350 protein-coding genes, 1 tRNA gene, 1 rRNA gene, 14 pseudogenes and 3 riboswitches are annotated in these 406,863 nt (G+C 50.8%); of the genes and pseudogenes, 239 read left to right on the top strand and 127 right to left on the bottom strand.

The genetic code is table 11. The annotated features are described in order from the left end of the window. The 9 genes from AC3G2T_RS08575 to dnaA all read right to left on the bottom strand — a co-directional run. Window positions 1-129 (bottom strand): 16S ribosomal RNA (locus tag AC3G2T_RS08575); the annotation flags it as partial. A gap of 349 nt (window positions 130-478) precedes the next feature. Beyond that, window positions 479-1,546, bottom strand: coding sequence for an HD-GYP domain-containing protein (locus AC3G2T_RS08570; RefSeq protein WP_474682280.1), 1,068 nt, complete (start codon window positions 1,544-1,546; stop codon window positions 479-481). Between the two features lie 84 nt (window positions 1,547-1,630). Next, entirely contained in the window at window positions 1,631-4,111 is a 2,481-nt protein-coding gene (gyrA, locus tag AC3G2T_RS08565; protein ID WP_488435157.1) for a DNA gyrase subunit A, read from the bottom strand. A 51-nt stretch (window positions 4,112-4,162) separates the two neighbouring features. Next, complete coding sequence (gene gyrB / locus AC3G2T_RS08560) at window positions 4,163-6,079, bottom strand: DNA topoisomerase (ATP-hydrolyzing) subunit B (protein WP_488435156.1); 1,917 nt, start codon at window positions 6,077-6,079, stop codon at window positions 4,163-4,165. 36 nt (window positions 6,080-6,115) lie between these two features. Continuing rightward, entirely contained in the window at window positions 6,116-6,364 is a 249-nt protein-coding gene (remB, locus tag AC3G2T_RS08555; protein ID WP_474682283.1) for an extracellular matrix regulator RemB, read from the bottom strand. 5 nt (window positions 6,365-6,369) lie between these two features. Next, a complete protein-coding gene (recF, locus tag AC3G2T_RS08550; RefSeq protein ID WP_488435155.1) occupies window positions 6,370-7,488 on the bottom strand; it encodes a DNA replication/repair protein RecF in 1,119 nt (372 codons plus the stop codon). A 28-nt stretch (window positions 7,489-7,516) separates the two neighbouring features. Continuing rightward, on the bottom strand, window positions 7,517-7,732 hold the full coding sequence (yaaA, locus tag AC3G2T_RS08545) for a S4 domain-containing protein YaaA (protein ID WP_488435154.1): 216 nt from the start codon (window positions 7,730-7,732) through the stop codon (window positions 7,517-7,519). A gap of 12 nt (window positions 7,733-7,744) precedes the next feature. Then, window positions 7,745-8,887 (bottom strand): DNA polymerase III subunit beta, encoded by a 1,143-nt coding sequence (dnaN, locus tag AC3G2T_RS08540; protein WP_488435153.1) that lies wholly within the window; start codon window positions 8,885-8,887, stop codon window positions 7,745-7,747. A 197-nt stretch (window positions 8,888-9,084) separates the two neighbouring features. After that, window positions 9,085-10,452, bottom strand: coding sequence for a chromosomal replication initiator protein DnaA (gene dnaA / locus AC3G2T_RS08535; protein WP_474682287.1), 1,368 nt, complete (start codon window positions 10,450-10,452; stop codon window positions 9,085-9,087). A 507-nt stretch (window positions 10,453-10,959) separates the two neighbouring features. On the opposite strand from dnaA, the gene rpmH reads away from it, so the two are divergent. The 12 genes from rpmH to AC3G2T_RS08475 all read left to right on the top strand — a co-directional run bounded on the left by rpmH (window position 10,960) and on the right by AC3G2T_RS08475 (window position 21,759). Then, a complete protein-coding gene (rpmH, locus tag AC3G2T_RS08530) occupies window positions 10,960-11,094 on the top strand; it encodes a 50S ribosomal protein L34 (protein WP_163947939.1) in 135 nt (44 codons plus the stop codon). Window positions 11,095-11,233: 139 nt separating this feature from the next. Then, a complete protein-coding gene (gene rnpA, locus AC3G2T_RS08525) occupies window positions 11,234-11,593 on the top strand; it encodes a ribonuclease P protein component (RefSeq protein WP_474682288.1) in 360 nt (119 codons plus the stop codon). A 71-nt stretch (window positions 11,594-11,664) separates the two neighbouring features. Then, window positions 11,665-12,420 carry a membrane protein insertase YidC gene (yidC, locus tag AC3G2T_RS08520; RefSeq protein ID WP_474682289.1) on the top strand — a complete coding sequence of 252 codons (756 nt, stop codon included), beginning with the start codon at window positions 11,665-11,667 and terminating at the stop codon, window positions 12,418-12,420. After that, window positions 12,417-13,034 carry an RNA-binding cell elongation regulator Jag/EloR gene (gene jag, locus AC3G2T_RS08515; protein ID WP_474682290.1) on the top strand — a complete coding sequence of 206 codons (618 nt, stop codon included), beginning with the start codon at window positions 12,417-12,419 and terminating at the stop codon, window positions 13,032-13,034. The genes yidC and jag overlap by 4 nt, the downstream gene beginning before the upstream one ends. A 74-nt stretch (window positions 13,035-13,108) precedes the next feature. Next, a complete protein-coding gene (gene mnmE, locus AC3G2T_RS08510) occupies window positions 13,109-14,485 on the top strand; it encodes a tRNA uridine-5-carboxymethylaminomethyl(34) synthesis GTPase MnmE (RefSeq protein ID WP_488435165.1) in 1,377 nt (458 codons plus the stop codon). A 56-nt stretch (window positions 14,486-14,541) separates the two neighbouring features. Continuing rightward, on the top strand, window positions 14,542-16,431 hold the full coding sequence (gene mnmG, locus AC3G2T_RS08505) for a tRNA uridine-5-carboxymethylaminomethyl(34) synthesis enzyme MnmG (RefSeq protein WP_488435152.1): 1,890 nt from the start codon (window positions 14,542-14,544) through the stop codon (window positions 16,429-16,431). A gap of 3 nt (window positions 16,432-16,434) precedes the next feature. Continuing rightward, window positions 16,435-17,163, top strand: coding sequence for a 16S rRNA (guanine(527)-N(7))-methyltransferase RsmG (rsmG, locus tag AC3G2T_RS08500; RefSeq protein ID WP_488435151.1), 729 nt, complete (start codon window positions 16,435-16,437; stop codon window positions 17,161-17,163). A gap of 170 nt (window positions 17,164-17,333) precedes the next feature. After that, on the top strand, window positions 17,334-18,149 hold the full coding sequence (noc, locus tag AC3G2T_RS08495) for a nucleoid occlusion protein (protein ID WP_474682293.1): 816 nt from the start codon (window positions 17,334-17,336) through the stop codon (window positions 18,147-18,149). 230 nt (window positions 18,150-18,379) lie between these two features. Then, entirely contained in the window at window positions 18,380-19,138 is a 759-nt protein-coding gene (locus AC3G2T_RS08490) for a ParA family protein (protein ID WP_474682294.1), read from the top strand. Further along, window positions 19,135-20,007, top strand: coding sequence for a ParB/RepB/Spo0J family partition protein (locus AC3G2T_RS08485; protein WP_474682295.1), 873 nt, complete (start codon window positions 19,135-19,137; stop codon window positions 20,005-20,007). Before AC3G2T_RS08490 ends, AC3G2T_RS08485 begins: the two co-directional genes overlap by 4 nt. An 82-nt stretch (window positions 20,008-20,089) precedes the next feature. Further along, window positions 20,090-21,247, top strand: a complete 1,158-nt coding sequence (locus AC3G2T_RS08480) for an aminotransferase class V-fold PLP-dependent enzyme (protein WP_488435150.1) — start codon at window positions 20,090-20,092, stop codon at window positions 21,245-21,247. 20 nt (window positions 21,248-21,267) lie between these two features. Beyond that, complete coding sequence (locus AC3G2T_RS08475; RefSeq protein WP_474682297.1) at window positions 21,268-21,759, top strand: DUF4446 family protein; 492 nt, start codon at window positions 21,268-21,270, stop codon at window positions 21,757-21,759. Here AC3G2T_RS08475 and yyaC read toward each other — a convergent pair. After that, window positions 21,734-22,354, bottom strand: a complete 621-nt coding sequence (gene yyaC, locus AC3G2T_RS08470) for a spore protease YyaC (RefSeq protein WP_474682298.1) — start codon at window positions 22,352-22,354, stop codon at window positions 21,734-21,736. The two genes, AC3G2T_RS08475 and yyaC, sit on opposite strands and share 26 nt — an antisense overlap. A gap of 98 nt (window positions 22,355-22,452) precedes the next feature. On the opposite strand from yyaC, the gene AC3G2T_RS08465 reads away from it, so the two are divergent. From AC3G2T_RS08465 to AC3G2T_RS08450, 4 genes are all read left to right on the top strand, one after another. Beyond that, entirely contained in the window at window positions 22,453-22,689 is a 237-nt protein-coding gene (locus AC3G2T_RS08465) for a putative Se/S carrier protein (RefSeq protein ID WP_474682548.1), read from the top strand. A gap of 18 nt (window positions 22,690-22,707) precedes the next feature. Beyond that, window positions 22,708-23,580, top strand: coding sequence for a mechanosensitive ion channel family protein (locus AC3G2T_RS08460; RefSeq protein ID WP_474682299.1), 873 nt, complete (start codon window positions 22,708-22,710; stop codon window positions 23,578-23,580). A 2-nt stretch (window positions 23,581-23,582) separates the two neighbouring features. Continuing rightward, complete coding sequence (locus tag AC3G2T_RS08455) at window positions 23,583-23,807, top strand: DUF951 domain-containing protein (RefSeq protein WP_474682300.1); 225 nt, start codon at window positions 23,583-23,585, stop codon at window positions 23,805-23,807. An 82-nt stretch (window positions 23,808-23,889) separates the two neighbouring features. Further along, window positions 23,890-23,977, top strand: a tRNA-Ser gene (locus AC3G2T_RS08450). A 378-nt stretch (window positions 23,978-24,355) separates the two neighbouring features. On the opposite strand, the gene AC3G2T_RS08445 is transcribed toward AC3G2T_RS08450, so the two are convergent. Beyond that, entirely contained in the window at window positions 24,356-26,071 is a 1,716-nt protein-coding gene (locus AC3G2T_RS08445; protein WP_488435149.1) for a methyl-accepting chemotaxis protein, read from the bottom strand. A 353-nt stretch (window positions 26,072-26,424) separates the two neighbouring features. Here AC3G2T_RS08445 and AC3G2T_RS08440 point away from each other — a divergent pair, with 353 nt between their 5' ends. Then, window positions 26,425-26,844, top strand: a complete 420-nt coding sequence (locus AC3G2T_RS08440; protein WP_488435148.1) for a hypothetical protein — start codon at window positions 26,425-26,427, stop codon at window positions 26,842-26,844. A gap of 48 nt (window positions 26,845-26,892) precedes the next feature. Here AC3G2T_RS08440 and AC3G2T_RS08435 read toward each other — a convergent pair whose 3' ends face one another. Both AC3G2T_RS08435 and AC3G2T_RS08430 read right to left on the bottom strand, forming a co-directional pair. After that, on the bottom strand, window positions 26,893-27,156 hold the full coding sequence (locus AC3G2T_RS08435; RefSeq protein WP_474682303.1) for a hypothetical protein: 264 nt from the start codon (window positions 27,154-27,156) through the stop codon (window positions 26,893-26,895). Between the two features lie 28 nt (window positions 27,157-27,184). Beyond that, a complete protein-coding gene (locus tag AC3G2T_RS08430; protein WP_474682304.1) occupies window positions 27,185-27,373 on the bottom strand; it encodes a YjzC family protein in 189 nt (62 codons plus the stop codon). 228 nt (window positions 27,374-27,601) lie between these two features. On the opposite strand from AC3G2T_RS08430, the gene rpsF reads away from it, so the two are divergent. The 3 genes from rpsF to rpsR are packed head-to-tail and all read left to right on the top strand — an operon-like array spanning window position 27,602 to window position 28,719. After that, window positions 27,602-27,889, top strand: a complete 288-nt coding sequence (gene rpsF, locus AC3G2T_RS08425) for a 30S ribosomal protein S6 (RefSeq protein ID WP_474682305.1) — start codon at window positions 27,602-27,604, stop codon at window positions 27,887-27,889. 35 nt (window positions 27,890-27,924) lie between these two features. Next, the gene (ssb, locus tag AC3G2T_RS08420; RefSeq protein WP_474682306.1) at window positions 27,925-28,413 is read left to right on the top strand and encodes a single-stranded DNA-binding protein; all 489 of its coding nucleotides are present in this window, start codon (window positions 27,925-27,927) and stop codon (window positions 28,411-28,413) included. Between the two features lie 21 nt (window positions 28,414-28,434). After that, on the top strand, window positions 28,435-28,719 hold the full coding sequence (gene rpsR, locus AC3G2T_RS08415) for a 30S ribosomal protein S18 (protein WP_188176009.1): 285 nt from the start codon (window positions 28,435-28,437) through the stop codon (window positions 28,717-28,719). 117 nt (window positions 28,720-28,836) lie between these two features. Here the strand turns inward: rpsR and AC3G2T_RS08410 are convergent, their stop codons facing one another. Both AC3G2T_RS08410 and AC3G2T_RS08405 read right to left on the bottom strand, forming a co-directional pair. Next, window positions 28,837-29,679, bottom strand: a complete 843-nt coding sequence (locus tag AC3G2T_RS08410; RefSeq protein WP_488435147.1) for an aldo/keto reductase — start codon at window positions 29,677-29,679, stop codon at window positions 28,837-28,839. Window positions 29,680-29,699: 20 nt separating this feature from the next. Next, window positions 29,700-30,929, bottom strand: coding sequence for an MFS transporter (locus AC3G2T_RS08405; RefSeq protein WP_488435146.1), 1,230 nt, complete (start codon window positions 30,927-30,929; stop codon window positions 29,700-29,702). Between the two features lie 138 nt (window positions 30,930-31,067). Here AC3G2T_RS08405 and AC3G2T_RS08400 point away from each other — a divergent pair, with 138 nt between their 5' ends. Next, window positions 31,068-31,430, top strand: coding sequence for a winged helix-turn-helix transcriptional regulator (locus AC3G2T_RS08400; protein ID WP_474682309.1), 363 nt, complete (start codon window positions 31,068-31,070; stop codon window positions 31,428-31,430). Here the strand turns inward: AC3G2T_RS08400 and AC3G2T_RS08395 are convergent. Then, entirely contained in the window at window positions 31,427-31,555 is a 129-nt protein-coding gene (locus tag AC3G2T_RS08395) for a hypothetical protein (RefSeq protein WP_488435145.1), read from the bottom strand. The genes AC3G2T_RS08400 and AC3G2T_RS08395 overlap by 4 nt on opposite strands. 116 nt (window positions 31,556-31,671) lie before the next feature. Here AC3G2T_RS08395 and AC3G2T_RS08390 point away from each other — a divergent pair, with 116 nt between their 5' ends. Together AC3G2T_RS08390 and AC3G2T_RS08385 are read left to right on the top strand one after the other, a co-directional pair. Then, entirely contained in the window at window positions 31,672-32,010 is a 339-nt protein-coding gene (locus AC3G2T_RS08390) for a cupin domain-containing protein (protein ID WP_488435144.1), read from the top strand. A gap of 283 nt (window positions 32,011-32,293) precedes the next feature. Then, on the top strand, window positions 32,294-33,166 hold the full coding sequence (locus AC3G2T_RS08385; RefSeq protein ID WP_488435143.1) for a TIGR02452 family protein: 873 nt from the start codon (window positions 32,294-32,296) through the stop codon (window positions 33,164-33,166). A 792-nt stretch (window positions 33,167-33,958) separates the two neighbouring features. Here AC3G2T_RS08385 and AC3G2T_RS08380 read toward each other — a convergent pair. Together AC3G2T_RS08380 and AC3G2T_RS08375 are read right to left on the bottom strand one after the other, a co-directional pair. Further along, window positions 33,959-34,941: pseudogene (locus AC3G2T_RS08380) on the bottom strand (FecCD family ABC transporter permease). A 141-nt stretch (window positions 34,942-35,082) separates the two neighbouring features. Further along, window positions 35,083-35,517 carry a MarR family winged helix-turn-helix transcriptional regulator gene (locus tag AC3G2T_RS08375; protein ID WP_474682318.1) on the bottom strand — a complete coding sequence of 145 codons (435 nt, stop codon included), beginning with the start codon at window positions 35,515-35,517 and terminating at the stop codon, window positions 35,083-35,085. A 121-nt stretch (window positions 35,518-35,638) separates the two neighbouring features. Between AC3G2T_RS08375 and AC3G2T_RS08370 the strand changes: the two genes are divergently transcribed. From AC3G2T_RS08370 to AC3G2T_RS08335, 8 genes and pseudogenes are all read left to right on the top strand, one after another. Further along, the gene (locus AC3G2T_RS08370) at window positions 35,639-36,226 is read left to right on the top strand and encodes an NAD(P)H-dependent oxidoreductase (RefSeq protein WP_488435142.1); all 588 of its coding nucleotides are present in this window, start codon (window positions 35,639-35,641) and stop codon (window positions 36,224-36,226) included. Between the two features lie 278 nt (window positions 36,227-36,504). Beyond that, window positions 36,505-36,585, top strand: a pseudogene (locus tag AC3G2T_RS08365) (MazG-like family protein); the annotation flags it as partial. 6 nt (window positions 36,586-36,591) lie between these two features. After that, window positions 36,592-37,506, top strand: coding sequence for a DUF2232 domain-containing protein (locus AC3G2T_RS08360; protein ID WP_474682320.1), 915 nt, complete (start codon window positions 36,592-36,594; stop codon window positions 37,504-37,506). 18 nt (window positions 37,507-37,524) lie between these two features. Continuing rightward, window positions 37,525-39,486 (top strand): DHH family phosphoesterase, encoded by a 1,962-nt coding sequence (locus tag AC3G2T_RS08355; RefSeq protein WP_474682321.1) that lies wholly within the window; start codon window positions 37,525-37,527, stop codon window positions 39,484-39,486. Further along, on the top strand, window positions 39,483-39,929 hold the full coding sequence (rplI, locus tag AC3G2T_RS08350) for a 50S ribosomal protein L9 (protein WP_474682322.1): 447 nt from the start codon (window positions 39,483-39,485) through the stop codon (window positions 39,927-39,929). The genes AC3G2T_RS08355 and rplI overlap by 4 nt, the downstream gene beginning before the upstream one ends. Window positions 39,930-39,979: 50 nt before the next feature. Beyond that, window positions 39,980-41,347 carry a replicative DNA helicase gene (gene dnaB, locus AC3G2T_RS08345; protein ID WP_474682323.1) on the top strand — a complete coding sequence of 456 codons (1,368 nt, stop codon included), beginning with the start codon at window positions 39,980-39,982 and terminating at the stop codon, window positions 41,345-41,347. A 469-nt stretch (window positions 41,348-41,816) separates the two neighbouring features. Then, window positions 41,817-43,103, top strand: a complete 1,287-nt coding sequence (locus tag AC3G2T_RS08340) for an adenylosuccinate synthase (protein WP_474682324.1) — start codon at window positions 41,817-41,819, stop codon at window positions 43,101-43,103. A gap of 131 nt (window positions 43,104-43,234) precedes the next feature. Then, a complete protein-coding gene (locus tag AC3G2T_RS08335; protein WP_488435141.1) occupies window positions 43,235-43,864 on the top strand; it encodes a hypothetical protein in 630 nt (209 codons plus the stop codon). Here AC3G2T_RS08335 and AC3G2T_RS08330 read toward each other — a convergent pair. Then, window positions 43,851-44,129, bottom strand: coding sequence for a hypothetical protein (locus tag AC3G2T_RS08330; protein ID WP_474682326.1), 279 nt, complete (start codon window positions 44,127-44,129; stop codon window positions 43,851-43,853). The two genes, AC3G2T_RS08335 and AC3G2T_RS08330, sit on opposite strands and share 14 nt — an antisense overlap. Before the next feature lie 247 nt (window positions 44,130-44,376). Then, window positions 44,377-44,655 carry a hypothetical protein gene (locus tag AC3G2T_RS08325; RefSeq protein ID WP_488435140.1) on the bottom strand — a complete coding sequence of 93 codons (279 nt, stop codon included), beginning with the start codon at window positions 44,653-44,655 and terminating at the stop codon, window positions 44,377-44,379. 853 nt (window positions 44,656-45,508) lie between these two features. Between AC3G2T_RS08325 and AC3G2T_RS08320 the strand changes: the two genes are divergently transcribed. From AC3G2T_RS08320 to AC3G2T_RS08295, 6 genes are all read left to right on the top strand, one after another. Next, window positions 45,509-47,050 carry a peptidoglycan DD-metalloendopeptidase family protein gene (locus AC3G2T_RS08320; RefSeq protein WP_474682328.1) on the top strand — a complete coding sequence of 514 codons (1,542 nt, stop codon included), beginning with the start codon at window positions 45,509-45,511 and terminating at the stop codon, window positions 47,048-47,050. Window positions 47,051-47,181: 131 nt separating this feature from the next. Beyond that, window positions 47,182-47,901, top strand: a complete 720-nt coding sequence (gene yycF, locus AC3G2T_RS08315; RefSeq protein WP_474682329.1) for a response regulator YycF — start codon at window positions 47,182-47,184, stop codon at window positions 47,899-47,901. Between the two features lie 2 nt (window positions 47,902-47,903). Further along, window positions 47,904-49,733: a cell wall metabolism sensor histidine kinase WalK gene (gene walK / locus AC3G2T_RS08310; RefSeq protein WP_488435139.1), complete on the top strand. Its 1,830-nt coding sequence runs from the start codon at window positions 47,904-47,906 to the stop codon at window positions 49,731-49,733. Continuing rightward, window positions 49,730-51,016 (top strand): YycH family regulatory protein, encoded by a 1,287-nt coding sequence (locus AC3G2T_RS08305; RefSeq protein ID WP_488435138.1) that lies wholly within the window; start codon window positions 49,730-49,732, stop codon window positions 51,014-51,016. Before walK ends, AC3G2T_RS08305 begins: the two co-directional genes overlap by 4 nt. 36 nt (window positions 51,017-51,052) lie before the next feature. Next, window positions 51,053-51,868 (top strand): two-component system regulatory protein YycI, encoded by an 816-nt coding sequence (gene yycI, locus AC3G2T_RS08300; RefSeq protein WP_474682331.1) that lies wholly within the window; start codon window positions 51,053-51,055, stop codon window positions 51,866-51,868. 34 nt (window positions 51,869-51,902) lie between these two features. Next, a complete protein-coding gene (locus tag AC3G2T_RS08295) occupies window positions 51,903-52,700 on the top strand; it encodes an MBL fold metallo-hydrolase (protein WP_474682332.1) in 798 nt (265 codons plus the stop codon). Here AC3G2T_RS08295 and AC3G2T_RS08290 read toward each other — a convergent pair. Then, on the bottom strand, window positions 52,669-52,884 hold the full coding sequence (locus tag AC3G2T_RS08290; protein ID WP_488435137.1) for a hypothetical protein: 216 nt from the start codon (window positions 52,882-52,884) through the stop codon (window positions 52,669-52,671). The two genes, AC3G2T_RS08295 and AC3G2T_RS08290, sit on opposite strands and share 32 nt — an antisense overlap. A gap of 143 nt (window positions 52,885-53,027) precedes the next feature. Between AC3G2T_RS08290 and AC3G2T_RS08285 the strand changes: the two genes are divergently transcribed. From AC3G2T_RS08285 to AC3G2T_RS08250, 8 genes are all read left to right on the top strand, one after another. Continuing rightward, window positions 53,028-54,242, top strand: coding sequence for a S1C family serine protease (locus AC3G2T_RS08285; protein ID WP_488435136.1), 1,215 nt, complete (start codon window positions 53,028-53,030; stop codon window positions 54,240-54,242). 303 nt (window positions 54,243-54,545) lie between these two features. Next, window positions 54,546-54,713: a CxxH/CxxC protein gene (locus tag AC3G2T_RS08280; protein WP_488435135.1), complete on the top strand. Its 168-nt coding sequence runs from the start codon at window positions 54,546-54,548 to the stop codon at window positions 54,711-54,713. Window positions 54,714-54,833: 120 nt separating this feature from the next. Continuing rightward, window positions 54,834-55,313 (top strand): 23S rRNA (pseudouridine(1915)-N(3))-methyltransferase RlmH, encoded by a 480-nt coding sequence (rlmH, locus tag AC3G2T_RS08275; RefSeq protein WP_488435134.1) that lies wholly within the window; start codon window positions 54,834-54,836, stop codon window positions 55,311-55,313. Window positions 55,314-55,788: 475 nt separating this feature from the next. Then, window positions 55,789-56,175, top strand: a complete 387-nt coding sequence (locus AC3G2T_RS08270) for a hypothetical protein (protein WP_488435133.1) — start codon at window positions 55,789-55,791, stop codon at window positions 56,173-56,175. A gap of 15 nt (window positions 56,176-56,190) precedes the next feature. Further along, complete coding sequence (locus AC3G2T_RS08265; protein ID WP_474682338.1) at window positions 56,191-57,372, top strand: DUF6575 domain-containing protein; 1,182 nt, start codon at window positions 56,191-56,193, stop codon at window positions 57,370-57,372. A 128-nt stretch (window positions 57,373-57,500) separates the two neighbouring features. Continuing rightward, window positions 57,501-58,328 carry a hypothetical protein gene (locus AC3G2T_RS08260; protein ID WP_474682339.1) on the top strand — a complete coding sequence of 276 codons (828 nt, stop codon included), beginning with the start codon at window positions 57,501-57,503 and terminating at the stop codon, window positions 58,326-58,328. 263 nt (window positions 58,329-58,591) lie between these two features. Next, window positions 58,592-58,810: a hypothetical protein gene (locus tag AC3G2T_RS08255; RefSeq protein ID WP_474682340.1), complete on the top strand. Its 219-nt coding sequence runs from the start codon at window positions 58,592-58,594 to the stop codon at window positions 58,808-58,810. Window positions 58,811-58,974: 164 nt separating this feature from the next. Next, the gene (locus AC3G2T_RS08250; RefSeq protein WP_474682341.1) at window positions 58,975-59,205 is read left to right on the top strand and encodes a hypothetical protein; all 231 of its coding nucleotides are present in this window, start codon (window positions 58,975-58,977) and stop codon (window positions 59,203-59,205) included. 104 nt (window positions 59,206-59,309) lie between these two features. Here AC3G2T_RS08250 and AC3G2T_RS08245 read toward each other — a convergent pair whose 3' ends face one another. From AC3G2T_RS08245 to AC3G2T_RS08235, 3 genes are all read right to left on the bottom strand, one after another. Beyond that, a complete protein-coding gene (locus tag AC3G2T_RS08245; protein WP_474682342.1) occupies window positions 59,310-59,954 on the bottom strand; it encodes a hypothetical protein in 645 nt (214 codons plus the stop codon). A gap of 576 nt (window positions 59,955-60,530) precedes the next feature. After that, window positions 60,531-61,247: a hypothetical protein gene (locus AC3G2T_RS08240; RefSeq protein ID WP_474682343.1), complete on the bottom strand. Its 717-nt coding sequence runs from the start codon at window positions 61,245-61,247 to the stop codon at window positions 60,531-60,533. A 17-nt stretch (window positions 61,248-61,264) separates the two neighbouring features. Continuing rightward, window positions 61,265-61,849 (bottom strand): SH3 domain-containing protein, encoded by a 585-nt coding sequence (locus AC3G2T_RS08235; protein WP_474682344.1) that lies wholly within the window; start codon window positions 61,847-61,849, stop codon window positions 61,265-61,267. Window positions 61,850-62,528: 679 nt separating this feature from the next. Here AC3G2T_RS08235 and AC3G2T_RS08230 point away from each other — a divergent pair. From AC3G2T_RS08230 to AC3G2T_RS08215, 4 genes are all read left to right on the top strand, one after another. Next, complete coding sequence (locus AC3G2T_RS08230; RefSeq protein WP_474682345.1) at window positions 62,529-63,128, top strand: matrixin family metalloprotease; 600 nt, start codon at window positions 62,529-62,531, stop codon at window positions 63,126-63,128. Between the two features lie 24 nt (window positions 63,129-63,152). Beyond that, window positions 63,153-63,761 carry a hypothetical protein gene (locus AC3G2T_RS08225; protein WP_474682346.1) on the top strand — a complete coding sequence of 203 codons (609 nt, stop codon included), beginning with the start codon at window positions 63,153-63,155 and terminating at the stop codon, window positions 63,759-63,761. 653 nt (window positions 63,762-64,414) lie between these two features. Continuing rightward, on the top strand, window positions 64,415-65,017 hold the full coding sequence (locus AC3G2T_RS08220; protein ID WP_474682347.1) for a class I SAM-dependent methyltransferase: 603 nt from the start codon (window positions 64,415-64,417) through the stop codon (window positions 65,015-65,017). A 327-nt stretch (window positions 65,018-65,344) separates the two neighbouring features. Continuing rightward, window positions 65,345-65,938 (top strand): hypothetical protein, encoded by a 594-nt coding sequence (locus AC3G2T_RS08215; RefSeq protein WP_488435132.1) that lies wholly within the window; start codon window positions 65,345-65,347, stop codon window positions 65,936-65,938. 189 nt (window positions 65,939-66,127) lie between these two features. On the opposite strand, the gene AC3G2T_RS08210 is transcribed toward AC3G2T_RS08215, so the two are convergent. Then, on the bottom strand, window positions 66,128-66,301 hold the full coding sequence (locus tag AC3G2T_RS08210; RefSeq protein WP_474682349.1) for an Arc family DNA-binding protein: 174 nt from the start codon (window positions 66,299-66,301) through the stop codon (window positions 66,128-66,130). Between the two features lie 149 nt (window positions 66,302-66,450). Here AC3G2T_RS08210 and AC3G2T_RS08205 point away from each other — a divergent pair, with 149 nt between their 5' ends. From AC3G2T_RS08205 to AC3G2T_RS08195, 3 genes and pseudogenes are all read left to right on the top strand, one after another. After that, window positions 66,451-66,708: a hypothetical protein gene (locus AC3G2T_RS08205; protein WP_474682350.1), complete on the top strand. Its 258-nt coding sequence runs from the start codon at window positions 66,451-66,453 to the stop codon at window positions 66,706-66,708. A 469-nt stretch (window positions 66,709-67,177) separates the two neighbouring features. Next, window positions 67,178-67,480 (top strand): hypothetical protein, encoded by a 303-nt coding sequence (locus AC3G2T_RS08200; protein ID WP_474682351.1) that lies wholly within the window; start codon window positions 67,178-67,180, stop codon window positions 67,478-67,480. Window positions 67,481-67,531: 51 nt separating this feature from the next. Continuing rightward, a pseudogene (locus AC3G2T_RS08195) lies at window positions 67,532-67,687 on the top strand (IS66 family transposase); the annotation flags it as partial. 331 nt (window positions 67,688-68,018) lie between these two features. Here AC3G2T_RS08195 and AC3G2T_RS08190 read toward each other — a convergent pair. After that, window positions 68,019-68,351 carry a winged helix-turn-helix transcriptional regulator gene (locus AC3G2T_RS08190; protein ID WP_488435131.1) on the bottom strand — a complete coding sequence of 111 codons (333 nt, stop codon included), beginning with the start codon at window positions 68,349-68,351 and terminating at the stop codon, window positions 68,019-68,021. A gap of 148 nt (window positions 68,352-68,499) precedes the next feature. Between AC3G2T_RS08190 and AC3G2T_RS08185 the strand changes: the two are divergent. From AC3G2T_RS08185 to AC3G2T_RS08170, 4 genes and pseudogenes are all read left to right on the top strand, one after another. Beyond that, window positions 68,500-68,912 (top strand): annotated as a pseudogene (locus AC3G2T_RS08185) (NADPH-dependent FMN reductase). Window positions 68,913-69,005: 93 nt separating this feature from the next. Next, window positions 69,006-69,965 carry a DsbA family oxidoreductase gene (locus AC3G2T_RS08180; protein WP_488435130.1) on the top strand — a complete coding sequence of 320 codons (960 nt, stop codon included), beginning with the start codon at window positions 69,006-69,008 and terminating at the stop codon, window positions 69,963-69,965. A gap of 168 nt (window positions 69,966-70,133) precedes the next feature. Next, window positions 70,134-70,559 carry a MarR family winged helix-turn-helix transcriptional regulator gene (locus AC3G2T_RS08175; protein WP_488435129.1) on the top strand — a complete coding sequence of 142 codons (426 nt, stop codon included), beginning with the start codon at window positions 70,134-70,136 and terminating at the stop codon, window positions 70,557-70,559. 47 nt (window positions 70,560-70,606) lie between these two features. Further along, complete coding sequence (locus AC3G2T_RS08170) at window positions 70,607-70,945, top strand: DoxX family protein (protein WP_474682355.1); 339 nt, start codon at window positions 70,607-70,609, stop codon at window positions 70,943-70,945. A 577-nt stretch (window positions 70,946-71,522) separates the two neighbouring features. On the opposite strand, the gene AC3G2T_RS08165 is transcribed toward AC3G2T_RS08170, so the two are convergent. Beyond that, complete coding sequence (locus tag AC3G2T_RS08165) at window positions 71,523-71,765, bottom strand: hypothetical protein (protein WP_474682356.1); 243 nt, start codon at window positions 71,763-71,765, stop codon at window positions 71,523-71,525. A gap of 276 nt (window positions 71,766-72,041) precedes the next feature. Here AC3G2T_RS08165 and AC3G2T_RS08160 point away from each other — a divergent pair, with 276 nt between their 5' ends. The 6 genes and pseudogenes from AC3G2T_RS08160 to AC3G2T_RS08135 form a co-directional block, all read left to right on the top strand. Then, window positions 72,042-75,038 carry a sulfotransferase gene (locus AC3G2T_RS08160; protein WP_488435128.1) on the top strand — a complete coding sequence of 999 codons (2,997 nt, stop codon included), beginning with the start codon at window positions 72,042-72,044 and terminating at the stop codon, window positions 75,036-75,038. After that, entirely contained in the window at window positions 75,035-76,105 is a 1,071-nt protein-coding gene (locus AC3G2T_RS08155; protein WP_474682358.1) for a glycosyltransferase, read from the top strand. Before AC3G2T_RS08160 ends, AC3G2T_RS08155 begins: the two co-directional genes overlap by 4 nt. A 42-nt stretch (window positions 76,106-76,147) precedes the next feature. Next, window positions 76,148-77,989, top strand: a complete 1,842-nt coding sequence (locus AC3G2T_RS08150; protein WP_488435127.1) for an acyltransferase family protein — start codon at window positions 76,148-76,150, stop codon at window positions 77,987-77,989. A gap of 25 nt (window positions 77,990-78,014) precedes the next feature. Further along, window positions 78,015-79,808 carry an ATP-binding cassette domain-containing protein gene (locus AC3G2T_RS08145; RefSeq protein WP_488435126.1) on the top strand — a complete coding sequence of 598 codons (1,794 nt, stop codon included), beginning with the start codon at window positions 78,015-78,017 and terminating at the stop codon, window positions 79,806-79,808. 77 nt (window positions 79,809-79,885) lie between these two features. After that, window positions 79,886-80,989, top strand: coding sequence for a hypothetical protein (locus AC3G2T_RS08140; RefSeq protein WP_488435125.1), 1,104 nt, complete (start codon window positions 79,886-79,888; stop codon window positions 80,987-80,989). A 12-nt stretch (window positions 80,990-81,001) separates the two neighbouring features. Further along, a pseudogene (locus AC3G2T_RS08135) lies at window positions 81,002-81,161 on the top strand (hypothetical protein); the annotation flags it as partial. Here the strand turns inward: AC3G2T_RS08135 and AC3G2T_RS08130 are convergent. Further along, window positions 81,132-81,698 carry a DUF4062 domain-containing protein gene (locus tag AC3G2T_RS08130; protein WP_488435124.1) on the bottom strand — a complete coding sequence of 189 codons (567 nt, stop codon included), beginning with the start codon at window positions 81,696-81,698 and terminating at the stop codon, window positions 81,132-81,134. The pseudogene AC3G2T_RS08135 and the gene AC3G2T_RS08130 overlap by 30 nt on opposite strands. Before the next feature lie 487 nt (window positions 81,699-82,185). On the opposite strand from AC3G2T_RS08130, the pseudogene AC3G2T_RS08125 reads away from it, so the two are divergent. Continuing rightward, a pseudogene (locus AC3G2T_RS08125) lies at window positions 82,186-82,365 on the top strand (DNA-3-methyladenine glycosylase); the annotation flags it as partial. A gap of 406 nt (window positions 82,366-82,771) precedes the next feature. Here the strand turns inward: AC3G2T_RS08125 and AC3G2T_RS08120 are convergent. Then, window positions 82,772-83,377, bottom strand: coding sequence for a TetR/AcrR family transcriptional regulator (locus AC3G2T_RS08120; RefSeq protein ID WP_488435123.1), 606 nt, complete (start codon window positions 83,375-83,377; stop codon window positions 82,772-82,774). Window positions 83,378-83,572: 195 nt separating this feature from the next. On the opposite strand from AC3G2T_RS08120, the gene AC3G2T_RS08115 reads away from it, so the two are divergent. From AC3G2T_RS08115 to AC3G2T_RS08080, 8 genes and pseudogenes are all read left to right on the top strand, one after another. Next, the gene (locus AC3G2T_RS08115) at window positions 83,573-84,352 is read left to right on the top strand and encodes a nuclear transport factor 2 family protein (protein WP_488435122.1); all 780 of its coding nucleotides are present in this window, start codon (window positions 83,573-83,575) and stop codon (window positions 84,350-84,352) included. Between the two features lie 408 nt (window positions 84,353-84,760). Beyond that, the gene (locus AC3G2T_RS08110) at window positions 84,761-85,090 is read left to right on the top strand and encodes an ArsR/SmtB family transcription factor (RefSeq protein WP_488435121.1); all 330 of its coding nucleotides are present in this window, start codon (window positions 84,761-84,763) and stop codon (window positions 85,088-85,090) included. After that, window positions 85,087-85,509 (top strand): SRPBCC family protein, encoded by a 423-nt coding sequence (locus AC3G2T_RS08105; protein WP_474682366.1) that lies wholly within the window; start codon window positions 85,087-85,089, stop codon window positions 85,507-85,509. Before AC3G2T_RS08110 ends, AC3G2T_RS08105 begins: the two co-directional genes overlap by 4 nt. Window positions 85,510-85,566: 57 nt before the next feature. Beyond that, window positions 85,567-86,031: a phage tail protein gene (locus AC3G2T_RS08100; protein WP_474682367.1), complete on the top strand. Its 465-nt coding sequence runs from the start codon at window positions 85,567-85,569 to the stop codon at window positions 86,029-86,031. Window positions 86,032-86,306: 275 nt separating this feature from the next. After that, complete coding sequence (locus AC3G2T_RS08095; protein WP_488435120.1) at window positions 86,307-87,242, top strand: LytTR family transcriptional regulator DNA-binding domain-containing protein; 936 nt, start codon at window positions 86,307-86,309, stop codon at window positions 87,240-87,242. A gap of 138 nt (window positions 87,243-87,380) precedes the next feature. Further along, the gene (locus tag AC3G2T_RS08090; protein WP_488435119.1) at window positions 87,381-88,226 is read left to right on the top strand and encodes an ABC transporter ATP-binding protein; all 846 of its coding nucleotides are present in this window, start codon (window positions 87,381-87,383) and stop codon (window positions 88,224-88,226) included. Next, window positions 88,223-88,939, top strand: coding sequence for an ABC transporter permease (locus AC3G2T_RS08085; RefSeq protein ID WP_488435118.1), 717 nt, complete (start codon window positions 88,223-88,225; stop codon window positions 88,937-88,939). The genes AC3G2T_RS08090 and AC3G2T_RS08085 overlap by 4 nt, the downstream gene beginning before the upstream one ends. Window positions 88,940-89,017: 78 nt before the next feature. Beyond that, window positions 89,018-90,374, top strand: a pseudogene (locus tag AC3G2T_RS08080) (preprotein translocase subunit SecA). Between the two features lie 172 nt (window positions 90,375-90,546). Here the strand turns inward: AC3G2T_RS08080 and AC3G2T_RS08075 are convergent. Further along, window positions 90,547-91,743 carry an MFS transporter gene (locus AC3G2T_RS08075; RefSeq protein WP_488435117.1) on the bottom strand — a complete coding sequence of 399 codons (1,197 nt, stop codon included), beginning with the start codon at window positions 91,741-91,743 and terminating at the stop codon, window positions 90,547-90,549. A 158-nt stretch (window positions 91,744-91,901) separates the two neighbouring features. Here AC3G2T_RS08075 and AC3G2T_RS08070 point away from each other — a divergent pair, with 158 nt between their 5' ends. The 12 genes and pseudogenes from AC3G2T_RS08070 to AC3G2T_RS08015 all read left to right on the top strand — a co-directional run bounded on the left by AC3G2T_RS08070 (window position 91,902) and on the right by AC3G2T_RS08015 (window position 110,112). Then, window positions 91,902-92,249 (top strand): winged helix-turn-helix transcriptional regulator, encoded by a 348-nt coding sequence (locus AC3G2T_RS08070; RefSeq protein ID WP_474682372.1) that lies wholly within the window; start codon window positions 91,902-91,904, stop codon window positions 92,247-92,249. A gap of 33 nt (window positions 92,250-92,282) precedes the next feature. Next, window positions 92,283-92,391: pseudogene (locus tag AC3G2T_RS08065) on the top strand (TetR/AcrR family transcriptional regulator); the annotation flags it as partial. A gap of 469 nt (window positions 92,392-92,860) precedes the next feature. Continuing rightward, window positions 92,861-95,377 carry a winged helix-turn-helix domain-containing protein gene (locus tag AC3G2T_RS08060; protein WP_488435116.1) on the top strand — a complete coding sequence of 839 codons (2,517 nt, stop codon included), beginning with the start codon at window positions 92,861-92,863 and terminating at the stop codon, window positions 95,375-95,377. A 422-nt stretch (window positions 95,378-95,799) separates the two neighbouring features. Further along, window positions 95,800-100,332 (top strand): S-layer homology domain-containing protein, encoded by a 4,533-nt coding sequence (locus tag AC3G2T_RS08055; protein ID WP_488435115.1) that lies wholly within the window; start codon window positions 95,800-95,802, stop codon window positions 100,330-100,332. Between the two features lie 494 nt (window positions 100,333-100,826). Further along, a complete protein-coding gene (locus AC3G2T_RS08050; protein ID WP_488435114.1) occupies window positions 100,827-101,255 on the top strand; it encodes a VOC family protein in 429 nt (142 codons plus the stop codon). A 12-nt stretch (window positions 101,256-101,267) separates the two neighbouring features. Beyond that, window positions 101,268-102,047, top strand: coding sequence for a DNA alkylation repair protein (locus tag AC3G2T_RS08045; RefSeq protein ID WP_488435113.1), 780 nt, complete (start codon window positions 101,268-101,270; stop codon window positions 102,045-102,047). A 43-nt stretch (window positions 102,048-102,090) separates the two neighbouring features. Continuing rightward, window positions 102,091-102,675: a TetR/AcrR family transcriptional regulator gene (locus AC3G2T_RS08040; RefSeq protein ID WP_474682377.1), complete on the top strand. Its 585-nt coding sequence runs from the start codon at window positions 102,091-102,093 to the stop codon at window positions 102,673-102,675. 350 nt (window positions 102,676-103,025) lie between these two features. Further along, a complete protein-coding gene (locus AC3G2T_RS08035) occupies window positions 103,026-104,252 on the top strand; it encodes a sensor histidine kinase (protein WP_488435112.1) in 1,227 nt (408 codons plus the stop codon). Between the two features lie 5 nt (window positions 104,253-104,257). Next, window positions 104,258-107,293: a winged helix-turn-helix domain-containing protein gene (locus AC3G2T_RS08030; RefSeq protein ID WP_488435111.1), complete on the top strand. Its 3,036-nt coding sequence runs from the start codon at window positions 104,258-104,260 to the stop codon at window positions 107,291-107,293. 236 nt (window positions 107,294-107,529) lie between these two features. Then, complete coding sequence (locus AC3G2T_RS08025; RefSeq protein WP_488435110.1) at window positions 107,530-108,549, top strand: DJ-1/PfpI family protein; 1,020 nt, start codon at window positions 107,530-107,532, stop codon at window positions 108,547-108,549. A 112-nt stretch (window positions 108,550-108,661) separates the two neighbouring features. Next, the gene (locus AC3G2T_RS08020; RefSeq protein WP_488435109.1) at window positions 108,662-109,306 is read left to right on the top strand and encodes an NAD(P)-dependent oxidoreductase; all 645 of its coding nucleotides are present in this window, start codon (window positions 108,662-108,664) and stop codon (window positions 109,304-109,306) included. Further along, window positions 109,303-110,112, top strand: coding sequence for an SDR family NAD(P)-dependent oxidoreductase (locus AC3G2T_RS08015; protein ID WP_488435108.1), 810 nt, complete (start codon window positions 109,303-109,305; stop codon window positions 110,110-110,112). The genes AC3G2T_RS08020 and AC3G2T_RS08015 overlap by 4 nt, the downstream gene beginning before the upstream one ends. A 22-nt stretch (window positions 110,113-110,134) precedes the next feature. Here the strand turns inward: AC3G2T_RS08015 and AC3G2T_RS08010 are convergent, their stop codons facing one another. Both AC3G2T_RS08010 and AC3G2T_RS08005 read right to left on the bottom strand, forming a co-directional pair. Continuing rightward, a complete protein-coding gene (locus tag AC3G2T_RS08010) occupies window positions 110,135-110,251 on the bottom strand; it encodes an NAD(P)H-binding protein (RefSeq protein ID WP_488435107.1) in 117 nt (38 codons plus the stop codon). Between the two features lie 212 nt (window positions 110,252-110,463). After that, entirely contained in the window at window positions 110,464-110,913 is a 450-nt protein-coding gene (locus tag AC3G2T_RS08005; RefSeq protein WP_488435106.1) for a DUF2306 domain-containing protein, read from the bottom strand. Window positions 110,914-110,991: 78 nt separating this feature from the next. Between AC3G2T_RS08005 and AC3G2T_RS08000 the strand changes: the two genes are divergently transcribed. Both AC3G2T_RS08000 and AC3G2T_RS07995 read left to right on the top strand, forming a co-directional pair. After that, the gene (locus AC3G2T_RS08000; RefSeq protein ID WP_474682385.1) at window positions 110,992-111,585 is read left to right on the top strand and encodes a TetR/AcrR family transcriptional regulator; all 594 of its coding nucleotides are present in this window, start codon (window positions 110,992-110,994) and stop codon (window positions 111,583-111,585) included. A gap of 191 nt (window positions 111,586-111,776) precedes the next feature. Then, window positions 111,777-112,418: a DJ-1/PfpI family protein gene (locus tag AC3G2T_RS07995; RefSeq protein WP_488435105.1), complete on the top strand. Its 642-nt coding sequence runs from the start codon at window positions 111,777-111,779 to the stop codon at window positions 112,416-112,418. Between the two features lie 391 nt (window positions 112,419-112,809). Here the strand turns inward: AC3G2T_RS07995 and AC3G2T_RS07990 are convergent, their stop codons facing one another. Next, on the bottom strand, window positions 112,810-114,162 hold the full coding sequence (locus AC3G2T_RS07990) for an MATE family efflux transporter (RefSeq protein WP_488435164.1): 1,353 nt from the start codon (window positions 114,160-114,162) through the stop codon (window positions 112,810-112,812). Between the two features lie 140 nt (window positions 114,163-114,302). On the opposite strand from AC3G2T_RS07990, the gene AC3G2T_RS07985 reads away from it, so the two are divergent. The 3 genes from AC3G2T_RS07985 (at window position 114,303) to AC3G2T_RS07975 (ending at window position 117,911) form a co-directional block, all read left to right on the top strand. Continuing rightward, window positions 114,303-114,983 carry a TetR/AcrR family transcriptional regulator gene (locus tag AC3G2T_RS07985; protein ID WP_474682387.1) on the top strand — a complete coding sequence of 227 codons (681 nt, stop codon included), beginning with the start codon at window positions 114,303-114,305 and terminating at the stop codon, window positions 114,981-114,983. 325 nt (window positions 114,984-115,308) lie between these two features. Then, window positions 115,309-115,767 (top strand): MarR family winged helix-turn-helix transcriptional regulator, encoded by a 459-nt coding sequence (locus AC3G2T_RS07980; protein ID WP_474682388.1) that lies wholly within the window; start codon window positions 115,309-115,311, stop codon window positions 115,765-115,767. A gap of 311 nt (window positions 115,768-116,078) precedes the next feature. Further along, window positions 116,079-117,911, top strand: coding sequence for a stalk domain-containing protein (locus tag AC3G2T_RS07975; RefSeq protein WP_488435104.1), 1,833 nt, complete (start codon window positions 116,079-116,081; stop codon window positions 117,909-117,911). A gap of 235 nt (window positions 117,912-118,146) precedes the next feature. Here AC3G2T_RS07975 and AC3G2T_RS07970 read toward each other — a convergent pair. After that, window positions 118,147-118,362, bottom strand: a pseudogene (locus AC3G2T_RS07970) (zinc-binding alcohol dehydrogenase family protein); the annotation flags it as partial. A 70-nt stretch (window positions 118,363-118,432) separates the two neighbouring features. After that, on the bottom strand, window positions 118,433-118,822 hold the full coding sequence (locus tag AC3G2T_RS07965) for a hypothetical protein (RefSeq protein WP_474682390.1): 390 nt from the start codon (window positions 118,820-118,822) through the stop codon (window positions 118,433-118,435). 237 nt (window positions 118,823-119,059) lie between these two features. Between AC3G2T_RS07965 and AC3G2T_RS07960 the strand changes: the two genes are divergently transcribed. Next, window positions 119,060-121,603, top strand: coding sequence for a winged helix-turn-helix domain-containing protein (locus AC3G2T_RS07960; protein ID WP_488435103.1), 2,544 nt, complete (start codon window positions 119,060-119,062; stop codon window positions 121,601-121,603). 113 nt (window positions 121,604-121,716) lie between these two features. Here AC3G2T_RS07960 and AC3G2T_RS07955 read toward each other — a convergent pair whose 3' ends face one another. Both AC3G2T_RS07955 and AC3G2T_RS07950 read right to left on the bottom strand, forming a co-directional pair. Further along, the gene (locus tag AC3G2T_RS07955) at window positions 121,717-123,141 is read right to left on the bottom strand and encodes an MDR family MFS transporter (RefSeq protein WP_474682392.1); all 1,425 of its coding nucleotides are present in this window, start codon (window positions 123,139-123,141) and stop codon (window positions 121,717-121,719) included. A 75-nt stretch (window positions 123,142-123,216) separates the two neighbouring features. Further along, window positions 123,217-123,456, bottom strand: coding sequence for a hypothetical protein (locus AC3G2T_RS07950; RefSeq protein WP_474682393.1), 240 nt, complete (start codon window positions 123,454-123,456; stop codon window positions 123,217-123,219). A gap of 422 nt (window positions 123,457-123,878) precedes the next feature. Here AC3G2T_RS07950 and AC3G2T_RS07945 point away from each other — a divergent pair. Further along, a pseudogene (locus tag AC3G2T_RS07945) lies at window positions 123,879-124,049 on the top strand (YciI family protein); the annotation flags it as partial. Between the two features lie 418 nt (window positions 124,050-124,467). Here AC3G2T_RS07945 and nrdD (AC3G2T_RS07940) read toward each other — a convergent pair. The 3 genes from nrdD (AC3G2T_RS07940) to AC3G2T_RS07930 are packed head-to-tail and all read right to left on the bottom strand — an operon-like array spanning window position 124,468 to window position 127,077. After that, window positions 124,468-126,117: an anaerobic ribonucleoside-triphosphate reductase gene (gene nrdD, locus AC3G2T_RS07940; RefSeq protein ID WP_488435102.1), complete on the bottom strand. Its 1,650-nt coding sequence runs from the start codon at window positions 126,115-126,117 to the stop codon at window positions 124,468-124,470. Then, window positions 126,053-126,385, bottom strand: coding sequence for an anaerobic ribonucleoside-triphosphate reductase (gene nrdD, locus AC3G2T_RS07935; RefSeq protein ID WP_488435101.1), 333 nt, complete (start codon window positions 126,383-126,385; stop codon window positions 126,053-126,055). The genes nrdD (AC3G2T_RS07940) and nrdD (AC3G2T_RS07935) overlap by 65 nt, the downstream gene beginning before the upstream one ends. Before the next feature lie 14 nt (window positions 126,386-126,399). Next, a complete protein-coding gene (locus AC3G2T_RS07930) occupies window positions 126,400-127,077 on the bottom strand; it encodes a 4Fe-4S cluster-binding domain-containing protein (RefSeq protein ID WP_488435100.1) in 678 nt (225 codons plus the stop codon). A 288-nt stretch (window positions 127,078-127,365) separates the two neighbouring features. Between AC3G2T_RS07930 and AC3G2T_RS07925 the strand changes: the two genes are divergently transcribed. Then, window positions 127,366-128,052: an ArsR/SmtB family transcription factor gene (locus AC3G2T_RS07925; protein WP_474682396.1), complete on the top strand. Its 687-nt coding sequence runs from the start codon at window positions 127,366-127,368 to the stop codon at window positions 128,050-128,052. Continuing rightward, complete coding sequence (locus tag AC3G2T_RS07920; RefSeq protein WP_488435099.1) at window positions 128,033-129,331, top strand: MFS transporter; 1,299 nt, start codon at window positions 128,033-128,035, stop codon at window positions 129,329-129,331. The genes AC3G2T_RS07925 and AC3G2T_RS07920 overlap by 20 nt, the downstream gene beginning before the upstream one ends. Before the next feature lie 126 nt (window positions 129,332-129,457). On the opposite strand, the gene AC3G2T_RS07915 is transcribed toward AC3G2T_RS07920, so the two are convergent. Beyond that, window positions 129,458-130,021, bottom strand: coding sequence for a hypothetical protein (locus AC3G2T_RS07915; protein WP_488435098.1), 564 nt, complete (start codon window positions 130,019-130,021; stop codon window positions 129,458-129,460). 224 nt (window positions 130,022-130,245) lie between these two features. Between AC3G2T_RS07915 and AC3G2T_RS07910 the strand changes: the two genes are divergently transcribed. Beyond that, window positions 130,246-132,417 carry a GAF domain-containing sensor histidine kinase gene (locus AC3G2T_RS07910; RefSeq protein WP_488435097.1) on the top strand — a complete coding sequence of 724 codons (2,172 nt, stop codon included), beginning with the start codon at window positions 130,246-130,248 and terminating at the stop codon, window positions 132,415-132,417. Window positions 132,418-132,430: 13 nt separating this feature from the next. Beyond that, entirely contained in the window at window positions 132,431-133,075 is a 645-nt protein-coding gene (locus AC3G2T_RS07905) for a response regulator transcription factor (protein ID WP_488435096.1), read from the top strand. Window positions 133,076-133,121: 46 nt separating this feature from the next. Here AC3G2T_RS07905 and AC3G2T_RS07900 read toward each other — a convergent pair whose 3' ends face one another. Further along, complete coding sequence (locus AC3G2T_RS07900) at window positions 133,122-133,988, bottom strand: SDR family NAD(P)-dependent oxidoreductase (RefSeq protein ID WP_488435095.1); 867 nt, start codon at window positions 133,986-133,988, stop codon at window positions 133,122-133,124. Between the two features lie 177 nt (window positions 133,989-134,165). Here AC3G2T_RS07900 and AC3G2T_RS07895 point away from each other — a divergent pair, with 177 nt between their 5' ends. The 3 genes from AC3G2T_RS07895 (at window position 134,166) to AC3G2T_RS07885 (ending at window position 136,704) form a co-directional block, all read left to right on the top strand. Next, window positions 134,166-134,681 (top strand): MerR family transcriptional regulator, encoded by a 516-nt coding sequence (locus AC3G2T_RS07895; RefSeq protein ID WP_488435094.1) that lies wholly within the window; start codon window positions 134,166-134,168, stop codon window positions 134,679-134,681. A 205-nt stretch (window positions 134,682-134,886) separates the two neighbouring features. After that, on the top strand, window positions 134,887-135,219 hold the full coding sequence (locus AC3G2T_RS07890; protein WP_474682552.1) for a BlaI/MecI/CopY family transcriptional regulator: 333 nt from the start codon (window positions 134,887-134,889) through the stop codon (window positions 135,217-135,219). A 72-nt stretch (window positions 135,220-135,291) separates the two neighbouring features. Beyond that, window positions 135,292-136,704, top strand: a complete 1,413-nt coding sequence (locus AC3G2T_RS07885; RefSeq protein ID WP_488435093.1) for a M56 family metallopeptidase — start codon at window positions 135,292-135,294, stop codon at window positions 136,702-136,704. A gap of 82 nt (window positions 136,705-136,786) precedes the next feature. Here the strand turns inward: AC3G2T_RS07885 and AC3G2T_RS07880 are convergent, their stop codons facing one another. Beyond that, window positions 136,787-137,668: an SDR family oxidoreductase gene (locus AC3G2T_RS07880; protein ID WP_488435092.1), complete on the bottom strand. Its 882-nt coding sequence runs from the start codon at window positions 137,666-137,668 to the stop codon at window positions 136,787-136,789. A gap of 102 nt (window positions 137,669-137,770) precedes the next feature. On the opposite strand from AC3G2T_RS07880, the gene AC3G2T_RS07875 reads away from it, so the two are divergent. Further along, window positions 137,771-138,145, top strand: coding sequence for a MerR family transcriptional regulator (locus AC3G2T_RS07875; RefSeq protein WP_474682405.1), 375 nt, complete (start codon window positions 137,771-137,773; stop codon window positions 138,143-138,145). 2 nt (window positions 138,146-138,147) lie between these two features. Beyond that, the gene (locus AC3G2T_RS07870) at window positions 138,148-138,570 is read left to right on the top strand and encodes a VOC family protein (RefSeq protein WP_474682406.1); all 423 of its coding nucleotides are present in this window, start codon (window positions 138,148-138,150) and stop codon (window positions 138,568-138,570) included. 104 nt (window positions 138,571-138,674) lie between these two features. On the opposite strand, the gene AC3G2T_RS07865 is transcribed toward AC3G2T_RS07870, so the two are convergent. Next, on the bottom strand, window positions 138,675-139,409 hold the full coding sequence (locus AC3G2T_RS07865) for a TetR/AcrR family transcriptional regulator (RefSeq protein ID WP_474682407.1): 735 nt from the start codon (window positions 139,407-139,409) through the stop codon (window positions 138,675-138,677). 127 nt (window positions 139,410-139,536) lie between these two features. Between AC3G2T_RS07865 and AC3G2T_RS07860 the strand changes: the two genes are divergently transcribed. After that, window positions 139,537-140,988: a serine hydrolase domain-containing protein gene (locus tag AC3G2T_RS07860; protein WP_474682408.1), complete on the top strand. Its 1,452-nt coding sequence runs from the start codon at window positions 139,537-139,539 to the stop codon at window positions 140,986-140,988. Between the two features lie 80 nt (window positions 140,989-141,068). Here AC3G2T_RS07860 and AC3G2T_RS07855 read toward each other — a convergent pair whose 3' ends face one another. Further along, on the bottom strand, window positions 141,069-141,464 hold the full coding sequence (locus tag AC3G2T_RS07855; protein ID WP_474682409.1) for a hypothetical protein: 396 nt from the start codon (window positions 141,462-141,464) through the stop codon (window positions 141,069-141,071). Between the two features lie 50 nt (window positions 141,465-141,514). Here AC3G2T_RS07855 and AC3G2T_RS07850 point away from each other — a divergent pair, with 50 nt between their 5' ends. The 3 genes from AC3G2T_RS07850 to AC3G2T_RS07840 are packed head-to-tail and all read left to right on the top strand — an operon-like array spanning window position 141,515 to window position 142,399. Beyond that, window positions 141,515-141,706: a hypothetical protein gene (locus AC3G2T_RS07850; RefSeq protein WP_474682410.1), complete on the top strand. Its 192-nt coding sequence runs from the start codon at window positions 141,515-141,517 to the stop codon at window positions 141,704-141,706. A 46-nt stretch (window positions 141,707-141,752) separates the two neighbouring features. Then, complete coding sequence (locus tag AC3G2T_RS07845; protein WP_474682411.1) at window positions 141,753-142,001, top strand: hypothetical protein; 249 nt, start codon at window positions 141,753-141,755, stop codon at window positions 141,999-142,001. Continuing rightward, window positions 141,998-142,399, top strand: a complete 402-nt coding sequence (locus AC3G2T_RS07840; protein WP_474682412.1) for an aspartyl protease family protein — start codon at window positions 141,998-142,000, stop codon at window positions 142,397-142,399. The genes AC3G2T_RS07845 and AC3G2T_RS07840 overlap by 4 nt, the downstream gene beginning before the upstream one ends. Window positions 142,400-142,538: 139 nt before the next feature. On the opposite strand, the gene AC3G2T_RS07835 is transcribed toward AC3G2T_RS07840, so the two are convergent. After that, on the bottom strand, window positions 142,539-143,366 hold the full coding sequence (locus AC3G2T_RS07835; RefSeq protein ID WP_474682413.1) for a peptidoglycan-binding domain-containing protein: 828 nt from the start codon (window positions 143,364-143,366) through the stop codon (window positions 142,539-142,541). 333 nt (window positions 143,367-143,699) lie between these two features. Here AC3G2T_RS07835 and AC3G2T_RS07830 point away from each other — a divergent pair, with 333 nt between their 5' ends. The 5 genes from AC3G2T_RS07830 to AC3G2T_RS07810 all read left to right on the top strand — a co-directional run bounded on the left by AC3G2T_RS07830 (window position 143,700) and on the right by AC3G2T_RS07810 (window position 148,533). Then, window positions 143,700-144,269 carry a cysteine hydrolase family protein gene (locus tag AC3G2T_RS07830; protein ID WP_474682414.1) on the top strand — a complete coding sequence of 190 codons (570 nt, stop codon included), beginning with the start codon at window positions 143,700-143,702 and terminating at the stop codon, window positions 144,267-144,269. 223 nt (window positions 144,270-144,492) lie between these two features. Continuing rightward, the gene (locus AC3G2T_RS07825) at window positions 144,493-146,052 is read left to right on the top strand and encodes a malate:quinone oxidoreductase (RefSeq protein ID WP_488435091.1); all 1,560 of its coding nucleotides are present in this window, start codon (window positions 144,493-144,495) and stop codon (window positions 146,050-146,052) included. Between the two features lie 151 nt (window positions 146,053-146,203). Then, window positions 146,204-146,677 (top strand): MarR family transcriptional regulator, encoded by a 474-nt coding sequence (locus AC3G2T_RS07820; protein WP_474682416.1) that lies wholly within the window; start codon window positions 146,204-146,206, stop codon window positions 146,675-146,677. Window positions 146,678-146,833: 156 nt separating this feature from the next. Further along, entirely contained in the window at window positions 146,834-148,075 is a 1,242-nt protein-coding gene (locus tag AC3G2T_RS07815) for an MFS transporter (protein ID WP_488435090.1), read from the top strand. 116 nt (window positions 148,076-148,191) lie between these two features. Further along, the gene (locus tag AC3G2T_RS07810) at window positions 148,192-148,533 is read left to right on the top strand and encodes a zinc ribbon domain-containing protein YjdM (RefSeq protein ID WP_474682553.1); all 342 of its coding nucleotides are present in this window, start codon (window positions 148,192-148,194) and stop codon (window positions 148,531-148,533) included. Between the two features lie 138 nt (window positions 148,534-148,671). Here AC3G2T_RS07810 and AC3G2T_RS07805 read toward each other — a convergent pair whose 3' ends face one another. The 6 genes and pseudogenes from AC3G2T_RS07805 to AC3G2T_RS07780 form a co-directional block, all read right to left on the bottom strand. After that, window positions 148,672-149,874 carry an MFS transporter gene (locus AC3G2T_RS07805; protein WP_488435089.1) on the bottom strand — a complete coding sequence of 401 codons (1,203 nt, stop codon included), beginning with the start codon at window positions 149,872-149,874 and terminating at the stop codon, window positions 148,672-148,674. A 189-nt stretch (window positions 149,875-150,063) separates the two neighbouring features. Then, on the bottom strand, window positions 150,064-152,001 hold the full coding sequence (locus AC3G2T_RS07800; protein ID WP_488435088.1) for an FtsX-like permease family protein: 1,938 nt from the start codon (window positions 151,999-152,001) through the stop codon (window positions 150,064-150,066). Continuing rightward, window positions 151,955-152,753: pseudogene (locus AC3G2T_RS07795) on the bottom strand (ABC transporter ATP-binding protein). The gene AC3G2T_RS07800 and the pseudogene AC3G2T_RS07795 overlap by 47 nt, the downstream one beginning before the upstream one ends. A gap of 99 nt (window positions 152,754-152,852) precedes the next feature. Beyond that, a complete protein-coding gene (locus tag AC3G2T_RS07790; protein WP_488435087.1) occupies window positions 152,853-153,857 on the bottom strand; it encodes a sensor histidine kinase in 1,005 nt (334 codons plus the stop codon). Continuing rightward, window positions 153,854-154,546, bottom strand: coding sequence for a response regulator (locus AC3G2T_RS07785; protein ID WP_488435086.1), 693 nt, complete (start codon window positions 154,544-154,546; stop codon window positions 153,854-153,856). Before AC3G2T_RS07785 ends, AC3G2T_RS07790 begins: the two co-directional genes overlap by 4 nt. A gap of 85 nt (window positions 154,547-154,631) precedes the next feature. Continuing rightward, entirely contained in the window at window positions 154,632-155,381 is a 750-nt protein-coding gene (locus tag AC3G2T_RS07780; protein ID WP_488435085.1) for an SDR family oxidoreductase, read from the bottom strand. A gap of 182 nt (window positions 155,382-155,563) precedes the next feature. Between AC3G2T_RS07780 and AC3G2T_RS07775 the strand changes: the two genes are divergently transcribed. Then, window positions 155,564-156,388: a helix-turn-helix transcriptional regulator gene (locus tag AC3G2T_RS07775; RefSeq protein WP_488435084.1), complete on the top strand. Its 825-nt coding sequence runs from the start codon at window positions 155,564-155,566 to the stop codon at window positions 156,386-156,388. 687 nt (window positions 156,389-157,075) lie between these two features. Here AC3G2T_RS07775 and AC3G2T_RS07770 read toward each other — a convergent pair. Continuing rightward, complete coding sequence (locus tag AC3G2T_RS07770; protein WP_474682424.1) at window positions 157,076-157,813, bottom strand: NADPH-dependent oxidoreductase; 738 nt, start codon at window positions 157,811-157,813, stop codon at window positions 157,076-157,078. Window positions 157,814-157,913: 100 nt separating this feature from the next. Continuing rightward, window positions 157,914-158,372 (bottom strand): MarR family winged helix-turn-helix transcriptional regulator, encoded by a 459-nt coding sequence (locus AC3G2T_RS07765; protein ID WP_474682425.1) that lies wholly within the window; start codon window positions 158,370-158,372, stop codon window positions 157,914-157,916. A gap of 426 nt (window positions 158,373-158,798) precedes the next feature. Here AC3G2T_RS07765 and AC3G2T_RS07760 point away from each other — a divergent pair, with 426 nt between their 5' ends. Genes AC3G2T_RS07760 through AC3G2T_RS07745 form a run of 4 tightly spaced genes read left to right on the top strand, consistent with a single transcriptional unit; the run spans window position 158,799 to window position 162,540 of the window. Beyond that, window positions 158,799-159,956 (top strand): SPFH domain-containing protein, encoded by a 1,158-nt coding sequence (locus AC3G2T_RS07760; RefSeq protein ID WP_488435083.1) that lies wholly within the window; start codon window positions 158,799-158,801, stop codon window positions 159,954-159,956. A gap of 7 nt (window positions 159,957-159,963) precedes the next feature. Then, entirely contained in the window at window positions 159,964-160,737 is a 774-nt protein-coding gene (locus AC3G2T_RS07755) for a hypothetical protein (RefSeq protein WP_488435082.1), read from the top strand. A gap of 9 nt (window positions 160,738-160,746) precedes the next feature. Then, window positions 160,747-161,373: a hypothetical protein gene (locus tag AC3G2T_RS07750; protein ID WP_488435081.1), complete on the top strand. Its 627-nt coding sequence runs from the start codon at window positions 160,747-160,749 to the stop codon at window positions 161,371-161,373. Between the two features lie 15 nt (window positions 161,374-161,388). Further along, a complete protein-coding gene (locus AC3G2T_RS07745; protein ID WP_488435080.1) occupies window positions 161,389-162,540 on the top strand; it encodes a hypothetical protein in 1,152 nt (383 codons plus the stop codon). 100 nt (window positions 162,541-162,640) lie between these two features. Here the strand turns inward: AC3G2T_RS07745 and AC3G2T_RS07740 are convergent, their stop codons facing one another. Continuing rightward, complete coding sequence (locus tag AC3G2T_RS07740) at window positions 162,641-163,690, bottom strand: LLM class flavin-dependent oxidoreductase (protein WP_488435163.1); 1,050 nt, start codon at window positions 163,688-163,690, stop codon at window positions 162,641-162,643. 176 nt (window positions 163,691-163,866) lie between these two features. Between AC3G2T_RS07740 and AC3G2T_RS07735 the strand changes: the two genes are divergently transcribed. The 10 genes from AC3G2T_RS07735 to AC3G2T_RS07690 all read left to right on the top strand — a co-directional run bounded on the left by AC3G2T_RS07735 (window position 163,867) and on the right by AC3G2T_RS07690 (window position 180,444). Continuing rightward, window positions 163,867-164,136 (top strand): hypothetical protein, encoded by a 270-nt coding sequence (locus tag AC3G2T_RS07735; protein WP_488435079.1) that lies wholly within the window; start codon window positions 163,867-163,869, stop codon window positions 164,134-164,136. A 561-nt stretch (window positions 164,137-164,697) separates the two neighbouring features. Then, entirely contained in the window at window positions 164,698-167,487 is a 2,790-nt protein-coding gene (locus AC3G2T_RS07730) for an endo-beta-N-acetylglucosaminidase (protein WP_474682431.1), read from the top strand. 134 nt (window positions 167,488-167,621) lie between these two features. Beyond that, the gene (locus AC3G2T_RS07725; RefSeq protein WP_474682432.1) at window positions 167,622-169,406 is read left to right on the top strand and encodes a sensor histidine kinase; all 1,785 of its coding nucleotides are present in this window, start codon (window positions 167,622-167,624) and stop codon (window positions 169,404-169,406) included. Continuing rightward, on the top strand, window positions 169,399-170,919 hold the full coding sequence (locus AC3G2T_RS07720; RefSeq protein WP_474682433.1) for a response regulator: 1,521 nt from the start codon (window positions 169,399-169,401) through the stop codon (window positions 170,917-170,919). Before AC3G2T_RS07725 ends, AC3G2T_RS07720 begins: the two co-directional genes overlap by 8 nt. A 121-nt stretch (window positions 170,920-171,040) precedes the next feature. Further along, window positions 171,041-172,561: an ABC transporter substrate-binding protein gene (locus AC3G2T_RS07715; protein ID WP_488435078.1), complete on the top strand. Its 1,521-nt coding sequence runs from the start codon at window positions 171,041-171,043 to the stop codon at window positions 172,559-172,561. A 112-nt stretch (window positions 172,562-172,673) separates the two neighbouring features. Beyond that, complete coding sequence (locus tag AC3G2T_RS07710) at window positions 172,674-173,606, top strand: ABC transporter permease (RefSeq protein ID WP_488435162.1); 933 nt, start codon at window positions 172,674-172,676, stop codon at window positions 173,604-173,606. Window positions 173,607-173,635: 29 nt separating this feature from the next. Then, on the top strand, window positions 173,636-174,553 hold the full coding sequence (locus tag AC3G2T_RS07705) for a carbohydrate ABC transporter permease (protein WP_488435077.1): 918 nt from the start codon (window positions 173,636-173,638) through the stop codon (window positions 174,551-174,553). A 34-nt stretch (window positions 174,554-174,587) separates the two neighbouring features. Next, complete coding sequence (locus tag AC3G2T_RS07700) at window positions 174,588-177,758, top strand: alpha-mannosidase (RefSeq protein ID WP_474682436.1); 3,171 nt, start codon at window positions 174,588-174,590, stop codon at window positions 177,756-177,758. Between the two features lie 25 nt (window positions 177,759-177,783). Next, the gene (locus AC3G2T_RS07695) at window positions 177,784-179,103 is read left to right on the top strand and encodes a glycoside hydrolase family 125 protein (protein ID WP_474682437.1); all 1,320 of its coding nucleotides are present in this window, start codon (window positions 177,784-177,786) and stop codon (window positions 179,101-179,103) included. Window positions 179,104-179,685: 582 nt separating this feature from the next. After that, window positions 179,686-180,444 (top strand): cyclase family protein, encoded by a 759-nt coding sequence (locus AC3G2T_RS07690; RefSeq protein ID WP_474682556.1) that lies wholly within the window; start codon window positions 179,686-179,688, stop codon window positions 180,442-180,444. Window positions 180,445-180,614: 170 nt separating this feature from the next. On the opposite strand, the gene AC3G2T_RS07685 is transcribed toward AC3G2T_RS07690, so the two are convergent. The 3 genes from AC3G2T_RS07685 to AC3G2T_RS07675 form a co-directional block, all read right to left on the bottom strand. Beyond that, window positions 180,615-181,325, bottom strand: a complete 711-nt coding sequence (locus AC3G2T_RS07685; RefSeq protein WP_488435076.1) for a gamma-glutamyl-gamma-aminobutyrate hydrolase family protein — start codon at window positions 181,323-181,325, stop codon at window positions 180,615-180,617. 185 nt (window positions 181,326-181,510) lie between these two features. Then, window positions 181,511-181,915 (bottom strand): hypothetical protein, encoded by a 405-nt coding sequence (locus AC3G2T_RS07680; protein ID WP_474682439.1) that lies wholly within the window; start codon window positions 181,913-181,915, stop codon window positions 181,511-181,513. Window positions 181,916-181,937: 22 nt separating this feature from the next. Continuing rightward, complete coding sequence (locus tag AC3G2T_RS07675) at window positions 181,938-182,477, bottom strand: NAD(P)H-dependent oxidoreductase (RefSeq protein ID WP_474682440.1); 540 nt, start codon at window positions 182,475-182,477, stop codon at window positions 181,938-181,940. Between the two features lie 988 nt (window positions 182,478-183,465). Here AC3G2T_RS07675 and AC3G2T_RS07670 point away from each other — a divergent pair. The 10 genes from AC3G2T_RS07670 (at window position 183,466) to AC3G2T_RS07625 (ending at window position 191,711) form a co-directional block, all read left to right on the top strand. After that, complete coding sequence (locus AC3G2T_RS07670; RefSeq protein ID WP_488435075.1) at window positions 183,466-184,506, top strand: HD-GYP domain-containing protein; 1,041 nt, start codon at window positions 183,466-183,468, stop codon at window positions 184,504-184,506. Between the two features lie 20 nt (window positions 184,507-184,526). Beyond that, window positions 184,527-185,852 (top strand): ATP-binding response regulator, encoded by a 1,326-nt coding sequence (locus tag AC3G2T_RS07665; protein WP_488435074.1) that lies wholly within the window; start codon window positions 184,527-184,529, stop codon window positions 185,850-185,852. Between the two features lie 23 nt (window positions 185,853-185,875). Further along, window positions 185,876-186,262 (top strand): response regulator, encoded by a 387-nt coding sequence (locus AC3G2T_RS07660; RefSeq protein WP_488435073.1) that lies wholly within the window; start codon window positions 185,876-185,878, stop codon window positions 186,260-186,262. A 107-nt stretch (window positions 186,263-186,369) separates the two neighbouring features. Further along, complete coding sequence (locus AC3G2T_RS07655; protein ID WP_488435072.1) at window positions 186,370-187,002, top strand: hypothetical protein; 633 nt, start codon at window positions 186,370-186,372, stop codon at window positions 187,000-187,002. Between the two features lie 124 nt (window positions 187,003-187,126). After that, on the top strand, window positions 187,127-187,570 hold the full coding sequence (locus tag AC3G2T_RS07650) for a MarR family winged helix-turn-helix transcriptional regulator (protein ID WP_474682445.1): 444 nt from the start codon (window positions 187,127-187,129) through the stop codon (window positions 187,568-187,570). A gap of 89 nt (window positions 187,571-187,659) precedes the next feature. Then, window positions 187,660-188,616 carry a ring-cleaving dioxygenase gene (locus tag AC3G2T_RS07645; protein WP_488435071.1) on the top strand — a complete coding sequence of 319 codons (957 nt, stop codon included), beginning with the start codon at window positions 187,660-187,662 and terminating at the stop codon, window positions 188,614-188,616. Further along, window positions 188,613-189,224, top strand: coding sequence for an alpha/beta hydrolase (locus tag AC3G2T_RS07640; RefSeq protein ID WP_474682447.1), 612 nt, complete (start codon window positions 188,613-188,615; stop codon window positions 189,222-189,224). The genes AC3G2T_RS07645 and AC3G2T_RS07640 overlap by 4 nt, the downstream gene beginning before the upstream one ends. Window positions 189,225-189,344: 120 nt before the next feature. Beyond that, on the top strand, window positions 189,345-191,111 hold the full coding sequence (locus AC3G2T_RS07635; RefSeq protein WP_488435070.1) for a methyl-accepting chemotaxis protein: 1,767 nt from the start codon (window positions 189,345-189,347) through the stop codon (window positions 191,109-191,111). Window positions 191,112-191,227: 116 nt separating this feature from the next. Beyond that, window positions 191,228-191,374 carry a hypothetical protein gene (locus tag AC3G2T_RS07630; RefSeq protein ID WP_488435069.1) on the top strand — a complete coding sequence of 49 codons (147 nt, stop codon included), beginning with the start codon at window positions 191,228-191,230 and terminating at the stop codon, window positions 191,372-191,374. 7 nt (window positions 191,375-191,381) lie between these two features. Beyond that, on the top strand, window positions 191,382-191,711 hold the full coding sequence (locus AC3G2T_RS07625; RefSeq protein ID WP_474682450.1) for a DUF6385 domain-containing protein: 330 nt from the start codon (window positions 191,382-191,384) through the stop codon (window positions 191,709-191,711). 46 nt (window positions 191,712-191,757) lie between these two features. Here AC3G2T_RS07625 and AC3G2T_RS07620 read toward each other — a convergent pair whose 3' ends face one another. From AC3G2T_RS07620 to AC3G2T_RS07605, 4 genes are all read right to left on the bottom strand, one after another. Continuing rightward, window positions 191,758-193,623, bottom strand: a complete 1,866-nt coding sequence (locus tag AC3G2T_RS07620; protein WP_488435068.1) for a tetratricopeptide repeat-containing glycosyltransferase family 2 protein — start codon at window positions 193,621-193,623, stop codon at window positions 191,758-191,760. Between the two features lie 2 nt (window positions 193,624-193,625). Continuing rightward, window positions 193,626-195,494, bottom strand: coding sequence for a tetratricopeptide repeat-containing glycosyltransferase family 2 protein (locus tag AC3G2T_RS07615; protein ID WP_488435067.1), 1,869 nt, complete (start codon window positions 195,492-195,494; stop codon window positions 193,626-193,628). Further along, on the bottom strand, window positions 195,487-197,025 hold the full coding sequence (locus AC3G2T_RS07610) for a tetratricopeptide repeat protein (RefSeq protein ID WP_488435066.1): 1,539 nt from the start codon (window positions 197,023-197,025) through the stop codon (window positions 195,487-195,489). Before AC3G2T_RS07610 ends, AC3G2T_RS07615 begins: the two co-directional genes overlap by 8 nt. Window positions 197,026-197,106: 81 nt before the next feature. Beyond that, complete coding sequence (locus tag AC3G2T_RS07605; RefSeq protein ID WP_488435065.1) at window positions 197,107-198,330, bottom strand: DUF6385 domain-containing protein; 1,224 nt, start codon at window positions 198,328-198,330, stop codon at window positions 197,107-197,109. A gap of 256 nt (window positions 198,331-198,586) precedes the next feature. Between AC3G2T_RS07605 and AC3G2T_RS07600 the strand changes: the two genes are divergently transcribed. The 5 genes from AC3G2T_RS07600 to AC3G2T_RS07580 all read left to right on the top strand — a co-directional run bounded on the left by AC3G2T_RS07600 (window position 198,587) and on the right by AC3G2T_RS07580 (window position 206,225). Then, a complete protein-coding gene (locus tag AC3G2T_RS07600; RefSeq protein WP_488435064.1) occupies window positions 198,587-200,839 on the top strand; it encodes a helix-turn-helix domain-containing protein in 2,253 nt (750 codons plus the stop codon). A gap of 257 nt (window positions 200,840-201,096) precedes the next feature. Then, window positions 201,097-202,677 (top strand): glycoside hydrolase family 43 protein, encoded by a 1,581-nt coding sequence (locus AC3G2T_RS07595; protein ID WP_488435063.1) that lies wholly within the window; start codon window positions 201,097-201,099, stop codon window positions 202,675-202,677. A gap of 213 nt (window positions 202,678-202,890) precedes the next feature. Continuing rightward, complete coding sequence (locus tag AC3G2T_RS07590; RefSeq protein ID WP_488435161.1) at window positions 202,891-203,793, top strand: ABC transporter permease; 903 nt, start codon at window positions 202,891-202,893, stop codon at window positions 203,791-203,793. 19 nt (window positions 203,794-203,812) lie between these two features. Continuing rightward, a complete protein-coding gene (locus AC3G2T_RS07585; protein ID WP_488435062.1) occupies window positions 203,813-204,691 on the top strand; it encodes a carbohydrate ABC transporter permease in 879 nt (292 codons plus the stop codon). Window positions 204,692-204,722: 31 nt separating this feature from the next. Beyond that, window positions 204,723-206,225, top strand: a complete 1,503-nt coding sequence (locus AC3G2T_RS07580) for an extracellular solute-binding protein (RefSeq protein ID WP_488435061.1) — start codon at window positions 204,723-204,725, stop codon at window positions 206,223-206,225. A gap of 1,156 nt (window positions 206,226-207,381) precedes the next feature. Here AC3G2T_RS07580 and AC3G2T_RS07575 read toward each other — a convergent pair. After that, window positions 207,382-210,591 (bottom strand): alpha-mannosidase, encoded by a 3,210-nt coding sequence (locus tag AC3G2T_RS07575; RefSeq protein ID WP_488435060.1) that lies wholly within the window; start codon window positions 210,589-210,591, stop codon window positions 207,382-207,384. 588 nt (window positions 210,592-211,179) lie between these two features. Here AC3G2T_RS07575 and AC3G2T_RS07570 point away from each other — a divergent pair. The 5 genes and pseudogenes from AC3G2T_RS07570 to AC3G2T_RS07550 all read left to right on the top strand — a co-directional run. Then, window positions 211,180-211,275 (top strand): annotated as a pseudogene (locus AC3G2T_RS07570) (FAD-binding protein); the annotation flags it as partial. Window positions 211,276-211,493: 218 nt separating this feature from the next. Continuing rightward, window positions 211,494-212,504, top strand: coding sequence for a Delta(5) desaturase DesA (desA, locus tag AC3G2T_RS07565; RefSeq protein WP_474682460.1), 1,011 nt, complete (start codon window positions 211,494-211,496; stop codon window positions 212,502-212,504). A 229-nt stretch (window positions 212,505-212,733) separates the two neighbouring features. Then, window positions 212,734-215,790 carry an ATP-binding protein gene (locus AC3G2T_RS07560; protein ID WP_488435059.1) on the top strand — a complete coding sequence of 1,019 codons (3,057 nt, stop codon included), beginning with the start codon at window positions 212,734-212,736 and terminating at the stop codon, window positions 215,788-215,790. After that, a complete protein-coding gene (locus tag AC3G2T_RS07555; RefSeq protein WP_488435058.1) occupies window positions 215,765-216,847 on the top strand; it encodes a response regulator in 1,083 nt (360 codons plus the stop codon). Before AC3G2T_RS07560 ends, AC3G2T_RS07555 begins: the two co-directional genes overlap by 26 nt. Before the next feature lie 164 nt (window positions 216,848-217,011). Next, window positions 217,012-221,343, top strand: a complete 4,332-nt coding sequence (locus tag AC3G2T_RS07550) for an S-layer homology domain-containing protein (RefSeq protein ID WP_488435057.1) — start codon at window positions 217,012-217,014, stop codon at window positions 221,341-221,343. A gap of 20 nt (window positions 221,344-221,363) precedes the next feature. On the opposite strand, the gene AC3G2T_RS07545 is transcribed toward AC3G2T_RS07550, so the two are convergent. Beyond that, on the bottom strand, window positions 221,364-223,151 hold the full coding sequence (locus tag AC3G2T_RS07545; RefSeq protein ID WP_488435056.1) for a glycosyltransferase 87 family protein: 1,788 nt from the start codon (window positions 223,149-223,151) through the stop codon (window positions 221,364-221,366). 189 nt (window positions 223,152-223,340) lie between these two features. After that, window positions 223,341-223,721 carry a DoxX family protein gene (locus AC3G2T_RS07540; protein ID WP_474682465.1) on the bottom strand — a complete coding sequence of 127 codons (381 nt, stop codon included), beginning with the start codon at window positions 223,719-223,721 and terminating at the stop codon, window positions 223,341-223,343. A 175-nt stretch (window positions 223,722-223,896) separates the two neighbouring features. Here AC3G2T_RS07540 and catR point away from each other — a divergent pair, with 175 nt between their 5' ends. Further along, window positions 223,897-224,211: a catDE operon transcriptional regulator CatR gene (catR, locus tag AC3G2T_RS07535; RefSeq protein WP_474682466.1), complete on the top strand. Its 315-nt coding sequence runs from the start codon at window positions 223,897-223,899 to the stop codon at window positions 224,209-224,211. 372 nt (window positions 224,212-224,583) lie between these two features. Here catR and AC3G2T_RS07530 read toward each other — a convergent pair whose 3' ends face one another. Further along, the gene (locus AC3G2T_RS07530; RefSeq protein ID WP_488435055.1) at window positions 224,584-224,877 is read right to left on the bottom strand and encodes a hypothetical protein; all 294 of its coding nucleotides are present in this window, start codon (window positions 224,875-224,877) and stop codon (window positions 224,584-224,586) included. Window positions 224,878-225,055: 178 nt separating this feature from the next. After that, window positions 225,056-225,331 (bottom strand): annotated as a pseudogene (locus tag AC3G2T_RS07525) (LysR family transcriptional regulator); the annotation flags it as partial. Between the two features lie 214 nt (window positions 225,332-225,545). On the opposite strand from AC3G2T_RS07525, the gene AC3G2T_RS07520 reads away from it, so the two are divergent. After that, window positions 225,546-226,538: an amidohydrolase family protein gene (locus AC3G2T_RS07520; RefSeq protein WP_488435054.1), complete on the top strand. Its 993-nt coding sequence runs from the start codon at window positions 225,546-225,548 to the stop codon at window positions 226,536-226,538. A 372-nt stretch (window positions 226,539-226,910) separates the two neighbouring features. Here AC3G2T_RS07520 and AC3G2T_RS07515 read toward each other — a convergent pair whose 3' ends face one another. The 5 genes from AC3G2T_RS07515 to AC3G2T_RS07495 form a co-directional block, all read right to left on the bottom strand. Further along, window positions 226,911-227,822 carry an N-acetylmuramoyl-L-alanine amidase family protein gene (locus AC3G2T_RS07515; protein ID WP_474682468.1) on the bottom strand — a complete coding sequence of 304 codons (912 nt, stop codon included), beginning with the start codon at window positions 227,820-227,822 and terminating at the stop codon, window positions 226,911-226,913. Between the two features lie 773 nt (window positions 227,823-228,595). Next, window positions 228,596-229,486: a class I SAM-dependent methyltransferase gene (locus AC3G2T_RS07510; RefSeq protein ID WP_488435160.1), complete on the bottom strand. Its 891-nt coding sequence runs from the start codon at window positions 229,484-229,486 to the stop codon at window positions 228,596-228,598. A gap of 57 nt (window positions 229,487-229,543) precedes the next feature. Further along, complete coding sequence (locus tag AC3G2T_RS07505) at window positions 229,544-230,977, bottom strand: MDR family MFS transporter (RefSeq protein WP_474682469.1); 1,434 nt, start codon at window positions 230,975-230,977, stop codon at window positions 229,544-229,546. Beyond that, complete coding sequence (locus AC3G2T_RS07500) at window positions 230,974-231,891, bottom strand: NAD(P)/FAD-dependent oxidoreductase (protein WP_488435053.1); 918 nt, start codon at window positions 231,889-231,891, stop codon at window positions 230,974-230,976. Before AC3G2T_RS07500 ends, AC3G2T_RS07505 begins: the two co-directional genes overlap by 4 nt. A gap of 57 nt (window positions 231,892-231,948) precedes the next feature. Beyond that, window positions 231,949-232,434: an RrF2 family transcriptional regulator gene (locus AC3G2T_RS07495; RefSeq protein WP_488435052.1), complete on the bottom strand. Its 486-nt coding sequence runs from the start codon at window positions 232,432-232,434 to the stop codon at window positions 231,949-231,951. Between the two features lie 278 nt (window positions 232,435-232,712). On the opposite strand from AC3G2T_RS07495, the pseudogene AC3G2T_RS07490 reads away from it, so the two are divergent. The 9 genes and pseudogenes from AC3G2T_RS07490 (at window position 232,713) to AC3G2T_RS07450 (ending at window position 241,042) form a co-directional block, all read left to right on the top strand. Further along, a pseudogene (locus tag AC3G2T_RS07490) lies at window positions 232,713-233,475 on the top strand (ABC transporter substrate-binding protein). A gap of 325 nt (window positions 233,476-233,800) precedes the next feature. Beyond that, window positions 233,801-234,493, top strand: coding sequence for a YceI family protein (locus tag AC3G2T_RS07485; protein WP_474682472.1), 693 nt, complete (start codon window positions 233,801-233,803; stop codon window positions 234,491-234,493). 189 nt (window positions 234,494-234,682) lie between these two features. Continuing rightward, window positions 234,683-235,174, top strand: coding sequence for a hypothetical protein (locus AC3G2T_RS07480; RefSeq protein WP_488435051.1), 492 nt, complete (start codon window positions 234,683-234,685; stop codon window positions 235,172-235,174). Between the two features lie 205 nt (window positions 235,175-235,379). Continuing rightward, window positions 235,380-236,045 carry a Crp/Fnr family transcriptional regulator gene (locus AC3G2T_RS07475; protein ID WP_488435050.1) on the top strand — a complete coding sequence of 222 codons (666 nt, stop codon included), beginning with the start codon at window positions 235,380-235,382 and terminating at the stop codon, window positions 236,043-236,045. A 26-nt stretch (window positions 236,046-236,071) separates the two neighbouring features. After that, complete coding sequence (locus tag AC3G2T_RS07470) at window positions 236,072-236,911, top strand: ABC transporter ATP-binding protein (RefSeq protein ID WP_474682475.1); 840 nt, start codon at window positions 236,072-236,074, stop codon at window positions 236,909-236,911. Window position 236,912: 1 nt separating this feature from the next. After that, window positions 236,913-237,599 carry an ABC transporter permease gene (locus AC3G2T_RS07465; RefSeq protein WP_488435049.1) on the top strand — a complete coding sequence of 229 codons (687 nt, stop codon included), beginning with the start codon at window positions 236,913-236,915 and terminating at the stop codon, window positions 237,597-237,599. 22 nt (window positions 237,600-237,621) lie between these two features. Further along, the gene (locus AC3G2T_RS07460; RefSeq protein ID WP_488435048.1) at window positions 237,622-238,662 is read left to right on the top strand and encodes an ABC transporter substrate-binding protein; all 1,041 of its coding nucleotides are present in this window, start codon (window positions 237,622-237,624) and stop codon (window positions 238,660-238,662) included. A gap of 35 nt (window positions 238,663-238,697) precedes the next feature. Continuing rightward, on the top strand, window positions 238,698-239,618 hold the full coding sequence (locus AC3G2T_RS07455) for an MBL fold metallo-hydrolase (RefSeq protein ID WP_488435047.1): 921 nt from the start codon (window positions 238,698-238,700) through the stop codon (window positions 239,616-239,618). Window positions 239,619-240,313: 695 nt separating this feature from the next. Next, window positions 240,314-241,042, top strand: coding sequence for a hypothetical protein (locus AC3G2T_RS07450; RefSeq protein WP_488435046.1), 729 nt, complete (start codon window positions 240,314-240,316; stop codon window positions 241,040-241,042). 153 nt (window positions 241,043-241,195) lie between these two features. Here the strand turns inward: AC3G2T_RS07450 and AC3G2T_RS07445 are convergent, their stop codons facing one another. The 3 genes from AC3G2T_RS07445 to AC3G2T_RS07435 form a co-directional block, all read right to left on the bottom strand. Continuing rightward, a complete protein-coding gene (locus AC3G2T_RS07445; protein ID WP_488435045.1) occupies window positions 241,196-242,401 on the bottom strand; it encodes an MFS transporter in 1,206 nt (401 codons plus the stop codon). A gap of 86 nt (window positions 242,402-242,487) precedes the next feature. After that, window positions 242,488-243,087 (bottom strand): TetR/AcrR family transcriptional regulator, encoded by a 600-nt coding sequence (locus AC3G2T_RS07440; protein WP_474682483.1) that lies wholly within the window; start codon window positions 243,085-243,087, stop codon window positions 242,488-242,490. Window positions 243,088-243,278: 191 nt separating this feature from the next. Next, entirely contained in the window at window positions 243,279-243,800 is a 522-nt protein-coding gene (locus AC3G2T_RS07435; RefSeq protein WP_474682484.1) for a C40 family peptidase, read from the bottom strand. A 337-nt stretch (window positions 243,801-244,137) separates the two neighbouring features. On the opposite strand from AC3G2T_RS07435, the gene AC3G2T_RS07430 reads away from it, so the two are divergent. Further along, window positions 244,138-246,312 carry an ABC transporter transmembrane domain-containing protein gene (locus AC3G2T_RS07430; protein WP_488435044.1) on the top strand — a complete coding sequence of 725 codons (2,175 nt, stop codon included), beginning with the start codon at window positions 244,138-244,140 and terminating at the stop codon, window positions 246,310-246,312. 15 nt (window positions 246,313-246,327) lie between these two features. Here AC3G2T_RS07430 and AC3G2T_RS07425 read toward each other — a convergent pair whose 3' ends face one another. The 5 genes from AC3G2T_RS07425 to AC3G2T_RS07405 form a co-directional block, all read right to left on the bottom strand. Next, window positions 246,328-247,896: a tetratricopeptide repeat protein gene (locus AC3G2T_RS07425; protein WP_488435043.1), complete on the bottom strand. Its 1,569-nt coding sequence runs from the start codon at window positions 247,894-247,896 to the stop codon at window positions 246,328-246,330. Further along, a complete protein-coding gene (locus tag AC3G2T_RS07420; protein ID WP_488435042.1) occupies window positions 247,896-248,828 on the bottom strand; it encodes a hypothetical protein in 933 nt (310 codons plus the stop codon). Before AC3G2T_RS07420 ends, AC3G2T_RS07425 begins: the two co-directional genes overlap by 1 nt. A 118-nt stretch (window positions 248,829-248,946) precedes the next feature. Beyond that, on the bottom strand, window positions 248,947-249,906 hold the full coding sequence (locus AC3G2T_RS07415) for an SDR family NAD(P)-dependent oxidoreductase (protein WP_474682488.1): 960 nt from the start codon (window positions 249,904-249,906) through the stop codon (window positions 248,947-248,949). 62 nt (window positions 249,907-249,968) lie between these two features. After that, on the bottom strand, window positions 249,969-250,487 hold the full coding sequence (locus AC3G2T_RS07410; protein WP_488435041.1) for a TetR/AcrR family transcriptional regulator: 519 nt from the start codon (window positions 250,485-250,487) through the stop codon (window positions 249,969-249,971). A gap of 184 nt (window positions 250,488-250,671) precedes the next feature. Further along, window positions 250,672-252,000, bottom strand: a complete 1,329-nt coding sequence (locus tag AC3G2T_RS07405) for an aminotransferase-like domain-containing protein (protein WP_474682490.1) — start codon at window positions 251,998-252,000, stop codon at window positions 250,672-250,674. A gap of 148 nt (window positions 252,001-252,148) precedes the next feature. Here AC3G2T_RS07405 and AC3G2T_RS07400 point away from each other — a divergent pair, with 148 nt between their 5' ends. The 6 genes from AC3G2T_RS07400 (at window position 252,149) to AC3G2T_RS07375 (ending at window position 257,171) form a co-directional block, all read left to right on the top strand. Further along, window positions 252,149-253,102: a DMT family transporter gene (locus AC3G2T_RS07400; protein ID WP_474682491.1), complete on the top strand. Its 954-nt coding sequence runs from the start codon at window positions 252,149-252,151 to the stop codon at window positions 253,100-253,102. A 931-nt stretch (window positions 253,103-254,033) separates the two neighbouring features. Beyond that, a complete protein-coding gene (locus tag AC3G2T_RS07395; RefSeq protein ID WP_054817005.1) occupies window positions 254,034-254,234 on the top strand; it encodes a cold-shock protein in 201 nt (66 codons plus the stop codon). A 64-nt stretch (window positions 254,235-254,298) separates the two neighbouring features. Then, on the top strand, window positions 254,299-254,532 hold the full coding sequence (locus AC3G2T_RS07390; protein WP_474682492.1) for a cold-shock protein: 234 nt from the start codon (window positions 254,299-254,301) through the stop codon (window positions 254,530-254,532). Window positions 254,533-254,640: 108 nt separating this feature from the next. Next, window positions 254,641-256,101 (top strand): M23 family metallopeptidase, encoded by a 1,461-nt coding sequence (locus AC3G2T_RS07385; protein WP_488435040.1) that lies wholly within the window; start codon window positions 254,641-254,643, stop codon window positions 256,099-256,101. Window positions 256,102-256,328: 227 nt separating this feature from the next. Further along, window positions 256,329-256,826 carry a hypothetical protein gene (locus tag AC3G2T_RS07380; protein ID WP_474682494.1) on the top strand — a complete coding sequence of 166 codons (498 nt, stop codon included), beginning with the start codon at window positions 256,329-256,331 and terminating at the stop codon, window positions 256,824-256,826. 132 nt (window positions 256,827-256,958) lie between these two features. Continuing rightward, window positions 256,959-257,171 carry a hypothetical protein gene (locus tag AC3G2T_RS07375; RefSeq protein ID WP_474682495.1) on the top strand — a complete coding sequence of 71 codons (213 nt, stop codon included), beginning with the start codon at window positions 256,959-256,961 and terminating at the stop codon, window positions 257,169-257,171. Here the strand turns inward: AC3G2T_RS07375 and AC3G2T_RS07370 are convergent. From AC3G2T_RS07370 to AC3G2T_RS07360, 3 genes are read right to left on the bottom strand one after another with little or no spacing between them, the layout of a single operon-like run. Beyond that, on the bottom strand, window positions 257,132-258,937 hold the full coding sequence (locus AC3G2T_RS07370; RefSeq protein ID WP_474682496.1) for an ABC transporter ATP-binding protein: 1,806 nt from the start codon (window positions 258,935-258,937) through the stop codon (window positions 257,132-257,134). The two genes, AC3G2T_RS07375 and AC3G2T_RS07370, sit on opposite strands and share 40 nt — an antisense overlap. Next, entirely contained in the window at window positions 258,930-260,699 is a 1,770-nt protein-coding gene (locus AC3G2T_RS07365; protein WP_488435039.1) for an ABC transporter ATP-binding protein, read from the bottom strand. Before AC3G2T_RS07365 ends, AC3G2T_RS07370 begins: the two co-directional genes overlap by 8 nt. 38 nt (window positions 260,700-260,737) lie before the next feature. Then, window positions 260,738-261,166, bottom strand: a complete 429-nt coding sequence (locus tag AC3G2T_RS07360; protein ID WP_474682498.1) for a MarR family winged helix-turn-helix transcriptional regulator — start codon at window positions 261,164-261,166, stop codon at window positions 260,738-260,740. Window positions 261,167-261,342: 176 nt separating this feature from the next. On the opposite strand from AC3G2T_RS07360, the gene AC3G2T_RS07355 reads away from it, so the two are divergent. After that, window positions 261,343-263,655: a helicase C-terminal domain-containing protein gene (locus tag AC3G2T_RS07355; RefSeq protein WP_488435038.1), complete on the top strand. Its 2,313-nt coding sequence runs from the start codon at window positions 261,343-261,345 to the stop codon at window positions 263,653-263,655. Between the two features lie 7 nt (window positions 263,656-263,662). On the opposite strand, the gene AC3G2T_RS07350 is transcribed toward AC3G2T_RS07355, so the two are convergent. The 7 genes from AC3G2T_RS07350 to AC3G2T_RS07320 all read right to left on the bottom strand — a co-directional run bounded on the left by AC3G2T_RS07350 (window position 263,663) and on the right by AC3G2T_RS07320 (window position 273,753). Then, window positions 263,663-264,034 (bottom strand): VOC family protein, encoded by a 372-nt coding sequence (locus AC3G2T_RS07350; RefSeq protein WP_474682500.1) that lies wholly within the window; start codon window positions 264,032-264,034, stop codon window positions 263,663-263,665. A 690-nt stretch (window positions 264,035-264,724) separates the two neighbouring features. Further along, the gene (locus AC3G2T_RS07345; protein ID WP_474682501.1) at window positions 264,725-265,618 is read right to left on the bottom strand and encodes a carbohydrate ABC transporter permease; all 894 of its coding nucleotides are present in this window, start codon (window positions 265,616-265,618) and stop codon (window positions 264,725-264,727) included. Between the two features lie 25 nt (window positions 265,619-265,643). Continuing rightward, complete coding sequence (locus AC3G2T_RS07340) at window positions 265,644-266,501, bottom strand: ABC transporter permease (protein ID WP_474682559.1); 858 nt, start codon at window positions 266,499-266,501, stop codon at window positions 265,644-265,646. A 136-nt stretch (window positions 266,502-266,637) separates the two neighbouring features. Continuing rightward, window positions 266,638-268,281: an ABC transporter substrate-binding protein gene (locus AC3G2T_RS07335; protein WP_488435037.1), complete on the bottom strand. Its 1,644-nt coding sequence runs from the start codon at window positions 268,279-268,281 to the stop codon at window positions 266,638-266,640. Window positions 268,282-269,010: 729 nt separating this feature from the next. Continuing rightward, a complete protein-coding gene (locus AC3G2T_RS07330) occupies window positions 269,011-271,305 on the bottom strand; it encodes a helix-turn-helix domain-containing protein (protein WP_488435036.1) in 2,295 nt (764 codons plus the stop codon). Between the two features lie 296 nt (window positions 271,306-271,601). Next, window positions 271,602-272,765: an iron-containing alcohol dehydrogenase gene (locus AC3G2T_RS07325; RefSeq protein ID WP_488435035.1), complete on the bottom strand. Its 1,164-nt coding sequence runs from the start codon at window positions 272,763-272,765 to the stop codon at window positions 271,602-271,604. A 193-nt stretch (window positions 272,766-272,958) separates the two neighbouring features. Continuing rightward, the gene (locus tag AC3G2T_RS07320) at window positions 272,959-273,753 is read right to left on the bottom strand and encodes a PaaX family transcriptional regulator C-terminal domain-containing protein (protein ID WP_488435034.1); all 795 of its coding nucleotides are present in this window, start codon (window positions 273,751-273,753) and stop codon (window positions 272,959-272,961) included. Between the two features lie 169 nt (window positions 273,754-273,922). On the opposite strand from AC3G2T_RS07320, the gene AC3G2T_RS07315 reads away from it, so the two are divergent. Together AC3G2T_RS07315 and AC3G2T_RS07310 are read left to right on the top strand one after the other, a co-directional pair. Continuing rightward, the gene (locus AC3G2T_RS07315; protein WP_488435033.1) at window positions 273,923-274,870 is read left to right on the top strand and encodes a YbhB/YbcL family Raf kinase inhibitor-like protein; all 948 of its coding nucleotides are present in this window, start codon (window positions 273,923-273,925) and stop codon (window positions 274,868-274,870) included. 190 nt (window positions 274,871-275,060) lie between these two features. Further along, a riboswitch (FMN riboswitch) is annotated at window positions 275,061-275,215 on the top strand. A 184-nt stretch (window positions 275,216-275,399) separates the two neighbouring features. Next, window positions 275,400-276,344, top strand: a complete 945-nt coding sequence (locus tag AC3G2T_RS07310; protein ID WP_474682506.1) for a DMT family transporter — start codon at window positions 275,400-275,402, stop codon at window positions 276,342-276,344. Window positions 276,345-276,441: 97 nt separating this feature from the next. Here the strand turns inward: AC3G2T_RS07310 and AC3G2T_RS07305 are convergent, their stop codons facing one another. Both AC3G2T_RS07305 and AC3G2T_RS07300 read right to left on the bottom strand, forming a co-directional pair. After that, complete coding sequence (locus AC3G2T_RS07305; protein WP_488435032.1) at window positions 276,442-276,978, bottom strand: MOSC domain-containing protein; 537 nt, start codon at window positions 276,976-276,978, stop codon at window positions 276,442-276,444. 1 nt (window position 276,979) lies between these two features. Then, on the bottom strand, window positions 276,980-277,447 hold the full coding sequence (locus AC3G2T_RS07300; RefSeq protein WP_488435031.1) for a MarR family winged helix-turn-helix transcriptional regulator: 468 nt from the start codon (window positions 277,445-277,447) through the stop codon (window positions 276,980-276,982). Window positions 277,448-277,836: 389 nt separating this feature from the next. Between AC3G2T_RS07300 and AC3G2T_RS07295 the strand changes: the two genes are divergently transcribed. Further along, window positions 277,837-279,057, top strand: a complete 1,221-nt coding sequence (locus AC3G2T_RS07295; protein WP_488435159.1) for a hypothetical protein — start codon at window positions 277,837-277,839, stop codon at window positions 279,055-279,057. Window positions 279,058-279,086: 29 nt separating this feature from the next. Here the strand turns inward: AC3G2T_RS07295 and AC3G2T_RS07290 are convergent, their stop codons facing one another. Next, window positions 279,087-279,596 (bottom strand): dihydrofolate reductase family protein, encoded by a 510-nt coding sequence (locus AC3G2T_RS07290; RefSeq protein WP_474682509.1) that lies wholly within the window; start codon window positions 279,594-279,596, stop codon window positions 279,087-279,089. A gap of 17 nt (window positions 279,597-279,613) precedes the next feature. Continuing rightward, entirely contained in the window at window positions 279,614-280,486 is an 873-nt protein-coding gene (locus tag AC3G2T_RS07285) for an alpha/beta fold hydrolase (protein WP_488435030.1), read from the bottom strand. Window positions 280,487-280,624: 138 nt separating this feature from the next. On the opposite strand from AC3G2T_RS07285, the gene AC3G2T_RS07280 reads away from it, so the two are divergent. Then, window positions 280,625-280,987, top strand: a complete 363-nt coding sequence (locus AC3G2T_RS07280) for a winged helix-turn-helix transcriptional regulator (protein ID WP_488435029.1) — start codon at window positions 280,625-280,627, stop codon at window positions 280,985-280,987. A 255-nt stretch (window positions 280,988-281,242) separates the two neighbouring features. Here AC3G2T_RS07280 and AC3G2T_RS07275 read toward each other — a convergent pair whose 3' ends face one another. Genes AC3G2T_RS07275 through AC3G2T_RS07260 form a run of 4 tightly spaced genes read right to left on the bottom strand, consistent with a single transcriptional unit; the run spans window position 281,243 to window position 285,207 of the window. Further along, window positions 281,243-282,055 carry an ABC transporter ATP-binding protein gene (locus tag AC3G2T_RS07275; RefSeq protein WP_488435028.1) on the bottom strand — a complete coding sequence of 271 codons (813 nt, stop codon included), beginning with the start codon at window positions 282,053-282,055 and terminating at the stop codon, window positions 281,243-281,245. Then, on the bottom strand, window positions 282,055-283,086 hold the full coding sequence (locus AC3G2T_RS07270; RefSeq protein WP_488435027.1) for a FecCD family ABC transporter permease: 1,032 nt from the start codon (window positions 283,084-283,086) through the stop codon (window positions 282,055-282,057). Before AC3G2T_RS07270 ends, AC3G2T_RS07275 begins: the two co-directional genes overlap by 1 nt. Continuing rightward, window positions 283,083-284,123: a FecCD family ABC transporter permease gene (locus AC3G2T_RS07265; protein ID WP_488435026.1), complete on the bottom strand. Its 1,041-nt coding sequence runs from the start codon at window positions 284,121-284,123 to the stop codon at window positions 283,083-283,085. The genes AC3G2T_RS07270 and AC3G2T_RS07265 overlap by 4 nt, the downstream gene beginning before the upstream one ends. Beyond that, entirely contained in the window at window positions 284,116-285,207 is a 1,092-nt protein-coding gene (locus AC3G2T_RS07260; protein WP_488435025.1) for an iron-siderophore ABC transporter substrate-binding protein, read from the bottom strand. Before AC3G2T_RS07260 ends, AC3G2T_RS07265 begins: the two co-directional genes overlap by 8 nt. Before the next feature lie 437 nt (window positions 285,208-285,644). On the opposite strand from AC3G2T_RS07260, the gene AC3G2T_RS07255 reads away from it, so the two are divergent. Both AC3G2T_RS07255 and AC3G2T_RS07250 read left to right on the top strand, forming a co-directional pair. After that, the gene (locus AC3G2T_RS07255; RefSeq protein WP_488435024.1) at window positions 285,645-285,959 is read left to right on the top strand and encodes a hypothetical protein; all 315 of its coding nucleotides are present in this window, start codon (window positions 285,645-285,647) and stop codon (window positions 285,957-285,959) included. Window positions 285,960-285,981: 22 nt separating this feature from the next. Further along, window positions 285,982-286,260: a PH domain-containing protein gene (locus AC3G2T_RS07250; RefSeq protein WP_488435023.1), complete on the top strand. Its 279-nt coding sequence runs from the start codon at window positions 285,982-285,984 to the stop codon at window positions 286,258-286,260. A 73-nt stretch (window positions 286,261-286,333) separates the two neighbouring features. On the opposite strand, the gene AC3G2T_RS07245 is transcribed toward AC3G2T_RS07250, so the two are convergent. Beyond that, window positions 286,334-286,690 (bottom strand): CopG family antitoxin, encoded by a 357-nt coding sequence (locus AC3G2T_RS07245; protein ID WP_474682518.1) that lies wholly within the window; start codon window positions 286,688-286,690, stop codon window positions 286,334-286,336. Between the two features lie 2 nt (window positions 286,691-286,692). Further along, window positions 286,693-286,959 carry a BrnT family toxin gene (locus AC3G2T_RS07240; protein WP_488435022.1) on the bottom strand — a complete coding sequence of 89 codons (267 nt, stop codon included), beginning with the start codon at window positions 286,957-286,959 and terminating at the stop codon, window positions 286,693-286,695. A gap of 448 nt (window positions 286,960-287,407) precedes the next feature. Between AC3G2T_RS07240 and AC3G2T_RS07235 the strand changes: the two genes are divergently transcribed. Further along, on the top strand, window positions 287,408-288,883 hold the full coding sequence (locus AC3G2T_RS07235) for a protein adenylyltransferase SelO (RefSeq protein WP_488435021.1): 1,476 nt from the start codon (window positions 287,408-287,410) through the stop codon (window positions 288,881-288,883). Between the two features lie 73 nt (window positions 288,884-288,956). Here the strand turns inward: AC3G2T_RS07235 and AC3G2T_RS07230 are convergent, their stop codons facing one another. Further along, window positions 288,957-289,514 carry a PadR family transcriptional regulator gene (locus AC3G2T_RS07230; RefSeq protein ID WP_474682521.1) on the bottom strand — a complete coding sequence of 186 codons (558 nt, stop codon included), beginning with the start codon at window positions 289,512-289,514 and terminating at the stop codon, window positions 288,957-288,959. Window positions 289,515-289,832: 318 nt separating this feature from the next. Between AC3G2T_RS07230 and AC3G2T_RS07225 the strand changes: the two genes are divergently transcribed. Beyond that, on the top strand, window positions 289,833-291,290 hold the full coding sequence (locus AC3G2T_RS07225; RefSeq protein ID WP_488435020.1) for a SulP family inorganic anion transporter: 1,458 nt from the start codon (window positions 289,833-289,835) through the stop codon (window positions 291,288-291,290). 58 nt (window positions 291,291-291,348) lie between these two features. On the opposite strand, the gene AC3G2T_RS07220 is transcribed toward AC3G2T_RS07225, so the two are convergent. After that, window positions 291,349-293,052: a hypothetical protein gene (locus AC3G2T_RS07220; RefSeq protein ID WP_488435019.1), complete on the bottom strand. Its 1,704-nt coding sequence runs from the start codon at window positions 293,050-293,052 to the stop codon at window positions 291,349-291,351. A 251-nt stretch (window positions 293,053-293,303) separates the two neighbouring features. Between AC3G2T_RS07220 and AC3G2T_RS07215 the strand changes: the two genes are divergently transcribed. The 4 genes from AC3G2T_RS07215 (at window position 293,304) to AC3G2T_RS07200 (ending at window position 301,961) form a co-directional block, all read left to right on the top strand. Beyond that, entirely contained in the window at window positions 293,304-293,837 is a 534-nt protein-coding gene (locus AC3G2T_RS07215) for a GbsR/MarR family transcriptional regulator (protein WP_474682524.1), read from the top strand. A gap of 155 nt (window positions 293,838-293,992) precedes the next feature. After that, window positions 293,993-295,780 carry an ABC transporter ATP-binding protein gene (locus AC3G2T_RS07210; RefSeq protein WP_488435018.1) on the top strand — a complete coding sequence of 596 codons (1,788 nt, stop codon included), beginning with the start codon at window positions 293,993-293,995 and terminating at the stop codon, window positions 295,778-295,780. Between the two features lie 126 nt (window positions 295,781-295,906). Further along, a complete protein-coding gene (locus AC3G2T_RS07205) occupies window positions 295,907-297,517 on the top strand; it encodes an ATP-binding protein (RefSeq protein WP_488435017.1) in 1,611 nt (536 codons plus the stop codon). Window positions 297,518-297,770: 253 nt separating this feature from the next. Beyond that, window positions 297,771-301,961, top strand: a complete 4,191-nt coding sequence (locus AC3G2T_RS07200; RefSeq protein WP_488435016.1) for a LamG-like jellyroll fold domain-containing protein — start codon at window positions 297,771-297,773, stop codon at window positions 301,959-301,961. Between the two features lie 981 nt (window positions 301,962-302,942). Here AC3G2T_RS07200 and AC3G2T_RS07195 read toward each other — a convergent pair. Next, window positions 302,943-303,428: a hypothetical protein gene (locus AC3G2T_RS07195; protein ID WP_474682528.1), complete on the bottom strand. Its 486-nt coding sequence runs from the start codon at window positions 303,426-303,428 to the stop codon at window positions 302,943-302,945. Window positions 303,429-303,696: 268 nt separating this feature from the next. Here AC3G2T_RS07195 and AC3G2T_RS07190 point away from each other — a divergent pair, with 268 nt between their 5' ends. Beyond that, entirely contained in the window at window positions 303,697-304,374 is a 678-nt protein-coding gene (locus tag AC3G2T_RS07190) for a response regulator transcription factor (RefSeq protein ID WP_474682529.1), read from the top strand. 23 nt (window positions 304,375-304,397) lie between these two features. Beyond that, complete coding sequence (locus AC3G2T_RS07185) at window positions 304,398-305,444, top strand: sensor histidine kinase (RefSeq protein ID WP_474682562.1); 1,047 nt, start codon at window positions 304,398-304,400, stop codon at window positions 305,442-305,444. Window positions 305,445-305,864: 420 nt separating this feature from the next. Here AC3G2T_RS07185 and AC3G2T_RS07180 read toward each other — a convergent pair whose 3' ends face one another. After that, complete coding sequence (locus AC3G2T_RS07180; protein ID WP_474682530.1) at window positions 305,865-306,764, bottom strand: helix-turn-helix domain-containing protein; 900 nt, start codon at window positions 306,762-306,764, stop codon at window positions 305,865-305,867. 305 nt (window positions 306,765-307,069) lie between these two features. Here AC3G2T_RS07180 and AC3G2T_RS07175 point away from each other — a divergent pair, with 305 nt between their 5' ends. The 3 genes from AC3G2T_RS07175 to AC3G2T_RS07165 are packed head-to-tail and all read left to right on the top strand — an operon-like array spanning window position 307,070 to window position 310,057. After that, the gene (locus AC3G2T_RS07175; RefSeq protein ID WP_474682531.1) at window positions 307,070-308,101 is read left to right on the top strand and encodes a FecCD family ABC transporter permease; all 1,032 of its coding nucleotides are present in this window, start codon (window positions 307,070-307,072) and stop codon (window positions 308,099-308,101) included. Window positions 308,102-308,105: 4 nt separating this feature from the next. After that, window positions 308,106-309,137 (top strand): FecCD family ABC transporter permease, encoded by a 1,032-nt coding sequence (locus AC3G2T_RS07170; RefSeq protein WP_474682532.1) that lies wholly within the window; start codon window positions 308,106-308,108, stop codon window positions 309,135-309,137. A gap of 26 nt (window positions 309,138-309,163) precedes the next feature. Next, entirely contained in the window at window positions 309,164-310,057 is an 894-nt protein-coding gene (locus AC3G2T_RS07165) for an ABC transporter ATP-binding protein (RefSeq protein ID WP_474682533.1), read from the top strand. Window positions 310,058-310,234: 177 nt separating this feature from the next. Here the strand turns inward: AC3G2T_RS07165 and AC3G2T_RS07160 are convergent, their stop codons facing one another. The 3 genes from AC3G2T_RS07160 to AC3G2T_RS07150 all read right to left on the bottom strand — a co-directional run bounded on the left by AC3G2T_RS07160 (window position 310,235) and on the right by AC3G2T_RS07150 (window position 313,234). After that, window positions 310,235-310,585 (bottom strand): DUF2500 domain-containing protein, encoded by a 351-nt coding sequence (locus AC3G2T_RS07160; RefSeq protein WP_488435015.1) that lies wholly within the window; start codon window positions 310,583-310,585, stop codon window positions 310,235-310,237. Between the two features lie 35 nt (window positions 310,586-310,620). After that, a complete protein-coding gene (locus AC3G2T_RS07155; RefSeq protein ID WP_474682535.1) occupies window positions 310,621-311,058 on the bottom strand; it encodes a GNAT family N-acetyltransferase in 438 nt (145 codons plus the stop codon). A 1,096-nt stretch (window positions 311,059-312,154) separates the two neighbouring features. Then, entirely contained in the window at window positions 312,155-313,234 is a 1,080-nt protein-coding gene (locus AC3G2T_RS07150) for a M42 family metallopeptidase (RefSeq protein ID WP_488435014.1), read from the bottom strand. A 263-nt stretch (window positions 313,235-313,497) separates the two neighbouring features. On the opposite strand from AC3G2T_RS07150, the gene AC3G2T_RS07145 reads away from it, so the two are divergent. Further along, on the top strand, window positions 313,498-314,208 hold the full coding sequence (locus AC3G2T_RS07145; RefSeq protein WP_474682537.1) for an MBL fold metallo-hydrolase: 711 nt from the start codon (window positions 313,498-313,500) through the stop codon (window positions 314,206-314,208). 30 nt (window positions 314,209-314,238) lie between these two features. Then, the gene (locus AC3G2T_RS07140; RefSeq protein ID WP_474682538.1) at window positions 314,239-314,805 is read left to right on the top strand and encodes a TetR/AcrR family transcriptional regulator; all 567 of its coding nucleotides are present in this window, start codon (window positions 314,239-314,241) and stop codon (window positions 314,803-314,805) included. Window positions 314,806-314,956: 151 nt separating this feature from the next. Here the strand turns inward: AC3G2T_RS07140 and AC3G2T_RS07135 are convergent, their stop codons facing one another. Further along, complete coding sequence (locus AC3G2T_RS07135) at window positions 314,957-315,943, bottom strand: cation diffusion facilitator family transporter (RefSeq protein WP_474682539.1); 987 nt, start codon at window positions 315,941-315,943, stop codon at window positions 314,957-314,959. Window positions 315,944-316,339: 396 nt separating this feature from the next. Between AC3G2T_RS07135 and AC3G2T_RS07130 the strand changes: the two genes are divergently transcribed. The 4 genes from AC3G2T_RS07130 to AC3G2T_RS07115 all read left to right on the top strand — a co-directional run bounded on the left by AC3G2T_RS07130 (window position 316,340) and on the right by AC3G2T_RS07115 (window position 320,858). After that, on the top strand, window positions 316,340-316,906 hold the full coding sequence (locus tag AC3G2T_RS07130) for a glycerol-3-phosphate responsive antiterminator (protein ID WP_474682540.1): 567 nt from the start codon (window positions 316,340-316,342) through the stop codon (window positions 316,904-316,906). Window positions 316,907-316,971: 65 nt separating this feature from the next. After that, on the top strand, window positions 316,972-318,465 hold the full coding sequence (gene glpK / locus AC3G2T_RS07125) for a glycerol kinase GlpK (RefSeq protein ID WP_474682541.1): 1,494 nt from the start codon (window positions 316,972-316,974) through the stop codon (window positions 318,463-318,465). A 133-nt stretch (window positions 318,466-318,598) separates the two neighbouring features. After that, window positions 318,599-320,305, top strand: a complete 1,707-nt coding sequence (locus tag AC3G2T_RS07120) for a glycerol-3-phosphate dehydrogenase/oxidase (protein ID WP_474682542.1) — start codon at window positions 318,599-318,601, stop codon at window positions 320,303-320,305. A 232-nt stretch (window positions 320,306-320,537) separates the two neighbouring features. Further along, window positions 320,538-320,858, top strand: a complete 321-nt coding sequence (locus tag AC3G2T_RS07115; protein WP_474682543.1) for a hypothetical protein — start codon at window positions 320,538-320,540, stop codon at window positions 320,856-320,858. A gap of 349 nt (window positions 320,859-321,207) precedes the next feature. Here the strand turns inward: AC3G2T_RS07115 and AC3G2T_RS07110 are convergent, their stop codons facing one another. Continuing rightward, on the bottom strand, window positions 321,208-324,618 hold the full coding sequence (locus AC3G2T_RS07110; protein ID WP_474682544.1) for an S-layer homology domain-containing protein: 3,411 nt from the start codon (window positions 324,616-324,618) through the stop codon (window positions 321,208-321,210). 254 nt (window positions 324,619-324,872) lie between these two features. On the opposite strand from AC3G2T_RS07110, the gene AC3G2T_RS07105 reads away from it, so the two are divergent. The 6 genes from AC3G2T_RS07105 to AC3G2T_RS07080 all read left to right on the top strand — a co-directional run bounded on the left by AC3G2T_RS07105 (window position 324,873) and on the right by AC3G2T_RS07080 (window position 331,591). Beyond that, complete coding sequence (locus tag AC3G2T_RS07105) at window positions 324,873-325,907, top strand: agmatine deiminase family protein (RefSeq protein WP_474682545.1); 1,035 nt, start codon at window positions 324,873-324,875, stop codon at window positions 325,905-325,907. Window positions 325,908-325,934: 27 nt separating this feature from the next. Continuing rightward, complete coding sequence (gene aguB / locus AC3G2T_RS07100; RefSeq protein ID WP_474682546.1) at window positions 325,935-326,810, top strand: N-carbamoylputrescine amidase; 876 nt, start codon at window positions 325,935-325,937, stop codon at window positions 326,808-326,810. A gap of 169 nt (window positions 326,811-326,979) precedes the next feature. Continuing rightward, window positions 326,980-327,303 (top strand): hypothetical protein, encoded by a 324-nt coding sequence (locus AC3G2T_RS07095; protein WP_488435013.1) that lies wholly within the window; start codon window positions 326,980-326,982, stop codon window positions 327,301-327,303. Window positions 327,304-327,724: 421 nt separating this feature from the next. Continuing rightward, window positions 327,725-329,275 (top strand): spore germination protein, encoded by a 1,551-nt coding sequence (locus AC3G2T_RS07090; RefSeq protein ID WP_474684985.1) that lies wholly within the window; start codon window positions 327,725-327,727, stop codon window positions 329,273-329,275. After that, window positions 329,259-330,356 (top strand): GerAB/ArcD/ProY family transporter, encoded by a 1,098-nt coding sequence (locus AC3G2T_RS07085; RefSeq protein WP_474684986.1) that lies wholly within the window; start codon window positions 329,259-329,261, stop codon window positions 330,354-330,356. Before AC3G2T_RS07090 ends, AC3G2T_RS07085 begins: the two co-directional genes overlap by 17 nt. A 38-nt stretch (window positions 330,357-330,394) precedes the next feature. Then, window positions 330,395-331,591, top strand: coding sequence for a Ger(x)C family spore germination protein (locus tag AC3G2T_RS07080; RefSeq protein ID WP_488435012.1), 1,197 nt, complete (start codon window positions 330,395-330,397; stop codon window positions 331,589-331,591). A 278-nt stretch (window positions 331,592-331,869) separates the two neighbouring features. On the opposite strand, the gene AC3G2T_RS07075 is transcribed toward AC3G2T_RS07080, so the two are convergent. The 3 genes from AC3G2T_RS07075 to AC3G2T_RS07065 all read right to left on the bottom strand — a co-directional run bounded on the left by AC3G2T_RS07075 (window position 331,870) and on the right by AC3G2T_RS07065 (window position 336,305). After that, on the bottom strand, window positions 331,870-333,687 hold the full coding sequence (locus AC3G2T_RS07075; protein ID WP_474684988.1) for an APC family permease: 1,818 nt from the start codon (window positions 333,685-333,687) through the stop codon (window positions 331,870-331,872). A gap of 142 nt (window positions 333,688-333,829) precedes the next feature. Next, window positions 333,830-333,987, bottom strand: a riboswitch (cyclic di-AMP (ydaO/yuaA leader). 805 nt (window positions 333,988-334,792) lie between these two features. Next, window positions 334,793-335,293 (bottom strand): DinB family protein, encoded by a 501-nt coding sequence (locus tag AC3G2T_RS07070; RefSeq protein WP_474684989.1) that lies wholly within the window; start codon window positions 335,291-335,293, stop codon window positions 334,793-334,795. Between the two features lie 76 nt (window positions 335,294-335,369). Continuing rightward, a complete protein-coding gene (locus AC3G2T_RS07065) occupies window positions 335,370-336,305 on the bottom strand; it encodes a helix-turn-helix transcriptional regulator (RefSeq protein WP_474684990.1) in 936 nt (311 codons plus the stop codon). A 168-nt stretch (window positions 336,306-336,473) separates the two neighbouring features. Between AC3G2T_RS07065 and AC3G2T_RS07060 the strand changes: the two genes are divergently transcribed. Then, on the top strand, window positions 336,474-337,292 hold the full coding sequence (locus AC3G2T_RS07060; RefSeq protein ID WP_474684991.1) for a hypothetical protein: 819 nt from the start codon (window positions 336,474-336,476) through the stop codon (window positions 337,290-337,292). 3 nt (window positions 337,293-337,295) lie between these two features. Here the strand turns inward: AC3G2T_RS07060 and AC3G2T_RS07055 are convergent, their stop codons facing one another. After that, the gene (locus AC3G2T_RS07055; RefSeq protein WP_474684992.1) at window positions 337,296-338,525 is read right to left on the bottom strand and encodes an aminopeptidase; all 1,230 of its coding nucleotides are present in this window, start codon (window positions 338,523-338,525) and stop codon (window positions 337,296-337,298) included. Window positions 338,526-338,610: 85 nt separating this feature from the next. Between AC3G2T_RS07055 and AC3G2T_RS07050 the strand changes: the two genes are divergently transcribed. The 22 genes from AC3G2T_RS07050 (at window position 338,611) to AC3G2T_RS06945 (ending at window position 367,655) form a co-directional block, all read left to right on the top strand. Continuing rightward, the gene (locus tag AC3G2T_RS07050) at window positions 338,611-340,263 is read left to right on the top strand and encodes a glutamine--tRNA ligase/YqeY domain fusion protein (protein ID WP_474684993.1); all 1,653 of its coding nucleotides are present in this window, start codon (window positions 338,611-338,613) and stop codon (window positions 340,261-340,263) included. A 245-nt stretch (window positions 340,264-340,508) separates the two neighbouring features. After that, a complete protein-coding gene (locus AC3G2T_RS07045) occupies window positions 340,509-341,216 on the top strand; it encodes a response regulator transcription factor (protein ID WP_474684994.1) in 708 nt (235 codons plus the stop codon). Continuing rightward, the gene (locus AC3G2T_RS07040; protein ID WP_474684995.1) at window positions 341,210-342,616 is read left to right on the top strand and encodes a sensor histidine kinase; all 1,407 of its coding nucleotides are present in this window, start codon (window positions 341,210-341,212) and stop codon (window positions 342,614-342,616) included. Before AC3G2T_RS07045 ends, AC3G2T_RS07040 begins: the two co-directional genes overlap by 7 nt. Before the next feature lie 64 nt (window positions 342,617-342,680). Further along, window positions 342,681-343,181 (top strand): hypothetical protein, encoded by a 501-nt coding sequence (locus tag AC3G2T_RS07035; RefSeq protein ID WP_474684996.1) that lies wholly within the window; start codon window positions 342,681-342,683, stop codon window positions 343,179-343,181. 130 nt (window positions 343,182-343,311) lie between these two features. After that, entirely contained in the window at window positions 343,312-343,896 is a 585-nt protein-coding gene (locus tag AC3G2T_RS07030) for a hypothetical protein (RefSeq protein WP_474684997.1), read from the top strand. Between the two features lie 587 nt (window positions 343,897-344,483). Beyond that, window positions 344,484-345,317 (top strand): DUF72 domain-containing protein, encoded by an 834-nt coding sequence (locus AC3G2T_RS07025; RefSeq protein WP_474684999.1) that lies wholly within the window; start codon window positions 344,484-344,486, stop codon window positions 345,315-345,317. A 234-nt stretch (window positions 345,318-345,551) separates the two neighbouring features. Further along, window positions 345,552-346,355 (top strand): putative protein N(5)-glutamine methyltransferase, encoded by an 804-nt coding sequence (locus tag AC3G2T_RS07020; RefSeq protein ID WP_488435011.1) that lies wholly within the window; start codon window positions 345,552-345,554, stop codon window positions 346,353-346,355. A gap of 126 nt (window positions 346,356-346,481) precedes the next feature. After that, window positions 346,482-347,054, top strand: coding sequence for an NADPH-dependent FMN reductase (locus tag AC3G2T_RS07015; RefSeq protein ID WP_488435010.1), 573 nt, complete (start codon window positions 346,482-346,484; stop codon window positions 347,052-347,054). An 820-nt stretch (window positions 347,055-347,874) separates the two neighbouring features. Continuing rightward, the gene (locus AC3G2T_RS07010; protein WP_488435009.1) at window positions 347,875-349,614 is read left to right on the top strand and encodes a sensor histidine kinase; all 1,740 of its coding nucleotides are present in this window, start codon (window positions 347,875-347,877) and stop codon (window positions 349,612-349,614) included. 21 nt (window positions 349,615-349,635) lie between these two features. After that, window positions 349,636-351,222 (top strand): response regulator transcription factor, encoded by a 1,587-nt coding sequence (locus AC3G2T_RS07005; RefSeq protein ID WP_488435008.1) that lies wholly within the window; start codon window positions 349,636-349,638, stop codon window positions 351,220-351,222. A 109-nt stretch (window positions 351,223-351,331) separates the two neighbouring features. Further along, on the top strand, window positions 351,332-352,849 hold the full coding sequence (locus tag AC3G2T_RS07000; RefSeq protein WP_488435007.1) for an ABC transporter substrate-binding protein: 1,518 nt from the start codon (window positions 351,332-351,334) through the stop codon (window positions 352,847-352,849). A 308-nt stretch (window positions 352,850-353,157) separates the two neighbouring features. Then, a complete protein-coding gene (locus tag AC3G2T_RS06995; protein WP_474685077.1) occupies window positions 353,158-354,027 on the top strand; it encodes an ABC transporter permease in 870 nt (289 codons plus the stop codon). A 12-nt stretch (window positions 354,028-354,039) separates the two neighbouring features. Continuing rightward, window positions 354,040-354,933 carry a carbohydrate ABC transporter permease gene (locus tag AC3G2T_RS06990; RefSeq protein WP_488435006.1) on the top strand — a complete coding sequence of 298 codons (894 nt, stop codon included), beginning with the start codon at window positions 354,040-354,042 and terminating at the stop codon, window positions 354,931-354,933. A 42-nt stretch (window positions 354,934-354,975) separates the two neighbouring features. Next, complete coding sequence (locus AC3G2T_RS06985; RefSeq protein ID WP_488435005.1) at window positions 354,976-357,612, top strand: glycosylhydrolase-like jelly roll fold domain-containing protein; 2,637 nt, start codon at window positions 354,976-354,978, stop codon at window positions 357,610-357,612. A 32-nt stretch (window positions 357,613-357,644) separates the two neighbouring features. After that, a complete protein-coding gene (locus tag AC3G2T_RS06980; protein ID WP_488435004.1) occupies window positions 357,645-359,342 on the top strand; it encodes a glycoside hydrolase family 3 protein in 1,698 nt (565 codons plus the stop codon). 24 nt (window positions 359,343-359,366) lie between these two features. Continuing rightward, window positions 359,367-360,014, top strand: a complete 648-nt coding sequence (gene pgmB, locus AC3G2T_RS06975) for a beta-phosphoglucomutase (RefSeq protein ID WP_488435003.1) — start codon at window positions 359,367-359,369, stop codon at window positions 360,012-360,014. A gap of 102 nt (window positions 360,015-360,116) precedes the next feature. After that, window positions 360,117-360,476 carry a Na-translocating system protein MpsC family protein gene (locus tag AC3G2T_RS06970; RefSeq protein WP_474685009.1) on the top strand — a complete coding sequence of 120 codons (360 nt, stop codon included), beginning with the start codon at window positions 360,117-360,119 and terminating at the stop codon, window positions 360,474-360,476. 203 nt (window positions 360,477-360,679) lie between these two features. After that, window positions 360,680-363,034: an FdhF/YdeP family oxidoreductase gene (locus tag AC3G2T_RS06965; protein WP_488435002.1), complete on the top strand. Its 2,355-nt coding sequence runs from the start codon at window positions 360,680-360,682 to the stop codon at window positions 363,032-363,034. An 83-nt stretch (window positions 363,035-363,117) separates the two neighbouring features. Next, the gene (gene fdhD / locus AC3G2T_RS06960; protein WP_474685078.1) at window positions 363,118-363,891 is read left to right on the top strand and encodes a formate dehydrogenase accessory sulfurtransferase FdhD; all 774 of its coding nucleotides are present in this window, start codon (window positions 363,118-363,120) and stop codon (window positions 363,889-363,891) included. A 211-nt stretch (window positions 363,892-364,102) separates the two neighbouring features. Further along, window positions 364,103-364,495 (top strand): hypothetical protein, encoded by a 393-nt coding sequence (locus AC3G2T_RS06955; RefSeq protein ID WP_488435001.1) that lies wholly within the window; start codon window positions 364,103-364,105, stop codon window positions 364,493-364,495. 337 nt (window positions 364,496-364,832) lie between these two features. After that, window positions 364,833-367,328, top strand: a complete 2,496-nt coding sequence (locus tag AC3G2T_RS06950; RefSeq protein WP_488435000.1) for a trypsin-like peptidase domain-containing protein — start codon at window positions 364,833-364,835, stop codon at window positions 367,326-367,328. 72 nt (window positions 367,329-367,400) lie between these two features. After that, window positions 367,401-367,655: a hypothetical protein gene (locus AC3G2T_RS06945; protein ID WP_474685013.1), complete on the top strand. Its 255-nt coding sequence runs from the start codon at window positions 367,401-367,403 to the stop codon at window positions 367,653-367,655. Between the two features lie 68 nt (window positions 367,656-367,723). Here AC3G2T_RS06945 and AC3G2T_RS06940 read toward each other — a convergent pair whose 3' ends face one another. Continuing rightward, the gene (locus tag AC3G2T_RS06940) at window positions 367,724-368,491 is read right to left on the bottom strand and encodes a pirin family protein (RefSeq protein WP_488434999.1); all 768 of its coding nucleotides are present in this window, start codon (window positions 368,489-368,491) and stop codon (window positions 367,724-367,726) included. A 169-nt stretch (window positions 368,492-368,660) separates the two neighbouring features. Here AC3G2T_RS06940 and AC3G2T_RS06935 point away from each other — a divergent pair, with 169 nt between their 5' ends. The 4 genes from AC3G2T_RS06935 to AC3G2T_RS06920 all read left to right on the top strand — a co-directional run bounded on the left by AC3G2T_RS06935 (window position 368,661) and on the right by AC3G2T_RS06920 (window position 371,864). Continuing rightward, complete coding sequence (locus AC3G2T_RS06935) at window positions 368,661-369,080, top strand: BlaI/MecI/CopY family transcriptional regulator (RefSeq protein WP_474685015.1); 420 nt, start codon at window positions 368,661-368,663, stop codon at window positions 369,078-369,080. A gap of 3 nt (window positions 369,081-369,083) precedes the next feature. Next, window positions 369,084-369,923, top strand: a complete 840-nt coding sequence (locus tag AC3G2T_RS06930; RefSeq protein ID WP_488434998.1) for a M56 family metallopeptidase — start codon at window positions 369,084-369,086, stop codon at window positions 369,921-369,923. Window positions 369,924-370,231: 308 nt separating this feature from the next. Next, window positions 370,232-370,573, top strand: a complete 342-nt coding sequence (locus tag AC3G2T_RS06925; RefSeq protein WP_488434997.1) for a hypothetical protein — start codon at window positions 370,232-370,234, stop codon at window positions 370,571-370,573. A 109-nt stretch (window positions 370,574-370,682) separates the two neighbouring features. Beyond that, window positions 370,683-371,864: a macrolide family glycosyltransferase gene (locus AC3G2T_RS06920; RefSeq protein ID WP_488434996.1), complete on the top strand. Its 1,182-nt coding sequence runs from the start codon at window positions 370,683-370,685 to the stop codon at window positions 371,862-371,864. Window positions 371,865-371,938: 74 nt separating this feature from the next. On the opposite strand, the gene AC3G2T_RS06915 is transcribed toward AC3G2T_RS06920, so the two are convergent. Beyond that, entirely contained in the window at window positions 371,939-372,115 is a 177-nt protein-coding gene (locus tag AC3G2T_RS06915; protein ID WP_474685018.1) for a hypothetical protein, read from the bottom strand. A 475-nt stretch (window positions 372,116-372,590) separates the two neighbouring features. Here AC3G2T_RS06915 and AC3G2T_RS06910 point away from each other — a divergent pair, with 475 nt between their 5' ends. From AC3G2T_RS06910 to AC3G2T_RS06900, 3 genes are all read left to right on the top strand, one after another. Beyond that, window positions 372,591-374,333 carry an ABC transporter ATP-binding protein gene (locus AC3G2T_RS06910; RefSeq protein ID WP_488434995.1) on the top strand — a complete coding sequence of 581 codons (1,743 nt, stop codon included), beginning with the start codon at window positions 372,591-372,593 and terminating at the stop codon, window positions 374,331-374,333. A 52-nt stretch (window positions 374,334-374,385) separates the two neighbouring features. Next, window positions 374,386-376,434, top strand: coding sequence for an ABC transporter ATP-binding protein (locus AC3G2T_RS06905; protein WP_488434994.1), 2,049 nt, complete (start codon window positions 374,386-374,388; stop codon window positions 376,432-376,434). Window positions 376,435-376,509: 75 nt separating this feature from the next. Next, window positions 376,510-376,866 (top strand): hypothetical protein, encoded by a 357-nt coding sequence (locus AC3G2T_RS06900; RefSeq protein WP_488434993.1) that lies wholly within the window; start codon window positions 376,510-376,512, stop codon window positions 376,864-376,866. 672 nt (window positions 376,867-377,538) lie between these two features. On the opposite strand, the gene AC3G2T_RS06895 is transcribed toward AC3G2T_RS06900, so the two are convergent. Then, window positions 377,539-378,159, bottom strand: coding sequence for an NAD(P)-dependent oxidoreductase (locus tag AC3G2T_RS06895; protein WP_488435158.1), 621 nt, complete (start codon window positions 378,157-378,159; stop codon window positions 377,539-377,541). A gap of 162 nt (window positions 378,160-378,321) precedes the next feature. Here AC3G2T_RS06895 and rluF point away from each other — a divergent pair, with 162 nt between their 5' ends. Further along, window positions 378,322-379,029 (top strand): 23S rRNA pseudouridine(2604) synthase RluF, encoded by a 708-nt coding sequence (gene rluF, locus AC3G2T_RS06890; protein ID WP_488434992.1) that lies wholly within the window; start codon window positions 378,322-378,324, stop codon window positions 379,027-379,029. Window positions 379,030-379,128: 99 nt separating this feature from the next. Here rluF and AC3G2T_RS06885 read toward each other — a convergent pair whose 3' ends face one another. Continuing rightward, window positions 379,129-379,761, bottom strand: a complete 633-nt coding sequence (locus tag AC3G2T_RS06885; RefSeq protein ID WP_474685023.1) for an FMN-dependent NADH-azoreductase — start codon at window positions 379,759-379,761, stop codon at window positions 379,129-379,131. A gap of 358 nt (window positions 379,762-380,119) precedes the next feature. Here AC3G2T_RS06885 and AC3G2T_RS06880 point away from each other — a divergent pair, with 358 nt between their 5' ends. Beyond that, window positions 380,120-380,374: a transposase gene (locus AC3G2T_RS06880; protein WP_474685080.1), complete on the top strand. Its 255-nt coding sequence runs from the start codon at window positions 380,120-380,122 to the stop codon at window positions 380,372-380,374. Between the two features lie 187 nt (window positions 380,375-380,561). Beyond that, window positions 380,562-381,002 (top strand): hypothetical protein, encoded by a 441-nt coding sequence (locus AC3G2T_RS06875; RefSeq protein ID WP_474685024.1) that lies wholly within the window; start codon window positions 380,562-380,564, stop codon window positions 381,000-381,002. A gap of 44 nt (window positions 381,003-381,046) precedes the next feature. Here the strand turns inward: AC3G2T_RS06875 and AC3G2T_RS06870 are convergent, their stop codons facing one another. Beyond that, complete coding sequence (locus tag AC3G2T_RS06870; RefSeq protein ID WP_474685025.1) at window positions 381,047-381,655, bottom strand: DUF3238 domain-containing protein; 609 nt, start codon at window positions 381,653-381,655, stop codon at window positions 381,047-381,049. Window positions 381,656-382,111: 456 nt separating this feature from the next. Here AC3G2T_RS06870 and AC3G2T_RS06865 point away from each other — a divergent pair, with 456 nt between their 5' ends. Then, a complete protein-coding gene (locus AC3G2T_RS06865) occupies window positions 382,112-382,261 on the top strand; it encodes a hypothetical protein (RefSeq protein WP_474685026.1) in 150 nt (49 codons plus the stop codon). An 84-nt stretch (window positions 382,262-382,345) separates the two neighbouring features. On the opposite strand, the gene AC3G2T_RS06860 is transcribed toward AC3G2T_RS06865, so the two are convergent. Genes AC3G2T_RS06860 through AC3G2T_RS06850 form a run of 3 tightly spaced genes read right to left on the bottom strand, consistent with a single transcriptional unit; the run spans window position 382,346 to window position 383,098 of the window. Beyond that, window positions 382,346-382,513, bottom strand: a complete 168-nt coding sequence (locus AC3G2T_RS06860) for a YvrJ family protein (RefSeq protein ID WP_474685027.1) — start codon at window positions 382,511-382,513, stop codon at window positions 382,346-382,348. 11 nt (window positions 382,514-382,524) lie between these two features. Further along, window positions 382,525-382,725: a helix-turn-helix domain-containing protein gene (locus AC3G2T_RS06855; protein WP_474685028.1), complete on the bottom strand. Its 201-nt coding sequence runs from the start codon at window positions 382,723-382,725 to the stop codon at window positions 382,525-382,527. Between the two features lie 31 nt (window positions 382,726-382,756). Then, entirely contained in the window at window positions 382,757-383,098 is a 342-nt protein-coding gene (locus AC3G2T_RS06850; RefSeq protein WP_474685029.1) for a sigma factor-like helix-turn-helix DNA-binding protein, read from the bottom strand. A 733-nt stretch (window positions 383,099-383,831) separates the two neighbouring features. Between AC3G2T_RS06850 and AC3G2T_RS06845 the strand changes: the two genes are divergently transcribed. The 7 genes from AC3G2T_RS06845 to AC3G2T_RS06815 all read left to right on the top strand — a co-directional run bounded on the left by AC3G2T_RS06845 (window position 383,832) and on the right by AC3G2T_RS06815 (window position 394,714). Then, window positions 383,832-386,204 carry an S-layer homology domain-containing protein gene (locus AC3G2T_RS06845; protein WP_488434991.1) on the top strand — a complete coding sequence of 791 codons (2,373 nt, stop codon included), beginning with the start codon at window positions 383,832-383,834 and terminating at the stop codon, window positions 386,202-386,204. Window positions 386,205-386,386: 182 nt separating this feature from the next. Next, a complete protein-coding gene (gene ilvA / locus AC3G2T_RS06840; protein WP_474685031.1) occupies window positions 386,387-387,643 on the top strand; it encodes a threonine ammonia-lyase IlvA in 1,257 nt (418 codons plus the stop codon). A 93-nt stretch (window positions 387,644-387,736) separates the two neighbouring features. Continuing rightward, window positions 387,737-387,823: riboswitch (cyclic di-GMP riboswitch) on the top strand. A 98-nt stretch (window positions 387,824-387,921) separates the two neighbouring features. Continuing rightward, the gene (locus AC3G2T_RS06835) at window positions 387,922-389,586 is read left to right on the top strand and encodes a putative bifunctional diguanylate cyclase/phosphodiesterase (protein ID WP_488434990.1); all 1,665 of its coding nucleotides are present in this window, start codon (window positions 387,922-387,924) and stop codon (window positions 389,584-389,586) included. 278 nt (window positions 389,587-389,864) lie between these two features. Continuing rightward, the gene (locus AC3G2T_RS06830; protein WP_474685033.1) at window positions 389,865-390,932 is read left to right on the top strand and encodes a BMP family lipoprotein; all 1,068 of its coding nucleotides are present in this window, start codon (window positions 389,865-389,867) and stop codon (window positions 390,930-390,932) included. Between the two features lie 183 nt (window positions 390,933-391,115). After that, window positions 391,116-392,657 (top strand): ABC transporter ATP-binding protein, encoded by a 1,542-nt coding sequence (locus AC3G2T_RS06825; protein WP_488434989.1) that lies wholly within the window; start codon window positions 391,116-391,118, stop codon window positions 392,655-392,657. Next, complete coding sequence (locus AC3G2T_RS06820; protein ID WP_474685035.1) at window positions 392,650-393,729, top strand: ABC transporter permease; 1,080 nt, start codon at window positions 392,650-392,652, stop codon at window positions 393,727-393,729. Before AC3G2T_RS06825 ends, AC3G2T_RS06820 begins: the two co-directional genes overlap by 8 nt. A 1-nt stretch (window position 393,730) precedes the next feature. Further along, on the top strand, window positions 393,731-394,714 hold the full coding sequence (locus AC3G2T_RS06815; protein ID WP_488434988.1) for an ABC transporter permease: 984 nt from the start codon (window positions 393,731-393,733) through the stop codon (window positions 394,712-394,714). A 76-nt stretch (window positions 394,715-394,790) separates the two neighbouring features. Here AC3G2T_RS06815 and AC3G2T_RS06810 read toward each other — a convergent pair whose 3' ends face one another. From AC3G2T_RS06810 to AC3G2T_RS06800, 3 genes are all read right to left on the bottom strand, one after another. Then, window positions 394,791-395,471, bottom strand: a complete 681-nt coding sequence (locus AC3G2T_RS06810; RefSeq protein ID WP_474685037.1) for an RloB family protein — start codon at window positions 395,469-395,471, stop codon at window positions 394,791-394,793. A 1-nt stretch (window position 395,472) separates the two neighbouring features. Beyond that, on the bottom strand, window positions 395,473-396,732 hold the full coding sequence (locus tag AC3G2T_RS06805; RefSeq protein WP_488434987.1) for an AAA family ATPase: 1,260 nt from the start codon (window positions 396,730-396,732) through the stop codon (window positions 395,473-395,475). A 141-nt stretch (window positions 396,733-396,873) separates the two neighbouring features. Next, window positions 396,874-397,737 carry an AraC family transcriptional regulator gene (locus AC3G2T_RS06800; protein WP_488434986.1) on the bottom strand — a complete coding sequence of 288 codons (864 nt, stop codon included), beginning with the start codon at window positions 397,735-397,737 and terminating at the stop codon, window positions 396,874-396,876. 209 nt (window positions 397,738-397,946) lie between these two features. Between AC3G2T_RS06800 and AC3G2T_RS06795 the strand changes: the two genes are divergently transcribed. From AC3G2T_RS06795 to AC3G2T_RS06785, 3 genes are read left to right on the top strand one after another with little or no spacing between them, the layout of a single operon-like run. Next, complete coding sequence (locus tag AC3G2T_RS06795; protein ID WP_488434985.1) at window positions 397,947-399,128, top strand: galactokinase; 1,182 nt, start codon at window positions 397,947-397,949, stop codon at window positions 399,126-399,128. A gap of 1 nt (window position 399,129) precedes the next feature. Then, a complete protein-coding gene (gene galE / locus AC3G2T_RS06790; protein WP_488434984.1) occupies window positions 399,130-400,119 on the top strand; it encodes a UDP-glucose 4-epimerase GalE in 990 nt (329 codons plus the stop codon). A 56-nt stretch (window positions 400,120-400,175) separates the two neighbouring features. After that, window positions 400,176-401,753: a UDP-glucose--hexose-1-phosphate uridylyltransferase gene (locus AC3G2T_RS06785; RefSeq protein WP_488434983.1), complete on the top strand. Its 1,578-nt coding sequence runs from the start codon at window positions 400,176-400,178 to the stop codon at window positions 401,751-401,753. Between the two features lie 120 nt (window positions 401,754-401,873). Here AC3G2T_RS06785 and AC3G2T_RS06780 read toward each other — a convergent pair whose 3' ends face one another. Beyond that, window positions 401,874-402,035, bottom strand: a complete 162-nt coding sequence (locus AC3G2T_RS06780) for a hypothetical protein (protein ID WP_488434982.1) — start codon at window positions 402,033-402,035, stop codon at window positions 401,874-401,876. A gap of 24 nt (window positions 402,036-402,059) precedes the next feature. Continuing rightward, window positions 402,060-402,473 (bottom strand): hypothetical protein, encoded by a 414-nt coding sequence (locus AC3G2T_RS06775; RefSeq protein WP_488434981.1) that lies wholly within the window; start codon window positions 402,471-402,473, stop codon window positions 402,060-402,062. Window positions 402,474-403,006: 533 nt separating this feature from the next. Between AC3G2T_RS06775 and AC3G2T_RS06770 the strand changes: the two genes are divergently transcribed. The 4 genes from AC3G2T_RS06770 to AC3G2T_RS06755 are packed head-to-tail and all read left to right on the top strand — an operon-like array spanning window position 403,007 to window position 406,333. After that, a complete protein-coding gene (locus AC3G2T_RS06770; RefSeq protein WP_488434980.1) occupies window positions 403,007-404,005 on the top strand; it encodes an acrylyl-CoA reductase family protein in 999 nt (332 codons plus the stop codon). Window positions 404,006-404,039: 34 nt separating this feature from the next. Next, complete coding sequence (locus AC3G2T_RS06765) at window positions 404,040-404,897, top strand: carbon-nitrogen hydrolase family protein (protein ID WP_488434979.1); 858 nt, start codon at window positions 404,040-404,042, stop codon at window positions 404,895-404,897. Window positions 404,898-404,931: 34 nt separating this feature from the next. Further along, window positions 404,932-405,639, top strand: a complete 708-nt coding sequence (locus tag AC3G2T_RS06760; protein ID WP_488434978.1) for a GNAT family N-acetyltransferase — start codon at window positions 404,932-404,934, stop codon at window positions 405,637-405,639. A 22-nt stretch (window positions 405,640-405,661) separates the two neighbouring features. Then, the gene (locus AC3G2T_RS06755) at window positions 405,662-406,333 is read left to right on the top strand and encodes a GNAT family N-acetyltransferase (RefSeq protein ID WP_488434977.1); all 672 of its coding nucleotides are present in this window, start codon (window positions 405,662-405,664) and stop codon (window positions 406,331-406,333) included. A gap of 295 nt (window positions 406,334-406,628) precedes the next feature. On the opposite strand, the gene AC3G2T_RS06750 is transcribed toward AC3G2T_RS06755, so the two are convergent. Further along, window positions 406,629-406,863: hypothetical protein (locus tag AC3G2T_RS06750; RefSeq protein WP_488434976.1), on the bottom strand; the 235-nt coding region annotated here is incomplete at its 5' end.

Genomic DNA, 406,863 nt, shown 5'->3' with positions numbered 1-406,863 from the left:
CGATCTTGCAGGCAGGTTGCCTACGTGTTACTCACCCGTCCGCCGCTATCCCCGAAGGGACCGCTCGACTTGCATGTATTAGGCACGCCGCCAGCGTTCGTCCTGAGCCAGGATCAAACTCTCCAAAAAGGTGTTACCTTTATTGAAAGCTGAATAGCTCAATTTCAAAGCTGACGAGATTTTGCAATCTCTTGTTTTGGTTGATTGCTCAACCTTGCTTCTTCACTCGTTGTTCAGTTTTCAAAGAGCAATTTCTTTCGTTCGCATCGCCGTCTTTCGAAGGCGACCTAATCAATATATCACATTCGCCTACTCGATTGCAAGTATTTTTTTTAAATTCTTTTTTTGCAATCTCGCTGTCTCAAAAGCGACAAGGAGTAATATATCAAAGATAGATTGCGAATGCAAGCTTTTTTTGAAAAATTGCTTTCCAATTGAAAAAAGCCCTATCAGCGATAAGGCTCTCACATCTATTATTTTATATTGCACCGAGTACGTCCTGAATAAACAGACTTCTTTCCGTAGCCAGGTTGACGATGGTGCCATTGATGTTCACCCATGGCCGGGTCGGATGGGCACGATCGGAAAACACGATTTCGCCCACACGATTGTCACTGAGCTTTACAAGCGTTCCGTTGCTAATTTGAGTGGACTTATTGATAAACACTTGAACAAGCGTCGGATCTACTTTGCCGAACGATTCAGTAAAAAGCTGCTCCAAAACCAAATAGGGAGACAAGGCGATTTTGTAGAAGCGATCGTTTGTCATAGCGTGAAAAATGTCTGCGATAGCGACTATTTTGGCATAGATGTGAATTTTGTCGCCTTTGACGCCTAAGGGGTAGCCTGACCCGTCTTCACGTTCGTGGTGCTGAAGTGCGCTAAGCTTTACGCCCTCGTTGATGGCCGTCATATTTTTGAGCACATTATAGCCGATCAGCGTATGCTGCTTGATTTCGTCCATTTCGGAACGGCTCAAGGCTTGTCTTTTTTCTAAAATGGAATAATCGATTTTCGCGTTGCCGATATCGTGCAAAAGTCCGGCAAGGGCGACTTGCATCAATTCTTTTTGAGGTAAGCCGTGCCATTTGGCTAATGAGTACGAGGTTAAGCTGACCATAATGCTTTTATGGTACAAGTAGTCCTGAAGGTTGGGGGTTTTGGGCGCAAAAGTCAGCACCTTATAGGCATCGATATGTTGAATCAGAGCTTCCAGCCTTGTGCGGATATCAAGAATGGGAATCGTCTGCCCCCCGCTGACAAGATGAAATACGCGCCGCAGCAAAGCTAACATATTTCGATATTCGATAAAAAAAGGATGGGCGGTTGAACTTTCAACCGGTTTACCCTCTTCCGCAACCGGCTCTGGCTCGGCGCCCGCCTGAGGCTCGATCCACACCGATTGGATAAGGAACGCTTTTAAAATCTCTATGTCTTTCTCCGTAAGCACCTTACCTTTGTAAAAAAGGGTGTTGCCCAGCTTCGTTACAACGTTATCGCCAAGTTTTTCTCCATCTTTTAATTGAGTAACGGCTACTGTCGGCACAATATTCACTCACCTTACTAAAGTTGATCTACTTGATATTGTAAAGTAAAAGGGATGGGTTTGTAAGCCCCCATCCCAATAAAATTATTGTTGAGTTTCCGACGAATCGTTGTTATCCTCTTCGTCTTCATCGTTTTGTTCCTCATTTTTTTGAACGCGGGCAAGCGTTCCGACCTCATCGTCCTCGCGAATGTTGATCAAACGGACGCCCTGCGTGTAGCGGCCCATGATTGAAATGCCGGACATACTTGTCCGGATTACGGTGCCGGACGCGGTAATGATCATGAGGTCTTCATCGTCCTGAACGACTTTGAGCCCAACCACAGGGCCGTTTTTCTCCGTTACGTTCAAGGTTTTGATTCCTTTTCCGCCGCGTGTCTGAATTCGGTATTCGGCAACAGGCGTTCGCTTGCCGAACCCTTTGGAAGTTACGATTAAGACGCTGTTATTCTCATGGACGACGTCCATATCAATAACGGCATCGTCTTCATCCAAGTGAATGCCTTTCACGCCCGTAGCGGATCTGCCCATCGAACGAACGTCCTGCTCAGGGAAGTGAATGGACATGCCGAGTTTGGTGCCCATTATGATGCCCTGATTACCGTCAGTCAATTTCACGCCAATCAAATCGTCGTCTTCGCGCAGGTTGATGGCGATTAGGCCGCCTTTGCGAATATTGGAGTAATCGTTTATCGGCGTTTTCTTCACAATACCTTGCTTGGTTGCAAAGAAGATGTATTGATCCGTCTCAAAGCCTTCAACCGGGATTACGGCGTTGATCGTTTCGCCTTGCTCGATTTGAATCAAGTTGATGATCGGCGTTCCCCGCGCAGTTCTGCTGAGATCCGGGATCTCGTATGCTTTTAAACGATACACTTTGCCTTTGTCCGTGAAGAACATGAGGTAATGGTGTGTATTTGTCGCGAACAAATGTTCGACAAAATCATCGTCTTTGGTATCCATGCCGACGACTCCGCGGCCCCCGCGCTTCTGGCTGCGGTAGGTAGATACAGGCAGACGCTTGATGTAGCCGGTATGCGTAATCGTAATGACGACATCTTCGCGAGGGATGAGGTCTTCATCTTCGATGCTTTCCTCGCCGATTGTAATTTCGGAACGACGATCGTCCGCATATTTATCTTTGATTTCATTCAATTCTTCGCTAATGATTGCAAGAATAAGCTGCTCATCTGCAAGAATAGCTTTGTATTCGGCAATCTTCTGCATGAGCTCCGCGTACTCCGCTTCGATCTTATCGCGTTCCAAGCCGGTTAAGCGCTGCAAGCGCATATCAAGAATGGCTTGAGCCTGCTCGTAGCTCAGATTGAATGTGTTGATCAAGCCCTCTCTTGCTTCATCCGGCGTCTGCGACGAGCGAATCAATGCGATAACCTGATCCAGATGGTCAAGCGCAATCCGCAAACCTTCGAGAATGTGAGCACGCGCTTCCGCTTTTCGTAAATCATACTCGGTTCTGCGGCGAATCACTTCCTGCTGATGCTTGAGGTAGTAGTGAAGCATTTCGCGCAAATTCAGAACGCGAGGCTGACCGTCCACCAGCGCCAGCATAATGATGCCGAAGTTGGACTGCAGCGCCGTCTGCTTAAACAAATTGTTAAGCACGACGTTCGGATTTACATCGCGCCGGAGCTCGATGACGATCCGCATCCCGTTGCGGTCGGATTCGTCGCGCAGGTCGGTAATGCCGTCGATTTTTTTCTCACGGACGAGCTCGGCGATTTTTTCAATCAACCTGGCTTTGTTCACCTGATACGGCAGTTCGTTCACGATAATTCTGGCTTTGTTGTTGTTCTCCTCGATCAGCGTTTTGGCGCGCATAGTCACAGAGCCGCGGCCTGTGGAGTACGCCTGTCTGATGCCTTCGCGGCCAAGAATATATCCGCCCGTAGGGAAGTCCGGCCCCTTGATAACCGACATCAGCTCAAGCGGGCTGGCGCTTGGATTGTCGATCAGCATCTGAATGCCTTCGATGACTTCGCCCAAATTGTGCGGAGGAATGTTCGTAGCCATACCGACGGCGATACCCGAGCTTCCGTTGACGAGCAAATTCGGAAAGCGGGCAGGCAGAACCGCAGGCTCGCTCTCCTCGCCGTCATAGTTAGGCACAAAGTCGATCGTCTCTTTGTTGATGTCGCGGAGCAGTTCCATCGCGATTTTGGATAGACGCGCCTCCGTATAACGCATCGCTGCGGCAAAGTCTCCGTCAATGGAACCGAAGTTGCCATGGCCGTCTACCAGCATGTAGCGAAGGGAGAAGTCCTGGGCCATCCGCACCATCGTCTCGTACACGGCCGAATCCCCGTGAGGATGATATTTACCGATGACTTCGCCGACGATTCTGGCCGATTTTTTATAAGGCTTGTCGGGGGACATCCCCAGCTCGGACATTGCAAACAGGATACGGCGATGAACCGGCTTCAAACCGTCCCTGACGTCCGGCAGCGCGCGGCTGACAATAATGCTCATCGCATAATCCAGGAAAGATGTGCGCATTTCCGTACCGATATCGATTTCTTTGACTTGCGAATGTAATTCTTCGCTCATGAATGTTCCTCCTGAAAGCTTACATCATATGCAACGCCTAAGACGTCGAAATTAGAAATCCAAGTTTTTCACGTATTTCGCATGCTCTTCGATAAAATCTCTTCGAGGTTCTACATTGTCACCCATCAGCGCATCGAAAATCGCATCCGCCTCAATCGCGTCGTCGATCGTCACCTGCAACAGCGTACGGATTTCCGGGTCCATAGTCGTTTCCCACAGCTGCTCCGGATTCATTTCGCCCAAACCTTTGTAACGCTGTACGTTCACTTTTGCGCCTTCGCCAAATTCCTGCATAATGATTTCACGCTGCTTGTCGTTGTAGGCATACCGCACCGTCTTATTGCGTTCCAGCTTGTAAAGCGGCGGTTGGGCAATGTAAACATAACCGTATTCGATCAGTTTTTTCATGTATCTGTAGAAGAAGGTAAGGAGCAGTGTCCGAATGTGAGCGCCGTCGACATCGGCATCGGTCATAATAATGATTTTGTGGTAACGGGCTTTCGTAATTTCAAAATCTTCGCTGATGCCCGTTCCGAAGGCCGTAATCATCGCGCGAATTTCCGTATTGGACAAAATGCGGTCCAACCGCGCTTTTTCCACGTTCAAAATTTTACCGCGCAGCGGAAGAATAGCCTGGAAGTGGCGGTCCCGCCCTTGCTTAGCCGAACCTCCCGCGGAGTCACCTTCTACGATGTAAATTTCACTGATGGAAGCATCCTTGGATGAGCAGTCGGCGAGTTTACCCGGGAGCGAACTGACTTCCAGGGCGCTTTTACGGCGTGTAAGCTCTCTGGCTTTACGCGCGGCTTCCCGGGCTCTGGCCGCCTGGATGCCTTTTTCCACAATTTTTTTGGCGACGGCAGGGTTCTCATCCATAAATTCCTGCAATTTCTCGGCAAACAAAGACTCGACAATACCGCGAACCTCGCTGTTTCCGAGCTTGGTCTTCGTCTGTCCTTCGAATTGCGGCTCCGGAATTTTCACGGAGATGATCGCTGCCAAACCTTCGCGCACATCGTCGCCGGAAAGATTGGAATCGCTCTCTTTGATGGAGTTGCTCTTGCGCGCATACTCATTCAAAATCCGCGTTAACGCGCTTTTAAAGCCGGACTCGTGCGTTCCGCCTTCGTGCGTGTTGATATTATTCGCAAACGAGTAGATATTCTCCGTATAGCTGTCGTTATACTGCAGCGCGATCTCGATCGAAATATTATCCTTCGCACCTTCGACATAGATCGGCGTCTGGTTAACGGCCTCGCGGTTGCGGTTCAAATACTCGACAAAGGAGATGATGCCGCCCTCGTACATGAAAGTGTTGGATGTGTCCGTGCGCTCATCCAGAAGGTTGATTTCGATCCCTTTGTTCAAAAACGCAAGCTCGCGAATTCTCGATTGGAGAATGTCGTAATCGTATTCGGTCGTTTCCTTGAAAATCTCCGGGTCCGGCTGAAACGTAACCGTAGTTCCGGTTTCTTCCGTTTCGCCGACGATTTTAACATCGTATTGCGGCGTGCCGCGGCGGTACTCCTGTTGATGAATTTTACCTTTAAGCTTAACCTGGACGATCAGTGATTCGGACAGCGCATTGACGACAGAGATACCTACTCCGTGCAGACCGCCTGACACTTTATATCCCGAATCCTCCCCGCCGAATTTACCGCCTGCGTGAAGAACGGTGAGAACAACTTCAAGAGTCGGTCTCTTCAATTTCGCATTTTCGCCGACCGGAATTCCCCGCCCGTTATCGATAACGGTGATGCTGTTGTTTTTGTGAACGATGACGTCGATCTTCGTACAAAATCCGGCCAAAGCCTCGTCGATACTGTTATCGACAACCTCCCACACGAGATGATGAAGACCGCGGGAGCTGGTTGACCCGATATACATACCAGGCCGTTTGCGAACCGCCTCTAAGCCTTCCAGTACCTGAATCTGATTTTCATCATACGTATTTTGATTCACAGACATGTTATGCTTCACCTGCTTTTTTATAGTCAAAACCGGTTAGTTCGTTAACAACTGATGAGCTCGTTTCTTAAGAGTGGTGGATGAAATGGGAGAATAATAAACTTTGTTCTTCGTAACGACGAGCGATTTGCATTCTTCCTCGCCGATGTGCTCTATGTGTTTATTTTTGCTCGCCTGCTGAATAAACTGCTTCGATATTTTGGAAGACTTCTCGATTGAGATGTCAAAAATAGCTATCAGTTCGGAAGCTCTAATAATCTTCTCGCCACCCAGATGAATAAACAAACTTATCAGCTCCTGCCGCTTACATTTCCTTTCAAAACATGGAACACGGAAGCATGGTCCAGCTTATCCATATGAACGCTATCCAGACCTGTCGTCGTAATAAAGGTTTGCACTTTTTGTTGAAACGTCCGGATCAATTGGGTTTGCCTGTATTCATCCAGCTCGGAGAGCACATCGTCGAGCAGCAGCAGCGGATATTCGCCTACTTCCTCGTGAATGAGCTCAATCTCAGCCAGTTTAAGCGATAGCGCCGTCGTCCGCTGCTGCCCCTGGGAACCGTATGTCTGCGCTTCTTTGCCGTTGATGAAGAAAAGAAGATCGTCGCGATGAGGACCGACAAGGGTTACGCCTCTGCGGAATTCCTGTTCTTTGACCTGTGTTAACTTTATCATAAATTGTTCTAATAAAACAGTTTCATCTTCAAACTCGTGCATTTCGAACGATGGGGAATAGCGAATTCGCAGCTCCTCATTGTTGTTGGTAATTCCCCTGTGAATCGTTTCCGCCCATTGCTGCAGCTTCTTAATAAAGTTTTGACGCTTTTTCATAATTTTAACACCATACTGCGCTAATTGTTCGTTCCAGACGTCCAGCATGGCATCGGGGGCGCCTTTGGAAGGGCCTGTTTGCTTTAAATAATTGTTGCGCTGCAGCAGTATTTTTTGATATTGCGACAAATCGTACAAATAGGAGGGCTGAACCTGGCCGATCTCCATATCCAAAAAGCGCCTTCTGACGCCGGGCGTCCCCTTGACGATTTCCAGATCTTCCGGGGCGAACATGACGACATTCAGGGCTCCGATAAAATTGCTCAACTTTTTTTGTTCGAGCCCGTTGATCCTCGCTTTTTTACCTTTGCCCGAAATCGCGAGATCCAACGTGCAATTCCCGTAGCGCTTGGTGATCTCGGCGTGCAGATGGGTATGATCCTGATTCCAGCCGATCAGTTCTTTGTCCTGATGGGTGCGGTGCGATTTGGTCATCGCAAGGACATAGATCGATTCAAGCAGATTCGTTTTACCCTGTGCGTTGGGGCCGACAAAAATATTGACGTTGCTGTCGGTCGTCAGTTCGACCTGTTCGTAATTCCGGTAGTGACTCACATGCAGCTTGGTTAAAAACATGGCACATCCTCCTGGGTGCTCGGCGCTGTCAGGAGCTTACCACTTCAAATTGTCCGAAGCCCTCTACAAACACCATATCATGCGGTACCAGCTTGCGTCCTCTGCGGTTTTCAGCCTGCCCGTTCACTTCGATTTTCGTCTCCTGCACAAAAAATTTGGCTTGTCCACCTGTGGATATGCAGTCGGCCAGCTTTAAAAATTGCCCGAGCGTGATGTACTCGGTGCGAATCCCGATTTGTTTCATCCTGCATCTCCTTTAGTTGGTAGTACGGTAAGGCAGAATCAGTTGAAGAATATTCGATCCGTCTTCCGGCTTGATGATAATTGGCTGCATAGCGCCGGTAAATCCGATGTGGATAAACTCCGAGTCGAGCACTTTCAGCGCGTCCAGCATGTATTTGGAGTTAAACGAGATGCGCAGCAGTTCTCCGGTAATCCGCTGCAAATTAATTTGCTCGGTAACTTTGCCCAGCTCGGAGGAAGTCGATGAAATTTCGATCGTTTCGTCCTCGCGCATGATCATTTTCACAATATTCGATTTGTCTTCTCTGGAAAGCAGGTAGGCGCGATCGATCGCTTCCGCAAGCCCTTTGGTCGGAACGACCATTTCCGTTTGAAAAGACTGGGGAATGAGCTTGGAAGTATCAGGATAAGTACCGTCCAAAATACGGGAATAAAAAAGAATCGAATGAATTTTGAATAAAACCTGATTGTCCGAAATAACAATATCGATAAGAGAGTTTTGATCAGGCAAAATTTTGCTTAATTCAACCAACGTTCTTCCGGAAATAACAATATTTTGAAGGTTTTGCGCCGTTTCATTGTCGATCGTTACTTCTCTGCTGGCCAATCGATGGCGGTCGCAGGCAATAAACTTCAGCTTGTCGCCGGTAATGCTCCACAATACGCCTGTAAGAATCGGCGTCGACTCGTTGGTGGATACGGCAAAAGAAGTTTGCTTGATCATCGTTTTCAACAGATCGCTTGGCAGGCGGATCATTTTGTTTTCTTCGATTTGCGGCAGCAGCGGATACTCTTCAGGATCCAGTCCCATTATCTGAATTTCGGAAGAGCCGGAGCGGATTGTCGTTTGGAAATGGTGGCCGACTTCGATTTCTATAATTTGCGAAGGCAGCTTGCGAATAATTTCCACGAAAAATTTGGCCGGCAGCACAACGCTCCCCGATCGGAAAAGCTCGATAATTTTCATCGTGCCGTTTTCGGTAGGGGTAAAGCTTTGGATCGAAATGTCGGTATCGCTTGCGGTTAAGGTGACTCCGCTTGCATTGGCATCTATTTTGATTCCCGTAAGGATCGGAATGGTCGTTCTGCTTGAAATCGCCTTGGAAACGTGACCAATGGATTCGATCAATTGATCTTTGAGTATCGTTAATTTCATAAGTTCACTCCTGCGGTTCTTTTTTTCGATGCGAAGCATATTTATACATAATAACATTTTTTAAATATTTTTAGTAATAGCAGTAGGGCGCCTGAGTATGTGGATATGTGGATCAATCGTTCAAAAATCAAGCCTATCCACATGTGAATAGATTGTGCATAGGCTTAAGGCTATTGTTTATGATTTCGGAAAACTTGTTAGGAAGACGGATTTTTAATCTTCTCGGTCAAATTGTGAATGATTTTATATAATTCCTGATCGGCTTTCAGCGATTCGGTTATTTTCTCGTGCGCGTGGATGACTGTCGTATGGTCGCGGCCGCCGAAATTTTCGCCGATTTTCGGCAAAGAGAAGTCCGTCAGCTCCCTGGCCAAGTACATGGCGACCTGCCGCGGGAAGGCAACGGCCTTGGTCCGCTTCCGCGCTTTGAAATCCTCCAGCTTTAATCCGTAAAATTCGCCGACCCGCTGCTGAATGTCCTGAATCGTGATGACCTTAGGCCGGCTGGACGGAATAATATCCTTCAACGCTTCGGCCGCCAAATGAACGCTGATATCCTGATTGATCAAAGACGAATAGGCAACTACCCGAATCAATGCGCCTTCAAGCTCGCGAATGTTCGTATCGATCTGGTTGGCTATGTAATTCATGGCCTCGTTGGGAATTTCGAGATTTTCGGCTTTCGCTTTTTTGCGCAAAATAGCGATCCGCGTCTCCAGATCCGGCGGCTGAATGTCGGTGATCAGCCCCCATTCGAAGCGCGAGCGCAGCCGGTCCTCCAGCGTAGGAATTTCCTTGGGCGGACGGTCGCTGGAAATAATAATTTGTTTGCCTTCTTCGTGAAGGGCGTTGAATGTATGGAAAAATTCCTCCTGCGTTCCTTCTTTGCCGGCGAGGAATTGAATATCGTCAATGAGCAGCACGTCGATAGATCTGTATTTATTGCGGAAATCTTCCCCGCGGTTGTGAAGAATGACCGTATTGATGAATTCGTTCGTGAACTTCTCTGATGAAATATAAAGCACGCGCGCCTTCGGATTGTGCTCCAATACATAGTGGCCGATCGCATGCATCAAATGCGTCTTGCCAAGTCCGACTCCCCCGTATAAAAAGAGGGGATTGTAAGCTTTGGCCGGCGCTTCGGCTACGGCGAGCGACGCCGCATGGGCGAAACGGTTCCCGGATCCGATGACGAACGTATCGAACGTATATCTGGCGTTCATCATATTCGTAAAAGTTTCTTCCTGCGAAGTGATCGCCGGGCCCTTGGGAGGTATGACAGTGGCGGCCGCTGCGGGCTGCGCTTTTTGCTCGTCGGTTTCGATGACGAACTTGACTTCAACGCGTTTGCCGGTGAAATCGTAGATGGTCCCCTCAATCAGCTTGGTGTAGCGGCTTTCCAGCCACTCTCTGGCAAAATTGTTGGGCGCGCAAACAACAACCGAAGCGTCATTGAACACGGTTGCTTTGGTTGATTTCAGCCAAGTGTCGAAACTTGGTTTACTCAGTTTTGTTTGTATAATAGACAAAACTTGCTGCCATAAATCGTTAGTATGGCCTTCCACAGTAATTCACTCCTTCTAAATTCAAACGTGGCATAAGGCCAGCAAGAGGAAATGGTGTCAGAAAAGGATAGGATTTGTCGTTTTATCCACAGTATTAAGAATCGGTTAAAATGACTTATTCTTTAAGAGGGAAAATTGTTCACAATTTTATCCACAGGTTGTTGATAAATCGGAGGGTAACTGGAGTATATCCACAACAGAAACATAACTATCTTATCAAAAGATGACCTGTTAATCAACGGATTGTTTGATATTATCCACAATTTCAAGAAGTTGTGCATAGCTTTTGTTCACAACACAAGATATTGTTGATACCTTGTTAATTTTCGACAAGCTTTGCTTTTTCCGCCCGGCAAATTATGCACAGGTTGTACTTTGGCGAAAAATTTTCGGAAACGGGAAGTCCTGCGGGAGCCCGCTGTGCCAGTTGACTTTTCCCGCTGAAAATGGTTTAATGGTTAGAGAAATTTTGTAGGATGGGATATCCTCATCAAGGAGGTGCTATAGATGGGTCCAACGTTTAACCCTAATACGAGAAAGCGCAAGAAAAACCATGGCTTCCGTAAAAGAATGAGCACGAAGAACGGCCGTAAAGTGCTGAGCGCTCGTCGTCTAAAAGGAAGAAAAGTTCTTAGCGCGTAAAGAGAGGCTCCGAAAGGGGCTTTTTTTTATGCTTGCAAAAAACGAACTGTTTTAATTTGCTTTTTTTCGTTAAGGCTATATGAATAGTGATTTGCAGATGCATAAACTTGGATGCTACCTGTCTGGAGTGTACTTATTTGTGGAAAAAAAATATAGATTGGCCAAAAGAGAAGACTTCGGCAAAGTGTACCGCTACGGGAAGTCGATGGCTAACCATCAGTTTGTTCTATATTATTTGGCGCAGCCGAAGCTGGAGGAGTTTCGCCTTGGCGTATCGGTCAGCAAAAAAGTGGGCAATGCGGTCGTCCGCAACCGTTTGCGCAGAATGATCAAGGAAATCGTAAGATTGAGAAAAGAGAGCATGGTGCCTCATTACGACTATGTTTTGATTGCCCGGAAGCCTGCGGCGGAGATGGATTATCACGAGATGGAGAAGAGTATCGCGCACGTAATCCGCAAAGCTTTTTCCAATAAAAGAAATGAGCCTGTAAAAAAGTAGTGTTTTATTTCCTTGCGGATGAAAGTTGTGGTATAGTTTAACTTGGAAAAGATATATAGGAGGATCTCATTTTGACTCGTCGAATCTATTTGCTTGCCGCAATGGCAGCTATGCTCGTTTTGCTTGCCGGTTGCGCGCCACATACTGCTGCTACAGCACCGATCGATCCTGCTACAGCCGGATTCTTTACCAAGTATTTCGTATATCCTTTATCTGAAACGCTTGACTGGTTCGCCGATCATTTATGGGGTCAATACGGTCTGTCCATCCTGGTTGTAACGATTATTATCCGACTTATTATTTTGCCGTTGACGCTTAAGCAATATAAAAGCTCCAAGCGGATGCAAGATTTGCAGCCTGAGATGAAAAAGCTGAAGGAAAAGTACAAGGACGACGCGAAAAAGCAGCAGGAAGAAACCATGAAGCTGTTCCAGCAAAATGGCGTGAATCCTTTGGCCGGATGCTTCCCGATCATTGTGCAAATGCCGATTCTGATAGCGCTGTATCAAGCGATTATGAGAAATGACCATATCCGTGAACATACCTTTTTATGGCTGAATTTGGGTTCGCCGGATCATCTGTATATACTTCCGTTAATTGCCGCGGCAACTACGTTCGTGCAGCAAAAATTTATGTCCTCGCAAATGAACCAGCAGATGAAAAGCTTGCTGTTTATTTTCCCGGTCATGATTTTCGTCATGTCGATGAACTTTGCGGCTGCGCTGCCGCTTTACTGGATATACGGCAACATCTTCACGATTGTTCAGTCTTACTTTATTTACGGTTCTCCTGGATCTCAAAAAAATAAGGGTGGCCTGTCCAAATGAAAAAAATCGTGGTGACTGGAAAAACCATCGAAGATGCGGTGAAAGCCGGACTCCGACAATGGAATGTATCTGAAGATCGTGTGAATATTCATGTTTTGGAGCAGCCCTCAAAAGGGCTGTTCGGTTTCATTGGTTCGAAAGAAGGTAAAGTCGAGCTGGAATTGATCCCGGATGCGCTTGAAGAAGCGACCCTTTTTTTACAGGATATTTTCAAGACGATGCAAATTTCCATCACCATAGATCAGCAAAAAGATCGAGAAGGCACCATCTTGAATATGAGCGGACCTGAATTAGGTATATTGATCGGTAAAAGAGGGCAAACTTTGGACGCGCTGCAATATTTGATTAATATTGTGGCGAATCGCTATTCGACTTCGCACATTCGGATTGTTCTGGATGCGGAAAATTTCCGCGAGAGACGGAAGAAGACGCTGGAAGATCTGGCGGTCAGACTGGCTGGCCGCGTGTTGAAATCGAAGAAAGAAGTCATACTGGAGCCGATGAATGCGCAGGAACGCAAAATTATTCATTCCGAACTTCAAGATCATCCGTCCGTGAAAACTTACAGTAAAGGCGAAGAACCGAACCGAAGAGTGGTTATCGCCCTAAAATAACGATCATTGCAATGACTTGGTTCATGTCATTGCTTTTTCTTTAATTAAGAGGAATTCTTCCGAGGTGTATGATGATGTTGAAAGATACGATTGCCGCTATTTCTACTCCGCTTGGGGAAGGCGGTATTTCGGTGATTCGCGTAAGCGGCGAAGATGCTGTCCCGTTCGTGGAAAAGATCTTTCGTTCGAAGACGAAATTGTCGGAAGCGCAAACCCATACGGTTCATTACGGTCATATCGTAGAGCCGGGCACAGCGGAGAAATTGGAGGAAGTTCTCGTTACGCTTATGAGAGCTCCCAGGTCGTTTACGATGGAAGATGTGGTCGAGGTTAACTGTCATGGCGGAATTGTCGCCGTGAAAAAAGTGCTCGACTTGCTGCTGCAGCAAGGAATACGGCTTGCCGAGCCGGGAGAGTTCACGAAGCGCGCTTTTCTGAACGGTCGTATAGATTTAACGCAGGCGGAAGCAGTGATCGATTTGATTCGCGCCAAGTCGGACCGGGCGTTCAAAGTTGCTTTGAAGCAAGTGGAAGGCAATTTGTCCAAGCAAATTAAGCTCTTGCGGCACCAGCTTGTTGAACTGATGGCGCATGTAGAAGTAAACATCGACTATCCGGAGCATGACGTCGAGGAAATGACGAATGCTTTTATCAAAACTAAATGTACGCTGGTCATGAGCGAGATTGAGAAGCTGCTTCATACCGCACAGCAGGGCAAAATTCTGCGTGAGGGTATTGAAACAGCTATTGTCGGTAGGCCGAATGTTGGAAAATCGTCGCTGCTTAACGAGCTGGCTCAGGAGAACCGGGCGATCGTTACGGACATTCCGGGTACGACGAGAGATGTGATCGAGGAATTTGTGAATGTGGGCGGTATTCCGCTGAAGCTTCTGGATACGGCGGGGATCCGCGAAACTACCGATATTGTGGAGCAAATCGGGGTGGAGCGTTCCAAGACCGCGCTCGCAGAGGCGGATCTTATTTTGCTGGTGCTGAACAGCAGCGAAGATTTGCAGTTGGATGAGCTGGCGCTTATGAAACAACTGGCGGAAAAACAGACGATTGTCATTTTGAATAAAATCGATCTGCCGAGAAAGATTGACTTGGATCAGGTTTATGCCTATTTCCCGGCAGAACGAGTGGTGGAGCTTTCGCTGCTCGAGAACCGGGGAATCGAAGACTTGGAAAAAGCGATTGCCGCCATTTTCTTTGAAGGGAAGCTGGAAGCAGGCGATTTGACATATGTCAGCAACGTTCGGCATATTGCGCTGTTGAAACAGGCGAAAAGTTCCTTGCAGGATGCGCTTGACGCTAACGAGCAGTACGTGCCGATCGATATGATTCAAATCGATATTCGCGCGTCTTGGGAACAGTTAGGCGAAATTATCGGCGATTCGGTCGGGGAATCTTTGATCGATCAGATTTTTACGCAGTTTTGTTTGGGAAAATAATAAAATCAGGCTATTTTCATAATTCGTTTTCACAAAAGAGGGAGGGACATAACCCCATGGGATATCATGCTGGTGATTATGAAGTTATTGTGATCGGAGCCGGACACGCCGGATGCGAAGCCGCGCTTGCTTCCGCTCGAATGGGCTGCAATACGCTGCTGCTTACGATTAATTTGGATATGGTTGCTTTTATGCCCTGCAACCCATCCATTGGTGGTCCTGCAAAGGGCCACGTTGTTCGGGAGATTGATGCGCTCGGCGGAGAAATGGGCAGAAACATCGATAAAACCTACATTCAAATGAGAATGTTGAATACGGGCAAAGGGCCGGCTGTTCATGCGCTCCGTGCTCAAGCCGATAAGTTTTTGTACCAGCATAAGATGAAAGAAACGATCGAGGCGACGGACAACTTGACGCTGCGTCAAGGTATGGCCGAAGAACTTATCGTTGAAGACGGCGTGTGCAAAGGGGTTATTACAAAAACCGGCGCGGAATATTACGCCAAGGCGGTAGTTCTTACAACCGGAACTTATCTGCGGGGGAAAGTGATCATCGGGGAATTGATGTATGAGAGCGGCCCTAACAACCAGCAGCCTTCTGTAAAACTGTCCGAGTCGCTGCGCAAGCTAGGCTTTGACTTGGTGCGCTTCAAAACGGGAACTCCGCCGCGCGTTCATAAAGATTCCATCGATTTTGATAAAACCGAAATTCAGCCGGGCGACGCGGAACCGAAATTTTTCTCCTATGAAACGAAGGAGGGTGCAGGCGAGCAGATTCCTTGCTGGTTGACGTACACTTCAGAAGACACACATAAGATCATTAATGATAACCTTCACCGCGCGCCAATGTTCTCCGGTGCAATCGAAGGAACCGGCCCGCGCTATTGCCCTTCGATTGAGGATAAAATAGTTCGCTTTAGCGATAAGCCGAAGCATCAAATTTTCTTGGAGCCGGAAGGCAGAAATACATCTGAGTATTATGTGCAAGGCCTTTCTACCAGCATGCCGGAGGATGTTCAGCTTGGCATTCTGCGTTCGATCCCCGGGCTTGAGAAAGTCGAAATGATGAGAACGGGCTACGCGATCGAGTATGATGCGGTAGTTCCTACACAACTGAAGCCGTCTTTGGAAACGAAGCTTGTGAGCGGTTTGTTTACGGCAGGTCAAATTAACGGGACTTCCGGATATGAAGAGGCGGCGGGCCAGGGAATCATGGCTGGCATTAACGCAGCGCGTAAAGTGCAGGAGAAGGATGCCGTTATTCTCGACCGTTCGGAAGGTTACATCGGCGTATTGATCGATGATTTGGTGACGAAAGGAACAAGCGAGCCTTACCGTCTGCTGACTTCCCGGGCCGAATACCGTCTGCTGCTTCGCCATGACAATGCTGACTTGCGTCTGACTCCAATCGGCCATGAGATCGGGCTGATCTCGGACGAACGCTACACAGCCTTTTTGCATAAAAAAGACTTGGTGGAGCAAGAAATCGGGCGTTTGAAAACGTCGAAGGTAAGGCCTGAACCGCATGTTCAAGCGATTTTGGAAAGCCTGAACAGCGTAGTTTTGAACAATGCGGTTGATGTGCTTTCATTGCTTCGCCGGCCGGAAGTGGAGTATCGTCACATTGAGCAGATGTCGCCGTCGCCGCTGGAGCTATCGGATGAAATGAAGGAGCAAGTGGAAATCCAGGTGAAATACGCAGGCTACATCGAGAAGCAGTTGGCCCAAGTAGATCGTCTGCGCAAAATGGAGAAGAAGAAAATCCCGGACGACATCGAATACAGTGAAATTCATGGCATCGCTACGGAAGCGAAGCAAAAGCTGGCGAAAATCCGCCCGGTATCGATTGGTCAGGCATCGCGTATTTCCGGAGTTACACCTGCGGATATTTCCATTCTGCTTGTTTATTTGGAACACTATAACAAAGTCGTTGCTGCAAGAGGATAATCGATGGACGCTATTCAACAAAACTTTATTCGATTTTTAGAAGAACATAACGTTGCTTTGACTTCCGCGCAGTTGGATCAGTTTGAGCTGTACTACAAAACGCTTGTCGAGTGGAATGAAAAGATGAACTTAACTGCAATTACGGAGAGAGAACAAGTATATATGAAACATTTTTATGATTCTCTCTCTCTTTCTTTTTATTTTCCTGTTGGACAAGTTTCCACGATTGCCGATATTGGCTCGGGGGCCGGGTTTCCGAGTATTCCTTTGAAAATAGCTTTTCCGCATCTGCAAGTTACTATCGTAGACTCACTGAATAAGCGGATTACTTTTTTACGGGAACTCGTTACGCTATTAGGACTTGAGCATGCGGAGTGCGTTCACGGCAGGGCGGAGGATGTTGCCAGACTTGCTCCTTATCGCGATCATTTTGATCTTGTGACGGCTCGTGCGGTTGCCAGATTGAGCGTACTGAATGAGTTTTGTCTTCCTTTTGTGAAAAAAGGCGGATCTTTTATAGCAATGAAAGGTTCCGATGTGGAAGAGGAATTTTCCGAAGCGAAATATAGTTTGTCAGAGTTAAAAGGCAAGCTAATCAAGGTTGATCGAATGGAGCTTCCGATAGAGCAATCTGTCCGCCATTTCGTGCAAATCGAGAAAATAGGCGCAACGCCAGCCAAATATCCCCGAAAAGCGGGAGTACCTTTGAAAAGTCCGCTCGTTAAGGGTTAGTATGATGTTCCACGTGAAACATTATTGAAACGTTCATAATTTGATTGGCAGGAACTTCATCATTTGTGGAGAATTAGTAAGTACATGAGATTTCTCGTCAACCTACGTCAGTTTAGCACTACTGCTGCTGGCAGTCATATTACGGGGAAGAGTTGGTGGTAAGTTTTCCTATGAAAGAACAAATATCAAAACTATTTGGCCTTGCGGATCGAACGAATACAGATGAGGTAAAGAATATACCTGTCAATAACATCACGCCTAGCCCGTACCAGCCGAGGACGGTTTTTGATGATGATCGTATAGACGAACTATGTCAAACAATCCGCACGCACGGTGTGATTCAGCCTATTGTTGTCAGGGTAAAAAATAATACGTTCGAACTGATCGCCGGTGAACGGCGCCTCCGTGCTGTGAAAAAGCTGGGTATGGATACAATCCCGGCAATCGTTCGGGATTTCAATGATTCCCAGGCAGCTTCAATTGCTTTAATTGAAAACCTTCAAAGGGAAGGTCTTACCGCCATTGAGGAAGCTGCTGCTTACCAGCAATTAATAGAAATGCATGACTTGACACAAGAGAGTCTCGCACAGCGTCTTGGTAAAAGCCAGTCCACGATTGCAAACAAAATTCGGCTGCTCCATTTAAGCGAACCTGTAAAAGCAGCTTTAATGGAACGGAAAATATCCGAACGTCATGCACGCGCTCTGCTGTCTCTTGATCAGGAAGAAATGCAGGTCAAAGTTCTTGAGGAAATTATTGCTAAAGAGCTGAATGTAAAGCAGACTGAAGCAAAAATTAACTTTCTGAAAGAAGCTGCGAAACTGAAGAAGTCTCGGCGGGTATCTTTTACGAAAGATGTACGGCTGGCCTTAAATACAATTCGTCAATCCGTAGAAATGGTAACGAGTTCCGGCCTCAACATTAATACTTCTGAAAAAGATCATGAAGACCATTACGAAATTATAATTAAAATTCCTAAACGATAACGGGAAATTGTGGTGCTTAACTAAACGGCGCAAGCCGTTTTTTTGTTTCTTTTAAAAGATTTTGCCCTATGACTGCGCAGAGTTGGCGTTGCTTTTGCCGAATCTGTTATAATTAATTTTACCCGTTAAATTTTGCTTCATATTGATAAGGTATAAGTTCGGAAGATATGGTAAGATAGAAGTATTCTGTATTTGGCATCTGGAACATAAGCGATAGAGGTGAACAGGTTTTGTCTAAAATAATTGCAATAACGAACCAGAAGGGCGGGGTCGGCAAGACTACGACTTCCGTGAACCTGGGAGCCTCTCTGGCCTCATTGGGCAAGAGAGTGCTGTTGGTTGATATTGATCCGCAGGGAAATACAACAAGTGGAATTGGCATCAATAAAGCGGATGTCGTTAATTGTATATACGATGTGCTTATCAATGATGTTCATCCCAAAGACGCGACGGCTGATACGAATATTGAAAATCTCAAAATCATTCCGGCAACGATTCAGCTTGCGGGTGCGGAAATTGAGCTTGTTCCTACGATCTCCAGAGAAGTAAGGCTTAAGAAGTCTCTCCAACTTGTTAAGCATATGTATGACTACATTCTTATTGATTGTCCTCCTTCGCTAGGTTTGTTAACGATCAATTCTTTAACAGCCGCGGATTCAGTCATTATCCCAATTCAATGTGAATATTATGCGCTTGAGGGTCTTAGCCAGCTTTTGAATACGGTTCGTTTGGTCCAAAAGCATCTGAATACCGGTTTGCAAATAGAAGGCGTTCTATTAACTATGTTTGACGCAAGAACGAATCTTGGCATTCAAGTTATTGAGGAAGTAAAGAAGTATTTTCAGCAAAAAGTGTACCAAACTATTATTCCAAGAAATGTTCGCTTAAGTGAGGCGCCGAGTCACGGGCAATCGATTATCACTTATGATCCTCGTTCCAAAGGAGCGGAAGTATATTTGGAGCTAGCGAAGGAAGTGATCTCTGTATGAGCAAAGGCTTAGGTAAGGGATTAGGTAAAGGTTTGGATGCATTGCTGCCATCATTGCATATCGATGACAACGATAAGGTCATTCAAATTCCTCTCTCCCAACTTCGAGCGAATCCATATCAACCCAGAAAAAATTTCAATGAAGATGGCATAAAGGAATTAGCGGACTCTATTAAAGAACACGGTGTTATCCAACCGATTATCGTTCGTAAGGTTTTAAAAGGTTTTGAGATTATAGCTGGTGAGAGGCGCTATAGAGCTTCACAGATGTGCGGGCTTCCGACCATCCCGGCGGTAGAACGAACTTTTTCCGACCAGCAGGTCATGGAAATTGCGTTGATTGAAAATGTCCAGCGTGAGGATTTGAACGCTTTGGAGATCGCCACTGCGTATCAAGGCATCATTGATCAATTCAATCTTACTCAAGAAGAGCTCTCTGCTAAGGTAGGCAAAAGCCGGTCTCATATTGCAAACTTTTTGCGGCTGCTTCAACTGCCGGAATCAGTCAAACAATATGTTTCACGTGGAACATTATCGATGGGGCATGCAAGAGCGATTGTAGGCGTCAAAGATGATAAGGTAAAAAAAGAACTGGCGGAAACGACAATCAACAAACAGTGGAGCGTTCGTGATTTAGAAGAAGCAATCAAAATGCTCGAAGAACAAGCAGGTCAAGAAAAAGAAAAGAACAAGCAGAAGGTCAAACAAAGAGACCCATACATTCATCAGGCGGAAGATCAGCTTCGCGATTTGTATCGGACAACGGTGAAAATCAAGCATCAACAAGACAAAGGAAAAATCGAGCTTCTGTATTATTCGAAAGATGATCTGAATCGTCTTTTGGAACTGCTTCAAGGCAAAATCTCTTAAAATTAGATAGCATGCCGATGGTTTTCTTTCAAGCAGAAAGAACAAACTAAAGGTATGCTATTATTTGTGAGGTGATTGAAAGATGAAGGAAGTCATCTATTTTGATCAAGCAGCTTCTTCGTGGCCCAAGCCGCCGGCCGTATTAGAAGCGATGACGACATGTATGCACGAGTTCGCGGCAAATCCCGGAAGAGGCAGTCATCGAATGGCTGTGCAGGCAAGCAGGGTTTTGTTTGAAACACGGAGAAATTTGGCGAGGTTGTTCGGCATCAAAAATCCGAATGATATTTCATTTGCCTTGAATACGACTCATTCATTGAATCAGGCGATTAATGGTTTTGTACGCGCAGGGGATCATGTAATCTGCACCAGCATCGAACATAATTCCGTTAGAAGACCGCTTGAACATTTGAAGGAAAAGCTCGGAATTGAACTTACATATTTAAAAAACGATGAAGCAGGGGATTTGCGGCTGGAGCATTTGGAGAATGCGTTTCAATCGAACACTTCACTTGTAGTCGTCAATCATAGCTCAAATCTGCTCGGCTCGATTATGCCTGTTGCAGAGATCGGAGAGATGTGCCGGAAGAGAGGAGTCAGGACGCTCGTAGACGCCGCTCAGAGCGCCGGAGTGCTCCCTATTCATGTGGAGAATATGGGAATCGACATGTTGGCTTTTCCGGGCCATAAAGGGCTTCTGGGGCCCCAGGGAACAGGGGGGTTATACATCCATCCCGAATTGGATATTGAGCCTCTCATGTATGGGGGGACAGGCAGTCAATCGGAATCCATCTCCCAGCCAACGGTTAGACCCGACCGCTATGAAGCAGGTACGCAAAATACGGTCGGAATTGCGGGGCTGAATGAAGGCGTCAAATTTGTACTCTCGGAAACGGTAGAAAAGATACACGAAAAAGAGTGGCGGCAGACTCAGAAATTGATGGAGGGGCTGATGGGAATTAAAGGAGTAACGATTCTGGGACCTGCAATGGGGCAAAATAAAACAGGAATCGTATCCTTTAATGTTCAAGGGGCGGACTCCTCCGAAGTTGCTTTTATACTGGATCAATCATTTCAAATTGCGGTTCGGGCAGGTTATCATTGTTCGCCGTTAGCGCATGAAGCAGCAGGAACATTAGCAACAGGAGCAGTACGGGCGAGTATCGGGTATTTTACAAAGGACGAGGAAGTGGAAGCACTTATCGACGCTGTAAAAGAGATCGGCTCGCAGTACGCATAAGCAGAAAGAGGGATATTTTCGTGGGAGATTTGTTTGGAATTCAAGGTGGACTGTTTTTTGTCATTATCGCCGCATTGCTCATTATTTTATTCGTACTCTTGATCGTATTATGGACGAAATTGTCCGCGCTTAGAAAACAATATCTGCTCATGATGAACGGTTCGAAGGCGGAAAATATGGAAGACCTGCTGGTCGAGCTGCAACATAAATTGAACGATCAAAAGGCCGAATCGACAACGACTTCAGCCAAAGTTGAAGCTATTCTGGAAACATTGAAAACCATGAAATCGAAAGTAGGCATTCATCGGTACAACGCTTTTGCGGAAGGCGGAAGCGATATGAGCTTTACGATCGCCATTTTGAACGAATATCAGGACGGCGTCATCATCACAGGTATTCATAGCCGGGAGCAAACTTATTTGTATGCCAAACCGCTGCAGAGAGGGCAATCCGCCTATACGTTAAGCCCTGAGGAAAAAGAGGCCATTAGTCAAACTTTAAAACAGCAGTAGGAGAAGGCGTGTAAGGCTGAACGCGGCGCAGAGCGGCAGAAAGAGCATCGCCAATGACATTTGCCATATTCATGACCAGGCTAAGGCGTGTGTTCTGCAGCACGAAATATTCCATAAAGCCGCCGACATTAACGATACCGGTAACATGAATATCGCCGACCGGAGGCAGGTCCTTGTTGACTCCTGCGCCCGGTTTAAGCGGTCCGTCAGCAACCTGAATGCATCCGACGCTGGATACTTGCCCGAGGCATGCATCGACTGCTACGATGAAAGGGTTCTGAAACTGTTTGTGAATCCGCTCGACGGTTTCGGACAAATTCATTGCATGCACAGGTTCGTCAATAGTGCCAAATAGATGGAGAGGACGGAGCCCTCTTTTGCTCAGATGGGAACCGACGAGCGGCCCCAAGCAGTCGCCGGTGGAACGGTCCGTTCCGACACAAATAATAACGATAGGCTGATAGGCCGGCAAACCGCTGAAAATCGTTTGAAAATGTTTGGAAAGAAGGGCAGGGGTATCGGCGTCGGTATGCTGGATTTTTATAGGTTCTAGCGCTTTATCTTTTGAACCTTCAAAGCCAAATTGAAACTTCATAGGATCCCTCCAAGTCTTGGACTTATTTTTACTAGTATATGGAGAGATAGTCTAATTTATACGTAGGTAAAGGGGGAATATCCTTGGATGCATCGGTTATGCTGCTTGCCTTTGATTCTACGCAGCAAGCGCTCAGGGCGGAGATGCTGCTAGAGTATGCCGAGATAGAGATAGATATACGGCCGACGCCGAAGGAGGTAACGGCAGGTTGTGCGTTATCTATTGAATTTCCGGGCGAATCTTTGCCGCGAGTCAAAGAAATCATAGTTTCGGAAAAGGTAGAAATACGGGGGATTTATTTTAAAAAGAACGATAAATATGTTACCATGGAATGAAGCTGGGAGGGGCAATAAATGACCTTAACGTCAGGATTCATTCAATGGTTGAGGGATATGGTCAGCAAACCCGAATGGATCGAGAATGCATTTTGGATCGTTGTCAAAATTGTGCTGATCTACATCGCAGCGAGAATCGTCGTCAAAATCGCGGATAAAGCGATCTCGCATATGATGAAGGCGCGGGAGAAATCTCCGCTGAAATTTGACCTCAGAAGGACGACCACAATCGGCAAGCTCATACACAATTTAATTTCCTATACGATTAATTTCATAGCTTTGCTCTTGATACTAGGGCAAGTAGGAGTGAATTTGGGGCCTTTGCTGGCCGGGGCCGGCGTCCTGGGTCTTGCTATCGGGTTCGGCGCGCAAAGTTTGGTGAAGGATGTTATAACGGGATTTTTTATTATTTTTGAAGATCAATTCGGGGTGGGGGATGTTATCCAGATCGACCAGTTCAAAGGGACTGTAGAGGAGATCGGCATCAGAGTCACCCGGCTCAAAAGCTGGACCGGCGAGGTTCATATCATTCCGAACGGGAATATTAAGCAAGTCACGAACTTTTCCATGTACAATTCGTTAGCTGTCGTCGATGTGGCCATTTCCTATGAATCAGATATCGACAGGGCAGTTGAGATTTTGAAAGAAACGGTCCAAAAGATCCATCAACAATCGGAAGATATTGTGAAAGAACCGGAAGTGCTGGGCGTACAAATGATCGCTAATACGGAATTGAAATTGCGTATCATTGCCGAATGCAGGCCGAATACGCATCCGGTAGTAGCCCGATTGATGAATGCGGAAATCAAAAAGCAGCTGGATGCCAATGGAATCGAGATCCCGTATCCGAAGATGGTTACGTATTTAAGATCGGAGAAGGCGGCGGAATAACTATGGAAAAAAAGCAATATCAGCTCGGAGACATCGTGCAGATGAAAAAGCCGCATCCGTGCGGCACGAATGAGATGGAGATTATCCGCATGGGGATGGATATCCGCATTAAATGCGTAGGCTGCAAGCACAGCGTCCTGGTGCCAAGAACGAAGTTCGAAAGCAAGCTGAAAAAGGTGCTGCGATCTGCGGCGGAAGGCGAGACGAAGGACGATTCAAGCAGTTGATAAATTTGTGAAATTTGATTTGAAAAAAGTACTTGCGAGAGCGTGATTTTTTTGTTACAATAAATCCTGTTCTCGCTTTTGTGGAAAGGTACCCAAGAGGCCCAAGGGGGCTGACTCGAAATCAGCTAGGCGTCGCGAGGCGTGCGTGGGTTCGAATCCCACTCTTTCCGTACTGTAAAAAGCTAGGTGTATGAAAGTTTACACCTTCGTTAAACCTTCTACGCAAATCATGCGTAGAAGGTTTTTTTGTTGACGGAGGAGGGAGGGGGATTTTAGGAAGCAATGAACGGCTCTAGCCCGGGAATTAGGCCGTTTTAGAGCTTGATCGACATAACTAGCCATCAACGATCATAAGGCGCTAATTTCGGGCCTTATGTCCATACAATTGCCCTTGGTGTCAGGGACGCTGATATAAGGAAACAGGCTGTCGAGAATTTCTCGACAGCCTGAGATTATTACGTCAATCTATTCCTTTTCAGCACCTTGAGTGCGACCCCTTGACGTTGGAATAATTCGAGCGACTTCCAAATCATGGGGTCAACTAATCGTTAAGCCGTTTTCAGCTTGAATTTACCAATGAGCGTATGTAATTCTTCCGACATTTGAGAGAGCGAGGATGCAGATGCGCTGATTTCTTCCACGGAAGCTAATTGTTCTTGCATAACTGCGGATATGTTTTGCATTTCGGATGACGAAGTTTTCGTTATGCCTGATATGAAGTCTATAGAATGCACCATTTGTTCCGTACTGGCGGACATTTGCTGAGAAGCCGCCGAAACCTCCTGAATCTGTATGGAAACTTCGCCCGTGGAGCTTTGAATTTGCTCAAATGATTTTCCAGCCTCGTTTACTACGTTAATTCCAGTCGCCACTTCTTGCGTACTTACTTCCATGGACTCAGTTGTTTGAATGATTTCTTCTTGGATGGCGGCCACTAACTGAACGATATGCTCCGTAGAATGAGAGGATTGCTCAGCCAGTTTACGCACTTCACTTGCGACAACAGCAAATCCACGTCCATGCTCTCCGGCTCTTGCGGCCTCAATCGCAGCGTTCAAAGCGAGCAAATTGATTTGTGTCGCGATGCCTTTGATTACTCCAACGATTTGTTCAATCTCTTGCGAACGTGTCCCTAGCCCCTTCACGACATTTGAAAGTCCATTGACTGTACGGTTAATCAAGCCCATCTGATGGACGGCTGTTTGGATTGCCTGATCGCCTTCTACTGTCAGTTGAAAAGCTCGAGTTGTAACAGTTGTTACATTTTCTGAGTTAATTGCAATTTGCTGCGCCCCGATAGACATCTGTTTAACTGATATGGCGCTTTCATCCACACTCCGCGCCTGTTTTTCGGAACCGGCAGCCACTTCTTTTACCGAGAAAGCAACCTGCTCGAAAGCTTTGCCGATTTGTTCGGAGTTGGCGGACAATTCCTCGGCGGCAGCGGACACCTCTTCCGCTTTAAAGCTGACTTGGTGAATCAAGGTACGCAGATTTCCTACCATCTGATTAAAAGCGGCAGCCAAATCGCCAATTTCGTCCCGATTTTTCACTCGAATCTCGTCTGTAGTCAAATCGCCTTCCGCTATGCGTTTGGCATCCCTCACAATCGCCAGTATAGGTCTGGAAATCATTCTGCCAAAAACATATGCGATAGTCATTCCCAAAATGATCGCGATTATGCTTACAATCAGGATGGTCTGTTTTCCTGTTGTATAAGCTTGTACAGTTTCGTTCATCGATTTGTCTGACCCGTTCGCATTAAAGTCGATATCTTGTTTTAAAGCATTCAGCATTTGTTGATAGCTGTCAGCCATCTTTAGAGCAAGAGCGCTTGCTTTTTCGTTATCGTTAGCTCTTCCGAGTTTCCAGAGTTCAGGGAGATCGGCAAAGTACATATTTTTATTTTTTAGGTAGCTGTCATAGAAGGCTTGTTCTTCCGGCCCTGATATCATACCACCCGAGGTATAACTTTCTTCGTCTTTCTTTAAGTTATTCATTGACTGGTTGATTTGCTCTTGAATTTGATCCATTTTCTTACCGTCTGTTTCCACTACCAGCCGCACTGACAGACGATCAATATTTATCAAATTAGCTTGCATGTCGGCAATGGTCTTAACTGATGGCATCCAGCCTGTTTGAACGTATTTCGCTTTGTTTCCCATAGTTGTCATATTGACAATACTTATGGTACCAATAATACACATCAGGATAAGAACCAGTAAAAACCCGCTAAACATTTTTTTACCGATTGTAAATTTCATTAATTATCTTCCTCTCCGAGTTTTTATTCGCCAAATAAATTCGATAAAAAATATGTACACTCCTACAAAATTCGACAAATAATAATTGGGTATAATTTCCGATTTGATAGATATGACGGTACCTGGCGATAATCCCAATATTTCCGCGGTGCAATCCGCAGCCCGATAAGGTCGTAAGAAAGACATACATAGGTTCCACGTGAAACAGAGCAGAAAATGTGACCCGAAATCTGATAGGCGACTCTATAAGGCGTGGGGTGGTTTCGGCAGGCTTCTGTTATTATCCACTTGGAATAAAATGGGCCGCAGATAAGCAAAATAGGGGCATGATCGGTTTAAGGAGGATTGGGAATATGAGGATAGTACTATTCGTCACATTAGCGGTGCTGCTTGCGGCATCAGGATGTTCGAAAAAGGGAGGGGGAGGCACGCCCAGCCCAGGCGTTACGCCGACCGGCCAGCCTTCCGCGAGCGCTCCCGCTGCCACAGGCGGCACAGCGACAGCAACTCCAAGCGCCGGCGGGGGCACGGCTGCCGGTGGCCAGAACGAGGCGCCGCCACCGGGCATTACGAGAAAACAGTTTGACGCTATCAGCTTAACCAGCATCTATGATGATTTGGCTAAAACGGCGGGCTCCGGCGGCAAACTTGTCAAAGAGGAGAACGGCAAGAAAACGTATGAGTTCGCCATAACGGACGAGCCAGGTCATTACGCTCAGGTCATTTACGGCAGCGACGGCAAAATATCCGAGAAAAAAGTATATAAGAAGTAAAATGAAACGCCACCATCCTGCTGTCGCTGCAAGGTAGTGGCGTTTTCGTTAATATTTGCTTTTACGGCGGTAGCCGGTGGCAAGGCGGTCGATGACGTAGCCTATAACTCCCCATGAGACGATCGTAAGCGCGTAGATCAAGAGCATTCCGGCCACGGATATGTCATAAATATTCGAAACGACAGGGGCGAACCACGCCGGTATGCTCAAGGCATAAAAAATCATGTAGACGCTATCGTAGTCATGGAACAAATAATGAACCAGACATAAGGCGGCACCGATGAAAGTAAAAAGCCAGGTATAGAATCTCATGGCGCTATTCTCCTTGCTTATCGCGAGTTTATTGCTTCATATCTTTGCGTTTCCATTTTCGGTTGTGATTGCTTGTCTCGGGAAAAGGATCGCCTTTTTTTAAGGTAACGATTTTCGGATTATTCACGCCCATGTGAAAAGCATTTTCGCCAATTTCGATGTATTGCCCGTCGTTTGGCGCATGGTCTCCCGGGTTGTAATGTGTCCATTCACCCATTGTGCTCACCTCTCTTTTCATATGTCACTCGCACTTAGATTACCCTTGGGAGGTAAAATCATGTGCATTCTGAACTGCCAGCTTCATCCTGAATGAAAAGCTTGTAATAAGTTGGCGAATTTGCTATAGTATTTAGGTGCGAGTTTTGAATAAGAATTCTCGCTCCTTGCTCCAATGAGCTTTTACAGCCGGATTTGGAGCCGCTTAGTCCAAAAGGAGGTGACATACATGCGCAAATATGAAGTGATGTACATCATTCGTACAGACATTGAACAAGAACAAGTTCAAGCTACTGTAGAGAAGTTCCAAGGCATCATCACCAACGGTGGTGGCGAAATTACCAAGCATGACCTGATGGGTAAACGCCGTCTTGCGTATGAGATCAACAAGTTCCGTGACGGGCACTACGTGCTTGTACATTTCAACGCAGAACCTGCAGTTGTAGCGGAACTCGATCGCGTATTTAAGATTACGGACGAAATTATTCGTCACTTAATCGTTAACGACGTAGCCTAAGTTTATGCCAGTATTTTCGTCAGGGGGGATTGACCATGTTGAATCGTGTCATTCTAATCGGCAGGTTGACCAGAGATCCGGAGCTTCGCTATACTCCAGCCGGAGTAGCCGTTACCCAATTTACACTGGCTGTAGACCGCCCTTTCACGAATTCGCAGACGAGAGAGCGGGAAGCCGACTTTATCAATATCGTGACGTGGAGGCAGTTGGCCGAGACGTGCGCGAATTATTTGCGTAAAGGACGCCTTGCAGCAGTGGAGGGCCGTATTCAGATTCGCAACTACGACAACAACGAGGGCAAGAAAGTGTACGTAACCGAGGTTGTTGCCGATAACGTGCGGTTTCTGGAATCCAGCAACGCTGGCGGCGGCAATCGTGAAGAGGGTGCAGCAGGTCCGAATGCAGGCTTTAGTGGCGGCGGCGGTGGTGGCAGCAACCGGTACGGTGGGTCGCGCGAACAGCAGGATCCTTTTATCGATGACGGAAAGCCGATCGACATTTCCGATGATGATTTGCCATTCTAAAGTAGAAAGGACTGAAGACGAATGAGTTTCAAAAGAAACGATGGCGGTGAAGACCGCGGCGATCGCAAATTTGCTCCTCGCGGCAAAGGCGGTAAAGGCAAACGCCGTAAAGTTTGTTACTTCACAGTTAACAAAATCAAGCACATTGACTATAAAGATATCGAGACTCTCAAAAAGTTCATCTCCGAGCGTGGAAAAATTCTTCCTCGCCGTGTAACCGGTACTTCCGCGAAGTATCAACGCGCTTTGACGATCGCGATCAAACGTGCTCGTACAATCGCTTTGCTTCCTTACACAACGGAATAAGCTTACGACAAAAACAGCCGGGAAACCGGCTGTTTTTTGGTACAATGAGGCAGGCTGTGGAGAACGTTCTCCGCAGCTTGTTTTTTGTTCAAGGAATAGCGCCTTTTGGTCGGTTGACTAAAAATCAAAGTTGTCCGGGTCCGGACCCACCCGTGCATTTTGATTCAATCCATCGATGCGGTCCATATCTGCCTGGGCTAACTCGAAATCGAAAACAGCGGAATTTTCGATAATACGATGCTCTTTTGTAGATTTCGGTATGGTTATAACACCATGCTGCAAGTCCCAACGCAAAATGATTTGAGCAACCGATTTTTCATACTTTGCGGCGATCTTCATTAGCACCGGATTGTTTAACAGCCCGCCTTGCATCAGTGGAGACCAAGCCTCCAACTGAATACCTTGCTCCTTGCTGTAGCGGAGCAGCTCCTTTTGAGTCAAAAGAGGGTGATACTCAACCTGGTTCACCGCCGGTTTAATTTCGGCGCCGCTCATCAGGTCTTCAAGGTGATGGATTTGAAAGTTGCTTACACCTATGGCTCTGACGCGTCCTTTCCGATACAGCTCCTCCAAAGCTCTCCATGCTTCTTTATATTTGCCTTTTACAGGCCAATGAATAAGGAATAGGTCGAGATAAGCCAAACCAAGCTTCTCCAAACTTGCTTCATAAGCTGCCAAGGTCGATTCGTACCCCAAATCGGCGTTCCATACTTTTGAAGTTACGAAGAGGCTATCTCTGGGGATATTTGTCTCTTGTAAGGCTGCGCGGATTCCTTCCCCGACGCTTCTTTCATTCTCGTAAATGGCGGCGGTATCGATACTGCGATAACCATGCTTGACGGCGGAAGTTACGGCTTGTACCAGTGCGGGCCCTTCGTCGACTTTAAACACGCCAAGGCCGAGCCAGGGCATTTTTACACCGTTGTATAACGTTACTGTATCCTCTAAATGTTTCGCCATAATAAGGAAGCCTCCTGTTCTTAACATGATTTCATTGAGCCGCTTTCGATTGATTGTCCGGGTGTTTCGCTCATGCTTTTCTTTTCCAAAACTCTGGCCCAGCCTGTCAGGAATACGGCTCCCAAAACCATCAATGCTCCTACCCACGTTGTGTGAATCAGTCCCATCGTATCCGTAACTTCACCGCCCAAGAAGGCCCCGATTGCAATACCCGCGTTGAAAGCGGCAATATTGACGGCAGAGGCCACATCTTTCGCCTTCGGCGCAAACCGTTCCGCCAGCAATACCACGTATATTTGCAGACCGGGTACATTCATAAATGCGAACATGCCCATCAGGAAAATGGTGATTAAACCGGCAATTTTGAACGGCGCAGTAAACGCCAACAGGAAAAGCACAACGGACTGTATAACAAACATATAAAACAAAGCAGTTACAGGCTTGCTGTTGGCAGCCTTGCCTCCGATTACATTGCCGATGGCAATGGCTATTCCGTACAGAAAAAGGATGATGGCCGCCGTTTTTTCGCTAAAACCGGATACGTCGTGAAGTAGAGGGGATAAATAAGTAAAGACGACAAACGTACCGCCATAACCGAAAGCAGTAATGGAGAAAGCGAGCAGCAATCGTCCGTTAGTGACAAGTTTGAGCTGGTCGCGAAGCGGCGTTTGCGTGCCTTTGCGCAAATTGGCAGAAATAAGAACCATGTTGGCTATGAAAGCCAGGATGCCGACTGCAGCAATGGCGATAAAAGCAGCCCGCCAACCCATTTGTTGGCCGATCAAGGTCCCCAAAGGCACTCCGGTAACCGTCGCAACTGTAAGACCGGAGAACATAGTAGATATAGCGCTGGCTCTGCGGTCTTCCGGCACGAGATCGGCCGCGATGGTGGAACCAATCGACATGAATACACCGTGCGCCAACGCCGAGATAACGCGCGCAGCCAGCAGTACAACGATTCCATTCGCAGCCGCGGCAAGGGCATTGCCGGCAATGAAAACAACCATAATCCACAACAGCAATGATTTGCGCGGGACGCCGGCGGTCAAAGACGTTAAAACGGGTGCCCCAAAAGTTACTCCCAAAGCATATAAAGTAACGGTTAACCCACTTGTTGTAATAGATATGTTCAGGTCCTCAGCAATAAGAGGCAGCAGCCCTACACTGATAAACTCGGTTGTACCAATCGCAAAAGCGCTAACGGCTAACGCCAACAGTGCCAAGGTGCTTCGATTTTTCTCTAGTACCATTCCTTCCACTCCTACTGGTATTGTAAAATCCGGCCGGTAAATGTTATTATCAATGATTAGGATGAAAATGAATAGTACGTACTTTAAAGTAATATAGGTACCTACAAGTACCTGTAGAACAATTGGAGGCAAAAATCAGTGACAAATAAAAAATTCAACATATCAGTAGAAGCAACGCTGGAAGTGATTGGTGGAAAATGGAAATGCGTTATTCTTTGCCATTTAACTCATGGAAAAAAAAGGACGAGCGACTTGAAACGACTTATGCCCGCGATCACTCAAAAAATGCTGACACAGCAATTGAGAGAACTGGAGGAGGACGGTATCGTGAATCGAATTAGCTACAATCAGGTCCCTCCAAAAGTGGAATATGAGCTCAGCGAATACGGGTGGGGCTTGAAACCGATATTGGATTCTTTATGCGCTTGGGGAGAACAGCATATTATTAAAGAGTACGGAGATAAGTTTACTGTCTTGGAAGATAACGTGTTAAACCACTAGCCAGCGGACATAGCTGCAAAGATAAAGGCATTATGATTTAAGGCGATTTCATCAAGAAAATCGATTGCCATGCCAAATTCTTCTCTCTGGCATCGCCAAATCTCTTTATAGAGATATACTTCCAATAGATTCACATCCTCTATCTGCTTATCCCCGTATGATCAATTTACGACCTTTTTTCTATCAATTAGAGACGTTTTTCTTGATCGGGATTTGGATTTCATAAAAGGGAGCGATTGGAATGAAAGTAAACAAAGCCAATGCGGACCACTACATCTGGGGAGAAGCTTGCGATGGATGGTTCCTGGAGCAGGATGCGGAACGCACTATTATTCAGGAGCGGATGCCGGCAGGAACAAGCGAAAAGAAGCATGTGCATCACAAGGCTAAACAATTCTTTTTCATGCTCAGTGGCGAAGCGGTGATGTGGATAGATGGGCAGGAGATAAAGCTGCAGAAGCATGACGGCTGCACGATAAACCTCGGTACGCCGCATCAAATCCGAAATGATTCACATGTGGATAACGAATTTATTGTGATATCCACACCTTCAACCAAAGGTGATCGTACGGAGCTGTAGAGGTTTCTGGTTTCATCTCCAGAAGTTCCTATAAGGGTTGACCAAACCGAGCGTGGAATGCTGCAAGATAAATACCTCTCTTAAAAAGCTCGAGAAATCGGGCTTTTCCGTTTCCACGTATTGACAGGGAAATTGAATGATATATAATAACAATTAGATATTAACAAGATGATAATAACAAATTAAATATAACAGATGGTAAGGATGCCGGGCATCGCTCCCAGAACTTTATCGCTTTAACCCTAGTTGGGAGAACAATTAACTAAGTGAGGGCAGATTGAATATGGAAAAGTTATACCGGACAGATAATAATAGAGAAATTAGATCGCAAATCGCCAAATCAACGTTAGACATATTAGATAAAGGCTTCTATCTTGACGCAGATGGGAACGAAATCTCGATCAAACATGAAGTAGAGGCAGCCATTCGAAACTCGAAGCTATATACGCCTCACGGATTGCAGGAAATTAGGCAAGGGGCGGCATCAAGAATAGAACATGAACGGAGAGCACTTCCAAAGATCGAAGTGACGGATGAATCCACTTTAGCCGCCGCGAAGAGACTCGTGCAGATGGAAGGAATGCAAAACACGTTGTGTCTTAATTTTGCTTCCGCGAAGAACCCTGGCGGGGGGTTCCTCGGAGGTAGTCAAGCTCAGGAAGAAAGTCTGGCGCGATCCTCCGCATTGTACCCCTGCATCTCACAAATGGATGAGATGTACAGCTATAACCGGAATCTGAAAACGTGTCTCTATTCGGATTATATGGTTTATTCCCCTAACGTTCCCGTGTTCCGAGACGACGATGGAAAACTGCTGAATAGCCCATATCTTGTTTCTATGATTGCAGCACCGGCAGTTAATGCTGGAGTTGTACGGGAGCGGGAACCGCAGCAAGTGAAGATGATCGGACCCATCATGCTCGAGAGAATACGGTATATCCTTTCTGTGGCGGCCAACCATAGAGCGAAAGCACTAATCCTAGGAGCTTTTGGATGCGGCGTTTTTAAAAATAACCCTAGCGATGTTGCCGGAATGTTTAAGCATGTACTGGTCGATGAAGGTTATGGGACATTATTTGATCATATTGTTTTTGCGGTTTTGGATAAGTCCAATGAAAAGAGAACCTTTAACCTATTCAAGAGAGAGATTTTATGAATTTGATTCGTAATAATTTGATTCTTGGAACAATCGGGGGTTGTTCCAGAACCTGATGATGTAGTGGATTTCATTCAAGGTGTTTGTCGCGTTATCGCATTGTTAGGTCACGTACTTCAGCTTGCTCCTACAGCTGAACAATTGCGCGATAAATCCTGGTATGCTGCATAAAATCCAGACGTTGGCAAAGGGCGACGGAGACTCGATTACGTACATTGTAGAAGCGCATTTCTATTAATCGCAGAATCAGATTGTTGATAGAGCAACGGGTAGAGGAACTGGAGGGGGCGAAGCCCTAACCCTAACCCTAACCCTAACCCTAACCCTAACCCTAACCATATTCGCTCCTGCACGGGGTGTGAAGCTGAAGTGGGGGCGCTAGGCAGACTAAGAGGGGAAAACCTGCGAAAGTGCAGGTTTTTTCCCTGGAAATGGTTCATTTTGATGAAAAGCCTGCGAAAGTGCAGGAATTTTTGATGATAGTGAACCTAAGCTCATGTTCGCGGCGAAAAGCCTGTACAATTGCAGGAATTTTTCGTTGCTAGCACATTAACGAGCAAAAAGATGTATTTTTGCAGGTTTTTTCGAGCAACCAGGCAGATTGTGCGACTAAGTCTGGTGCGTGGGTTTCTGGGCAGGCTGCGGAGAACGTTCTGCAGCCTGCTTTTGCAAAGAATAGCGCGTTTTTTTGGTCGCGATTGACTGCAAATCAAAGTGTCGGGCCCGGATGCCGCCCGTGTCCATATCGCTAAGCCGCATCGTGCACTGATATCCCAGAGCGCGGTGCGGCTTTTATGCCGTGCGCCGCTTGCGTTCCCTGCGCAGCAGGTAGATGAAGTAAGGGGCGCCGATGATCGCGGTCATGATGCCTACGGGAACTTCCTGCGGGATGATGATTATCCGGCCGAGACAATCGCCCAGCAGCATGAGATCCGCCCCGATCGCCGCGGCGAGCGGAAGGAGCCATGATTGCGGCTTCCGACGAGGCTCCGTGCCATATGCGGAGCGAGGAGGCCGACGAACCCGATGGCTCCGACCGCCGACACGGAGACGCCGGCCAGCGTCACCGCGAGCAAGAACAGCCCAAAGCGCTCGCGCACTATTCGCAAGCCGAGAGAGGCGCCGATCTCGTCGCCGAGTTGGAACACGTTCAGCTTGGCGAAGTTTCCCCAAGCAAGAGCAAGCAGTACCGCCGCAGCCGGCAGAAGGTACTGCACCTGACCCCACCCGCGGCTCCACAAGCTGCCCGACAGCCACAGCAGCGCCATGTTGACGTTGGTCGGATTCGTCACGATCAAATATTGCGTGCCCGCCTGAAACAGAGCGCCGATGGCAACGCCGGTCAGGGCAAGGGCGGACGCCGACAGCGACAGCCTGCGGCTCAAAGCCAGCAGCGCGAAGAAGGTGGCGACAGCCCCGGCAAACGCGGCAAGCGGAAGCACGTACACGGGCGACTTCGGGAACAGGAAGATGACGGCCGCCGCAGCGAATCCGGCTCCCTTCGTAATGCCGATAACATCGGGGCTGGCCAGCGGATTGCGGATCAGGCTTTGCAGGATGGCCCCGGCCACGGCGAGTCCGAATCCTGCCAAAATGCCGACGATCACCCTGGGCAGTCGAATCTCGTGAACGATGAAATAGGACGGGCTGGAGCTGTCCAGCAGGCCGCTTCCCACATCGCGCAATGGTACGGGGACAGCTCCGACGCTGATGGAGATCAGGACCAGACCGAGCATCGCCAGGCAAGCCAGGAGGAGGATGACAGCTTTTTTCACTTCCTGGCACCTCCTTGCCGGCGGGACAAATAAATAAAGAACGGCGCGCCAATCGCCGATGTCACAATGCCTACGGGCGATCATGGCGGTTGCAGTCCTTTCTTCAGCCGTAAAGCCCGGTCTCTTCATGCGGCGCAGTGATTACTTGCTATGAAACACTTTGGCATGCAGCACATCCAGAGCACGCTCGATTTCGTTCAGCTCTTCTTCGGAATAATCCTTGATCCGCTGCCAAAAACGGGCTTCTATCCGTTGAAAAGCTTGGCCCATCAGGGCCTCGCCTTCTTCGGAAAGGCGGATATATTGCTTGCGCCGGTCTTCGGCATCGGCAAATTTTTCGCACAGATGCTTTTCGCTCAATTTTTTCAGCTCGCGGCTCGTATTCGGCATGGACATTTGCATGCAATCGCTGATTTGACTGAGCGTAACGGGCTGGCTGACCGCAATATATTCGAGAATACTATACTGAACGGGGGTAATGGCGTCGGATTTAACATCTTTTGTCATCTCATATGTCACTTGATGAACGGCTGTCGTAAAAGCTACAAATTTATGAAAAAAAGCTTTTTGGTCCACAGGGATCACCTCTTACTTGACACGATAACAAAATAATTATCAAAAAACAATTATCATTTGACAACTAAAAAACAAGTGTGCTACGATTTACTTATCAAATGATAACTAAAGAGGTGGTTCGATGAAAACGCTCGTTATTTATACGCATCCTAATCATCAAAGCCTGAACTATGCATTTTTGCAAAAAGTCATTCAGGGGAGCAGCGAGAATCCTAATATAGAACAAGTAAAAGTGCTGGATTTATATGAGGAGGGATTTAACCCGGTGCTTGTTTTCAACGAGCACAAACGCAGAAGGGATATGCACGCCGACCCCAATCTGGCCAAGTACCGGGAACAAATCATTTGGGCCGACAAAATTGTATTTGTGTATCCGATCTGGTGGGGGCGGCCTCCCGCGATGCTGCTCGGGTACATCGATCAAATGTTCGCTTCGGGCTTCGCCTACAAAGAGAAGGGCGGGCTTTTGCCGGAGGGGCTTTTGAAAGGGAAGTCGGTCGTTTGCATTTCCACGATGCAAGGGCCCGCCCATTATCCGTTGTTCTGGTTAAATAACGCTCACAAAGTATTAATGAAGAGGGCTCTGTTTCAATACGTGGGTATGAAGAACGTGAAGTTTTTCGAGTTTGGAAGTATGGAAAGTCCGAAAGGAAAGCATGCTGAGAAATTAAATAAAATTTATCGCTATTTCAAGACGGTAGCCAGATAAAAGAAGCCTGCGAATGTTTTCCCCACGGTTTTGACAAAACCGCCATTGACGCGAATCGTTTGCCCGGTCATCGACCGGGCTTTTCCGTCGTTGACTGCGGCTCATAGTCCGCTTTTTAGTTAGAAATTCATCAGCCGGGGGCGAATGTGGTAGGATATGAAGGAGAAGAATATTCCGAGGGGAGAGAGCTCCGACCCGCTGTGACCGGATGGTCCGGGGGATTTTCTGTACTTGCCGCAATTTGTGATATAATGGAGTACATCATAGAAAAAATGTAAAAGCATCGGCAAGAGGGTCACCAGCTTGAAGATTGGTATGGGGACATCTCATCCTTGGAAGAACATTTACGTAAGAGGTGATCCCGGTTGGGAAAGCGAAGTTGGCAGGGTCTGCTATGGAGTGCGGTAACAGTCCTGTTCCTGTTGTCATTAATGACTCCTTTTATTATTTTTACGATTAGTTTTCTTATGATTCCCGTCGTGATGCTGTACGTGAAATTAAGCACCAGGCAGTTCGTTCTCGCGTATGCGGCAAGTTTGCTCGTCGTGTATTTGCTATCCGGCTGGCATGGGCTGTTTCTCATATCGGTATCCCTGTTCTTCCTGCCGCCGGTCCTGGTTATGGGCAGCTTGTACAAGCGCAAAGCGGCGGCGCGAACGGTGCTGACGGCGGGGACGGTCACGCTGCTGGCCGAAGGGCTTTTGAGCCTGGTCATCACTTACGCCTTCGGGATGAATCCCATTGCCAAGTTCAAGCAAATGATGGCCGAATATGTGACTACCATGCCGCCGGCTTTCCGGGGAATGCTCCCCAAAGACCAGGATTGGTACGTCAATCTGATGGTTCAGGTGATCCCGCTTGATTTGATTTTGTTTGCTTTGTTTTATGCATTTTTGACGCACGGTTTGAGCCGGCTGCTGCTGAACAAAACAGGAGAGGCGATTCCGGGGCTGCGCCCGCTGCGGGAGAGAATGCTGCCGAGATCGTTCGTATGGATCTACCTGCTTGCTTTTGTGATGGATTTGTTCGTGAGTCCGACTTCGAACTCGCTTATCGCCACGTTGCTGATGAATTTGCTGCCGCTTCTCGTGCTGGCGTTCGCCCTGCAGGCGCTGGGTTTTTTATTTTTCATCGCGCACGTAAAAAAATGGAGGTTTTTCACGCCGATCGCGGTCATTGTGCTGGTTTGTTTCATGTCTCCGCTTTTATTTGTATATAGCTTATTAGGGGTATTTGATGTTGCGTTTCCAATCCGAGAACAGTTTAAGAAAAATTTATAGGATTAGGAGATAGGACGAATGCCGAAATTCCTTTTAAAGCGGTGGCATGGTCTTCACATCGTATGGATTTTCGTTCTGCTGCTGGTGCTGACTACGATCGTATTTGCGTATCAGTGGATGCTGGGTGTCGTTTCGTTCATCGTCTGCGGCGTGCTGGCTTACTTTACGCTGCAAGCGGAAACGGCGTTTCGCAGAGACTTGAACGCTTATGTAGGAACGATTACGTACCGGGTGAAGAAAGCCGGCAACGAAGTCATGGGCGGCCTTCCGATAGGCGTCATTTTATATAATGAAGACAAGCGCATCGAATGGCACAATTCTTTTGTGGCGAAAATGCTGGACCAGGAATCCGTTATCGGAGAGTCGATATTCGAGCTGTTCCCGGATTTGAAGAACAGGAAGGACAAAAGCGACAGGATCGAACTGACGGTAGGGAAGAACGTTTATCAAGTGCTGATTCGTCCGGAGGAGCGGCTGCTCTTTTGGCGCGAAATTACCGAACATGCCAACCTTGTCAAAAAATACGAGGACGAGAAAATCGCCATCGGGATCGTCATGCTGGACAATCTGGATGAAGCGACGCAAGGCATGGACGACCAGACGCGAAGCATCATGCTTGCCAAGGTCACCGGCGAAATTACGGAATGGGCGCAAAAAAGCAGCCTGTATCTGCGTCGTACCGCCTCCGACCGTTTTCTGATTCTTATGGATCAAAGAGGGCTGCGTAATCTGGAGCAGACGCGTTTTGAGATTTTGGACGATGTTCGGGATTTGACTATCGAGAACAAGCTGCCGCTTACGTTGAGCATGGGGATTGCCTCCGGCGCGGAGCACTTGATCGAGCTCGGCCAAATGGCACAGATGAGCCTGGACATGTCGCTCGGCCGCGGCGGAGATCAGGTTACGGTCAAAATGGGACAGCGCCTGTCCTTCTACGGTGGCCGGACGAACGCCGTCGAGAAGCGGACCCGCGTGCGGGCCAGGGTCATTTCCCATGCGCTTCGCGATTTGATGAAAGAAAGCGATAAAGTGATTATTATGGGGCACCGCTTTCCCGACATGGATTCGATCGGCGCGGCCGTAGGGGTGCTCAAGGCGGTTCAGGTTATCGGCAAGGAAGGCTATATCGTGCTGGAAGGCAACAATCCGTCAATCCAACGGCTGATGGAAACGATCTCCGCGGACGAGCGTCTGAACCGCTGGTTCATTACGCCGGAGCAGGCGATGCAGATCACGACGCATCGCACGCTGGCCGTAGTGGTGGACACGCACAAGGCATCGATGGTTGCCGAGCCGAAGCTGCTGCAGCTGACCCACAGGGTCGTGGTCGTCGATCACCACCGCCGCAGCGAGGAGTTCATTCAAGATGCGACGCTCGTGTATATGGAGCCGTACGCTTCCTCCACCTGTGAGCTGGTGACGGAGCTGCTGCAATACATTCATGACAAACTGACGATGGAAGTGCTTGAGGCTACCGTACTGCTGGCGGGGATCGTCGTCGATACGAAAAGCTTCAGCCTGCGCACCGGGGCGAGAACGTTCGAGGCGGCTTCGTATTTGCGCCGGAATGGAGCCGATTCCGGCCTGATTCAACAGCTGCTCAAGGAAGACCTCGATTCGTACATCGATAAAGCGGAGATCATCAAGCATACGGAAATCATTTACGAGCATATCGCTTTGGCGATCGCCGAGCCCAAACGTAAATATTCTCAGTTGATGATTGCGCAGGTTGCTGATACATTGTTGAATATGACGAATATTATGGCTTCCTTCGTTATCAGCGAGCGGCCGGACGGTCTCATCGGCATCAGCGCGCGGTCGCTGGGCCAGATGAACGTCCAGGTCGTGATGGAGCGGCTCGGCGGCGGCGGGCATTTGACGAATGCCGCGACCCAGATCGAGTGCACCTTGGAGGAAGCGACGAAACGGCTCAAGCAAGTACTTCATGATATGGAAGAAGAGGAGGGACTTTTCGAATGAAGGTCGTATTGTTGAAAGACGTGAAAGGTCAAGGAAAAAAAGGTGAGATCAAGGAAGTTTCGGAAGGATACGCAAATAACTTCTTGATCGCCCAAGGATTGGCGGCGCCGGCTACGCAAGGCGCGGTCAAGCAGCTGGACAATCAGAAAAAAGCGGAGCAGCGCCGCAAGGATCAGGAAAAAGCGGACGCGCAGGAGCTTGGCGCGAAGCTGGACGAAATGACAGTGCAAATCAAGGCGAAAGCCGGCGAGGGCGGACGCCTGTTCGGCGCGATTACAAGCAAGCAAATCGCAGAGGCGCTCGAAAAGCATAAAATCGCCATCGACAAGCGCAAAATCGTGCTTGACGATCCGATTCGGACACTGGGCGTTACGAAAGTTCCCGTAAAGCTGCACAGCGAAGTAACCGCTACGCTGAGCGTACAGGTAACGGAAGAGCAGTAAGCGGTCAAGCAGCACCTGAGAGCGTTTAACCATAAGGAGATGTGAGTGCCATGAGCATGGGCGGGGAAAATATGTTTATGGATCGTGTGCCTCCACAAAATATAGAAGCCGAGCAGGCCGTGCTCGGCGCTATTTTGCTTAACGGCGATGCGCTGATTACCGCCATGGAGCGGGTAACGAGCGACGATTTCTACCGCGGCGCGCATCAGCGGATTTTTGAGGCGATCGTCGAGATCGCCGAGGATCAGGAGCCCGTCGACCTGATCACGCTGACTGCGCGGCTGCAGGACAAGCAGCAGCTCGAAGAAGTCGGCGGCGTGACGTACCTCTCCGAGCTCGCGAATGCGGTGCCGACGGCGGCGAACGTCGACTACTACGCGGCCATCGTCGAGGAGAAGTCGATGCTTCGCCGCCTCATCCGCGCGGCCACCCAGATCGTCTCGAACGGCTACGCCAATTCGGAGGACGTGGGGGCCCTGCTCAGCGAGGCGGAGGCGCGCATCCTCGAGATCTCGCAGCGCCGCACTTCCAGCGGCTTCGTCTCGATTCGCGACGTGCTCATGGAAGTGTTCGAGCGAGTCGAGCATCTCTACTCGAACAAGGGCGGATCCACGGGAATCCCTTCGGGCTTCGTGGATCTGGACAAAATGACGTCCGGCTTCCAGCGCTCGGACCTCATTATCCTGGCCGCCCGGCCTTCGGTCGGTAAAACCGCGTTCGCGCTGAACGTCGCGCAGAACGTCGGCGTCCGGGCGAAGGAAACCGTCGCCATCTTCTCGCTGGAGATGGGCGCGGCCCAGCTCGTGCAGCGGATGATCTGCGCGGAGGCCAACGTCGACGCGAACCGCATGCGCACGGGCTTTCTCGAGGGCGACGACTGGGAGAAGCTGACGATGGCGATCGGTTCGCTGTCGGAAGCGAACATTTTCATCGACGATACGCCGTCGATCACCGTCGCCGATATCCGCGCGAAGTGCCGCCGCCTGCAGCAGGAGAAGGGGCTCGGGATGATCCTGATCGACTACCTGCAGCTCATTGCCGGCCGCGGCAAGGGCGACAACCGTCAGCAGGAAGTTTCCGAGATCTCCCGTACGCTGAAGCAGATCGCGCGTGAGCTGAACGTGCCGGTCATCGCGCTCTCGCAGCTCAGCCGGGGCGTCGAGCAGCGGCAGGACAAGCGCCCGATGATGTCCGACCTTCGGGAATCGGGCTCCATCGAGCAGGACGCCGATATCGTAGCGTTCCTGTACCGGGACGATTACTATGACAAGGAATCCGAGAAGAAAAACATCATCGAAATCATCATCGCCAAGCAGCGTAACGGTCCTGTCGGAACGGTGGAGCTGGCGTTTCTCAAGCAATTTAATAAATTCGTAAATATGGATCGGACTCATCAAGAGGTGGCGGCCGGACATTAATTATTTTTGCCGCAGCATAGAGGTTAACTTCATAGATTTTGCAAATATCCGAACAATTATACAGGGCCCTGTGTAATTGTTCGTTTTTCATTGACTTTGCTTAGGGGGACTGCTACACTTAAGACGTTGAAAAAACCTTTATCGTCAATCTGCGGAAATCGGGCAGGCATTGGCTGGAGGTCTTTTCCGACTTTTCGGGGTTCCCCCCATACACATCAGGAATGTTCAAGGTCCCACTTCGTTGTGTGGGGTTATTGACATGCCGGGAGACAGGTTCCTCGAAGAGGCAGCCCGCGTTGTCTGCGCGGATCGGACGAAGTCGCGGTCTTGCGTGGGAGAATGCTGCATCGCCAGGCGGAAAGTTGCAATGGCGCTTTAGCGCTTTAATGAAGTCCAACTTTCCTGCGGGGCACAAAAAGCCTTAGCGGCTCATTATGGGTGACTTGTCACCGTACGGAGGTAAGTGCATATGTCAACGGTTGTTGTTGTCGGTACACAATGGGGAGATGAAGGTAAAGGGAAGATCACGGATTTTTTGGCGGAGTCGGCAGAGGTTGTTGCCCGTTATCAAGGCGGTAACAACGCAGGCCATACGATCCTGATCGGCGGCAAGAAGTATAAGCTGACCATGATTCCTTCCGGTATTTTTTACCAAAATAAAGCTTGTGTGATCGGCAACGGAATGGTTATTAATCCCGCCGCGCTTATTGAAGAAATCAATTATATTCACGATAACGGCTTTACTACGACAAATCTCAAAATCAGTGACCGCGCGCATGTCATTATGCCGTATCATATTGTTCTGGACGGTTTGGAAGAAGACCGCAAAGGCGACAGTAAAATCGGAACGACCCGCAAAGGGATCGGTCCTTGCTATATGGATAAAGCAGCCCGCAACGGCATCCGCATCGCCGACCTGATGGACGCGGAGGAGTTCGAGACGAAGCTTCGCCGCATTGTGGCCGAGAAGAACGTGCTCATCGAGCAGGTGTACGGCTCCAAAGGTCTGGATGTGGAACCGATTCTTAAAGAATACTTGGAATACGCCGAATTTATTCGCAAATATGTGACGGATACTTCGGTCGTATTGAACGAATATATCGATCAAGGCCGCCGAGTGCTGTTCGAAGGCGCGCAAGGCGTTATGCTGGATATCGACCAGGGCACTTACCCGTACGTGACTTCGTCCAATCCGACGGCAGGCGGCGTCTGCATCGGCTCGGGCGTAGGCCCGACGAAGATTCACAACATTATCGGCGTTGCCAAAGCGTACACGACCCGTGTCGGCGACGGTCCGTTCCCGACGGAGTTGAACAACGAGATCGGGGACTGGATTCGCGAAAAAGGCTTTGAGTACGGAACGGTCACAGGCCGTCCGCGCCGCGTCGGCTGGTTCGACAGCGTCGTCGTGCGCCACGCAAGACGCGTGAGCGGCATCACAGGCTTGTCCTTGAACTCGATCGACGTGCTGACAGGGCTGGAAACGGTCAAAATTTGCACAGGCTACATGTACCGCGGCCAGTTGATCGAGCATTATCCGTCGAGCCTCAAGGCGATTTCGGAGTGCGAGGCTGTGTACGAGGAGCTTCCGGGCTGGACGGAAGATGTTTCGAATGCCCGTTCGCTAAGCGACCTGCCTGAAAATGCGAGACATTACGTAGAGCGCGTGTCCCAACTGACCGGCATTCCGATCGCGATTTTCTCGGTTGGCCGCAACCGTGAGCAAACGAATCTGGTTCGCCCGATTTACTCCTAAAATCGCAAGCAAAATCCTCCCGGCCGTTTTTTTCGGCTTGGAGGATTTCTTTTTTGAATGGGATTTAATGGAACGGAAACCGTCAATACTGAAAGGAGGTAATGAAAACGCGGCAGAGGTGAAGCAAGGGCATGAAAATGTTGAAATGGCTTAGCAAACTGATGATCGGCACGGTGCTGATTTCATCGATATCGATTTTTACGACGTGGTATATAGTGAACTTGTATGTAGAGGAAGTATTCCGGCAGTTGCAAATCCCCGCTTTGGGCAAAAAGATGTCGCTATCGGACTTCGCCTCCAAACTGGCGGGAGACCTGAATTTGGGGAAGCCGAAGGACGGGGGGAGCGTCTCCGTTCCGCAGCCTGGCCCGAGCCCGTCCGCCGGCGGTGCTGCAACGCCTGGAACCGGTCAGCCGGATGCGGCTGCAAGCGGGAAGGGCGCACAGGGCGGCGCGAGCGCCAAGGACGACTCCGTAGCGGTCATGGGCCGTGGGCAAAGCGAGTCGGACTCGCTTAAAAAGGACCTCGTCCTGTCCACGGAAGAGTTCGCCAAGAAAAAGGAACAGATGTCCGGCGAAGACAAAATGAAGCTGTTCTCCCTCGTCATCGCCAAGCTCCCGCAGCCCGAGGTTCAGCGATTGTCCGGCATGCTTGAGGAAGGCATCACGGCTGAGGAGATGAAGGAGATCGACCGGATGCTCAAAACTTATTTGAACGACGACGAGTACAAGCAGCTTATGGCGATTATCAATAAGTACTAGGGGCTCCGTACAGCATGCCGCCGTGCTTGACGATGGTGTCTTCGGCTTGGCGGTAGCGGGATTTTTCGACGCTCACTTCCAGGGTATAAACGTGCGGGGACGGGTAAGCTTCCAGGCTCTGCACCAAAGAGTTCGCCTGATACTCGACCTTGAGCGCGTGGCCATGGTCGAAATTCAGATGCAGCACATCCTGGCGTCTGAGTTCGTCAACCGCATGTTCGAGGCTTTCCACGCTGTGAAATGTAGCGGTTAAATTTTTTTCCATAATGGACCCTCCTGAGCGCTTTCCGTGTGGAAAGCTTTTTTTGTCTAGCAACTGCCAAAGCGTAGCTTCTTGTTCGTCGATACGCCGGGAGCGGAACATTCCCTGCAAAAACTTCACTACGCCGAGGACGTCACTCCATAGAATGAAAATAATTAAGGTCTGCTGAGTTCTCGAATTCATCGGCTCAGACTCATGTTCATCAAAAGTTCCTTCACAATCGCAGACCTTTCGCCAAAACCAACTAGATTCATGAAAAAGCCTGCACTTTCCAGGCTGCCAGAAACCCACAATGCCAGAGTGGGCCATACAATCTGTCTGATTGCGTGAAGAAAACCTGCAAAAGTACAGTTTTTGCTCGGTCGATACGCTGGAGATGCAAAATTCCTGCAAAAGTGCAGGCTTTTCGCCGCGAACATGGATTCAGGTTTAATTTCACCGAAAATTCCTGTACAATCGCAGGCTTTTCGCCGAAATGAACCACTTTTGCGAAAAAAGCCTGCACTTTTGCAGGTTTTCTCCCTGCCAAGCTACCTCGTGCCCCCACCTCAGCTCCGCAACCCGTGCAGGAGAGGGAGAGACGTAGGGTGGAGAAGAGCGGCCGTGCTCGTCGTCATGCAGCGCAACACCCTGCGCTGGGAGCTGCGTGCGGTGCGGCTTGCCAAGGCCGCTTCGTGAAAGGTTGCGTGCCCAAGTTAGCCCCTCTCCGGCCGCACGAACAAAGTGTCTTGACTTTCTCAGTAGCCTGACGTATGGTTTTCGATGAAAAAGGCACGTTTCAGGTAAAAGCCTGCGATACTGCGATAATACAGGAGTTATTGGTCATGGTGGGTTAGAACCCGAATTCCAGTTGTAAATTCGTATATTTGCAGGAGTAATCGGAAGCAAGCCCATTGCTTTCGATTATCCAATTGGAAACATTACCCAACGACAACAAAATTTTTTGCCCTTTGCAGTGCGCTAACACCATTCTGATCAGTGAATACACCTGCCTCCGAACGCAGTCGTTCATCATTGAACGACTATGATCAAGGTTTATTTCATTTTCCGGGAAATAATGTTCGCCGCAAGCGGCTCAAACTTGCAACCGCAATGCGCCAAAGCGCAGCTTGGAGCACGCTCTGAGTGAAGTTTTTGCGGTATGGTCACACGGCTAACCAGGCCCCCGAACAGCGCATAAAACGAGCCTTTGCGGCATGATTTCCCGGCCGTTTGCACGTCTCGACACGCATCTACGGGACGGATGTCGAGGTACGTGTTGAAATAGGCGGATAAAGTGTGGTAAATTTAACAAAAGGAAAGCACATCTTCATTGGATATTATGTCTAATCAAAGTTAATTTATGTATCTGCGGATGCAAAACCGTCTAAAGGGAGAAGATCATGACAGGTTTCAGGGGTATGCGCTTTGTCAAGGATCTCATCGAGAGATTCAAGGCTAAGCGAGAGAGCTTGACCGGAAATGAATCAGACAGACAGCAGGAAGACACGACGACGACAACTACGACGCTGGCGGTAATGAAGCGGCATAAATGGCCTTTTGTTCTTGGAGCGGGCACCATTGCTTTGGCAGGGGCAATCACAATTGTGGGACATCAATACGTACAGGCGGGCATGGTCGAGGTTTACCATGTTAAGCTGGACGGCGAAGAAATAGGAGTAGTAAGCAACAGCAAGCTTATTGATGATTATAAGAAGAACAGACCTGAGGAAGTACAGCAAAATTTTCCGAACGTACACGTTGTGTTAGATACGAGTGGGATCGTCCCGGAGCCTGAAAGTGCTTTCAGGGAAAAAACGGATGATGCCGGCGTTATCGCCAAATTGAACGAGCTTTTGATCCCGCAGCCGACGGGCGTCGAGCTGAAGGTGGATGACAAGACGGTCGCGATTGTGAAGGACCAGCAGACGGCCGATCAAATTTTGGAGCGGGTAAAAGCGCCTTTTGCCCCGAAAGCCAAAGATTCCGCGAAAGTGGCCGTGTTGTCCGCCAGTGCGGGCGAGGATATCACAACGGCGCCTTCGGAGCTTGAGAAGGTTGAATTTATTCAAAATGTCCAGCTCGCGGAAATTTCGATCGATCCGAAAGACCTGGCGAACCCGGACGATGTCGTCAAAAAACTGCAAACGGGCGATATGCAGCCTACGCAGTACACGGTCGTCGAAGGCGATTGCGTCGGGTGCATCGCCAAAAAATTCGGCATTACGAAGCAATTCATTTATGAGAAGAATCCATGGATTCACGACGATAAAATCAAGATCGGCGACAAGCTGGATCTGACGGTGCTGCAGCCTACGCTGTCGGTAAAAACGACGGAGAAAATCGTGCAGAACCAGGAAATTCAATACGATACGGAATACGTCAAGGACGATTCGATGCGCGCCGAAGTGACGGTGCCGATCTCGCCCGGCAAAAACGGGCTGAAGAAAGTGACGATTCAGGTCACGAAGGTGGACGGCAAGCTGCGGGAAGAGAAGCTGGTTGACGAAGAAATCATCGACAAGCCTGTGACGGCCAAAGTGCGCAAGGGGACGAAAGTTATTCAAGGCGAAGGGTCCGGCAAGTTCGCGTGGCCTGTCTTGTCGCCAAGCATCTCAAGCACGTTCGGCATGCGCTGGGGCAAATTACATAAAGGAATCGACATTACCGGCAACAAGAGCATTATGGCTGCGGATAACGGAAAGGTCGTTGAAACCGGCTATAAATCGGATTACGGCAATTATGTCATCATTAATCATTTGAATGGCTACGAGACGTTATACGGGCACATGAGCAAGGTTACCACCACGGAAGGAACGATTGTGGAGAAGGGCGACAAGATTGGCATCATGGGCAGCACAGGCGATTCTACAGGCGTGCATTTGCATTTCGAAATTCACAAAAGCGGCGAGCTGCAAAATCCATTGAAATATTTGAATCGCTAATAGATCAAGAGACGAGGTCAAACCGATTGAAACGGAGGCCTTGTCTCTTTTTGCATGAAGATATGGTAAAATGAATGAAAGCAGGCAAGACATGGGCTTGGGCTGATTTTCAAGAGTAGGCGGTGGTACGTTTGTTTGGCAAAATTCTCGTTGTAGATGACGAACAACCGATTGCAGATATTTTAAAATTCAATTTGGAAAAAGAGGGCTATCAGGTCATCTGCGCCTATGATGGCGGGAGCGCCGTGGAGCTGGCATTTTCGGAAAAGCCCGATCTTATTTTGCTCGATCTGATGCTGCCGGTGAAAGACGGCATGGATGTATGCCGGGAGGTCCGCACAAGGCTGAATACGCCTATCATTATGCTGACGGCCAAGGATACCGAGCTCGATAAAGTGCTTGGCCTGGAGATGGGGGCGGACGATTATGTGACGAAGCCTTTCGGCACGCGCGAGCTGCTGGCCCGGGTGAAGGCGCATCTGCGGCGGCAGACGAAAGCGCAAGCGGCTCCTCCGGAACTGGATACGCAGCGCAACGGGATGAAGATTCACGGGCTTTTTATCGACAACGACATGTATATGGTCTATAAGGATGGGGCTCCCCTGGATTTGACGCACCGGGAGTTTGAGCTTATTCAATATTTGGCGAAAAATTCGGGCAAAGTGATGACGCGCGAGCATTTGCTGCAGGCGGTCTGGGGCTTTGAATATTTCGGCGATGTGCGGACCGTCGATGTGACGATCAGACGTTTGCGCGAGAAGCTGGAGACGGACCCAAGCAGGCCGGAGTACATTATGACCCGCAGAGGGCTTGGATATATGATGCGGAGCCCGAAAGCCGGTGGCTTCTGAGCATGAAAGGCATCCGCTTCTTTCAATCGATTCAAATGAAGCTGATTATTATTTACGTCCTGCTGATTCTTATTGCGATGCAGCTGATCGGGGTTTATTTTTACAAGACGGTGGAGACGTATTTCAAAAATGATTTTCTGGCCTCCCGCAATAGTCAGGTCACTCTGTTGTCCGGCTTTGTGGGGCCTTATTTGTCAGGGGATCAGGAAAGCAAGGATGCGGAAGGCAAAAAAACGTACACGGATTTGAACGAATTCGTAAGCAATCTGTTCACGATCAGCAATGCGGAGATTCAAATTATTGACGCCAACGGTCAAGTCGTCGGTACGACGGTGCCGAGCCATTTGAAGCAAAAGAACACGCAGCCTGAGGTGATAAGGGCGCTTCAAGGGATCAAGGACAACCAGCGGATTTTTACCGATGAGGACGGCGTCCGCAAGGTCGTCATTGCCAAGCCCGTGGGCAGCGGGGTGCGGGTTCTGGGCGCGGTGTATATTATCGCTTCGATGGAAGAGGTATACAAGACGATCAGCTCGATCAACCGCATCCTCATTTCGGGAACTTTCATCGCGCTGGGCTTAACGGCTTTTCTCGGGGTTATACTGTCTAGTACGATCACGAATCCGATCAAGGAGATTACGAGGCAGGCTACGGCTGTCGCGGAAGGCAATTTCGATCAGCAGGTTCTCGTGCATGGCCATGATGAAATCGGCCAACTGGGGCATACGTTCAATTTCATGATGGACCGGCTCAAGGAAGCGCTATCCCTCAATGAAGAGGAGAAGGAGAAGCTGGCGTCCATTTTGACCAATATGAATGACGGCGTCATCGCGACGGACGATCTGGGCCGGATCATCGTTCTGAACCGCAGGGCGAAGCAGATTTTGCAGGTAGAGGAAGAAGCGACTCTCGGCAAGGAGATTTCCGATATTTTACGCATCCCGATGGATACGATCAATGCATTTATCCGGGGCGAAGTGAATACGACGCTGCTCAATATCGAGCTTCCGGACGATGAGGAGCAGTTGTCTGTACGGATTACGTTTACTCCGATTCACCGCAGGGGCGAGAAGCTGAACGGAATCATCGCCGTGCTGCAGGATGTCACCGACCAGGAAAAGCTGGAGCAGGCCAGACGAGAGTTCGTCGCGAACGTCTCGCACGAGCTGCGCACGCCGCTGACGACGATCAAGAGCTACCTGGAAGCGCTGGATGACGGAGCGATCGAAGAGCCTCAGCTGGCTTCGCGTTTTATTAGCGTAACCCGCAGCGAAACGGAGCGGATGATCCGGCTGGTGACGGATTTGCTGCATTTATCCAGGCTAGATTCCAAGCAATCGATGATGAGCAAAGAGCCGACGATGGTGTCGGAGATGCTGGACGAGGTCGCCGACCGGTTCTCCTTTCAACTGCGCCAGCGCAAAATCCGCATCGCTATTCAGGTGGAGCCGGATGTTACCGGCCTGCTGCTGGACCGCGACAAGATTGACCAGGTGCTCGACAATCTGATGTCGAACGCGATCAAATATACGGGAGATGAAGGCGCGATTCGCTTAAGCGCAAGGCGGGCGAGTAAAGACGTGCTGGAAATTACGATTCAGGATACCGGGATCGGCATTCCGAAAAAGGATCTGGCCCGCATTTTCGAGCGGTTTTACCGCGTGGATAAAGCGAGGTCGCGCAATATGGGCGGCACCGGATTAGGGCTGTCGATTGCCCGGGAAATAATCAAAGCGCACGGTGGAACGATCAATCTCGAATCGGAGCTTGGACAAGGAACCAAAGTTGTGTTCACATTGCCGATTCAGCCGGAGGAGGGTGAATCGGTATGATGGAAAGCGCAAAGTCGATCGTGCTCGTCGTGCTGATCGGGCTTAGCTTGTATCAAAGCTTTCTGCTTGCCTCTTACAATCCGCCGAAGATCGAGCCGATTCAGCAGAGCGATTACGTGCAAACGGAGACGCTCGGCAAGCAGGCGGAGCTTCAGGATATGCTGTTTCCGGACCAAATTATCGTTCACATGGGCAATCAGCAGCATTCGGTGCTGTTTCCGAACAGCTATTACTATACGAAGCTGCTGGACAATATCAAGCAGCGGAGATTCAACGGATTCCGCAAAACAACGATGTACTTGGCGAACATCAACTGGGAGGACGTGCGTTCCAAGCAGCAGGGCGTCGAGATCCGTTTTAGAGACGGCATGCCCTTCAGTGTGCTGCAAACGATGCTTCGCATAGAGGGCGAAGTACCCGCCGAGAATGATTTGATCACGAAGATTTGGATTTTTTCCAAAGGCGCTAACGAGGAAGTGCGGGCTTTTTTCTTCACCGATTCCCCGAGTGTGGGATACGAGGTGGTCAGTGCCGATTTTACGAGCAAGGATATCGAAAATTTCACGGCTTACGGCGATCAGACGAACTTGTACAAAACGACCAACGGCGATTATTATCTCCCGGTCAAATCTTTGCGGGTGCCGAGCTACACGATGAATTACAGCCTGCTGACCGCGGAACAGCTGAAGCAAAGCTTCTTCGTCGACCCGGGCATTTCGCGGAACCTCAAGGAGCGGGACGGCTCGGAGATTTACACGGACAGCAAGCGGGGCTTCCAAATCAACCGCGATAAGCGCTGGATTACGTATTCGGACCCGATAGCTCCGGTGGAAAGCAAAAGCACGGTGCGCGAAGAGTTGCTCTCCGGCATCAAATTCGTCAACCAGCATATCGGCTGGGACGGCAAATATGTCGTGGCCCGCACGCCGCAGCTGCAGCCTTTTGACAACCAGACGTTTCTGTTTCGAGAGTATTACGAGGCTTTTCCCATCATTACAAGCAAGCAGGAAGGCTTCGGCCTGATGAAACTTCAGGTGCAAAAAGGGGTCGTATCCGGCTTCGAACGATCGATGATTGTGCCCGATCTGAAAACGGCTCAGCGCCGGGATGCGGAGCTGATCGCGGGAGACGCTTTGGAGGCCAAGCTTCAGTATTATCAACGCCGGACGAGCATCGTCTCTATTTTCCCGGCCTATCGGCCGACGGTTTTGGAAAAGACGCTTACGATTTCGCCGGTTTGGGTGCTTGAGCTGCGTGACGGGACGTACGATTTTATCGAATAGAAAGAACGGCGACGACAAGGGAAGGCAGGTGGAGCCATGGAATGGAGCCGGGCCAAAACCATATTGATACTCACTTTTTTGACGCTGAATATGATTCTCGGCTTCCAGCTGTGGGCAACCAATATTTACAAGCAGATTGAGACGGCCTCCGACGCCTCGGGAACGGTGGAAGAGCTGAATCGGGTGCTGCGCAGCAAAAATATTCGCCTGACGGAAAATCTTCCGACAGACGTTCCGCAGATCAGGGTCATCACGGTGAAATTCGATGAGAATATGAAGCCGAACGAGAAAAAGCCGGTCAAAACGCCTTTGACCAGAGCCAACATCCTCGGCAAGGGAATCACCAAGGAAGTTCAAGCGAGCTTAGGGATTCCGCATTTTGAGATGTACCAGCTCGATTCGGTCACGAGCAAGAACGGCGTGTACAGCTTCAATCAGACCTACGGGCAGCTGCCGATGTTCGACGTGAATGTGAAGCTGAACGAAGAAAATGGAGAAATTACCAGTTACCAACAAGCGTACGTTGAAGTAGAATCAGGGGTAGAACAAAAAGAGCAGAAGCTGATCTCGGCGCTGCAGGCCGTGCGCAGCCTGGTCGAGAACTATTTGAGCGAAGGCTCGATCATCACGGAAGTCCGGCTCGGCTACCACAGCCAGCCCTACAATTCGCAGACTCAGCCGATGTTCCCGCATTGGCGGGTGACGATCGATAATGGCGATATTTATTACTTGCAGGCGTTTAACGGCGCCGTAGAGCCTCCGCAAAAAGGCGCGGAAACGATGCCGTTCGGCCCGCAGGACGCGTCCGGCGGCAAGGATAGCAAGCAAGCCGGGGATAAGTCCGGGGAATAATTTTAACAAAGAGGTAATATAGAGGAGCAGAATCATGGGAGTAAGGTTTACGGTGCTGTCGAGCGGTTCGACGGGCAATGCGACGGTGGTGGATAACGGGGAAACCAAGCTGCTGATCGACGTAGGGTTCAGCGCCAAGAAGATGGAGCAGCTGATGAAAGAACGCGATTTGGCCGCGGGCGCAATCGATGCGATTCTCGTGACCCACGAGCATTCGGATCATATCAAAGGCTTGGGCGCGCTGGCCCGCAAATACGACCTGCCTATCTATGCCAACGAGAAGACTTGGGAAGAGCTGGACCGCCAAATCGGCGAAATCGCGGAAAACAACAAGCGGGTTATGGAGACGGGCGCCATGCTGGACTTTGGGACGCTGAAAGTGGAATCGTTCGGTATTTCCCACGATGCGGCCGAGCCGGTGGGCTACTGCTTCCATGAGGGCGAGCAGAAGCTGAGCGTGGTCACGGATCTGGGCTACATGAGCTCCAAGGTGAAGGAAAAGATTACGGACTCGGACGCGATGGTGCTGGAAACGAATCATGACGTGGAAATGCTGCGCATGGGCCACTATCCATGGAGCATCAAGCGGCGGATTCTTGGCGACAAAGGACATTTATCCAACGAAGCCGCAGGGGAAGCGCTCTGTGACGTCATGTCGGGCAAAACCAAATCCGTATACATGGCGCATCTCAGCCGCGATCATAACTTAATGGATTTGGCCAGGCTGACGGTGAATAACATATTACAAGAGCGGGCTCCGGAGTCGCAGCTGCGGCTGATGGATACATATTTTGACCGGCCTACGAAATGGGAGTCCCTGGATTCGGAGTAGGTGCGAGCGCGGCGTCGAGCTCTATGGATTTTTGCTGCAGTTCCTGCGCGGTAATGATGCCTTTGTCGATCAACACCTGAATAAGGGAGGAGAGCACGAGCGATTGGTGGTAATGGCTTTCCTTGAGATCAGCCAGCTTGCCGATCCAATTGATTTCATCTAAATGGGAATGAATTCGGTTCATGGGGCATTCTCCTTTTTCAGCTACTTTTTTCCCTAGCATTTGATTGAAAGATTTGATTTACTAATATTGTAGGCAGCATTTGATCGAAACATTCCTGTTTTTTGTAAAAAAGAGCATCGCCGTCAGCGGGGAGGGATCCGGTAATGAGTTTGTTTGATGATGATTTTTTTTCGACCAAAACCAAAAGGGAGCGCATCTCAAGGCCCAGGGGGTCGAATGTTTTTGCCGGGTTGACGGATCGAAAGCTGAATATCGTTCTCTTGGCCGGGCTGGGCGGTGCGCTGTTGATGCTTGTGGTGCTGTGGCTTGGAGGCTTTACCAAAGGCGAACAGGCGAGTCCGGCTGTGGCCGTCCCTGCGGCTGCGCAGGTAGAAACTCAACCTCAGGCGGTTAAGACCGAACCGGCGGTTGCGGCGATGGAAAAGGTGAAACCGGCTGTCGTCAGCGTAATCAGCATGAAGAAGGAAGACAAGGGTAGTACGGAAAGCGGTGTAGGGATCGGCTCGGGGGTTATTTTTGGACGGAACGGCGACAAGGTTCGCATTGTAACGAATCATCACGTCGTAGATAACGGCACGCAGTTCGAAATCGTCAACTCTCAGGGAGAGCACCGTAAAGCGACGCTGGTCGGCAAAGATCGAATCACCGATTTGGCTGTTCTGGAAGCGGATGGAAAGGATATCAAAGTCATTGCCGAATTCGGTGACTCTGATAAACTGCAGGCGGGAGAAACGGCGATTGCCGTCGGCAATCCGTTAGGGCTCGGTTTCTCGCCGACGGTGACGCAGGGCATTATTTCTTCCCCCAAACGGACGATTCCGGTATCGCTTTCGCGTGAAGGCGATTACGATTGGGAGATGGATGTCATCCAGACGGATGCGGCGATCAACCAGGGGAACAGCGGCGGCCCGCTCGTGAATATGGAAGGCAAAGTGATCGGCATCAACAGCATGAAGATCGCGGATATGGGTGTGGAAGGACTCGGCTTCGCGATTCCGATCAACGCGGCGAAGCCGGTGCTGGACAGCTTGATTACCGAGCATAAGGTGAAGCGTCCGCTGCTGGGGGTTTCCACACAGGAGCTGCAGTCTTTTAGCGGAACGGATGTATTAAAGCTGCCGGCAGAGGTGAAAACTGGAGTTATCGTCTTCGAAGTGTCCGGACCTGCGAAGGATGCCGGGCTCAAAGCGCAGGATGTCATTGTGCAGCTGGACGACCGCAAAATTGACAGCACGATCACACTGCGCAAATATTTATATGGCGAGAAACACATTGGCGATAAAATCAACGTCACCTTTTACCGCGGCGGCAAGAAGCAGAACGTGACCCTCACGCTGGCTGAAGCGGGCGACAAATAGCAGGGTACGGGCGCTGTCCGGCGACGGGCGAAAGCAGTCGAAATTTCTGCGCGGTTGATGCAGGCTCATGTGGGGGCGACCGACCGCCGTCATGCAGCGCAATACCGATCGCCGGGAACTGTGGGCGGTTTCCTTGCGGGCTGGTTCGACAGCAACTGCACGAAATAAGAAATTTGTCCGATAAAGAGAGTGGAACACTATAACAATCAGAATGACGGAGTCACACGCAGAAGCCATCGTCGGCAGAAATGCGACGAAGGGCAGCTCCGCCCGACAGATTTCGAGGATGAAAGAGGTACTTGCATGTATGTAGTTTGTAAAGATCATTTGGAAATCGCGATCGATCAATTCGTGGATGAGTATGAAGAAGCGCCGGACATCGTCGACCTGCTGAAAACGCAATTCGCCCAGTGGGAGGCCCCGGAGCATTGTGAGCATTGCAAGGAAAAAGCGCGGTTTCTGGTTGTATGAGGAGGGCGAAAGCCCTCCTTTTTTCCATGTGAGGCGCGGGAAGTCGGCCCCAGTTCCTGAGGGGACTAGAAATTCATTCAAAACCCCGATTGTGAAGTACTATACGAGGGAGGAACGGGCATGCATATACAAGTACTTGCCGTAGGGAAGTTGAAAGAACGCTATCTCACGGACGGGATCGCGGAATACGTGAAGCGCCTTGGCCCCTATGCCAAGGTGCAGCTGGTGGAGGTGCCTGACGAGAAGGCACCGGAGAACATGAGCCCTGCTGAGGAACAGCAGGTGCGTGCGAAAGAGGGCGAGCGGCTGCTGGCCAAGCTCGGCCCGGATGTGTACGTCGTGGCGCTGGCCATCGACGGCGAGATGTGGACGAGCGAGCAGCTGGCAAGCTCGCTCGACAAGCTGGCCACCTACGGGCGCAGCCAGGTGGCCTTCGTCATCGGCGGCTCCCTCGGCCTCTCGGACGAGGTGATCCGCCGGGCGGACATGCGGCTGTCCTTCGGCCGCATGACGCTCCCCCACCAGCTGATGCGGCTGGTGCTGGTGGAGCAGATTTATCGCGCCATGCGGATAAATCGGGGGGAGCCGTATCATAAATGACGGCGAAAAATGTTGTTTTTAATCAGCGTGATGAATGTCACCACAAGTCGGTGACCATTAACACCTCCCGGCGAAGGTCATAGGCGTCCTGCCGTGTGTTGATGGTTCGCATCTGTGTTCCTCCTAAACGAATTTGTTACTCCTTGATGTGAGCTAGATTTCAAAAGCCAGCTTACTTTGACTTCTTGGGAAGGTATTGCGGCATAACCCAAACGTTTGTACTTTCGAAGCTGTTAATGCCGTTTCTGTCGAAGGTTTTTTTGGAGTTTTGAAGAATTAGCTGATCTGCTGTTAGTTTATTACGGCTATTCGTTTATACGTCACTATGTCTACTTGGTAGTTTGATTTTAGAATTAGTTACAAAATACTGACATATTATAAAATAGTACCAATATACTATATTTATAATGTTTCCCATGGTAAAATATTGAAATGTTTCATGTTTAATATTTTACCCATCTGGAGGATACTGTTAATGTGGCCGGAACATTTCCCTGAAGGCTGTCCAATTAATGCTGAAGAGAAGTCAGCAGAAGTTTTTCGTTTGGTTGACAATAATCCCCCTTTGGAAAGCGATTTTATCTCCTTATCTCAGCAAGGACGTAAAATAAGGGGCGACTTATGCCAGGCATGCGGGTTATCTATCTTTGAATTATATGACGATGCTGTCCAACAGAATGAAGTGCTGGCGGGTTCTATCTACTTTCAACGCAATAACCTTCCAAAGAAAAGAATAGCCGTCGGAAAAACTAATCCAGAGTATGGAAGGGTTAGAAATACACCAGTAGAGGAAAGAACATCGCACTTAACATATTGGATTTTTAAAGATAAAGACGTTACAAACCATTTTAGCGTAATCTAACAAGGGGGGAGCCATATGGAATCCTTCATTACACCTATTGGAGTTATGAATGTTATTGAATATTTTTTGTTTTATGATAGACCGTACATTTTTTTATGTGCTGATAAGACGAACTTGAAATATGTTGTTCACCTTGTGGATGATGATGAATTCAGTGAAAAATGGTTTCTTATACCCTCAACTGATTTACGAGTTGAGTTTGTACGAACTGGAAAAATTTCATTGAGAGATTCTTTATTATTAGCAGAGCAGGGGTGGATTTGGGAGATTACAACCCCGTTTGATGAATCAAAAGGTACAGCAGTAATACGTTATTGTCATGAGTTGGGTGAGAATGATTTACCAGCAAAGGACGTTGTATTGAGTCTTCCAGAAAGGCGTTTACCTGTCCTAGAGTTGGATGCAGCCAGAGATGCCGAACAAACCTTCAGGGATGTCTTTTTACTTTACTTAAATGATGGCCATCACTCTCAAACGCTTCCGGCGAATGACCTAGGTCTGATATTACTCCGCTCTCAAGGAGTATTAGAGACATTGGCTCATAAGGATGCTGCAACAAGAGGAAGAATCCCAGCATCTACAAAAGAAGAAGTTACCATGTACTATGCCGGTAATTTTGCAGCTTCTGTAGGGATAAGGTTGGAGGCAAAGCATAGTGGTTTAATTCCTACCTCAGTACATGATGCATTGAATATATTAATGGACTTAATAGAAGCGGGTGCTAAGAAAGAAGACCTGCTGGCTATACTAAAGAAGCTGCAAAGTAGAGCTATTGCAAGGTATCGTTTTTTTCTACAGGCGCTTGAGCAAGCGAATATTTCGTTCAAAGCAGAGTGGGGATCACCATTCAGAGAGAAAAGGATAGCAAGTTTGTCAGTTCAAGATATTCGTTCTGCTATATGCATTATGAATTTAGAGGGGGAGGATGCTGTTCAAAAATTGGAGTTGATGGGGGAGCTTCGCTTAATAGGTGTCAGTAAGAAGCGTTCCAGTTTTGAATTTGTATCAATTGAAGGGGAGACTTACAAAGGCACTTTATCTGATGATCTGTTAGATCATGTGGCCAGAGGCGTTTTCTTTAAAGTTCCCGCATATAATGTTCTTGCTGAGATTGAGGAAACCATTGAAATAAACCCAGCAACGAGTGAAGAAAAGATATTCTATTCGCTTTTAAATATAAAAGAAATAAAAAACTAGATTCTTTAAATGATGATCTAGTTTTTTTGGTTGTAGCTCTAAATCATGCCGTTACAGACAGCACGGATAACCGTACCATAAGTGACGGCGAAAAATTTGAGTGAGTATGAACCTAAGGGGTGTTGAAAATGCTTATAGTAAATAAGGGTACTAGTATTGGTTGGAGTGCAGAAGATCTAGAAGCTGATGATAGTGTGCTGGGGTTGTTTCTTGTAAGTGTCTTGGATTGTATACTTAGCCCTCTACAAGGGGATGTATACAGGTTACGTCCAAATTATCAAGGCCTGGTAAAAGAGGCAAGAACAGCAATGGTACACGATATTCATGGATTAGCAATTCTTAATGATATGATTCAGTTCACCTTTGAAAACCTTGGGGAATTACCTCATAAAGATTTCTTGTACGTTATGGAACTGATAGAAAAATACTTCACAAATCTCCGCTCTATATATGACTTCATGTCCAAGGTATTGAGGCTTGCAGTTGAAGAAGGACGGATAGGACAAATCCCCTTTGATTCGCTTAATGATTTAATAACGTACGCTGAAACGAATCCAAGGGCAGAAAGCTACTTCCCCGAAGATTTAATCAGTCTACTGAAGAACATTAAATCGGAGTTTCATTTAGTGAGAGAGATTCGAGACTTTATAATCCATAATGGAAAACAAATTTCATTGCTTTCTGATGACAGGGGATACAAACTAGGGCCATTTGATAGCAATGGTACTCTTGCCGATTATACCTCAGGAGGAGAAAGAAACCATGAAGAGCTCATGCCATATCTTGCCGAACGGACGAATCGTATGATTGAATTTGGCGAAATAGTTGGTATAATTATAAACCGCGAGTTTAGAAGGTTGCATGGTGATTTTCCATTATTCCTTTGTGCACTGGAAGGGGTTTGTATACCTTCTTTTGTAAAGTTTCTAGGTTTAAATAAGTCAAACAAAGATTGAGTATCACTCAAAAAATAAGCGTAATTTTTTGACTTAATAGAGGGCTTTTCCGGACAAAGGAAAAGCCCTTTTGTCATATGTCGATGGAAGCGACTCCGGCTAATGACCTATCCGCACCAACCAATGCTTGTGCTCTGCTGAAGCAGGTGATCGGGCGATTAGGTTGATTGGGGGAATAATGCCAGAAGTGACGGCGAAATTTTCATATCTACCACCCAAATTGTGGTAACATTACCGTATACATATTGAAAGGGGAAGATTAAATGTCTATCGCTTCACAGATTGTTGATGATATTCGCGACCATGTGCGGAATTATGAAATAAACAGAAGCCAAGCAGAAGATAAAGAAAACCTTGTGAACGGCTTTAGGAACGCACCACAAACAAAATCAGTTAAATACCAGCTACGGGATGCGCAAGAATACCTGACCATATACGAAACAAATGCGGCGAATAGTAGACAGGAAGCAATGAAATTATAGGAAATATAAAGAGCACTTTGATAGTGACGAACTAAGGGAAGCAGAAGAATTGATTGAAAAATTATAATCGTAGGCGTCGGGCTAACCCCCCGGCGCTTTTTTGCGTCACAAAATGAATTAGCCCCGCGACATAAGGCGTATCATATCGAAGGGGTTGACCCATATTGAATACGCATAAAGAAAACCTCAAATCGGTACTTGAACAGGGAGCTTTTGACTTTGGACGGGAAACCGATCTTGACGGCATCGGCTGCACGGTTCTGTATAAGGCGAAATTCGGCTTCCACGAAGAGATGTATTTTTGCAATTACAACGACGTTGATATGAAACTGAATTCGAACGTATGTTTGTTAATAGTTTACCAAGCGTGTGTTCGTATTTCAAGGATGGCCTGAGCTAACTTGAGAGCCATATAAATAAATTCGAGGAAGCATGCCCTCATACACGCTCCAGCAAGCCAAATCAAGGGAGGACGTCTATCACAGGCGTTCTCCTTTCATCATGCATGATCTTCCAGTGCCTCCTTCGCTTCCATCTGCGCATATGCCTCACCCAAGCCAATCGACTCATAATAAGCTCGTGTCACATCGTCCATAAGCCTCACAGCTGCCTCGCGCTGTTCCTCCGGGATAAACTCCAATAAGCATGCGATGATAGCTTTCTCTCTTGCTGCCTCATGTACCTTGATCTCCTCTAGGCCGTAGAGCGTGTGACCACCTGTACCGCCATTGAAAAGCTTGTGCTTCATCTCGATAGCTCTGATGGCTGTGACTGGACTGATCACTTCCATCATGTTCAGTGTCTTGAAGCCTTTTTGAATCACTTCGTCCAACAGCTCCAGGTCGTGCTTGATCTGCTTTGTGCTGACCTGCTCCATAGCTTCCATCATGATCTGCTTGGCCTTCGCCCGATCTTCAGCACGGTTGTCCTTGGTCTGCTCGCCGCCCTTCCGGGATGCATCCTCCAGAGCCTTTCTCAATGAATCCGCATCGTTCTTCGGGTTCAGCAGCTCCATCGTGAGGTCATTGACCACCGCTTCTCTACGCTGCTTCATATAAGTGTACATGGTGGGTAGGCTGATTGAGAAACCATTCTTGCTACACCACTCCACCAATTCCTTTGCAGGTGTACCGTCATCAATCATCTTGTCCAGAAGTGGTTATTCCATTTCGCCAGTGCCGCTACCTTGCTGGGCGTGAATTTACTCGTTCCGTCTTTGAGTCGTTCTTGTTTTCTTCTCATCATGTTCACCCCGTATCGTTAAGCTGTATAAACGTAATATTACGATACTAATACAGATTAGAGGTGTCTGAACTTTAACAGCCATTGCTTCATACGGGGAGTGTGAATGATGAGTTGCTTTCTATGTGCTTGTTCCCATAAAAAGAAAGCTCACCCTATTGGTTAAGGTGAGCATTACCTTTATCCATACTGAGCAGACGGACCAACTCTTAACGTACGATTTTTTCCGTTTCGCGAGGTGACCCCTGAACGTCAAGCAACTGTACCACAGATTCATCAACCCTCAAAATGCTATCCATGAAGATATCCAGCTTGCCTGACTTTATGGCACCGCCGCGATCCACGCAAGTGAAAGTATAGTTATTATTGTTTTAATGATAATTAGGAAGGTATAACGAAAAAATATAAGCCCGAATGATCCTTAACGAAGGAAAAACCGGGCTTTATATGTGAAAAATGTTTTAATGTTGGATAAAGTTTAATTACCCTTTTTAGTTGTTTCAGGTGCAACTGGTGCTGGAATTACTTTCGGTGAGATTTTTGATGTGTCAAAAACCTCGTCATTGTCACTCTCAATACTATATTCTTCTGTACTAACCAATTTCTCACTTCCATCAACTACTTGATATGATTCTTTCTTTTTTGGGAATGAATTTTTAGAATCTGTATAGACTTTCACTATATTAGTTTCATTCGTGTCCTTATTTACTTGCTTTTTAACAATTGCCTGTTCTTTAGTTTTTACACTTTCATCAAAAGTCCATGATTGTTGATCGAGTTCTTTTTTTATTTCATCCAACAAAGAGGCCTTTAATAATTCCTTATTTTCTTCAGCAATATCCTTTGGTAATGTCCAAGTATATGCTTCCTGTTTTCCATCAATCTTAGGGCCAACAACTGTTACCCTTTCCCCAGCCTTGTCCACAATGGTTTTCTTTATTAAAGAACCATCAGCCCCATATTCGATCGAAACTTCTCTCAATCCTTTAACATCTCTGTAATGATCCGTTTTACTAGATTTTGAAGTTGTTTTAATGTGTTCAACACCGCTTACCTTTAATGTATCAAGTGCTTTAGAAGCAATCTCATTAGCACTTGCTTCAACTTGTGTATTTCCACCAAAAAATCCGATATAAATTGCGCCTAATACGCAAACCGAAGCTATACTTGAAACAATTATATATTTTTTGTTCAATTTAGTGTCCTCCTTTATTAATAAGCATATGCATTCAAATGCCAACCATTCATGTGTACTTGAGGAAGACCATAATAACCCCAACCACGCACTACCCATGCATTAGGATTAGTATCTTCTGCAAATATCACATCCTGGTTTATCGAATAGACATCAGATCCATTTGGGACTATTGTTGAAGAAGGATCAACAAGGCTAGGGTTATAACCACCATAATCGCTTGGTGTTCCACCAGTTTTGCTTACTTTAGCAACATTGATTACTCTTAAGTACTCAACACTACCTTCTTTTCTAACTATCCAACCAGTCACAAGACTAGAATATGACCCTACACTTGAATCTGGATAATACACTTTTTCCATTCTAAATGAAACACCATTATAAGTAGTATCTACTTTACAACTACCATTGGAACTGTACTGGCAAGTCTCGACTACATCTGCCCCCTTATAAATGGATGCTATTTTGGTATAGTATGGACTAGGGCCAGTACGTACACTCAAACTATCTGCAGTTACGTCATAGACGTATATTTTAGCAAAGGCACTTGATACTGGTAGAGCAAGCAATAAAACAAATAAACAAATAAGAATCTTTTTCATACAAACCCTCCCAAAATTCACTAATTATCATTAGATATTTAATGTTATAGGTGAGACTAGAAAATGAAAGTCTTATCTATATTTAATTCTCCAGTCACAGGTAGAGAATATGTGGCTGGTTACTCTGGTCTTAATGTATTTAATTACTCAATTTACCACAACCCATCCTTATAATAAAATACTTAACAAGTACATTGAACCATAGTAGGATAAAAATGTAAATAATTTTTTTCCAAAAATTCACAACATAATTTGACACGATTTCATTAACTCTAGATTACACACCATTAGTGTGGTGAAAATCGGCTGTTTTTATATCCATTTTCCCTTAACGTTGTAAATCCGCGTAACAAATACAGGCCCTCATCTTAATAAAAAGGTGAGGGCTGTTTGAAATTAGCAGATCAATTCAATATACTGCCATTAAAATATCCAACATTAAGTTTTACTGAAGAATATTTCGCAAAATTACCATCACTAGTGTGTCCCCCTTGAAAATTTACCACTGAATACCACAAGCCCCAATACTACTCCATTGTCTTCTAAAAACGATACATTTGCACCAACTTCGGTATCTCTTGGAACTTGAAAAGCCCTACCTAATTTTGTATGTACATAGACTTTATGGCATGGTAGAATAATCCATGTGTTGAAAAAATTATATATGGAGGAGTATATTATGAAAGTAAAAAAAGGGAAGTATATTGCTACTATTACGACTTTATTAGGATTAACCCTGGCCTTTACACTTCCGGCAACAGCATTCGGGAAGTCTTATACAGGTGGTAGGTCCAGCGGAACTTTTAATGTTTACTATGATTCATCAGTATCTTCGTATGGCTACCAGACACATTTAGATTCTGGAAAGAATCAATGGAGTTCAACAAGTTCGAAAGTGAAAATAACTTATGTAAATAATACTTCTGGAAATCCAGATAAGGCCTACGTTGGACAATACCCGGCCGACCCAAACGTCGGTGGTTATGCACGACATTACAAAAGCATTTGGGCCGGTATTGCATTAGCAACTGAGAATGAAAGCTGGATTTATTCAACAGTCACCCTTGCTCAAGATAACATTACTAGCCATAATTTAACGTATAATGAGGTAGTTGCCGTAGCTTGCCACGAATTTGGTCATGCACTTGCACAGGGTCATTCCGATAGTGACACAACTAACTCTGTTATGAGTAGCACTTTAGAGATAGGTAGTGGCAGCAACATTTATAGCCCAACTTCATATGATGTGTCTAGTATCCGAGCAAAGTGGGGAAATTAAATAATTTAAGGAGAGATGAGACTTATGAAAATAAATTTTTTCAATAAAAAAAGCCTTGTTCTTACAAGTTGCCTTGCAGTTATTGTGGCAGTTTCCGCCACATGGTATGTAAAATATAATTCAGTAATCGGAACTGTTTCAATGGATGCTAGCTATATTAAAGAATACAATACTTCTCAGGAACTCCAAAAAGATTCAGATGCTGTGGTAATAGCTAAGGCGATCGTAAAAGGAACACCTGATAGGAATGTCGTGAAAAAATTCTCCGATGGTGAATTGGAGTATACTTACACAATAACAGATTTTAATATTGAAAAAGTTTTATCAGGATCACTCACAACTGGTTCTACAATCTCAGTTCTCGAGCCGTATGGTTACTACCAAACCGCTCTTGGAAAACAAAAGGTTACACTAGATGGATATCAAGAAGTGAAAGATGGTTCAAAGTATTTGTTATTCTTGAAAAAAAATAGCCAAGGACAATACACAATTTTAAACAATAACTTAGGAAAGCATAACATTGATAATACGGACAAAAATGATGATATTACTGATGCTAAAGATACTAAAAGAAATCAAGCAAAGAATAATATTAAGAAGCAAGTTCTAGATGAAGTAAAGAATTTAAAATAACCACTTTGTACCCTTAATTGGGCCCCGCCAACATTCGTTAATTATCTAAACTTGTATTTAGAAACCTCTTGATTGACAAGGGGTTGTACAGCGAAGACATGTAAACAACGTATTCGACTTGACAATGAGCCTCGCGGTATCGGATTCTAAACACGAGCGCCGATGCCCTTGGTGCACGGTTTACCTAGGGTGAAGCTAATAAAAAATAGCCAATCAAATCCGTTCTACAAGAGGGTGGATTTGATTGGCTATTTAAATGTAATGATACAATTGGGGGAAGCTGCCTTGAAAGACTCTGTTAGGCACCTTAGAAACAGTCTCGTATCGAGCTTGTACCTTGACCCGAAGTTCTTGGGGAATAATTGCTTTATGCTACCCATCTGCAATGATCGGAGCGGGATTTGTACCCTTACGTTTTTTTTGTAGACCAGTCTTGTTGCTTGTTAAAGCGTATCGGGCTATGGTGTTGCAAATGATAAATAACGTATTCGATATGGAAAAAGTTTAGCCCTTGGATAGGGTATTAAAAGGTTGGCAATTATGCGCCGCGGCGGATTTGTCGCCGATAGACACGTTAAACTGAACCGTATCATAAGTAACGGCAAGTCTTATTGTGCTCAACCTTTTTATTAAGACAGATTGGAGAGGTGAACATGGGAAATACGGATAAGTTTGAAATGATCGCTAATATTTACGACACTCCTGAAAGAATCCAAATCGCCAAGGTATCATCAGATGCCATTCGTGAATATTTAGTTGACGCTAAAAGTAAGAATGCTATCGATTTTGGGTGCGGAACCGGTCTTGTCGGCATGAACTTGTTAAACGACTTTCATTCCATGCTTTTTCTGGATACATCACCAAACATGATTAATCAAATCAAGCAAAAAATTTCGGATTTCAATATTCGGAATGCAAATACATTATGCTTTGATTTTGAAAAGGAAGGCTTATCGGATTTACGTGTCAACTATATTTTTATGGCTCAGGTTCTACTTCATATTGATGATTATGAATTCGTTTTATCAAGATTATTTGATGTTCTCAATGAAGGAGGACATTTGCTCATCGTAGATTTTAATAAAAATGAAAATATCGTGTCAGATATCGTTCATAACGGATTTCATCAAGATGAGCTATCCGACATGATGACGAAAATTGGGTATAAGAATATTCAATCCAAAACTTTTTATTACGGAAGTAAAATATTCATGGGACAAGACGCATCGATGTTTATTCTTGATGCTCAAAAGTAACTTGCCGTTACAGACAGCGCGGTGAAACGTATCATAAGTGACGGCAACGGTTTTAGAGAGAGTGCTCGATGTCAGGTACGTCGATCTCATTTCAGATTGGAGTCGATAAGCCTAAAATGGACATATGGACTTATTGCTACCTATTCAATTTAACTTAATAATCTATTAAGGAATAATTTGAATTTCTTTTTCTAATTCTAAACTTTTTAAAAGGAGGACGCCTAGTGCTAAACAAGAAGTTAGTTGTCTCGATCACAGGATTGTCTTGTCTTTACTTGTCGGAAGCGGGACCGGAGTTTATGCCGGTACAGAGGGGAGATCAAAGTGATGAAATATCTTCTGCTTCGCCATGAATATCCAGACAGCGGCTATGTCGATGGCGACGTGGTATTTACTCCTTCGATGGAGACTTACTACCAAGTAGGAACACCTTTCAATGTGGAAGGCCGAGTCGTTTCGGTGACGATGGATAAAGCAGTTCGGAAGTTGGAGGCGGACTTCTTCTTAACGACCTCTGGAGCCTTTTTTGCATCGGAAGAATTGGCAACATTGCTGAAGCTTTATCAGAGTGATTTGCAGACGATTCCGGCAGATACACGCTACTTTAGCGGCAGAAATACTGAGAAAACGTACTGTCTCGTGCATGCGGAACGACGCCTGCTCTGCTTTGACTATCAGCTTTCGGAATACGCCGGCAAGGCATTGGTTCTGCAGCGGCTAGATCGAGGTGTGAGCCCCGACAGCTTTATGGTCAAAGGAGTTCAATCCGTAGTCATTGATGAGAGGTGCGCTGCGGAAGCCAATTTCTTCTTTCTTAAGAACGTTGTTCTGATTGACCCGGTAGTGTCGGAGACGCTTGCAAATGCTATGTGGGGTCACAACTTGAACGTAAGGCTGGATGCTCTCGTCGTATCGGCTTGAATATCGGTCTTTTATGTCCAGAAGGTAAGAAAATACTATTGCTCGAAGGCACCCATAAGAAAACAGGGTGTCCTTTTTTATATTGGGGGTTATAATCTAGCTGTTCTAGCGTGGAGCTTGGGTGCAAGTGTTTCCGAAGTTCGTCGAACCGATGTAAAAACTATAGTTTAGGATTCAATGAGGTTGATATTACTTTTCAATTTGAATAATCCCATTCTCACGTTCAAATTCATCGATGTGTTGCTCGATGAGATATTCAATTTGCATGGCAATGGAACGTTTGTTTTTATCCGCAATAATTTTGATTTTCTCAAAATTTTCTTCTTCTAATCGCAAGGTAAAGACCCGTTTATTTGTGGCCATAGAAACCAATACCCCTTCAAAGTGATGTCAATATTATACCAATATGAATGGGATGGATATACGCTCACATTGACATCTGAGTGACGTCACCTTACAATGATTAATATCAAGCATTCACTTTGATGTCACTTTTGAAGGGAAGTGTTGAGTTGATAAAGAGTCTTAGAACTTATTTGCGTGATTTTATTGCTATGAGAACAGAAGAAATTGGGAATAACGTTCTGAAGCAAGATGAGGGATATCAAGAATTATCTAAAGAACTTCAATCCTTATTGAAAGAGATTTTTAAGTATGTTCCAATAGACCAACACCCAATACTATTTTCTTATGAAGAGAAAGAACAAGCTCAATTGGCACTAGTCATTGAAATTATGTACAGGCAAGGATTGATAGATGGAGTAGCTTAAATCGAAGACTGTCAGTAGTGATGGAAAATGAGGATAAATTCTAAACACACATAAGAAGATTCTTGAAGGTTATTCGAAGAGGATATCGGTATCATATAAAAACCAAGCCGCGGCGGATTTTTCGCCGATAGACCCGTTGAGCTGACCCTTTTTTGATCAGTTCTGCTTGCGCTCCCAGCGAAAAACTTGTGGTAGGACCGTCTTTTACTCTCCGCAACATTTAACAAAGAAATTAAGTTCTGCAGTACCTGCACAGTTCCAATAAAGTCGTCATCTTTGTGGGTCAATTTTCAGCTTTGGCATAGACTTAGTCCAGAAATGACAGCTGAATCCGCCGATGGCTTGCTTCATCTCACGGGAAGAGAAGATTAACAAAAAATACCCCTTTGTAGGTATAGAAACAAGTGGACAATGGATTTATGATGATGCATGAATCTTAAATGTGACTTAGAGAGGGTGCGTTATAGGTATGATGATTAATTTACGCAATCAGGACGGTAATGTGAAAGAATGTAAAGTCGGATTTTCATGGACTACATTCTTTTTTTCGTTTTTTCCGGCAATTTTTAGAGGTGACTGGAAATGGGCGATTATTCAATTCATTGTAGCATGTTGCACTTTTGGTGTTTCCAGTTTGGTCTTTTGCTTTATTTATAACAAACTGTATATCACTGACTTATTGAAAAAAGGGTATAAGCCTTCTGATGAGAATTCAGGGAAGGTACTTGAAGCGAAGGGGATCATTGAAAATTACCGTACTTTAACAACATAACTTCAAGGTTTCAGACGTTAACCAGCCGGTGCTGGACGCTTACTATGCAAGGATACGCTGAACTCGTTCCTGAAGGACGGGCGGCTAGAGATCGATAACAATCGTAGTGAACAGTCGATCAGGCTATTTGCAATCGGGCGCAAAAATTGGTGGTTTGCGAGTCCCCCACGGGGAGCAGCGGCAAGCGCGACTATTTACAGCGTAATCAGCTTGCAGATCTGAAGGTGACGCAAGCATTGGAGCCTAATAGGCCGTTGTCATCGTCACTACCAGACTCTTGCCATCTCACGTAACCTCCATCCATCATACACTCGCTCCCATCTGACTGCTAGGTGGGGGCTATTTTTTCAAGCACGGATACAACGTTAGCAAGGGACCCTTTTTTGATCAGTTCTGCTTGCGCTCCCAGCGAAAAACTTGTGGTAGGACCGTCTGAAGAAAAACGGTTTGTCTTCGATATTGGGAACATATGTGATGAATAGCTGTTCCCACGCGCAATACAAATTGCGGCCAGCTATTCGTAAACAAAATCGGCATCCTACTCCGTAACTTTAATATTCTTCTGTCCCCAGGCAACAACAGATTCAATTAAAGGTACTAGCTCTTTCCCAGAAGTAGTGAGTGAGTATTCGACACGGGGAGGAACCTCGTTGTATTGTTCCCTATGAATGATCCCGTAATCGCAGAGATCTTTTAGACAGTTGGTTAACGTCGTTCCTGTGATACCATGAAGACGTCTTTTTAATTCGTTGTATCTGATGCAGTCATTTTCGCTCAAAATCGCCAATATCGGTAAATTCCATTTTCCTCCGATCACCGAAAAGGCGAAGGTAGCTGGGCACAGCTGATCAAGTTTAAAATCGTATTTCATGATGATTCTCCTAATAGTATTTTTTTGATACTTAGTAAGAAAAATGATCGTACTTGTTCAAATTTATCTAAGTATTATAATAATACCATGTACAGGACATTAACAAATGTCTCTTATAAAAAATAATTTTTTAGGGGAGTTATTGGACGTGACAAAAATTGGAATTATTACAGGAAGTACAAGGCAAGGTAGAGTAAGTTTGCAAGTTGCTGAGTGGGTCAAGACAATTGCTGATCAAAGATCTTCGTTACTCCAGAATACAATCGTGGCATCACTTCTGCCTTGAAGAATGCAATCGATTATCTGAGTCAGGAGTTTCGCAATAAAGCTGCCGGTATTGTCAGCTACGGTTCAGCTGGAGGAACCACCGCAGCTCAGCAGCTTCGCCTGATCTTGTCTATACCACAAGTCGCAACAGTAGCTACGCAACCTGCTCTTAACCTATTCACTGATTTTGAAGAAATGAGAACCTTTAAACCTGGCCCACATCACAAGGGCACAATTGAAACCATGTTGGATCAAGTTGTTTCCTGGTCCAGTGCGCTTAAAACATTGCGATAACATGTAGTCTGTCTTGAGTCCGGTGGATCAAACCGTTAAGCAAGTTTGAAACTATCCATCGGTAAAAATAAACTTCAGAAAGTGATGCAAATTATGAACAATCAAAATATGATGTGTGATCTTGAAACGGGTGTCTGTGGTGTTGTCGATGAAGATCCAATCCAAAAATTCGATCTGGATCAGCAAATTAAAAAAATAACGTTGTATTACGTAACAGATCCGATCTGTTCTCATTGTTGGGCGCTCGAACCCGTATTAAATCGATTCACTCAGCAGTATGGCCAGTATTTCAATGTAAGTATTATTATGGGGGGATTATTGGCTAGCTGGCATGGGTTCGGGGATTCTTCAAACGGGATTCAAAAACCTTCTGATGTTGAACACCATTGGAAGGAAGTGGGTCAACACTCACGTATGCCAATCGACGGAACATTGTGGCGTACGAATCCAATAAGCTCTTCTTATCCGCCATCTAGAGTATATAAAGTCATTCAGAACAAGCATAAAGGGAAAGAGAATGAATTTTTGCGGAAAGCAAGAGAGGCTGTTTTTGCTTTTAATCAGAATATTGCTGAAGAGCAGGTACTCATTGAAATCGTCAACCAAATTGGGCTAGATGGAAAACAGGTTTTTGTAGAATCGGAACTCGAAGAGGCACAAGATTTGCTAGAACAAGACTTTGATTTAGTAGCTAGACTCGGTGTAAGAGGATTCCCAACCATCATAATGGTCGATGAAGAAGGTAAAGGGATCAAGATTGTCGGAGCGCGGACATTGGATACCTACGTGGACGCGCTTGAACAAATCATAGATCATCGAGTTAAACCTAAAAAGGTACGACCTCTCACGAAATTGATGGAGGAAAGCCATCTTTTGTTTTCTAAGGAAATTGAAGTGATGTACGGAGTCGAGTCCAGTGAGGTTGAAAAATTTATCGCTTCAGAACTTCGTGAAGATTCATATCATATCAAGCACATTTTAGGCGAATTGTACGTTGTAGCTCAAAAGAATAGGGATGTACATGGCCTACTCGCAAACGGCTCTCAAGTTTAAATGCTTTGTAAGGCATCAGATAAAGTGCTTTTGTAAGTTAGGAGCGAATGCCGCGGCAGTTGCTCCTTTCTAAAATTTAGGAATGGTCAAATGGACCAACTTGACTTATTGAGTAATATCAGATAATTTATATGCTATGGCATATACTTTTATAAATTGGTGAAAATTATGGAATTGTACAATATAACGGGGTTTTTGATTCATCGTACGGATGTTAAAATGACCAATTACTTTACAAAGCAATTAAAGCCCTACGAGATGACGCCAGAGCAATGGGGTATTATCAGTGTTCTAGATGGAGATAGACCAACAACTCAAAAAGAGCTTGCAGAAGCAATCGACCGAGATCAGAGCACGGTTGTTCGAATGATCCACTCGCTCGAGAAGAAGGGGATCGTCAAACGGATTGTAAATGATACAGATAAACGATCTCATAACTTATACCTGAGCAGTAAAGGAATAACACTTAAATCAGAACTCCTGCCGATTGTCATCGAAGCACACAAGCACGTGACAAGGTACTTAAGTGACGATGAAATTCAGGAATTGAAAACTATACTTGAAAAACTGTATGCGAGTGTTAAGGAATTGTGAGATGTATGCTATAGCATGTAAAATACTACGAGAAATGAGGAATTTTCTTGGTTATTATCATTTTGCAAGTTATTGTCGGCTTATTTTTTATGTTTACTGGGAGTAAAATTATTTCCGGTAAAATGGCAGATGAGTTCAACCGTTTCGGCATGCCTCCCATCTTTAATTTTTTAACAGGGTTTATTGAGATCACGTCCGCAATCGGTTTATTTGTAGGCATTTGGTTTCCAATAGCGGCTGTTATTGCAGGATTTTTACTAGCGGCTACAATGTTTGTCGCAACCTTTATTCTTCTCGTTATTGCTAAGGATCCTTTTCCAAAGGCAATACCGGCTATCGTACTTTGCCTGTTGTCTGTGGTCGTCAGTATGAATCATTTGATTTAGTCTGCAAGCTAGTGATGATAAAAATATTTCTAGCCGTACGTACATCAAATATCAGATGAAGGAGCTTCATCATGGGCCAAATATTTCACTATCTTCATGTTTTAAGTGCTGTACTCATGGGTTTCTAACTCGTGCTATCGTTTTTAGTGTTCAAGATCTCAGCTCAACCAGATGTGCAGGGTCAGAAAAAGCTCTTGCTGCTCAACCTTATTCCTAACCCGAAGTGAGCTGTTACGACAGCTCACTTTTGCATTTTTCGCCGATAGACCCGTTAAGCTGAGCCGTATCATAAATAGGGCGAATTTTTACGGTGACTAGAAAGTTGCCGGTTTAGAGCTCTATGAATAGCAGCTGCTACTCAAAAATTAGGAACTGGTCATTGGTGTGGCCGAAGAGAGCCGTTGCGAGTTCACTTAACTAGCCAAGCGTGATTCTGCAAATATGAAACAATGCGAATACGCCTATGAATTGATACGTCTTACACCAAGAAGAGAGTATCCCCAAAGTCATCAAAGATGACCGAGGGATACCTCTTTTTGCATTTACACAGTCCATGAACGATTGTTTAAGGGTTTGTTTAATCTAGCAGTGATATTGTGAAATGGCGAAGCAGAGCTTCTCCAGCTTTGATCTTGTTGGTTGCGTAAGCACCATTCAGATCACTGAAATTGCATTTCGTTATGTCTTTCGCCTCGCCGTTAAGGTTCACGATACGGGACAACATGATAGCCATTTCTTCACGTGTGGCGGGAATCATTATCGGTAAAGGGGATGGGAATTTGATCCCAATGGTAAATGCAACACGTGCAGCTTTACCCATGAACCATTCCTCAAGCCAATCAAGGTTACAATTGGTCTCCATTTCTTACGACAAAAGTCGCGTAATTATCCTATTTTTCGACATGAATAAGTCACGGGTTAGAGGAGATTAAGGAATAATGTCGAAACAAGATATTAATAATTGTAAGCAATTTGGCTAATTCTTGATTATAATTGAACATTGGTTTTCGATACATTCACGTGGTATGGTTGCGGTTTGGGTGCGTATCGCCATGCATGGTTCATAATCAGGTATACATCTAGAAGAGGTGCAGCAATGTCAGCTAGACCAGTGGCAGTAATCGTCATAGGAATGCATCGAAGCGGAACATCGTTGTTGGCTCACACTATCAGATCACTGGGCGTTTATTTGGGAGATGAACATCAGATGGTTTCTCCCAGGGAGGACAATCCCGAAGGCTTCTGGGAACACGCCGAGATCGTAGCTGTTCATGATGAGCTGCTGAACCATTTCTCTTCATCATGGGACACCACGAGGCCGTTGCCTGAAAATTGGTGGTTGACTGAAGCGGGGAGGGCAAGTCGGGAGAGATTGATTCATATTGTCTCCAGAGACTTCACTCATTCTCCGTTGTGGGGATTCAAGGACCCTCGAACGTCCTTGCTGCTCCCATTGTGGCAATCCGTGTTCGAAGAACTGAATATAGACACTCGCTATATTCTTAGCCTGCGCAACCCGTTGAACGTAGCCGCTTCTCTGTATAAGAGAGATCAATTCCTTCATGACAAGTCTTTCGCAATATGGAATGTGTACGTCCTCTCCTGCCTCTATTACACGAGCCATGAGCGGCGAGTCGTAATTGACTACGACAAATTGATCGAACAGCCTGTCGAGACCTGCCGGAGAATCAGCGATTTTCTAAACGTTCCCTACACCGCTATGGACCAAGCGAGAGTCAGCGGGTTGTCGAAGCCAGCCTTGCGTCATAGCAGCTATTCCATACAGGATGTATGGGAGGATCGATCCATCCCAGTTATGGTACGACAAACGTATCAAACGGGATTGATCGTCGAGAGAGATCCTCATGAGCTGCATAAAGATGAACTGCGCGAAAGTGTACGAAATGCTTACGACCAGCTGGTACAAACCGGTCGGCTCTTGAGCCACGAAAAATCCTATCGAGTCCGGATCTATTGGGCTGGTGCCGACGGGCAGTTCAAGGAAGATAAATCGACCTACATTTCGGTTAACGCGACAGGGCGGAAAAGTTTTCATACTGTCGAGTTTCGTGAATCGCTGGGGTCGGTATTGCGGATCGACTTTTTTGCAGAGCCTGCATATGTCAAGTTATTCGAGATTTCCCTTATCCACGAAGGACAAGAGGCTGATCTTCTTCGCAATCATGCCAAAGAGTACGTACACTTTCTTGCCTTCACACGGGCCAATGAAGGAGAGAATTGCGTCTCCGGTATCGTTACGGGCAACAATCCGCAGCTGCTGATTCGGGATTTGCCTCCATATGGCGGGACAATATCCTTGCGCCTGGAGCTAAGCTGTTCGTTCGGAATAGAAGCTGAGGTCGTTCAGGAGCTCCAGCTTCAGCAACCTGCGGAAGTTGCGCTGTCCGCCGCGCTTCGTGATGCCAGCCTTCGAATTGAACGGCTGCTGACCGCGAATGCCGAGAAGGAGAAAACGCTCGAATTGGCCGCAGCGCAGATCGAGCAGCAGATTGATACGCTGGAGCTTCTATGCGAGGAAAGCAGGAGGCGCGAGGAGAAGCTCGCCGCTCTAAGCCGGGAGTTGCAAGAGGAGCGAGCCGAAGCGATCCGTCTAAACGCCGAGATCGAGAGAAGAGATCAGCAGGCGAAGAACGATCAAGCCTTATTCATTCGGCAGAAGAATTTGGAGATTGATAAATACCGGAGGGAAGTGGCCTTATATTCGGGATCGTTGTCCTGGAAGGTAACTTTGCCGCTCCGAATTGCGAGAGAGATTGAGCGCAGAGCCAAAAAGCTGCTTAAAGGATGGGCCAAGGGTTTGCTGAAGGGATATACGATTCGAAAGAACCGATATTCTCGTCGCACCGGCTTGGCCGGTAGGCTCCCTTATAAGCAATATGCGCTGATCTTCTCCCACACGAACTATTTGGAATCTATGGGCGGTACCGAGAAATATATTAATGAGCAAGCCTCATACCTGGCTCAAAATAACGTAGGAATCATTCAGATCTATCCAGGTCAAAGCTATTCCTTGTTGAATACAAAGGAAGATACATACTATGGAGTGATCGTGAGCGATCAATTCAGAGGTTTCTATTCGGTTAAAGAGATTGCGGAGTGGCTCTCCCGTATTCATAAGCGTCTTAGCGAAATTTATACCCATCATCTGTTGAACTGGCAGATCCGTGATTATACGACGCTGCTGAGGAACGTAGAAGAGACGGGACTTCTTCCCCATACGTTTTTCATGCATGATTTCTTCGCGGTCTGTTCCAGCTATCACATGATCTACCAGCCCAGGATTAGCCAGAGCATCAAGGAAGTGAAAGGAAAACATTCCTGCATTGCCGATGTCGTGGCCGCCTCGGGGGCAGACGCTGCCATCTGTCAGAGCTGTACGCACGGCATAATGCTTGAAGAGTGGCGTAAAGCCCTTCGGCCCGTGCTTCTTCAAGTCGATCGAATTGTAGTTCCTTCCAATTTTACCAAGGAGGCAGCGACTGCCGTCTATCCGGATTTTGCAGATAAAATGCTGGTCAGGGGACATCTGATCTTCGACAAGCAAATGATCGTCTACAAGGCGAAGCCTGAACATCGGAGAATCAGACTCGCTTACCTAGGGTATAAAATGGACAATAAAGGATGGCAGATATGGGAGCGCCTGTATAAAGATGAAGCACTCGGCCGCCTTTATGAATTTCATCATATAGGCTCTCAAGAGAGGTATGCGGATCAAGTGGCGGCACATCGCTATTCTTTCCTTCGAGAAGGGAGAATGGGAGCATCCAATCTGCTGATTGCGCAGGACATCGACCTCGTACTGCTATGGTCGATTGTTCCTGAGAGTTACTCCTACACGCTCCAAGAGTCAATTGCGGCAGGCGTTCCTGTCCTTACCTCGCCTCTGAGCGGCAATATCGCTGCGACTATTGATGCACATCCGGAGCTCGGCAAGGTGTTGAGCGGCGAGCATGAGCTTAAAGCATTTTTGTTCGATTCCGAGCACGTAAGAGCCTATGTGTCTGGGGATCGAGCGCGTTACATGTTGGAATGCAACCATCTGCCTGCTGGTGAAAGAGAGGCTCGTCCATGATCGTTACTACATCCATTTGCGCCAATTACTTGCCGAAAGCGATGGTGCTGGCGAAGTCACTGAAGGAAACCAATCCGAATGCGCAATTCATCGTATGCTTGCTGGAACGGGATATCCATCCTGCAGCGCGAAGCTGTGAGCATTTCGATGATGTTGTTCTTGCGAAGGACCTCGGTTTCGAGCAATTCGACAAGTTTATCTTTAAGCATTCAATCGTTGAAGCCTCAACGGCGGTCAAGGGACAGCTCTTCCGATATCTGTTCCGGGACTATGCTGCAGAAGACCACTTCGTCTATCTGGATCCGGATATTAAGGTCTATGGTGAACTGACAGAGTTGGTGGAGGCAATGAACCACCATCCGATCGTACTGACGCCGCATCTTTGCCATCCTGAGGACATCATGGATGCGGTGATGGACAATGAATTAAGCGCTCTGCAGCATGGCGTATTCAATCTTGGCTTCCTTGCGCTCTCCAGATCCGAAGAGGCTATGCGCTTCGCCGATTGGTGGGCAAGCCGGCTGGCGATGTTCTGTTATGACGATATCCCGAGAGGCATCTTCACCGATCAGAAGTGGATCGATCTGGCGCCCTGCTACTTCGATGTCCATATTCTGAAGCACCCTGGTTACAACGTCGCCCCGTGGAATCTATCCAAACGCAAGCTAACAGCGGACGATGGCCCTTGGGTAAACGGCCAGCCTTTGCGTTTTTTCCACTATTCCGGTTTCGATTCAGGCGCAAACGAAGGGATGATTAACAAGTATGTACCCGATCGCAGCAATGTGGTATACGCGTTGCGCGACGAGTACGTTCGGGAGCTGGAGCAGGCCGATCAGGCACATCTGGGCCGCGCCAAGTGGTCGTACGATTATTATACAAGCGACGAGCGGATCGAACGCGATGCCCGCTTCATCTATCGGGATACGCCGGAAATCCCCTACCGGGTGGACAACCCCTTTGCGCTCAGCAATGAATACTTCAAAAGATACATCAGCGTGGAGCAGATTGCCGGCAACGTGATCAGGCAAGGGAAGAAGCTGTTGAAACGTCTAATGAACCGTTAACTCGCAAGCGAAGCGGATATTTTATATTAGGGGAAAAATGATATGACAAGAGCAAGATGGATCTATGCGGACGTTCTTGGGGCCGCGGCGATGATCGGCGTGGTGCTCATCCACTTAACCGCTTCAGTCATCGACATTAGGAGCGAGGTTGGCGACATTCGCTTCTGGTGGATGGCCCATGTCATAAACGCCGCCTTCCGATGGAGCGTCCCCGTATTCATCATGATCAATGGGATGCTTCTGCTTACTCCGGGTCGAAGTGAATCGGCGTTGACATTCTATTTAAAAGGGTTCAGGAGCATTGCGCCACTTTTCGTCCTATGGAGCATGATTTATTATGTGTGGGATATTCGCAAGGAGCCGGATTCATTCGATTGGGGACGATTTGCCGAAGGGTTCATGAAAGGAACGCTTCATTACCATCTCGGGTACGTTTATATAATTGGTATTCTGTATTTGATTGCGCCCCTTCTTCGGGTGCTGGTGAGACGCGCCTCCTTGAGTGCTGTATTCTGCATCGGGGCGGCGGGGCTGGTCTTCTCCAATTTATTTCCGCTGGCACACTGGAATTGGAATAGCTGGGGCTTCGTCATTGATTTACCTAACTTGCCAGGCTATATCGGGTATTTCCTGATCGGTTACGTATTGTCGACGGCAGCGTTGAATAAGGGAGTCAGCTGGCTTCTATACGGGGCAGGGATCCTATCGTATATAGCGATCGTGGTTGGAACGAATTGGCTATTGACTGCACATCCTTCAGTGAAAATGTACTTTTATGAGGATACTTCAATTCCCGTCCTATTTACCGCTGCGGCGGTCTTCGTTGTTGTGCTTCGCACAACAGCTGCCGATGCGAGAAGCCCGCGGCTTCTATCCGTGTTAGGCTCCTCCGTGTTCCATGTTTATTTGAGCCATGTGTTCATTATGGAGTGGCTTTACGAGCGTCGTCCGTGGGACATTATCCATAGCAGCCCTTTGGAGTATATGCCAATTGTCGTCGTCCTCATCGTGCTTGCGTCTCTCCTTATCGACCGCGTTTGGCGCGGGGGTCTGTTTGCGTTGAAGGCAAGCTTTAAGCTGGCCGTACGGTTTCGCAACGAGTGGGATTCGATTCATCCGCTGAAGGAGATCTACCAATATCGGGAGATGCTCCGAAATATGGTTTTGAAGGATTTACGGACGCGCTACAAGGGCTCGGCGCTCGGGTTTCTGTGGACGTTTATGAACCCGCTTCTTATGCTCGGCATATACACGGCAGTGTTCTCGTTCATCATGAAGGCGGACATTCCGCATTTTCCATTGTTCATCCTTGTGGCGCTGCTGCCCTGGAATTTTTTCTCCCAGTCGATTACTGGCGGTGCCAGAAGCATGATCAATCATGCGGAGTTGATGAAGAAGGTTTATTTCCCGCGAGAGGTTATTCCGCTGTCGGTCATTGGAAGCAATCTGATCAACTACTTGCTTACGTTAGTCATTTTAATTCCGGCGCTCTGGCTTAGCGGGATTCCGCTTACGGTGACCTTGTCGGGTTTCCCGATCGTATTGCTCGCGCAGACGCTGCTTATATTGCCCACCGTGATGCTTGCTGCCCTGGCTACGGTTTATCTTCGGGACCTGGAGCATATCCTGAATGTCCTGATGATGGTTGGCTTCTATTTGACACCGGTATTATTCCCTATATCGCTTATCCCGAGTTCATATAGATGGCTGTTCGAATATAACCCGATGACAACGATTATCGAGGCTTATCGGGAGATCTTTTTGTACGGCCAATGGCCGGACTTTGGCGCTATCCTTCCTATGCTGCTCGTTCTCGTCATCATCAACGCGGCGGCGCTTGCTGTATTTGCGCTATTGCAGAAGCATGTGGTCGAGGAAGTATGAATGGTTTAAAGACAGGAGTGGGCGCATGAATAACGCAATCGAGCTGCATCAGGTGTCTAAAAAATTCAACAAGAAAGGCGGACAGCGAAATACGATTAAGGACCTCATGATGGCACCCACGCCTGCGGAATCGATGGATAAATGGGTGTTGCGTGATATTGAGTTGGAGCTCCCGAAGGGGGCGAGCCTGGCGCTGATCGGCAAGAACGGTTCCGGCAAGAGCACGCTGCTGAAGCTGATCAGCCGGATCTTGCATCCTACCTCCGGTACCGTTAAAGTCGACGGTAAAGTAGCGACGCTGTTGGAACTCGGAGCGGGGTTTCATGCCGACTTTACCGGAAGAGAAAATATATATTTTAACGGTTCCGTTCTTGGGTTTACGCGCAAGGAGATTCAGGAGAAGATGGACAGCATCATCGCGTTCTCCGAGCTTGGAGAAGACATTGACCAGTTGGTGCGGAGCTACTCGACTGGCATGTATATGAGACTGGGTTTCTCCGTAGCCATCCATATGACACCTGACATTTTGCTGATCGACGAGGTGCTGGCGGTCGGCGACCATGAATTTCGGAAGAAATGCATCAACGCCATCCTGCGGTTGAAGAGCGCGGGCACCACGATTCTATTTGTCAGTCATGCGGGAGAACAGACGAAAATCATTTGTGATCAGGCGATCTGGCTTGAGGAAGGCCGTATCAAGCTCAGCGGACCGACACGTGACGTGCTTATGGCCTATGAGCAGAGCGAGGCCGCCCATGATTATCTGGCGGAGTATTACTACCGTATGGGCTGCAGGAGCCAGCAACAGCAGGATTTCGAGCAGGCCTTGAAGTTTTTCGATCAATCGCTCGACAAGGGCTACAATGAGTTTTCTGTTAAAATCCTGCGCTCATCCGTGTATCTGGAATTAGGTATGCAAGAAGAGGCAAGCGAGGATGCCGTTCGGTGTTTGGAGATTGCGCCGCCAGGTACGGATATGGAGAGCGTTGTCCAGCACGTTCACTTCGTCAACAAACGCAAAGTGGAATGGGTACGATCTGCCCGAACCAAGCTCTATAACAACACTACGACGGAGCCTGCTTTTCTGATTATCGGGACGCAAAAAGGAGGTACTACCTCCCTGTACCATGACCTTGTGCAGCACCCTAGCATTCAATCGGCTGCCGTGAAGGAAGTTCATTTCTTCGATGAGCAATATCAACTCGGATTCGACTGGTACAAGAAGAACTTCCCGCCTGATCTGCCTGAAGGCCATATCACAGGGGAGGCGAGTCCCTATTATCTATTCCATCCCCAGACACCCGGCCGGGTGCGCGAGTGGCTCCCTAAGGTTAAGCTGATCGCCGTCCTGCGCAATCCCGTCCATCGAGCCTATTCCCATTATCAAATGATGGTGAGACGAGGCCTGGAGCCGATGTCGTTCCCGGAGGCGCTGCAGGCTGAGCGTTCAAGAGTAGAAGAGGAGTATAGTCGAATGGATAGGGACCCTCGCTTCTTAAGCCAGAATTGTTCGATTTATTCTTATTTGAAGCGGGGGTTATACGCGGAGCAGTTGGAGAGATGGTACCGGTATTTCCCCAAGGACCAGATTCTTGTGATGAGCAGCGAGGCATGGTTCCAGAACCCGGCTGCGAGCTATCGGAACGTGCTGGATTTTCTTGATATGCCGTTGTGGGAACCGGGCGAGTATGTGCTGCTAAATGAAGGCGAATACGACCAGCCTATTCCGCAAGATACGATGGAATGGCTGCGAAATTACTATGCGGAACCGAACCGGCGATTGTTTGAATTGATCGGAGAAACGTACGACTGGGACTGATAAGTGTTCAAGAGGGGAATAAAACAAAGTTTGGGACGAGCGGAGGGCATTATGATAGGCAAGAGGGGGAAACAGTATTGTTTTTCAGAAGCAACAAGCGAAAGAGCAACATTCGTGAGATTATTATACACGCGGGAATGCATAAAACCGGTACGACAAGCATCCAAGAAACCTTATTTGCAAACGCGGAACGTTTAAAAAAACGGGGGTTTCTTTATCCGACATGCTGGCCTTCGAATCATTCCATACCGATTTTCGGCGCTTTTACAAGCAATCAGGCATACTTCGAGAATATTGTCGAGGGACGCAGCAAAAGTGAAATTAGAAAAACAAATAAGCATTTTTTGAAACTATTTGAAAAAGAAGCGGCTGAATCCGAGCAAGGCAAAATCATCATATCCGGCGAAAACATTTCCCTGCTTTCACGTAGCGAGTTAACGAACGTTCGAACGTTTCTGAAAAAAGCGATCGGCTATAAGGCTTCGATAAAGGTGTTGATTTCCGTAAGACATCCGGTGCCTTGGCTGGTGAGCGCTACGCAGCAAAGGCTAAAAGCAGGGCAAAAGCTTCAGCAGATTCTGGATGAAAAGATGAATGCAATCATACAAAATTTGTTCCAAGTGCGTATAGGAAATTTGGTTCAGGTTTTCGGCAGAGACGCTGTAGAGGTGTATCGGTTCGAGGATTCAGTAAAGCATGAATGCGGGCCAGTCGGATACTTTTTGGAGAAATTGGGTTATGAAAAAGAGGAAATAAAAACGTTTAATATGGTGAAGGCCAATGAAAGCATTTCGTTAATCGCGGCGGAATTATTGGCCTTTATTAATGAAAGATGCCCGATTATTCTCAATAATCGACGAAACGAGCAAAGAACCAGAGAAGATATAAATCCGCTTCTGGTCATACGCGGTCCGAAATTCGATATTTCGCATGTCTATAAAAAAGGTTTTTTGGCACTGGCGCAGGAAGACCTAAAATGGCTTAGGGAAAACTTCGGGATAGACTTCTCATACCAATTGCCACCACAGCTCAGTGATCCACAGCTTGATTTCAGCCCGGAAACCGTTGCGGATATTAATCATGCATACGATAACCTATCTGCTCCGCTACAGGAGTTGGTGACAGAGTATTTGCGGGTAAAGATAAAGGATTCAACAAATCTGTTCAATTTCGCTCTATAGATGGTACGCTGAGCCGTTGGGTTTAAGCTTTCTGAGGGGATGGAGGTCTGCGGAGTTAGGGAAGTTTAAGTTTGCCAGGCAGAAGTCTAAGCTGGCGGGGACTATTCGGGGAAGAAAGGGGCTGGTTGTGCCAGCCCCTCTTTCATTTCTTTTTCTCCAACTCCGCCTTTAATCTTGCATTCTCTTCCAACAGCTTTTGAACGTCCGGGACATCCTTGCCGGAAACCCAGCCATACAAATCGTCTCTTGCTGCATACTCCGGCAATTGATCACGAAGTACCATTGTAATGTGCCGTACATCTTCAACATAATAGGTAGGGACTTGTTCCATGACCGATTGCTTAAACTCTTGAAACTTCTGATAGTATTCAATTGCTGCGAAGTCGTATGGCTTTTGTCTTAATGCTTCATCTGTGACAACAAAAGCAAATCTAGGTTTGCCCGCTTCTCCGGCATACTCATATTCCCAATGCGTATAGCTCTTGGATTCATCAGGAAGCGTTAAACCATAGAATCCTCCGAGAATCAGGATATATATATCGGACTCGTCGATCCATCTCTTCCTAATTTTCATTGGACTTTCCTTAAAATATTGCTCGATTCCAGCAGGGATATGACCGGCTTGAAGTACGGCTTCAACAGCGGTATGTCTTTCCTCAATAAGATCGTAGAAAGTAGACGATATGTAAATTTGCAATTTTTTTCTCATAGGCCCACCCAAATTAAAGAATTAGTATAAAAAGAATTTACCACTCTCTCACTTTATTTGTCAAAATTGACTGGAGTTTTCATGCGGCAAGCTTGCACCAGACGGCAAATAGGAGGTTTAGTTCGTGCAAAAGGAATGGAAAAGAAAGGTTTGAGGGCAATTTCATAGCTCGCTTGGATTCTGACGCTGGCTTCCCAGGCTTCTTTGCTGTTCGTGCGGTCTCGAAACGCTTTCTCGTTCTCCCTCTGTCATCTGGCGTATCCAGTGGTGCAAAGCTTGCTCTGTCATAGGCGGCCGGCCTCCTAATCTTTATTTCACTTTATATTGGTCCTGTGCCCGGAAAAAGTTCATTTCTCGATCGCTTACTAATCCTGATTCCTGCTCTGCATTCTCATGTAAGCTTTTCATTAATTCATTTAAAAAGGAGTGAAACTTAATGAAAAATGAAAGTATATTAACCGAGGACTAAACAGGTAATTAACGAGCTTACACTCATTTGATACATACCCACTGTCTCTTGAACGTGGTGAGTGGGGGGATAGGTGATCCGGAAAGTGTTCTGATTCGGGCACTTGAACCTTGTGAAGGAATAGAATGGATGTACAGGCGCCGCGAAAGTGTAAAGAAGGAGCAGGAGCTGACGAACGGACCGGGTAAGTTGACGAAAGTGTGCGATACTCCCAGCGAGGCGGCATATTGCGGCACGAACGGTACAATGAGTCCATATACGGGCATATCGACGGAAATAGCGATGGTGACGACGGCAAGCGCAGCAATTCGTGAGGCGCTCAACTTTTTGATTCAATCGCGTCGTCCCCCTTCTGCTGTTCCAGCAGTTGCTTCAATTGCGAGAGAAATTGCAACAGCAATTCAACCTGATCGTACATGTTCCTGAAGATAAGCTTGACATATTCCGGTAGATCTATTTCGCTTGTTCCCCGCTTTTCAACTGGGCAAGCAAACTGCGTAGGGATTCCTGCTGTTCATTCAGTGCATGATAGATGCCGGAAACACACCTGCCCACAGGTCGGTTTGCGTTTTTTGCAGCGTAAGTTGAATTTCATAACCATACATTATTCCTCGACGGTGATGCCGGCAGCTTTCAAATGCCCGTAGGCAACGATTCTACTAAACTGAGATGAAACTTCATCTGCAGGAAGGGGGTTATCGTTTTTAATCCACCAGAGTACAATCCCCATGAAAGACGATATGAGGTATTCGAGCAGCAATTCCTTGGATATCGCTAAAGGGGAATTTCCCTGAGCAGGATTCCACCCCTCATTTAATTTATCTTTAATGATATTCTCCATTTTCGCTCGAAACTGATAGATTCTATTCTCTTCAATTAACATGGCATAGTAAAAGGTGGTGTTGCGCGAAATATGTTCCAGTACAGTTTGCATGACTGTCTCGAGTATAGAAATACTGAAAGGATTCATGCTGATGGGACAAAGAACGACTGTATCCTTTAATTCGCTCAACAATTCATTCATACATGTATCCAATAAATCAGGTTTATTTTGGTAGTGAAGATAAAAAGTGTTTCGATTGATCATAGCCTGATCGGCAATATCCTGGATCGTTATCGCTTCATATCCTTTTTCCTGAACAAGCTCATAAAACGCCTTTCGAATCGATTGTTTCGTGCGCAGTATTCTAAGGTCCGTTTTCTTGTTCACTGTTTTCTTTCTCTCCTACATGAAATTTTAACCGTTAAGCGACAAAAGTTGTATGAGCTGTCTGTTATCCTTCAAAACGAAAAATATTGAATATTGAGCGTTATATTAACCTCCATTATAATGAGCGATAGATAAATAAACAACGCCATGTTCATTATTTATCTAATGCCCATAAACTTAAAGGAGGATAGTCGAATGACGGTAAACAATGAAAATGAGCTTGTCCGTAAGGCAATCGCCGTGTTGGAAAGTTTAGAGAGCGGCAACCCCGAAGCGATTATGGCTTATGTGAATCCAGATCAATATATTCAGCACAACCAGGCCTTACCCGATGGTCGTGAAGCCATGCTTGGTGCACTTGATCATTTAAAGGAAATGGGTACAAAGGTAAGCATTAAGCGTACTATAGCCGACGGAGATTATGTGGCACTTCATTCCGTATATGATTTTTTTGGCCCCAAAATCGGCATTGATATATTCCGTTTTGAGAATGGGCTGATCGTCGAACATTGGGATAATCTGCAAGAGATGACGGAAAAGACGACAAGCAATCATACGATGATTGACGGACCGGTCACCATTAGGGACATCAACAAGACGGATGCGAACAAAGTATTGGTCAATAGCTATGTTGAGAACATCTTGCTTGGGAAGAACCCGGACCTGCTTGCCTCTTACTTTGATGGCGATCACTACATTCAGCATAGTCCACATATTGCCGACGGTCTTTCCGGTCTTCATGCTGCTTTGCAGGCGCTGAAGGAGAAAAATATTGAATTTCAATATACTCATGTCCATCAGGTAATCGGACAAGGCGATTTTGTGCTTACGGTGAGTGAAGGTTTCTTTGACGGTCAGCCTACCGCTTTCTACGATTTGTTCCGCGTGGAGAATGGAAAGATCGCCGAGCATTGGGACGTCATCGAGGCCGTACTGCCGGCAGAAAAACGAAAGAATTTGAACAGTAGATTTTGAGGTGGGTGCAGCGCAATTGTAGAAAAGACAGGGGAAAGCATATATCATGGTTGTCGCTTTAAACATTCACGTAACCAGAAACAGAAGAAAGAGGTTGAAATTGCACGTAACCCCTAATAAAATCATCTCTTTAGGCACCCTAACGGGTGCCTTTACATATTTCATGTGGAATTTAAAAATGTTGTTGACACGACACTAATTGGTGTCCTATAATCAAAGCGTCACCAAATGGTGTCCAATTACGGGTTTCATCTTATCCTTCCGCTTTCTTATGCTGCATTAAATATCGCCTCGTGGGCGCTTCGTCCGAAGAGCCGCAAACTGTAGAGGGAGGTGATGAAATTATCGGCTATTCCTTCGTACAACCGATAGATACTACTATAAAAATAATAATTGGGAGAGGGTGTTATGGACGAGAACAACCGGTTGCGGGATATATTTGACGCGATTTCAGATCCAACTAGACGCCGACTGATTCGTCTGTTAGCAGAGGCGGACGAGATACCGCTTCATGAATTAACGCCACAGTTTCAAATGGGCCGAACAGCGGTATCCAAGCATTTGACCATCCTTAAAGAGGCCGGATTGGTGCTTGACCGAAAAGTCGGCAGAGAAACGCTATTGAGGCTAAACGCCTCTCCGCTCAGAGAAATTCAAGATTGGGTGGCTTACTACAGCAAGTTCTGGAGTACGAATATGTTGCGCTTGAACCAACTATTGGAGGAGGAAGAAGAATGAGTTTAACATTATCCTTGGATTATCAGTACGCGACATCGATCGAGAAGCTTTGGTCCGCCTTAACCGATTCAAGCAAGCTTGCCAAGTGGGTTGCCAACATTCACACCGGTCAGCCGATGGAGAACGATTTTCAACCTGTCGTCGGATACCGTTTTCAGTTCCGCACCCAGCCAAACGAATATTGGGATGGAATTATTGAAGGCGAAGTGCTGATCGTGGATGCACCCAACCGGGTATCCTATACTTGGGTCAGTGGAGGGGAGAAGCATACGGTCACCTGGACGTTGCAGGACTTAGGGAACGGGAAGGTTAACCTTCATCTCGAACAAACCGGAATCTCGAATGAACCAGCACTGGGTGGGGCGAAGTATGGCTGGGGTAAATGGTGCAGCGAGCTTGAAAAGGTGTTGGAACAATAATCACATTCGATTACCTTCTTGTTGTTAGGAAACAAAGAGATAAGAGGAGAGATGGAAATGTCCTATATCGTTGATTTCAAAAATGTATCTACGGTTGGTTTAGAGTCTTCACCTGTAGCAGAAGCGCTTGCTGGTTTGCGTGCTAATGAAGCCCGTTATTTTATGAATAAATACAAGCATGAATTTATGGTTGTACCCGCTAGCGAAAGTCAGGAGAGCCTTGATTATGTGAACCGAATTTTGAAAGAAGAACGCAATATTGAGTTTGCGGCCAAACCTTTAGAAACGTCGCGTTTTCAAGTGGAAAATATCCAATTTACCTACGTCTTTTATGAGGATGGTCTTGGGCTCAATGTCATGTATACGGTTGATGACCCTAAGAAGCGGGCCGTTGGTTTTAAGCTTTCGGAGGGGATGGAGGTACCAAAGGAGTTAGAAGGGAAGTTTAAGTTTGCTAGGCAGAAGTCTAAACTAGCGGGAACGATTCGGGGCTCGTTTTTTGTAATTAAAGGACAATATTAAAGTAAGACCCGTTACGCTGAACCATACCATAAGTAATGGCGAAATTTTTCGTGGGGGAAGGGCGTAGAGGCGCTTAAAGAAGCTGGAGCGGGTAGGGTGGGAAATGGAAACGTCAAAACTAAACTTACGGAAACACAAAGAAAACAGAGGCGGAGCGTCCCGCCTCTGTTTTCTTACGTATGAATATCTGTGATTTGAAGCGTTACTGACAAAAAAGTACCCCAACATTATAATTGTTTTATATATCCTACAGTGGCACTGACTAGGAGGACGGCATGCAATTTCAACCAATGTATGATAATGGGGAATTATTTCTACCGAAGATCGAATTAAATATGACAACGAACCAATCGATTGGCATTATAACGGACTTGAAGCGAAAGCAGCTTTTAATGAATCAATTAGTGAATCGTTCCCAATATTATTTATTTCGAGCTGGGCAAAGCGAGTATATGCGTTTAACGGTGGAAGAGCTAATCACTTTTCTAATCAAAGTAACGGAGAGGAATGAGCGTGTCGCTTTGTTAATGGATTATTTTGCTTTAAAGGAAGAACGGAAGGTAAGAATTAAGGATCTAAGCTCATCGAAAAGGATGTATGTGACATTGCTGCGTGTCTTTTTTGCGCATCAGCCTACACTTGTACTGGAGGAACCCTATTTTTACTTGGAAGAACAAGATCGTCGTCATTTTAAACGGATTTTAGATGACCTTGCGAAAGAAAAGCAGATTTTAATTTTAACTTCGAATTTAGAGGATGCCCTTATTTCCTGTGATGCCATTTATCGATTGAACGAATCCGGATTTCATCCATTGGATATTCGGGACTCAGAAGAGGATAAGCAGGAAGTGCAGGAACAAGATCGGGCCAATATAACCGTGCAGAAGATTTATACGAAAAGAAATGACAAAGTGATTTTGTTTAATCCGCCTGAAATCGATTTTATTGAAAGTATAGATGGTTCGATCCTTGTTCATGTGGGTGGAGAAAATTATGACTGTGCTTTGACGCTAACCGAGCTCGAGCGGAGATTGTTAAACTTCGGTTTTTTTAGGTGTCATCGATCCTACATCGTTAATCTGCAAAAAGTAAGAGAGATTATTACATGGACGAAGAATAGCTACAGCTTGCGATTACATACAGGTAAAGATGCCGTGGTTCCGTTATCTCGTTCAAAATTGCATGAATTAAAAGCACTTCTTAACATTTAATTTCCGGGGTAATGTCGAACCAATCAAGCATTGGGTGGTACCATTGAGGCGATAATAGCTACATTTCGGCGGGTTTTGATGGCTGGAAGCATGCATTCTTTATATATTTAAGCCATCAACTCTAAGGAAGTGGTGTTAATGGATGTTATCCAAGTAGAACATATTCGAAAGAGATTTGGAAATAAGGATGCGTTATCAGACGTGTCCTTTTCCATTCCGAAAGGAGAAATTTTTGGTTTCCTGGGTCCGAGTGGTTCAGGAAAAACGACATTAATTAAGATTTTAACGGGGCAGTTAAATCCGACAAGCGGACAGGCAAATGTATTTAACCAGCCAGCGGAGATGATGCATCAGTCTACACAGAAGATGCGCTTTGGAATTTTGACGGATAACAGTGGTCTATATGAGAGATTAACTATTGAGGAAAATCTAGAGTTGTATCGCCAATTATATGATCTTCCTAAATCTTCGATCGATAAGGTACTGCAGTTTGTTAACTTAAACGGAGAGCGCAAAAAGAAAGTCAATCGCTTATCGAAAGGGATGCGTCAGCGAGTTATGTTGGCATGCGCGATTATCCATGAGCCGGAATTATTATTTTTAGATGAACCTACTTCGGCTTTAGATCCTGTAAACTCAGCACATATTTATAAAGGCTTACGCTACTTAAATGAGAAAGGGACAACGATTTTTTTAACTACGCATGATATGGCTGAGGCGGAATTGATGTGTAACCGTGTAGCGATTTTGTACCAAGGACAAATCCAAACCATCGGCTCACCCAAGGAACTTAAAAGACAGCATCGAGAAAACGTGGTTTGTGTTGACTTAATCAATGGGGAAACCTACGAGCTCCCGATTGATGAGAGGACAGCCGATCAAATAGCTGATTGGATGAAACGAGGGTTCATTGATCGATTAGAAACGAAAGAGCCAAGTCTAGGTGATATCTTTATTAAAATGACAGGAAGTGAGTTACTATGAGTATCTCATTAAAACGTGCTCGAGCGATATTTGTGAAGGATTACAAAGAGTTTTCACGCAATTATGCGCTCTCTATTATGTTGATTTTCCCAATTATCCTTGCACTTCTTCTTCGAGCTGCCGGCTCCGGCTCGTCTTTGCCTGGATCTTTCGCTACAGTTCTTAATCTTTCGTTTGTGTTCCTAACATGTTTCGCACAAGCATGCTTGATTGCGGAAGAAAAGGAGCGTAACACTTTACGATCATTAATGATGACTCCGGCCACGACCATGGATGTTTTAATCGGTAAAAGCACTTTAGTCTTTGTAATGTCTGCTGTTGTTCTGGCTATTGCTACGTATCTATTTGGCTATGAGCCAGCTAGTATATGGGCGTTTGTGGCAGCAATCATTCTTTCGATTATTCTATACATAGCAGTCGGCACGATATGCGGTTTATTCTCCAAGACGTTGCTTGATGCGTCATTATCTATAATTCCTGTGTCGATCGTATTCTCTGGGGCACCATGGGGAGCGTTTCTTGTGGATGATTATCCAATCTTCAAAGTGCTGGATTACGTACCAAGCAGTCAGCTTGTGCATTTGCTAGCTCCACGTAATATAGGCTTTACGTTGGGAGACTTATTAAAACCCCTCCTCATTACTTTGGCATGGACGGTTGTATTAACGATTGTGTCTGTTGTTTTATATCAACGACGGTTAAAGGATGAGTAGGAAAAAAATCAGCCGCTATGGAATCGCGTATTTCTACCGAGGAGGGTTCAAATGCCGATGAATTTAGCCGTTAAGTTGATGCAAAAATTCAAAGACCGCGATACCCGGAATAAGCTGAAAGTCTATCAAGACAAAGCGGATCTCATCAGGAAACGGAATTTGGAAGTATGGGAGGATGGGCAGCTTCAAGCGGAATCCCTCCGGCTGCAAAAAGAAGCAAAATCGGGTACGCCTTTGGATGAGCTGCTTGTCGATGCTTATGCGTTAGTCTGCGAGGCAGCGAAGAGAAAGCTTGGATTACAGCCTTACGATGTCCAGATCATGGCTGCCGTCGCTCTGCACGAGAGATTTGTGATCGAGCAGCATACCGGTGAAGGAAAAACGCTCTCTGCTGTTATGCCTGCTTATCTAAATGCGCTTACCGGCAAAGGCGTTCATGTGCTGACTTTTAACGATTATTTGGCAAATCGAGATGCGGAGTGGATGGGCCCGATCTATCGTTTCCTAGGGTTAACGGTAGACTCGGTTCAAGCGGGTATGAGCCTGTTTGAGAAACAGGAAGCTTACGCCAAGGATATAACCTATGTTACGGCTAAAGAGGCGGGATTCGATTATTTGCGCGACACGATCGCACTAAACGAAGCCGATACCGTGCATCGTCCCCTCGCAAGCAGAAGTTGTTGCCATGCTGGGAGGATTGTACGTGATTGGTACGCATGTGAATGAAAGCGTGCGGATCGACGACCAACTGCGCGGGCGTTCTGGCCGCCAAGGAGACCCTGGAGCTTCCGTATTTTTCATAAGCTTGGAGGACGAGTTGTTGCTTCGGTTCGGCATCAATAAAGCGATTCGCGCTCCCAGGCAGGATGAGGCTCTCGAAGAGCCGATGCTTCGCAGCAAAATCGCGCATATTCAGCGTGTTATTATGGGCCAAAACTTCCACATATGCCAAGAATTGAACTGTTATTCGGATATGGTGGAGGATCAGAGGCGAATTCTATACGAGGAACGGCTCGGAATTTTGAAAGGCGAGAAGCCGATGAGCCCTTCGGAGCAGCGGGTGCGGCTTTATTATATCGACGAGTTCTGGGCTGACCATCTTGCATACGTTTCTTACATTCGCGAAGGCATCCACTTGGAGAGCCTTGCCAGCGGCAATCCGATCGACGAATTTCATGCGCAAATCACCCAAGCCTACGAGCAAATTCCGGCTAAAATAAATAGCGAGTCGGCGAATATGCTTGTAAGGCTCGGAGGTTCGAATGATCCGTCGAAGTGGGAAGAGTTCGGTCTGAAGAGCCCTACCTCCACTCGGACTTATATAATAAACGATCAATACATCCAGAATAAGCGCAGCTCATGGACCGCAATGACTGTATTTGCTTTTTGGATTCGCAATATTTTGAGGCCGATATTCGGGTGGCAAAAATTTTGATTGGGACGAATTGCAGAACTTGTGGACTGGAAAACACAAGTTGCTTTTGAGGCCAGCAATGCCGCCGCGCTTCACACCTAGGCGGATTTTTCGCCGATAGACCCGTTGAGCTGAACCGTACCACAAATGACGGCGAAAAAACTGGGATGTAGGAAGATGGCCGACAATAATGTCATTTGTCCCTATAAAACCGATAGCTGATAAAAGTAAGAATCGATGCAGCTAATGCCAGCACGCCCCCCATCCACCCGGTATGGAGCAGCCCGATATTGGTGGCAACCAGTCCTCCAATTGCAGATCCTGCAGCAATGCCTAAATTAACAGATACAGGAAACAAAGAAGCGGCGAACACCTTGGCTGAAGGAGAGTATTCCCCGGCCAAATCTATCAAGTACAGTTGAAATGTTACGTTAAATAAGTAAACGACAAGACCAATAATTAAGATATTTATCAATCCGAGAACGGCAAAATGTAATGTGAAATAAAGAGAGGCAAGAATAATGGCTTGAATGATAAAAACAAATCTTAATTTACTCAATCCGTTGCGAATAGCAATTTTGCCAGCTAGCAATGTGCTGATTATAGAAGCGACCCCGTATATCAGCAAAATAAGGCTTGTATATCTGGCGGGGATAAGCAACACATTTTCCAATATAGGCGTGATATAAGTATACACGACATAAGTGGCGGCAATGGTTAGTGTTGGGACGAGAAAAGCCAATACTATTCGGGGATGTGTCAATAAATCGAATTGGCTTTTTAATGAGTTTTGGGCACCCTTCAGGTTTCTCGGAAGTGTAATCGAGAGCATCGCCAAGGCAACCACACCTAAAAAAGCTGTGAACCAGAAAGCCATGTTCCAGCCGCCTGCTTGCCCGATCCAGGTACCCAGCGGAACACCCAGCACACTTGCAATAGTAAATCCGGCAAATATGAGCGAAACGACCGTGCTTCTTTTCTCGGCAGGCAATGTCTCGCTGGCAACCGTCGTAGCTATCGTCTGCATCAGTCCGCATACAACGGCGGTAACCACCCTTGCCCCCATAAGCAAAGGATAAACCGAGGAAAGCGCACTGGTTACATTGCCCGCAATAAAAATTAACATGCATGTCAGCATTAGCGAATAAGCAGGATATCGGCTGACAAGAACAGTTACGATAGGCGTGCCGACGGCAACCGCAAAGGCAAACCCGGATACAAGCGCCCCAGCTGCAGAGATTGTTATTTCCAAATCGGATGCAACGTTGGACAGCAATCCGACAATAACAAATTCGCTTGTACCCGTGACGAATGTCAGTAAAACTAAAGAAAAAACCAGAAACTTCTGCTGTATGCTCAAAGGTACCCCGGTTGATTTTGCCATCTCCATAACTTACTCCCCCTGATTGAGATTCATGTCCTAACTTTGCCGCTTTCATTGGCTTGTGGTTGCTATTATGAATTAAAAATGTCAATAATAGAAGTACAGACTTTTTAGTGATATAGTTACCAAAAAGAAATAATTGTGCAAACAAAGGGGGGTGAGGAATGAGAACGTACTACTGTACTCTTGAAGTCGCGATGAGTATCATTGGCGGGAAATGGAAACCACTCATTGTTTATCATTTAACAAAGGAATCCAGAAGAACAAGCGAGCTAAAGCGGATGATTCAGGGGATAACACAGAAAATGCTGATCCAGCAATTAAGAGAACTTGAAGAAGACGGAATCATTATCCGAAAAATATACAATCAAGTCCCGCCAAAAGTGGAGTATTCGGTTACAGAATTTGGAATGTCAATGGCACCGATCTTGCTTGCACTGTGCGAATGGGGAGAAAATTATTTAGAGGAAACCTTCGACAAAGGCGAATACCAAATTTTGAATAAATATTAATTGAACCAGTAAGATGGACATAGCTCCGCATGTACGAACGGGCTGTTCGAGCTGATGGGGACCGATGTGGCGTTTGAATTCGGCTTGGAAGCTGATTCTGCTGGGGATTGAACAGGTGATAAAGGAGCAGATCGGGCATTGAAAGGTTGGCAATTATGCGCCGCGGCAGCTCCTTTTGCATTTTTAGCCGATAGACTCGTTAAGCTGAACCATACCATAAGCTGTTTGACGGGGGCCGAGGGCAGTTGGGCGCCGACGCGTAATTGAAGAGCCAGTAACTTCCGGCGATGGATGCAATCCGTCGCCGGTTTCCTGTTGCTGCGAGTTTTTAACAGCCGGTCACTCGGGTGGAGAAGGGGATGCGGGAGAAATGTTGAACCACTACAATTGGACAAGTTGGCTCATGCTAAGGACTTAAAAATTACCACATGCAGCAAAAATAAAAAAGCCTGGGAAATAAATTGTCGTTAACAGTTTATCTCCCAGGCTTTTATCCCTTCGTGACACAACCTACTCAAATCATACACAGCTCTCTTTATTTAGCCACCCTTGATCAGAAATCATATATAATAAAGAATAGAGTTTAACAGCCAAATTCGAGGTGCCGATCCATGATTCTGAGTACCAAACTTCATATCCCGCAAACGCGGCGCGATGACCTTGTTGAGCGAGCGGCGATCACCGAGCTATTAAATAAAGGATTAATGAGCAAACTTACATCCGTAACGGCTCCCGGGGGGTACGGCAAAACAACAGCTTTGAGCCAGTGGCTGCAGCAGTCCGCCATACCTGCCGTATGGATTTCCTTGGGCCCTCAAGATAATGATCTGATTGAGTTTTGGAACTATACGATCGCTGCCGTCAATAGTAAGCACCCTCAATTTGCGGAAGCGGTCACCCCGTATTTGCCATCCTTAAAATCGGGAGCGTTTGAACCCTTCATCTCAGCCGTGATTCGCGAGCTCGACGGCTGCTCGGATGAATTGGTCATCGTTTGGGACGATTATCACGTGATTGATCTTGCCGCCATTCACGCGTCGGTAGCGTATTTTCTAGCCTATTTGCCCGCTCACATCCACCTCTATGTAACAAGCCGGGCTGAAATGCCTTTTCCTTCGGCAAGGCTGCAAATAACAGGCCAAATGGTGAAAATCACGATTCAGGAGCTGCGCTTTCAACTTGCAGAGGGAATTCGTTACTTTCAGGATTGCATGGGATTGCCGCTGCCGGGGGAAAAGATAGCTCTGTTGGTCGACCGCACGGAGGGATGGATTAGCGGACTGTATCTGGCGGCCATTTCGCTGCAAAGAAGCGGCAATTATTCAGATTTTATCCGTGCCTTTAGCGGGGAGCACCGCAGCATATCCGATTATCTGTTTCAGGAGGTTTTTAGTCTCCAGCCGAGCGAGATTCAGTCCTTTCTATTGGAAACATCGATTGTAGACAGGATCAACGGCTCGTTGTGCGAAGCGGTTACCGGACAAGCGAATTGTCAGGAGCTGCTGGAAATGCTGGAACAGCGCAATTTGTTCATTGTTTCATTGGACGATCAGCGGGAATGGTATCGCTATCATCATTTGTTTTCCGAGTTTTTGCGGAGGCTTTTCCGGCAGAGATATGCGGGACAGTCGAAGGCGTTGCATGTCAAGGCAGCCCATTGGCTGGAGGCGCACGGATTTCTGGAAGAAGCGGTAGAGCAACTGTTTGTGGACGGGCATTACCACGAAGCAAGTGCCCTGATCGAAAAGCATTTGCAAAGTCTTCATGCGAAGAGAGGGGTGCTGTATCGATGGTTGCGTGCTCTGCCGGAAGCCTGTTTTACGGGAAAGCCGCGCATACAGTTTCTGTATGTCAAAGTGATGGTGGAGACCAATGAACTGGAGCCGGCACAAGCGAGACTTCGCCTGATGGAGGACAAGCTGTCAGACCCGGAATGGAAACCTTACGCAGGAAACGTTCATTTTTTGTCCGCGGCTGTTTCGTTTTACCGAAGAGACTTTCGACGAGCGAATGAATATTTTGAGATATTTGATCGGCATACGCCGGGGGGCAGCTACATTCAGATGATTGAAGCGAACTCCTATTCGATGTATTTCGACACATTATTGAGCTTCTTCGATGATTTGCATGATGCGGAAAGATTCTTTTATAAATGGATCAAAGTATGGGAAGATCGAGACAATTACCCCTACGTTGGCTTTTTCTACAATACGTACAGTTTGCTGTTATATGAATGGAACCGCTTGGAAGAGGCTGAAGTTTATGCGGAGAGGGTACTGAAGTCAACGTGCATGCAGCCCTATGCCCTTATTCTGTTAAGCGCTACTATCAATGCTGCGCGGATCTGTCAGGCCAAAGGAGATTCGGCCAAAGCGTTTGAATGGCTGGAGGGGGTTAAACCTAAGATCGATTCCGTGGATAAAAGAATGTTTATGAGGAGAATAGAAGCGGAGAAGGCAAATTTATCACTTGCGAACGGTGCTTTCGATGAGGGTTGGCTGCAAACATGCGGCATCAAGCATACCGATACGATCCCGCCCGGTCCAATCAAAGAATATCTGTATTTGGCAAGTGCGCTTATGGAACAGGGGGAAATTGATGAAGCTTTGCAACTGCTGGAACAATTGTACCGGCTTGCCGATCAGGCTGATCGGACCTGGGATAAGGTTAAGGTGGCTATACTGCAAAGCATGGCTTTTTATCGAAAAGATGATATGACGAACGCTGTCATGAAGCTGGAGGCGGCACTCCAATTGGCGGAACCGGGGAAATACATCCGCAGTTTCGTGGATGAAGGGGCCAAGATGGCGGAGCTGTTGCGTGAATATATCGGGCAAAGGCAGATCAACGCTAACCGCAAGTCTACGAGCCTGCGCTACGCCAGGGAATTGCTTCTGCTGATGTCCGATTCTGGGCATGAGACTGGAAGCTCGGGAGCCCTGCTCACGAAACAGGAATTAAAAATACTTCGGATGATTGACATGGGGCTATCCAATAAACAGATCGCCGAGCAGCTTGAAATCACAGCCGAAACGGTCAAGAGCCATCTGAAAAGTATGTTTAGAAAACTTCATGTGAACAGCAGAGAACAGGCACTGAAGCAAGGAAAAGAATTCCAATGGCTGTAGCGAGCCAGTTATCGCAATTCAAGAAAAGCATGATTATACAATACATATTGGCACCGTGTATATCCCCCAATATTTTAACGTCTCTCCCCCATCAATGGGGGATTTTTTTGTTGGGACGAAAGTCATAGAATTGGGGAGAAAGTGGCATTAATCGACAAGCGGGGCCAGGAAAATATCGGTATTTGTCGGCCCAAGTAATCTTGTATCGCTACATCGTCGGTTGCAATCATAATGACAAATGAAGAGGTGTATACGAATTTATGAAGCTATCTACATCAGGACTCAAGATGTGGTTTTCCCGACCTGGGAGGATCGTTCTGGCATGTCTGCTCGCCTTCATGCTCATTCCATTCATGGGGGGAGGCAAGGCTGCCCATGCGAATTCGCCAACGTCGTCGACTTGGCCAGTGGTGGGACAATCTGTGCAACCGTCCAACGTGCAAACTTTGTTCAAAGTGGGCGGCACGTTGTATGCAGGGACGGGGAACTTCAACAATGACGTATGGCAGAACACGAATGGCACTTGGACGCAGATGGAAGGCTCACCGGCAGGTGTGCGAACCTTTCTTGTTGATGCGGACGGCACGTTGTATGCGGGTTCTTGGGGTGACGGCGTGTCGACGTACACGGCCAGTGACGGTTGGAAACAGATGAGCGGCTCGCCGGGCAATGTGTATTCCTTAATCGATGTAAACGGCACGCTATATGCGGGGGCTTCTAGTGGCATTAACAACAGTAAAGATGTATGGACTTACGACACTACTGCGACTACGCCTGCATGGACACAGATGACGACCAGCAATACGCCGACTGACGTACAAGCCTTAATTCATGTAAATGGCACACTATATGCAGGGACGTTAAGCAATGGCATTTGGGCGTACAGTAACGGGGCATGGACGCCGATGAGCAGCACGCCAAGTGGGCCTAACACGTTAACAAATGTAGTTTCTTTAGTTGATGTCAACGGCACACTGTACGCGGCGACTTTCGGCGGAACCCACACTGTCTGGACGTACAGTGGCAGTACATGGACGCCTATTTCCAATTCGCCGCGTTATGCGCGAACCTTGCTCAATGTGGGCGGCACGTTGTATGTAGGGACTGGTTCCACCTCCGATGATATGTGGACATGTACGAGCACTTCATGTACGCAAATGTTCGGATCTCCGGGCAACATATATGCTATGCTTGATGACAACGGGACGTTGTATGCAGGGACGAAAAACGGAAACAAAGACGTGTGGACGTACAGGAATGGCGCGTGGACACAAATGGGTGTTTTGCCAGGCAATACGAACACTTTGCTGAATGTCAATGGCACGCTGTATGCAGGGACAAATGATGATACTAAAGCCGTGTGGGCGTACACGGCCAGTGGTGGATGGACACGGATGAGCGGCTCGCCGGGCTATGTGTATGCCTTGATCGATGTCAATGGTAAGCTATATGCAGGGACTTCTAATGATGACACTGACCATGACGTATGGATTTATGACACGACCGTGAATACGCCCGTATGGACGCAGATGACGAGCAGTCTTGCGCCGAGCAATGTGTATGCCTTGCTCAATGTGGGCGGTACGCTGTATGCGGGGACGAATAACGGCAGCAATGACATATGGACGTATGATACTGCCGCGACTTCGCCCGAATGGACGCAGATGACGGCAGGCAGTGTACCAATGTTTGTAAATGCCTTGGTCAATGTGAATGGTACGTTGTATGCGGGAACAGGGGGCAGTGGGAACGACGTTTGGACGTATGACTTGAACGCGGCTACGCCCGAATGGACCCGTATGACGATCAGCCATACGCCAAAAAATGTGCATACTTTGCTTAATATGAACAGTAAGCTATATGCGGGAACTGCTAACGGTGAAGGCGATGACGTATGGATCTACGATACGACCTCGGCTACACCCGAATGGACCAGGGTGGCGGGCAGTAATAATGCGCCGAGTACTGTGAATGCCCTACTCGAGGTGAACGGTACGCTGTATGCCGGGACGGATAACGGCAATAACGACGTATGGTCGTACAGCAACGGCGAATGGGAACAGGTAAGTGGTTCGCCGAGTCAACTGAATTCTCTCCTGGAGGCAAACGGCAAGCTATATGCAGCGGGACTGTACGGTGTATATCAACTGACCTCTCCCGGAGCACCTGTGAATTTGCAATCCAGCAGCACGACGGCTACATCGACTACGCTATCCTGGGATGCCGTATCAGGAGCGACAGGCTATTACCTCTACAAGGATGGAGGCAATACGGCGATTGCCACTGTGACTGGCGCCACTTATACGGTGAGCGGGCTGGCACCGAACAGTTCCTATACGTTTGCGGTGAGCGCATTCAATGCGGCCGGTGAATCGGCGAAGAGCGATGCGGTTCCTGTTCAGACATTGAGCACAGCGAGCACAGCCGCAACACTGACCTCGACGATAGGCACGGTAAGCACAGGCGGAACCGCAAATGAAAGTATCACGAACATTCCATACGGCACAACGTTCGCTGATTTCAAGGCAGCAATTACACCGGCAGCGAATGCAACGTTTGAAGTATATGATGCAGATGGAACAACTGTAGCGACTACTTTGGCAACGGGCAAGAAGGTCATTGTTACCGCACAGGACGGGACCACGAAGGTAACTTATACGGTAACAGTGAACGTAAGCACAGCCTCAACGCTGACCTCGACGATAGGCACGGTAAGCACAGGCGGAACCGCGAATGAAAGCATCACGAACATTCCATACGGTACAACGTTAGCTACGCTCAAGGCAGCGATCATCCCGGCAGCGAATGCAACGTTTGAAGTATATGATGCAGATGGAACAACTGTAGCGACTACTTTGGCAACGGGTAAGAAGGTCATTGTTACTGCACAGGATGGAACAACGAAGGTAACGTATACGGTAACGGTGGGCTTAAGCACAGCCTCAACGCTGACCTCGACGATAGGCACGGTAAGCACAGGCGGAACCGCGAATGAAAGCATCACGAACATTCCATACGGTACAACGTTAGCTACGCTCAAGGCAGCGATCACCCCGGCAGCGAATGCAACGTTTGAAGTATATGATGCAGATGGGACAACTGTAGCGACTACTTTGGCAACGGGTAAGAAGGTCATTGTTACCGCACAGGACGGGACCACGAAGGTAACGTATACGGTAACGGTGGGCTTAAGCACAGCCGCAACGCTGACCTCGACGATAGGCACGGTAAGCACAGGCGGAACCGCGAATGAAAACATCACGAACATTCCATACGGCACAACGTTAGCTACGCTTAAGGCAGCGATCATACCGGCAGCGAATGCAACGTTTGAAGTATATGATGCAGATGGAACAACTGTAGCGACTACTTTGGCAACGGGTAAGAAGGTCATTGTTACTGCACAGGATGGAACAACGAAGGTAACGTATACGGTAACGGTGAGGACCGTAACGGAGATTCCTGCGTATACGGTGACGTATAACGGCAACGACGCTATATCTGGCAACGCGCCAACTGATAGTGGCTCATATGCGCAAGGAGTTACCGTTTCGGTTTATGGGAACACCGGAAATTTGGTGAAGACGGGCTATACGTTCGCAGGCTGGAATACGGAAGCGGATGGACGCGGAACGAGCTATACCGAAGGGTCGTTTTTCATCATGGGCACGTCCAACGTGACACTATACACAACGTGGACGATCAACACGTATACTGTCAGCTTCAAAAGTAACGGCGGTTCAGCGGTGGGCAGCCAGCCAGCGAACTATAACAGTAAGGCGACAAAACCAACAGATCCTACGAGAAGCGGGTACACGTTCGGCGGGTGGTACAGCGACAGCGGGTTGACGGCACTGTTCAATTTCACCATTCCGATCACGGCAGATACGACCCTGTATGCAAAGTGGACGGCCAACAACACGGGCGGCTCTTCTAGCAATGGCGGCACTCCATCATTAACGTCCTCAAACAATACAGTGATCTCGACAGACGGTACGCTAACGCTTCCCATCGGTAAATCTGGTGAGGTTAGTCTGGGCGATGATGTCAAAATTATAATTCCTGCCGGTACGTCTGGAAAAGAATTGAAAATAACGATAGAAAAAGTGGCAGACACACAAAAGCTGCTTACAAGCAAGGATGCTCTGGTCAGCCCGGTATTCGAAATTCTAAAAAACTTTCCGGAAAACTTCAATCAGGAAATCACAATGACTTTTACCTTCGATCCGAAAAGGTTAAAGGGCAATCAAAAACCTTCTGTATTTTTCTACGACGAAATAAAGAAGATATGGGTGGAAGTCGGCGGCGAGGTAAAAGGAAATACTATCACCATAAAAGTTAACCACTTTACGAAATATGCGGTATTCGCTGAAGATAAAGTTCCAACAGTGCCAACACCAGGAACGCAACCAACAATTAGCTTTAGCGACATCGCTGGACACTGGGCTGAGGCGAGCATCAAGAAAGCGATCAGCATGGGCATCGTTGGCGGCTACCCAGACGGTACGTTCAAGCCTGACAAAACCGTAACGCGCGCGGAATTTGCGGTGATGCTGATGAATGCACTCAAACCGCAAGGAGAGGGAGCGGCGCTGGTGTTCACGGATAAGGCGAAGATTGGCGCGTGGGCGCAGAAAGCTGTCACGCAAGCGGTACAAGCGGGCATCATTACAGGCTATGAAGACAGCACTTTCCGACCGGACGCCGAAATTTCACGTTCGGAGATGGCAGTGATGATCGCAAAAGCGCTGGGACAGTCCGTTGAAGCTGCAACGGCAACAGGCTTTGCGGATGACAGAGACATTCCGGACTGGGCGAAAGGTGCAGTTGGGGCCATGAAAAAGCTGAGTATGATCGAAGGTAAAGGCGCGAATGCATTTGCTCCGGGCGATAAAACGACAAGAGCAGAGTCAGTAACGGTGCTGCTGAAAATGTTGGCGCAAAAGGGCAAGTAAAGGAAAATCAAACAAGGCTGCTTTGAAGTCAATTTCAAAGCAGCCTTGTTTTTGTGTAAAAGGGAAAAATATTGAGCGCCGCGGTGCAGAAAATCATAAAGCTGCTGTGAAGTTTGACCCGCCAGCAGATTTTACGCGTCCCGTGTGGGGTGCCGGCAGCTTCCGGTCCGAATTGGCTAAGCTGGAACAGCATTATTCCGTATTTTTGTTGGAGGAGGCTTGGGAATCCTATCAGGCGGCGGCTGAAAAAGTCTGCTCACAACTCGGGAATTACGCCCACTATGCTTCTAATCGATTAATTTTCCACACAAGAAGTTCATCGAATAATCCCTTCTCGGCATCCCGCTGTAATCGTTGCAGGGCTACCAAAGGTTCAGTTTGCATACAGAGAGTGAAACAGACGGGGCTAGCAAAGCAGTTAGACCGAGGCCACTTTACATACATACAGTATGTATGTTAAATTGGGTACTATCATAACCGAGAGGGGTATTATTATGAAAGTATCCAGTTGTTATCCCGTCATTTTAACAGATCAAGTTATTCCCACGGCAGCATTTTACAAGGATCACTTTGGATTCAATAAGATGTTTGAGGCGGACTGGTATATCAGCTTGAAAATGCCCGGCAATGACATACCGCACGAATTGGCTATTCTTGACGCCTCCCATCCGACCATTCCCGACGCATACCGGACAAAAGTAAGAGGGCTGATTCTTAACTTCGAAGTGGACGATGTTGATGCTGAATACGAACGTCTCATTAGGGGAGCCAAGCTACCACTGGAGCTCGATATCCGGAGCGAGGATTTTGGACAGCGGCATTTCATTACCTCCGATCCCAACGGGGTATTGATCGATATCATTACTGTCATCCCACCTTCAAACGATTTTAGTACCCAATATTCCGAAGAGATATGGAAATAAGGGAATACTTGCATGGGAGCACATGTACCTTTGAAGAACTATTTTGGAGGGGAGCTGGCTGTACGGCTAGCCAGTCTAATCAAGCCCTACTACTCGGGTTTCCCGGTCGACAGTTTTGTAAATGCAGTAGCGGAACAGACAGAACCACTTGAGTTGAAAGCAAGGGTCCGGTTGATCGCCGGGGAGCTGCATAGCGCATTACCGCTGGATTATCCTGATCAATTGGATATCTTATTAAAAATCCTTGGCCCGGAGAATGAAAGTGAGAAGGGGATGTTCACCGAGGGTTACTTCCTGATGCCGATCGCCTATTTCGTGGAACAATATGGTCTTAATCATTTCCGGATTTCTATGGACGCGTTGTACGAGATTACAAAACGCCATACCTCGGAATATGCCATCCGCCCATATCTCCTCCGCTATTCGGAGGAATGTCTTGAAACATTATCCACTTGGGCTTTCGATCCTAATTTTCATGTGCGTCGTTTAGTCAGTGAAGGGCCTCGTCCTCGTCTTCCATGGGCAAAGCGAATGGAAGTGTTGAATGGTGATCCCGTGCGAAATCTTTCTTTACTTGAGCCATTGCTGGATGACGGTTCGGACTATGTCAGAAGGTCAGTAGCGAATCATTTGAATGATCTGACAAAGGATTACAAGCAGATCACAATAAATTGGATGGCTAACAAGCTGAGTGCCGGGTGGAAGCATGGCCAGAGCATGGTTGGCCACGCTTTAAGATCGTCAGCGAAGTCCGGAGATCCAGATGCGTTGGCTATGTTAGATGAGCTATAGGAAATTGGGATGCAAAGTAATGCGAATGGAGAACTAGTCGATTATGAAAAGAAATAAAGCAGCGACTGCGGAAACGATTCATAAGCTGCTCGATGTCGCCAGAACCCATTTTACCGAATACGGTTATGCGGATGCGGCACTGGAATCGATCGTTCATGAGGCGAATCTGACACGGGGAGCGGTCTATCATCATTTTCGCAGCAAGAAGGAATTGTTTCGAATCGTACTTGAAGATGTCCAGCGAGAGGTTGCCGAAAGGGTGGAGCAAGAGGCATCGGCAAGTGAAGATGTATGGCAGCAGCTCTACTTAGGTTGCCGCGCATTCATTATGGCTGCTGTTGAAGAGCGAAATAGGCGTATTATGCTAATCGACGGCCCTGCAATTCTTGGCTGGGAAGTATGGAGGGAGATGGATAAAAACCATTCCATGCGTTTATTGAGGGAGCAGCTTGGAATCATGCACGACCATGGATACTTTCGGATGGTTCCCCTTGATGCAATGACCCATTTTATTTCGGGTGGTTTGAATGAGACGGCGCTTTGGATTGCCAACGAGTCCTTGCAGCCTAATGCTCTGGATGAGACTATGAAGGTACTTGGCGTATTCTTGGAAGTACTAAAACAATGACGATTCACTCATCTGAAGCGATGAAGTTAGGGGGCGGTCATATTAATCGGGTTAGGAGCTTGTCGCGCCGCGGCAGCTCCTTTCGCATTTTTCGCCGATAGACCCGTTAGGCTGAACCGTATATGTTCATCCTCCTAGAGACGGGTTCTAGGGGGACTTTTGTGTGACAAAATACGACAATGTTTTCCATAATCGTGGTATGATTGTGGTAAGTGTTTCGCTGGAGGCAGGGCCGCATCGTGAGGGTGGGGCTGTAAGCACGAAGAAGTCGCAGGCGCAGATACTGTCCAGCAGCCCGTGGCTTGTTCGGAATGGCTTACATTAATTTGGACGAAGGTGATACAGTCATTATGAATTTGGAGATCATGAAGGATTTCTTGCTGCAGCTTGCGCTGATAACAACGTTAATATTCACCTTCGAAGTATTTTTGGCGGAAAAATCCAAATTACATCATTACGCAGCGATCATTCAGACGGTGTTGTGGGGATTGTCGATCCTATTGTGCATGTCCTTCCCTACCTATATACCCTCCGGTATTCGCATGGATATACGAATCGTTCCCTTGCTGCTTGGGACCTTGTATGGCGGCTGGAGAACGGGTGTCAGTTTATCCGCGCTAGTCATCCTGTACCGGATTTATATTGGAGTTGATTCCGGCGTTTATTCGACCATCCTGACTTTGCTCATTAGCATGACGGCAATCCTATACGCCCAACCCTTTTTTGCCGCGGCGGGGAAAAACAAAAGACTGCTCCTGGCGCTGATCCTGTCTTTTTGCTATTGCCTGGTCGGTGGCGTAACAAGGGTCTGGATGAACGGATTTTCGCTCCATTTTTTTCAGGCCCAGGTTATATATACGATCGTTTCCGTCGCATCTGTGCTGTTTTTCGTATATATCAAAGAAATGATAAAAGAAGTAACGGAAAAAAACCGGCAATTGCAGGCCGAGGCGAGAGATGCGGAAATCGCCTTTCTGCGTTCCCAGATTAAACCTCATTTCCTCTACAATACGCTGAATTCCATTGCTGTATTGTGTATCAAGGAACCTCGTAAGGCTGAGGAATTAACGCTTGAGTTTTCGCAATATTTGCGGAAAAGCTTCGACTTCAAACAACTGGATTCCCTGACCACGATAGAAAATGAACTGGAGCTCGTCAAAGCGTATCTCAATATCGAAAAGGTGCGTTTTGGCGCCAGATTGTTTGTCGAGTACGATGTAACCGCCAATCCGGATACTCGGATTCCCCCGTTGATCTTGCAGCCGCTGGTGGAAAATGCCGTAAGGCATGGTCTGATGTCCAATCTGCGCGGGGGAACTGTTAAAATAGCGATGAAGACTGAAGCGGACGGCGCAGTCAGCTTTGTGATTGAGGACAATGGCTGCGGCATGAGTGAAAGACAGGTGGATGATATACTGTGCTCGAACGCGGGTAAGAAAGGCGTCGGGTTATGGAATATAAGTCAACGGCTCAAACTACTATATGGACAAAACATTCGAATTGAAAGTGCGGTAGGAACAGGCACAAAGGTGATTTTCGATATTCCTGCATACACGGCCAAGCAGAATGGAGGATGAAGCGGATGCTGCGAGCGATGATCGTGGATGATGAAGAATTAGCGGTGGAACGTCTGGAAATGGTATTATCCGAAATCGGCGGGATTGAAATTTGCCATACTTCGCTGAACCCATGGGAAGCTTATGAATATGCGAAGGCCAATCCGCTGGATATCGCATTTCTGGATATTTCCATGCCGGAAATTAACGGGATGAGGTTATCCAGCCTTCTGTTTGAGCTTGACGCTTCCATAGATGTGGTCTTTGTAACCGGATATGACCATTATGCGGTTCAAGCTTTTGATATGAACGCATTGGACTACCTGATGAAACCCGTAACCGTCAAGCGAATGACACAAACGCTTGCCAAGGTCCGCAAAAAACAGCATATCGCCGTACATGTACCTCCCTTGAGAAAGCCGGGAAATGCTGCTTCGCGGGAAGAAGGTCATCTCCCTCGAATGATACCAGCGAAGCAGGAACGGAGTTCTGCAGAAGGAGTCCAGGCGATTCCAAGCACGAAGCTTCACGTCCCTCATGTGCGTAAAGCGCTGGTATCCCGGCCGCAGCTCATACGGAAGCTGAATGAAGGGATGGAGAGCAAGCTAACGCTGCTTTCCGCGCAGGCCGGTTACGGGAAAACGACAGCGTTAAGCGAATGGGTCAGACAAAGCGGGGCACTTACGGCCTGGCTCTCGCTGGATAAGAGTGATAATGATTATATTCAGTTTTGGAGCTGCATCACCGCTTCCATTCAGGAGAGGGTTCCGGGTTTTGGCCAAACGGTGATCCATGCTCTTGAGAAAGAATCTTCCGTGTATTTGGAGCATACAATCCCTGCATTGCTGAATGAGCTTCATCGCTTACCCAGCGAATTGGCTATTGTTATCGACGATTATCATTTCATTGAACTTCCTGAAATTCACCGTTCCTTATACGATCTGCTTGAACGCTTGCCGTCCCATATTCATCTTTATATCGCAAGCCGTACCGAATTGGCCATACCTACGTCCAGTCTTTTGGCAAAAGGCGAATGCAACCAGATTCTCGTGCACGATCTGCGGTTTCAATTGGATGAGGGGATTGTCTTTTTTCGCGATACGGCCGACTTATTGCTGACCAAAGAGCAGGTGACAGAGCTTTTCGATCAAACCGAAGGTTGGGTCAGCGGCTTGCAGCTAGCGGCAATCTCGCTAAAGCAGAGCGAGAACATAGCCGAGACGATTCATCGGTTTGGCGGCCAGCAGCGTCATATATCCGATTATTTGCTCGGAGAAGTGCTTCGTTATCAATCGGAGCCTGATCTTGCTTTTTTATTGCAAACGTCCGTCCTGAACCGTATGAACGACTCCTTATGTCAGGCTGTAACAGGTCAATCGAACAGCCAAGAGCAATTGGAACGATTAGAGAAGCTGAATTTGTTTATTATTCCGCTGGATGAGCATAGAAACTGGTATCGGTATCACCATTTGCTTGCCGACTTTTTGCAGCAGTTATTGTTCAAGAAAGACAGGCGAGAGTGGATGCAGGCGCATCATCGGGCGGCCGTATGGCTGGAGGACTACGGATTTGACGTAGAGGCGGTAGAGCATTATATAGAAGGAGAACAGTTTCCATATGCCGTGCGGATCATTGAGAAAAATCTTCATACGTTAGTGCAATCAAAAAGCGTCGCACTCCATAGATGGGTCTCGAAGCTGCCGGAGAATGCCTTTGCGGACAAGCCGATGATTGAAATGTTCTATATATCGGTATTGCTGGGCGTTGGAGAATGGGAAGCCGCTTTCCGAAGAGTGGGTCAAGCGACAGTGCGTTTTCAAGGGATGCGGGATCAATGGGGCGACGCCGAATGGAACAAGGCGCTAGGAAATATTTACTTTTTCTGTTCGATTATCTCCTATCTTCAGAAGGACCTGGCGCGTACATCTGAATATTTCGAGCTGGCGGAACGCCATATGCCGGAAGGCAGCTTCTTTCAAACAATGGGGCGCAACAGGTATCAGGGATATGATTCGTTTGACGATCATTTGGCGTTTATCAACGATCTGCATGCGGGTTATGCCTTCCTGTCCAAATGGATTGCCGTATGGGAAAACAAAGAAAACTATCCTTTTGTCGGTCTTTTGTATGCTTCTTACAGCAAGCTGCTGTATGAGTGGAACCGGCTGGAAGAAGCAGATCGGTACGCGAGTCGGGCGATAGCGCGTCAGGATATTAAGCCCTTTGCGCGGATTATGATTCATAACGTGATCAGCGCTTCGCGGATTCAGCAGGCTCTGGGCAACCCGGGCCGGGCTTCGGAGCTGCTTGAGCAGTTGAAGGCGCAGATCGATTCTCCCGACTATGAATTATTTATGCGAAATATCGAAGCGGAACAAGCGTGTCTGTCTCTGCGCCAAGGATCTCATTCCTATGCGCTTGAGTGGCTGCAAAGATGCGGTTTGTCGCATACGGATGAAGTTTCGCTCTATCGGGTGCAAGAGCATCTCGTTGTGGCGAGAGTGCTTGCAGCGTGCGGGAGGCTGGAAGACGCGCTGTATTTACTGGAACGGTTGAATCAATTGTTAAGCAAGGAGGAGCGTCTCCGGGATCGCATCAAGGGGCTTATCCTGCAAAGCGTCATACTTCGGCGGTTAGACCGAATAGAGGCGGCGTTCGCTCAATTGGAGATGGCTTTGCAGCTCTCGGAACCGGAAGGGTACATCCGCAGCTTCATGGATGAAGGGACCGGCATGGAGGAGCTGCTGGCAGGCTACCTCAAGCTGCGGCAAGGAAGCGGGCTTAAACATCCCCGCCCGGTTTCTGCGGCTTATGTCAAGCAGCTTCTTCAAGCTCTGCGTGCCGTCCCTGATGCGGAACAACAACCGCACAACCTGACCTTGCAGGAAATAAGGATTATGCAGTTGATCAGCCAAGGCTTGTCGAACAAGGAAATTGCCCGTCGTCTTCACATTACAGGTGAAACCGTAAAGTCCCATATCAAAAATGTGTATAAAAAGATGGAGGTGGGCAACCGGGTGCAGGCGCTGCAGCGCGCTGCGGAATGGATGATACTCGGTTGATCTCCCTTTTTTTTCAGCTATTTCCCCCATTCGGGGGATTTTTTTATCCAGATATTGTTGTACACCGAAGAGAAGAGAACAAAAAGGCTGTTATTATCGTACTCCGTGTAGATGTTGAAAAGCAGTCATATTTTTAAAGGAAATTTGATGATTAGCATGTTATAATTAAAACGAACCGGACGGTCCGGTCCGAGTGATTCGGTTTGATTAAAAAAATTATTAAGAGAGGTGTACAAATGAACATTCAAGTCGTTTTATTTGATGGGTTTGATTTATTAGATGTCATTGCCCCCTATGAAGTATTTGTTACAGCGAGCCAATTAACTAAAGAGGAAATTAACGTTCGGTTTGTAAGTGTCGATGGCCACAATTTAATTCGAAGTGGCGTTAATAATTACCCTATGGAAGTTGAAGGAAAGTTAGATCTTTCAAAGAAGGGAATTATTTTATTGCCAGGTGCGGCAGGGTCGTTAATAGAGGGAGATCCCGATTCCATTCCAATGAAATTGAAAAATGCTTCTGAAACAGAGTTGGGAGAACTTATAAAAAAAGCCATAAACGACCCGGAAATTTTAGTGACATCGGTATGTGGCGGTTCTATGCTGATGGCAATGACAGGTGTACTAGAAGGCAGGAACGTTGTTACACATCATATGGGAATGGATTTACTATCCGCAAGTGGCGCAAATGCTGTCCATGCTAGAGTTGTGGACGATGGAGATTTAATTACTGGCGCAGGAGTAACATCTGGCTTAGATCTTGCAATTTATGTTGTTGAAAGAGAGTTTGGTCCAAGGATCGCTCATGAAGTGGAAAAATTATTCCAGTATGAGAAACGAGGAACTGTTTGGAAGAATTCGGGCGCCTTACCTGTTGATTATCATTCGAATGCAGGCGAGGATGAGGTGGAATCCAACCATCAGATGGGTGAGAGCAACAAGCATCAATCAGAAATTGATGGCATTTGGAAAGTTGAAATCTCGACTGCGATTGGTAAAATTCATGTGACCTATGATTTAAAGGTGAGAGACAATAAACTTCATGGCACGGCTACTGCAGACGATGATGAAACAGATGTTTCTATCTTAGAAGATACAGAGATTATCGGAAACAGATTGAAGTGGAAGCAACAAGTGAAGAAACCCATGAAATTAAACCTTAATTTTGATGTGACAATTAACGGTAATACCCTAGAAGGTAAAGCAAAGACAGGTATGATTTCTTCGAAATTGTCGGGTAAGCGAGTATCTCCATAAACAAGTATTCTTAGGTGGATGGGGCTTAGATTGTAAGCCTCTTCTAATCTAATGCGGTAGCAAAAGCAAATAAAAGCTACGATAACTTTTAAATAAGAAGGAGAAGATTCAAGTGAAACTATTAGTGGTAGGTGCAAACGGAGGCATAGGTAGGCTTATTGTTAACCAAGCCCTATCTGATAAACATGAAGTGACTGCTTTTGTACGAAGAACGAATGGGCTTGAACTAAGTCACTCCAATTTAAAGGTTGTAATCGGCAATATATTGGAAGAGCAACATAAATTACAGGATGCTATGAGGGGACATGATGCGGTTATTTCTGCGTTAGGAAACGGATTGGTTGTAAAGGGTAATGGAGGAAAGATTTTAAATCGTGCAATGAGTTCGGTCGTGCAAGCTATGAACGTTAATAATGTAAAACGATTATCGCTGTTGATGAGCTATGGCGCAGGTGAATCATTAAGCTATGCAAACATTTTCATTAAATTTCTAGGATATACCTTTTTCCGTAAAGATTTTGCAGATTTGAGCGCAGCAGAAAAAGTTGTGGTCGAAAGTAATCTCGAGTGGACTATTGCATATTTTGGATCTTTAACTGATGAAACCGATAAAAATAAATATGTCGCTTCGTCTTCTCTAAAGACGCCTTCCAAATTGACGATCTCTCGTTCATGTGTTGCAGATTTTGTCCTCACCTCAGTTACTGATCGAAAGTTTATTAAGCAGCGTGCTGTCCTATGTGGGAGGAACGGATGACCTTATTAAAAGGAAAAATTATTGTTGTGACTGGTGCAAGTTCAGGCGTTGGTGCTGCTGCGGCTAGAAAATTATTTGAATGCGGAGCTCACGTTATACCGGTGGGGAGATCAATCCAACGAACGGAGAAGATAGCCAAGGAGTTAGGGGTCAAGCCATACACTGCTGACTTTACTGATCTAAACAGTGTAAGGAGTCTAGCCAATCAACTTCTAAATGGTTTTTCAAGAATTGATGTATTGGCGAATAATGCTGGAGGAATTCCTACAGAGAGTGGATTAACCGTGGATGGCAATGAACCTATTTTTCAAGTGAATACATTGTCTCCATTTCTACTTACTCTGATGTTAACCCCACTTTTGAAAAAAAATGGACGGATCGTGAATACCTCCTCTCGTTCTCATAAAGGAGCGTCCATAAACAAGAGAGATTGGCAAAGGACGAATGGGTTGCGGTCTCATGCGATTTATGCTCGAAGCAAACTTATTACTGGGATGTTGTTCAGGGAGTACCACAGACGATATTCAATTGAGTTTGCGGACTTTCACCCTGGACTCATCAGCTCTGATTTTGGTCGATATATGGGTTTTTACGCGAATATTTTAAAGATAGTCTTTTCGCCATTGCTTGCAACACCAGAAAAGGGAGCAGAAACATTAGTTTATTTGGCAGAAACGAGTACGAAACTTAATGGCGATTATTATGTACGGAAACAAAAAGCACAAGGGAACAGAATGCTTGACGATCCTACTTTATCAGCGTGGTTATGGGACGAGTGCAAGCAAAGAATAGGAAAACTTTTATGAATTACATGACTTATGCAGTTGACTAGTAGAAAGCTCCTTGCTTGCGAACGAACGCCGTCACCTGGTGGCCGTTCGCAAGCGCTTGCTGGACCATCTGTCTGCCGACCCCTCCGTTTGCGCCCACGATAAAGAGCCTCATAAGCGTTTAACCTCCTCTGTACGTTGCACATAGCGTTGTTTCGTCACCGGGACCGTCCGATCCGAAGGTCGGTCAAGTCAGCCACTTCTTGCGAAGCGCGATTTCGGCCAGCACTAAATTGAGCGACAAGCTGCCCCATACGGCGAGCGCATACGAAGCTTCGTGCGACAGATGGAGGCCGTGTTCGCCAAGCATCAGCAGAAGATGAATGATCAGATTCGCATAGGTGAGGAAAAGCTGCGTGTGATCCAGCGCGTATGCTGCGCGACATTCTTTCGGCGAATATGGATGTAGCCGAGCCAGGTCGTTACCAGCCAGAGGCCGCTCAGCACGAGGAAACCTACCACCGTCAGACTTCCCGGGACAAACCAGGCCATGTACAACCCCGGAATCACATTAAGCAGAATCGAAAGGACATAAATACGTCCATTCCATCTGTGCCAGGCGATCGCTTTTTGCCTGATGGCACGAATGGCGCCGACCGGCCCCGTAATCAGCGCGATGATAGCCAGAACGATGTGCGCCCGGAGCATGAATGTCCAGAGCGGACGATCGGCCGTAAAAGCACCTCTGGCGGCGAGCAATTGGTTGAAACCCGGATCCGATACGAAATTTTTGGTCACCGTATGAGCGACCCACATGAACGAAACGACAGCGAACACAATGGACAACTTTGGGCGATTTGTGACAATATATAAGGAACCCCCCGCCGCCGATCGCATGATGAAGGAGGAAGAAGCATGAGGAAACCAGACGAAATACGGGAAAAGATCATAGACCATGCCTTGCATTTGTTTAATACACGAGGCATCGCTCAAACATCGATTCAGGAAATTATGCAGGCAACCAGCTTGCCTAAAGGGGCGATTTATCGACGGTTTGAAACCAAGGAATCGATTGTACTGGCTGCCTTCGAGAGGGCCGGGCAGATTTTGCAGGAGTTCTTCGTGCAAGCGGAACGCGAGGGGAGGACGACCTTCGACAAACTCCTGAAAATCTCGGCGATTTATCAGGATGCCGTAGACAACCCTCCGATTCCTGGCGGTTGTCCGTTGCTGAATACGGCAGTGGAGAGCGACGGAACATTTCCCGAGCTTCAACAGAAGGTGGCTGTTGCCTACGGCGGCATGGTCCGGTTCGTGCAGTCCATCATCGAGCAGGGCATTCGAAATGGGGAGTTTCGTTCGGGCACGGATGCCGCCGACTTGGCTTCCTTCCTGATCGATTCGATGGAAGGAGCCATCATGGCGAGCCGGCTGACGGGCAGCAACGAACCCATTCAACGAAATATGAAATACATGGAGAGATTGTTGAGAAGCTATATGATTCAGTAAATGGATTTGAAGCGGGAGTTCTTATCAAAGCGATAAGCGGCATCCATAAAGGATGTTGCTTTTCCATTTTTATCGGTTCACAAAACATACACAAAAAGTGTATGGCGAAGGGAAAAAATCTAGGGTACAATTGGTTATGGGTACGGACCGGACGGTCCGGTCCTAACATTCACAGTAAGGAGATGGAGACCTTGAAAATCCAAGTGGTATTGTTTGAAGGTTTCGATATGTTGGATGTGATCGCACCGTTTGAAGTGCTGGGAGGTGCTTCACTGCTGGCCACAGGAGAAGCTCCCGTCCAATTCGTATCGGCAGAAGGCAAAAGAAAAGTAAAAAGCGGGTTGTATGGGATGGAGCTTGAAGCTACGGCGCAACTGGATCCGAATGAAGCGGGCATTATCGTGGTACCGGGAGGCGCGGGAGATATGCAAGGGGACGGGCCCGGCTCTATCTTCGCGTGGCTGAAGCAAGCTTCCGAATCCGCACTTAAACCCTTGATGCAGCAAGCGATGGCCAACCCCGCCATGTTCGTGGCGACGGTATGCGGCGGTTCGACGCTCCTTGGCATGATGGGTCTTCTGCAGGGCAGACACGCAGTCACGCACCATCTCGGAATGGATGCACTACCATCTTTGGGGGCCATCCCTGTTCGCGCTCGCGTCGTAGATGACGGAAATTTGGTGTCCAGCGGCGGAGTGACCTCGGGTATCGATCTTGCGATGTACTTGGCGGAACGGAATTGGGGTTCCCGAATCTCCACCGAATTGGAGAGCATTTTTGAGCACGAACGTCGAGGCACCGTTTGGAAGAAGGAGCAGTCAATAGCTGGTTAAGGGGTTAATATACACTGCATAAGCTCAAAACAGAGGTATGACTTCGAAGCTGAGATGGTTTGATTTGCGTTCTATCCATGTGTTGCGTCCCGGCTCCGTGCGGATTTGAGCACTTTTTCCACTGTGTCGAGAAGTAACCTATCTGCTCCGCTACAGGAGTTGGTGACAGAGTATTTGCGGGTAAAGATAAAGGATTCAACAAATCTGTTCAATTTCGCTCTATAGATGGTACTCCTTGAGGCGTGTACCTGCGGCGAGCCTGAATTCACTGTTTGGCCTGTTACTGAGAACTGTATCGCAAGTGCGGGTGAGTTCTATTCCCCGTCCATGTACCTAAAAAAGGCAGGATGGGGAGTACCCTTATCCTGCTTCTTGCATGTTATATATTTTCTTATTGTACTAAATGATCTAATTCCGGCTGCAATTTGTTCCGCAGAATATACAGCATGATGGCTCCAACAAGGAACGCGACAGCATCCGCAATGACGAGCGACCAGACCACCCCGTAGAAGCCGTTCATTCGATTGGCGATATATAACACAGGAATCAGAGTAATTCCTTGAATAATAGACATAACAAACGCGGCGGTTCCTTGCGCTGTTGCTTGGAAAATCCCCGTAAACAACGTGGTCATTCCTGTAATGAACAAGGATAAGAACGTCACATGCAGAATGTAGCTGCCCATTTCAATTAATTGCGGGTCATTCGTAAATAAACCAATCAAGTGGTCGGAAATCAGATAGACGATGACGCCGAACACGACGGCTAACGCCACAATCACTTTGATCGTGAATCCAATGGAAATCTTCATGCGCAATTTATTCGCTGTAAAAGAGAAGGCAATGAGCGGCACGACTCCCTCGCATAAGCCCATCAGAATAAATTCAGGAAATTGCAATAAGCGCGATGATATTCCGTAAGCCGCTATGGCCTGATCCCCATATTCGACCAGAAAACGGTTAAAGATGAGCGACATTGCACCCAAGAAGATACTCATAATAAAGACGGGAACTCCGATTTTGAATACATTGCTCAGAATGTCCTTGGTAGCCTTGAACCATTTTATGGAGACGGTTAAGAATTGGCTCTTATATCTCATATGGAAGGCGTAGAATATGCTCGCAACCAAGTTAGAAAGGACCGCAGCAGACGCAACCCCGATCACACCCCAATGGAAGACGAAGATAACTAGCGCATCGAGAATAATATTTACGACAACACTGAGAATCATACCGATCATCGACGTGATTGCTGCTCCCTCCGAGCGTACGATAATCTCCAGCGTGAAGAATAATACGACGAATGGTGAACCCATAAGCATAATCGTGACATAGTCCTTCGTAAATCCGAAGGAGTCAGGCGTTGCCCCCAGGCCATGGAGGACTGGATCGATCAACGGGAGGCCGACGGCCATCACGATAAGACCGAGAACTAAACTGCTGTAAAAAGCGAATGAAGACACATGCTTTACATCATCATATTTTTTCTCTCCCAGCAAACGGGAGATGAATGCACCGCTACCGATGCCAATCAAGTTGCCTAGCGCCATAATGACCGAAAATAACGGCATGGTGAGTGCGAGTGCGGTTAAGACGGCAGTATTGCCCAGTGTACCAAGGAAATAGGCATTCAAGATGGAATAGATGACACCCATTGACGAGCCTAGCATCATCGGTACAGCGAAGTGAGCTACGGCTTTTGCGACCGGTGCTTTTTCAAAGTAATGGAGGTTTTCTGCATCCATGCGGGTCACTACTTTCTTCATTTATTTTTTGGCCTTCTGTCTAACGGTGTTAGATTGAACCTTACAGTGTAAGATGATATCATGAACTTATGAACCTGTAAAGCATAAACTTACACTGTTAGATAAAAGGGTGGATACCGATGAAAAAGCAGCAGCCTCAGATATCGGAGGATAAGATTCTTGAAGCCTCGTGGGAGCTTCTGGGGGAGGAGGGCATCGAGAAATTCAGCCTGAGACGATTGGCCGACCGGCTTGGGATTCAGGCTCCCTCTCTGTACTGGTACTTCAAGAGCAAGCAGAATCTCTACCAGCGTCTGGCCAACCAGGTATCGAAAATCATTCTGGAGGAGTTCCAATCCGAGGGGGACTGGAAGGAGCAATTGACGGGGCTTGCGGTAACGGTAAGGAGTGTGCTCAGCCGGTATCCCTGCTCCACGCAGCTCATGATGATGACGCTGCCCCACGAGCCGGATATCATCCGGTTCACCAATCGTATGCTGCTCTGTGTGGAATCGACGCCGCTCGAGCAAGAGCAGAAAATGCAAGTGGTTACTACGCTTGTGAACTATGTCTTCTACTTCGTTCTAGACGATTATCAGCATGAGCGTAATGTCTCCGCTATCCTTAAGGACCAGGAAGCGCATCCGGGTGAGGAGATGATTCGCCTTCTGGATTCCATGAGCGAGACGGAAGCGGGACTGTTCCGGAGGATGTTCACGAACGGGCTGTTCGAGCTGATGGGGACCGACAGGGCGTTTGAGTTCGGCTTGAAGCTGATTCTGTTGGGGATTGAGCAGGTGATAAAGGAGCAGGAGAAGTAGAATGTAAAAAACCGCTCATCCGGTTATTGGATGGGCGGCTTCGATGGGGCATGCTATGCAGGCTTGATCATAGCCCCCGGATCGGGCATTGAAAGGTTGGCAATTATGCACCGCGGCAGCTCCTCTTGCATTTTTCGCAGGAAGAGCATGGCGGCATATGTGCTTTAGCTAAACGGCTGCCAGTTAAATGGAGAACGCAGCCCATAGCGAATGGGGGGGCGCTCTTCATTTTTTTATGGAATGATCATGACGGGAAAGCTTGCGTTGACAAAATTAAAAACCGAAAATATAATGTAGACATCTACATGAATCCGAGGAGAAACCTATGCAAAGTATTTTCGACATGTACCCCTATAGTTTATACATTAAGCTTATCGCACAAAAGGTTCGGGAAATCATCGACCAACTTCTGGCGGATCATGGTTTGAATGCCTCGCAGGCGATTCTTTTGAGTCACATTCATCAATCCTTAGAAGAGCATATGGAGATCAACCGGAAGTATCTTGAAAAAACAATGGCTTTAAGCGGTCCGTCTGTGACAAACTTATTGAACGGTCTGGAGAAGGCCGGATTTATCACACGCAATAGCAACCCTGTCGACGGACGTAACCTCCGTATCGATGTAACGGCCAAAGCCAAACAATTTCTGAATGAGCGGAGTGATGCCTTCTCGAAATCTGAAGAACTGATCACTCAAGGGATGTCAGATGCCGAAAAAGCCATGTTTGTCTCTCTGCTGACCCGTGCTTTTGAAAACGTCGAACAGCACCTGTCAAAGCGATGAATTTGCTATGATTCGCTTATTTTTTTAAATAAATGAGTAGATGGCTACATGTAACGTGAAATACAATTTGCCGTGAATATTCCTAGTGCATTCCCGGCGCCATCCTAAAATAATCCCGCGCATTTCCTAATCATGACTCATGAACCCGGAGTACTGCCGCGATAAAATGAATGAGTAAGTAAATTGATGACACGGAGGTTATTGGAATAAGCAAAGTCCGCAATAAAAGCACAACTGGCGGTTGGCCCAAAACCGGAGGCGAAGCCGAAGGGATAATCTGTGCGAAGCATTTTTGAAAAAGGAGATATAAAATGATGAGATTCGGTAAAGGAAAACAAATTACGGGAATATCACTTCTTCTGGCAGGCTGTCTCGCGTTCACTGGGATTGCGGGCGCCTTCGGAGAAACGCCGCCTGAAGGCGTAAAGATTAAGGAATTCAGTCTGCTGGATACGGCTTCTGACGTAGTCGGTCCCGCGGATTTCACGCCGGAGGGAAAAAAGGATGGCCATTTCAGGCTGTTGCTTAGCCTCAATAAGAAAACAACGATTAATGCCGTGGTACTGCGTTCCACCGATGACTATGGCAAGGATAATTATCAGGGTGTATGGAGAACAAATCGTGTGACCACCGGCTGGCTGCTGGGCATCGTACAGGAAAAGACGGTAACAACGGGAAGCGGCACCACCCATGAAAGCATGGTTGTGAATCCAGGCTTCCGGAAGGATGTAAAAGAACCTGTCGGGGAGTTTGAGGGCGACCTCACTTTCGACCTGTACGCGAGCGACAACGGTACGATCAAGGAAACGCAATCCTACGTGTTAGAAATCGAAACACCGCAAGGTACGGTTGCTTCCAAGCCAATCAAATATAAGAAACCGACGACGTCGGAAGGGACGCCAGCTCCTCTACCAAGTCCAACATCGTCACCCGCGCCTAACCCAACGCCGACGCCAGTGCCTGGTCCTGTTCAGACGCCGGTCCCTGCACCTTCGGATGGATCAAAAGATATTGCGATCCATGTATTCTTCAAAGGGAACGAACTCCATTTTGACGAGGCGCAGCCGACTGTGATAGACGGTCGAACGCTTGTCCCGTTCCGTCAGTTGTTTGAAACCTTAGGCTTTTCGGTAAAATGGGTGGAAGAAGGAACTATCCGCAAAGCGATCGGAACAAAGAATGGGCATTCCATTGAATTGACGATCGATAGTACAAATGCAATTGTAAATGGAAAAGGGGTTACTCTAGACGTACCCGCACAGATCATTGGCGGTCGCACAATGGTACCTTTACGCTTCGTATCGGAGAGCAGCGGATATCACGTGGCCTTCTCCAGCAGCGGCAGTGTGTGGACCATTCAGATCGAGGACGCCGCCCCAGGCACAACCGATCCGCAATCGGGGGAACCGTCCCCGGCTCCAACACCGACTCCGATACCGGAACCTGAACCGACCCCCGTACCATCCGCAGGGGAAGCTGAGCCTTATGTGGTTAAAGGCTTTTTACGTAACGCGCAAGGCAATCCAATACCTGGGGTTACAATTAATGCAGATAACCAATTGTTTTCTGATAGCAACTTACAAGCTGTGACTGATGGGAATGGGTTTTATCGGATCGAATTGGCGCAGCTCCCTACGACTTGGATGATGTCTACATCTTTCTCGCGCGAATATAACGGCAAGGAACAAAGATTTTATTTAAGATCGGACGTCGACCAGCCATTTGCCGGAAGTTCAGGGGCTATTCGCAATTTTACCTTGAAAGACGTCGTAGGGCACATTGAAATCAATCCCGATTTTTGGTCGTTTGACGACAATTTGCCACAATTCAAAATGGAAGACTTGGAAGTTACGCTTACGCCTGTTGGACCATTATTTGACGGAAGTGTCGGCAAAATGATAACGACACGTGCAGACGCACTCCCAACAGGTGGTCACGGTGTGGATAAAATACCGCTCGGCCGATACAAAATATCTGCTATCTGGAAGCCGGATGGCCATGTTCCAATGCCTATGTTGTTACGGATTACAGGTAAAGGCAATTTTGTTCAGTCCCTTGAATTCGATTTTCATAATCCGCTTGGTGCGCCATCCATATTTCTAAACCAATTTGATGCCAAACTCGACAATCAAACGGGGAAATAGTCGCAGAATATGCGACGCAATCTATCTCAAAATAGAGAGCGTTTTGCGAAACAAGCTAGCGAACTAGATATCGGAGAACGTTAACTGAATAAAGGGTTTAAGCTTGAATCATTGAAAATATTGTGTATTGAAATTTCTTAAAAAGTTTGGGGAGATTTCGTCTCGCCCGCACTATACAGTTGCATAACAAAAAGGCCCCGTATTGGCAAGGGGCCTTATTCTTGTCTATACACACAGTACTGATGACAGTCAAACCTGCAAATTTGGCAAGTTGAATGGCAATCGATCTTACTCCTCCAGCTGCACCGATAATAAGTATGCCTTTTGTTTTCATTTGCGTTAGGCTAATTCTTAAACGATCAAATAGGCCCTCCCATACAGTTATTGAAGTGAGCTGTAATGCGGCGGCGAATTCCAAACTTCTTGGCATGTTTGCTACAATTCGTTCATCAAACCAACGTATTGGGCCACACTTACGAAACACAAAGAAAACAGAGGCGGAACGTCCCGCCTCTGTTTACTTACTTATGAATATCTGTGATTTGAAGCGTTCCGTCGTTCATTATATAGATCGCCTTCTTGGAACCGGAGTTCGTAGCGTCACCTGGAATGACTGGAGCTGTGTCAAAGACTCCGTCTGTGGAGTAATTGAACTCATTCGTATCATCGTTATGCCAAAAAGTAATATATGAATTATCGTCTCGCTTGAATGTCATGTGGTGGTCATCGTAATAACCTGAACTGCTGCATTCCGGAATGTCGCATCCTTCGTTGTGCTGTCCGTGCGTAAAATTAACGCTAGGCAGGATAGTTGATCCATAGGCTTGGATTACTTGGGCATCGGCTTCACATTCAGTGTTACTGAAATTGAATCGATACTTGGTCTGGTTGATAACAATAAACAGTTTCATAAATTCCCTCCAATAATTTAATCTTGCAAATATTAACGAAAAATCCAAGAGGTGGATCCTGCTGACTTGCTCTTTATTTTAAAGCAATGTGGAATCGAATTGAACTACCCGCCAGGGTGGATCGAAGCTAAAAATCGGGTAGGTATCCTTTGACCCGCATGGAGGAAAAATGTCCCAACAAATCGAAATATTAACGAATATAGTATTTGTTTAATTCAGCTTGCGGAGGCCTTAAACATGATTAAAAGTACAAACCTGCTTATTCCCCCTGCGCGAAAATCATTGGTGTCCCGACCACGACTGATGCGCAAGCTGGAGGAAGGAATGGAGGCCAAGCTGACTTTGCTATCCGCCCAAGCTGGCTACGGCAAAACGACAGCGTTAAGCGAATGGGCGAGGCAATGCCGCTCTCCGGTTGCCTGGATCTCGCTAGATAAGTACGATAACGATTGGAGCACGTTCTGGAGCTGTGTTTTGGCATCCATACGAGAAAGGCTGCCGCGGTTCGGGGAAGCGATTGAATTTTTACTCGAGCAAGAGTCGGCGGGTTCCATTGATTCAGCCATTTCGGCGTTCTTGAATGAGCTAAGCTCGATTAGCGGCGATTTCGTTCTTATTCTGGACGACTACCATGTCATTGAGAATGCGCCTGTAAACGAATCGATACGATATATGCTTGATCATCTACCTCCGCATGTCCATCTCTATATAGCAAGTCGTACCGAATTACCCTTTCCTACGGCCAGACTGCTTGCCAAAGGGGAGATCAATGTCATTCGAATCGAAGATATGCGATTCGAACTGGAAGAGGGGTTTGTTTTCTTCCGAGAGACGACAGACTTATCGTTAACGGAGAAGCAAATAGTCGCGTTGTTCGAACAGACGGAAGGCTGGGTGAGCGGACTGCAGCTTGCGGCCATCTCACTGAAACGAAGCGGCAATATTGCCGATACGATTCGCCAGTTCAACGGCCGCCAGCGTCAAATCTCCGATTTTTTGTTGGAAGAGGTTTTTGCGCATTTATCGGACTCCTTGCGGGAATTCCTGCTGGCAACCTCCATTCTGAGCAGCCTGAACAGGGAGCTGTGCGCAGCGGTAACGGGACAAGCCGACAGCCAGGGCCAACTGGAACGGTTGGAGCAGCTGAATTTGTTCATTATTCCGCTGGACGATCAGCGCGATTGGTTCCGGTATCACCATCTGCTGTCCGAGTTCTTGCAGCAACTGAGCGCTAGAGAACATCCGGAGCTGTGGAGACGCTCCCATCATCGGGCCGCGGCTTGGCATGAGAATGAGGGGCTCTATGAAGAGGCGGTGGAGCATTATATCAAAGCGCAGCAGGCAGAGGATGCCGTCCGGCTCATCGACCGCATCATGCCGGATCTCATGCAATTGAAGGGCAATGTGCTCTTGAGATGGATTACTTCCCTGCCGGAGAGCAGCTACGAGCACAAGCCGACGTTCGAATTGTACTATATCTCCAAATTACTGATGGATGGAGAATGGGATCGAGGGTTGCGCAGGGCCGAGCAAGCGGAGAAGCGATTCGAAGCCATGAGGGCGTTCATCCCTGAGCCTGAATGGAATCAATTAATGGGCAATCTCTATTACTTATGCGGGATCTTCTCCTATTTGCAGCAGAACTTGTCGCTGACTTCGAAATATTTCGAGATGTTGGATCAATATTTGCCGGAAGGCAGCGGCTTCCAGAAGTCTTCAAGCAGACGGTATCAAGGGCACGAAGGATTTATGGATCTTCTCTCGTTAAACAACAACCTTCATGAGGTGGAACAATTTCTGCTGAAGTGGGTGAAGACGTGGGAGAAGAAAAAAAACTATCCATTCGTCGGATACCTTTATTTGTCTTATTGCTTACTTCTGTATGAGTGGAATCGGTTGGAAGAGGCGGAGTTGTATCTCGGACAAGCGATGAGTCGAGAGGACCTGCGGACCAACGTATGGATTTGGATTCATCTTGGTCTTGCTTCATCCTGGCTGCAAAATGCTCTGGGGAGAGAAAGTCATGCGATCGAATGGCTTAGCCAGCTCGGCTCAAACGTCGATTCGCCCGATTGGCAAGTCGTTCAGAAGAGGGTCAAGGCGGAGCAAGCTCAACTGTTCCTGAGTCAAGAGCAGCGTCAGAAGGCATACGATTGGTTGGAGCAAAGCGGGATGTCACATTTAGGTGAGGTTCCGCCCCGCCATTTCGAAGAGTACCTGGTTCTGGTAAGAGTTCTCGCGGCGAACAGCAGAATTGAGGACGCACTGCAATTGCTCGAGCAGTTGGAACGTTTGGCTTACAAGGAAAATCGTCTGCGAAGCCGGATTAAGCTGAAGATCGTGCAGAGTATGGTGCTTCGGCAATCCGATCATCCCCAAGAGGCATTTGCTCCCTTGAAGAACGCCTTAAGGCTCTCGGAACCGGTGGGCTATATTCGCAGCTTCCTGGATGAAGGTCCGTTGATGGTCGAGATGCTGGCCGAGCTTCTGAACGAACAGCAAGAAGCTGCGATGCCATTGGTGCCCTTGAAATATATCCATCTGCTTCTTGAAGCTGCAGGCAGCGGTCAGTCTAATAAGTCTTTGTCGGATGAGGCTTTGACCGGGAAGGAAGAGAAGGTGCTTGTCTTGCTCGCAGAGGGATTGATTTATAAGGAGATAGCCGCTCAAATGAATGTAACGCTGGACACGGTAAAGTTCCATATGAAGAACGTTTATCGCAAGTTAGGGGTACATAATCGAGCGCAAGCGATTCAACGAGTCAAGCAGCATCGGCATTAGGATTGAGACAGCGGTTCTAAGGTACAACGAAATAAAAGGCCGACCCTTATGAGACAGCCCCTTGCTTCTTGCACAGTTGTAAACTTATGATTCAATCTATGCCTCGTAATGAATCAATCATGATCAGGTGACTTTTTTATAAACCAACCCAGCACCAAAATAAGTATTGCAAGAATAAATTCAATCCAAAAAACCGTTTGTAGACCGGTAACCATGCTTTGCGTCTTCTCATGCATCGTAGTGGGATCGAGCGAATGGTGAAGATAACGATTGGCTCCGGACGACATGATGCCGACGAATAATGCGATGCCAATTCCCCCTGCAACCTGTTGGAGCGCATTGTATATGGCTGTGCCATGGGGGACCAGGTGACGCGGAAGTTGATTCAATCCTGTCGTCTGAGCCGGCATGACGACGAACGACATGCCTAAGAATAAAAGGACATGATTGAACAGAACGGAGCCTTGTGTCGTATCACTGTCGATGCCGGCAAACAGCCACAATGATATGGCGATCAGGAATAATCCGGGCACAATTACGAATTTCGGCCCGAATTTATCTAATAATTTCCCCGACACCGGCATCATCATCCCGTTCAAAATGCAACCTGGCATCAGAAGTAAACCTGTCGCGAATGCTGTCAACTGCATCACATCCTGCATATAGATCGGTAGCAATATCGTTGTGGCGAATAGGACCATCATCAGGATTACAACCAATACCGCAACAAGAGAATACGTGGGATGCCGCCGGAATACGGAAAGATCGATCAACGGCTCTTTGATCGTGAGCTGCCGCCATACAAGCAAGATCAAGAAGAGGCTGCCTATGGCAATTGACCCGTAACCCTCAGGCTGGGCCCAGACATTTGTTTGGCTGAAGCCGTAGGTTACGCAGCCGAAACCGATGGTTGACATCACAATGGATAAAAGATCGACCCTTGGTTTGGTCAGTTCAGTCACATTCTTCAAGTATATGAATGCATAAATAATCGAAAACAGTGCGACAGGAATCACCATGTAGAACAACCATCGCCAGTGAAAGGTATCGATAATCAAACCAGACAAAGCCGGCCCGATGACGGGGGCGACCATGATGACCAGCCCCATAAGACCCATGGCGGCACCCCGGCGTTCCGGAGGATAGAGGGCGAGAATCGTATTCATCATCAACGGGATCAATAATCCTGTCCCGCAAGCCTGAACAACCCTGCCCATCAGCAAAATTCCGAATCCCGGGGATACTGCACACAAGCAGGTACCGGCCAAAAATAGCGCCATCGCAGACATAAACATCTGGCGAGTCGTGAACCATTGCTGCAGTAATGCGGTCACCGGCACCAGTACGCCGATCACGAGCATATAACCCGTCGATAACCATTGTATGGTCGAAGCAGCAACGTTAAAATCCCTCATCAATCCAGGAAACGCATTGGTAAGTAAATTTTCGTTAAGAAACGCGACAAATGTACCGATGAGTAGAGCGGTTAACATCGCCCCTGTTTTTATTGCTCTTACCTTTTGAACTCCTTTGTCCATCTGTTACCTCCCGATTGTTCACTAAGCCGAGTTTTCGTAGTGCCTTGATATCGAATTGCCAGCCTGTCGTGCAGATTATCCTACACCATCACTTTCTAACAAGGAATAAAAATGATCGCGGTCTTCGTCATCGAATTTGCCAAGCGTCCGTATCCTGACAAATTCATGTCCGCCATTCATGTCTATTTCCTCACCATACCTATTGTAGAGCGCGATCATATTGCCATCTTGACTCAACTCCATGTACCCGTAACATTGTGCTTCAGGCACTTCGTCGTAAAGGAGCATAAATCTGATTTTGTCCACTCTGTGCATACAGCTTCTCCTTCTGTCTTTAGTAATGACCTTGAATTCATTGCGCTCTGTCCTTTGTGTGCATATCCCTTATCTCCCCTTCGGCCTGAGGAAAATTTTACATGAAACCGGATGAATTGGAAAAAGCGATATCGTTCTTCATACTCGGAAATTCATTCCTATTTCGAAAGCATAAGGGGGGATCCCCCGCTATGTCGCTCATTCGCACATTTTCTCTTGACGAGATGGGATTTGGGGATTATGATAACGTGCCGGTCAACTCTACAAGGTAAATCAATCCGAAAAGAAATAATCTAATATAAATAAATTCCGTTAGATGTGTCGAATTGTCTCGCATTCATTCGTTGTTTAAATACGGGTCTGCCAAAGCGGTTTGAATCGAACGAAAAATAGGGCCACTAAAAATTTGGAGGAGATTAAACATGAGGTTTATGATGATCGTGAAAGCGACAACGGATTCGGAAGCGGGCGTAATGCCCAGACAGGAACTGCTTGATGCCATGCTGAGGTATAACGAGGAATTGGCAAAGGCTGGGGTGCTACTTGCCGCAGATGGGCTGCAGCCAAGCTCCAGTGGCATTCGGATAGGGTTTATGGCTCTATGAAAGTGGCTGATTTTAACCAAGGCACCGTTTTTGAAATTGTTCCATAATTCAAGGAGAACTGGCACGAGTTTCAGCGTGATGGTCAGTAGAACAGGCAAAAAGTTGGCGGTTAAACGCCGCGGCGATTAAAGGGCAGGATAATTCAATAACAATATCAAATTGAAGACCTTGTGAAAAGATTGTCGTGCAGGAAGGAGCAATCAAAAATGGTTATTCAGTCTACTATACTGGATCTCCGAAAAACTCGGATATATTATTTTGACAGGCATTTTAGATCCGAATCGTGCCCTTTGCATTAAACGCATTACCATTAAAATCAAAGGGCAAGGATACGGAAAAGAAGCAATGAGGCTTATCATAAAATGGGTTTTTGAGAACACAGCCGCCGAGTATTTTGACGGCCTATTTAGATCGAAATGTCATTTTCTTTGGCAAGTCGTTTTCGAGTGTTCCAATCAAATCGGCGCGCATTACTCCAAAAGTTGTGCTCCCCATTGTAATAACCATTTTTATCAACTTGTAATTTTTTACGGGCGATCATTTTAACGTAACCGATAACCCGGCTAAAAGTGGCGATATCGTCGCTACAGCATACGGGGCATTCAACGATGTTCTTACCGTCTTCTGCAACAATTTGTTGACCGCAGCTAAGACAACTTGTCAATGTCGGAGTTAAGGTAATGTATTGGATCGGTTTGTCGAATATTTTTTTGATATATGCAGCCAAACGTTTGGGCTCGAGTTTGCTTTCAAGGAAGTGGTGCAAAATACTCCCTGAGGTAGCGTAACTCTGGAATTCAGCGCTATTTTCAACTTGTCGGAGAAAATCATCTTCACTGAAAGGGAGCATACAACCAGATGTAAGATAGATGTCTTCTCCAACACCTTGTACAAAAATATCACGATGATTTTCTTTAGCCCACTTCATATCTTGTCTGGCAAGATTAATAGCTGCATTTTCCCCGGGAGCGTATTCGATTCCGCAGGCGACTCGATCTCTAACGATAAAGCTATTGATTTTATCCGTCATAAATTGCATAATTCGATGCGCCAGATCTTTTCCGCTTTCGTTGTTCATTCCACCGGCATATCCAATGTTAATCAATCCTTCGTGCATGCCTGCAACGCCAAATACGTTAAAGTAATTCGCCAAATCCCTGTTCAGCGCAAAAAAAGTAGGATATAGCTCTTTGTTTTGCTCGATCCAACTCCGTTTTGCCATATGGCCTTCTTGCATAATGTTCAAAAGTTCTTCTATACGGGCAAACATAAGATTTTCATCGTGACCGAATTCCAGCAATACTCGGTTCATGTTCAAATTTAATACCTGCACGGCCCCCGTTGAGCCGGTTGAACTTCCAAAGATACCGCTGCCTACCTTAGATAGAACGGTCAAATCGATTTGCAGCCGGTAACATAAGCTGCGACTAGCCTCCGGATCACGCGGTTTCAGGTAGGGATTAAGCAGACGGTAATGCTTATCCATAAATGGGGTAGTTCGGAAATTCTCGAAATATACGCCGCCCCATTGATACATGCTATCCAGCATCGTAAGAAACAGTGGATTATCGTAATTGAAATAATCGTCAATCGGTACTGTGATCAATGGAAACGTAAAGGGCAGACCGGTTCCGGTTCCTTGTTTCATAACTTCAATAATTGCTCTATTGATTCGGTCAAAATACTCCGACGGAATGTCCCGATAACGAATGTCGAATGCTGTTCCGCCGATCACGACGAAATCTTCTTTAATTTCTTCCGACGGCTTTCCAAATTCAAGCGTAATGTTCGTAAAGGCTGATTGGGAACCGCCTCGCAGGGGCATATTCAATTCCCAGATAAGGCTTTGGAACAACTGTTTGAGATCGTCATCTGTGAAGCGCCGCCCATGATACAATTCCTCAACATACAAATAAGACGCAGAAATAGTGGTCATTTGTGACAGCATAACGGCACCGGATACTTGTTGGGACATAAGTACGATGATATTGCTAAAATGGCGAAGCAATGTTTCCAGCTTGCGGGTCGGTTTCGAGGCCATCATATTTTTGGCCAACGTTGGAATCCTTGCAAGATACGCTCAAACAATAGGGACTTAGCTGTTTGTCATGTATGTAAATAACACCTTCTTCATACAATTTAGTTAGCTTGGCCGGCAAAATGCGCTGCAAAAGATATTCTTCTTCTGCAAAGTTAGTCAGGTTGTGTCTTAGTAAGGGGAGCGAGTAAACAAAATTGCTATTTTCTCGTTTTAAATAATCCGATTGCTTAGATTCTGAGTTCGATGTAAACGTATTGATAATGTCTTCTGTGTGACGGAACATGGGAGCGCCTCCATTTAATTTGTTTGTATGGTCTGATAAGGGGAAAGGTATGGATTAAGAAAATAAGGAACGTTACTGTTATATTTCGTTTTCAACTTATCAACATAAATTCGGATTTGATCAAAATACTCTTCACTTAACAAGGGATATTGTACAGTTCTAATCTGGCTTACTTTGCTGTTGTGACAAATAACGGTTTCTACTGATTCCAACATATTATCGCAAAATTGCTTCGACGGAATGACGCCTAGAACGGCTTCGTAGACCTCGCGATCGGCCACCGGATCCATACAATGATAAGGTAGTTTCATGTCGACATGTGCGCCATCGATGAGTTTTCTAGCAAACAACTGTTGTAACTTGTGGGGGTAGGTTCCATTTGTAAATATCACCACCTTTCCATTGAAGTTCGAGCGCACCCGTTCAAGGAAATCGGCTATTTCGTCGAGTTCGTTGATTAAAAACTCGCCCCCGCTAAACAATAATGCATCGAACATCGTATGACTTTTTCGGATCCGGTCAATGACTTGATCACTGCTTAAATGCCCTATCGGTTTCTTTGCAATCAATTCATCAAAATTGTGACACCCATAACAGCGCATGTTGCAACCGTTCCAGGCATGAACCAGTAACGCAAGATGTCCGGGCAAGTCGTCGAAGGTGCGAATGAACTTGGGGTAGAAGACCAGCATAGCTAACTCCTTTCGAAAAATATACGATGAAATACTATATATACTGATATATTTTAATCGTACCACAATATATAGTATTAAAATGTGATGAAGGTCACTTGTAAGAGGGTAAACAGAATTGCTTCAAAGCATCTTCAAAGGGGAGAGAAGTTGTTAAACGAAGTTAGGTCCTGACGGAATTTGTAAGGAACCAGATGGTGTTTAATGATATACCTTGACACTGCAAAGGCATTACTTTATTATGATAACAGTTCAATAAAACAATTGAATTGTTGAGGTGTTTTGATTGTGAACTTAGAACGAAAATGGAAAGATCAACTATATCAGGAATTTGCTCGTATTGGTAAATGCCTATCCAGTCCAAAACGGTTGGAGCTGATTGACTTACTTGCCCAAGGTCCTAAATCTGTGGATCAACTCGCAAAGATTACCGGAATGAGTGTTGCAAATGTATCGCAGCACCTGCAAACGCTGCATGAATCAAGGTTGGTTCGGTTCAACAAAAAAGGCAATTTTGTAATTTATGAAATCGCGGGGCTATCTGTCGCCGACTTCATGGTGTCTTTGCACCGACTTAGCGAAAAGCAATTAATAGAAATACAACGGCTAAAAACTGAAATTTTGCAACATCATGCAAGCATGGAACCAATTGTTCTTGAAGAGCTTATGGAACGGATGGAAAAAGGGGAAGTTTTGTTATTAGATGTGCGGCCAGAGGATGAATATGCTATGGGCCATATTCCAGGTGCTATATCTATGCCTATCGATGAACTAGAGAACCATCTGGCGTCTTTACCTATCGATAAAGAAATTGTAGCGTATTGCCGTGGCCCTTATTGTCTAATGTCTTTACAAGCAGTTGAAATTTTGAAAAGCAAAGGCATACAAGCCTCCCATTTAGAAGAAGGGGTGCACGAATGGAAGCGTTATGTAGAGAGAAAGGTGGTTCTAGGCGATGAAGCATGGACCCCATAATATTCGAGATTACGTCGATTCTCCGGGTATGCAGCAACAATTATTTAAGCGCTCTTTACTGATAGTAGTCATATCGCAAATATTTGGCGGTGCAGGCCTTGCTGCCGGGGTAACCGTGGGCGCGCTTCTTGCCCAGGACATGTTGGGAGCGGAAAGTTTTGCAGGTGTACCTGCCGCCTTGTTCACTCTTGGCTCGGCTCTGGCAGCCTTTCTTGTGGGTCGTTTTTCACAACTTCACGGGCGCCGGTGGGGGCTTGCCGCCGGATTTTTGGCAGGTGGTATTGGGGCAATAGGGGTAATCTTTGCCGCAGTAAATAACAGTGTTATTCTTCTGTTCGCTTCTCTATTTATATACGGTGCAGGGACTGCAACAAACTTGCAGGCACGATATGCCGGTACAGACTTGGCTAAGCCTAACCAACGAGCAAAAGCAATTAGCACAGCAATGGTTTCGACTACGTTTGGTGCGGTTGCAGGTCCAAACATGGTTGATGTAACGGGCCATTTTGCAACGTCAATCGGTGTCCCGGCCCTTGCAGGTCCATTTATTTTGGCTGCCGGAGCATACATTCTAGCAGGAGCAGTATTTATTATTTTCCTCCGTCCGGACCCTTTCGTTGTAGCGCAGGCTATATTTAGAGCACAATCGGAATTGAGTCAGTCAACAGCAGCACAAACGAATACACATAAAAAAAACAACAGAAGCTTAATTGTCGGGGCAACAGTAATGATCTTAACTCAAATCGTTATGATCGCAATTATGACAATGACGCCTATACACATGAAGCACCACGGACATAGTTTAGGGGATGTAGGATTAGTAATAGGCATCCATATTGGCGCAATGTATTTCCCTTCTCTCATTACAGGCATTCTTGTCGATAAGATCGGTCGCGCAGCGATGTCAATAGCTTCGGGTGGGGTTCTGCTAGCTGCCGGCATTGTTGCAGCTCTAGCGCCTGTTGATTCTATGTTGGTACTTATTATTGCTCTTGGTTTGTTAGGGCTCGGCTGGAACTTGGGCTTGATCAGTGGAACTGCACTTATAGTAGATGCAACCGATCCGGCAACTCGTGCAAAAACTCAAGGAACAATTGATGTGTTAATAGCGCTAGCAGGGGCAGCGGGGGGAGCATTATCCGGTATGGTTGCAGCACATTCCAGTTTCGCAACGCTTTCGTTTTCTGGCGGTGGACTCGCACTTTTACTAATTCCAGTAGTGATATGGTCCCGAAAAAAACAAAAGTTAGCTGCGTCAGACAAAATCTCCATGAACTAACGGAGAAAGTTACTAAACTTAACGTATACGAGAGTTCAACTAAAAAAGGGGCAGTTTGCCGCGGCAGGCTGCTCCTTTTTTTGATTGAACATTCCTGTTAGGGCTAAGAACATGTTACCCTTCCGGTCAACTAGCCGCGTACCCCTTCGACGTATTCAATCTGCCCGTCCAAATGACGTAACCCATCCCAACATACGTTAGCCCCCAGAAGAAAGCAAAATATTTGTTGTCTTCGACAGGCAGTATCATCGAGACCAGCATGAGTACTAGCAGTACCGCGATCCAGCGGGGAAATACATTCGCCCTGTACGTTAAAAACGTAAACACCAGCGTGCCTCCTGTAAAACCGAAAAGAGCAAACGAACGGGAAACGGCGAAAATGATTCCGTCATGATTCATTTCCGGCTTGACGGACTCCATGGAAGACCAGACCAGGCAGGATGTCACGATATTGCCGATAATGATGGAAAGTATGGTAATAAATCCAATGACACCGGTTTCTCTCGATTGTACCATGTACGTGGCTATCGTGCCGACGGACATCAAAATACATGCGACGAATCCGCAGATCAGTTCCGGCGCGCTATCCGTCCCCCAGATCAGAGAGCTTGGCGTCATCCCCATACGTACGATTCCCGCCAGTAAACAAATCATGCCCAACCATCGAATCACTTGTTTTTCACTCATCATCCATACAGCCTCCTGTTTCATTGATCAAAACGTCGATGCGCTTAATTATAAGCTGCGGAACAGCACGGGAAACAGAGAGAGCCGTCACAATGTTCAGGGAAACCGGAACGGGACATTTTCGGGAAATCCGGGAAGTTGGCCGGGAAATTGCGCATTTCGCATATTCAAGCCGCAGGAGGATCGTTATAATAGAGGTAGATTTTAGTTAAAAGCGGAGGGGACTTATGCCGCAAACACCGGCACGGATCGCCGATCCGATGGATGAACCGGCAAGCCGGCTGCCAACAAAATGGACCCTGCTTTGTTTGCAGCTTCTGGTGGCCGTATTTTGCCTGATAACTGTCGTGCTGTATATGACGGGAATACCAAAATATTACCAATGGCTTGTTTCGACATGTATGATGAACGGCTGCGGCACTTGGGTTCCGGCCATGCCCCTCGGGAGCGAAGGAACCACTCACATTAGCCTGGAGACGTACGCCGTCATCTTCGTATGCATTGACGTTATTTTTACTCTTGTTTATTACGGCGCGGCGCTGCTCATTTATTGGAAAGGTTTTCGCGAGCCGATGGCGGTTCTGGCCGCTTGGGCCATGGTCTCGTTCGGTACCTCGTTCCCTTCGCTTACCTCGGTCGCTTTTCAGGGCATCGTCCTGCAGGAGTGGTGGTTTACACTTGTGGCCACTTTCGGTTGGATCGGGTTATCGCTGCTATTCCTGCTCTTTCCGAACGGTTCGTTCGTGCCCAGATGGACCGTAGCGGTTTTTATCATCATAACGGTTGTTGGTGTAGGCAGCTTTATTAACCACGGAAGCATTTGGAGAGAATTCAACATTTCCGCTTACCTTGAGCTTTTGTGGTACACTTCCTCAACGCTGATTTTGATCTATTCGCAAATATACCGGTTTCGCAAAGTATCCTCGCCGGCGCAGCGCCAGCAAACCAAATGGGTCGTGTATGGACTCGCTATCGGCATGATCGGATTTGTCGGGATGAGCATTTTGTTTAATCCGCGCCTGAATGATGGAAGCGCCTTAACCTACGTGTATCTTAACGCGTTTCTTAATCTAAGCTTGCTAGCGATCCCGTTTACGCTGACTTTGGCTGTGCTCAGGCATCGGCTGTGGGACATCGACCCGCTGGTTAACCGCACGCTGGTATATGGGGCATTATCCCTTTGTGTCGCCGCGATCTATATTTTCTCTGTCTTTTATTTAAGCCAGTTATTCGAGACCAGGGATAACTTGTTCGTCTCCTTGGCGGCTACGGCGGTGGTGGCGGTCGCCTTCGCGCCGCTGAAGGAAAAACTGCAAAGGCTCGTTAACCTGATGATGAAAGGACGGCACGACGACCCTTATGCCGTTTTGCTGGAACTGGGAAGCCAACTGGTCAGACCGCTTGCGCCGGAAGCGATGCTGGAGGCTCTCGCTGCTACCGTAAAGGAGTCGCTGCGCTTGCCGTATGCGGGTATTACGATCGGAGTGGGAGGACAGGATACGCTCGTCGCCGCGGTCGGGGAGCCGACCCACGAAGTGCTGCCTTTTCCTATCATTCACCGCGGGAAGCAGTTGGGTACGTTCATTTTGTCCAGGCGTTCTCCGGGCGAAGCTTTTTCATCGGAAGATAACAAGTTTCTGGATGTGCTGGTGCATCAGGCAGGGCCAATCGTCGAAATTGTGAATATGACGCTGGGGATGAAGCTTTTGGCTGAGGATTTGCAGGAATCCAGGGGAACACTGGTGCTGGCGCGGGAGGAGGAGCGTCGGCAAATCCGCAAAAATTTGCACGACGATCTCGCTCCCCGGCTTGCGGCGCTGGCGTTAAATGTTGCTACGGCGGAGAAATATGTCGTCAAGCAGCCTGAGATTGCGATCGAGATGCTGGCCGATCTCCGGAAGGTTATCCGCGCGACGGTGGAAGAAATTCGAACGCTCGTGCATGACTTGCGCCCGCCTTCCCTGGACGAGCTCGGTTTGATCACCGCGATTCAAGAGAGGATCAGCGAGTTGAATAAGCCGGTAAAGCTGCTCGCCGACGAACAGGGTACCGTGCCGATCCATATCCGCCTGATCGAGCCGCCGCCGCTGCCGGAATTGCCGGCAGCGGTGGAGGTTGCCGCCTACCGCATTGTCACGGAGTCTTTGGTCAATGTGCTCAAGCATAGTCAGGCGACCCTTTGCACTGTCAAACTGCATGTGTCGGCAGCGCAGCAATTGGTGGTGGAGGTGACGGATAACGGCAAGGGTCTGCCGCCGTCTCACGCGCAGCGGCTTTCCGGCAAGGGAGGCATCGGGCTCGTTTCCATGAGGGAGCGGGCCGCGGAGCTCGGCGGAAATTGCTTGATAGAACGGATAGAGAGCGGCGGTACACGCGTGCTGGCCGTGCTGCCGATTTGATACGAGGAGGGGAATGAAACTGAGAATTATCATTGCAGAAGACCATCCGTTATTTCGCAGCGGAGTACGGAATTTGCTGCGCACCACGGACGATCTGGAAATCGTCGGGGAAGCGGCATCCGGTGAAGAGGCACTCGAACTTGCAGCGCAGTTGCAGCCCGACCTTGTGCTTATGGATATTCGCATGCCCGGCATAAACGGTATCGAGGCGACGCGTCTGATCAAGGAAAGGCATCCGGCAATCGAGGTTTTGATTTTGACGATGTTTAGAGATGATCAATCGGTATTTACCGCAATGCGGTACGGAGCCAAAGGCTACATGCTGAAAGACGCCGATGAGGATGAGCTGCTGCAATCCATACGGATGGTAGGCAGCGGCGGAGCTGTGTTCAGCTCGGATATCGCCGGTCGGATGATGCGCTACTTCTCTCAGGCCCAAACCGTACCTGCGGATGATCCAACCTTTGCGGAGCTCACTAAACGTGAGATTGAAATTTTGGAGCGGGTCGCGGAAGGCGACACCAATGCCCAGATCGCAGCCCGGCTGCACATTAGCAATAAAACGGTGGCCAACTATGTGTCGAACATTTTAAATAAGCTTCAGGTCACGGACCGCAATGCTGCGAAACGTTTGGTTCAGAAGTCCCGAGAGGATTAAACTGAATTCGACCTTGCGGCCCAACTTCGTACACCTCTTCATTCGTTTAAGACGGATGGGAGGTGTCACCAAGAAATTCGTGTTTGTAAATCGCATGAATCCTCTCCAAAACGTTCCGCGCTTGATCTTTAAATTTTAAATCTGCAACCTGACCTTTCAGCAAAAAAACGCCGGTCTCATCACGGTGTTCCCCGAGAGCACCCTCATACAGCTGGTTGGCGCCATGGGTAGGCGGAGGAAAAAACAGCTTCATAAGCGGTTTAACCAAAATTGGCAGCCCGGATTTTTTCCCTTTTCTTAGCGTATTGTTGCCGCCGGGGTCAACGCTGCGGATCTTGATGCCGTCCTTGGCGAGCTGCGGCGCGATGGCCTGGGTCCACAACGAAAGCGCCAGCTTTGAGGTGGCGTAAGGACCAATCAACTTGCGGAAGGTTTTGGGTCGCTCCAGGATTTCAAGGTTAAACTCTTTCGTAAATTTAAGCGCTGAAGATGAGGTATTGATCACCGTTTTTAAGCGGCCGTTTGTTAGGAGTTCCTTCAATTCCATCAGAATGATATACGGAACGACCGTCATTAGCTCATAATGGCTCTCGCGCCCTTGCTTCGAATAGCTCAGCTCGTGAAAGCTCCCACCGGCGTTGTTGAACAAAATATCGATCCGCTGTTCTTTACCTTTGATCTCTTCCAAAGTCCGTCTCAAGCCGGAATAATCGGCGAGATCCGCTATTTTATACATACGAACCCATCCGCTCTTGACGGCTTTTTGGATTTTCATATCGTCCGCCGGAAAGTCTGAACGGTTCAAAGCGACCACCTGCCAGTCCTCCGACAGTAATTTCCGGGTTAATTCCAACCCGATCCCGGCGCTTGCACCCGTAATCAGTGCGATATTTTCGCGTTGGTTCGCGGTCATTGTACGTCTCCTCCTGAAGGTGGGATATTTTCCCTAATAGCGAACATTGTAGAACTTGGAGTCGGCTCCAAGTCAAGGCGCGAAACAAAGTTTTTGTCCAAAGGATAAGAGACTTGACTTGAAGCCAGCTCCAAGATGTATAATGCACAAAAAAAGCAATTTCCGGGAGGGAGCAGGGTGAAGGCAGAGCAAACCTTTACGATAAAGCAAACCGCCGAGCAAACCGGTATTTCCGAGGATACGATCCGTTATTACGAAAAGATCTCGCTTCTCCCCCGGGCGGACCGGAAGGACAACGGGCACCGCGTCTACCGGCAGGTGGACATCAATACGATCCGGTTGATATCCTGCTTGAAAAAAACGGGATTGCCCCTGGAGGAAATGCGGCCGTTTTTGGCGGTTTCCGCCGACACCGATCCCGCGGATTATCCCGATTTGGTGGAGCGCTTAAGGAGCCACCGGGAAAATATCGTCAGTCAAATCGCCTCGCTGCAGCAGGTCGTCGATTTTATCGACATGAAGCTGGAGGAGGGGAGATACCGCCGGGACTGGTCGGATGAAAGCCAGAACGGCATGTCAAAGAAAACGATGGGAGAACCGAAATCAAGGCCCGTCTCTCCCGTTGAGATGAGTTATTTTTCCGTATCGGTCAAAGCGGACAAATCACCGGCTAGGAATATGTTCAGGACTTAAGAAGGAGCTGCCGCGGCAGCTCCTGTTGCTTTTTCACAAATTCAGGTACATATGTCGTTGCGGAACGCATGAGTGAGCACCCTAGCTTGACAAATGTGGATTACACATGTAATATCATGTTTGTATTACGGTTGTAATCCAAAGCGGGACAGGAGGTGAGCATGTGAAAACCGTACCCCACATAACCGATGCAGAATGGGAAGTCATGAAGATACTATGGATCAAGTCGCCCCGCACGGCTAATGATGTGATTGAGGCGCTGCAGGATCGGACGGAGTGGAAGCCCAAAACGATTCGAACCTTGTTGAACCGATTAACCCAGAAGCAAGCGATATCGTTTTCGCAAGAAAACAGAGTCTATGCTTATTTCCCATTAGTTTCTGAGGGTGAATGTGTGAAATCCGAAACACAATCCTTTCTAAAAAGGGTTTATGGCGGTGCTTTGAAGCCGATGCTTGTTCATTATTTGAAGGAAGAGCAGCTATCGGCGGAAGACATTAAAGAACTGAAAAGCATCCTTGAAGATAAAACGAAATGATAAATATGCCGAGTCGGGTAGTTTACGTTTACTGGAGTACTCCATTTTGATTCATGAAAGGAAAGGGTGAAAGTGAACCGGATAGACGAACTCCTCGTGCATCTTTTTAATTGGATTTTGTCGGTATCTGCCATGGGTGCCGTCACGGTCGTGCTGATCCTGCTGACACAGCTTATCCTGAATAAACGAATAAAGCCCAGATGGCATTACTTGATGTGGCTGTTATTGGTTGTACGACTGCTTCTGCCTTGGGGCATTGAGAGCGAGTTAAGCATTTATAATTGGATATCCTACCCTCATACCATTCACGATAATCCAACGGCTCAGATAGTCACACACGGGGAAGCTGTAGTTGGGGAATCAGCAACTGCAAACATTTTTTATCGCTACGCTTTGTATATATGGCTTCTTGGGACCGGCATATTCGGGGCATATACGTTTGTGATCAACCGGAAATTTGCCTTAAAAATAACGAAAGAGACGACACCGTTAACTGATATCGGGGTCCTGCAGTTGTTCTCTCACTGCCAAACGCTAATGTCGGTTCGTAAACCTGTCACTCTAGTTGTATCGAACAAACTGACCTCGCCAACGTTGTTTGGATTTTGGAACACCCGATTGGTTATGCCGCAAGCCGTCCTGGACAGCTTACAGCAGGAGCAACTCCGGCACATCTTCCTGCATGAATTAGCACACTGTAAGCGCAATGATATCGGAATGAATTGGCTGATGCAGATCCTGTTGATTATTCATTGGTTTAACCCGATTCTTTGGTACGCTTATCATCGTATGCGCGAAGACCAGGAGATCGCAAGCGATGCTCTGGCTCTTACTTATCTCGAACCGGAAAAACGCTCCGATTACGGTTATACGCTCATTCAGTTGTTAGAAAAACATGCGCTTCCTGTAAGGGTGCCGGGCAATGTCAATGTATCAGGGGGCAAATCACAGCTGAAAAGGAGAATTATCATGATCAAATATTTTCAAAGTCATTCATATCGCTGGTCGTTCGTTGGTTTTGCTGCCATTCTACTCATAAGCGGATGTTCTTTGACGAATGCAAAAATAGATCAGTCCCCGGCGCAAATGTCGAATGCGTCGGCATCCGATCAAAAGACTGTGGCAACTTCCGACCCAAGTTCGCCTAAACCGGATAAAAATTCGGCACTTGATGCAGCGGTTGGAACGAAGTCCAGCGCTTCCAGCGAACCTGCGAGTTCAAAGTCGGAGTCCATAAACGCAGAAACAACACCGGCAGCAACTGCGGCTCCTGCACAAATGCCTAAACCACAAGAAACTATAGTTCCTGTATCAGAGCCTGCACCGGGAAACACTGCGGTTCAAGAACCAAAGCCTGTACCGCAAGAAGCTGTAGTTCCTGTATCAGAGCCTAGACCGCAAAACACTGCGGTTCAAGAACCAAAACCTGTACCGCAAGAAAGCGCGGTTACTGCACCTAAGCCTGTACCACAAGCTGCTCCATAAGCCACTGCAAATCCGCGAGCAAAGGAAAAGACGATCCCCCGGCAAGTACCGGAAAATCGCCCTGTATCACATTTTTGGTGGTTTAACTCTTGAAGTAGTGACCTTCTTCAAGGTCCGGAATCAGTGCGAGGTGCACCGGCTTCCAGCCCAGGAGTTGCTGTGTCTTTGCACTCGACGCAGGGTTGTCGGCCGACGCGAAGGCTCCGAGCCAGCCGAAGTGGGCTTCTGCCTCTTCGCGGGAAATGCTGGCGACCGGCAGGTTCAGGTGGCGGCCGATGACGCCGGCGATGTCGCGGAATGGCACACCCTCATCGCCGACACCGTGCAGCCGTGAGCCCGACGGGGCGGCTTCCAACGCCAGCCGGAACAGGCGCGCCGCATCGAGGCGATGCACAGCCGGCCAGCGGTTGGACCCGTCGCCGATGTAGGCGGAGACGCCCTTCTCGCGAGCAATGCCGATCAGCGCCGGGACAAAGCCATGATCGCCAAGACCGTGCACGGACGGTGCGAGACGGACGACCGAAGATCGCACCCCGCGCTCAACCAGCGCGATCGCGGCCTTCTCGGAGTGCCGCGGTGTATGGATCGGCGTGTCTTCTTCCGTCCCGAGACGTCCCGGCGAGAGCATGAGCGTCCCCGAGGTGACGACGAATGGTTTGTCGGAGCCCTCAAGCGCTGCTCCGATGGCTTCGATCGCCTGCCTATCGGTCTCGGCGGCGGCCGCATAGTTCGAGAAGTCGTGAATGAAGGCAAGATGGATGACACCGTCCGCAGCGGCAGCGCCATTTTGCAGGCTGTCGAGGTCATCTAGGGCACCGCGATGCACCTCCGCTCCGGCGGCTTTCAATGCTGAGGCCGCCTTGTCGGAGCGGGCAAGCCCGATGACCTGATGCCCTGCAGCGAGGAGCTCGTCAACAACAGCAGATCCGATGAATCCGGTGGCTCCGGTGACAAAAACACGCATAATGAATACCTCCTAATATGAAATCATTACTTTCAAGTGAAATGGTAAAGTATAGAGTGCACTCTATAGCAATACAGTTTGAATCAATGTTATAATAAAAATATGAAAAATAAATTTTCGAGCAAACAAGTTTCTGAAGAGACCGGATTAAGCATCCACACATTGCGATACTATGAGCAAATCGGTTTAATTAACGGTGTCGAACGGGACGAAAAAGGATATCGTCAGTATTCGGAGTCCGATATCGCATGGTTTCAAGTTATCAAATACTTTCGGGCAATGGGGATGCCCATTCGGGAGATGCAGCAGTTTGCCGCTTTGAACAATAGTGAAGTCTCCACCATAACAGCACGACGGGAATTCATGGAGACCTATCGCAGCAATGTTATAGATCAAATGAAGGAACTTGAAAACACGCTGGAGAAAATCGATCATAAAATCATTTTTTTCAAAAATCTAGAGAACTCAGAGGGTTAAAAATGATTCAATCCATTGTTCATATCGCTCTAGTTGTAAAAGATTATGATGAGGCAATTGAGTTTTACACAAAAAAGCTGAATTTTACATTAGTTGAAGATACATATCAGCCCGAGCAAGATAAACGATGGGTAGTAGTTTCACCCCCCGGTTCGGTTGGGACTACAATATTATTGGCAAAAGCATCGAAATCTGAACAGGAACCATTCATCGGGAATCAAACGGGTGGTAGAGTGTTCCTCTTTTTAAACACCGATGACTTTTGGAGAGATTATAATGAGATGGTTTCGAGGGGAATAGAATTTGTTAGAGAACCTAAAGAACAACCATATGGAATGGTTGCCGTATTTAAGGATTTATACGGGAATTTATGGGATTTGCTGGAGTTAAATGAAGATCATCCGATTTCTAAACGAATGAAGTAACGAAAAAAGGAGCAGTTTGCCGCGGCGGCAGGCTGCTCCTTTTTTTTGATGAATCGGGCAGGGCAGCGGGACTGGTCAAGAGCGGATAAGCCTGTTCAACGCAGCTACTCCCGTACTTTTGAAGAGGGATTTTTTGCTTGTTTGGACGCCGCCATTGCCTCCACTCCTGCCAACAGGAGATCTGTACCGAACTTGAAGTGACGATCCGTATCGACGCAAGCCGCAATATCAGGGGCAACTTCAACGAGCCAAGGATATTGTTGTTGCGGAAGGCCTCCATAGAACTCCAGCAATTTAGCCCCCCATACCCGGCGCTCTTCTTCCGAGCCTTGTACGAAACCATCTCCCGTTACAACCAGAGACACCACTTGATTTAGCAAATGTTCAAAAATCAAGAATGCTTCTTGGGGCTCGAAGCCGGCGCTGCGGAGGATGCCAATCGAAGTATCGAAAATCTTGAGCCTGTTCGTAGAAGGCAGGGATCGCCTGGACAGCAAGCTTCTGCCCGATGGGTGCACGAGCAGCACCCGGCGCAGAGCGTAAAGCAACCCCCTCACCTGTTCCCGCCAATCCGCCTCATTTACTGCCGAGGTATCGAAAGAAGCCAGCATATGTTCGGTCATAGCGTCTAAAAGGTCATCCTTATTGCGCACATGCCGATAGATTGCCATGGGTGTTACGCCGAAATCGTGGGCTAACCGCCGAAAACTGACCGCTTCGATTCCTTCCGTATCCGCAATATTCAATGCCAGCCCCACGATAGCCTCTCGACTAAGGCGGACAGGGCCTTTCCGATTATGGGTACCTTCAGGTTTTTGATCATTGTTATTGTGGACCACAGTTCGACGCCCCCGAAAGAAAAAGTGTAACAATATTATAACACAGGAAAGTTGACAGGTATACGCCGTATACTTATAATACCATGTATACAGTGTATACATTGGAGTATGAGGAGTTGATCGCGAAATGAAATTCCGCAAAATTAGCCCACTGGCGATACTTTTTAGAAGTAAAAGAAAACGCAGATTTACTTTGCTGGCAATCGCGGCCGTTTTAACGCTGATCGTTAGCTCAGGGTTTGTGCTTTATCAGCCGTTGATGGTTGCTTCGGGTTATACCAGCAAAGAAGTTTGTTCCGGAACCTTTGTTTCGGGCATGGATTCCAACCAGGTTTACGCGGACATGGTCAAGCCTGAAGGGGCCATCAGTCTCATCAGCAGTTTGATTCACATCAACGTTGACCATGAAAAGCTGGATGTAACAACGACAATCGCAGGACTTTATAAAACACAGGCGGTGTACGGCGATGGGATGGGATGCATGTTGGTGCATACACCCGAGGACGTTACTCTGGCTGCAACTGCTGATTCTAGTTCCACAGCCGGCCCATCGGATTCGCTAGCTCCTGAAATAGCGGGACCCGCCGTGGTTGTGCCTAGGAACGAACAACTTGCCGCCGCGCTCGACCGAGCTTTTGCAGAGCGTGAGCAACCGCCTTATATTCGTACCCAAGCGATCGTTGTGGTCAAAGACGGAAAAATCGTGGCCGAGCGTTATGCTCCCGGCATAGACGTGGACACGCAATTATTGGGATTCTCGGCGACAAAATCCGTCACCAACGCGCTGATCGGCATTCTGGTCCGGCAGGGAAAACTGAATGTCGACCAACCCGCACCTATTGCAGCATGGCAAAATGACAACGATCCGCGTCACATGATCACAACAGATGAATTGTTGCGGCAAACAAGCGGACTCGCTCTTAAACAAACCAGTACAGGATTCGATCCTGCGTCCAGAATGGTATTTCTCGAGCGAGACATGGCGGGCTTCGCCGAGAAGGCCAAACTAGCTGCTGCGCCCGGAACCGAATGGGCTTATACCGACGGCAACTTTATACTTCTCTCGCGCATTATCCGCGACGCCGTCGGTGGCCAGGCCTCAAGTGTCAGACAGTTTGCACAGCGTGAGCTTTTCGGGCCGACCGGCATGAAACACGTGACGCTGGAGTTTGATGCGACTGGCACGCCGAACGGTGCTATGTCTATGTTAGCATCTGCGCGTGATTGGGCTCGTTTTGGGCTCTTGTATCTGAACGACGGCGTGGTAGGTACCGACCGCATCCTGCCGAAAGGGTGGGTTAAATACTCGTCCTCGCAGACGCTTGACACCGGCTATGGAGCTGGCTTTTGGATTAACCTTGCTGCGAGTGGCAAAGCGCCGTATGGTCTTCCATGGGGGATGCCCCATGTGCCCGATGATGCATTTTTCGCCATGGGCAATATGGGGCAGCATGTTGTAATCGTACCGTCCCAGCATCTGGTCGTGGTACGATTGGGCATGTCATCTCATCCGGATGGTCTTATCGCTGGAGCCGACCGGCTAGTTGCCGATGTGATCGCGGCGCTTCAACAACAATAAATATGATTTAACATACGAAAAAAAGCCAGGTCATCTAGCAGTCCACGGCCATGACCCAGCTTTTTTACCTCATAAGAATGTTAGCGAAAGGGCGATCCGATTCGTACTAAATTTTGTTGTAAGACATTATTGCCTGTCTGCAGTTTTACCCCGGTTTTGGATGATCTGCCCAATCCGAAACAATTAGTCACCAAATCAGTAGTTGTAGGCACAGTTATTCTAACTTCATATTGGGTTATCGAAGGTTTAATAGCCACAAGAACATTAACGGTTGTGTTTGGTGGAATTGTACGCCTTCTTTTTACAATAATAATTGGTTTGCCGCTAGTCCAGTCGATAACTTGTACAATTACAGTCCTGGTTCTTAATTTGTTTAAATTAGCTATAATTGTCGCAGCAGTGTCAGTGCCGCCATTTCTAAACAGAACCCCTGTCGATAAAACAGGATCTTTTTTGGGTTTCACATTATTTGACAATATAATCCCTCCTCCCTGTTATATGTTATGGGATGAGGACATTAAGCGTTATGGATATACAAACAGAAAAAAGCGGAACTTGTAAAATCGCCCTGGAAGATGGGTCGTTGCTGCAAAATCAAGCTCGTTACGGAGGCAAAAACTTGCTGTTGCAGACAGAACGTCGAACCGCAGGGGGGCTGGGAGAAAGAATAGTATTACGTTTGAGACAATCCGGCTTGAGCTTAAATATGGTAAAATGAAATCAACCATTGTTCGTCTGATGCAATGAATGAAGGAGGGGTTGCGATGCAATGGCAGGAAGTAAGAGAACTGTTTCCGAATCAATTTGTTTTGCTGTCCATTCTTGACTACCGAGAAGAAGACGGGAAGAAAATCGTAACGGAAATGGCTCCTGTTCGGGTCATACCAGAAAAGAATGCTAACAGGGAATTCTTTAATGTGAAGCCGCGACAGCTTGTTTATCATACTTCTAACGAGGAGTGCATCATCTATCTACGCAACGACCCGCTTGTGAGGATGAGGCGTAATATATGAAGATTCATTATGATGGAAATCTTCTAACGATTACGCTTTCTGTAACTTATCGTGGGAAAACGATGCAAATCGCAGATGTTATCGTGGATACGGGCTCATCCCACACTATATTCAGCCCCGATGTGCTGGAGCAGATCGGAGTCACCTACGAAAATGGAGACCCCGTTTACGAGGCTTACGGGATTGGCGGAACCGTACCGTTTTATACTAAAATCATGGACGAAATTATCATTGATACCCTGAAAATCAAGCAGATTGAAGTCGATGTAGGGATGCTGCCTAAATCTCATAAGGGTTTGCTTGGCTTGGATATTTTGAGGGTAAACGGTTTTGTGGTGGATATGGACAAGCTGGAACTGAGGTTACCTGAATCAGCGGAACAAGTTCAATCCTCATGACCCTTTATGCAACCCCCATTTTGCCGAGGCGGTGAGCTCTCTGAAACCGGAGCTTTTGAGCCTCCTAAGAATCGAATCAGCGGCAGTCATGGACGCGAAAATGAGGTCCTAGACTGCCGCTGTTTTATTGAACTGATGATTAGTTAACTGTGGATAGGTGGAAATGGTCGGCATGGTCGGCACGAACTTCAATTTTCGTGCTGGTCAAGCCATGGTTTTTATAGAAAAGCACCTTGGAAACGCTCGAGTTGGCAACAGCAATTTCGAGGAATTTCTTCTCTTCGGCAGCCGACATTCCCGAATTGCGTATGTCAACCGACTTTCCGTCCTGATGGCTGCTGTGCTCCGGTGTGTCTGCGCCGTCAATTAAGCTCGCGTCGTTAATTTCCAGCTTCTTGCTGTATACGTTGTAGAAGCTTAGTGCAACTTGATCGAGCGTCGTTTTCGCCGAACTCGTCACGTAGCTATGATCAAGCTTGTAGGTGCTGTCTCCGGAAAGACCGCTGGCGGTATCATTATAGTTAATATAGTAGGATGTATTGCCCACGCGTACATATCCTTTCGGCGAGGAGCCTATTGCGGCATGCATGGCATTTCGGCTTCCCGCGCCGTAGATGCCGTCGGCGCTCAAGCCTTTCACTCGCTGGAACACCATCAGGTTGTCCTTTGTGGTTTGGTCAAAGTAATTATCCGTGCTTGTAATTTTAGCAACGCCTGTGAAATGGCTTTCATTGCTGCCGAAGGCTCTCCATGCTTTCAGGTTGTTCTTCAATACACCGATTTGCGCGTGTGTTTGTCCGAACGAATAAGAGGACTGGTAGCTAACGCCATAGAAACTGTTGGAACTGGCTGTACCTACGGCTGCGACGTTCGAATGACCCGCTAACGCGAAGGCACTGGAAGCGAACGCTACAGCAGTCGTGCACGAAACCGCAAACGCTACGAATAATTTACTCTTCAATTTCATCAATATCACCCTCCCAAATTGTTGTGGCATTTCTCCGAATATACGGAAGTAGATTGGAAATCTTTCAATCTACTTCCATTATCATACTATAGAATGGTAATTTTTGTAGAAAAATAGATTCAATAATATGTAAATTTATTTTGAAGCACATTTTCAAGACATTCCGCCAATCCGGTATTATGAGGGCCAGAAAAGTCGCTTTTTTTGTTTGTTGACTATTTAGATAATTGGTACAATAGTGTTATAAAGCTATGACTGCGATGAATCCGGCAAGACATGATTTATTGAACCGGCAGCCGGACTTTAATCGTTATGAAAAGGAGTATACACACTATGCAAAATCCGCAGAGCAAAAGCGCGCTGTTGGTCATGGATATGCAAAACAGCGTCGTATCGCGTTTCGTAGAAAACGAGAACGCACTGCTTCCGTTCCAAAAGGCCATTGAAGCCGCACGCAGGCACGCCATCCCGGTTATTTACGTACGGGTCGCATTTCGCGCAGGTTATCCCGAGATTAGTCCTAGAAACAAAATGTTCGCGGGTATTTCCAAGCGGGCCGGAACAGCGGCCACGGAGACGCCGATACAAATTCACGAATCCGTGCAGCCCCGGCCGGACGAGCCGATTGTGACAAAGTTTCGAGTTAGCGCGTTCACCGGGAGTGACCTTGAGGTCATCCTTCGGTCCAGCCAAATCGACACGCTCATTCTCAGCGGTATCGCCACAAGCGGAGTCGTTCTATCGACTTTACGGGAAGCGGCGGATAAAGACTTTACCCTTACGGTGCTTTCCGACGCATGTATCGATGCCGACCCCGAGGTTCATCGCGTTCTAATCGAGAAGGTGTTCCCCCTTCAGGCCGATGTATTCACTGTCGACGCGTGGGTGGACTCTTTAAATTAGGGCAATTCCTAGTTTAGGGATTGTGACTTTTTTCACGATCCGGGCAGGGGTAAGGCCTTCAGCAACCTTCTTTTTGTCAATCGCTGAAATTTACCTGCTTTTAAATAGCATATAAGTATCATATAATAGTAGATATCTTAATCAATAATTAATAGTGTTACACTATAATCAGGTTATAATTAATGCAGAAAGGGTGCGTGACTAGGTCGCACCCTGCCTTGCTGTGGAGCCTAAGCAAGAACGCCTTCATCTTTTCTTCAAATATCAGCGTGTAAGGACGGTAAACATGAGCAACAGACAAACCAAAACAGACGTTATCTTAATTGGTGCCGGAATCATGAGTGCGACTTTAGGGTCACTGCTGAAAGAATTAGTGCCGGACTGGAAAATTACAGTGTTTGAGAGGCGCGCAACCGCAGGAGAGGAAAGCTCTAACGAATGGAATAATGCGGGAACGGGGCATTCTTCACTGTGCGAGCTCAACTACACCGTCGAAAAAACAGACGGATCCGTAGATATTAGCAAAGCTATAAAAGTGAATGAAGAGTATCAGGTTTCAAAGCAGTTTTGGTCTTATCTTGTAAACAGCAAGCTGATACGTAATCCGCGGGACTTTATCGCGCCGGTGCCTCATATGAGTTTTGTACAAGGCGAAAATGATGTAACATTTTTGAAAAAACGGTTTGAAGCACTGTCTAACAATCCCCTGTTTCAAGGAATGGAATTTTCCGATGACCCGGAAAAACTGATGGAATGGATCCCGCTTATGATGAAAGACCGGACATTGAATTCACCTATAGCGGCAACAAGAATCGAGTCCGGGACGGATGTCAACTTTGGCGCTTTAACGCGCTTATTGTTTGATCACTTAAAGAGTAAAAGCGTCGATATAAAATTCAAACACAATGTCGATGATATTAAACGTACTAGCGACGGCTTGTGGGATTTGAAAATACGGAATGTCGATACCGGCACCGTCGAACGCCATACTGCAAAATTCGTCTTTATCGGCGGCGGGGGCGGAAGCCTCCATTTGCTGCAAAAATCCGATATTCCTGAAGGAAAGGGTATTGGAGGATTTCCGGTAAGCGGAGTATTTATGGTGTGTCAGAAACCGGATATTGTAGCGCGGCATCATGCCAAAGTATACGGCAAAGCTCCGGTCGGCGCTCCTCCAATGTCTGTTCCGCATCTTGACACAAGATTTATCGATAACAAAGAATCGTTGTTATTTGGGCCGTTTGCCGGCTTTTCGCCAAAGTTTTTGAAATTCGGTTCGATGTTCGATTTGATAACTTCCGTAAAACCGCATAATCTCGTAACAATGATGGCGGCAGGCGTAAAAAACATGTCATTAACAACATACCTGATCAAAGAAGTTATGTTATCGAAAGAAAAGCGGATGGAAGCTTTACGGGAATTCGTCCCGAACGCCAAAAGCGAGGATTGGGATTTGCTGGTAGCGGGCCAGCGTGTGCAAATTATCAAAGATACTGCTGACGGCAAAGGAACGCTTCAATTCGGTACGGAAGTGATTAGTGCCGCTGATGGCTCGATAGCCGCATTGCTCGGCGCTTCTCCGGGGGCTTCAACCGCCGTTTCCGTCATGCTTGAGGTCATAAATAAATGCTTCCCGCAGCATATAAAAGCGTGGGAACCGAAAATAAAAGAAATGATTCCTTCTTATGGCTTGTCATTGTTGAAAAACCCGGAGCTTATCAACGAAATTCATACTTCAACAGCGCGGAATCTCGGTCTAGTCAATGAACTGCAACCTGTCTAGTAAACAGTATAAAATATAACTTAGAAGCGTCCGGAAATCCGGGCGCTTTTATACCATACGTGGATGTGCACCCCTTTTCAGGCTTCCCGCCTAATATACCGAGGAACAAGGTCAATTCCATTTTAAAAACCAACGGTTGGGAGGACAGGCCGTGAACAAAGAAGAGCAGGTCATAATGGGTTTCAGGGACTTATTAAACAAGATGGTTTACCTTAATAAGTTTAAGATGGAAGACAGTCTTAAGGGCTATAAGCCTTCTGAAGTACATTGTATCGAATACATTGGAAGAAATGCAGATTCCAACGTGACAAAACTTGCGGAGGCCTTTTATATGACTCGCGGTGCCATAAGTAAAATAACTAAGAAGCTCATAAAAAAAGGCCTTATCGAAAGCTACCAGAAGCCGGATAACAAGAAAGAAATCTATTTTAGGATTACTGAGCAAGGGGAAGTGATTTATAAAATCCATGAGGAACTGCACAAAGAGTTTCAAGAGCGGGATAAAGCTGTATTTGAGCAGATAACCGAGGAACAATTTGATAGTATGCTTAGCTTCATGGAAAAGTATAGCAGGCATTTGGATGCAGAAATAAAGAAACAGGGTATAGATATTAAGTCGGAATAAATTTGAATAATGAAAATGAAACCACAAGCAGCCGGGCTCTATTGAGAACAGGCTGCATTTTTATTGTTATTATTTTGTTGACAAGGAAACAAAATAGCAATACAATAAATTTGTTTCCAAGGAATCAAAATCATAACTTTTGAGGGGAGAATTTAAATGTCCATATCTAGATCACACAATGAACAGAACACAGAACAAACCGTAGATAAACACGCTTTAATCTTCGGTCTTATCTCTGTGTTTCTTTGCGGAATAGGCTTCAGTATCATAACACCTGTCGTCCCATTCTTAGTGCAGCCTTACACAAGCAATCCGGGAGAACAAGCTATAGTTGTTACGCTGCTGACCTCTGTTTATGCAGTCTGCGTGTTTTTTGCGGCTCCTGTACTTGGAGCTTTGAGCGACAAATATGGCCGTCGTCCATTGCTCTTAGTATGCCTTTTGGGTTCTGCAATCGGGTACTTCGTTTTTGGCATAGGAGGAGCGCTATGGGTACTATTTGCCGGGCGCATAATAGAAGGTATAACAGGCGGGAGCATAAGCACTATCTTCGCATATTTTGCAGACATCATCCCTCCGGAACAGAGAACCAAATACTTTGGATGGGTGAGTGCGGTTGTAGGTGTAGGCACCGTCATTGGCCCAACTCTAGGCGGATTACTTGCCAAGTTTGGTTATTCTGCGCCCATGTATTTCGGAGCAATCATAACTTTATTGAACGTTGTTTATGGAATCTTATATATGCCTGAGAGCCTTGACAAGAACAATAGACTGAAAGAGATTGCCTTTGTAAGACTGAATCCATTTACACAGCTTGCAAACGTACTTTCCGTGAAAAACTTAAAAAGGCTGCTTGTCTCAGCGTTCTTACTTTGGATACCTAACGGATCTTTACAGGCGGTTTTTTCACAATTTACAATGGATACTTTCAGTTGGAAGCCTGCACTAATCGGACTTATGTTTTCAATTATGGGCTTCCAAGACATCATTTCACAAGGTTTCATAATGCCAAAGCTTTTGATAAAACTTAGTGATAAACAGATAGCAATTCTTGGAATGGTTTCGGAGATTATAGGCTACAGTCTTATTGCAGCATCGGCTTTGTTCTCATTCTATCCTCTTTTTATCGCTGGAATGTTTATATTTGGTTTTGGCGATTCGATCTTTGGGCCTTCATTCAATGGGATGCTCTCCAGGTCTGTCGGTTCTAGTGAACAAGGAAGGATTCAAGGAGGCAGCCAATCTATTCAGGCTTTAGCAAGAATGATTGGGCCTATCATTGGAGGTCAAATCTATGTATCACTTGGTCATGCCGCACCCGCTTTTATGGGGATGATCCTTATAGCAGCAGCAATACTGGTTTTGTATAAGGGTACGCAGGCATATGAGGATGGTTAGCAGTAGAGTGCAATAATAGTCAGCCGCCTTTTCAGTTACAAGCGGCGGCTTGACCGACTAAGGCGGACTGTGGCAGTATGTATAGAGATAAAACAACGAATGGAGAAGTCAATACGATGTCAAACTTGCCCAATTGCCCGAAATGCAATTCAGAATACACATACGAGGACGGAAGCTTGCTGGTATGCCCGGAGTGTGCCCATGAGTGGACCTTAGAATCCGGTTCCGAAAATAGCGAAGACGAAAAAATCGTTAAAGATGCCAATGGCAATGTTTTGCACGATGGCGATTCGGTTACCGTCATTAAAGACCTGAAAGTAAAAGGAACGTCGTTGGTCGTCAAAATAGGCACCAAAGTAAAAAATATTCGTTTGATTGACGGCGACCATGATATTGACTGCAAAATTGACGGGTTCGGGGCAATGAAATTAAAATCGGAGTTTGTAAAAAAGATATAGCTTCGGCTTCTCGTTGAAGGGACTTCCTTAGGTTGCAGAACCTGGGAAAGTCCCTGCCCTCCACTTCAAAAACATGCTAGTCACAAAAAGCCCCTGCTTCTAAAAGCGAAGCCGGGGCTCTTTCATATAAAAAATCAATTACGCGCCAACAGCAGGCTTACGTTCTGAGATATAGCAGGCAATTCCTAAAATCAGCGCAAGTCCTACAAGCACGGCACCGACCCAAGGGAGGGAAGCGATGGACAGTTGGGTTATAACCGATCCTCCGATGAAAGCGCCTGTTGCATTTCCAAGGTTGCCGGCTGAATGACTGGCGGTAGAGGCTAATGCCGGCGCGGACTGGGCTAAGCTCATAATACGCACCTGCATCCCCGGGAATACGGCGAAGGAAGCGGCTCCCCAAAGGAAGATGGTCAATACCGCGGCAGCGGGGCTGTGAACGGTAAAAGTAAACATAGTAAGGAGGACGCATGTTATGAAGTAAATTCCAAGTATGGAAGGCATCAGTTTCCAGTCCGCCAGCTTGCCGCCGATCATGTTACCGGCGGTCACTCCGCAGCCGAACAGAACCAGGATCCAGGTGACGTTATGTTCGGTAAAACCGGTAATTTGCACAAGCAGCGGGGTAATGTAAGTAAATACGGCAAATAGGCCGGCATTGCCTAACGCAGTGATCAGCAGGAATACAAGAAGCTTGGGATTCGCAAGGGCGGAAATCTGCTGAACAATACCGGCGGACTTGTCTTGCCGGATTTGCGGTATGAAGATTAGTATGCCGACCAATGTCACGGCACCCATAACGCCAATCGTCCCGAACGAGGCGCGCCATCCCAAATGCTGGCCGATAAATGTCCCCAACGGGACACCGATAATATTTGCAATGGTGAGACCGGCCATCATGATAGATACGGCTCCGGCCCTTTTGTCCGGGGCGACAAGGCCGGAGGCAATAACGGCCCCGACTCCGAAGAAAGTCCCGTGAGTCAATGCCGTGATCACACGAGCCCCCATCAGAACGGCGTAGTTCGGGGCGAGCACGGAGAGTACATTTCCGAGGATAAATAAAACCATCAATAGACATAATAGTTTCTTTTGCGGAATTTTGTGGGTAAGCACCGTCAGAATTGGGGCTCCTACGGCTACTCCAAGCGCATACATCGTAATGAGCTGTCCTGCGGCCGAGATGCTGACATTCAAATCTTCGGCCACATTAGGCAAAAGACCCATGATGACAAATTCAGTCATTCCAATCGCAAAAGCTCCCATAGTTAAAGAGAGTAACGAGATGGGGAACGATTTTTTAGCAGTTTGTTTCATGATATTGCTTTGGGATAATTCCATGATGTTATTTTCACCTTTCCGCTTTGTTGGCTGAAGCTTTAAACAGCCCGTACCATATTATTTAACTTTCACAGCGAGTAATCAAGGTATTTTGTCGAAAGTTCCAAAAATCTTAACATGAACCGCGCATCCGTCTGCATAAAATGGAAAAAAGAAAAGACCCTCCTTTATATTAGGAAGGCCTTCAATTTATAACGATTCTTTAATGACGCGTTTGTAGAACAGCACCGACAAAAGCCCGAAGATGGAGTATAACGCCGTATACAGCAGCATGACGATCACCATCGGCGTCCATAGCTCGGTACCGAAGAAGAACCAGCCGGATTTGACGGCAAAATAGCTGTGGAGCAGTCCGACGATTAACGGTATGCCGAAGTTAAAGAGCTGCTTGATCTGAATGCCCCGGAGCAGATTTCCTTGGGTGAAACCGAGCTTCCGCAAGATGGTGTAGCTCGGTTTCTCTTCTTCTCCTTCGTCCATTTGTTTGAAGTACAGAATACAGCCCGAGGTAATCAGGAAGGTCAGCCCCAGGAATCCGACGATGAACATGATCAGCCCCATGGTGCCCTTCTGACTTGCAACGATTTCCGGCTGGGAGTAATAGCCCTGTTTGTCGCCGAAACCCAGTTCGTTAAAGATTTTGCTTGCTTTGTCAAGCAACGACGGATCGGCAATGTCGATACCGAAATAGACGGAGCTTTTCTTTTGAATATCCGGCTTCAAATCCCCGGCTAACCGCTCATAGACCGTACGATCCACAATCGCTGCCGGCACGCCGCCCGAAAAATACAAAGATACGACGGCGTCTTTTTTTACACCGATTAGTTTCTGCGCAATGGTTTGCGACTTCCCTTTAAGTTCAACCTGCCCTGTTGTCTTGATCGCCATAAATTGCATCAATGCGTCACTGGAACCGGTAAACAGCGTCTCTTCAGGAGTAACATCCGCGCCCGGAACCGTATCCTCGCTGACGACAGGGATGATCATCCTATCTCTGTCGGCTTCGGTCAGCTTCGATTCGGTGATCTGGGACATATCGGCATTCACCTGAATAACGTCCCGCCGGGTTGTCTTATACTCGATGAGCTCCTTGTCGAGCGCTTGGGTGAATTTCGCGGCATCATCAGCGGATAGGATGGAAAAATGGTTGGGCACGCTTTGCCGGGACAGCTTTTCCGCCGAATAGTAAGAAATAAAGCTAAGGGACAGCAATCCGATTGCAAGCGCCGAGACGGTTGTTATAATCGTCAGCAGCAGGGCGTTTGATTTCATTCGGAACATGATGGACGAAAGGGACAGCACATCGTTGAGCGATAAATAACCGCCTTTGCTTTTGCGGATCGCATTGAATATAAAGCTGACGGAACCCTTATAAAACAAATACGTTCCGATGATGACGGATCCCAGAATCAAGATCATGGCAAGGAACAACTGGTTCATATTTACGAAATCGCCGCGGAATAATCTGGTGGATACATAATACCCCAGCAAAACAAAGCCAATCCCGAGCAGTCCGATGAGCATTTCGAACAGGGACATTTGCTTGATTTTGTTCTCGGTGGTGGATACGGCGCGGAACAGCGACAAAATGCTCTGGTTCCTAATGAACATAAAATTCATCATCATAATAAGCAAATAGATGGCCGCAAATACGATGAGAGTCTGAATCATGGCGGCGGATGAAAAGTTTAGGGCTGCTCTGGCGTCCACGCCTATCACCTTGAATAAAATCATCAGGATGAGCCGCGAGGAGGAGAACCCGACGAAGATGCCGATCAGCATGGAACCAAAATACAGGATCAGGTTCTCGCTGCTCAGGATCCGGAATATTTTTCCCTTGGTCAATCCGATCAATTGAAACAGCCCGATCTCCTTGCTGCGCCGCTTGATGAAGATTTTGTTGGCATACAGCAGGAAAATGGCCACGATGGCAACAAGCAGCACCGACGCCGCGCCGAGAGCGGCAGCGCCTTTTATAGATCCCTTGTACTCGTCCATAGCCGGATCGTACTGCAGGGTGACAAAGGCGAAATAGAGCGCGACGCTAAAGATGAGCGCGAATACGTACAAATAATAATTTTTAAGATTCTTCTTCAAATTGCGGTAAATCAGGTCGGTAATGCTCATGCCTGGACACCGCCCAGTACGCCTTGCGTCTTGATAATGTCATTGAAGAAGGCTTGCCTGGATTCCTCGCCCTTGATCAGCTGCGTGTAAATCTGCCCGTCTTTGATAAAAACGACTCTGCTGCAATAGCTGGCCGCTACGGGATCATGCGTAACCATGACGATCGTTGCCGTTATCTTCCGATTGAGTTCGCTTAGCTTGTGCAGCAGATCGGAAGCGGATTTCGAGTCCAGCGCACCTGTCGGTTCATCTGCAAAAATGATGCCGGGCTCATGAATAAAAGCGCGGGCGGCCGATGTCCGTTGCTTCTGCCCGCCGGATATTTCATTCGGGTATTTGTCCTTGAGTTCATAGATACCGAGCTCTGTCGCTACGATTTGAAATTTCTGATCGGCTTCTTTCCTGGATACGTTCCTGATCGACAATGGCAGCAGCACGTTTTCTTTCACCGTCAGCGTATCCAGAAGATTATACTCCTGAAAAATAAAGCCGAGATGCCGCTTTCGGAATTCGGCAAGCTCCTTTTCTTTCATTCCCGTGAATTCCTTGCCTTCGATTTTGATGCTCCCGCGGCTGATATGATCAATCGAAGAGAGCACGTTCAGGAGAGTCGTTTTCCCTGAGCCGGATGCGCCCATAATGCTGACGAACTCGCCTTTTTCCACGCTAATGTCGATGCCTTTCAGCACTTCCTGTTTATTGAACTTGTTGCCGTAGCTTTTATAAATTTTATTTGCTTCCAAAATAGCCACTTCGATCACTCCTTCAGCTCATGCTCTCATCATACTCGAACAGGCCCGCCCTTTTCCTTCGATTCGCCGAACAAAGCGCAAAAGCATGTGACAATTTTGTCACATGCTTCTTACGTCTATAAAATCATTTTTTTTCGGAAAAGTTAGCGTGAAGGCGGTGCCTGTTTGAGGCTTGGAGTCCACATCGATGCGGATTAACAGGGAGTCGGCAGCTTTGCGTGTCAAATAGAGTCCCATTCCGGTTGCCGCGCTGTCCGTATGCACAGCCGTCGACGTAAATCCTTTGTCAAAAAGCCGCGGCAGGTCCTTCGGGTCGATACCGCGCCCGAAATCCTGAATGCGAAGCCTGACTTGCCCGTCCTTCAGCTCGCTTTCAATGATAATGTCGGAAGCGTCGCTGTATTTCACAGCATTCGTCAGCAGCTGTCTGACGATAAACCCCAGCCATTTCGCATCCGTGAGCACCTCCGGGATTTGCAGCGAGACGTCGAAGCCGATGCCTTTTTGCATACACCAGGATTGCAGCGCTTTGATCTCCTTGTAAATGATCGGTTCCAGCGCAGCCGTCTCGATGAATACATCATTTTTGATGAAAGGGATGCGTCTCTGATGCAGCTGCCGGTCAAGAAGAAGGTGAATGCGAAGCCATTCGTACATCAGCTGCGGCTTGAGCGTCTCGTCGTCCAGGCGCTCGATCATTAATTGCATCGTTGTGAGTGGCGTTTTCACTTCATGAATCCAGGACAGGAGCTCGTCCTTCTCTTGTTCAAGTTCGATCAGATGCAATGAGGATTCTTGCTTATACCGCTCGGTTTGCCGGGCGAGCATGTCCAGCGCCATATTTTCAAACGGACTTTCCGGATCGGCTATGGCGGCTAAATCGCAAGTTTCATCCCAAGATTCCAGGCTTTTATAAAACTTCGTTTCCTTATGGTACCTCACGAACAGAAACACCGTAAAAATAAGCGCCGAAAGGAAGACGATATAAAGGATCGGCAGGAACGGGAGGGACGTATCTACGGCGGCAATAAATAGAACGAGCAGTTGAAGAAACAGGAAGAGGACAATCCAGCTTAGCCGTTCCCTGACGTATTTTCCGATCATAAAAAAGCAGCCTCTTCCGCAGCCATATAGCCTTGTCCCACCTTCGTTTCGATAAAAGCGCCCAATCCGATGTTATCCAGCTTTTTGCGCAGACGGTTGACGTTCACGGTCAACGTATTGTCGCTGACAAAGTGCTCGTTGTCCCACAGGCTCTTAATGAGCTCTTCCCGGCTCACGATGCGATTTTTTTGTTCGATGAGTATTTTTAAAATGAGCATTTCATTCTTCGTCAATTCGAGCGAGCCGTTCTCATTGGCAATGGTGTTCTTGACATATTCAACGGCAGCCCCGCGCCAGGTTCTAAGCTCAATCCGTTCAGTGTTGTAATTGTATACACGGCGGAGGGTAGCCTGGATTTTGGCGATCAGCACCTCAAAGTGAAACGGCTTCTGAATAAAATCGTCTGCACCGAGCTGCATGGACATCACCATATCGGTCGGATGATCGCGCGAGGATAGAAAGATGATCGGCACATTGGAATGGGAGCGGATCATTCTGCACCAATGGAAGCCGTCAAACTTGGGCAGCTGAATATCAATAATGACGAGATCGGGCTTAATTTCAGTAAACTCATGGATCACTTTGCTGAAATCCCGGACTCCATGTACGTCATAGGTCCACTTCAGGAGCCGTTCCTTAACTTCATGAAACAAGGTTATATCGTCTTCAATCAGCATAATTTTGAACACTGGGAGTCACCACACTTTTTGTAATCGGCAGTTTATTCCCAGTGTATAGCAAAACTCAGGCAAGCGCTATCTTAGACCACAAATGTTACACCAGCGTCGAACCGCCGTCTACGACTACGATCTGTCCGGTGGAATATTTTTCGCGCATTAAGTACAGATACGCCTCGGCTGCGTCTTCCGGTTCTCCCACCCGGCCAACAGGGAGGGTTTTTCCGACGTTCTCATACATCGCGTTCCGGTCTTGTTCGGGAATGCCGTCCCACAGTTCCGTACGCATGAGCCCGAGACAAACGGCGTTGACGCGCAGCGGGCCGAGCTCGACGGCCAGCGCCCTGGTCAGTGCCTCAATAGCGCCGCATATGCTGGCCGCGACCGTCAAGCCTTTTTGCGGCCTGGCTCCGGCGGCGCCGGAAGTCAAAGTGATGGAGCCGCCCTGTCTCATGTTCTTACTGCCGTACTTAGCGGCCATGAATGCCCCCCAGTACCGCAGGTTGAAACACCGGCGCGCCGCGTCCACATCCATTGCGCTGAGGCTTTCGACTTGCAAGGATTCGCCGGCCGTGAAAACCAAGTGGTCGAATTCGCCGATTTGGTCGAATAATACGCGAATCTGATCCTCATTCGTGAGATCGGCCGCATGTCCTTCCGCGCCGTGGGGAAGACGCGAGATGGCCGCGTCAACTCTTTCTTTTCGGCTGGATACTACGACTACGGACGCCCCTTCCCGCGCTGCGGCTTCGGCTGTCGCGAATCCGACTCCTGACGTTCCTCCAAGGAGGATAACACGCTTGCCTTTCAATGTGCTGCTGCGTTCGTTCCGGTCTGGTTTTATCATACAATCTCCCTCGTTATTCGTTATGTTTTTCAGCTTTAGGCTTCGGCTCCGTTCCTCCTTCACTACGGGCGACAAGTCGATTATAATTTGAGTTGTAACTGACAAACAGGTCTGCATTTATAGTATTATTCGGGATACTGCTATAAATTCTATTACGATGGGAGAGGTGAGGTGGCATCGTTATGAATAATGAAAGAAGACGAAAAGAACTGGCCGATTTCCTCCGAACCCGCCGCGAACGTTTATCTCCGCATGAGGCGGGACTGCAGGCTGGAGCCTCGCGCCGCCGTACGCCTGGCTTAAGGCGGGAGGAAGTGGCAAGCTTATCGGGCATTTCCTTGCCCTGGTACACCGCACTGGAGCAGGGGCGGGATATTCAAGTGTCGGAGCAAGTGCTGGAGAGTCTGGTCCGGGCACTTCGGCTCAGCAACGACGAACGCAACCATCTTTTCGTTCTGGCGAACCCTTCTCTGCTTCCGAATGCAGCGGCTGACGAATCCGTTCCTCCGGCTCTGCAGCAGATTCTCGACAGGTTGGGAACCTACCCGGCCTATGTCATCGACAAACGCTGGAACGTTTCCGCATGGAACCAAATGGCAAGCACTTTATGCGGGGACTTTCAACAACTAGAAGAAATCGAGAAAAATATGCTTTGGCGCGTCTTCGTGCTGGAGAAAAATAAAGCTCGCATCGCCAACTGGGATAATGTCGCAACCCTGCTGCTGGCCCATTTCAGAAGCCGGTATGCCTTGCACATGAACGATCTGTGGTATCAGGAATTGGTTAGCAAGCTGTGCGAGAGCAGCGAGGAATTCAGGGAGTGGTGGGGACGGCATGACGTTTCCGGGAATTCGGAAGGAGAACAAGTGGTGCTTCATCCCGAAGCAGGCCGGCTGACATTTCGCTACAATACTTTTGCCGTCTCTGAAAGTGGCGACTTCGTGATGAGGGTATACACGCCAATCGAAAACACCGGAACTAACGAACAATTAGAAGGTTTATTGTAAAAATGAGGGCTTTCCCGCCAAAAGGGAAAGCCCCTTTCGCATAGGTTCTCGGCGGAAGGGGCGATACTCGGTTAGGGCTATGGGAAACAGCGAGCCCCTAACTTGAGGGACAGCCGCTTTTTCTGGGCGCGCACCTATCCTTGTGAGGTCGCGGAACTGAACAAAATGAGCAGGAGACATCGCGGTAGGAAAAAAGCCTGCAAAAGTGCAGGGATTTTCTCTGGAATTGGCTTATTTTGGCGAAAAGCCTGCAAAAGTGCAGGGATTTTCGCTGAAAGTAAACCTGAACCCATGTTCCCGCTGAAAAGCCCGCACAATTGCAGGAATTGTTCGTAGCCAGCGACCAAGGACGCAAATTCATGTATTTTTGCAGGTTTTCTTCGTTGCAGCCAGGCAGTTTGTGGTTATCGCCTTTGATGCGGGGGTTTTTGGGCAGCCTGATTTTTGCAGGCTTTTCGCCAAAATGAACCCTGCTAACGGAAAAAAACCTGCCCTTTATACGAAAATAGACTCAGTAGACCTGAATTATTTTCATTCCGTGGGGTGACGTCCACGGCGTCATGGGGGGCGCAGGTTTTCCCCATGCGCGTAGCTCCCAGTGCACGCTGTATGACCGCGGTCAGTCGACCGACCACACGCGGCCAAGTAAATGTGTCCGCTCAAGCGGCCGAGTTTTGCTTCCAAACTTTATTTGAAATCGTACCCTTGCTGCTCCAGCATCCGTTTCACATCCGGATAATAAATCCGGTTATAGATGGAGGATACGGTTTGGCTCCAGTTTCTGGTTTCTTTTCCATTCGTGCGCTTCTCCATGTAAGCGGAAATCGTCTGATCATATTCATGAATCAGATCCTTCAAGTTCGTGTCGTACCGCTCTTTATGCCAGACTGCCGCTTGCGGCAGACGCGGTTTTTTGGCGGAATGATCGGCAGGGTGTCCGACGACAAGCCCGCTTACGGGGAAAACGTACTCGGGAAGCCCCAGCAGCTCGATCAGCTCCAGCGGCTGCCTTCTCACGCCTCCGATCGGCACAATGCCAAGGCCTAGCGATTCGGCGACGGCAATCGCATTGCCCATTGCCAGACCGACATCCGTCGCTCCTACTAAAATGGATTCCACGCCTTCGGTAATAGCCAGTTGTTCGCCGTTCAATTCCGCCGCGATCTTGGCCCTGTAATAATCCGTGCAAAACACCAGGAACACAGGCGCTTGCGCGATCCAGGCTTGATTGCCGGCCAATTCGGCGATTTTTTCTTTTGTAGCCCGATCCTGGATGCTGATGACAGACACCTGCTGTCCGTTGATGGAGGACGGGGCTGCCTGCACGGAGTCTATAATGAGTTTTAAATCCTGCTCGCTGACCGGTTGATCGGTGTAACTGCGAATGGAGCGGTGATTCGTTAAGGTTTCGTATACGTTGTTCATTGGGTTATCTTCCTTTCAATTCAGTATTATCGATCATCAATAAATGACCAGATTTAATAGTTGATTTTTGCAAATATTTGTTCGAGAGAACCTCTCCCAATCAGGAAGGAGGCTCCTTTAAGCTTTGGCCGCTGCGAATCGCATCGCTGAGCAGTTTCATCGTTTCGAAGGTCTGCTCATGTTTTTTTGCCGGTATGTGCTTGAAAAGATTTTGCAGACACGCTTCCACCGCCGCGGCGATTTGCTGCTGCTCCTGCTCGCCCTTAGGTGTCAAGGACAATACCACGTACCGCCGATCGTTCGAATCGGGTATCCGTGCGACCAGTTCCAGTTCCACTAGCTGCTGCACTTGTCTGCTGAGCGAACTGGTGTCCGTCGCAAGCAATTGGGCGAGATCGTTGAGCGAAATGTTGGGCCGTTTGCTTAACTCATACAAAATATGGCTATGAGCGACCGAAATGCCGCAGCCTTGCGCGCCGTCTTTTTGCAGGGACCCGAATGTGCGAACCAACTGCTGCAAAGTTTCTCTGACTTGGACATATGGAGAGCCAGCGTTCATCGTTATCACCCAAACGCATGATATCATACAATAGTTGATATTTGCAATTAATTAAATTCAGCCAGTTCATACCAAATGGCCGTTCGCATTGCTCAAATCGCTTCGCATCATTGGTTGACTTGCGAGTACCCGCTTTGACAAAATCGGACTCGGGGTCCTCGATATTATATCCATAAATTTCGTCCCGGTATGCAAAGACGGCGTCCAAATCGTTCGAACCTTTTGCAGAACGGCCGATTTTGCCGTCCGGTCAACTAAGGATCGCGGGGTGTCGGCCGAATAAAGCCGGGGGATTACAAATTCTTTGTAATTTCGAGCTATTTCAACCCGGGATTCTATTTCCGCAATATGGTACTTTAGTAGTTATTATGATAGTATGAAATTGTTGCAATTTGTTAAATTTTGCTGATAATTGGAGTGATTAGCGTGGCGTTAATCGATAGAGTCAAGTACGACGGAGCGGCGGACGGAAACTGGTTGGCATACAAATATCCCAGTGAAGATTTGTCTCTTGGCGCACAGCTTGTTGTCGGCGAGGGACAGCTTGCCATTTTCGTCAAAGAGGGCAAAGCTTTGGACGTATTCGGGCCCGGTACCCATACCTTGTCAACGGGAAATATCCCTTTGCTGGACAAGTTGATTAACTTGCCGTTCGGCAGCGAAACTCCTTTTACGGCCGAAGTTTATTATATTAATACAACATTGAATATGAACCTGAAGTGGGGAACCGAGTCGCCGATTCAGATCGTGGATCCGGTGTATCGAGTCAGGATTAATACAAGGGCGAACGGGCAGTACACGATAAGAGTGGATGACTACAGCATTCTGCTGACCCAGCTCATAGGGACGCAAAGAGGCGGAACGACAATAACCGTCCAACATGTACTTTCTAGCTTCAAAGGCATCATCCTGAATAGCGTCGACACGATTCTGGCCCAATACATCATCGAGAAACAAGTATCCGTCCTGGATATCCGCACCAAACAAAGGGAAATCGCGCAGCTTTGCATGGAAGATATGAAAGAGGGATTTTCCACATTCGGCATAGAGTTGGTTAACTTTTTCGTCAACTCTATTAATTTTCCGGACGAAGACATGGAGGTTATCAACGGAATTCTCCAGCGCAAAGCGGAATTCGACATTCTTGGAGATGCCAGATATGCAACGGAAAAACAATTCGAGATCATGAACAATTTTGCCCAAAATGAAGGCACTTCGGCAATGGCTAATGCCGGTCTCGGATTAGGCCTGGGGCTTGGCATGATGGGGCAAGTCGGAAACGTGATGTCGGGTAAATCGAACAACACACTTCGACAGCCGGTGCCGGCGCCTGCGCCTGCGGGACGCGTTCCGTGCAAGCATTGCAGCGCCGTTAACGCGGCGGATGCCAAATTTTGCGCGGAATGCGGCCAAAAAACGCAATCGGCCAAGCAATGTCCGCAATGCAGCGCGGAGAACAAGGAGAACGCCAAATTTTGTTCGGAATGCGGTACAGCCATCGGCACCATTTCCTGCCCGCAGTGCAATCAGGAACTGAAGGCCGGGGCAAAATTTTGCCATGAATGCGGCACATCTCTAGGATAGGGAGTGGATGGACTTGAGTAAGGACCGGTATTTTAAAATACTTGCGAGCGCCGTTGCCGCCTGTGTGCTGCTTCTCATGTTGTTCCTTATTTTTGTCGCAGGGCTGGCGCTCCATTCATTTGCCTCTTTTTGCGTACTGCTCGTTGTCATGTTGATAGGGGCCGCCGAAGTCGTCAGCATCTATCATGTTTTTATGTCGAAAAGATCCTCCTCCGTATTACTTCCCCATAAACTGGCGTTATTTACGGCAACCCAATTGTTTGCTGTCGTTGAGCTCGTCCTGATTGGAATATATATGAGATCCGCTCCGGCAGCGGGCCAAGCGGAGATAGGCGCCAGCTATATTTTGCAGACGTTGCTAGGGGTCGTCTTGTATATTGTGGTGTATGCATCGATCCTGTTTTGGGGCAATCTCGGCAAAAAAGATGCGGATAGCCAAGCGGAACAGAAGGCCGGCACCCGGAATGTCGCGGCAGCTTTGTCCGATATTATTGTTTCGTATAACCAACTGGCCGGGCAGTATCAAAGTCTCGATTTCAGCAAAACCAAACTATTGTTCGATAAGCTGGCTGTCAAATCAAGGGCGTTCGGCGTTTTGGGGCGAGGCGGCCAGGCTGACGCAGAGTGGGACCTGGTTTATTCATGCGAGGAATTGAAGGGGCAGCTTGACCAATATCGGAATCAGGAAAACATTCAACAGGAACATGTAAATGAAATACATCGGAAGACTTCTCAAATCTTGCAAGCGATCCAGGCGCTGGACAGAGCCGGAATTCAGTAGGAGGCAGCTATGGCGAAAATTTTAGTGAATACGTGTCCCAACTGCGGGGCGAACCTGCCGGCGGATTTGAACCAGGTATGCGAATTTTGCGGTACCGCGTATATTCCCAAAACGCTTGCATCCTTGGCGAGGATGGACAGCCAGACCAAACACAAGTACATTACCTCTTACAAGCAAATTCTCGAGGATAACAAGGGGAATATCCCCGTCGCCGTTTCCCTGGCTATGTGCCATATCGATGCGCAAAATTACGAGTTTTCATTTGACATTTTGAAAAAACTGGCCGAGAACGACTGTACGGACCCCAATGTGTTCTATTATATGGCGCTCGCCATGCTTGAGGGGAAAAAACCGCGTGTACTCCGCATGGACCAAGTCCGCAAGGTGGAGTCGTATTTAAACAGCGCCCAAGTGCTGTCCAGCGGCAACGGCTTGTACTACATTTTGCAGGCGGTCATCAAGAGAGATTATTACGAGTATTACTTGTTCAACATGCATCAAGGGGATAGCAGCAAGCTGCTGCTTGAGAAAGCGAACAATTTCAAGCTGGATGCGGAAGAGGTACACCAGATTTTGAAAATCGTCAAGCTGGACGAAAGCGATAGAAATTACTTTGATTCCGTGTTGGCACTTTAGACGAAAGGTGATTCTATGAGCACATTGAAAAATTTGTCGGAGGTTTCTTTCGACGAGCTCCCTTTGACCGAAAAGCTGGCGTATTTGAAGCATGGTTTGACGACAGATGTCCCTGCATTTCATCAAACGGAGCCCGTTTTGAAGAAAAACCGGCTTTTTGATAGTTTGGCCAACAGACCGGTTAGATGCTGGATACTGACAGCTTTGATCTTAAGCGTATTGATTTGGGCGCTCAAGTTGGTTAACAGCATTTCCGATATAGTCGCCATTCTTCTATGGGGCGTCGTGTTTCTGCTGCTGGTCGTCTATTTTATTTGCAAGAAAAAAGTCGACGGTTTGTTTATTCGCTGGAATGACAAGATTATGAAGAAATTCAATCTGGAGTATGAAAGTAAGCTTGAAGCCTACCAAGCCGATCTTGCCAAGCATCAAGAAGAATTGGGCGAGTACAACGCCAGGGAGCTTACGTATGAGCAAGCTGCACGCACTGTAGAGCAGGCGATACATGCCCACGGCGTGAGATTTTGCCGGACGCTGCTGGGGGTCGACGAGACCGAACTAATCGCTCTTCATTACATCAAATCACCGAATCTTAAGAAAGCCTCGAGAAAATACGGCGATCATGAGGTGTATGCATCTTTTCAGGTACAGTACATTTGCATGACGGACACCGAGCTTTACGAGATGAATGGGGAAATCGAATTGTTTAGCGAAGAATTTACCGATTACAGCACATCGAGAATCCTGTATTCGAAAATCAAAAACTCGGATGAAAGACATAACAACTACAATTGTCTGAACTTTTTTGCCGTTACAACCAGCAATAACGATGGCAGCGAAAGTGACGTGATGTACATTCCTTCAGGCAACCTCAGACCCCAGGTTAACTACTATATTCAATCGGTCACTTGGGCTGCATTGAGCAAAGCCGCCCCGGGGTATAACCAAATTCAAACTGCACGAAGCACTGCTAGCCGTTATACCAAAACTCCGCTATCTTACGATCAGTTTGAAGAAGCGGTGAAAAATATGAAAAATCTCAAGTGCATCAACTACGAATCCAAAAAGGAAATGACGGAAACCGAGACCGACGTGGAAAATTTCAAAACCGTCAAACTGGTCGTAGAACGAGCCATCAACCGTAAAATGCGCGAGAGCACGATGTGATGAAAGTTAACAAAAGCGCCCTTTCTAAACCAGGAAGGGCGCTTTGTTTGTATGACTGACACCGCGTCCATGATGGAGGCGGGGCAGGCTGTTTCCGCGGTTATTCCTTTGCCTCGATGCGCGCAAGCTCCTTGTGAACGATGGGCGCGACCCGGGTGCCGAGCAGTTCGATGGCGCGCAAAACTTCGCGGTGCGGCATCGTGCCGACGTTCACATGCAGGAAGAAGCGCGTGACGCCCAAGTTTTTGCGCAGCAGAACGATCTTTTCCGCGACGAATTCGGGATCGCCGACATAGAGGGCGCCCTGAAGGCTGCGAGCGGCGTCAAAAGCGGCGCGGGTATAAGGCGGCCAGCCCCGCTCGCGGCCGATGACGTTCATTTGGGCCTGCGTCGACGGGAAAAATATATCGGCGGCTTGCTCGGTTGTTTCGCCGACAAACCCGTGCGAGTGCGTCGCAATCGCCAGCGTGTCGGGATTGTGCCCGGCCCGCGCAGCCGCTTCCTTGTAGAGAGCGACTAGCGGAGCGAATCTCTCGGGCAATCCGCCGATGATGGCGAATGCGATCGGAAGCCCCAGCATGCCTGCCCGGATCGCCGACTGCGGGTTCCCGCCGCTTGCAATCCATACCGGCAGCGGATTTTGAACGGAGCGCGGATAGACGCCGAGGTTATTGATGGCGGGACGATGCCCTCCGTGCCATGTGACCTTTTCCGAGGCTCTGATCGCCAGCAGCAGCTCCAGATTTTCTTCGAACAATTCATCGTAATCTTCCAGGCTGTATCCGAAAAGCGGAAAAGATTCAATGAATGACCCCCGGCCCGCCATAACTTCGGCCCGGCCATTCGAGATGCCGTCAAGGGTGGAAAAAGCTTGATAAACGCGAACCGGGTCGTCTGAGGACAACACGGTAACGGCGCTTGTGAGCCTGATCCGCTTGGTCATGGAAGCCGCTGCCGCCAATACGACAGCGGGCGAAGTGCCGGCGTAATCGGCTCGATGATGCTCCCCGATTCCATATACATCCAGGCCGACCTGATCGGCCAGGACGATTTCCTCAACCGCGTTGCGGAGCCGCTCGGCATGGCTGATCACTTTCCCAGTCACCGGGTCCGGCGTTGCCTCCAAAAATGTGCTGATCCCTATTTCCATATTCGTTGTCTGAACTGTCATTTCATTCTCCTCCTTCATTATTTCCAGTTTACTTATTTTTTTATCGTTTCTCAAGTTTAGTAAGCAAATATTGCTTCGATATTTTTCGACAACTTATTTTTACTGGTGGGATCCGTCTACATTCGCTCCGGGTTCATACGGCGCAAAATTAGCGGTTGAAGCAACGAAAAGAGCGTACTTTCTACAAATGTAGAACGTACGCTCTTTTTTCGATTTATATGTTTTTGGGTTTAGGGGAAGCGAAGCTTACCCTCTTATTTACTTTGGCGGCAGCCGATCATGAAGCGGCCTGGCAGCGCGAAAAACCTGCGAAAGCTGCAGGCTGTCCGGAAGTCCACACGCCAGAACCGGCCGCACAATCTGCCTGGCTATGGTGGCGCGAAAAAACCTGCAAAAGTACAGTTTTTGCTCGGTTGATGCGCTGACTTCGGCATATTCCTGCAAATGTGCAGGCTTATTGCCGAGAACATAGGATCTGGTTCATTTTCATCGAAAATTCCTGCACAATCGCAGGCTTTTCGTCAAAATGAACCATGTTTACGAAGAAAACCTGCACAATCGCAGGTTTTTTCCATGCCAAGCCGCCTTGCCCCCACTTCAGCTCCGCAACCCGTGCAGGAGAGGCGTGGGTCGGGGAAGAGTGGCTGTGCTCGCCGTGGCATCCGACTTCACCTGCTCGTTGACCGCACCGTAAGGCGCAGCGAAAAAGGGAAGGGGACTGCCTAGTGGCCGCCATCAGGCTGAACCCGGCGATATCTTCTTTATTTTGGACATTGAATATTTAATTTCTACCGTTTTTGAAAAGGCTTACATCAATTATGGTTATTACAATCGCCAGATGATTGGCGGATGGCAGAGGCTTTTCAGACGTGCAGGAGGGGAGTGAAAATTATGAATGATGCCGTGAGGCTCTAACGCGGTCCGGGCGGTTGGAACAATCAGAACAGTCGAAACAGTCCTGATTCTCAAAAATGGGGAGTGAGAACATGAACAAGCGAACCGGGAAAAATGTTTTTGCAAAAATGGCCGCTGCGTTGGCCGCATGTATGCTGGTTGCAGCGGGCCTGCCATTAACCGCACATGCCGGAGATACGTGGCCTTTTACGGGAGAAAGCGCCCAAGGTGCGAACCAGCCGAGCGTGCATGGCTATACCGGCAGTCACATTGCGAACTGGAGTCCGATAACCGATCCGGGGGCGCAAATGCTGCGGTCCCGCGTGCCCTTGCAGCCCCGCAACGCACCGTTTGCGGCAACACAAGCCAATCCGGGGTTGAACCCGGATGCAAAGCTGATCACCGTAGCGGGCGATTACGGAAATGCATTTATCGAGAACGCGGCGTATACGAATAAATTTGCGCAGTACCATTTTAACTTCTGGCAATATGTCGATTATTATTCTTACTGGCACGGCACCGCCACCGCTTATACGCCTCCCGCCTACTACGACGACTTGGCCCAGTCGGATTGGCAGCAAAAATGGTTCGAGTTCGGCATCCTGAATATCCCGAATCCGACCTACACCGATGCGGCGCACAAGAACGGCGTGCTGTCTCTGGCCTGTATTTTCTTTTCGAATAATGACCGCGGCCAACAAACGTATAAACAAATGCTCGTCAAAGATGCAAGCGGCAAATTCCCGGTGGCGGAAAAGCTGATTGAGATGGCCCGGTATTTCGGGTACGACGGCTATTTTTTCAACCAGGAAGAGCAAGGTCCTAACGTCGCAGCCGCGGATATTCCGGACTATATCGCTTTCAAGAAAGTGCTGCAAAAAAGCGGGCTGTATGTGCAGTGGTACGATTCCTTGAGTACCAGCGACGGCGCCAATACGTTTGCCAGAACGTTCAACGATAACAATATTTCATTTTTATACGATAAAGCTAAAAAAGAGCGGGTTGCAAATTCGTTTTTCTTCGATTATGGCGTGGGCAGCACCCAGATTAATAGCGCTACAAGCTATTTGAACGCTTTGAACGGCGCTTACGGGACAAATTATACGATTTACGACACGGGCTTTGCCGGTATAGAGGCTGGGGGGAACAGGTGGAGCGCTGCGAACGGCGCGCAATTGAGCAGCAAGCTGAGCAACGGGGTGCCGCGTTTGAGCATCGCGACATTGGGGGCGGATTTTGTGCATGCCGGCCTTGACGAAGACATGGGCCTTGCATGGCCGAGCAGACACAGAGCGGAAAACGACTACCAGTGGATGACGACGGTGCGCGAACAGCTTTGGTGGTCCGGCCCTAACCTGAACCCCAAAAATACAACGAAACCTTCGGCGAATACAGTGAGCGACGTCTATGCCGACAACAGAAACTGGCCGGGGATCGCGTCGGTTATGGCCGAACGGTCCGTCATCGGCGGCACGAATTTTTACACGGATTTCAATACGGGTCACGGGCTGTCCTATTATGTAAACGGGGCGGTCTCCAGTGACAGCGAATGGTCGAACATGGGCCTGCAGGACATTCCGATTACATGGCAATGGTGGCAGGACACGGCGGGCGGCAGGCTTACCGTCGATTACGACTACGGTCCAAAATACAAGTTTGCCGGCGCCAACAATCGCTTCAAATATGGGCAAATCGGCGGGTTCAGGGGCGGCAGCTCGCTCGTAGTCAACGGCAGCCTGAACGCCGAAAATTTCCTGCGCTTGTACAAGACGAATTTGAACGTCAACGCAAATTCCAAACTGTCCGTCACGTATAGCAAACCGTCAGCCGACGATTCATCGGCCATGAAGGTCGGTTTGATTATGGCGGACAATCCGAACACTGTCGTCAAGATCGCTGTTCCGGATACGGGCAAGCATACGAACGGCTGGGTCACGAAGGAATTGGATCTGAGCCCGTATGCCGGCAAATCCATCGCCGCGTTCGGTCTGGTTTTCGATCCGGGGGCGGGAACGGTTGCGAACTATCAGATGAATATCGGGCACATCGGAATTTCCGACGGTTCCGCAGCGAAGCCGGCGGCGCCGACAGGCCTGGCGATCACCGGGCTGTTCGCGGACACGGGTGAAATGTATGTGAAATGGAACCTGGATACCGATTATGCCAAAGTCAAGCAGTACAATGTCTATGTAAACGACGTTTATGTCGGCGGGAAATACGACGAAGGTTTTTATATCAAAAAACTGCCCGCCAAGTCGGGAACGGTCAAGGTCGTCCCGGTCGGCGCAGACGGCAAGGAAGGCGCTGCCGCTACGGCAGCTTACGATCTGAACGCCGCTGTCTCCGGCATTCATGCGGACTCCAAGGCAAATGGCGAATTTGCCGTGTCCTGGACCAATCCCGCGGGGGCCGCCGGGGATATCCGGGTAAGCGTCAAATCGTTGAACTGGATTACGACTCCCGCGCCTGTGGCCAAACAAACGGTAGTCCCCGTAGGTTCGACTTCGGCGGTATTTGCCAATATGCCCGTGAACGGCGACGATTACGTGGTCACGATCACGGCGGGGAGCACCAATCCGATATCGCTCAGCGGCCGTTTTATCGATGTCATTGCCGAACCGTACGCCGAGGCCTGGTCGTGGAGCGGGAATACGCTCAAGCTGCCGATGCCTAACACGAGAGATTGGCGGTATTTGTACGTCTATGAGAACGGTATTGCAAAATCTTTTGCCACGACGTACAGCTCGGGCAGCAAGCCGATGATCGTCCGGGGCCGCTCGACCAAAGCAAGCCTGAGCTTTACTTCGACAGCCTCAAACGTCTACGTCGTATTGGAGGACTATGCCGGGAACAAATCGGCGCGGGTATATCTTAGGCAGTAGCTTGACCGGTTTAAAATAGCTGCAAAAGCATGCTCACCGTACTCAGGCGTCTGATCTTTGCTAATTTGGCGAAGCGCAGACGCCTGCTCTAACTTTCATGATATACTCATATCAGCAATAGGGGGCGATTGACGATGAAATGGACCCTTTACCATAGATATTTAAAAAACAACGCGTTTACGAAATTCATCCTTTTGTTCTCCGTCATCGCTATTGCAACGATCATTATGTGCTCTTATCTCGTATTTAAGCTCATTTCGCAATCGGCCGTCGAGCGGCAGCTGGAAGTGCAGAAACGGGCCGTTGAAAGCGTAAACAATTATATGGAGCAAAAGTACGAGTCCGTACAGGCGATCGTGCGAAATATATACAGAGATGACGGGCTGGCGGCAAACACCGCGTATTTGTTGGAGCATCCTTATCAGGACTATATCGGATACAGAATGGACCGGTTTTTCAACGAAAGCAAATCGGCCTCCGAGGCGGTCAAATATTTTCGAAATCAGATGGAAGACGACCCCGATATTATGAGCCTTGTGCTGTACAGCGCCAACGAGCAGGTCATGTACGTTTATCACAAGAACGGGCAATTCCGGATTATACCTGCAAGCGCGGCCCATTCGTATGTGCCCGACGCCATGTATTTGGGAGAAGGCGGTCAAGTATCGCTCCCTAACATCTGGGTGCGCAAAAGCATCGGCTTGCCCCAAAGTCCCATGTTCACCGTACGCACGCCGATCAACAACAAGTTCTCGCTGCGGAATGCCGGCCAACTGCTCGTTTTTTACGATTCCGGCGCAGTTTGGAACAGCATTGCTAATTACAAAGACGACTACAAGGGCGCCATCATGGTGCTTTCGGCGAACAGCGACGTCATGTTCGACACTTCCGGCGAGCGGTACGGACAAACGTATGCCCCAAGCGAGCGGGACGGCATGATGATTACCCCGCGGACCCACAGCCAGGGCGGCTTCACCGTCGTCAGTATCGTGCCCGGCACGGAACTGGCTGCGACATATCGGGGGGCGCGCAACGCGATTATCATGATCGGCTTGGCATGCATCTTGTTTGCAGTGCTGTTTCCATCCCTGTTTTTAAGCAGCTTTGCCAAACGGACGCATAACATTATTCGCTTTACAAGAAAGGTGAAGAACGGAGATTTTACAGCCAGAATCGCGGTTTCGAAGGAAGACGAGCTCGGACAAATTTCCCGGAGCTTCAACGATATGCTTGAGGAGTTGAATTCATACATCGATCGGGTGTACAAGGCTGAAATCAAGCAAAAACATACGGAAATTGCCGCGCTGGAAGCCAGAGTCAATCCTCATTTTCTTTACAACACACTGGAGGTCATCCGCATGCGGGCCATCTCCCAGGGAGCCGCGGATGTAGGCGAGATGATCTACAGCCTGTCCGCCCTGTTCAAAAGCTACGCCCGGCCCAAGCCCGTGTATACGTTAAAGGACGAACTGGAGGCATGCCGTCTGTACCTGGAGTTGTTTCGAATCCGCTACAGGGACAAATTTTCGTATAAGCTGCATTGCGGCAAGGAGCTGGAGAAGCGCAAGATGCTCAAGATGTCGCTGCAGCCGATTGTGGAGAACTACATTTTGCATGGCATGAACCCGGAGCGGACCGACAACCGCATTCAGATTTCGGTGACGAAGGAAGAGGGCCATATTCGCATCCTGATTGAAGACAACGGGCGGGGAATTTCGCCGGAGCGGATGGAGAGACTGGCGCAGGAGCTGGAAAATCCCGAAGGGATGACATCGTTCGGGCTGCGCAGCATTCACGAGCGGCTGAGGCTGCTGTACGGCAGCCCGCACGGCATTGAAGTACATAGCGAGTTGGGGGAAGGAACTGTCGTAACCGTATTGTTCCCGGATCCGGGTGAGGAGGCGCCAGACTATGTATAACGTATTTATTGTGGACGACGAGCCTTTCATTATTGAGGGGTTGTACGATATCATCGATTGGGACGAGGTTGGGCTGGCCATTGTCGGACAGGCGCAGAACGGACAAGAAGCGCTCAAGAAGCTGGAGAGCGTGCCCGTCGATCTTTTGATAACGGATATCTCGATGCCGATCATGAACGGTTTGGATCTGATCCGGTCCGCGCGCGGGCTGCTGCCTGAGCTTAAGGCGGTTGTTTTGAGCGGGTATGACGAATTTGCTTATGTGAAAGAAGGGCTGTCTCTCGGGATTGAGAACTATTTGCTGAAGCCGATTAATTTGCAGGAATTCCGGGATACGCTCGGTGCGGTCGTGGAAAAGCTGAATATTTCGCGGACGGAACATAAGCCGAGCCCGTACAGCGAGGAGATCATGAGGGACCATGTCGTACACCGCTGGCTAGGCAATCAGATCGGCCCGGAGGAGCTGGCTGAACGCGCAGAGCTGCTGAATCTGCCCATCGGCAAGGCGTTCGTGCAGGCGGCGGTTTTACGCCCGGAGCAGCCCGGCGGCGCTTGCCCGGAAACCGTCCGGGGATGGATGCGGGACCGCCATCGGCCGGTCATCTTTCAGGATTTGGACGGCGATATCGTGCTGCTGCAGGGTGGAGACAATGCCTCGGAATTAGCTGCCGCGACGGAAGAAACGCTGGGCCTGCTGATGCAGGCGCTGCCCCCGGCAAGCGGGCTGCGTCTGTCGGCAGGCAGCGTGGAGGAGGGCGCAGCCGGGGCATCGCACAGCTACAGGCAAGCGAAGCGGACGCAGGAATATTTCATGATGCACCCGGAACGCAGCATGCTTCGTTTCGCGGAACTGAAGCTCTATCAGAGCGATATGGAGTCTGATCTTTCTTTTGACTGGAACGAATTCGCCAAGCTTGTTATGACCAAAGACAAGGAAGGAATGCTGGCGGGCATCGAAGCGTTCGTGCGGAGGATGGGAGCGCGGCCCGGAATATCCCCCGACTCGCTGCGGGATGCGGCGGTGGAATGGATGATTTTGCTGAACTTGCAGGTGAAGGAAATCCGCCATACGGCCGAGCCGGAATTTTACAGGAAGTGCGCTGCGAAAATAAGAAAATCGGGATCGATCGGAGAACTGGCCGAAGCGATGAAAGAAGCGGCGGCAGCGGCAATTGACCTGCTGGAGCGCGACATCAAAAGCCCGGTAGTTCAGCAGGTGATGAATGTTGTTCATAAATCGTACAGCGAGGGCTTGTCGCTCAAAAAACTGGGAGCGTTGTACAACATACACCCGGTATATCTCGGCCGGTTATTCAACAAGGAGGTCAACGAGTCCTTCACGGAATACTTGAACCGCTACCGGATTGAGAAAGCGAAGGAGCAGCTGCGTTCGACGCATCTGAAAGTCCATGAGATCGCCCGGAATGCCGGGTATTGGGAGATCGGATATTTTTATAAACAATTCAAAAAATACGTAGGCGTATCCCCTACGGAATATAAGGAGCTCCTTTAGCGTCTTCCGCTGGGGCTTTTTTGTTTATTTTATACAACGACTTATTTAGTTTGACTTCTATTTGAAAAGGTTTTCATTTATTACAGTGGTAGTAGGCAATCAAAAGGGAGGGTACACAAATATGGCACAAAGAAGAAAACGCTTGTCGCTGCTGCTGACATCGCTGTTAACGCTTTCATTCACGCTTAGCGCTTGCAGTGGAAGTACTGGCGGCAGCGCAGCGAACAGTTCACCCGCGGGAAGCGCTTCGGCAGGCAAAAGCACGGCGGCGGCCGGCTCCGGCAAGCCGGTCAAGTTGATCTGGTACACCATCGGCGCGCCGCAGAAAGACCTGGATAAAGTGCTCGTGGAAGTCAACAAGTATACGCAGGAGAAAATAAATGCCACGATCGAGATGAAGATGATCGACTTCGGCGACTACTCGCAAAAAATGCAGGTGATGGTCGCCTCGGGTACGCCGATGGACATTTTGTTCACCTGCTCCTGGGCGTTCGATTACGTGCAAAATGCCCGCAAAGGAGCATTCATGAAGCTGGATGACCTTCTTGAGAAATACGGCCAGGGCATCAAGAAAGCGATTGACCCGGCCTTCCTTGAAGGCTCCAAGGTCGACGGGCACAACTACGCCGTACCGGCGAACAAGGAGCTTCCGGCACAGGAAGTGTGGCGGTTCAACAAGCAGCTGTTAGACAAGTACAGCCTCGACATTTCCAAGGTCGATTCGATGGCCAGTCTGGAGCCGCTGCTGAAAACGATCAAAGAGAAGGAGCCGAATATTACGCCTTACGCCATGGTCAAAGATTTTATGCCGCTTATGCCTTTCGATTACGTGATCGAAAAGATGCCGATGGCGGTCTATATGGATACCAAAGACTATAAAGTCGTTAACATTTTGGAAACGCCGGAGCTGAAATCGGCGCTGCAAACCGTGCGCAAGTTTTACCAGGCGGGCTATATGTCCCCGGAAGTCGCTACCGTCACCTCGGTAGACGATCTGTACAAATCCGGCAAATGGTTCACGGACCGCGCCGCTACGCAGCCGATGGCCGACAACCTGTGGTCGGCGAGCTACGGCTATCCGGTCGTGTCGACGCCGGCGGGCAAGCCTTACATTTTCAACTGGTCGGTTATGGGCTCCATGCAGGCGATCTCCGCCAATTCGGAGCATCCGGAGAAGGCGATGGAATTTCTCAACCTGCTCAACACGGACCCGGTGCTGCGCAATATGATCGACTCGGGCATCGAAGGCGTGCACTATGCCAAAATCGGCGACAATCAGATCAAAAACTTGCCGGATGCCAAAAACTACGATATGCCGACTTTTTCGCTGGGCAACGTCATGATTACTTATCTGAATGAAGGCGACCCCAAGAACAAATGGGATGAATTCAAAAAGTTCAACGCCTCCGGAGTCAACGCTCCGCTGCTCGGCTTCAACTTCGACGCCTCCAAGGTGACGAATGAAATCGCCGCCGTGCAGAACGTCAAAGAGGAATTCTGGTCCTCGCTGATGACCGGGTCCGTCGATCCGGATGAATATTTGCCGAAGGCGAACAAGAAGTTCAAGGATGCGGGACTCGATAAAATTATGGCGGAAGCGCAGTCGCAGGTTGACGCGTGGAGAGCGGCAAACAAGAAATAACGCGGTATAGCGGGCAATGAACCGTGCGGGCGAAGCGAGTGAAAAGCCTCCTGCCCGGTTCTTTTTCATAGAAGAGCGGAATTCCGCTCCCCAGGAGGGACAAAGTGTGGGAATGCTCGGCCTTTTTATCAGAAATGTGTACAAAAATAAAGTGTTGCTGCTCATGGTTTTGCCCGGCGCGCTGTGGTTCCTTATTTTTTCCTACCTGCCGATGGTCGGTACGGTTATCGCTTTCAAGGAATACCGGTTCAGCAGGGACGGCTTCTGGGCCAGCATCGTCAACAGCAAATGGGTCGGTTTGGACAATTTCAAGTTTCTGTTTAGCACAAACGATTCTTATGTCATTACCCGCAACACGCTGCTTTACAACCTGGCGTTCATTGCGGCCGGCCTGCTATTGTCGGTGCTGATGGCGGTCGTGCTCTCCGAGATTGTCAACAAGCGACTCGCCAAGTTGTATCAGACGGGGATGTTTCTTCCTTATTTTTTGTCCTGGGTGGTCGTCGGCTATTTTGCATTCAGCTTTCTCAGCTCGGATCGGGGGCTGCTGAACCAGATTTTTAAGTTCTTCGGCATGGCGCCGGTCACTTGGTATTCGGAATCCGGCTATTGGCCGCTCATCCTGATTCTGGTTTATTTGTGGAAAGCCGTAGGCTACAACAGCGTCGTGTATTTGGCGGCCATCATGGGGATCGACAAATCGCTTTACGAAGCAGCGATGATCGACGGAGCGGGCAAATTTCAGCAAATCCGCAGCATTACCCTGCCGCTGCTCGGTCCGATTATGACCATTATGACGCTGCTGGCGATCGGCAAAATTTTTTATGCGGACTTCGGGCTGTTCTACCAGGTGCCCAGAAACTCGGGGACGCTCTACAGTGTTACGAACGTTATCGATACGTATGTCTACCGCGGTCTGAAATCGACGGGCGAAATCGGCATGAGCACGGCGGCGGGGCTGTATCAGTCGGCAGTCGGCTTCGTGCTGGTCATAACGTCCAACTATATCGTGCGCAAATTTAACAAAGACAGCGCCTTGTTCTGATCCGGCCGCAACCGAAGGGAGTGAACGGGATGACCCCTGCTATGCTCAAAAAGCGCAATTTTCACCAGTTGTCTGCGCCCTGGAATTTCGTCTTTAACCTGATTGCTGTCTTGTTCGCAGTTCTTTGCGTGTTTCCGTTTGTGTTTGTCGTGCTGCTTTCATTTACGGACGAAGGCGCGCTGGCACGCGACGGTTACAAGCCGTTTCCGGCCAAGTGGAGTCTCGCGGCGTACAAATATGTGTTCCAATCGGGCGACATGCTGCTGCGGTCGTACGGAGTCACCATTTTCATCACGATTGTGGGCACCGTCGTCAGCCTGCTGCTGATTTCGCTATACGCTTACGCGATTTCGCGCAAAAGTTTCAGATACCGCCGGTTCTTTTCGTTTTTCGCTTTTTTTACGATGCTTTTTAACGGGGGGCTTGTCCCGACGTATATTGTGGTCACGCAGTTTCTTGGACTCAAGGACAACGTGTGGTCCCTGATCCTGCCGCTGGCCGTGAACGCTTTTTACATTATGATTTTGCGGACTTTTTATATGACCAGCGTTCCAGACGCCATTATCGAATCCGGCAAAATCGACGGGGCGGGGGAGTTCCGCATTTTTCTCGGGCTGGTGCTGCCGCTGTCCGTTCCGGGTTTGGCGACAATCGCTTTGTTCAGCACGCTCGGTTATTGGAACGATTGGTTCAATGCGCTGCTTTATATCGATAACCCGAACCTGGTGCCGCTGCAATCGATGCTGATGCGGATCGAGACGAGCATGCAGTTCATTTTGCAAAATTCGCAGAACAGCTCGCTCAGCCTGGAGGCGCTGCGGTCCATGCCGCAGGACACTTCGCGGATGGCGATGGTCGTTCTGGCGACCGGACCGATCATTTTTGCCTATCCGTTCTTCCAGCGCTATTTTATTCAGGGTCTGACGGTAGGCGCCGTTAAAGAATAAGATTTTATTCACCGATGGGTACGGGGGGAAGAGCATGGAACGAATGAACCGGTTTATACGCGAGCTGTCCGAGTGTCAATGGAAAGACAGCCGCGAGCTGAACGAATGGAAAGTTACGGCTGCGGAATACCAATTGCCGGGACAATACAGCGGCATGCGGGAATTCGCGGGGAGCGAAAAGTTCGGATCGTTCCCGAGCGTACAGGGTACAACGTATTTTTTTCGCGCCGTGGCGGCGATTCCGGCCGAATGGCCGAACGGCGGAATCGGGCTCATTTTCGAGTCTGGCGGGGAGGGGCTGCTGCGCGTAGGCGGGGAATCGTGGCAGGGACTGGACCGCAACCACACGTTCGCAGCGCTTGATCCGGAGCGTACCGGGCGCAATCCCGAGCTCGAAATCGAGCTGTACGATCCGATTCCGGAGCCGGTTGATCCTTTGAATCGGCAGGCGGTTATCCAACCGCCGATCCGGTCGATCGTCAGCCGGCTTGTGCTCGCGAATCGGCCGGTGCAAAGCCTGATGTACACGGCGACGGTCATTCGCGATTCCGCCGCTCTGCTGCCGGCGCAGGATTTACGGCGCGTTTGGCTGATTGAAGCGCTGTATCGCGCGATGGACGGGTTCGTCGGGCTTGCAGCGGAAGAGATCAGACAAGGGGACGCGGTGTCCCGGCTTGAAGACCGTCTGAGAGAAAGCGCGGCGTCCGTCGGCGGCAATACCGAAGGATTTATCCATATGATCGGCCAATCCCACATCGACATCGCCTGGTTGTGGCCCGCGCGGGAGACAGTCCGCAAAACAAGCCGGACATTCGCCACAGTAAACGCTCTGATGCACGAATATCCGCAGTACCGCTACGCGCAAAGCCAGCCGCAGCTGTTTGCCTATTTGAAGGAAAACGATCCGGCTCTCTACGGGAAAGTGAAGGAGCGGATCAGGGAGGGGCGCTGGGAGCTGGTCGGCGGCATGTGGGTCGAGCCGGACTTGAACATCCCGAGCGGGGAGTCGCTGATGCGGCAAATGCTGTACGGCCAAAGCTTTTACCGGGAGGAGTTCGGCACCGTCTCCCGGATTGAATGGCTGCCGGATACTTTCGGCTATTGCGCTTCCCTGCCGCAAATTTTGAAGCACGGCGGCATTCGCTATTTCATGACGACCAAGCTGGGCTGGAATGACACGAATGCGTTCCCTTACGACCTGTTCCACTGGGTAGGCATCGACGGAACCCCGATCTTGTCCTATTTAAATCATGGCGTCAACGAAAATACGCTGCCCAAAGATGTGGACGACCATTGGCGGTCGTACCGTCAGAAAGCGAGCCATAATGAGCAGATGCTGCTGTACGGCCACGGTGATGGCGGCGGCGGGGTCACCCGCGAGATGCTGGAGTATATCGACCGGTCCCATCTGATGGTGGGACAGCCGTCTGCGGCTTACAGCACCGCGGCAGCTTTCTTCGCCGGGATTGAGCATTCGCGGCCGCAGCTTCCGCAGTGGCGGGGAGATCTTTATCTGGAGCTTCACCGCGGAACTTACACGACGCATGGGCGCAACAAGCTGAACAACCGCAAAGCTGAAATCCTGTACCGCGAAGCCGAGCTGTGGCAGGCGCTTTCAGCGCTGCTGGTAAGCCCGGAACAGCTGCAGGACAGCCGGCGCAAGCTGAGGGAAGGCTGGAAGCTGATTTTGCTGAACCAGTTCCACGATATTATTCCCGGCTCGGCGATTACGGAGGCTTATGCGACGTCGCAGAAGGAATACGACGAAATATTCCGGCTTGGAACGGAGGTTTTGGACCAGAGCCTGCAAGCACTGGCCGTCGAGGCGGCGGCGGAAGCGGAGGGCGGGGGCGCTGAGGCTGTCATCGTCTTCAACAGCTTGGGCTGGGCCCGGGATGCCATTGTCGAAGTCGCGGAAGAGCACTGGCCCCGGCGAGGAACCGGGGCCGACGCGGCTCCGGCTCCGGGGCCGGGGGCGTTCGACGAGCGGGGGCGCCCGCTTGACGCGGACATCGTACCGGCGGAGCACGGGCAGGGCTGCACAGTCCGGGTGATGGTGCCGCAGGTGCCGGCCTTCGGTTACAAAACCTTTTGGCTCGGCGGCAAGGACCCCGCTCCGGCGGCGGCGAACAGCCCGTGCCGCAAGGGCGGAACGGCGGATGAAGGCTGGGAGACGGAGTACTATCGAATCCGCTTTAATGCGCGGGGCGAAATCGTCAGCCTGTATGACAAGGAGGCGGGACGCGAAATCGTCAAGCCCGGCCACAGCGCCAACCGGTTTTATTTTTACCACGACCGTCCGACCTTGTGGGATGCCTGGGACATCGACAGCCGGTATGAAGAACAGCCTGCCGGGGAGGCGGAGCTGCTTGGAAAAGAATTGCTTGTTGCAGGCTCTGTCATGGATGTGCTGCGCTTTCGCTGGCGAATCGGACAATCGGAAATTACGCAGGAGCTGAGGCTGTACCGCCACGACCGGCGGATCGATTTTCAGACGCACGTCGTTTGGAACGAGGCCCATAAGCTGCTGAAGGTCGGCTTTCCGGTCGACGTCGTTGCGGAGAAGGCGACCTACGAAATCCCGTTCGGCGCGCTGGAGAGGACGACCCATCGCAATACGAGCTGGGATCGGGCGCAGTATGAGGTGTGCGGCCACCGCTTCGCGGACGTATCGGAGCGGGGGTATGGCGTCAGCCTGCTGAATGACAGCAAATACGGCTATGACATTCGGGACGGCGTCATCCGCCTGTCGCTGCTGCGCGCGCCGAAATGGCCGGATATGACGGCCGATCTCGGAGAGCACCGCTTCACCTATTCACTCTATCCGCACCAGGGCGACTGGCGCGAAGCGCTGACGCTGCGCAAGGCGGCGGAATTGAACCACGCGCCTGCCGCCATACCGTGCCTCCTGCCGAAGGCGGGAAGCCTGCCTTCGGCAGGGTCGCTCATCTCGTTTAACGGCACTCATGTCGTGCTGGATACGGTGAAACCGGCGGAAGACGGACAAGGGACGGTTCTTCGTCTGTACGAATCTTCAGGGGGCCGGGAGACGGTGGAGCTGGGATGGAAGCCCGGCTGGTCCGAAGCGTATTTGTCGAATGCGCTGGAGGAAGATTTGGAGCCGCTGCAGCCGCTGTCCGGCGCGGGTGGACGGGTAAAGCTTTCTTTTGCCCCTTTTGAGATCAAAACCGTCAAATTCAAATAACAAAAACAAGAAAGGCGTGATTGAATTGGAGCGTTTCAGACTTCCCCGCATCCTGCTGCCGAAGCTGCCGCTGCCGCAGTCCATTGTGGAGGCAATGGCCGAGGTGGAGGAAAAGCTGGCCCACCGGCCGAAGCTGGCGGAGCTGTTCAGAAATTGTTTTCCAAATACGCTGGAAACGGCAACGAAACTGATGGATGACGGCACGACCTTCGTCATTACCGGCGACATTCCGGCCTGCTGGCTGCGCGATTCCGTCGAGCAGGTCATTCACTATGTTCCCTACGCGAAGGAGGACCCCGATCTCCAGCGTATTATCGGCGGGTTGATCAAGCGCCACGTCAAGTACATCGGGATCGATCCGTATGCCAACGCTTTTAATGAGTCAGCTAACGACTGGCACTGGGATGCGAGCGATCGTCCCGAAATGTCGCCCTGGGTGTGGGAGCGGAAGTTTGAGATCGATTCATTGTGCTTCGTCGTCCGTCTGGCGTACGCTTACTGGAAGGAGACGGGCTTGACCGATATTTTCGACGCCGGTTTCAAAACCGCGCTGCGAACGATCGTCGATCTGTTCAAGCGGGAACAGCGGCACGCCGAGTTGTCTCCGTACCGCTTCACGCGGGGCGACGGCATTTTGGAGTCTTCGCTTCAAAATGGCGGCCTCGGCATGCCGGTCAACTACACCGGCATGATCTGGTCCGGCTTCCGTCCCAGCGACGACGCCTGCGATTTCCACTACAACATTCCGGGGAACATGTTTGCTGTCGTAGCCTTGCGCCACATGCAGGAGTTTGCCGAATGGATATTCCGCGATGCGGATTTTCTGGCCGAACTGCGGGAGCTTGAGCGCGTTGTCGACCGCGGCATCAAGTTGTACGGCATTTACCGCCATCCCGCATTCGGTCCAATCTACGCCTATGAGACGGACGGTTTCGGCAATTACTGCCTGATGGACGATGCGGGCACACCGGGGCTGCTCTCCATCCCGTATCTGGGCTATGTCTCCGCGGATGACCCCGTGTACCGGAATACAAGGAGGTTCGCGCTGAGCAAGGAAAATCCGTATTACTTCGAAGGCAAGGCGGCAAAGGGCATCGGCAGTCCGCACACGCCGCAAAACTACATTTGGCATATGGCGTTGTCCATGCAGGGCATAACGGCCGAGACGAAGGAAGAAAAGCTGGAAGCGATCGCCATGCTGGAAGCTACCGACGGAGGAACCGGATTCATGCACGAAGGTTTCCATGCCGATGATCCGAACGTGTTCACCCGCAGCTGGTTCGCCTGGTCCAACAGCTTGTTCGCCCAACTGATCTGCCGCTCGCTGCAAGAGGGCATCCTGTGAGTATTGATGGTATTACCGAATCATGCTAATTTAAGTGTGTGAGAGGTGATCAATCATGAAAAAACACAATTGTCCTTCTTGTAATACCTACAGTAGAGAATGTATACTCGTCATCCGGAATGCGCTGAACCCTTCGGAAGAGATTCTAAAATGCAGTATCTGTTCCTGGAGCGGAAAGTGGTCGGACATGAAAGTGCGGGAGATCCCGGACGGCGAACCGATCCCGGGCGTCGAACCGGTTACTGACTATGGTGTGCTTCATTCAGATACAGCTAGAATTACATATACGGGAGGTTGTTGCCCTCATTGTGGGGGAAGCGATCCTTTATGCTGGTGCATGACGATCGATTTTCCATGAGCCGCATGCCCGATTCCGTGGTTCCCTCCGGTCGTGCAAGCGGGCGCCTATTCACCGGACGATGACAATGGGAATGGAAGTGAATGCGGGTTGCGGAATCGAGCGATTGTAACTCCTGAAACATTGGGTTAAGCATGACGAAACCCATAACAAATACCACTGGTACAACATGGTATAATGGGCATGAATCGCAACACTTTAAACAAGAAACGAGGGTTAACGTGATGAAGTTCATCGATTTGAGCGTGCCGATAAGTCCCCGCATCCGCGAGCCGATAGCGGCGAAGATCGAGTATTCGAGCCATAGTGACGGCGCGCTGCAAGCGGCAGCGGTGCTCGGCCTAAGGCCGGACGATTTTCCGGAAAGCAAGGCTTGGGCGACGGAAACTGTGACGCTAAACACGCATTCCGGCACGCATATCGACGCACCTTGGCACTACTGGCCGACTTCGGAAGGCAAACCGGCCAAAACGATTGACGAGCTGCCGCTAGAGTGGTTTTATTCCGACGGCGTGCTGCTCGATTTCAGCTCAAAGCCGCCCGGCTATGAGATAACGTCGGACGATCTCGCCGCGGAGTTGAACCGCATCGGCTACAAACTGAAGCCGTTTGATATCGTGCTCATCCGAAGCGATGCGGATAAGCGGCTGTATCACGAACATTATGCGTTTCTTCACGCCGGCGTATCGGCCGAAGCCACGTTATGGCTGCTGGACCAAGGCATCAAGGTAGTCGGCACCGACGGCTGGGGCTGGGATATCCCGCTCAACCTTCAGGCGGAATCATATAAACAGAAGCCGAGGGACGGCGTTCTTTGGGCAGCGCACTATATCGGCAAGGATAGGGAGTATTGCCAAATTGAGAAGTTGGCCAATTTGGAGCTCATTCCGAAGCCGTTCGGCTTCAAGGTCTGCTGCTTTCCGGTCAAAGTAGAAAAAGCGAGCGCCGGCTGGGTTCGTCCCGTGGCAATCGTAGAGGAATAAGACAAAATATACGCTAAGACACATTTTGGAAATCAAAAGCTAGTATTTCCCATTAAGGGGAAAACTGGCTTTTTTCGTCCATTTGATTTTAGGGCTGACATCCAAGGCCGCTCCGTCCTTTTTGGACGAAAACCCTGGATGTCAGCCCTGCTTTAGGCTCACTGGTTATCTCACTGGCAGTGTTTTACGAACTCCTGAAAAATACTCAATGAAGCGGCATCCCGCTCATAAAGAAATTCCGGGTGCCATTGTACGCCAAACACAAACTTTTTGCCGGGCATAACGACCGATTCCACAAGGCCATCCTCGGATACCGTGCACGTTCTTAATTGGGGGGATACGTCTTTGATAGCCTGATGGTGCAGGCTGTTCACTTCCTGCGATTTTCTCTTCACAATGGTAAACAATGGCGTGTCCTCGATGATTTCGACCGAATGACAGGGCTCATTATAGGGGTGCCCTTGCTTATGTGTTGTTTGCTTCGATGACGGATGCTGCGTTTGAATGTCCTGATACAGCGTCCCTCCCAGCGATACGTTCATGAACTGCAAGCCTCTGCAAATTCCGAGAACCGGTTTATCCAGCTTCAACACTTCATGAAACAAGGCGGTTTCGAGCGCATCCCTTGCTGCCTGCGTTTCTCCGCAGTACGTTTGGACTTCTTCGCCATAAAGGCTGGGGTGAACGTCCTGTCCGCCGGTGAAAAGAAAGCCGTCGAATTTCGCAGCCAGGGAGACGATTTCATCCTGCTGAATATGTAAAGGCAGCATGACCGGAATGCCGCCGGCGCGCACGATGCCATCCAAATACCCAGGAAGCATCCAGAGGCTGTCCTTTTGGTTATCGAACAACGGGGTCACTGCAATGAAAGGCTTGCTCATTCTCGCCACCTCAATCCTCAATATGAACTGTCGCCAACGCAACATAGTTATTTCTAATATTAAAACATCCGCGGATGGAAATTCAATCGCCGGCGGCGGGATGGAACGACAAATAACCTCTGACCGGGCAGAGGGTATTTGGGCTATAGTGCCTTTATAACGGGCTGTGCTTGCGGTCAAGGCCGCTAGTCCTTCTCTTCTTGTCGCTGCGAAAAAGAGCGCAAGCCTTCGCGGTAGGCTTCGTCGGTATTTGGCGCCGCGGATTCTGCCGCGGCCGCTTGATCGGCAAGTTCGCCGGGTGTATCGTCAGGCGGCGCGTGCCCGGATAGCTTGAGCAAGGCTTGCCGGTAATCGCTGTCCGAGTGCTCGCCTGCGGATGCGGCTAGCGGCTTCGCAGGGGGGATTTTTTCATGCGGCGGCTCTATCCGTTCCTGTTTTTCAGCCGGGATATACTTTTCAGCGGTTTCCCGGGCTTTTGGAACGTCAGGTTGAACGTCAGGCTTGTTTTTCGCGCTTTTCGTTGCATTCATATTTAAGATGATCAACACAATCAAGGCGGCGATCATGAGGATGAAAAAAACAATGTACATCGCTGTCCCCCCTGTCGTTCGATCATTGTGTGAATTTTCGGGCGATCGTCGCTACGCGGTTGCCGAGCGCTCTTCCCAGGGCCAAATCATTGTCAGAAGGCAAATTGGGCGGGTCTGCAAGGGACGTTTCCACCGGGCATGTGACTCCCACGCCATAATAAGAGCCGTACAGCGCGTTTTCTTTTATATTTCCAGGCAAGCCCACGATGATCATTCCTTGATGCAGCATGGTCGTAATCAAATTAATCATCGTAGATTCGATCCCCCCGTGCACGGTGGCTGTAGTGCAGAAGACCGCTCCGATTTTGCCGATTAATTTGCCCTGCGCCCACAAATAACCCAGCTTGTCGATCCACGTTTTCAATCCTGCGCTGATCGTTCCGAAATGGCCCGGGCATCCCCAAATAATGGCATCCATATGCTCCAAATCCTCAACGTTCGCGTCATTCACATGATAGATGAACACTTCGGCAGCTTCCACCTGGCGGGCTCCTTCGGAAATGGAGCGGGCCAAAGCTTCGGTATGGCCGTTTTCGCTGTCGTAGACAATATATATTTTCATCCGCGGATCTCCTTTAAAGTTCTTTGTTTTATTTGTTCCCAAATGGAGGAGAAATAACACGCTTCGGGCCAACCGAGCTTCGGCTGAACCTGTCGGAAAACCCGCCCGCGTCCGACGGAGCCGGGCATTAGTGGCAGCGCGCAGAAACCTGCGAAAGTTCCCGAAAGTGCTTGGAAGTGCCCGAAAGTGCAGGGTTTTTCCGTGAAAATGGCTCGTTTGGCGAAAAGCCTGCGACTGTGCATAAACGGGCCGAAGCGCGAATGTGAGCGGAAAAACCCCCGCGTCGCGAGGCGATAACAACCGCAATCGCCGCCCGGCTGCACGAAAAAAACCTGCAAAAATACATGAATTTGCGCCCGTAATCGCTGGCCGCGAACAATTCCTGCAAAAGTGCAGGCTTTTCACCGAACACATGGGCTCAGAGTCACTTTCAGCAAAAATTCCTGCACTTTTGCAGGTTTTTCGCAAAAACAAGCCTATTCCATAGGAAAAACCTGCACTTTCGCAGGTTTTCTCCCAGCCAAGCTGCCTTCTGCCCAATTGCACGGGGTTCCACGACCGACACCGGGAGAGTGTCCCAATTCTCGGCCCTACTGGTCCCCCTATCTCTAACAAAAGTGTCGCGACTTTCTCGTACGATTTGACATTGGCAGGAATATTTCGCCGTCGGCGTACCAACGAGCAAAGAGCTGCATTTTCGCTCACTTTATACGAAAATAGACGCAGTCATTCTATGGGGTGACGTCCGCGGCGTCATGGGGGTTTTCGCAGGTTTTGCGAGCTGCCAAGCCGCAGTAACAAACGGCACCGCCGGCTTTGGCGGCAAGCGTTCGCCGGTTTTTAACAGGATTCGCCACGATTCGATTTTTTCATAGTTTCTTTGTCATATACGTATGTTAAAAACCCTACTTATCACCTATAATCAGTGTGTGAGAGTATGAATTCCAATTATCAGTCAACTGCGCACGAATGGGGACGGAGTACATATATGGACGAAATATGGATGAAAAGCGCCAATTTTCTGATTATCGACGATCAGGAGTTTAATATCAGTCTCTTGGAGCGGATACTGGGCCGTGCAGGCTTCACCAATTTGCACTGTACGACAGATCCCAAGCAAATGGAGATTTTATATAACAATATCAAACCGGATATTATTTTATTGGATTTGCATATGCCGGAAATGGACGGGTTCGAGGTGCTCAGGCGTCTAAAGGAAATCACCCATGAGGTCAACTATTTGCCCAAAGTGGTGCTTACCGCCGATGTGACCCAGGAGGCCCGGCAGGAAGCGCTGCATCTGGGTGCGAACGATTTTCTTACGAAGCCGCTCGACAAGGCGGAAGTCGTTCTACGCATTAACAATTTGCTGAAAACGCGGTACTACCACTTGCAAATGCATGCCCAGAACCAACTGCTCGAGCAGCGGGTTCAGGAGCGGACCCTGGAGCTGGACCAAGCAAAGGTGGAAATCCTCCAACTTCTGGGACGAACTTCCGAGTTTCGCGACGATCAGACCGGACAGCACACGCAGCGAGTCGGCAAAATGGCCAAGGACATTGCCGCGGTTCTCGGTTTGCCCGAATACGAGGTCTGGCTCATTGAGCGGGCTACTCCTCTGCACGATTTGGGGAAAATCGGGATTCCCGATGAAGTATTGTTGAAGCCGGGCAAATTCACTCCCGAAGAGTTCGAACAGATGAAAACCCATACGACGATCGGAGCGAGCATTCTCGAAGGAAGCCAATTTCCCGTCCTGCAGCTGGCCCGGACGATCGCCTTGTCGCATCATGAAAAGTGGGACGGCACAGGGTATCCGTACGGGCTGAGCGGAGAAGATATTCCGCTGGCCGGACGCATTGTGGCGATTGCCGATTTTTACGATGCGCTCACCCATGAACGCCCTTATAAGCGGGCCTGGACGGAGGAGGAAGCTTTGGCGGAGATTCGGAAACAGCGGGGGTTTCATTTTGACCCGCAAGTCGTGGACGCATTTTTGAGCGTTATCAGTAGATCCGGTTTATCTTGACGAAAGCGGAAGTGAAATAGATGGAGGAAATTGAAGTTCTTCGCAGGCAGTTGGAGCGGGAAAAGACGGCGCGCCAAGAAGCGGAACGGATTGCCGAGCAAAAAACGCGCGAAATCTACAAAGTGAACCAGGAACTGCGGTCATTGAACGACCAGTTGGAGGAATTGGTCAAAGAGCGGACGGCGGAACTGTCCAAAGCCCGCGATGAAGCGATTGAGGCGAACTTGATCAAAAGCCAGTTTCTGGCCAATATGAGCCACGAGCTGCGCACACCGCTCAATGCCATCATCGGGTACAGCGAAATGCTGAAAGAAGACGCCGAAGATTTGGGCGAGCAGGCTTTCGCGGATGATTTGAACAAAATCCATCAATCCGGCAAGCATCTGTTGGCGCTTATTAACGATATTTTGGATCTTTCCAAGATTGAAGCGGGCAAAACGGATCTCTATGTGGAGGTATGCGACATTCCGACGCTGATCCGCGAAGTGGTGACTACGATCAATCCACTGGTGGAGGCTAGGGGCAACCGGCTGGAAGTCGATTTTCCCCAGGGAGAGATGAGGACTGACGTTACGAAACTGAGGCAGATTTTGTTTAATCTGCTGAGCAACGCCGCCAAATTCACGAAAAATGGCACAATCCGGCTGGCTGTCCGCCATGAAATCGGGAACGGCCGTCCGGGATATGCGTTCAGCATCGAGGATACGGGGATCGGCATGACTCCGGAACAGATGAAAGGCTTGTTCCAAGCCTTTAAGCAGGCCGATTCGTCGACGACCCGGAAATACGGAGGCACCGGGCTGGGGCTGGCGATCAGCCAGAAGCTGAGCCAAATGATGGGCGGCCGCATTGCCGTCGAAAGCGAGTTCGGCCAAGGCACCGCCTTCACCGCCTGGCTGCCCGCATTGGAGAGGCAAGAGGACGGCATGGGCGAGCCGTTGTCCGACTTGAGCCCTCAGCCGCGGGAAGGCGGCAAAACCGTATTGGTCATTGATGACGACCCGGCTATGCTCCAACTGATGGGGCGCGTGCTCGGCAAAGAGGGCTACAGGGCGGCGCTCGCCCATAACGGGCGGGAAGGATTGCGCCTGGCCAAGGAGCTGCGTCCTGCGCTCATCTCTCTGGATGTGGTGATGCCGGGAATGGATGGCTGGTCCGTATTGACCATGCTCAAAAACGATCCCGAATTGTCCGGCATCCCTGTCATCGTGATGTCCATGACCGATGACAAGAATCTCGGCTACGCGCTAGGCGCATCGGAATTTTTGATTAAGCCGGTCAATAGGGACAAGTTCATTTCCGTACTGGACAAGCATATCCCGGAGCGCCGGGCGGCAAGCGGCTAAACCAAGCGAAAAGGAAGCGGACGATGCATAAAATTTTGTTAGTCGAAGATAATGAGTTGAACCGGGATATGCTATCCCGCCGGTTATCGCGCAAAGGCTATGACGTTGTTATAGCGGTGGACGGGCAGCAGGGCATTGACGCGGCGAGGACGGAGTCTCCGGATCTTATTCTTATGGATTTGAGCCTGCCCGTAGTGGACGGCTGGAATGCGATCCGGCTGTTGAAGGAGTCCCCGGAAACGAAAGGCATCCCGATCATTGCGCTAACCGCTCATGCGATGGCCAGCGATCGGGAACGGGCTTTCGAGGCGGGCTGCGACGACTTCGATACGAAGCCCGTGGAATGGAGCCGGTTGCTGGAGAAAATGCAGGTGTTTTTAAAGAACGATGGCCAGGGTGGGGGTCAGTAGGCGGGTTGTCCGGGTTCTCTCAGTGAACTTTCAGTTTGCACTCATAAAATACTCAGGCAGCGATGATAGTATAGGAAAAAAGCAAATTGAAGAGAGAGGGAACCCAAATGACACGCAGCAAAACTGCAGCTATTCCGGCTGTTATTGTGATCATTGCAAGCTTGATTTTGATCGCCTATTCGTTTTACGCCATGTCCCACAGTTCTCACCCGGCCCCGCCTGACGGAGGAGGAGGAGGAATGCCACCGAGAGGCGGACGGAAAGAAGAGCTGGAACCTTTTAAACTGATGGGTACTATCGCGGTTATTTGCGGGGCTGTCAGTTTTTCGTGGCTGCGTTTTAAAAAGAAGCTGACTTCTTCCTCTATTCCTGTCAAAAAGCTGGGGAAACTTCTGTACAACGTACATAAGTTTGTGGGATGGACCGCCCTGGTGCTTGTCGTCGTGCATGGTGTCTATTATTTAATTACCAAGCTGCAGGATGACAAAATTTATACCGGCCTGGCTTCGTTCCTCATACTTCTGGCGCTGGCAGGGTACGGATGGATGATCAAAAAAGCCCGCAACCCGCTGATGCGCAAGGTGCATTTGCTCCTGAGCATCGTCTGGATTCCGGCACTGCTCCTGCATGCAGGAGGCACGATGATAACGACGGTTGCTGTCACGATCGCCGCGTGGATTTTGGTCTGGCTGCTGGAGAGGTTTACCCGAGCCGGAGCGGCAAATCCGAAGGGAATATAAGCGAAAACCCCGGCTGCTTGCAAAAGCAGCTTTTTGGGTGTTGACAATTAGCTGAAAATAAAGTATCTTAAATTTAAGATATTTTATATGAAGATAAATGAATGGCAAGGAAGTGACGATCCGAATGCTGAATGCGAAAGAGGATTCGCTAAATCTCTATATTGCGCTCGCCAGAGCGAGCCAATGGGTCAACGCGCACGCGGACCGGGATATTCGGAAGAACGGCCTCACCCGCACCGAATTCGGGGTGCTTGAGATGCTGTACCACAAGGGGGCGCAGCCTCTGCAGCAAATCGGGAGCAAAGTGCTCATGAGCAGCGGCAACATTACTTATGTCGTCGATAAGCTCGAGAAGAAGCAGTTCGTGAAACGCAAGGCTTCGACCGATGACCGGCGGCTGATTTATGCCGAAATTACCGATGAAGGCTGCGCTTTTATCGAAGAAGTATTTCCGAAGCATGCCGATGTCATTGACAAGGCTGTTGACGGACTTACTCAGGAAGAGAAGAAGGTCGCCGGACAACTGCTCAAGAAGCTGGGGAAGTACGCGGAGACAACGTATAAGTAGCTGGTTTTCATCTTTTGAATGCGGCTGCTTCCTTTTTCACCCCCATATCTTAATATTAAGATTCTTAAACATTTAGGAGGATATTTCAAATGAACTCAATTCAGCAAACTACAGGTATCCATCACATTACCGCTTTTGTCAAAGACGCGCAGGGAACCGTCGATTTTTATTCCGGGGTGTTGGGACTCCGGCTGGTCAAAAAAACGATCAACTTCGATGCGCCGGAAGTTTATCATCTGTATTTCGGCAACGAGTCCGGCAGTCCGGGCACGGCGATTACGTTTTTCCCGTGGGCGACGTCCCGCAAGGGGCGCATCGGAGCCGGCCAGGTCGGGATCACCTCGTACGCGGTGCCGGCAGGTTCGCTCGCTTTTTGGGAGGAGCGCCTGGCGAAATTCAACATCAGCGTTGACAAAACGGTGAGATTCGGCGAGACTTCCCTGCAGTTCAGCGACAGCGAGGGCTTGCAGCTTGAAATTGTTGAGCGCGAGGAAGGGCCGCAGAGTGGGTGGGCGTTCGGAGGCATCCCCGTGGACAAAGCGATCAAAGGTTTCGGAGGAGCAGTCCTTTACAGTACGGAACCGGAAAAAACGGCGAATCTGCTCGTCCATGTTATGGGTCTTGTAAAAGTGGGGCAAGAAGGCGCCTACGCCCGTTTTAAAGCCGCCGGGGATTTGGGCAACGTCATCGACGTGAACGTCACCGCAATGGCGCTTGGCGCGGGCGGGTCCGGCACGGTCCATCACATCGCATGGCGGGCGAAAGACGATGCGGATCAACTGCTGTGGAGAAGCCATGTGGAACAAAGCGGATTTCATCCGACACCGGTCATCGACCGGCAGTATTTCAACGCGATCTATTTCCGCGAGGAAGGCGGGGTGCTTTTCGAAATCGCCACTGACCCGCCGGGATTCGCGCGCGACGAGCAGCCTGAGGCGCTGGGCGAAAAGCTGATGCTGCCCGAATGGTTCGAAGCGAACCGCGCTCAAATCGAGAAAAACTTGCCGCCCATTCAGGTGCGGGTGCTGAAGGAGGACCAATCATGAGGCATATTTTTCAAAAAGGGGCGGATCCGGCCGCCCCGGTGCTAGTGCTGCTGCATGGAACCGGGGGCACGGAGCGCGATTTGCTGCCGCTTGCCGCACAGATTGCGCCGGCTTCTCCGGTGCTGAGTGTTCGGGGCAATGTTCTGGAAAATGGCATGCCGCGTTTCTTTAAGCGGCTTGCCGAGGGGGTTTTTGACGAGGAGGATCTGCTGCTCCGGACGAAGGAACTGCACGATTTTCTCGACCAGGCTGCCGAGGAGTACGGGTTTTCCCGCGACAACCTCGTAGCGGTCGGTTATTCCAACGGCGCGAATATTGCCGGGAGCCTTTTGTTCCACTGCGAGCGTTCGTTCAGGGGCGCGATATTGCATCATCCGATGGTGCCGCGGCGCGGCGTCCGGCTGCCGGATTTGACGGGAATCCCCTGCTTCATCGGAGCGGGGCTGAACGACCCGATCTGCTCCCCTCAGGAAACCGAGGAGCTGAAAAACATATTGGAGAAAGCCGGAGCAGCCGTAGACGTGAAGTGGGAGCAGCAGGGGCACCGGCTGACACATGCCGAGGTCGAAGCGGCGGCAGCCTGGTACCGGCTTCATTTCGCCGGATGAATAGTATTGCAAGACCGGATGGGCCTGGAGCCCGTCCGGTTTTTTTGGCTTGAATAACGCAGGGAAAGCGCGGTGAAATGTCGAAATACATCGAAAATTAAAAAAGGATGAGGTCGGGTTATGTTTCGCTCTGTGAGATGGATTCGGGAACGATTGATTTGGCGCATTGTTTTGGCGGTGATAACCGTCATCTGTGCAGTTTCGGCCGGTTACATGATTATGGAGGTAAGCAATGCGGAAAAAGCCGCGACGGAAGCTATCTCCAGCTACGGGATACGGATGTCGGACAGCTACGCCCGGCAGATCGATACGGACAGGCTTGGACAATTTTTGAAGAACCCGCAGGAAAACGAGCTGTATTGGTCGATCCGTCAGGAATTAGACCGGTACCGCACGCAAATCGGAGCGTTGTATGTATATTTGGCGCGTATCGACGAAAAGGGTCAGCCGCTGATCCTGATCGACGGCCAACCGAAGGATTCCGACAGCGCTTCACCGATCAATGAGGTGACGGATATACCGGAGAATGCGGTGAAAGCGCTGCAGCAAGGGGCAACCGCCAGCTCGCCGCTGATCGATAACCCGAAATACGGCAAATACATTTCGACCTATGCGCCGGTCAAACGCGCCGACGGAACTGTCATTGCGGTGCTGGGCATCGATACGGATGCGAAAGTCACGGAAAGCATCGCCGGCAGCGTTATCAAAAGCAATCTGTTTCTCTATGCGCTTATGCTAATGTTGACTCTGCTTGGACTTGGCTGGATCGTTTTTTTCGTATCGCGCGCATTGCGCCCCTTGCGCCAAATCGTTGCGGGGGCGGAGCGCATGGCCGTAGGTGAGCTGGCCGAAGCAAACAGGTTGCTGTCGGAGCATTCCGTCCGGTCTGTCGATGAGATTGGAGCCGTGTATCAGGCTGTTTTCAAAATGTCGAACAATATGAATGAAATACTGGGCGGTATTGTTGCCAAAGTTGCGCATACCTCTGACCGGTTCGCGGAGTCGACCGAGCGGTTTGCCCGGGAAGCCCGCCATATGCTTGATTTGAACACCCATGTCAATGAGCTGGTGCAGGCCGTTGCGGAAGGCGCCGGCGCGCAGCAAGCAAGCACGGATGAACAAGCGCGATCCATGGAAGAAATGACGGCCGCTATTCAGCGAATATCGGAGGCGTCGCTCACGGCATCCGATGCTTCGGCACAGGCTTTGCAGGACGCGGAAGCCGGCAAGTCGATCGTTCAAGGCATCCATCGGCAAATGCGAACCATCGCTTCCGCAACGGAAGAAGCGATCGACCGTGTGTCCGTATTGAAAGGGCATTCCCAGGAAATCGGCATCGCACTTTCGTCCATCGCGGACATCGCGGAGCAGACTAAGCTGCTGGCGCTGAACGCCTCGATTGAAGCGGCCAGAGCGGGAGAGCACGGGGCCGGGTTCGCGGTCGTCGCCGGCGAAGTGCGCAAGCTGGCGGATAACGCCGCCGGATCGGCTCAAGCAATCGGCAGCTTGCTGCAAAACATATATCTGGAATCGCAGCGGATTGGGATATCGATGGATCAGGGGATGAAAGAAATCCAGTCAGGGACGGCACAGTCCGGCGAAGCCGATGCTTTTTTTGCCGGCATTCTGGAAGGATTCCGCCATATCGCCGGGCAAATCTACGATATCTCGGCATCGACAGAGCAAATATCGGCAGGAGGCGAGGAAGTGACGGCCGGCATGACAGGCATCGCGGATATTGCAAGGTCTTCCTCGGACCGTTCGGAGCAAATCAGCGAATTTGCGAACGAGCAGTTGAAGACGGCGCGGGACATTGCCGATTTTGCCGCCGAGCTAAGCGGGTTGACGCGCGAAATGCGGGAGTCGATTCGGCAAATCAAAGTGTAGCCTATTCTTTGGCCCGCCCCGGTTAAAAGCCGTTGCGGCATATGCCCGCCCCGAATATGTTGGGAATTATCCGGTAAGAACGGAGGGCCCGGGATGTCTGTGCCAAACAAGTCCGCTTGCTGCAAAAAGCCACCCTGCTGCTGCCGATGCAAAATAAAAACGGCAAAACGCCGTCACTGCTGCAAGAAACGGATTCCTTGCTGTTCCAAATGCGGCAAACTGAAGCTGTCCGGGCGCAAACGATGCTGTACCCGGAACGTTAAGATTCAAGTGCAGTCGAAGAAGTTTATCGATCAGAAACGTCTTCATGTCAAGACGGGGAATGAGTGGAAGCCCTCGCTATCGGTCAATTCTTCCCTGCTGGGCATTTATTCGTACGCGGTTGTGAACCGCGGGCATCATCCGAGCGAAGTAAAGGTCGAGATCAGTCCGAACGGATCGGACTTTATGCTGGATTCGCAGATGACCGTTGCGCCCGGCTCCACGCTGGCCGTCGTGCCGATCCGGTATCTGAAATATACGCGCTTCAGCGTCAAATCGAAGGAACCGGACCAGCCGACGACGCTGGATATATATTTTCAGGCGCAGACGGCCGGTTAGTTAACCGGTCCTCTGGCGCCGGGCTGTCCTGCCGCAGATGCTGGAATCACAGGTCGGCCCCAAAAAGGAATGGTGCCCATTCGTCCGAGCCGGCGTACAAGCCGTATAAGCCGATGCGGGGTTCGAGGCGCTGCGGCAGGTCCCGCTTCAACTGTTCGAAGAGACGTTTGCATGCTTCCTTGTTGCCGAGCGAATAGGCCAACTGAGCGGCAAACAAGCGCTGGCCGTGCCGGTCTTCGCCGATGCGGGAGGCCCATTTGTGCCAGACGGCGGCGCGCACCGGCGCCGGGGAGCGGTACACGGCCGGACGCCAGGCCCGTGGAACGTCGTCGGCCCGGGCATGCTGCCAGACGAGCAGAAAGCCGGACCAGGCCCCCATCGTCAGCATCGCATAGGCGGCCTGCTCCGCCAGCGGTTCGAGGGCCTCCGGCACAGGCTCCCCGCGAAGCAGCAGATCGGCGAACGCGGCAAGCCCGGGCTCGGTGTCGGGGAAGCCGTACAGCAGGTTCAGCTGAACCTGCGATTCCGCTCCGATATTGTGCAGCGCCCATAAATAGAGAATGACATGCCTTTCCGGCTTGTCGCGGATAAGCTGCTGGAGGATGCCGTCCGCGGCCTCCGTCTCGCCCGTCTGTGCCATCATGACGGCACGAAGAAACGAGAGCTCCCTGGAGCCGGCGGCTTCCTCCGCCCGCTCCGCCGATTCAAGCAAGGGCAGCAGATCGCCCCCAAGCCCCCACTTCACCGCATAGCGCCCCAGAGCGGCAAGGACGTCGGCAGTCTTGACGCCGTGCAGCGCCGCTTCAAGTTTGGACAACACCTCCGCGATCGGGTGGACGAGCAGGGCAAGATCCAGCCACCGGGGCAGCGCCTGCTCCCGGTACAAGCCGCTGTGCAGGCAGCGCTCCAAGCAGGCTGCCGCTTCCCGCCAATTGCCCAGTTGGGCGTGAACGAGCCCCTGCCAGTAATGCAGCCGGCCGCGCTGCCGGTCATCGGAAAAGGAAGCCGCTGCGGCGAAACGGGCCAAGCGGTGGCGGGCCTCTTCGGGGCGTCCGCTTTCCAGCAGCAGGACGCCGTGCAGCTCCTGCAGATCCGCCTGCAGCGGATCGCGGACGATTCCCATCTCCGCTGCCCGGAGCGCCGCTTCAGTCTGGCCCGACCGCCAATACGCGTAGGCCAGCTTATATGCAAGGTCCGCGGCGTATCCGGCGGACGGGGGAACGAGCGGCAGAAGCGGGGCCAGCTCGCTGGCCGCTTCGGGGTACTGCTCTTGCAAGAACGATTCCACACCGGTCGCATACCGGTAGTAATAAGGATCGCTCTCTTCGCGAACGGCCCGCTCCAGCAGCTTGCGGTTGCGGGCGGCTTTGTCTTTGGCTTGCGCTACCCGGCGCAAGTAGCCGTAGTGCGAGACGACCAGCTCCGAGCGGACGATGGCCAGCTCCGGATAGCGGGAGGACAGCGCCATGCCGATATCCTCATGCACGCGGCCCCTGTAGGCGAGGCCGGGAAGGTTGCGGAACAGCCGGCATACGGAGTCCGTCTCGTAATCGTCAGGGAGGTCGGAACGGTGATGCCGTATCGTCACCAGATAGCCGCCGACGGCTTCATCGGCGATGCAGCGCCTGAACAGTTCGGGATCGGCGGGATGCAGGCGCTCATCGGCATCGAGCACCAGAATCCAGCTGCCGGATGCCCGCTTCATCGCATAGTTGCGCGCTTCGGCGAAGTGGTCGTTCCACTTCATCCGGTACAGCTTGGCGCCGTGCTGCTCCGCGATGGCAGCGGTCCGGTCCTGCGACCCGGTATCGACGACGATCATTTCGTCGGCATACGGTTGGGCCGCAGCCAGACACGCTCCGATGTGCTCCTCTTCGTTGCGGACAATCATGCACAATGACACGGTTGGCATCGTCAATTCACCTCCTCCATGAGCAAATCGTCAATCAGCGTCAGCAGCCGGGGCCTGACATCGTTCCAAAGGGCGGCATAGGGATGGCCGGCGTTGTCATTTTGAATAATATGGTAAATTCTTACATGCACCGTTTTGACCAGCTCGTAACGGCCTTTTAAACGCTGGACAGGGTCCGGCAGAACGGCCAGCAGCCGCCGCCAGTAGGCCTGAACGCGCTGCTGCAGGGCAAATAGATGCTCTTTGGCCGCCAGCATATACAGAAAATACAACTCGCTCCATAAAACACTGTATGCGGCCGCTTCCAAATGCAGCGGAATGTCGGTCTGCCCCTGCTCGTGCAGCAGATAGGCGTGGAGGTTCAGCATAAGCTCTCGCGTCTGATTGGGCGAGGAGTCCGTCTGGGCCGAACTTCGCTCCGGCCCCGCCTTCATACGATCCAGCCAATTCGCGGCGGATTGGTCGTCGTTGCGGGCAAGCGCCGTATAGAATGATTTTCGGGCCGCAAGCTTGCGGTGGACGGCCGCTTCGGCTTCTTTTTGCCCGCGATTGCGGTCGGCGACGAGCAGCTGGCAGCGCAGCAGCAGCAGTTGGCGCTCCTCCTTTTTGTCCAGAGGCAGCGTCTTGCCCTTCAAAATGCGCGCCGCCTGCGCGTACAAGCCAAGCTGGTAATAGGCCAGCGCGATGCTCCACCATGTTTTCGGCGTGGCCATTCGAAACAGCCGATCCATTTTGTCCGTGAGGCCGTCCGCATCGTGCAGTCGGGCCAGCAGGCTGATCAGCCGCAAAAATGGCGAAATCAGGCCGGAGTTCAGCCTTAACGCATTCGCGTACCACTCTATGGCGCCGTCGTAGTCTTCCAACTGTTCCAAAGTTTTGCCCAGATGGAAACTGGCATTGTACGTTCCTGCGCCGTTGGCGGACGTATAGTTCGGCGGAGCCTCGCCGATGTCGATCGCTTTACGGAAAGTTTCCGCCGCAGATTCCCACTGGCGCTGCTGATAGTGAATTCTGCCGAGCGTCAGGAACAAATCGGGAAAATCGCGCAAAACGTCCCCCGCTTTGCTCAGCAATGCAACCGCCTCTTCCCAGCGGCCTAGAGCTTGCAGACAGTTCGCCTCGCGAAGCACGACGACATGCCCGAAGCTGGAGATGCGCCAGTCCACGACCGTTCGGGACAAGATGAATTGCTCCAAAGCCCGCGCATAGTCGCCTGCCCGCATGTACTCCACACCGAGATTGTAGCGGTGAAAGCTTTCGTTGTCGGTGCCCTCCAATTCCTGCAGCAGCAGATCCATATTGCGTTGAACTTTGTTTTTCTTTTGCACCACCTCGGGCAGGTAGCCGCCGTGATTCACCTGAATATCGGAGTAGATGAGCTGTGCCGCCGGATTCGCGTTCAGAATCGGCTGCACGATCTGCTCGTGTATGCGCCCCTCGTAACGGTAGCCGGGCTTATTGCGAAACAAACGGAGCGAAGCGGATACTGAAGATCCCGCGTGTTTGGCCTCCGTACCGATAAAATTGACGATCCGCACAAAAAATCCGTCCGCATGAGGCGAATTCGCGACCATGTGGCGCAGCAGCTTCCCGTGCTGCTCTTCCAGCACTTCATCGGCGTCAAGCATCAAAATCCATTCCCCGGCGGCAAGTTCGATCGATTCGTTGCGGGCATAGGCAAAATCCCGCCGCCACTCGCGAATATGGACGGCAGCCCCGCTGTTTCGTGCAATTTCCACCGTACGGTCCGTTGACCCGGTATCGATGACGATCATTTCGTCCGCCGCATCCCGGGCGCTCTCCAGGCAGCGGGCGATGACATCCTCCTCGTTTTTGACGATCATGCAGAGGGAAATCAGCGGCTTATTCATGGAAATTCGCCCTTTCCGCCCATCTCCAACGGGTGATGGCTGCGCTTTGCTCCATTTTTCGTATGCCTGCCGCAACTTTATCCGCTTCCTCCCGCAAAAAGACGGAAGACGGAAAAATCGACATCGATTCGCTCAGCAGCGCCTCGCTTTGCCGCAAGCAGGCCAGAGCCAAAGCCGTTCGCAGCGATGCGTCATCGGGCTTTTGGGCGAGCAAATACTCGAACATCCCCGACGCCTGCTCATAGGCCCCCCGGTAATACAAAATTTCCGCCAAACAACGGTATCCCGTCGGGTCAAGGGCATTGTCTTTCAAAGCTTGCAGAAAATAAGCGGCGGCCCGCATGACGTAGCCGTAGTCGAACAGGGCGAAGGCGAGCGATAGCGGGTTCGCGAGAAAGGGCCGCAGCTGCTCGGCGCGCTCGAACAGGCGCAGCTCGACCGTGCGCTCCAGCAGCGTTTGGAGCTCATGTGGCGCGTGGGCATCGGCGAGCATGGTCATGGCGGCTTTGTCATCGGCGAGCAGCAGCTTGCACATCAGGTCGTCCTGCGGGAACGCCTTGCGGTAGCCGTCATCCATGCCGCGGATTAGCAGGACGGCTTCGGACAATCGCCCGGCCCGGATCAAGCACGCAAAGCGGATATGGATAAGCGGAGGGGCCGTGTTTTCCGCGGATTCGAGCATTTTCAAAGCTTTTTCATACCTGCCGATCTTATGCAAAAGAAAAATGAGCCGCTCCTTTTTATCCGGATCATGCTCCAGCCACTGTTCGATGGGGGCGGTCGCTTCATCGCCGGTCCAACCTTGCCGCATGCGCTCATCGGCCCAGCCATACAGCGGCTCCATGCTGCGCCGTTCGGCATCGGACATGCGGAAGGCGGCGGCAGCTTCTTCGTGGAGGCCGCATTGCGCTGTATGCAGGCCGTGCGCCAGCCACAGCCTTGCGGTATCGTAGCCCTGTTCCGCCGGGGCGGGGCCTGCGGCATTCAGGGACAAAGCCTTCCGGCTAGTCGCATAGGCTTCTTCGATGCGGTTTGTTTTGTCGTACAAGCAGGAGAGGGCAAACAGACGGCCTGCGTCTTCGTCGTCTTTTTCTAGTTTATTTTCCAGTTTGATCCAATTATCGGTATCAAAATAATAGAGCAGCCGGGCATCCGCCCATCCATGCTCGCCGTCGCGGATTTCCCGTGTCTCGATATGAAGATCGGGCAGGGCAAGGAGCGGGGAAAGCGGGATGCAGGCCAGCGGGGAGGCCGATGCGATAAGATCACCGGCGTCGTATAACCGGCGGTATTGGCGGGAGGGCCATTCGATATATGTCCAGCCGTGCTGCGGAATGGCAATGGTTTCATTGGAAAATTGGACGAAAATTTTTGCCGCGCCCGATCGGGCGATTTGCTCTTTTACCTTTTGCCATGTATGGCCATGATCCGGATCAAAAGCAATTACCGGCGGCCGCCCGTCCGGGTCCGGGGTAGCAGCCGGCTTTTCGCTGTCAACGTGCAGCAGCACAATGGCAAGTTCGGTCACCATGCAACAACTCCATTTTCAACTTTTTCGCGTACAAAAAAAGAAGAGGATAACAGTCGTCATCCTCCATTTTATGAATTCGATTTATACTTGTGCATCGAGATAAACGTCTACAGTAGCGGAACCGACTGCCTCTGTTGCCAGAGATATCCGGGTATATTTAGCAAATCGAATTGGCGTCAGAATGCCTCCTGTCAACAAGCCGGTAATAGTTGAGTCGACAAGCCAACGCGATCCGTCAGAACTGATTTCAACACGGGCATCGACGGTAACGGCGCCTGCATTGTTATAAACCAAGTAAGAGTAGACTTTGTATGGGTACGTGTTTTGCATAAGCGAGGCTGCGGGAACTGGCGTGTAGGAAGTTGAGCTGACCGTAAAGCCCAGTGCGTTGAATTGGTTGAAGTTGTTTTGAGATATGGTTGTGATGGTTCCGCCCAAGAGAGTAGCGGAAATCGTACCGCCGACGATAGTAACGGCTTCGACTGCGCTGAGCGTTCCGCCAACGATGGTAACGGCTTCGACCGCGCTGAGCGTACCGCCGACGATAGTAACGGCTTCGACCGCGCTGAGCGTACCGCCAACGATGGTAACGGCTTCGACCGCGCTGAGCGTACCGCCAACGATAGTAACAGCTTCGACCGCGCTAAGCGTGCCGCCGACGATGGTAACAGCTTCGACCGCGCTGAGCGTCCCGCCAACGATAGTAACGGCTTCGACCGCGCTAAGCGTGCCGCCGACGATGGTAGCAGCTTGCACAGCGTTGAGCGTGCCGCCGACAATGGTAGCAGCCGATATAGCGTCAAGCGTGCCGCCAAGGACTGTGGCCGAGACAGTGCCGCCAAGAATCGTAGCGGAAACAGTCCCGCCGACGATAGTAACAGCTTCGACCGCACTCAGCGTGCCGCCAACGATAGTAACAGCTTCGACCGCACTGAGCGTGCCGCCAAGGATTGTAGCCGAGACAGTGCCGCCAAGGATCGTAGCGGAAACAGTCCCACCGACGATAGTAACGGCTTCGACTGCGCTAAGCGTACCGCCAACGATAGTAACGGCTTCAACCGCGCTAAGCGTACCGCCAACGACGGTAACAGCTTCAACAGCGCTAAGCGTCCCGCCAACGATAGTAGCCGAAACGGTCCCGCCGGTGATAGTAGCTCCCAGCACAGCAGTTACCGTATTCACAGCACCTATGTTAATGCGGCCGGTACTATCCGTATTGATTGCAAGGGTATTGGTCCCGTCGCTTCCGAAAATCAAGGTTTGCAATTGATTGGGGTCCAGATTATATGCTGCAAAGTTAGGCATGAATTTTCCCTCCTTTCTTCTATATATTTTATACTTGCTCTCGTATCCTTGATATGGATAGCAACCATCATAGACTTGCCTTAAAACAGCCCTTTTTAAAGCGCTCTGCGGGGATAATCTGCCCTGATGATTATAGACGTTCATCATTAGCAACAGTAATCTTGAACGTACGGGCTTCATTTGAAAGCCCGGTTCCGGTTCTATATAATGAGGATTACTCCGCGGATGGATGCCACTTGCAAAGTGAGGGACTGTCATGTTGAAATCGAAGTATTTACGCAGACTGATCGTTTTCAGTATGATTCTGGTTACGATCCCGGTCGTTTCTCTGGGCTGCCTGTCTTATTGGAAGGCGGGGGGAATTATTCAGGAAAAGGTCATTCACGGAAACATGCAGGTGCTTGCGCAGACACAGCTTCAAGTGGAACAGCTTCTGCAAACTATCGACCGGTCGATCCTTCAATTTATCAATAGCCCGTTATTGAATCAATCGATAGGAATGCAGCTGATGGCAAAAGATTTCCAGAAAGTGAACGACCTGAACGAAGGTCTCCACAAGCTCCAGTCCTATGACGCAGGCATACAAGATATACGGATGGCCAGCTTCGCCGGAAGATGGTATTTGGACAATAACGGCTTTATGGAATCACTGCCTGAAGAGGATTTGCAACCGCTGTCAAAATTGGCGGAGATGCCCGTGCTGTCCCGCTGGATGACGGACGAGGCGTCGGCCAGCATTCAGCTCGTGAAAAAATTGCCGATCAATACATTAACGAACCCGTTAGGCGTCATCGCCGTGACGATACCGGAAAGCAGGCTGAAAAAGCTGCTCCCCGAAAGCAACGAGGAAGCCGAGACGATCATTTTGGATGCGGATTACCGCATTTTGACCGAAGCGGCCAACCCTACGTTTACGCCCGAACTGATGGGCCGGATTGTGAAACATTTGCAGGACGTTCGCGCAACGGATGGCTTCGAAACGATTCGGATCGAACATCAATCCATCGGGGTTACATACCGGACTTCCACCTATAACGATTGGATTTATGTTTCGGTTGTTTCCATTGCTCAAATTACGAAGGAATCCCGGGCTATCGGCTGGTACACGGTGCTGGTGTGTTCGGCCGTTTTTGCCCTCCTGCTGGCGGTGTCACTGATGGGCTCCCGAAAGATGTACAGGCCGATTCGCATGATGTTCGAGGCGGCCGGCAGCGGAGGCAGCGAAGGCAGAGCGCAGTCGACGGATGAGCTGCAGGTCATCGGCGACCATATACGTTCGCTGAAGACGTCGCAGTCGAAGCTGCTGGAGCAGATTCAAGGGCAAACGAAGCAGTTGAAGGAGTTTTTTGTAAGGAAACTGTTGATGGGAGAGCTTGGTTCCAAGGAGATTCAGGACAGAGCCGAGGCGTTTCAGTATGATTTGGGCGCAGGTGCTTTTTGCATTGTCACTGTGCAGATCGACTCGCTCGCCGGCACGCGATTCCGCGATACCGACCGCGATTTATTGATGTTTGCCGTCAACAATATCGTATCCGAATTGATTCCGGCGGATACTCGCCTGGATCCGGTCGTGTTAAGCGGGAATCAGGTGACGCTGCTGAAAAACAGGGCGGACTCGCCGGATGCGGCGAAAAACGGGGTGTACGTCTGGGCGGAGACGATCCAGTCTACGGTGAAGACGATTTTGCAGTTGAGCGTCAGCATCGGCATCAGCCGGTTTCATCCCAGCCTGACGTATTGTGCGCAAGCCTACCGGGAAAGTCTGGAAGCGCTGAAATACCGGATTCGCTTTGGCGAGGGAGCGATTTTGCATGTGGAGGATGTGCTGCCGGATCAGCGTATTCATGCGATGTTCCCCGAATGGATCGAGAAGCAGATGATCGACGCCCTGATGGTGCCGGACTTGGAAAAGGCGCGCCAACTGCTCCGCGAGTTTTTGACAATGACGATTCGCGAAAATATTCGCCACCAGGAATATCAAATGATCCTTTTCCGCCTGCTCGTCGACCTGATCCGCGAAATTCAAAGCTCGGGCGAGACGCTCAAGCTGTCCTTGAACGACGACCGGCAGCTGTTCGAGCAGCTGAACGATTTGAAAACCGTTCCCGAAACGGAACAATGGTTTATGAGCACGGTCATGGAGCCGATGGTGACGCTGATGAGCAGAAAATGGAATACGCGGAACAAAAACATTTCCGATCAGATGAAGGACATTATCCACCGCGAATTCGAATCCGAGCTTACGCTGGACGTTTGCGCGTCGCGCCTGAATTACCATCCGAACTATTTGAAAACGGTGTTCCGCAAGGAGTCCGGCGTCAATTTCAGCGATTATTTGTCCCAGTACCGGCTGAATCAGTCCAAACAATGGCTGCTGGAAACGGATATGAAAATTGCCGAAATCGCAGAAAGGCTGCGGTACCAGAATCCGCAAAATTTCATCCGGTACTTTAAAAAAATAGAAGGTACGACTCCCGGCGAATACCGGAAAAATTACCGCCCTTTATAACCCGAGCCCTTTCGGGTTTTTTTGGCGCGGGCGCAAGGGGAACAGGAGGAATGGCTGGAAGCCGGAGAGACATTTTCCCGCCCGAAAAGTTCTGCTTTGCGGAGCACCCGGCCTGCCTTGGGGATTATCCGGCAAGTAAGGCAGCGAACCTTCTGCCGGAAGGATTATAGAAGGGGAGCCGCTTTTATGGCTATATGGTATTAAGCGGGAGACGACGATTGCGATTCTCCCTAGTTATGATTGCGAGGAGCGAAGCTATGAAAACGACCGAACCCCCGTTCGAGCAGGTTTGGAAAGCGGATTTGCAGGACGGCACGTACCGCAATCCGATTTTGTATGCGGATTACGCCGATCCTGACGTGATTCGAGTCGGCCGCGATTTTTATATGGTATCTTCGAGTTTTTCGCATGTACCCGGCCTTCCCGTGCTGCATTCGCGGGATCTGATCCATTGGAGCATCCTCGGCCATGTGCTGGAACGGCTGGACTTGCCCGGTTACGATCTGCCGCAGCATGGCGCAGGCGTCTGGGCGCCGAGCATCCGGTACCGGGAGGGCCGATTTTGGGTCTACTACGCCACGCCCGACGAGGGCATTTTCATGTGCACGGCAGAGCATCCGCAAGGCCCCTGGACGGCTCCGCATTTGGTGTACGGGGTAAAAGGCTGGATTGACCCGTGCCCGTTCTGGGATGAGGACGGCCGCGCCTATCTCGTGCATGCGTTTGCCCACAGCCGCTGCGGCATCAAGGATCAACTGCAGCTGATCGAAATGGCGCCGGACGGCCGCAGCTTGCTGGGCGGGAGGCGGATCATTTTCGACGGCAGGGAGCGTCATCCGACCATTGAAGGTCCGAAGCTGTACAAGCGCAACGGCTACTATTACATCTTCGCACCTGCCGGAGGCGTGAAACCCGGTTGGCAGACGGTTCTCCGCTCGACCTCCATATGGGGGCCTTATGAGGATCGAATCGTTCTCCACCAAGGGACGACGGATGTGAACGGACCCCATCAAGGGGGCTGGATCGAGCTGGAGTCGGGCGAGTCGTGGTTTCTTCATTTTCAGGATCGCGGCGCATACGGCCGCATCCTGCATTTGCAGCCCATGCGCTGGACGGACGATTGGCCGGTAATGGGAGCGGGCGAGGGAGAGATCGGCGAGCCCGTGGCGCAATGGACGAAGCCGGATGTGGGCGGAGTCCATCCGCCGCAGGCGCCGGCCGCCTCGGACGACTTTGCCGGGCCGGGGCTGGGCCTGCAGTGGCAGTGGCAGGCCAACCCCGGGCCTGGCTGGCATTCGCTGGCGGCCCGGCCAGGCCGTCTGCGTCTTTACGCAGCGCCGCTGCCCGCAGGGAAGCGGACGCTCTACGATGCGCCGCAGCTGCTGCTGCAGAAATTCCCGGCGCCGTCTTTTGCCGCCACGGCGAAGCTGGAGCTCGCCGCTGCCGGGCCGGCCGACAGAGCCGGGCTGATCGTCTTCGGCATCGCATACGCTTGCCTGGCCGTAGAAGCCGGCGAGGACGGCGTCCGCCTGTCCCTCATGCAAGGGCACGGCGCTCCCGCAACCGAGCAGGAGGTGTGGGCTGCCGGGCTGGAGCGCTTCCCCGCCTCCGGTTTGTATTTGCGGGTAACGGTCAGCGGCCCGGCCGGCGGCGAACCGGAATGCGCCTACAGCTACAGCCTGGACGGCAAAAGCTACCTGCAAGCGGGAGCGCCGGTTCCGGCCAGTCCGGGCAAATGGGTCGGCGCCAAGGTCGGCATTTTCTGCGTGAATCGGGATGGTACCGCAATCGGAGGCCATGCGGACTTCGACTGGTTCCGGGTCGATGAGCTTCCTTGATGATTATCGGATATTCCGTACGGATTATTCGCGGCGCGTGCGCAAGGGGATGGCCCGGGCCGGCAGTGTCTTGCGGCCAATATGTGCCTCGGGGATTGTAGACGGCAATGCGGCGCGATTTTAAAGTGAATATATCCGCTAGCCGATAAGGAGGGATGCGACGTGCAGACTGTTTCAACGGAAACCTACTCGCCCTCGCAAACGAAGAAGAAAATGTTATACTCGCGCCTGCTGAAAAGATACTATTGGTTTTATCTCATGCTGCTGCCGGGCTTGCTTTATTTTATCGTATATAAGTATGTGCCGATGTGGGGGATATTGATTTCCTTCCAGGATTATCAGCCTTTTCTCGGGTTTGCCAAAAGCAACTGGGTCGGCTTCAAGCACTTCCGGACGTTTTTCGGCGACGATGCGTTCTGGATGCTGTTCCGCAATACGTTCGTTTTGGCGGTATATAACATTGTGTTCTTTTTTCCGCTGCCGATCATTATCGCGTTGATGCTCAATGAACTCAGGCTCGCCGTGGTAAAACGCCTGATTCAAACGTTGATTTATATTCCCCACTTCGTATCTTGGGTCGTTGTCGTCGGCATCAGTTTTTTGTTCTTCTCGTCGCAGGGCGGAATCGTCAACAACTTTCTGGCGAGCGCCGGACATGAGCCGGTGAATTTCCTGATGAGCAAGGACTGGTTTCGAACCGTCATCACTTCGCAAGTGATTTGGAAAGAAACAGGCTGGGGCACGATTATTTTTCTGGCGGCGCTGGCCGGCGTCGATCCGGGACTGTATGAGGCGGCTCGCATAGACGGGGCCGGCAGATGGAGGTCGATGTGGCACATCACGCTGCCTGCGATTCGCGGCACGATTATTATTTTGCTGATTTTGCGGCTGGGGCATTTTATGGATTCGGGCTTCGAGCAAATTTTCCTGATGATCAACCCGCTCAACCGTGAAGTCGGCGAGGTTTTCGATACGTATGTGTACGATATGGGGATTTCGCAAGGGAAGTTCAGCTACAGCACCGCGGTCGGCGTATTCAAATCGGCGGTTGGACTGGTGCTCGTGGTGGGTGCGAACTATGTAAGCAAAAAGTTTGGCGAGGAAGGTATTTACTAACGGGAAAGGGGAGATTGTAATGGCGGACAAATCGATTTCAGGCAAAATCGCCGACGGCATCAATACGGTTATTCTGCTGATTGTGGCTGCCGTCTGCGTCCTGCCGTTCCTATATATTTTGGCAGCCTCGCTGACCGCCCCGGAAGAGCTGATCAGCAGCGGGTTCGTGCTGTTTCCGACGAAGTTCTCTCTGGAGGGGTACCGGTACATTTTGTCCACCAACCTGATTTTGTCGAGCTTGGGCGTATCGATCTTCATTACGATTGCCGGCACGCTAACGAATCTGCTGTTTACGGCTTTGATGGCCTACCCGCTCGCCCAGAGGGGGCTGCCCGGCGGCAAGCTGGTGATGAAGCTGGTCGTGTTCTCGATGCTGTTCAGCGGAGGGATGATTCCGACCTATCTGATCGTCAAGTGGACCGGGCTGCTCGACAGCGTCGCGTCCTTGATTATTCCCGGCTTGATCAGCGCTTTTAACCTGATTATTATGCGCACTTTTTTCCAGCAGCTTCCCGATGGGCTGGAGGAGGCGGCCAGAATTGACGGCTGCAGCGATCCGGGCATTTTGTTCAAAATCGTGCTTCCTTTATCCGCACCGGTTCTCGCCTCGCTCGCCCTGTTTTATGCGGTAGGGCATTGGAACGCTTATTTTAACGCGGTATTGTATATTAACGATAATTCGCTGTGGCCGATTCAGGTCTGGCTCCGGCAAATCGTTATTTTGTCGCAGGGGGGAATCGGCGATTCCACGCAGTTCAGCGGCGATTATGTACCGCCTCCGGCGGAAACGATTAAAATGGCCGTCATTATCCTGTCCACGCTGCCGATCTTGATCGTGTACCCGTTTTTGCAAAAGCATTTTGCCAAAGGCGCATTGCTCGGGTCGGTGAAGGAATAAATAACTACTTTCAATTCAGGAGGGTATTCTTATGAAATTAACGGCAACCGGAAAATCCCGCAAGCTGATATCGGTTCTCTGTCTGACCTGTATGACGGCTTCTATGCTCGCTGCTTGCAGCTCCAAGCCGGAATCTCCGGCGGCAAGCTCGACGGCCGCTGCGTCGCAAGAGCCGCTGAAGCTGAGCGTGATGATGATTCAGCAGCTGGCGGAGCCGCCGAAAAAAGATTCGCCGGCCATTAAAAAAATCGAAGAGTACACGAACACGAAGCTGGATATTACCTGGGTCCCGGCCACGACCTACGACGACAAAGTCAGCGCGACGATCGCCTCGGGCAACATGCCGGATTTGATGCTGCTCCGCCGGGTCAAAGAGTCCGCGCAGCTGAACGCCCAGATGTCCGGCGTGTTCTGGGAGCTCACTCCGTTTATCAAAGATACGAAATCGTTAAGCAAAATGAGCGAGGTGGCCAAGCGGAACGCCAGCGTCAACGGCCAACTGTTCGGGATTCCGCGGGAGCGGGTGCTGGCGCGCTACGGGATGATTTTCCGGAAAGACTGGCTGGACAACTTGGGGCTGCAGACACCGAAGACGGTGGACGATATTTACAACGCAGCTAAAGCGTTTACACAGGGCGACCCGGACAAAAACGGCAAAAACGATACGTTCGGCATCCAGGAAGACAGCACGATGGAACTTCTCAAGCAGCTGACGATATATGCGGGCGGGCCTAACGGATGGGGGCTGCTGGACGGTAAGGTTACGCCGGATTTTCTGTTCCCCGAATACCAGACCGCTTTGAACACGTACAAGAAAATGGTTGCCGAAAAGCTGATCAGCCCGGACTTCCCGATTGCCAAGAAATACGACTACTTTAATCAGGAAAAAGCCGGCATCTACTTCTCGGTTCTGGATGACGCCTCAACCCGCCACCTCGATATGATGAAGAAAAATCCGAAAGTCGTCGTCGACGTGGCGCAAAATTTTGATGGCCCCAAGGGACAGCGCGCCAGAGCGACGCTCGGTTACGATTCGATGCTGGTCATCCCGAAAAAGAAAGAAACGACCGAAGCGAAAGTCAAACAAATTGTCGCTTTCCTCGATAAGCTGGGCGACGAGCAGATGCAAACGCTGCTGAAATGGGGCATCGAAGGCACCGATTATACGGTCGATAACGGCAAGGGCGTGAAAACCGCAGGTTCAGCCGGGATCGGCGATGTGCTCAACTTCAAATGGGATACGCCGGGAACCGGTCTGGCCGGAACGAAAACGCCGCTTGAAGAAAAAATCGACAAAACCATGGCGGACAACAAAGGCATCGCCGTCGTCGATCTGAGCGCTTCCCTGCTATCGGAAACGAACAATCAGAAGGGCAGGGATTTGACCAAAAGCATCACGGATGCTGTAACCAAATACGCGCTCGGCGAACTGGACGACAAGGGCTGGAAAGATGCGATCGACAAATGGCGGAAAGACGGCGGAGACAAACTGATCGAAGAGTATACCGCCGATTACAACAAGCAACAAAAATAAGCTCCCGCGCGCAGCTCCCAGTGCGCCGCGCGGAGTTGCGCTGCAGTCAGAGTGACGGCAAACCGCGGCGCAGGGCCGGAGGACGAAAGCGTCACCTTCGGCACCTGTAGTGGTACCGTGTGGAGCGCCGCGAACCGCACTGGCCCGGGCCGGGCTGGGAGCGCTAAAGCGTGTGTTTAGAAGAAAAAGGACTGACCTTCCATAGCAGCTTTTAGCTGCGAGGGGTCAGCCCTTTTTTGTCCGCGTGTCACGCGTGGGTGGAAATGCCGTCTGGCGGGTCGGTCGCGAACGGTATTTTGTATCGTGTATCGTGTCGGGCGAGAATGTCAGCATGTTTGGCGAACGTAGCAGTTACGAACGGTGTTTTGGTGACCGTCGAAAGGCTCTCTTGCTGGAACCGGCAGGGCTGCTTGGCAATTCCTACACAATTGCAGGCTTTTGAAAAACCCCTCCGCGTCATAGGCGATAACTACAATCTGCCCGGCTGAACGAAGAAAACCTGCAAAAATACATGAATTTGCGTCCTTGATCGCTGACCACGAACAATTCCTGCAATTGTGCAGGCTTTTCAGCGGGGACATGGGCTCAGGTGCACATTCAGCGAGAATTCCTGCACTTTTGCAGGTTTTTCGCCCAAATAGGCCAATTTCAGAGAAAAAACCTGTACTTTTGCAGGTTTTCCCTACCACGATGTCTCATTGCCCATTTTGTTCAGTTCCGCGACCTCACAAGGAGAGGTGCGTGCCCAGAAAAAGCGACTGTCCCTCAAATTAGGGCCCCACTGTTTCCCATAGCCCTGACTGAGTGTCGCGATTTTATCGGGCAGCCTGCACAATTGCAGGCTTTGCTGGCGTCGGAGCTGCCCGGGGCACGAAAATTATGCTGCTGCGGGGCTTTTCGGCGGTTTCCAAAACGCCGCAGCATACATCAGCGCCCCTGGAGGCGCGTTCGTCTCCCGCATCCGAACGATCGGGAGTTGATCGCAGCCATGCGGCGGCGCTGAATTAGTATCGCCTCAGACACCCCCGACTGACTGGTGCGTTTGCCGCACTGCGGGCCGGAGCGCACCAACCCCGGCCGCAAGGCCGCAAGGCAAGCCCGCCTGCAACTGCTCTATATGCGCCGCATTGTTCCCGACCGCGCAATGCGCCATTTGCTACCGTTCAAGGAAACGAATCCGAAACGTTCGGATTTCGTAAGGCGAGAGCGCAAAGCGCAGTTCGCCGCCCTCCCGGCATTCCCCGACCGGGCGTTCCAGCAGGTCGGTTTCCTGCCACTCGGCGATCGGCCAGTCCGAGGCGAGCCCCACTTCGCCGCGTGCGCCGGCGTATTCGTGCAGCCGGAGGATGACGTCCCGGCTGTCCTCGCCTTTTTTCACGGCGTCGATCATGACGCGCTCGGGGGCCGACAGCCGGAAGCAAGCGAACGACGCTCCTTGCTTCGGCGCGCCGGGGTAGGCGCTGAGCGGGGCGTTCAGCGCCCACGCCTCGTGCACCGTGCCGCCGTCGCGCCAATCGCCGGCATGCGGCAGGAGCGAATACGTGAACGCATGCGCTCCTTGATCGGCTTGATCGTCCGGCACAAGGGCCGATTTGATCAGGGACAGGCGCATCACGTTGTCCTTGATGTCGTAGCCGTACTTGCAGTCGTTCAGCAGACTGACGCCGTATCCGGCTTCCGCCAAATCGGCCCATTGATGGCCGACCGTTTCGAAACGAGCATAATCCCAGCTCGTGTTCCAGTGCGTCGGCCGCTTCACGTTGCCGAATTGAATGTCGTAAGTCGCTTCGGTCGCGCGAATATCGACGGGAAATGCCGCCTTCAGCAGCTGCCGCTGCTCGTGCCAGTCCGCTTCGGTCACAAAATCAAGACGGCGGCTGTGGGCATACGCAATCATGCGCTGGCGGATCGTCGAATCCATATAGGTCCATTCGAATTCGACGATCGCTTGCAGCGAGCCGAGATGAACGACGCGGACGGCCCGCAGTTCCGTAACGGTACGCTGTTTTTGCATATAGTACAGATCGATGTCCCACGCTTCATGCCGGCTTTTGGGCTTATCCTCGAACACCTGCAGCACATTGGCCGCCGTCCCCGCCGGAAACACTTCGCGGCCCGCTATTTTGTCATGCAAGCGCGTCAATTGTCCGAATGCGTTCCATTCCAACGTATAAAAGGGAGTTTCCAACTGATTCCCATCCGCCGCAAAAGGGACAATGGCCGGAGGCTGAACCTCGCTCGGCTCGCTCAGACCCGAATCCGAACCTGGACCCGGACCGTCCGGCTCAAACCGGATCAGCGCCAGCCCCATAGGAGGCACTTCCCGGACGAGAACGTGCCAGTCCGTGCCGATCCGCTCGGCGGCAAGCGCGCATCCGGCCGCGTCTGTCCAGCGTCCCGCCTCCATCCCGGCAAGAGCCGGAATGACGGCCAGATCCGTGCGCGGCCAGGAGGAACCGTTGCACACGGTCCATTCCCCGCCGCCGCCCTTTTGCCCGGGCCCCGCTGCCGTCAAGCTGTCGATCGCCCTCTGCCGGGCGTCGACGCCAAGCTGCCAGGCTTGCGCATATTCCTCCCGCGCATCCTCGTACACCTCGCGGATCGACGAGCCGGGGATAATATCGTGAAACTGATTGCGCAAAATGATTTTCCAACCCTCATACAGCTCCTCCGCGGGATACGATCCCCATCCGGCCTGCAGAGCCCCCAGCACACTCAGCCATTCGGCTTCCCGGTACAGCAGCTCCAGCTTGCGGTTCATTCGTTTGATGAACGCCTGACTCGTATACGTGCCCCTGTGCAGCTCAAGGTACAGTTCGCCGTCCCATGTGTGCACGTAGCTGTCCGAAGCGGCCACCCTCTCCGCCAAGTCGCGGAAATAAGCGTCCGCCCGGCCTGTCGTAACATGAGGCAGCCCCGGCATGTCGGCCAAGCGCCTGCGCATCTCCAGCATTTCGCGGTTGACGCCTCCGCCGCCGTCTCCATAGCCGTAAGCGAGCAGCAGCTCGCGGTTCAGCTCTTTATCCCGGTAGGCGTCCCATATGCCCTGCACAGTTTTGGGCGTAATTGCGCCGTTGTACGTATAGTAAAAGGCTCCAAGCCCGTCACTGTCGCCCGGATTCGGCGTTGTGATGAAATGGGTGAGAATTTCGCTGCCATCGATCCCTCTCCAGTAAAAAGTGTCGTTGGGCATCCGATTGTACTGGTTCCAGCTGATTTTGGTCGTCATAAAAGCTTCAATACCGGCTTTGCGCAAAATTTGCGGCAGCGCCCAACTGTACCCGAAAACGTCGGGCAGCCAGAGGTATTTGCACTCGGTCCCGAACTCTTTCCGGAAAAAGCGCTCGCCATAGAGCAGGTGCCGAACCAGGGATTCCCCGTTCGTGAGATTGCAGTCGGCCTCAAGCCACATGGCGCCGCCCGGTTCCCAGCGGCCTTCTGCCGCCCTGGTGCGAATCTCGGCATACAGCTCGGGATAATCCGCTTGGATATATTCGTAAAGCTGCGGCTGCGTTTGCAAAAAAACGTACTCCGGATACCGCTCCATAAGCCGCAGAACCGTGGAAAAAGAACGCGCGGCCTTCTCACGCGTATGCCGCAGCCGCCACAGCCACGCCACGTCGATGTGGGTGTGGCCGATGCAGCGGACCGTAACCGCGTGGCGCTTCGGCTTATCGGCCAGCCCGCTGCGCAGCTGTGCCGCGGCCTCCGCCAGCGAGGCGTAAAACCCGCCGCTCCCCGGACGCGACCAGTCGATCCGCAGGAACGCCCGATCGACGAGGCGGAGCAGATCGTGCCGTTCCGGCTCGCTGCCCGTCAGCTGCATCGCCGTTTCGAGAGCGGCTTTGGCGGTGTAGTACAGGTCGTCGGCCGATTCATCGAGCCAGGCCAGCGCCGCCTGCTGCAGCCGATGCTCCTGAATCTCGGCGCTCCGGTACCCGCCGAGTCCCGACCAGAGGCGCAGCCGCAGCCGGACCGTGCGCCCGGGAGCATCGTCCGGCAAAAAAGCCTCGCGGTGGTTGTTGTCCACCCCCTGGTACGGCCGGCCGTCCACAAACAGCAGCGCTTCGAAGCCGCTGTTCCCGTTCCCTCCGCTTTGGCCGAGATCCAGCAGCGCGACGACCAGCTTGCCTGACCAGGCCGCGGGAACGGCGGCGTCTGCGGCGAGCCAGCGGTATTCGTCGCGCCCTTGCCACCGGAAGCCAAGCCGCACTTCCTCCCACTCCCCGCCGTCGTCGGGGTAGGTTCCGACGGCCCCGTCGGCGTCGGTTTTCATTTTCAACGGCTCGATGGCAAAAGCATCGCGATAGCGAAACGGTTCCAGATCCCGGATTCGCGCATGGAGCTTTTCAACAGTCCAAAACATAGGATTGCCTCCTGTTTTACCGAAATTTACGTTCATCATACTGGAAGCCCTTCGGCCGAACAACCCCAATCCCCAACTTGCTTCCTTAAGGAGCAAGGAACATTCCGTACGGATTAATGCCGCAGCGTACTATGCGCCCTAATGATTATGCCAGGCACGCTCCGGCCCCCTGGTCAACGTCGAGAGGCGCATAGCCGCGAACGTGCCGGCCGGAATCCGCGAAACGCGGGGAAAAACCTGCGAAAGTGCAGGTTTTTTCTCCGAAATTGGCTTGTTTTGGCGAAAAGCCTGCAAAAGTGCAGGAATTTTCGTTGAAAGTGAACCTGAGCCCCTATCCCCGCTGAAAAGCCTGCACTTTTGCAGGAATTCTTCGTGGCCAGCGATTAAGGACGCAAATTCATGTATTTTTGCAGGAATTCTTCGTGCAGGAGATTAGCCGATCTACCCTTGACTTATTCACAGCCGCTTGCTAAAATTACAGACAAATTGAGTCTTTAATTAATGGTGTTTAAAGCAATAAGCAAATTTTTTTGTTTGTATTAAGGATTTCAAATATCTTTTATATCCAAAATAAAAGGAGAGAACGCTATGTCAATCGATTGTGCTATTATTGGTGGAGGTCCGGCAGGCTTGAATGCTGCTCTTGTATTGGGCAGAGCAAGGAGAAATGTGATTTTGTTCGATATTGCGGCAGCGGAAGGAAGCAAAGCCGCCATCGGGGTGAATTCCGATTTCATTTTGAATAGTTTCGCTTAATCAAACCTTAATTTGGTGTTTGTATTTTTGAAACCATTTCAGTTAATCTTACGTATAGACGGAGATGGGCATGAATCTACTTCACTCGATTCGGAATCCATTAGCTGCAAAAATTATGGATACGAAGAGAGGAAGAAGACAACAAGATGAACCACCAGGAACAGGATCATTGGCGGAAAGACATTGCTCCTTACGAAAGACCGCATTTCAAATCTAGCGTTTGGCAGATTTTAAATACCATTGCGCCCTTTTTTTTGCTTTGGTATGCTGCCTACTGGAGTCTATCAATCTCCTATTGGCTTACTTTGGTTTTTACTATTCCGGCCAGCGGTTTTTTGATACGGATATTTATTATTTTTCATGACTGCTGTCACAGGTCGTTCTTTAAAAGCAGGATGGCCAATGAAATTGTCGGTACGCTAACCGGTATTTTGACCTGTTGCCCCTATCATCAATGGAAACACACGCATTCCGTTCATCATGCGACCAGCAGCAACTTGAATAAGCGGGGGACGGGGGATATTTGGACGTTGACGGTGGAAGAATATGTCGCACTGTCACCGCTGCGGAGGCTTTTCTATCGGCTTTACCGCAACCCTTTATTTATGTTCGGTCTGGGTCCCGTTTATATTTTTTTGATAGACTACAGATTTAACCGCAAACGCGCCGGGCTGAAAGAACGGATCAACACCTACGTGACCAACATCGGCATAGCGGGAATAGCAGGCTTGCTTTGCTGGTTGATTGGCTGGCAAAATTTCCTGCTCGTACAAGGACCGATCTTTTTGATCTCGGGCACTGCCGGCATCTGGCTGTTTTACGTGCAGCATCAGTTTGAGGATACGTATTTTGAAAAAGAAGAAGATTGGGACTACGTCAAAGCGGCCCTGCAGGGAAGCTCATTCTACAAGCTGCCGAAGATCCTTCACTGGATTACAGGCAATATCGGTTTTCATCACATCCACCATCTGAGCCCCCGGGTTCCTAACTATTATCTGGAAAAAGCTCACAACAGCAATCCCGTTCTGCAAGATGTTCAGACGATTACATTATGGACCAGCTTGCGCTCTCTCCGGTTCCGCGTCTGGAGCGAGCAAAGGAAACGGTTCATCGGATTCAGAGATATCGGACGTTCGACGTCCGCGCCAGGCAAATAAGCAAGAACGGCCATCTCGCGATAGCGGGAAGAGGCCGTTTTTTTGTTGTTTAGGAAATTATGATTTGCGTTGGCTGTGGACAAAGTATGTATAAAATTGTGGATAAGTGTTATGGGTGAGCATTGAGGCATGACCGATAGCATATTTCTACTAATTTACCGCAAATGCTGTATAATCGGAATGAACGCAAGTAAACGGTTTTATTAGGGGGTTGCGGAGGGATCGATAGATGAGAAACGTCAGCATGATCAGTATAATCGGTATCTTTTTTATCGCAACGTGCTTCTTTCTTTACGACTGGCTCAACCCGGCGGACAAGCACTATCCCGAAGCTCATGGCGGTGTGTTGGACGCGAGAACGTGGGATTTCGCCGTCCATGGTATTATTCCCCTGAGCGGGGAGTGGGAGTTTTATGAGGGGAAGCTGTTGGCCCCGCACGATTTTTACGCCAATCCGCTGCTTGCGACCGAGCGTCAGATTGTGCGCGTGCCGGGCAGTTGGAAAGGTATTGTCGACTCCGGAGGCAAAGACGGGTACGGAGCCGGTACCTACCGATTGATCGTGCAGGTGGACAAGAAGGATTTGTACGGCTTTCGCGGGAAGAAGATCCGCATGTCCAGCCGGGTTTTTCTGAACGGAACCGATATAGGCGGCAACGGCCGAACGACGGCAACCGAGCACGGGTTCGTGCCAAGCAATCTGCCATTCTTGGGAATGGCGCAAGCTGAGGCCGGCGCAGTTGAAATCGTCGTCCAAGTGTCCAGCTTCAAGTACCTTGAAGGCGGGCTCGTGCAGGCGCCGGAATTCGGACCGGCGAAAGACGTAATCGCCCGTCAGGACCATTTCAGGCTTGTCGACATGATTTTGATTACGGCCATGTTCGTATTTGGGCTTTATTACATAAGTATGTTCAAGCAGTGGCGCAAGGAGCCGCATCTGGTGCATTTTGGCATCTTCTGCTTGACGGCGGGCTTGTTTTTCAGTTTCGACGACGAAATTATGGCGGCGGCGGTCGTCCCCTCTCTCTCTTTTTTATGGCTGCAAAGAATGATTGTCCTGCTGCCGCTGACTTCATTTTACTTTTTCTATCTTTATGTGCACCGATTCTTGGGGGGACGGAACAACGGCGTATTCCGCGCGTTGCGCTGGATATTCATCGCTGTCTTTGCCGTTTTCCTATTCACGCCGAACGAATATTTGCGGGAACTTCTATGGACGACCATTGTGCTTGAAACTCTCTTCCTTCTGTTCGTTTTTTACGCAATTTTTAGCGGCCGCAATCGGGGGGGCCAGGGGACCGGCTCTATTTTGCTCGGGGTATTTTTCCTTCTCTTCACATGGATCTACGCCCATCTTCGTTATCAGCTAGCGATGGATAACCCGAACTATATGATCGTTACGCCGCTCTTGCTGCTGTACTCGCAGGCGTCCTTAATGTCAAACCGGATTCAGGAGGCTTTCCGCAAAAGCGAACGCCTCTCCCGGCAGTTGCTCGTTTACGATCGCCAGAAGGACGAATTTCTGGCCAAGACGTCGCACGAATTGCGAACGCCCCTGCACGGCATCATCAACTTGTCCCAATCGCTGCTGGAAGACCCCGAGCGGCCGCTTCACCCGGAGCATCGGGAGAACGTGAGGCTGCTGCACTTGGTGGGGCGGCGATTGGCGGGGCTTGTGCATGATATTCTCGACATGAACCGAATCAAGCTTGGACAGCTGCATATTCAAACGACGCATGTGGATGTCCATATGTCGGTTCGTTTCGTACTGGAGACGTTGGCGATTACGCCGATCAACCGCGAGGTTCGCTTGATCAACGAGCTTCCTTCAACGCTTCCCTTGGTTGAGGCGGACGAAAATCGGCTGCGGCAAATTTTGCACAACTTGTTGGAGAACGCGCTGAAATATACGGAAAGCGGAACGGTGCGTATTTCAGCAGAAGCGTTAGGCGCGGGGCTGGCCATCACGATAGCGGATACGGGGCCGGGCATTCCGCCGGACAGACTGGCAAGTATTTTTGAGCCTTTTGTGCAGCAGGAAGAGATGGAACACCGTTCCCAAGGAGGCATCGGACTCGGCCTGAGCATATCGAAACAGTTGGTCGAGCTGCAAGGCGGCAGACTGGAAGTCGAGTCCGAGGTTGGCCGCGGTTCAAGATTCACGTTCACGTTGCCGATTGCCGTCCAAGAGCGGGAAGCCGCTGCGTCCGGAGTATATGTGCAACCGCAAGTGGCGGAGAAGGTAACGTTAAACATGCGCGTTCAAGACGAGACCGCCGAATATGAAGTTCTGATCGTGGATGACGAGCCTTCCAATTTGAAAGTGCTAATCGATGCCGTGATGTCACTCCGTTATGCGTATACCGCGGTCGGAAGCGGACAGGATGCGCTTGCGCAACTCAAGGGACGGAGGCTGCCGGATTTGGTGCTGCTGGATTTGATGATGCCCGGCCTGTCCGGGCTGGACGTATGCAGGGAAATTCGCAGCTTGCACGGCTTGGCGGAGCTCCCTGTGCTGATGCTGACCGCATCCGGCCAGACGAGCGACATGACGGCTGCTTTCGAGGCGGGCGCCAACGATATTTTGCAGAAGCCGTTTGAGCTTGTGGAGCTAAAGGCACGGATGCAGTCGCTGCTGTCGATGAAGCGTTCGTCCGAGCAGGCGGTTAAGCGGGAAATGGACTTCTTGCAAACGCAAATTACTCCGCATTTTCTTTACAATAGTTTGAACACTCTTGTGGCACTCAGCTATAAGGATGTCGACAGGCTGCGGGAAACGATCAATGATTTAGCCACGTATTTAAGGGCAAAATTCACGTTCGTCTTTCAGGCCGATCGAATTTCGCTCGAGCAAGAATTGGAACTGGTGCGCTCATATTTGGCAATTGAACAGCTTCGTTTCGGCAGCAGATTACAGGTCAAATACCGGATAGAAGCTGATCTTTCCTTCTGGCTTCCTCCGCTTATGATGCAGCCGCTCGTAGAAAACGCAGTGCGGCACGGCATCGGACCGAAACCGTTGGGAGGAACCGTGGAAATTATGGTGAGTCGAAGCGGCGGCGGGGTTCTAGTGACGGTGAAGGACGACGGCGTGGGCATGGAAGAGGCGAAACGGCTGCAGCTGGAACAAGAAAAATCACACGGAGTAGGGATCGTCAATGTCAGCCGCCGCCTGCAAATGATCTACGGACATAAGCTGGAAATCGTCAGCGTACCGGATCGGGGCACACAAATCAACCTTTATCTGCCGGAGGAACCCTATGCTCAGAGCAATTTTGATCGATGACGAGGTTATGGCGTTGGACGTGCTGGAAATCGTGCTGGAACAAGTCGGCGGTGTACAGGTGGTCGGCAAATTCGAGCATATCGCCGAAGCGATCGGACAAGTATCCGGGTTGAGGCCGGACCTCGTTTTCCTGGACATCGAAATGCCGGGGATGAGCGGCTTGAATGCCGCCGAGCAGCTGCTAGGACGTTATGGGGAGATGGATATCATTTTCGTTACCGCTCATCAGGAGTTCGCTGTCGATGCGTTTGAGACAGGAGCTTTCGGCTATTTGTTGAAGCCGGTTTCGAAAGACAAGCTGTCGAAGACGTTGGACCGGTATACGCTCCGTCCCGTACGCGGCGTCGCGAGCCGCGCGGTTCGGCAGATTACGGGAGATTATTCAAGTGGGCCGGCACAGAGTGACAAGCTGATTTTGAAAGCGCTTGGCAGCATGGAGCTGTACGGCTTGGACCGGCAGATGGCGAGCTGGAGAACGAAGAAAACGAAGGAGCTGTTCGCCTATCTTTGGCATCAAGGCGGAACCCCTGCCTACCGGTATCGACTGCTCGATGATTTGTGGCCGGACTGCGAACCCGGGCGTTCCCAGAAGCTGCTCCATACGACGATGTATTATTTGCGGAATGCGTTGAAGAACGCCGGATTTCCGGACATGGTCGCATTCGCCGACGAACGGTATTGGCTGAAGACCGAGATGGTCGACAGCGATACAGCGAGATTGGAGGAGCTTATGAGGCATGGGGGCCGGCCGGGCGATATCGGCGAACTGCTCTCGCTTTACCGCGGCGCTTATTTCGAGACGGAGCAATATGGCTGGGCGGGAAATAAAAGGTACGAGCTTCATTCCTCGTATATGCAGCGTCTCGAACAGTGGTTGGCGGAAGCTGCGGAGACGGACAAGGAGCCTCTGCTGAGAAAGTTGATCGAGATTGAGCCTTATCGCGAACACTATTACGACCTCTTGCTGGAGCATCTGGAGAAGATGGGCGACGCTGTGGCAGCGGCTAAGCTGCGGGAGCTAAGACGGTATAGGTTTGAAGACGAGCTCGGTCTATAGAAATGGGAAACCGCGGACGACAGAATCCGCGGTTCTTTTTTGTTGAGTTTTTGTTTATCGCCATCGTTGTAGAATGGACTCGATTATTGTCGAGGAAGGGTCTAGCAAAAGCTTCAACAATTTTTGAGGAATGGGGAACTTGTATGCGTAAAAAGGAAAGATCAATGCAAGGAATTTTACTGGCATTTCTCGTAAAAGGCATGAAGATAAGCAGATCATGCAGCCGAAAAACGCCAGGTCTTATTTTAGCGGTTATTCTCATGCTGCTATCGATCATGCAAGGCAACACGGCTTTTGCAGCACCCAATTGGACGCCGGTAGACGGCGGTGGTACGAACGGTCTGAATGTCACTTCGGCGAAAAGCGGAGCTAACCCCAATCTGGCTGTATTCAACAACGCCTTATATGCAGCGTGGAGTGAATCGAACGGAATCGCCAATCTAATTCGAGTTAAGAAGTACGACGGTGCGAGCTGGACAAGCGCAGATGGCGGCTTCCTGAATGTGGACTCGACGAAAGACGCATCCTATCCAAATCTGACTGTATTCAACAACGCCTTATATGCAGCGTGGCATGAAACGAACGGAACCGTTACTCAAATTCGAGTCAAGAGGTACAACGGCACGAGTTGGACAACTATAGACGGCGGCGGTCTGAATATCAATTCGGTGAAATACGCAACCAATCCCACTCTGGCTGTATTCAACAACGCCTTATATGCAGCGTGGCATGAATGGGGCGGTACCACCGGTAATGTTAATCAAATTCGAGTCAAGAAGTACAACGGCACGAATTGGACAAGTGTAGACGGCGGCAGCATGAACGGTCTGAATGTGGATTGGACGAAAGGCGCAACGTATCCCAATCTGGTTGCATCCGACAACGCCTTATATGCAGCATGGATGGAAACGAGTGGAAGCGCCACTCAAATTCGAGTCAAGAAGTACGACGGCACAGGTTGGACAAGTGCAGATGGCGGCGGTACGAACGGTCTGAATGTCGATACGACTCAACCGGCATTCAATCCCAATCTGGCTGTATTCAACAACGCCTTATATGCAGAATGGTATGAAAAGAACGGATGGACTTATCAAGTTCGAGTCAAGACATACGACGGCACGAGTTGGGTAAGTGCAGACGGCGGCGGCCTGAATGCGGATTTGATGAAAGTCGCAGGAAGTCCATCAAATCTGACTGTATTCAACAACGCCTTATATGCTGCGTGGTCTGAAACGAACGGAATCGCTAATCAGATTCGAGTCAAGGCGTACGAAGGCGCGAGTTGGACAAGCGCAGACGGTGGCGGTACGAGCGGTCTGAATGTGAATTCGACAAAAAGCGGAGGTTTTCCCAATTTGGCTGTATTCAACAACGCCTTATACGCAGTGTGGACTGAATGGGACGGAACCGCCAATCAAGTTCGGGCGGCTAGTTTTTCGGGGATAATGACAGCCCCTGAACTGACAGCAGACAGCACGGACAACGATACGGCCCACGCCATCGATCTGACCTTTACGGATAATGCGGCGTGGCGCGGAGCGATTACCGCTATAAAAGACGGCAGTACGACGCTGCAGGGTACGGATTATACGATAAGCGCCGGAAAAATCAGCATTAATGCCGGAGTATTAAATGCAAGTACTCATTCCATTACCGTAGTTGCAACGGGGTATTCGGATGCTGCCGTAACGCAGACCATTACAACTGCTCTTGTAGCTCCAACAATCACAAGTCAACCGGGCAACCAGACGGTGACAGTGGGACAACCGGCTTCATTTAGCGTAACAGCGAGTGGTGACATGCCATTGACCTACCAGTGGAAGAAAGATGGCACAGATATTAGCGGAGCAACGTCCGCTAACTTAACGATTACCTCTGCACAGGCAGCAGATGCAGGAAGCTACACGGTGGTAGTGACCAATGGTGCGGGAACAGTGACAAGTACTGCCGCAACCCTGATGGTGAGCCCGGCAGACACGTTGAGCGGGTTGGCATTGTCAAGCGGTACGCTGAGTCCGGTGTTTTCGCAAGGCACAACGAACTACACGGTCAGCGCGGAGAACGCCGTAAGCAGTATTACCGTAACGCCGACCGTATCCGATGCCAATGCGACAGTAACAGCAAGCGTGTACGACGGCAACGGTACGCTGGTGAGCGGACCGTTCACGCTAACGAACGGCACGGCGTCTCCATCGCTACCGCTGAACGTAGGGAGCAACCGAATCCAGGTTACGGTGACGGCGCAAGATGGAACGACCACAAAGACGTACACGGTAACAGTAACGCGAGAAGCGGCCCCACTTACCTATTCTATAGCAGCAATTGCGAATCAAACGACTACAGACCTGATTCAAGGCTATATGCCGGGAACACAAGCAACTAAAACGATAAGCGTAATAAATACCGGAACAGGCAATTTGACAAGTCTGTCCGCATCGCTGAGTGGCACAAATGCCAACGAGTTTGTAATCACTCCGCTGGATACAACACTTAATAGCGGTTCCTCAACAACCTTTACAGTGAAAGCAAAAGACGGTTTAACCGCAGGTACGTATTCTGCAATGGTGACGGTATCGGCAGCGAACATGACAAATGCGACATTTACGGTGACGCAAGTGGTGAACTTGCCGAATGCCCCTGCAAATCCGCAGAATCTGGTAGCTTCTGGGGGAGATCGCCAGGTTACATTAAATTGGAGTTCGGTAACGGGAGCTACTTATTACAATCTGTATTTGTCAACTGTTTCGGGTCAATTTAACAATACATCCGTTACTACCGTGACGAACTCAACCTACAATGTACAAAACCTGACAAACGGAACGACCTATTATTTTACGGTGAAAGCAGGCAACCCGTGGGGCTTGAGTGCGGCATCCAACCAGGCAAGCGCGACTTCTGCAGCTATTCCGGCAGCGCCGACGAATGTTTCAGCAGTTGCCGGAGACGGACAAGCTACCATTACTTTTACGGCTCCAACCGACAATGGCGGAAGTGCGATCACGGGGTATGAGGTGACAGCATCACCGGGAAACGTGGTCATGACCGGAAATACAAGCCCGATTACCGTTACAGGATTAACGAACGGAACGAGCTACACCTTTACGGTGAAGGCGATCAATGGTGTGGGAAGCAGCGCATCTTCCGCCCTATCCAATGACGTTATGCCGAGATCATCATCCGGCGGTAGCAGCAGTAGCAATACGTCATCCGGACCGGCAGCTTCAACGGCCCCGGAGACCGCCAATACCGGTGTGAATATACTCGTTAACGGTAAAGTGGAGAATGCGGGAACAGCAACGACAACGAAACGAAATGACCAAACCGTAACTACTGTATCCGTTGATCCCAAGAAGCTGGATGACAAGCTTGCATCGGAAGGACAACGTGCGGTTGTAACGATTCTGGTCAACACGAAGTCCGATGTCGTCGTTGGCGAATTAAACGGTCAAATGGTTAAAAACATGGAAACCAAACAGGCGGTTTTGGAAATCAAGACGGAGAAAGCATCGTACACACTTCCTGCCCAGCAAATCAACATCAGCGCCATATCCGACAAACTCGGGAAGTCAGTGGCATTGCAAGATATCAAGGTACAGATTGAGATCGCAGCGCCGTCAGCGGATACGGTAAAAATAGTGGAGAATGCAGCAGGGAAAGGTACGTTCTCGCTTGTAGTGCCGCCGGTAAACTTTACGGTCAGAGCTGCGCACGAAGGCACAACAGTTGAAATATCGAAGTTTAATGCCTATGTGGGACGCACCATTGCAATTCCAGAGGGTGTTGATCCGAGCAAGATTACAACTGGCGTTGTCGTTGAGCCGGACGGGACGGTTCGCCATGTGCCGACAAAGGTCACTTTGGTCGATGGCAAATATTATGCTGTCATCAGCAGCCTTACCAACAGTACGTACTCGGTCGTATGGCATCCAAGTGAATTCAAGGATGTTGCGAATCATTGGTCGAAAAAGGCAGTCATTGATATGGGTTCGCGAATGGTTATCGAAGGAATCGGTAACGGCTTATTCAGTCCCGACACAGATATTACCCGGGCTGAATTTGCAGCCATTATCGTTCGTGGACTTGGACTGAAATTAGAAAGTGGAGCAACACCGTTCTCGGATGTAAAGGCATCGGAGTGGTATAGCAGCGTGATTGACACGGCATACGCGTACCAACTGATCAATGGATTTGAAGACGGCACTTTCCGTCCGAGTGACCGAATTACCCGAGAACAAGCGATGGCGATTATCGCCAAAGCGATGAAGATCACGGAGCTGAAAGCCAAGCTCCCTGTCCAAGCGACAGAGGCAAATCTTCGTCCGTTTGCAGATGTGGCAGATGTATCCGTTTGGGCGCAGAGCAGCATAGCCGACAGTGTTCAAGCCGGTATCGTCTCGGGAAGGAGCAATAACCTTCTTGCACCAAAGGCGTACATTACAAGAGCCGAGGTTGCTGCGATTGTACAGCGACTGCTTCAAAAGTCTGACTTAATTTAATATCACTGTACCTAAGAGGGTTATTCCGATAACAAGGGACGTTTTCGGGATGACCCTCTTTTGGGTTGCCTGGATCGGGAGAAGTTTTTGCGCCGGAAACCGTATCCCCAAACTGTCTTCGCCAAATAGCCGAACAACAGGACGTTGAGGAGCGAAGTGGCGCATAAGGTAACGCTGTAGGCCGCTCCGTTTTGAGCAGAGCTGTACAAGATGTCGTACGTGTTCAAAAAGATCGTCAGACTGAATCCGCCAGCCAGCCACAGCAACCTTTTGTCCTGCAGGTAAATGTAAGCCAGCAGAGCGAGCCCCGCCGTAGGGAACAAGTATCTCTCATGCATGCTGGACGAAAAAGTGAACACACCGGCGATCAGGAGCAGTGCCGCGGCTGAAGCGAACCGGGGATTGCGGCTTTTGGCGTACGTCCACCATGCAAAAAGCGTCACAAGAACAATGAATATCATCCCCCAGGTATGGTAGCTGAACAGGAACAGCGTGGATGAGTCCTTCTTGTAGTTCGCACCGAGCAGGGCGAAGAAATTATAGCCGTTCACCGACGCGTAAGGATATTCGTTTACCGTAGCGCTGTAGAGTTTGATCAGCCATGACGGATTTTGGTTCAAAGAGAAGGGAAGGACGACGAGCAGCACGGTTGCGATGCCCGAAGCGGCTGCAGTGAGCCAGGCCTTCAATCGTTTGGACCGCCACAGAACGAAGAACAATACGGGCAAATAAATGATGCCCTGCGGCTTCATCAGCACGGCGGCAGTCAATAAAGCTGTCGACCAGCCCAGCTTGTTTTCCGTGAGCAGCACGAGCGCCGCTACGACGAGCAGGGTGAAGAAGGAGTCCACCTGTCCCCAGAACGTGGAATTGATGAACACCGCCGGATTAAAGGTGTAAAAAGCCGCAATCAACAGGCTGATTTCAAAAGACATCCGCTTGCTCGCCACCCTGTACAGCAGATAGGCGGTCGCAACGTCAGCCAAAATCGACGGCAGTTTGATCAGCAAAGTGAAATAAGAGTTCATGGCAGCCGTGCTTGCGAGCTTCCCGACCACATACAGCACGTAGACGTAAAATGGCGGGTAATCGCTGGAGCCGTTCGTATAAAATCCGGTCAGGCTGTTCGCCGCTGACGAGGCCCAGCTTTTGAATAGGTTGATGTCAAAAGGATGCCCCGAAATCCACGGAGCGGCCGCAATCCGCAGGAACAGGCCGATTCCGAGCAGCATCCAGACAAGCGCAGCCTTGTTGGTCTCCCGGATTTGCCTGCCTGTGCGCGCCACTTTGTAGAACGCCGCGGCCGTCAGGCCGAAGAACACCGCGGCGAATACCGCAAGGCCGGTGGCGTACGCGGACGACGACTCGGACGAGCGTCCGAATGAGCCGCCTCCCGGACCCGGCATGCGCCGGCTGCCGTTATCGGAAGAGGGGCCACCTCCGGCTCCGCCTTCGCTTCCGCTTCCGGTTCCGCCTCCGGCTCCGCCTTCGCTTCCGCTTCCGGTTCCGCCTCCGGCTCCGCCTTCGCTTCCGCTTCCGGTTCCGCCTCCGGCTCCGCCTTCGCTTCCGCTTCCGCCTCCGGCTCCAGGAGAATCCATCCCGCCGGGACGGTTTGAAAAGTGCATGCCCTGCTGCCCGCCTTGGGGCATGAAGCCGCCGCCTTGCCTGAAGCCCTGCTGCGGCATGTGTGCGCCCCCGGAAGATGAGCTGGCCGGAACGTGCCAGATCGAATAGACGCTCAGGGCGACCGATACGAGCAGCAGCGCGGCCATAACGATTTTGAGCGCGTGTTGTTTTGGAAACGACATCCCGTGCAACCTCCCTCCGTATGTTGTGATCTCGTTTCCACTTATTATGACCCGCCTTCCTGAAAATCGCCTTAAAGCAGCCTGATGGTTCGCTTAGGATTGCAAAGCGGCGGTTTCGGCGCAAAAAAATGCCGCCCGGGGCAGATGATCCGTTAAGATCCCCCGAGCGGCACATTTGGTTGTTGATGGTTAAGCTGTTTTGTTAGCCCCGGCCAATCTGGAATTCGGACGGTACCCGAAGACGACGACCAGAACGAGCACCAGCAGGACAAGCGGCGTCATTGCAACGCCCATCCCTTGGCCGGCCTGCAGATGAGTGAATATCGCCCCGATCATCACGACCGCCAGCAGCGACGCGGACAAAAAGGCCAGCCGAGCTTTTCTGAAACCGACGATCAAGCCAATCGCCCCCAAAATTTCCAGCAATCCTACCGCATACATGGTCCAAAGCGGATACCCGTAGCTGCCGAATGCCCCTACCTGCATCGCGCTGCCCGACACCTTCATCCATCCAAAAAATAGAAAGGCTAGTCCCAGTAAACCTTGAAGAATCCATACTACTACTTTCATTATTTCGTCTCCTTTTCAAATTTGCCAGTAATTATATTACTTGAAATCAATTACTTACTTTATGTAACAAAGTATATATAAGAAAACTAGTATCGTCAAGTAATAAATTAAATCATACGCAAAACGCTCTTTTTCACGCGGTTTGTGATACACTAAAGGTAGATGAGGTGATCGTATGAACAAGTCTGCCATGTGCCCCCGTTTTGAAAAAGCTTTGGAAACGTTAAGCAAGCGCTGGGTATCCTTGATTGTGTATCAACTGCTCTCCGGACCGCAGCGGTTTAGCGAGATCGAAACGGCGCTGCCGAATCTGAGCGGAAAAGTATTGTCTGAACGGTTAAAGGAGCTTGAGCTGGAGGGTATTGTCAAAAGAGAAGTATTCCCGGAGACTCCGGTGCGGATCGAATACTCGTTAACGGAGAAGGGCCATGCGTTGGCCCCGATTTTCAGCGAAATCGCAAAGTGGTCGTCGAACTGGATTACGCTTTAGCCCGTGCTGGCCGGACAAACGGTTGCAAGAAAAAACGCTTATTGTAGTATAAAAATAAGAGGACAATATGTTCAGTATAAGAGCATATATCCTCTTTTGCAGGTGTTTGCAGTTTTCCTTCGTAGGACGCTTGGCATATTTGATGACGAAGACGTTGACATATGAATATTTGTCTGAACATCTTGACTGCCAGCAGCTACTTCTGAACCCGTAACAACAGGGTTAAGAGCAGAATAAATCAACTCAATATTAGTACCCATGCTAATCCTTTGACCCAACTCATAGCTATCTAAGTATGCTTGTGCTTGTCCAATAATCTCTGTTAGGTTCTTTTCGATAATAGCAGAGATTGTTGTATAATATGAATCTCCCTTAGTATGAAATTTCCTCTTCTGGAACTATAATGTCCTCGGGAGTAAATATAAGCCAAAAGTAAAATGAATTAATAGCCACTAATCTTAATATACACCAGTCAAGCTTCCCCCCTTGAAATTGTATCCTACAACATCTTGTAGTTGCCGGAGGAAGCTCCACTAGCTCAGTTTTATCTTTTGATATAGTGGCTAGCTTTGTTGGGGGTATAATTTCCAATCTTATGGAAAACACATCATCTGAAATTACAGGATCTGCACCAAAAAACTTCTTTGCTTTCTCTGAATATCTCATTTCATAATTAACTCTTTTAATTATGCCATCAGGCTATATGTGTTCTTTTGTAAGCTTATTTGGACTTCCACTGAGCGGATTGAGTTGAAGTTTGACGTAACAGCTAAAAGAATGCTTGAAGCCCACGAAACACTCCTCCTTCAGTTCCGAAATCGATACACTGACCCGATCGGCCAAATGTTCTGCTCTCCGGACTAGATAAGTTGCGGATCTCCTGCCTCCCCTGCTCCAATTCAAAGAGAGCTTTGTCCACACGCTTCAAGAATGCGCGGCCAAACTTCTTTAATCGAAGCGCACGACCACTCCGGTCAAACAGAGGAACACTCAGGTCTTCTTCCAGACGTTGGATGGTCCTGCTTAATGAGGACTGCGTAACATGTAGACTTTCCGCGGCTGCGGTCATATGTTCCAGTCTGGCGACTATTTGAAAATATTGCATTTGAAGAAGCTCCACTCTGCTACACCAACCATTCCTTATGATCAATGTATTAATGATTATAAATGCATTGGACTGCAATATAAAATCGATTTACGATGGATTCAAGCTATTTGAGGAGGTTCATGGATGGAACAAACTCGTGAATGGCGGAGCCATCGTGAGTATATGCTTTTAGCAAGAAAGTCACGTACTTGATCCTTAATCTATCTTCTCAAAGAGGAGGAATAACATGTCCAATAAACCGGGTTTCATCGCAATTGAAGAGCACTGGACAACACCCGAACTGACTGCAGTACTTAAAGGGCTGCCGGAGGAGCGCCGTGATGAGAGTATCACGTTCAACGAGATGGGCGACCATCTCACCAGACTGGAGGACATCGGTGACGCGCGGATTGCAGCCATGGACGAACAGGGCATCGACATGCACATCATCTCACTGACTCCGCCTGCGACTTGCCCCCTCATTTCCACTGAGGCGGTCACCCTTAGCCGGGAGACAAATGACATCGCAGCAGCAGCGGTCCGCCGTCATCCCTCGCGGCTTCGTGCCATGTCCACGCTGCCGATGGCCGAGCCGAACGCCGTCGCGGGCGAGCTCGAACGCGCAGCCAGACTCGGCTGTGTCGGGGCGATGGTCTATGGGCGCACGGGCGAGACACCACTCGACGATCCCTGCTACGATGACCTGTTCGCGGCTGCGGCCGCACTCGGACAGCCGATCTTCATCCACCCCCAACTCCCCTCGAAAACCATACGTCAAGTGGCGTATTCGGGAATCAGTCCAATGGTAGACCTGGCGCTTTCCACCTTCTCATGGGGATGGCATCTTGAAGCAGCGGTCGCCGCTCTGCGCCTGATCGCTCGAGGCACCTTCGATCGACACCCCGGCCTTCAGATCATTCTCGGTCACTGGGGCGAGCTGCTCCTGTTCTGGCAGGATCGGACCGACAGCTTGTCTCGCATCGCTGGACTGGAGCGGAAGGTGTCGGAGTATATGCGCTCGAATGTCTTCATCACAAGCTCTGGCATGTTCAACCCGGCGCTGCTCCAGCATGCTCTCGCGGCAACCACGATCGACCAGTTGCTGTTCTCGACGGACTATCCCTTCCAACGACCGACCGCCAACGAGCTTCAGCAGTTCATATCCAATTTCGACAACGACGAAGACCGCAACAAGTTCTGCAGCGGCAATGCCCTCCGCCTCTTCGGTCTCGACCTGTAATCCGAATGGCCCGATACTACATACTGCCCGGGAAGAGACAAACCCGCTTTATGATATGCTCCCTTAAAGTAAATAGGGTGAAATAATAAACTCATGATGCAGACTGAAGGGATACAAGCTATCAAACCCAGGACCCCCGATTCTCGTCATCAGGGGTCCTGTTTTTTAGTTGTCGGTTGAAATTTGCGTCATTTGTGATAAGGTTCAGCGGAATTAATATTCAACTATACCGCCCTTAGCTCAATCCTCAAGCCGCCCTGAATGTGCGCACATCGGCGGCGATCTGTCCTCGCCCTGCCATTTTGAAGAGGATGCTGCCGCTTCTGGAACGAAGGGCATTTAAGATTTTATGCCGCCAGTAGAAAACAGTAGCTACATAAAATAATCTTCCAGTCCGGCTGCGATCGCTTCCGCCGCTTTCTTCTGGTAAGCGCTTGTCCGGACGACTGCTTCATCCTTCGGATTGGATAGAAAACCTAGCTCCACTAAAGTTGAGGGCCTGCCGTTCTCACGAAGCACATGGTAATTACCGTGTGAGACGCCGCTGCTCTTCAAGTCGGTTATTTGTCGAAGGCGGCTTTCGATTTTTCTTGACAGCGTCAAATCCTTCGATTGAGAATAATAAAACGTTAATGTGCCGGAGTTCGACTTTAAGGACGAGTTGTAATGAACACTGACGAACGCATCCGCGCGGTTCTTCTCGCTAACGGCAACTCGTTGGGAGAGCTCAGGCTTATCCTTGTCGTCATTCCTTGTCATGATAACCTTCGCCCCGGCTTGACGCAGCATATCGGCCAAGTAACGGGAGGTCGACAAATTAAGCGTCTTCTCCATACTGCCGTACTTCTTGCCGATAACTCCATTGTCGTTCCCGCCATGCCCCGGATCAATGACGATCACTTTCCCCTTTAGACCGGACTGAACGGATGGTTGCTTCGTAGTCTCTGCCTTGCCGGCTTGATTGCTGCGCGGGGCTGCATTCGACTGCTTGTCCGTTGACCCGGCACTCAATCTCTGCAAATATTGCCCCGCTACCCACCCGGTCGTACGTCCGGATGTGACCTTTGCCCAACCGAACGACTCCTGGGAGATCGAAACAACGTCATTCCGCTTCAAAGAACCGATGACAGAAGATTGAGCATCCGCTTTACTGCGCACATTCAACGATTGGACCGCTACTTTTGCGCTTTTGGTATCTGCCGCTTGCACTTTGTCCGAATAGGGCCACATCATGGCGAACAGCATCGTACAAATGATGGCTGCTTTTATACGGTTTCGTTTCATTGGCCCCCCTCATCAACGCGAAGATGTCATTATACGAATACTTTAACATGATAAATTAGGCAATAAAAGTTTATATTTTCCTATTTTTCTCTCTCGGGCGTCATTTTCCGATGTCACAGATCAGAGCCTCTCATCGTTATATATGCAAAACGTAAAAGGAGCTGAAGGAAAGATGAATCGATGAAGTGATGCTCCCGAAAAATTTGTTTACAAAAAACAACAAAGGAAGGTTGATTCCACATGACAGGTACGGAGAGTAAGAAACAAGAAATTTTAAAAGCTTACCAGTTCAGATATGCTTTTGGCCAGACAAGGCATGAGGCATGATTCGGCTCACGTGATCAAAATGATGAAAGACATTCATCATATGCCTGAAGAAGTTGTGCAGCATCTTTCCGGTCACTATAAATCCTTCATTGAAACAGAACTCGAAGATAATGATCGTCTCATATTTGAATGGGCAAGCAGACAAACCTATATAGCATTGGGAAACATGATGACGGCCGCGTCTGTGTAGAGGTTCGGCATGCATCCGCAATGAGGGCAATGAGAAGGTGGAGAGTTTGTCTCCACCTGAATGAGAATATCGTGTTCATCTCTAAAATATTAAGAACCGATAAGCGCGGAAAGTTAAGAATACCCATATGGCTACCTTTATTGGGAGAGCTGTGGCGAGCAGGCCCATTTAGAAAACAGGCAACCGCTTTTCGGTACTCGATCGCTTAGTGATCTCTGGTTTTTCTGGAATGAGTACGTAACCCGCCTTGTCAGACTCAAGTCTCTCTCGTATACATGTTCTGATCCTGCAATCGAATCAGCACTTTGCCAAAACGTCCTCCCTCCTGGATGACTACTTTGCCGGAAGGATATGCTTGCTCCAAATAGTCGGCAATTATGTTTCGATTCTGCTCATCTACAGGCAGACGGTGATGGCGGAGCCAAGTCATCGCTTCTTGCAACGCCGCTTCTGTGGTGACTTCCGTCGTTTTCGTTTCCCGCGTGATTAGCGATTCGTAAGCATAACCTTTAAGATACAGCAGATGCAGTAAATATCCCATTTCCATATGTTTCGGATGGAAGGGCTGACCGGTGACGAGCGGCCAGATTTCATTCACTAGGCTGTGCTCCGCAGGACTTGCCGGCATACTGATATAACAGAACTTCCGAGCGCAAAGGAGTATCTTTTCCACGCTATCCCAATCGTGAATGACCGGGCTCATCGAGACGAAGACGAGATCGAAGGCCTGGTTCCAGCCTCTGGCCTGCACGTCAATATCTTCAAACTTCTCGGGTACAATCTTTACCTGGTCTTCAGCGAACTTCGAGATGTTTTCTTCCAACAATTCGATCAGCGGCGGAGAGGTCTCTACGGCCGTTACCCGGGTCCCTCGCTCCGCAAACGGCACTGAGAACACTCCCGAGGCGGCGCCAATATCCAAAACAGAGGCATTTTCGAATCGAATTCCTTGCTCTTCAAGCCAGTTCATGATTCGTTTGGTTCGTTTTCTTCCCTCTTCGTTAAACGATTGTTCGTTGAAAGACTTAGCTTTATGGTCAAAAGATCTGGAGGGATCGATTCCGGCCCTTCTCATCTTGTTTGCGGCGGTATCGGAATCGTCTTTCCACGCTTTTTCCCAAATGGCTGCATTGAAAAAATCGTTCATGTTCATTCCCCACTCTTTCCTTTTGGTTTATGGATTCCCCTAAACGGACGGTCAGTCTCATGCTGCCGCCTGTTCATGCTCCGGCGATTTCCCTTTACGGAGGAAGAGACCGAGCACTAACGCAACGAGTGCGATGAAGACGCCGATCCAGAATGCGTTGTTGATACCAGCTGCCAAACCCTTGGCTATTTCCACCGGAGACTCTGGATCGCTCACTTTGCTCAAGTACTGTTTCTGTCCGCCCGACATAATACTGATGTACAGGGCAGTACCGATTGCGCCGGACACCTGCTGGAGCGTGTTCAAGATCGCTGTCCCATGTGGGTGCAGATGGCGTGGAAGCTGGTTAAGCCCAGCTGTCTGTGCGGGCATCATGACTAGAGCGATGCCAATCATCAGCGCGATGTGCACGGCGATGAGGAAGCCGTTGGTCGTCGCTTCGTCGAATCGGGTGAATAGCCACAACGAGGTGACGGCAACTGCAAGTCCGGGGATGACAAGAACGCGAGGCCCAAACTTGTCGAACAACTTGCCTGAGATTGGAGCCATGAGCCCGTTTACAATCCCCCCGGGAAGCAGGATCAAACCGGACTTGAATGCCGTCATCATCAGCACGCCCTGCATAAACATGGGAAGCATGATCGCCGACGAGAAGAACGTCATCAAAAGCACGAATAGCAGCACCGCAACAAGCGCGAATATGGGATACCGGAATGCCCGTACATCCATGACAGGCTCTTTAAGCAGCAGCTGCCGCCAGACGAACAATGCCAAGGCGACGCCTCCCGCCGTAATTGTCCAAATCACCTCCGGCACCGCCCAACCGAGTTCGCCGGCCTTGCTGAACCCAAAGACAATTCCGCCGAAGCCAATTGTTGACAGTCCGATGGATAAGAAGTCTACCCGCGGTTTCGTGACCTCTGACACGTTTTTCAGGACAGCAATCCCAACGATAATCGAGAGCAACGCAAAGGGCAGCACAAGGTAGAACAGCCAGCGCCATGAAAGCCCGTCAACAATCAAACCCGAAATGGTCGGACCGATCGCCGGCGCGAACATGACGACGAGCCCTAACATCCCCATTGCGCCTCCCCGCTTTTCCGGCGGATAAATGGTCATGATTACGTTCATTGTAAGCGGCAGCAGCATGCCGGTCCCTATCGCCTGAACAATCCGCCCTACCAGCAGCATGCCGAATTCCGGCGACACCGCCGAGACGGCCGTACCGACGAAGAACAGACTCATCGCTGACAGAAACATTTGCCGGGTCGTGAACCATTGCTGCAATACCGCCGTCACCGGAACGAGCACGCCAACAATGAGCAAATAGGCGGTGGAAAGCCACTGGACCGTCGTCGCAGACACGCCGAACGATTTCATCAATTCGGGGAGGGCATTGCCCATTAGCGTCTCATTCAAAGCGGCGACGAACATTCCGACGATCAGTGCGACCATGATCGGACCGCGCTTAATATTATTTAAATCGATCATAAGTTTCTCCTCCAAGCTGTTGTATTTAGTTCATTGTTGATGACCGCGGCGGTAAATGCGCCCATCGAAGCCGCAGCTATGGCCTGATGCAGTCGCGATGCTGCATCCCCGGCGCTATAGACACCTGGAATGTTCGTTTTTCCGAAGTCATCGACAACGACCGCCCCAGCTTCCGTGATCTGGCATCCGATAGTTCGCGGCAATTCCGATCCCGTAACCAGTTCCGGTTTGAAAAAGATTCCCCTGCATGGAACGCTTGTTCCGTCTTCAAGAACGACTTGCCGCACAATTCCGTCATAAGAGTCAATGTGCCGGATCGGCAAGTCGAACAGCGGTACTTGATTTTGCTGGAGTTCCGCGCGCTCGGCATCCGTCAGTTCATCAGGGCCATTCGTGCAGACGGTAAAACGGTTCGTCCATCCGGATATGAGTGGAGCGAAATGCATAAGCTCAGCCCCCTTCGTAATGATGACAAGCGGCTGATCCCTTAACTCCCAGCCGTCGCAATACGGGCAGACGAAGGCGCTTTTTCCGTATACCTCCGCAAGTCCCGGAATGTTGAGCGGCTGATCCTTCATGCCGACGGCAAACAATATTTTTGTGCTTGTAAAAGTTTGTCCTTGCTCTGTCTCAATTTGAAACTGTCCGTCGGTTCCCGCGATCGACACCGCTGTATCCGCCACGAATGATACGGAGGGATAGGCGCTGATCTCTTCCTTCGCAATTCGCCGAAACTCGCCCGGACTGATCCCGTCGCGGGTAAGAAACCCATGGACCTCGCGAGTCACAGTGTTGCGGGGACAACCTTCATCGATCACCACCACCTTTTTCCTTGCCCGCCCAAGCACCAGGGCGGCGTTCAACCCAGCCGGTCCTCCGCCAATAATTGCCACATCAAAAAGTTGTTTTTCCATCGCTAATATACACCTCTATAGACCTATGATATCCATAATAAAGGCGCAAGAAGTGTATTACTTCTTGTTTGCCTCACGGTTGCAACGCTTGAATGCCTTATCCAATACCGACTGAATCGTATGTTCCCGCAAGTATTGGTACAGATGCTGTTCCGCGCCGTTCATCACTTTCTCAACCAAACATTCGTTTTTTTCCAGACGTTTCTGATCCCGCTGTGCAGCCCCCTCTTCCGCTAACAACCGATGCTGCCGCGAACTCGAATTCGAGCATTCGAATAGCTGCTGCCTTCCTTCAATCACTTGAATCACATCAAGAAACGTAATCTGATCCGCCGGCCGTGCAAGCTCGTAACCACCGTTCACTCCCGGCACAGCACGTACGATTCCATCCTGCCTCAGCTTGGACATGATTTTGGATAAATAGCTTTCGGAAACACCAAGTGTCCCAGATAATTCCTTGATCCCGACGTTGTTGCATCGCTCCGAGTGTCCCAGATGAATTAAGGCGTGTAGGGCATAATCTGTACTTTTGGAGAACTGCATGTTCCCCCCCCTCCTTCTCAAGGTTATTATTAACATAGATCTATGTTATCCATAATAAATGATTCAATTCCAATTTGCAATGATATAATATGTGAATCCCTAGCGGCTTCTTGGCATGGTTCCATTAGGGTTAACATTGTTTATAGTCCGAAGCTTGCCAAACTGGGACGCAGCGTGTAAAATTTTGATGATAATGATTATCATTATTAATCAAGATTTTAGGGGGATTTGCTTTGAACAAGCATAGATTGAACAAGGTTCGGCTGCTGGCTGCAGCCATGCTGCTTTTGCTTGCAGGACTTTTATCCGCGTGCGGGGGCGCTGCGACGAACTCCGCTTCCGGGAATAAGCCGTCCGAAGCCCCGGCATCCGCTCAAACCGCAGAGAGCGGCGGCGAAACCATTACTTATTCGGCTGCGAACGGAGAAATCAAAGTTCCGAAGCATCCGAAGCGCGTCGTTATTTTGGCGACCAGCTATGTGGGCGATTTTTTGGCGCTCGGCATCAAGCCTGTGGGCATTCCGCAATTGGCGATTGCAGCTTCTGGACTTCGGCAAAATGACGGGCAACGAAGACAAAGCGAAAGAATGGATTGCCTCCTGGGATAAAAAAATTGCCGAAAGCAAGCCCAAAGTGGAGGCGGCTGTCGGGGATAAAACCGTTTCGATCCTGAATCCTTATGCGAAAGGCATTTACGTGTTCGGGCATAATTTCGGACGGGGCGGCGAGATCCTTTGCGGCGAATTCAAGCTGAAGGCGCCTCAAGCGGTGCAGAAAGAAGCCATTGACAGCGGAACGGGATGGGCGTCCATTTCGCTCGAGAAGCTTCCCGAATATGCGGGTGATTATATTTTCACAAGCCCGTGGTCGGGCGATACGGCCGATCCGAATATCGTGTATGGCAACGCCATCTGGAAAGAGCTTCCGGCTGTGAAAAACAACCGCGTGTTCAATATGGACCCCAAGGGCTCTTATTCCAATGACCCGATCTCGCAGGAAGCGGAACTTCAATTTATTGTAGAAAAGCTTACGCAAAAGTAAGCCGGCTGTGGAGGCAGGGGAGCGATTCCCCGCCGCAATATTCTTTTGGTAATTGTTATGATTGTAAATCATTGTATTTTCATGTTATATTAAGGTTATTCTAATCTGAATTTCAGGTAATGCTGCTAGAATGTCCTGAGTATAGTTATTTGGCGATCTCCTACACTACATATTGTAGTGTTGACGACTGGGCATTGTGTGCAAGATGCAAGTGAATATTTTTTTGCAAATATGCACTACGTTGTGTAGTTTTCGGGGAGGGGATACTCCAAAACAGCCGATTCAGTCCAAAAACGTACATGAGATAAAAATAGGAGGAATGAAGATGAAACTAAAAGTGGCGGGAGTTGTAGCAGGAGCGATTATCGTATTGGGAGGAGCTTATTACGCTTATGATTATTATGCCGGCAATCATGTGACGATTCAGGAGGCGGTTCCTGCTAGCGCGGCGGCTTCCCAGGGCGGCGCGGCTTCGGCGGCGGTAGATGCGGGAAAATTAAACGGCGACTGGACCATTCAGCAGAACTCGAAGGTATACTTTTCCGTAACTACATCGAAGGAAACGGTAAATTTTGAAAACGGCACGGTCAAAGGGAACTGGGTTATCAACACCACCGATCCGTCGAAAATGAGCGCGGAAGCCGCCGTAGGCATCGATGCCCTGCAGTCCGGCAATTCGCAACGGGACGGCCATATCAAAGGAGCGGACTACTTGAATGCGCAGTCGTTCCCTGAGGCCAAGTTCACGCTCAAGTCGATCGACAATTTCCCGAAGGAATGGAAAGAAGGGGAGAAGGTTTCTTTTGACATGAAGGGAACCCTTACGGTTAAAGATAAAACCAAAGACGTCACGTTCAAGACCGATGCCGTTTACAACCAAGGGGTTATTAACCTGGGAGGCAGTACGGTCGTGACGTTCGCCGATTTTGGCATGAAGAACCCTCATACCGTCGTTTTGGATACGCAGAACGATATAAAAATTACGCTGAGCTTGATCATGGGGCAAGGCAAGGCATAATCTCTATACAGGCAGCAAGCCGAAGGAAGGACACCGAGGGTGTCCTTTTTGGCGTTGCGGGTATCTGTTCCATATTCGTCATGGCGGACCGGATTGGCTGACGGCGGGGTATTCGGTTTTGCGGAATAGCATCCGGGATATGGGAGAGCATAACATTAATGACTCCAGCAGGAAAGGGTTGTTCGATGCATGGCGGCTAACATCGTGTTATGGTCTTGTCTGATTGTTCCGTGGCTCTCCCTGTTTTTTCTGGATGGGAAAGTGATTCGCAGGTATGTGCCAGCGGCTTTGTTTGTGACCGTCATCAATACGATTCTCAGTCAGCTCGCCTGGACATATCATTGGTGGACGATTGACAAGCCGCTTTTTACGTGGTCCAAGGTGATTGATTTTCCTGTCGTTTATTGCGCTATTCTGGTGGGAACGATATGGATTTTTACGTATACGTTCCGTCGATTTTGGCTGTATGCGCTTGTGAAAGTGATCGTCGACGCCGTTTTTGTGTATGGCCTGGGCGTGTTCATTGAAAACATGCGGCTGATGTCGCTGGGAACGATGAGCAAATTGCAGTTGTACTTGCTGATGCTTGGCGTATCGGTTCTCGTTTACCTGTTTCAAATGTGGTACGAGGGCGATGACGTGGAAATCACGCTGGGAACGGTGAAAAGAGTGAGAATTTAAAAATGCCCCTGCGGCTGAGGTTATGTAACAGGCTGTCCTATCGGGTCGTTGACCTGCGGGGCGGCCTTATTTGCGTTGAATTTCGCGATAATTTGTCGGGTATCCGACATTTTTAGGTTCGTTTTTATGATAATATATTAATAACATATCGGAATACTCGTATTTAAAAGATGGCAGATCAAACATGCATGAGGTGATTCATCCTATGGACCAGTATAACGACATTGCGGATTTTCAGGAAAAGGATGCTGCCAAGGAAGCGATCGTCGAAGTTTTTCGGAAATACGGGACTCCCCAGGCCTACAGGAAAAATGAGTTTGTATTCCAGGAGAACGACGCCCCGAACGGCGCTTATTATGTCGACTCGGGGTTAATCAAAATTTCCCAATCCTCCGAGGAGGGGCAAGGGATTACTTTGTTTTTGCGTTACGAGGGGGACATTTTCGGCAATGCGGAGATTTTGACCGGTCTGAAGCGCAAACGGTACGCCAGGTGTTTGACCGGCAGCCGGATCATAACGCTCGATTCGCGCAAGTTCGTAGAGCTGGCCAAGGAGAATGCGGAATTCTCCTACTCGTTGGCCGTCCTGGGGGCGCGCAGGCTGCTGCAAACGCAAAAAATGGTTGAAACGCTCATCTGCCGCCCTGTGGCGTGGAGGCTCGCCTGGTTTTTGCTGCAGCTCGGCAAGCCGGCGGACGAAAAGCTGGAGGTGCAAGTGCACCTCAGCCACGAGGAAATCTCGTACGTCATCGGGTGCAGCAGACAAACCGTAACGGAGACGCTGAATAAATGGCGGGAACGAGGGCTTATCGACTATGCGAAAAAGAAGATCGTCATCTTTCGTCCGAGCCGGTTCTTTTCCGACATCTAATATGAATTCTCTTGGGAGGCGGCGGCATGATTACCGTTGATAATGTGAGCAAAGTTTTTGCGCAGCGCAAAGGCAAGCCGTATACGGCATTGGACCGGATTTCGTTAACGATTGAAAAAGGCGAGTTCGTTGCCATTGTAGGGCCTTCAGGCTGCGGAAAGTCAACTTTGTTGAACTTGATAGCCGGCTTTGAAGCCGCCGATGCCGGAACGATTACGGCAAACGGGGAAAAGGTCGGCGAGCCGGGCCCGGGCCGCATCGTCGTATTTCAGGAGCACGGCTTATTCCCGTGGCTGACCGTGCTCGATAATGTGGCATTCGGCTTGAAGCAAAAGGGAATGGCCAAAAAAGAGCGATACGCGCTCGCTATGGAACAAATCCGAGCCGTGCATTTGAGCAAATTTGCGGATCGTTATCCGCATGAGCTTTCCGGCGGCATGAAGCAAAGGGTAGCCATCGCCAGAGCTTTGGTCATGGACCCGGATATTTTGCTAATGGATGAGCCGTTTGCCGCGCTGGACGAACAGACCCGGTTCATTTTGCTGCAGGATTTGGAAGAAATTTGGCTGAAAACGCGCAAAACGATTCTTTTTATTACGCACAACATTCGCGAAGCCGTCACTTTGGCCGACCGGGTGATCGTGATGTCGACACAGCCCGGCACGATTAAAAAGCAATTTCTCGTGCAAGCGGCGAGACCGCACCAAAGCGGGGACCCGCTCATTCATTTCCTGGAAAATAAAATTATGGAGGCTCTAACCGATGAGCTGGAGAAGGTCGTCAGAGAGGAGCTCGGAGATGAGTACAGCATTAAGAAGGATACTGTTCCTGATACTTCTGCTGACAGCATGGGAGTTGGCATTTAGGATGTTTCAGTGGGGGTGGAAGTTTCCTTCTCCGCTGCAGACGCTCCAAGCTTTTTATGACGGATTTACGCAGGGGCATTTGCTCGGCGCTGCGCTTGCCAGTCTTGGACGCCTGCTGATCTCGTTCCTGATTTCGATCGTGCTGGGGACGACGCTCGGGTTTTTGTTTGCGCGTTACCGGTATGTGGATGAGACATTCGGCTTCCTGGTCGTAGCGCTGCAAACCGTTCCGAGCATTGCCTGGCTGCCTTTTGCCATCATTTGGTTCGGTCTTACCGATACTTCCGTTATTTTCATCACGGCGATAGGGGCGACCTGGACGATGTCCATGGCGAGCCGAACGGGCATCCTGAATATTTCCCCGATTCATCTGCGGGCCGCTCGGATGCTGGGGGCGGGCAACGGGTTCCGCATGTTTTTTCAGGTCATGCTGCCTGCGGCGTTTCCCCACTGGATAACCGGCATCCGCGTCGCTTGGGCATTTGCGTGGAGAGCGCTGGTCGCGGGAGAGCTGATCGCCAAAGGTTTGGGTCTGGGCCAAATGCTGCAGGACAGCCGCGGGCTGGGGGATACGGCAACCATTTTGTGCATTGTGATTCTGATTGCGGTCATCGGGACGATATCCGATCATTTTTGCTTCAAACAGCTGGAAGACCGGATTGTGCTGCGGTTTCAGCTCAAACAATAAGTCATTCAGAGGGGGATTACGGATGAAACAAAGAATTCGGCTTATAGGTCTGGCGCTGCTCATATCGCTGGCCGTTTCGGCTTGCGGACAAAGCAAAGAGGCGGCTCAGGCTCCGGCAGCGGCGGCTAATACGACCGTCAAAATCGGCATTTTAAAAAATGTGACTCACGCTCCCGGATTTATTGCGCTGCAAAACAACTATTTTCAACAAAGCTTCGGCAAAGATGTCAAAATTGAAGTTACCGGCTTCGACAACGGCGCCGATTTCGCCACCGCGATCGCTACCGGCCAAATCGACCTGGGATATGTCGGTCCGGGACCCGTCATTAATCAATATTTGAAAAGCAAAAATATCCGCGTCATTTCCGGCGTCAACAACGGAGGGGCGGTGCTGGTAGCGCGCAAAGACGCGGGCATCCGCTCGGTCAAAGACTTGGCGGGCAAAACGGTGGCGGTTCCGGCCAAAGGCGGCACGCCCGACCTCTCGCTCCGCTTGCTGCTCAAGCAGGAAGGCTTGAAAGTGACCGCCGATTCGTCCGGCGTACAGGTGGTGACGCGGGCTCCGGCAGATACTCTGGTGGCGATGCGCCAGAAAGAAGTGGATGCGACATTGACGCCGGAGCCGTGGGGCACGCAAATGATCCGGGAAGGAACCGGCGAGATCATCGTGAATTGGGATAAAATCCCGCCGAAAAACGGGAATTACCCGCTAACGATTCTCGTAGCCAGCGACAAATTTATTGGCGAGCACCGGGATTTGGCCAAAAAAGCTGTAAAAGCCAACTTGGAGAGCATTCGTTTCATTGAGCAGAACCCGGACAAATCCTATGCGCTGATCAGCGACGAGCTGAAACAGCTGACTGGCAAAGGGATGGAAACCGGACTTATCAAGGCGGCGCTTGATCATTTGAAATTAACCGAAGAGATCGCCTTGGTGGACATCAATGAGCAGGCCAGAACTTCGTTCGATGCGGGCTATATCAAAGGCGTGAAGGCGGAGGAGCTGGATTTCGGCAAATTTCTCGATTTGTCCCTGCTGGATGAAGTGAAAAAAGAAAAGTAATCGAGTCCAAAAAGTACTGATGGAGGTCGTTCATTTTGCAAATTCAACCGCAAGAAAACTTACTGCCGGATTATCACGATCATCTGAAAATCGTCATTTTGGGCACGGGTACGCCCCGCGCCTTTTACGGAAGAGCCAAAGCGGGCGTTGCCGTTCTGGCCGGAGACCAAACTTTTCTGGTCGATTGCGGAGGCGCGACGGTAGACCAGCTCATCAGGGCGGGCATCATGCCGCAACGAATTTCCGACGTTCTTTTTACCCACCATCACAGCGACCATAATTCCGGATTTTTTGATGTGTTCATCACGAGCTGGCGTACCCATGTGATCGCGGATCGGGTGTTCGAGGGGCGGAAAGGGCCGATGAACGTGTATGGGCCGACGACCACGAAAGCCATTATCGGCAAAATGAGAGAGTCGTTCGATTTTGACGCGAATCTGCGGGTCAGTTACAACGTCTCGTCCGGCGCCGGGGCTGACATTCGTTATTTTGAAAGCAACGAAGGCGTCGTCTATGACCGGGAGGGCATCAAGATTACTGCCTTCGAAGTCGATCACCGGCCGGTCTACCCGGCAGTGGCTTATAAGTTCGAGTACAAGGGCAAAGCCGTCGTCATTTCCGGAGATACGATCCCCGTGGCAAATATGGTCAAACACAGCAAAGGCGTCGACCTGCTTGTGCACGAGTCGTACAACAAGGCATGGCTAGACGCGCTCATCGCCAAATTCCCGGAGCAGGCTGTCGGCCTCTCCAACCCGGCCAAATACCACTCGACTACGCTGGAAGTCGCCGAAATCGCCAGGGATGCAGGGGCTCGGCACCTTGTCCTCACCCACCACATTCCCGCGCCGGCCGCCACAGAAGAGGCGGAAGCCGAATACACGCAAGGGATGCGGGAAATTTACGAAGGCCCGATCACCATGGCAAGAGATTTAATGGCATTTGAGCTTGTCTAACGGATGTGTCCGCAGGACAGCGCAGCTTGGCTCAAGTAGCCATCCAATAACCCTCCAATTCATTTCGATTTGGAGGGTTTTACCAATATCATTATGATAAACAGTACGGATTACCAGGAGAATGGATTAAAATTAAAAATATGGTATTAAAGGGGAGATTAAAGTTGCTGTAGGAGCAAGGGCAGTCGCGGTCGTTTGTTTTAGCTGCTTGGCAAAGCGGAGAAGGCCCGCAAAGCACGGGAGAAAGTCTGCAAAGTACGAAGAAAGTCTGCGAAACGTGGAGAAAACCTGCAAAAGTGCAGTTTTTTGCTCGCTAATATGTCTGTAGCGAAAAATTCCTGCAAAAGTGCAGGCTTTACCACCCAAACTCGCGCTCAAGCCTACCGTGGCCGGAAATTCCTGCACAATTGCAGGCTTTTCCGCCAAACAAGCCGTTTCCAACGAAAAAGCCTGCACTTTTGCAGTTTTAAGCCGCTTCAAGAACGGATTGCGCGGTCTTTGGCGGCAAAACGAAGCATGTGAGCACCACCCGTGCTTTTATTCTCGTTCTTGCCTCTCCCGGCGTGCGTCGCGGCGCTGCACGCCGGGGTGGTCAGACCCCATGCCGGTGGAAACTGATCTGGAAAACCCAGGAATGCCCGCTTCCAAATTGTGCTATAGCGTAGGTAATATGCGATTTGACTGGAAGTGTGGGAATGGAAATGCCAAAAATGAGAGCGATTACAATCGGTGCGGCGCTTGCAGTCGCAGCCGCCGCCATCTGCATTTGGCGGCCGCAGGGAATGGAGGAGGGCCGAACGAATTCGGCCGGCACCCTGCCCGAGCAAACGTCCAGCAAATCGCCGATGCAAGCGGCTGCCACCTCGCCCGGCACCCCGACAGCGCAAGCGCCCGGCGCCCCGCCCGTACAGGCGGGAGCCCAGCAAGCGCCAGCCGCGAAAAAAAGCCTGGGCGAGCTCGTCCGGCAGTATGGTGCCCTGCGGCTGGCCGATGTGCACAATCATGATGCCGCGGAAGGAACTACGCCCATATGGCGGACACATGGAAGCGGACTTCGGTGGATCGGGTCGTCCTGTTCGGGATTCACAGCGTTGAACCCGGAGAGCGCGAACAAGCTGGAAGATTTCGTGCCCGTCATGAAGCAGTTCCCGGATCGCTTCATGCTGAGCACTGATTCCGGGTTTGGGCTGGCCGGCGAGGAGGCGGCGATTGAGGCGATGTATCAATTGATCGACCGGTTAGGTGATCAGGAGCTAGCGCGGAGAGTCGCTTACGACAATCTGGATGCGATCATCCGGAATGAGCCTGCAACTAGGACGCAGAAGGAGGCAATTGCCAAAAAAGATCCGGCTCGCGGCGTATCCGGGGTATCCAAGCTTGAGGCCGGCAAACTGCTTTGGGGCGCGGAAGCCGCCAGGCAATAAAACGTTGCCCTGCAAACCGCGTATTTCTGGTTTTCCAAAGAATCGTATTTTAAAAAAGCGCTCTACTGATAATCCGACAAGGAGCGGAACCATGGAAACAACAGACTCGACGCTTGGAAAAGAACGCATTGAAATTGTCGATGTCTCCGCCGCTCAAACTTCAAGTTTCGAAGCAGCTCTGCCGCCTCTGCTTGCTCTTATGGATAAAAGGAAACATAGCATTAGAACAATGGAAGCCGATAAATACGGATAATTCAAGTCGACATCAAAAAGAATTCCCGCAGCAATCGGTCCGGCTATATTCCCCAGGCTGGTGTAAGCCGAGTTCAGGCCTGCCACGTAACCTTGCTGCTCCTGGGCCATATGAGACATCTGCGTGCTTATGGCCGGCCGCAAAATGTCGATAGACAAAAACACGATAAAAGTAACCGCGATGATCGTCCAGTAACTGTTCACCCAAAGCGTCAGCAGCACGGACAGGGCGGCTACGATCAAACAGAAAGAAATCACTTTACCGGATCCGAACCGGTTCAAAATCCAGCCGAATGCGGTTGCCTGCACAACGGCGCCGGCTACGGAGCCGAATGTAATAATAAAGGCGATGTCTTTTGGCGTAAAAGCGAACTTGCGGTCTACAAAAAGCCCGAAAACCGTCTCATAATTCGCCAGCCCGAAAGAAGTGACGAACACGATGATTAAGCTCAAAAAGTAGGGTGCCCGGAATGAATGCAGCAATTGCGTCATCAGGCTCTGTTTTTTCACTTGCACAGGTTCGGGCTCTGCGGACCGCCCTGCCGGCAGCGATTCGGACAAAACGATCGCCGTGATGATCGCTGCAACAGCGCCGGCCGCCGCCGCTGCGTAAAAGGGCACGCGGATTCCAAATTCAGCGATGAATCCCCCAATCCCGGGGCCAATGATAAAACCGGTCGTTATCGCCGCAGTAATGAATCCCATTCCTTTGGCCCTCTCCTCCGGGGAAGTAACATCGGCCGTATAGGCCATGACCGCAGGCATGATGAGCGCGGCGCCGATCCCTCCCAGCATTCTCGACGCATAAAGAAGAAAAGACGAACTGGCGATTCCGAATATCAGTTCGGAGATGGCGAAAATGACCATGCCGGCGACAATAATCTTTTTCCGGCCTAAAGTATCGGATAGCCTGCCGGCCATAGGGGAAAATAACAGCTGAGTCAGCGAAAAAGCTGCAACCAGCAAGCCGACTGTACTTCCGTCGATATGAAGTTCGTCAATAAAAGTGGGCATAATTGGAATGACGAGACCGATTCCCGTAAAAATCAGGAACAGGTTGATCATTAGCAGCAGTAGGGCTCCCTTGTTTTTTATTAATAATGACATGAAAAAAACCTCCAAATATACTGAACATTCGTTTTATATTAATCGTAAAAATTTATTCGCACTAATAACTTACAAATACATCCAAATCATCCGGGATCCTTCGCAATCCCGTATAGAAACACTTTAATCGCCGAATGATAAAGAGCCAGCGCGTCCTCCCTGCTTTGTTTTCGAGACATCTGACTGAGCCCGAAAACCAAACTTTCGAGTATAACGGCAAGGCTCTCCGCTTGGTTCTCTTTGAACTCGCCGGCATCGATGCCTTGCTGCAGCAGTTTTTGATTAAACTTAACATGCCCTGCCACCATATCGGCAATTCGTTCTTCCACTTCATTTGTCTTCGCTTCATTGTTGAAAAACTCATCCGCCGCTTTGGTGAGAGGATGATTCAAATCTTCGAGCACCATTTGCTCGGCCATCTTGTACAGCTTCTCTGTTGTCGTTTTGTAGAGCGGCTCTTTCTGCGCCCATTTTCGCTCCCACTCCTTGTCCCACTCGTCTATCAAATAAAGAAACAGACCTTCCTTGCTTTTGAAATGATAGTAGATATTCCCCTTGCTGCTGCCCGTCGCTTCGACAATATCTTCGATGGAAGTAGCCGTGTAACCCTTTTGCACAAAAAGAGCTCTTGCAGCATCGGCAACCCGCTTTTTGGTTTGCTCGCTTTGCAGTTGTTTTTTGTTCACTGGCTTCACTCCGATTCAATGGATGATAGATTAGGCTAATCGCGCCAAAAAAATACTGAACGTTCATTCTGTATGATAACGAACGCAATAAATATTTGCAAGTTCAGCTCCCAAACTGGGAAGAAATCAAAAAAAACGGCGCTTGTCCACACCGCTGGTGTGCAAGAGCCGTTTTTCTTGATTCAGCCGTCTTACAGATGGCGGCCTGTAATAAATCTGGTTTTCCAATAGCCGGAGTTCAGGTCGGAAATGGAGACACCGGAGCCGGGAGTATTGCTGATGAACTTGCCGTTTCCAATGTAGATGCCGACGTGGTTAATTTTGCCCGGCGTGTGTACGCTGAACATGACCAGGTCGCCTTTTTTCAGATTGGCTTTGTTAGTAACAGGTGTTCCCACTGAGGTTTGCGCTCTCGATCCCCATGGAATCGAAATTCCGTTTTGCTTGAAAACCATTTGCGTAAAAGAGGAACAGTCCAAAATCAGATGTTGGGTATCTCTGACACCAAATTTGTATTTTACTTTTCCGATATACGATTCTGCCGTATTGACAATTCGATCCGCTTGAGTGCTGGCGGAAGTTGAAGCGGCTTTCACGGTTGCGGCATGAGCGGATTGCGGATTCATCAGCAGACTTCCCGAAGCAAGCAAGGAAAGGCTGAGGCTTATCCCCACTAACGATTTGCCAAGGCGGTTGTTCTTCATTAATTGCATGACTGGACGTCCTCCTTCTGGATCGTGGTGTTAGGTTATTACCTGATATCACCATAGCACAGATGGGATGTCCTAATATTTACTAAGGAAAGAGGGAAGTCAAGCCCAGTCTAGCATAATCAGCCATTCTTAGAATTTGATGAGAAATTGCTGAGTGCCAAAACCTTGACACCGGACGAGTTATTTTGTATTATGCACGATTTCACAGCCGTAAAATAAAAAATACCCCTTTTCAGGTATGGAACTCTAAGACACATTCGTTTAATCTATTGTAGAATCGGCTTCGATGACAAAGGCGGGAATGAATGTCCGGTTCGAATATCGGCTGGAGGCATAAATGAATATGGCAGCGCTCGGCAACTATTTTTTATCGCAATATTGGAAGTACAAGGCTTATAGCGGCGGCATTTTGTGCTGTATGTTGGCGGCAATAGCCTTCAATTCTTTTTTCTCGTTAAGCTTGAAGTATTTTATTGACCAGATCATTCATGAGAAAAAATACGATGCTTTGGCTGTGTTATTTTTGTCGCTGCTTTTCGGTTATGCAGTTTACATGATTTGTCAGTTTTTGTATGAATACTGGATGTCCAAAATTTCGGTATCGATGCAAAGCGACATTCGCCAAGACATGTTCGGGCATCTCCAGCAGCTCCCGGTATCATTTTACGATAGGGTCAGCAAAGGCAGTTTGATCGGGAGATTTACGACGGATTTGAATGCTGTGCATGCCGCTTTTTTGTCCGTAGTGCCAGCGTGTTACGCTTTGCTGTCCATTCTGGTATACACGGGATTGACTGCCTGGCTCCTCCACTGGAGTCTTGCCATCCTATCATTATTTGGCACGCTGCTGTCGCTTATTCTCCCTATTTATTTCGGCAGAAAGGGTGTCCTGCTAAATGACATGTTAAAATCCAGGCAGACTATCCTGCTTGAGCATATTCATGAGCATTTGGCCGTCCATAGAACGGTTCGCGCTTATAATTTGAAAGGCTGGGAAAAAGACCGGCTGAAACAGGCCTCGGACGTGCTGCGCCCGTTGGCAATACGAACACTGCTCACCAATAAGGCGGCTCCCCTTTCCGTATCGCTTTCTTTGCTGTTTTTTAATATCGCGGCGTTGATGGCCGGGTCTTATTTGGCTATGCGGGATTACATCTCGGTTGGCGAGTTGATTGCGTTTCAAAGCCTGTTTCTCGCCACCAGCCAACAAGTCAAAGAGTTGATCAAAAATTTGCCTTCGCTAACTTTGGCGGCTGCAAGCTACATGCGGATTGAAAGTTTGCTGAACGAACCGCGGGAAAAAGCGGCGCTTCCCCGGGAAGTGGCGGTTCCGCTGCATAAGGTCGAACAGGGAATCGCTTTTCACGGTGTAAGCTTTAGTTATTCGTCCGAACAAGCGGCTGTCGAAGGGGTTCATCTCGAAGTGCCGGCAGGCAGCTATGCGGCGATTATCGGGAGAAACGGATCGGGCAAAAGTACGCTTGTCCATTTATTGATGGGATTTTACGAGCCGACTGAAGGAAAAATGGAGTTCGATGGCAAAGATGCCAGCCTCTTATCGGCTGATTCCGTGCGGAACACCATCGGTTATGTTTCGCAGGATGCGGAATTAATGAATTTGTCCATTCTCGATAATATTAAATTGGGAAAACCCGGAGCTTCGGATGCGGAAGTGATCGAGGCGGCCAAAGCGGCGGGGATTCACGAATGGATAACCGGCTTGCCGGCAGGTTACCTGACGAACTGCGGAGAGAACGGCCATGCCTTATCCGGGGGACAAAAGCAGCGGATCGCAATTACCCGCGCATTGGTTCGCGATCCGAGCATTATCCTGTTGGATGAAGCGACTTCCGCGTTGGATCCGGAGAGCGAAATGTTTATCAATCGGACGATCAGCGCTTTGTCAGGCTCGAAGACGGTTATTCAGGTGACGCACCGGTTAGCTGCGGTCGCAGATGCCGATATCATCTATCTGATGGATGGTGGAAGGCTTGTCCAAGGCGGAACGCATGAGGAACTGCTTGCGGACTGCGAGTTGTACCGCATGTTGTGGAACAAGCAAAGCGGCTTCTTTGTAAGCAGCGACGGACGGAATGCCAAAATCGATGTGGATCGGTTGAAAAAAATTCCGCTGTTTGACGGAATGGACGATGCATTTCTCGAATATGTATGCAATTACTTGGGCACGGAATTTATGCAGGCCGGAGAGACGGTAGTTAAATACGGTATCGAAGGAGATAAATTTTACATCGTCGTTCGCGGGCAAATCGAGGTGCTCAAGCCGAGAATGGATACCGGGGATGAGGAACGGGTCGCCGTTCTGGAGGATGGAGACCATTTTGGAGAAGTCTCGCTTATGCTTTCACAACCCAGAAACGCTACGATCCGAACGATGACGCCGTGTACGTTCTTGACCATTCATCGCAGTATGTTCCAGACGATTCTGGATAAGGCGGCGCCGGAGCTGAGATGGCGTCTGGAGCAATCGTGCCGCGAGCGAATGACGTATTGAATAAAAGCCGGGCCTTTAACCCCATTCCGCAAGCATCCTCATCGCATACGCGTTGGACGGATCGAGCTCCAGTGCCTCTTTCAGATGTCCTCTCGCCTGACCTCGTCGTCCCAACATCTTGCAGCAGGCAGCCATATTGTACATCGTCTCCGTATGTTTGCCATAGAGACGAACCGAATGTTCGAAGTAGACCAGAGCCATTTCGTATTCGTCCATGACGTATAGCAAACTCGCGATCGCATCCGCCAAATCAGGTTCTTCGCCGATGGGATAATACAGCTTCCACACCTGTTCGATCGCGTCGAGCACGCGTCGGCGCAGGACCGGTCCGAAGGTCGGCGCAAGCTCGGTCAAACGGGGCAAAAAGCGGCTGAACGCCGGACTGTCGCAGCCGCTCCAATGCACAAAGTCGAGAATCTCCTCCGCGGATTTCTCGGCGGTTTGAGAGTGGAGCTGTTTAACGATGCTCCAAAAGTCGTCCGGACCGAAATCGGATATGTGTCTGCGGTAGGCATCGATGGTCTCGCGATGTTCGCAGGCCTGGGGTAGCATCAGGAATGCGGACACATGAATGCCGGCAGGTTGGCGATCCGGGCATAACGCGGCTCCTCCGATCCGTTCGCAATAGGCTTGGAAGGCATGGAAATTGACGTTTAGCGAAAAGCTGCCGTGCCGCACGATTGCAGGAGGCGGATTGCCTTGTATATCGGCAAGCCGATGATGTCCTTTATCGCCGGATATCAGCATCAATCCCCGACGGGATAAAGCGTTCAGCCGCTGCAAGCACCGCAGCGCTTCCGCCGGAAACAATAAGTGCGTATTCTCTGCCAAGCTGCGCCGGTAGTCGTCCATCATCGCCAGAAAATCCGGCTCCGCATAGGCGGGCTCATGGATCGGATCTCCATAGTCATAGCGATGCTTAAGCTTTCTGAGAATTTGGCCCGCATCGAATTGCTCCGGTATTTCGTTTAGAGCGAGCGAGAGCAGACATTCCGACCACTTGCCTTGGTTGAGGCGATACAGGTCCTGGCGTACGCTGTCCCACACGTAATTCGCGATCACGACCAAGGGGCGGGCAAGCGAACCGGGCACGATCGTCCTGCCGCCGAACTGCAAGCGCAGCGTATCGGACTTGCGAACGTCGAACAGCGCCATATCCAGCGCGCCTTGTTCCACGAACGGTTGAAATCGCGGGTGATCGCGCCAAAACTCCAGGTTTCGCCGCGCAAAATCAGTCAGGACGTATCGGAACGAGTCCAGGACACCGGATTGTGAGCAAAGAAGCTGCAGCCGGTTCAGAAAATAATGTGCGAAGCGACCCGTTCCGGCACCCAATTCGCAAATGTACAGCGGTTCCCCGTTCGCCGGATCGTCTGCATTCATCCTTTGTCGGTCCGCCCAGAAGGCGAATACGGTTTCCGCATAGCTGTTCGCGATCGCCGCGTTATTCGTAATATAATGCGGCACCTCGTTCCGGCGCCACGCTTCTATGCCTTTCATGCGGAAATAATGCTGCTGTAAATCCCAAAGCAACGATTGCGAGAACGGCTGCTTGCGTTCGATCCACACTTTTTTTCGATCCACTAAAAGAGCCCTCCATTTTGCTCATACCAATTCTTGGAGGTCCCCCAAATATCTTTGTAATTTTGCTCCCCGGCGTGACCACGGTTACAGCTGGAATGTGCAAAGACGCTGCCCCTCATGTTATACAGGTAATTCATGTCCGGTCCGTCTAGCTCGTCTATATCATCCTCGGTTAACTGCTTTGCCTTGAGATAGACCGCCAATCGTTCTTTCCAGGGGGGCGAATGGTCCATATCGATTTTTTGGCCTTTCTTGATCGTTTTATTGCAAATATGACACACGTATTCGCCATTCATATTTTTCGGCGTATCTATTTTCATGTAACCTTTCGCCGCAGCATTAAAACTTAATCCCTTGCGTACAGCGGACGAATCCACATCTTCCGGAAGCAAAGGCTCATTGGCTTCTGCGGCAGGATCCCATTCGTCGTCGTCCGTATCCATGTCCTCCGAGTCTCCGAGTTCGATTCGATCTATAAATTCGGCGATGCTGATTTCTTCATCTTCGTTTTCGTTTTCTGTATCGAGCTCGGCTTGCAATTCTTCTTCGGACATGCCGGTAATCCTGTGTTTCTCCATGTATTCGAGAACGTCGTTTATATCAGCCTCATTCTCATCGTCCACCATTACCTTGCGTTGAATCGCGCCGGAAGGAGCATGCGACGAACGAATGTCGTCGTTCGGCAGCCGCTTGGCTTGCAGCGCCGGTTTCGAATTGCCTTGTTGCTGTCGTGCTATCATGAATTGCGCGGTGGCCCGATTGCCCTGCGTTTTTTGCAAATGCATAATATGGGCGTAGTTGATTGGCGCTCCGGGATTGGACAAACCTCCGCTTATGGGTGCAAGGCCATCTGCAGAGGGAGAGGCGGATTCAGGGTACCTGAGAGCGGTCTCTTCGCTTTTGGACGAGCGTCTCTGACCTGGGAGTTTCATGATGACACCTGCTTTTTCGGATAATTTGGAATAATATTCATCCTCGTATCCATTTCGACAAATTTAGCAGGATTCCTCTCCTTCGACACATACAGGGTCGAAAAAGGAAAAACCGGAATTAACGCGGATCGCGCTTCATCAAGCTGTGAATGGTTTCTGCGATAGCCTGTTCATGAGGTGTCCAAGCGATAGGCCCGATCGTGCGCTCATATTTTTCCCCGCTCAGAATAAAGGGCTCCTCGGTGAGGTAGAGCATTTCCACAATCTCTTTCATGACGGGATTGAACAGCCCGATCAAAGAAAGACTGACGCGTCCTAGCGGCATGACCGCCTTGCGTTGTCCGCTCGCTTCCTGCGCGATGCGCACTATTTCGCGCCCCGAGATGACGCTTGGACCGGGGATATGCCAATTTTGCCGGTAGGATTCGGGACGCCCGGCGATTTCCACAATCATGCGTGCGGCGTCAGGCAGGTAGACATACTCGCGCGGAATCGTCATATTCCCGATGAAGGCAGCCGGTTTGCTCGCGGCGATCGCTTCCATCGTTACGTTGAGATACGACGCCTGCGCTGACGGCCCGTAGTAATCCGGGAGGCGTACAATGAGCGGCTGCGCTCTGCGCCAGCGCGGACTGAATATGAGTTCTTCATAGGCCAGGCGCGTTTTCCCCTTGCGGGTATGCGGGCGCTTGGGATGTTCCTCGGTCGCCTTATCCATAGTTCTTCTGCCATACGGATAGATGCCGTCCACGACGACGACCTTCGCGCCCATGCTTTCGGCAGCCTTCATCACGGATTCCCCTAGCGGCAAAAGCCGGGACTCCATTTCGTTATACGGCACGTTAGCGCTTTGGAAAATGACATCCGCCCCGCCGGCAGCTTTCACGATTGAGTCCGGATTGAAGGCATCTCCGGTTTCAAGCTTCAGCAGCGCCGGATTTCCCAATTCCTCGGCCAGCTCTTTCAATTTGTCCGCGGACCGTCCAAACGCTACCGTTTCAATCCCCCGTTTCACCAATTCTGCCGTCAACGGATTGCCAACTCCACCTGTCGCACCCAAAACAATTGCTTTTTTCATACTCTTCCTCCCTCAAAATTTTGTTATTGATTGATCAATTACAATATATTAAAAAAATTTTGCTATCTCTTTATCATCAATTCCGGCATATCCAACGCCATCGACACGTTGCACAGCATTCCTCTTGCCAAAAAATCCGACGTTCTAGCAGGCGCATCCGGGATGCCGGCCTGCTCAAAAGCGCTCTGTACCAGCTGTTTCACCTGATTTAACCACTCCCGCATCACATCGCGGACAGGCGTTTCACGCATGGCCTGCGCTTGCATTTGCAGCAGAATCTCATCGCGGTGTGAGCTCATGACATCCTCGTAGGCTCTGATTAAGCCTTCTTCCAACTGCTCCGGCGCAGTGGAATCGATCACGCGTTGAAACGCTAGCATAATTCGCTGCCAAGATACTTCCAGCGCTTCCACCAGCAGCGATTCCTTAGTGAAGAAGCGGTAAACGTAAGGCTGCGAGATGGCCGCGCGCTCCGCCACCTGGGCTGTCGTAGCCCGGTAATAGCCGATTTCGGCGAACACTTCGATTGCGGCGGCGACAATCTCGGCGCGGCGGCTAACCGATGTGGCTCCTTTGACCATATGATAGGCACTCCTTTGCGTCTTAGTAAGTTGTTATTGATTGACCAATCACAAAATCAAGTTTACAGCAATTTCCTGAACTTTGCAACCCCCGAGAAGATTCCCGGCAAATGTCGACATCTGGTCGACGACCTCTGCCATGCTGCGCGACACCGCGCGCTGCGAGCGGTGCGACATCTGCGGATTACCGCCTCAAAGCCTCCGCTATAATGGCGATGCCCGGCTTGATATCTTCCTCCTTGACGTTGGATACGTTGAGCTTCAACATGTTCTCCTTGCGAAAAGAGGACAAATAATGCTTGTCGGCAGGTTCCAGGACGACGCCTTTTTTACTCATCGACCGGATGAGTCCCGGTATCGATACCCGCTCATCCAGTACGATGTGCGTATGTATGCACGGCTGCGCCGACGGGCGGAAGCAGCGTTCCAGCACGTCCTGCTCCTGCAGGGCCGAAGAGAGCAGCCGGGCCCGGCGCGCGTAGGAGGCGCGGATTTTTTGCCGGTGGCGCTCGAACATGCCGCTTTTCAAATAGATTTCCAGCGCGCCCTGAGACAGCATCGAACTGTCGATATCGATTAGTTTTTTGTAGCGGGCAAACGCTTCGGCCAGCGCATCCGGCACGACAGCCACACCGATGCGAAGGCCGGGAAAAATGATTTTCGCGTAGCTTTTCAAATAAATAACCCGCGAAGCGGTGTCGTAAGCATACAGCGGATCGGCTTTGCTGTCCTGCTCCAGATCGGCCAAATAATCATCTTCGACGAGGTAAACGTCGTATTTTTGCGCCAATTCCACAATTCGCTTCTTATCCTGCTTGCTGTAGGAAGTGCCCAAAGGGCTGTGAAACCGGGGCATGCTGTAAAAAAATTTCACATCGCCGGCCTTGAAAATCCGCTCCAGCTCATCCAGATCAATGCCTTCCGCCGTTCTCCGGATGCCGACGACCTCATGCCGGTACAGCTCCAAATGCTCGATATATAGATGATAGCCGGGCTGTTCGATGACAATTTTGGTTTTTCCGCCGGGAAAAGGGACGCTGCTCAGCAAAGACAACGCCTGCTGCACGCCGGATACGATAACGATGTTGCGTTCTTTGGCAAAAACCTGATAGTCCGTTAACTGTTTTTGAACGATGGCGATGAGCGATGAGAGGCCACGGGATGTGCCGTATATGAACAGGTCTTTCCTGTATGTGTCAATGGCTTTGTTGATGCAATGCTGAAAATCCAGATACGGAAATACATCGGGATCGGGCGCAGAGGCGGCGAAATCGATCAAGCCGGAGGACGGTTCGCCGGCCGCGGCGCCTTTGACGACATAAAATCCGCTCTTGGGCACCGCGTAGATGCGATGCTGCCGCTCCAATTCGCCGAGTGCCCGAATGATCGTGCTGTGGCTGCAGCCGTACTGCCCCGCCAGCTCGCGGATCGACGGCAGCTTTTGCCCGTCCTGGTACGAACGTTCGGCAATGAGAGCTTCCAGATCGTTCAGCAGCCGCATGTATTTGTGCATACACAATCACTCCCCATCCTTTTATCTGTATCGGTACAGATGCTCTTTTCTTGCATTGTAACACACAAGGCTGAGAGTTACTATGAAGTCATCCCGACCGGAACCGCAGCGATTCGATTTCTTAAGTTACGAAAAGGAGAGAAATGGTATGGAGACTAAAACCAAAACAAAAGCTTACCTCGCCGCTGTTTCATTTAGCGTTATCATAGGCTTATCATTTTTATTTCTGAAAATGGCGTTAACCGCGGCCGACCCGCTCAATGCGCTGGCGCATCGGTTCACGGTCGGCTTCATAGCCGCTTCCGTTCCTGTGGCATTGGGATGGGTGCGCTTGAACATCAAGCTCAGGGATGTGCTCGCGATACTGCCGTTAGCCCTGTTTTACCCGGCCGCGTACTTTACGCTGCAAGTGTTCGGCCTCGTATATTCGACTTCTTCGGAAGCGGGAATTATTCAGGCCACCGTGCCGATTTTCACGATGATTCTCGCTGCGTTTCTGATAAAGGAGCAGACCTCTGCGCTGCAAAAGCTGTCCGTCGTCGTTTCCGTCGCGGGAGTCGTATTTATTTTTGCCATGAAAGGTGTGAATTTGCACTCGACGAACGCTATCGGTTCCATTCTGCTGCTGATATCCGCACTATCCCTGGCAGGCTATAACGTGCTGGGCAAAAAGCTGCTCCGGCAATTCGGCTATAAGGAAATTACCTATGTAATGATCGCCTTTGCCTTTGTTTTTTTCAACGCCGTTTCCGTCGTCCAGCATATATCGGCAGGAACGATCACGCAATATTTCACGCCTTTTGCAAGTCCTGTGTTCGTCTTGTCGATTCTGTATCTGGGTCTTCTGTCCTCCATCGTCACTTCACTGTTATCGAATTATGCGCTGTCCCATCTGGAAGCTTCCAAAATGAGCGTATTTTCGCATTTATCGACGCTGGTGTCGGTATCGGCCGGTGTAATCTTTTTGCACGAACAGCTGGCTTACTTTCATCTCGTAGGCGCTGTGCTTATTATTGCCGGAATTGTCGGCACCAATCTGGGCAAACGGAAAATTCCGAGCACAGGAAGGGTGCTCCCGGCCAAGCAAGGGAAGCGGGTATAAGCGGCGCTGTCCCCCACCTGGGGGGCAAGCGGTCTGCGTCGACCGCGCGCGCTGGGAGTTCGAGCGGTGCAATTTTTGTCGCGCCGGAGCGCGAAGAGCGGCGCACGAGGAGCGCTGGGCGCCAAAGTCGGTTGGGATGAGGCGCGAAAGGCGTTCGCGGACTCCCGGCAGCTGTGAAACCTGCGAAAATGCAGGTTTTTTCAGTGGAGCCGCCCCGTTTTAGGGAAAAGCCTGCAAATGTGCAGGAATTTATCCCTGAAGTGGGGGTTGAGCGCGAAGAGCGGGCAGACCCGTCTCGATAGACGTACACGGGCCCTGGGCAGCGTAAAAAACCTGCGAAAATACAGTTTTTTTCGGTGGAGCCACCCCGTTTCAGGGAAAAGCCTGCAAATGTGCAGGAATTTATCTCTAAAGTGAGGGTTGAGCGTGCAGTGTAGGTGGAATTCCTGCAGATTTGCAGGAATTATCCGAATCATGCGTATTACGGTGGCAAAAAGATGTATTTCTGCAGGCTTTTTGCGCGTAGGCAGGGAAATGCGGCTCCAGGGGGCGAGTTTTTCGAGCTAACGTATGCGAATCTCGGGCGGCGTAGCTGCATGGCGGCGGTCGACCCCCATCCCCTTGCAGGGGTAAAGGAGCGGCCACCCTTTTTTTCGTCGCGTCGGAGGGCTTGATGAACGAGGATAAGCCTGCCTTTGTACGGGGGCGCTCAGGTTGATCTCGCTGTTTCAAAAAAATTGTACGAAAGTTTTTTCCAGGCAATTGTATTTCCAAACATGATGTGGTATGATTAAATACAATTAGGTGTAAATAGGATTCACATATTGCAAAGGGATAACATTTGTGAGATGGAGCCTTTTGCAATGTGTGAATTTTTTATTTCTCTTGGAGAATTAAAATAACATGTTAATTTAATTTTGGAGGTATGACCATGCAAACAGGTACAGTAAAATGGTTTAACGCAGAAAAAGGATTCGGTTTCATCGAAGTAGAAGGCGGCAACGACGTATTCGTACACTTCAGCGCGATTCAAGGCGACGGCTTCAAAACTTTGGATGAAGGCCAACGCGTAGAGTTCAACGTTGTTCAAGGCAACCGCGGACCACAAGCTGAGAACGTAGTAAAGCTGTAAGCTGAAATTAAACTGCCCTTAACACCGTGTAAGGGCGGTTTTTTCATTTTAGGGGGGCGATATCATGTATTCCAGGAAAAGATCGTTAGAAGATTTGCCTGTAGAAAATACGCCGGTATGGTCTTGTGAAAAAGAAGGCTGTAAAGGTTGGATGCGCGATAACTTTACATTTGAGTCCGTGCCGACCTGTCCCCTTTGTCATTCCGTTATGGTTCGCAGCGAGAGGCTGCTTCCTTTGCTTACGAATATGAATACGAGCATGTATCAAAAATCTCTCAAAAAAGGCGCGCAGACCTAGAAGTCTGACCGCTGAGGAATTTAACGGCCCGGGGACGCGAATGTCTCCGGGTTTTGTGTTATCATTAGCACATAACAGACAGGAAGCCGATAAGGGAAGGATGCCGAAATGACTCCACCACGCAATGCGCGCCCGGAGCGCCGCACTTCATTGTTGAAATCACCGAAATATTGGCTGATTCTGACCGGTGTCAGCCTTATCGCGGCGTGCGCCGTCATTTACTTTGGCGGTGGCATGATGATGGAAGCGCCTTTTTGGAAACAGGAGGCGCATTCGCAGAGTGCGGAGCCTTCGGCATCGCCGACTCCGCCTCCGCGGGAGGCAGTCAGTTTTCATATGGCAGACTTCGATCGCGGATGGCTGAAGTACGCCGATGGAACGATGACGACAGCGGATGGCGGGGTCCACTGGCAGGAGGCCGCGGCTGACGTGCCGGCGGAAGAAGCGCAGCCGGAAGCGGAGAACGCGGGGACACAAGCGCCGGATTCTCTGCTTGACGAGCTGATGCAGACGGGAGCGGACGGGAAGCTGATTTCGCCCCAACCGCCGGTGACGATTACGCTGGGGGCCAAGACTTATTCCGTCAAGCAGTCGCAATTTTTGACGGCGAAGATCGGGTGGGCTCTCCTGACGGATGCCAAGGATTTTCAGCCGCCTCTGCTGGTGACGACGGATGGCGGGCAGACCTGGCACAGCGAAGTTACGGCGGATATTCGCGCGGTTATGCAGGAAGAACGGAGCCGCATGAGCAAGCTCAAGCAGGAAAGCGTGCTCTACGCCTCGGCGAATACGGCCAAGGCTGCCATGAGCCCGCTATGGGCCTTGCTTCCGAACACGGCGTCGCCAGGCGATGTCGTGTTGGTTCGGCATAGCGGACCGGGGCAGGTCGAGTGGCTGGGCAAAACGTACAAGCTGCAAGCCTACGGAGCGGGCTATTTCACGTACCTGCCGATCACGATGCAGGCCAAACCGGGCACATACCCGATCGGCGACCAGACGCTTACGGTTCAGGCGAAGAAGTTCGAAACCCAGTATCTTCAAGTAACGAAGCAGATGGAGAGCATGAAACAGGATACGCAGCGCATCCAGGCGGATCAGAAAAAGATTGATCTGGCGCGCAGCCAGTCGTCCGCGGAGTTTTTGTTTTCGTCCGATTTCATTCAGCCGATCGAAGGGATTTTGACGACGCCGTACGGTTACACCCGCTATGTGAACGGCAAATACGATAGTTCGCATCTCGCGATCGACCTGGCGGCCAAAGAAGGGACGCCGATCAAGGCCACGAACGACGGCGTGGTAGCGCTGGCTGACAGCCTGTATCTTACAGGCAATTCCATCTATATCGATCATGGGATGGGGCTGTTCTCGCAGTACGCCCACCTCTCCGAGCTGCGCGTGAAGACGGGGGACAAGGTGAAGCGGGGCGACATCATCGGGCTCGTCGGAACGACGGGATTTTCGACGGGGCCGCATTTGCATTTTACGTTCTGGGCGCATAATGTACAGGTGAACCCGAACCTTTTTTTCAATACGAACCCGTTCCACTGGTTGAAAACAAAGGAGAACTAGCCATAAACTGGACAATGCCTGAGCCGCTTGGAGCGAGTTCGGGCTTTTTTGTTATATTTTTTGGGTAAATGTCTGTTTCCAGTCACCAAAAGGATGACCTAGACGTCTCTCTCAGATCGGTTTAAATCGGTGCCCCTGCATTTAATAAGAATCATTGGACTTTCTTCTCAACAGCCTGGAAAGTGTAGGCTTTTCGGGCGGGATCGATCGTTTGGAGGAAGGAGGAAATGCCCCAACTGTACAGGAATTTCCAATTATTGCAGGCCAAGTCAAACCCTCAAATCTGGAAAAAACCGCAAATTTGCAGGGATGACTCGTGGGCAAGGGCATCAGGGGCAAAAACACGTTGCCCGGAAACCCACACGCCAGAGCTGCTCCAACAACCTGCCGTACTGCGTCAAGTCTTAGATGATGGTAATCGTTCGATAGTTTTCAGAGTTTTAAGTATGCACGGCTTACTGATAATCCACCGTGATAGGTATGGTTGCATACTAATGGCGGGAGAAAACCTGCAAAAGTACAGTTTTTGCTCGGCTGAAACGCTGGCCACGAAAAATTCCTGCAATTGTGCAGGAATTTTCGCCGCGAACACGGGCTTAGGTTCATTTAAGCCGAAAATTCCTGCACAATCGCAGGCTTTTCGCCAAAATGGACTATTTTTACGGAAGAAGCCTGCACTTTTGCAGGTTTTTTCCTTGTCGAATCGCCTTGTGCTCCCCATTTAAGGGCTGCAGAGGCGTGGATTGGGTAAGGGCGGCTGCGTCCCCTACGGTTCCTCTAACCCGTTCCTTCACACCGGGCGGAGACAGTGGTCGGAGAACCCGGGAGGAGATGCTGGTCGGAGAACCCGGGAGGAGATGCCGGTCGGAGAAGCCGGGAGGAGATACTGGTCGGAGAACCCGGGAGGAGATACGGGGCGGGAGAACCCGGGAGGAGATACGGGGCGGGAGAAACCGGGAGGAGATACTGGCGGGGACAGCGGGGCGATGGCGGGCAAAAGCGCCCGGGTGGGCGGCGGCACGTGGCCGCCTTATCCAACCTGCTGGAACTGGTTCGCGTACAGTTCGTAGTAGTGGCCCCGGAGCTCCAGGAGCTCCTCGTGGGTGCCGCGCTCGACGATTTCGCCGCCGCGGATGACCAGGATAGCACTCGCGTCGCGGATCGTGCTCAGGCGGTGGGCGATCACGAAGCTCGTGCGCCCCTGCATCAGATGGGCCATCGCTTCCTGGATGGCCATTTCCGTGCGCGTATCGACGCTGCTGGTCGCTTCGTCGAGGACGAGGATCGCGGGGTTGGCGAGAATCGCCCGCGCGATCGTGAGCAGCTGCCGCTGGCCTTGACTCAGGTTGCCGCCTTCGGCGGTCAGCCTGAAGTCATAGCCCTGCGGCAGCTTGCGGATAAAGCCGTCCGCGTTCGCCTGGCGCGCGGCGGCCTCGACTTCTTCGTCCGTCGCGTCCAGACGGCCGAAGCGGATATTTTCTCGGATCGAATCCGAGAAAAGGTACACGTCCTGCAGCACGATGCCGAGCTGGCTGCGCAGGTTGTTTTTGTCCAACTGGCGGATGTCATGGCCGTCGATGCGGATCGAACCCTGATCAATCTCGTAGAAGCGGGTCAGCAGATTGATGATCGTCGTTTTGCCGGCGCCGGTCGGCCCGACGAGCGCGATCGTATCGCCCGGCTTCGCCGTTAGCGAGATGCCGTTCAAAGTCGGCAGCTCCTTTTTGTAGCCGAAAAAGACGTCCTCGAAAACGACTTCGCCCTCCAAGCGGGCGAGCTTCATGCTGCCGGATCCGGCTTCGTATTCCGTCTCCGTGTCAATAACTTCAAAGACGCGCTCCGCGCCGGCTATGCCGGACTGAATCATATTGTACTGGTTGGCCAGATCGTTGACAGGTCTGCTGAACTGCCTGGAATAATTGAGAAAGCTAACCACGATGCCGATCGTCGTCCAGCCTTTCAGCGCCATCCAGCCCCCGACGGCAGCCAGCAAAATAAAAGCGCAATGGTTGATCAAGTTCATGCGCGGGCCCATCAAGCCGGACAAAGTCTGGGCGGCGGTGCCCGCTTTTTTGAGCTTGGCGTTAATTTCCTCCAGCTGGCGGATGGAGGCGGCTTCGCGCCGGAACGTTTTGACGACCTTTTGCCCGGAGATAGTTTCCTCGATCAAACCGTTCAATTCCCCGAGTTTTTGCTGTTGTTCCTTGAACAGCTTTTGCGTGCGCTTCGTGATTTGTTTCGTCGTGTACAAGGCTATCGGCACAGTAACCAGGCTGAGCAGGGTCAGCCACGGGTTTAGCGCGAGCATCATGGCAAAAGAGCCGATGATGGTGATGACGCTTGTGATGACTTGCGTCAGGTTTTGGCTGAGCGCGGTGGACACGTTCTCCACGTCGTTGGTCGTGCGGCTCATCAGCTCGCCATGCGTCGTCTGGTCGAAGAACCGGATCGGCAGCTTTTGCAAATGCGCGAACAAATCCTGGCGCAATTCCCATACGGTGCGTTGGGATACTCCGGCCATGGCGAAGGCTTGAACCCACGACATCATGCCGCTGCAGGCATATATGGCGAGCAGCAGGAGGCAGAGCCCCAGCAAGCCGTCATAGTCCCGTGGAATGATGTAGCGGTCGATTGCCCGTCCGATAAAATAGGGGCCTAACAGCCCCAGGCCGCTGCTCAGTACTGTCACGATAAAAACCGTGATGAGACTGGCGCGCTGGCGCTTCAAGTACTGCCACAATCTGCGGATTGCGGCCTCGGCGTTTTGTGCCCGCGCTTTTGGCGGCTTGTCCGGGTTGCCGTTCCTGCCATTCTTGCCATTCCTGCCGTTAGCCATGCATGGCGGCCTCCTTTCCTTGCTGCGAGCGGTAGATGTCCTGGTACACCGGACTGCTTGCCAGCAGCTCATGATGTGTGCCCGCAGCCGCGACGCGGCCCTGCTCGAACACGATGATCTGGTCCGCATGCATGACCGACGAAATGCGCTGGGCGATGACGATGCATGTGCTTTGCTTCATCAGAGCCTGCAGCGAGCGCTGGATGCGCTTCTCGGTAGTGAGATCGATCGCGCTTGTGCTGTCGTCGAGCACCAGAATAGGGGGCCTCATCAGCAGCGCGCGGGCGATGGAGATGCGCTGCTTCTGGCCGCCGGACAAGTTCACGCCGCGCTGTCCGAGCTTGGCGTCGTAGCCGTCCGGCAGCTTGCGGATGAACTCGTGCGCTTCGGCGGCTCTGGCTGCGGCTTCCACCTCCGGCTCGGCCGCTTCAGGCTTGCCGAAGCGAATGTTGTCGCGGATCGTGCCGCTGAAAAGAATCGACTGCTGCAGCACCATGGCGATCTTGCTGCGGAGGCGCTCCACGGGCATGTCGCGGACATCGGCGCCGTCGATGAGAATGCGGCCCGACGTGACATCATACAGCCGCGGAATCAGGCTGAAGAGGGTCGATTTGCCCGAGCCGGTGGCTCCGAGAATGCCGACGGTCTGGCCCGGCTCGGCGGTGAAGCTGATCTGCTCCAGCACCAACTTGTCGGGATTCGACCCATAGGCGAATGAGACATGGTCGAAAACGATCCGACCCGACGGTTTGGCGTCTACGGCGCCCGACTCGGCGCTGTTGTGCTTTTCGCCGCCGTCAGCCGCGGACTCGTGCATATCCGGTTCCGTATCCAGCACCTCGCGGATGCGGTCGGCGGACACTTTTGCCCGGGAGACGGTCATCAGCGTGTTGCTGATCGATACTAGGGAGAACAGCACCTGAGTCATATAAATCAGAAAAGCGGCCAAATCCCCGATCGCCATCGCGCCGCTCCAAGTTTGCCCGGCTCCGTACCAAATGACGCCGACGACACTGACGTTCAAAATCAACGTCATTAACGGCGGAGTCGAGGCGACGATGCGCGCCGCTCTCAGCCCCCGGTCCAAATAGTCGTTGTTGGCTTTGCCGAACCGGGCCCGCTCGAAGGCGTCGCGGACAAAAGCTTTGATCACGCGCATGCCCGTAGTATTTTCCTGCAGAACCGTATTGACTTTATCCAGTCTCTGCTGCATAGCCTTGAACAGCGGTGTCGAGCGCCGCATCAGCACGAGCAGGATCACGAATTGCACGGGGATGACGAAGGCCAAAATCAGCGACAGCCGCGGGCTTACGATAACCGCCATGATCGTGCTGCCTATCACCAGGGAGAACTCCCGCACGAACTGGCGAAGCAGTACTTGCAGCAGCCCCAGCATCTGTACGACGTCCCCGGTCAGGCGGGTGATGAGCGATCCGGTTTGAAACTTGTCGAGCTGGCGAAAAGAAAGCGACTGTACTTTCGCATACAGGCTCATGCGCAAGTCTGCGCCGAAGTTTTGCGACGCCCGGCTTGAAAAGAAGGTGCAGCCCACGCCTCCGAGCAGCCCGATCAAAGCGATGCCGAACATCTGAAGTCCGGTCGTCCAGACCAGATGAAGATCACCCTTGCTCACGCCGTCATTGACGATGGCCGCCATCAGCCGCGGTTGGGTCAAGTCCATCCATACCTCCACGATCATGAGCAGAGGAGCGAGCAGTGCCGCAGCCCAGTAGGGCTTAATATAAGAACGCAGCTTCCACATAAACATCACCTCGTTTTGTTCGTCGGCTAATTAATTGTTCAGTCGGATTTGTGCAAGTTGTCGTGCATTTGCAGCAGCAGGCGGCGGAGCAGCAGTTTTTCCTCGGGCAAAAACCGCTCGAAGCACTTTTCATCGACAGCCTGAATCGCAGCTATGACGGCTTCCGTCGCCCGGCGTCCTTTGTCCGTCAAATAGACGCGGGATACCCGCTGGTCATTCGGATCGGGTCTGCGCTCGACAAGGGCGGTTTTCTCCATGCGGTCCACCATGACGGTCAGCGTCGCCGGCGTAATGCGCATGCTCGAAGCCAGATCGCTTTGACTTTGGCCGTCCTGTTCGGATAGGCGGATGAGCAGCGGAGGCTGGCCGGAGTATACATCGTGTTCGTGAATCATCTGATCGACCGTGTGCCGGTGCATTTTAACGGCATGGGACATCAAATGAATGATGGAATTGGAACGATCCATGGAACGGGTCTCCTTATTAATTAGTCGGCTAATAAATAGCTTAGAGCGCCTGGATTTTATTGTCAATATGTAAATACACAAAATTCCAAATTTCCTATCAGAGCGCGATGGGCAAAATGAGTCCGGCTATGCTACAATAAGGAACAAATGTTCTTCTGAAACGGAGCAAAACGCACATGCCGGATAAGGTCAAAATTTCCGTACGTTCCATGGTCGAATACGCGTTTCGCAGCGGGAGCATAGACTCCGGATTCCGGACGAGCGCCGCTTTGACCGAGGGTACGAAGGCGCACCAAACCATACAGCAAACGTACGGCGAACAAGACCGGCGGGAAGTCTACGTGTCGGCCGAGATTGCTTTTGAAAATCTTGTCTTTGTCGTGGACGGGCGCTGCGACGGGCTGCTTTTTGACGGGGAGACGGTCACCGTGGACGAGATCAAATCGACTTCCGGCGATATCGGGCTGATGGAGTCGGAGGGGTATCCCGTGCATTGGGCGCAGGCCAAATTTTATGCCTATATGTACGCCAGGGAGCACGGGTTAAGCCGAATGCGCGTGCAGTTGACGTATGTTCAGATCGGCTCGGAAGCCAAGAGGCAGTTCGCCGTGGAGGCTGCGCTGGAAGAACTCGAACAGTTCGTTCTCGATGTGGTGGCGCGGTATTATCCTTACGCGGAGGCGAAGGCGCGGCATGAACGGAATAGAAACCGCAGCATCAAGGAGCTCGCGTTTCCGTTTGAGACGTACCGCGAAGGGCAGCGCAAGTTGGCCGGTGCCGTGTACCAAACGATAGCGAACGGACATAAGTTGTTTGCCAAGGCGCCTACCGGGACGGGCAAGACGATCTCGACGATTTTTCCTTCCGTCAAAGCGATCGGGGAAGGCTTGCTGCAGCGCATTTTTTATTTGACGGCCAAGACGCTGACGCGAACGGCGGCTGAGGAAGCTTTTGCGATTATGCGGGAGAAAGGGCTGGAGCTTCAGGCCGTGACGATTACGGCGAAGGAGAAGGTTTGCTTCCAGGAGGAAGTGCGCTGCTCGAAGGAGCATTGCGAGTATGCGGACGGCTATTACGACCGGATTAACGAGGCGGTGCTGGATTTATGGGCCAACGAAACTTTGGTCGGCCGCCAGATGTTCGAGCAGTACGCGCGCAAGCACCGGGTATGCCCGTTCGAGTTTTCGCTGGATGCCGCTTATGCGGCGGATGCGGTTATTTGCGACTATAATTATGTGTTCGATCCGCGGGTGAATTTGAAGCGGATGTTCGAGGAGCTGAAAAAGCAGACCGTGCTGCTGATCGATGAGGCGCACAACATGGTGGACCGGGCGAGGGAGATGTATTCGGCTGCGCTGAACAAATCGGATTTTCTCGGCGTGCAGCGGGAGTTCAAAGGCGTCAATGCGGCCGTGTACGCGGCTGCGAAAGCCGTCAACGATTTCCTGATCGCCGTGCGCAAGCGGGTCGGCGAGCGGGCCAGCCGCGTAGAAGAGCATTTGCCGGAAGCGCTTGTTGCGCTGGCGGAAGCTTTTGCCGAGGCGGCGGAAAAGGAGCTGGCGGGCGCGCGTCCGGGGCAGGCGCCTGCGCTGCTGCTTGACACCTATTTTGGCGCGCAGAACTTCGTCCGCATCGCCAAACTGTACGACGAGCGCTATGTGGCGTACACGGAATGCGCCAAAAGCGAGGTGAGCGTGCGGCTGTTCTGCCTGGACCCGTCGCATCTGCTGCGGCAGATGGGCAAGGGGTACCGGTCGCACGTGTTTTTCTCGGCGACGCTGTCTCCGCTGTCCTACTTCATGGACTTGCTGGGCGGCGGGGAGGACGACTACTCGGTATCGGTGCCGTCTCCGTTCGCCAAGGAGCAGCTTGACGTGCTCATCCAGCCGCAGTCCACGCGCTATCAGGACCGGGAGCGGAGCCGCGAACCGATCGCGCGTACGCTGCGGCAGTTAGCCGAGGATAGGCCCGGCAACTACCTGGTGTTTTTTCCTTCTTATGAGTACATGAACAGTGTGTATGAAATGTTTGCCGCGGATGGCGATGGAGCCGGCTTGCAGGTGAAGACGATGGTGCAGCAGCCGTCGATGAGCGAAGAGGAGCGGGAAAGTTTTCTCGCAGCTTTTCAGGCGGGAAATCCGGGAACATTGATCGGGTTTGCCGTAATGGGCGGCGTTTTTTCCGAAGGCGTCGATTTGGTCGGCGACCGGCTGACCGGCGTTGTCGTCGTAGGCGTCGGCCTGCCGCAGCTTGGACTGGAGCGGAACATCATCAAAGACTACATGGACCGGACAGGCAAAAACGGCTACGAATACGCCTACGTGTACCCCGGCATGAATAAAGTGCTCCAGGCCGGCGGGAGGCTCATCCGCTCCGAGACGGACCGCGGCACGCTGCTGCTCGTGGACGACCGGTATTTGCAGCCGCTTTACCAGCGGCTGCTGCCTGAAGAGTGGAGGGAGTATCGGGTCATTCGGCCGCCGCAATAGCCGCGCGCTATCTCCTCCACTCCAGAAGCTCGATCCGGTTCCCGAACGGATCGTCGATGTAAATGCGCTCCGCGCCTTCGAGCGCATCGTCGTCCTGGACCTTCACGCCGCGCGACTCCAGGCGAGTCCGAAGCGCAGCCAGGCCGCGGACTTCGAAAGCGGGGTGCGCTTTTCGCGCGGGGGCGAAATCCTGCTGCACGCCAATGTGCACCTGGTGGGCGCCGCATTGAAACCAGACCCCGCCTCTGGCCTTCAGCTTGTCGGGCTTGGGAATTTCACACATGCCCAGCGCGCCGTGATAAAAATCCCGGGCCGCATCCTCGCAGCCTGCCGGCGCGGCTAATTGAACATGGTCGATTCCAACAAAATCGCAGGTCATAGAAGCACCACCTTGATTGTTTTGTTAGATGAAACTTAATTTCATTATATGGCACAATGCGAAATTTGCAAATGGGCTTTCCTCACAAAGCCTTCCTTATGTAGCGGTAATGCAAAATGTCGTTTCGTGCCAAGGAGCGGCTGGTACAAGCGTGGCTGTATGAGCGTTGTCAAAGTGTCCATCGGATTACGCGTCTGCTAGAACTGCCGCCTCACCACTAGTGCGCTCAGAAAACTGCAGCAGTCAGGCTGTTGAGAGGGAGCTGTGTGCTCAGAAGGGAGCCTCAATTTGGCTGTGAACAGTCTGAGAGCCCTTCGATTTGGTCGCAGCCATCCGCGCAGCGGCTCGGCAAGCCGAAAAGCCTGCGAAAATACAGGCTTTTTCCGCGGAAGTGGCCCATTTTTGGGAAAAGCCTGCGATTGTACAGGAATTTTTGCTCAAAATGGGTTTGAGCCTATGTATTCGCCGGAAAGCCTGCACATTTGCAGGAATATTCCACCGCGGGCGCCTCAACGGGCAAAAACCTGCACATTTGCAGGTTTTCCAGGCTGGCAAGCCGCTTCGCGAGTCCTGGGCGCGCGTTGTGTCGCCGACGCATGGCGGCGGTCGAACGGCCCTTCGACTGGCCCCGCGACCGGCCCGCGAATCGCCCGCCCGAGGGGCAACCTTCCGGTCCCCCCGCACGCACGCTCACCCTTTTATAGAGCCGATCAATACGCCTTTTTCAAAGTATTTTTGGATGAAAGGATAAAGGACTAGGATCGGCAGCGTTGAAACGATGATCACGCCGTATTTGATTTGGTCGGCATATCTTTGCGCGTAGCCTCCCGCGTCGCCGCCAACGCCTGCGCCATTGGCAAAAACCTGATTCGACAGAAGGATATCTCTCAAAATGATTTGCAGCGGCTGCAGCTCGTTATTTCTTATGTAAATCAAACCCGTGAAAAAATCGTTCCAGTGCGCGACCAAGTAGTACAGGCCGATAACCGATATAAGCGCTTTGGACAAAGGCAGAGCCACCTGTGCAAAAAACTTGAAGTGAGAACAACCATCCATCGCCGCCGCTTCGTACAATTCCGATGGCAAGGAAGTTTCAAAAAACGTTCGCGCAATAATGAGATTGAACACGTTCACGGCAAAAGGAAAAATGAAAACCCACATCGTGTTGGTCAAGTGCAGTCCTTTTATCAACAAGTAAGTCGGAATTAAGCCTCCGTTAAAAAACAACGTAATGACGAAGATCAACATTAAAACGCGCCTGGCCGCGAATTCCTTCCTTGAGAGCACGTAGGCTGCCGGTAAAGTGAACAGCAAATTTACGAAAGTGCCCAGCAATGTGTAAACGATGGTATTTCGATATCCGACCCAAATTCTCGAGTCTTTAAAAATTTCCTGGTATCCGAAAAAGCTGACGCCCTTCGGCAGAAACAAGACTTGGCCGGTTGACACCAGGGTGGAATCGCTAACGGATGCAATAACGATAAAGTACAACGGGTAGGCAATGATCAGAAAGATCGAGACGCATAACACGAACAAAACAAGACGGAATGCGATGTCATTGCCATGCTTGCTTAATAAACCCAAGTCGGCTCCCTCCTCCGCCATCCGATTACCACAGGCTCATATTTGAAAATCTTTTTGAAATGCTGTTCACAGCAATCAGGAATATAAAATTGATGACTGTGTTGAACAAGCCTATTGCCGCCGAGTAGCTGAATTGATTGGACACAATGCCGATCTTATATACATAAGTGGCGATGACCTCGGAAACCGGGAGGTTTAACGAATTTTGCATTAAAAAGATTTTTTCAAAGCCGGTGCCGAGTATATTCCCCATGCTGAGAATAAACAAAATAATCATCGTAGGCACAATTGCCGGTATATCCACGTAACGGATCGTTTGCCATCTGCCGGCCCCGTCTATTTTGGCGGAATCGTACAGCTGGGGGTCGATCGTAGACAACGCAGCTAGATAAATAATGCTGTTCCACCCGCAATGCTGCCAAATATCGGAGAGCACGTAGACCGGCATGAATGCTTTGGTAGAGGCCAGCAAATTTACATCGCTCATTCCGGCGGATTTCATCAAGTACCCGACAATGCCGGTTTCCGGCGATAGCAGGACATTCAGCATTCCGACCAGTACAATGGTGGAAATAAAATGAGGCAAATACACCGTCGTTTGCAAAATTTGCTTCGCTTTTTTCCTTCTGATTTGATTCAGGATCAACGCCAAAATAATCGGGGCGGGAAATCCGAGCACAATCGACGCCAAGCTGATGGTAAACGTATTTTTCATTAAATCGGCAAACAAATAGCTGTTAATAAATTGCTTGAAATAGTAAAGTCCGCGCCATTCCCCTCCCGTGAGCCCTTTGGAAAAATCGTAGTCCCGGAAAGCGAGCTGGATGCCGTACATCGGAACGTAATTAAAAAGCAGGATGACGGCGATTGCCGGAAAAATCATGATCCACAGTTGATGGTCGCGTTTGAATGTGCTTACAATTGTCGGTTTTCTGGCTAAGCGGATACCGGCAGCGATTTTGTCGGCTTCGCGTATTTGAGCGCTCATCACGGCATTCTCCCTTTTGGATGGATGCGATTTATTTGTTTTTGCTCATGAAGCTGTCGTAGTATTTTTGCATAATTTCAATGTTTTGCTGCAATCCGGCTTTTTGGCATTCTTTCACATAAGCGTCCCATTGGGCATCAATGCCGCCTTTCGTAACCCACTGGGCAAATTTTGGATTGGCCAAATTCATGAGATTCGTGTTGTTCAAGCTGAGGATGTTATTGTCCGCGGTCGAATATTTGATAAACATGGCCGGGAATACATCCGTCTTGGTGTTCACACTCAAAGCGCTCTTCAGCGATTCGGATTGTGTGAGCACTTCGCTCATATCTTTGCCGAGATTCAATTTCAAGGAATCCGGAATGTACAAAGGTCCGTTATCCGCTATGGTCGACGTCCATTTCCATGTTCCGGGATCCATTTTCGGATCGGTTGGCGGCAGGACGCTATAGCTTCCATCTCCATTATCTTTAATATTCGGGCCTAACGAACCGAACAAAACCTGCATGCTGACTTTAGGGTCATACAGCTGATTGATGAATTTCATCGCCGCGTCTTTATTTTTCGTTTTCGCCGACATGACAATCATGTTGCTTCCGAAGTTCAGGGAATTGTAGTCGTAGCTCCAGGTTATTTTGGAGGTCGAATCGGCTGACATCTTGAGCGGGGGCATCGATGTATACTGCGGAGCCACCTGGTCTCCGAACCTGTCCGATCCGACCCAGCCCCACGTGAAGCCGACTTTCGCCGTATCCCCGGTACCACGGGCAATCGACTGGAATTTCGTGTAATCGTGAGTAAACACTTCGGGATTGATCAGCCCGGCAGCATAGCATTTGTTCAAAAATACGACCAGGTTTTTGAAACGTTCGTCGATCAGGAAGTTTTTCACTTTCCCGTCTTCCACGTAATATCCTTGGGGACTTCCGTCGGATAAAGTAATGCCCTCGCTGCCCAAGAGGACCGCAGGATTGAAATATCCGCCGATCCCGCCCGGCCAGTCCATAGGAATCTCGTCATTCGGATCGCCGTTGCCGTTCGCGTCTTTTTGCTTGAACGCCACCAGCACGTTATATAACTCATCCCACGTCGTCGGCATTTTTAGACCGAGATTGTCCAACCACTTTTGATTGATAAATTGTCTTGTAGCGGAAGCGGGCCAAAAGCGCTGGTACCTGGGTAAGCCGTATATTTTCCCGTCAGGCTGCGTGGCGATGATTTTGGTCTCGGGCTTTTCATTAAACATCGTTTGAACGTTCGGAGCGTCTTTGCCCACCAAATCGGACAAATCCTGGAACAAGCCCTGAAATTGCGCAAAATCGGCGTCAGTAATGACATTGGGACCGACAAATAAGTCCGGAACGTCGCCGCTGGCCAGCATGGTGCCCTTCTTTTGCCCCCAGTCCGCCGTAATTTCCTGCCATTTGATTTCAACGCCTGCCGCTTCTTGCGCCTTTTTCAGCCATTCCATTTCGGCCAGCGGTCTGGTAAGCGGGTGCTTGACCATTATGGCCGTTAATTGTACCTTCGCGCCGCTGCCGCCTGCATTTCCCGAACCGGAGTCGCTTTTTCCCCCGCTTTCGCCCCCGGAAGTAGAACCGGAATCGCTGCACCCCGTCATTACAACGGCGGAAACCATAAAAAGCGAGAGCACAACTGCTAATTTTTTGCGCATTGCCATCATCCCCTCATTGAAGTATTGGTTGTGTACCAAATCCTTGCCGATTCCATCTAACTGTAATCTTTCGTTCGAGGAGGCGTAAACGATCAGTTTTTGATGAATCCCCATTTTTTGAAAACGCTTAACATCGCAGCCAGAAAACGACGCAGAAGCGCCTTGCAGACGGATTTCAAAAACTGCATATTTTCAAAAACTGCGCCTTTACAACAAACTGACGAGAAACTTGTACACATGCTGGAAACAAAGCAAATTTACCTGGAAATGCGGAGAAAACCTGCAAAGTGCAGGCTTTTCACCGCGGACGTGCGCTCGGACCCTCTGTAATCGAAAAATTCCTGTGCAATCGCAGGCTTCTCGCCAAAATAGGCCGATTTCGAAGGGAAAACCTGCACTATCGCAGGTTTTTTTCTGCCAAGCCGCCTTGTCCCCCCCATTTAAGCTGCGCAACCCGTCCAGGAGAGGCATGGGGTGGGGAGAAGGGAGAAGCGGCTGTGCCGGCTCTGGCGTGGGAGTTTTTCAACAAGTATCGCTTTCTTTTCAGTCTGCTTGCAGGCGATATCGTGTTCAAAGCAGCGATCTTATGACGATAAGCGCTGCTTGAACCGGAAGGACGAGAGTGATAACGGAGGCTCACCGTGAGGAGGAAATGAACAAATCGAGAGGAGGGGTGATGCAAGCAGGAAGTACCGGGGCGGCAAAGCTACCGGAACGGAGGCCGGACCTTCAGGAGTCGGCCGCAAATTCAGCCGGTTCCTGATTTTTGATGGAATCCCGGTACTGGCCGGGGGTGATGCCGACCATCTTTTTGAAGGACCGAATAAAACTCGACGTATTCGAATAGCCGACCTGCTGCGCGATCAACTCCAGCGTTTCATCCGTACTCCGCAGCAAGGCGATGGATTTTTGAATGCGCAGCCGGTCGATATATTCCTTGAAATTTTGCCCCATCGTCTTCTTGAAATGATAGCTGAAATTGGAAATCGACATGCTGAAATGGTCGGCAATAAGCTGCAGCGAAAAATCGGGATACATGCCTTTTCCTTCTATAAAAGTCAGAATGTCTGTTTGCGACGCCGTACGGGCCGGAAGCTGCGAGCTGCGGATGAGATCGCAAAGCTTACGGCAGCTTTCACGCATAATGCCGATCATCTGCTCGATCGTATATCGATGAAGGTGGGAGACGCCGGTCAATTGCAGCATGCTCTGGTCGCTTTGCCCAAAACGGTGCAATCCGTTGAATAAGACGATGACTGTGTTCAAATAAACGGCCCTGACCATATGCGGCGGCGTCCCGTCCTGCCCGATATAGGCGACGATGCGCTCCATGACCGATTCGACTGCGGTGACGTCGTTTTTTAATATGAACAGCTCAAGCGACTGCAGCTGCTCCGTAAAATAGGAAACCGCGCTCGTCTGCTGGACCTCGATTTCGTCAAAAACAAGAACCGAGTACTGGTTCCGGACCCGAAGATGCTCGGCGGCGCGGATAGCCTGCAAATAAGACAGGTGAGCCCCGCCCGGGGACTGCCCCGGCGTTCCGATTCCGATCAGCGTGCGGATGCCGGTTCCCTCAAGCAGCTGCTGTTGAAAGCCGCTCAGATATGTCTTCAAACGAAAGCACGGGTCGTGGGAACAGACAAAGACGATCTCCTGATTGTAAATGCTTTTGAAAAAATACCCCTGAAGCCCTTCAGGCAGCTTGTTCTCCTCCGTCCGGCAATACTCCGCCGCCGCTTCGATACCGCCTTCGCTCGTTTCGCAGGACAGGACTGCAGCCGCAATATGAGCGTAGTCGAATACGACTCCGTACGGATCGGCCTCCTTTTGAAACGCCTCCCATGACGGGTAACGGTCGCAAATCAGCTCGAACAACAAATTGTCGCGCATAACCGGCAGCGTGCTTTTCACCCTCTCGTCCAGCCTGCTGTTGGCGGAGGAAAGCTGATCCAGCGCATACCGGATCGTATCGAATTCGTTCATGGTCCGCGGCTCTCTCGGCGTAAACAAGTTTTTGGCGAAATGAACCAAACCTTTGATCGGATGATAGTTTTTGCGGATGGACACATAGATGACGATCACTTCGAGCAATAAAATCAATATAAAAAGAATGACAGTATTGCGCTGAATCGTTCGGATATCCTGCAGCGTTTCGGACACGGCCACCAAAGTGACGTAATTCCAGCCGTTTTTATCCGACACTTCGTGCGAGACGATAAAAGATTTGCCGTCGATCCGGTAAATACCCGATCCTGAACGGTTTTCGCTCAAGCCGGACACCAGGTTCCGGAATTCGCTCGAATCGGTGTAGGAGGTCTCGTTGGAAGCGACCAGCCGGGTTCCTTTTTGGTCAAAAATGAAAAAATCGCCATTGTACGATTCGGAAACCGACTTCATCAGCCGGATAATCGTTTCCTCTCTCACCATGATGAGCACCGTACCGGGGGAATTGAGACCGCCTAACGGCAGAGGCGATAAGAACGTCAGCATGCGCATCCGGTTATTGCCGGGTACGATGACGTTTTCCGCCGGACGGATCGCCGGTGCAGTCAAATTGTTCAGTTCCTCGAACATGGCTTGATGCGGCCAGTTTTCGTAGTAATATCCGACGCCGGGATTTTCGAAGTCGTGGATGGTGTAGGCGCTGCCTGTTTTGGCAAACAGAAAACCGATGTTTTTGACATACAAAAAGGTGTTGTCGATGAACGCATCCGTCGCATTGTATTTCCGCATTTCATTCGCAATGACAATTCTTTGATAATCGTCGTCCCCGGCCAGGTACAGCTTGATTTCCTTATTGTTCACCAGTTCGGACGGAAGGTTGTACACATAACGGGTGAAAATATCCATCGAATTCATGACCTGCTCGGTGATATGGGCGTTCCAGTCCATTTCCTTTTGCTTCACAACTTCCGTCGAATAAGGGTAATAGTAGACCAAAATAACGATGACGGGAAACAGCAGCACCAATATATAGGAAATCAGCATTTTGGCCAGCAGGTTGACCCTGGTTTTTTTCATGAATAGCCCCCTTCCCGAAATAGGTCTCGCAACAAAGCGCCTGAAGTAAGCGGTTACAATACGAGGTGAACGAATACTGGCGAAATCACTGGCTTCCCGCAAGTCTGCGTATCCTTTGTTTTGAATTATAATAAAAAATGGAAATATGTAAAGGACGGTAACTATCATTTAATCCTACTATATTACGATATTGAAGATGTATGCCGGAGGCTGCCGATTTGCAGAACATGGGTCTTTAAAAAAAAGGGACTATCCCGCCGGCAGCCAAAGCCGCTTATGGGATAGCCCTTTGCGTTTTACAGCGACATGCGGTAGATGTTCAGCACATCGTCGCGGTTCAACTTCTTGAAATAGCCGAACTCTCCGTACACCATGGCTTTGTCGGCCATGAGCTCGATCGTCGAGTCGTCGATATCGTAATCGGCCAGACGGCTTGGCGCGCCGATTGAGTTAAAGAACTGCCGCAGCGCCGCGATGCCCTCTTCGGCTATTTGCCGGTCGGTTTTGCCGGCGGCATCTACGCCAAAGACGCGCTCCGCGAACTGTTTGTACTTCGCCACGTTGGCGTCAAGCGTATAGGTCATCCAGTTCGGGAACAAAATCGCGAGCCCTCCCCCGTGAGGGATATCGTGCACGGCGGACACGGCGTGCTCCAGATTGTGAGTCGCCCAGTCGCCGCGAACGCCCATGCTCAAAACTCCGTTCAGCGCCATAGTCCCGGAGTAAAGAATCGTCGACCGGTCTTCGTAGCTGTTCAGATCCTTCAACAGCCTTGGCGCCGTCTCAATGACGGTGCGCAAAATGGCCTCGCAAAATCCGTCCTGGACGGGAGTATTGGCATCATGATGGAAATACTGCTCGAATACGTGCGACATGATATCGACCATGCCGTAGACGGTTTGATTCGCCGGGAGGGATTGCGTATGTACCGGATCGAGAATGGAGAACTGCGGGAACGAATAAGGGCTTCCCCAGCCGAGCTTCTCTTTCGTCTCCCAGTTGGTGATGACCGAACCTGAGTTCATCTCGGAGCCTGTCGCGGCAATCGTCAGTACGGTGCCGAGCGGCAGCGCGCCCGTCGCGGCGGCTTTGCGGGTGACGATATCCCAGAAATCGCCTTCGTATTTCGCCCCGACGGCGATTCCTTTGGCGCAATCGATGACACTGCCTCCGCCGACGGCGAGAATCAAATCGATCTGGTGGCTGCGGCACAGTTCCACGCCTTTATGTACCGTTGTCAGCCGCGGATTCGGCTCTACGCCGCTTAATTCGGTGACTGCAGCTCCAACCTCGGCAAGCAGCTTGATCACGCGGTCATAAAGGCCGTTCTGCTTAATGCTTCCGCCGCCATAGACGAGAAGTACGTTTTTTCCGTATTTTGGCACCTCTTTCGTCAGTTGCTCCAACTGGTTGCGTCCGAAATATAGTGTCGTAGGATTATGAAAGACAAAGTTGTTCATGAGAACATCCTCCTTTGTTAAATTCAGCTACCTCTTTCATTGTAGCCAACTTGCGGCAAAAAACAAAATGCGGCAGGCCGGCGGGAGGGGTGAAACTGCGAGTTTGACGATCTTGGCTGAGCAGGGGGGGAGTTGGCAGACCTGACCTGGCAAACCCGACAGATCCCGCAGCCCGCGGCGGCACCCGCCACCCTCAACTCCTGACGAATTGGGCGTACACCGAGCCGGCCGATACGGCTTTTGCAAGTTTGTCCAAATGAGTTTGAAAAGACTGAAGGATCGCGTAACCTTGCCAATCTTCAGGCAAAAGCTCAGCAGGCAGCATCGGGTCGGCCAAATACAATTCGCTGATGACTTCGCCCATATGCAAATAGCAAATAAATACCTCCAGAGGCTCCGAACGTTTGTCCAATGCTTGCTGCATAACCGGTTCAAATTGCGATGAGAACCATTGAAGCTTCTCCCGGTATTTCTCGGCCACCGGCTCCAGCTGCCATATCGATATAGCGTCTTCAGGGGTAAGAGTCCGGTATTGCATAGAGCCCTGGAATAAGGTGACCTGCCCGTTCAGGCCATATTTTTGTATAAGCTGTTCAACTTCGCTTTTATACGGCCATGGGGAAATATAGACGCTGTTATACAGCAGTCCGAAGCCGGTTTGCAAAATGTCGGAGCGGAACTGATCCCGCTTTTTGCGTTCCGTTTCCGGGATTTCCAGCATGACCAGGTGCCAGCATTGATCCCATTTTTTTCGGTACAGCTGCGGTTTTTGATTGATAAATTGGACCATGGATCGCCCCGTGTCCGTAATTTGATAACTGGAGCGGGACGGAGTGACGGCGTAGCCTTCTTTTTTGAGCCGGGATAGGCTGTTGCGGATGTAGGGAGCCGAATAGCCGCGATTTTCATAAATGCGAACGAATTCCTGCGCCTCCAGACGATCCGCGCGCGACATTAAGTAGAGCAGCTGTTTTTCGATGGATAGCAAAATTAACCTCACGTCCCTTATTGACACAGGCCATAATTTTTTATAACATAAATTCACACGAACGTTATGAAAATAGTTATAAAACGTCGTCGTTTTATCTGTTCCTTGCTATTGTACCGCAAAAAGGAGCGGAATAGGCGCAAAAAAATGATGAATGGGAGTGGGGAAAATGAGAAAGACATTTCAAGCAAGACGGATGATCCTGATCGGGACTATGGTGGCAGCGTGTGCTGCACCTGTTCAAGCAAATGCCGAAACGGCGGTCAAGAAAGACGTTATGAGCAATGTCAGCAGTTACTTGCAGTGGAATACACCGGTTTCCATTAAACTGGAAGACAAGGCGCTTCCGGTGCAGGGGGCGATGATCAATACGGAAATTCTAGTGCCATTGCGAGCCGTATTCGAAGCCGACGGCCGGAGCGTTGCATGGGACGAAGCGGGTCAAACCGCTCATGTTACCGGCGGCTCCACCGACGTCGCGATAAAGCTGGGGGAGAAGAAAGCGGTCGTAAACGGAGTGAGCTATGAGCTTGATCACGAAGCGGTCATCATGGACGGCGCGATGATGGTATCGGAGCGGATTCTTCCTTTGGCGCTAAACGTATCGCTGCATTGGGAATCCGGCAGCCGTACGCTTTCTGTGTCCGCTCAGCGCGGAGCGGGAGGGCTGCAGGCGCAGACGGACGCTTTTCAGGAGTACGGGAACATTCCGGTCAAATATGCCCATGGAGGCGTAGCGGGCGGGCAAAATATAAGCTTGCCGGTAAGCTGGAGCCATGTGCCGGAAGGTACGAAATCTTTTGCCGTTGTGGTGTATGATCTGCATCCGATTGCGGACAATTTCATTCACTGGAGCGTGCTCAATATTCCGGCGTCCGTGCAAAAACTGGAAGAAGGGGCGGCGGGCTCTCTGAAAGAAGGGAAAGAGCTTAACAGCTACTATGGCATGGAGCCTCCGCGGTATTCAGGAGACCATTTGTACAGACTGGTTGTTTATGCGCTGGATACGGACAACCTTGAGGTGGGCAAGCAGCCGGTCTTTTTCGAAGAGCTGGAGCCGGTCCTTAAGGAACATATGACGGGCTATGCGGAAGTAGACGGCTTTTTCAAACAGTAACTGACCGCTCCGCACCGTGTTCAATCCGCATTCCGGACGATATACTGGACTTGGAGCATGCCGGCGAAATCGTGGAAATCCGGACATTTGCGGCGACGGCAGTTCGGACTGCCTCGCTTCCAGAGGAGCTTTTTTTCCGATGACCCTTGTCGGATTAAGTCATTATGTTGTATAATCCACCTAATAGAATACGGACCTTCGGGGCAGGGTGAAATTCCCGACCGGCGGTAAAGGTTCACCGTTTGAACCTGAGCCCGCGACTCGCTTATTGCTTCAAGTGCAGCAAGCGACTGACTTGGTGAAATTCCAAGGCCGACGGTACAGTCCGGATGGGAGAAGGTTATAAGCAGGCAGGGCGCCGTTCATTTTTGCAAAAAAATGATCAGGTCCCAGCCTCTTTAAGATGCCCCGTTATCGATTTTTGATAACGGGGTGTTCTTCTTTCGAAGCGTCCTATTCAAAACCCAATTCTCAGCTTGCGAGGGCAGACCTGACTTTCCTTCGCATATTTCACAGGAGGTTTTGAACGATGGAAAAAGGAATCACGATTGGACGGCCCGTGACGCTGGAACATGCGGGCAGCAGCACGCGCAGCGGCATATGGCTGGTGGCTGTGGGAGCGGCGCTGTGGGGGATTGACCCGCTGTTCCGCATTCTGCTGCTGAAATACTTTACTTCCTCGCAGATTGTGCTCTTCGAGCATTTGCTGCTTATGCTTTATGCTGTGCCGGTCTTATGGCTGCATCGCAGCGAACTGCGTGGCCTCAAGGCGAGCCATGTGCTGGCCTTGCTGTTCATTTCATGGGGCGGGTCGGCGATCGCCACCATTATGTTTACTTCGGCATTCGCCCACGGCAATCCGAATGCAGTGCTGCTGCTGCAAAAGCTGCAGCCGCTGTTCGCCATTCTGATGGCGCGAATGATTTTGAAAGAGTCGCTGCCGGCGCGGTTTGCGCTGCTGCTGGTCATGGCGCTGGCCGGCACGTATTTGCTGACCTTCGGCTTGGCCAGCCCGCTTGCCAGCCTGTCCGGCGTGGCCGCAACGGCCGGCCTGCTGTCGATTGGCGCCGCCGCCTTATGGGGCGGCTCGACGGTGATGGGCCGACTGCTGCTGGGCAAAATGCAGTTCGAGACCGTCACCGCGCTGCGCTTCGCGTGCGCGCTGCCACTGCTCGCCGCCATCACTTCGCTGGATGGCAGCAGGCTCCAGCCGCTCGCCGAGGCGGGCGACTGGGGGCCGGTGCTGGGGAACTTGCTGCTGCAAGCGTTCCTCCCGGGCCTGCTCAGCCTGCTTCTATATTACCGCGGCTTAGCCGGAACCAAAGCTTCCTACGCTACGCTTGCGGAGCTGTTTTTCCCCGCAGTCGGCCTGCTGATCAACTGGGTGGTGTTCCACCAGCCTGTGACCGCCGCGCAGATCGCCGGGTTCGTGCTAATCTGGATCGTGCTCATTCAATTATCGAAACAGCGGTAGGCGGCACTGCCTGCCGGTAATAAAAAGCCGTGGCCTAATGAAGCGTGAGAAAACGCGCTTCGCAGCTGCGGCTTTTTGCTGTGTCGAGCTCAGCGTGTTAAAGAAATACAATCGTATCGCCTTCCGAAATCCGGCCTTCCCTTTCCACGGAACAAACGATACCTCTCAACTTTTTAGCGGCAGGCACAAATTTCTGACTAAGTCCGCTTTGATTATACATTTGTTCAATCACCCTTCCGGGTCCAATGCAGGGCAGGTTTTCCCCTTCACAAATCAATCCCGTACCATCCGGAAAAATCAACCTAGCCCCTTGCTGCAGTTCTGTAAGCTTCTCAAATCCGCTAATGATAATGTTGGCCCCCAGCCATTCCGGCTTTATCTCAGGGAGATCCAACCGATTGGCGATGCGTTCACATTCCTCTTTCGAAACGATGCTGATTTGACGTCTGTTCGCAATCAGTACACCACGAGGATAAATTTTTTGCCTGGAATCCGCAGGACGCAACAAGCCATAATGACGATCTCCCGGAATCCCTCCTAATTCAATCTGAATATATGAAACGGGGCGAGTAACGAATGTTGCCGGGTCTTCAGCCACCATTACTCTTTCAACTGCAGCACCACTTTCCCCCATTTTAATCTCCCTCCTTTTCCTGCGAAGATTGCAGCTCTTTATAGATCAAGCCAAAAGAACGTATCAGAAACTCCACTTCCTCATCGGATAAAGAGTCCGCAAAATACTGCTTGATCCCCCTTGCATATATAGGCCAAGCTTTCCGCAGCTGTCTTTCCCCTTCATCCGTGAGAACAGCATATGCTCCCCGTCGGTCCTCTTCGCTTTTTTCTCTTTGAATCAATCCTTCGCGCTCCAGCCGGTCGATCATCCTTGTTAAGCCGCTTTTACTCAAGACCACCTTCCGATTTAATTCTGAAAAGCGAAGCTTGCGATCGGGTGCCTCAAACAAAGCGATCAAAACGTCGTACGTGGTTAGCGGGACTTTCTTCTGTGCTGCCAAATCCCGCTCAATGCATTCTATGATTTTGGCATGTGCTTTAATAAACAACCGCCAAGCAGTCAACTCTTTTTCCGATAACCTTGCCATCGTCCATCCTCCATTCGCTAAAAACAATATAAATCAATTTAGTTGCGCGATCAACAAAATTTTTGTTGACTGAGCAACTAAACGGCGCTGCATTTGCGGATTCAGAGAAGCCTGGAGACGAACCGAACCTCATAGGTACAAAAAAACGTGCTGATCCCTTCACAAGGTAGGGAATCATCACGTTTTTATTGTTGTTTAAAAAAAGAGACCCGTGAGCGCGAACTTTAGTTCATTTGGCAGTTGATTCAGGTCAAATTGATGTTCTAACATATGGATGATACCTCTTCTGTGTGGTAGCGTGTGACTTCGACCCACTCACTTTACCGAACGAAGCGGTGTTTTTGTGTTTGGCAAGCTTTCAAGACGACTATGAAGAAAGGATGATAGAAATGCCAAATAATAATCAGGCTTGTCCTCCTGTTGGTACTATTAGAGGAGATGGCCGTTATCCTATCGACCTGACGGGTCCTCGCAGTCACACGCTTGTCATTGAGCCCGGTGTGGGCAGCCTCTCCATTGGACCGTCGCAATTGGGCAAAAAGGCAGACCTTCACGTCCCGCCTGATGCGCAAGTCGATTGGACCGTATTCAATGCCTTTGCCACGCCGGCCGGCTCGCCCTGGCCGCGATTTCTGCGCTACACGGGCAGCGACGCGGGCTTTTTTGACTGGGCGCAGAAACGCCCCATTGAAGAAATGGCATGGGTTCCGATCCTGTCTGCAGACACGGTGGCGGACGCCGGCCAGTCCATTTTGCATGGCTTGTATATCGAACTGGACCAGTCCGGTAGCCGTTTGCACCTGAAGCTTCCGAAGCGGCAGGTCTTTGAATATTTCCGCCTGAGTGTGGCCGGCGATCTATCACGCTTCTCGGCAACTGGCGATTTGCCATATTCTCTGACACTGGCGCCGAGCACCGGCCGACGCAAGAGTGATGCCCCCTTCTTGCTGCCCGACATGGGTGAATTGCACCAGGTCACGAGCCTGACGCTCCGGAACGCGCCGCTGGGACAGCCTATCTCGCTGGAGTGTCTGAACCGATTCCCAAACCTTAGCTCCCTGAGTTTGTGGGGGAACTTCTGCGACTTGGACTTGCTGGCCCATCATGCCCGGTTAACGTATCTGGAGCTGCGCTTTATGCCCGATCTGGGTGACTTGCCGCCCTTGAGCGCGTGGCCGCTGCTTGAAGGCTTTATCGCCTACAACGTGGAAGAGACCGCGGGCAAGCGCCTAAAGCAGCAAATGAAAGCACGCGCTAATACCCGCTCGTGGACCGGTCATGCTTCAGTGAGCCAATTGCGAAAGCCTGAGTGGTGGACGACCGAGTTTGGCCGTCCGTTCTCGTCCTGGCCTAAACGTCTGGCCAAGCTGGCTAACGAAGCTTACGACGTTGCACAGGCAGCCTTGGCCCAGGCCCGCAGCTTTGCCGATGCCGAGGCAGCCATTACCGCCTTCACCGTACGCTTCAATACCCTCAAAGGCATCGAAACTACCGAACGTGAAGACCTTGGTGAAGCGGTATGGCAACTAAGCCGGTCTGACCACCTGATCGGCCAGCTTATACCAGAAGAGATGGCTCAACACTGGTTCGATGCAGCGCGTGATTACTGATGGGTTTGTTTAATGAAGGTTTAAGCCATTTACCGATCAATTGAATAGCGTAATTGAACGACTCCACCGCCGAGGAGTTTACAGTCTAGCAATTGCACATGCCTATATTGGTAGTTATCTTTGTCGATTAAAAGATTTAACCCTTTACCTTCCAATACAGGCGCAACATTGAAAATCACTTCGTCTACAAGCCCTTGACCTAGAAACGAGTTGTGGAGATCCGCACCGCCGCTAATGAGAGCGGTCTGATGACCGATTTGCTGCAGGTAGTCCAAGGCTGCCTGCGGCGAGCTTACAACCGTTACGCCCGGGATTTCTGAGGCGTTCTGCGAAACGACGACGATATCGATTTCGGCAAAGGGACCCCCGCCGCCATTTCCGCGCATAGCTTCGAAAGTACGACGCCCGACAATGAAATTTCCTGCAGCTTTGGCCTGTGTCGCGAAGTCGTCCAACGCTTCTTTTCTCGGTGGGTTCTCGGGGCCGGATTGCGCATAATTGCCGTTAGCGGTTAAAGTTGCCCATAAAATAGTTTTCATAATAATAATATTCCTCCTCATGTTCTATTCCGTATGTTTCGGATTGATGCTGCTACCCGATCCGGACGATCCTCTTGCACATAGTGTGAGGCATCTTCAAGGATTTCGGTTTCGTTCATTGGCAAATATGTTTGCCATTTGGCCATCTGTTCGAGCGGGAAGCCGGCACTGTCTTTCGTTCCCCACAAAATTTGCGCAGGCAAATCGGACAAATTCGGCAATTTCGATTCAATGTCGGCGAGCCATGTTCGCGCCCTGCGGATCTGCCTGGGAAATATCCATGTCGGTATTCTGGATTTCGGGGTCGGGAACGGGTCGGTATAAGCTTTGCGCAAGCTATCCGTGACTTTTTCGGCATGATATATCCCGTGAGGAACAATGACTTTGGCGAAAAAATTGAGCCTAGCCTGAAGCCAATACCCGATTGGCCAGCCCCCCATGGCGAGCGAGAACAATTTCATCGGCAAAATTTCCGCAGGCCAGGCCCACGTATTCATGATGACGATGCCGCGCAAATTGTCTCGATGCCGTACTGCGTAGTTCAAGCCGATCGGACCTCCCCAATCCTGAACTACTAATATAAAATCCTTTAGATTCAAACGGCGAATCAGTTCGTGAACGGCTTCCGATTGCTCTTGTGGCGTAAAGCGGTAGCCGCTGGGTGCCTTCGACATACCGAATCCGGGGTAATCCGGAACGATAAGACGGAATTCTTCTCGAAGCTCTTTGATAACGTTCCGATAAAGATATGACCACGTAGGGTTCCCATGTAGGAGAAGAACCGTCGGGCCCTTCCCTTCATCGAGGTAATGGATGTAACCGTCACGGTAAGGCAGCCAGCGATCAGTGAACGGATACTCCATCAGATCTAATTCAAACGGTCTATCCAAAGATGGTTCCTCCTCTCTGCGACTCTTTAGTAATTTTCTCTTCCCCTTGATTTACATAGTAAATGAACTGTGGTACATTTGAAAAGTAGTTACATTAAAGTGCAATAGTTTCAAAAAATGAACTATGGAGTGATAGTGATGATGGATCGGTCCTGTCCTGGTATCGTTGAACCTATCTTGGAGATCTTGGATGGCAAATGGATGCTTCTTCTCTTGTTCGAACTGTTTAACGGGACCCGACGTTTCGGGGAATTACGCCGCAAGCTGCATCCCATTAGTCCGAAAACTTTGACAGACCGCTTGAGGTTGTTAGAAGAGAAAGGAATCGTTACTCGCACTCTTTACCCTGGCATACCGCTGCATGTCGAATACGAACTTACCGAGTCCGGGCAGGCTCTGCAGCCTATTTTTGCCGCCATGTGGACGTGGACCCAGGAATATGGTGGATATCTACGGAAAGAGACGAACGAGATGGGGCAAGAAAGAGAAGAAGTGATGTGATTGGATAAAGAAGTTATATTTTGTACAAAGAAAGGGCCATCCCAACAAGGATGGCCTTAAAACTTGCCGCTATAGACAACTCGCTGGACTGTGAGTGTTGATGCGGCGATGCTAAAGCGAAAAGTTGCCCCCGAGGGGGATTGGGATTGGTCAACCTTGGGGAAAATCACTGTGCAGGCAAGCCCAAACGGGCTTTATCTACGTGTGTCTGTGACGCTGGCTCCTCAAGCGTCTGCGGCTTCTTCCTGGGCGGTGTCAGCGGCTAAGGTTATTGACATGATGCCGGCCTTTTGGCACCACCAAAGGAGAGCCCGAAATGGGGTCCTTGATCACCGTGCAATCAAGCCCGAAAATGTCTTTGACCAATGTGCTTGTAATAACCTTCGATGGCTCGCCCTCGGCAACAAGCTTTCCTTTGTAAAGCGCGAAAATATGGTCCGCATAACGCGCGGACAAGTTAATATCATGAAGCACCATCATAATCGTAGTTCCGTGTTTGCGGTTAAGGTCTGTGAGCAGGTCAAGAATTTCGACTTGATAGGTGATATCTAAAAAGGTCGTCGGTTCATCGAGAAATAAAATGTCGGTTTGTTGTGCTAGAGCCATTGCAATCCAGACACGCTGTCTTTGACCGCCCGAAAGCTCGTCGATATTATGATTTGCAAACTCCGTTATATCCATAATTCTCATAGCTTCGGCAACTGCCTCATAATCCTTTTTTGTCCATCCGCTGAGCAAGGACTGGTGTGGAAACCTTCCTCGTCCAACCAAATCCGCCACGGAAATTCCTTCCGGAACAATGGGGGATTGCGGCAGCAGTCCTATAACTCGGGCCAACTGTTTGGGCGGTATTTTGCCGATTGGCCTTCCGTCAATAGCGATTTTTCCGGATATAGGCTTTATAAGCCTTGCCAGTGTTTTAAGCAGCGTAGACTTTCCGCAGCCGTTTGCTCCAATAATAACGCTGATTTTATTACTAGGGATAACAAGGTCTACGCCTTGGATAACCGTTTTTTGATCATAGCCGGCTACTAGTTGTTCGGCTTGAAAAAGATGTGTCGGTTTCATTATAATTCTCCCTTTCGATTCATTCGGATTAGCAGGAAGATCAGATACGGCGCTCCGAGCAATCCGGTTATGATACCCACAGGGAATCTGACCTCGAAAGCAAATTGTCCGATTAGATCTGCCGCCAAAACCAAATTAACGCCAACAAGACCCGCCGGAATTACGTTTGAGAAGCCAACTCCGACTAGTCTTTTTGCAATCGGTCCCGAAAGGAAGGAGACAAAGGCTATTGGACCCGTGGTAGCGGTAGCAAGAGCAATCATGCAGACGGAACTCAAAATTAGCGCAATTCTTGTCTTGTCCGTGTCCACCCCGAGAGAAGAAGCCGATTGTTCTCCAAGCTCCAATAGACTTAGATGTTTGCCCAGCACGATAACGATAGGCGCAAAGATTAAAACCGTTATAACAAGAGGCGGAAGCTCGTTCATTTGAGAGCCGTTGAGGCTGCCGCCGAGCCATCTGAGCGCTGCGGGAATATCTTGTTGTGCGCCAACCAGCAGAAGATAGGATATTACCGCGTCCAGCATGGCCTGTATGCCTATTCCGATAAGGATTAATCGCCCGATCGAAAATGACTTTCCCCTGGATAATATATACATGATTATCCCTGTAGTAAGACCAGCGACTACTGAAGCAACGGAAACAACGGCTCTGCTTGTATGAAGTATGGTTATACAAAAAACAGCCGCCGCGCTCGAACCGGAGGTAATACCGATGACATTCGGGTTCGCAAGGGGGTTACGCAGCATGGTCTGGAAGGTGTATCCGGCAAGACCGAAAGCAAATCCGGCGAAAAGACCTGCCAGCATTCTCGGCAGACGTATGGTATTAACCGCAAAAGACACACCTTTAATTTGCTCTCCCGAAAGCGCCCGGATGACATCTTTAACCGGATAAATGGCGCTCCCCAGCAAAAGCATGGCGCAGCAAAGAATGCATGCAAGTACTGCAAGGCAGCCGGTGACAAGTATCCATCGGCGGCGTCTCTGACGTCTGCCCGACATAATCAATTTTACAGATTCATTATTCATAATGAACGCACTTTCGATCTCATAGCTAGAAATATTAGTAACGGAGCTCCTATAAACGCTGTAACTACGCCGACTTCAAGCTCGCCGGGGCTGCCGATAAGCCTGCCGCTTACATCTGATATCGTCAAAATGATTGCTCCCGAAATCGCTGACATGGGTATAACAAAACGCAAGTCGGGGCCGAGAATAAGGCGCATGACGTGAGTGGATAAAAGCCCGACAAAACCAATAGGCCCTGCCAGCGCAGTAGCCGCGCCGCACAAAATAACACCTGCAAGAGCCGAGACCAGCCTCAGCACTCCTGTTCGAACGCCCATTCCGGTCGCAACATCGTCTCCCAGTGCCAGTGCATTTAATGCCGGGGCAGCACTAATAGCGATCAGTATGCCGACGATCAGAAACGGGACGAAAGTGGCAATAGCGCTCCAGGTTGCCGAGCCGACGCTTCCCACTTGCCAAAACCTGAATTGATCCATGACATAAGAGCGTGGAATCATGATGGCGGTGACCAGAGAAGAGAGGGCGGCGCTTGTAGCGGCTCCCGCCAAAACAAGCTTAATGGGCGTAGCGCCGCCACGCCCCATAGAACCGATTCCGAATACAAAAACTGCAGTAATCGCAGCCCCGGCTAAAGCCAGCCATATGTAATGATTTGCGGTGCTTATGTTCAAAAACGCAATCCCGCAAACCACAAACAAGGATGCGCCTGTGTTAACTCCCAGTATACTCGGGTCTGCAATCGGGTTGCGAGTGACCGATTGCATAAGCGCTCCGGAAACTCCGAGTGCCGCACCGCAAAATAAACCGAACACGGTTCGGGAAAACCTTTTGCGAACCACGTTTGCCCCGTAAGAGTCTATGTCATGGTGAAATATACCGTCTATCAGTTCATGAAACCTCACCAGCCGAGAGCCTAAGACGAGAGACGCAATCACGCACACGCCGAGCAAGACAATACAAATTACCAGAACTTTCGTAAAGTTTTTCGGCATATGCGAGCTTAGCTGTTTGTTTTTTGAAACCGAAGAACTATTCATTGATCTTATTAATAGCTCCTCCGATTAATTTCAGGTACTCATCAATGGTATAAGCTATCGAAAGCGGATTCGGGGTTCCGGCAGCTACTAAAGGCGTATCGCTATCAACAAACACGACAGATCCTCTCTTGATCGCAGGAATTTTGCCTAGCAGGGAATCGGCTTTAACGGCTTGATACAATTCGGCATTGCCATATCCAATTAATAAATCTGCATCATAAAGGGCCTCGGCATTCTCAGCGCTTAATTTCAAGGAGTAGCTGGTAGGGTCCGTAATCTGTTTCGTAACCCTTTCAGGATAAACCATTCCCAGCTCATGCAGGAAAGAGACGCGAGAGTCTACAGGTGTATAAATATGCAGTTGAGACATATCTTTAGCCGAGAAGTTGACCCAAACGACTTTCTTGCCTTTAATCTGAGGATATTCGCTTAGCTTTGCTTTAACCATGTTCTCGGTGTCCTTAATAAGTTGTTCGCCTTCCGCTTTCATGCCCATACCGGTTGCGTTCAAAATGACTTGCTCACGCCACGTGGTTGACCAAGGAGCGGTCGGATATGCCACAACCGGAGCGATTTTACTAAGAATACCGTAGTCTTCCTTAGTGATACCGGAGTAAGCTGCAAGAATGACATCCGGGTTTGCATTTGAAATAGCCTCAAAATCAAGGCCGTCCGTATCCTGGAAAACATTCGGGTCCTTTACGCCGAGTTCCTTGAGCTTTTTAGCTGTCCAAGGCAAAAGTCCGCTGCCGTCCTGAACGCCGAAATTCGCCGCCGAGAAGCCTACAGGTACGACTCTGAGAGCGAGAACAACATCATGATTAGCCCATTGAATTGTAACAACTCGTTTAGGCTTGCTTGCAATTACAGTTTCGCCAAAAGCATGCTTGATCACGATCGGATATTTAGAATTTGCATCTTGGGGAGCGGGCGTTTCTGTTTTAGGCGTTTCGGTACTTGCCGAAGCATTCACAGTCGGAGCAGGTGTTGAGCTTGATTGCTGGCTTGAACAACCAACTAGGGGGATCATAAGCACAGCCGAAATTATGAATGTTCTTAATGAGAGTTTTCGTTTTGCAATCATTTACATACCCTTCCTTAGCATGATCTGTAAAGTCGAGATCTTGCCCGATGATGTTCTCGGGATTGTCTTCCGGCACGTCTTCGACGCCCTTCAGCTTCCCGGTGAAACGCTCGAGAGTTTTTCCCGCAGCTCTGATCGCGACCATGAGGATCAGCAGCAAGGGGATGCGCTTTTAACTTTTGGGCCTTTCATCATAAATGATAATGATTATCATCGTCACTAATATAAATCCTCATTGACGGGTTGTCAATGAAAAAATACGGTTCAGTTACAAATCACGTTCAGTTCCAAACGGGCCTTGAGGTAAGTTTTTATGTTCCCATTTTAAAAATCGCTGGTAAAGAAGCTCATGGGTCACGGATGAAGATTCAATCTGAGTTGGTTTCGAGCTAAAGAACGTTTGGGGCTAGGCCGTTATTTTCTGTTGACATTTTAGTATGATCGTACTCTCTATTTGGCGGCTGTCCGCAATCCGCTTCAGAAGAAAGGATGATGAGAATGAAGCGTATCGACCCGAGAGCGGTTCACGGAGAACGGAGGGATGGATAACGGCTGCGGTATGTCTCGCCGTTGTCGCCGCACTTGGAGTTTTGACCGTGCGTTTTGACTGGCCGAGATGGATTTTCACACTGACGGTGGTGCTTGCAGCAGCGATCGCGGTACTGGAGCTAGCGGTGCTCCCGGGGCTGAAATACCGTTCGTGGCGGTATGCGGTCGCCGAAAAGGATGTCGAGCTTCATCACGGGATTTAGGTGCGCAAGCGGACGCTTTTTCATGGATTGGGGCTTCAGGCTGGAGGCACAGGGCGACACGCTGACGATCAAGCGGGGCTTGCTGGAAAAGAAACAGGCTATCATTACGGCCCGGCGCATTCGAGCGGTGCGCGTGACGGAAAATTCGCTGCACAGGCTGTTCGGCATGGCCAGCGTCCGGATCGTCGTTGTGGGCAGCTCAGAAAAAGACAAAATTAATTTGGGCAAAATTTACAATTTACATATTCATGCTCTCATTTGCCTTCTGTCAAAAGAAAGACAAGTCCCGTCAAGTGAGTAAAGCAAAAGAACGAGGTAAGGAATACTACATTCCTAACCTCGTTCGAAAGATACTATGTGCACAACATCTTTTTTTATTCGGCTTTAGCTACTGCGATCTCTTTCAGAGCATCATTAAAATCTAAACTACTCCTTTCTAAAAGGGAAATTTTTTTTTCCTCTTCATACGTCCGTTCAATTAAAAATTCTTTAATAAGCGTCTGATAGCCCTTTTTTCTTAGCCTAGCTAAAGTACGAATGCGTAGGAGTAAATCCTCGTCGATACGAATAGAAATAGTTGCAGATTTCCTTTTTGGCAAGTCGTGATCCTCTTCTTCTACAATTGAAGCTTCCAATAACTCCTCACTCATTGTATGGTTCGACCAAAATTCCGCTGCTTCCGAATCACTCATATTTTCTGGTATTTGGTCTCTTGAAGTAATTATTTTCATAATTATCGATTCCTCCTTTTGTATGTTTTGGCCTCAGATTCAGTAGCATCACGTGCTGTTATTACTCTTATTCTTCCCTTTACCTTCTTTACGTAAATCACGACTAAACGTCTTCCATCCTCTGTAGCACCAATAATGCCTAAGTTACCACTATGTGCAGAAAATTTCACCCTCTGCGGATCCATTAAAGCATCTTCTGCTTCAAACGGTTCAACGTTATGACGAGCAATGTGTTCTATGTTTTCTTCATCCCATATAAATGATGACACTAATGCTTCCCCTCAATCATGTATATTCCTATGTATATACAATTGTAACACATTTTATTCGTTGTAAGATCGTTTCAAGAAAATAATTTATTACCCGAAATGAGCTCTGTCTCATTCGGCTTTTATGTCAACTTGCCGTTACAGACAGCACGGTGAACCGTATCATATGTACGAACTATGAGCGGCAGTCATATAGAGATGACCTTCGGCCTCCTCTGTAAAAGCATCAGAATATCCGTTGAAGCATGCATGCTCAAAGCTTTTTCAATTTTGAAGCAGGAGCTTTTTGAACAATCGGTGTGTTCATCTCGGGCGGCTTGAGTTGCGGCTTAAAATTTTTAATAGCACTAATCGGGTGTAAAGAAAGGTATAATAAAGCGGAGGAAGAAAATCCTAAAGGGGATTACCTTGTATAAGTTCAAGAAATCAAACGAAAAAAGGTGCTGCGATGACAGAAAAAATAGCAGTCATAAATACCGGATGGAACTTCGATAACAGTTATGCCCGTCTGCCGGAGTTGTTTTTTTTCGGGTCGAACCCAACCCCTGTGCGCTCGTCGAAGTTGATCATTCTTAATAATCCTTTGGCAGCGTCATTAGGGTTAAACGTTCAAGCGCTGCAAAGCAGAGAAGGCGTAGCGGTGCTTTCCGGCAACAGAGTTCCTGAAGGGGCGTCGCCGCTTGCCCAAGCTTACGCCGGGCATCAATTCGGGCATTTTACGATGCTGGGAGACGGCCGGGCTCTGCTGCTTGGCGAACAAATCACTCCGCGGGGCGAACGGTTTGACATTCAGCTTAAGGGTTCGGGGCGAACGCCATACTCCCGGCGAGGCGACGGGCGAGCGGCGCTGGGGCCGATGCTGCGCGAATACGTGATCAGCGAAGCCATGCATGCGCTTGGTATTGCTACCACCCGCAGTCTGGCTGTGGTGACGACCGGAGAGTCCATCATCCGCGAAACTGAACTGCCTGGTGCGATTTTGACCCGCGTGGCTGCCAGTCATCTGCGCGTCGGGACCTTTCAATACGTTTCAGCACGGGGGACTATCCAGGATCTCCGGACTCTGGCCGATTACACATTGCAAAGACATTTTCCTGAGGTTGATCCTGGTGAGAACCGTTATCTTGCCCTTCTCCAGGAAGTGATTAAGCGTCAGGCCGCGCTGATTGCCAAATGGCAGCTTGTGGGTTTTATTCACGGGGTGATGAACACCGATAATATGGCCATTAGCGGGGAAACCATCGATTATGGCCCGTGCGCCTTCATGGATGCCTATGACCCGGCAACGGTATTCAGTTCCATTGATATGCACGGCCGATATGCTTATGGCAATCAACCGTATATCGCCGCATGGAATCTTGCGAGAATTGCCGAAGCCCTGCTGCCGCTGCTTCATGACAATGAAGAGCAGGCTATCAAACTGGCCGAGGACGCGATTTCCGGTTTTACCGGGTTGTTTCAAAGCCATTGGCTCGCGGGAATGAGGGCGAAGCTGGGGATCTTTGGCGAAGAGCCGCAGGATGAGGCCCTTATCAAAGATCTCCTCAACATCATGCAGAAGTATCGTGCTGACTACACTAATACCTTCCGCGCATTTACGATGGATCAACTGGAGGATACGGGGCTGTTCGGCACCCCGGAATTTGCTTCGTGGCGGGAGCTGTGGCAGGCGAGACTAGGCAGGCGGCAGGAATCAAAAGCCGACTCGCACCAGTTGATGCGCAGCAGCAACCCCGCGGTAATCCCGCGCAACCATCGGGTCGAAGAGGCGCTGGAAGCCGCGGTGACAGAGGGGGATTACAGCGTGATGGAGCGGCTTCTTGATGTGCTTTCGAGCCCTTACGCGTACTCTGCCGAACAGGCCGAGTACTCCACATTGCCTGAGCCATCCGACTGTCCTTACCAAACCTTTTGCGGGACATAGCAATAAGCGCACAGTAATGAAGAGGGGCGGGCAGCCCCTCTTTTTGCGTATATCCGGGCGTCTAACGATCTTATCAAGATTTTAAGACTTCAATGCTTTCGTCGCACCAATGAATTAAACTGCGGAATTGGCTTTTCCCATAATTAATGGTGATAAGCCAGTATTTATAATTTTGATCTTCCGATTGCTCGTTGCGAAGCCAATTTTCGAGTTCTTCAAAAATATGCAGGCTTTCTTCCAACTTGCTTTTATGTTCCCGGACATGTTGAATGATAGCTTCAGGCGGGGCGTTGCTGCCAAAAAACACCCTTAATAGCAGTTCATTCTTTTTTAGCATCACCATATGCTCCATCGGTTGAGACAACCAGTCGGATAGTGTAAGTTTTCCCTGTTCTGTAATGCTGTACACTTTTTTATCCGGCTTTCCTTTTTGTCGTTTCACATCCACGGTAATATCTTTGCGTTTCAGCAGCTCGGCAAGGCTGGGATAAATTTGACCATAGTTTTCATTCCAAAAATAACTGGTGCTTTTCTCCATATGCTGTTTAATATCGTAACCCGTATGGGGACCTAAAGTTAGAATGCCAAGTACTGCAAACATAGTGTTGGTTTTCCCGGTCTGCTGGGCCATTTGGTTTACCTCCTAAAATCGTGCAAGACATCTCGGATTCATCGCGAAAATCGGATTGAGATCATTATAAAACATTTCAGTTTCGATCACATATATTAACCTTGACGTTAATTGTGACCTTCAATTATCCGGGAAAATATACGTAGTAGAAAAAAGACGATAATCGTAGAATCATTGAGAAATTCATTAATATAAGCGCTTACATGGGCTTATCTATCACTGAAAATGTTTAGACCTGCAAGTATAATCGAAGACAGCGAATATCGGACCCGACAATCCTGAGAGTGGAGCGTCAACGACAACATCATATAGGGAGAGATGATCTTGCTGCAGTGGTTTCGACAAGGTTTCTTCGGCAACGTTCGCCAAGATCTGTTGTCCGGGTTAACCGTCGCTTTTGCGTTAATTCCGGAAGCGATCGCGTTTTCGATTATGGCGGGGGTTGACCCCATGGTCGGGCTTTACGCGTCTTTTATTATCGCGGTTACCATTTCTTTCGTCGGGGGCCGGCCGGGGATGATTTCTGCGGCGACGGGAGCGATGGCTTCATTAATGGGCCCTCTTGTGGCCCGGTACGGGATTGAGTATTTATATGCCGCCAGCATTTTGACCGGTGTACTGCAATGGGCGATGGGCGCCGCCAAGTTCGGAAGATTTATTACGTTTGTGCCGCATTCGGTCATTATCGGTTTTGTGAACGCGCTGGCCATTATTATTTTTATGGCCCAACTGCCTAACTTTGCCGGAGAGTCGTGGCCGATGTATACACTCGTAGCGGGTACGCTGCTCATTATTTACGGGCTGCCGCGGTTGACGAAAGCCGTACCTTCGGCGCTCGTTGCCATCATTGTCATGACGATAATCGCCGTAGTATTTCATATCGATGTACGTACTGTAGGCGATATGGGGACGATCAAGCAGGCGCTGCCCATGTTGCATCTTCCGCAAATCGAGCTTTCATGGGGGATGTTCCTGCATATTTTGCCATATTCGCTGGCGCTTGCCGTAGTCGGGATGACCGAGTCGCTGCTTACGGCTACCATCGTGGACGAAATGACGGAAACCAAGAGCGACAAGAACAGGGAGGTCAGAGGGCAGGGCATCGCCAACGTGCTGACCGGATTTTTCGGCGGGATGGCCGGCTGTGCAATGATCGGGCAGACGGTCATTAACGTCAAGTCAGGCGGACGGACGCGACTTTCGACTTTTGTAGCAGGGGTGTTTCTGCTTTTCCTGATCCTAGTGCTGGCGCCGGTCGTCCGGCAAATTCCGATGGCGGCTCTGGTCGGCGTCATGTTCATGGTTTCGCTGGGCACTTTTGACTGGAATTCGCTCCGCACTTTGCACAAAATCCCCCGCGGCGACGCCGTCGTCATGGTGCTTACGGTGATCATCGTCGTAGTGACATCCGACCTTGCGATTGGCGTCGTAAGTGGCGTGATCCTCAGCGCGCTGAATTTTGGTTGGAAAATGGCGAGGCTTCGGGCGGTTTCTCATTATAATAGTAGAGAACATAAAGTTTATGAAATTTCGGGGCAGCTGTTTTTCGGTACGATGAGCCATTTTGTCGATTTGTTCGATGCGCACGGGGATCCTCAGCATGTGATCATCGATTTGCGCGCTTCCCACGTATGGGATCAATCGGCCGTGACGGCGATTTCGAAGGTGATACAGAAGTACGAGCAACTTGGCAAAACTGTCGCGATTACCGGCTTAAATCCGGAAAGCCAACAGTTGGTCAATCAGGCGGGGCTGTCATCCAACCAGCCCAATTAAAAAAGCGGCCTTATCCGGCAGTATGTAACTGCTGGGCAAGGCCGCTTTTTCTAAAGGTTTACTTTTGCACTTGATAACCAGGGGTGCTGATGGCGTCCGCGATCTTCGAAGCGGCTTCAGCGTAGTACTTGTCGGCATCGGTTTGGGAAGCGCGGTTCTGGGACACTTCGTATTGAAGATCCTGTTTCGCGAGATCCGTCAGCTTCTCATACAGTTTGCCGGGCTCCAAGGCGGCTGAAGCTTCGAGGGATTTGCCCCCGCGCAAGTCGCTTAATACGTCTGCCAAATCTTTATCGGCAAAATTGGCCGTGTCAATAATCACTTTGCCGACGCGGTTAGTGACGATTTTTTCCAGATCGGAAGGAGCGGGCTTGGCAGCTTCCTCAGGTTGGTATCCCGGGGTGCTGATAATGTCCGAAATTTTCGCGGCGGCTTCGGCATAATACTTGTCGGCATCGGCTTGAGAAGCGTGGTTCTGGGACACTTCGTATTGAAAATCCTGTTTCGCAAGATCCGTCAGCTTTTCATACAGCTTGCCGGACTCCAGGGCAGCCGAGGCTACGAGAGATTTGCCTGAACGCAAGTCGTTTATAACGTCTTTTTCATCTTTATCGGCAAAATTGGCGGTGTCCGTAATAATTCTACTGATACGGTTTGTCACAATTTGCTCCAGGTCGGAAGAAGCAGCCTTGGCTTCTTCGGGCTGATACCCTGGCGTACTGATAATGTCCGAAATTTCCGCAGCGCCTTTGGCGTAATATTTATCGGCATCGGCTTGGGAAGCGCGATTTTGCGACACTTCAAACTGAAGATCCTGCTTCAACAAGTCCAGCAGTTTTTCGGACAGTTTGCCGGGCTCCAAAGAAGCAGCCGAGGCTACTAGGGACTTTCCTGAGCGCAGATCGTTCAGTACATCGGTATCATCTTTATCCGCGAAAGAGGCGGTAGCCGAAATAATGTTACTAATCCGGTTCGCTACAATTTGTTCCAGATTGCTGGAAGCAGGTTTGGCAGCTTCGGGTTGGTAGCCTGGCGTGTTGATGATGTTCGAAATTTTTTCGGAAGCCACAGCGTAGTACTTGAGTGCATCGGCTTGGGTGGCGACGTTCGCAGAAACCTGGTATTGGATTTCTTGATAAGCGGCATCCAACAATTTTTTGCTCAGTTCGCCCGGGTCCAAAGGTGAAGAGGCAACCAGTGATTTGCCTGAGCTCAGATCGTTCCGGACGTCTTTTTCATCTTTATCCGAAAGCACAGCGGAATCCAGAATAATGCGATCCAAACGATTCAAAACGATATGGGCCAGAACGGCCTGGCCGTCAGCGGATGCGACCTGATATCCTTGCGTATCGACAACTTGGCTTAATTTTTTGCTTGCGGCTGTTTCCCCGGCTTGTAATTGGTCTTTCGGAATGATTCCGAAGCCCACAGCTTCCTGCAGATCGGCGTTAACGATATCGCTCAATCTTTTCAAAATGTCGGAGCTGCTAAGACCGGAAGCCTGAGTCAAGCTTTGTCCGCTCGCAAGGGAGGAATAGATGTCGCTCTCTTTTTTCCCGGAAACGTAAGCCGTATCCCCTACCAAAGTGGAAAGTCTGTAGCTAATAAGCTGGTTGGCGAAGGAATCCGCTTGAAGGGTTGAAGCTGAAGCGGATGCGGTGGTTTCGGCGGCAAAAGCTTTACCGGCGGATGCGGCAGTTCCCGACAATAACAGGACAGCGGCAAGAGTGCTGGATGTTAAAATTTTTAGTGATTTTCTCATAAAAGGCTCTCTCCTTTTTCTCTGTGAAATGAAGCTTAAGTAGTCGATAATGTATTTATCGTTAACTACGTTGTTAACGTGAATAATAATACTAAATTTATCCTGCGTCAATTCCTAAAAATGGAATGTCGCAAAATGTTCACAAATTGAAAATACAATAAAATATTTTTCTCATGGTTGACTGGCATGTTGCTTTTGTCTATGATAGTGGCAAACATACTCGAAAAATGCGAACAGTAGGAGCGTAAAGAATGGATACTCATGATCACTCTTTCTGCGAATGGAAGCAAAATATAAGTGATTTTTTGTCGTTAAGCTACGAACGCAAGGGGTATAGTCCGCTGGTTGGGAAAATATTTACCCAGCTTTTGTTCGCTACGGAACCGCTCAGTTTACAGGATTTGGTTGAAGAAACGGGTGTTACCAAAGCTGCGGTAAGCATTCAGATCCGCCATATGGAAAGACTCGGCATGTGCCGGAAGATGCCCTCAAGCAATGACCGAAGAGATTATTACTATATGTCGGAGACTTATATTTTGAAACACGCCCAGCGCATTATTTACGATCTGGAAATGTTCCAGACTTGGGCCGACAAAACGGTCAATGAAATATCTTCGGTTGCAACCTCCGATCCGGATCAACAGAACGAGCTTCTGCGCTTTAAACAACGATTCTCGCCAATTGCCGCTATGTACAACAAATTGCTCCCGGTTATCAAAGAAGTCGAGGAAGAGTTCAGGAAGAGAGCGGCGGATTCCCGCAAAAATATTGAAAACCATACTTGAAAGCCTGGTATCGTTCCGTTCGCGCGGTTGTATCAGGCTGCTTCGCATTTCCCTGGAAAATGTATGCAGGGCTCCCAACTTTCATTCGTTTATATTCAGTTAATAAAACGCTTATATACTCCATCTTGTAAATCACGCAAAAGGGAGTAGAGAGTATGAAAACAAAACAGGCGAATTCAACCGCTCGTACCGATTGGAGAGCGTTCTTTCGGCTTCTGATGCAGACGAATCCTCCGAAGCTTGTGCTCGGCATAGCATTAGGCTTAAGCGTCATTTCCACACTTGTGGGGCTTGTCATTCCGCTGTTTACCAAAAATGTGGTCGACAGCTTCTCCGTCAGTTCGCTCAGCCAGGGGCAGATTCTCGGGATGGCGGGAGCTTTTGTCGCGCAGGCTTTGGCCTCCGGGGTTTCGGTCTACTTGCTGGCTTATGCGGGGAACCGTGTTGTCGCGGGGATTCGGGACCGTCTGTGGAAAAAGCTGCTCGTCCTGCCGGTTCACTTTTACGACAGCCGCCAGACCGGGGACACGATCAGCCGGATGACGAACGATACGTCTGTTATTAAGGGCCTTATTACCGAACATATGACAGGTTTCGTCACAGGCATCATTTCGATTGTCGGCTCTATTGTCGTGCTGCTTTACATGGATTGGAAAATGACGCTGATCATGTTCAGCGTGTTCCCGATCGCGTTCGTTATCCTGTTTCCGCTCGGCAGACAAATGTACAAAGTGTCCAAAGACATGCAGGCCGAAACGGCAAGCTTCACATCCGTTTTGAATCGGGTGCTGTCGGAAATTCGTCTCGTGAAAGCGGCGAACGCCGAGCCGGGCGAGTACCGGGAAGGGGCTTCCGGCATCCGGAAGCTGTTCCAATACGGGCTGAAAGAGGGCAAAATTCAAGCGCTGATGGCGCCGCTCGTCTCTTTCGTCATGTTGATGCTGCTTGTCGTGCTCTTCGGGTACGGGGGAATGCGGGTATCCTCGGGAGCTATTTCCGCGGGGCAGTTAGTCGCTTTCATGCTGTATTTGTTCCAGATCGTGATGCCGATTACGCAGATTACGCAATTTTTCAATCAGGCGCAGAAGTCGCTGGGAGCTACGGACACGATTCTGCAAGTGTTAGACCACGAGGAAGAGGACCTGTATTCCGGAGATCCGGTGACGGACCCGGCACAGCCGATCCGGTTGGAGCATGTAACGTTCAACTACAAGAATGAGGAGCCTGTGCTCAAAAATGTAAGCTTTACGATGGAGTCGGGCAAGGTGACCGCCATCGTCGGTCCGAGCGGTAGCGGTAAAACGACGCTGTTCTCGCTTCTGGAGCGGTTCTACACCCCGCAGGCCGGAAACATCACGATCGGCGGTGACTCCATCGAGCGGTTCTCCCTGCATTCATGGAGGAGCCAGATCGGTTATGTGTCGCAGGAAAGCCCGCTGATTGCCGGTACGATCCGCGACAACATTTGCTACGGAATGGAACGGGAGGTCACGCTCGAAGAGCTCGAACGCGCATCCCGGATGGCGTACGCCGATGCGTTCATTGACGAGCTGCCGATGAAATACGAGACGGAAGTCGGGGAGCGCGGCATCAAGCTGTCCGGCGGGCAGCGCCAGCGGATCGCGATTGCCCGGGCGCTGCTGCGGAATCCGAAAATTTTGATGCTCGACGAAGCGACCTCAAGCCTGGACAGCAAATCCGAAGTCGTGGTGCAGCAGGCGCTGAACAACCTTATGCAGGGCCGGACGACGCTGGTCATCGCCCATCGTTTATCCACGGTCGTTGACGCCGATCGCATCATTTTTTTGGAGAAAGGCGTTATTACCGGCAGCGGTACCCATCAGCAGCTGCTTGAGTCGCATGAGCTGTACCGCGAGTTCGCCGAGCAGCAGCTCCAGCATCCGGCGAGTCCGCAGCTGCAAACGGAAGCCGAATTTCACTAAGCTAGGAAAAGGCATCTCTGCCCAGCGCCATTTTGGGGGAGATGCCTTTTTTGTGCAGCGCAGGAGGAAACCGTTCGATGTCGAATACTTATTTTTGAAAGTATGGGTGGAGGTGGAAATTTTATCGTGCAAGTACAAGCAAACAGGGAACTCTTGATAAGCTGTGTGGGCCTGTCGGCCGTGATGGCGCTGATGATCGGTTTGTACGGCTCAAGGAAGGAACCGCACATCGTTGCCGTTCTGACTGTATTCATTTGGCTGGCAGCCATCGGCATGCTGTATGTCATCTATCGGCGGTTGTCGATCAAGCTGGCTCACAAACAAAATACGATTGCCTGGATGATCGGCCAAATTCCCGGGGGCTTTCTGTCTGTCGACAGCCGCAATAGGGTGGATTTTGCGAGCGAAGGCGCCCTTGAGCTTATCCGGTCATTGACAAACCGGGATCAAACGGCGATCGGGATTGATGTCAGCGAACTGTTTGCGCAGGCGGGCATTCAGGAAGAAATCCGCGGTATTCTCGGGATGATCCGCAGCGGGGAGAACTGCAGCAAAAAGCGGATTACTGTACAGGAAAAGGCGCTATTGTTCAACGCCGCTCCCATTATCGACCCGCATACAAGGCAAATTGCCGGCGCCATGATGCACATGCAGGATGTATCGGCTGCCGCGGCTGCGGCCAATCAAGCCAAGGAGTTTAATGACAGCGTGCTCGGAGATGCCGTTCATCTTCAGACGCTGCTTGATCTTCTGCCGCTTATGGTACTCGCTGTGGACAAGGATGAGCGGATTACGATCGTGAACGAAGCGTTCCTGGGCTATTTTCCGTGCTGCAGCCGGGGCAGTTTGATCGGAACGTGCTTCCGGAGTTTTGTCGCGCGGCAGGGAGGCAATTTTGAAGAAATGGCTCTAATCCAAGCGCTGCAAGGATACCGGACGGTTGCGCAGGAAATTGAGCTGAACGGGAGAATCTTTTTGAGCTATGCTTACCCGGTGACGGAGAATGGGCATGTAATCGGCGCAGTGGGCGTCTTTCAGGAGATTACGGAGGTCGAAATGCTGAAGCATGAGCGAAGCCAAATGGAAAGGCTCAGTCTTGTCGGACAAATGGCGGCCAGCATCACTCATGAAATCCGTAACCCGATGGCGGTGATCAGAGGATTTATTCAACTGATCAAAGAGCGCACAAGTCCCGATCTTCAGGAATATTTCGCCATTATTCTTGAGGAATTGGACCGGACCAACGAGATCATCAACGACTTTTTATCGTTGGCCAAAAACCGGGTCGTACCGATGGAATCGGATAATATGAACAGAGTCATCAGATCTTTGTATCCGATGATTGTGGCGGACGCCAACTTGCGGGGGATCGAAGTCGATATGCGGCTGGACCATGATGTGCCGGATATGCTGCTGAACGAGAAGGAGATTAAACAGCTGATTCTCAATTTGGTGCGCAACGGTTTGGAAGCTATGGACGGCAAGGGTGTCATTAAGCTTGAAACGCATGTGGCGGACGAGCAGGTGGAAGTAGCCATTACGGATACCGGATCGGGTATTTCCGAAGAGAAGCTGCAGCGGATTTTCGAACCTTTTTACACATCCAAGGAAAATGGAACCGGCCTCGGCCTCCCGGTATGTCTGAGCATTGTCGAGCGTCACAAAGGAAAGATGAATGCGTTTTCCACCGAAGGCAAGGGCACTGCCTTTATCATGACATTTCCGCTGCACACTTGAGATTGGAAGGGGGGGGTATAAGGTTGGACGGGGAATAGCCTCTTTGCTAGAGAGGTTATTCTTTTATTTTATAAAATATTGAAAATATCCATGTTGACAGCGCATACATATCGATCTATATTATAGTTGAATCTCTATTATTTCATATTTTTATAAAATAAAAAGAAGGGGGTGGCTGAAGGCCAAAAGGCGAAGCCGATTTTGGAAGCGGTTTCGAAAAATCGCTCCACAACAGTCGAAAAGGAGGATTCAGTTGAAGAAATTTTGCATTCGCATGCTTTGCTTATTTATCGTTCTTGGGACAGTGCTGCCTAACCTCGCTTTTGCCGATGCCGTGCTGCCGGGAGCCGGTCCGGTTGCGGATTATCCCTTCGATCGGGATTTTACAACGGTTACGGGCACTACATACGTCATCACGGACAGCACTGTCAACCACTACGACGCGGCAGCTCATGGAGGCGTGACATGGGACGCAGCCGGGAAAATGGGCGGTGCCGCGGTATTAAACGGAACGGACGGATACATCGAGCTTCCCGGCAATGTGACCCGTTCGGCCGATTTTACGTTTGCGGCATGGGTCAAATGGGACGGAACCGGCGGCGGCTGGACCCGCATTTTTGACTTCGGGGGGCCTGGCGGCTTTATGTATCTGACTCCCAGAGGCGCAGGCGACAAGCTTTATTTCAGTATTTACCAGGGTACGGATCAGACCTTGACGGGCGCTGCATTTCCGGTGAACGAGTGGACTCATGTTGCGGTAACGTTGGAAGGCGATGTCGGCAAGCTGTATGTGAGCGGAGAATTGCAAGCGACCAACAATGCCATGACCTACAATCCGGATGCTTTGAACGCGGATGCGATCTGGTTGGGCAAGAGCCGTTTCGCTCCGGCGGATTCGAATTTCAGCGGCAGCATCGATGAGGTGCATATAGCGAACCGGGCCTGGAGCGAGAATGAAATTATAGGCGCATTGATCAGGAATGCTCCCGCGCCTGCGGCGAATAAGCTTCCCAAAATGGATCTGGGCATCGTACAAGACGAGAACAAGTGGACGAGCAACAATACCCATGACGCCGAGCTTATCAAAGTGAACGGCACTTATTACGCATTTTCGACAGACTTTCTGTTTACGGGAGCCGATAAAAAATATTACCCCGACGGCGTCGTGAAGCCGGGCATCCAAATTCGCAAATCGCCGGATCTCGTGCATTGGCAATTTGCGGGTCGCGTCTTTGACCGCGTATCGGACGAAGCGCGGCTCTGGTCCGGAAATACGGAATTTTGGGCGCCTGAAGTTGTGCAGATGAACGGCAAATTTTATTTGTATTATTCCGTTTCCGGTTTCGGTACGCGGAATTCTTATATCGGGCTGGCGACAAGCGAGACGATCGAAGGGCCGTGGCATGATGAAGGGGCGGTTTTCAAGACCAAAAGCGCTGATGACCAGCAAGTGAACGCCATTGATCCGAACATTGTATTCGATGCGGACGGCAGCCCCTGGATGGCGTTCGGCTCGTTTTTCGGCGGCATTTACATCGCCAAGATCGACCCGCAGACCGGCAAACTGGTCCAACCGGGCAATAGAGGCAAGCTGATTGCCAAGCGTCAGGGCGATACCGGAATCCCCGGTCCTGGCATCGAAGGCCCCAACATCATTTACAATCCGGATACGGGGTACTACTATTTGACGGTCAGTTATGAATCGCTGGGCGATACGTACAACGTTCGTGTGGCAAGATCCCGGTCCGTCGACGGCCCTTACGTCGATTATAACGGACATGACATGATCGATACGACAGGATCGAAGGAAACCGGCACGAAAATCATCAACTCCTACGCGTTCGAAGAGGACGCCGGGTGGGCCGGTACAGGCCACGATGCGTGGCTGAAGGACGGGAACAACTACTACATTGCGCATAATGCGCGTGTCGGCGAAGAGCCGCTCTGGTCCGAGCTGTATATACGCAAAGTTTTATGGACGGACGACGGCTGGCCTGCAGCATCCCCGGAGCGCTACGCGGGGGAACAGGAACAAGCCGTATATAAAGCGCAGATTGCAGGCGAATGGGAGCAAATCGTTCTCGACCGCAACGACGACGGCAAGCGCAAATCGTCCGTCATCACGCTGCTGGCCGGTGGCGCGATCGGCTCGCGCGACAGCCGCAATTTTTGGCAGCTAAGCGGCGGTAATACGCTTACGCTTCACTGGTACGCGCCGGATGCGGCCCCGGGCGGTTACTGGATCGACACGGTGAAAATCGCTCCGGCCTGGGATTGGGTCAAGTGGGCTCCGACCCTTGTATTCACAGGCCTGAACCAGTCCGGTACTGCGGTCTGGGGCAAAAAGCTCGGCGAGCTGTCGGATGAAGGCAGCGTGGCATCGGCCAAAGAAAACTTGTCCATCGGAGACGTGACAGCGGTGAAAGGCGACCTGGCACTGCCGGTTACAGGCGTCCGCAATACGAGCATCCGCTGGAATTCGAGCAATCCGGATGTCGTCGCGGCGAGCGGCAAAGTGAATCACCCGCCTTTTGGCTCCGGCAATGTCCAAGTGACGCTTACGGCCACGATTGTCAAAGGCGCGGCGAGCGCTGTCAAAACGTTTCAAGTCACAGTGCTGTCGGCGCCGCATGAAGTCATTGCCAAGTATTCATTTAACGATAGCGGGAATCTGCTGGCTGACAGTTCTGTGAACCATGAGAATCCGACGGCGTTCGGCGGCGTTACCTATGACGCTTATGGCAAAGCCGGCGGCGCGGTCAAGCTGAATGGGACGGACGGATACCTCAAGCTGCCGAACAGTGTCACCGATACCGCGGATTTTACGTTCATGGCTTGGGTCAAATGGGGCGGAGGCGGCGCGTGGCAGCGGATTTTTGATTTTGGCGGCACAGGCGGTTTCATGTTTCTGACTCCTTCCAAAGGCGGGGAAGAGAAGCTGTACTACACGATTTACAAAGGCAAGGATCAGACTTTGATGGGGGGCTCCGCGCTTCCCAAAGATACATGGACGCATGTCGCCGTTACGATTGAGGATCACACCGGTACGTTGTATGTAGACGGACAGGCGGTTGCCGTGAATCCGAATATGACGATCAATCCGCAGGAACTGCTCGCGGATTCCAACTTTATAGGGAAGAGCCGGTTCCCCGATCCGACTTTTAACGGTTCTCTGGACGATGTGGAAATTTTAAGAAAAGCGCTGACCGCGCAGGAAATTCAGGAGCGGATGAATCATCCGGTACAGCCCGCGATGGATAACGGAAGCGGCAGTGGCAGCAGCAGTGGTACGGGCGGTACTTCCGGCGGTGGGGCAGACGGCAGTTCAAGCGGCATCGCGGAAGAACAGGCCGTAGTGAGCGAAGCCTCGTTTATCAAAGGCGCAGATGGCGCGGTTTCCGTAAGCATCGCTAAAGTGGCCAAGCAGGTGTCGATTCCGGTGAACGTCCTGCGCAGCTTGTCGGGGTCGTCTTTGGAACTGAAAAAAGACGGCGTTTCCGTCCGGCTGCCGAAAACGTTGATGGACAAGTGGCTCAGTCAGATAGCCGATGCCGACAAGCCGAAGACGAACATCCTCGTCGGCATGGAGCAAGTCACCGGAGCCTCGGCGGAGCTGTTGAAAAAGCCGGCGGGCACTGAAGTGCGGCCAGCCGGCGCCATCGTCGAACTCCGTCTGCAAATCGCCATCGGCGATAGTCGGCCTGTGACGATCAGCCGGTTTGCCGAAGGAGTTGTGCTGAAGCTGAAAGCCGGCGTCAGCGGAAGCGGCGGGCGGCATTTGCAAAACGTCTATGCTATCGCTGACGACGGAGCTTTGGAGTACGTGCCGGGTCAGTACGCTGACGGTTATTTTACCGCCGCGGTCTGGAATGCCGGCCGATATGCCGTGTTGGAATACGGCAAATCGTTCTCCGACGTCCCGGATAGCCACTGGGCTTCGCTAACGATCAAAAGGATGGTGGCGAAGCAAATTGCCGAAGGCGTCACTGGGACGGTCTTTGAGCCCGAAAGAGACGTAACCCGCGGGCAGTTCGCTGCTTTCCTGGCCCGTACGCTTGGATGGACGGCTCCAAAAGACGCTAATTTCGCAGATGTCGAAGCAGGAAGCGGGTATGCCGGTTCTATAGCGGCGCTGACCGAGGCCGGCATCATTAGCGGCCGGTCGGATACCCGGTTCGCGCCGACGGAGCCGGTCACGCGCGAGGAAGCGGCGGCAATGACAGTCCGCGCATACGAAAAGTCGAAGGGGGCCGCTACTCCACGTCCCGCGGCTGCGGACTTGAGCAACGCCGCCGAAGCAAGCGCATGGGCCGAGGCATATGTCGCAGCCGCCGTGCAGGAAGGCCTTCTGCAAGGCCGGGAAAACCACAGGCTTGCGCCTCGGGAAAACATCACCCGCGCCGAAAGCATGCAATTGCTGTTGAACCTGCTGTCCAAGCAATAACGCCATGTGTGTGTGGATCGCTCTCTGTGCGAACAGCTGCTTTTGGGCTGTTCGCCGGGGGGCGATTTTTTCGCCACTCCAAAGGCGGATGGCGCAGCCGTTTGCGAAGCGGGCGGCAAGCCCGCCAAAGAAGCGCAGGCGTTGTCCGAACATGTAACGCAGCATCGCAGGCCTGGGTTTCGCGCGTGCTGAAAAAAGCCTGCGAAAGTGCAGGCTTTTTCTACGAAAGTGGCTCGTTTTGGCGAAAAACCTGCGATTGTGCAGGAATTTTCGGATAAAATGAGCCAGAGCCCATGTGTTCGCTGAAATTACTGCACATTTGCAGGAATTTCCTGCTGCCGGCGCATCGACGAGTAAAAGCCTGCACTTTTGCAGGCTTTCTTCACACAGCCAAGTATATGTGCCCGCCTAACGGTCTGGGTGCGCCCCACGGGGCGTTTATCGCCCAGATGATATTTCGACGGAGATGGGATAATCGTCACCGAGTCGGAGCCGGTGATTATCAGCGAAGCGATTCTCGGCGCATGTTCCGGCTTCAGGCGACGCCGGTAGGCTGAGCAGCGGGGCTTTAGCCCGCCGCCGAATATGAACAAGCATCAAGGAGCCACGCAGGTGGCGCTTGATGCTTCTTGTATCAACCACCAGTTAGACTAGGGGAATTCGGGAAAGCTTGTTTTTGGGGCAGCTAAGAGCTGAAGTGAGAGCGAGAGAATGACTTGGCACTTGGCAGCACAACGAAAAAGCCTGCAAAAGTGCAGGCTTTTTCCACGAAAGTAGCTCATTTTGGCGAAAAGCCTGCGATTGTGCAGGAATTTTCGGATAAAGTGGGCTAGAGCCCATGCGTTCGCTGAAATTACTGCACATTTGCAGGAATTTTCTGTTACCGACGCATCAACCAGTAAAAGCCTGCACTTTTGCAGGCTTTCTTCGCGCTTTGCTGTGCCTGCCCAACGGCCTGACAGCGCCCGGGCCGGCTGTGCTCTATCCACCGGTGTCCTGTATGAGGGTTTGAATTTTTTGCAGCCGGATGTACTCCGACTTTTCCAGCCGCGGGCGGAAGTATGCATATAAATAAGCCGCATCGGCAAAAGTAAGCCCCGGATAGCAGACGACCTCCTGCACCGCTTGGGGGTTGTCGAGAATGACCTGCCACTCGCCCGACCGGCCCGAGTGCGGGATCGTTTGCAGCACGTGCTTCTTGTAAGCGGCAATGCTGTGAAGCTCCTGCCAGATCCGCTCCCAGGAAGGGCTGAACCGGACCGGTTCGGGAAACATGCGCTCGGCCTTCGCAAGCAGCCCCTCGATGCGGCCCATGTCCTCGTCCGAGGCGGATTTTAATTGCTCCGTAAAGCGGTCCAGCAGCAGGCGAAAGCAGGAAAAGCCCCGCTCTGTCACACTGTCACGAAACGCCGTGATTTCTTCCGTCGAGGCTGTTTTTTCAAATTCCTCAAATAGGGTCGTTAGCATCGATTCATTTAACCACCTTGATCTGTAAATTGAAGGCAAATGAAAATTCTCATCCAAAATGTAACACAATTTACAATTGAAAAAAAGCGGTTTCACCCGATCCATGCCCCTGCGCGGTTTATATTCAGTTTATAAAAACGGTTTATGCTGATTTCGTCGGGATTTCTCCAAATTTTCTCCGGGTTTCCTCCGGAATTCGTCCGGACGGGTATTCTGAGGTATGCTGGTAGAGACACTACCGAATTATAGAGAAATGAGGCTGGCTGACATGGCCCATATTATGATCGTTGACGACGATCCTTTTATCCGCGAACTGGTTCGCGTGTTTATGCAAAAAGAGGGCTTCGACGTCGTCGAAGCTTCCGACGGCAGAGAGGCGCTGGCCCTTTTGGAGACCGTGCAGGTCGATATGGTCATATTGGACATCATGATGCCCAATATGGACGGCTGGGAGCTGTGCAAAGAGCTGAGGAATCATTACGATTTCCCTCTTCTGATGCTCACCGCCAAAGGCGAAACTTCGCAGAAGGTCAAAGGCTTCGAGCTGGGCACCGACGATTATCTCGTCAAGCCGTTCGAGCCGATGGAGCTCGCCATGCGGGTGAAGGCGCTGCTCAAACGATACAAAATCGCGGCTTCGCAGACCGTCCAGGCCGGCAACCTGACGATCAACCGCAAAACGTTCGAAGTGACGGCCGATTCCGAGAGCGTGACGCTTCCGCTGAAGGAATTCGAGCTGCTCTACAAGCTGGCGAGCTATCCCGGCAAAACCTTTTCGCGCGACCAACTGATCGAGCAGATCTGGGGCTTCGATTACGAGGGCAACGAGCGGACGGTCGACGTCCACATCAACCGGCTGCGCGAAAGGTTTCCCGAGGAGCGGTACGCCTTCCGGATCAGCACGATCCGCGGGCTCGGCTACCGCATGGAGGTGCTTCGTCCGTGAAAAAAAGAAGCAAGGCGGAGCGGATGCAGCGCCTTCGCGGCTTCCTTTTTCCCACAGCCATTTTTGCCGTCATAGTGATCTACTGGACAGGGCTTTATTTTGGAACAGCCTGGTTGTACGGTTACCTGGGGACGCAGCCTCGGGAACTGTTCCGGCAATTGATCAACTCTATCGGGGGCATGGTGCTCTGGGGCTTCACGATGTTGCTGATAAGCAGGTACTTCCATTCACAGCAAATGCAGTTTTTCCAGGCTATGATCGGGGCGATCCGCCGAATATCTAAAGGCGATTTTAACGTATCCATTGAGCAGGACCCAAACGACGGGCGATTCGTCGAGTTTGTCGAGCTGGTGGACAGCATCAATGACATGGCGGTCGAGCTCGGCCAAATGGAGCAGATGCGGCAGGAGTTCATCTCGAACGTTTCCCATGAAATCCAGTCGCCGCTAACGTCGATCAGCGGATTCTCCCGCGCTCTGCAAAGCGGCGACACGACACCGGAAGAGCGCCGGCATTATCTGGAGATCATCGAGGCGGAGAGCAGGCGTCTGTCCAAGCTGAGCGACAACCTGATGAAGCTGACTTCCCTGGAATCGCAGCATCACCCTTTCGAACCGAAAAGCTTCCGGCTCGACAAGCAGCTGCGGAGCGTCATATTAGCCTGCGAACCGCAGTGGCAGGAGAAAGAGATCGAGCTGGATATCGAACTGGCAACGGGTCATATAACGGCCGATGAGGAGCTGCTGAGCCAGGCGTGGAGCAACCTCGTTTATAATGCGATCAAATTTACTCCCGTTGGCGGAACGATCGGAATCCGGCTCGAATACCGGGACGACCGGGCACTAGTCCGGATCAGCGATACAGGCATCGGCATCGCCGAGGAGGACCAAGCGCACATTTTCGAGCGTTTTTACAAGGCCGATAAATCGCGGAATCGCGTTGCAGGAGGGAGCGGGCTGGGACTCTCCATCGTCAAAAAAATTATAGACATGCATCACGGAAGCATCGCCGTTGCAAGCAAGCTGGGCGAAGGCGCCGAATTCACGATTACGCTGCCCTTGACGAAATAACGATACGCACGGCAAATAGGGATCCCGCTTATCCATGATAACCGGAATCCCTATATTTCACTTATCGTATTCAATTGTAAAAAGACACGCTCCTATCAACCGACTCGCATTGCACATTCCAAACATTCAACTGCTGGTTCACGACCTTTACCGCTTTTCCACATCCCTGAGATCCCGCATGCCCCATGAATCAAGAAAAGTAAGAGAAAGCCTCGCACCTCTTTCCTTCATGGATTTTTAAAAGGGAGGGCATGCTTCGCTAACCGGCTTCATTGGACTATCCCCTTTCATTGAATCTACTATCATATTAGCCTATTATTAAAATATTGTAAATATTCAGATAACTAATTGATCGTTTGGAACTAGACAAAAGCGACCAAATTACCAACATTGCTGCCCGCGGTTAGTAGAATCGTCGGATTACCTGCTCGCCTTAAGAAATTTGTACCTATGGGGAGACACGCCCTCGACTTTTTTGAAAATACGGCTGAAATAGCTCGCATCGGCATAACCTACGAGCGCGGCCACCTCCCTCATGGAGCAGTTGGAAAAGGCCATCAGCTCCTTGGCGCGGTTGATTCGAACCCGGATTAAATAGTCGATCGGGCTGTAGCCGGTCTGGGTTTTGAACAGCTGGGACAAATAACCGGTGCTGTAGCCCACATATGCGGCAAGCGAATCGGCGGTCAGAGGTTCCATGAACCGGTCGTTCATGTATTGTATCGCACGCGTGACGGCGTCTTCGGTTTTCGCAGCGCGCAGCTGCTCCTGAAGCTGGCGGAACATGTGATAAATAAGCTCGTAAAACAGCTTCTTGGTATGTAGCTTTTCCGGTATGCCGGGGGATACCCAGGCCTGCAGCATTTGCTCGAACGTCCCGCGCAGGATCGCTTCCGAGCTGAGCATCAAATCATAATGCATCTCGGAAGGGGAATCCGCGGGATGCTGCCAGGCGAACTCGCTTTGCGCCGCTTCCGGCAGTTCGGCATGGTACATGACGAAGAAGTATTCCAAAGGCGCTTCCTCGACCGCAACATGGAGAATCATATCCTTGCCGACATGAATAATTTTGTGAGGCACCGCCGTGTAAGGAGCGCCATTGCAGATGAATGTGCCGGCGCCCTTGGTAACCATGACAAACCCGGCCGCGGGGGTCCGGTAATTGCGCACGGCTTCGCCCTCTTGCATGCTTCCGTAGAACACACCGGCGACGGAGATAGAGGCATGGCTCGAATACTCCAGATGCCTGTGCACTTTGCGGAGATTGGAGCCGGGGCAATCCGCAGGCAAATTTGAACTTGCAGCAAAGCTATGTTTCACGCTGTCGCACACCTCGCATGGGAAAAAATATCGCTTTTAAGCTGAATTTTATTGATAATGATTATCATTATCGCAAAATAACAGGCGCCGGTCAACATGAAACTCTTCAAACTACTGGGCTGCCTGCAGCATAGAAGCTGCGAGACCGAGAAAGCAGTGAGAAAAGTAGTTGACAAAGCAGTCCGCAGACTCTATCATTGAATAAAAAATGAAACTGATAATCATTATCACCATTTGAGGTGTTGACTTCATTTCGTCCCCGTTGACATCCTTGCATACTTGTTTTTTGGAGGCTATGGCTAGTTATGCTGGCAGGACAAAAGGAAGAGTTATCCCTAAGTACACGCCCGTACGTCGCTACTTTGATTTTAATCGGAGGAACGGCGGCTTTGTTGTTAGGATTGGCGCTTTCCATTTCCGTAGGTGCGGCGGATATTTCGCTGTCGACGGTGTGGACTGCCGTGTTTCGTTTCAACCCGGATTTGACCTCGCACCAGATTATTCAGGAGCTTCGCCTGCCCCGCGCGCTTGCCGGCGCTATGGTCGGCGCCTGCTTTTCGGTAGCGGGGGCGCTCATGCAGGGAATGACCCGCAACCCGCTGGCCGATCCCGGTCTGCTCGGCATCAATGCCGGTGCGGGATTCGTGCTGGCGGCGTGCTTTGCATTTTTCCCCGGCATGCCGTTCCATTATTTAATCTTGTTCTCGTTTCTGGGGGCTGCGGTTGGTACGGCGCTCGTATACGGCATTGGCTCTATGGCCAAGGGAGGTCTTACTCCCGTAAGGCTGGTACTGGCCGGGGCGGCCGTCAGCGCGCTGCTGGTAGCGCTTAGCGAAGGAATCGCCCTGTACTTCCGCATCGGGCAGGATATTGCGTTCTGGTACGCCGGAGGCGTCGCCGGGACCAAATGGCTGCAGATCAAAATCATGTTCCCCTGGATCTTGGGCGGACTGATCGGCGCCATGGCGATCTCCCGTTCCATTACTTTGCTCAGCCTGGGTGAAGAAGTTGCGGCCGGACTCGGGCAGCGCATCGGCCTTGTGAAGCTGGCCGGCGCGATTCTCGTGCTGGTTCTTGCCGGCGCGGCGGTATCCGCAGTCGGTGTGATCGGCTTTGCCGGACTGATCATCCCGCATGTCGCCCGGTATTTGGTCGGAGTGGATTACAAATGGGTCATCCCATGTTCGGCCATTTTGGGCAGCTTGCTGATGGTCATAGCCGATATCTGCGCCAGAATGATCAATCCGCCGTATGAAGTGCCCATCGGAGCGATTATCGCGCTGATCGGGGTTCCGTTCTTCCTCTATCTGGCACGCAAAAACAGAAGGGAGATGTAGCGGAATGCACACGCAGGTGGAAAGCTTGAACCGGAGAAAAGCGCTTCGCGCTGTTGGCGTAACGGTCTTGCTGGGAATATTTATTATACTTGCCTTTATCATAAGCATGAATATTGGTTACACACGGCTTTCGCCGATCGAGGTGTTCACAACCTTATTTGGTGCCGGGACGCAAAAGCAGGCGCTGATCCTGTTCGAATTCAGACTCCCCCGCATCATCATATCGGTGCTGGTGGGCGGCGGTTTGGCCATCTCGGGAGCTGTTCTGCAAGGCATATCGCGCAACGCGCTGGCCGACCCCGGGATACTTGGAATCAATGCAGGGGCAGGGCTCGCTGTCGTGCTGTTCGTATCCTTTTACAAAGTGAATGCGGCTGCTCCCGTGTTCATTATGCCTTTTCTGGCTCTGGTCGGCGCAGGGCTGGCCGCAGCGGTCATTTACTTGCTGGCTTACAAGAAAAAAGAGGGTCTTTCGCCCACGAGGCTCGTTTTGGTCGGAATAGCCGTCGCTGCGGCCATTCACGCAGGGATGATTGTATTGACCATTCGGATGGACCCGAATGATTTTCAGTTCGTATCGGTCTGGCTGGCGGGCAGCATTTGGGGAACCAACTGGAAATTCGTTCTGGCGCTGCTGCCGTGGATGCTTGTACTTGTACCCTTTGTGCTCTACAAAGCAAGAGCGCTGAACGCGCTGAATCTCGGTGACCCCGTTGCTATCGGCATCGGCACTTCCGTTGAAAGAGAAAGACTTGTTTTGCTCGGCGCAGCCGTCGCCTTAGCGGGATCTTGCGTTGCCGTCGGCGGAGGCATCTCCTTCGTCGGACTGATTGGACCGCATCTGGCGCGGAAATTGGTCGGGGCGAAACATCAATACCTGCTTCCGGCAGCCGGACTTGCAGGCGGGCTGCTGCTCATTGTCGCGGATACAGTTGGCAGATGGATTTTGCAGCCTTCGGAAATCCCGACCGGTATCGTTGTTGCCGTCATCGGAGCACCCTACTTCTTATACTTATTGGCAAAAGCTAAAGCATAAAAAACCGGAAGTGAAGGAGAGTTTATATGGACCGTTTAATGACCAAACAACTGGATATCGCGTACGAGGACCGCTTAATTGTCAAAGATTTGAACGTATCGATTCCGTCAGGCAAAATCACAGCGCTGGTAGGCGCGAACGGATCGGGAAAATCAACCATCTTGAAGACGATGGCGCGGATTATGAAGCCGAAGGGCGGGGGCGTATATTTGGACGGCCAGTCCATCCACCGGCAATCTACGAAGGAAGTGGCCAAACAGCTCGCCATTTTGCCGCAAAATCCGATAGCCCCGGAAGGCTTGACCGTGTCGGAACTGGTCGGCTATGGCCGCTTTCCGCATCAAAAAGGGTTCGGTTCGTTAACGAAAGAAGATAAAGACATTATCCAATGGGCGATTCAAGTAACGGGAATGACCCCGTTCTACGACCGTCCTGTCGACCAATTGTCAGGCGGCCAAAGACAGCGCGCGTGGATCGCGATGGCGCTTGCGCAGCAGACGGACATTTTGTTCCTCGACGAGCCGACGACGTTCCTGGATATGGCGCATCAACTGGAAGTATTGAAGCTGTTGGAGAAGCTGAATGAGGAAGAAGGCCGCACCGTCATCATGGTCGTGCATGACCTCAACCACGCGACACGTTACGCTCAACACATGGTCGCAATTAAAAGCGGAACCGTAGTCAGCGAAGGAACGCCTGTAGAAGTAATGACCAAAGAGGTGCTGCGCGAAGTGTTCGGCATCGAGGCCGATCTGGTCGCCGACCCGCGTACCGGCGTGCCCCTTTGTCTGCCCTACGAGCTTGCCGCAGAGCCTTACAGCAATGCCGCCGATAAGCGTACCGACAAAGCGGCGGATAAACAGCAGGCGCGAGCCCGGCAGCAAGCCGAGGTGCGCGACGAAACGCTGCAGCCTGTATAGGGGCGGCATAAAAAAGCACCCGTCTGTCGCTATCTGAGCGGCAGCGGGTGCTTTTTTGCGTTTCAATCGGGAGCGGGTCCTTCCGGACGCCGGGGATTTGCCGGTGGCAGGAAACTGCAAACGCGCGTTTAAGTCGCGCCTGCCAGCAGTCAGGCAATGAAGCAGACTAACCTCAGGCTAAATGTGCCTGACAAAGTTTTTAAACCTTGTGCCCTGATGCGTCAAGGTCCCCCGATCTCCTTCCACGATAAGGCCGTAAACTTTGGCGCTTACATGCAGTTCCAGACGGCTGCGGTCCTCGAATTCAAACGTAACGTAATAATTCGTACTCGCGCTTGAGTCGCCGGAACCGCCCCACACTTGGGTTCTTTTGCTTACTGCGGTACAGCTGCGATTTTCGATGGGGGACGCGTTGTTGGATGCCCATGTTGCGAGTCCTTTGACGATTGTGAAGATCATGATGGCCGCCACCATTCCGCCAAAAACGAGCATGCCTGTCGGCGGGCCCCCCATAAGACCAATCTGCATACTCCGTACCTCCCTACATGCCAAAACGCCGCATGCTACAAAAATTTTTTTACAAAACGGTAACCCGTCTCTTCAAATCCCAACTGTTTGTAAAAATTGTGGGCTTCCTCGGCCCTTTGAAAACCGGAAACGAGCCACAAGCCCACGCAGTTATGCTCGACGGCGAGCTGCTCCGCGTAATCCATCAAAATCCGGCCGAAACCTCTGTTCCTCGCCTCCTCGTTCACGACAATCACCGAAACCTCGCCGTATCTGGAGACATCCTCGATATTCTCGCGAATTCGAAAGCCGAGAGTCCCCCGAATCCGGCCGTCCTCCAAACAAACATACAAGGAGTCGAACGGGCTGGTCCGAATAAAGTGGAGCCGGTTTTCAATGTGGAGCGGGGAGATGACCTTGCCGGTCAACTGAGACATCAGCATGCTTAATTCCTGGGAATCTTCCGAAGCGGCATTGCGAATAACATAATCCATTAGTGTCCTTCTTTCTTCTCTGAAATGGCGATGTGCCTATACTAAGGTTACCATAAAATGGAACATTAGTTCTACATTTCATATTGAAAAAAAGAAAATTCCGCCCCGAAAGACGGAACGAAGCCGCCCAGCCCCCACACGCCGGAGCCCGGTCGAACAAACTATCTGGAAATGCGGAGAAAACCTGCAAAAGAAACCTGCAAAAGCCCCCATGACGCCATGGACGTCACCCCACAGAATGAAAATAATCAGGTCTACGGCGTTCTATTTTCGTATAAAGTGCAGTTTTTGCTCAATGGATATGCCTGCAACAAAGTATGCCTGCAATTGTTAAAAAGTTACGGGTTGGGGGAACCAGAGGGGAGTTAATTTGGGGTGCGGCCGATCTTTCCCTATGCGCCTCTCCAGCGCAGGTTATGGCGTTGTACAGTGAGGGGGATGAGGCGGTTTAACTTGGAGAGAAAGCCTGCGAATGTGCAGGTTTTCTCTGTGAAAAAGGCCCATTTTGGCGAAAAACCTGCAAAAGTGCAGGAATTTTCACGGAAAGTGGATCTGAGTCCATGTGTTCGGTGAAAAGCCTGCACAATTGCAGGAATTCTTCGCAGCCAGCGATCAAGGACGCAAAATTCATGTATTTTTGCAGGTTTTTTCGCGTAGCCAGGGAGATTGTGGCTATCGCTTATGACGCAGGGGGGTTCAACAGCCTGCAATTGTCAGGCTTTTCGCCAAAATGAACTATTTTCACGAAAAAAACTTTCCAGGCTGTTGAGAAACCCCCTTTTTTCCTGGATGCTCAAAAAAAGCACCAAAGGTATAAGCCAAACACTCCTCTCAGATCGTTTTAAATCAATTTTTTCTCTTCGAGATGAGTGGCCCCCACATAAAAATTGATCTGAGAGGAAACCCGTTAGACTTTCTCGACAGCCTGACTTTCGCAGGTTTTCCCCTACTAAGCTGCTTTGTGCCCCTCTGCTTCAGCAATCCGCAATCCCTACAGGTGAGGCGGTAGGGAGGAAAAGCGGCGGTTCCTCTACCCCGTCGCTCTGTCAGCAATCCGACTCCGCCTCCAAGGGCGGAACGCTACCACCTGAGCGGATCAGGCTTGGGCGTGGATTGTGTTCAGCGTCGTGCGGTCGCTTTTTTGCACGAGCTTGATGAGCAGCTCCTTGGCGGCGGCATAATCGTCGACGTGCAAAATGGAGCCGGCCGTATGAATATAGCGCGCGCAGACGCCAATCACGGCAGAGGGGATGCCTCGGCCCTGCAGATGCACTTGTCCGGCGTCCGTGCCGCCGGCTGAGATATAGTACTGATACGGGATTTTGTGAGTCTCCGCCGTATCGAGAATGAACTCGACCATCCCCCGGTGGGTGAGCATGGTGGGGTCATAGACGCGCAGCAGCGCGCCGCGGCCGAGCTGGCCGAAGGCCTGCCGGTCGCCGGACGAATCGCCGGCGGCGCTCACATCCAGCGCGTAGAACAAGTCGGGCTGGATGAGGTTCGCGGCGGTCCGCGCGCCGCGGGCGCCAAGCTCCTCCTGTACGGTCGCGCCGGCGTACAGGACGTTCGGGAGCTTCGCATCCGCTGCGCGAAGCTCCTTGAGCAGCTCAATCGCCAGGCCGACGCCGTAGCGATTGTCCCAGGCTTTAGCCAATATCCGCTTCGGATTGGCTAAAGGGGTGAACGGGCAGACCGGCACGACCTGCTGCCCGATAGCTACGCCGATGGCCTCGGCATCGGCGCGGTTTTCGGCGCCGATGTCAATGTACATCGACTTGATGTCTACGGGCTTGGCGCGCGCGGCCTCGTCCAGCAAGTGCACGGGCGTCGAGCCGATCACGCCGAGGATCGGCCCCCGCCCGGTCATAATCTGCACGCGCTGGGCGGGCAGCACTTGACTGAACCAGCCGCCGAGCGGCTGGAACTTCACCGTGCCATGCTCGGTGATGCCGTTCACGAGAAAGCCGACCTCGTCAAGATGGCCGGCAACCATGATGCGCGGGCCGTTTTCGTCGCCGCGCATCACGCCGAAAATGCTGCCCAGCCCGTCAAGCACGATTTCATTCGTGTAAGCTTCCAGCTGACTTCGTACATATTTGCGAATCTCGCGCTCGAAACCGGGCGCGGCCGGCATTTCGGTCAAAGTTCGGAATAATGCCAGTGTATCTGCATTCATGGTGGAATCCCTCTTTTCAAAAATATATGGACAAAAACGTTCAAGCACGAGCTTCATTTTATCATACGGAATCGCTGAATGCTTGTATGTGGGGGAGATCGGGGAGAACGATGTAAGAGAGCGGGGAGCCGTATTTCCGGCGAATCGGGGGTAAGGGTGGTAAGTGCGCGGGGCACGGAAGAGGAGGACAAAGCCCCTCTTGACTAAACTAATATAATTAGTTATTATACTAATATAATTAGTTTTTGGGAGGCGTTTATTTTATGGAAATAACGAAAAACGGTTTTTTGTATCAGTTGGCCTTTCTGCCGAGGATTTTTCCGGTCAATTGCTATTTGGTCGAGGAAGAGAAGGAGCTGACGCTGGTCGATGCGGCGCTGCCTTACAGCGTCAAGGGGATTTTGCAGGCCGCCGAACGTATCGGGAAGCCGATTACGAACATCGTGCTCACCCATGCCCATGGAGATCACGTCGGGGCTCTGGATGCCTTGAAGCGGGCGCTGCCGCAGGCCAAGGTCTCGATCTCCCGCCGCGACGCGAAGCTGCTGGCAGGCAGCACCGATCTGGAGGAAGGCGAACCGGATCAGCCGATCAAAGGCGACGTGCCGAAATCGGTCCAAACGAAGCCTGACGCGCTTTTGGAGGAAGGCGACCGGATCGGCTCGCTCCAGGCGGTCTCCGCTCCGGGCCATACGCCGGGTTTGATGGCCTTTTTGGATTTGCGCAGCCGCGCTTTGATCGCGGGGGACGCTTTCCAACTGCGCGGTGGCATGGCCGTGTCCGGTGTGTTGAAGCCATGGTTTCCGTTTCCGGCGATGGCGACCTGGAGCAAGCAGACTTCGTTGGCAAGCGCGAGAAAGCTTGCGGAGCTGAAGCCCGCTTTGCTCGCCGTCGGGCACGGACGCATGCTTGCGAACCCGCATGCTGCGATGGAGCAGGCTTTGGAAGCTGCGGCAAAAAGATTTATACTGTAAAGAAATGGATGAAGAGATGGGGAATATGGAATGGCTTATCGACAAGGATTGGATACGGACGCCGTTTTACAGGCTGCAATTGAAATTGCGGACCGCGAAGGGATCGAGCAGGTGACATTGGCTGCGCTGGCCGGCAAGCTGAATGTGAAGACGCCTTCTTTATACAACCATATCAAAGGCCTGCCCGGCTTGAAAAAGCAGTTGTCCCTGCTGGGCCTGATCCGCATCAAAGAGGCGCTGATCGAGTCGATCCTCGGCAAGTCCGGGGATGATGCGCTGCTGGCCGCAGGCTTCGCTTATGTCAATTTTGCGAGGAAGCAGCCGGGGCTGTACGACGCGATTACCGCGTCGCAGGATTTGATGGACCCTGAACTCAGCGAAGCGGGCGGCCAAGTTGTCGGGATTATTCTCCGCATACTGGAGGATTACAATTTCGGCAAGGAAAAAGCGCTGCACGTTGTACGGGGCTTCCGCAGTATGGTCCACGGGTTCGCTTCGCTGGAACTCAGAAACGGCTTCCAGATGGACATTGACCGCGATATGAGCTTAAATCTGCTGCTGACTACGTACCTGTGCGGCTTGCGCGCCGCACTTTGAGCTGCAAGCCGCGCAGATAAAGGGCGGGGTCTCTTCATGCTCCGAATCTGCAGATTCGCGGCTCCGGTCGGCCTTTTTTTTGTTGCATATACTATCGAAAAGAGACCGTCCCCACAAGCGAAAAATCTGCTTCGGGACGGCCTCTCCGTCTTTATCTATGTTCAACCGGAATCCAGTCGCGGACCCCGTTATCTTCTATAATTCCAAGCGTAACGTCGGTAATGTCCGGGTCTTGCAGCAATCTGTCACGAATTTTGAACTTGATGTCGTCCGCATCGGCGAGCGATAAGCCCCGGCTTAGCTCAATCAAACCGTCAACATGGTAATAGCGGCCTTCCTGAAGCACGCGCATTTGGTAAATGTCCATCACATTTGTTTCGGAAAGGATGATTTTGGCGACTTTGTCCTCGATATCGGGAGGGGCGGCCACGCCGATCAGACCTACCATATTGTCATAACCGACTCTGAATGCGACAGCGACCATCAAAAGACCGATCATAATCGTGACAACGCCGTCCAAAACGGCAAAGTCCACCAAAGCGGTAACGGCGACTCCGACCAGAGCCAGGAGCGCGCCTGATGTGGCGACCAGATCCTCATAAAAAACGAGGCGTGTCGGCGGGGCGGCACGTTTGACATTGCGGAATGCGGCCATGACGACGGCGAAACCTTTGGCGTCGACACGGGATTCGCGAACGACTTCCTTCATGGCTTTGATCAATACGTACCCATCGACCGCGATGGAGAGCAGAAGCACGAGAAGATTCAGTATAAAACCGGAAGTTTGCACAGGGTGCAGAATTAAGTGATAGCCTTCTTTGATCGTCTCGTAAGCCATAACCGTTACAACGATAACGGCGATCATACAAAAAATGTTAATGACTCGGCCAAATCCGGCCGGGAAACGGCGCGTGGGCTTTTTTTCCGAAAGCACGCTGCCCACAAATACGAAAGCCTGATTCACCGCGTCCGCCACGGAGTGCATGGTCGATGCGAACATTGCACCGTTACCGGTTACTGCGGCGGCGACTCCTTTGGCGATTGCGATTAACGTGTTGCCTATTGCTGCTGTTGCTGAAGACATGTTGCCTTTCTTGAGTAAACTCCAAAACTCGCTTCGTTCCGGGTCAGGGTCCATTGTTGAATAATTCCTCCTAAAAAGGTTTATAATAAATGCCCGTATTTTCTTACGTGCCGGGGAGTTAAAAGTTCCAGGTTTTTTGGACTAATTATCCAGAGGGCACAGATTGACACACGGAAGCAACGCCGTTAAAATAAAAAACAAGTTCATACAAGTGACGGAGAACAGGAGACTCACATCGGTTGCTCATCTTAAAACGGTGCGGCAGTGTATGTGAGTTTTTATGTTTTCGAAAAAACGGAGCCGAGTATGAAGCAAAAGAGCCGCACGGAAAGAATGAATTTGTAAGCGTATTCATATTGTTTTAAAATAAGAATGTGAATAACGTTCTGCATATGATAACGTTGATCTTGAGAAATAGCATGTTAAACTAACCGGAACGGAGCGCGTTCGATGTCGTTTCAACAGCAAACGATTTTGCCGGCTGTACGCAGGATGAAAGACCTGGAGAAGCTGCTGAAATCCCCGTATTCCTACCTGGTTTTGCTCGATAATCATATCGGACAGCTCAAGAGCGTCGTAGACTTGGCCAAAGCGCACGGCAAGCAGTTGCTGCTTCATGCCGATTTGATCGAAGGGTTGAAAAACGACGAGTATGCGGCTGAATTTTTATGCCAAAATATTCGCCCGGCCGGGCTGATCTCGACGCGGGCCAGCGTAATTGCGAAAACGAAGCAGAACGGCCTGCTGGCCATTCAACGGCTATTTTTGCTCGACAGCAGCGCTCTTGAAAAGAGCTACGCGCTTCTGGAGCGGACGCAGCCGGACTTTATCGAGGTTCTGCCGGGCGTGATACCGCACGTGATCGCAGAGGTGAAGGAGCGCACGGGCATTCCGATTTTTGCCGGCGGGCTGATCCGCTCGGTTCGCGATGTCGAGCAGGCGATTGAAGCCGGCGCCGCCGCCGTCACGACATCACAACACGAGTTGTGGAAGCATTTTGCAGCACCGGCACAGTAGGCAGGCAAAAGGCAGCGAGCCCTTGGGGGCCGCGCACGTATTTAAATGACATGGAGGCTGTATAAGTGGATACAACCTATATATTGTCCCTGGATCAGGGGACGACGAGTTCAAGAGCGATTTTATTTGATAAGCAAGGAAATATAGCGCATTCCGCGCAGTTGGAGTTTCGGCAATATTTCCCGCAGCCGGGCTGGGTGGAGCATGATGCGAACGAAATATGGCTGTCCGTTCTGGGCGTCATTGCGACGGTGCTCGCCGAGTCGGGCGTCCGGCCGGAGCAGATTGCCGGAATCGGCATTACGAATCAGCGGGAAACGGCCGTCGTATGGGAGCGCCAAACCGGCATGCCGGTGTACCGGGCGATTGTCTGGCAATCGCGCCAAACGGCGGCCATTTGCGACGAGCTGAAAGCGCAGGGGCTGGAGGACATGATCAAGGAGCGGACAGGGCTGCTGGTGGACGCTTATTTTTCCGCGACCAAGATCAAATGGATTCTAGATCATGTGGAAGGAGCAAGAGCGGCTGCGGAGCGCGGCGATCTGCTGTTCGGCACGATCGATACATGGCTGATTTGGCGGCTTACGGGAGGAAAGGTTCATGTCACGGACTATTCCAACGCTTCCCGGACGATGCTGTTCAACATTAGCGAGCTGAAGTGGGATGAGGAACTGCTCGCTCTGCTCGACATTCCGGCGGCGCTTCTGCCGGAGGTGCGCTCTTCCTCCGAAGTGTACGGATATACGGAGGAGAGCCACTTTTTCGGCGCTTCGATACCGATAGCAGGCGCGGCGGGCGATCAGCAGGCGGCTTTGTTCGGGCAGGCTTGCTTTGAGCAGGGGATGGCCAAAAACACTTACGGCACGGGCTGCTTCATGCTGATGAATACGGGCGCGCGGCGGATTCCGTCGCGCAGCGGGCTGCTGACGACCATCGCCTGGGGCTTGAACGGCAAAGTGGAGTATGCGCTGGAAGGCAGCATTTTTGTGGCCGGCTCGGCGATTCAATGGCTGCGGGACGGTCTGCGGCTGATCGAGTCGGCGAAAGATACGGAGGAGTATGCGACACGCGTCGCTTCGACCGAGGGCGTCTACGTGGTGCCGGCTTTTGTCGGGTTGGGCACTCCATATTGGGATAGCGAGGTGCGCGGGGCCGTATTCGGCCTTACGAGAGGCACTTCGAAAGAGCATTTTGTGCGGGCGACGCTGGAATCGCTTGCTTTTCAGAGCAAAGATGTGCTGAAAGCGATGGAAAGCGATTCGGGAATTGCCCTGACCAAGCTGCGCGTCGACGGAGGGGCCGTGGCCAACAGCTTCCTCATGCAGTTCCAAAGCGATCTGCTGGGCGTTGCCGTCGAGAGGCCGCGCATCCGTGAAACGACCGCCCTCGGCGCGGCTTATTTGGCCGGTCTGGCCGTCGGCTACTGGCGGGATCAGGCCGAAATCGCCGCTCAGTGGCAGGTGGACCGGACATTTGAACAGCAGATGGAGCCGGCAGTCCGGGAGAAGCTGTACGGGGGATGGAAAAAAGCGGTGCAGGCGGCAATCGCTTTTAAATAATCGCGAAACGTGGTATAGTAATGACAAGTTAATAAACGGTTGGAGACCAGGAGAAACCACAGCAGCCTGTACGTGTATGCGTAACAGGTATGTTGTGGTTTTTTTGCTTGGGGACCTTGGGAGGGAGACCATCATGACAATGGGTACGGAGAGGATTAAACTTACCGGCGAATTTTCGGGTTTGGAAAGACTCGGCGTTTTGAACGCCATGGCGGAGCGGGAATTTGATTTGATCGTCATCGGAGGAGGCATAACCGGCGCGGGCATCGCTTTGGACGCGCAAAGCCGCGGACTGCGGACGGCGCTGGTCGAGATGCAGGACTTCGCCGCGGGCACGTCGAGCCGCTCTACGAAGCTGGTGCATGGCGGTCTGCGCTATCTGAAGCAGTTTGATGTAAAGGTGGTTGCGGAGGTAGGCAAAGAGCGGGCTATCGTGTACGAGAACGGGCCGCATGTGACGACGCCGGAGTGGATGCTGCTGCCGCTTTATCAGGGAGGGACATTCGGCAAATTCTCGACCTCGTTAGGGCTGCGCGTCTACGATTATCTCGCAGGGGTCAAGCGGAGCGAACGGCGGCGGATGCTTGGCAGGGAGGAGACGCTTGCTCACGAGCCGCTGCTGGGCAAAAAAGGGCTCAAGGGCGGCGGCTACTACGTCGAATACCGCACGGACGATGCGCGGCTGACGATCGAGGTGCTGAAAAAAGCCGTGGAACTCGGAGCTTTAGCGGTAAATTACGCGAAAGTGGAAGAACTGATCGTCCGCGACGGCAAGGTGGCCGGCGTGCGCGTCGTCGATCAGGCGGCAGGCGGCGCGCAGAACGGCTCCTACCGGATCTATGCGGCAAAAGTCATCAATGCCGCCGGCCCGTGGGTCGATGAGCTGAGAGAGATGGACGGATCGAAAAAAGGCAAGACGCTGCACCTGACCAAAGGGGTGCATCTGGTGTTCGACCAGCGCCGCTTTCCGCTGCGGCAGGCGGTTTATTTTGATACGCCGGACGGGCGGATGGTGTTTGCCATCCCGCGGGACGGCAAAACCTACGTCGGGACGACGGATACGAACTACAGCGGGGATACGGCCCATCCCCGCATGACGGCGGCCGACCGCAGCTATTTGCTGCAGGCGGTCGGCGGGATGTTCCCGTCCCTCGGTTTGACGGTGGAAGACGTCGAATCGAGCTGGACCGGGCTGCGCCCTCTGATCCACCAAGAGGGCAAAGACCCTTCGGAGATTTCGCGCCGCGACGAAATCTTCGTCTCGGACTCCGGCCTCATCTCGATGGCCGGAGGCAAGCTGACCGGCTACCGCAAGATGGCGGAGACGGTCATGGACCGCGTCGCCGCCATGCTGGCGACGGAAGGGCGCACGGCGGCCGTGCCGCCGAGCCGCACCCGCACGCTGCCGATCTCCGGCGGTGATGTGGGCGGCCCGGCGCAGCTGGCGCCGTTTGTTACGGCCTCGGTCAGCCAGGGCATGCGCCTGGGGCTGACCGAGGCCGAGGCCGCGCTGCTCGCGCGCCGATACGGCTCCAATGTGGACGCCGTATTCGGGCTGCTGGAGCAGCACAAGGCCGAAGCGGCGGAGCGGGGCATGCCCGCCGCGGTGCTCGCTGCGCTCGTGTACGCGATCGAGCGCGAGATGGCGGTGACGCCGGCGGACTTTTTCGTCCGCCGCACGGGCGCCCTCTTCTTCGACATCGCGTGGGCAAAGCAGTGGAAGGCGCCGGTCATCGCCTTCATGGCGGAGCGCTTCGGCTGGAGCGAAGCGCTGACAGAGGCCCGCACCGCGGAGCTGGAGCGGCTGCTCCATGACGCCGTGCAGCCGCTGGAGGAATAAAAGCAAAAGCTTCCTTTAACGCCGGGAAACCGGCGAAGGAAGCTTTTTTTACCCTATCGTCGGCGTAACCGAGAGAGGTTCCGCCTTATGTATGCTTTTCGCTGAAGCCACCCGAAGACTCGATGGTCCCGTCTTGTACGGGGTGAGAGCGAGAAAGCCTGCGAAAGTACAGGCTTTTTTGGCGAAAATGGCTCATTTTGGTGAAAAGCCTGCGATTGTGCAGGAATTTTAGATGAATGTGAACCTGAGCCCGTTTTCGGTTAAAAAAGCCTGTATAATTGCAGGAATTTTTTGTTTCCAACGTATCAACGAGCAAAAAACTGCATTTTTGCAGGTTTTCTCTGGCGGTGAGCAGATCGTGCCCATCGATTCTGACTTATGCAGGTTTTCTCCGGCAGTCAGCAGATTGTGCGTTTCGGCTATGACTTTTGCAGGTTTTCTGCCCTTTTGCTTACGAGGGGGCGGCTCGGCAGGCCGATTTTGCGTGTTTTTTCCGTATCGGCCTCCAAGCCGACCCTTTACGAGCAAGCTTTTAGGGCTGCCGTTTGCCTGATTCCCGGTCTTGCTCCGAACGTCAGGCTTACAAGTGATTGAGGCGGCCGGGCGATCCCCTTTTTCACCAGGTTGGATAGTGCATTGCCATTCGGATTAGCGAATCAAATTGCCGCTGAACCTGGCGTTTATTTTTGGGAGAGGGGTATCTTCCAATTGTGAAGATGCGGCCGCTTGCATTGCGCCCACGCAATGGGCTAGCGTATCAAGGCGCTTTGCGGCGACCGCAGCGGCTTGCACCGCGCGCAGCTCCCGGTGCGCGGTGTTGCTCTGCATGACGGCGGTCGGTCGATCACTTGAAACTATTTTTCGCCGCCAGGATGGTTTCGGGCCAAAAGGTTTTGCTCCATTTATTGCTTCACACTTAGCAACGTGAGGTATATAACGTCAACGTTATTTACCGTTCCTTTCAAAGTGTACTTCAATCCCGCGGCATAATAGGTTGTGTATGGGATATTGGAAGGAAAGGTTGTTTTTAGTAAAGATATTTTCAAAAATGTTTGTCCTTCGATACTTAAGACTTCAAATGCCGTTCCCCCTCTAGTGCTGCCGATTTGTAGATTGGAATAGTCCAATTGTCCGATTAAAGGCGAATTGGATGTTCCGGCGGCATTATCCTGGTCCTTGAACGTAACCAAAACGGAATCCGCATTCTGAGCCGCGGGAGGCAATTCGTAGTAGTGATCTCCGCTATTCATGGTTAATGGCGCATAGACTTGCTTGGACACGGAATCGTAAGGTGTCACACTGTTTATTTCCAGGGTGATTGGTACCGTATATGTCAACGATACAGGGGCTGAGCATCCCGCGTCATTGCAAACTTCCACGGCAAAGGTATAGGCCTGTCCCGGTTGAACAGAATCAATGGAAAATCCAGACGAAGCGACGTTGTCGGCAATTAACTCATTGTTTTTATAAACTTTGAATGCCGATATGCCCCATGGCGAGTTGGTGTGCCAGCTCAGATAGACGGTTTTCGTCTCCGCATAGTAGATCGGAGTGTTAAACGTTACCGGATCAGGAGTGGTATATACCTGGATTGGATTCACCCGGTACGGCTCGCCCGAAGCTATCGCAAAATTGGAGGACGTTGCCGTGCTATAATCGGGTTTGGTTGCTGTAACCGAATAAGTCACGCCGGGATCAACGTTATCAAAGCGAAAATTGCCTTGTGAATCGGTCGTTGCGGTCCTGTTACCTCCGTTTAAGGTTACGGTAGCGCCGGAGACCGGTTTGCCCCAATAATCGAGAACGGTTCCGAGCACAGAGCCCTTGACCATCACGCCGGGAATAGGAATGGCCGCTTCTGTACAGACGGTTTCATTGCAAAGTGAAGCCGTGCTTCCCGTAAAGGATGCTTCGGTCGGCTCGGATTTATAAGTCAGTTTATAAACGGTACCGGCCTGCTGCGGATTAACGGTCAATATAACCCAATTCGGAAATTGCGGGTAATGGGTTGTGCCTGCTACAGTCAAGCCGTTGTCAAACTTGAACTGTTCCGCAGAAGGGTTGGCAACATCTGTGTCGAATTCGGCTAATACCAAATCGGACCGCAAAGGCCTCAGCGCGGCCACATGTCCGACCTGCTGCTTGACTGTCACGGTAAACGTTTTTTTAATGATAATGGTTCCATGGTAGTAAACATTGGCTGTAAGGGTAACTTCTTTATCCCCAGCTCCTGAAGCGGGACGATGCATCCACCAGAGTGAAAGAATGCCGGAATCGCTGGTACTCCAAGCGATTGTCGCATCTTTTAAATCAAGTGAAGGAAAAGTAATGTGCTTTGTTACTGAAGAAGCGGAGTCTCCGTCCGCGAATGTCAATTGAAAATCGGCTAAAGCTTGTCGCAACGCGTATGTCGAGCTTTTGAATTCATTGAATAATGCGATACCGCCGCCGAGCTCCGTGTCAGTCACTCCCCATTTCTTGGCCATATCAATGGATCGTTGAATCGTATCGACTTGGCTGTCGATCTCGGAAAGGTCATTTAAATTCGCGTACATGGAATTGACTAAATAATTGAAATAGCCGAGAGCGCTCTCTTTCAACTCGGGCATTTTGGATGGGTCCAGCGTCACTTCTCCGCTGCCTCCGGTCAAGACTCTGACAATCGCGTCAGTATCTCCGGTAATGTTCACATCGGTATCGGCTTGCAGCGATGTAAGACTGGTGGCAAACGACAGCTGTACGGAAGAGCCCGTCGAGACAGGGGCGAGGATTAATTTTTTGACGTTTGTCGGCATGGTGTTGCCTAGCGTAGGCGTCTCAAGCCGGATTAAAGAGTTCGGGGCTTCGACCGTCACTTCACTGGCGATAGTGCCTCTCAGCACGATGGTTTTCCCCGCTGCGGCGGTAATGAGCTTGATGGCGCCAAAGCTGCCTGTAGCGGAAGATGACTCCAGAATCGCCTGTGAGCCGATTTCCGTGTTATCGACGATACCGCCGTCTTTGGCTTCGATGCGTACATGGCGGCCTTCATTGTTGATGGCGTTGATTTTCAGCTTTTTCACATGGCTATTCAGCAGCTTAATCGAATTTACACTTCCGGATTGAATCTCCAGCTGCTCGGGATCAATGTTCTGCAGAGTGACTTCGCCGTCTTTTCCCGGGTTAACAATCAGATTTTGAACGGTTGTTCTGGAACCGCTTGCGGGCCCGTAAATTCCGGAAGCATCTACAGTTACAGTGCCAACCGCGCCGCCGCTGGCCAGCAATGCTGCAGGAGTTTGAGGGACGGCAGGCACCACGGCTCCACCACCGCCACCACCGAAACCACCACCGAAACCACCACCACCGCCGCCAAACATACTGGATGTTCCGACCACCGTTTTACCGCTGATTTTGCCGTTGAAGGTTAAGGCGTAAGTTTTGCCTGATTGCTGGGAAGTTGTGGTGAGAACGACAACTTTGCTATCGCCCGGTTTCAAGGAAGCGGCTGTTACTTTCAAATCGTTGTCAAAAGCAAAGTCGTCTTTATTGGCATTTTTAAGTTCTTGGCTGAACGTAACCTCAATGGTGGTGTTGTTCGTGGCGCTTAAGCCGACGACGGTTAAGGCTGCCGTTTGAGGGGGCTGTCCTGCCAGTTGTTGGACTTTGGTCGTATAAATCGTTTTATTCGTTTTCAATTCATAAGCCAGCTTAGCCAGAGCTTGTCGATCCGCATATTGCTCAGGATGAAAGCTGACTGTGCCGTCCGGATTGTCTGTTCCTTGCACCAGACCGATTTGTGAAGCAAGCGAGACATAAGGTCTTGCCCAATCAGCCGTTTTCGAAAGGTCAGTGAGTTTCTTATCCGTAGGGATTTTGTCCGCTTCTTTTTCCAATCCCATAGCCCTTACAAAAAAGACGACCAATTGCTCCCTTGTCACCTCCGCGTCCGGGGAAAATGCGTTTTCGGATGTGCCTTGTGTAATCCCGGATGATACCAAAGCGCCAACATATCCCCGATACCAGCTTGTTGGCGCAACATCGGCGAATGGAGCGGCTTTTGTCGGATCTTCGGAAAGTCCTAAAGAAAGCACAAGCACTTTGGCCAGCTCTGCCCGGCTCATTTTTTGCCCAGGCTTGAATGTTCCGTCTTCATATCCGGATAGGATTCCTTGTTTCACCAAGGCAGTGATTTCTTGCTTTGCGTATGATTCTCCGGTGTCTGTGAAAGTTTCAGGCGTTTCTCCATAAACAGCGAAAGGCAGTATGCCGGCCAACAGGAAGGTGGCCGCTGCAGCTGTGGAGAGGATCTCGCGGGTTCTGGCAAACAACATGATGAGTGCTTCCTCCAAACTAAAGATGTTATAGATAATAGTCCGATAAAACTACGTGGCATAGGCCCAAATAATTATACGTTGACTATGCTTTGTCTGTAAAATAAAAATTAGGAAAATTTCGGGATTCCCTAGCTACGAATCGAATGCCAAGCTTCCCCGCCTCATTGAGACGGAGAAGCTTTTGTTATATGATGAATGACAGTGTGGTATGCGTCCTATACAAAATTTTATGATAAAGCGAGTTGGCTGGAATGAACCCAAAAGAACTTAGTTATACGATGCCTGCGGAATGGGTTAACCATGAGCGGACGTTTATTTCGTGGCCGGTGGAGGCGTCGATGGTTTATCCGGAAGACTACGCTGCCGTGAGTGAAGGTTATGCGGAATTGGTACGGGCGATTGCCGAATTTGAGCCGGTTACGGTTATTGTGAACCCCGCAGAAGCCGAACGGGTCAAGGAGCTGTTTGATAATTCCCGGATCGAGTTTCTTGCCATCGAACATAACGATGCCTGGTTCAGGGATAACGGACCGACGTTCGTTCTCAACGATAAGCAGGAAATTGCCGGTGTGAACTGGCGTTTTAATGCGTGGGGGGGCAAATATTCTCCATGGGATTTGGACGACGCGGTCGCTCCGCAAATTCTTGAGCATTACCGGGTGAAGCGCTTCGACGCGCCTTTGGTGCTGGAGGGCGGTTCGATTCATGTGGACGGTGAAGGCACGGTTCTGACGACGGAGGAATGCCTGCTGAACGAGAACCGCAATCCCGATCTCGGCAGAGAGCAGATTGAGGCTTACTTAACCGATTTTATCGCCGCTGAAAAAGTCATCTGGCTGAAAAACGGGCTAAGCGGCGACGAGACGGACGGTCATGTGGATAATGTCGCATGTTTTGCGGCGCCGGGCAAAATCATTATGCAGGTGTGCCACGATCCCGCGGATGAGAACTACGAGATTACGCAGGAGAATTTGCGCATTTTGAGCGAGGCTGTAGATGCCAAAGGCCGCAAGCTGGAAGTGATTCCGATTGAGCAGCCTCCGAAAGCCGTATTCGGGGACAGCAGGCTGACGCTGAGTTATTTGAACTTCTATTTTGTCAACGGCGGCATTATTTTGCCGATATTCGGCGGCGCTGCGGAAGAAACGGACCGCAAGGCTGTTCAAGTGCTGAGCCAAACGTTCCCGGACCGGAAAATTCGCACGATCAACGGCATGGCGATTATTAAAGAGGGCGGCAATGTGCATTGCACCACGCAGCAGATGCCTGCAAGCAGCAGAATGTAATTGTGGAAAACGAAAGAGGTGACTCCCATGAGAAAAGTGACGGTAGCGGCGACACAAATGAGCTGCTCCTGGAATATCGATGACAATATCCGCAAAGCGGAAGCACTGGTCAGACAAGCCGCGGCGCAAGGCGCGCAAATTATTTTGATTCAGGAGCTTTTTGAAACGCCGTACTTCTGCCAAAAGGAGAAGTCCGATTATTACCGCTACGCGACCGAGCTTGAGGAGAATAAAGCGGTCAATCATTTCAAGGCGATCGCCAAGGAGCTTCAGGTGGTCCTGCCGATCAGCTTTTACGAGAAAAAGAATAATGCAAGGTACAATTCGCTTGCCGTTATCGATGCGGACGGCGAAGTGCTGGGCCTGTACCGCAAAAGCCACATTCCGGACGGTCCCGGATATGAAGAAAAATTTTATTTTAACCCGGGGGATACCGGTTTTAAAGTGTGGAAAACGCGCTATGCCAAAATTGGCGTAGGCGTATGCTGGGATCAGTGGTATCCGGAAGCGGCGAGATGCATGGCGCTGATGGGCGCGGAGCTGCTGTTCTACCCGACGGCGATCGGATCGGAACCGCAGGATGGCTCGATCGACTCCAAGGACCACTGGCAGATGTGCATGCGGGGTCACGCCGCGTCCAATCTGGTTCCGGTCATTGCCTCGAATCGGGTCGGTCTGGAAGAGGACGATGATTCCAGCATCACGTTCTACGGCTCGTCCTTTATTGCCGGTAATGCCGGCAACATGGTCGCCGAGGCGGGCCGTGCGGAAGAGACGGTGCTCGTGGCCGAATTCGACCTCGATCTGCTGGAAGTGCAGCGCATCGAGTGGGGCATTTTCCGCGACAGGCGTCCGGATCTGTACAAAACAATCGCCACATACGATGGCGAGCAAGTACTTTAAAGCGCGGGTCGTCCCTTTCGAGGGACGGCCTTTTTTTGGGGGGAAGGGGCCGCCCGCAAAACCCGCGACCATACTGCCCGCCGCCCTCCGCGCATCCGTAAAACCTGCGACGTTTCTGCCCGCCGCCCTCCACACGTCCGTAAAACCTGCGAAAGTGCAGGCTTTTTCCATGAAAGTGGTTCGTTTTGGCGAAAAGCCTGCGATTGTGCAGGAATTTTTGATCCAGACGGGTCTGAGCGTGAATTTCAGCGCAAAAAACTGCAGTTTTGCAGGAATATTTCGCTGCAGGCCTACCAACGAGGAAAAAGATGTACTTTTGCAGGTTTTCCGCGTGTTGCCAAGAGGTACGCTTCCTCAAAGCATGCGAGTTTTTTGCAGTAGACCTGGTATTTTCATTCTGTGGAGTGACGACCACGGCGTTATGGGGGGTTCAGGTCTTCCGCGCGTTGCCAAGAGGTACGCTGCCTCAAAGCATGCGAGTTTTTTGCAGTAGACCTGGTATTTTCATTCTGTGGGATGACGTCCACGGCGTTATGGGGGGTTCAGGTTTTCCGCGCGTTGCCAAAGGTATGCTGCCTCGAAGCATGCGGGTTTTCGCAGTAGGCCTGATTAGTTTTCATTCTGTGGAGTGACGTCCACGGCATTACGGGAGATTTTGCAACTTTTCCGTGCATAGCCGGTGTTGCCTTAGGCTGTCCGGTTATCCGATCGACCTCTAAAACATCGCTTCGGCAGCGCCTTCCTTTGCGGGTGCATCCCCTAACGATGCAAAAAAGCCTTTGGTCCTTCTATTCACGTTACGCTTGCCGCGGTTCGTTCTCCCCATCCGCAGTTGTCGAACGTTTACAGCCCTGCCGAATGGGAATAATGGGGGTAGTCAAGTATACATTCCCAGACATCGGAGATGAACAGATATGCCCAAGGCCGTTCCTTCCGCCCCTTCCAGCTTGGCCGACGATTGCGATGTGGAGTTGTCGGAATCGCTGGATGACAATATATCCTACCTTCAATCTGTCTTTGAAGATTGCTACGATATTGTATTCCACGCCTTTTCTATATCGGACTCCGTCCGCTGCTGCGTTGTATACGTCCGGGGGTATTCGGACCAGTTCGCGTTGGAAAAGCAGGTGCTTTCGCCGCTTGCCATGCTCGCTGACGAGGAGTTCGAATTATACGACGGATTTCTGCAGGAGCGCATTCATACGGCGTCGCTTTCGGAGCATACCGGGATTAATGAAACGGTGAACAAAATTTGTGGAGGCTATCCAGTCCTGTTTTTGGACGGTTCTATGACCGCCTGGTCGTTCGATCTTATAAGGCTGGATCAGCGCCAAGTCCAGGAGCCTGTTGCCGAATCGACGATTCGGGGACCGCGGGAAGGGTTTACCGAAGGAATCGGGGTCAATCTGCCCCTCGTTCGCAGGAGGCTCAAAACGCCCAATTTGAAAACGGTGAACCTATCCGTCGGCAGCCATTCGAAGACGGATATTATCATCGCGTATATAAAAGATTTGGCCAATCCGGAACTGGTAAAGGAGATACGCCGCCGCCTGGAACTTATTCAGGCCAAGGGAATTTTGGAAAGCGAAATGATCGAGGAGTGGATATCGGATAATCCGTTCTCTCCGTTTCCTCAACTGCTGCCGACGGAACGACCGGATGTCGTGTGTGCTAACCTGCTGGAAGGGCGGGTCGCCATTCTGATCGACGGCACCCCATTTGCGCTGGTGGCGCCTATCGGCCTGTTTTCGCTGCTGCAGTCGCCCGAGGACTATTATCAAAATATTCTGGTAAGCACGTTTGTCCGTTGGCTTCGTTACGTTTTTTTTGTCATTTCGCTGCTTTTGCCGTCTGCCTATATAGCGATTACTACGTTTCACCAAGAGATGATTCCGACCGTGCTGCTGCTCAATATTTCCAAATCGAGGGAGGAAATTCCGTTCCCGGCGCTGATTGAGGCGTTGATTATGGAGATTACGTTCGAAGCTCTGCGGGAGGCGGGCGTTCGGCTTCCGAAGCAGGTCGGCTCGGCCGTCAGCATCGTCGGGGCGCTTGTTATCGGGCAGGCGGCTACATCGGCGGGGATCGTATCCGCGCCCATGGTTATCGTCGTTGCGATTACGGGGATTTCTTCCTTTATGATTCCGCGTTACTCGCTCGGCATTCCGCCGCGGCTGCTCCGGTTCCCGATCATGTTTTTGGCCGGCACGCTCGGTCTCGTTGGTGTCATGCTCGGTTTTATCGTTATGATCATTCATTTGTGCAGGCTCCGCTCATTCGGGCTTCCGTATTTAACTCCGGTCACACCGACCCGGCTGCGTGAATTCAAGGACGTGTTCATGCGCTCTCCGGTCTGGAGCGGTACGGGCAGTCCCGAGCTGTCGGGCGCCAGACCGTGGCCGGAGAAGCCCAGTCGGGGGAATGTCGATTTGAAAAGAGGTGAGGGCGATGATGGAACAAGGTAGAATTACCCCCCTGCAGATGAGCGCGATCATGTTCCCGACCATCCTTGCGACAGCGGTTCTCAGCGTCCCCAGCGTAACGATGAGCTACGCGGGCCACGACATGTGGATGACGCCTTTGCTGGCTTCTACCGTAGGATTGCTGGCGATCTTTATAGCCTACCGTCTGAACGTTCGTCATCCTCAGCTGTCTCCCATCGAATCGAGCGTTCTGATTTTGGGCAAAGTTCCGGGGAAACTGTTCGGTCTGTTTTTTGTGTTCTACTTGGCTCAACTGAACGGAACCGTGCTGAGAGAATACGGGGAGTTTATTCTGAGCGCCATTCTTCCGCAGACGCCGCTTTTTGTCGTTATGGGCAGTCTTATTTTCGTCTGCGCCCTCAATGTTGTCAGCGGGATCGAAGTGCTGGGCCGGTCCGCTGTCATTCTCGTGACGCTGATGGCGGCCCTGCTGGTTATTATTCTGCTGCTGCTGATTCCCGAGTGGAAAACCGACGAATGGCTTCCGTTTGCGGAAAAGGGGCTGAAGCCCATTTTCAAAGGCGCGGTGGCTCCGGCCAGTTGGCTGAGCGAATACGTTTTACTCAGCTTTTTCCTTCCTTACGTTACCGGCCGGGACCGCGTATGGCGGGTTTCCCTGATCTCGCTGGGTGTGACAACCTTCACGATGGTGGCCGTCAATATTTCCTGTCTGTTTCTGTTCGGCGACGTAACGGACAGGCTCGCCTATCCGGTTATGATAGCGGCCCGTTATATTAGCTATGCGGACTTTTTGCAGCACCTGGAGGCCGTGATCATTGCCATTTGGATTACCGGGATACTGATAAAAGTTTCTTTATTTCTCTATTTGAACTCCGTCTCCGTCGCCCAATTGCTGAACCTGAAGGACTACCGGCCCCTGGTGTTCCCGTTGGCTTTCCTGACGGTGGCCTTTTCGTTCTGGGTTGCATCCAATCAGAGCGAGATTGCCAGCCTGCTCAGCGCCGTCGGCAACTTGTACACGATGATCGCTCTGATCCTGCTGCCCGGCCTTCTGCTGCTTGTCGCGGCAATACGGAACAGCCGATCCCCTTCGCCCGAATGAGCGTCTGGAGAACGGGCAGGAAGAGCGGGCGATCGTTCGTGAAGCGAGGGGGCCGGGTCGTCCTGATCCTCTCCCTGCTGCTGGCTTTGCCGGGATGCTGGGACAGGAAGGAAATCAATGATTTGGCCATCGTGCTCGCCACGGGAGTGGACGTGACTCCAAGCGGAGCGGTCGAACTGTCGGCGCAAATCTTCATTCCCCGGGCAGCGGGAGGCGGCCCGCAAGGCAGTACGGGAGGGAGCGGCGGTAATGTAACCGGGGCTACGCTTTTGCGCAAAGGGACCGGCAAGAGCATTGACGAGGCAATGATCGAGCTGCAGCGCAAATTGTCGCGCTATTTGTTCTGGGGGCACAGCGAGGTGATCGTGTTCGGAAAAGAAGCGGCGGAGAAAGGAATCCGCCCCTATCTTGATTTTTTTCTCAGATATTTGCAGTTCCGGGAACACGCTTATGTGTATGTTACACCGGGAACAGCCATTTCCGTGCTGGATCTTCAGCCGCTTCTTGAGCGCAGCACGTCGGAGGAGCTTCGGGAGATGGGCAATATGAAGCTCGGCATGCTTGTTACGCTGAAGCGGCTGACGCAGATGGTGGAAGGGGACAGCCAATCCGCCGTGCTGACGATTGTCGATCCGATCTCATGGAAGCAGGTGAACAGACCGATGCAGATGACGACCGCCATCAACGGGGTGGCGGTGTTCGGCAAGGACAAGCTGGCGAGCATGCTGGGCAAGACGGATACGATCGGGCTGCTGCTTCTCCGCAACGAGCTGGAGACGATGAACTTTTCCTTCGATTTGCAAGGTGTGGAAGGAGTGGTGGCGGTTCATCTGATCCAAGCGAACTCGCGCATCACTCCAAAAATAACTCACGCCGGAGAGTGGCGGATGAACGTCGATATTCAGATATCCGGGGACTTGATTCTGAACACGACGAATACGAACAACATGAGTATCGAGTTCATCCGGAAAGCGAAGGAGGCGTGGAAAGCGCAGCTCGCGGAAACTGTCGAGTCCACGCTGGCGAACGCTCAAAAAAAGCTGCAAATCGATGCGTTCGGTTTCGCCGATCTATTCCGGAACCATTATCCGCGGGAATGGGCAAAGAACAAGCAGGAGTGGGCTGAAATGTTCAGGGAACTGCCGGTAGATGTCAGCATTCGGACCGAAATTACGCGAGTCGGCAAATCGGACTTGCCTCAAGGAATGCCCGCCGATAAAATCCGCAAGAAATAAGGAGGGACGCTTCTGAAAAGCCTTGCAGTAGCCGGTATCGTATGCGTAGCTCTGATTGTCTATTTCGGCTTGTCTTCGGGTGCGCCGGGTATCGGTGTGAAGGAGAAGGCGGTGGCCGGAGGTATTACTTTGGCCGCCTGCCTATTATCCATTATTCTTTTGTTCAAACCGGACCTGCCGGGGCCAAGTGCCTGGATTATGCCGTTGTTCAAACCACTGGCCAATCTGCTTGGGTTAGATTGACCGAAGCGGCACCTGCCCCGGTGGTGCATGAACGGTTAACGATGCAAGCGGAAAGGAACCGTAGCGATAACGATATCTTTTTGCGTGTACAGATAAGCCCGAATGAGCAGGCTCGTCTGGTTATGCAGCAGATTTTGCCACCAATGTTTTGTAATAAATTGCGGAATCAGGATGGTGATATGATCCGTCTCCGCCGTTTTCCACTCCACGGTTTCGATAAATTTGATCAGAGGCTTCATGACGCTCCGGTAGCGGGAACGCAGCACGATAAGTCGGACTCCGGGATTCCACTCTTCCCATTTTTCTTCCATTTTGTGAATTTCATCGTCGTCAAAGCCGACGTAGACGGCAACGACATTATCGGTTAACGATTTGGCGTAGCTGATGGAATTGAGTACGACCCGGGTAATGCCGGCAACGGGAATGACGATGGTGCTTCCCTTGATTTCCGGCTTATCCTTTTCCAGATTTACGCGCAATTCATTAGCGATGTTCATGTAGTGGCTGTGAATGCGGAAGAACAGGAAAATGACGATCGGCAGAAAGATGAAAACCATCCAAACCTGGCTGAATTTGGTGAAAATAAAGATCAGGGTAATCGTGAGCGTAGTGATCATCCCGATCGTATTGATGATGAACTTGACGATCCACGCGGCAGGCTTCAATTTGATCCAGCGAACCATCATGCCGAACTGGGATAAGGTGAACGGAATGAACACCCCGACTGCATAAAGCGGGATCAGGTTTTCCGTATTCCCGTGAAAGAGAATGACCAGCAAAGCGGACAGTACGCCCAGCATGATGATCCCGTTGGAGAAGCCGAGACGGTCTCCGCGGACTTTGAACATGTGCGGCATGAACTTATCTTTGGCGAGCATGAAGGCCAGCAGCGGGAAAGCCGAGTAAGCCGTATTCGCCGCCAGGAAGAGAATGAGCGCTGTCACGCCCTGAATGCAGTAGTACAGCACCCCGCGTCCGAACGTGGCTTCGGCGATTTTCGAAACGACCGTTTCTTCCGGAGACGGCTTGATTCCGTACCAGTAGGCAAGCAGGCTGATGCCGATGAACATGCTGCCCAGAATGGCGCCCATGGCGATCAATGTTTTGGCCGCATTTTTCTCCGCAGGAGCTTTGAAGTTCGGTATCGCGTTGGACACGGCCTCTACCCCGGTCAGCGCGGAGCAGCCGGAACTGAAAGCTTTGAGCAGCAGAAATAAGCTCACATTGCTCACAACGCTTCCGATCTCGGGAACCTCCGCATGAATGCCGCCCGTGAGGTACTTGAACAGACCCGATACGATCAGAAGAAAAATGGCGGCGACAAACAAATAGACCGGCAGTGCGAGAACCGATGCGGATTCGGCAATGCCTCTTAAATTCATGATCGTAAGAAATAAAATCATGACCAAAGAAATCAGCACGCGATGATCGTGCAGTGCCGGAAAAGCGGACGTAATCGCATCCGTGCCCGCGGACGAGCTGACGGCTACCGTCAAAATGTAATCGACCAGCAGCGACCCGCCTGCGACCAGCCCTGTGCCTACGCCAAGATTATCCTTGGCTACGATGTACGCGCCCCCGCCCGACGGATAGGCGTATATGGTCTGCCTGTAGGACAGGACCAGAATGGTCAGCAGCCCCAATACGGCTATGGATATCGGGATGGAGTACCAAACGGCGGCAAAGCCGAGGGTCATCAAAACGAGCAAAATTTGCTCGGTGCCGTAAGCGACGGAAGACAGCGCATCCGATGACAGGACGGCAAGCGCTTTGATTTTCGTCAGCTTCTCGTCCTCGATTTCGTGGGATTTCATCGGTCTCCCGATCAGCATTCTTTTTAATCTGTTTACCATAGTTACCCTCCACCGGCGCTTTCCTGTATGTTCCCCTGAATTAAGTAGTTTCACTTGTCCGCGACTGCCGCAGGGCTATTTTTGGCAGCAAAAAACCACAGGGTCTGACCCTGTGGCTCACGAAATAAGCAGCACGGATTCATCCCTCTCCCATAGTACGCTTACGAAGTTAGCTGTCGGATTCGGACTCTGAGAGTAGCCCTACACGCACGGATGCCGTCCGTACGCGATTCACCCCAAAGGCAATGAACGCCTCATTGGTTCCCCCGTTTTCCTTAGGAAATTCAGCGATAAAGGATTCATATGATTGTACTAAATGAACTACGTTTTGAATAATACGCCTGAAAGGAACTTAAGTAAAGGTTGGAAGTTGGCTTTAAATACCCGGCAGCATATCACAAAACCTAAAGATAGCGTTTACATAAACGCGAATCTTACATTTTCGCACTCAAGATAGCATTTTCATTCGTTTTCGTGAAAATTGAAAAAAGATGCGGTCCGGAATATTTCCCGGACCGCATCGGGTTGTTGAAAAAAAACCTGCGTCATGAGGTGATAGCCCCAATCTGCCTGGCTGCATCAAGAAAACCTGCAAAAATACATGAATTTGCGTCACTGATCGCTGCCTACGAAGAATTCCTGCAAAAGTGCAGGCTTTTCAGCGGGGACACGGGCTCAGGTTCACTTTCAGCGAAAATTCCTGCACTTTTGCAGGCTTTTCGCCCAAATAAGCCAATTTCGCAGAAAAAACCTGCACTTTCGCAGGCTTTTCCCCTATCAAGCGGCTGCCCGCCCAGGAAAAGCGACTGTTCCCCCAAAAATAGCGCCCCGCACAAACGCACCGAGAGCAGCAACAGCGCCCGCGCAAACGCACCGAGAGCAGCAACAGCGCCCGCACAAACGCACCGAGAGCAGCAACTTCGCCCGCACAAACGTACCGAGAGCAGTAATAGCGCCCCGTCCAAACGCACCGAGAGCAGCAACAGCGCCCCACACAAACGCACCGCGCGCAGCTCCCAGCGCGCGGTGTTGCGCTGCATGACGGCGGTCGGTCGGCCATGTGTCGCGACTCGATCAACGCGCTGAGGCGGCTCGGGGACGGCTCCTACAGGACCGGCTGCTTGCCCCACTCGATCCAGTTGTCGCGGGTCGGCCCGTAGATGTCCGGCACGGACAGTCCGGCCTGCCGCATCAGTACGATCATCTGGCCGCGATGATGGATTTCGTGCGAAATGAGGACGCGCAGCGTCAGGCCGTTCGGCCACTGTTCGCCATACATGTCGGTGGACTCGTGGAGCTTGGCGTCCGTCCACTGCGACTGCACGGCATCCAGCATCGCTTGCGAAGCGGCGCGGTAAGTATCAGCAATCTTCGCGGCGGAAGCGGGGGCTTTTTCTTCGCCTTCGGGAGCCTGGAACTGCAGGCCTGTCCGCGAAAGCATCTCGTGGATCGTCGTGGCGATATGCCAGCCGATCTGTCCCAGCGGACGGAAGTTCGACTCGCTTCCCTGGCTCAGAGATGCGTCGGTGAGCGCGTCCAGCACGCGCTGTGTGGTTTTGGTTTCGTTGCTCCATTCGGCTGCGAACGCTTGAATCGATGTAATCATGGGGGAGAAGCCTCCTTGTTATGCGTAATAGCCTTAGTATAAAGGAGCCTCCCTGACAACAGGTTGTCAGTGTTTTTTAGGAATAGAGCGCGGCGACTTGCTGCGCTTTTTCTTTGACGATGCCGGCGATGTGCGCGGGCTCCAGAATGCGCAGGCTGGGGCCGTAGCTGAGCAGCATGCCGTACAGCCAGGGCTCGTCAGGCTGGACCGCGGTGACGAGCAGCGTGCCGTCAGGCTGAGCCGTAATTTGCTCGGGATGGAAGTAGTCTTCCACCTGAGCGCGGACATTCGGCTGCATGTGCAGGAGGAGTTTGACGTAGGACGCCTCGGGCCTTTTGCCTATCTTATAGGACAGCGTCTCCAGCGTCTCGGGCCTGCGCACGAACGTCTCGGGAAGCATGGCGATGTCCTTCATGCGCGATAAGCGGAAGACGCGGTAATCGCCCCGCAGCAGGCAGTAGGCGTGCAAATACCAGCCGAAGCCTTTGATGACGATGCCCATAGGCTCGACGGTGCGCTCGGAAAGCTCGCTTTGGGATGTCGTGTATTGAAAGCGGATAAGCTTCGTTTGGCGGATTGCGTGGCGCAGCGACTGCAGCTTCTCTTTTTCGGCGCTGCTTCTGTGCCACGGATTCATATCGATGACGAGGTGATTGTGCAGCTCGGACACCGTCTTTTGCTCGGACTTGGCGACCAGCGCGCCTACTTTGTCCAGCAGGCCTCCGATTTCTTGCTCGCCGATGCTGGAGCGGATGCCTTTGAGCCCGGTAATAATCGATTGCAGCTCCTCAAGCGTGAGAAACTGCCGCTCCAGCCGGTACTGGTCCATAATTTCATAGCCGCCGTTTGCGCCGGCATAAGAGGCGATCGGAATGCCCGCCTGATTGATCGTTTCCACATCGCGGTATACGGTTCTCAGCGATACCTCAAAGCGCTCCGACAGCTCTTTGGCGCAGATTCGTTTACGGTTCAGCAGCAGCATCGTTATTGCAAGCAGACGATCAAGCTTCAATGGTCGCACCTCATCCATAAAATTTTAGTTCTCAATCAATTCGATTCGGGGATGGGCGAATCCTTTTGGAAATTAGATTTGCAAAGCCCATCCTTATTCCGAATAGTTGATGGAAAAATTAGAAAAAATAAGACCGCTACGAATTCAAAAGGAAAAGAGTGGAGCGCATTGTTCAGAAAAATAGCGAAAACCGCCCTGCATGCAGCGGCGGTCGGAGTGTTATTAAGCGGCTTAGCCTTGCAGGGGATAAACGCGGCAGCGGCGGAAGAGCGCCGGGAGCCGTCAACCCCGGGGCCGGGAGCGGGGGCGGGGGCGGAACAAGGCCTGCTGCTGCAGACGAGAGAAATCGATGTGACCGGCGACGGCAAGCCGGAGTTGGTGGCGCTGGGCGGAACGAAGGCGGACGCTGCGGGCTCGTATTTTTCCAGGCTGTTCGTTGTCGTAACCGGCGGCCAAGGCCGGAATCAGGTGGTGATTCCGCTGCAGGGAGGCCACAACCCGAACATGCGGTTCTGCGATTTCAACGGCGACAAGCTGCCCGAAATTTATGTCTCCGCAGAAACCGGCGGCAGCGGCGGAGCGTCCCGTTCCCACATCTATTCGCTGCAAAATAATGTGCCCACAGCCCTGCCGGTCCCTGAGCCGCTTCGCGTGACGGCGAAGTTCAAGCATAACTACGTGGTAAAGCTGAAAATCGAAGAAACGGGCAAATCTTTCAAAATCGACCTCAAGGAGAAAAAGCAGGATTACGATCAGTCCGGCGTATACAAAAACGGCATGCTTGTCAAACCGTTTCTCGTTAGCGTTAATCCGTACAGCGACTTGCAGACGATGGATGCCGATCAGGACGGCGTATGCGAACTGAAAGGCGTTCAAAGAATCGCAGGCATGGCTGACGCCGATACGCTAGGTTATGCATTGTCGATCTGGAAGTGGAAGGAAGGCAAGTGGGCGCTCGTTTCTTCGAAGGTGAAGAAATCGCTGTAGCGCTTATACCCAGTTGCCCTTACGGAACAGGGGTTCGCGGGTTCCATCCTCCGTAATGCCGTCGATATCCATTTCGGCCGAGCCGATCATGAAGTCTATGTGGATCAAGCTTTTGTTATAGCCGTGCTCGGCCAGCTCTTCGGCGCTCATCGCCGATCCGCCCTCGATCGTGAACGGGTAGGAATTGCCCAGCGCGACGTGGCAGGATGCGTTCTCATCGAATAGCGTATTGTAAAAAATAATGCCGGAGCGGGAGATCGGCGAATTATGCGGCACCAAAGCGACTTCGCCCAGGTACCGGGCTCCTTCGTCTATGTCCAGTATCTTGTTCAGCACTTCCTGGCCTTTCTCCGCCGTCGCCTTGACAACTTTGCCGTTCTCGAACGTCAAAGTAAATCCGTCGATCAGCGAGCCCTGATAGCTCAGCGGCAGCGTGCTGCGCACGGTTCCGTTCGTGCCGTCCCTGCGCGGCATCGTAAACACTTCCTCCGTCGGCATGTTCGGAACGAACGGAATGCCGCTTTCGGTGTCGCTGCCTGCGGCAACCCACACATGCTTGGAAGCGAGCTCGATGTAGAGGTCCGTTCCCGGCGACTGCAGATGCAGCTGCTTGAATCTCTTCGCATTCAGCATTTGCTGCTTGCCGGTCAGCACGGCCAAATGCCGCTTCCATGCCTCCACAGGATCGGCAGTATTGACGCGGGTGAGCGTGAAAATCTGCTCCCACAGCTTCTCGATCCGCTCGGCTTCGCCAAGTCCGGGGAATACCTTGGCCGACCATTCCGGCGTCGGGAAGGAAACGAGCAGCCAGTTCACCTGGTTGTTGCGCAGGTACTTCAGGAAGCCTTCCCGGGCTGCGGCGGCCGTTTTGGTGGACGTAGCGATGCGGTCCGGGGCGATATCCGTGAGCAAGTCCGAATTGGGCGCGTAGATCTGGAGGAAGGCTGCACCGCCTTTGGCCAGTTCTTCCAGCCCGTTCGCTCTCCACATCGGGTATTCCAGCAGGGATGACTCGGGCGCGTGCTTCAGGCGGATCGCCTTCACTTCGTCATCGTCCCAATCGACGACGACGTCTTTTGCCCCCGCTTCATAAGCTTTCTTGGCTACTTTACGGACAAAATCGGCGCAAGATATCGGCGTCATGATAACGAGCGTCTGGTCTTGCTGTACATTCAGGCCCACCTTTACGGCAAGCTCTGCATATTTATCCAAATTGGACTCAAAATTCTCCATCGGCGCTGGCTCCTTTATATTTTGCTAAGAATTAGTGTATGATAGAAAATAAAACTTTAAACCCGAGGGAGAAAGGCTGGCATCAATGGAAACGAAGAGCACTCCATCCAATTTCATTAAAAACATTGTAATCGAAGATTTGCAATCAGGCAAAGTCAGCCAGATCGTCACCCGATTCCCCCCGGAGCCGAACGGATACCTTCACATCGGGCACGCGAAGTCGATCTGCCTCAATTTTGAGCTGGCCGACGAGTTCAAAGGCTTGACCAACCTGCGTTTTGACGATACGAATCCGGTTAAGGAAGATACGGAGTATGTAGAATCCATTAAAGAGGACGTGGCTTGGCTCGGCTTTCAATGGGACGGCTTGTTCTTTGCCTCCGACTACTTCGAGGAAATGTACAACCGCGCGCTCGTCTTGATCCGCAAGGGCCTTGCCTATGTAGACGACCAAACGGCCGAGCAAATCCGCGAATCCCGCGGAACGCTGACCGAGCCCGGCAAAGAAAGCCCGTTCCGGGGCCGCAGCGTGGAGGAGAATCTGGACCTGTTCGCACGGATGCGCGCAGGCGAATTCAAGGATGGCGAAAAGGTGCTCCGCGCCAAGATCGATATGTCATCGCCGAACATCAACTTCCGCGATCCGGTCATCTACCGCGTCGTTCACGCGCATCACCACAATACAGGGGACAAATGGTGCATCTACCCGATGTACGCCTTTGCCCACCCGCTGGAAGACGCGATCGAAGGCGTGACCCATTCCATTTGCACGCTGGAGTTCGAGGATCAGCGCCCGTTTTACGATTGGGTGATCCGCGAATGCGAGATGCCGAACGTGCCGAGACAGTACGAGTTCGCACGGCTCAACCTGACGAATACCGTCATGAGCAAAAGAAAGCTCAAGCTCCTCGTCGACGAGAAAGCGGTTGACGGTTGGGACGACCCGCGGATGCCGACGATCTCGGGGCTGCGCCGCAGAGGCTATACGCCTGAAGCGATCCGCAATTTTGCGCGTGAAATCGGCGTAGCGAGAAGCTACAGCGTCGTCGACAGCAAAATGCTGGAGCACTTCATCCGCGAGGATTTGAAGCTGAAGGCGCTGCGCACGATGGGCATTCTGAACCCGCTCAAAGTCGTGATTACGAACTACCCGGAAGATCAGACCGAAATGCTGGATGCGGAAAACAATTCGGAAAATCCGGAAATGGGCCACCGCCAAATTCCGTTCTCCCGCGAAATCTACATCGAGCAGGACGATTTCATGGAAAATCCGCCGAACAAATATTTCCGCCTATTTCCCGGCAACGAAGTGCGTCTGAAGCACGCTTACTTCATCAAATGCAACGATTTTATTAAGGACGAGAACGGCAAAGTCGTCGAGCTGCACTGCACATACGATCCCGAAACGAAGAGCGGAAGCGGATTTACCGGCCGCAAAGTGAAAGGCACGATCCATTGGGTGGACGCCAAACACGCGGTTCCTGCGGAATTCCGCTTGTATGAGCCGCTTATTCTGGACGATAACGACGATGACGCCGCCTCCTTCCTGGAGAAGCTGAACCCGAACTCGCTGCAAATCGTGCAAGGCTTCGTCGAAGACAACATGAAGCAGGCGAAGGCGCATGACAAGTTCCAATTTTTCCGTCACGGTTATTTCAACGTGGATCCGAAGCATACGACCGTCGACCGTCTCGTGTTCAACCTGATCGTCTCGCTCAAAAGTTCATTTGAAGTATAAAACCACAAGGCTGTTCCTCCGTCATCCTCCGATGACTGCGGGAGCAGCTTTTTTTCGCCGTTTTGGTCAAAATCGTTCACAACTTTGTAACGTGCCTCCCTCTTTTATGAAAATAAATCATGAAAACGGCTTTGAAATCGGTCGCAAGTCCAGTTTCTTGTTCAGACCCGCGATTCGTGAAATTTGGGTTTGAACGAAGTATAATGGAACCAGACAGGTTGCGACGGAGAGACAAGGAGGGCACGATGAAGAAAACCGTTTTGATCGTTGACGATGACGTGAACATTTGCCGCATTACCAAGCTCTATGTGGAGAAGGGCGGTTTTCAAGTGGAAACGGCGCACGACGGCGATGCCGCGCTGAAACTGTTCGAACGGTTGAATCCGGATTTTGTGGTGCTGGATTTGATGCTGCCGAAGCAGGACGGCTGGAGTGTCTGCAATCAGATTCGCGCCAAAAGCGACGTGCCCATCCTGATGCTGACCGCCAGAGGACAGGTGGAAGAACGGATCGAAGGGCTGCAAATGGGAGCCGACGATTATATGGTCAAGCCGTTCGATCCGAACGAGCTTGTCGCCCGTATTACGAGCATTTTGCGCAGAGCGTCAGGCCGGCTGGAAACTCCCGTCAAAACGGATGTTTACGAATTCGGCAGCTTGCGCATCGACGCCATCTCGCATGAAGTCACGGTTGATGGCAAAGAAGTATCGCTGCCGAAACGGGAATATGACCTCATGCTGTTTTTCGCCCGTTTTCCGAATCAGGTGTTCTCCAGGGAAGATTTGATTTCGAAAATATGGGGCTGGGACTTTGACGGCGACGACCGCGTGGTCGATGTCTATATCAAGCGCATCCGGCAAAAGCTGAAGGCGATGACGGAAAAAGACAATGAGTGGAATATCCGCACCGTATGGGGCATCGGTTATAAATTCGAGGGAGCGGACTCATGCTGAATTCTTTTTACCGGAAGCTGCTGTTTGTTTACATGGCTATTACGCTCGTCTCGATCCTCGCGATCGCGGCTACGATCGGCTATACCATGAGGCAGAAAACGTACGAGCACAGCGAGAAGCTGCTTCAGGAAAAGATCGGCCAGGTCGAGGAACTTGCCAAAGGCTTGTTTGACGGATCTACCACGCAAAAGGAGTTTCGCAGACAAATCACCGCTCTGGAAAAAACGTCCGAAGTGCGGGTTTCCGTCATCAGGCATCCCAGTGTCAATCAAGAAAAGATCATCCCGCTGGGGGAAGTGCCGGAACGCAATGAATGGGTGCAGAGCGTGCTTAACGGCGAACAAATTACGGTCAAAGGCCCCTTTACCCAGAACAGCAAAGTGAATATGCTGATTGTCGGACAACCGGTCCTGCTGGATAACAAGGTTGCCGGCGGTCTGTTCCTGTATACCCCGCTGCGCAGCATCCAGGGGGTGATCGGCGGGATCAACCAGGCGATTATGATGTCCGCCGTTCTAATCGCGCTGATGGCGGGGATCGTGCTGTACGCCGTTTCGCGGCATTTTGTGAAGCCGATACAGCTTATGAGCCGAACGGCGGAAGCTTTGGCGACGGGGGATTTCAGCGGCCGGGTGCCGGTGCGCGGGAAAGACGAAATCGCCTCTTTGGCAGGTTCGCTCAACCGGATGGCGGGCAAACTTGAGAAAGTCGAAGAGGGGCGCAAGCGTTTCCTCTCGGAAATTTCGCATGAGCTGCGGACGCCGATTACGACGATCCGCGCATCTCTGCAAGGCATCGTCGATGAAGTCGTCGATCCCGCGGACGCCCGCGACTTTATCCAGGTGTCCCTGTCCGAGACGAAGCGTCTCAGCCAGCTGGTGGACGATTTGCTGCAGCTTTCGTCCTTTGACGAGAAGCGGGTGACGCTGAGCCGGGTCGAGGCGGACGCTGCGGAGCTTGCGCAGGACGTAGCGACCGGACTGACGATGAAAGCGAAGGCTAACGCCATCGAGCTGTGGGTCGAGGCGCAGGAAGCTCCTTTCGTACTTTATATGGACCCGGACCGGATCAAGCAAGTGTTCATCAATTTGCTGGACAACGCAATCGCGCATATCCCGCCGGGGAGCACGGCCGGAATCCGCTTGAAGGAGCTAAGAGGCGAACGCTGGATCGAGGTATGGGATAACGGCCCCGGCATTCCGGCGGAGAAGCTGCCATATATATTCGACCGGTTCTACAAGGTGGACGAAAGCCGCAACCGCACCGGCGCGGGCCTCGGCCTCGCCATTTGCAGAAGCATCGTAGAGGCGCACGGAGGCTGGATTCGGGTGGAGTCCATGCCCGGCAGAGGCACAGTTTTCTCGATTCAACTGCCGCCTGCGCCGAAGTCAAACTTATGACATATTTTTCCGCTATGATGGGGGTAAATAGTAAAAAACCGTATTTGAATATAGAGGAGTGTGTATGATGATGCATAGAGAATTGATGGGAATCGCGCTGGCAGAGCTTATAGCTTCAGGCATTCCGACGATGGCCGAAGCGGAGCTGGAGGCCGCGGTTGAAACGTCTATAAGCTCCGGTTTTTATCCGGGCAAGCGGCTGCTGCAGGACAGGGCGCTGTCCAGGCTGCAGGCAAAGGCGGCGAAGCTGGGCATCGGTACTATGGCCGGTAAAACGCAGGAGGAGCTCAAGACGGAGATTCAGGAGGCTGAGCTGGCAAAGCTGCAAGGAACAGCGAGAACACTCGGCATCGGCACGGACGGATTGACGGCGAAGCAGCTTCGCTCCGCGATCGGGCAGGCCCGGGAGCAAAAGAAAATCGGCAATCTGCTCAAGCGGGCGCATAAGCTTGGCATCAGCATCGACGGCAAAACCAAGGAGCAGCTCTGGGCTGACGTGCAAGCGGCCCTCAAGGCCAAGTGGCCAAAACCGAGCCGGCGCAGCGGCCGGGCAATATTAACATAAATGCGGTTGCTATAGCGAGCCCGGGGACAAAAGCTCCCCGGGTTTTATTGTGCTGCACGCAATTGGCGCACCTATCGCTCCCTGATGTAATAGTCTGTAATACGGAAGATTCATTCAGGGAGGGGTATTCATGAAAACGGTAAAGCTGCAAAGCTCTCGCAAAAAAATCGTTCTCCCCGCACTCGCGCTGCGTAAAGCGGCAGCAATCATGCTTCCTTTCTACTGCAAAATAGCTGCCAGCCGCCCTTTTGCCGAGAAATGGGCCAAAGCCGTGCGCGAAGCGGATCTGGCGGTCATGGAAAAGATGCTCCGCTCCGTGATCGGCGCTGAGCCGCTATCCTCGCTTGCCTCGAACGGCATCGGCTATTTCGTTGATTTTCCGCTGCCGAAGCCGATCTATGCAATTACCAATGCGACATCGATCCGCCCGGGGCAGGCGCAATTCACTTTTAACGGCTCGATCCATCGGGCGATAGCCAGGGAGGTCGTCCCGCTTTACCGGGAGCTCGCCCGCAATCCGCAATATGCCGCGCTCGTGGCCCATGCGATCAAACAGGGGAATAAAGCGTTCCTCAGCCGGCTGATCCGCAGCACCGTCAGGACGAAACGGCTGATCAGCCTGGAGATCGCGTATTCCGGCATGTTTCTGGGCTTTAAGTACCCCGCCAGCAAATACGTGTACTACAACGAGCTTTTCCGGGACGATGTGATGTGACAAGCCAACGGGCCGTCAAAGACGCCGTTAAGCTTCGGCTCGGCTCATGGATGGACCCTGATGCTGGAGAAGCCGGGCTAGTGCATCGCCGGAGCTGGCGCGGCACAGAAGCTTGCGTTATGGCCTGTATTATTCAAACTGTTGAGAAGCTCATTTGCTGTGCTGGGGATAAGGCGAGAAGAAGAAAACCTGCAAAAGTGCAGTTTTTTGCTCGTCAATGCGCCAGCAGCGAAAAATTCCTGCAAAAGTGCAGCAATTTCATCTAGCCCCCGGGCTTAGACCCATTTCAACCGGAAATTCCTGCACAATCGCAGGCTTTTCGCCAAAACGAGCCGCTTTCATCGAAAAAGCCTGCATTTTTGCAGGTTTTACCGCTGCTGCCAGGCCATCGAACGAATGGCTGCGGCACGAAGTATATAAATTTCCAGATAGAGTCCCCTTTGTTTCACCTCAATATTTTAGTAAAAAGTTTGTAATTAGTATAAAGAAATGGAAGTACAGCTGGTGCATTTTAGGGAAAGTGTGATTTGATTTTTGAACATCCGCTTGGCTACAATGGAAGGAAAAACGCGGTGAGGGGATAGCCTTTGATTTATATCGGATTAAGCGGATGGGGCGACCATGATTTGGGCGAAAACAGCCGTGGAAAATTGCAAATATACGGGGCGCATTTTCCGATTGTGGAGCTGGACAGTTCCTTTTATGCTGTTCAACCGGAGCGCAATTACCGCAAATGGTTGGATGAAACGCCGGGCGGGTTCGGCTTTATTGTTAAAGCATATCAGGGCATGACGGGCCATTTGCGGGGCGAGAATCCTTTTGCCGGAACGGAGCAGATGTTTGACGCTTTTTTGGCATCGGTGCGTCCGGTACAGGAGGCGGGCCGGTTGAAGGCGGTACTGTTTCAGTATCCGCCATGGTTTGAATGCAGCAAGGCGAATGTCGACTTGCTCCGCTATGCGAAGGCCAAGATGGGCAGCCTGCCGGCCGCGCTGGAGTTTCGCCATCAGAGCTGGTTTGCGGATGGGATGATGGAGAAGACGCTGGCTTTTATGCAGCGGGAAGGCTGGATGCACAGCATTTGCGATGAGCCGCAAGCGGGGATCGGTTCGGTGCCGACGGTTTTGCGGGCGACGCACCCGGACATGACCATCGTTCGTTTTCACGGCCGCAACGTAAGCGGTTGGAAGCAAAACAGCGAGACAAACTGGCGCGATGTCCGGTATTTATATCATTACAACCGGCAGGAGCTGCTGGAATGGAAAGAGCGGCTGCTGCAGCTGCAGGAGCAGGTGAAGGATATATGCGTTATTTTCAACAACAACTCGGGGGGACATGCGGCGGGCAACGCCAAAGAGCTGATGGAGATGTTGGGGCTCGACTACGAGGGGCTGGCGCCGAGGCAGCTGGATTTGTTTTGAGTGAAAGGAAACGAGTGCAAAAAGAGACCTGTTCGGGGCGATAGCAGGTCTCTTTTTACTTGCGTTTAGCGAAGCAGCCAGGGATTGAATTCGGGTCTGCCGTGGATTGGCAGTCTTTTTGGCGGTTAAGGGGCGGGGAAGTCCCTTATAACGAATTTGTACCTGTCCGGCAAGCTGAGACGGGGATAAAATGTTCATAATGAATTTGTAACCTTTCGTAGAGGAGAGGGATTGATGAACATAAGGGGCGCTGTTTTGAACTTGGAGGAGTGTAAAAGGATCGCGGCCAGGCTGCGGGCGGCCGGTTGTGTTTTCGCCGAGGATGAGGCCCGGCTGCTCATTTCTGCGGCGCGGACGCCGGCCGACCTTGCCGGCATGGTGGACCGGCGGGTTGCCGGCCTGCCCCTCGAGCACGTCATCGGCTGGGCGGAGTTTTGCGGTCTGCGGATAGAAGTGGACCCGGGAGTTTTCGTCCCCCGGCAACGCAGCGGATTTCTTGTCCGCCAGGCCGCCGCCTTCGCTCGTGCCGGAGCCGTAGTGGCGGACCTGTGCTGCGGCACGGGCGCGCTGGGCGTCGCGCTGGCCGCCGGTCTGGACCGGGTCGAGCTGCACGCCGTCGACATCGATCCCGCCGCGGTGCGCTGCGCTCGCCGCAACGTCGCTGCTGCCGGAGGTCACGTGTACGAAGGTGACCTCTACGAGCCGCTGCCGGCCGCTCTGCGCGGCCGGGTCGACATCCTGATCGCTAACGTGCCGTATGTGCCCACGGAAGCGATCAGGCTTTTGCCGCCGGAGGCCCGCGTCCATGAGGCGCGGGTGGCGCTCGACGGAGGCGCGGACGGGCTCGACCTCCAGCGGCGGGTAGCCGCTGCGGCACCTCTCTGGCTGGCGCCGGGCGGCCGCCTGCTGGTCGAGACGAGCGAGCGGCAGTCTCCGCAGACCGTCGAGATTTTTGCCCGCAGCGGGCTGATCCCGCAGGTGGCGAGTTCCGACGAACTGGACGCCACCGTCGTCATCGGAACCAGGCCGAACCTTTAGAGCCGATCATCAGGCGGCTGCCACTAGTCGCAACGTTTCTTTCATCCCTTGACTCTTACATTAATGTCATGGCTTAGAATAGGTTTGAAGCGCTATGGCTGTACGAACAAGGAGGAAATGGAAGAGATGGATGGAAAAACTGCGGACATTTTGGCGATATCCGGCAGCCTTCGGGCAAGCTCGTCGAATACGATCCTTTTGCGCGCAGCGGCGGCTTTGGCCCCCGGCTCTATGACGGTTACGTTGTATGGAGGGATCGGGGAGCTCCCGCATTTTAACCCTGATCTGGACGGGGAGGAGCCGCCTGCCGCGGTCAACGATTTTCGCGCGCGGCTGAAGGCGGCTGACGGAGTGCTTCTATGTACGCCTGAATATGCGAACGGAGTACCGGGCGTTTTGAAAAACGCCCTCGACTGGATCGTATCTTCGGGTGAGTTTTTGAACAAGCCTACGGCTGTGATTAGTGCGTCCCCGCTGGCGACAGGGGGCGGGCAGGCGCATGCCTCGCTAATGCTGACTCTGCGCATGCTGACAGCGCATGTAGTAGAAGGGGGAACGATGCTCGTTCCCTTCGTGAACAAGAAGCTGAGCGCGGAAGGCGGCATCTCGGACGCTGCCACCGCACAGGAGCTGGCAGCCCTTCTTCATGCGCTGCTTCGCGGCATCCCTGAGGAAGACGCCCCCAAAGGCTTCCGTTAAATAAAACACCTTCCTTCTCGCTGAAATGCGAACGCAAGGGAGGTGTTTTTTTGCGGTGTTTTTTTCGTGGGGCGTGCTAAGGTGCGGAAGGCATACATGCAGGCCCATGGGACAATGCGGCTCGACAGGGAAAAGCCTGCAAAAGTGCAGGTTTTTTCTGTAATCATGGTTCATTTTGGCGAAAAGCCCGCGATTGTGCAGGAATTTTCGATAAAAATGAACCAGAGCCCATGTTCGCGGTGAAAAGCCTGCACTTTTGCAGGAATTCTCGGTGGCCAGCGATCAAAGACAAATTCATGTATTTTTGCAGGTTTTCTTTGCGCGGCCAGGCAGATTGTGGCTATCGCCTCTGACACGGGGGTTTTTCAACAGCCTGACTTTTGCAGGTTTTCTTCACGCAATCAGGCAAATTGTGCGTCAGGTTCAGGCATATGGGTTACTGGGCAGCTTGCAAAAGTGCAGGGATTTTCGCATTGTACAGACCCCTTCGAAGTGCGCTGGATATTTGTCGAATAATGCTGCAAACTAGAAGGTGAGCAGGCGCATCGGCCGCCGCCGGCAGAGGTCGCCCGCCGCCATGCAGAGCTGCAGCACACCCGGCTGGATTCAACGGAGCGGTGGAACTTATAGCAGGATCGTACCGTCAGGGCGCTATGTTCCTGGCGTTTTTTTCGATTGTTTGCTAAAAAAGTCGAATTCGTTGGGTAGTTAGGTCGAATCCAGGATAGCAAAAAAAGCGGCGCGCCGTTAATGTGGGTATTAAGATCGCGATGTAACATCATATGTGAGAATAATCCGGTTTAAAAAGGAGAGCGGCTCTATGAACCTGCCCAAGCTGCACATTCCCTGGAATTCGATCAGGTTCAAGCTGGTCATCAGCTTTTTGCTTGTCGCCATCCCTTTGCTGGGGCTGCTTTTTTATAATAATTTTTACGCGATTCACGTAGTCCGCGAGCAGGTCGCGATGTCCAACAAAAATATGATCTCCCTGTATATGGGGCAAATCGACAGCGGGCTGGACGAGGCGGATAAATACTTGAATTCACTGCTGTCGGCCAATTTTGAGCTGCAAATCCTGAGGAGCCCGCCTACGCCGGATGATTATATGCTGGCCAAGATTCATCTGTCGGACAAGCTTTCGAATGACATATTAATGTATAAAGTCGATTCCTACTTTATATATTCGCCGGCGCAAAAAGACTTGCTGGATGTTGTCAAAAACCAGGTGTCCGATTCGGGCGAAAGGGATTTTGTCAGGGAGTATTTGCGGACGGAACTGGGGGGCGCGCCTGAAACCGGGCCGTCCTTGCAGGGCAACTGGTTTGTCAAAAAGATTAACCGCGATTATTATCTGTTTCGCATTCTCAAGCTGGGCAATATGTACGTAGGCGCCTGGGTCAATGTCAAAACGTTAATGCTGCCGCTGACGCTCATTCATATCGGGGAAAAGGGCGCTTCCATGTTCGTCACGGACCGCGGCGAGCCGATGACCGACGATGCGCGCGCGCCGGCCAAGGACGTTGATTTAAGCCGGAGCTTCCAGCAGTATTATTTGACCGGAGCCAAGAATCAATTCCTGATCGTCGGCGAACGATCCAAGAAAGCGAATTTCAGCCTCGTTGCGATGATACCGAATGAGACGATTTTGCAAAACTTGCCTTATTTGAATCGAATCGTATTTGTGGTTTCTTTTTTGGGATTGCTGCTGCTGCCGGGGTTTTTGCTGTTCCTTCGCAAGACGATGCTGATTCCGCTGATGCGGATTGTGTCGGCCATGAAGCGCATCGGGGAAGGGGGCGTCAAAGTGCGGATTCAGCCGTACCCTGCTTCCGACGAGTTCCAACTGCTGCATACGACCTTCAACAAGATGATCGGCCAGATCGAGGAATTGAAAATTCATGTGTACGAGGAGCAAATCAGCAAGCAGAAGGCGGAGCTCCAGTATTTGCAATTGCAGATCAACCCGCATTTTTTCCTGAATTCCTTGAACATTTTGTACAATCTGGCTTTGGTCAAAGACTATGAGCTGATCCAGGAAATGACGCTGCGCCTGGTCAAATATTTTCGCTATATGTTAAAAAGCAATTTGACGTTCATCCCGTTGAACGATGAGCTGGAGCATGTGCGCAACTACATCCGGATTCAGGAGCTGCGGTTCCAGCAAACGTTGAACTTCCGCATTGAGACGCCTGAATCGTTCCATAAAATTCACGTGCCTCCGCTGGTCATACAGACGTTCATCGAGAATTCGATCAAGCATGCGCCGCAGATGGATGTTCCTCTTGCGCTCTTTATTCGAATCGAAATGGAGGATTCGCAGCCGGACCCGCATATACGGATCGAGATCGGCGATACGGGAAGAGGATTTCCGGAGGCTGTTTTGCAGGAGCTCAGGGTAGGCAATCGGATTATAGATGAGCAGGGGGAGCATATCGGAATTTGGAATGTGTGGCACCGGCTGAGGCTGCTGTACGGCAACCGCGCCCGCATTTCGTTCTCGAACCGTACGCCTTCGGGAGCGCTAGTCCGAATCGAGCTGCCCCTGCAGCCGGATCACTAATGAATGGGAGGTTCCAACTATATGTTTCATTTGCTCATCGTCGATGACGAACCTCTTGCTGTCAGAGGCGTAAAAACAGTCGTGAATTGGGACAAAATCGGAATTTCCGCCATCTATGAAGCTTATAACGCCGCACAGGCCAAAGAGATTTTCGCCAACCATCACATCGACATCATGCTTTGCGACATTGAAATGCCGCAGGAGAACGGGCTGAAGCTGCTGTCCTGGGTCAAAGAGCATTATCCCGCGACCGAGACCGTGTTCCTGACCTGCCACGCGGACTTTGCTTTTGCCAGAAAAGCGATCCAACTGGGCAGCCTGGACTATTTGCTAAAGCCGATTACGCCTGAAGATCTGGAGGATGTGATGGTCAAAGCGATCGGAAAGGTGCGCAAAGAAAGCGAATTGGCGCAGATCAGCCAATCCTGGGTCCAGCATCATCCTTTGTTCATCGAACGGTTTTGGCTGGATATCGTGAATTTGGTTATTCCGTCCAATCCGGATGCCGCCCGTAAGGCGATGGATGAGCGGAAAATTACGTACGCCAAAGACATGCGTGTGCTGCCCGTGCTGATTCATGTGCAGAGATGGCATAAGACGCTGACTTTGCGGGATGAAAAAATTTTGGAATACGGCTTGAAAAATGCCGCGGCGGAAGTCATTCGCGAACTGGGCATCGACGCGCAGCTGATGTCTTTGGATCGCAACGAAATGCTTGCCGTGCTCCTGCTGCCCGCAGATGCCCGGCTGGATGCCAACCTGTTGAAAAGCAAGCTGGAGGCGTATATTTCATCGTGCTACCGCTACTTTTATTGCGACCTTTCCTGCTATGTCGGGGACGCGTCTCTGATTCATGAAATGCCCGAGATGGTGCGCCAACTGCTCGGCCTTAAGAAAAATAATGTCGCCTATTACAACCGGGTGTTCCTGCGCAGCTGGCAGCCGCAGTCGTCCGTTTCGGCGGCGATGCCCGATATGAAAGTATGGTCGGTCATGCTGGCGCAGGGCGCTCAAGATCAGGTGCTGGCCGAGGTTAAGCATTATTTGACGAAAACCGTGCAAAATTCGGGGATGGACGCAGCCTTCATGCACCAGTTCCATCACGATTTTATGCAGATTGTATACTCCGTCCTGAAGGAGAAGGGGATTCAGGCCCGCGAGCTGTTCAAGGACAGCAGGTCCATTGAATTGTCCGCGGGGAGCGGCCGCTCGGTCATGGATATGCTGGAATGGATTCAGCATATGGTCGCCAAGGCGATGGATCATATCCGCGAAATCGAAGCGACGCACTCGGTAGCCTCCAAAGTCGGGAAATATATTTCCAAGCATTATGACCAGGACTTGAGCCGGGAGCATATCGCCAATCAGTTTTTTCTCCATCCGGACTATTTGGATCGTATGATGAAGAAGGAAACCGGGATGTCCATGAAGGAATATTTGCTCCACGAGCGCCTGCGGATCGCGCAGGAGCTGTTGAACAAGACGGATATGCCGGTCACCGATGTGGCTACGCATGTGGGGATGAATAACCTTTCCTATTTTACGAAAGTGTTCCGCAAGCACGCCGGCCTCAATCCGAGCGACTACAGGCAGCGTGCCAAAAAGTGACTTTTAGGTCGAATCCGTGTTAATGAAAAGTCGAAATGAGCATAGTAGATCCATCGGTGCAGCCGTACAATCAAGGTAGCTTCATAAATTACTCAAATGGGGGAGTACAATGAAAAGAACAACCAAATTGTTGGGCGTTGTATTAGCGGGAAGCATGATAACGCTTACGGCATGCGGGGGCAAGGACGCCGCGGGCAATTCCTCGGCTTCGCCGTCCGGCGCGGCAGGGGGCAAAGAGGCCCCTTACGAACTGACCGTGGCCTTCTCCGCGTACAATGCGATACCTTCCAATATGCAGGAAGTGCAGGACGCTATCAATAAAATTACGCTGCCGAAAATCAATGCTACGGTGAAACTGACTCCGATCAATGTCGGCTCTTGGGCTCAGCAGTCCAACCTGATGCTCTCCAGCAATGAAAAATTGGATCTGATGTTCGTTTCCGGAAGAACGTATACGAGTTACGTAGCCAAAAGCCAGCTGATGAAGCTGGACCCGCTGCTGGATCAATACGGGCAGGATATCAAGAAAGTATTTGATCCGGCCTCGCTCAGCGCGACCAAAGTGAACGGCAGCACGTACGCGATTCCGAGCAATCGGGATTTGGCCGTAAATTACGGCGTGAATATAAAGAAAGAATATTTGGATAAATACAAAATCGATGCGAACAGCATCAAGACATTGGACGACCTCGAGGGCGCGCTCAAAACAATCAAAAGCGCCGAGCCGAATCTGACGCCGCTTGTTCCGCAGACATCAGGCTTATCCTTCCTGGACAGCTACAGATGGTTCGATAATTTGGGCGACGCCATCGGCGTCCTGCCGAATTACGACAACAACCTGAAAGTTGTCAATCTCTATGAAACACCCGAATATGCGGCATTCGTGAAGAAAATGAGAAGCTGGTACACGGCCGGCTACATTATGCAGGATGCGGCGACGAATAAGGACGGCAGCTTCGCTCTGCTGAAAGCCGGCAAAGGCATCGCCTATCTGACGAATCAAAAGCCGGGCATGGATATGCAGGATAGCAGAGGCGTGGGGACGCCGATAGTGACGATTCCTCTGACTCCGGCCACAATGACAACGTCGACGGTTGCAACCATTATGTGGGGCATCCCGATCAATGCGAAAAAACCGGACAAATCGATGCAGTTCCTGAATTTGATGTATTCCGACAAAGACATCGTCAACCTGCTTGACTGGGGGATTGAAGGCAAAGATTACGTCAAAAAAGCTGACAACAGCGGTGTAATTGAATATCCGGCCGGAATGGACGCCAAATCGGTAGCTTACGCTCTAAATCAAGGCTGGATGTTCGGGAACCAATTCTTGTCCCATGTGTTTACCGGAGACGACCCAAAAATTTGGGAAAAGATGGACAGCTTCAACAAGCAAGCAGGCAAATCGAAAGCGCTTGGCTTCTCCTTCAGCCCGGACCCCGTAAAAACGGAGTATGCAGCGGTAACGAACGTGCTCAACCAATATAAATTGGCGCTTGAAACGGGAAGCGTAGACCCGGATAAAATACTGCCTGAATTCATTGCCAAATTGAAATCCTCGGGCATTGACAAAATCATCGCAGAGAAACAAAAACAGCTCGACGAATGGGCAAAACAAAGCAAATAACCGGCAATTGGCAGAGGCTGCCCCGCGAGTCACGGAAGTGACGGAGGGGGCGGCCTTTTTGCTTGGAAGCCGGCCAAGTCCGGCCGCGAACGAAGTCGAAAATGTGCTAATGAAAAGTCGAGTCCGACATAGTGAGGGGACCGCGAATTTCTTACTATTAAAGTACAGCAAAGACGAATAGAGAAAGAAGGGAAAGAGACATGAACAATCCATCAAACGCGAATGCGCTGGGCGCCGAGCGAACAGCCAATACCCGGACAAGCAGCCGGGCATGGAAAACATTTAAAAAGTTTTTCCCGTATTATTTGATGATTATCCCGGGAATCGTGTACTTGATCATCAACAACTATATGCCGATGTTCGGGCTGGTCATTGCTTTTAAAGAAGTCAATTTCGCCAAAGGAATTTGGGGCAGCGATTGGGTAGGGCTGAAAAACTTCGAATATTTGTTCAAGTCGGCGGACGCCTACATCATTACGCGAAACACGATTTTATACAATGCAGTCTTTATTGTTATCAACCTGGTTGTGGCTGTCGGAGTCGCCATTTTGCTGAATGAAATCAAGAACAAATTTTTGTCCAAATTTTATCAAAGCGTGATTTTGCTGCCGTACCTGATCTCTACGGTCATCGTCAGCTATCTGGTGTTCGCCATGCTGAGCATGGATAACGGATTCGTGAACAAAACGGTGCTTCCGATGCTGGGCCTGGATGCGGTCTCCTGGTACAACGAGCCGGGCGTGTGGCCGTACATTTTGACCTTTATCCATACCTGGAAGGGAGCCGGGTACCTGTGTATCGTCTATTTGGCCGCGATTATCGGTATCGACCAGGAATACTACGAGGCCGCTACTTTGGACGGAGCCTCCAAATGGCAGCAAATCCGCAACATTACGATTCCGCTCATCGCTCCGGTCATCACCATGATGACGCTGCTCGCGATCGGCCGCATTTTTTATTCGGACTTCGGTCTATTCTACCAGGTGCCGATGGATTCGGGATCGCTCTACAACACGACCAACGTTATCGATACTTACGTATACCGGGGCCTGATGCAGCTTGGCGATATCGGCATGTCTTCCGCCGCGGGCTTGTATCAATCGCTGGTAGGGTTCGTGCTGGTGCTCTTATCGAATTATGTCGTCCGTAAAATCAACAAAGAGAATGCATTATTTTAAGGAGGTCCCCCAATGGTTAATAAAGAAACCCGCACATGGCAGTGGATCGGACACACAGTCTTATGGATATACGCAGCGTCATGTATTTTGCCTTTTCTCTTGTTGTTCATGTCCTCGATTACGGATGAAAAGACCATCGTGCAAAACGGATATTCCTTCTTTCCGGAACATTTCGGCTTCAGCGCCTACGCTTATTTGTGGAATGAGGCGACTAATATTTTCCGGGCGTACGGCATTACGATTTTTGTCACCGCGATCGGGACGACGGCGAGCCTTATCATTACGTCGCTGCTGGCGTACCCGCTGTCCCGGCGGGATCTTCCTTTTGTCAATCCGCTCGCTTTTTTCGTCTTCTTCACCCTGCTGTTCAACGGCGGTCTCGTTCCGACCTATTTGATTTATACGCAAGTGTTTGAAATCAAAAATACGATTCAGGCGCTCATTATTCCCGGCCTGCTGATGAACGGCTTCAACGTTCTCTTGATGCGGACGTTTTTCAAGACTACGATCCCGGTTCCGGTGCTGGAGTCGGCGAGCATGGACGGCGCGGGCGTATTCAAAACGTTTTACAGCATCGTGCTTCCGCTTTCCATGCCGATACTCGCGACGATCGGGCTGTTTCAAGGGATCGCATATTGGAACGATTGGTTCAACGGCTTGATCTACATTACGAATCCGAAGCTGTTCAGCTTGCAAAGCATATTGAACCGGATTATGACGGATATCCAATTTTTGAGCAGCGACCCTTCCATGGGCTCGCAGTCCAGCGAGGCGCTGGCGACTTTGCCGAGCGCAACGTTCCGCATGGCGATTGCCGTCATCGGGGTGATTCCGATTCTTGTCGCTTATCCGTTCTTCCAGAAATATTTCGTAAAAGGGATTACGATCGGGGCCGTTAAAGGCTGATCCCCGGCGGTACGCGAAACTGACAGCGGAGGTTGAAGGCGTTTGAACAATCGCTTGAGAGATGTGCTTGAAGGAAAAGAAGGCAACTATATTTTGCCTTTGGTGTGGCAGCGGGGTGAAGGGGAAGCGGTCATCCGCGAAGAGATGGCCCGGATCGACGAAGCCGGCATCAAGGCGGTATGCATCGAGTCGCGGCCTCATCCGGACTTCCTGGGCCCGGGCTGGTGGGCGGACATGGACGTGATTATGGAGGAGGCGCGCAGCCGCTCCATGCGGGTGTGGGTGTTCGACGACGATCATTTTCCGACCGGCCACGCAGGCGGGAAGCTGAAGGAGGCCCCTGGGGAGCTGCGCAGGCTGTATTTGGCCGAGCGTCACATCGACGCCCGGGGCCCGATGAAGGACGCTTCCTTCCTCATCGACCCCTGGCTGTCGGAGGGAGAGGCGCTGGAAGCCGTTGTCGCCGTTCGCCGGGATGCGGAGCGGGGCACGCTGATCGGCGAATATGCCGAGCTTTCTTCCGAGGTACGGGACGGCGTCCTGTACTGGGACGTTCCGGCCGGGTTTTGGCGCATATACATGCTCGTCAGAACGCCGAAGGGGGCGCCCGAAAAGTACGATGACTATGTGAATCCGCTGGCCGCCGAATCCGTGCGCGTACTGATCGATACGATGTACGAGGCTTACTATGAACGCTATCGAGATGATTTTGGCGCAACTTTCGCCGGCTTTTTCTCCGATGAACCCGGGTTTTACAACGACCGGGCCATATACAACTTTGAGTCCAAGCCCGGGAAAAAAGACGTGGTCCTGCCGTGGACCGGCGATCTGCTAGAGCAACTGGAGCGGGAGTTCGGCTCGTCCTGCCGGCAGTACCTGCCTTTGCTTTGGCACGAAGCGGACGAGCAACTGACGGCTGCCGTGCGCTATGCCTATATGAACGTCGTCAGCAGGCTGTACGCGCAAAACTTCTCCACGCAGCTCGGAGATTGGTGCCGCGAGCGCGGCGTGGAGTACATCGGCCACGTAATCGAAGATAACAACGTTCACGCGCGTTTGGGTTGCGGGCCGGGACATTTCTTCAGGGCGGTGTCCGGTCAGGATATGTCCGGCGTGGATGTCGTCTTGTGGCAGCTCGTGCCGGGCTTTGACGAAGCCGACTTTTCCTGGATCGCCGGAACGGTGGACAGCGAATTTTTCCATTACGGCTTGGCCAAGCTCGCTTCTTCGGCAGGACACATCGATCCGAAGAAAAAGGGGCGCACGCTGGCCGAAGTGTTCGGCGCATACGGATGGGCCGAGGGCTTGAAGCTGATGAAATGGTTGACGGACCACATGCTTGTGCGCGGTGTCAACTATTTCATCCCGCATGCTTTTTCGCAAAAAGAGTACCCGGACCCGGACTGTCCTCCTCATCTGTACGCGCGGGGACATAATCCGCAGTACCGGTACTACCGCATACTTAACCGCTATACGAACCGGATGAGCCATCTGCTGTCGGGAGGGCGGCATCGCGCGCCGACGGCTGTGCTGTATCACGCGGAAGCCGAGTGGTCGGGCGCTTATATGTATTTCCATAAGCCCGTGAAGGAGCTGGCGCGCAAGCAGATCGATTGCGATGTGCTGCCGGTCGACGCGCTCCTGGAATCGGCATCCGTCTCCGAGGGCCGGTTAACGGTCGGTCCGGAGGACTACGGCTGCCTGATCGTCCCTTATGCCGAGGCGCTGCCGCAGAAGCTGCTCGACCGCCTGGCCGGCATGGCGGACCTGGGGCTGCCGCTGCTGTTCGTGGGCGGCTGGCCCGAGCGCGCCAGCGAAGGAACGGATGCGTCCGCTGCGCTAGACGCCCTCGCCGCACATCCGCGGGCGGAGGTCGTTCCGCTGAGCGGCTTGGCCCCGCGGATTCGCGAGATGGGCCTGGGCGACATCGAAACGGATACGGAGCAGCCGTACTTGCGCTATTACCGCTACGAGCAGCAGGAGCTGGATGTGTTTTTATTTTTCAACGAGCATCCGGCGGAAGTTATTGAAACGAACGTGCAATTGCCGGTTAACGGCAGCATTCTGGCGTATGACGCTCTCTTTAACCGAATAAGCTCTGTCGACAGTCAAGCGACGCTGGAAGGCTCGGCCGTATCCTTGCGGCTTAGCCCTTATGAAACGATCGTTTTATTGGCAGGAAAAGACACTGGCAGCCCTGTGGATTTTCAGGGAATAACTGGGAAAGGGGTCCTGCAGCCGCATACACCGCCAACTCAGAGCGTTGAAATAAAAGGAAATTGGAAGTTGGCCACGGCGACTTCGCTGCAATATCCTTCGTTCGTCTTCGCGGGTACGGTGGAACAATTGGTCAGCATGAGCCGGCCGGACAAGCTTCCCCGATTCTCGGGCACCTTCCGGTACGAAACGGAATTTGAATGGGGATACGGCGGGGGCCCGGTTGCGCTCGACCTGGGGGAAGTGTACGAAACGGCGGAAGTTTGGGTGAACGGGCAATCGGCAGGCGTGCGCATTTGTCCGCCTTATCGCCTCGATATTAGCGGGCTTGTCCGCCCCGGAACCAATGCGCTGGCTATCGAAGTGACGAATACGCTAGTTAAGGAAAGGCGCGATTTCTTCTCGCGTTTTGCCCAGCAGGAACCCAGCGGGTTGTTGGGGCCGGTAAGGCTGCTATTTTAACGTAAGCAATGATGGAGGGACAAAGAATAAAGATGATTAATTTAAAAGCGAACCCTTTTTTCCTGGAAGACGAAGACATCGAATGGGTGAAGTCTACGCTGGCCGGGATGGATATAAAGGAGAAAATCGGTCAATTGTTTTGCCCTGTCGGCCGAACGAAGGACCGGGAGGAATTGACGGCGATTCTGAAGGACATTCAGCCCGGCGGCATCATGTACCGGCCGGATGAAGGCTTGGCCAATCAGGATGTGCACCGGTTTTTGCAGGGGAAATCCAAAATCCCGATGCTCATCGCAGCCAATCTGGAAGCAGGGGGCAATGGAATTGCCTCGGACGGCACCTTTTACGGCCGCCCTATGCAAATAGCGGCGACGGACAACGCGGATCATGCCCGCAGGCTGGGCGTCATTGCCGGGCGCGAGGGCGCGGCGGTAGGCTGCAACTGGTCGTTTGCGCCGGTTATCGATATCGACATGAACTTCCGCAACCCGATCACCAACACGCGGACGTACGGTTCCGACCCGGATCGCGTGCTTGCGATGAGCAAAGCTTATATGACCGGAATTCAGGAGAACGGCGTTGCGGTATCGATCAAGCATTTTCCGGGCGATGGCGTAGACGAGCGCGATCAGCATCTGCACATTGCGATCAATTCCCTGACGGTCGAGGAGTGGGACGCTACTTTTGGCAAGGTGTACCAAGGAATGATCGATGCCGGCGCCAATACGGTGATGATCGGCCATATCATGCTGCCGGAATACTCCCGGCTGCTTGCGCCCGGAATCCGCGATGAAGAGTTGATGCCGGCTACGCTCGCCCCGGAGCTGCTGCAAACGCTGCTGCGCGGGAAGCTGGGCTTCAACGGAATGATTGTGACGGATGCAACGAACATGGGCGGATTCACGATGGCGGAGAAGCGGGAGCTTGCCGTACCCAAAGCTATCGCGGCCGGCTGCGACATGTTTTTGTTCAACAAGAACCTGTACGAAGATTACCAATTCATGCTCAAAGGATTGGAGAACGGGATATTGACTGCAGAGCGCGTAGACGAGGCGGTCACCCGCATTTTGGCCTTCAAGGCTTCGCTTGGGCTGCATAAAAAGCAAGCCGAAGGATCGCTCGTGCCTGCGCCCGAAGCGTTAACGGTGCTGAAATGCGGCGAGCACGAACAGTGGGCGCGCGAATGCGCGGACGAAGCCGTAACCCTCGTGAAGGATACGCAGGCGCTGCTGCCGATCGATCCGCAAAGGCACAGACGCGTTCTATGTTTCGTGCTGACGGGAGACGGGAGCAATTACGGCAGCCAGCAGGCGCACGTTCCATTTGTAAACCGTTTGAAGCGGGAAGGCTTCGAAGTGGAGGTTTTCGATCCGGCGACTGCGGTTGCGAACAGGTTTGCGCCGATTCAAGACTACAAAGACAATTACGACCTCGTCCTGTACTACGCCAGCATCGAAACCGCGAGCAACCAGACGGTCGTCCGCATCACCTGGGCGCCGCCGATGGGCCTGGATATGCCGTTCCTGATCCACGAAGTGCCGACAGCTTTCATTTCTTTGGCAAGCCCGTACCATTTGCAGGATGTGCCGCAGATCAAAACGTTCGTCAACGCTTATTCCAGCAGTGAGTATGTCGTCGACGCCGTAGTGGACAAGCTGCTGGGCCGCACCCCTTTCAAAGGCGTGAGCCCGATAGATCCATACTGCAATTACTGGGAAGCCAAACTATAAAAAGAAGCGGCAAGGAGGGTTCCAATGCGCTATCAGGCAGTTATTTTCGATTTGGACGGCGTAATCGTGTCTACGGATCATTATCATTACATAGCGTGGAAGCAAATTGCCGAGCGTGAAAATATCGAATTCAACCGGGAGATCAACCACCGGCTGAGGGGCGTAAGCCGCATGGAAAGCCTGAACATCATCCTCGAACGGTCGTCAAGAATGTATTCCGAAGAGGAGAAATGGCAGCTCATGGAGCAAAAAAACGAAGCGTACAAGGAACTTCTTGAGGCTTTGACGGAAGCGGACCTTTTGCCGGGCGTCAAAGAAACGTTGGAAGCGCTGAAACAGCGGGGCATCAAAATCGCCATCGGCTCTTCCAGCAAGAACGCTCCGCTCATATTGAGAAAAACCGGACTTGACGGCTCCTTTCATGCAATTTCGGACGGAAATAACATTACGCAAAGCAAGCCGCATCCGGAAGTGTTCCTGATGGCGGCGGACATGCTGGGCATTGCCCCGGAGTATTGTCTTGTCGTCGAAGATGCGGAAGCCGGAGTGGAGGCAGCTTTGCGCGCGGGCATGAAGGTGGCTGCCGTCGGGGAAGCCCGTTCCTGCGGGCAAGCCCAGTATGCGATGGAAACAGTCGGAGAGCTGCTGCAAATCGTGGCCGGGGACCGGTAATCGAACGATTTCTTATTGAACAAAAGCCTTCCTTCCATTAAGATGAATATGTGCGCGCAAGCGGTGCGACGCCCTGAAGAGATTAATGAAGGTGGCTGACTCATGAACCGAACCGAGGCGGAATTCAGCAACCTCGTGAAGGCTTACCGCAAACGGCACATGGGCAAGGGGCCGGAACGGATCAAGACGACCTTTTGCAAACATTGGGCCATTTGCGAGATGGAGGGCAATTTGTCCCCCGTGGAAAAATTTATCGCGAAGACCGACGATGGCAGACAGATGCTTCGTACGGCTCGCACGGAAATGGTCAAAGAAATGTACCGCGATCATCCGCCCGTAGAAATGGAAGAACTGCTGGGCGCCCAATTTGTCCGGCTGTTCGTCGATATCGATATCCTGGAAGATACGGGAATGTCGGTCTTTGTGTTCGATCAGGACATCGAGCGGAAATTTTGCAAGTAAAGCCCCAAAACAATTATATACATGCATGAAGTGCTGTTGGCGCTTGGTAGCGAACCTGCCGGAGACTAACCACTGTGAAGCTGCTTATTTGGATCTGCACCTAAGAACCAGATAGGCGGTTTTGCGGTGGTTTTTTTGTGAAAAAGCAGCAATTGCGCCGAAGGAAAAGTCCGGTCCCTATAACTATACGAGGAGAGAGGAACATGGGTACAACCAAACATACCGGGCCGATCAAGCTGCCTGCCATGCCGAATCCCAAGCTGTGGGTCAGCGCTGTTCCGTTCGGGCTCGGTAAAATCAAACCGCAACATATCCGCGAGACGGCCAAAATCGCCTGGCAGAACAGGGACAATCTGCCGTACGCGTACCGGATTCTGACGCAGGGCGTCTGCGACGGCTGCGCGCTGGGAGTATCCGGGCTGTACGACCAGACGCTCGACGGACCGCATCTTTGCACGACGCGGCTCAACGTGCTGCGGCTGAATACGATGCCCGCGATCCGCGAGGAGGTGCTGCACGCCGACATCGATGAGCTGCGGCGCATGGACAGCACCGCGCTCAGAGCGCTCGGCCGCATTCCGTATCCGCTTATCCGGCGGGCCGGAGAGCGTAAGTTCAGCCGCGCGACGTGGGATGAAGCGCTGGATACAATCGCGGCCAAAATTCGGGCGATCGATCCGAAGCAGATGGCGTTCTATCTGACCGCCCGAGGGATCACGAACGAGTCGTATTATACCGCGGCCAAGGTGGCCAGATTCCTTGGTACGAACAATATCGACAACGCCTCGCGCATCTGTCACTCGCCGTCGAAGACGGCGCTCAAGCGCTCCATCGGCGTAGGCGCTTCGACCTGCAATTACAAGGACTGGATCGGCACGGACGTCCTTGTATTCTGGGGCAGCGTAGCCGCGAACAACCAGCCGGTTTCGACGAAGTATATGTATGCGGCCAAGCGCAAAGGGACGAAAATCATTGTCATTAACCCGTACTACGAGCCGTCCATGGAGCAGTACTGGATTCCCTCCATTGCCGAATCGGCGCTGTTCGGGACGAAGCTGGCCGACGATGTGTACCAGGTGAACATCGGCGGCGACATCGGCTTCATGAACGGGGTCATGAAGCACTGGTTCGAGATGGAGGAGCGCCAGCCGGGCTCCGCCATCGACCACGCGTTCGTGCAGGCGCACACGAACGGCTTCGAAGAGCTGCGCGCCCATGCGGCGCAGCAGGACTGGACGACGCTGGAGCAGTCGTCCGGACTCTCCCGCGAGCGCATGCGCGAGTTCGCGGAGCTGCTGGCCCGTGCCGGGAGCGCGGTATTCGTGTGGAGCATGGGGCTCACACAGCACCGCTTCGGCACGGACAACATCTCGCAGGTGGCGAATCTCGCCCTCCTGCGGGGTTTTCTCGGCCGCGCGCACTGCGGGCTGATGCCCATCCGCGGCCACAGCGGCGTCCAGGGATCGGGCGAAATGGGCGCCGATCCCTTCAGCCTCCCCGGCGGCGAATTCAGCAGCGCCGCCGACCGCAAGCGCATCGGGCAGCTCTGGGGCTTCGAGCTGCCGGATTGGCAGGGCGACATCGTCGGCGTCACCCTGGAGAACGCGCTCCTGCCCGAGGAGCAGGAGCGCAAGCTCCGGATGTTCTACACATCCGGCGGCAATTTTCTCGAGACGATGCCGGACCCGGCGTTCGTCCGCCAGTCACTGGAGGCAGTCGATGTCCGCGTCCATCAGGACATCATCCTCAACACCTCCACGCTCGTTGACGCGCGGGAGGCCGTAGTGGTACTGCCTGCGATGACGCGCTACGAGCAGCCCGGAGGGGGCACGTCCACCTCGACGGAGCGGATGGTGTACTTCTCGCCGGAGATCGCCGGCCCCCGCATCGGCGAAGCCCGCGCGGAGTGGGCGATCTACGTCGATCTCGCCCGCCGCGTGAAGCCGGAAGCCGCTGCACGGCTCGGCTGCGGCAGCGCGGAGGCGATCCGCGCGGAAATTGCGGAGGCCGCGCCGAACTACGACGGCATCCAGCACCTGCGGGAGCGCGGCGACGTGTTCCAGTGGGGCGGCGCCTGGCTGTGCGAGGACGGCATCTGTCCGACGCCGGACGGCCGCGGCGCGCTGCTGCCGATCGTGCTGCCGGAGCTGCGCAAGCCGGAGGGGCATTTTTACGTGACGACGCGCCGCGGCAAACAGTTCAATTCGATGATATATAGCGATACGGACCCGTTCAACGACGCTGACAGGTATGATGTGCTGATGCATGACGCCGACGCGCGGGAGCTTGCTTTGGCGGAAGGCGAGGCCGTCATCGTTTTTAACAGTTATGGCAGCATGCACGGCAGGCTGAAAACGGCTGCGGTGAAGCAGGGCAATATCGAGGTGCATTGGCCGGAAGGCAATTCGCTGATTCCCAAAGGCGTATATGAGCAGTACGCCGGCATACCGGAATATAATACGGCGGTCATTGTGGAAAAAGCGGAGACGTTCCACGCCCGCAAAGATACGAGTTATGTCGAAAAGCGCATTCAGGAGCTTGAAACGGAAATGGAGTGATGCGCATGGATCGGGAGCATGATGCTGCGGCGGCCGGCGGCGCCGGTCGGGCAGCTGCCACGACATGGCAGGTTTACCGCTATATGGGCGGCCCGGAGCTGATCGGCGAACCGGATGAGATCGCAGTGGAGGCCCCGCTCACGCTGAAGGTGGATGGAGAGGAGTTCGCCACGCTTGTCTGCACGCCGGTCGATGTAGTCGATCTGGTGACCGGTTTTTTGGCGTCGGAGGGCTTGATCCGGTTCGCGGACCAGATCGAGTCGCTTTCGCTCGACGAAGACCGCGGGTTCGCCCACGTCAAGCTGCGGCATAAGCACGAGCTGAGCCGCGACATGGCGTCGAAGCGCTGGATCGGATCGTGCTGCGGCAAAAGCCGGCAGTTTTATTTTCATAACGATGTGCGAACCGCCAAAACGGTGCGGACAAAGCTGCAGGTGTCCGTCCGGCAGTGCTTTCGGCTGATGAGCGAGCTGCAGGAGCGCTCCGGCGACTTTCGCGCGACGGGCGGCGTGCACAATGCCGCGCTTTGCACCGCGGACGAGCTGCTGCTGAGCAGAACAGACATCGGCAGGCACAACGCGCTGGACAAAATATACGGGCACTGCCTGAGAACCCGTCTTTCCGTGCGCGACAAGCTCATCGCTTTTAGCGGGCGCGTATCCTCGGAAGTTGCGCTGAAAGCGGCCAAAATCGGCGTCGGCCTGCTGCTCTCCAAGTCTGCGCCTACCGATTTGGCGCTGCGGCTGGCGCACGATTTGGGCATCACCGTGGTCGGTTTTATCCGCGGGCAGCAGCTGGCGGTTTACACGCATCCGCACCGGATCGTGGAATGGCACGAAGGCGACGCCGGAGGCTGATCGAGGCGCGGGGGCGGCCGGCGGGTTTGATGGGGACGGCGAGGCCGGAGGCTGGTTGGTGCACCTGGACCGGCCAGTGGAATTTGCAGCGAAGGCGATGTTGGAAGCTGATTGGTACGCCTGGATCGGCCGCCGGTTTAGCGTCGAAGGTGATGCTGATAGCTGTTCGGTGCGCAGGGAGTAGCTGCTGGTTTGGCGCTGAAGCTGGCCAATGCTGGCTGCGAAGCGCCATGCTTCGCTTATTCGCGCCACGCGCAGCTCCCAGTGCGCGGTGTTGCGCTGCATGACGGCGATAGTGGCCCGCCAGCCGATCCGCCCGTTAGAGCAGGCTAATCAGTGGCAAATGTGCAAAAAACCTGCAATAGTGCAGGCTTTTGCTCGTTATTACGCCAACTGCAAAAAATTCCTGCAAAAGTGCAGTTTTTTTATCGTGCATACGTGCTTAGACCCATTTTTATTGGGAATTCCTGCACAATTGCAGGCTTTTCGCCAAATTGAACTACTTTCATGGAAAAAGCCTGCGCTTTCGCAGGTTTTTCGTTTCACCAGGCCGTTTCACGATGGTTGCATCCCAAATAGCTGGCCCCCAACTGGCCGCCCCTAACAGGTGAACACGACTTTCGCGGACACTCAGACTTTCGCAGGTTTTTCCCGGCCGCCAAGCCGCCTCCCGAACGGCTGCGCCAATGGCTCCGCACACACCTTTGCTTGTCTAACCCCGCTTTCCGGCTGCCAAAAGAGAGCTCGCGACAAACCCCTTCTTTTTTATGTACCCGAACTGCCTCCCTTTTTGTGGGAAAAATTGTATTGTCTCCTTTCGCCGGATGTGCTAGATTCAAGCTATTGCATCTTCTTAGAAAATGCAGGAATTGGTAGAGTAGATTTTGCGCTTGTATGTTCATCAATGTCCAGCAATATGACGCCGGGAGAGGGAAACTACAATGGGGAAATGGAAAAGTATTGCAAAAAGAAGCTTAGTTTCGCTGGCGGCCGTCGTTTTGGTCGTTTCCTGGCTGGGCGCGGCGCCTTCCTATGCGGCGCAAAAATCCGAAGTGCCTAAAGTTGTCGAGCAAATGACGCCTTCCGTCGTTGCGATTATCGGCAAGCCGTCTTCGGATACGAACAAGGCGTGGGAGAAAAGCCGCTACAATTTGGCGCACGGTACGGGGGTTATCGTAGAGTCGAACGGAGTGATCGTTACGAACGCTCACGTCGTCAAGAATATGAAAAATATCGTTGTCGTCTCGTCGAACGGCACTACATACAACGGCCGCGCGACGAACATCGACGAGGAGAGCGACCTTGCGCTCGTCAAAATCGACGCCACCGGCCTGCCGGTCGCGAAGTTCGCCGATTCCTCATCGGATATTGAGGTCGGGGAAACTGTCGCTGCTATCGGTACGCCGATTTCTTTTGCCTTGCGCAACTCGGTGACCGTAGGCATCGTGAGCGGAATTGACCGATCGGTCAATTCGCAGTATCAGCTCATTCAGACGGATGCCGCGATCAATCCGGGCAACAGCGGCGGCGCGCTGATCAACATGAACGGCGAAGTGATCGGGATCAACACGATGAAGTATGCGGAAATCGGCGTTGAGAATTTGGGCTTTGCGATTCCGATCGATACGGTGAAATATGTTTTGAATCATTTCAAGCTTTACGGCAAAGTTAAACGTCCTTATCTGGGCGTTGAATTGGAAGAGAGCTGGGAAGCGGTAGTCGGCCTGCCCAGTTCGACCGGCCTGCGCGTCGCCTATGTAGATCCCGATTCTCCTGCGGCCAAAGCGGGCATCAAACAGGACGATCTGGTCGAAAGCATCGGCAGCAGCCAGGTTAAAACGATGGTCGATTACAACGAGGCTTTGAAAAAGTATTTGCCCGGCGACACCGTGAGCATTGCGGTCAAATCCGGCAATTCGTCGGTGACGAAGTCGATAACGCTCGGCGAAGCGCAAACCGAGGAGTCGCACGCGACCCAGGATACGGACGGTTCCTATCTGGATGCCGACAGAGGCAAAACGAAGATCGGCGACAGCCATTTCGGCTGGTCGATGAAGTACCCCGCAGGGCTCGTTAAAAGCGAGCAATCGGATAACGGCGATTCCGTCAGCTTTGTGGATGCGAAGGGCGAATTTTATTTGTCCGTCGATGTGGAAAGCAACCTGAGCGACGAGCTGTCGCCTTCGGCCCTGCTGAGCAAGCTGGACGGCAGCGGCGATAAGAACTATGACGGCGCGACGATTTTGGAGAGGCAGTACGTCAAGCAGGACAATGTCTCCTACGCCAAAATCGTCGGCCGATCCGGAGAGGAAGGTTACGTTCAGACGCGGGGATATTTGCATCAGGGCAAACTGTACACGGTCAGACTATATGTAAGGAAGGCTCAGTATAACAACAGCTTCAAGCAAAACAGCTTCAACGATCTGCTCGACAGCTTCCAGCTTTCTTTTAACGGCAAAGATGAGTCGCTGAAGGACATCTCCGTCTATTCCGACGCCAATACATCGCACTCGAACGGGTACGGCTTGTCTTTCGACCTGCCGAGCGGCTGGGAAAAGAGCAGCTATTTGAGCGGCTCCTCCTTCTACAACGCGGACTACTCGCAAGTCGTTGCGGTGAGCGTGACTTCCGCATCTTCCGGGGATACGCTGAAGGCGTGGGTCGACCGGGAGCGCAAGCATTTTGAATCGCAGTTCGTGGCGGATTACCGCAAAATGGAACAACCTGTCGAGCTGACACTGGCCGGCGTTCCCGCCTTGAAGGTCGCTTACTCGCAAACCTTTGGCAGCAAGTGGACTTCCGCTTACTCCTTGTATTTTATTAAGGATAAGTACAAGTACGAGATCGACTTCACTTATCCGGAAGATGAGGACGAGGGCGAAGTGAATAAGACGCTCGAGGCGATCACGGCTTCGGCTAAAGTCGATAAAGGCCTGATGGATAAAGAGCTCGGTTTTATTCAGGATGTTAACGAACTGCTCGATCCGGACCGGACTGTAGCTTACAAGAACGATAAGTACAAGTACACGCTGCAAATTCCGGAAACATGGACCAACGGCAAATCTTACGACAAGAAGGAAGACGACCGTCAAAAATTCGTATTCACCGGCGGCAGCTTGTCGATCCAGGCCGATTCGAAAACAAGCTACGAGGATGCGGTGAAAGCCGAGGATGCGCTGCAGAAGAAAAACCATGACAACGACGGCGAATATAAATATGCGGATGAGGAAGTAACGCTGCCGGGCGGGGCGAAGGCGAAGAAATATGTCGTTCATTACGCGCTGAACAAAATGCCGTATCAGGAGACGATTTATATTTTCCGCCAAAACAACGTAACGTTCACGGCGATCCTGCACATACGCGAGGCGGTTCGCACGGCGGAGAATGAAGCGCGGCTCAACAAAGCTTTCGATTCCATCAAGTTTTCGGACAAATAAACGGGCTGCATAAAAATCGCCCAACTGCCTCAACATAGCGGGTGTAGCGCAATTACACATGAGGAGGCAGTTATGGCCAGCCAAGATTCCAGTTTACAATCGCAAAATGTCGTCTCTTCCGCCCAGAACTCCGTGGATAACGTGCACAATGCGGTTTCCCGCGCGATGTCCCATCCGACCGAGCAGACGATCCGGGAAGCGCACAATGCGATCGAGCAGGCGGAAAGAGCGGTCGAACAGGCAAAAGCTCACCATAATCAGCCAGCCGTAGAGCAAGCCGAGGCGGCGCTCCGGCAGGAACAATCAAGGCTGCAAAGCATGCAGTAACAGGCAAAAAAGCCCCTTATCCGCAGGGGCTTTTTTGCTGTCGGCCGGGGTGTGCCGCCAGGCCGGCCTTATTTGCGGTACAGCGGGTATCCCGGCTGTTCCGGCACATCGATGGCGACGACCCGCAGGCCGTCCGCGCCGCCTTTCAGCTCCAGCAGCCCGCCTCCGGCAGCAGGCTGCGCGACAGCGAAGTCCCCCCGCGCGAATGCGGGGGACGGGCTATCCCCGGCGGAGCCCGATCCGGCTCCGCGGATGACGAGGAAGGCGAGGCGCCGGCCTTCCTCCAGCTTGTACGCGTAGGCGGCTCCGTCCGCCAGCGCGATGTCGAAGACCTTCACGTCCGTCTCAAGACGGACGGGCGCTCCCGGACCGACGACGGTTTTCACGGTGACGCCGTCCTGCTCGACGCTCGGAAACTGCGCGTCGTCGTATTGATGATACGATGGCGACTGTTTCACCGTTTGGCTCAAATGCGGCTCGAACCAGATTTGCAGCCCTTCGGCATTGCCGCCGCGAAACGCCTCGCCGTGATAAATGCCGGAGCCGGCCTGCATCACTTGAACGCCGCCGGCTGTGACCGTCTGCCGCGTGCCGAGCGAATCCCGATGCTCGACGCTGCCGTTAATGACGTACGTCATAATCTCAAAAGCTTTGTGAGGATGCATGTCGATCTCCGCATCTTCTACTGCGCGGCCCCAGGCCCAGTAAAACAGCGGACCTACGCGATCGACGGCCCCGGGCTCGCCGGGAAAATTTACCGGCCGCTGCTCGATGAATCTCCCTCCGTCAAACGCCCCTGAGCCTTGCTGCGACGGCGCATACACTTGAATGTTCATAAAGACGCCTCCTCTATTTTTGCTTTAAAATAATTATTAACTTACTATATATAAGTTATTATAAAATTTTTTTGCCCATTTGTCAAAATGCCACCCTTTCCCGGGTAAAAACGTCTTGACTTCACCTGGTGCAGTTACTACAATTTGTAGTGTAAGGGGTGTTTAAACCATGAAAATGCACAATTTTAAATATCAAGGCAGCGGATTGAGCAGGTTTTTCGGCCCGTTGGAAGCACGGATTATGGAGATTCTTTGGGACAGCTCCAAAGAGACGATGACGATCAAGGACGTCCACCGGAAGCTGGATCAGGAGAAGGCGCTCAGCTTCAACACGGTCATGACGGTCATGAACCGCCTCGTGGACAAAGGCATTCTCCGGAAGGAGCTGCAGGTGCGGTCTTTTGCGTACAGCCCGGTCCTGTCGCGGGAAGCGTTCATGGAGGCGCAGTCCAAGGAGCTTGCTTTTGATCTGATCGAAGAATTCGGCACCCTGGCGGTAACCCATATGGTCGATGCGCTCGACAAAGCGGACCCGCAGCTGCTAGATCAACTCGAGCAAAAAATAAAAGAATTGAAAAAGGAGAGATGATGCATGAGCGGGTCTCGTCCCAGATTCATGTTGTTCACGACCTTGTTGGCCGCGGGCTTTATTTTATGCCAGATGACATGTTATGCTCTGGGGCGCCTGATCGGATTCAAACCGTCTTTCAATCTGTTTGACCTTTGCGTGGTCATGTTTGAAGTTTTGCACGTCCCGGCGCACATCGCCTTTAATTCGGTCAACGTCCTGATTGTATACTCGTTCTCGGCTTTCTTGTGGATGCTCGCCAATCATGCATGGATCTCCGCAAAATCGGCGAAACAGCTGTCAGGCCATGTGAACCCGGTGCTTACGTCCCGGTACGGCAGCGAATACCAGCTCTGCGCCGGGCAATTGAGCGTGATCTCGCATCCTGCTCCCGTAGCGCTGACGATGGGGTTGTGGAAGCCGCGCATCATTTTGTCGACGGGCCTGTTGGACATGCTGGACCCGGGCGAGCTTCATGCCGTGATCGAACACGAGAAATATCACCTCCGGCAGAGAGACCCGCTGGCGATTTTCGCCCTGGCCGTAAGCTCTGTCTCACTGTGGTATATCCCGATATTCAAATGGGTAGCCGATAAATATAAAATTATTATCGAGCTCAGGGCTGACAAGCACGCGATTTCGAAAATGGAGCACCCCGGCCACTTGGGCAGCGCACTCCTCAAATTGCTGAAGCAGGGGCAGGCTCCGCAAATGGCCATCTCGCACGCTTCGTTCGCAGAGACTTCGATGAACGTCCGCATCATGCACATTTTGAATCCGCAGATGCGCGTCTCGTTCAAACTCCCCGTGGTCAGATTGATCATTTCCGCCATTTCCGTCATCCTGCTGCTGGGGCTGATCTAGCGCCTGGCCGCGCTTGCCTATACGGGGCACCTTAGCGGGCAAGTGGTGCCTAGACCCGGCGGCGGGCCACCTCCGAGGCGGCAGGTGCGAGGGGCAAGGCGGCCAAATGCAAAGGCAGGGCCAGCGCAGGCAAAATCAAGCCGGCAAAAAGCCACGGGACACTCCGGCAAGCAGCACGGCCGGGCAAGGACTGTCAGGGGGATAACGGCCTCCAGGACAGTCCTTTTGCTCTAATGCTGCTTATCACGATATTCGCCGAGCCTGCTCCGCCCGAAACTTGTACCTTCCAAAAGACGGTGGGGCTGTGTGTGAAGTGGCTGGAATGCCCGCAAAACCTGCTGCGAAAGTCAGACTGTCACCCCGGGGGCAGCACATGCTACTTTTACGAAAAGGCCTGCACTTTCTGTTGCAGGCTTTTTGCGTTTCCGTGGAGCAAGCATGGAGAAAACCTGCAAAAAGAAAGTGCAGTTGTTTACCCGTCGCAGCGTCCATGCCGCTTCACGAATGGCTGCACCAAGCTCCCCTCCGACAACGTATTCGCCAGTTCCGCCTTTTTCGTCATTTTCAACGGAAACCTCAATATTCGTCTTACAAAATTCGGCTTACAAATACAAACTTCTGGCTTAAACAAGAATATAGAGAAACTGTAAGTTCGTAGATTTCTATGTTGGTTTTAAGTCTCCAGACGGATAGAGAAGGAACAAGATTTTTTATAAAATGGAAATATAGTTATTTTATGGTGAAAAAGGAGTGTTTGGAATGGGGCGTATTCTTTTCATGAATGGCGGTGGTGAAGGGCACGTCAACCCAACCATCAGTGTGGTAAAGGAATTGGTTCAGAGGGGCCAAGAGGTCGTTTATTACACAACGGATCACTTCAGGGAACGGTTGGAGGCTGCTGGGGCGGAGGTCCGTACCTATGATTTTTTCCAAATTTACAAAGAATTCATACACAATGGTCCTCATATGCTGGCAAAGATCAATGGGCTGCTCAGTGCGACTCTGCTTTTGGTCCCGCAAGTGATGGAGCAAATAAAAGAGGAACATTTCGACGGCGTCGTACACGATTCAATGTTCGGCGGCGGCGGGGCGATTGCTCGCCTGCTTGGAGTGTCTGCGGTCAATTCCTGTACGACTTTCGCCTTTACGGAAAAATTTTTTGAAATGGTACCTATGTTTCTGAGTGTTCTGTCTGAAGCGGACGAAACGACCCTTTCAGAGTTTGAGCAGCTGTGTGCGGAGATTGAGCGAAAATTCGGCCATAAGATAACTTCGCCCTATGAAGGCTTTTTCAACCCGGAGCCGTTAAATGTCGTTTATACGTCCAGAGTGTTTCAGCCTCAAGGAGAGTCCTTTGATGAACGCTTCCGTTTCGTCGGACCCGCGGTTTCCGCCCGGCTTCCGCAAGGTGAGGTTCATTTCCCCGGATTGGAAGATTCCTCCGTTATTTACATTTCACTTGGAACAGCATTCAACAAGGATTTCAATTTTTATAGACTCTGCTTCGATGCGTTTGGCTGCTCTGAACATACCGTGATTCTCTCGGCCGGCCGGAATACTCCGATTGAATCTTTGGGTGAGATCCCTGGTAACTTCATTGTCAGGCCTTACGTTCCCCAACTGGAGGTTCTCTCCATGGCGCGGCTGTTCATTACACATGGCGGTATGAACAGCACGAACGAAGGACTGCTCCACGATGTGCCCTTGCTTGTCGTGCCGCAGGGGGCCGATCAGCCGATGGTTGCCCGACGCGTCGCCGAGCTAGGCGCAGGTATCTTCCTGGACAAAGATGGATTATCTGCGGATCAGCTTCGAGATGCGGCGCAACGGGTACTTAGCGACCCGTCTTATCTTGAGGCGGCACGCCGTATAGGCGCCTCTTTAAGAGAAAAAGATGCCGCCACAGAAGCAGCTGAGGCTATTATAAACTATTTCCTATGAAGCTTGATGATGCAAACAAAAATAGCCCAAAGGATTGTAATCCTTCGGGCTTATTTCATACAGACCGCCGCAGGCTATTCGCGCTTTTTCAGCTCCATTTCCTCCCGCGTATTCCGTTCCTCCCATAAAAACTCCGTATCGTAGTCCACCGAATCGCGGCGTATAAATCGGGCGATGCCCGCGATAACGCCCCCCGTCACCGCGGCAAATGCAACAATCCAGCCCATGAGCGCAAACACCTGATCAACCATCCGATCCCCTCCTTGCTTATATTGCATCCATATGCCGCATGTTTGTGAAACATGTGTGACATTTAAGGGGTAAGAGGCGCAAATAATTATAGTCATATTCTCCAATTGACAGGTTCCAGTAAACGGTGTTAGAATCACCTCTGTAATGCAAAACATACAGCTTTTGGAAAGAGAGGGTTTCAGTATGAGTGGAATGGTTATGGATCATCTATACGATGAACTTGCACATAGCGGATCAAACCATACAACTTCATATCCTGTAACCCGACGAACAGTCCGCATGCATTGAGCTTATGTGCAGGCTGCTGCCGCATCCGTTCATACGTTTACACGAGCGCGGGTTACGAAGCAAGTTCGTAACGTGCGCTTTTTGATTTCTTGGAGGGCATATCGCTGCGTGCGGTGTGCCCAATTTGCGTTGTTGGAGACGGCAGGACCAGAACAGATGAAGTAATCGAAAGGAGCGAAGTGATAGATGTTTATCGTATTAAAGAAATTAAGCTGGTTTTTCCGCATGCAATGGAAGCGGTACACGCTAGCCGTGGGTCTGCTTATCATTGTCGGCATTATCGATGTGATTCCGCCCAAGCTGATCGGCTACGCCATTGACGGGATTCACATGGGCACGTTGACCGGCATGGAGCTGATCAAGCTGCTGCTCTTTTGGGGGACGCTGATTGTGCTCGGCTATGGGATGTCCTACGTATGGCTGTATCAGTTGTTCGGCGGGGCGTTTGTGCTGGAGCGCATTCTCCGCAACCGGCTGATGAGGCATTTGCTGCGGATGACGCCCACCTTTTACGAGCGCAACCGCACGGGCGATCTGATGGCGAGGGCGACGAACGACCTCCAGGCAGTGTCCGCGACAGCCGGGTTCGGCATTTTAACCTTTGTCGATTCCACTTTGTTTATGACTACGATTTTGTTCATGATGGGCTTTTTTATTAGTTGGAAGCTGACTTTGGCGGCGATTGTGCCGCTGCCGATTATGGCTGTTTGCATCACGATTTACGGCAGCCGCATTCATAGCCGGTTCATGAGCGCCCAGGATGCCTTCGGCCAGATGAACGACCGTGTGCTGGAGACGATTGCCGGCGTGCGGGTAATCCGCGCTTTCGTGCAGGAGACGGCAAGTCAGGAAAGCTTCAAAAAGATGACAGACGACGTCTACCGCAAAAACATCGCCGTAGCCCGCATCGACGCGCTCTTTGAGCCGACTGTGAAAATCCTCGTGGGGATCAGCTACCTCATCGGTTTGTGCTACGGCGCTTATATGGTGTTTCATAGCGAGTTGACGCTAGGGGAACTGGTATCCTTCAATACGTTTCTTGGCATGCTGATTTGGCCGATGTTTGCCATCGGCGAACTGATGAACATTATGCAGCGGGGGAACGCTTCGCTGGACCGCGTGAACGAGACGCTCGGCTACAAGCCGGACGTCAACAATACGCCTGCCGCGACGACGATGCTGGTGCCGTACTCGATCGTTTTCGATCAAGTGACATTCCGCTATCCTTCCTCATCGATCGATAACCTGGTCAACATTTCGCTGCGGCTCCAGCGGGGGCAGACGCTCGGCATCGTTGGACGGACGGGAAGCGGCAAAACGACGCTGCTGAAACAGCTGCTCAGAGAATACCCGCTGGGCCAGGGGGGCATTTCCATTTCGGATACGCCGATCGAGCAATTGACCATTGAAACGCTCCATGGCTGGATTGGCTATGTGCCGCAGGAACCGATTCTTTTTTCCAAAACGGTAAAAGAGAACATCATGTTCGGCCGCGCTCAAGGAACCGAGGAGGAGCTGAACAAGGCGCTGGAGCTGGCCGCGTTCCGCAAGGACGTGGAATTTCTCCCGGAAGGACTGAACACCCTCGTCGGGGAAAAAGGCGTCGCTCTGTCCGGCGGGCAGAAGCAGCGTGTATCGATTGCCAGAGCGCTTTTCGTCGATCCCGAGATTTTAATGCTCGATGACGCATTGTCGGCCGTCGACGCCAAAACCGAGGCGGAAATCATAAGCGGCATGCGCAGCGAGCGCGCAGGCAAAACGACGCTGATCACAACCCACCGTCTCTCCGCCGTGCAGCACGCCGACTGGATTGTAGTGTTGGATGAAGGATATATCGTCGAAGAGGGAACGCACGAGCAGCTTCTCGCGCTGGACGGCTGGTACAAGGAACAGTACGACCGCCAGCAGTTGGAAGCGCAAATCGGGTAATAATCGGATCAAGAGATAACATATCCTGAGTGAAAAGAAGGTGAGGCCCCATATGAGACATACGGGCAAGAGACTATTTCAATATGCCGCACTGTTCAAAAAACCGCTGCTTCTTGCGCTGCTGCTTTTGGCGGCGGCCGTATCGGCGGAACTGGCGGGTCCTTTTATCGCCAAACAGATGATCGACCGCCACATTCTCGGCATCGAGAAGCCGTGGTATGAAACGGAGTCGGCCATACAAACCGACAAGGCCGTTCCGTACAAAGGAACTTGGTACAAAAGAAGCGACAACTTCTCCGAGGGGGAAGCGCGCGGGAAAGAGATTCGCATTCTGCAGGCGGGCAGCCAGTTCGCGCTTATTGAGCAGCCGCTGCTTTTTGACGGGGCGCGCAAGCTGGAGAACGGCCGCCTCGTAGTGACGCAGGGCAGCCAGGTGGCCGACTATGCGGCCCAAAAGCTGAGCTTGCAGGAGCTGTACGCCTTCTACGCGCCCGAAATGCAGCGCCTTATGCAGCTCGCAGGGCTGTATTTTGGCCTTATCCTGCTGGGTGCGGTGTTTACGTACGGGGAGAAGTTTTTGCTGCAATCGGCGGCCAACCGCATTATCCAGCGCATGCGCGCGGACGTGTTCGCGCAAATCCAGCGGCTGCCGATCCAATATTTCGACAACCAGCCCGCAGGCAAAATCGTTTCCAGAATCACGAACGACACCGAGGCGGTGCGCGACTTGTACGTTCAGGTGCTGGCGAACTTTTTTACCGGCACGATTTATATCGTGGGCATTATTTCCGCCCTGTTCGTGCTGGACTACCGGCTTGCGCTGTTTACACTGCCGGTCATTCCGATGCTGTATGTATGGATTGTCGTGTACCGCAAGTTCGCGACCCGTTACAATCAGGAAATCCGCGAGCGGCTCAGCAGCATTAACGGTATGATCAACGAAGCGATTCAAGGCATGCCGATCATCCAGGCGTTCCGCAGGCAAAAGGAGACGCAGCGCGAATTCGAACAACTGAATGACGAGTATACGGATTATCAAAATAAAATGCTCAGCCTGAACTCTTACACTTCCCATAATTTGATGAACGTGATCCGCAACTTGTTCTTTTTCGGTTTGATCTGGCTTATCGGCGGCGGTGGCATGAACACGCTCATCTCGATCGGCGTGCTGTACGCGTTCGTTGATTATTTGAACCGGATGTTCCATCCGATGGTAGGTATTGTCAACCAGCTGCCCAATCTGGAAAAAGCCGTCGTATCCGCCGACCGCGTCTTTGAACTGCTCGACGAGCAGGGCGTCGACGTCGTTGACGGCAAGGCCGATCGGTACCTCGGCAACGTCAAGTTCGAGCATGTGCGCTTTGCTTACAAAGAGGGCGAGTACGTCCTCAAGGATATTTCCTTTGAGGCGAAGCAGGGCCAGACCGTCGCATTGGTCGGGCATACCGGCTCAGGCAAAAGCTCGATCCTGAACCTGCTGTTCCGCTTCTACGATGTGAAAGAGGGCCGTATTACGGTTGACGGCCGCGATGTGCGCGAGATGCCCAAACAGTTGCTGCGCCAGCACATGGGCATCGTGCTTCAGGACCCGTTCCTGTTCACCGGCACGATTGCGTCCAACATCAGCCTGGACGATCCGGCCATCAGCCGGGAACGGGTCGAGCAGGCGCTGCGCGATGTGGGCGCCGCGGAGATGTTTGCGGCTCTGCCGGGCGGCATCGACGAGCCGGTGATCGAGAAAGGCAGCACGCTGTCGGCCGGCCAGCGGCAGCTGATCAGCTTCGCCCGGGCGCTGGCGTTCGACCCGGCGATTCTGATTCTCGATGAGGCGACCGCCAGCATCGATACGGAGACCGAGGCCGTCATTCAGGCCGCGCTCGATGTGTTGAAGAAGGGGCGGACCACCTTCATCATTGCGCACCGGCTGTCGACGATCAAGAACGCCGACCTGATTCTTGTGCTCGACCATGGCGAGATCGTCGAGCAGGGCAGCCATGACGAGCTGATGCGCCAGCTCGGCCGTTATTACCAGATGTACCAGCTGCAGCAGGGACATCTGGAAACCGCCGTCGCCGCCGAGCAAGCGGAGAGCGGCGTATAGCCGGCCGCCGATGCTCCGGGCGGCGGACACCCACCGGCCGTCCGTTTAAAGACGGCCGGTTGGGAGTATGCTACAATGGAAGGGCATACCATCCCATTGGGGAACGGGGGAACGAAGATGCGTTCTGATACGCTTCGCCTTTTGAACCTGATTCAACTGATTTCGGAAATCGGCATTGCGGCGGGTTATTTGATCGGGCTCATTCCTTTTATGTATTTGTGGTCCTATACGTGGGTCATCCCGCTGGTATTCGTCAGTCTGGTTCTTGCCTGGCTAGCGGGCAACGGCACGACGAACACGGCGATTGCCAACGTCGTGCTGTCTTTCCTCAGCTTTATACCTGTCGTAGGTTACTTGTTCCGCATCGTCGGCATCGTAATCTCCTGGATCAATATTCGCGCAATAACCGGCGGCGGTGGCAGAAGGTACTGACCGGCACGACTGGCCTCCAATCATTCCCCGGAGTGCCCGTGAAAGTCACGACGCCGCGCGCAGCTCCCAGCGCGCGGTGTTGCGCTGTATGGCGGCAGTCGGTGGGGACAGCCGTAGCCATTCGCGAAGTGGCTTGGCCACTCGAAAAACCTGCGAAAGTGCAGGCTTTTTTTGTTAATGTGGTTTATTTTGGCGAAAAGCCTGCAATTGTGCAGGAATTTTCGATGAAAATGCCCCTAAGCCCTTGGGTTCGATGAAAAGCCTGCACAATTGCAGGAATTCTGCGCTGTCAGCGTATCTACTAGCAAAAAGATGTATTTTTGCAGGTTTTTTGTGCATAGCTAGACTGCGGGGTGAACCGGTCTGGCGATAGGGCAAGGCTTTTGCGGGTTTTCTCTTCGTTGCCAAGGGGTCTCGCTTAGCAGGCTTTCGCGCAGCCTGGAGGCTGGAGAACGGGCAAACGCTGATTTTGGCGCCCATTTTTCGTGCCGAACGCAGCCGTATCGTTCTTAGACGCATCGGTTTTGACGCGTTGATGTGCTGCCGTCCTCGGCAAAGTCACCATTCCGGCTTTGGCGCGGGCACTTGACGGTTACGTGGGCCGTACGGTAAGCTGCACATTGCAAAAAAACTCCTCCGATCGCTCGAAGCAGCGATTAGAGGAGTTTTTTGTCAATAAGCAATGCCCACGCGGCAGCCGGCGAATTCGCCGCTCAACACCTGCTTATACGTAAACTCGGCCGTATCTCCGACGGATATCGATGTGCCGCCTTCGGGCAAAACATCTTTTTCCACCCGATACCGCCCAATCCGTTCGCCGTCGGGCAAATAAGTCGGGCACACGACCGTCCAAGACAGGCCGGACGACGCCAAAAGCTCCCACGCCTTGCGGTGCTCTTCGGCGGCCCGGACGGAAGTGCGCCGCGATTCCGGCGCCTCGTAGCGAAGCAGGCCGGGGTGTTCCCGGCTTTGCAAAATGCCGGCCGTTCCGACGGTGACGATCCGGCCGATGCCGTGAGCCCGCATCGCGCGGATGACAAGCGGCATGCTTGAGGTCAGCGCAGCACCTCCGTCTGTGCTCAGGCAGCTGACGACGGCGTCCGCGCCTCGCATGGCTGCTAGGACGTCTGCTTCGCGGCAGGCGTCTCCTTGAAGCGTAGCAAGGCGATCCGGCAGCCGCCCGAGCTTCCGGGGATCACGCACGAGCGCGGTTGCGCTGTGCCCGTCATCTAATGCAAGCCGGAGCACCTCGCCGCCTACGCGCCCAGTCCCGCCCAAAATGAATATGTGCATCGTCATTCACCGCTTTCCTAGTATTCCATCTATTGTACATGTTCCATGCGGGGCGCGCGAGCCGGGAGTACGGAGCCTACTTGAACCGCGCGGACGAATCCCGCATAATAGTTCTGTACGATTGCTGCGGCAACATTTTACTAGCAAGGGGATTTCCCGCCTATGAGGATCAATAAATTCATCAGCGAAACCGGCGTCTGCTCCAGACGGGAGGCGGACAAGTGGATCGAAGCGAAGCGGATCACCATTAACGGCGAGGTGGCCGGGCTTGGCAGCGTCGTCGGACCGGGCGACGAAGTGCGGATCGACGGCAGGCCGATCGGAGCCAAGAAGGAGCATGTCTACATCGCGCTGAACAAGCCGGTTGGCATTACGAGCACGACGGAAACGCATGTGAAGGGCAATATCGTTGATTTTGTCGGGCACTCCGAAAGAATTTTCCCCATCGGAAGGCTGGACAAAGATTCGGAAGGATTGATCCTGCTGACCAATAACGGCGATATCGTCAACCAAATTTTGCGTGCGGAAAATAATCACGATAAAGAGTACATCGTAACGGTCAATAAACCCGTCACACCGATGTTTTTGCAGGGGATGGCCGGCGGTGTCAAAATTCTGGGCACGACTACGAAGCCCTGCGAGGTTCACCGGGTGGGCGAAAGAGTGTTCCGCATTATCCTGACGCAAGGGCTGAACCGGCAAATTCGCCGCATGTGCGAAGTGTTCGGGTACAGGGTCGTGCGTTTGCAGCGCGTGAGGATTATGCACATGCATCTCGGCAATCTGAAGACAGGCAAGTGGAGAAATTTGACGCAGGGAGAATTGCAGGAACTAATGCGGATTCTGGGGACAGCAGATGCAAAATCCTGAATGAGATCAAGGGCTTGAGAGCCCTTGATCTTTTTTTGCGGCAAAAAAAGACCCGCTGCTTGTAGCAGGGGTCTTTCCGCTAAGGAAGCCGGGAATCGTTTAGAAGCGTTTTGCTGCCTCTTTGGCATCTGCGATTGCTTTTTCTTTAATAGCCGGAGCTTTCTCTGCCGATGACGTTCCCTCGACAAAAATCCCCTCGAGCGATTGAACCCCATAGAACTGCATAACTTTCTTCAAATAACTGTATCCCGATTCTAATGGAGCCGCAGGACCTTCCGAATATACGCCGCCGCTAGCTTGAATATGCAGGGCTTTCTTGCCGGACAGCAGGCCGACGGGACCATTTTCGGTGTATTTGAAAGTTTTACCCGCAACTGAAGTAGCGTCGATGTATGCTTTCAAAACCGGAGGGAACGAGAAGTTCCACATTGGAGAAACATAAACGTATTTGTCGGCAGCTACGAATTGATCAACGAGTGCCCCAAGACGAGCTACTTTTGATTGTTCCGCACCGGACAGTTGATCGAAAGAAGAACCTGACTGAAGTTTTCCCCAACCGCTGAAAACCTCGGCGTCAATTAGCGGGATATTTTCTTTATACAAGTCCAGATGAATAACTTCATCCGTTGGATTTGCTTCGCGGTATGCTTCAATAAATTCTTTTCCTACAGCAAGGCTGAAAGATGCTTGAGAATCGAGAGGATGTGCAGTGATATAAAGTACAGTTGCCATGAATCAAAACTTCCCTTCTATATGTTAGAATACTTACGATGTCATTATAACATATAATCTATAGTTTGTTACAAATTTTAATCTACTTACAAAATTTTAAAAGATGAAAAAATGTGTGTTCAAAATTACAGCGTCATTTCGGGAACAAACCGTGTGCTTCGGAGTTTTGAGAAAGTCTGGATGCGGTCGGAGTTACGCTTCCGTTTTTTTTACCACATAAGAATGTTTAAGTTCTTTACAGCGTAAAAGCGTAAGGGGTACCCTATCTAAACAAAAATTGGTATGCTTGAAATATGGAGACAAACGTACTGAAACAAATATTCATGGACCATTTGTGTTCCAGTATTATTATCGGCGAATGAATAAGAGTAAGGAATACGAGGTAGGAGTCATCACCGTCATTCATACATTCGGACGGGATTTAAAGTTTAACCCGCATATTCATGCACTAGTCACAGAAGGTACATTAGACAAGAATAAAGAGTGGAGAGGTGTGGAATACATCTCGTACGAATATTTACGAAAGGCATGGCAAAGGCTACTGCTGGATTTGATGCAGAAATGGTACCCGGAAAATACAGCGGTTTTCTCATTTGGCGTGCCCCTGGTATAATTTTTAATATCCACTTAAATGTGATAAAATAGTACTATAGTATTTTGTTGGAATTATTGTTGATTATTTTACTAGTTCAATCAATCGAACAAACAAACGATTCATAGTTGTTTCGCCCCGTTTTTTTGAGAAAATGTTGGATAGTGCCAGCAGGATAATTAATAAATTGAAAAAGGAGTATTAAGTAATGAAGATTCGATTCTTGAATTATGCAGTAGTAGTTGCTGTCAGCTACTTATCAGGAGTTCTTTTTTACAAAATAGCTCAACATCTACTCGCCATACCTGAAAAAAGTGAAATAGATCTACTATATCCTTGGATAACTATATTTTTTATTTTTTTTTCTATTCCGATTTATTTTGTCGTCAATTTATTTTTCCGTGTTACTAAATCCCACTTTGGAATTGTAAATTTTATATTTAAAACAATTGTATTGGTGATTTTTAGTATATTTACCGCGATAATAGTTCCTTTTATGTTTGGTGGTTTTGGCTATTTAAGTAAGGGAGAATTCTTGTTTTCAGATTTTGCGATTTTACTTTATTCATTTTTTGTAGGAGCAGCCATATTATTTTCCATTTGTACCACAGTAATCGAAAAGTACTTGAATAATAGGTATTTAGGTTAAAAAAGAAAGATCAAATCCCCCAAAAGGGATTTGATCTTTCTTTTTTAACCTTGAGCATTAACTGTTTGGCTTGCAGCGGGGAATAAGCCGGTGTGAACTGTGTATCCTTTAGAGCTTGGGTGGTATTGGTGAATTGATACCGGAAATGGCGAAGAATCTACTCGTTTCCAGATTTCATGTGCTGGATATCCGTCATGTGATCCTTGAACGGAAACATTGCCATTTTTATAAATTCTGATGGTATAATCCCAATTGATTGCAGGCGATGGATTAAACGTTGGAATAGCTACGTCTGCGCTCAGTTTAACATCGACCCAATCTCCATGCAAGGGATCAAAAAGATACGAAATCATTTTAACTCCATCGCTAGATGCTTGACCTTTAATGTCGCTGCGAATAACTTCCCCAGTGTTAATATCTACCGTTCTTTCTATAGTAGGGCCCACACCAGCATAATGCTGAACCGATTTATTCGTAAAGTTAGCCACTACGTGAGATGCCAACTTAAATGCATGGGGATTATTCTCGGTCCAGTAAGTAAAACTACGATTATTACCGTTATATAGGATTCGAACGGCAGTTGTGCGTAAGAACTCAATCCACTCAACATCAGGAATAAATGCTGTAACTCGAACTTCTACAATATTTGCCATAATAATATCATCCTCCAAATTATAGTTGAGATTTATGGATGATAGGAATGTATCATATTAAAGGCCATTCCCAACCTTCCAAATGATATAAATCATCCTTCTCACTATATAAGGAGATTATAATTCGCTTTTTACAACCTTGATTCAGTTCCTGCTTGTTGGGAACAGTTAAAGAGAGCTTATGTAATCAAATATATCATGGTGACTAATACAAAATTTACCATATTGTGTACGTCTCCATGTAGAGAAATGAACGACCTCAATAAATGAAATAAAACAGAGAGGACCGCCTGAAGCGATCCTCTTATGCTATTGCCTTTAACTCACTTAAATCCAGCGTCAGAAGAAAATCAGAATGGAAGTTAAGTTCCGATACTAACGATACCGGAGCTTCCCAAGCTAAAACATGGAAATTAAATTACATCCACTTTGCTCATGGAGACAGCTACGCTGGTTATGGGCCTAATAGAGCTGCCGCGGATTCGTTCGGTTGTCGTGATGTGCTTCCAGGAGTGCCGGTGGTATTCGTCTTATCGCAAGCCGGGCGACCGGGCGCTGGCGAGGAAGCAGGAGTTTGTGCCACAGACCCGGTTTGACGGCTGCTGAATTGGCACGGCCCGAATAATATCATGGTTTTAGATAACAGGTTCTTCGTATGCACCCAGTGGCTTCGCTGATAGCTATGGAGGTCTATTTAGTTGATTTATCTACCTCAACAGATACCCCCATTTTAACGGCAATTGCTTGCATAACTTTAGTGTTAGATTGTATGGTTTTTTCTAACCTCATTAAAGAAAACATTGCCACCACCATAGGAAAACCATACTGGGAAATTAAAGATAAAATCTGAACGTCCATAAACTTTCCTCCTACCAATTTTTTATAATATATTCAATAAAATCTGTTTTAATAGATTGTATGGCATCTTCACTAGGCATTTTTATATATCTAGACATATTTCGGATCTCTTCATCAAAGTAAAATAAGAGCATTTCGATAAATTTTTCTTTATTGTCTTCTTTCTGATGGTTCATTAACTCAGTTATAAATTGATCTCGCTCTGTCTGCATTCACTGTTCCTCCTGCTCCTCCAGTAATTGCCTATTGATTTTCTAATTCTACTTTATACCTCAAACACTCTAAGCTTTTCTTTTTCCACTTACTTACTGCCTGTTGCGATATATGGAGTTCATCAGCAACTTCTTTTTCCTTCAATCCATCTATGTAAATTCTTTTAATAATATAGCGTCCCTTTTCTGAATCGATGTTTTGAATTAATTCATCAATTTGAATATAGTCTAATCTTTCTGATACATCATTTCGATAATTAGGGAGATGTTCAAAAGAATCTATTGATATAATCTCACGACTTATGTGCTTACGAGCACGATATTGAATACGCCATGCCAAGCGTTGTAAAACCTGACGATATTGTTCTAACAATCACACCACCCCCTTCATTCTTACTCTCCTAATTAATAAAGTAAAATATATCATAAATTTACAACCTCTTATACGAAAAATGGGAACAAATGTTTCTTTTTGTTATTGGTTTAATATTAAATTACTAGCCTCTTTTTATAAGACTACATATAGCGGACTTTTTGAAGAATTTTTTTGAGGGTCAATGGTTGTAAAAACGAGTTGAAATTTGCCCTAATAAGAGGCTGTTCAAAAAGCGTTATATCAGTTTGAAACACTAGTAGAGGGGGGGGACGATTCTGGAAAATAGGAATGAAAGGGATCCCACTTCCAACGAGGAATCGTTCCTCATACCGACTCAATTTCAGTCCCCGAATTTGGATAGACGTATCCCTTGTTTCGTGAATGGTCTTTTTTTCGGTTGCCTATTAATGAGGACTTACCCTGCCAGCGGCAGCGAGATTTGCTCCACTTGTATCTCTTGTATCTTTTTAAGTGTGGCTACATGATTCGGAGGCAGAATCGTTCCCCGTACATGTGCAATCATCCGCTCAATCAACCGAAACACATCTCGCAGAATAAACCATTTTTCAACGCATTTGGTTGTACCGTGGCTGGGCTTCACCCAACCGGAGGTCGATAATTTTCCTTATTTTCATGGCGTTTGGCCAGCAACCTTTTTTCGGATGGCGGCGTCTAGGGTGTAGAACTGGAAAAGTTTATCGCTATTAAGCGTACGAGGAGGAAGATTCATTTGAAACTGGTCAAAAAAGCAGGAACCGTCGCTATCGCATCAGCGCTTCTGCTCACTGCGGCTCCGCAGGCATGGGCGAATGATGCCGCAGTAGGGACTCAAGCTATCAGATTGCCCATCAAAGGCGACGACACCGCACAGCTCGAGCCCAAAATTACTAAAGACCAAGCCCTTGAACTTGCCAGGAAATACGTTGCAATTCCGGATGGGTATACGCTGCAGTCGGCTAACCTGAACGCTTATTATGTAATGAACGGACACAGCATTCCGAACTGGAACTTAAGTTTCGTGAAGAAAGTGAAAGACCAGTATTTAGGCGATCTGCATGTTACGATTAACGGTATTAGCGGAGAGATGGTCGGATATTCGATCAACGACAAAGATCCCGAGCATAAATTGAGCTACCCGCCGAAAGTCGATTTCAAAGGAGCCAAAGCGATCGCTTCCGCATGGATCGGGAAGGTGAATCCGGATAAGCAGAAGGAACTGCTGTACAACCAGACGGAGGAGGATTCCTTCCGCACCCCTCTGAACGGAAATTATCAGTACAACATCCGTTTTGACCGGGCGGTTAACGGCATTCCGTTTATGGAGAACGGCGTCAATGTCACTGTGAACGGGGACGGGCAGGTAACCGGCTACAATTACAACTGGGATGACGATGTGACATTCGAGACGAATGTGACGCCGATCGGCGAGGACAAAATCGCCCAGACCTTCAAAGACAAAGCCGACGTTACCTTAGCCTATCAAATCCCTTATGAAGCAAAAGGCGAGAAAAAACCGCTCATTGCCTACACATTAGTTCCATTCGCCCTAAACGCTGTGAACGGCGAAGTTTGGAACCAGGGCGCTTTTTCCCAGTCTCTTTATGCAAGTGACAACAAGCCGCTTACAGATAAACCGCTGTCCGACAAACCGGCTTCCAATTTGAATCTGACCAAGGAAGAAGCCGTCAAAAAGGTAACCGATGCGTTCAAGCTGCCCGATGACTACAAGCTGCGCGACGCTTCCTACAACGAGGTCACTTCCCCTGAGACGGGAGAGAGCAGCTCAAGCTGGAACCTGAACTGGAGCCGGCCGGCGGCTGAGAACGATTCGACAGGCAAAATCGGCGGCAGCGGCGCCTGGGCTGCGGTGAACAGCAAAACCGGCGAGATTATGAGCTTCAACAAGTACATTAATTATCCAAATGACGGGACCAAGCCGGTTGACGGCAAGGTAGCGCTGGATACGGCCAAAGCGTCTGTCATCGATTTTGTGAAAAAGAATTTGCCCGCTTACACGGACCAGCTCGTAATGAGCGCACCTGTAGAAAAGAACATACCTGCCGAACAATTGAAACAGCAGCGCACCTGGGAGTTCAATTTCAAACGGGTTATCGATGGCGTGAGCGCCAATTACGAGAGTGTGAATGTGAGCATTGACCGGACTGACGGCGCGATCTTGAATTACTACAATTCGATTACCAATTTGCCGTATCCGAAGCAGAAGCCCGAAGTGATCGCCCTCGACAAAGCGAAAGAAACGCTGCTCTCGCAGTATGAGATCAAGCTGAACTATGTGGTAGCGAACAGCGGGGCTCCAGGGGGCATTCCCATCGAGAAATACAGATTGATGATCGCAGCGGGAGAAAGCGTTCCGAGCGCTCCTGTGGGCGGAGACAATAAAAAGCTCGAGGCTAAACTGGTCTACTCCCTGATTCCGAAATTCACGCGCGAACAGTTCTTCCTGAACGCCCAGACGGGGCAGTGGGTCAATGCCTCCAACGGCGAAGTCATTTCGCTGGAACGCGTGAAAGTGGACGATATCGAGAATCATTGGGCGAAGAACGAGCTGCAATTGATGCTGGACTATCAAGCGCTTGACGTCAAAGACGGCAAGGTGAACCCGGATCAAGCCATCACTCGCGGGGAATTGATCAAAATGCTGGTCATTGCGATGAACGGAGGCAACAGCGGCATTTATTACCCTGCGGCACGCGCAGCTTCCTTCGCGGATGTGCAAAGCACGTCCAAATATTTCGCCTATGTCGAAAATGCGGTCGACCGCGGATTGCTGGTTCCTGGCGAGGATTTTAATCCGGAAGCCAAAATCACCCGCGAAGACATGGCCCAGCTCATCGTTAAGGCGCTTGGTTACAAAAGCTTGACGAAATACGAGAATGTTTTCAACAAAAACTTTGCGGATGCGGCCAAGCTGAAAAATATCGGAGAAGCTGCGATTGTCGTCGGTCTGGATATCATGTCGCTGAATAACGGCAGCTTTGAGCCCGGGCAGGAAGTGACGAAAGCACAGGCTGCCGTAGCGTTCTCCCGCTACCTGCAAAAGCGCGCCGATCTTCAGGACCAGCGACCCCGTTACGTATACTAAATCCTTATGGAACAAGCATGCCGCATCGCCGGTGTGCTTGTTTTTTTTACGGGAAACGGTTCCCGCTTTCCGAAACCCGCCGTGTAAAATTATTCCCCGTGTGCTTCCCAGCCCTGCAAGATATGTTACAATAGGCTTTAAAACTTAATCTTGTGCGAACACGGCAAAAGGAGCAGAAGAGCATGGCTGTAAATGGAAGAGTAGGTCTGGAAGACATCATCAAGGCGAATCATGTGCTCAGCAAAGTGATCGAGCCCTCGCCCCTGCAGCGCAACGAGCTTTTATCGAACTTGTATGAGTGCAACGTATACTTGAAACGCGAAGATTTGCAGATCGTGAGATCGTTCAAAATTCGCGGAGCTTATAATGTCATTCAAAGCTTGTCTCCCGAGGAGCGGGCGGCGGGAGTCGTCTGCGCCAGCGCCGGCAATCACGCGCAGGGAGTCGCTTTTTCCTGCAAGCACTTGGGCATCGAAGGAAAAATCTTCATGCCGACGACGACGCCCCGGCAAAAGATTTCGCAGGTCAAGCTGTTCGGCGGAGCTTTTGTCGAGGTCATCCTTACAGGAGATACCTTTGACGATTCCTCCGCTCAGGCCAGGGAGTACTGCGCCCGGGAGAACAAGGCGTTTATTCATCCGTTCGACGACGCGCGCACGATTGCCGGACAAGGCACGGTCGGTCTTGAGATTATGAACCAGATGCCTGAGACGCCGGATTTTATTTTTGCCACGATCGGCGGCGGCGGACTTGTCTCGGGAATTTCCACTTATGTGCAAAGCGTAGCTCCGCAGACGCGCATTATCGGCGTAGAGCCGGAGGGCGCCGCAAGCATGTCTGAGGCGCTTAAGCTGGGACAAGTCATCACGTTGGCAACGATCGACAAATTCGTCGACGGGGCGGCCGTGAAGCAGGTAGGGCAATTGAATTACGAGATTTGCAAGGAGAATGTCGAGGATATCGTTATCGTGCCAGCCGGCAAGGAGTGTACGACGATTCTGGAGCTTTACAACAGCAATGCGATCGTGATCGAGCCTGCCGGGGCGCTTCCGGTTGCGGCGCTTGACGCATACAAGGAACAAATCCGCGGCAAAAACGTAGTCTGCGTCATCAGCGGCGGCAACAACGACATTGACCGGATGCAGGAAATCAAGGAACGCTCGTTGATCTACGAGGGGCTTAAGCACTACTTTATTTTGAACTTCCCGCAGCGCGCCGGTGCTTTGCGCGAGTTTTTGGAGGAAGTTCTCGGGCCTTCCGACGATATTACCAGATTTGAATATACGAAGAAAAACAATAGAGACGACGCGCCGGCGCTGGTCGGCATCGAGTTGAAAAACAAGGACGACTACCACGGGCTTATCGAGCGCCTCTCGCGCAAAGATTACGGCTACATCGAGATTAACAAGGATCCGAAGCTGTTCAATCTGCTCATTTGAAAATTTCCGATTTACAGCAGAACCGGAAGATTCTATTAGCTAATTTTGGTTAAATATGGTATAGTAAATAAGTCCCAGAAAACTCGAATATTTTTCGAAAAAAGGCAAACTTGCCGAAAGGCAAGGACGCAAAGCCGCAGGTCTAAGGTTGCATTCAACTAGGACAGCTGGGCTGCCGAAGGGTTGAATTATACCTAACAGGTACTACCTGCGGCTATTCCATGTGATGGAATAGCCTTTTCTTCTTTATACAGGTTTGGGGGGAGGAGGTTATAAGCGTGAACGGCGGTACATCATCCAAACGGGAGCGGCATGCAATTAACTTTGCGTGGGAATATTTGTGCCTGCTTGGCGTCAGTCTGCTGACGGCGAATCTGCTTGTCTCGGCATCGTTCCATGCAATGGGCTGGCTGGCCGGGATATTGTTTGCGGGCTTTGCTTGCTCCGCTTTTCTCGTCAAGCGAAAGGCTTCTATTGTTTTATTGGCGGCAGCGGCGTGCGCATGGCTGCTGCTTTCATTCGTGTTTCTTGCGTCCGAATTGTTCGCAAGTTTGTTGACTCATACGGTCCTGTGCATGTTTTTCGTCTACGGGATCCGGCAGTTGGCTGCGTCGCGGGAGCATTATAAGAGCAGGAGCATGGAAATGGAATACATCGCGCATCACGATTCCTTGACGGGTTTGCCGAACCGCAGGCTGTTCGAAGACCGTCTGGAGCGGTCACTGCTGCATGCCAAGCGCCACAATAAACTGGTTGCCGTTATTTTTTTGGATCTGGACCGTTTCAAGCATGTGAACGACACGCTCGGGCACGCTTATGGCGACATGCTCATCCGGCAGGCCGGCCAAAGGCTGACAAGCAGCCTTGGGGAAGAAGATACCGTATACCGTCAGGGCGGGGACGAGTTTACGATTTTGCTGCCTCATATTATGAAGCAGGAGGATGTCCGCCTCGCAGCGTCCCGTATTCAGGCGGCGCTTGAGGAGCCTTTTGTGCTTGAGGGAAGCCCTTTTGCGGTTTCGGCAAGCATGGGGATTGCGCTGTACCCGTATGACGGGGAGACGCCGCGGCAGTTAATGAAGCATGCGGACGAAGCGATGTATGCGGCCAAGAAGCATGGGGAAAATTACCTCCGTTTCTATGACGCAGAAATAAATGCCGAGCCGGCAGGCCCGGAGCGCATGGAGCGGGCGCTTCGCGCCGCCTTGGACAATGGCGAACTGGAGCTGTACTATCAGCCGCAATATGAGCTTTCCGGCAAACGTCTGATCGGAATGGAGGCGGTAATCCGCTGGCACTGTCCGGGGCAGGGGGAAATCCCGGGCAGCGAGTGGGTGCGCGTCGCCGAGGAAACCGGCCTGATGACCGCCATCGGCGAGTGGACGCTGCGAACAGCGTGCCAACAGGCGAAAAGCTGGCTGGACGCGGGATATCCTCCTTTGCGGCTGACCGTCGCTGTAACCGCTTCACAGTTCAGGGACCGAGGCTTCATCGATCTGGTGGCCGACGCCATCAAGGAAACGGGCCTTGAGCCCGGCATGATCGAGCTCGATTTGGCGGAAGACATATCTTCTTCCGGCGTGGAGGAGACCGGCGAGAAGCTGAAGTTATTGAAAGCTTTCGGATTTCGAATCGCCATGGACGATTTGTGCACCGGCCTGTTCACCAGAAGCGGCGCCGACCGGGTGCCGATGGACAGCGTCAAGCTCGATAGCACGATCGTCCGCGACCTTCCCGAAGACGGCGAAAATCAGCTGCTGGCGGAAGCGATCGCCATGATGGCGCAGCGTCTGCGTCTTAATCTGATCGCCAAGGGAGTGGAAACCGAGGAGCAGCTCGAACATTTGCAAAGTATGCAATGCACGGAAGCTCAAGGCAAGCTTTTCAGCAGCCCTCTGCATCCTGAGGAATTCATTCAATTAATGAAAGACAAAATAAGTTAACGGAAATGATATGGATTTTATCAACCACAGGTAGTATAATCGGGAATTGGGGCTCTACACCTATTTGTAGCCAGTCACAAACATGATTATGTTACCTTGTATGACATGACGAATTGTGCCGCAATAACGGGGAAACTACTTTTCCGCCCTTGGAATTGATGGTACAATTGACACATGAATGCGTTACATATTTTCATTCCTTCATGGTGACACTACAAGTTGGCCTTTCGTGAAGCAGTCTAAAGAAGTAGTCAAATTTATTAGTTGGGGGTAATACGATGAAAAAAGTGTTTTCAACTGCATTAATGGCTGTTACAGTGACAGCGGTAGTGCTGTCCGGATGCGCAAAGAAAGAGGATAAAACAGGCGGCGCATCGGCTTCTCCGGCTCCTAGTGCGGCAGCTACGGCGGCGGCAACTCCGGGCGGCGCGGCCAAAGACATGAAGATCGGAATGGTTACCGACATTGGCGGCGTGAACGACAAGTCGTTTAACCAAAGCGCTTGGGAAGGCTTGCAAAAGCTGAAAAAAGACACCGGCGCCAATGTGAAAAATCTGGAGAGCAAAAGCGACTCCGATTACATCCCGAACTTGAACCAATTCGTCAAAGATAAATACAACCTGACTTGGGGAATCGGCTTCCTGATGGGCGATGCGCTGAAAACGGTAGCGACCCAGAACCCTGATGCAAAACTGGCCATTATCGACAACGTCGTAGAAGCTCCGAACGTAGAGTCGGTTACATTCTCCGAGCAAGAAGGCGCTTATCTGGTAGGCGTAGTTGCAGGTCTTACAACGACAACGAACAAAATCGGCTTCGTCGGCGGTGTGAAAATTCCGGTTATCCAACGTTTTGAAGCGGGCTTCAAAGCGGGAGTTGCGGCAGTTAACCCTAAAGCCACAATCCAAATCAACTACACAGGCGCTTTTGACAAGCCTGACCTTGGCAAAGCGGCAGCCGCAACCATCTATAACGATGGCGCGGACATCATTTTCCACGCAGCAGGTTCGACGGGCAACGGCGTATTCAACGAAGCGAAGGACCGTTTCAAAGCCGGCAAAAAAGTATGGGTAATCGGTGTCGACAAAGACCAATCCCTGGAGTTTGGCGACGACGTCACCCTCACTTCCATGTTGAAACGCGTTGATCAAGCGGTTGAGCGCGTGTCCAAAGATGTCATCGACAACAAGTTCCAAGGCGGCAAAACCATAGTTCTCGGTCTGAAAGACAACGGCGTAGGCTTGCCTGAAACTTCCAAGAAAAACGTTAAGCCTGAAATTTTGGCAAAAGTCGATGAATACAAAGCGAAAATTATTAGCGGCGAAATCAAAGTCCCTGAACAATAAGCACCTGTCCGCGCGCAGCGTCAGCTCGAGGAACGTGTCGCATGCTATTGTTAAAACAAGGCTGGTTGCATAACTAGCCTTGTTCTTTAGTTCTCAAGGTTTTTCTCCCTATCTCCTACTTCGCTTCATGAAGCGATACCGTCTTATTGCACTTCCTCTAAAAATAATCAGTAGGGTGATCCGATGAGCACAGTAACCCCTGTTGTCGAGCTTTACAATATTACGAAGCGGTTCCCGGGAATCGTTGCCAATGATTCGATCAGCTTGCAGCTGCATAAAGGTGAAATTCATGCATTGCTCGGAGAGAACGGAGCGGGCAAGTCGACGCTCATGAACATTCTCTTCGGTTTGTACCAGCCGGATGAAGGCCATATTAAAATTCAAGGCAAGGAAGTCAATATCGACAGCCCGAACCGGGCGATTGAGCTCGGAATCGGCATGGTGCATCAGCACTTCAAGCTGGTGCAGCCTTTTACGGTTACGGAAAATATCATTTTGGGCATGGAGCCCAAAAAAGGGATGAATATAGATTACCGCACCGCTCAGGAAAAAGTGCGCAAACTGTCCGAGCAGTACGGATTGAAAGTCGATCCGAAAGCAAAAATTGAAGACATTTCCGTCGGCATGCAGCAGCGTGTGGAGATTTTGAAAACGCTGTATCGCGGTGCGGACATTTTAATTTTCGACGAACCGACGGCGGTGTTGACTCCGCAGGAAATCAGCGAGCTTATGGAGATCATGGACAATTTGGTGAAGGAAGGCAAATCCATCATTCTAATTACCCATAAGCTGAAAGAAATTATGGAAATTGCCGATATGGTGACGATTATCCGCAGGGGTAAAGTCATCGACACGCTGGAGTGCGCGAAGGCCAATCCGCAAATTTTGGCGGAAAAGATGGTCGGGCGCGACGTATCGTTTAAAGTAAGCAAACAGGAAGCGAAGCCTGGACAACCTGTTCTGCAGGTGCAGAATTTGACGGCGCGCAACCAGCAAGGCCTTGCTTCGCTGAAAGGGCTCAATTTTGAAGTCCGGGCCGGCGAAATTTTGGGCATCGCAGGTGTCGACGGCAACGGACAGAGCGAGCTGATCGAGGCGCTGACCGGGCTGAGGCCGGTGGACAGCGGGCGCGTAGTGCTCCAGGGCAAGGAAATCACCAATCATTCCGTAAGGGCGATCTCGGAAGCCGGATTGTCGCACATTCCGGAGGACCGCCATAAGCACGGGTTGGTGTTGGATTTTACAATGAGCGAGAACATGGTTCTCGAAACATATTTTCATCCGGAATATAATCGCAGAGGTTTTTTGAACTACGATGCCATAGACAAGCATGCCGAGGAGTTAATTCAAAAATTCGACGTGCGTACGCCAAGCATATATAACAACGCTCGTTCCTTGTCGGGCGGCAACCAGCAGAAGGCGATCATTGCGAGGGAGATTCACAAGGACCCGAGCCTGCTTATAGCGGCGCAGCCTACTCGCGGTCTGGATGTCGGAGCCATTGAGTTCGTGCACAAGCAGCTGATTGAGCAGCGCGATAAAGGGAAGGCTGTGCTGCTGATTTCTTTTGAATTGGATGAAATTATGAACGTATCGGATCGAATTGCTGTTATTTATGAAGGACAAATTGTGGGTGAAGTGCTGCCGCAGGAAACGAACGACCAGGAGATCGGGATGCTGATGGCGGGCAGCAGGAGCACGAAGGAAGGAGCAGCCCATGAATAAAGCTATAAGGGTTTTTACCGGCGATACTGTGGTCATGCCGCTCGTCGCGATTGTGCTCGGGCTTATATTCGGGGCGCTCGTCATGCTCGCCGGGGGTTACAACCCGATTGATGCCTATATCGCACTGTTCAAACGTATTTTCGGCAGTCCTTACGATCTTGGAGAAACGGTTCGATCGATTACGCCGCTGATTTTGACCGGTTTATCCGTTGCTTTTGCGTTCAGGACAGGCCTGTTCAATATCGGAGCCGAAGGCCAGGTCGTCATGGGCATGACCGGGGCTACTTTAATCGGCGTGAAAATCCAAGGGCTTCCATGGTTCATTCATGCACCGCTGGCTGTTCTCGCAGGAGCGCTGCTCGGCGGCATTTGGGGAGCTATTGCCGGTTACCTCAAAGCGAAGCGCGGTGTGAATGAGGTCATTACGACCATTATGTTGAACTGGATCGCGCTGTTTTTGTCAAATTATATCGTGAATGCATTTTTGCTGGAGCCCAAGCAGCAGCGCTCTTATATGATTCAGGAGTCGGCCATGGTCAATATCGGCTGGCTGTCGCAGCTGATGGATAACGCTCGAATTCACTGGGGGACCTTGATAGCGCTGCTTGGCGCCGTCGCGTTCTACGTCATCCTCTGGAAAACAAAGCAAGGCTTCGAACTGCGGGCTGTCGGCCACAATATCCATGCGGCCCAATACGCGGGCATGGACGTCAACCGCAACATCGTGAAAGCGATGTTCATCAGCGGCGTCTTTGCCGGGCTCGCCGGAGTATTTGAGATTCTCGGCGTGTTCCACTATCAGGTTGTGGCTGCGGCGTCTCCAGGCTACGGTTTTGACGGCATTGCGGTATCGCTTCTGGGGGCCAACAATCCGTGGGGAATTATTCTCGGAGCGGCTTTGTTCGGTGGTCTGACATACGGTTCGGCCGGGATGAGCTTTGGCGCGGACGTGCCGCCGGAAATTATTCGCATCGTGATCGGATCGGTTATCTTTTTTGTAGCGACGCAAGGGATCGTAAAATGGATACTTCTCCCATTCTATGCGAAACGCAAGAAAGAGAGGGCGTTGTAACATGGATTTTCTTACAATATTGAATACGACGCTTACCAAAGGCAGCGAGCTGATCAATACGACGCTTGTATTTTCAACGGCGCTTATTTTTGGGGCTTTGGGCGGCATTTTCTCGGAAAGATCCGGTGTGGTCAACATCGGTATCGAAGGGCTGATGGTTTCCGGCGCCTTTGCATCGGCGGTCGGAACTTACTATGCGGAAGAAGCGAATATGGGCGCTTGGTCTCCGTGGATCGGGCTTTTGGCGGCGGTGGCGTTTGCGCTTATCTTTGCCTTGATTCATGCGGTGGCGTCGATTACGTTCAAAGCGAATCAGGTGATCAGCGGGGTCGTCATTAACTTTATGGCGGCCGGCGTTACGGTGTATTTGGTGAAAATTTTATTTAACGGCGCCGGACAAACGGAAACACTGAACGATGTGTTCAGCAAATACGCGATTCCCGTGCTGTCGCAAATTCCGTATCTTGGGTACGCGATATTCACCGCTTATCCAACGACATATTTGGCGTTAATTTTAGTCGCGGTCACGTACTATGTGCTGTTCAAAACTCCGTTCGGCCTTCGGCTTCGCTCGGTCGGCGAGCATCCTAGCGCCGCGGATACGATGGGCATTAAAGTGAATCGCATCCGTTACATGGCGGTGCTCATCAGCGGCGCGCTGGCCGGGCTGGGCGGAGCGACCATCACGCTGACGACGACAAGCAATTTCTCGCACAATACGATTTCCGGGCAAGGCTTCATCGCGATGGCTGCCATGATCTTCGGCAAGTGGCATCCGTTCGGCGCGCTGGGCGCGGCGGTATTTTTCGGCATGGCGCAGGCGTTGAAAAACTTTTTGCAGCTGTTCGATTTCACGAAAAGCATTCCGCAAGAATTTTTGTACATGCTGCCGTATGTACTGACAATTCTTGTGCTGGCCGGCGCAGTAGGCAGGGCCAAAGCCCCATCCTCGCTCGGCGAGCCCTACGATCCGGGCAAACGATAACAGCAAACATGCACCTGAACGGGCGACTAAGCTCGAATGGGTGCATGTTTTTGTTTTTAATATTAATAATAGAAGTCTATAATTCCGATTTATGCATTTCGTCCAGAATTCGCTCCATTAACGTATACACTAGAGTGAAGGGGTTCATTTGACGAATATGTATGTCTATGGAAAGCCCTTGTTCTTTATATGTCTGGTCTAAGGTTTGAGCGATTGAAATAGCTTTCCTTATGCTATCCCCGTTCCCAATTATTTGCCGAATCATGCCTTTATCCGATTTTTCATAATCCGCTCTGCCAAGTACCGCTTTAAGACGCTCAAAAATCTTAGTTTTTGTGTCTGAAAAATTAACATTAACATCTTCAAAATGCATGAGCAGCCATATTTCAAAGGATAAATTGCTTGGCAGTATTACGTAATCGTGGGATGAAAGCTGCATTTCGGAAATAGCTTCTTCGATCTCGGGAGGAGCGTCGCAGTCGAAAATCAAACACTTCTCGTATAGGCCGTATTTGCGCAAATTGTTATCGTCATTCAAATAATGATTCGCGAAATTAAGAACTCTTCTCGCATTCCCTCCGGCCAAAGTAGGAACGATATCGATATGGGAATATTTGTTGCGGTTTTTTTGTATGATCGCGGCAAAGAATTCGAAATAATTGACTTCAGTCGTGCCTTCACAAAAAAGAAGGATTTTGCCTAAATGACCTGCCTTCGTATCTGACGACCTTGGAATGAAAGGGTTTAAACGTACCATATTAATTCCTGCCGTTACTTAAGCGGGACGTTTTGAAAATGGGTATTGCGCCGTATTTACCGTTAAAATAATCTTTATTGTAGGTGGCGATAGATCGAATGGCTTTCAAATCAGAAAGAGAATAAATTTGAGATACTCCCTTGTCGTCCTTATCAACAAACACAACCTCGTCTCGACGGAACTGATTTTTGTTTAATATGGACGTTTCGTGAGTGGTGAAAACGAGTTGGGCATAGTTGGAATTAGCTTCGGACTGAAACATATCCACGATAAATTTGGTGAGTAAGGGATGCAGTCTGGCGGACAGTTCGTCGATTATGAACACACCTCCGGTTTCCATCAGAATCAAAATTCGCTGAATAAATGATAAAAAACGCAATGTCCCGGAAGATTCTTTGGAAAGATCAAAAGCTTTGCTGCCGACCCGGTTGCCCTCTGCATCATAGATGGGGTGAACGGTTTTGATAACAGGAATCTCTTGTTCCTCGCCAGTTTTGGGATGCAGCCGCATTTCTTTCTCAACGGTGATATTCTCAATACCCACGTCAATTAAATTTACATAATCGGCAACTTGCATGCGGAACATTTCATTGTCGAGCAATTTTTTAGAGTTAAAAACGGATCCGGCCGTACCTTTGATAGTAGATTCTAGAACTAATTCGTGGTACACATTAAAATTTTTCTGAAAAAAGCCCTTGAAATGATCAATCATTTCCTTGACTTTATCCGTGGCGAAATAGTCGAGAACGGAAAGATACAATCGGTCCTCGCGGTATTTGCTCAGATTTTGAAGCTGCCCCCGATACTTTGGACCGTATTCAAGTCCCTTGTTTGCATCGCGATCAAAAACAAGATCTTTGTCAACATACAGCCATTCCGACTTAATCGTCGTTTCGGAGAATGAAAATCCATACTGAAAAAGGAATTTTTGGTAAATGAATATCATTTCAAATTCAACCGATTCCTTTTCTGCATCCGTTAATAGAAAAGGTTCGATAGAGGTCAAGCGATCTGATTCGTCATAGGCGGTAGAGTCCTGAAAAAGTTGATTTAGAATAAATCGTTTAAACCAATAAAGGGCACTAATCAAATTGGTTTTGCCGCTCGCGTTGGCCCCGTAAATGGCGACTGTCTTCAATAAGTTGAAATATTTTGTAGAAATGATATGCGACTCATGCTCTTTGTAGAAAGCAGCCCTCATATCAAGAACAGCGTCGTTCTGAAACGATAAAAAATTATTAGCACGAAACATAACCAGCATGTAAACACCTCCATACACAAATTGCAAATTGATTGCTATTTTTTTGCAATTATAACCGTATTATATACGAAAAAGAAGCGATTTAAACTGATTTTTGCAAAAAAATCGAAAATACCGAAAAGGTTGATTGATTTTGTTTAATCATAGCTGCAAAGATTTCATCCGATTGCGGTACTCTGTAGGCGACACGCCATACAAGCGGCGGAATTGCTTCGAGAAGTACAGCGGGTCGTGAAAGCCGACCGAGGAGGCGATTTGTTCCACGGTAAGCTCAAGACGCTCGCGCAGCAGCTGCCTGGCTTTATCGATGCGCAGTTTGAGCAGGAATGTCACGGGTGTCACTTTCGTGTGACGTTTGAATATCCGCGACAGGTAGGCGCGGTTGTAACCGAGGTTTTCCGCCATGAGCTCGATGGTGATCGGCTCGGCGTATTGGGTGGACAAGTAGTGAATCGCCTGCTGCACGACGCGATCGTTCTCCGCATCGGCGACCGCCCAGGACGCGGAAGGGATCGCAAGCGCTGCACAATATTCCGAAAGCAGCAGGTGCAAATATCCGCTCGCTTTCAATTGCGCATTAGCGCCCCGCGCCCGAAAGGCGTGGCGGATTTGGTGGAAAATGACCGGAATATGGCGGTTTCGGTTCATTCGTACAATCGGACGGGCGGAGCTGACCCCGGTCTCGGCGACAAGCCCCGAAGCGCGCGGGCCCGTGAAGGCGATCCAGCAGTAGTGCCAAGGCTCCTCCGGGTCGGAGATGTAGCTAACCAACTGCTCGGGTTCGATAAGAAAGCTGTCTCCGGCGCCAAGCTCATATTCCTCTCCGCGGCACGTAAAAACGCCTTTTCCTGATATGATATAATGTATCAAATAGTAATCGTACACTTTGGGGCCCAGACGATGCTCCGGCTTGGTCTGGCTTTCTCCCGTAAACAGCACGAGCAGTTCACTATCCTGAGACGTTAGCGGATTGGAAACCACGTAGTAGCTGTGAGGCTTCGGCATAGCGGCGCTATCCTCCTTCTATGTGAACGGCATTCCATGCGGTATCCTCCGATTTTAGCATAGTTCCATCTGCAAATGAATGCTGTAAATCACATTTTTCCATGTAATAATAACATCCTTCCATAGTCAATCACGACGCGATCTCTTATACTGTAGTTACAAACATTCCAAATACAACGAATCTCATTCCCACAAAAGGCGGTGCCGACATGGCAGATTTGCAAGCGTTAAAGCAGACATTTATTGAGATTTACGGAGACTCTACAGCAGCAATTTCGGCTTTCCATGCGCCAGGAAGGGTAAATTTGATCGGGGAGCATACCGACTACAACGGCGGTTACGTATTCCCTGCGGCGCTGACGTTCGGAACGACGATGCTGGCTCGTCCGAGAGCGGATCACAAGATCGGCTTTGCCTCTACGAATATGGAGCTGCGCAAACAAATTTCCATGGCGGATATGGCATATAACGAAGCGGACGACTGGATGAACTATCCCAAAGGAATCGTAGTCCATCTGGCTAAAGAAGGTTTTCCGGTGACGAATGGCTACGATCTTTTGTTCCATGGCGAAATACCGAATGGCGCAGGTCTTTCTTCCTCGGCTTCGATTGAGGTGGTTACGGCTTTCGGCCTCCTGACGCTGGAAGGTTATCCGACCGACACGGTGAAAATCGCGCTTCTCGCGCAAAAAACGGAAAACCAGTTCGTCGGCGTCAACAGTGGCATTATGGACCAATTTGCGGTGGCGAACGGCAAGCGGGATCACGCGATTTTGCTGATGTGCGATACGCTTGAATACGAGTATGTGCCGTTCCGGGGCGGCAGCTACAGACTTGTGATCGGCAACACGAACAAGCGCAGAGGGCTTGTCGATTCCGCCTACAACGAAAGAAGAAGCCAGTGCGAGCAAGCCGTCGTTTACTTGCAAAAGCAGTTCCCTGACATCACGCTGCTCGGCCAAATCAATCTGGAGCAGTTTGGCGCATACAAGGACCTTATTCCTGACGAGACGGTCCGCCGCAGAGCGCAGCACGTTATTGAGGAAATCGACCGCGTCCTGCAATCGATCGAGGTGCTGAAAGCGGACAACCTGGAGGCGTTCGGCAAGCTGATGATCGGCTCGCACGACTCGCTGCGCGACCTGTACGAAGTGACCGGCCCCGAGCTGGATGCTATGGTGGAAGCGGCGTTGAAAGTTCCCGGCGTGCTTGGCGCGCGGATGACGGGTGCGGGTTTTGGCGGTTGTACGGTTTCTTTGGTGCATGAAGACAGCGTGCAGACATTTATCGAACAAGTAGGCCGGGAATATAACGAAAAAACAGGCTTGACGCCAAGTTTCTACGTATGTGAAATCGGGAATGGAGTCGAAAAAATCGGGGAGGCGTTGTAAAATGGCGATTTTGGTCACCGGCGGAGCCGGGTATATCGGTTCGCATGCGGTAGCGGAGCTGCTGGCGAAAGGCGAGGAAGTTGTCGTTGTCGACAATTTGCAGCAGGGGCATCGCGAAGCGGTTCTGGGCGGCAAGCTGTACGTTGGAGATTTGCGCGACGGCGAGTTTTTGGACACGGTGTTCAAGGAAAATGCGATTGACGCGATCATTCATTTTGCGGCGAATTCGCTTGTGGGCGAGAGCATGACCAACCCGGCGAAATATTATCATAACAACGTATACGGCACGCTGTGCCTGCTGGAGAAAATGAACGAGTATGGCGTGAAAAAAATCGTATTCTCCTCCACGGCGGCGACTTACGGCGAGCCGGAAAACATTCCGATCCTCGAAACGGATCGTACTCTGCCTACGAACACGTACGGCGAAACGAAGCTGGCTATGGAAAAAATGATGAAGTGGTTCGATGCCGCGCACGGCATCAAATATGTGTCGCTGCGCTATTTCAATGCGGCGGGTGCCCACGCAAGCGGTAAGATCGGCGAGGATCACAGCCCTGAAACGCATTTGATCCCGATCATTCTTCAGGTGGCGCTCGGCCAAAGACAGCACATCTCGATCTACGGCGACGACTATGCGACGGAAGACGGAACGTGCATCCGCGACTACATTCATGTCAGCGACCTGGCGAGCGCGCACGTCCTGGCAGTCGAGAAGCTGCGCCAGGGCGCGGAAAGCAGCATTTACAACCTGGGCAACGGCAAAGGCTTCTCGGTAAAAGCCGTTATCGACATCGCGCGCAAAGTGACGGGCCATGCGATCCCGGCTGTCGTGGAGCCGCGGCGAGCCGGCGACCCTGCCGTCCTGATCGCCTCTTCGGAGCGGGCGAGAACGGAGCTCGGCTGGAAGCCGTCGCGCGATTCGCTTGAAGCTATCATCGAGAGCGCATGGAATTGGCATCAAAACCACCCCGGCGGCTACGGGGATAAGTAAGAAACAATACCAAGCCCGGTTACAGCGCAGAGATTATGGAAAGGAGCAGGGCGACCATGGAACGGAACGGAACGACGCCGCCTCGTGCGGCATTGACGATAGAACGGATGCTGCAGTTCGCGAAGCAAAACGGACTTGTAGAGCCGCTTGATATGTATGCATCAAGGAACGCGCTTTTGGATTTATTCGGCCTCGCCGAGCCTTATGGCGGCGAAGTGCCGGACGAGAGGCTGGACAGCCCTGTCGAGCTGCTGGAGCAGTTGCTTGACGACGCTTACGAGGCAGGCTTATTGGAAGACAATACGGCGACATACCGGGATTTGCTGGACGCCAAAATTATGGGGTTATTGATGCCGCGCCCTTCTGAAGTCGTGCATCAGTTCCGGACTACCGCCAAGCTGCAGAGCTTGGAAGCGGCTACGGACTATTTTTACAAGCTGTCGATTGACTCGAACTACATCCGCATGGATCGAATCCGCAAAAACGCGTATTGGTTAGCCGGCACGGATTACGGAGATCTGGAAATTACAATCAATCTGTCCAAGCCGGAAAAAGATCCGAAAGAAATCGCGCTGCTCAAAACGCTGCCGCAAAGCAGCTATCCCAAATGTTTGCTGTGCGCGGACAATTTGGGCTACGCAGGGCGGGTGGATCATCCGGCCAGACAGAACCTCCGCGTCATTCCGCTGAGATTGGACGAGGAGAACTGGTATTTCCAATACTCGCCTTATGTGTACTATAACGAGCACAGCATTATTTTCCACGAGCAGCACATTCCGATGAAAACGACGGCGCAAACGTTCCGCAGGCTGCTCGATTTTATCGATCAGTTCCCGCATTATTTCATCGGCTCGAATGCGGATTTGCCGATCGTCGGCGGTTCGATTCTGAACCATGACCATTTCCAGGGCGGACGCCACAAATTCCCGATGGAAAAAGCGCCTGGCGAAGCGGTTTTCGCGCACCCGGATTTCGCCGGCGTGAAGGCCGCCATCGTCAAATGGCCGATGTCGGTCCTCCGCCTGAGCAGCCACAACAAAGAGACGCTGTACAAGCTGGCGAGCAAACTGCTCGACGATTGGCGAGCGTACAGCGATGCGGAAGCGGAAGTTCTGGCCTTCTCCGAGAAGGACGGACAGCGCATCCCGCATAACACGATCACGCCGATCGCCCGCAACAATGCGCGGGGCGAGTACGAGCTTGACCTGGTGCTGCGGAACAACCGCACCAGCGAAGAGCACCCGGATGGCATCTTTCATCCACACCGGCACTTGCATCACATCAAGAAGGAAAATATCGGCTTGATTGAAGTTATGGGGCTGGCGGTGCTGCCGGGCCGCCTGCAGCAAGAGCTGGCGCAGATCGCGCAGCTCCTCGCCGGCGCAGCCGGCTACGGCCGCGAGATCCGCGAGGACGCGGACCATCCGCTGCACAAGCATGCAGCGTGGATCGAGTCGCTGATCGCGAAGCACGGATCAGCGATGACTCCGGCAGCGGCGGACGCAGCGCTGCAAGCGGAAGTCGGCGGCAAGTTCCTGGACGTGCTGCTCGACGCCGGCGTGTTCAAACGCACCGGGGAAGGGCAGCAAGCGTTCCGCAGATTTCTCGACGCCGCCGGGTTTGCGAGCAGCTAGCCCCGGCGCCGATGCCGGCTAGCGTATCACTGGCTTCGTTTGCGAGAAAGCCTGCAAATGTGCAGTTTTTTGCTCCTTGGTACGCTGGCAACGGAGAATTCCTGCAAATGTGCAGGTTTTTCATCGAACACGTGGGCTCAGACCCGTTTTAAGCGAAAATTCCTGCACAATTGCAGGCTTTTCGTCAAAACGAGCTGCTTTCACGGAAAAAGCCTGCACTTTGGCAGGCTTTTTGTCAGAACGGGATGTTTCTATGGAAAAAGCCTGCATTTCCGTTTTCACCAAAACTAGCTACTTTCACGGAAGTTAGCGTATCACAGGTTTGGTTTGCGAGAAAGCCTGCAAAAGTGCTGTTTTTTGCTCCTTGATACACTGGCAACGGAGAAAGCCTGCAAAAGTGCAGGTTTTCCATCGAACACGTGGGCTCAGACCCGTTTTAAGCGAAAATTCCTGCACAATCGCAGGCTTTTCGTCAAAACGAGCCGCTTTCACGGAAAAAGCCTGCACTTTCGCAGGCTTTTTGTCAGCACGGGATGTTTCTATGGAAAAAGCCTGCATTTCCGCTTCCGCAGGTTTTCCGCCAGAACGAGCTGCTTTTGGCAGTCCGCAAATTAGCGCTCTTGTCGGCGACCCTAACAAAGGCATCGTGGCTTTCTCGGGCTGGCTGGCTTTTGCAGGTTGGCCGGCTCTCTCAAGCCATTTGACGGACGGTTGGGTCAAGAACGAATTTTTTGCCTTACAGCGATGGGCTATCCCTCAGGTCTAATTCGGCCTTTTTGGGGTGGCCCTTATTTTTTGTACTTGCGAAAAATATGGCTGGCTTGCCGGACGTATGCTAAGTTGTTGACGCGAGTTGATGTGAGTTGGCCGGGTGGCGGTTGGGCAGGGGCGTGAGCGCACGGTGCGGCCTGCCTGAGATGACTAGCGCAACTAATTGAACTAGGAGTCTGTCCGATGAACCACGTAGAAGGTATATAAGCAAAATGACAGTCATTATGCAGTGTGAGCGGCAATATATGCAGTCATGATTCACCTGGTATGCACAAAAGTAACTCCGTCGGACAGTCTCCCAGGAGCGTAGTTGTATCTTGTAAAATGCAGGCTGCCTCATTTTCCCGGTTCGAAGATCCGGTTTATTTTCGCTTTTTGCGGGTTCGGCTTGACGGCTTAGCATATGATTGGAAACAGCCTGTCTATTTTAGTAAACTGGAAGGGTGGGGCTATAATTCGGTTGAAGCTGAGGAGGCGATGGCATGGGGATGTTTCGGGCTTTACAGGTGGGCCGGACTGAGGGTGTTTTTTTCGCTGAGGTTGCAGAACTGCATATAGATAATCTTCCTCCCGGGCAGGTGACGATCCGGGCGGCTTACTCCGGCATTAATTTCAAAGATGCGCTGGCCTGCAGCCAGGAGGGGCGTGTGGTGCGTTCTTTTCCGATGGTGCCGGGGATTGATGTAGCGGGGACAGTTGTTGCTTCCAGCGATGAGAGATATCGGGAAGGCGACGATGTCGTGGTGACCGGTTACGAGCTGGGAACCGGTCATTTTGGCGGGTTCAGCGAGTGCGTGCGCGTACCCGCTGATTGGGTCGTGCCGCTGCCGCAGGGGTTGACTCATCGCGAGGCGATGATTCTCGGCACGGCGGGCTTCACTGCGGCGCTGTCCATCGAGCGCCTGGAACGAAGCGGGCTGAGCCCGGGGCAAGGGCCCGTGCTCGTGCGCGGCGCGACGGGCGGTGTCGGCAGCCACGCGGTTTCCATGCTTGCCAGCCTCGGATACGAGGTCGAGGCCGGTACGGGCAAATCGGCGGAGCGCGACTATTTGCTTGGGCTTGGCGCCGCGCGGATACTGACGCGCGAAGAGCTGAGTCCCGCCGAGAGCAAGCCTCTCAACAAAGAGAGGTGGGCGGGAGCGGTAGATCCCGTAGGCGGCGCATCGCTGGCCTATTTGCTGAGCAGCATGTGCTATGGCGGCTCTATAGCGCTGAGCGGTTTAACGGGCGGTACGGATTTTGCCGCGGCGGCGTATCCTTTTATCCTGCGGGGCGTGAACTTGCTGGGCATTGATTCAGTATACTGCCCGATGCCGCTTAGACAGCAGCTTTGGCAGCGGATGGCGGGCGCGATCAAACCGTCCCGTCTGGACGAGATGGTCAGCCGCGAGATTGCTTTGGATGAAATTCCGGCGGCTGCGGCCGATATTTTGCAGGGGCGCATTCGGGGTCGTGTGCTGGTACGGCTAGGCGAGGGCTGAAGCGCTATCGGAACTGAGAAGGGGAGAACTGTTGATGAAAATGAGAGTATCCGCGGTGCAGTATCATCTGCATACGATTCATAGCTTTGAGGAGTTCGCCGCGCAAGTGGAGCATTATGTGAAGACGGCGCAGGAGTTCGAGGCGGATTTTGTGCTGTTTCCGGAGCTGTTTACGACGCAGCTGATGTCAATCGGCGACGGAAGCGGCAAAGCGCTGCCGATCGAGGCCTTGCCGGATTTTACGGAAGCGTACCGCGATTTGTTCAAAGGTTTGGCCGAGCAGACGGGCATGCACCTCATTGGAGGCACGCATATTACGTCAGAGGGCGGCAAGCTGTATAACACCGCACATTTGTTTTATCCGGACGGCCGGATCGCCGAGCAGAAAAAGCTGCATATTACACCGACGGAAGTCAAGGAATGGAACATGGGGGCGGGCGACAGCCTGCAAGTATTCGATACGGACAAAGGGCGGATCGCCATCCTCGTCTGCTACGACGTGGAATTTCCGGAAATCGTACGCATGGCCAGGGCCCGCGGGGCCGATGTGCTGTTCGCCCCTTCCTGCACGGATGACCGTCACGGCTTCCACCGCGTCCGCTATACTTGTCACGCCAGAACGATCGAGAATCAGATCTATGTCGTGACTACAGGGACGGTCGGGGCTCTGCCTACGGTAGATTTTATGAGAGGCAATTTCGGGCAGGCGGCCGTGCTGACGCCGAACGACGTTCCGTTCCCGCCCAAGGGCATTCTCGTCGAAGGCGAGATTAACGATGATATGGTCGTCACGGCGGATCTGGATTTGGAGCTGCTGGAGCAAGTTCGGGAACGGGGGTCCGTCACTACTTGGCGCGACCGCAGGACGGATTTGTACACCGATTGGTCTTAAGCTTAAACTTGGCGAATAAGGAGGATGCGCACCGATGGACAAACCAGCCACACCTGCGGGGCAGGGGGACGGGACGAAGTTTTATTTGAAACGAATGTACGTCTTTGACGGGAATAAGCCGGTAGAAGCGATCATCCGCAATTATACCAGGAACGATTTTGAGGCGTTGATCCGCGTGCAGCAGGAAAGCTTTCCGCCGCCTTTTCCTTCGGAATTATGGTGGAACGCGGAGCAGTTGCGGGAACATATTGCGCGTTTTCCGGAGGGAGCGCTCTGCGTGGAAATCGGCGGCGAGGTTGTCGGGTCCATGACCGGCCTGCGAATCCGCTTTGACCCGGGCGATACCGACCACAGCTGGGCTTCCGTAACCGATAACGGGTACATTCGGACCCACCGTCCTGACGGCGACACGCTTTACATTGTCGATATTTGCATTGCTCCCGCCTACCGGAAGCTGGGTCTCGGCAAATGGCTGATGCAGTCCATGTACGAAGTGGTTGTGCATTTGGGCATGACAAGGCTTTTGGGCGGCGGGCGGATGCCGGGGTATCATAAAGTTGTGGACACCATGAGCGTCCAGGAATATGTAAAAGCGCTGGTGAACGGTACGATGAAGGACCCTGTGATCACCTTTCTGCTGCGCTGCGGGCGAACGCCGGTTCAGGTCGTGGCCAATTATTTGGAAGACGAGGATTCCTGCAATTACGCGCTGCTGATGGAGTGGCGCAATCCATTCAAATGAACGCAAAGAAGGAGTTATCGAGATGGAATATGTTCGCATTGCCAGTATTGAAAATCCGTTGTTTCGGTCGATGCACGATTTGATGAAAGAGGTATTCCCGCCTGAGGAAGTGCTGGAATATTCGTTATGGAAAGAGCCGCTGGAAGACCCGGGTATCCGTGTGTTCGTGGCGGTGCACGAAGGCAAAGTCGTCGGAGCGACGGAATATCGCTATTATGACGACTTCCAGGTGGCGATGACCGATTTTACGATCATTGGCCGCCCGGGGCTTGGCATCGGACGCTTTCTTGCGCGCAAGCGCACGGAAGATTTGCAGGCTGTAGCCGCCGCATCGGGCAAGCCGATGACCGGCATGTTCGCCGAGATTTATGACCCGTATCGCGATATCGAACATGAGTTCGGCGGCGTAAAGCCGATGAACCCTTACGTGCGGCGCGAAGTGCTGTCGCACTTGGGCTACAAACGGCTTGACCTGGGCTATGTGCATCCGTCCTGGGAAAACAACGGCGAAGCCGTGGAGGGGCTTGACCTGTGCTTCCTGCCCGCGGACGAGGAGCGTGCGCACATTCCGGCAGAGCTGGTCGTGCGGTTTTTGACGCGCTACTACGCGGTGCTGTCCAACAAGCCGGCGAAATGGCTGGACATGGTTGAAGAGCTGAAAAAGCGCGACTCCGTAGCGCTGCTGCCGATTTAAAGGGCTTGCCTGCCTGGATGCGTATCCACGGCGGGCAGGCCTTTTTCGTCAGAGTCGACAGCGTAATCTGCCTGGCCGCTCGCGAAGTAAGCCGGCGAATGTCAGGCTGCCCGAGAAGGCCGCGACACTTTGTTAGGGTTAGGGGAACTAGTGGGGGCCTAATTTGGGGGGGGGCGGCGGCTTTTTCTGGGCGCGTGCCTCACCCGGTGTAGGTCGTAGAACTGCGCAACTGGGCGGGCAGCCGCTTGGAAGGGAGAAAACCTGCGAAAGTGCAGGTTTTTTCTGCGTAATCGGTTTATTTTGGCGAAAAACCTGCAAAAGTGCAGGAATTTCCGCTGAAAGTGGATCTGAGCCCATGTGTTCGGGGAAAAACCTGCACAATTGCAGGAATTGTTCGTGGCCAGCGATGGCGTACAATAGTTTGTGTACCAAGATCTGGAGTCTTCCAGACAGCAAAAAAGTAGGGTATTCTCGGGATGGCTAAAGTCACCAAGAAAGGAACCCTACTCATGGCAACTATAACAGAAAAC

The organism is Paenibacillus sp. sgz302191, from assembly GCF_057749925.1.
The sequence above is the reverse complement of the archived record's forward strand: the minus strand, read 5'-3'. Positions and strand labels throughout refer to the sequence as shown.

Excerpts from the sequence above, each read along its gene's own strand:
- AC3G2T_RS07015 (WP_488435010.1), top strand. The coding sequence starts at position 346,482 with ATGGATGGAAAAACTGCGGACATTTTGGCGATATCCGGCAGCCTTCGG.
- AC3G2T_RS07800 (WP_488435088.1), bottom strand. The coding sequence starts at position 152,001 with ATGAGCATTACCGACCTGATTTACCGCAATTTGAAGAAGAATCTTAAA.
- AC3G2T_RS07210 (WP_488435018.1), top strand. The coding sequence starts at position 293,993 with ATGAAAACAAAACAGGCGAATTCAACCGCTCGTACCGATTGGAGAGCG.
- AC3G2T_RS08045 (WP_488435113.1), top strand. The coding sequence starts at position 101,268 with ATGGGAGCACATGTACCTTTGAAGAACTATTTTGGAGGGGAGCTGGCT.
- rsmG (WP_488435151.1), top strand. The coding sequence starts at position 16,435 with ATGGACGCTATTCAACAAAACTTTATTCGATTTTTAGAAGAACATAAC.
- AC3G2T_RS06910 (WP_488434995.1), top strand. The coding sequence starts at position 372,591 with ATGTTTATCGTATTAAAGAAATTAAGCTGGTTTTTCCGCATGCAATGG.
- AC3G2T_RS08305 (WP_488435138.1), top strand. The coding sequence starts at position 49,730 with ATGATGGAAAGCGCAAAGTCGATCGTGCTCGTCGTGCTGATCGGGCTT.
- AC3G2T_RS07505 (WP_474682469.1), bottom strand. The coding sequence starts at position 230,977 with ATGATCGATTTAAATAATATTAAGCGCGGTCCGATCATGGTCGCACTG.
- AC3G2T_RS07780 (WP_488435085.1), bottom strand. The coding sequence starts at position 155,381 with ATGATAAAACCAGACCGGAACGAACGCAGCAGCACATTGAAAGGCAAG.
- AC3G2T_RS07105 (WP_474682545.1), top strand. The coding sequence starts at position 324,873 with ATGAACCCAAAAGAACTTAGTTATACGATGCCTGCGGAATGGGTTAAC.
- AC3G2T_RS07645 (WP_488435071.1), top strand. The coding sequence starts at position 187,660 with ATGAACTCAATTCAGCAAACTACAGGTATCCATCACATTACCGCTTTT.
- noc (WP_474682293.1), top strand. The coding sequence starts at position 17,334 with ATGAAAGAACAAATATCAAAACTATTTGGCCTTGCGGATCGAACGAAT.
- AC3G2T_RS08270 (WP_488435133.1), top strand. The coding sequence starts at position 55,789 with ATGTGGCCGGAACATTTCCCTGAAGGCTGTCCAATTAATGCTGAAGAG.
- AC3G2T_RS07495 (WP_488435052.1), bottom strand. The coding sequence starts at position 232,434 with ATGCAGTTCTCCAAAAGTACAGATTATGCCCTACACGCCTTAATTCAT.
- AC3G2T_RS07790 (WP_488435087.1), bottom strand. The coding sequence starts at position 153,857 with ATGATCGGAAAATACGTCAGGGAACGGCTAAGCTGGATTGTCCTCTTC.
- AC3G2T_RS07045 (WP_474684994.1), top strand. The coding sequence starts at position 340,509 with ATGAAGAAAACCGTTTTGATCGTTGACGATGACGTGAACATTTGCCGC.
- AC3G2T_RS08335 (WP_488435141.1), top strand. The coding sequence starts at position 43,235 with ATGAAAATGTTGAAATGGCTTAGCAAACTGATGATCGGCACGGTGCTG.
- yyaC (WP_474682298.1), bottom strand. The coding sequence starts at position 22,354 with ATGAAGTTTCAATTTGGCTTTGAAGGTTCAAAAGATAAAGCGCTAGAA.
- AC3G2T_RS07480 (WP_488435051.1), top strand. The coding sequence starts at position 234,683 with ATGGCGGCTAACATCGTGTTATGGTCTTGTCTGATTGTTCCGTGGCTC.
- rpmH (WP_163947939.1), top strand. The coding sequence starts at position 10,960 with ATGGGTCCAACGTTTAACCCTAATACGAGAAAGCGCAAGAAAAACCAT.
- AC3G2T_RS07955 (WP_474682392.1), bottom strand. The coding sequence starts at position 123,141 with ATGGACAAAGGAGTTCAAAAGGTAAGAGCAATAAAAACAGGGGCGATG.
- AC3G2T_RS08110 (WP_488435121.1), top strand. The coding sequence starts at position 84,761 with ATGGACGAGAACAACCGGTTGCGGGATATATTTGACGCGATTTCAGAT.
- AC3G2T_RS07670 (WP_488435075.1), top strand. The coding sequence starts at position 183,466 with ATGGACGAAATATGGATGAAAAGCGCCAATTTTCTGATTATCGACGAT.
- gyrB (WP_488435156.1), bottom strand. The coding sequence starts at position 6,079 with ATGTCTGTGAATCAAAATACGTATGATGAAAATCAGATTCAGGTACTG.
- rplI (WP_474682322.1), top strand. The coding sequence starts at position 39,483 with ATGAAGGTCGTATTGTTGAAAGACGTGAAAGGTCAAGGAAAAAAAGGT.
- AC3G2T_RS08215 (WP_488435132.1), top strand. The coding sequence starts at position 65,345 with ATGAAATATCTTCTGCTTCGCCATGAATATCCAGACAGCGGCTATGTC.
- AC3G2T_RS06830 (WP_474685033.1), top strand. The coding sequence starts at position 389,865 with ATGAAAAAAGTGTTTTCAACTGCATTAATGGCTGTTACAGTGACAGCG.
- AC3G2T_RS08200 (WP_474682351.1), top strand. The coding sequence starts at position 67,178 with ATGATGATTAATTTACGCAATCAGGACGGTAATGTGAAAGAATGTAAA.
- AC3G2T_RS07830 (WP_474682414.1), top strand. The coding sequence starts at position 143,700 with ATGCAAAATCCGCAGAGCAAAAGCGCGCTGTTGGTCATGGATATGCAA.
- AC3G2T_RS06955 (WP_488435001.1), top strand. The coding sequence starts at position 364,103 with ATGCTGGCTGCGAAGCGCCATGCTTCGCTTATTCGCGCCACGCGCAGC.
- AC3G2T_RS07990 (WP_488435164.1), bottom strand. The coding sequence starts at position 114,162 with ATGGATGCAGAAAACCTCCATTACTTTGAAAAAGCACCGGTCGCAAAA.
- AC3G2T_RS08245 (WP_474682342.1), bottom strand. The coding sequence starts at position 59,954 with ATGATTGATGACGGTACACCTGCAAAGGAATTGGTGGAGTGGTGTAGC.
- AC3G2T_RS07075 (WP_474684988.1), bottom strand. The coding sequence starts at position 333,687 with ATGGTAAACAGATTAAAAAGAATGCTGATCGGGAGACCGATGAAATCC.
- AC3G2T_RS08015 (WP_488435108.1), top strand. The coding sequence starts at position 109,303 with ATGACCTTATTAAAAGGAAAAATTATTGTTGTGACTGGTGCAAGTTCA.
- AC3G2T_RS06805 (WP_488434987.1), bottom strand. The coding sequence starts at position 396,732 with ATGCTGGTTATGTTTCGTGCTAATAATTTTTTATCGTTTCAGAACGAC.
- AC3G2T_RS08165 (WP_474682356.1), bottom strand. The coding sequence starts at position 71,765 with ATGGGTAAAGCTGCACGTGTTGCATTTACCATTGGGATCAAATTCCCA.
- AC3G2T_RS08265 (WP_474682338.1), top strand. The coding sequence starts at position 56,191 with ATGGAATCCTTCATTACACCTATTGGAGTTATGAATGTTATTGAATAT.
- AC3G2T_RS07485 (WP_474682472.1), top strand. The coding sequence starts at position 233,801 with ATGAAACTAAAAGTGGCGGGAGTTGTAGCAGGAGCGATTATCGTATTG.
- AC3G2T_RS08465 (WP_474682548.1), top strand. The coding sequence starts at position 22,453 with ATGCTGCTTGCCTTTGATTCTACGCAGCAAGCGCTCAGGGCGGAGATG.
- AC3G2T_RS06905 (WP_488434994.1), top strand. The coding sequence starts at position 374,386 with ATGAGACATACGGGCAAGAGACTATTTCAATATGCCGCACTGTTCAAA.
- AC3G2T_RS06865 (WP_474685026.1), top strand. The coding sequence starts at position 382,112 with ATGGGCCTAATAGAGCTGCCGCGGATTCGTTCGGTTGTCGTGATGTGC.
- AC3G2T_RS07370 (WP_474682496.1), bottom strand. The coding sequence starts at position 258,937 with ATGGCTAACGGCAGGAATGGCAAGAATGGCAGGAACGGCAACCCGGAC.
- AC3G2T_RS06820 (WP_474685035.1), top strand. The coding sequence starts at position 392,650 with ATGAATAAAGCTATAAGGGTTTTTACCGGCGATACTGTGGTCATGCCG.
- AC3G2T_RS07710 (WP_488435162.1), top strand. The coding sequence starts at position 172,674 with ATGCTCGGCCTTTTTATCAGAAATGTGTACAAAAATAAAGTGTTGCTG.
- AC3G2T_RS06855 (WP_474685028.1), bottom strand. The coding sequence starts at position 382,725 with ATGCAGACAGAGCGAGATCAATTTATAACTGAGTTAATGAACCATCAG.
- AC3G2T_RS07375 (WP_474682495.1), top strand. The coding sequence starts at position 256,959 with ATGCCGGTCGGAGAAGCCGGGAGGAGATACTGGTCGGAGAACCCGGGA.
- AC3G2T_RS07600 (WP_488435064.1), top strand. The coding sequence starts at position 198,587 with ATGTTGAAATCGAAGTATTTACGCAGACTGATCGTTTTCAGTATGATT.
- AC3G2T_RS08220 (WP_474682347.1), top strand. The coding sequence starts at position 64,415 with ATGGGAAATACGGATAAGTTTGAAATGATCGCTAATATTTACGACACT.
- AC3G2T_RS06930 (WP_488434998.1), top strand. The coding sequence starts at position 369,084 with ATGAGCGGGTCTCGTCCCAGATTCATGTTGTTCACGACCTTGTTGGCC.
- AC3G2T_RS06990 (WP_488435006.1), top strand. The coding sequence starts at position 354,040 with ATGGTTAATAAAGAAACCCGCACATGGCAGTGGATCGGACACACAGTC.
- AC3G2T_RS07260 (WP_488435025.1), bottom strand. The coding sequence starts at position 285,207 with ATGATTGCAAAACGAAAACTCTCATTAAGAACATTCATAATTTCGGCT.
- AC3G2T_RS07160 (WP_488435015.1), bottom strand. The coding sequence starts at position 310,585 with ATGCAGATTGGTCTTATGGGGGGCCCGCCGACAGGCATGCTCGTTTTT.
- AC3G2T_RS07840 (WP_474682412.1), top strand. The coding sequence starts at position 141,998 with ATGAAGATTCATTATGATGGAAATCTTCTAACGATTACGCTTTCTGTA.
- AC3G2T_RS07255 (WP_488435024.1), top strand. The coding sequence starts at position 285,645 with ATGATCGTACTCTCTATTTGGCGGCTGTCCGCAATCCGCTTCAGAAGA.
- AC3G2T_RS07380 (WP_474682494.1), top strand. The coding sequence starts at position 256,329 with ATGCCCCAACTGTACAGGAATTTCCAATTATTGCAGGCCAAGTCAAAC.
- AC3G2T_RS07965 (WP_474682390.1), bottom strand. The coding sequence starts at position 118,822 with ATGAAACTGTTTATTGTTATCAACCAGACCAAGTATCGATTCAATTTC.
- AC3G2T_RS08180 (WP_488435130.1), top strand. The coding sequence starts at position 69,006 with ATGAACAATCAAAATATGATGTGTGATCTTGAAACGGGTGTCTGTGGT.
- AC3G2T_RS07165 (WP_474682533.1), top strand. The coding sequence starts at position 309,164 with ATGGACCGTTTAATGACCAAACAACTGGATATCGCGTACGAGGACCGC.
- AC3G2T_RS07880 (WP_488435092.1), bottom strand. The coding sequence starts at position 137,668 with ATGCGTGTTTTTGTCACCGGAGCCACCGGATTCATCGGATCTGCTGTT.
- AC3G2T_RS06970 (WP_474685009.1), top strand. The coding sequence starts at position 360,117 with ATGAACCGAACCGAGGCGGAATTCAGCAACCTCGTGAAGGCTTACCGC.
- AC3G2T_RS07340 (WP_474682559.1), bottom strand. The coding sequence starts at position 266,501 with ATGATTTTTCCGGCAATCGCCGTCATCCTGCTTTTTAATTACGTTCCG.
- AC3G2T_RS08385 (WP_488435143.1), top strand. The coding sequence starts at position 32,294 with ATGGAAAAGTTATACCGGACAGATAATAATAGAGAAATTAGATCGCAA.
- AC3G2T_RS06950 (WP_488435000.1), top strand. The coding sequence starts at position 364,833 with ATGGGGAAATGGAAAAGTATTGCAAAAAGAAGCTTAGTTTCGCTGGCG.
- rluF (WP_488434992.1), top strand. The coding sequence starts at position 378,322 with ATGAGGATCAATAAATTCATCAGCGAAACCGGCGTCTGCTCCAGACGG.
- AC3G2T_RS07070 (WP_474684989.1), bottom strand. The coding sequence starts at position 335,293 with ATGATTACATCGATTCAAGCGTTCGCAGCCGAATGGAGCAACGAAACC.
- AC3G2T_RS07010 (WP_488435009.1), top strand. The coding sequence starts at position 347,875 with ATGAACCTGCCCAAGCTGCACATTCCCTGGAATTCGATCAGGTTCAAG.
- AC3G2T_RS06870 (WP_474685025.1), bottom strand. The coding sequence starts at position 381,655 with ATGGCAAATATTGTAGAAGTTCGAGTTACAGCATTTATTCCTGATGTT.
- gyrA (WP_488435157.1), bottom strand. The coding sequence starts at position 4,111 with ATGAGCGAAGAATTACATTCGCAAGTCAAAGAAATCGATATCGGTACG.
- AC3G2T_RS07265 (WP_488435026.1), bottom strand. The coding sequence starts at position 284,123 with ATGAATAGTTCTTCGGTTTCAAAAAACAAACAGCTAAGCTCGCATATG.
- AC3G2T_RS08070 (WP_474682372.1), top strand. The coding sequence starts at position 91,902 with ATGAGAACGTACTACTGTACTCTTGAAGTCGCGATGAGTATCATTGGC.
- AC3G2T_RS07445 (WP_488435045.1), bottom strand. The coding sequence starts at position 242,401 with ATGTCATTATTAATAAAAAACAAGGGAGCCCTACTGCTGCTAATGATC.
- AC3G2T_RS07900 (WP_488435095.1), bottom strand. The coding sequence starts at position 133,988 with ATGACCGCGAACCAACGCGAAAATATCGCACTGATTACGGGTGCAAGC.
- AC3G2T_RS08225 (WP_474682346.1), top strand. The coding sequence starts at position 63,153 with ATGAAAATAAATTTTTTCAATAAAAAAAGCCTTGTTCTTACAAGTTGC.
- AC3G2T_RS07715 (WP_488435078.1), top strand. The coding sequence starts at position 171,041 with ATGGCACAAAGAAGAAAACGCTTGTCGCTGCTGCTGACATCGCTGTTA.
- AC3G2T_RS08285 (WP_488435136.1), top strand. The coding sequence starts at position 53,028 with ATGAGTTTGTTTGATGATGATTTTTTTTCGACCAAAACCAAAAGGGAG.
- AC3G2T_RS08485 (WP_474682295.1), top strand. The coding sequence starts at position 19,135 with ATGAGCAAAGGCTTAGGTAAGGGATTAGGTAAAGGTTTGGATGCATTG.
- AC3G2T_RS07595 (WP_488435063.1), top strand. The coding sequence starts at position 201,097 with ATGAAAACGACCGAACCCCCGTTCGAGCAGGTTTGGAAAGCGGATTTG.
- AC3G2T_RS06785 (WP_488434983.1), top strand. The coding sequence starts at position 400,176 with ATGGAACGGAACGGAACGACGCCGCCTCGTGCGGCATTGACGATAGAA.
- AC3G2T_RS08455 (WP_474682300.1), top strand. The coding sequence starts at position 23,583 with ATGGAAAAAAAGCAATATCAGCTCGGAGACATCGTGCAGATGAAAAAG.
- AC3G2T_RS07305 (WP_488435032.1), bottom strand. The coding sequence starts at position 276,978 with ATGGGGGAAAGTGGTGCTGCAGTTGAAAGAGTAATGGTGGCTGAAGAC.
- desA (WP_474682460.1), top strand. The coding sequence starts at position 211,494 with ATGAACCACCAGGAACAGGATCATTGGCGGAAAGACATTGCTCCTTAC.
- AC3G2T_RS06770 (WP_488434980.1), top strand. The coding sequence starts at position 403,007 with ATGGGGATGTTTCGGGCTTTACAGGTGGGCCGGACTGAGGGTGTTTTT.
- AC3G2T_RS07665 (WP_488435074.1), top strand. The coding sequence starts at position 184,527 with ATGGAGGAAATTGAAGTTCTTCGCAGGCAGTTGGAGCGGGAAAAGACG.
- AC3G2T_RS07355 (WP_488435038.1), top strand. The coding sequence starts at position 261,343 with ATGCCGGATAAGGTCAAAATTTCCGTACGTTCCATGGTCGAATACGCG.
- AC3G2T_RS07475 (WP_488435050.1), top strand. The coding sequence starts at position 235,380 with ATGGACCAGTATAACGACATTGCGGATTTTCAGGAAAAGGATGCTGCC.
- AC3G2T_RS07605 (WP_488435065.1), bottom strand. The coding sequence starts at position 198,330 with ATGCCTAACTTTGCAGCATATAATCTGGACCCCAATCAATTGCAAACC.
- AC3G2T_RS08075 (WP_488435117.1), bottom strand. The coding sequence starts at position 91,743 with ATGGAGATGGCAAAATCAACCGGGGTACCTTTGAGCATACAGCAGAAG.
- AC3G2T_RS08390 (WP_488435144.1), top strand. The coding sequence starts at position 31,672 with ATGAAAGTAAACAAAGCCAATGCGGACCACTACATCTGGGGAGAAGCT.
- AC3G2T_RS07960 (WP_488435103.1), top strand. The coding sequence starts at position 119,060 with ATGATTAAAAGTACAAACCTGCTTATTCCCCCTGCGCGAAAATCATTG.
- AC3G2T_RS07685 (WP_488435076.1), bottom strand. The coding sequence starts at position 181,325 with ATGAGCAAGCCTTTCATTGCAGTGACCCCGTTGTTCGATAACCAAAAG.
- AC3G2T_RS07520 (WP_488435054.1), top strand. The coding sequence starts at position 225,546 with ATGTCCAATAAACCGGGTTTCATCGCAATTGAAGAGCACTGGACAACA.
- rpsF (WP_474682305.1), top strand. The coding sequence starts at position 27,602 with ATGCGCAAATATGAAGTGATGTACATCATTCGTACAGACATTGAACAA.
- AC3G2T_RS07510 (WP_488435160.1), bottom strand. The coding sequence starts at position 229,486 with ATGAACGATTTTTTCAATGCAGCCATTTGGGAAAAAGCGTGGAAAGAC.
- AC3G2T_RS06995 (WP_474685077.1), top strand. The coding sequence starts at position 353,158 with ATGATTATCCCGGGAATCGTGTACTTGATCATCAACAACTATATGCCG.
- AC3G2T_RS07980 (WP_474682388.1), top strand. The coding sequence starts at position 115,309 with ATGCAAAGTATTTTCGACATGTACCCCTATAGTTTATACATTAAGCTT.
- AC3G2T_RS07020 (WP_488435011.1), top strand. The coding sequence starts at position 345,552 with ATGAACATAAGGGGCGCTGTTTTGAACTTGGAGGAGTGTAAAAGGATC.
- AC3G2T_RS07615 (WP_488435067.1), bottom strand. The coding sequence starts at position 195,494 with ATGAATAAGCCGCTGATTTCCCTCTGCATGATCGTCAAAAACGAGGAG.
- AC3G2T_RS07915 (WP_488435098.1), bottom strand. The coding sequence starts at position 130,021 with ATGATGAGTGAAAAACAAGTGATTCGATGGTTGGGCATGATTTGTTTA.
- AC3G2T_RS07110 (WP_474682544.1), bottom strand. The coding sequence starts at position 324,618 with ATGTTGTTTGCCAGAACCCGCGAGATCCTCTCCACAGCTGCAGCGGCC.
- rlmH (WP_488435134.1), top strand. The coding sequence starts at position 54,834 with ATGCATATACAAGTACTTGCCGTAGGGAAGTTGAAAGAACGCTATCTC.
- AC3G2T_RS07450 (WP_488435046.1), top strand. The coding sequence starts at position 240,314 with ATGGAAATGCCAAAAATGAGAGCGATTACAATCGGTGCGGCGCTTGCA.
- AC3G2T_RS07290 (WP_474682509.1), bottom strand. The coding sequence starts at position 279,596 with ATGAAAACTATTTTATGGGCAACTTTAACCGCTAACGGCAATTATGCG.
- AC3G2T_RS07730 (WP_474682431.1), top strand. The coding sequence starts at position 164,698 with ATGAACAAGCGAACCGGGAAAAATGTTTTTGCAAAAATGGCCGCTGCG.
- AC3G2T_RS08460 (WP_474682299.1), top strand. The coding sequence starts at position 22,708 with ATGACCTTAACGTCAGGATTCATTCAATGGTTGAGGGATATGGTCAGC.
- AC3G2T_RS08175 (WP_488435129.1), top strand. The coding sequence starts at position 70,134 with ATGGAATTGTACAATATAACGGGGTTTTTGATTCATCGTACGGATGTT.
- AC3G2T_RS07905 (WP_488435096.1), top strand. The coding sequence starts at position 132,431 with ATGAAACTGAGAATTATCATTGCAGAAGACCATCCGTTATTTCGCAGC.
- AC3G2T_RS07975 (WP_488435104.1), top strand. The coding sequence starts at position 116,079 with ATGATGAGATTCGGTAAAGGAAAACAAATTACGGGAATATCACTTCTT.
- AC3G2T_RS08010 (WP_488435107.1), bottom strand. The coding sequence starts at position 110,251 with ATGAGGCTCTTTATCGTGGGCGCAAACGGAGGGGTCGGCAGACAGATG.
- AC3G2T_RS06860 (WP_474685027.1), bottom strand. The coding sequence starts at position 382,513 with ATGGACGTTCAGATTTTATCTTTAATTTCCCAGTATGGTTTTCCTATG.
- AC3G2T_RS07775 (WP_488435084.1), top strand. The coding sequence starts at position 155,564 with ATGAATAATGAAAGAAGACGAAAAGAACTGGCCGATTTCCTCCGAACC.
- AC3G2T_RS07860 (WP_474682408.1), top strand. The coding sequence starts at position 139,537 with ATGAAATTCCGCAAAATTAGCCCACTGGCGATACTTTTTAGAAGTAAA.
- AC3G2T_RS06825 (WP_488434989.1), top strand. The coding sequence starts at position 391,116 with ATGAGCACAGTAACCCCTGTTGTCGAGCTTTACAATATTACGAAGCGG.
- galE (WP_488434984.1), top strand. The coding sequence starts at position 399,130 with ATGGCGATTTTGGTCACCGGCGGAGCCGGGTATATCGGTTCGCATGCG.
- AC3G2T_RS07170 (WP_474682532.1), top strand. The coding sequence starts at position 308,106 with ATGCACACGCAGGTGGAAAGCTTGAACCGGAGAAAAGCGCTTCGCGCT.
- AC3G2T_RS07690 (WP_474682556.1), top strand. The coding sequence starts at position 179,686 with ATGAAGTTCATCGATTTGAGCGTGCCGATAAGTCCCCGCATCCGCGAG.
- AC3G2T_RS06875 (WP_474685024.1), top strand. The coding sequence starts at position 380,562 with ATGAAGATTCGATTCTTGAATTATGCAGTAGTAGTTGCTGTCAGCTAC.
- AC3G2T_RS07620 (WP_488435068.1), bottom strand. The coding sequence starts at position 193,623 with ATGCCAACCGTGTCATTGTGCATGATTGTCCGCAACGAAGAGGAGCAC.
- AC3G2T_RS08095 (WP_488435120.1), top strand. The coding sequence starts at position 86,307 with ATGCAATTTCAACCAATGTATGATAATGGGGAATTATTTCTACCGAAG.
- AC3G2T_RS07845 (WP_474682411.1), top strand. The coding sequence starts at position 141,753 with ATGCAATGGCAGGAAGTAAGAGAACTGTTTCCGAATCAATTTGTTTTG.
- AC3G2T_RS07360 (WP_474682498.1), bottom strand. The coding sequence starts at position 261,166 with ATGGATCGTTCCAATTCCATCATTCATTTGATGTCCCATGCCGTTAAA.
- AC3G2T_RS07850 (WP_474682410.1), top strand. The coding sequence starts at position 141,515 with ATGGATATACAAACAGAAAAAAGCGGAACTTGTAAAATCGCCCTGGAA.
- AC3G2T_RS08040 (WP_474682377.1), top strand. The coding sequence starts at position 102,091 with ATGAAAAGAAATAAAGCAGCGACTGCGGAAACGATTCATAAGCTGCTC.
- AC3G2T_RS07130 (WP_474682540.1), top strand. The coding sequence starts at position 316,340 with ATGTCGTTTCAACAGCAAACGATTTTGCCGGCTGTACGCAGGATGAAA.
- AC3G2T_RS07550 (WP_488435057.1), top strand. The coding sequence starts at position 217,012 with ATGCAAGGAATTTTACTGGCATTTCTCGTAAAAGGCATGAAGATAAGC.
- yycI (WP_474682331.1), top strand. The coding sequence starts at position 51,053 with ATGGAATGGAGCCGGGCCAAAACCATATTGATACTCACTTTTTTGACG.
- AC3G2T_RS06935 (WP_474685015.1), top strand. The coding sequence starts at position 368,661 with ATGAAAATGCACAATTTTAAATATCAAGGCAGCGGATTGAGCAGGTTT.
- AC3G2T_RS07890 (WP_474682552.1), top strand. The coding sequence starts at position 134,887 with ATGAAGATACTATGGATCAAGTCGCCCCGCACGGCTAATGATGTGATT.
- AC3G2T_RS07655 (WP_488435072.1), top strand. The coding sequence starts at position 186,370 with ATGACACGCAGCAAAACTGCAGCTATTCCGGCTGTTATTGTGATCATT.
- AC3G2T_RS07335 (WP_488435037.1), bottom strand. The coding sequence starts at position 268,281 with ATGCGCAAAAAATTAGCAGTTGTGCTCTCGCTTTTTATGGTTTCCGCC.
- AC3G2T_RS07275 (WP_488435028.1), bottom strand. The coding sequence starts at position 282,055 with ATGAAACCGACACATCTTTTTCAAGCCGAACAACTAGTAGCCGGCTAT.
- AC3G2T_RS07140 (WP_474682538.1), top strand. The coding sequence starts at position 314,239 with ATGGCTTATCGACAAGGATTGGATACGGACGCCGTTTTACAGGCTGCA.
- AC3G2T_RS06885 (WP_474685023.1), bottom strand. The coding sequence starts at position 379,761 with ATGGCAACTGTACTTTATATCACTGCACATCCTCTCGATTCTCAAGCA.
- AC3G2T_RS08480 (WP_488435150.1), top strand. The coding sequence starts at position 20,090 with ATGAAGGAAGTCATCTATTTTGATCAAGCAGCTTCTTCGTGGCCCAAG.
- AC3G2T_RS07740 (WP_488435163.1), bottom strand. The coding sequence starts at position 163,690 with ATGGAAATAGGGATCAGCACATTTTTGGAGGCAACGCCGGACCCGGTG.
- AC3G2T_RS08090 (WP_488435119.1), top strand. The coding sequence starts at position 87,381 with ATGGATGTTATCCAAGTAGAACATATTCGAAAGAGATTTGGAAATAAG.
- AC3G2T_RS07560 (WP_488435059.1), top strand. The coding sequence starts at position 212,734 with ATGAGAAACGTCAGCATGATCAGTATAATCGGTATCTTTTTTATCGCA.
- AC3G2T_RS07810 (WP_474682553.1), top strand. The coding sequence starts at position 148,192 with ATGTCAAACTTGCCCAATTGCCCGAAATGCAATTCAGAATACACATAC.
- AC3G2T_RS07400 (WP_474682491.1), top strand. The coding sequence starts at position 252,149 with ATGGAGACTAAAACCAAAACAAAAGCTTACCTCGCCGCTGTTTCATTT.
- AC3G2T_RS07145 (WP_474682537.1), top strand. The coding sequence starts at position 313,498 with ATGGAAATAACGAAAAACGGTTTTTTGTATCAGTTGGCCTTTCTGCCG.
- AC3G2T_RS08000 (WP_474682385.1), top strand. The coding sequence starts at position 110,992 with ATGAGGAAACCAGACGAAATACGGGAAAAGATCATAGACCATGCCTTG.
- AC3G2T_RS07365 (WP_488435039.1), bottom strand. The coding sequence starts at position 260,699 with ATGTGGAAGCTGCGTTCTTATATTAAGCCCTACTGGGCTGCGGCACTG.
- AC3G2T_RS07545 (WP_488435056.1), bottom strand. The coding sequence starts at position 223,151 with ATGTCGTTTCCAAAACAACACGCGCTCAAAATCGTTATGGCCGCGCTG.
- AC3G2T_RS07580 (WP_488435061.1), top strand. The coding sequence starts at position 204,723 with ATGAAATTAACGGCAACCGGAAAATCCCGCAAGCTGATATCGGTTCTC.
- AC3G2T_RS07250 (WP_488435023.1), top strand. The coding sequence starts at position 285,982 with ATGGATTGGGGCTTCAGGCTGGAGGCACAGGGCGACACGCTGACGATC.
- AC3G2T_RS07720 (WP_474682433.1), top strand. The coding sequence starts at position 169,399 with ATGTATAACGTATTTATTGTGGACGACGAGCCTTTCATTATTGAGGGG.
- AC3G2T_RS06815 (WP_488434988.1), top strand. The coding sequence starts at position 393,731 with ATGGATTTTCTTACAATATTGAATACGACGCTTACCAAAGGCAGCGAG.
- AC3G2T_RS06755 (WP_488434977.1), top strand. The coding sequence starts at position 405,662 with ATGGAATATGTTCGCATTGCCAGTATTGAAAATCCGTTGTTTCGGTCG.
- AC3G2T_RS07575 (WP_488435060.1), bottom strand. The coding sequence starts at position 210,591 with ATGTTTTGGACTGTTGAAAAGCTCCATGCGCGAATCCGGGATCTGGAA.
- catR (WP_474682466.1), top strand. The coding sequence starts at position 223,897 with ATGAACAAGTCTGCCATGTGCCCCCGTTTTGAAAAAGCTTTGGAAACG.
- AC3G2T_RS07835 (WP_474682413.1), bottom strand. The coding sequence starts at position 143,366 with ATGAAATTGAAGAGTAAATTATTCGTAGCGTTTGCGGTTTCGTGCACG.
- AC3G2T_RS07805 (WP_488435089.1), bottom strand. The coding sequence starts at position 149,874 with ATGGAATTATCCCAAAGCAATATCATGAAACAAACTGCTAAAAAATCG.
- AC3G2T_RS07185 (WP_474682562.1), top strand. The coding sequence starts at position 304,398 with ATGCAGCGCCTTCGCGGCTTCCTTTTTCCCACAGCCATTTTTGCCGTC.
- AC3G2T_RS07745 (WP_488435080.1), top strand. The coding sequence starts at position 161,389 with ATGAGCACATTGAAAAATTTGTCGGAGGTTTCTTTCGACGAGCTCCCT.
- AC3G2T_RS07950 (WP_474682393.1), bottom strand. The coding sequence starts at position 123,456 with ATGCACAGAGTGGACAAAATCAGATTTATGCTCCTTTACGACGAAGTG.
- AC3G2T_RS08025 (WP_488435110.1), top strand. The coding sequence starts at position 107,530 with ATGAACATTCAAGTCGTTTTATTTGATGGGTTTGATTTATTAGATGTC.
- AC3G2T_RS07035 (WP_474684996.1), top strand. The coding sequence starts at position 342,681 with ATGATGATGCATAGAGAATTGATGGGAATCGCGCTGGCAGAGCTTATA.
- AC3G2T_RS08410 (WP_488435147.1), bottom strand. The coding sequence starts at position 29,679 with ATGGCGAAACATTTAGAGGATACAGTAACGTTATACAACGGTGTAAAA.
- AC3G2T_RS06760 (WP_488434978.1), top strand. The coding sequence starts at position 404,932 with ATGGACAAACCAGCCACACCTGCGGGGCAGGGGGACGGGACGAAGTTT.
- AC3G2T_RS07050 (WP_474684993.1), top strand. The coding sequence starts at position 338,611 with ATGGAAACGAAGAGCACTCCATCCAATTTCATTAAAAACATTGTAATC.
- AC3G2T_RS08035 (WP_488435112.1), top strand. The coding sequence starts at position 103,026 with ATGAATTTGGAGATCATGAAGGATTTCTTGCTGCAGCTTGCGCTGATA.
- AC3G2T_RS08100 (WP_474682367.1), top strand. The coding sequence starts at position 85,567 with ATGTCCTATATCGTTGATTTCAAAAATGTATCTACGGTTGGTTTAGAG.
- AC3G2T_RS07470 (WP_474682475.1), top strand. The coding sequence starts at position 236,072 with ATGATTACCGTTGATAATGTGAGCAAAGTTTTTGCGCAGCGCAAAGGC.
- AC3G2T_RS07410 (WP_488435041.1), bottom strand. The coding sequence starts at position 250,487 with ATGGTCAAAGGAGCCACATCGGTTAGCCGCCGCGCCGAGATTGTCGCC.
- AC3G2T_RS07225 (WP_488435020.1), top strand. The coding sequence starts at position 289,833 with ATGATCTTGCTGCAGTGGTTTCGACAAGGTTTCTTCGGCAACGTTCGC.
- AC3G2T_RS07325 (WP_488435035.1), bottom strand. The coding sequence starts at position 272,765 with ATGAACAACTTTGTCTTTCATAATCCTACGACACTATATTTCGGACGC.
- AC3G2T_RS07235 (WP_488435021.1), top strand. The coding sequence starts at position 287,408 with ATGACAGAAAAAATAGCAGTCATAAATACCGGATGGAACTTCGATAAC.
- AC3G2T_RS07270 (WP_488435027.1), bottom strand. The coding sequence starts at position 283,086 with ATGAATAATGAATCTGTAAAATTGATTATGTCGGGCAGACGTCAGAGA.
- AC3G2T_RS07420 (WP_488435042.1), bottom strand. The coding sequence starts at position 248,828 with ATGAAACTCCCAGGTCAGAGACGCTCGTCCAAAAGCGAAGAGACCGCT.
- AC3G2T_RS07985 (WP_474682387.1), top strand. The coding sequence starts at position 114,303 with ATGAAAAAGCAGCAGCCTCAGATATCGGAGGATAAGATTCTTGAAGCC.
- AC3G2T_RS07675 (WP_474682440.1), bottom strand. The coding sequence starts at position 182,477 with ATGAAAATATATATTGTCTACGACAGCGAAAACGGCCATACCGAAGCT.
- AC3G2T_RS07230 (WP_474682521.1), bottom strand. The coding sequence starts at position 289,514 with ATGGCCCAGCAGACCGGGAAAACCAACACTATGTTTGCAGTACTTGGC.
- AC3G2T_RS07590 (WP_488435161.1), top strand. The coding sequence starts at position 202,891 with ATGTTATACTCGCGCCTGCTGAAAAGATACTATTGGTTTTATCTCATG.
- AC3G2T_RS07435 (WP_474682484.1), bottom strand. The coding sequence starts at position 243,800 with ATGCAATTAATGAAGAACAACCGCCTTGGCAAATCGTTAGTGGGGATA.
- AC3G2T_RS08150 (WP_488435127.1), top strand. The coding sequence starts at position 76,148 with ATGACAAGAGCAAGATGGATCTATGCGGACGTTCTTGGGGCCGCGGCG.
- AC3G2T_RS08355 (WP_474682321.1), top strand. The coding sequence starts at position 37,525 with ATGCCGAAATTCCTTTTAAAGCGGTGGCATGGTCTTCACATCGTATGG.
- AC3G2T_RS08445 (WP_488435149.1), bottom strand. The coding sequence starts at position 26,071 with ATGAAATTTACAATCGGTAAAAAAATGTTTAGCGGGTTTTTACTGGTT.
- AC3G2T_RS08430 (WP_474682304.1), bottom strand. The coding sequence starts at position 27,373 with ATGGGTGAATGGACACATTACAACCCGGGAGACCATGCGCCAAACGAC.
- aguB (WP_474682546.1), top strand. The coding sequence starts at position 325,935 with ATGAGAAAAGTGACGGTAGCGGCGACACAAATGAGCTGCTCCTGGAAT.
- AC3G2T_RS07120 (WP_474682542.1), top strand. The coding sequence starts at position 318,599 with ATGACAATGGGTACGGAGAGGATTAAACTTACCGGCGAATTTTCGGGT.
- AC3G2T_RS08230 (WP_474682345.1), top strand. The coding sequence starts at position 62,529 with ATGAAAGTAAAAAAAGGGAAGTATATTGCTACTATTACGACTTTATTA.
- AC3G2T_RS06980 (WP_488435004.1), top strand. The coding sequence starts at position 357,645 with ATGATTAATTTAAAAGCGAACCCTTTTTTCCTGGAAGACGAAGACATC.
- nrdD (WP_488435101.1), bottom strand. The coding sequence starts at position 126,385 with ATGTTCCGTCACACAGAAGACATTATCAATACGTTTACATCGAACTCA.
- AC3G2T_RS07610 (WP_488435066.1), bottom strand. The coding sequence starts at position 197,025 with ATGGTGACCGAACTTGCCATTGTGCTGCTGCACGTTGACAGCGAAAAG.
- mnmE (WP_488435165.1), top strand. The coding sequence starts at position 13,109 with ATGTTGAAAGATACGATTGCCGCTATTTCTACTCCGCTTGGGGAAGGC.
- AC3G2T_RS08155 (WP_474682358.1), top strand. The coding sequence starts at position 75,035 with ATGATCGTTACTACATCCATTTGCGCCAATTACTTGCCGAAAGCGATG.
- AC3G2T_RS08030 (WP_488435111.1), top strand. The coding sequence starts at position 104,258 with ATGCTGCGAGCGATGATCGTGGATGATGAAGAATTAGCGGTGGAACGT.
- AC3G2T_RS08340 (WP_474682324.1), top strand. The coding sequence starts at position 41,817 with ATGTCAACGGTTGTTGTTGTCGGTACACAATGGGGAGATGAAGGTAAA.
- AC3G2T_RS07875 (WP_474682405.1), top strand. The coding sequence starts at position 137,771 with ATGAAAAATAAATTTTCGAGCAAACAAGTTTCTGAAGAGACCGGATTA.
- AC3G2T_RS08260 (WP_474682339.1), top strand. The coding sequence starts at position 57,501 with ATGCTTATAGTAAATAAGGGTACTAGTATTGGTTGGAGTGCAGAAGAT.
- AC3G2T_RS08115 (WP_488435122.1), top strand. The coding sequence starts at position 83,573 with ATGACGGTAAACAATGAAAATGAGCTTGTCCGTAAGGCAATCGCCGTG.
- AC3G2T_RS07680 (WP_474682439.1), bottom strand. The coding sequence starts at position 181,915 with ATGTACATTGTTTTTTTCATCCTCATGATCGCCGCCTTGATTGTGTTG.
- AC3G2T_RS07330 (WP_488435036.1), bottom strand. The coding sequence starts at position 271,305 with ATGAAAAAAACCAGGGTCAACCTGCTGGCCAAAATGCTGATTTCCTAT.
- AC3G2T_RS07815 (WP_488435090.1), top strand. The coding sequence starts at position 146,834 with ATGTCCATATCTAGATCACACAATGAACAGAACACAGAACAAACCGTA.
- AC3G2T_RS07055 (WP_474684992.1), bottom strand. The coding sequence starts at position 338,525 with ATGGAGAATTTTGAGTCCAATTTGGATAAATATGCAGAGCTTGCCGTA.
- AC3G2T_RS07195 (WP_474682528.1), bottom strand. The coding sequence starts at position 303,428 with ATGCTAACGACCCTATTTGAGGAATTTGAAAAAACAGCCTCGACGGAA.
- AC3G2T_RS07390 (WP_474682492.1), top strand. The coding sequence starts at position 254,299 with ATGTATTCCAGGAAAAGATCGTTAGAAGATTTGCCTGTAGAAAATACG.
- AC3G2T_RS07465 (WP_488435049.1), top strand. The coding sequence starts at position 236,913 with ATGTTTCAGTGGGGGTGGAAGTTTCCTTCTCCGCTGCAGACGCTCCAA.
- AC3G2T_RS07500 (WP_488435053.1), bottom strand. The coding sequence starts at position 231,891 with ATGGAAAAACAACTTTTTGATGTGGCAATTATTGGCGGAGGACCGGCT.
- dnaN (WP_488435153.1), bottom strand. The coding sequence starts at position 8,887 with ATGAAATTAACGATACTCAAAGATCAATTGATCGAATCCATTGGTCAC.
- AC3G2T_RS07660 (WP_488435073.1), top strand. The coding sequence starts at position 185,876 with ATGCATAAAATTTTGTTAGTCGAAGATAATGAGTTGAACCGGGATATG.
- AC3G2T_RS07765 (WP_474682425.1), bottom strand. The coding sequence starts at position 158,372 with ATGAACGCTGGCTCTCCATATGTCCAAGTCAGAGAAACTTTGCAGCAG.
- AC3G2T_RS07910 (WP_488435097.1), top strand. The coding sequence starts at position 130,246 with ATGCCGCAAACACCGGCACGGATCGCCGATCCGATGGATGAACCGGCA.
- pgmB (WP_488435003.1), top strand. The coding sequence starts at position 359,367 with ATGCGCTATCAGGCAGTTATTTTCGATTTGGACGGCGTAATCGTGTCT.
- ilvA (WP_474685031.1), top strand. The coding sequence starts at position 386,387 with ATGGCTGTAAATGGAAGAGTAGGTCTGGAAGACATCATCAAGGCGAAT.
- AC3G2T_RS08280 (WP_488435135.1), top strand. The coding sequence starts at position 54,546 with ATGTATGTAGTTTGTAAAGATCATTTGGAAATCGCGATCGATCAATTC.
- AC3G2T_RS08440 (WP_488435148.1), top strand. The coding sequence starts at position 26,425 with ATGAGGATAGTACTATTCGTCACATTAGCGGTGCTGCTTGCGGCATCA.
- AC3G2T_RS07095 (WP_488435013.1), top strand. The coding sequence starts at position 326,980 with ATGAAAGTGGTTCGTTTTGGCGAAAAGCCTGCGATTGTGCAGGAATTT.
- AC3G2T_RS08160 (WP_488435128.1), top strand. The coding sequence starts at position 72,042 with ATGTCAGCTAGACCAGTGGCAGTAATCGTCATAGGAATGCATCGAAGC.
- AC3G2T_RS07770 (WP_474682424.1), bottom strand. The coding sequence starts at position 157,813 with ATGAACAACGTATACGAAACCTTAACGAATCACCGCTCCATTCGCAGT.
- AC3G2T_RS08190 (WP_488435131.1), bottom strand. The coding sequence starts at position 68,351 with ATGAAATACGATTTTAAACTTGATCAGCTGTGCCCAGCTACCTTCGCC.
- AC3G2T_RS07005 (WP_488435008.1), top strand. The coding sequence starts at position 349,636 with ATGTTTCATTTGCTCATCGTCGATGACGAACCTCTTGCTGTCAGAGGC.
- AC3G2T_RS07705 (WP_488435077.1), top strand. The coding sequence starts at position 173,636 with ATGACCCCTGCTATGCTCAAAAAGCGCAATTTTCACCAGTTGTCTGCG.
- AC3G2T_RS07540 (WP_474682465.1), bottom strand. The coding sequence starts at position 223,721 with ATGAAAGTAGTAGTATGGATTCTTCAAGGTTTACTGGGACTAGCCTTT.
- AC3G2T_RS07405 (WP_474682490.1), bottom strand. The coding sequence starts at position 252,000 with ATGCACAAATACATGCGGCTGCTGAACGATCTGGAAGCTCTCATTGCC.
- AC3G2T_RS07700 (WP_474682436.1), top strand. The coding sequence starts at position 174,588 with ATGGAACGAATGAACCGGTTTATACGCGAGCTGTCCGAGTGTCAATGG.
- mnmG (WP_488435152.1), top strand. The coding sequence starts at position 14,542 with ATGGGATATCATGCTGGTGATTATGAAGTTATTGTGATCGGAGCCGGA.
- ssb (WP_474682306.1), top strand. The coding sequence starts at position 27,925 with ATGTTGAATCGTGTCATTCTAATCGGCAGGTTGACCAGAGATCCGGAG.
- yaaA (WP_488435154.1), bottom strand. The coding sequence starts at position 7,732 with ATGAAACAAATCGGGATTCGCACCGAGTACATCACGCTCGGGCAATTT.
- AC3G2T_RS07755 (WP_488435082.1), top strand. The coding sequence starts at position 159,964 with ATGGACTTGAGTAAGGACCGGTATTTTAAAATACTTGCGAGCGCCGTT.
- AC3G2T_RS07220 (WP_488435019.1), bottom strand. The coding sequence starts at position 293,052 with ATGAGAAAATCACTAAAAATTTTAACATCCAGCACTCTTGCCGCTGTC.
- AC3G2T_RS07385 (WP_488435040.1), top strand. The coding sequence starts at position 254,641 with ATGACTCCACCACGCAATGCGCGCCCGGAGCGCCGCACTTCATTGTTG.
- AC3G2T_RS08435 (WP_474682303.1), bottom strand. The coding sequence starts at position 27,156 with ATGAGATTCTATACCTGGCTTTTTACTTTCATCGGTGCCGCCTTATGT.
- AC3G2T_RS07635 (WP_488435070.1), top strand. The coding sequence starts at position 189,345 with ATGTTTCGCTCTGTGAGATGGATTCGGGAACGATTGATTTGGCGCATT.
- AC3G2T_RS08145 (WP_488435126.1), top strand. The coding sequence starts at position 78,015 with ATGAATAACGCAATCGAGCTGCATCAGGTGTCTAAAAAATTCAACAAG.
- AC3G2T_RS07000 (WP_488435007.1), top strand. The coding sequence starts at position 351,332 with ATGAAAAGAACAACCAAATTGTTGGGCGTTGTATTAGCGGGAAGCATG.
- AC3G2T_RS06940 (WP_488434999.1), bottom strand. The coding sequence starts at position 368,491 with ATGAACATTCAAGTGTATGCGCCGTCGCAGCAAGGCTCAGGGGCGTTT.
- AC3G2T_RS08290 (WP_488435137.1), bottom strand. The coding sequence starts at position 52,884 with ATGAACCGAATTCATTCCCATTTAGATGAAATCAATTGGATCGGCAAG.
- AC3G2T_RS08050 (WP_488435114.1), top strand. The coding sequence starts at position 100,827 with ATGAAAGTATCCAGTTGTTATCCCGTCATTTTAACAGATCAAGTTATT.
- AC3G2T_RS07310 (WP_474682506.1), top strand. The coding sequence starts at position 275,400 with ATGGAAAAAGGAATCACGATTGGACGGCCCGTGACGCTGGAACATGCG.
- AC3G2T_RS07085 (WP_474684986.1), top strand. The coding sequence starts at position 329,259 with ATGATGGAACAAGGTAGAATTACCCCCCTGCAGATGAGCGCGATCATG.
- AC3G2T_RS06800 (WP_488434986.1), bottom strand. The coding sequence starts at position 397,737 with ATGCCGAAGCCTCACAGCTACTACGTGGTTTCCAATCCGCTAACGTCT.
- AC3G2T_RS07135 (WP_474682539.1), bottom strand. The coding sequence starts at position 315,943 with ATGGACCCTGACCCGGAACGAAGCGAGTTTTGGAGTTTACTCAAGAAA.
- AC3G2T_RS07640 (WP_474682447.1), top strand. The coding sequence starts at position 188,613 with ATGAGGCATATTTTTCAAAAAGGGGCGGATCCGGCCGCCCCGGTGCTA.
- AC3G2T_RS08060 (WP_488435116.1), top strand. The coding sequence starts at position 92,861 with ATGATTCTGAGTACCAAACTTCATATCCCGCAAACGCGGCGCGATGAC.
- AC3G2T_RS07430 (WP_488435044.1), top strand. The coding sequence starts at position 244,138 with ATGAATATGGCAGCGCTCGGCAACTATTTTTTATCGCAATATTGGAAG.
- AC3G2T_RS07460 (WP_488435048.1), top strand. The coding sequence starts at position 237,622 with ATGAAACAAAGAATTCGGCTTATAGGTCTGGCGCTGCTCATATCGCTG.
- AC3G2T_RS07280 (WP_488435029.1), top strand. The coding sequence starts at position 280,625 with ATGATGGATCGGTCCTGTCCTGGTATCGTTGAACCTATCTTGGAGATC.
- AC3G2T_RS07215 (WP_474682524.1), top strand. The coding sequence starts at position 293,304 with ATGGATACTCATGATCACTCTTTCTGCGAATGGAAGCAAAATATAAGT.
- AC3G2T_RS08235 (WP_474682344.1), bottom strand. The coding sequence starts at position 61,849 with ATGAAAAAGATTCTTATTTGTTTATTTGTTTTATTGCTTGCTCTACCA.
- AC3G2T_RS08255 (WP_474682340.1), top strand. The coding sequence starts at position 58,592 with ATGTCTATCGCTTCACAGATTGTTGATGATATTCGCGACCATGTGCGG.
- AC3G2T_RS07155 (WP_474682535.1), bottom strand. The coding sequence starts at position 311,058 with ATGGATTATGTTATTCGCAATGCCGCTTCGGAAGATTCCCAGGAATTA.
- AC3G2T_RS07315 (WP_488435033.1), top strand. The coding sequence starts at position 273,923 with ATGAGAAAGACATTTCAAGCAAGACGGATGATCCTGATCGGGACTATG.
- AC3G2T_RS08210 (WP_474682349.1), bottom strand. The coding sequence starts at position 66,301 with ATGGCCACAAATAAACGGGTCTTTACCTTGCGATTAGAAGAAGAAAAT.
- AC3G2T_RS07930 (WP_488435100.1), bottom strand. The coding sequence starts at position 127,077 with ATGCTGGTCTTCTACCCCAAGTTCATTCGCACCTTCGACGACTTGCCC.
- AC3G2T_RS07555 (WP_488435058.1), top strand. The coding sequence starts at position 215,765 with ATGCTCAGAGCAATTTTGATCGATGACGAGGTTATGGCGTTGGACGTG.
- AC3G2T_RS06915 (WP_474685018.1), bottom strand. The coding sequence starts at position 372,115 with ATGGTTGATCAGGTGTTTGCGCTCATGGGCTGGATTGTTGCATTTGCC.
- AC3G2T_RS07650 (WP_474682445.1), top strand. The coding sequence starts at position 187,127 with ATGCTGAATGCGAAAGAGGATTCGCTAAATCTCTATATTGCGCTCGCC.
- AC3G2T_RS07115 (WP_474682543.1), top strand. The coding sequence starts at position 320,538 with ATGAATGTGAACCTGAGCCCGTTTTCGGTTAAAAAAGCCTGTATAATT.
- AC3G2T_RS07090 (WP_474684985.1), top strand. The coding sequence starts at position 327,725 with ATGCCCAAGGCCGTTCCTTCCGCCCCTTCCAGCTTGGCCGACGATTGC.
- AC3G2T_RS07150 (WP_488435014.1), bottom strand. The coding sequence starts at position 313,234 with ATGAATGCAGATACACTGGCATTATTCCGAACTTTGACCGAAATGCCG.
- walK (WP_488435139.1), top strand. The coding sequence starts at position 47,904 with ATGAAAGGCATCCGCTTCTTTCAATCGATTCAAATGAAGCTGATTATT.
- jag (WP_474682290.1), top strand. The coding sequence starts at position 12,417 with ATGAAAAAAATCGTGGTGACTGGAAAAACCATCGAAGATGCGGTGAAA.
- AC3G2T_RS07175 (WP_474682531.1), top strand. The coding sequence starts at position 307,070 with ATGCTGGCAGGACAAAAGGAAGAGTTATCCCTAAGTACACGCCCGTAC.
- AC3G2T_RS08085 (WP_488435118.1), top strand. The coding sequence starts at position 88,223 with ATGAGTATCTCATTAAAACGTGCTCGAGCGATATTTGTGAAGGATTAC.
- AC3G2T_RS06795 (WP_488434985.1), top strand. The coding sequence starts at position 397,947 with ATGGCAGATTTGCAAGCGTTAAAGCAGACATTTATTGAGATTTACGGA.
- AC3G2T_RS07190 (WP_474682529.1), top strand. The coding sequence starts at position 303,697 with ATGGCCCATATTATGATCGTTGACGACGATCCTTTTATCCGCGAACTG.
- recF (WP_488435155.1), bottom strand. The coding sequence starts at position 7,488 with ATGTTTTTAACCAAGCTGCATGTGAGTCACTACCGGAATTACGAACAG.
- AC3G2T_RS06880 (WP_474685080.1), top strand. The coding sequence starts at position 380,120 with ATGAATAAGAGTAAGGAATACGAGGTAGGAGTCATCACCGTCATTCAT.
- AC3G2T_RS07040 (WP_474684995.1), top strand. The coding sequence starts at position 341,210 with ATGCTGAATTCTTTTTACCGGAAGCTGCTGTTTGTTTACATGGCTATT.
- AC3G2T_RS06765 (WP_488434979.1), top strand. The coding sequence starts at position 404,040 with ATGAAAATGAGAGTATCCGCGGTGCAGTATCATCTGCATACGATTCAT.
- AC3G2T_RS07300 (WP_488435031.1), bottom strand. The coding sequence starts at position 277,447 with ATGGCAAGGTTATCGGAAAAAGAGTTGACTGCTTGGCGGTTGTTTATT.
- AC3G2T_RS07245 (WP_474682518.1), bottom strand. The coding sequence starts at position 286,690 with ATGAAAATAATTACTTCAAGAGACCAAATACCAGAAAATATGAGTGAT.
- AC3G2T_RS07530 (WP_488435055.1), bottom strand. The coding sequence starts at position 224,877 with ATGAGATATTCAGAGAAAGCAAAGAAGTTTTTTGGTGCAGATCCTGTA.
- AC3G2T_RS06920 (WP_488434996.1), top strand. The coding sequence starts at position 370,683 with ATGGGGCGTATTCTTTTCATGAATGGCGGTGGTGAAGGGCACGTCAAC.
- AC3G2T_RS06965 (WP_488435002.1), top strand. The coding sequence starts at position 360,680 with ATGGGTACAACCAAACATACCGGGCCGATCAAGCTGCCTGCCATGCCG.
- AC3G2T_RS06895 (WP_488435158.1), bottom strand. The coding sequence starts at position 378,159 with ATGCACATATTCATTTTGGGCGGGACTGGGCGCGTAGGCGGCGAGGTG.
- AC3G2T_RS07515 (WP_474682468.1), bottom strand. The coding sequence starts at position 227,822 with ATGAAACGAAACCGTATAAAAGCAGCCATCATTTGTACGATGCTGTTC.
- AC3G2T_RS08105 (WP_474682366.1), top strand. The coding sequence starts at position 85,087 with ATGAGTTTAACATTATCCTTGGATTATCAGTACGCGACATCGATCGAG.
- AC3G2T_RS08295 (WP_474682332.1), top strand. The coding sequence starts at position 51,903 with ATGGGAGTAAGGTTTACGGTGCTGTCGAGCGGTTCGACGGGCAATGCG.
- AC3G2T_RS08370 (WP_488435142.1), top strand. The coding sequence starts at position 35,639 with ATGAAAACGCTCGTTATTTATACGCATCCTAATCATCAAAGCCTGAAC.
- AC3G2T_RS07725 (WP_474682432.1), top strand. The coding sequence starts at position 167,622 with ATGAAATGGACCCTTTACCATAGATATTTAAAAAACAACGCGTTTACG.
- AC3G2T_RS07920 (WP_488435099.1), top strand. The coding sequence starts at position 128,033 with ATGAAGCATGGACCCCATAATATTCGAGATTACGTCGATTCTCCGGGT.
- AC3G2T_RS08130 (WP_488435124.1), bottom strand. The coding sequence starts at position 81,698 with ATGAGAAAAAAATTGCAAATTTACATATCGTCTACTTTCTACGATCTT.
- AC3G2T_RS07585 (WP_488435062.1), top strand. The coding sequence starts at position 203,813 with ATGGCGGACAAATCGATTTCAGGCAAAATCGCCGACGGCATCAATACG.
- AC3G2T_RS08330 (WP_474682326.1), bottom strand. The coding sequence starts at position 44,129 with ATGGAAAAAAATTTAACCGCTACATTTCACAGCGTGGAAAGCCTCGAA.
- rpsR (WP_188176009.1), top strand. The coding sequence starts at position 28,435 with ATGAGTTTCAAAAGAAACGATGGCGGTGAAGACCGCGGCGATCGCAAA.
- AC3G2T_RS08320 (WP_474682328.1), top strand. The coding sequence starts at position 45,509 with ATGACAGGTTTCAGGGGTATGCGCTTTGTCAAGGATCTCATCGAGAGA.
- AC3G2T_RS06810 (WP_474685037.1), bottom strand. The coding sequence starts at position 395,471 with ATGGTACGTTTAAACCCTTTCATTCCAAGGTCGTCAGATACGAAGGCA.
- AC3G2T_RS07030 (WP_474684997.1), top strand. The coding sequence starts at position 343,312 with ATGAAAACGGTAAAGCTGCAAAGCTCTCGCAAAAAAATCGTTCTCCCC.
- dnaB (WP_474682323.1), top strand. The coding sequence starts at position 39,980 with ATGAGCATGGGCGGGGAAAATATGTTTATGGATCGTGTGCCTCCACAA.
- AC3G2T_RS07295 (WP_488435159.1), top strand. The coding sequence starts at position 277,837 with ATGCCAAATAATAATCAGGCTTGTCCTCCTGTTGGTACTATTAGAGGA.
- fdhD (WP_474685078.1), top strand. The coding sequence starts at position 363,118 with ATGGGCGGCCCGGAGCTGATCGGCGAACCGGATGAGATCGCAGTGGAG.
- AC3G2T_RS06900 (WP_488434993.1), top strand. The coding sequence starts at position 376,510 with ATGGAAGGGCATACCATCCCATTGGGGAACGGGGGAACGAAGATGCGT.
- AC3G2T_RS08405 (WP_488435146.1), bottom strand. The coding sequence starts at position 30,929 with ATGGTACTAGAGAAAAATCGAAGCACCTTGGCACTGTTGGCGTTAGCC.
- AC3G2T_RS07750 (WP_488435081.1), top strand. The coding sequence starts at position 160,747 with ATGGCGAAAATTTTAGTGAATACGTGTCCCAACTGCGGGGCGAACCTG.
- AC3G2T_RS07870 (WP_474682406.1), top strand. The coding sequence starts at position 138,148 with ATGATTCAATCCATTGTTCATATCGCTCTAGTTGTAAAAGATTATGAT.
- AC3G2T_RS07395 (WP_054817005.1), top strand. The coding sequence starts at position 254,034 with ATGCAAACAGGTACAGTAAAATGGTTTAACGCAGAAAAAGGATTCGGT.
- AC3G2T_RS07350 (WP_474682500.1), bottom strand. The coding sequence starts at position 264,034 with ATGACCTGCGATTTTGTTGGAATCGACCATGTTCAATTAGCCGCGCCG.
- AC3G2T_RS07415 (WP_474682488.1), bottom strand. The coding sequence starts at position 249,906 with ATGAAAAAAGCAATTGTTTTGGGTGCGACAGGTGGAGTTGGCAATCCG.
- AC3G2T_RS06945 (WP_474685013.1), top strand. The coding sequence starts at position 367,401 with ATGGCCAGCCAAGATTCCAGTTTACAATCGCAAAATGTCGTCTCTTCC.